Source organism: Sorangium sp. So ce385 (assembly GCF_051474135.1).
GTDB classification, from domain to species: domain Bacteria; phylum Myxococcota_A; class Polyangia; order Polyangiales; family Polyangiaceae; genus Sorangium; species Sorangium cellulosum_D.
Map to the genome: position 1 here is coordinate 8,767,379 of NZ_CP150337.1, position 461,373 is coordinate 9,228,751.

The 461,373-nt window shown below is 71.4% G+C and carries 330 protein-coding genes and 6 pseudogenes (2 of these 336 only partly in view); 173 read left to right on the forward strand and 163 right to left on the reverse strand.

The window, feature by feature from the left end; translation table 11 throughout:
- Positions 1 to 234: the 3' end of a sigma 54-interacting transcriptional regulator gene (locus WME83_RS31865; RefSeq protein WP_437313473.1), read on the forward strand. The gene continues 1,590 nt to the left of window position 1, outside the view; the window shows 234 of its 1,824 coding nt (coding positions 1,591–1,824); its start codon lies beyond the left edge, outside the window; it ends in the stop codon at positions 232 to 234.
- Between the two features lie 118 nt (positions 235 to 352).
- Here WME83_RS31865 and WME83_RS31870 read toward each other — a convergent pair whose 3' ends face one another.
- Both WME83_RS31870 and WME83_RS31875 read right to left on the reverse strand, forming a co-directional pair.
- Positions 353 to 1,108, reverse strand: a complete 756-nt coding sequence (locus tag WME83_RS31870) for a sensor histidine kinase (RefSeq protein ID WP_437313474.1) — start codon at positions 1,106 to 1,108, stop codon at positions 353 to 355.
- 294 nt (positions 1,109 to 1,402) lie between these two features.
- Positions 1,403 to 1,891 carry a GyrI-like domain-containing protein gene (locus tag WME83_RS31875; RefSeq protein ID WP_437313475.1) on the reverse strand — a complete coding sequence of 163 codons (489 nt, stop codon included), beginning with the start codon at positions 1,889 to 1,891 and terminating at the stop codon, positions 1,403 to 1,405.
- Positions 1,892 to 2,135: 244 nt separating this feature from the next.
- On the opposite strand from WME83_RS31875, the gene WME83_RS31880 reads away from it, so the two are divergent.
- Together WME83_RS31880 and WME83_RS31885 are read left to right on the forward strand one after the other, a co-directional pair.
- Positions 2,136 to 2,654 (forward strand): beta-propeller fold lactonase family protein, encoded by a 519-nt coding sequence (locus WME83_RS31880; RefSeq protein WP_437313476.1) that lies wholly within the window; start codon positions 2,136 to 2,138, stop codon positions 2,652 to 2,654.
- 221 nt (positions 2,655 to 2,875) lie between these two features.
- On the forward strand, positions 2,876 to 3,796 hold the full coding sequence (locus WME83_RS31885) for a transposase (RefSeq protein WP_437313477.1): 921 nt from the start codon (positions 2,876 to 2,878) through the stop codon (positions 3,794 to 3,796).
- On the opposite strand, the gene WME83_RS31890 is transcribed toward WME83_RS31885, so the two are convergent.
- Genes WME83_RS31890 through WME83_RS31900 form a run of 3 tightly spaced genes read right to left on the reverse strand, consistent with a single transcriptional unit; the run spans position 3,786 to position 7,628 of the window.
- Positions 3,786 to 5,603, reverse strand: a complete 1,818-nt coding sequence (locus WME83_RS31890; protein WP_437313478.1) for a hypothetical protein — start codon at positions 5,601 to 5,603, stop codon at positions 3,786 to 3,788. The genes WME83_RS31885 and WME83_RS31890 overlap by 11 nt on opposite strands.
- Positions 5,590 to 6,513, reverse strand: a complete 924-nt coding sequence (locus WME83_RS31895) for a S8 family peptidase (protein WP_437313479.1) — start codon at positions 6,511 to 6,513, stop codon at positions 5,590 to 5,592. The genes WME83_RS31890 and WME83_RS31895 overlap by 14 nt, the downstream gene beginning before the upstream one ends.
- The gene (locus tag WME83_RS31900; RefSeq protein ID WP_437313480.1) at positions 6,510 to 7,628 is read right to left on the reverse strand and encodes a hypothetical protein; all 1,119 of its coding nucleotides are present in this window, start codon (positions 7,626 to 7,628) and stop codon (positions 6,510 to 6,512) included. The genes WME83_RS31895 and WME83_RS31900 overlap by 4 nt, the downstream gene beginning before the upstream one ends.
- 240 nt (positions 7,629 to 7,868) lie before the next feature.
- Between WME83_RS31900 and WME83_RS31905 the strand changes: the two genes are divergently transcribed.
- The 3 genes from WME83_RS31905 to WME83_RS31915 all read left to right on the forward strand — a co-directional run bounded on the left by WME83_RS31905 (position 7,869) and on the right by WME83_RS31915 (position 10,202).
- Complete coding sequence (locus WME83_RS31905) at positions 7,869 to 8,474, forward strand: hypothetical protein (RefSeq protein WP_437313481.1); 606 nt, start codon at positions 7,869 to 7,871, stop codon at positions 8,472 to 8,474.
- A 473-nt stretch (positions 8,475 to 8,947) separates the two neighbouring features.
- Positions 8,948 to 9,319, forward strand: coding sequence for a DUF2382 domain-containing protein (locus WME83_RS31910; protein ID WP_437313482.1), 372 nt, complete (start codon positions 8,948 to 8,950; stop codon positions 9,317 to 9,319).
- Positions 9,320 to 9,431: 112 nt separating this feature from the next.
- Complete coding sequence (locus tag WME83_RS31915) at positions 9,432 to 10,202, forward strand: YsnF/AvaK domain-containing protein (protein WP_437313483.1); 771 nt, start codon at positions 9,432 to 9,434, stop codon at positions 10,200 to 10,202.
- Between the two features lie 198 nt (positions 10,203 to 10,400).
- Here WME83_RS31915 and WME83_RS31920 read toward each other — a convergent pair whose 3' ends face one another.
- Entirely contained in the window at positions 10,401 to 10,604 is a 204-nt protein-coding gene (locus WME83_RS31920; RefSeq protein ID WP_061623806.1) for a hypothetical protein, read from the reverse strand.
- Between the two features lie 701 nt (positions 10,605 to 11,305).
- Here WME83_RS31920 and WME83_RS31925 point away from each other — a divergent pair.
- The 9 genes from WME83_RS31925 to WME83_RS31965 all read left to right on the forward strand — a co-directional run bounded on the left by WME83_RS31925 (position 11,306) and on the right by WME83_RS31965 (position 31,242).
- A complete protein-coding gene (locus tag WME83_RS31925; protein ID WP_437313484.1) occupies positions 11,306 to 14,131 on the forward strand; it encodes a glycoside hydrolase family 3 C-terminal domain-containing protein in 2,826 nt (941 codons plus the stop codon).
- A gap of 294 nt (positions 14,132 to 14,425) precedes the next feature.
- Positions 14,426 to 14,572 carry a hypothetical protein gene (locus tag WME83_RS31930; protein ID WP_437313485.1) on the forward strand — a complete coding sequence of 49 codons (147 nt, stop codon included), beginning with the start codon at positions 14,426 to 14,428 and terminating at the stop codon, positions 14,570 to 14,572.
- 225 nt (positions 14,573 to 14,797) lie between these two features.
- Positions 14,798 to 16,984, forward strand: a complete 2,187-nt coding sequence (locus WME83_RS31935; protein ID WP_437313486.1) for a DNA/RNA non-specific endonuclease — start codon at positions 14,798 to 14,800, stop codon at positions 16,982 to 16,984.
- Positions 16,985 to 16,994: 10 nt separating this feature from the next.
- Positions 16,995 to 18,182, forward strand: a complete 1,188-nt coding sequence (locus tag WME83_RS31940) for a trypsin-like peptidase domain-containing protein (protein WP_437313487.1) — start codon at positions 16,995 to 16,997, stop codon at positions 18,180 to 18,182.
- 20 nt (positions 18,183 to 18,202) lie between these two features.
- Positions 18,203 to 19,669, forward strand: coding sequence for a hypothetical protein (locus WME83_RS31945; RefSeq protein WP_437313488.1), 1,467 nt, complete (start codon positions 18,203 to 18,205; stop codon positions 19,667 to 19,669).
- A gap of 7 nt (positions 19,670 to 19,676) precedes the next feature.
- Positions 19,677 to 20,714, forward strand: coding sequence for an AAA family ATPase (locus tag WME83_RS31950; protein WP_437313489.1), 1,038 nt, complete (start codon positions 19,677 to 19,679; stop codon positions 20,712 to 20,714).
- Positions 20,711 to 25,288, forward strand: coding sequence for an SAV_2336 N-terminal domain-related protein (locus tag WME83_RS31955; RefSeq protein WP_437313490.1), 4,578 nt, complete (start codon positions 20,711 to 20,713; stop codon positions 25,286 to 25,288). The genes WME83_RS31950 and WME83_RS31955 overlap by 4 nt, the downstream gene beginning before the upstream one ends.
- 1,255 nt (positions 25,289 to 26,543) lie before the next feature.
- Positions 26,544 to 27,851: a hypothetical protein gene (locus WME83_RS31960; RefSeq protein WP_437313491.1), complete on the forward strand. Its 1,308-nt coding sequence runs from the start codon at positions 26,544 to 26,546 to the stop codon at positions 27,849 to 27,851.
- 508 nt (positions 27,852 to 28,359) lie between these two features.
- Positions 28,360 to 31,242: an FG-GAP-like repeat-containing protein gene (locus WME83_RS31965; protein ID WP_437313492.1), complete on the forward strand. Its 2,883-nt coding sequence runs from the start codon at positions 28,360 to 28,362 to the stop codon at positions 31,240 to 31,242.
- A 34-nt stretch (positions 31,243 to 31,276) separates the two neighbouring features.
- On the opposite strand, the gene WME83_RS31970 is transcribed toward WME83_RS31965, so the two are convergent.
- Positions 31,277 to 33,481 (reverse strand): ATP-binding cassette domain-containing protein, encoded by a 2,205-nt coding sequence (locus WME83_RS31970; RefSeq protein WP_437313493.1) that lies wholly within the window; start codon positions 33,479 to 33,481, stop codon positions 31,277 to 31,279.
- A gap of 69 nt (positions 33,482 to 33,550) precedes the next feature.
- On the opposite strand from WME83_RS31970, the gene WME83_RS31975 reads away from it, so the two are divergent.
- The 4 genes from WME83_RS31975 (at position 33,551) to WME83_RS31990 (ending at position 38,026) form a co-directional block, all read left to right on the forward strand.
- Entirely contained in the window at positions 33,551 to 34,225 is a 675-nt protein-coding gene (locus WME83_RS31975) for a hypothetical protein (RefSeq protein WP_437313494.1), read from the forward strand.
- A 591-nt stretch (positions 34,226 to 34,816) separates the two neighbouring features.
- A complete protein-coding gene (locus WME83_RS31980; protein WP_437313495.1) occupies positions 34,817 to 34,942 on the forward strand; it encodes a hypothetical protein in 126 nt (41 codons plus the stop codon).
- A 1,767-nt stretch (positions 34,943 to 36,709) separates the two neighbouring features.
- Positions 36,710 to 36,952 carry a hypothetical protein gene (locus tag WME83_RS31985; RefSeq protein ID WP_437313496.1) on the forward strand — a complete coding sequence of 81 codons (243 nt, stop codon included), beginning with the start codon at positions 36,710 to 36,712 and terminating at the stop codon, positions 36,950 to 36,952.
- 729 nt (positions 36,953 to 37,681) lie between these two features.
- Positions 37,682 to 38,026, forward strand: a complete 345-nt coding sequence (locus WME83_RS31990) for a hypothetical protein (protein WP_437313497.1) — start codon at positions 37,682 to 37,684, stop codon at positions 38,024 to 38,026.
- Positions 38,027 to 38,188: 162 nt separating this feature from the next.
- On the opposite strand, the gene WME83_RS31995 is transcribed toward WME83_RS31990, so the two are convergent.
- Positions 38,189 to 38,371, reverse strand: coding sequence for a hypothetical protein (locus tag WME83_RS31995; RefSeq protein WP_437313498.1), 183 nt, complete (start codon positions 38,369 to 38,371; stop codon positions 38,189 to 38,191).
- A 1,115-nt stretch (positions 38,372 to 39,486) separates the two neighbouring features.
- Between WME83_RS31995 and WME83_RS32000 the strand changes: the two genes are divergently transcribed.
- The 3 genes from WME83_RS32000 to WME83_RS32010 all read left to right on the forward strand — a co-directional run bounded on the left by WME83_RS32000 (position 39,487) and on the right by WME83_RS32010 (position 44,127).
- Entirely contained in the window at positions 39,487 to 42,039 is a 2,553-nt protein-coding gene (locus WME83_RS32000) for a thrombospondin type 3 repeat-containing protein (protein ID WP_437313499.1), read from the forward strand.
- A 329-nt stretch (positions 42,040 to 42,368) separates the two neighbouring features.
- Positions 42,369 to 42,764, forward strand: coding sequence for a hypothetical protein (locus WME83_RS32005; RefSeq protein WP_437313500.1), 396 nt, complete (start codon positions 42,369 to 42,371; stop codon positions 42,762 to 42,764).
- 166 nt (positions 42,765 to 42,930) lie between these two features.
- The gene (locus WME83_RS32010) at positions 42,931 to 44,127 is read left to right on the forward strand and encodes an SGNH/GDSL hydrolase family protein (RefSeq protein WP_437313501.1); all 1,197 of its coding nucleotides are present in this window, start codon (positions 42,931 to 42,933) and stop codon (positions 44,125 to 44,127) included.
- A 203-nt stretch (positions 44,128 to 44,330) separates the two neighbouring features.
- On the opposite strand, the gene WME83_RS32015 is transcribed toward WME83_RS32010, so the two are convergent.
- The 11 genes from WME83_RS32015 to WME83_RS32065 all read right to left on the reverse strand — a co-directional run bounded on the left by WME83_RS32015 (position 44,331) and on the right by WME83_RS32065 (position 62,252).
- Positions 44,331 to 45,092: a hypothetical protein gene (locus tag WME83_RS32015; RefSeq protein WP_437313502.1), complete on the reverse strand. Its 762-nt coding sequence runs from the start codon at positions 45,090 to 45,092 to the stop codon at positions 44,331 to 44,333.
- Positions 45,093 to 45,774: 682 nt separating this feature from the next.
- Positions 45,775 to 47,241 (reverse strand): pyruvate kinase, encoded by a 1,467-nt coding sequence (locus WME83_RS32020; RefSeq protein ID WP_437313503.1) that lies wholly within the window; start codon positions 47,239 to 47,241, stop codon positions 45,775 to 45,777.
- 260 nt (positions 47,242 to 47,501) lie between these two features.
- A complete protein-coding gene (locus tag WME83_RS32025) occupies positions 47,502 to 49,976 on the reverse strand; it encodes a SpoIIE family protein phosphatase (RefSeq protein WP_437313504.1) in 2,475 nt (824 codons plus the stop codon).
- A 17-nt stretch (positions 49,977 to 49,993) separates the two neighbouring features.
- Positions 49,994 to 50,371 (reverse strand): hypothetical protein, encoded by a 378-nt coding sequence (locus tag WME83_RS32030; RefSeq protein WP_437313505.1) that lies wholly within the window; start codon positions 50,369 to 50,371, stop codon positions 49,994 to 49,996.
- A 222-nt stretch (positions 50,372 to 50,593) separates the two neighbouring features.
- Positions 50,594 to 53,071: a SpoIIE family protein phosphatase gene (locus WME83_RS32035; RefSeq protein WP_437313506.1), complete on the reverse strand. Its 2,478-nt coding sequence runs from the start codon at positions 53,069 to 53,071 to the stop codon at positions 50,594 to 50,596.
- Positions 53,072 to 53,087: 16 nt separating this feature from the next.
- On the reverse strand, positions 53,088 to 53,465 hold the full coding sequence (locus WME83_RS32040) for a hypothetical protein (protein WP_437313507.1): 378 nt from the start codon (positions 53,463 to 53,465) through the stop codon (positions 53,088 to 53,090).
- Positions 53,446 to 53,964 (reverse strand): hypothetical protein, encoded by a 519-nt coding sequence (locus tag WME83_RS32045; RefSeq protein WP_437322074.1) that lies wholly within the window; start codon positions 53,962 to 53,964, stop codon positions 53,446 to 53,448. The genes WME83_RS32040 and WME83_RS32045 overlap by 20 nt, the downstream gene beginning before the upstream one ends.
- 72 nt (positions 53,965 to 54,036) lie before the next feature.
- On the reverse strand, positions 54,037 to 56,529 hold the full coding sequence (locus WME83_RS32050; protein ID WP_437313508.1) for a SpoIIE family protein phosphatase: 2,493 nt from the start codon (positions 56,527 to 56,529) through the stop codon (positions 54,037 to 54,039).
- Between the two features lie 16 nt (positions 56,530 to 56,545).
- A complete protein-coding gene (locus WME83_RS32055) occupies positions 56,546 to 56,923 on the reverse strand; it encodes a hypothetical protein (RefSeq protein WP_437313509.1) in 378 nt (125 codons plus the stop codon).
- On the reverse strand, positions 56,920 to 57,429 hold the full coding sequence (locus tag WME83_RS32060) for a hypothetical protein (protein ID WP_437313510.1): 510 nt from the start codon (positions 57,427 to 57,429) through the stop codon (positions 56,920 to 56,922). The genes WME83_RS32055 and WME83_RS32060 overlap by 4 nt, the downstream gene beginning before the upstream one ends.
- Positions 57,430 to 57,572: 143 nt before the next feature.
- Positions 57,573 to 62,252, reverse strand: coding sequence for an nSTAND1 domain-containing NTPase (locus WME83_RS32065; protein ID WP_437313511.1), 4,680 nt, complete (start codon positions 62,250 to 62,252; stop codon positions 57,573 to 57,575).
- A 127-nt stretch (positions 62,253 to 62,379) separates the two neighbouring features.
- Here WME83_RS32065 and WME83_RS32070 point away from each other — a divergent pair, with 127 nt between their 5' ends.
- Together WME83_RS32070 and WME83_RS32075 are read left to right on the forward strand one after the other, a co-directional pair.
- The gene (locus WME83_RS32070; protein ID WP_437313512.1) at positions 62,380 to 62,967 is read left to right on the forward strand and encodes a Uma2 family endonuclease; all 588 of its coding nucleotides are present in this window, start codon (positions 62,380 to 62,382) and stop codon (positions 62,965 to 62,967) included.
- A 144-nt stretch (positions 62,968 to 63,111) separates the two neighbouring features.
- On the forward strand, positions 63,112 to 64,557 hold the full coding sequence (locus tag WME83_RS32075; RefSeq protein ID WP_437313513.1) for a sigma 54-interacting transcriptional regulator: 1,446 nt from the start codon (positions 63,112 to 63,114) through the stop codon (positions 64,555 to 64,557).
- A gap of 286 nt (positions 64,558 to 64,843) precedes the next feature.
- On the opposite strand, the gene WME83_RS32080 is transcribed toward WME83_RS32075, so the two are convergent.
- From WME83_RS32080 to WME83_RS32090, 3 genes are all read right to left on the reverse strand, one after another.
- Positions 64,844 to 66,265 carry an IS701 family transposase gene (locus tag WME83_RS32080; RefSeq protein ID WP_437313514.1) on the reverse strand — a complete coding sequence of 474 codons (1,422 nt, stop codon included), beginning with the start codon at positions 66,263 to 66,265 and terminating at the stop codon, positions 64,844 to 64,846.
- Between the two features lie 215 nt (positions 66,266 to 66,480).
- On the reverse strand, positions 66,481 to 68,307 hold the full coding sequence (locus WME83_RS32085; protein WP_437313515.1) for a sigma 54-interacting transcriptional regulator: 1,827 nt from the start codon (positions 68,305 to 68,307) through the stop codon (positions 66,481 to 66,483).
- A 208-nt stretch (positions 68,308 to 68,515) separates the two neighbouring features.
- Complete coding sequence (locus tag WME83_RS32090; RefSeq protein ID WP_437313516.1) at positions 68,516 to 69,577, reverse strand: hypothetical protein; 1,062 nt, start codon at positions 69,575 to 69,577, stop codon at positions 68,516 to 68,518.
- A 580-nt stretch (positions 69,578 to 70,157) separates the two neighbouring features.
- Here WME83_RS32090 and WME83_RS32095 point away from each other — a divergent pair.
- From WME83_RS32095 to WME83_RS32105, 3 genes are all read left to right on the forward strand, one after another.
- Positions 70,158 to 71,138, forward strand: coding sequence for a hypothetical protein (locus WME83_RS32095; protein WP_437313517.1), 981 nt, complete (start codon positions 70,158 to 70,160; stop codon positions 71,136 to 71,138).
- 238 nt (positions 71,139 to 71,376) lie between these two features.
- Positions 71,377 to 72,381, forward strand: coding sequence for an SGNH/GDSL hydrolase family protein (locus WME83_RS32100; protein ID WP_437313518.1), 1,005 nt, complete (start codon positions 71,377 to 71,379; stop codon positions 72,379 to 72,381).
- A 543-nt stretch (positions 72,382 to 72,924) separates the two neighbouring features.
- Entirely contained in the window at positions 72,925 to 75,795 is a 2,871-nt protein-coding gene (locus WME83_RS32105) for a protein kinase domain-containing protein (protein ID WP_437322075.1), read from the forward strand.
- A gap of 41 nt (positions 75,796 to 75,836) precedes the next feature.
- On the opposite strand, the gene WME83_RS32110 is transcribed toward WME83_RS32105, so the two are convergent.
- From WME83_RS32110 to WME83_RS32155, 10 genes are all read right to left on the reverse strand, one after another.
- Positions 75,837 to 76,124: a hypothetical protein gene (locus tag WME83_RS32110; RefSeq protein WP_437313519.1), complete on the reverse strand. Its 288-nt coding sequence runs from the start codon at positions 76,122 to 76,124 to the stop codon at positions 75,837 to 75,839.
- A 533-nt stretch (positions 76,125 to 76,657) separates the two neighbouring features.
- Entirely contained in the window at positions 76,658 to 77,737 is a 1,080-nt protein-coding gene (locus WME83_RS32115; protein WP_437313520.1) for a Uma2 family endonuclease, read from the reverse strand.
- 374 nt (positions 77,738 to 78,111) lie between these two features.
- Complete coding sequence (locus WME83_RS32120) at positions 78,112 to 78,876, reverse strand: hypothetical protein (protein ID WP_437313521.1); 765 nt, start codon at positions 78,874 to 78,876, stop codon at positions 78,112 to 78,114.
- Positions 78,877 to 79,625: 749 nt separating this feature from the next.
- Positions 79,626 to 80,249 (reverse strand): hypothetical protein, encoded by a 624-nt coding sequence (locus WME83_RS32125; RefSeq protein ID WP_437313522.1) that lies wholly within the window; start codon positions 80,247 to 80,249, stop codon positions 79,626 to 79,628.
- Entirely contained in the window at positions 80,210 to 80,509 is a 300-nt protein-coding gene (locus WME83_RS32130) for a hypothetical protein (protein ID WP_437313523.1), read from the reverse strand. The genes WME83_RS32125 and WME83_RS32130 overlap by 40 nt, the downstream gene beginning before the upstream one ends.
- Positions 80,510 to 80,535: 26 nt before the next feature.
- The gene (locus tag WME83_RS32135) at positions 80,536 to 80,835 is read right to left on the reverse strand and encodes a hypothetical protein (RefSeq protein ID WP_061626440.1); all 300 of its coding nucleotides are present in this window, start codon (positions 80,833 to 80,835) and stop codon (positions 80,536 to 80,538) included.
- A 629-nt stretch (positions 80,836 to 81,464) separates the two neighbouring features.
- On the reverse strand, positions 81,465 to 81,896 hold the full coding sequence (locus WME83_RS32140; RefSeq protein WP_437313524.1) for a type II toxin-antitoxin system VapC family toxin: 432 nt from the start codon (positions 81,894 to 81,896) through the stop codon (positions 81,465 to 81,467).
- Between the two features lie 7 nt (positions 81,897 to 81,903).
- Positions 81,904 to 82,224 (reverse strand): hypothetical protein, encoded by a 321-nt coding sequence (locus WME83_RS32145; protein ID WP_437313525.1) that lies wholly within the window; start codon positions 82,222 to 82,224, stop codon positions 81,904 to 81,906.
- 207 nt (positions 82,225 to 82,431) lie between these two features.
- The gene (locus WME83_RS32150) at positions 82,432 to 85,542 is read right to left on the reverse strand and encodes a PKD domain-containing protein (RefSeq protein ID WP_437313526.1); all 3,111 of its coding nucleotides are present in this window, start codon (positions 85,540 to 85,542) and stop codon (positions 82,432 to 82,434) included.
- Positions 85,543 to 86,173: 631 nt separating this feature from the next.
- Positions 86,174 to 87,355, reverse strand: coding sequence for an FAD-dependent monooxygenase (locus WME83_RS32155; RefSeq protein WP_437313527.1), 1,182 nt, complete (start codon positions 87,353 to 87,355; stop codon positions 86,174 to 86,176).
- A gap of 194 nt (positions 87,356 to 87,549) precedes the next feature.
- Between WME83_RS32155 and WME83_RS32160 the strand changes: the two genes are divergently transcribed.
- Positions 87,550 to 88,488, forward strand: coding sequence for a TetR/AcrR family transcriptional regulator C-terminal domain-containing protein (locus WME83_RS32160; RefSeq protein ID WP_437313528.1), 939 nt, complete (start codon positions 87,550 to 87,552; stop codon positions 88,486 to 88,488).
- A 29-nt stretch (positions 88,489 to 88,517) separates the two neighbouring features.
- Here WME83_RS32160 and WME83_RS32165 read toward each other — a convergent pair whose 3' ends face one another.
- Together WME83_RS32165 and WME83_RS32170 are read right to left on the reverse strand one after the other, a co-directional pair.
- Positions 88,518 to 90,896: a hypothetical protein gene (locus WME83_RS32165; RefSeq protein ID WP_437313529.1), complete on the reverse strand. Its 2,379-nt coding sequence runs from the start codon at positions 90,894 to 90,896 to the stop codon at positions 88,518 to 88,520.
- A gap of 242 nt (positions 90,897 to 91,138) precedes the next feature.
- Positions 91,139 to 91,798 carry a glutathione S-transferase family protein gene (locus WME83_RS32170; protein WP_437313530.1) on the reverse strand — a complete coding sequence of 220 codons (660 nt, stop codon included), beginning with the start codon at positions 91,796 to 91,798 and terminating at the stop codon, positions 91,139 to 91,141.
- A gap of 92 nt (positions 91,799 to 91,890) precedes the next feature.
- Here WME83_RS32170 and WME83_RS32175 point away from each other — a divergent pair, with 92 nt between their 5' ends.
- On the forward strand, positions 91,891 to 92,391 hold the full coding sequence (locus WME83_RS32175) for a winged helix-turn-helix transcriptional regulator (protein ID WP_437313531.1): 501 nt from the start codon (positions 91,891 to 91,893) through the stop codon (positions 92,389 to 92,391).
- Between the two features lie 55 nt (positions 92,392 to 92,446).
- On the opposite strand, the gene WME83_RS32180 is transcribed toward WME83_RS32175, so the two are convergent.
- From WME83_RS32180 to WME83_RS32200, 5 genes are all read right to left on the reverse strand, one after another.
- Complete coding sequence (locus tag WME83_RS32180) at positions 92,447 to 93,613, reverse strand: hypothetical protein (RefSeq protein ID WP_437313532.1); 1,167 nt, start codon at positions 93,611 to 93,613, stop codon at positions 92,447 to 92,449.
- A gap of 524 nt (positions 93,614 to 94,137) precedes the next feature.
- Positions 94,138 to 94,503 (reverse strand): HEPN domain-containing protein, encoded by a 366-nt coding sequence (locus tag WME83_RS32185; RefSeq protein ID WP_437313533.1) that lies wholly within the window; start codon positions 94,501 to 94,503, stop codon positions 94,138 to 94,140.
- Positions 94,496 to 94,915, reverse strand: a complete 420-nt coding sequence (locus WME83_RS32190) for a hypothetical protein (RefSeq protein WP_437313534.1) — start codon at positions 94,913 to 94,915, stop codon at positions 94,496 to 94,498. Before WME83_RS32190 ends, WME83_RS32185 begins: the two co-directional genes overlap by 8 nt.
- Before the next feature lie 137 nt (positions 94,916 to 95,052).
- Positions 95,053 to 95,715, reverse strand: coding sequence for a hypothetical protein (locus WME83_RS32195; RefSeq protein ID WP_437313535.1), 663 nt, complete (start codon positions 95,713 to 95,715; stop codon positions 95,053 to 95,055).
- Positions 95,716 to 95,972: 257 nt separating this feature from the next.
- A complete protein-coding gene (locus WME83_RS32200; protein ID WP_437313536.1) occupies positions 95,973 to 96,779 on the reverse strand; it encodes a DUF6602 domain-containing protein in 807 nt (268 codons plus the stop codon).
- Between the two features lie 1,113 nt (positions 96,780 to 97,892).
- On the opposite strand from WME83_RS32200, the gene WME83_RS32205 reads away from it, so the two are divergent.
- Both WME83_RS32205 and WME83_RS32210 read left to right on the forward strand, forming a co-directional pair.
- Positions 97,893 to 99,254 carry an SGNH/GDSL hydrolase family protein gene (locus WME83_RS32205; RefSeq protein WP_437313537.1) on the forward strand — a complete coding sequence of 454 codons (1,362 nt, stop codon included), beginning with the start codon at positions 97,893 to 97,895 and terminating at the stop codon, positions 99,252 to 99,254.
- 382 nt (positions 99,255 to 99,636) lie between these two features.
- Entirely contained in the window at positions 99,637 to 100,068 is a 432-nt protein-coding gene (locus tag WME83_RS32210; protein WP_437313538.1) for a hypothetical protein, read from the forward strand.
- A gap of 36 nt (positions 100,069 to 100,104) precedes the next feature.
- Here WME83_RS32210 and WME83_RS32215 read toward each other — a convergent pair whose 3' ends face one another.
- Positions 100,105 to 100,560: a GFA family protein gene (locus tag WME83_RS32215; RefSeq protein WP_437313539.1), complete on the reverse strand. Its 456-nt coding sequence runs from the start codon at positions 100,558 to 100,560 to the stop codon at positions 100,105 to 100,107.
- Between the two features lie 156 nt (positions 100,561 to 100,716).
- On the opposite strand from WME83_RS32215, the gene WME83_RS32220 reads away from it, so the two are divergent.
- On the forward strand, positions 100,717 to 101,712 hold the full coding sequence (locus WME83_RS32220; protein WP_437313540.1) for a helix-turn-helix transcriptional regulator: 996 nt from the start codon (positions 100,717 to 100,719) through the stop codon (positions 101,710 to 101,712).
- An 81-nt stretch (positions 101,713 to 101,793) separates the two neighbouring features.
- Here the strand turns inward: WME83_RS32220 and WME83_RS32225 are convergent, their stop codons facing one another.
- Positions 101,794 to 102,519, reverse strand: coding sequence for a hypothetical protein (locus WME83_RS32225; RefSeq protein ID WP_437313541.1), 726 nt, complete (start codon positions 102,517 to 102,519; stop codon positions 101,794 to 101,796).
- 202 nt (positions 102,520 to 102,721) lie between these two features.
- The gene (locus WME83_RS32230) at positions 102,722 to 106,072 is read right to left on the reverse strand and encodes a protein kinase domain-containing protein (protein WP_437313542.1); all 3,351 of its coding nucleotides are present in this window, start codon (positions 106,070 to 106,072) and stop codon (positions 102,722 to 102,724) included.
- Positions 106,073 to 106,535: 463 nt separating this feature from the next.
- Between WME83_RS32230 and WME83_RS32235 the strand changes: the two genes are divergently transcribed.
- The 3 genes from WME83_RS32235 to WME83_RS32245 are packed head-to-tail and all read left to right on the forward strand — an operon-like array spanning position 106,536 to position 110,349.
- Positions 106,536 to 106,850, forward strand: a complete 315-nt coding sequence (locus tag WME83_RS32235) for a hypothetical protein (RefSeq protein WP_437313543.1) — start codon at positions 106,536 to 106,538, stop codon at positions 106,848 to 106,850.
- A complete protein-coding gene (locus WME83_RS32240) occupies positions 106,847 to 108,199 on the forward strand; it encodes a hypothetical protein (protein WP_437313544.1) in 1,353 nt (450 codons plus the stop codon). Before WME83_RS32235 ends, WME83_RS32240 begins: the two co-directional genes overlap by 4 nt.
- The gene (locus tag WME83_RS32245; protein ID WP_437313545.1) at positions 108,196 to 110,349 is read left to right on the forward strand and encodes a hypothetical protein; all 2,154 of its coding nucleotides are present in this window, start codon (positions 108,196 to 108,198) and stop codon (positions 110,347 to 110,349) included. The genes WME83_RS32240 and WME83_RS32245 overlap by 4 nt, the downstream gene beginning before the upstream one ends.
- 58 nt (positions 110,350 to 110,407) lie before the next feature.
- Here the strand turns inward: WME83_RS32245 and WME83_RS32250 are convergent, their stop codons facing one another.
- The gene (locus WME83_RS32250) at positions 110,408 to 111,730 is read right to left on the reverse strand and encodes a sigma-70 family RNA polymerase sigma factor (protein ID WP_437313546.1); all 1,323 of its coding nucleotides are present in this window, start codon (positions 111,728 to 111,730) and stop codon (positions 110,408 to 110,410) included.
- A gap of 684 nt (positions 111,731 to 112,414) precedes the next feature.
- Between WME83_RS32250 and WME83_RS32255 the strand changes: the two genes are divergently transcribed.
- The 4 genes from WME83_RS32255 to WME83_RS32270 all read left to right on the forward strand — a co-directional run bounded on the left by WME83_RS32255 (position 112,415) and on the right by WME83_RS32270 (position 117,245).
- Positions 112,415 to 112,927 carry a hotdog fold domain-containing protein gene (locus tag WME83_RS32255; RefSeq protein ID WP_437313547.1) on the forward strand — a complete coding sequence of 171 codons (513 nt, stop codon included), beginning with the start codon at positions 112,415 to 112,417 and terminating at the stop codon, positions 112,925 to 112,927.
- A gap of 417 nt (positions 112,928 to 113,344) precedes the next feature.
- Positions 113,345 to 114,811 carry a VWA domain-containing protein gene (locus WME83_RS32260; protein ID WP_437313548.1) on the forward strand — a complete coding sequence of 489 codons (1,467 nt, stop codon included), beginning with the start codon at positions 113,345 to 113,347 and terminating at the stop codon, positions 114,809 to 114,811.
- 14 nt (positions 114,812 to 114,825) lie between these two features.
- A complete protein-coding gene (locus WME83_RS32265) occupies positions 114,826 to 116,502 on the forward strand; it encodes a glycoside hydrolase family 1 protein (RefSeq protein WP_437313549.1) in 1,677 nt (558 codons plus the stop codon).
- A gap of 41 nt (positions 116,503 to 116,543) precedes the next feature.
- Positions 116,544 to 117,245 (forward strand): hypothetical protein, encoded by a 702-nt coding sequence (locus WME83_RS32270; RefSeq protein WP_437313550.1) that lies wholly within the window; start codon positions 116,544 to 116,546, stop codon positions 117,243 to 117,245.
- A gap of 129 nt (positions 117,246 to 117,374) precedes the next feature.
- Here the strand turns inward: WME83_RS32270 and WME83_RS32275 are convergent, their stop codons facing one another.
- The 3 genes from WME83_RS32275 to WME83_RS32285 are packed head-to-tail and all read right to left on the reverse strand — an operon-like array spanning position 117,375 to position 121,527.
- Complete coding sequence (locus tag WME83_RS32275) at positions 117,375 to 118,913, reverse strand: hypothetical protein (protein ID WP_437313551.1); 1,539 nt, start codon at positions 118,911 to 118,913, stop codon at positions 117,375 to 117,377.
- A gap of 38 nt (positions 118,914 to 118,951) precedes the next feature.
- Positions 118,952 to 120,574 carry a hypothetical protein gene (locus WME83_RS32280; protein ID WP_437313552.1) on the reverse strand — a complete coding sequence of 541 codons (1,623 nt, stop codon included), beginning with the start codon at positions 120,572 to 120,574 and terminating at the stop codon, positions 118,952 to 118,954.
- Positions 120,575 to 120,594: 20 nt separating this feature from the next.
- The gene (locus WME83_RS32285) at positions 120,595 to 121,527 is read right to left on the reverse strand and encodes a PEGA domain-containing protein (RefSeq protein WP_437313553.1); all 933 of its coding nucleotides are present in this window, start codon (positions 121,525 to 121,527) and stop codon (positions 120,595 to 120,597) included.
- A gap of 412 nt (positions 121,528 to 121,939) precedes the next feature.
- Here WME83_RS32285 and WME83_RS32290 point away from each other — a divergent pair, with 412 nt between their 5' ends.
- The gene (locus WME83_RS32290; RefSeq protein ID WP_437313554.1) at positions 121,940 to 123,010 is read left to right on the forward strand and encodes an RNA polymerase sigma factor; all 1,071 of its coding nucleotides are present in this window, start codon (positions 121,940 to 121,942) and stop codon (positions 123,008 to 123,010) included.
- 132 nt (positions 123,011 to 123,142) lie between these two features.
- Here the strand turns inward: WME83_RS32290 and WME83_RS32295 are convergent, their stop codons facing one another.
- Positions 123,143 to 123,469 (reverse strand): hypothetical protein, encoded by a 327-nt coding sequence (locus WME83_RS32295; protein ID WP_437313555.1) that lies wholly within the window; start codon positions 123,467 to 123,469, stop codon positions 123,143 to 123,145.
- 53 nt (positions 123,470 to 123,522) lie between these two features.
- The gene (locus WME83_RS32300) at positions 123,523 to 124,839 is read right to left on the reverse strand and encodes a DUF5690 family protein (protein WP_437313556.1); all 1,317 of its coding nucleotides are present in this window, start codon (positions 124,837 to 124,839) and stop codon (positions 123,523 to 123,525) included.
- Positions 124,840 to 124,989: 150 nt separating this feature from the next.
- On the opposite strand from WME83_RS32300, the gene WME83_RS32305 reads away from it, so the two are divergent.
- Positions 124,990 to 125,490, forward strand: a complete 501-nt coding sequence (locus WME83_RS32305; protein WP_437313557.1) for an ion channel — start codon at positions 124,990 to 124,992, stop codon at positions 125,488 to 125,490.
- Between the two features lie 22 nt (positions 125,491 to 125,512).
- Here the strand turns inward: WME83_RS32305 and WME83_RS32310 are convergent, their stop codons facing one another.
- Positions 125,513 to 126,301: a class I SAM-dependent methyltransferase gene (locus WME83_RS32310; RefSeq protein ID WP_437313558.1), complete on the reverse strand. Its 789-nt coding sequence runs from the start codon at positions 126,299 to 126,301 to the stop codon at positions 125,513 to 125,515.
- 515 nt (positions 126,302 to 126,816) lie between these two features.
- Positions 126,817 to 128,118, reverse strand: coding sequence for a hypothetical protein (locus WME83_RS32315; protein WP_437313559.1), 1,302 nt, complete (start codon positions 128,116 to 128,118; stop codon positions 126,817 to 126,819).
- Positions 128,119 to 128,256: 138 nt separating this feature from the next.
- Between WME83_RS32315 and WME83_RS32320 the strand changes: the two genes are divergently transcribed.
- Positions 128,257 to 128,685, forward strand: coding sequence for a BON domain-containing protein (locus tag WME83_RS32320; RefSeq protein WP_437313560.1), 429 nt, complete (start codon positions 128,257 to 128,259; stop codon positions 128,683 to 128,685).
- A 903-nt stretch (positions 128,686 to 129,588) separates the two neighbouring features.
- Here the strand turns inward: WME83_RS32320 and WME83_RS32325 are convergent.
- The 3 genes from WME83_RS32325 to WME83_RS32335 are packed head-to-tail and all read right to left on the reverse strand — an operon-like array spanning position 129,589 to position 133,481.
- On the reverse strand, positions 129,589 to 130,917 hold the full coding sequence (locus WME83_RS32325) for a hypothetical protein (protein WP_437313561.1): 1,329 nt from the start codon (positions 130,915 to 130,917) through the stop codon (positions 129,589 to 129,591).
- A gap of 10 nt (positions 130,918 to 130,927) precedes the next feature.
- Positions 130,928 to 131,971: a hypothetical protein gene (locus tag WME83_RS32330; protein WP_437313562.1), complete on the reverse strand. Its 1,044-nt coding sequence runs from the start codon at positions 131,969 to 131,971 to the stop codon at positions 130,928 to 130,930.
- 58 nt (positions 131,972 to 132,029) lie between these two features.
- On the reverse strand, positions 132,030 to 133,481 hold the full coding sequence (locus tag WME83_RS32335; protein WP_437313563.1) for a serine/threonine-protein kinase: 1,452 nt from the start codon (positions 133,479 to 133,481) through the stop codon (positions 132,030 to 132,032).
- Between the two features lie 833 nt (positions 133,482 to 134,314).
- On the opposite strand from WME83_RS32335, the gene WME83_RS32340 reads away from it, so the two are divergent.
- Both WME83_RS32340 and WME83_RS32345 read left to right on the forward strand, forming a co-directional pair.
- Positions 134,315 to 135,184 carry a glycine zipper family protein gene (locus WME83_RS32340; protein WP_437313564.1) on the forward strand — a complete coding sequence of 290 codons (870 nt, stop codon included), beginning with the start codon at positions 134,315 to 134,317 and terminating at the stop codon, positions 135,182 to 135,184.
- Between the two features lie 145 nt (positions 135,185 to 135,329).
- Positions 135,330 to 137,555, forward strand: a complete 2,226-nt coding sequence (locus WME83_RS32345; protein WP_437313565.1) for a hypothetical protein — start codon at positions 135,330 to 135,332, stop codon at positions 137,553 to 137,555.
- Between the two features lie 223 nt (positions 137,556 to 137,778).
- On the opposite strand, the pseudogene WME83_RS32350 reads toward WME83_RS32345, so the two are convergent.
- The 4 genes and pseudogenes from WME83_RS32350 to WME83_RS32365 all read right to left on the reverse strand — a co-directional run.
- Positions 137,779 to 137,856 (reverse strand): annotated as a pseudogene (locus WME83_RS32350) (hypothetical protein); the annotation flags it as partial.
- Positions 137,857 to 137,892: 36 nt separating this feature from the next.
- Positions 137,893 to 139,284 (reverse strand): hypothetical protein, encoded by a 1,392-nt coding sequence (locus WME83_RS32355; protein ID WP_437313566.1) that lies wholly within the window; start codon positions 139,282 to 139,284, stop codon positions 137,893 to 137,895.
- 413 nt (positions 139,285 to 139,697) lie between these two features.
- A complete protein-coding gene (locus WME83_RS32360; protein WP_437313567.1) occupies positions 139,698 to 141,194 on the reverse strand; it encodes a DUF1552 domain-containing protein in 1,497 nt (498 codons plus the stop codon).
- Positions 141,195 to 141,304: 110 nt separating this feature from the next.
- A complete protein-coding gene (locus tag WME83_RS32365) occupies positions 141,305 to 143,062 on the reverse strand; it encodes a DUF1592 domain-containing protein (RefSeq protein WP_437313568.1) in 1,758 nt (585 codons plus the stop codon).
- Positions 143,063 to 143,801: 739 nt separating this feature from the next.
- On the opposite strand from WME83_RS32365, the gene WME83_RS32370 reads away from it, so the two are divergent.
- From WME83_RS32370 to WME83_RS32385, 4 genes are all read left to right on the forward strand, one after another.
- On the forward strand, positions 143,802 to 147,488 hold the full coding sequence (locus tag WME83_RS32370; protein WP_437313569.1) for a hypothetical protein: 3,687 nt from the start codon (positions 143,802 to 143,804) through the stop codon (positions 147,486 to 147,488).
- Positions 147,489 to 147,619: 131 nt separating this feature from the next.
- Entirely contained in the window at positions 147,620 to 148,555 is a 936-nt protein-coding gene (locus WME83_RS32375) for a fumarylacetoacetate hydrolase family protein (protein WP_437313570.1), read from the forward strand.
- Between the two features lie 151 nt (positions 148,556 to 148,706).
- A complete protein-coding gene (locus WME83_RS32380; protein WP_437313571.1) occupies positions 148,707 to 148,985 on the forward strand; it encodes a hypothetical protein in 279 nt (92 codons plus the stop codon).
- A 198-nt stretch (positions 148,986 to 149,183) separates the two neighbouring features.
- Positions 149,184 to 151,358, forward strand: a complete 2,175-nt coding sequence (locus WME83_RS32385; protein ID WP_437313572.1) for an OmpA family protein — start codon at positions 149,184 to 149,186, stop codon at positions 151,356 to 151,358.
- A 187-nt stretch (positions 151,359 to 151,545) separates the two neighbouring features.
- Here the strand turns inward: WME83_RS32385 and WME83_RS32390 are convergent, their stop codons facing one another.
- Entirely contained in the window at positions 151,546 to 152,307 is a 762-nt protein-coding gene (locus WME83_RS32390; RefSeq protein WP_437313573.1) for a trypsin-like serine protease, read from the reverse strand.
- 533 nt (positions 152,308 to 152,840) lie between these two features.
- Positions 152,841 to 153,110, reverse strand: coding sequence for a helix-turn-helix transcriptional regulator (locus WME83_RS32395; RefSeq protein ID WP_437313574.1), 270 nt, complete (start codon positions 153,108 to 153,110; stop codon positions 152,841 to 152,843).
- A 146-nt stretch (positions 153,111 to 153,256) separates the two neighbouring features.
- On the opposite strand from WME83_RS32395, the gene WME83_RS32400 reads away from it, so the two are divergent.
- The 7 genes from WME83_RS32400 (at position 153,257) to WME83_RS32430 (ending at position 162,118) form a co-directional block, all read left to right on the forward strand.
- Positions 153,257 to 153,664: a nuclear transport factor 2 family protein gene (locus WME83_RS32400; protein WP_437313575.1), complete on the forward strand. Its 408-nt coding sequence runs from the start codon at positions 153,257 to 153,259 to the stop codon at positions 153,662 to 153,664.
- A gap of 711 nt (positions 153,665 to 154,375) precedes the next feature.
- Positions 154,376 to 155,194, forward strand: coding sequence for a class I SAM-dependent methyltransferase (locus tag WME83_RS32405; RefSeq protein ID WP_437313576.1), 819 nt, complete (start codon positions 154,376 to 154,378; stop codon positions 155,192 to 155,194).
- Entirely contained in the window at positions 155,187 to 155,846 is a 660-nt protein-coding gene (locus WME83_RS32410) for a class I SAM-dependent methyltransferase (RefSeq protein WP_437313577.1), read from the forward strand. The genes WME83_RS32405 and WME83_RS32410 overlap by 8 nt, the downstream gene beginning before the upstream one ends.
- Before the next feature lie 24 nt (positions 155,847 to 155,870).
- Positions 155,871 to 158,186: a hypothetical protein gene (locus WME83_RS32415; protein WP_437313578.1), complete on the forward strand. Its 2,316-nt coding sequence runs from the start codon at positions 155,871 to 155,873 to the stop codon at positions 158,184 to 158,186.
- Positions 158,187 to 158,348: 162 nt separating this feature from the next.
- Positions 158,349 to 160,217, forward strand: coding sequence for an amidohydrolase (locus WME83_RS32420; protein ID WP_437313579.1), 1,869 nt, complete (start codon positions 158,349 to 158,351; stop codon positions 160,215 to 160,217).
- Positions 160,218 to 160,277: 60 nt separating this feature from the next.
- Complete coding sequence (locus tag WME83_RS32425; RefSeq protein WP_437313580.1) at positions 160,278 to 161,231, forward strand: pseudouridine-5'-phosphate glycosidase; 954 nt, start codon at positions 160,278 to 160,280, stop codon at positions 161,229 to 161,231.
- The gene (locus WME83_RS32430; protein WP_437313581.1) at positions 161,228 to 162,118 is read left to right on the forward strand and encodes a carbohydrate kinase family protein; all 891 of its coding nucleotides are present in this window, start codon (positions 161,228 to 161,230) and stop codon (positions 162,116 to 162,118) included. The genes WME83_RS32425 and WME83_RS32430 overlap by 4 nt, the downstream gene beginning before the upstream one ends.
- Positions 162,119 to 162,228: 110 nt before the next feature.
- Here WME83_RS32430 and WME83_RS32435 read toward each other — a convergent pair whose 3' ends face one another.
- Together WME83_RS32435 and WME83_RS32440 are read right to left on the reverse strand one after the other, a co-directional pair.
- Positions 162,229 to 163,191 carry an alpha/beta hydrolase family protein gene (locus WME83_RS32435; RefSeq protein ID WP_437313582.1) on the reverse strand — a complete coding sequence of 321 codons (963 nt, stop codon included), beginning with the start codon at positions 163,189 to 163,191 and terminating at the stop codon, positions 162,229 to 162,231.
- 70 nt (positions 163,192 to 163,261) lie between these two features.
- Complete coding sequence (locus tag WME83_RS32440) at positions 163,262 to 164,044, reverse strand: SDR family NAD(P)-dependent oxidoreductase (protein ID WP_437313583.1); 783 nt, start codon at positions 164,042 to 164,044, stop codon at positions 163,262 to 163,264.
- Between the two features lie 120 nt (positions 164,045 to 164,164).
- On the opposite strand from WME83_RS32440, the gene WME83_RS32445 reads away from it, so the two are divergent.
- Positions 164,165 to 164,959: a helix-turn-helix domain-containing protein gene (locus WME83_RS32445; RefSeq protein ID WP_437313584.1), complete on the forward strand. Its 795-nt coding sequence runs from the start codon at positions 164,165 to 164,167 to the stop codon at positions 164,957 to 164,959.
- A 37-nt stretch (positions 164,960 to 164,996) separates the two neighbouring features.
- Here the strand turns inward: WME83_RS32445 and WME83_RS32450 are convergent, their stop codons facing one another.
- Complete coding sequence (locus tag WME83_RS32450) at positions 164,997 to 165,572, reverse strand: hypothetical protein (RefSeq protein WP_437313585.1); 576 nt, start codon at positions 165,570 to 165,572, stop codon at positions 164,997 to 164,999.
- A 1,008-nt stretch (positions 165,573 to 166,580) separates the two neighbouring features.
- Here WME83_RS32450 and WME83_RS32455 point away from each other — a divergent pair.
- Positions 166,581 to 166,808: an alpha/beta fold hydrolase gene (locus tag WME83_RS32455; RefSeq protein WP_437313586.1), complete on the forward strand. Its 228-nt coding sequence runs from the start codon at positions 166,581 to 166,583 to the stop codon at positions 166,806 to 166,808.
- A 92-nt stretch (positions 166,809 to 166,900) separates the two neighbouring features.
- Complete coding sequence (locus WME83_RS32460; protein WP_437313587.1) at positions 166,901 to 167,449, forward strand: hypothetical protein; 549 nt, start codon at positions 166,901 to 166,903, stop codon at positions 167,447 to 167,449.
- Here the strand turns inward: WME83_RS32460 and WME83_RS32465 are convergent.
- A pseudogene (locus tag WME83_RS32465) lies at positions 167,446 to 167,592 on the reverse strand (serine acetyltransferase); the annotation flags it as partial. The gene WME83_RS32460 and the pseudogene WME83_RS32465 overlap by 4 nt on opposite strands.
- Between WME83_RS32465 and WME83_RS32470 the strand changes: the two are divergent.
- The gene (locus WME83_RS32470) at positions 167,557 to 167,700 is read left to right on the forward strand and encodes a rhodanese-like domain-containing protein (protein ID WP_437313588.1); all 144 of its coding nucleotides are present in this window, start codon (positions 167,557 to 167,559) and stop codon (positions 167,698 to 167,700) included. The pseudogene WME83_RS32465 and the gene WME83_RS32470 overlap by 36 nt on opposite strands.
- Positions 167,701 to 167,875: 175 nt before the next feature.
- Here WME83_RS32470 and WME83_RS32475 read toward each other — a convergent pair whose 3' ends face one another.
- Entirely contained in the window at positions 167,876 to 170,809 is a 2,934-nt protein-coding gene (locus tag WME83_RS32475; RefSeq protein WP_437313589.1) for a DUF4215 domain-containing protein, read from the reverse strand.
- A 461-nt stretch (positions 170,810 to 171,270) separates the two neighbouring features.
- Between WME83_RS32475 and WME83_RS32480 the strand changes: the two genes are divergently transcribed.
- The 4 genes from WME83_RS32480 to WME83_RS32495 all read left to right on the forward strand — a co-directional run bounded on the left by WME83_RS32480 (position 171,271) and on the right by WME83_RS32495 (position 180,931).
- On the forward strand, positions 171,271 to 176,622 hold the full coding sequence (locus WME83_RS32480) for a DNA repair ATPase (protein ID WP_437313590.1): 5,352 nt from the start codon (positions 171,271 to 171,273) through the stop codon (positions 176,620 to 176,622).
- A gap of 201 nt (positions 176,623 to 176,823) precedes the next feature.
- The gene (locus WME83_RS32485; protein WP_437313591.1) at positions 176,824 to 178,032 is read left to right on the forward strand and encodes an FIST signal transduction protein; all 1,209 of its coding nucleotides are present in this window, start codon (positions 176,824 to 176,826) and stop codon (positions 178,030 to 178,032) included.
- 624 nt (positions 178,033 to 178,656) lie between these two features.
- Positions 178,657 to 180,162, forward strand: a complete 1,506-nt coding sequence (locus tag WME83_RS32490) for a cellulose binding domain-containing protein (protein WP_437313592.1) — start codon at positions 178,657 to 178,659, stop codon at positions 180,160 to 180,162.
- Positions 180,163 to 180,364: 202 nt separating this feature from the next.
- Positions 180,365 to 180,931, forward strand: coding sequence for a hypothetical protein (locus tag WME83_RS32495; protein ID WP_437313593.1), 567 nt, complete (start codon positions 180,365 to 180,367; stop codon positions 180,929 to 180,931).
- 117 nt (positions 180,932 to 181,048) lie between these two features.
- On the opposite strand, the gene WME83_RS32500 is transcribed toward WME83_RS32495, so the two are convergent.
- The 5 genes from WME83_RS32500 to WME83_RS32520 all read right to left on the reverse strand — a co-directional run bounded on the left by WME83_RS32500 (position 181,049) and on the right by WME83_RS32520 (position 186,655).
- Positions 181,049 to 182,650, reverse strand: a complete 1,602-nt coding sequence (locus WME83_RS32500) for a PAS domain-containing protein (protein ID WP_437313594.1) — start codon at positions 182,648 to 182,650, stop codon at positions 181,049 to 181,051.
- A 317-nt stretch (positions 182,651 to 182,967) separates the two neighbouring features.
- Positions 182,968 to 183,390 (reverse strand): DUF1810 domain-containing protein, encoded by a 423-nt coding sequence (locus tag WME83_RS32505; RefSeq protein WP_437313595.1) that lies wholly within the window; start codon positions 183,388 to 183,390, stop codon positions 182,968 to 182,970.
- Between the two features lie 257 nt (positions 183,391 to 183,647).
- Complete coding sequence (locus tag WME83_RS32510) at positions 183,648 to 184,610, reverse strand: L-lactate dehydrogenase (protein ID WP_437313596.1); 963 nt, start codon at positions 184,608 to 184,610, stop codon at positions 183,648 to 183,650.
- A gap of 137 nt (positions 184,611 to 184,747) precedes the next feature.
- Positions 184,748 to 185,989 carry a mechanosensitive ion channel family protein gene (locus tag WME83_RS32515; RefSeq protein ID WP_437313597.1) on the reverse strand — a complete coding sequence of 414 codons (1,242 nt, stop codon included), beginning with the start codon at positions 185,987 to 185,989 and terminating at the stop codon, positions 184,748 to 184,750.
- Positions 185,990 to 186,037: 48 nt separating this feature from the next.
- Positions 186,038 to 186,655, reverse strand: a complete 618-nt coding sequence (locus WME83_RS32520; RefSeq protein ID WP_437313598.1) for a hypothetical protein — start codon at positions 186,653 to 186,655, stop codon at positions 186,038 to 186,040.
- Between the two features lie 204 nt (positions 186,656 to 186,859).
- Between WME83_RS32520 and WME83_RS32525 the strand changes: the two genes are divergently transcribed.
- Entirely contained in the window at positions 186,860 to 187,306 is a 447-nt protein-coding gene (locus WME83_RS32525; protein WP_437313599.1) for a CoA-binding protein, read from the forward strand.
- A gap of 332 nt (positions 187,307 to 187,638) precedes the next feature.
- On the opposite strand, the gene WME83_RS32530 is transcribed toward WME83_RS32525, so the two are convergent.
- The gene (locus tag WME83_RS32530) at positions 187,639 to 188,061 is read right to left on the reverse strand and encodes a cupin domain-containing protein (RefSeq protein ID WP_437313600.1); all 423 of its coding nucleotides are present in this window, start codon (positions 188,059 to 188,061) and stop codon (positions 187,639 to 187,641) included.
- 271 nt (positions 188,062 to 188,332) lie between these two features.
- On the opposite strand from WME83_RS32530, the gene WME83_RS32535 reads away from it, so the two are divergent.
- From WME83_RS32535 to WME83_RS32545, 3 genes are all read left to right on the forward strand, one after another.
- A complete protein-coding gene (locus WME83_RS32535) occupies positions 188,333 to 189,361 on the forward strand; it encodes a PA0069 family radical SAM protein (protein WP_437313601.1) in 1,029 nt (342 codons plus the stop codon).
- Positions 189,362 to 189,499: 138 nt separating this feature from the next.
- Complete coding sequence (locus WME83_RS32540) at positions 189,500 to 190,279, forward strand: HAMP domain-containing protein (protein ID WP_437313602.1); 780 nt, start codon at positions 189,500 to 189,502, stop codon at positions 190,277 to 190,279.
- Positions 190,280 to 190,304: 25 nt separating this feature from the next.
- Positions 190,305 to 190,763 carry a tellurite resistance TerB family protein gene (locus WME83_RS32545; protein WP_437313603.1) on the forward strand — a complete coding sequence of 153 codons (459 nt, stop codon included), beginning with the start codon at positions 190,305 to 190,307 and terminating at the stop codon, positions 190,761 to 190,763.
- A gap of 128 nt (positions 190,764 to 190,891) precedes the next feature.
- Here WME83_RS32545 and WME83_RS32550 read toward each other — a convergent pair whose 3' ends face one another.
- From WME83_RS32550 to ltrA, 3 genes are all read right to left on the reverse strand, one after another.
- The gene (locus tag WME83_RS32550) at positions 190,892 to 192,655 is read right to left on the reverse strand and encodes an NFACT RNA binding domain-containing protein (protein WP_437313604.1); all 1,764 of its coding nucleotides are present in this window, start codon (positions 192,653 to 192,655) and stop codon (positions 190,892 to 190,894) included.
- Between the two features lie 25 nt (positions 192,656 to 192,680).
- Positions 192,681 to 193,352, reverse strand: coding sequence for a hypothetical protein (locus tag WME83_RS32555; protein WP_437313605.1), 672 nt, complete (start codon positions 193,350 to 193,352; stop codon positions 192,681 to 192,683).
- 128 nt (positions 193,353 to 193,480) lie between these two features.
- Positions 193,481 to 194,779 carry a group II intron reverse transcriptase/maturase gene (gene ltrA / locus WME83_RS32560; RefSeq protein ID WP_437313606.1) on the reverse strand — a complete coding sequence of 433 codons (1,299 nt, stop codon included), beginning with the start codon at positions 194,777 to 194,779 and terminating at the stop codon, positions 193,481 to 193,483.
- Positions 194,780 to 195,582: 803 nt separating this feature from the next.
- On the opposite strand from ltrA, the gene WME83_RS32565 reads away from it, so the two are divergent.
- From WME83_RS32565 to WME83_RS32600, 8 genes are all read left to right on the forward strand, one after another.
- Positions 195,583 to 196,680 carry an IS630 family transposase gene (locus tag WME83_RS32565; protein ID WP_437313607.1) on the forward strand — a complete coding sequence of 366 codons (1,098 nt, stop codon included), beginning with the start codon at positions 195,583 to 195,585 and terminating at the stop codon, positions 196,678 to 196,680.
- A gap of 16 nt (positions 196,681 to 196,696) precedes the next feature.
- Positions 196,697 to 196,993 carry a hypothetical protein gene (locus WME83_RS32570; protein ID WP_437313608.1) on the forward strand — a complete coding sequence of 99 codons (297 nt, stop codon included), beginning with the start codon at positions 196,697 to 196,699 and terminating at the stop codon, positions 196,991 to 196,993.
- Between the two features lie 248 nt (positions 196,994 to 197,241).
- Complete coding sequence (locus WME83_RS32575; RefSeq protein ID WP_437313609.1) at positions 197,242 to 197,985, forward strand: formylglycine-generating enzyme family protein; 744 nt, start codon at positions 197,242 to 197,244, stop codon at positions 197,983 to 197,985.
- Positions 197,986 to 198,046: 61 nt separating this feature from the next.
- On the forward strand, positions 198,047 to 198,559 hold the full coding sequence (locus tag WME83_RS32580; RefSeq protein ID WP_437313610.1) for a hypothetical protein: 513 nt from the start codon (positions 198,047 to 198,049) through the stop codon (positions 198,557 to 198,559).
- A 396-nt stretch (positions 198,560 to 198,955) separates the two neighbouring features.
- Positions 198,956 to 199,315 carry a hypothetical protein gene (locus WME83_RS32585; RefSeq protein ID WP_437313611.1) on the forward strand — a complete coding sequence of 120 codons (360 nt, stop codon included), beginning with the start codon at positions 198,956 to 198,958 and terminating at the stop codon, positions 199,313 to 199,315.
- Between the two features lie 170 nt (positions 199,316 to 199,485).
- Positions 199,486 to 200,382: a hypothetical protein gene (locus tag WME83_RS32590; protein ID WP_437313612.1), complete on the forward strand. Its 897-nt coding sequence runs from the start codon at positions 199,486 to 199,488 to the stop codon at positions 200,380 to 200,382.
- Positions 200,383 to 200,482: 100 nt separating this feature from the next.
- Positions 200,483 to 201,751 (forward strand): hypothetical protein, encoded by a 1,269-nt coding sequence (locus WME83_RS32595; protein WP_437313613.1) that lies wholly within the window; start codon positions 200,483 to 200,485, stop codon positions 201,749 to 201,751.
- A 382-nt stretch (positions 201,752 to 202,133) separates the two neighbouring features.
- Complete coding sequence (locus tag WME83_RS32600; protein ID WP_437313614.1) at positions 202,134 to 203,174, forward strand: methyltransferase; 1,041 nt, start codon at positions 202,134 to 202,136, stop codon at positions 203,172 to 203,174.
- Between the two features lie 72 nt (positions 203,175 to 203,246).
- Here the strand turns inward: WME83_RS32600 and WME83_RS32605 are convergent, their stop codons facing one another.
- Both WME83_RS32605 and WME83_RS32610 read right to left on the reverse strand, forming a co-directional pair.
- A complete protein-coding gene (locus tag WME83_RS32605; RefSeq protein ID WP_437313615.1) occupies positions 203,247 to 204,026 on the reverse strand; it encodes a peptidylprolyl isomerase in 780 nt (259 codons plus the stop codon).
- A gap of 190 nt (positions 204,027 to 204,216) precedes the next feature.
- Positions 204,217 to 204,765 carry an ester cyclase gene (locus WME83_RS32610; RefSeq protein WP_437313616.1) on the reverse strand — a complete coding sequence of 183 codons (549 nt, stop codon included), beginning with the start codon at positions 204,763 to 204,765 and terminating at the stop codon, positions 204,217 to 204,219.
- Between the two features lie 194 nt (positions 204,766 to 204,959).
- Here WME83_RS32610 and WME83_RS32615 point away from each other — a divergent pair, with 194 nt between their 5' ends.
- The gene (locus WME83_RS32615) at positions 204,960 to 205,931 is read left to right on the forward strand and encodes a LysR family transcriptional regulator (RefSeq protein ID WP_437313617.1); all 972 of its coding nucleotides are present in this window, start codon (positions 204,960 to 204,962) and stop codon (positions 205,929 to 205,931) included.
- Positions 205,932 to 205,970: 39 nt separating this feature from the next.
- Here WME83_RS32615 and WME83_RS32620 read toward each other — a convergent pair whose 3' ends face one another.
- Positions 205,971 to 206,540: a hypothetical protein gene (locus WME83_RS32620; protein ID WP_437313618.1), complete on the reverse strand. Its 570-nt coding sequence runs from the start codon at positions 206,538 to 206,540 to the stop codon at positions 205,971 to 205,973.
- A gap of 163 nt (positions 206,541 to 206,703) precedes the next feature.
- Here WME83_RS32620 and WME83_RS32625 point away from each other — a divergent pair, with 163 nt between their 5' ends.
- Both WME83_RS32625 and WME83_RS32630 read left to right on the forward strand, forming a co-directional pair.
- Positions 206,704 to 207,675, forward strand: coding sequence for an aldo/keto reductase (locus WME83_RS32625; protein ID WP_437313619.1), 972 nt, complete (start codon positions 206,704 to 206,706; stop codon positions 207,673 to 207,675).
- A 182-nt stretch (positions 207,676 to 207,857) separates the two neighbouring features.
- Positions 207,858 to 208,820 (forward strand): MBL fold metallo-hydrolase, encoded by a 963-nt coding sequence (locus WME83_RS32630; RefSeq protein ID WP_437313620.1) that lies wholly within the window; start codon positions 207,858 to 207,860, stop codon positions 208,818 to 208,820.
- Between the two features lie 165 nt (positions 208,821 to 208,985).
- Here the strand turns inward: WME83_RS32630 and WME83_RS32635 are convergent, their stop codons facing one another.
- Both WME83_RS32635 and WME83_RS32640 read right to left on the reverse strand, forming a co-directional pair.
- Positions 208,986 to 210,161, reverse strand: coding sequence for a hypothetical protein (locus WME83_RS32635; RefSeq protein ID WP_437313621.1), 1,176 nt, complete (start codon positions 210,159 to 210,161; stop codon positions 208,986 to 208,988).
- Positions 210,158 to 210,835, reverse strand: a complete 678-nt coding sequence (locus WME83_RS32640) for an RNA polymerase sigma factor (protein ID WP_437313622.1) — start codon at positions 210,833 to 210,835, stop codon at positions 210,158 to 210,160. The genes WME83_RS32635 and WME83_RS32640 overlap by 4 nt, the downstream gene beginning before the upstream one ends.
- A gap of 940 nt (positions 210,836 to 211,775) precedes the next feature.
- Here WME83_RS32640 and WME83_RS32645 point away from each other — a divergent pair.
- The 3 genes from WME83_RS32645 (at position 211,776) to WME83_RS32655 (ending at position 214,726) form a co-directional block, all read left to right on the forward strand.
- Positions 211,776 to 212,168 carry a hypothetical protein gene (locus WME83_RS32645; RefSeq protein ID WP_437313623.1) on the forward strand — a complete coding sequence of 131 codons (393 nt, stop codon included), beginning with the start codon at positions 211,776 to 211,778 and terminating at the stop codon, positions 212,166 to 212,168.
- 87 nt (positions 212,169 to 212,255) lie between these two features.
- A complete protein-coding gene (locus WME83_RS32650; RefSeq protein ID WP_437313624.1) occupies positions 212,256 to 213,200 on the forward strand; it encodes a matrixin family metalloprotease in 945 nt (314 codons plus the stop codon).
- A 161-nt stretch (positions 213,201 to 213,361) separates the two neighbouring features.
- Positions 213,362 to 214,726, forward strand: a complete 1,365-nt coding sequence (locus tag WME83_RS32655) for a glycoside hydrolase family 6 protein (protein ID WP_437313625.1) — start codon at positions 213,362 to 213,364, stop codon at positions 214,724 to 214,726.
- A 199-nt stretch (positions 214,727 to 214,925) separates the two neighbouring features.
- On the opposite strand, the gene WME83_RS32660 is transcribed toward WME83_RS32655, so the two are convergent.
- The 6 genes from WME83_RS32660 to WME83_RS32685 all read right to left on the reverse strand — a co-directional run bounded on the left by WME83_RS32660 (position 214,926) and on the right by WME83_RS32685 (position 221,353).
- Positions 214,926 to 215,114, reverse strand: coding sequence for a hypothetical protein (locus WME83_RS32660; RefSeq protein WP_437313626.1), 189 nt, complete (start codon positions 215,112 to 215,114; stop codon positions 214,926 to 214,928).
- Positions 215,111 to 215,887 carry an IS21-like element helper ATPase IstB gene (gene istB / locus WME83_RS32665; RefSeq protein WP_437313106.1) on the reverse strand — a complete coding sequence of 259 codons (777 nt, stop codon included), beginning with the start codon at positions 215,885 to 215,887 and terminating at the stop codon, positions 215,111 to 215,113. The genes WME83_RS32660 and istB (WME83_RS32665) overlap by 4 nt, the downstream gene beginning before the upstream one ends.
- The gene (gene istA, locus WME83_RS32670) at positions 215,874 to 217,481 is read right to left on the reverse strand and encodes an IS21 family transposase (RefSeq protein ID WP_437313105.1); all 1,608 of its coding nucleotides are present in this window, start codon (positions 217,479 to 217,481) and stop codon (positions 215,874 to 215,876) included. The genes istB (WME83_RS32665) and istA (WME83_RS32670) overlap by 14 nt, the downstream gene beginning before the upstream one ends.
- Positions 217,482 to 218,193: 712 nt before the next feature.
- Positions 218,194 to 219,060 (reverse strand): carbohydrate ABC transporter permease, encoded by an 867-nt coding sequence (locus WME83_RS32675; RefSeq protein ID WP_437313627.1) that lies wholly within the window; start codon positions 219,058 to 219,060, stop codon positions 218,194 to 218,196.
- Positions 219,057 to 220,055 carry a carbohydrate ABC transporter permease gene (locus WME83_RS32680; protein ID WP_437313628.1) on the reverse strand — a complete coding sequence of 333 codons (999 nt, stop codon included), beginning with the start codon at positions 220,053 to 220,055 and terminating at the stop codon, positions 219,057 to 219,059. Before WME83_RS32680 ends, WME83_RS32675 begins: the two co-directional genes overlap by 4 nt.
- The gene (locus WME83_RS32685) at positions 220,052 to 221,353 is read right to left on the reverse strand and encodes an ABC transporter substrate-binding protein (protein WP_437313629.1); all 1,302 of its coding nucleotides are present in this window, start codon (positions 221,351 to 221,353) and stop codon (positions 220,052 to 220,054) included. Before WME83_RS32685 ends, WME83_RS32680 begins: the two co-directional genes overlap by 4 nt.
- 587 nt (positions 221,354 to 221,940) lie before the next feature.
- Between WME83_RS32685 and WME83_RS32690 the strand changes: the two genes are divergently transcribed.
- The 3 genes from WME83_RS32690 (at position 221,941) to WME83_RS32700 (ending at position 226,666) form a co-directional block, all read left to right on the forward strand.
- The gene (locus tag WME83_RS32690; RefSeq protein WP_437313630.1) at positions 221,941 to 222,936 is read left to right on the forward strand and encodes an ABC transporter substrate-binding protein; all 996 of its coding nucleotides are present in this window, start codon (positions 221,941 to 221,943) and stop codon (positions 222,934 to 222,936) included.
- Between the two features lie 24 nt (positions 222,937 to 222,960).
- The gene (locus WME83_RS32695) at positions 222,961 to 225,186 is read left to right on the forward strand and encodes an ATP-binding protein (RefSeq protein ID WP_437313631.1); all 2,226 of its coding nucleotides are present in this window, start codon (positions 222,961 to 222,963) and stop codon (positions 225,184 to 225,186) included.
- Positions 225,187 to 225,316: 130 nt separating this feature from the next.
- Positions 225,317 to 226,666: an adenylate/guanylate cyclase domain-containing protein gene (locus tag WME83_RS32700; protein WP_437313632.1), complete on the forward strand. Its 1,350-nt coding sequence runs from the start codon at positions 225,317 to 225,319 to the stop codon at positions 226,664 to 226,666.
- A gap of 46 nt (positions 226,667 to 226,712) precedes the next feature.
- Here WME83_RS32700 and WME83_RS32705 read toward each other — a convergent pair whose 3' ends face one another.
- Entirely contained in the window at positions 226,713 to 227,399 is a 687-nt protein-coding gene (locus WME83_RS32705) for a TetR/AcrR family transcriptional regulator (RefSeq protein ID WP_437313633.1), read from the reverse strand.
- A gap of 178 nt (positions 227,400 to 227,577) precedes the next feature.
- Here WME83_RS32705 and WME83_RS32710 point away from each other — a divergent pair, with 178 nt between their 5' ends.
- The 4 genes from WME83_RS32710 to WME83_RS32725 all read left to right on the forward strand — a co-directional run bounded on the left by WME83_RS32710 (position 227,578) and on the right by WME83_RS32725 (position 232,971).
- Positions 227,578 to 228,819, forward strand: coding sequence for an HlyD family secretion protein (locus tag WME83_RS32710; RefSeq protein ID WP_437313634.1), 1,242 nt, complete (start codon positions 227,578 to 227,580; stop codon positions 228,817 to 228,819).
- Positions 228,820 to 228,843: 24 nt separating this feature from the next.
- Positions 228,844 to 230,427 carry a DHA2 family efflux MFS transporter permease subunit gene (locus tag WME83_RS32715; protein ID WP_437313635.1) on the forward strand — a complete coding sequence of 528 codons (1,584 nt, stop codon included), beginning with the start codon at positions 228,844 to 228,846 and terminating at the stop codon, positions 230,425 to 230,427.
- Positions 230,428 to 230,527: 100 nt separating this feature from the next.
- A complete protein-coding gene (locus WME83_RS32720; protein ID WP_437313636.1) occupies positions 230,528 to 231,757 on the forward strand; it encodes a cytochrome P450 in 1,230 nt (409 codons plus the stop codon).
- Positions 231,754 to 232,971: a cytochrome P450 gene (locus tag WME83_RS32725; protein WP_437313637.1), complete on the forward strand. Its 1,218-nt coding sequence runs from the start codon at positions 231,754 to 231,756 to the stop codon at positions 232,969 to 232,971. The genes WME83_RS32720 and WME83_RS32725 overlap by 4 nt, the downstream gene beginning before the upstream one ends.
- Positions 232,972 to 232,981: 10 nt before the next feature.
- On the opposite strand, the gene WME83_RS32730 is transcribed toward WME83_RS32725, so the two are convergent.
- The 4 genes from WME83_RS32730 to miaB form a co-directional block, all read right to left on the reverse strand.
- On the reverse strand, positions 232,982 to 234,439 hold the full coding sequence (locus WME83_RS32730; RefSeq protein WP_437313638.1) for a VanW family protein: 1,458 nt from the start codon (positions 234,437 to 234,439) through the stop codon (positions 232,982 to 232,984).
- Between the two features lie 63 nt (positions 234,440 to 234,502).
- Positions 234,503 to 234,703, reverse strand: a complete 201-nt coding sequence (gene thiS / locus WME83_RS32735; protein ID WP_437313639.1) for a sulfur carrier protein ThiS — start codon at positions 234,701 to 234,703, stop codon at positions 234,503 to 234,505.
- On the reverse strand, positions 234,700 to 235,290 hold the full coding sequence (locus WME83_RS32740) for a gamma carbonic anhydrase family protein (protein WP_437313640.1): 591 nt from the start codon (positions 235,288 to 235,290) through the stop codon (positions 234,700 to 234,702). Before WME83_RS32740 ends, thiS begins: the two co-directional genes overlap by 4 nt.
- A 1-nt stretch (position 235,291) precedes the next feature.
- The gene (miaB, locus tag WME83_RS32745) at positions 235,292 to 236,773 is read right to left on the reverse strand and encodes a tRNA (N6-isopentenyl adenosine(37)-C2)-methylthiotransferase MiaB (RefSeq protein ID WP_437313641.1); all 1,482 of its coding nucleotides are present in this window, start codon (positions 236,771 to 236,773) and stop codon (positions 235,292 to 235,294) included.
- Between the two features lie 249 nt (positions 236,774 to 237,022).
- Here miaB and WME83_RS32750 point away from each other — a divergent pair, with 249 nt between their 5' ends.
- From WME83_RS32750 to WME83_RS32775, 6 genes and pseudogenes are all read left to right on the forward strand, one after another.
- Positions 237,023 to 238,858, forward strand: a complete 1,836-nt coding sequence (locus WME83_RS32750; RefSeq protein ID WP_437313642.1) for an AMP-dependent synthetase/ligase — start codon at positions 237,023 to 237,025, stop codon at positions 238,856 to 238,858.
- A gap of 156 nt (positions 238,859 to 239,014) precedes the next feature.
- Complete coding sequence (gene pip, locus WME83_RS32755; protein ID WP_437313643.1) at positions 239,015 to 239,977, forward strand: prolyl aminopeptidase; 963 nt, start codon at positions 239,015 to 239,017, stop codon at positions 239,975 to 239,977.
- 27 nt (positions 239,978 to 240,004) lie between these two features.
- Positions 240,005 to 240,574 (forward strand): hypothetical protein, encoded by a 570-nt coding sequence (locus tag WME83_RS32760; RefSeq protein WP_437313644.1) that lies wholly within the window; start codon positions 240,005 to 240,007, stop codon positions 240,572 to 240,574.
- A gap of 208 nt (positions 240,575 to 240,782) precedes the next feature.
- Positions 240,783 to 240,905 (forward strand): hypothetical protein, encoded by a 123-nt coding sequence (locus WME83_RS32765; RefSeq protein WP_267898722.1) that lies wholly within the window; start codon positions 240,783 to 240,785, stop codon positions 240,903 to 240,905.
- 608 nt (positions 240,906 to 241,513) lie between these two features.
- Positions 241,514 to 241,984: pseudogene (locus WME83_RS32770) on the forward strand (transposase zinc-binding domain-containing protein); the annotation flags it as partial.
- The gene (locus WME83_RS32775; RefSeq protein WP_437313645.1) at positions 241,942 to 242,847 is read left to right on the forward strand and encodes a transposase; all 906 of its coding nucleotides are present in this window, start codon (positions 241,942 to 241,944) and stop codon (positions 242,845 to 242,847) included. The pseudogene WME83_RS32770 and the gene WME83_RS32775, both read left to right, overlap by 43 nt.
- 117 nt (positions 242,848 to 242,964) lie before the next feature.
- On the opposite strand, the gene WME83_RS32780 is transcribed toward WME83_RS32775, so the two are convergent.
- A complete protein-coding gene (locus WME83_RS32780; protein ID WP_437313646.1) occupies positions 242,965 to 244,011 on the reverse strand; it encodes an IS630 family transposase in 1,047 nt (348 codons plus the stop codon).
- 209 nt (positions 244,012 to 244,220) lie between these two features.
- On the opposite strand from WME83_RS32780, the gene WME83_RS32785 reads away from it, so the two are divergent.
- Positions 244,221 to 244,550, forward strand: a complete 330-nt coding sequence (locus WME83_RS32785) for a hypothetical protein (RefSeq protein ID WP_437313647.1) — start codon at positions 244,221 to 244,223, stop codon at positions 244,548 to 244,550.
- A 280-nt stretch (positions 244,551 to 244,830) separates the two neighbouring features.
- Here WME83_RS32785 and WME83_RS32790 read toward each other — a convergent pair whose 3' ends face one another.
- Positions 244,831 to 245,730 (reverse strand): LysR family transcriptional regulator, encoded by a 900-nt coding sequence (locus WME83_RS32790; protein WP_437313648.1) that lies wholly within the window; start codon positions 245,728 to 245,730, stop codon positions 244,831 to 244,833.
- A gap of 78 nt (positions 245,731 to 245,808) precedes the next feature.
- On the opposite strand from WME83_RS32790, the gene WME83_RS32795 reads away from it, so the two are divergent.
- From WME83_RS32795 to WME83_RS32810, 4 genes are all read left to right on the forward strand, one after another.
- Positions 245,809 to 245,943 (forward strand): hypothetical protein, encoded by a 135-nt coding sequence (locus WME83_RS32795; RefSeq protein ID WP_437313649.1) that lies wholly within the window; start codon positions 245,809 to 245,811, stop codon positions 245,941 to 245,943.
- 32 nt (positions 245,944 to 245,975) lie between these two features.
- Positions 245,976 to 246,806, forward strand: a complete 831-nt coding sequence (locus tag WME83_RS32800; RefSeq protein ID WP_437313650.1) for a DUF998 domain-containing protein — start codon at positions 245,976 to 245,978, stop codon at positions 246,804 to 246,806.
- 145 nt (positions 246,807 to 246,951) lie between these two features.
- Entirely contained in the window at positions 246,952 to 247,407 is a 456-nt protein-coding gene (locus WME83_RS32805) for a hypothetical protein (protein WP_437313651.1), read from the forward strand.
- Positions 247,408 to 247,587: 180 nt separating this feature from the next.
- Positions 247,588 to 248,586 (forward strand): class I SAM-dependent methyltransferase, encoded by a 999-nt coding sequence (locus WME83_RS32810; RefSeq protein WP_437313652.1) that lies wholly within the window; start codon positions 247,588 to 247,590, stop codon positions 248,584 to 248,586.
- A 502-nt stretch (positions 248,587 to 249,088) separates the two neighbouring features.
- Here WME83_RS32810 and WME83_RS32815 read toward each other — a convergent pair.
- Positions 249,089 to 249,781, reverse strand: coding sequence for a TetR/AcrR family transcriptional regulator (locus WME83_RS32815; protein ID WP_020739857.1), 693 nt, complete (start codon positions 249,779 to 249,781; stop codon positions 249,089 to 249,091).
- A 121-nt stretch (positions 249,782 to 249,902) separates the two neighbouring features.
- Between WME83_RS32815 and WME83_RS32820 the strand changes: the two genes are divergently transcribed.
- The 3 genes from WME83_RS32820 (at position 249,903) to WME83_RS32830 (ending at position 253,899) form a co-directional block, all read left to right on the forward strand.
- Complete coding sequence (locus WME83_RS32820; protein ID WP_437313653.1) at positions 249,903 to 250,673, forward strand: SDR family NAD(P)-dependent oxidoreductase; 771 nt, start codon at positions 249,903 to 249,905, stop codon at positions 250,671 to 250,673.
- A gap of 980 nt (positions 250,674 to 251,653) precedes the next feature.
- Positions 251,654 to 253,141, forward strand: a complete 1,488-nt coding sequence (gene istA, locus WME83_RS32825) for an IS21 family transposase (RefSeq protein WP_437313654.1) — start codon at positions 251,654 to 251,656, stop codon at positions 253,139 to 253,141.
- Positions 253,138 to 253,899, forward strand: coding sequence for an ATP-binding protein (locus WME83_RS32830; protein ID WP_437313655.1), 762 nt, complete (start codon positions 253,138 to 253,140; stop codon positions 253,897 to 253,899). Before istA (WME83_RS32825) ends, WME83_RS32830 begins: the two co-directional genes overlap by 4 nt.
- 286 nt (positions 253,900 to 254,185) lie before the next feature.
- Here the strand turns inward: WME83_RS32830 and WME83_RS32835 are convergent, their stop codons facing one another.
- The 3 genes from WME83_RS32835 to WME83_RS32845 form a co-directional block, all read right to left on the reverse strand.
- Complete coding sequence (locus tag WME83_RS32835; protein WP_437313656.1) at positions 254,186 to 255,424, reverse strand: OmpA family protein; 1,239 nt, start codon at positions 255,422 to 255,424, stop codon at positions 254,186 to 254,188.
- A 121-nt stretch (positions 255,425 to 255,545) separates the two neighbouring features.
- Positions 255,546 to 256,733 (reverse strand): hypothetical protein, encoded by a 1,188-nt coding sequence (locus tag WME83_RS32840; RefSeq protein WP_437313657.1) that lies wholly within the window; start codon positions 256,731 to 256,733, stop codon positions 255,546 to 255,548.
- Between the two features lie 301 nt (positions 256,734 to 257,034).
- Positions 257,035 to 257,790, reverse strand: a complete 756-nt coding sequence (locus tag WME83_RS32845; protein WP_437313658.1) for a GIY-YIG nuclease family protein — start codon at positions 257,788 to 257,790, stop codon at positions 257,035 to 257,037.
- Here WME83_RS32845 and WME83_RS32850 point away from each other — a divergent pair.
- Positions 257,789 to 258,001: a hypothetical protein gene (locus WME83_RS32850; protein ID WP_437313659.1), complete on the forward strand. Its 213-nt coding sequence runs from the start codon at positions 257,789 to 257,791 to the stop codon at positions 257,999 to 258,001. The genes WME83_RS32845 and WME83_RS32850 overlap by 2 nt on opposite strands.
- A 150-nt stretch (positions 258,002 to 258,151) precedes the next feature.
- On the opposite strand, the gene WME83_RS32855 is transcribed toward WME83_RS32850, so the two are convergent.
- The 9 genes from WME83_RS32855 to WME83_RS32895 all read right to left on the reverse strand — a co-directional run bounded on the left by WME83_RS32855 (position 258,152) and on the right by WME83_RS32895 (position 267,606).
- On the reverse strand, positions 258,152 to 258,748 hold the full coding sequence (locus WME83_RS32855) for a hypothetical protein (RefSeq protein WP_437313660.1): 597 nt from the start codon (positions 258,746 to 258,748) through the stop codon (positions 258,152 to 258,154).
- 141 nt (positions 258,749 to 258,889) lie between these two features.
- Positions 258,890 to 259,708, reverse strand: coding sequence for a hypothetical protein (locus WME83_RS32860; RefSeq protein ID WP_437313661.1), 819 nt, complete (start codon positions 259,706 to 259,708; stop codon positions 258,890 to 258,892).
- Positions 259,709 to 259,948: 240 nt separating this feature from the next.
- On the reverse strand, positions 259,949 to 260,326 hold the full coding sequence (locus tag WME83_RS32865) for a hypothetical protein (RefSeq protein WP_437313662.1): 378 nt from the start codon (positions 260,324 to 260,326) through the stop codon (positions 259,949 to 259,951).
- Positions 260,323 to 260,589, reverse strand: a complete 267-nt coding sequence (locus WME83_RS32870) for a hypothetical protein (RefSeq protein WP_437313663.1) — start codon at positions 260,587 to 260,589, stop codon at positions 260,323 to 260,325. The genes WME83_RS32865 and WME83_RS32870 overlap by 4 nt, the downstream gene beginning before the upstream one ends.
- Positions 260,586 to 261,362, reverse strand: a complete 777-nt coding sequence (istB, locus tag WME83_RS32875) for an IS21-like element helper ATPase IstB (RefSeq protein WP_437313106.1) — start codon at positions 261,360 to 261,362, stop codon at positions 260,586 to 260,588. The genes WME83_RS32870 and istB (WME83_RS32875) overlap by 4 nt, the downstream gene beginning before the upstream one ends.
- The gene (gene istA, locus WME83_RS32880) at positions 261,349 to 262,956 is read right to left on the reverse strand and encodes an IS21 family transposase (RefSeq protein ID WP_437313105.1); all 1,608 of its coding nucleotides are present in this window, start codon (positions 262,954 to 262,956) and stop codon (positions 261,349 to 261,351) included. Before istA (WME83_RS32880) ends, istB (WME83_RS32875) begins: the two co-directional genes overlap by 14 nt.
- Before the next feature lie 697 nt (positions 262,957 to 263,653).
- The gene (locus WME83_RS32885) at positions 263,654 to 264,712 is read right to left on the reverse strand and encodes a hypothetical protein (RefSeq protein ID WP_436616892.1); all 1,059 of its coding nucleotides are present in this window, start codon (positions 264,710 to 264,712) and stop codon (positions 263,654 to 263,656) included.
- 217 nt (positions 264,713 to 264,929) lie between these two features.
- On the reverse strand, positions 264,930 to 266,321 hold the full coding sequence (locus WME83_RS32890; RefSeq protein ID WP_437313664.1) for an SIR2 family NAD-dependent protein deacylase: 1,392 nt from the start codon (positions 266,319 to 266,321) through the stop codon (positions 264,930 to 264,932).
- A gap of 268 nt (positions 266,322 to 266,589) precedes the next feature.
- Positions 266,590 to 267,606 carry a hypothetical protein gene (locus tag WME83_RS32895; RefSeq protein ID WP_437313665.1) on the reverse strand — a complete coding sequence of 339 codons (1,017 nt, stop codon included), beginning with the start codon at positions 267,604 to 267,606 and terminating at the stop codon, positions 266,590 to 266,592.
- A 524-nt stretch (positions 267,607 to 268,130) separates the two neighbouring features.
- Between WME83_RS32895 and WME83_RS32900 the strand changes: the two genes are divergently transcribed.
- Positions 268,131 to 269,081 carry an integron integrase gene (locus WME83_RS32900; RefSeq protein ID WP_437313666.1) on the forward strand — a complete coding sequence of 317 codons (951 nt, stop codon included), beginning with the start codon at positions 268,131 to 268,133 and terminating at the stop codon, positions 269,079 to 269,081.
- 365 nt (positions 269,082 to 269,446) lie between these two features.
- On the opposite strand, the gene WME83_RS32905 is transcribed toward WME83_RS32900, so the two are convergent.
- Positions 269,447 to 269,725, reverse strand: a complete 279-nt coding sequence (locus tag WME83_RS32905; protein WP_437313667.1) for a helix-turn-helix domain-containing protein — start codon at positions 269,723 to 269,725, stop codon at positions 269,447 to 269,449.
- 162 nt (positions 269,726 to 269,887) lie between these two features.
- On the opposite strand from WME83_RS32905, the gene WME83_RS32910 reads away from it, so the two are divergent.
- From WME83_RS32910 to WME83_RS32920, 3 genes and pseudogenes are all read left to right on the forward strand, one after another.
- Positions 269,888 to 270,538 carry an RNA polymerase sigma factor gene (locus WME83_RS32910; RefSeq protein WP_437313668.1) on the forward strand — a complete coding sequence of 217 codons (651 nt, stop codon included), beginning with the start codon at positions 269,888 to 269,890 and terminating at the stop codon, positions 270,536 to 270,538.
- A 5-nt stretch (positions 270,539 to 270,543) separates the two neighbouring features.
- Positions 270,544 to 271,170, forward strand: a complete 627-nt coding sequence (locus tag WME83_RS32915) for a JAB domain-containing protein (protein WP_437322076.1) — start codon at positions 270,544 to 270,546, stop codon at positions 271,168 to 271,170.
- A gap of 705 nt (positions 271,171 to 271,875) precedes the next feature.
- Positions 271,876 to 272,094 (forward strand): annotated as a pseudogene (locus WME83_RS32920) (LysR substrate-binding domain-containing protein); the annotation flags it as partial.
- A gap of 3 nt (positions 272,095 to 272,097) precedes the next feature.
- Here WME83_RS32920 and WME83_RS32925 read toward each other — a convergent pair.
- From WME83_RS32925 to WME83_RS32940, 4 genes are all read right to left on the reverse strand, one after another.
- Positions 272,098 to 273,684 (reverse strand): hypothetical protein, encoded by a 1,587-nt coding sequence (locus WME83_RS32925; protein WP_437313669.1) that lies wholly within the window; start codon positions 273,682 to 273,684, stop codon positions 272,098 to 272,100.
- Positions 273,685 to 273,799: 115 nt separating this feature from the next.
- Positions 273,800 to 274,876 carry a hypothetical protein gene (locus WME83_RS32930; RefSeq protein WP_437313670.1) on the reverse strand — a complete coding sequence of 359 codons (1,077 nt, stop codon included), beginning with the start codon at positions 274,874 to 274,876 and terminating at the stop codon, positions 273,800 to 273,802.
- Positions 274,877 to 274,965: 89 nt separating this feature from the next.
- The gene (locus WME83_RS32935) at positions 274,966 to 275,148 is read right to left on the reverse strand and encodes a hypothetical protein (RefSeq protein WP_159397735.1); all 183 of its coding nucleotides are present in this window, start codon (positions 275,146 to 275,148) and stop codon (positions 274,966 to 274,968) included.
- 1,196 nt (positions 275,149 to 276,344) lie between these two features.
- The gene (locus tag WME83_RS32940) at positions 276,345 to 277,220 is read right to left on the reverse strand and encodes a sigma-70 family RNA polymerase sigma factor (protein WP_437313671.1); all 876 of its coding nucleotides are present in this window, start codon (positions 277,218 to 277,220) and stop codon (positions 276,345 to 276,347) included.
- Between the two features lie 65 nt (positions 277,221 to 277,285).
- On the opposite strand from WME83_RS32940, the gene WME83_RS32945 reads away from it, so the two are divergent.
- Positions 277,286 to 282,103 carry an nSTAND1 domain-containing NTPase gene (locus WME83_RS32945; RefSeq protein WP_437313672.1) on the forward strand — a complete coding sequence of 1,606 codons (4,818 nt, stop codon included), beginning with the start codon at positions 277,286 to 277,288 and terminating at the stop codon, positions 282,101 to 282,103.
- A 1,636-nt stretch (positions 282,104 to 283,739) separates the two neighbouring features.
- On the opposite strand, the gene WME83_RS32950 is transcribed toward WME83_RS32945, so the two are convergent.
- From WME83_RS32950 to WME83_RS32960, 3 genes are read right to left on the reverse strand one after another with little or no spacing between them, the layout of a single operon-like run.
- Positions 283,740 to 284,420, reverse strand: a complete 681-nt coding sequence (locus tag WME83_RS32950; protein WP_437313673.1) for a hypothetical protein — start codon at positions 284,418 to 284,420, stop codon at positions 283,740 to 283,742.
- A gap of 41 nt (positions 284,421 to 284,461) precedes the next feature.
- The gene (locus tag WME83_RS32955) at positions 284,462 to 284,842 is read right to left on the reverse strand and encodes a cupin domain-containing protein (RefSeq protein WP_437313674.1); all 381 of its coding nucleotides are present in this window, start codon (positions 284,840 to 284,842) and stop codon (positions 284,462 to 284,464) included.
- A complete protein-coding gene (locus tag WME83_RS32960; RefSeq protein WP_437313675.1) occupies positions 284,839 to 285,000 on the reverse strand; it encodes a hypothetical protein in 162 nt (53 codons plus the stop codon). The genes WME83_RS32955 and WME83_RS32960 overlap by 4 nt, the downstream gene beginning before the upstream one ends.
- A gap of 88 nt (positions 285,001 to 285,088) precedes the next feature.
- On the opposite strand from WME83_RS32960, the gene WME83_RS32965 reads away from it, so the two are divergent.
- From WME83_RS32965 to WME83_RS32975, 3 genes are read left to right on the forward strand one after another with little or no spacing between them, the layout of a single operon-like run.
- Positions 285,089 to 285,754 carry a TetR/AcrR family transcriptional regulator gene (locus WME83_RS32965; protein WP_437313676.1) on the forward strand — a complete coding sequence of 222 codons (666 nt, stop codon included), beginning with the start codon at positions 285,089 to 285,091 and terminating at the stop codon, positions 285,752 to 285,754.
- A 27-nt stretch (positions 285,755 to 285,781) separates the two neighbouring features.
- Positions 285,782 to 286,846 (forward strand): sensor histidine kinase, encoded by a 1,065-nt coding sequence (locus tag WME83_RS32970; RefSeq protein ID WP_437313677.1) that lies wholly within the window; start codon positions 285,782 to 285,784, stop codon positions 286,844 to 286,846.
- Entirely contained in the window at positions 286,843 to 287,598 is a 756-nt protein-coding gene (locus tag WME83_RS32975; protein ID WP_437313678.1) for a LytR/AlgR family response regulator transcription factor, read from the forward strand. The genes WME83_RS32970 and WME83_RS32975 overlap by 4 nt, the downstream gene beginning before the upstream one ends.
- A 7-nt stretch (positions 287,599 to 287,605) precedes the next feature.
- On the opposite strand, the gene WME83_RS32980 is transcribed toward WME83_RS32975, so the two are convergent.
- Entirely contained in the window at positions 287,606 to 288,643 is a 1,038-nt protein-coding gene (locus tag WME83_RS32980) for a serine hydrolase domain-containing protein (RefSeq protein WP_437313679.1), read from the reverse strand.
- A gap of 155 nt (positions 288,644 to 288,798) precedes the next feature.
- Positions 288,799 to 289,761: a LysR family transcriptional regulator gene (locus WME83_RS32985; RefSeq protein WP_437313680.1), complete on the reverse strand. Its 963-nt coding sequence runs from the start codon at positions 289,759 to 289,761 to the stop codon at positions 288,799 to 288,801.
- A 260-nt stretch (positions 289,762 to 290,021) separates the two neighbouring features.
- Between WME83_RS32985 and WME83_RS32990 the strand changes: the two genes are divergently transcribed.
- The 4 genes and pseudogenes from WME83_RS32990 to WME83_RS33005 all read left to right on the forward strand — a co-directional run bounded on the left by WME83_RS32990 (position 290,022) and on the right by WME83_RS33005 (position 294,211).
- Entirely contained in the window at positions 290,022 to 290,714 is a 693-nt protein-coding gene (locus WME83_RS32990; protein ID WP_437322077.1) for an O-methyltransferase, read from the forward strand.
- A gap of 26 nt (positions 290,715 to 290,740) precedes the next feature.
- Positions 290,741 to 292,411, forward strand: a complete 1,671-nt coding sequence (locus tag WME83_RS32995) for a cyclic nucleotide-binding domain-containing protein (RefSeq protein WP_437313681.1) — start codon at positions 290,741 to 290,743, stop codon at positions 292,409 to 292,411.
- Between the two features lie 67 nt (positions 292,412 to 292,478).
- Positions 292,479 to 293,136: pseudogene (locus WME83_RS33000) on the forward strand (pyridoxamine 5'-phosphate oxidase family protein).
- A 574-nt stretch (positions 293,137 to 293,710) separates the two neighbouring features.
- A complete protein-coding gene (locus WME83_RS33005; RefSeq protein WP_437313682.1) occupies positions 293,711 to 294,211 on the forward strand; it encodes a host attachment protein in 501 nt (166 codons plus the stop codon).
- A gap of 124 nt (positions 294,212 to 294,335) precedes the next feature.
- Here WME83_RS33005 and WME83_RS33010 read toward each other — a convergent pair whose 3' ends face one another.
- Both WME83_RS33010 and WME83_RS33015 read right to left on the reverse strand, forming a co-directional pair.
- Positions 294,336 to 295,820, reverse strand: coding sequence for an OmpP1/FadL family transporter (locus tag WME83_RS33010; RefSeq protein WP_437313683.1), 1,485 nt, complete (start codon positions 295,818 to 295,820; stop codon positions 294,336 to 294,338).
- Positions 295,817 to 299,674 (reverse strand): hypothetical protein, encoded by a 3,858-nt coding sequence (locus WME83_RS33015; RefSeq protein WP_437313684.1) that lies wholly within the window; start codon positions 299,672 to 299,674, stop codon positions 295,817 to 295,819. Before WME83_RS33015 ends, WME83_RS33010 begins: the two co-directional genes overlap by 4 nt.
- Positions 299,675 to 299,874: 200 nt before the next feature.
- Between WME83_RS33015 and glmU the strand changes: the two genes are divergently transcribed.
- From glmU to WME83_RS33035, 4 genes are all read left to right on the forward strand, one after another.
- On the forward strand, positions 299,875 to 301,299 hold the full coding sequence (glmU, locus tag WME83_RS33020; RefSeq protein ID WP_437313685.1) for a bifunctional UDP-N-acetylglucosamine diphosphorylase/glucosamine-1-phosphate N-acetyltransferase GlmU: 1,425 nt from the start codon (positions 299,875 to 299,877) through the stop codon (positions 301,297 to 301,299).
- An 89-nt stretch (positions 301,300 to 301,388) separates the two neighbouring features.
- Positions 301,389 to 301,691 carry an ATP-binding protein gene (locus WME83_RS33025; protein WP_437322078.1) on the forward strand — a complete coding sequence of 101 codons (303 nt, stop codon included), beginning with the start codon at positions 301,389 to 301,391 and terminating at the stop codon, positions 301,689 to 301,691.
- Positions 301,688 to 301,945, forward strand: a complete 258-nt coding sequence (locus WME83_RS33030; protein ID WP_437313686.1) for a response regulator — start codon at positions 301,688 to 301,690, stop codon at positions 301,943 to 301,945. The genes WME83_RS33025 and WME83_RS33030 overlap by 4 nt, the downstream gene beginning before the upstream one ends.
- Positions 301,942 to 302,628 (forward strand): restriction endonuclease, encoded by a 687-nt coding sequence (locus WME83_RS33035; protein WP_437313687.1) that lies wholly within the window; start codon positions 301,942 to 301,944, stop codon positions 302,626 to 302,628. Before WME83_RS33030 ends, WME83_RS33035 begins: the two co-directional genes overlap by 4 nt.
- A 42-nt stretch (positions 302,629 to 302,670) precedes the next feature.
- On the opposite strand, the gene ribA is transcribed toward WME83_RS33035, so the two are convergent.
- The 3 genes from ribA to WME83_RS33050 form a co-directional block, all read right to left on the reverse strand.
- The gene (gene ribA, locus WME83_RS33040) at positions 302,671 to 303,360 is read right to left on the reverse strand and encodes a GTP cyclohydrolase II (RefSeq protein ID WP_437313688.1); all 690 of its coding nucleotides are present in this window, start codon (positions 303,358 to 303,360) and stop codon (positions 302,671 to 302,673) included.
- Between the two features lie 243 nt (positions 303,361 to 303,603).
- Positions 303,604 to 304,110: a sirohydrochlorin chelatase gene (locus WME83_RS33045; protein ID WP_437313689.1), complete on the reverse strand. Its 507-nt coding sequence runs from the start codon at positions 304,108 to 304,110 to the stop codon at positions 303,604 to 303,606.
- Positions 304,111 to 304,152: 42 nt separating this feature from the next.
- Positions 304,153 to 305,955, reverse strand: coding sequence for an acyl-CoA dehydrogenase (locus tag WME83_RS33050; RefSeq protein ID WP_437313690.1), 1,803 nt, complete (start codon positions 305,953 to 305,955; stop codon positions 304,153 to 304,155).
- A gap of 568 nt (positions 305,956 to 306,523) precedes the next feature.
- Between WME83_RS33050 and WME83_RS33055 the strand changes: the two genes are divergently transcribed.
- From WME83_RS33055 to WME83_RS33075, 5 genes are all read left to right on the forward strand, one after another.
- Positions 306,524 to 308,029 (forward strand): FAD-dependent monooxygenase, encoded by a 1,506-nt coding sequence (locus tag WME83_RS33055; protein ID WP_437313691.1) that lies wholly within the window; start codon positions 306,524 to 306,526, stop codon positions 308,027 to 308,029.
- A 428-nt stretch (positions 308,030 to 308,457) separates the two neighbouring features.
- Positions 308,458 to 309,369 carry a hypothetical protein gene (locus tag WME83_RS33060; protein ID WP_437313692.1) on the forward strand — a complete coding sequence of 304 codons (912 nt, stop codon included), beginning with the start codon at positions 308,458 to 308,460 and terminating at the stop codon, positions 309,367 to 309,369.
- A 228-nt stretch (positions 309,370 to 309,597) separates the two neighbouring features.
- Positions 309,598 to 309,864: a LysR family transcriptional regulator gene (locus WME83_RS33065; RefSeq protein ID WP_437313693.1), complete on the forward strand. Its 267-nt coding sequence runs from the start codon at positions 309,598 to 309,600 to the stop codon at positions 309,862 to 309,864.
- A 668-nt stretch (positions 309,865 to 310,532) separates the two neighbouring features.
- The gene (locus WME83_RS33070; protein WP_437313694.1) at positions 310,533 to 311,378 is read left to right on the forward strand and encodes a phytanoyl-CoA dioxygenase family protein; all 846 of its coding nucleotides are present in this window, start codon (positions 310,533 to 310,535) and stop codon (positions 311,376 to 311,378) included.
- 85 nt (positions 311,379 to 311,463) lie between these two features.
- Positions 311,464 to 319,167, forward strand: a complete 7,704-nt coding sequence (locus WME83_RS33075; protein WP_437313695.1) for an amino acid adenylation domain-containing protein — start codon at positions 311,464 to 311,466, stop codon at positions 319,165 to 319,167.
- Positions 319,168 to 319,469: 302 nt separating this feature from the next.
- Here WME83_RS33075 and WME83_RS33080 read toward each other — a convergent pair whose 3' ends face one another.
- Positions 319,470 to 320,780, reverse strand: coding sequence for a cytochrome P450 (locus WME83_RS33080; protein ID WP_437313696.1), 1,311 nt, complete (start codon positions 320,778 to 320,780; stop codon positions 319,470 to 319,472).
- Between the two features lie 417 nt (positions 320,781 to 321,197).
- Positions 321,198 to 322,325, reverse strand: a complete 1,128-nt coding sequence (locus tag WME83_RS33085; RefSeq protein ID WP_437313697.1) for a substrate-binding domain-containing protein — start codon at positions 322,323 to 322,325, stop codon at positions 321,198 to 321,200.
- Positions 322,326 to 322,867: 542 nt separating this feature from the next.
- Here WME83_RS33085 and WME83_RS33090 point away from each other — a divergent pair.
- Positions 322,868 to 324,133: an alpha/beta hydrolase family protein gene (locus WME83_RS33090; RefSeq protein ID WP_437313698.1), complete on the forward strand. Its 1,266-nt coding sequence runs from the start codon at positions 322,868 to 322,870 to the stop codon at positions 324,131 to 324,133.
- A 102-nt stretch (positions 324,134 to 324,235) separates the two neighbouring features.
- Entirely contained in the window at positions 324,236 to 325,219 is a 984-nt protein-coding gene (locus tag WME83_RS33095; RefSeq protein ID WP_437313699.1) for a carbon-nitrogen hydrolase family protein, read from the forward strand.
- A 258-nt stretch (positions 325,220 to 325,477) separates the two neighbouring features.
- On the opposite strand, the gene WME83_RS33100 is transcribed toward WME83_RS33095, so the two are convergent.
- Positions 325,478 to 325,906 (reverse strand): winged helix-turn-helix transcriptional regulator, encoded by a 429-nt coding sequence (locus tag WME83_RS33100; RefSeq protein ID WP_437313700.1) that lies wholly within the window; start codon positions 325,904 to 325,906, stop codon positions 325,478 to 325,480.
- A 283-nt stretch (positions 325,907 to 326,189) separates the two neighbouring features.
- On the opposite strand from WME83_RS33100, the gene gstA reads away from it, so the two are divergent.
- Positions 326,190 to 326,810, forward strand: coding sequence for a glutathione transferase GstA (gstA, locus tag WME83_RS33105; RefSeq protein ID WP_437313701.1), 621 nt, complete (start codon positions 326,190 to 326,192; stop codon positions 326,808 to 326,810).
- Positions 326,811 to 326,958: 148 nt separating this feature from the next.
- Here gstA and WME83_RS33110 read toward each other — a convergent pair whose 3' ends face one another.
- From WME83_RS33110 to WME83_RS33125, 4 genes are all read right to left on the reverse strand, one after another.
- The gene (locus WME83_RS33110) at positions 326,959 to 327,756 is read right to left on the reverse strand and encodes an alpha/beta fold hydrolase (protein WP_437313702.1); all 798 of its coding nucleotides are present in this window, start codon (positions 327,754 to 327,756) and stop codon (positions 326,959 to 326,961) included.
- A 137-nt stretch (positions 327,757 to 327,893) separates the two neighbouring features.
- Complete coding sequence (locus tag WME83_RS33115; RefSeq protein WP_437313703.1) at positions 327,894 to 331,085, reverse strand: efflux RND transporter permease subunit; 3,192 nt, start codon at positions 331,083 to 331,085, stop codon at positions 327,894 to 327,896.
- Positions 331,082 to 332,392, reverse strand: a complete 1,311-nt coding sequence (locus WME83_RS33120) for an efflux RND transporter periplasmic adaptor subunit (RefSeq protein WP_437313704.1) — start codon at positions 332,390 to 332,392, stop codon at positions 331,082 to 331,084. Before WME83_RS33120 ends, WME83_RS33115 begins: the two co-directional genes overlap by 4 nt.
- Before the next feature lie 139 nt (positions 332,393 to 332,531).
- Positions 332,532 to 333,368: a hypothetical protein gene (locus WME83_RS33125; RefSeq protein ID WP_437313705.1), complete on the reverse strand. Its 837-nt coding sequence runs from the start codon at positions 333,366 to 333,368 to the stop codon at positions 332,532 to 332,534.
- 1,194 nt (positions 333,369 to 334,562) lie between these two features.
- On the opposite strand from WME83_RS33125, the gene WME83_RS33130 reads away from it, so the two are divergent.
- Positions 334,563 to 335,177 (forward strand): hypothetical protein, encoded by a 615-nt coding sequence (locus WME83_RS33130; protein ID WP_437313706.1) that lies wholly within the window; start codon positions 334,563 to 334,565, stop codon positions 335,175 to 335,177.
- A gap of 2,162 nt (positions 335,178 to 337,339) precedes the next feature.
- Here the strand turns inward: WME83_RS33130 and WME83_RS33135 are convergent.
- Positions 337,340 to 338,395 (reverse strand): hypothetical protein, encoded by a 1,056-nt coding sequence (locus WME83_RS33135; protein WP_437313707.1) that lies wholly within the window; start codon positions 338,393 to 338,395, stop codon positions 337,340 to 337,342.
- Positions 338,396 to 339,187: 792 nt separating this feature from the next.
- Between WME83_RS33135 and WME83_RS33140 the strand changes: the two genes are divergently transcribed.
- On the forward strand, positions 339,188 to 339,871 hold the full coding sequence (locus tag WME83_RS33140) for an HAD family hydrolase (RefSeq protein ID WP_437313708.1): 684 nt from the start codon (positions 339,188 to 339,190) through the stop codon (positions 339,869 to 339,871).
- A 116-nt stretch (positions 339,872 to 339,987) separates the two neighbouring features.
- Positions 339,988 to 340,743, forward strand: a complete 756-nt coding sequence (locus tag WME83_RS33145; RefSeq protein WP_437313709.1) for a class I SAM-dependent methyltransferase — start codon at positions 339,988 to 339,990, stop codon at positions 340,741 to 340,743.
- Positions 340,744 to 341,260: 517 nt separating this feature from the next.
- Here WME83_RS33145 and holA read toward each other — a convergent pair.
- Together holA and WME83_RS33155 are read right to left on the reverse strand one after the other, a co-directional pair.
- Entirely contained in the window at positions 341,261 to 342,313 is a 1,053-nt protein-coding gene (holA, locus tag WME83_RS33150; RefSeq protein ID WP_437313710.1) for a DNA polymerase III subunit delta, read from the reverse strand.
- A 96-nt stretch (positions 342,314 to 342,409) separates the two neighbouring features.
- Complete coding sequence (locus tag WME83_RS33155; protein WP_437313711.1) at positions 342,410 to 342,913, reverse strand: hypothetical protein; 504 nt, start codon at positions 342,911 to 342,913, stop codon at positions 342,410 to 342,412.
- A gap of 526 nt (positions 342,914 to 343,439) precedes the next feature.
- Here WME83_RS33155 and WME83_RS33160 point away from each other — a divergent pair.
- A complete protein-coding gene (locus tag WME83_RS33160) occupies positions 343,440 to 343,685 on the forward strand; it encodes a hypothetical protein (protein WP_437313712.1) in 246 nt (81 codons plus the stop codon).
- A gap of 617 nt (positions 343,686 to 344,302) precedes the next feature.
- Here WME83_RS33160 and WME83_RS33165 read toward each other — a convergent pair.
- Positions 344,303 to 344,647: a hypothetical protein gene (locus tag WME83_RS33165; protein ID WP_437313713.1), complete on the reverse strand. Its 345-nt coding sequence runs from the start codon at positions 344,645 to 344,647 to the stop codon at positions 344,303 to 344,305.
- Positions 344,648 to 345,261: 614 nt separating this feature from the next.
- Between WME83_RS33165 and WME83_RS33170 the strand changes: the two genes are divergently transcribed.
- Positions 345,262 to 346,632, forward strand: coding sequence for an SLC13 family permease (locus WME83_RS33170; RefSeq protein WP_437313714.1), 1,371 nt, complete (start codon positions 345,262 to 345,264; stop codon positions 346,630 to 346,632).
- A gap of 42 nt (positions 346,633 to 346,674) precedes the next feature.
- On the opposite strand, the gene WME83_RS33175 is transcribed toward WME83_RS33170, so the two are convergent.
- Positions 346,675 to 346,974 (reverse strand): hypothetical protein, encoded by a 300-nt coding sequence (locus WME83_RS33175; RefSeq protein ID WP_437313715.1) that lies wholly within the window; start codon positions 346,972 to 346,974, stop codon positions 346,675 to 346,677.
- Between the two features lie 191 nt (positions 346,975 to 347,165).
- Between WME83_RS33175 and WME83_RS33180 the strand changes: the two genes are divergently transcribed.
- Complete coding sequence (locus WME83_RS33180) at positions 347,166 to 347,927, forward strand: SDR family oxidoreductase (RefSeq protein ID WP_437313716.1); 762 nt, start codon at positions 347,166 to 347,168, stop codon at positions 347,925 to 347,927.
- Positions 347,928 to 347,973: 46 nt separating this feature from the next.
- On the opposite strand, the gene WME83_RS33185 is transcribed toward WME83_RS33180, so the two are convergent.
- The gene (locus tag WME83_RS33185) at positions 347,974 to 348,297 is read right to left on the reverse strand and encodes an ArsR/SmtB family transcription factor (RefSeq protein ID WP_437313717.1); all 324 of its coding nucleotides are present in this window, start codon (positions 348,295 to 348,297) and stop codon (positions 347,974 to 347,976) included.
- A 210-nt stretch (positions 348,298 to 348,507) separates the two neighbouring features.
- Between WME83_RS33185 and WME83_RS33190 the strand changes: the two genes are divergently transcribed.
- On the forward strand, positions 348,508 to 349,149 hold the full coding sequence (locus tag WME83_RS33190; protein WP_437313718.1) for a glutathione S-transferase family protein: 642 nt from the start codon (positions 348,508 to 348,510) through the stop codon (positions 349,147 to 349,149).
- A gap of 94 nt (positions 349,150 to 349,243) precedes the next feature.
- Here the strand turns inward: WME83_RS33190 and WME83_RS33195 are convergent, their stop codons facing one another.
- The 3 genes from WME83_RS33195 to WME83_RS33205 all read right to left on the reverse strand — a co-directional run bounded on the left by WME83_RS33195 (position 349,244) and on the right by WME83_RS33205 (position 352,419).
- Positions 349,244 to 350,026, reverse strand: a complete 783-nt coding sequence (locus tag WME83_RS33195; RefSeq protein ID WP_437313719.1) for a hypothetical protein — start codon at positions 350,024 to 350,026, stop codon at positions 349,244 to 349,246.
- A gap of 195 nt (positions 350,027 to 350,221) precedes the next feature.
- Positions 350,222 to 351,064, reverse strand: coding sequence for a CPBP family glutamic-type intramembrane protease (locus WME83_RS33200; RefSeq protein WP_437313720.1), 843 nt, complete (start codon positions 351,062 to 351,064; stop codon positions 350,222 to 350,224).
- A 95-nt stretch (positions 351,065 to 351,159) separates the two neighbouring features.
- Positions 351,160 to 352,419, reverse strand: a complete 1,260-nt coding sequence (locus tag WME83_RS33205; protein WP_437313721.1) for an NAD(P)H-dependent flavin oxidoreductase — start codon at positions 352,417 to 352,419, stop codon at positions 351,160 to 351,162.
- Between the two features lie 169 nt (positions 352,420 to 352,588).
- Between WME83_RS33205 and WME83_RS33210 the strand changes: the two genes are divergently transcribed.
- Complete coding sequence (locus WME83_RS33210) at positions 352,589 to 353,404, forward strand: hypothetical protein (protein WP_437313722.1); 816 nt, start codon at positions 352,589 to 352,591, stop codon at positions 353,402 to 353,404.
- Between the two features lie 109 nt (positions 353,405 to 353,513).
- Here the strand turns inward: WME83_RS33210 and WME83_RS33215 are convergent, their stop codons facing one another.
- The 5 genes from WME83_RS33215 to WME83_RS33235 all read right to left on the reverse strand — a co-directional run bounded on the left by WME83_RS33215 (position 353,514) and on the right by WME83_RS33235 (position 360,311).
- The gene (locus tag WME83_RS33215; protein WP_437313723.1) at positions 353,514 to 354,464 is read right to left on the reverse strand and encodes an OmpA family protein; all 951 of its coding nucleotides are present in this window, start codon (positions 354,462 to 354,464) and stop codon (positions 353,514 to 353,516) included.
- Positions 354,465 to 354,481: 17 nt separating this feature from the next.
- The gene (locus WME83_RS33220; protein ID WP_437313724.1) at positions 354,482 to 354,883 is read right to left on the reverse strand and encodes a DUF4398 domain-containing protein; all 402 of its coding nucleotides are present in this window, start codon (positions 354,881 to 354,883) and stop codon (positions 354,482 to 354,484) included.
- Between the two features lie 145 nt (positions 354,884 to 355,028).
- Positions 355,029 to 356,930 (reverse strand): DEAD/DEAH box helicase, encoded by a 1,902-nt coding sequence (locus WME83_RS33225; protein ID WP_437313725.1) that lies wholly within the window; start codon positions 356,928 to 356,930, stop codon positions 355,029 to 355,031.
- A gap of 142 nt (positions 356,931 to 357,072) precedes the next feature.
- Entirely contained in the window at positions 357,073 to 359,058 is a 1,986-nt protein-coding gene (locus tag WME83_RS33230) for a glycoside hydrolase family 9 protein (protein ID WP_437313726.1), read from the reverse strand.
- Between the two features lie 353 nt (positions 359,059 to 359,411).
- Positions 359,412 to 360,311, reverse strand: a complete 900-nt coding sequence (locus tag WME83_RS33235) for a 1,4-dihydroxy-2-naphthoyl-CoA synthase (protein WP_061629811.1) — start codon at positions 360,309 to 360,311, stop codon at positions 359,412 to 359,414.
- 352 nt (positions 360,312 to 360,663) lie between these two features.
- Between WME83_RS33235 and WME83_RS33240 the strand changes: the two genes are divergently transcribed.
- The 5 genes from WME83_RS33240 to WME83_RS33260 all read left to right on the forward strand — a co-directional run bounded on the left by WME83_RS33240 (position 360,664) and on the right by WME83_RS33260 (position 366,495).
- Positions 360,664 to 361,836: a PAS domain-containing protein gene (locus WME83_RS33240; protein WP_437313727.1), complete on the forward strand. Its 1,173-nt coding sequence runs from the start codon at positions 360,664 to 360,666 to the stop codon at positions 361,834 to 361,836.
- Between the two features lie 168 nt (positions 361,837 to 362,004).
- The gene (locus tag WME83_RS33245) at positions 362,005 to 363,087 is read left to right on the forward strand and encodes a fibrinogen-like YCDxxxxGGGW domain-containing protein (protein WP_437313728.1); all 1,083 of its coding nucleotides are present in this window, start codon (positions 362,005 to 362,007) and stop codon (positions 363,085 to 363,087) included.
- Between the two features lie 70 nt (positions 363,088 to 363,157).
- Positions 363,158 to 363,679 (forward strand): hypothetical protein, encoded by a 522-nt coding sequence (locus tag WME83_RS33250; protein WP_437313729.1) that lies wholly within the window; start codon positions 363,158 to 363,160, stop codon positions 363,677 to 363,679.
- Positions 363,680 to 363,705: 26 nt separating this feature from the next.
- Positions 363,706 to 364,341, forward strand: coding sequence for a hypothetical protein (locus WME83_RS33255; RefSeq protein ID WP_437313730.1), 636 nt, complete (start codon positions 363,706 to 363,708; stop codon positions 364,339 to 364,341).
- 63 nt (positions 364,342 to 364,404) lie between these two features.
- Positions 364,405 to 366,495 carry a protein kinase domain-containing protein gene (locus WME83_RS33260; RefSeq protein WP_437313731.1) on the forward strand — a complete coding sequence of 697 codons (2,091 nt, stop codon included), beginning with the start codon at positions 364,405 to 364,407 and terminating at the stop codon, positions 366,493 to 366,495.
- 86 nt (positions 366,496 to 366,581) lie between these two features.
- Here WME83_RS33260 and WME83_RS33265 read toward each other — a convergent pair whose 3' ends face one another.
- Together WME83_RS33265 and WME83_RS33270 are read right to left on the reverse strand one after the other, a co-directional pair.
- Positions 366,582 to 367,496, reverse strand: a complete 915-nt coding sequence (locus WME83_RS33265) for a hypothetical protein (protein WP_437313732.1) — start codon at positions 367,494 to 367,496, stop codon at positions 366,582 to 366,584.
- Positions 367,497 to 367,669: 173 nt separating this feature from the next.
- Complete coding sequence (locus WME83_RS33270) at positions 367,670 to 371,641, reverse strand: protein kinase domain-containing protein (protein ID WP_437313733.1); 3,972 nt, start codon at positions 371,639 to 371,641, stop codon at positions 367,670 to 367,672.
- 85 nt (positions 371,642 to 371,726) lie between these two features.
- On the opposite strand from WME83_RS33270, the gene WME83_RS33275 reads away from it, so the two are divergent.
- Positions 371,727 to 373,307, forward strand: coding sequence for a serine/threonine-protein kinase (locus WME83_RS33275; RefSeq protein WP_437313734.1), 1,581 nt, complete (start codon positions 371,727 to 371,729; stop codon positions 373,305 to 373,307).
- Between the two features lie 52 nt (positions 373,308 to 373,359).
- Here the strand turns inward: WME83_RS33275 and WME83_RS33280 are convergent, their stop codons facing one another.
- Positions 373,360 to 374,421, reverse strand: coding sequence for a class I SAM-dependent methyltransferase (locus WME83_RS33280; RefSeq protein ID WP_437313735.1), 1,062 nt, complete (start codon positions 374,419 to 374,421; stop codon positions 373,360 to 373,362).
- 177 nt (positions 374,422 to 374,598) lie between these two features.
- On the opposite strand from WME83_RS33280, the gene cysS reads away from it, so the two are divergent.
- Positions 374,599 to 376,137, forward strand: a complete 1,539-nt coding sequence (cysS, locus tag WME83_RS33285; RefSeq protein ID WP_437313736.1) for a cysteine--tRNA ligase — start codon at positions 374,599 to 374,601, stop codon at positions 376,135 to 376,137.
- A 1,135-nt stretch (positions 376,138 to 377,272) separates the two neighbouring features.
- Positions 377,273 to 379,753, forward strand: a complete 2,481-nt coding sequence (locus WME83_RS33290) for a LamG-like jellyroll fold domain-containing protein (RefSeq protein WP_437313737.1) — start codon at positions 377,273 to 377,275, stop codon at positions 379,751 to 379,753.
- 126 nt (positions 379,754 to 379,879) lie between these two features.
- On the opposite strand, the gene WME83_RS33295 is transcribed toward WME83_RS33290, so the two are convergent.
- Positions 379,880 to 380,695, reverse strand: coding sequence for an arylamine N-acetyltransferase family protein (locus WME83_RS33295; protein WP_437313738.1), 816 nt, complete (start codon positions 380,693 to 380,695; stop codon positions 379,880 to 379,882).
- Between the two features lie 410 nt (positions 380,696 to 381,105).
- Here WME83_RS33295 and WME83_RS33300 point away from each other — a divergent pair, with 410 nt between their 5' ends.
- Entirely contained in the window at positions 381,106 to 387,060 is a 5,955-nt protein-coding gene (locus tag WME83_RS33300) for an AAA family ATPase (RefSeq protein ID WP_437313739.1), read from the forward strand.
- 157 nt (positions 387,061 to 387,217) lie between these two features.
- On the opposite strand, the gene WME83_RS33305 is transcribed toward WME83_RS33300, so the two are convergent.
- From WME83_RS33305 to WME83_RS33315, 3 genes are all read right to left on the reverse strand, one after another.
- Entirely contained in the window at positions 387,218 to 388,288 is a 1,071-nt protein-coding gene (locus WME83_RS33305) for a type IV pilus twitching motility protein PilT (RefSeq protein WP_437313740.1), read from the reverse strand.
- A gap of 1 nt (position 388,289) precedes the next feature.
- On the reverse strand, positions 388,290 to 390,230 hold the full coding sequence (locus WME83_RS33310) for a PilT/PilU family type 4a pilus ATPase (RefSeq protein WP_437313741.1): 1,941 nt from the start codon (positions 390,228 to 390,230) through the stop codon (positions 388,290 to 388,292).
- Between the two features lie 286 nt (positions 390,231 to 390,516).
- Entirely contained in the window at positions 390,517 to 391,047 is a 531-nt protein-coding gene (locus WME83_RS33315) for a hypothetical protein (RefSeq protein WP_437313742.1), read from the reverse strand.
- Between the two features lie 859 nt (positions 391,048 to 391,906).
- On the opposite strand from WME83_RS33315, the gene WME83_RS33320 reads away from it, so the two are divergent.
- The 9 genes from WME83_RS33320 (at position 391,907) to WME83_RS33360 (ending at position 411,152) form a co-directional block, all read left to right on the forward strand.
- Positions 391,907 to 392,692 carry a class I SAM-dependent DNA methyltransferase gene (locus WME83_RS33320; protein ID WP_437313743.1) on the forward strand — a complete coding sequence of 262 codons (786 nt, stop codon included), beginning with the start codon at positions 391,907 to 391,909 and terminating at the stop codon, positions 392,690 to 392,692.
- A gap of 46 nt (positions 392,693 to 392,738) precedes the next feature.
- Positions 392,739 to 392,972 carry a hypothetical protein gene (locus WME83_RS33325; RefSeq protein ID WP_437313744.1) on the forward strand — a complete coding sequence of 78 codons (234 nt, stop codon included), beginning with the start codon at positions 392,739 to 392,741 and terminating at the stop codon, positions 392,970 to 392,972.
- 443 nt (positions 392,973 to 393,415) lie between these two features.
- Positions 393,416 to 398,155, forward strand: a complete 4,740-nt coding sequence (locus WME83_RS33330; RefSeq protein ID WP_437313745.1) for a multicopper oxidase domain-containing protein — start codon at positions 393,416 to 393,418, stop codon at positions 398,153 to 398,155.
- Positions 398,156 to 398,588: 433 nt separating this feature from the next.
- The gene (locus WME83_RS33335; RefSeq protein ID WP_437313746.1) at positions 398,589 to 403,367 is read left to right on the forward strand and encodes a multicopper oxidase domain-containing protein; all 4,779 of its coding nucleotides are present in this window, start codon (positions 398,589 to 398,591) and stop codon (positions 403,365 to 403,367) included.
- Positions 403,364 to 405,349 (forward strand): YncE family protein, encoded by a 1,986-nt coding sequence (locus WME83_RS33340; RefSeq protein ID WP_437313747.1) that lies wholly within the window; start codon positions 403,364 to 403,366, stop codon positions 405,347 to 405,349. Before WME83_RS33335 ends, WME83_RS33340 begins: the two co-directional genes overlap by 4 nt.
- The gene (locus WME83_RS33345; protein WP_437313748.1) at positions 405,346 to 405,957 is read left to right on the forward strand and encodes an SCO family protein; all 612 of its coding nucleotides are present in this window, start codon (positions 405,346 to 405,348) and stop codon (positions 405,955 to 405,957) included. The genes WME83_RS33340 and WME83_RS33345 overlap by 4 nt, the downstream gene beginning before the upstream one ends.
- A 1-nt stretch (position 405,958) precedes the next feature.
- Positions 405,959 to 407,647, forward strand: a complete 1,689-nt coding sequence (locus tag WME83_RS33350; RefSeq protein WP_437313749.1) for an ABC transporter substrate-binding protein — start codon at positions 405,959 to 405,961, stop codon at positions 407,645 to 407,647.
- Between the two features lie 55 nt (positions 407,648 to 407,702).
- Positions 407,703 to 409,601: a dihydroxy-acid dehydratase gene (gene ilvD / locus WME83_RS33355; RefSeq protein WP_437313750.1), complete on the forward strand. Its 1,899-nt coding sequence runs from the start codon at positions 407,703 to 407,705 to the stop codon at positions 409,599 to 409,601.
- A 222-nt stretch (positions 409,602 to 409,823) separates the two neighbouring features.
- Positions 409,824 to 411,152 carry a formylglycine-generating enzyme family protein gene (locus WME83_RS33360; RefSeq protein ID WP_437313751.1) on the forward strand — a complete coding sequence of 443 codons (1,329 nt, stop codon included), beginning with the start codon at positions 409,824 to 409,826 and terminating at the stop codon, positions 411,150 to 411,152.
- 31 nt (positions 411,153 to 411,183) lie between these two features.
- On the opposite strand, the gene bluB is transcribed toward WME83_RS33360, so the two are convergent.
- Positions 411,184 to 411,858 (reverse strand): 5,6-dimethylbenzimidazole synthase, encoded by a 675-nt coding sequence (gene bluB, locus WME83_RS33365; protein ID WP_437313752.1) that lies wholly within the window; start codon positions 411,856 to 411,858, stop codon positions 411,184 to 411,186.
- A gap of 210 nt (positions 411,859 to 412,068) precedes the next feature.
- Between bluB and WME83_RS33370 the strand changes: the two genes are divergently transcribed.
- Both WME83_RS33370 and WME83_RS33375 read left to right on the forward strand, forming a co-directional pair.
- Positions 412,069 to 413,061 carry an FAD-dependent oxidoreductase gene (locus WME83_RS33370; RefSeq protein WP_437313753.1) on the forward strand — a complete coding sequence of 331 codons (993 nt, stop codon included), beginning with the start codon at positions 412,069 to 412,071 and terminating at the stop codon, positions 413,059 to 413,061.
- A 703-nt stretch (positions 413,062 to 413,764) separates the two neighbouring features.
- Positions 413,765 to 414,682, forward strand: coding sequence for a fatty acid desaturase (locus tag WME83_RS33375; protein WP_437313754.1), 918 nt, complete (start codon positions 413,765 to 413,767; stop codon positions 414,680 to 414,682).
- A 231-nt stretch (positions 414,683 to 414,913) separates the two neighbouring features.
- Here WME83_RS33375 and WME83_RS33380 read toward each other — a convergent pair whose 3' ends face one another.
- The 3 genes and pseudogenes from WME83_RS33380 to WME83_RS33390 all read right to left on the reverse strand — a co-directional run bounded on the left by WME83_RS33380 (position 414,914) and on the right by WME83_RS33390 (position 416,746).
- Positions 414,914 to 415,261, reverse strand: coding sequence for a glutathione binding-like protein (locus tag WME83_RS33380; protein ID WP_437313755.1), 348 nt, complete (start codon positions 415,259 to 415,261; stop codon positions 414,914 to 414,916).
- Positions 415,262 to 415,768: 507 nt separating this feature from the next.
- A pseudogene (locus tag WME83_RS33385) lies at positions 415,769 to 415,861 on the reverse strand (hypothetical protein); the annotation flags it as partial.
- Positions 415,862 to 416,047: 186 nt separating this feature from the next.
- The gene (locus tag WME83_RS33390) at positions 416,048 to 416,746 is read right to left on the reverse strand and encodes an alpha/beta fold hydrolase (RefSeq protein ID WP_437313756.1); all 699 of its coding nucleotides are present in this window, start codon (positions 416,744 to 416,746) and stop codon (positions 416,048 to 416,050) included.
- A 527-nt stretch (positions 416,747 to 417,273) separates the two neighbouring features.
- On the opposite strand from WME83_RS33390, the gene WME83_RS33395 reads away from it, so the two are divergent.
- Both WME83_RS33395 and WME83_RS33400 read left to right on the forward strand, forming a co-directional pair.
- Entirely contained in the window at positions 417,274 to 419,283 is a 2,010-nt protein-coding gene (locus WME83_RS33395) for a hypothetical protein (protein ID WP_437313757.1), read from the forward strand.
- 232 nt (positions 419,284 to 419,515) lie between these two features.
- Positions 419,516 to 421,960 carry a thrombospondin type 3 repeat-containing protein gene (locus WME83_RS33400; protein ID WP_437313758.1) on the forward strand — a complete coding sequence of 815 codons (2,445 nt, stop codon included), beginning with the start codon at positions 419,516 to 419,518 and terminating at the stop codon, positions 421,958 to 421,960.
- A 13-nt stretch (positions 421,961 to 421,973) separates the two neighbouring features.
- Here the strand turns inward: WME83_RS33400 and WME83_RS33405 are convergent, their stop codons facing one another.
- From WME83_RS33405 to WME83_RS33415, 3 genes are read right to left on the reverse strand one after another with little or no spacing between them, the layout of a single operon-like run.
- Positions 421,974 to 425,876 carry a serine/threonine-protein kinase gene (locus WME83_RS33405; protein ID WP_437313759.1) on the reverse strand — a complete coding sequence of 1,301 codons (3,903 nt, stop codon included), beginning with the start codon at positions 425,874 to 425,876 and terminating at the stop codon, positions 421,974 to 421,976.
- A 36-nt stretch (positions 425,877 to 425,912) separates the two neighbouring features.
- Entirely contained in the window at positions 425,913 to 429,926 is a 4,014-nt protein-coding gene (locus WME83_RS33410; RefSeq protein ID WP_437313760.1) for a protein kinase domain-containing protein, read from the reverse strand.
- Positions 429,927 to 429,934: 8 nt separating this feature from the next.
- Complete coding sequence (locus tag WME83_RS33415) at positions 429,935 to 430,693, reverse strand: hypothetical protein (RefSeq protein ID WP_437313761.1); 759 nt, start codon at positions 430,691 to 430,693, stop codon at positions 429,935 to 429,937.
- A 306-nt stretch (positions 430,694 to 430,999) separates the two neighbouring features.
- Between WME83_RS33415 and WME83_RS33420 the strand changes: the two genes are divergently transcribed.
- The gene (locus tag WME83_RS33420; RefSeq protein WP_437313762.1) at positions 431,000 to 432,403 is read left to right on the forward strand and encodes a serine/threonine-protein kinase; all 1,404 of its coding nucleotides are present in this window, start codon (positions 431,000 to 431,002) and stop codon (positions 432,401 to 432,403) included.
- 122 nt (positions 432,404 to 432,525) lie between these two features.
- Here WME83_RS33420 and WME83_RS33425 read toward each other — a convergent pair whose 3' ends face one another.
- The gene (locus WME83_RS33425) at positions 432,526 to 433,086 is read right to left on the reverse strand and encodes a carboxymuconolactone decarboxylase family protein (RefSeq protein WP_437313763.1); all 561 of its coding nucleotides are present in this window, start codon (positions 433,084 to 433,086) and stop codon (positions 432,526 to 432,528) included.
- Between the two features lie 75 nt (positions 433,087 to 433,161).
- A complete protein-coding gene (locus WME83_RS33430; RefSeq protein ID WP_437313764.1) occupies positions 433,162 to 433,626 on the reverse strand; it encodes a MarR family winged helix-turn-helix transcriptional regulator in 465 nt (154 codons plus the stop codon).
- A gap of 871 nt (positions 433,627 to 434,497) precedes the next feature.
- Here WME83_RS33430 and WME83_RS33435 point away from each other — a divergent pair.
- Positions 434,498 to 434,818, forward strand: coding sequence for a hypothetical protein (locus WME83_RS33435; RefSeq protein WP_437313765.1), 321 nt, complete (start codon positions 434,498 to 434,500; stop codon positions 434,816 to 434,818).
- 645 nt (positions 434,819 to 435,463) lie between these two features.
- Complete coding sequence (locus WME83_RS33440; RefSeq protein WP_437313766.1) at positions 435,464 to 436,516, forward strand: hypothetical protein; 1,053 nt, start codon at positions 435,464 to 435,466, stop codon at positions 436,514 to 436,516.
- Positions 436,517 to 436,560: 44 nt separating this feature from the next.
- On the opposite strand, the gene yddG is transcribed toward WME83_RS33440, so the two are convergent.
- Together yddG and WME83_RS33450 are read right to left on the reverse strand one after the other, a co-directional pair.
- Positions 436,561 to 437,472 carry an aromatic amino acid exporter YddG gene (yddG, locus tag WME83_RS33445; RefSeq protein WP_437313767.1) on the reverse strand — a complete coding sequence of 304 codons (912 nt, stop codon included), beginning with the start codon at positions 437,470 to 437,472 and terminating at the stop codon, positions 436,561 to 436,563.
- Between the two features lie 102 nt (positions 437,473 to 437,574).
- Complete coding sequence (locus tag WME83_RS33450; protein WP_437313768.1) at positions 437,575 to 438,357, reverse strand: helix-turn-helix domain-containing protein; 783 nt, start codon at positions 438,355 to 438,357, stop codon at positions 437,575 to 437,577.
- Between the two features lie 394 nt (positions 438,358 to 438,751).
- Here WME83_RS33450 and WME83_RS33455 point away from each other — a divergent pair, with 394 nt between their 5' ends.
- The 9 genes from WME83_RS33455 (at position 438,752) to WME83_RS33495 (ending at position 450,101) form a co-directional block, all read left to right on the forward strand.
- The gene (locus tag WME83_RS33455; protein WP_437313769.1) at positions 438,752 to 440,227 is read left to right on the forward strand and encodes a protein kinase domain-containing protein; all 1,476 of its coding nucleotides are present in this window, start codon (positions 438,752 to 438,754) and stop codon (positions 440,225 to 440,227) included.
- Between the two features lie 61 nt (positions 440,228 to 440,288).
- The gene (locus tag WME83_RS33460) at positions 440,289 to 441,392 is read left to right on the forward strand and encodes a hypothetical protein (RefSeq protein ID WP_437313770.1); all 1,104 of its coding nucleotides are present in this window, start codon (positions 440,289 to 440,291) and stop codon (positions 441,390 to 441,392) included.
- Between the two features lie 5 nt (positions 441,393 to 441,397).
- Positions 441,398 to 442,753: a hypothetical protein gene (locus tag WME83_RS33465; protein WP_437313771.1), complete on the forward strand. Its 1,356-nt coding sequence runs from the start codon at positions 441,398 to 441,400 to the stop codon at positions 442,751 to 442,753.
- A gap of 197 nt (positions 442,754 to 442,950) precedes the next feature.
- Positions 442,951 to 443,778, forward strand: a complete 828-nt coding sequence (locus WME83_RS33470) for a TIGR02452 family protein (protein WP_437313772.1) — start codon at positions 442,951 to 442,953, stop codon at positions 443,776 to 443,778.
- Between the two features lie 190 nt (positions 443,779 to 443,968).
- Positions 443,969 to 445,615, forward strand: a complete 1,647-nt coding sequence (locus tag WME83_RS33475; protein ID WP_437322079.1) for a serine hydrolase domain-containing protein — start codon at positions 443,969 to 443,971, stop codon at positions 445,613 to 445,615.
- Between the two features lie 261 nt (positions 445,616 to 445,876).
- Entirely contained in the window at positions 445,877 to 446,545 is a 669-nt protein-coding gene (locus WME83_RS33480; RefSeq protein ID WP_437313773.1) for a hypothetical protein, read from the forward strand.
- Between the two features lie 417 nt (positions 446,546 to 446,962).
- The gene (gene glgC, locus WME83_RS33485; RefSeq protein WP_437313774.1) at positions 446,963 to 448,225 is read left to right on the forward strand and encodes a glucose-1-phosphate adenylyltransferase; all 1,263 of its coding nucleotides are present in this window, start codon (positions 446,963 to 446,965) and stop codon (positions 448,223 to 448,225) included.
- A gap of 304 nt (positions 448,226 to 448,529) precedes the next feature.
- Complete coding sequence (locus WME83_RS33490) at positions 448,530 to 449,564, forward strand: aspartate-semialdehyde dehydrogenase (RefSeq protein WP_020738474.1); 1,035 nt, start codon at positions 448,530 to 448,532, stop codon at positions 449,562 to 449,564.
- 162 nt (positions 449,565 to 449,726) lie between these two features.
- Positions 449,727 to 450,101 (forward strand): DUF4406 domain-containing protein, encoded by a 375-nt coding sequence (locus WME83_RS33495; RefSeq protein WP_437313775.1) that lies wholly within the window; start codon positions 449,727 to 449,729, stop codon positions 450,099 to 450,101.
- Positions 450,102 to 450,381: 280 nt separating this feature from the next.
- On the opposite strand, the gene WME83_RS33500 is transcribed toward WME83_RS33495, so the two are convergent.
- From WME83_RS33500 to WME83_RS33510, 3 genes are all read right to left on the reverse strand, one after another.
- Positions 450,382 to 451,542, reverse strand: a complete 1,161-nt coding sequence (locus tag WME83_RS33500; protein WP_437313776.1) for a Kelch repeat-containing protein — start codon at positions 451,540 to 451,542, stop codon at positions 450,382 to 450,384.
- Between the two features lie 233 nt (positions 451,543 to 451,775).
- Entirely contained in the window at positions 451,776 to 453,191 is a 1,416-nt protein-coding gene (locus WME83_RS33505; RefSeq protein ID WP_437313777.1) for an SIR2 family protein, read from the reverse strand.
- A gap of 263 nt (positions 453,192 to 453,454) precedes the next feature.
- Positions 453,455 to 454,462, reverse strand: a complete 1,008-nt coding sequence (locus WME83_RS33510; RefSeq protein ID WP_437313778.1) for a hypothetical protein — start codon at positions 454,460 to 454,462, stop codon at positions 453,455 to 453,457.
- Between the two features lie 273 nt (positions 454,463 to 454,735).
- On the opposite strand from WME83_RS33510, the gene WME83_RS33515 reads away from it, so the two are divergent.
- Positions 454,736 to 455,356, forward strand: coding sequence for a phosphatase PAP2 family protein (locus WME83_RS33515; RefSeq protein ID WP_437313779.1), 621 nt, complete (start codon positions 454,736 to 454,738; stop codon positions 455,354 to 455,356).
- Between the two features lie 118 nt (positions 455,357 to 455,474).
- Positions 455,475 to 456,767 (forward strand): Gfo/Idh/MocA family protein, encoded by a 1,293-nt coding sequence (locus tag WME83_RS33520; RefSeq protein ID WP_437313780.1) that lies wholly within the window; start codon positions 455,475 to 455,477, stop codon positions 456,765 to 456,767.
- 89 nt (positions 456,768 to 456,856) lie between these two features.
- Here the strand turns inward: WME83_RS33520 and WME83_RS33525 are convergent, their stop codons facing one another.
- A complete protein-coding gene (locus WME83_RS33525) occupies positions 456,857 to 457,792 on the reverse strand; it encodes a LysR family transcriptional regulator (protein WP_437313781.1) in 936 nt (311 codons plus the stop codon).
- 168 nt (positions 457,793 to 457,960) lie between these two features.
- Between WME83_RS33525 and WME83_RS33530 the strand changes: the two genes are divergently transcribed.
- Positions 457,961 to 458,416: a DoxX family protein gene (locus WME83_RS33530; protein ID WP_437313782.1), complete on the forward strand. Its 456-nt coding sequence runs from the start codon at positions 457,961 to 457,963 to the stop codon at positions 458,414 to 458,416.
- A gap of 73 nt (positions 458,417 to 458,489) precedes the next feature.
- Here the strand turns inward: WME83_RS33530 and WME83_RS33535 are convergent, their stop codons facing one another.
- Positions 458,490 to 460,130 carry a hypothetical protein gene (locus WME83_RS33535; protein ID WP_437313783.1) on the reverse strand — a complete coding sequence of 547 codons (1,641 nt, stop codon included), beginning with the start codon at positions 460,128 to 460,130 and terminating at the stop codon, positions 458,490 to 458,492.
- Positions 460,131 to 460,659: 529 nt separating this feature from the next.
- Between WME83_RS33535 and WME83_RS33540 the strand changes: the two genes are divergently transcribed.
- Positions 460,660 to 461,373, forward strand: the beginning of a protein-coding gene (locus tag WME83_RS33540; protein ID WP_437313784.1) for a trifunctional serine/threonine-protein kinase/ATP-binding protein/sensor histidine kinase. Its footprint extends 4,695 nt past the window's final position; only the first 714 of its 5,409 coding nucleotides appear in the window; its start codon is at positions 460,660 to 460,662; its stop codon lies beyond the right edge, outside the window.

Consider the following 461,373-nt stretch of genomic DNA (forward strand, 5'->3'; position numbering starts at 1 on the left):
CGCGACCTTCCGTGCGATGGCGTCGAGCTCGCGTCCGGGCCGCCGGGCGCCGAGTTCCTGAAGGCGCGGCTCCAGCGCTGCGAGGCCGAGCTGATCGTCCAGGCGCTCCGCAAGGCGGGCGGGAACCAGACGGAGGCGGCGCGCGCGCTCGGCATGCCGCTGCGCACGCTCGTCTACAAGCTGAAGGCGCTCGGGATCAAGCGGCTCGGGTACGCGCCGCCCGGCGATCCGTAGCGCGGGCCTGGGCGGCCTGCCGGTCGGGCAGGCCGCCCAGGGCCTCCGTCGCTGCGCGCCCCGCGCGGCGGGCGCTCGCGGATCTCGCGCGCGGCGCTCGGCTGGCAGTCGGGCGGGGCTAGAGGGGGAGGTCGACGACGAACGTCGAGCCTCGGCCCAGGGCGCTCTCCACGCCGATGCGACCGCCGTGGGCGTGCACGATCTCGCGCGCGATGTAGAGCCCGAGCCCGAGGCCGCCGAAGTGCTCCACGTCGCCCGCGCGCTCGAAGCACGCGAAGATGCGCTCCTGGTCCTCCTCGGCGATGCCCGTGCCGCGGTCGCGGACGAGGAGCTGCGCCCCGCCGGGAGAGGCCTTGACCTCGACGGAGACCGGCCGGTCTTCGCCGAACGTGATGGCGTTCTTGACCAGGTGGAACACGAGTCGCCCGATCTGCTCGGGGTCCCAGAGGCCGACCACGCCCTCGGGCGCGTCGACCGAGATGGCGGCGGACGGGGCGCGGAGCTCGACCGGGAGCCCGGCGACCACCTCCCGGACGAGCGCCCCGAGATCGACGCTCTGGCGATCGGGCGCGAGCTGGCCAGCCCGGAGCGAGATCGCCTGGAGCATGTCGTCGCAGAGCCGGGCGAGCCGGTTGACCTGGCGGCCCACGACCTCGAGCGAGGCGACCCACGTCGACGCGTCCTCGGCGTGCCGCTCGCTCATGCGCTTCATCCGCTGCACCTGCAGCGCGAGCGATGTCAGCGGCGTCTTGAGCTCATGCGATGCGAGCTTGAGGAACTCGTCCCGAAGGCAGTCCGCCCCGTCGTGCTCGGAGGCGCGAGCGGGCCGGCGTGCGTCGAGGGTTCCAGTGCGCTGCGGGTTCAGAGCGGACATGGCGAGAGCCCCGTTCGAGGATGGATGGTCGTTCGTGATCGTCTCCTGGACGCCCAAGCATCCGCGATGCCAGGCGCCCACGCCCCGCCGGAGGGTCCTTCGCCCAGGATCCGAGCGAGGGCGCCGTCGAGCGCAGGCGATCGCCGCGTCGCGCTCGCGGGTATTCTGCGCCGCACTTCTCCAAGGTCTACAGGAACGCGCGCCTCGTGGTACGCCGGCGCTTGCGCGATCGAGCAACGCGTGACGCGCAACCGGCGTGGCGCGCAACCGGCGTGGCGCGTGGGTTCCGGCGCGTCATCCGTCCAGCGGCTTCCATACGTCGTAGTCGAACCGCTCGTAGGGCGGCGTCACCTTCTGCCGCCGCTCGTCGTACCGCTCGAGGCACCAGGCCTGCGCGTCGACGCGCTTGCCCTGGGCCTCGATCCAGCGCGACAGCCCCAGGTAGGTCGCCTCGATGGTCTCCGCGGTCCCCTCGACCCGGGCGACCGCGTAGGTCCGCGCTGGGAGCACCAGCGGCCGCACGCCCTCCGGGAGCGCCCCGTTCGCGCTCACCTCGGCGCACACCCAGTAGGTGTAGACGCCGTCGTGGCTGGCCTTCCGGTGATCGCTCTCCGGGAAGGCCCCGTAAAGCACGCTGCGGTCCACCAGGTGGGGGATGGCGTCGAGGCGGTCGACGAGCTCCAGCCACGCGAGGGGCACCCGGTGGTTGAGCTCACTGCGGCGGCCGACCACCTTGATGCCGGCCAGCCGGAGCTCGCCCCGGGTCACGACGGAAACGTTCATGCGCTCTTCTCCTTGGAAGTCCTTGGAAGCGACGCTCGAACCCTTCACCTTGAACCAGGTTGAAGCTCAAGGAGAAATCCGCGGCGCGCTCACGATTTCCCGGTTCGCGGACCGCAGCGGCCTCTCCGCTCGCGTACGCAGGGACATAGGCGAGCGGGGGCTCGGCGCCCCGAGCCGGCCGATCAACCCGCTCGGATCGTAAGGGTCGCTCGTCCTCAGCGAGGACGGAAAGCTGCTGTTCGCCGTGAACGCCGGCAGCGACGAGGTGTCGACGTTCCGGGTGAGGCCGCACGGCCTGACGCTGCTCGACGTGGTTGACTCGGGCGGCGACTTTCCGGTCAGCGGCTCCATGTCCTCAACGTGGGTGGCGACGGCAACATCGCCGGCGTCGAGGTGGACCCGTGCGGCGAGTTTGTGCCAACGGGCGACCAGCTGGATCGCCGGCGCGCCTGGGAGCCGGAATGTATTCACGGCCAACACGGGCAGCGACGCGGTCTCCGAGCTTCAGGTCGACGCGCGCGGCGCGCTGACGCTGCTCGACGGCGGCGTGTCGGCGTCGTTCCCCGCAGGGACGGCGCCGATCGACCTCACGATGACGCGCGACGGGCGGTTTCTATATACCCTCCATGCCGGGGCCGGGACGATCGCGGCATTCCAGGTGAGCCGCGACGGCAGCCTGCTCCCGCGAGGCGAGGCAGGTGGGTTGGCGCCTGGGGGTGGCACTCAGGGCATCGCAGTTAGGCGAGGAGGATTACCGGAATGAGCCGGTCCAGGTTGGATGAACCGACCCAGGTTAGGGATGAATCGACCCAGGTTGGGGGATGAATCGACCTAGGTCCGGCTGACCGGGGCTGGCGGTGCCTACCCACGTTACGGTGGCAGAAGTGGCGGATAGCCTGGCGGCCGCCACCCCCCCGACGCACATCGATCCCTTAAAATCCGTCACCAGAAACCTGGCATGGCATTTGTTAATGTACGCCGGCCATGAGCCAGCCCCGCGTGATCATCCCCGGCGCCACATACCTGATCACCCGCCGCATCCTGCGCCGGCATCACCTCCTCCGCCCAGACGCAGCCATCACCCAGCTCTTGATCTACGCCCTCGCCGTCTCGAGCCGCCGCTACGGCATCGAGGTCCACGCACTCTGCGCGATGTCGACGCATCTTCACCTCGTCGTAACGGACGTCAACGGCGTTCTGCCGCGCTTCCTACAGTTCTTCCATCGTATCGCGGCGCTCGGGACGAAGGTGCTACGCGCGTGGGAAGGGCCGGTGTGGGACCACGAGCCCACGAGCGCGGTACGGCTGCTGACCCACACAGCATTGGTAGAGAAGATCGCATACGTCCTCGCAAACCCTGTGGCCGCTGGCCTCGTCCGGCATGCGCATGAATGGCCCGGCGCCAAGGTCGACGTGCGCGAGCTCGGCCGCGGCGTCCTGCACGCGGTGCGGCCCTCGGTATACCTCGATCCGGAGAACCCACAGTGGCCCGAGGAAGCGACGCTCCCGCTCGCACTTCCCCCAACCGTAGAGCAGGATAGCGCGGAAGGGTTTCGCCGCGACGTCGCCGCCGAGCTCGAGCGACAGGAAGCGCAGGCTCATGCCAAGACGCAGGAGCAGGGACTCCGCTTTCTGGGCGCCGAGCGAGCCAGCAGTGTCTCCCCTCACGAGCGGGCCACGAGCACGGAAGCACTCCGCGAGCGCAATCCGACGTTCGCAGTGGGCCGCAATCAGGGTGATGCATGGAGGATCGCCGGGGACGCCGTACGGGCATTTCGCGCGTCCTACCGAGCGGCGCTCGAACGCTGGCGTTCTGGTATACGCAGTGTCGTCTTCCCAATAGGAACGTGGTGGATGCGCACGTTCCACGGCGCGAGCGTGGCAGCGGACGTTCTCAGCGCGTGACGACGAACCCCAGGGCCTCGACGCTCGCGCCGACCTCCCCGTTCCAGCCCAGCTGTGCATCCAGGCGCAGCTCGCCCGGTGCGAGCGATTCTGCCAATGCCAGCAGGGCGCCGACCTCGACCGCTTCGAGCTCGGCGCCGACGTCGCCCGCGAAGGGCGGGCAGACCACGCGTCCGGCCGGCGCGAGCGCGAGCGCGGCGCGCAGCGGCTCGCCGAGCGCCGTGCGCAGGTCGGCGAGATCGCTGCCGATGGCGGCGGGCGCGGTGGCGGACGGCCAGAGCCAGACCGCGAACCCGGGCAGATGGGCGATGCAGGCGGCTGCCGCGCGCTCGGACGGGAGCACGAGGCCGCGGACGTTGACGCCCGAGGCTGCGATCGCGGCGACGACGAGGCCGGGCGGGGCGAGGGTCAGCGCTGCGAGGCGACCCAGGTTGCGGTGCGCCGCGGCCCTGTGGGCGGCAACCATGGTGAGGTCATCCGGCCGGTCGTAGACGAGCTCGACTTCGCGCTGAACGGCCACGTGCGGCGAGGTCTGCGCCGCCGCGGCGAGCGCCCGCTCACGGATCCCGCCGTCCGACACCGGCTCGCCGTTCTCCGGCCGGAGCGCGGCCTCCTCAATAATCTCCATCCGCTCACGAAGGAGCAGCGCCACGCGGGACGGCAGCCCCAGCGAGCCGAGCGCCCAGGCGGCGGAGAACCAGTCGACCATGGTTGCGCGCACCGGCGCGACTGGGGTTGAGGACCTCACGGGCGCGAGCGCCTCGGCCGAGGCGCGGTCCCACGCGGCGAGCGCCTCCCCGAGCGGATGACCGAGCTCCCGGAACAGCGCCCCCGCCTCCTCGAGCGCCGCCGCGGCGCCGAGATCGCCAAGGTCCCGCCGCGCGCGCCCCATCGCCCGCGCCGCATAGGCGATCCAGGTCCGCAGCGGCGGCGTGGCGCCCGCCGCGATATCGCGCGCGGCGGTCGCGAGCGCGAGGGCGTCGTCGGCGCGTCCGAGCTCGAGCGCCAGCTCCGAGAGGAACGTGAGCGCGCGGGCGCGGCCGAACGCATCGCCGAGGCGCGCGCACAGCCACTCTTGCCGCTGGAGCGCCGCGCGGGCGCGGTCGAGGGCGCCGAGGCCGAGCGCCGCCGCGCCGAGCTGACCGTAGGCGATCGCCTCGCCCACGGCGTCTCCCCGGCGGCGGTGGAGCTCGGCCGCGTGCTCTAGCAGCGCCTCGGCCGCCCCGTGGGCGCCGAGGGTCACATAAAGCGTCCCCAGCGAGTTCAGGATCTGCGCCCGCTCGTCGAGGAACGGCTCCGATCCGCGCAGCGCAGACAGCAGCGTGCGCTGCGCGGCCGCCGCGTCGCCGGCGATCCGCTCGGCCGTGGCGCGGTAATGGGCGGCCACGACCGCCGCGCAGCGACGGCCGTCGCCTGCGCCCGCGATGGCATCGAGCTCCGCGACGGCGGAGGCGCAAGCCGACCGCGCGTCGCGGCGCAGGCGCGCGAGCACCGCCTCGCACCGGGCGAGGTCCCGGGCCTCCGCCTCCCCTTCCTCACCGAACGCCGCGGCGGCGCCGTCGAGGAGCCGGACCGCGGCGTCCAGCGCGCCTTCGCGCAACGCGAGCGCGCCCCGCCCGAAGACGAGCGCCGCGGCGAGGAGCGGGCCTCCTGGAAGCGGCGGAGCGGCCGGCGCCGCCGCAGGAGCGCCGCCCTCCCCGAGGAGCGCCTCGATGCGGTCGAGCTCAGCGCGGACCTCGGCGCCCGGCGCGCTCCGGAGCAGCCGCGGCAGGGGCGACACGCCGTCGAGCGGATCAAGCGGGCGCACGGCCATCCTCCGGCGCCTCCGGGGCCGCGCGCCCGGGCGCGGCCCCGCGCCCCGCTGCCGCGGCGCCAGCGCCGACCTCCGTCGCGCCCTCCTCGCCGCTGCTCCCTGCCCCGCTTTCCGCCCTGCGCGCGAGCTCGTGCAGCGCCGCCTTCACCGCCTCGATCGAGAGCTCCGGCCGGGCGGCGCGGAGCCGTGCGACGTGCGCGGTCACGTGGGGCGCCGCGAACGAGGTCCCGGTCCAGCGCCGCTCGCCGCCGCCGGGCGAGGGCGCGAGCACCTCGTCGCCGGGCGCGAGGATCTCGTGGTCGTGCGTGAGCTCGCTCCGGAGCGCCTCTGGGTCCTGGAAGGGCCCTCGACCGACGCCGATCAGCGACTTGAAGCGGCCCGGATAGGTGCGGAACGCCGCCGCGTTCGGGCCGGCGGCCACGAGCACGACCTCTGCCGTGTAGGCCGCGTCGGCGACCTCGTAGAGTTCGACGAGGGACCGGTAGTCGCCGGGGCGGAGCGGCGCGCTCTTCGGGATATCGATGCCGAGGCTCAGGTTGACCACGGAGAAGCGCTCGCGGACGCAGAAGCGCAGCGCCGCGATGAGCCCGTCGCGGGAGCATCGTCCGTCCTCGCCGAGCGCGCGGACGCTCGTGATCTCGGCCCCGGGCGCCATGCGGTGGAGGATGCCCGCGCACGCCGTCCCGTGCCCGCTGACGTCTCCTGGCGCGCACGGCGCTACCTCGTGCGCTGCTCCGCGGCGGCTCAGCGCGACGTGGCGCAGCGCCGCCGAGCGCAGCGCGGCGTGCGAGGCGTCGACGCCGGAGTCGACCAGCGCGACACGTACGCCGGCGCCGCGGCGCGCGTCCCGGCGCGCGGCGTCGCGGAGATCGCCGCCCGGCCCCACCGGAGAGGCTGTCGTCACGCCGCGCTCCCCTCCCCCTCGCCGAGCGGCCCCTGTACGCCGCCGCCGCGCGCGTAGGCGTCGATCCGCGCGAGGAGGTCGAGGGCGAGGCGAGCCTCGACCTCGCCGTGCTCGGCGAGCCTCCCCACCACCGCCGCGAGTTCCAGACGGCGGCGGTACTCGGGCGTGAGGCGGAGCGCATGGATGTGCCGCTCCAGGGCGGCGCGGAGCGAGGTCGGCGGTGGGGCTGCCTCTTCCTGAAGCGGCCGACCGGGCCCCGCCGCCCCAACCTGGTTCGTGCTTGCCGCCCCAACCTTGCTTGCCGCCCCAACCTGGTTCGCGCTCGCCACCCCAACCTGGTTCGCGCTCGCCGCCCCAACCTGGTTCGTGCCTGCCGCCGCCCCAACCTGGTTCGTGCTTGCCGCCCCAACCTGGTTCGTGCCTGCCGCCGCCCCAACCTGGTTCGTGCTTGCCGCCCCAACCTGGCATGGCGTCTGCCCGAGCAGGTCTGGCATCGCGCGGGCGAAGAGCTCGAAGACGACCCGTTCGGTGCGGAACGACTCCACGGTGAGCGCGAGGACCTCCGCGAGCCGCTCGGCCATGTCGAGCTCCCGCCCTCCGAGGGGCGCGTCGTGCGAGAAGAGCGCCGCGCCGCCCACCGTCGACGCGCCGACGCGAATCGGCACAAATATTGCGCAAACCGGCGCCGCGTTCAGAAGCGGCCGGAGCGGCGCGATCATCGGATCGCCGTCCACCAGCGCCACCGCGTGCCCGCCGCCGCCGCCAAGCAGGTACGCGAAGGGGGTGCCGCTCGGCTGCAGCTCCGCGCCCTCCGTGCGATGGCCGGCGGCGTTGGCGACGACGGGCACCGTGAGCCGCCCGAGCGCCTCCATCTCGAGCGCCACGAGCGCCTCCGAGCACGGCATCGCGAGGCAGGCGAAGCGCAGGTGCTCCCCGAGCCCCCGCACGCGCGCCTCGACCGCGCCGAGGAGCGCCGCGGACTCGACGGTCGAGAGCAGGTCGCGCAGGCGCGCGGTAAAGGGGGCGAGCGGCGAGCGCAGCGCGTGCGGATGAGGCGGGAGGGCCCGCGCCGGGGCGGGCGGCGCGCCCGGCGCAGAGCGGTCGGCGATCGGCATGGGGCGCCGATGCTACCGCCGGACGGCCGCCGAACGAACCGCAACCACGCAGCCGGCAGGACGCCGCGGGCTGGCCTCCGCCCTGCGAAGTTCCGGTTGACGTGCCCCGCTCCTCTCCTAGCATGGCGAGGGCATGCGGCGATTCGGCTGCCCGGCGCCCCGTCCGACACGATCGTCCGCGCACGCGGCAGACGGCTCGCGGTCCACGGCCGTGAGGCCCCTCGATCCGGCGTGGATGCGATGAGCTCGCCCGCCCGCGAGCATCGGCGTCGTGTCGCCATCGTCCTCTGGGGCGTCCTCGGCGTCGTCGCCGTCCTGGTCGAGGCCATCTACCGGCTCGGCACCACGGCGGCTCGCATCCTGACAGCCCACGAGCTCACGACAGGCCAGCTCGTCCTGCTTGCGGCCTGGACGGTCGTGATCGCCTATTTCGAGGGATACCGCGGCTTTCAACAGCGCTTTTCGCCGCGGGTGGTCGCGCGCGCGCTCTACCTCGCAGAGCATCGTCGGCCGCTGCACGTGGCGCTGGCGCCGCTCTACTGCATGGCGCTCTTCCACACGACGCGCCGCCGGCTGATCGCGACGTGGGTGCTCATCGCGGGCATCGTGGCGCTCATCCTGCTTGTCCGGCGGATGTCCCCGCCGTACCGCGCGATCGTCGACGCGGGCGTCGCGTTCGCGCTGGCCTGGGGGACCGCGTCCATCCTCATCTACCTCGCGCGGGGCCTCGCGGGCCGCCCGCCCGACATCTCGGCGGACGTGCCCGAGGAGGCGATCCGCGCCGGACACGACTCGGAGCAGCTCGCCCGCCCGCCCGTACGGGTGGGCGGCCCCTGCGACCCGTGAGGGCGTACAGGCGAGCGGGCGGCCCCTGCGCGCCAGGAAACCCGGGCAAGCGGCCAATCGGCACACGATAAGGTCGACCGGCGAGCGACCCAGTGATCCGCGATCGACGCGGCTCACGATGTGCCCAGAGCTGAACCGCGTTGCAGCCTCACCTGTGGCCTTCTGGTCATCACCTCTGGCATCGCGATCTCCGGCAACAGGCACTTTGTAAATATTCCTTCGCAGCAGGCCTGTGGCGCGATGCCTCGCGAGGCGCGGCGCGCGGCAGAGGAGATCGCGCTCCCCACCGCGCCTCGGCGCCTGCGATCGCGCTTGGCCCGGACCGTGCTCCAGCCGGGGAGCGCTCATGGGGAGCGACTCAACCCACGATCGACCGCGCTCCGTGGAGGGGCGCGCACCGGGGCACCGTGCAGGACTCGAGCAGCAGCCAGGAACCGGCGGATAGGAGAGCGGAGATCACCGACGAGCTCATCGTGCCTGTCGTCGCGCAGGAGCTCGAGGTGAAGAAGCGTACGGTCGAGTCTGGACGCGTCCGCATCACGAAGCAGGTTCACGAGCGGGTCGAGGCCGTCGAGGAGCCGCTCGTGAGCGAGCGCGTGGTCGTGGAGCGCGTCGCCATCGATCGGGTGGTCACGGAGCCGCCGGCGACCCGGCAGGAGGGTGACACCCTGATCGTACCGGTCGTCGAGGAGGTGCTCTTCGTCGAGAAGCGCCTGGTGCTGAAGGAGGAGCTCCGCATCACGCGGGTCCGCTCGGTAGAGATGAGCCCGCCGGAGCGCGTCACGCTCCGGCGCGAGGACGTGCGGGTGGAGCGCCTGCCCCCGGACGATCGTGGCGAGAAATAAGAATTCTCGGACGGTCTCCGGCGCCCCGGCTCTCGAGTCACGAACCCCACCTTCGCGCGTGGCGCGAGGGGACAACGGTCCGCATGGACCACGACATCATGGAGGTCACATCATGAATCACAGCGAACGTTCCATGTCCCCGTCCCAGCGTTCTCAGCAGCTGAGCAAGTCCCAGCAGACCGCCAAGGCCGCCACCTCGACGGCGAAGACGGATCAGCTCCGGGCCGACGTCCTGCAGGAGCAGATCGCGGTCCCCGTGATCGAGGAAGAGCTGCAGGTCGGCAAGCGCGAGGTGAACCGCGGCGGCGTGCGTGTATCGAGCCAGCTGGTCGAGCAGCCGGTCCAGGAGTCGGTGAGGCTGCGCGAGGAGCACGTCCACGTCGAGCGGCACCCGGTAGATCGGCCGGTTCAGCCGGCGGCGCTCGACACCTTCCAGTCCGGCACCGTGGAGCTCGTCGAGACCGACGAGGAGGCGGTCGTCGCGAAGAAGGCGCGCGTCATCGAGGAGGTCGTCGTCAGCAAGGCGGTGACCCAGAGGACCGAGCAGATCCGGGAGACCTTGCGTCACACGGAGGTCCACGTCGAGCCGGTCAGCGCGGCGGAGCGCAGCAATGGGATGACGGCGTACGAGCACTACGACACGGACTTCCGGCAACACTACCAGGCGGGCCCTTACTCCAAGCACGGCTATGGCTACGAGCAGATCGCGCCCGCGTATCTGTTCGGCTATCAGCTCGGGACGTCCCAGAACTTCAAGGGACACGACTGGACGACCATCGAGGCGGAAGCGGGCAAGGCCTGGGAGGAGCGCAACCCCGGGACCTGGGACCACATGAAGTCCGCCGTCCGGCACGCATGGGACAAGGTCACGGGCAAGGCGTAGGCCTCTCCTTCACCTCCCGCCCATCGAGTTCCCGTCTTGGGATTTCCGAGAGGCGCGCAGCGCGTCGCTCGAGCTCGTCCCTGTGATCCTCCGGGGGAACCGCGGGAGCCGCCGTGGTTCCCGTGCATCGCCTGCTCGTCGTCCAGACGAGGCATCAGGGACGATTCACGGTCGATCTCTGATGCATTCCGGAGGCTATCACGCTGGCTCCACGAAGACGGTGGCGATGAGCTCGTGGTTGCTGGTCATCTTGTACATGACCCGTTCCACGCGGTACTTCGACTCGCATCCATCTTTCTCGATGAGCAGCAGCTCTCCCTGGCGAGGGATGACCGCTCCGTGGAAGACCTGAAGCAGCTCCCACGACGTGAGGCAGATTCGGTGTCCGGGATGATGGATCATAGACCGGCTCGGAGCGTAGCCTATCCCGAGGCGTTCCGTTCCGACATTGCGCCGCATCCCACGACCCGACCCAGGTGGCGCCTCTGCCCCCGCGCCGCGCCCCGACCCGGGTCGGCCACCGGCGACCCGACCCAGGTTGAAATCGTGCTCCCGCCCCCAGACCCAGGTTGCGCGACCCCCCCCCGGGACCCGCGTCGACCCGTCGACCCGACCCAGGTTGAGGTCGTCGACCCGACCCAGGTTGAGGTCGCCGACCCGACCCAGGTTGAGGTCGTCGACCCGACCCAGGTTGAGGTCGCCGACCCGACCCAGGTTGAGGTCGCCGACCCGACCCAGGTTGAGGTAGGTCGCCGCCGGCCGAACTGACCCAGGTTGAGGTCGCCGACCCGACCCAGGTTGAGGTCGCCGCCGACCCGACCCAGGTTGAGGTCGCCGCCGAGGTCGCCTACCCAGGTTCAGGTCGCCGACGCTATCGCCGGCCCACCCAGGTTGAGACCGCCCCGCCGACCCGACCCAGGTTGAGGTCGCCCCGAGGTTGAGGTCGCCGCCCCACCGACCCACCCAGGTTGAGATCGCCGCCCCCGCCCCCCGCCTTCCGTTGCCGCTCGCCCGTGTTTCCTATATGTAACGCGCGTCACACAGCACAGGGCATCAGGTAGGAGCCTTTCCACCGTCTTGTCACCACGGAAAGAGGCCAACGAATGACCTTCAAGCACCTGGCTTTCACGAGCGCGCTCTCGGCGCTCCGCGGCGCCCTCGCGCTGACCGCGGTCGCGGCCTGCTCATCGGACCATGCCCCTCCCGACGCGATCGAGCCCGCGGCGCCCCTCCCGCCGGCGTCACTCGACCCGGCCGAGCTCTCGACCGAGCGAACCGCCGACACCCCCATTTACCTGAACCGCCGCTACTCCCCCGAGGAGCGCGCCGCGGATCTCGTCTCGCGCATGACGCTCGCCGAGAAGGCCAGCCAGATGGTCAGCAGCCAGGCCGCGGCCATCCCGTCGCTCGGCATCCCGGCCTACGGCTGGTGGAACGAGGCCGCGCACGGCGTCGCCCGCGAGCAGGTCAACCACGGCGGCAACCCGCCCAACACCGTCAACACCACCTCCTATCCTGTCGATCTCTCCCTCGGCTCGACCTGGAACCCCGAGCTCATGTACCGCGAGGCGCGCATGATCTCGGACGAGGCGCGCGAGATCTTCCGCGACAACAAGCTCGACCTCAACGTCTACGCCCCCACCATCAACCTCGCGCGGGACCCACGCTGGGGCCGCAACGACGAGGCCTTCAGCGAGGACCCGGTGCTGACCGCCGCCATCGCCGCGCAGTTCGTGAACGGCATGGAGGGCAAGGACCAGCGCGGCCGCCTCCTGCCCGAGGGCCGCGGCTACCTCAAGGTGAACACCACGCTCAAGCATTACGCGGCCAACAACAGCGAGTTCAACCGCCGCAGAGGCAGCTCGGACATGGATGAGCGCACCCTGCGCGAGTACTACACAGCGCAGTTCCGCGACGTCATCCGCGCCGCCGATCCGGCGTCGATCATGAGCGCCTACAACCGCGTCAACGGCGTCCCCGTGGCCGCCAGCATCCAGCTCAAGGAGGTGCTCGCGCGCTCCACGTTCGGCTTCCGGGGCTTCTTCACCTCGGATTGCGACGCGATCCGCGAGATCCAGGCCGGGCACCGCTGGCAGCCGCCCGGCTATCCCCACCCGCTCGACGCCGTCGAGCGCCACGCCTTCGCCGCCGTCGCCGGCGAGGACCTCAACTGCAACTGGGGCTATCACGACCGCTTCAGCTACGCGAACACCCTCCCCGACGCGGTCGCGCGCGCCATCCCCACGCCGACGGGCATCTTCAACGAGAACGACGTCGACCCGCTCGTCACTCGGCTCTTCGCCGCGCGCATGCGCCTCGGCGAGTTCGACGACGACGCCCTCGTCCCCTGGGTCACGCAGGCGCGGGCCCGCGTCGCGCCGGGGACGTGGCTCAACAGCGACGACAACGGCGCGATCACCGAGACGCCCGAGCGGCTCGCCATGGCGCGCGAGGTCGGGGCCGAGGCGATCGTGCTCCTCAAGAACAGCGAGACCCGGCGCAAGGACGGCAGCACCGGCAAGCTCCTGCCGCTCCGCGTCCCGCGCCGCGGCGCGTTCCGCCTCGCCGTGATCGGCACCTACGCGAACCCCGCCGAGGTCTTCCTGGGCGGCTACTCCAGCGACCAGGGCCCCGCGGGCAACGCCAAGACGGTGAACGGCTACAGCGGCATCAAGTCCGCCGTTCAGGCCATCAACCCCGACGCCGCCGTCGACTTCTACCCTGGCGTGACGCCGGAGACCCTCGCCGAGGTGGACGCCGCCTCCGTCGCCGCCGCCGCCGATTACGACGTCGTGGTCGTCTACGTGGGCACCGACGGGCGCCACGCGCGCGAGGACGTGGACCGCACGACCCTCGATCTCCCAGGCGCCCAGGCCGAGCTCATTCGACAGGTGGCCGCGCAGAACCCGAGCACCATCGTCTACATGGAGACCGTCGGCCAGATGGACGTCGGCAGCTTCGAGCCGGGCGTGGCGGCGCTGCTCTGGAGCTCGTACAACGGCCAGCGCAAGGGCGAGGCGCTCGCCGACGTCCTGCTCGGCGCCGCTACCCCGAGCGGCCGCCTGCCCTTCACCTGGTACACAAACCCCTCCGACCTGCCCCCGATCGACGATTACGCCGTTCGACCGACGGCGAGCAGCCTTGGACGAACCTATATGTACTTCCAGGGCCCGGTCACCTATCCGTTCGGTCACGGCCTGAGCTACACCAGCTTCCGCTACGCGCGCCTGCGCGCGGATCGGCAGCGCGTGGACGCGAATGGCACGCTGCGGGTCAGCGTGAATGTCAGCAACGTCGGGCGCGTCGCCGGCGCCGAGGTGGTCCAGCTCTACGTGAGCACGCCCGACGCCCCCGCCTCGCTCGAGCGCCCCAGGAAGCGGCTGCGCGCGTTCCAGAAGATCTCGCTGCGCCCCAAGGAGACCCGGCGCGTGAGCTTCGAGCTGCCCGTCGCCGATCTGGCCTTCTTCGACCAGGAGCAGGGTCGCTATACCGTCGACGCGGGCACCTACGCGATCCAGATCGCGCGCTCCGCCGCGGACGAGGACATCGAGGAGCAGACCTTCGTGACCGTGACCGGCGCGCTCCGCCCGACGGCCGCGGTGGTGACCGCCAAACCGCAGCTCGTGGGCGATCACGACCTCGGCATCCAGCAGCGGGTCTTCTTCCCCGTCGGTGCGGAGATCGATCCGCAGCTCACCGTCTCGCTGACCGACGAGACGCTCTACGGCTACATCACCAAGGGCGAAAGCCGCCCGCTCCCCGCGGGCATGCGGGTAAGCTTCCGCAGCAACCGCCCCCGCGTGGTCTCCGTCGACCGCCACGGGACGATCCGCACCGAGGCGCCCGGCGTGGCCACGGTGACCGCATCCGTGGAGTACCGCGGCGCCACGGCCACGGTCGATTTCGTCATCTACGTGCGATCGACCTGATCGGATGGGGTGCCGCGGAGCTCCCCCGCGGCACCGGCACATCGACAACGAACATATCGGCCACTTCTGACACACCACGGCACACGGCGACTCGTTGTGAGCACGTTCATGCGCTGAGGACATCGACGAGAACACGGTTCACTGACCAGAGGTCCGCGGCGCCGTGCGGCGCGATGGAACGCTGTTCGTCGAAAGGTCCCCCGGATGGTGTCGGTTGCTGACGCCGAGTGATGGGCACATCGATGAGGGCTCGCGAGCCGCTCGAAAGCCCATCTCGTCGAGGATGGCCAGCACGTGCTGTCCGTGGACATCTACTCCGAGCATGACGAGGACCACTCCGAGCATGACGAGGACCCCCTCGAGGCGTCCGATCCGCTGCCGACCATCGTTGTTCCATTCACGTTGCCCACCTCGGTCGTGAACGTCGTCATCGCTTCATGACACGATGTTCTGCGTCTCCGTCGCGCCATCTCCGCACGCGGCAGTGACGATGTCCGCCCTGTGAAGCTTCCCTCGCGACCAGGCGAGCAGCAACCAGCGCACCAACACTCACATTGTGTGCACATATGCTACATTGAGGTATCGGAGAACGCGCGGAGAGCGTCGCAATCTCGTCTGGACGGCTGCTGCTGGACAGATCTAGGCTCGGGCTCTGGAGGGCGTCTGATGACCGCGTCCAAAGTGCTGCGGTTGAAGTCCATGTTGCAGCAAGTCGCAGCAGACCAAGGCCTGGGTCTGGGGGCGCTTGCCGAGGTCGCCACGGCATCCATGCTGGAAGGCCTCGAGAACGATGCGGAGAGCGTCCGCGCCCGGAGCGGGCTCCAGAAGCTGGTGACGGGCAAGGTCGAAGCGGTATCGCCCGAGGAGGCGTCGGGGTTGGAGGCCATCGTCATGGCGCGCTTCCGGCCGGTCGCGTTCATCCGCAAGGGCGCCTACGACGCCCTGACGGAGCCCTGGTCGGGTCTGAACGACGACGCCGTCCGAGCCCGCATCCAGCCGCTCCTGGGCTCGATCGGTCGGATCGAACTGCCGACGAATCCCCGCATCCCGTACGGCGGCACGGGCTTCGTTGTCGGCCAGGACCTCGTCATGACGAACCGGCACGTGGCCAAGGTGTTCACCGACGGCGTTGGCGTTCGGATGCTGCGCTTCACGCCCGGCGACGCCGGAATCGACTTCAATCGCGAGGTGGAGACGGATCCGACGGATCAGAGCGGATTGCTCGAAGTACGCAGCGTTGAGATGATCCACCCCTACTGGGACATGGCGCTCCTGCGCGTCGAGGGGCTGCGGGGCGCACGCGAGCCGCTGAGGCTGTCCGTCCGGACACCGGAGGACCTGGAAGGGGCGGATATCGTGGTCGTCGGATACCCGGCGCGCGACGATCGAAATGATCTCGCGCTGCAAGACCGCATCTTCCACCGCAGCTATCACGTAAAGCGATTCCAACCCGGGAAGATCCGCAAGCGCGCTGCGGTACGCAGCTTCGAGTCGACTGTCTCCTCGCTGGTCCACGACAGCTCCACGCTGGGCGGCAACTCGGGCTCAGCGGTGCTCGACATCGCCACCGGCGAGGTCGTGGGCCTCCATTTCGCCGGCGAGTATCTAAAGGCCAACTATGCGGTGCCGACCTACGAGTTGGCCAGCGACGCACGCGTCGTCGCCCTGGGCATCAATTTCGCAGGTAGCGTCCCACAGAGCGGAATATACGATGCCGCCTGGCGCCAGATCGAGGGTCAGGAGATGCGGCGACCGGCAGCAGGGCCTGCGGCTCCGCTCCCCCTAGCGCCGCCTGCTGTCGACCGGGGCGCCGTAATCTGGACGATCCCCATCCAGGTGGCAATCTCCGTCGGGCAGCCGACGTTGGTCGCGTCTGGGGCGACGCCGGCTGCCGGCGCGTTTCCCGCCGTTATGCCGACGGAGGCGCCGCGCTTGCAGGCGCCTGTCATCTATGACGATCTTGAGTCCCGCGCTGGTTACGATGCCTGCTTCTTGGAACTCGATGACGGCGCAGAGGTTCCGCTCCCCGCGTTGACGGCCGCTGGCAAAAGGATCGTGGCCAGACTCGACGACGATAGCTTTGAGCTCAAGTACCATCACTTCTCCGTGGTGATGCACAAAAAGCGCCGTCTGGCGCTCTTCACTGCCTCCAACATCGACTGGCGACGGGAATCAAGGTGTGTGGACGGCCGCAAGCCGACGCGGCGCCAGCTCACCGGACTGGAGGAATGGGCGCAGGAGCAGTGGGTCACGGATCCGCGCATCCCCGAGAGCTGCCAGCTTCCAGACGTGTTCTATGCGAAGGATGGAGGCGCATTCGACAAGGGTCACGTGGTGCGCCGCAGCGACGTGGCGTGGGGCGACTCGTTTGAGGACATGCAGAAAGCGAACGGGGACACCTACCATATCACCAACTGCTCGCCCCAGATCGCTGCGCTCAACCGCTCCACCTCCGGCGAAAACAATTGGGAAAGTCTGGAGGATCTTGTTCGGAGAGAGACCAAGACAGAGAAGGCGTGCGCCTTCGCAGGACCGGTGCTCGATGAGGGCGATCGGCGGTTCGATGGCCGCGGCGAGCGAGGCCCGGTGTCGATCCAGATCCCGTGGCGCTTCTGGAAGATCGTCGTGACGAAGGGGAAGTCGGGCCCGAAGGCGTTCGGCTTCGTGCTGGAGCAGGATCTCCGGAGCGTACCACTGCGCGAGGAGCTCATCGTCCCTGTGGGCTGGACGCCGTACATCAAGAGCATCGACGAGATTGAGCAGCTGCTCCGCGGGTGGGTGAAGCTCGACGATCTCAAGTCCTTCGACCAGACCGGGACCGAAGAGGGCGTCCGGATCGGCGACAAGCTGTGATGAGGCGAGCATGAGAGGCGTCGAAATTGCCGAGGTCCGGTCCGCCATCCTGCGGGCATTTAAGCAACCGGACTTCGATATTTTCCTGAGCGATCGCTTCGACTTCGACCGGGCGGCGGAGGTCGGCGATGGTCCGTTCAAAGTCGTGGTTCAGAACGTCATTGAGCAGTTCGAAAACGAGGGGCGTGCCGCCCACCTGATCGCGGAGATTGCCGCCGTCCGTCCGCTCAAGGCCGACGTGCAGGCCGTATACCGGAAGTACGCGCAGAGGCTCATCAGCGAGTCGTGGAAGCGCCGACTGGAGGCCAGGCAGCTCGAAGCGCTGGATCGATACGGCCTTCTCCCGCCGGTCGATCTCCAGCTCGCCGGCAAGGTCGCGCAGACGCCGCCTCTCTCCTTGAGCGACGCCGGCTTTCAGAAAAAGGTGAACGAGACGTTGCCGGAGCTCGACGCGTATGTCTGGTCGATGCAGCTCCTCATGCAGACGCGCCGGGTGTGCCTGGTGGAGGTGGACGACATCCCGCTCGGGACCGGCTTCCTGGCCGGGCCCGAGACGGTACTCACGAACCACCATGTCGTCGCGGAGCTCATCGACAAGCGCGCCGCCGGCACCAGGCTGAAGTTCCTCTTCGACTACATGAAGCGGCTCGACGGCATGGAGTCCGAAGGGGTGCGCGTGGGAGCGGCGTCAGCATGGGAGGACTGGCACGTCGACTCCAGCCCGGAGCTGCCCAGCCCAGCCGAGGACAAGGGCATCCCCGAGCCCACCGAGGAGAACCTCGACTACGCGCTGGTACGCCTCGAAAGGCGGTTCGGCGACGACCCGATCTTCGGCGCCTCCGGCGGTCCGAGGCGCGGTTGGATCCGTGTCCCCAGCACCGCCCCCGCGCTGACGCCGAAGATGGCGCTCGCGATCCTCCAGCACCCGAAGGGAAAGCCGGTGAAGTTCACCTTCGACACCCAGTCGGTCCTGTCCGTGAACGAGAGCCGGACGCGGGTGCGGTACGCGACCAATACCGACGATGGATCGTCGGGGTCGCCGTGTTTCAACGTGAGCTGGGGGCTCGTCGCGCTGCACCACTTCGGCGATCCGCACAACCGCCCGCCCGCGTACAACCAGGGCATCCCCATCACGGCTGTCCAGGCCCGCCTGGCGAAGCGGGGAAAGGCGAGCTTGCTCGGTGGTGATCCACCGTGAGGTCAGGAGCCTAGCCGGCCATGTTCCTGCAGAGCGACGCTCCCGATGAAGGCAACGTTCTCGCGGAATATCGCGAGGCCTTGCTCAAGGCATTCTCCGCGGAGACCTTCAGGAGGTTCTGCCACGATATCAACATCAGCCTTGAACAGGTCGTGGCCACCGACGAGGCGCTCCGCTCGGTCCTATTCGAGTTCCTGCTCGGGGCGGCGAAGGAGGGGTCCCTCCGAAGCATCCTCATCGCCGCCACCCGTCACTGCGCGGGGAACAAGAGCGTGGTCGAGCGGGTCGGGTCGCGCCTCGGCGCTCAGCCGCTGGTCGCGCTCGCGAACGGGCTGGCGCGCCTAGGCTGTACGCCGTCGCTGCGGAAACTGATGCTCAACGCGCTGAAGCCGGCCGTTCGCGAACGATACAGGGATCTCTACCAGGGGCTCGATGACAAGGCCGCATGGCTTGACACGCTCATCTGGCTCGACGACCTCCCGGGATCGGACTCGCGTCCGGCGCTGCTCAGGGTTCTAGAGCGGCTGGAGGTGGAGTGGCGCCCCGAGGAACCAGCCGGCGCGGACTGGCTGCGAGAATGGCTCGACCGGACCTGCGCGAACTTTGACATTCCGAGAGAGCAGGACGAGCGCCCGCAGGCGGACCGGCCGCCGGGCATAGTCATCGAGCTGAACGTGGTCGGCCCGCAGTGCTCAGCCGTGGCCTGGCTCCTCGGCGCGGAGAGCGGGCGCCCCGTCCAACTGCTGGAGAGGACGCTGCCGGCCAAACCGGACGCGGAGAAGCTCTGCACGGCGTTATCGGACATTGTCGATGACTGCCTCGCGCAGCGGCTCGTCTTGCCGCTGTTCGAAGCTGGGAAGATCGTCCGTTTCGAGTTCGTCCTGCCGCGGGAGTGGATTAGCCTGCCCGTGGATCAGCTCATGGTGGGCGGGGACGATGAGAACCCACCGACCCGCATCGGATCGAGTCACCCCGTCGTCATCCGTCCGCAGAACTGGTGCCGTCCCAAAGCCGCGAACGCTCGAGCCGTCATGTTCAATCTGTTCGCTCGCAAGAGGGAGCGCGCGAGACGGGCTGAAACCGCCAAGCTTCGTGTGCTCGCCTGTCCCGCGGATTGGGGCGACGACGAAGTGAGAAACGTGCGGGACGACGACGCCCTCGTCGGGCTCGTCCTCCCCTTCGACCCCGCCGGTGCGGCCGCGCCCGGAAAGGGGGATCCCATCCTGCTCGAGTGCTTGAAGACATGGGTGCTCGCGGTCCTGTGGGTGCGCGCCGGAGCACCTGCGAGCGTGGATTCCGCGGAGGGGAGGGCCTATCTCGAATGCTTGCTCAAGCCGCTGCCCCACGCGCCGGAGCGCGTGCTGGATGCGAGGCGGACGCGCGGCGGCCCGGGGTCGAAGCTCCGCGATCACCTCTCGCTGATCTGGCACGTGGATCCCATCGACTTGACCGATCTCCACCTGGTGACGCCGGAGATCGCCCCCTGAGGACGAAATGATCGAGAATGCGAAGCCGGCCGCCGAGACAACGCAGAGCACGCCGCCGTGGTACGTCTATAAAGGGGCTGCAGGCAAGCCGCTGCCGCCCGCACCTCCATGGCGCTCGTACGACACGCCGGTCGTTGAGTACCCGATCCCGCCGGCGGACGCGGACGACACGTTCCAGCCCGACGACACTGACATTGCGATGGTGAACGCTGCCCTCTATCTGCGCCGGCCGCTCCTCGTAACGGGTCGCCCGGGATCGGGCAAGTCGTCGCTCGCCGGATCGATCGCCCGCGAGCTAGGCCTTGGCCGGGTGTTGGTCTGGCCCATCAACTCGCGCTCGACCCTGCAGGAGGGGCTGTACCAGTACGACGCGCTCGCCCGGCTGCAAGACGCTTCGCGTCGACGAGCGGAGGAGGGCGGCTCCAACGAGAAGTCGACCTCCATCGGGCAGTACCTGCGCCTCGGCGCCCTGGGCACGGCGCTCCTGCCGCGGATGCGGCCGCGCGTCCTCCTGATTGACGAGATCGACAAAAGCGACATCGATCTGCCGAACGACCTGCTTCACGTCTTCGAGCGTGGCCGGTTCGAGATCCCCGAGCTGTCGCGCGTGGCGAAGGAGAAGGGGCGTCTGTCCGTCAGCCCCTGCGACTCCGACGTGGAGGTCGTGCTGGATAGCGGCGAGATCCGGTGTCGAGAGTTTCCCATCGTGATCCTTACGAGCAACGGGGAGCGGGATTTTCCGCCCGCGTTTCTCCGTCGCTGCCTGCGGCTCGACATGAGGCTGCCCGACGAGACGAGGCTCCGTCGCATCGTCGAGGCACACTTCCGGGGTGCGCAGGTCAAGGACGCGAAGTGGGTGGACGGCGTGAATGCGATGCTCAAGCGCTTCCTGGAACTCCGGGACCAAAACAACGAGATGATCGCCACCGATCAGCTCCTGAACGCTCTCCACTTCGTGCGGAGCGACGTCGACCTCCTCTCCGAAAAGCGTACGGTCGTGCTCGACGCGGTCCTGCGCGGCCTCATCTCGACCGGCGCATCGTGAGCGAATCGAAGTCTATGTATCCTGATCTCGAGCGCTGGATAGGCGCCCTACGCGGGGCGGGGCTCGATCTCGACGCGCTCGACATCGCGGATGCTTTCTGGCTGGCTCGTCATCTACCCCCACCCAGGGAGGAGACGACGGCAGGCGGCCCCCCCCCGGACAAGCCAACGAGCGAGGAGATCAAGCTGCCCTCACCCGTCGAGGCGGCGGCGCTCGAGACCAATCCGTCCCTACCGAGCAAGCCGGCAGAGCCGGAATGCACCCGCGACCTCTACCCGCGCGGCCCCGAGGCGCGCGCAGGCCGGACCGTCGTGCTGCCGGACGCCGCGGCGCTCCCGCAGAAGCTCCAGCTCGGCCGTGCGCTGCGGCCGCTCCGCCGGCGCGTGGACAGCCGCACGCGCCTCGAGCTCGACGAGGCGTCCACGGCGCATCATGCCGCGAGGCTGCGGATCGCCTGGCGCGACGCGCCCCTCGTGCCCGTACTCCGGCCGACGCGGGCGCGCTGGCTCGATGCCGTGCTCCTGATCGATCGCTCGCAGACGATGGCGATCTGGCGGCGCATGCTGGAGGAATGGGAGACACTCCTTCACAGGCTTGGCGCATTCCGCAACGTGCGTGTCTGGCACATGCTGCCGGGGAAAGGCGACAAGGGTCCCGAGCTTGCTTCCCCCGCGGACGCTACGCGATCGTGGATCGCGCGCGACGCGGCGGAGCTGAACGAGGTGCGCAGTCGCCGTCTCGTCCTGATCGCCACCGATTGCATCGCGCCGCTATGGCAATCGCAGAGCATTCGGGCCTTCCTGGCGGAACAGGCGAAGGCTGGGCCGCTCGCTCTCCTGCAGATGCTCCCGCCGCACCTCTGGTCGCGGACCGCGCTTGGCCGGCTGGAGCGGTACTCCCTGCAATCTGCGTCGCCGGGCGCGCCCGCGCACCGCCTCGCCGCCACGCCGGTCGACGTGGACGACGCCGACGACGCGGCCCGCGCCGAGGTTCCTCCCATCCCGGTGGTCACGCTGGAACCGGAGGCGCTCGCCGCGTGGGCGCGCCTGCTCGTCGGCCATCCCGAGGGGAGCGCCGCCGGGTTTCGCTTCGAGGCCGCGCAACCCTCCCCTGCGGGCGCTGCCACCGGCCGCGCGAGGCTGCCGGTCGGCGACATCGTAGATCGTTTCCTGGGCGCCAGTCCGACGGCGCGCAAGCTCGCGGCCTATCTGGCTGCGGTGCCGCTGACCATGCCTGTCATCCGCATCGTGCAGCATACGCTGGTACCCGAAGCGCGCTCGGAGCACCTGGTCGAGGTCATCACCAGCGGGCTCGTCGTGCAGCGGCTGCCTGACGTTTGGCGCGGAACCCCGGACGACGAGATGTACGACTTCATCCCAGGCGCGCGAGAGCGGCTGCTCGCGGCGCTGGGCGTGAGTGAGATCGAGAGCATCGCCCGCCGGATCGGTGCCTACTTCGCAAAGGCACGCGGGGCGGAGTACAACTTCGCCGCAGTGCTCGACGACGGGACCGCCGAGGCGCCCGGCGCGGCGCCGCGGCGCCCCTTCGCCTCCGTTTCGGAAGCGCTCTTCGCGGTCACCCGCAGCTCGCGCCTCGCCCCACGCCAGCCGGTCCCCCGCCCTCCGGAGCAGCGCCCTTCGGAGGAACCGCTTGCGCCAACGCGGGCGGGCGTGATCGGCCTGGAGTACGGCGCCGCCGTTCTGATCGGCATCGGTCATTATGAATCTGGTCTCATCCAACATCTCCCAGACGCCGTTCGCAGGGCTCAGGCGATGGCGTCGGCGCTCGTCGACGGCGGGTACGATCCCGAAGGCGTTCACGTGCTCCTCAATGAAGCGGCGACGCGCGAGGGCATCGCCCGAGCGATCTTGGAGGCTACGCGCGCGCACCCTCGGGGCACGCTCGTTGTCTTCTTCAGTGGTCACTCCATGTATCTCAGCGGCCACGCCCTCTCTTCTGAACGGGAATCCCCGATTCACCTCGTCACCTCGACGTACTCGGAGCGAAGCCTGGTTGCCGGCTTGATCCCAGCGCACGAGGTCGTTGCCGGCGTTCCAGCAAGATGGAACGTGATCCTCATCCTGGACACCTATTTCTCGGCTGGCGTGACGGCGTATTTCCCACCCCGGCTCAGCGCGCCGCATGCCGGGGCGCGAGTGCTCCTCTCCGCGGGGTTCGACCGCGATGTCTCGCCCGTGGAGGAGAACGCGCCTGCGAACAAGGAGTTCGCTGCGGCTCTACTGCGCGCCCTGTCCGCCGCGACTGCGAGGCGCGGCGACGTCGTGGGCGTGAGGGAGCTGTTTGCCTTGATGCGGAGCGATCTGTCATCGAGAGGCGCGTCCTGGCAGCCGGAGCTGAGCATCATCGGGGCCTCGGACGTGGCGATCATCCGCGGGCGAGCCTTGCGCGAGTGGTCCCGGGCCTGCGCGTTGATCCTCGCGGGGAAGCAGCATCTCACGGGGTACCTCGTGGCACCGCACCTGGTAGTCACGTGCGCTGCAACGCTCACGCAGCAACCGCGCGGGGAGCATGGCGAGGTCCACGTCCAGCTGGACGGAAGCGAGTACCGCGCTCGAGTCGTGGCAGCCGTCGAGGACGGTGATTGCGTGCTTCTCGGCCTCGACGCGCCCGTGCCCGGCGTCGAGCCGCTCCGTCCATCGCCGGTCGTGGAGACCGGGGCGGCGTGGGAGGCGATCGTCATGAGGCCAGGCAAGCCTCTCGCAGAGACGCGCTGGTACTCCGGAACGGTGGAGAGCCCAGCCTCGCCAGCGACCTTCGAGAGCCGGTTGTTGCTGCGATCCGAGACCGTCGTCGAAAGGGGCGCCGCCGGAGCACCGGTGATGGTCGAAAAGCGCCTGGTGGGGCACCTCGTCCGGTCGGAGGGAGGGCTCCTGTACCAGGCGCTTGCGTCAACGGCGGTCATCCGCGTTCTCGACCAGGTGCTCGAGCGCGACGCAGATCTCATCACCTGGGTCATCGCCCTGGCCGAGGCGCCCGTCCATCCGCGGTTCGAGGTCGAAGCCATCGAGGTGTTCCGCCGCTTGGCCGGCGCGGAGCGGAGCAGGCTAGGCTCCCGCATGGACGGCGCGGCTCACCTTCGCGTTCGGAGCACCGAAGCTGTCTTCAATGCGGTGATGCAGCTCTGGCGGGCGGGCTCGCTCAGCGAGCTTCTCGGCATGAGGATCCGGTGGATCGCCCAGGACTCGCCGCCGCGCGACGACGCCGATCCGCAGAAGGGCGTCTGGGGAGGCCTGCCCGAGCGGAACGGGCGGCTGCTCTCGGCCGAAATCGAGCGAGTCAAGGAAGGCCGTCATCGCGTGCGCCTCGTCGTGGAAGGGATGCCCGGGGCTCCTCAGCTCGAAGGAGATGTCGTGTTCCATCTCCACCCGACGTTCGCGCGCACCGAGGAACGGATCGCCGTCAAGCGCGGGCGCGCTGTCCTCACGCTCCTCGTCTGGGGCTGGTTCGTCGTGGGAGCCGAGTGCGACGAGGGACGCACGCGCCTGGAGCTGGATCTCGGAGACGTCCCGAAGCAGGCGCTCGACTTCTTCGATGAGATGGCCGCCAGCTACGAGGAGATTCGCAGCAGGGCGTCAGGCCCAGCACGCACGCGCAACATGAACGCCCTGATCGACGACGTCGCGCAAGAAGCAAGACGTCGGCACGTGGACGGCGACTTCGTCCTGCGGTTCTACCGGACCGGGCGAGACGGGGCCAGGGTCGTGGCGCTCGCGTGCTGCCGCGCCATGCCGGAGATAGCCCCGGGGAGTGTGATCGCCGATGCCATCCGCGCGCCGCGGACGCCGTTCGAGCAGTGGACCGCCGTGCTGGCCGCACAATCCACGGTCCTTGCCGCGTCCCCACTGGCCTCCGAGGCATGCGTGTCAGCGCTGCTCGAACAGCTGGAGGACCCCGAGAGTCTCCTCAACCAGCCGCACGACCCGAGCCGGCGCCTGCTCACCCCACCGATCCTGGCGGCTTTCGCGCAGCGCGTGGGACTCCGCGGGACGGACGATCCGGCCGCTCTGCGGCGATGGATCGACGCAGGCGCCGGTCACCAAGGTAAGGGGCGACGCGTGGTCGTCCTCGGAAGCGACGCCGCGGGTGAACACATCGACGTATGCCGCGCGCTCGGCGAACGGCTCGCGGCGCACGGGTGGAGCGTGATCGCGGGAAACGGCGCGAACGTCGGCGCAGAGGTCGTCAACGGCTTCCGGCGCGCCGGTCCATCGTCCGCCGAGGCCACCCTCTACAGAACGGCGGATTTCGCGAATCTCACAGCGATGCGCAGGCACCTGATCATGGAAGCAGTGTGCGCCATCGCGATCGGCGGCGGCGCCGGGACATGGCAAGAGTGCACGATGGCGATGCAGAGAGGTCTCCCGGTCGTCGCCGTCGCGTTCACGGGTGGAGCCGCCCGGGCGGTCTCCGGCAAGCTTCACGAGGAGCTCATGGCCCGGGGTGTCCCCGCGGAGCTCCTCGCGCTGCTGGATCTGCGCGCAGAGGCGACGATTACCGGAGAGCGCATCGTCCGTGTCCTAAACGTCGCGTGCACGGGCTCGCTGCCAGCCTAGGCCTCCGGCCATCGACGTCGTTCGCGTCCACGGTACGACGTTGAGCCGGACGACACAACGCGCGTGCTGGTACGCGAGCGAGCGTGCATCCAGGCCGCTGCAACGAGCAGGGGATCGGACCACCTAGGAGGGCAAGAAGAGATCGCGGCGCGCAGCAACGTATATCAGCAACTCACCCACGCATCGAAGAGGCTGCCTTCACTCCGCAGCCAGACGCTGGGTACCGGGGTCGCACGGGTAAGCGGTCGATGGCACTCGTGCGGCGAGCGCCTCGGGCTCGTCGACACGCCGCTCCCGCAGCGCAGCAGATTCTGCTCGGGGTGCTCCCGGCCGCCGTCGCTGAATGCACCGAGTCTGACGGGCTCGGCACCCGAGACGCGGAGTCCTCGTCGATGCGATGTCCGCCCTCTGACGGCTTGACGCCGACGACGTCCCGCTGTCTGATCTCCGCGCTGCCTCCCCGGGGGGGGAAGCGTTGGCGTCATGACCGCCTCAGCTTGTCAACACTATTTCCCAATGGCGATCACCGGACGCTGGTAGGAAATAGGCGTCGTACTTTTCGATCGAGGGTGAAGCGATGTGCACCGTCGGCGGCGCGCGATCGGCGGCCGTCGCGGGAAGGTGCCCTCGCGCACCGACTCTGTCCTTCAGCCTCACGTCGAATCTGAGCTCGTCCTCGAGATCAAATACGAGGACGAAGGGCATATACCGGGACTGGTCAGGCGCAGGTTCCGAAGACGCCTTGCCCGATCCGCCCTTCCTGGAAGAGCGACACCCTATCAGCAACTTTACACGTCGGAAGGGCCGTCTTCGCTCCATCGCCAGCCAGCATGAGCTCGTTCAGAGGCCGAGAGAACATACAAATCCAGTAACATCCAATATCCCTGCTGCATGCTCGCTCCGCGGAAGGAGCAGGTATGCCGCTGATAGTGTGCGGTCAGCTGCTCCGATGTGGGAGCAGGTCGCACCTGACGGATGAAGCTTACCGGAGCGCGAGAGCGACATGCGATTCAACGACCTGCTACACGTTTCTGCAACCGACCGCCGTAGATCTCGACAGTGCCTGGCCGCGCTCGCGGCGCTGACCGCGTTGTCGCTGAGCGCGTGCGGCAGTGACGATGGGAACTCGTTAACCGGCGAGCCCGAGGGCGGCGCGGGGGGGCCCGGTGCGACGGTCGGAGCAGGCGGCGCCAGCTCGAGCTCGCACGCGGGCTCGGGCTCGGGCTCGGGCTCGGGCGCGGGCGACCACGCGAGCGTGGGTTCGGGCGGCACGGGCGCAGGCGGCACGGACGACCATCCGTACGACCACTGCGTGAACGGCTACATGCCCGACCCGAGCGACTCGAGCCCCACCATGAAGGATGGGCCCGCTGACTTCTTCCCGCCCGGCAACAACGATCCGGAGATCGTCGACACCACGGTGCAGCCCGAGGTCCTGAAGTGGATGTACGACCACTCCTGGCAGGCGGCCCACGTCGAGTGGCACGCGATCCGCGCCTGTAACCTCCCGGGCGGCGGCGGGTTGAGCAAGGTGAACATCTGCTCGTTCACCAACCTGGTCCCGAAGGATCAGAACTGCCAGACCGCCGGCGACGGCTATCAGTTCCTGGTGTTCCACCGCCACATGATCCAGGCGCTGAAGCAGCTCTGGCCCAACCACAGCGAGCAGTTCGAGGGCTTCACCAAGTTCCCGACCAAGGCGGAGGACGTGCCGCCCCAGTGGCGCAACCAATGGAAGGACTGGGACTCGGCCGCCCTCGAGGCCGGGAGGATCGGCGACGAGATCGACAAGCCCGAGAACCTCGCGAGGTTCCCGGACGAAGGCACGCTCGGCTTCTGGCTCCAGTGCAACGTGGGCCAGAGGCTGGCGGGGGCGACCAACATGCCGTGGGTGGGCCTCCACTTCGTGCTGCACGCCAAGTGGGCGCGGCCGGGCAACACGACGCACGGCGTGAACAACACCAACGCGAACATCGACAATTACATGTTCTGGAAGCTCCACGGCTGGATCGACAACGTGTGGGAGAAGTACCGCCGCGCCAAGGGCCTCACGCCGGAAGACCCGAAGCTCAAGGCGGATCTCGTCGCGCAGTGCCGCGAGATGGACACCGAGATCAAGATCATCCAGCAGAACCTGGATCCCGACGATGTCGTGAATCCCAACGAGCCCTTGCCGGTGGAGTCGGGGTTCTTCCACGAGAAGGTGCGGCCCATCTTCGAGAGTCGGACCAACCTGTGCAGCGGCTGCCATGCCGAGACGGGCCCCAACGCGAAGCTGACGCTCGGCGGCCACATCAGCTCCAAGAAGATCGTCGACGGTCTGGTCAACCAGCCCTCCATCGGCGGCGGCCAGTACAGGCTCGTCGTCCCGGGCGATCCCGACCGCAGCTGGCTCTACCTCAAGGCCTCTGGCAAGGCGGAAGACGCGGGCTGCGTGCAAACCGACATGGCACAGTGCATCACGGGCGTGATGCCGCCCAGCACGACCGGGCCGACCGTCAGCCCGCAGCAGCTCGAGATCTTGCGTCAGTGGATCCTGGACGGCGCCCAGGGCCCGACCTGATCCGTAGCCAAGACCGAAGGGAAACGACACCGATCGGCGCTGGCGACGCGCGCCGGACGGGCCGCGGGGGCGCTCCAGGAGCGGAGGGCGCCCCCGCGGCGCGCGGCGCGCGAGGCGCGCAGGCCGAAGCCACCGCGGCAGCGTCGCGCCGAGCGCCGGCGCCAGCCGCCGCAATCAGCGCCTCATTCCGACGCGCATCGCGCCGTGATGCTCCAGGTCCGCTCCGGTGAGCTGCACCGGGCGCTCTGCCCGAGCGCACGCGACGTTTTGTGCCGCTGTGAGTCAGCTTACACCGGGGCTCCACGGCCTCCGTCGACCGACCGGACCGGCATCAACGACGTCGCGGAGGTGATGTCGACCCCGTGGTCAAGACCTGGAGCCGCGGGGGCTTGGGAGCAGTGGTTTTCTCATCGTGCCTTCCCTACCATGCCGGTGACCCCCGCTCGCGGTCGAGGAACACACGATGAAAGCGATGATCGCTCGGCTCAGGATCTCAATCCCTGGTTTGATGGCTGTATCCATCGGTTGCGCCGAGGCGACCGATCTCGACGTGGGGCGAGCGTCGATGGCGCTCAGCGCCGCCGGGCCGCTCGAGCCGGTGCTCGTCGATATGCAGGGCTCGACCGCGGCCACGACGGTGACCCGCGTCGGGCCCGCGGCGGGAGGCGGGCTCTTCGGGCGCGTGAACCTGCGCGCGCCGTCGATCTTGCACGCCACCAGCGCGGACGCGTTTCAGTTTGCGCACGGCGACGTCAACGGTGACGGCCAGCTGGATCTCTACGCCGTGAAGATGGTCGGAGCCGTGGGCACCGAGCTTCACGTGCTCGACGGCGCCACGGGATACCAGAGCTGGGCGAGGACGAGCGATGGCGGGAACGCCCAGCTGCGCACGCCGCTGCCCTTCACCAGCGCGGCCGCGTGGTCCTTCGTGGCCGGCGACTGGGACGGCGACGCCCGCGACGACCTCATCGCGATCCGCATGAACGGGGGCAGCACGACGGAGGTGCGGGTGCTCACCGCGGCGAGCCAGTTCAGCGCCTACGCTCGCACGGGCGGCACCGCGCTCCACGCGACGGACGCCAGCGGATGGGCGTTCGGCGCGGGCGACGTGAACGGCGATGGCGCGCTCGACGTCTACGCCATCAAGCGGAATGGCGCTCGCGGCCGCACGGAGGTGCACGTCCTCGACGGCGCGGCCAACCTCAGCCGCTTCGCGACCCAGACCGAGACCGCGCTCGGCGCCACCACGGCCGATTCGTTCGAGTTCGCCGTGGGCGACTACGACGGAGATGGCCGGGATGACCTGTGGGCCATCCAGCGCGCGGGCGCCAGCGGCAGCACCGAGGTGCACGTGATGACCGTCGCGTCGGGCTTCACGGCGTGGGGCCTGAACACCGCCACCGCGCTTCCGACCACGCAGCGGGGCCGCCACCGCGTGGTCCTGGCCACGCGAGAATCGCCCATCGGCGCCGAGGCGAGCAGCGGGCGCTTGCCCCGATGGAACCCGGGCGTACGCGGCGGCATCCCCGATGTCGCCAGCATGCCCGTGCGCGCCACCGTAGGGGCCGTCGCCGGCGACGCGTCGGGCGCGATCAACGCCGCCATCCTCCAGGCCGAGGCCGCCGGGGGCGGCGTGGTCAGGCTGACCGGCGCGACCTACACGCTGCACGCGCCGATCCGCATGAGGTCAGGCGTCGTGCTGCGCGGCGCGGGCGCGACACCGGCCGTCCTCGGCGCGAGATTCGCGCCCGACTCCCGGCAGCCCGGCCCCGGCTTGCCCGACGATCACCCGTCCCTCGCCGTGGTCGACTTCGCCGGCATCGCCGATCCGCGCGTGCCCATCGCCGGAGCGCTGCCGGCCACCGCCGCGTCGGTGACCCTGAGCCGCGCCTACGACGCCGTCGACGAGCCTCTCGCGGAGGGCAACCACGTGGTCGTCTTCCGCGGAAGCGGCAAGTCATGCGGCGTCGCGGGCGGGCCCGACGCATTCCCGGCCGGTGAGCCGACGGAGCTGGCCCGGGTGACGTGGGTGGACGGCGCGACCATCGGCCTCTCGCGGCACCGGCCTCTCGCCTTCGGCGCCGCGGACGCCGCCTACGTCCAGCGCGCGATCAAGGTGGCGTCTCCCATCCCGCAAGGCGCGGTCAGCTTCGATGTCACCGACGACACACCGGGGCTTGCGGCGGGCGGCCACGTGCTGCTGCTCGGCGACAACGTGCTCTCCGAAATGGACGCAGCGATGCCGAGCCCGAAGTGCAAGTACCAGTGGTACGACGCTCGCGCGCGCGGCCAGGTGCTGCGTGTCCTCTCGGTGACGGCTCGCGCGGGCGGCGGCAAGACGGTGTCCGTGGAGACCCCGGTGGCGCTCGCCTACTCCGCCGCCTCGGCGCCGGTCATCGTTCCGTTCCGCCCGGTGAGCAAGGCGGGGCTCGAGAACGTACGTATCGCCGTGGTGGCCGACGCGACGTCGTGGTCGGTCAACTTCTGGTATGCCGTCGACTCCTGGGTGCGCAACGTCGACCTCGCCGGCGTGGCCAAAGCCGGAGTTCACATCTGGCGCTCGGGGTGGATCTCCGTGCTCGATTCTTCCGTGCACGACGCCTATCGCTTCACCGGCGGCGGCTGGGCCTATGGCGTCAACTTGACGGCTCGGAGCACCTCGTGCCTGGTGATGAACAACTCGTTCGATCGGCTGCGGCACGCGATGATCCTGTCGCTCGGCGCCAACGGGAACGTGCTGGCCTACAACCGCTCCACGCGCCCCTCGATGGCCGACATGTCGTTGCATGGCACCTACCCGTACGACAACCTCTTCGAGGGCAACGTGGCGACGTTCGGCTTCGTCGACGATCGCGGCGGTCGCAACGGCCCCCGCAACGTGTACTTCCGCAACCGATTGCGCGCCTATTTCACCAATTACAGCAACCAGGGCGATCCGCTGCCGCAGCCGCCCGACTACGCCGATCGATGGGTGGAAGATCTCGCGGTCGCCGGCTGGAGCGATCGGCAAACGTTCATCGGCAACACCGTGCTCGACGGTCGCCTCACGATCGTGGACGCGGCGGATACGTGGGCGGAGAAGAATGCGTTCATCGAGCCGAAGGTCTCGGGCGGCACGTCGAACCCGCTCGCCGCGGGCGCCTACTTCTTGAGCAACGCGCCCGGCACCACCCTCGCCGAGAACGCGGTCGGCCGCGGCGCCGCGATCCCGCGCTTTCCGCCGTCGCTCTTCCTCGAGGCGCCGCCCGCGTTCTGGCACCCGAGCGCCGCGCAGCGCCGCGCGTGGCCCGCCATTGGCTCCGACGTGGATACGGAGCAGCTGCGCTCGGGCCAGCCGCTCCGGTGCCTGCCCGTGCAGGATCGCCTGCCGATCGCCGGCTCCGGGTGCTGACCGGTGTCCGCGTCCCCCGCGGCGTCGCCGGGCGTCATCGCGCGGCGTCCGGCGAGCGCGTCGGGCTCGCCGCGGACCGCTGCAGCGCCTCCGCCAGGAGCGATCGGTACAGCGGCGAGCTCTCGCGGAGCGACTCGTGCGTGCCCACCGCCGCGACCCTGCCCCCGTCGAGCAGCACGTTGAACGTCGACCGGAGGAGGTGCGGCGCGTGGGTCACCACGATCGCGGTGCGCCCGCCGGCGACCTCGCACGCGGTGCGCAGGAGCGCCTCGGCGGTCGCGCCCGGCAGGCCCGCCTCGGGCTCGTCCAGGACGAAGACGCGCGGATCGCGCAGCAGCACCCGGGCGAGCAGCAGCCGCCGCGCCTCGCCGCCCGACAGGCTCGGCGGTGAGGCGCGCACCTCGGTCGCGAGCCCGCGTGCCGCGCCCGGAGCGGCGCCCGCGAGCCCCGCCGCCCCCGCGGGCCCCGCCGCCCCCGCGGCGCCGGCCGTCGTCGGCGGCGCGCCGGGGGCGACCGGCGAGCCCGCGAGCTCGTCGAGCTCCACCTGGCGGAGCGCCTCCCGCATGCGGTCGTCGGACGGCGGCGGCTCGAGGCCGAGCGCGAGGTTGTCCCGGAGGCTCCGCTCGAACAGCCGCGCCGACTGGCCCACCACGCCGAAGAGCCGCGGGAGCTCGCCGGGCGGGATCCGCCGGAGGTCCACGCCGCCCACGGTGATCGCGCCGGACGACGGCTCGTCGAGCCGCAGCAGGAGGCGCAGGAGCATCGACTTGCCGCTGCCGGATCGGCCGCAGATGCCGACCACCGCGCCGGCAGGGATCGAGAGCGACACGTCGTCGAGGACCGGGCGGGTCGCGCCGCTCGGCGTGAACGTGACGCGCTCGAACACGATCGCCAGCGGGCGCCTCGCGTCGCCATCCAGACCGGCCACGAGGCCGCCGCCCGGCCCTTGAACCCCCGAGGCACCGGCGGGCCCGGCGGCGGCCGGGACGTCCTCCGCGGGCGGCGGGTACGCCGGCAGGCGCAGCAAGGCGAGGGTCGCCTGCAGCAGCGGGGCGCGCTCGAGGAAGCCGGCGCGGAGCGCGTCGAGCGCCTCCAGGCGCGCCATCAGGAGCGGCACCACGAGCAGGAGCTCGCCGACCTCGCCCGCGCCGGCGTCCCCGCGGGAGGCGGCGATCGCGGCGACGATGACCAGCGGCGAGAGCGCCGCGAACACCCCCTTGATCTGGCCGGAGACCGCGAGCGCCTGGCCGAAGCGACGGCGGGCGTCCGCGACCCGGTAGGCCGCCCCGGCGAGCTCGCCCTCAACCTGGGTGCGGGCGCCGAGCAGGCGCAGGTCCTCGGCGCCCGCGAGCGCCTCGCCGAGGGCGCTGAAGACGGCCGTGTCGGCGTGTTGCATCTCCCGCATCGCGCGCGCCACGCGGCCCGAGGCCCGGTCCGCGGCGAGGCGCGAGATCGCGAAGAGCGCGGCGCCGCCCGCGAGGACGAGCGCCATGCCGCTGGAGACGAGCGACGCGGCGAGCACCGCGAGCGTCGCGAGGGCCTGGGGCAGGCCGGCGGCGAAGGCGACGCCGAAGTCGGCGACGAGGCCGGCGTCGCGCGCGATCGCGAGGCGCACGACCTCGGCGCCCCGCGCGGGCGGCGCGGGCCGCGGGCCGGGGGCGGCCGGCGGCCGGGGCGCCGCGGGGCCGGCCGGCGGGCGGGGCGCCGCGGGGCCGGCGGGGCCCGCGGGGCCGGCCGGCGGCCGGGGCGCCGCGGGGCCCGCGGGGCCCGCGGCGTGCGCGTCGAGGAGCGCGCGCCCCGCGGCGTCGACGTCCCGGGGCGAGGCGGACAGCGCCGCGCGGAAGAGCGCGACGCGCAGGGCGGCGGTGAGGTCGCCGGCGAGCTCGGAGCTCTTCCGGCCCGACAGCACCGCCGCGGAGGCGGAAGCGAGCGTGGCGCCCAGCGCGGCGAGCACCACGGCGGCCGCCGGCGCGCCGTCGAGCAGGCGGGCGAGCGCGCCGCCGAGGCCGCTCGAGGGCGCCGCGCCGCCGGGCGACGCCGCGCGGCCGGCCACGGCGCCGAGGGCCGCGCCGGCCATCGCCGGCAGGAGGCCGGAGAGGGCGCCCGAGAGCGAGGAGAGCGCCACGACCAGGGCCAGGCGCGCCCCGGGCGCACCGGCCAGCCCCTCCGACAGGTGCGACCCGCGCCCCTCGCGCAGCGAGCGAAGACCGATCCGCAGGATCGCGAGGAGCGCGCGCATCGACGTGCGAGGTCACGCTACACCGCCGACGCCGTTGCGCGCGACGCCCATCCGATCGACCCTCTCGGCGTGCGCACCGCGCTCGTGGTCCTGCTCCCGCTGCTCGCGTCCTGCGGCCGCCCCGAGCCCGCGCCGCCGGCGGAGGCCGACGCCGGGGCGCACACCCCCTGGACGCGCGGCGCCGCGGCGTCCCTGAGCGAGCGCGGCGCTCAACCCCGGTCGGGCGGGCCGCCGGCGGCGAGCTCCGCCGAGCCGGGCGCGCTCGAGGAGATCCTCGCCGCCGCGCGGCAGGCCGCGCCCAGGCCGGGCGACGGCGCGAGCCTCGCGAAGATCGGCACGACGACCGGCCTGCCGGCGCCCTCCGCGCCCCCGCCGGCCCCGGCGCCCTCCCCTGCCCCCGCCCCGCGGTCGCGCGTCGAGATCGGCGCGCCCATGGTGCAGGCCGACATGTCGAGCCCCGCGATCGAGAAGGCGGCGCGGGCGCAGCTCTACTGGGATCTCGTGCAGCGCTGCCGCGGCCCGGACGGCAAGATCCTCCCGCCCGACGCCGTCCGGGTGGAGTTCAACGTCGACGCCGAGGGCTACATCGTGGTGCCGACGATCATCGGGAGCGCCTCCGACCCCCGCTACGACGAGGCGGCCACGTGCATGCGGCGGGAGCTGTCCGGCGCCACGTTCCGCGCGCCGGCGGGCGCGCGCGGGCTGCCGACCCGGGTCGACGCGACCGTGCCGTCGGTCGACTGACGCGTCGGCGGGCGGGGAGCGTCGTAATCACGGTGTCCCGCACGGTCGGTCACCTCGGCGTGGAGCGCGATGATACCGATGGTCCGATGCTGAGATCGCCGTGTGTAGAACAACGACGATCACGTCCAGGAGGCGATTTCCGATCTCTGCATGGCGAACCGTCGAGGCAGGCGGGTTTCATGCGCGCGACGGCTCCACCGCGGCCAAAGGCGGTTTCGCGAAGCGCTCCGCCGCTGGCGCGTGATGAGGTACCCCGGCGGTGAGAGGCAGGGCCGCGCGGGCTGAGCTCCGTGGCGCGCGGGGTCGGGACGCTCCTTGGCTTTGCCGAGGAGCACGGCGCTACGCCGAAGGGTCCCAAGCCGACCGAGCGAGCAGCGCGCCTTGCCGCCCGGCAGCCGCCCGCACGGGCCGCGGCACAGGGCGCTTACGCGGACGCGCTCTCGTCCGTTTGTAAAAGGCAAGGCTAGAACCGACCTCGCGGCCTTACGGTCTGCCTGCACATTCTGGTACGCTCGCAGCATGCGCCCCGCCCGCCGACCCCGCTCCGCCGCTGCGATCCTCCGCTCGGTCCCCCCGGAAGACCGCCTCATCATGCGCCGGCTCGGCTTCGACCTGAACGACCCGGAGTTCGCCGCCCTGTTCGTGGAGGGCGTGCGTGCCGCCGACGACGCGATCGCGGAGCAGGAGCGGTGGGAACGAGAGCTCAGCCTGCGTTGAGCGCCGCCCGTGCCGTTCTGCGGCCGGGACCTTGATGCTCGGCGCCGTCGAGACCTGCGCGAGGTGCGAGCGCATCGCTATTACCGCCCGGTCTCGTTGCTGCTCACGCCCCTCGCATCGAGCAGGCTGCGTGATGGTGAGGAGCTCTACGCAGCGAAGATGGCCACCATGGATGGCGCTCGCCCCGCGTACGCAACGAGGGAGGACGACGCCGGTGGAGCCGCGGCACCTACCTTCCGGATAGCTGCCACGAATTCTCATCGAAAAAGCTATCGGCCCGTGGTTGTGTGCATTCCGGTCACCGCTCGAGAATTCCCACCCATCGTCGCTCCCACGCCCGCATCACGACGGGGTAGGTCCACCAGCGGAGCGGAGCAGCGGCGCGGTGCCGGCCACAAATAGGCGACGAGGAGACCTGATCTTGGCCGACAGTCTCCTCGTCGTGCTCCGATTCTCTTGCCCAGGAATCGAAGCGGTCGCAGTGTTATCCAGAGTGCCATCGACATCAAGCGCTGGCAGCAGCAACCCCCCTCGGTTGTCGAAGCGCGCCCTGCTCGCTGCCCCGCCTGCGGCGCCGCGAGTTGTCCGCTCGGAGGCGCGATCCGGCTCCACGGTCACGGCAGGCGCGAGCGGCAGGTCTGGGGTCCTGCCAGCCCCGACCACCGCCCCGAGGTGATCTCGGTCACCGCCCGTCGCTACCGCTGCCTCGGCTGCGGCGCCGTGCTCCTCGTCGTTCCTCGCGGTGTGCTTGGCCGGCGCGCGTACAGCGCCGCCGCGAGCGCCGCTCCAGCCAGCGCTACCCGCCGCGCCGGGTGCGCTCGGCGGCGAGGTCGATGACGCAGCCGGCGTCGACGCCGGGCGTGTCGAGCAGACGCCGATGGCCTCGTGGGCGATGCGCGCCGCCTCAACGTCGCCGCGAACGCCGCCTCAGCCTGGGCTACCCGCCGCGCCGGGGTAACCGCCCATCGGTCGCCATGGGCGTGGCCCCTCGCGGCGCGCGCCGGGGTCGGCGATGCTGGACGCGGAGCGGCGGCCTATCTTCGGAGCTGCGCAGATAGGTCGCGGAAGTCGCTGCCTATTCACGGGAATACACCGATATACCGCGGAGCTTCGCGACCTATTCACGGGAATACCGAGATTGGCCGCGGCGCCTCGCCGCCTACATGCTACAATCCGCCGCTAGACCCTGCGACACAACTGATTGCGACGTTGGGCAGGCAATGGGACAGCTATCTACTTCGGGAGACGCATGACTCGCACCAAGATTTTCCTCGGTTACATCGCAGCGGCTCTTGCACCGAGTCTTGTATCGGCTTCCTGCGCGCGACTGGAACAGTCGGAGTCCGGAAGTGGCGAACCAGCTGCTCCGTCGCACGCGCCTTCTGTAGCGAAGTCCGCGAACAAGGATCCCGAGAGGTCCTCCAGCGAGGTGGAACCAAGCCCGGAGCCCACGCTTCAGCCACGAGCCGCGAACGACTTACCTCAACCTACGCCTCGCTCCCCTCCGATCCTCGAGGCGGACCCGAATCCGAAGGGCGTGAGGCTGGGCAAGCCGCTTTTTCCTGCGGCTACGCGAATTTTGCCTGAGGCAGTAAGGCCTACGGGCACGTCCTTGATGATCAGGGCCGAATTTGGTTCTACGACCTGGGAAGGACCTGGTCTCCCCAACCCGCCGGGGACGGACTCTATCTGGAGACCGGGCTGAGAGAGCGATTCAGAAATCCCGTCCTCCAGTCGCGCCGCGTTCCTCCTGCGCAGCTGGCCGACATGCGGAAGAAGGCGGAGATCGCTCTAGGCGGTCGAATCGAGAAGAAGCACGTGGCGCGTGATGCGGGCAGCGCCGGCTGCGAGGCCTACCTGTGGGAGAGATCCGACGCGTACCGGGAAGTTGAGCTCGGCAGCAGTGGCGGCTATGAGACTCGCAACTCCAGCTTAGAGGCCGGCCATCTCCAAGAGTGGCTACGGGAAGAACTCGGCATGGGCACCCATCCGCAGTCCCGGCAGAAGTAATGGCTCCGAAAGCGGACACGAAGCTGCCCAACTCACGGCTGCACACCGATGAGCGATTCCGTGGCGCCTGCGGTGCCCCTCCGTCGCTCGCGGGTGAGCCGAGCGTTGGGCAGTTGCACGTGGAGGGACGTTTCGGAACATGCTGACCAGAGAGGACGCACTTCGCACGGCATTCGAACGGGACTCCAGAGTGGACCGTACGCCTTGCTGCCGCGAGCAGCCGCCCGATGGTCTCGTGGGCGATGCGAACCGCCTCGACGTCGCCCGCGGCGAGCGCCGCTTCCTGGATTGCTGCGCAGTTAGACGTGAGCGGGGCCACCCGAAGCTGGCGCCGCCGGTGACGCCAGGGTACGGGGCTCCACGGAGTTCCACGTCAGGCACCGAGCCGACGGGACGGATTCCGGGTCCGAGTCTGCGACGCCGAAGCCAGGCAGCGAGCCGAGCCAGCGAACGCGACGGCGCGGATGCAGGCGGTGGGCAAGGTCCCTGCCCTGCCGGCCTCCCCCCTCCGCCTGCCGGCGGCCTCCTGCCGGAGGCAGCCCCGTCTTGACACGGGACGGCATCTCCGCTGGCCTCGCGGAGTGGGGCGGCCATGGGGGCAGCTGGAGCGGCGGCGAGGAGTAGAGAGATGCCTCCGGACGCCTGCCTGGAGCAGCTACGTGTCCTCCCGCCCCCACGTGCGAGAGGCGGGCGATGAGAAAAGATTTTGGAGCCATCAACGAACAGAACATGGACGCGGTCATGACTTGGCTCAACGACCGCAACCAGTTTCACATCTGGCTCACGTCTCTGATCACGGGTAGCTTCGTCGTCCTTACAGCATTCGGAAGCAAGCCAGGCTTCAGCGACATCGGACAGACGATTCTATCAATAGCACTAGTCCTCTTGCTCATATCCATACTATGCAGCCTCGTATGTGTATGGTCGATACCCACCTGGAAATTCAGGGTGAAGACTAAACTCATCACTGACGCCGCGTCGATGGCCCGTGAGCTGGCCATCACCGCCTGGATCGGGGTGATATGTTTCGTCGCTGGGCTGACGCTTGGCTTTATCGGAAACGTGCCTTGGTGAGGCGAGACCCAGTAACCTACCGGCTCGATACGATCGACTCCGACGACCTCACCGCCCTCGCCGACGCCGCTCTCACGGAGCCCACCATAGCTTGCCGCCTACCCGTTGCCGGCCTCGTGCTGGAGCTCGCGTGCCTCGTACCTGCGGAAGGAAGGTGGGCCCCTACCGCAAGCGCCGCCAGCGCTCGAGACGCTTCCGACCCCGGCGGAGCCGTGAGAACGCCGTCCCGATGGGCAGCCCGAGGCTCCGGACCTCCCCGTGAGGGGACGGCCCCCGGCCCTTCTCCACGCCCTTCGTCACGTACCTGCGCGCGAACTCGCTCTGAAACTCGTATCCGCTCTTCATGATCGCCTCCAACGTCCGCCTCGCCGCTTCGTTCAGCGAGGAGCACCAGGTCCCCGTACAAGGCGCGGCGCTCCGCGCGGCTCGTCCGGGTCCGGGCCGAGCTCGACCTCGACGACGATGGCCATCGCGGGCCGCTCCTGCTCGCCGACCAGCAGCACGACGCTGACGTCCGCCCGGCGGGGGCTCCACGAGAGGGCACTCGGGTATACGGGAGGAACTGAGCCCTCGATGGCATCTGATACCGCTCCGACGCATTCGACGCGGCGTCTGTTGTATCTCTCGCGCATCCGCCCCTCGGATTCGTCTCCGGGTTTCGATTCCCGACGCCTCCCCCAAGAAGACACGACGAGAGCCGTAGCTCCTGCTCTCGTGTGCCCTGCGTGTGACCTGATACATCTCGGCGACGCTGGACTTGCGGCTCGATGTGACCGGGACCACCCTCAGCCGGCATGGCAGATGACGCCAGGGTACGGGGCTTCACGAAGCTCCACGGCGAGCACGAGGCCGGCGAGGACGACCCCGGGTCCGAGCTGGATGCTCCGGCAGCTCGGAGACGAGCGAGCGGGCCCCACCGCACGGGATCCAGGCAGCGAGCGGGATCCTCGCCTTGCGGCGGCCGACCCGTTCCCTACTCCGGCCGGGCCCCTGCCGAGCGCATGCGCCTCCTTGACACGGGACGGTGTCTCCGCTGGCATCCCCTAGGGTGGTGGCTATGCAGGTAGCAGGAGTAGTGACGGGGTAGCAGGAGTAGTGACGAGGACCAGAGAGCTACCTCCGGACGCCTGCCCGCGGCAGCATGTCAAACGCCGAGACTCGGGAACTGACGGCGGCAAGCCTTCAGCCACCAGCCGGTCGCGTGCCGGATGAGCATTTCCAACCAGCGGCAGGCTGGATATAGTGACACGCCCGGCATCTGTCCCGGTGGATGCTCCGTGCCGAGGGGGAGCGCTGGCCGGGGTCTACGGATCCAACGTGTCCGTCGCGGAGAACCTACCATGCGTCATCGCACATCACCCGCTCGGTGCCAGCCTCGTTCCTCAGCTCCGGCTTCGGCATCGATGCCGCGGCTCCGCCGAGCGCGCGTCGGACTTTTTCCTTGGATGCTCCTTGGAGTCATGCTCTGCGCGAGGGCTGCGCATGCGCAACCTACTGACACGGACCTCGACGGCGTTCCGAACACACTCGACAACTGCGTCGGTACCCACAACCCCGATCAACTCAACACCGACGGCGACCTCCGCGGCGACGCGTGCGATCCCGACGACGACGACGATGGCGTGGATGACGCCGCCGACAACTGCCCTCGTGTCTCCAATCTCGCTCAGAGCAACAACGACCTCGACAGCCTCGGCGACGCGTGCGACCCCGACGACGACAACGATGGTCTGAATGACGGAGCAGACAACTGTCAGTTCGCGCCGAACCAGAACCAACTCAACACCGACGGCGACAGCCTCGGCGACGCGTGCGACGCCGACGACGACAACGATGGCGTGGACGACGCCGCCGACAACTGCCCTCATGTCTCCAATCTCGATCAGCGCGACAACGACCTCGACAGCCTCGGCGACGCGTGCGATGCCGACGACGACAACGACGGCTCTGACGACGAAGCAGACAACTGCCAGTTCGCGCCGAACCTGAACCAACTCAACACCGACGGCGACAGCCTCGGCGACGCGTGCGACCCCGACGACGACAACGATGGCGTGGACGACGCCGCCGACAACTGCCCTCATGTCTCCAATCTCGATCAGCGCGACAACGACCTCGACAGCCTCGGCGACGCATGCGATGCCGACGACGACAACGACGGCCTGGATGACGTCGTAGACAACTGCCAGTTCGCGTCAAACCTGAACCAACTTAACACCGACGGCGACAGCCTCGGCGACGCGTGCGACCCCGACGACGACGACGATGGCGTTGACGACGGCGCCGACAACTGTCCTCTCGTCTCCAATCTGGATCAGCGCGACAACGACCTCGACATCCTCGGCGACGCATGCGACGACGACGACGATAACGACGGCCTCACGGATGCCCAGGAGGCGGCGCTCCGGACCGACCCGACCAGCGTCGACTCCGACAGCGACACCATCGCGGACATCGAGGAGGTGGCGAACCCTGCTGATCCGCTCGACGTGGCCAACGACACCGATGGTGACGCGACCATCGACGCATTGGACCCGGACAGCGACAACGACGGATTTCTCGACGTCGAAGAGGCAGGGGATGCCCTGCTGGACACGCCGCCGGTCGACACCGACAATGACTTACTTCCAGACTACCGGGACGTGGATTCCGATGACGACTCCGTGCTCGACGCCGACGACAACTGCCCCTATACGCAAACGTTGCCCCCGGACCAGACCGACACGGACGGCGATGGCAAAGGCGATGCCTGCGACGTCGACTCGGACGGCGACGGGGTCAGCGACGAGGACGACAACTGCCCGCTCCGAGCGAACGCCGGGCAGGAAGACGCCGACGGCGACGGCATCGGCGACGCGTGCGATCCGGACGTCGACTCGGACGGCGACGGGGTCAGCGACGAGGACGACAACTGCCCGCTCCTAGCGAACGCCGGGCAGGAAGACGCCGACGGCGACGGCATAGGCGACTCGTGCGATCCGGACGTCGACTCGGACACCGACTCGGACGGTGACGGGGTCGGCGACGAGGACGACAACTGCCCGCTCTTAGCGAACGCCGGGCAGGAAGACGTCGACGGTGACGGCATAGGCGACGCTTGTGACCGGGACGGGGACAGCATCCCCGACCTTCTCGACAACTGCCCGGACCTCTCGAATCCCATACAGCCAGGCAGCTTGGTCCAATCCGACAACGACGGTGACAACATCGGCGATCCATGTGACGCCGACGACGACGACGATGGTGTCATCGATCTGCAGGACAATTGCCGCCTCGTACCGAACACGTCCCAGCTCGATGTCGACGACAATGGCATCGGCGATGCTTGCGACTGCGATGATCCGGCGCAAGTGGTGTGCGATGATGGCAATCCGTGCACGCTGGATGACATCTGCCAGGCTGGCGTCTGCACCCCGGGGCCCGAGGTGATCTGTCCCGATCCTCCCGGCATCATGTGCCAGGTCGGTTTGTGCAATCCGCGCAACGGCGCCTGCGTGATAGCACCTGAGCTGGAGGGCACACCCTGCCCTGGCGGCATCTGCCTGGCCGGCGGATGCTTGATGGATCCGGAGACAAACGATGGCGCCGCCGGCGGCTCACCAGCCGGCGGCGGCTCACCAGCCGGCGGCGGTGCAGCGAGCGCAGCCGGCGGCGGCGCGGGCGGAGCCCCGGCGGAGGGCGGCGCGGGCGGCACGGCCTCAGCCGGCACCGACGATCCCTCATCGGTTGAATCGCGAGGCGTGACGCGCCTGCATGGCAACGGGTGCGCGGCGGGCGGTCCGACAAGGCCAGCGAGCGACGGCGCCGCTTGGTTACTCCTCGCCCTCCTGGGCCTGCGGGCCTCGAGGTCACCTCGGCGCGCCTCGGCCCTCCACGGGGCGACGGTACCCGGCCGGTGGCCCAGCCGTTCGGGAACGCCCGCCTCAGCCTTCAGCGCGACGCGGCCGCGTCCGGCGTGGTCACCCGATTCAGGCAGGCGGCATGAGCGGCCTCGCACGCCTCCCGGCTCTTGAACATCATCTCTTCGCAGGGCCTCTCGCGGCACACGTAACAGCCACACGGAAGCGGCCTGCATCCGTGGCCATCCCAGGCGAAGGACCCCTGCCCATAAGGACAGCAGGACCTCGCGACGAGGTCGAGGCCCGCGTTGATGGTTGGCCGACAATCGACCTTCTCGGATGAGCCTGTCGATTGCGCGGCGCTGCAGCCGATGAACGCGCACAGGACTGCCGCGAGCTCGGCGGTGGTCACGAGGCGTCGCGCGCGCGGCGCCCCGGGAGGATTATGTGCCATATCGTCCAGGTTGGCTCGCTCTCTTGAGGACGGGAGGTGGTGTGAAGCCATGGAGCGCTCGACCCGCGGACGTGCGCTCGGCGGCGGACGCAGGCGAGCCGCCGCCACCGACGCCGCCGCGACCAGCACCATGGCCGAACCGGCTCCTGAAGGCCAGCGTACCGCGGCTGCGCAGACGGAGACTGCTCCGCGCGCGGGCACGAGCGACGCGGAGCTCGCCGAGGCGCTCACCGAGGTCGATGCCCGCAGCATGACGTCGCTCGCGCAGAGCGCCTCGCGGCAGGCAGAATCCCAGGGACCTACGTACACCTACAGCGAAACGGCTCCAACCGCCGCTGGCCGGGAGCATGGCGGCCGGGCCAGGCCCCGGCGGTGCGCCGCGCGGGGTCGCGAAAAAAAGTCTCGCCCTGTCGATCCCGCCGGCGGTCGTTCGTCGCGCCAGTGAGGCCAGGGTCGTCAACCCGGTCGAACACCCCCGGGAGCCCGGCTTCGCGTGGCGCATATGGCGCGGGCAAAGAGCCGCAACCCGAGGTAAATGACCTGCTCGTGCGTGGAGGAGATGCGTGATGATCGGTTTGAAATTGACCCGTCGGGCGACCCTGGGAGCGTTTGTGTTGGCCCTCGCCGCCGCCGGCTGCGGCGGCGACGACGACGAGGTGCCCGTCGCGAGCTGGACAGCCGCGTGGGGGACGACGATGCAGGGGCCGGATTCGCCGTTCCCCGACACGACGCCCCGTAGCTTCGCCGACGAGACCTTGCGCCAGCGGCTCGTCGTCACCGCCTCCGGCGATCGGGTCCGGCTGCGGCTCTCGAACCTCTTCGGGACCCAGCCGCTGGAGCTCGCCGAGGTCCGCGTGGCGAAAGAGGCCTCGCCCTTCGTCCCGGCGCCGGGCACCGACCGGCGGGTCCAGTTCTCCGGCCAGCCGAGCGCGTCGATCCCGCCGGCCAGCGAGGCGGTGAGCGACGGCGTGGAGCTCGCGGTGAGCACGGGCGACCGCCTCATCGTGAGCATCTACAGCGCGGCGACGTCGGAGCCCGCGACGTGGCACCCGTTCTCCTTCACGACACACGCGGTCGCCAAGGGAAACCAGGCGGCGAGCGAGACCTTGACGTCATCGGCCAACATCACGTCCACGTATTGGCTCGCGGGCGTCGACGTCGAGTCCACGGAGCCCCAGAAGGTCGTCGTCACGTTCGGCGACTCGATCACGGACGGCTCGACATCGACGATCGACGCCGACAAGCGCTACTCGGATCGGCTCTTCGCGCGCCTCCAGGCGGATCCGGAGACGCGGACGGTCGCGGTCGTCAACCAGGGCCTCGGCGGGAACAGGCTGCTCCGGGACAACATCGGTCCGAGCGCGGTGTCGCGCTTCGAGCGCGACGTGCTGGGGACGCCGGGCGTGACGCACGCCATCGTCTTGATCGGGATCAACGACATCGGCATGCCGGGTTTCTTGGAGGAAGCCGAGGAGGTGACCGCCGCCCAGTTGATCGACGGGCTCGAGTCGCTCGCCGACAAGGCGAGAGCGAGGGGGGTCAAGGCGTTCGTCGGCACGCTCCTGCCGTTCGAGGAAGCGTTCCCGCCCTACTATACGCCCGAGGGGGAGGCTGTACGCCAGGAGGTCAACGCGTGGATCCGCGGCAACACCTCCTACGACGGGGTCATCGATTTCGAGGCCGCCGTGCGTGACCCGGAGCAGCCCGCGAAGATCCTCGCCTCGTTCGACAGCGGCGATCACCTGCACCCCAACGACGCCGGCCACGAGGCGATGGCGAACGCCGTGCCCCTCTCGATCTTCGAGTAGCCGATCTGATTCAAGCTTGCCGCGGCGCATGCCTACCGCTAGTGCCGCACCGCGGCCCTGGTGCGCCATCCTGTCGCTCGGAACCCCTACGAAACGGCTGGCTCCGAGCATGTCGACGGTTCATCAGAACCGTGTCGAAGCACTAGCGAGTGGACCGTCGGGTGAACTCGGACGAGTCGCCGCGATCCGTATCGTCTCCAGATTCAACGCGCACGCTCCTTCACATCAAATAGGTCAATGGGAGGTTTTCTCGCAGGAGAGGGTGGCGCGCTGTCCGCTCCCAGGGATTGGGCAACAAACGGTGCTGAGCCAGCAGAGGCCCCGGCGGGTGTAGGCGCGGCGGTGGAGGGCGCTGTCGACGTTGTGGAAACGAACGGCACCGAGACAGCCGATGGCACCGTCGTCGGCCGCGGCTCCGCCACCGGCACGGACGATTCGATGGGCGAGACGGACGCCAGGGAAGGCAGCTCCGGCACATTGTGGGGCGGATCAAGGCTCGCGCAATCGGTAAATCTGGCAGACACATACTTTTGCGCCTCGACCAAAGACTCTCCCGGCCTCGCAAACTGGAATTGGTTTCGCATCTTCACCCCAACCAAGCGATGCTTCTCGGCGGCGCCGAGCGAGGCCAACAACTTCTCCTTGTCAGGGAGCGCCTTCGGCGTGACTGTCAGGACAGCGCCGAGCGCGCCAACGATCGCCGCCGCCTTCCTTCGCGAGGCGCTATTGAGGAAGCCTGCAAGAGCGCTTCCGGTCGCGGAGATGATTGCGCCAGCGATCATGAAGACGTTCGACCACGTGACGACACTATCGACCCTCGACTGGAAGTATTTGACGTTCCCGTCACAGAGCTCGGCCTGCGCCTTGAGCCCATCATCCTTTGGCTCCGCAGGAGCATCCTGAACGGCAAGAATCGACGCCGCCATCACCCCAGCGGCGAGCGCTGCTCTTAGACCTGACGCCATGGAATGCTGCCCCCTTCCTGCAACCGCACGATCTGTGCGTGGCCGCGGATGTGCCACCATCCTGTATCATGGACCACACCGCGACCACAGGGCAGAAACCTGCTGCCACAGCTGGCGACCGCCCCCTGTCTTGGTCCCCGCCCGAGCAGCTCCCTCCCCGCCCGAGCAGCCCCTCCCTCGGCCTCGTGGACGGGCGCAGCGATGACCGATGACCTAGCAGGCCGAGGGTCGAGCTCCAGGAAGCTGCCATCTCTTGGCTCGCGCAAGACGCATGCCGCTAAGGTCACACCGTCACGGCGTCACCCTCGTCTGCTTTCTCGTGCGGTCTCCCGGAGCGGTACAGCACCGCTGCATGCACGCAATTCTTACATCAAGGACGGAGTAAATCCACCTAGCGGGAGAGAAGATCCCGCGCGTACGTCGCTATGGGGAGAGACGGTGACATGGTGGCGCATGTGCAAGAGACACGGTGAAGGACGAGGCGAGGCCGTCGCAGGGGACGTCGCAGACCGCGACCCAGTAGCCGATTCGTCGTCGCCGAGAAGACGTATGGATTCAGCTCGTCGGCCGAAGGCATGTCACGGAACCTCGGCCGACAAGGATCAGCACCTTCCGCTCGCGGGGCTTCACCGACGGATCGCACCGCCTCACCCCTCAACGTCGTCCCCCGACGCCGCGCTCCTCAGTCGAGCCGCGACACGCTGAGCGGCCGCATCAGCGCCCGCTTCTTGTCCTGGTGCTCGTGCATCCGCTTCAGCACGTCGACCACGAACGCCACCGTCGCCACGATGTTCTCCCCCTGATTCAGCATCACGCACTCCGCCCGCGAGCTCATCGCCGCGTCCGTCACCTCCCCGCGCGTCGGCACCCCGGTCTTGTTCAGGCTCTCGAGCACCTGCGTCGCCCAGATCGCCGGGACCAGCGCGGCCTCGCAGAGCCACAACAGCTCCTCCTGGACCTCCGCCAGCCGCACGAACCCCATCTCGACGGCCATGTCGCCGCGCGCGAGCATCACCCCCACGTCCTCGCTGCGCATCGCCGCGAGCAGGAGCCGCGGGAACTGCCGGAACGCAGGGGTCGTCTCGATCTTCAGCACGATCCCGAGGTGCGCCGCCCCGCGCGCGGCGAGCTCCTCCTGGAGCCGCTCCACATCGGAAGGAGACCTGACGAACGAGAGCCCCACCATGTCCGCGTGGCGCGCGATGAAATCGAGATCCTCGAGATCCTTCGGCGTGAGCGAGGCAATCCCGAGCTCGGTGTCCGGAAAGTTCAGCCCCTTTCCCGGCTTCAGCTTCACCCCGCCCTGCCGCGCGAGATCCACCTCCACGAGCGCGGCCCCCTCGGTCACCAGCTTGACCGTGCCGCCCAGCCGCCCGTCGTCGTAAAACACCCGGTGCCCGGGCCGGAGATCGTCGATCACCTCCGGGATCGTGCAGCTCACGGCGAGCGCCTCCTCGACGTCGGCGTCGCCCGCCGCGGCGCGCGCCCGCTTCACGTCCTTCACGTCCTTGCACAGCCAGAACCTCGGCCGCTCGCCCGACTCCGGGAGCGTCACCCGCGCCGACCCCCCGCCGATCTTGCGCGCGCGCGGGTTGGGCCCGGCGATGTCGCAGAGCACCTTGCAGGCGACCCCGGTCTCCTGCGCCGCCTTCCGCAGCCGCGCGATGAGCTCCGCCCACCCGTCCGCGTCCCCCTTCGAGCAGTTGATCCGCGCGATGTCCATGCCGCCCTCGAGCAGCCGCTTCAGCTCGCCCTTCCGCGCGTCCTCGGGCACCGTCACCATCACCCGCGTCGGGCGCCCCTCCCTCCCCTCGCCGAGCAGCGCCCGCGCGTGCTCCTCGAGCAGCGCGGCCCCCGACTCGAACGAGGCGGGACACTCGCCGGGCGCCCGCGGCTCGGGGCGCCGCGCGAGCGCGTCGAGCGCGCCGAGCACCGCGTCCAGGGACGCCAGCGTGCAGCTCTCCAGCCGGCCCAGGGAGCTCAGCCCCAGCGCGGCGAGCCGCCGCTGGAGCCCGCGGATGTCCTGCTGCCGGACGGCGAGGTAGTGGAGCAGGTTCGTCGCCCCCGCCCGGTGCTTCGGGTGCACCGCCTCGAGCAGGGGCCGGTAGCGCTCCTCGTGCTCGACGGCGCTCGCGCGCAGCGCCTCCACGGCGGCGAGGGCCTGCTCAACTACCTGCGGGTCGGGATAAGCCATGTCGCGATCTCTCGGCGAAAGTGCGCGGATCCTCGCGTCCGCTGCAGCGCGCCGCACCGCGCGGCGCCCCGGCGAGTCCAGCACCGCGCCCCGAGGCCGTCCAGCGCCGCCTCCCCGCGCGGCGCCGGCGACCGCGGGCCGTCGCCGCCCCTCCGCAGCGCCGTCACAGAGCCCTCGCCCGGCGACAGCGCCGCCGCGGCGGTCCCCCCGGGCCGCTACGCGGGCGCCCGGTACCGCGCCACCACCACCGTGATGTCGTCGTCGGGGCTCGGACACCAGCCCTCGACCTCCCGCAGGATCCGGTCGCGGATCGCCTCGACGGGCGCGGCCTGGGCGGCCTCGATGGCGGCGCAGAGCCGCTCCACCCCGAACTGCTCGCGGTGCGCGTTGCGGGCCTCCGTCACGCCGTCGCTGTAGAGCACGAGGACGTCCCCGTCCTCCAGGAAGAACTCGGCGTCCCGCGTCGCCACGTCGATGGCGGGCAGCACGCCGACCCAGACGCCCGAGCTCGGAATGCACACGCACCGCCGCGTCCGCGCGGAGCACACGATGATGTCGTCGTGCGCCCCCGCGAACGTCACCCGGCCGCTCCGCTCGTACCGCAGGAGCAAGAGCGTCGCGTGCTCGTCCCGCTTCAGCCGGTCGCGGACGTTCTTGAACACCGCCTTGTTGAGCGCCGCGAGGAGCTCGCTCGGGCTCGCGCCAGGCTCCCGGCTCGTCAGCGCCGAGACCATGCTCTGGATCATCAGCATCACGAGCCCCGCCGCGAGCCCGTGCCCCGCGACGTCGCCGATCCCGAGCCACCCGCCCCCGGGCGTCGGGATGACATCGTAGTAATCACCCCCCACCTCGGTGGCCGGCGTCATGACCGCGCTGAGCTCCAGCCCCTCGACCTCGAGCCGCTCCGGCACCAGCGTGGTCTGGAGCCGCGCCGCGAGCGCGGTCTCCTGCCGCTCGCTCTCCTTCTCCAGCCGCTCGCGCAGCTCCACCTGGCGGACCATCTCCCGGTGCAGCGACACCGTCTTCACCGCGGAGCCGACCTGGAGCCGCATCGCGTCGTACACCATCTCGTTCACGCCGCTGTTGAGCGCGATGATCCCGAAATAGTCGGCGTCGCCGAAGATGATCGGCATCACGACGGTGCTCCTGCGCTCGCGCGAGCTCAGGAACCCAGGCGGCGCGAGGGCGTGCACCGGGAAGCTCTCCTCGGGCGGCTCCACCTCGCGGCCGTCCTGCATCAGAAAGAGCGTCTTCAGGGTGTCGCGCTGGGCGTCGTCGTAGAGCGAGACGGCGACGCGCGTGAAGAGCAGCCGCGGCATCTCCGAGGCCAGCATGCGCCGGAAGAGCGGGAGGCTCAGGGACGTCGAGAACCACCTCGCGCTCCAGTTGAGGCCGATCGAGGCGACCTCGACGTCGAGGCGATGGCGCCCCTCGGCGCGCACGGACGCGCTCCCGATGAGGATGCGGGCCGCGTGCCAGAGCTGCTCCAGGGTCTCGTTCGCGGCGGCCCCGGCCGGGTCCACGGCGGGCCGGCGGAGCCGCGCGCGCAGCAGGCTGATCACGCCCTGGAACAGGTCGAGGAACACCCCCTCGCGCGCCGCCGTGTCGAGGAGCCGCTCCAGCACGTGCAAGAAGCGCCCCTCGGTCCCCTCGAGCTCCTCCTCCAGCGCCGACAGGAGCTCGCCGGACCAGCCGGTGAGCGACGCCGCCGAGACGCCCACGGCGCGCTCCAGCGCGCGCTCCAGCTCGTCGCGGCGGCCGCCGAGCGAGCGCGCCCCGAGGCGCGGCGGCGGGTCCGTGAGCGGTCGCATGAAAACGACGGCCTGGTACGAGCAGCCGCACGACTCGCGCCGCGTGAGCTCGATCTCCTGCGTGGTCCGCTCGGGGACGCGCTCGCCGTCGAGCATGCGCAGGACCGTCTCGAGCGCGAGCTCCCCGAGCCGCTTGATCGGCTGGCGCACCGTGGTGAGCGACGGCTTCGCGTAGCGCGCCACGCCGACGTCGTCGAAGCCGCACACGAGGACGTCCCGCGGGACGGCGCGGCCCTCCGCCATCAGGACCTCGATCGCGCCGAGGGCCATGTTGTCGTTGGCGGCGACCACCGCGTCGAGCTCGACCCCGCGGGCCAGGATCTCGGCCATCGCGGCCCGGCCGGTCTCGATCGTGAACTCGCCGGCCGCGACGAGGCGCTCGTCGCAGCGCAGCTCGCGCGCGGCGAGCGCCCTCCGGAACGCCTCGCCGCGGAGCCGCGCCTCTCCGTTGCCGTCCGGACCGCCGATGTAGGCGACGCGCCGGCAGCCGTGGTCGTCGAGCAGGTGGCCGGCCGCCAGCTCGATCCCGAGGGCGTTGTCGACGAGGATGCTGGGCACGCCGGGGATCGGGATCCCGATGCTGCACACGGGCAGCGGCCGGTAATAGTCACAGAAGCGCTGCACCCCCTCGACGCCGACGTAATTGCCGAGCGTCGCCGAGGCGATCACGACGCCGTCGACCGCCTCCGGGCCGACGAGGTGATAGATGGTCCGCTGGGCGACCTCGGAGGGGCTGTGGCCGGTCAGCACCTCGCCGACGGCGATCACGAGATTGACGTCGTGCGCCTCGGCCGCGCGCTCGATCGCGACCCGCATCGCGGATTGGTACTCTCCGCGCACATAATCCATCACGAGGGCGATCGTCCGGCGCTTCGTCATGTCCTCTGGCCCCCGGCTCAGGCGTCCACGATCGAGACCAGCTCCGGGGACATGCGCTCGATCGCCGCCAGGCACCGCCGCTGCCAGCCGAGCCGCGCGTCCGTGACGAACACCACCTTGCTCTTCGCGCCCTGGCCCGCGAGGCCGCAGATGAAGCTGATGAACGCCTTCAGACAGCTCGAGTTCAGGAAATAAAGGGGCCTCACGTCGAACTCGACGGCGGGGATGGCGAGGCGCACGACCTCCGCCTGGAGCTCCTTGAGGCAGAAGCCGAGCGGCGGCGCCGCCGCCATGTCGCCTGTCCCGCTGAGCTTGACGCTGAGGGCGTCGCCCCTCAGGCTCGGCTCGATCCCGAAGCTGTCCGTGACGACAGGCTCAACCCGCAAGCTGCTCATCGACCCTCCATCTCCCGACCGGCGCGCGCGATGATCGGCCGCAGCACCGCGCTGGCCATCCGTTCACCCCGAGAGAACGTGACGCACGAGAACGGTGAGCGGCCCTGGCTCGGTCCGGAGGCTGACACGGCCCGACCAGCGTACGTGGTTCTCGCAGTGGAGCCAATCCCCATGGGTCCGCCGTACGATCCTGTGACCAAACCCGCGACCGCGAGCGCGGGGCTACCGGGGCGCGCGGTACCTCGCCACGACGACCGTGATGTCGTCATCGGGGCTCGGGCACCAGCCCTCGACCTCGCTCAGGATCCGATCGCGGATGGCCGAGACGGGCGCGGACTGGGCCGACTCGACGGCGGTGCAGAGCCGCTCGAGGCCGAACTGCTCGTGATGGGCGTCGCGCGCCTCCGTCACCCCGTCGCTGTACAGCACGAGGACGTCGCCGTCCTCCAGGGAGAACTCGGCGTCTTTGGTCATCGCGTCGATGGCGGGCAGCGCGCCGATCCAGACGCCCGAGCTCTGGATGCACACGCAGCGGCGGGTGCGCGCGCGGCACACGATGATGTCGTCGTGCGCCCCCGCGAACGTCACCCGACCGCTCCGCTCGTACCGGAGGAGCAAGAGCGTCGCGTGCTCGTCCCGCAGCAGCCGGCCGCGGACGTTCTCGTACACCGCCGCGTTGACCGCCGAGATCAGCCGGGCCGGGCTCGCCCTGGGGTCCCGGCGCGTCAGGGCCGAGACCATGCTCTGGATCATCAGCATCACGAGCCCCGCCGCGAGCCCGTGCCCCGCGACGTCGCCGATCCCGAGCCACCCGCCCTCGGCGGTCGCGAGCACGTCGTAATAGTCGCCGCCGACCGCGGCCGCCGGCTTCATGACGGCGCAGAGCTCGAGCCCCTCGACCGAGAGCCGATCCGGGACCAGCGTGGTCTGGATCCGCGCCGCGACGACGCTCTCCTGGCGGATCTTCTCCTGCTCCAGCCGCTCGCGCAGCTCCACCTGCCGGACCATCTCCCGGTGCAGCGCCGCGGCCTTGACCGCGGAGCCGATCTGGAGGCGCAGCGCATCATAGACGAGCTCGTGCGCGCCGCTGTTGAGCACCGCGACACCGAACTTCTCGAGATCGCCGAAGGCGACCGGGAGCGCGATCATGGTCTTGCGCTCTCCCCCGCTCAGGAACCCCTCGGGCGCGAGGAGCCAGGCCGGGAAGCTCGCGGGCGGCGGCTCCACCTCGCGGCCGCCCTCCATGAGGAAGAGCGTCTTCATGGTGGTCTCCTGCTCGTCCGGCGCGCTGTCGTACAGCGACACGGCGACGCGCGAGAAGCCGAGGGCGGGCAGCTCCGACGCCATGACGCGCTTCAGGACCGGCAGGCTCAGGCAGGTCGAGAAGCTCCGCGCGCTCCAGCTGAGGTACATCGACGCGAGCTCCACGGTGAGGCGCCGCTCGCCTTCGACGCGCACCGACGCGCTCCCGATGACGATGCGCGAGGCGTGCCAGAGCCGCTCGAGGGTGTCGTGGAGGGCGCCGCCGTCCTCGATCGGCCGGCGGAGCCGCTCGCGGAGCACCTCGATCGCGCCCTGGAAGTGGTCGAGGATCGCCCCCGCCCGCCCCGCCGCGTCGAGGAGCGCCTCGAGCGCGTACAGGAAGCGGCCCTCCTTCCCCGCGAGCTCGTCCTCCAGCGCCGACAGGAGGTCGCCGGGCCAGCCGTCGAGCGAGCCGGTCGGGATCGACACGCTCCGCCGGAGCGCGCGCTCCAGCGACTCCCGCTGTCCGGCGATCAGCGACGCCCCGCCCCGCGTCGAGCTGCCCGGCGGCGGGAGCGAGGCGCTCGCCTGGACCCCGCAGCCGCAGGACTCGCGGCACGTCAGCTCGACCTCCAGGAGCCCCACGCCCTGGACCTCGTCGCCGTCGAGCATGCGCACCAGGCTGTCCACCGCGAGGGCCCCGAGCCGCTTCATGGGCTGGCGGACGGTGGTCAGCGACGGCTTGGAGAAGCGCGCGATGACCGCGTCGTCGAAGCCGGACAGGAGGATGTCCTGCGGGACGCGGATCCCGAGCTCCTTGAGCAGCTCCATGGCCCCGAGGGCCATCTTGTCGTTGGCGGCGACCACGGCGTCCGGGTCGCCCCCGCGCGAGAGCAGCTCGCGCATGGCGGTCCTGCCGCTGTCGATCGTGAACGCGCCGAGCGCGAAGAGGCGCTCGTCGAGCGGCACGCCGCGCGCCGCGAGCGCGCTCCAGTACGCGTCGGCCCGCGCCCTCGCCTCCTCGTTGTTGGCGGGCCCGCCGATGTACGCGACGCGCCGGCGCCCGTGGGCGTCGACCATGTGCGCGACCGCGAGCTCGATCCCGAAGGCGTTGTCGACGATGAGGCTCGGGATACCCTCTATCGCCATCCCGATGCTGAAGACCGGCAGCGGCGCGTAAGCGCGGCAGAACCCCCGCATCCCCTCGATGCCGATGTGATGGCACAGGGTGGCCGACGCGATGATGAGGCCGTCGACCGTCTCCGAGCCGATGAGGTGATAGATGCTGTTCTGGGCGGCGGCCGTCTCCCCGGGCAGCGCGAGCGTCTCGCCGAAGGCGACCAGGAGATCGACGTCGTGCGCCTCGGCGGCGCGCTCGACCCCGAAGCGCACCTCGGACTGGTAGTCCCCGCCCACGTAGTCCATCAGGAGGGCGATCGTCCGGCGCTTCTTGCTCATGGCCCGCGGCTCTCGGTCAGGCATCGGCGATGGAGACGAGCTCCGGAGACATGCGCTCGAGCGCCGTCAGGCTCCGCCGCTGCCACCCGAGCCGCGCGTCCGTGAGGAACTCTATCTTGCACCTGAGCCCCTGGCCCGCGACACCGGAGATGAAGCTGATGAGCGCCTTGAGGCAGCTCGAGTTCAGGAAATAAAGGGCCCTCACGTCGAACGCGACGGTGCCGACGCGCAGGCGCAGCGCCTCGGACTGGAGCTCCTTGAGGAAGAAGCCGAGCGGCGCGACCGCCGCCATGTCGCCCGTGCCGGTGAGCTTGACGCTGAGGGTGTCCTCCCTCAGGACCGGCTCGGCCCCGAAGCTGTCCGTGACGACGGGCTCAACCCTCAAGGCGCTCATCCCCCCTCCACCTCCCGACCGGCGCGTGCGCGATGATCGTCAGCTCGTTGCCCTCGATCTTGTAGTCCACGTCGAGCCCGCCCTCGGCGCGCACCCGCGCGAGGCCGAGCCCCGACACCCCTTCTACCATCGCCGTCTCACAGATGAGGTCATCATAATGCTTCACCGGATCCGTCGCTGTCTTCAGCTCGAAGAGCCGCCGCTCCACCTCGCGCAGCCGCTCCGGAGAGGCCTCGTTGCGCGCGCAGATCTTCATGACGCACGCCGTCTCGCTCTCCTCCAGCGCGAGCTCGAGGCTGACCCGCGGGCCGGAGGAGTACTTGATGACGTTCTCCGCGAGCTCGTGCGCGGCCATGTAGAACCGCGAGCTCACGTTCGGGTCGTCGAGCACCATGCTGCAGAAGCTGGACACCAGGCGGAGCACGCTGCTCGCCATGCGCTCGGTCGGATAGAACGTGATGCACAGGAACAGTGACCCGCTGCTGCTCGGTTCGGACACTGGCACGATTCGCGCAGCCTACGTGGTTCCCGGGCCGAATCCAATCCCTTCCGCCCTCGCGCGGGGTAGCGCTCATGTAGGAAAGCCGGCGGCCTGGAGCGACAGCGCCCGGGGCGCGCTGTACCTCGCCACGACGACCGTGATGTCGTCATCGGGGCTCGGGCACCAGCCCTCGACCTCCCTCAGGATCCTGTCGCGGATCGCGTCGGACGGGGCGTGCTGGGAAGACTCGATGGTAGAGCACAGCCGCTCGAGGCCGAACTGCTCCCGGTGGCAGTTGCGCGCCTCCGTCACGCCGTCGCTGTACAGCACGAGGATGTCGCCGTCCTCCAGGGAGAACTCGGCGTCTCGCGTCATCGCGTCAATGGCGGGCAGCGCGCCGATCCAGACGCCCGAGCTCTGGATGCACACGCAGCGGCGGGTGCGCGCGCGCCACACGATGATGTCGTCGTGCGCCCCCGCGAACGTCACCCGACCGCCCCGCTCGTACCGCAGGAGCAAGAGCGTCGCGTGCTCGTCCCGCTTCAGCCGGCTGCGGACGTTCTCGTACACCGCCGCGTTGACCGCGCAGAGGATGTCGCTCGGGCTGGCGTTCGGGTCGGTGCGCGTCAGGGCCGAGATCATGCTCTGGATCATCAGCATCACGAGCCCCGCCGCGAGCCCGTGCCCCGCGACGTCGCCGATCCCGAGCCACCCGCCCTCGGGCGTGGCGATGACATCGTAATAGTCGCCCCCGACCGTGGCCGCCGGCTTCATGACCGCGGCGAGCTCGAGCCCCTCGACCGCGAGCTGCGCCGGCACCAGCGTGGTCTGGATCCGCGCCGCGACGGCGCTCTCCTGACGGACCTTCTCCTGCTCCAGCCGCTCGCGCAGCTCCACCTGCCGGACGACCTCCCAGTGCAGCGCCGCGGCCTTGACCGCGGAGCCGATCTGGAGCCGCAGCGCGTCATAGACGAGCTCGTTCGCGCCGCTGTTGAGCACCGCGACGCCGAACTTCTCCGCGTCGCCGAACGCGACCGACAGCGCGATCACGCTCCTTCGCTCCCCGTCGCCCAGAAACCCCTCGGGCGCGAGGCGGCGGGCCGGGAAGCTCGCGGGCGGCGGCTCGACCTCGAGGCCGTCCTTCATCAAGAAGAGCGGCACCATGGTGGCGCGGTGCGGGTCGTCGTAGAGCGACACCGCGACCCGCGAGAACTGCATCCGCGGCAGCTCCGACGCCATCATGCGCCGCAGGACGGGCAGGCTCAGGCAGGTCGAGAAGCTCCGCGAGCTCCAGCTGAGGTAGAGCGACGCGAGCTCCACGCTCAGCCGCTGCTGCCCCTCGGCGCGCACGGACGCGCCCGCGACGAGCACGCGCGCGGCGTGCCAGAGCTGCTCGAGCGTCTCCTCCAGCGCCCCGTCGCGCCGGCGGCCGAGCCGCTCGCGCAGCAGCGTGACGACGCCCTGGAAGTGCTCCAGGTTCGCGCCCTCGCGCCCCGCCGCGTCGAGGATCGCCTCGAGGGCGCGCAGGAACCGGCCCTCCTGGCCCGCGATCTCGCCGTCCAGCGCCGACAGGAGCTCGCCGGCCCAGCCGTGGAGCGAGCCCGCCGGGATCGCGACGCTCTTCTCGAGGGCGCGCGAGAGCGCGTCGCGCTCGCCGGCGGGCGGGGGCGCCGCGCGGGGCGCCCTGCTCAGGGGCGCGCCCGCCGCGTCCACCGGGCTGCCGCAGCCGCAGGACTCGCGCAGCGTGAGCTCGACCGGGAAGAGGTCGCAGTCCGGGACCGGCGCGCCGTCGATCATGCGCATCAGCGTGTCGACGGCGCGCGCCCCGAGCCGCTTGATCGGCTGGCGGATCGTGGACATCGACGGCTTCGTGAAGCGCGCGATGACCGCGTCGTCGAAGCCGCACACGAGGACGTCCTCCGGGACGCCGAGGCCGCGCGCCCGGAGGGCGTCGATCGCGCCGAGGGCCATGGCGTCGTTGGCGGCGATCACGGCGTCGAGCTCCACCCCGCGATCCAGGATCTCGCGCATGGCGGCGCGCCCGGAGTCGATCGTGAACGCGCCGCACGCGAACAGGCGCTCGTCGGCGGGCAGCGATCGGGCGGCGAGCGCCCGCCAGTAGGCGCCGGAGCGCACGTCCGCCTCCTCGTTGCTCGCCGGCCCGGCGACGTACGCGACGCGCCGGAGCCCGTGGCGCTCGACCATGTGGCCGACCGCCATCTCGATCCCGAGGGCGTTGTCGACGACGAGGCTCGGGACGCCGTCGATCGCCACCCCGATGCTGCAGACGGGCAGGGGCGCGTAGGACCGGCAGAACCGCTGCATCCCGTCGACGCCGACGTGATGGCACAGCGTGGTCGAGGCGACGATGACGCCGTCGACCGTCTCCGGGCCGATGAGGTGATAGATGCTGTTCTGGGCCGCGCCGGACGACCCGGGCAGGGCGAGCGTCTCGCCGAAGGCGATCACCAGGTTGACGTCGTGCGCCTCGGCGGCGCGCTCGACCCCGAAGCGCACCTCGGACTGGTACTCGCCTCGTACGTAATCCATCAAGAGGGCGATCGTCCGGCGCTTCTTGCTCATGCCTCTGGCTCTCGGCTCAGGTATCGGCGATGGAGACGAGCTCCGGGGACATGCGCTCGAGCGCCGTCAGGCTCCGCCGCTGCCAGCCGAGCTTCGCGTCCGTGAGGAACTGTATCTTGCACTTGAGCCCCTGGCCCGCGAGCCCGCAGATGAAGCTGATGAACGCCTTGAGACAGCTCGAGTTCAGGAAGTAGAGGGCCCGCACGTCGAACTCGACGGCGCTCACCGACAGGCGTATCACCTCCGCCTGGAGGGTCTTGAAGTAGGAGCCGAGCGGCGCGGCGGCCGCCATGTCGCCCGTGCCGGTGAGCCTGACGCTGAGGGTGTCCTCCCTCAGGCTCGGCTCGATCCCGAAGCTGTCCGTCACGACCGACTCAACCTTCAAGCTGCTCAATCTGCCCTCCATCTCTCGACCGGCGCGTGCGCGGTGATCGTCAGCTCGTTGCCCTCGATCTTGTAGTCCACGTCGAGCCCGCCCTCGGCGCGCACCCGCGCGAGGCCGAGCCCCGACACCCCCTCGAGCATCGCCGTCTCGCTGATGAGATCGTCATAGTGCTTCACCGGGTCGCTCGCGGTCTTCAGCGCGAAGAGCCGCCTCTCCACCTCGCGCAGCCGCTCCGGAGAGGCCTCGTTGCGCGCGCGGATCTTCAGGATACAAGAGCTCTCGCCCTCCTCCATCACGAGCTCCAGGCTGACCCGGGGGCCGGTCGAATACTTGGTGATATTCTCGGCGAGCTCGTGCGCGGCCATGTAAAACCGCGAGCTCACGTTCGCGTCGTCCAGCACCATGGCGCAGAAACTGGACACCAGCCGCAGCACCGCGGTGGCCATCCGCTCGCTCGGGAAGAAGGTGATGCAGAGGAAAAGCGAGGCACCCTGGCTCGGTTCGGACGCGGGCACGATGGGCGCAGCGTACGGCGTCCGCGGACGGGAGCCAATCCCTTCTGCTCCCTCGCGGCCCCGGAGGTGAGCGCGCGCCCTACAAGGTTGGTGCCTTGGAGGTTCCAAAGGCCTCATCTCCATGCGTGATTCGTGGGTCACGGTCATTCGTGGCGCGCGACGAGCCGCTTGCCCTCGGCCCTGAGGTTCGACACCACCTCGCCCACGCGCTGGGCCAGCGGCAGCCCCCGGGGCACCACGACGCCGACCGGCCCGCCCACGCGGCCGAACGACCAGGAGAGCACCGAGCCCTCGGCGTCCCACGCCGCGAGCCGCTCGCGGCCGTCCGACGGCATGGCGCCGACGATCTCGCGCCGCTCCAGGTCGAGCACCGCGATCCGGTCCGCCGACGCGAGGAGCATCGTCCTGCCGTCCGGCGCCACGGAGAGGTCCTCCCACTCCGCCCCGCTCACGCCCTCGAGCACCCGCTCCGCGAGGCCCGCGCGGCGGACCAGGACGACGCCGGTCGCGTCCGCGAACGCCACGTCGCCCGGCAGCGGGCCGTCGGCGATCGCGGTCGCCCGCGGGGTCGCGTACCCGAGCACCCGCACCTCCCCCCGCGCCTCGTCGACGCGCGCCACCGCGCCCGAGCTGAACGCGAGCCACAGCCCCGGGCCGACGTCGCCGCGCGCGGGGCTCGGGCGCGCCTCGTAGACGTAGCCGTCGGTCACCGCGATCGTGCGCGACGACAGGTCGCGGAGCGACGTCGCCACGAGGTTGCCGTCGAGCTCCTGCGTGAACAGCGTCCGGCAGGCGGCGTCGACGCCGAGCACGAGCGCGGGCGCCCTCGGCACCGCCTCGACGGTCGCCCCGGTCGCCGCGTCGAACAGCGTCCACACCCCCTCGTCCTTGCGGTACGCGAGCAGGCGGCCGTCGTCGCAGGCGCGCAGCAGGTGGCCCCGCTGCGCGCCCGTGCGGCGCCGCGACCCCTCGTCGTAGAGGCGCACCTCGCCGCCGATCTGGAAGGCCACCGCGCCCCCGCGCCGCAGCACCGCGACGGCCGAGGCGCCCGGCTCGCGGCCCTCCGCGCCGCCCGCCGGGCCCTGCCCCTCGAACCGGAGGAAGCGCTCCGCGGCGGGCGGGCCCGGGCTGAACAGGATGAGGTCGCGCGTGAGCACGCGGCGGTCCGGCAGCCGCCACCCGCCGACGAGCCCGTGCGGGCCGACGCCGCGCTCGGCGATGTCGGCCGCGTCGCCGCGCGCGCGCAGCGGCCGCGGCGCGCGCTGGCCCGGGGGCGACTCGCACGGCGAGCCCTCGGGCGGCCGGTCGCCCGGGGCGCGGCCGCCCTTCCGGAGGTAGTGCCAGACGCTGCCGCCGCTGCCGCAGACGCCCAGATCGAGCCCGCCCGCGTCCCAGCGCGCCGACGCGGGCGCCGGGTCGGTGTCGAGCTCGAGGAGCGGCGCCTCGGGCCGGTCGAAGGCGTAGATCGAGGTCCTGCTCTGCTGCACGAGCGCGATCGCGGGATCGCGCGGGCTGAAGCGCCCGAGGACGGCGGGCGCGCTCAGGGTGATCTCGGCGCCCGCGCCGCCCTCCGGCCCCCAGAGCAGCGCCCGGCGCCCGAGCACCGCCGCCACGCGGGCGCCGTCCGGCGAGACGCCGAGCACGTTGCCGCGGAACGGGTGGCGGTCGACCGCGTCGGCGCCGCCGCCGCGCCGCAGGTCCCAGCGCGCGATCCCGCCGTCGGTCGAGCAGGCGAGGACGGGCGCCGCCTCGGCCGCGTGCACGGCGCTGCTGCACCGCACCGGCGCGATCGCGGCGAGCGCGACCGTGCCGCCCTCCTGCAGCCGGAAGACGCGGACCTCGCCCGTGACCGAGCGCGTCGCCACCGCCGTGTCGAACGCGAACGGCACGCGCTCGACATGCGGCGCGTCGTGCGGCCTGAGCGCGATCACGCGCGGCGTCTTGGCGCGGTCGACGCTCTCCGGGTCGACGTCGAGCGCGACGTCGTCGATGACGTCCGGGTCGGGCGGGCGCAGGTCGGCGACGAGCAGGGCGCCGCCGGGGCCGCCGGCGACGACCCAGCGGTCGTCCCACGGCAGCGCCGGGCCCACCACCGGGTCGACCGTCAGGAAGTGCGCGCGCGGCAGGCCCATGGCCGCGGTCGCGAGGTCGAGCGGCAGCGCCGCGTCGTCCGCGCGCCGGGAGAGCGCCGCGGCGATCCACGCGGCGCGGTGGTACGGGTCCTCGGTGCGGCGCGCCTTGCCGATGAGCTCGGCGAGGTCGGCGCGCTCCTCGGCCGCGCGGCGCGCCGCCTCGGCGCTCGCCTGGCGCGCCGAGGCCCACCGCTCCGCCGCGAACGCCGCCGCGGCGGCGAGCCCGATCGCCGCGGCCGCGCCGAGCTTCTTGGCGCGCTGGCGGCGGGCGCGCCGGAGGCTCTCGCGCACGAGGGCCTGCTCGCGCCGCGGCAGCCGCGAGGCGAGGGCGGCGCCCGCGCTCACCTGGTCGAGCAGGTCGCGCCGCAGCAGGAAATCGGGGTTCTCGCCGGAGCGGTCCCACACCTCGGCGGCCTCGCGGAGCCGCTCGAGCAGGATGAGCCGGTCCATGTGCAGCGCGCGGGTGGACGCGAGGTGCGGCCAGCCGGCGACGAGCGCCTCGTGGGCGAGCTCCACCCGGAGGGCGCGCCGGATGAGCAGGCGCGCGCGCTCCAGGGCGCCGAGGACCCGGTCCATGTCGGCCGGCGGGGCGCCCACGGCCTCGACGAGCTCCGCCTCGACCCAGCGGACGCGCGAGCCGTCCACGGCGCCGAGGCGGAGCAGCGCCTCGTCGGCGATGGCGCGGTCCTCCGGGGTGAGGGCCAGGGTGGCGGCGTCGGCGTGCCGCGCGAGGGCGCCGCGCACGCCGCCGAGCGCTCGCCACGACTCGCCGGTGAGGGCGCCGCGCTCGTCGCGCGCGGCCGTCGTCCACCAGTCGGCGAGGGCGAGCGCCACGAACGACAGGGCGGCGCCGCCGCTCCGGAGCTCGCGCTGCACCTCGGCCTCGACCTGGGCGAGGCCGCGCACCTCGGCGCCGGCGAGCTTGGCGGGGCCGGCGACGAGGTCCTTCACGGCGGCGGCGGCGGGCAGCCCCACGTAGCGCAGCGCCGCCCGGAGGCCCTCGCCGGCCGGCGAGGCGAGGAGGGCGGCGGCGCGCTCGTCGGCCTCGTCGAGCACGCCGATGAGCCGGAGCCCGCGCCGCGCCTCGCCGGTCGCGAGCGCGCCGACGAGGGCGGCGAGCCGCCCGTCGCCGAGGGGCGCGATCGGGTCGACGACGAGCGCGACCCCGACGGCGGACGCCATGCAGAACCGGGTGAGCGCGGCGAGGTCGGCGGTCTCGAGCTCGGGCGAGACGGCGGCGAGCGCGCGGGCGAGGGCGCCGTCCGGGTCGCCGTCGGGGCTGACGCGCGCCTCGATCCAGTCGTCCTTGTGGTCGGCGTGGCGGCGGGCGAGGTGGGGCACGAGGCCGGCGGACGCGAGCGACGACTTGCCGGAGCCGCGGGGCCCCTGGAGGACGAGGCACGGCTCGAACTCGAGCTCGCGCCCGAGGCGCGCGATGTCGTCGTCGCGCCCGAACAGGAGCCCCTCGTCGGTGGCCGAGAGGGGGGCGAGCCCCTTGTACGGCCGGTCCGGGACGCCGTGGGGGCGCTCCCAGACCTCGTCGAGCAGCTGCTTCAGCCGCCCCGGCGCGACGCGCCGGTGCGCGGGGTCCACCGAGAGCAGGCGCTGGAGGAGCGCGAGCAGGCCGCGCGGCAGGCGCGCAGGGTCGGCCGCGAGGTCGCGCATGGCGCCGCGCAGGGTCGCGGCGCGGAGCTCGGTCCACCAGGCGGAGACGCTCGCCGCGTCGGAGCAATCGGCCGGCTCGTCGGGCACGGCGTGCGGGAGGCGCCCGGTCGTGAGCTGCGCGATGCAGACGGCGAGGGCGTAGGCGTCGGTGGCGGCGGAGGGCTCGGCCATCTCGAGCACCTCGGGGGCCATGAAGCCGGGCGTGCCGATGACGTTGCGCGCGGCGGCGGGGCTGTCCGCGCCGACGAAGGCGCGGCGGGTGGAGGCGTAGACGTCGCGCTCGGCGAGGAAGGCGGCGGTGCCGAGATCGCCGCTGGCGCCGTCGCTGCCGGGGGCGCCGCCGCTGCCGCCGTCGCTTCCGGGGGCGCGGCCGCTGCCGGCGGCGCGGCCGCTGCCGCCGCCGACGCTGACGGCCGGGGGCGCGCCGGGGGCGCGCGAGAGGGGGCCGCCGGGCGAGGGGCCTGCGCGCCGCGAGATGCCGAAGTCGAGCACCTTGAGGGCGCCGTCCTGGGTGAGGAACAGGTTGGCGGGCTTGAGGTCGAGGTGGACGACGCCGCGCGCGTGGATGACGTCGAGCGCGCCGGCGACGTCGCGGGCCCAGGCGACGACGCGGCGCCAGGGGATGCGGCGGCGGAAGCGGATGAGGTCGGCGAGGTTCCTGCCCTCGAGGAGCTCCATCGAGACGAACGGGGTCCTCGGGGCGCCGTGGAGGATGCCGGCGGCGTAGATCGTGACGAGCGAGGGGTGCCGGAACGAGGCGAGGAGCTTGGCCTCGTCGGCCCAGTCCGCGGCGTCGGCGAAGTCGGAGACGAGGAGCTTGAGGGCGACCTCGCGGAACGGGGCGCCGTCGGGCAGGAGCTCCTCGGCGCGCCACACGTCGCCGAAGCCGCCGCGGCCGAGGCGGACGCGGAGCCGGTAGCGGCGGTCGAGCACGTCGCCGGGGACGTGCGCGAGCCCGCCCGGGGGCAGCGGCACGACGCCCGGGTCGCGGGAGGAGCTGCCCTCGTCGACGAGCGTGCGGTCCATCGCCGGACGACGGTATCAAAAGCGGCGGGAGAGGTGGACGGTCCCGCTCCCTGCGCCCCGGCGCCCCCGCGGCGGCTCGCCCGGCTGCGCGTGGACATCTCCGGCCCGCCACGCGACACTGTCGCACATGGGCGTGGCGGCACCGCGACGGAAGCTCTCGCCGGAGGAGTACCTCGAGCTCGAGCGCGCATCGGAGGTGAGGCACGAGTACGCCGCCGGCGAGATCTTCGCGATGTCCGGCGGCACCTTCGAGCACAGCGCGGTCGCCGCGAACATCGGCCGGCTGCTCGGCAATGCGCTGGGCGAGGGCGGGTGCATCGCGCTGAGCTCCGACATGCGCATCAAGATCCCGTCCGCGGATCGGTACGTCTACCCGGACGGCTCGGTCGTCGGCGGCCGCCCCGAGTTCGAGGACGAGCGGCGCGACACGCTCCTGAATCCGGTCCTCGTGCTCGAGGTGCTCTCCGATTCGAGCGAGGCGTACGACCGCGGCGACAAGTTCGCGCATTACCAGACCGTGGCGTCGATCCGGGAGGTCGTCCTGGCGTCGCAGAAGGCGCCGCGCATCGAGGTCTTCGCGCGCCAGGCCGACGGGAGCTGGGTGCTGCGGGTCTATGGCCCCGGCGATCGCGCTGCGCTCTCGTCGGTGGGGTGCGACATCGGGGTGGACGAGGCGTACCGGGGCGTGTTCGAGGCCGCCGGCGTGGCCCGCTGAGGCCGCCCCGCGCGCGACGGGCCTCGCGAGCGCGCGCCGGTCCCGGCGCGCCTCCGCTGGTGGTAGAACGACCCGGTGACATCGGATCGTTCAGGCCGTCATTCACCGGCCGGGGCGGCGCCCGCGGGCGATCGCCCCGCGGCCTTGGGCCCGCGCTCTCCCGCGGCGCGGGAGCTCGTGGTCTTCGCCGGCGACGCCGTCGTGGTCCACCCGCTGCCGCCGGGCGGCTCGGTCTCGATCGGCCGGTCCTCCGAGAACGGCGTCTGCATCAACCACGCCTCCGTCTCGCGCCGGCACGCCGTCCTGCACCTCGATCCCCCGCTCCGGATCGAGGATCTCGGCGGCACCAACCCGATCTCCGTGCGCGCCGCGCGCGCGGACCAGGCGCGCCTGCCCATCGAGACGGGGAAGACGGAGGACATGCGGCAGGTCTCCGGGCAGACCATCGAGATCGCGCCGGGCGACTGCATCACCCTGGGCTCCGCCCTGATCGTCGTCCGCCTGGCCGAGGCGGCCGTGAGCGCGCCTCCGGCGGGCCCCGGCCGCCCCGCCGCGCCGCCGGACGGCGGTGACCTCGTCCTCCGGGACCCGGCGATGCGCGCGCTCTACGAGCAGGCCTACCTCGCCGCCCCGGGCCTCATCAGCGTCCTCTTGCTGGGCGAGACCGGCACCGGCAAGGAGGTGCTGGCCCGGGCCATCCACCGCCGCTCTTCGCCTGCCCGCGCGCGGGGGCCCTTCCTCGGGCTCAACTGCGCGGCCCTGTCGGAGACGCTGCTGGAGAGCGAGCTCTTCGGGCACGAGAAGGGCGCCTTCACCGGGGCGCTGCAGGCGAAGCCGGGCCTGTTCGAGGCGGCCGACGGGGGCACGGTGTTCCTCGACGAGGTGGGCGAGCTGCCCAAGGCCACGCAGGTCAAGCTGCTGCGCGTGCTCGAGGAGCGCCAGGTGCTCCGCGTCGGCGGCCGGGTCCCGCGCAGCATCGATGTTCGCTTTCTGTCGGCCACCCACCGCGATCTGGAGGCCGAGGTCGCGCGGGGGGCGTTCCGGGAGGACCTGTACTTCCGGCTCAACGGGGTCACGCTCACGATCCCGCCGCTGCGCGAGCGCGCCCTGGACATCGCGCCTCTGGTTCAGCTCTTCGCGATCAAGGCGAGCCGGTCGTTCGAGCGACCGCGCGTCCCCGCCGTCTCGGCCGAGGCCCTCTCGCTCCTGGAGCGCTATGCATGGCCCGGCAACATCCGGGAGCTGCGCAACGTGATCGAGCGCGCCGTCATGCTCTGCGCCGGCGACACGCTGCTGCCGGAGCACCTGCCGGCCAAGATGAGGGCCGGGGGTGCGCCGGCAGCCCCGCGGGGCGCCGCGGCGTCGAGCGGCCCTCCGGAGCCGGCGGCTCCGCGCGGCGCCGAGGCGAGCGCGCCGCCCCTGCGCCAGGGGGAGCCGAGCGAGAAACAGCGCATCATCGAGGCGCTGGAGAAGTGCGTGGGGAACCAGACCTACGCCGCGGAGCTGCTCGGCATCTCGCGGCGCACGCTGGTCTCGCGGATCAAGGAATACGGCCTCCCGAGGCCACGGAAGCCGAGAGAGAAGCCCTAGAGCGACAAGCGGGTTGAAACCGCTCGACAGAGCAGAACGTCGAACCGCGAAGGCGCCAAGATCTTGTTCTCTTCTTGGCGTTCTTGGCGGTTCATCTCTCGGTCGATCGACGTGATCGATGCCTAGTACTACAGCCGCGGTTAGGGAGCCCGGGCGCGGGCGCGCGGCCGGTTGCGGCGGCGCCGGTAGCAACAGGCGCGAGCCTGGGCGCGCTTTCGGCGCCGCCACCTCGACCATGCCCAGCGGAACTCGGGCGAATGGGCGGGCAGCGGAAGCACCAGCTCCATCAGGCGGCGGACTTCGGGAATGCTCCAGGGCGCCAGCGTCGACGGACCGTCGCTTTCTGCGGGCGCCGTGGGCTTTTTTTCCCCGACGTGTCAAGCGCCGTCTTCTGCATGCGCTCGACGTTCTTCCCCAGCCTCGGGCGCGCCGTTTTGGGCACGAGCTCGGGGTTCATGGCCGGGGCATACGGGAAGGCGCCCTCCGCGGGAAGCTTCGCGCGCACGGAAGCCAACCACGCCAGGGCCATCATCCCGAGCGTGATGTACCGATGCCAGCTTGGCCACGAGCGGACCTCGTAGTGGTCGAGGCCGACGTCATCCTTCGCTTCCTCGAAGCACTGCTCGATCGTGTAGCGCGTGGAAGCCACGTGCGCGAGCGTTGCCAACGGCGTGGCGGCTCCGGCGTTGGACAGGTAGTAGGCCACTTCCGACGGCTTCGAGACAGAGCGGCGGGCCAGGAGCCAGAGCTCGTCGGCGGGCAAGCGCCGACGGCTGTCGACGACGCGCGCGCGGGCCCAGTCGTACTCGATGGGCCCCTTCTCGCCTTGATGGACGGCAAGGCGATGCCATTGCTTCGGCGACCACTGCGCCGCCACCTTGGCCACGGTGGAGGCGTGCGGCGCGCCCGGTGCAAGACGAGTGCGCGTGCGGCGCGGGCCACGAGGGTGTTCGCGCTCGGTAGGGGGCTCCGCGACCGCGGGTCGCCGGGGCCATACCGGCGTGCTCGAGATGACGGCGAGAACATACCGATGGCCCTGCGCGGCGATGCCGTCGCGAAGCACGGGATCGTCTCCGTAGACTTCATCGCCGGTGACCCACGCCATCGGTACACCACGCTGCCAGGCGCCATGGAGCATCTGCATCGCCAGCTGCGGCTTGGTCCGGAACGCGACATCCTCCGGAACGTGAGCGTCCTGCCTCCGCTCCGGATCGCTGCACCACGATTCTGGCAAGTAAAGACGACGATCAAGGATCACATGCCCACGTGGGCTGGTGTAGCTGAGGAACACACCGATCTGGCAGTTCTCGATCTTGCCTGCCGTCCCGCTGTATTGCCGCGCCACGCCGACGGACTTGGTGCCTTTCTTGAGGAAGCCCGTTTCGTCCAGTACACCGATGCCCTGCGGGTCGCCGAACTGCTCGATCGTGAAGTCCATCAGCAGATCGCGTGCCGCATCCGCGCTCCAGTCCGCACTGTACAGCAGCCGCTGCACGCGATCGGGCGTCGGATCTCCGATGGCCTCGGCCAGCTGCCAACCGTTCCGCCTTGCCGCCGGCCCCATCAGCGAGCGCACGTACTTGATCGCCTGCTCGCGCGGCTCGCTGCGCGCGAACAGCGTCGCGAATCGCGCGTGAAATGCCTCGAAATCTGCTGCCAGCGCGTCCCACGCGGCCGCTGCTGGCAGCTCGCTTGCCCGCGGATCCATGGGCCGATCCTGGATCCAACCCGAGCGATGTCGAGGTGCGGCTGTAGTACTAGGGCACCGAACGGGTTGAAACGCCGAGAGATTGAACCACAGAGGCACAGAGGGCACGGAGGGAAGAGAAATAATAATTTATATTTCTTCTCTTCCCTCTGTGTCCTCTGCGTCTCTGTGGTTCGAACCTCTTCATTTTCGGGCGTTTCAAGCTGATCGCTGCTCTAGAGCTCGTCGCGGAAGCCGAGCCCGAACCGGTCGATGCGCCGCTTGATCATCACCCGGGTGATCCCGAGCTGCCGCGCCGCCTCGGACAGGTTGCCGCGCGCCGCCTTGAGCGCCTCCTCGATGAGCTGCCGCTCCGTCACGTCGAGCGCCGCGAACCGCTCGGCGAGGGACGCGCCCTCGCGCGGCGCCGGCGCCGCCCTGGGCCCCTTCCGGATCCGCGAGCTCAGGTTGTAGAGGTCCACGATCGGGAGCTCGGCGTCGATGGCCGCGCGCTCCATCTCGTTGCGGAGCTCCCGGACGTTGCCGGGCCAGCCGTAGGCCTTCAGGGCCTCGAGGGCGGCCGGCGTGAACTCCAGCTCTCGCTTGCCCATGCTCGACGCCGCCGCCCTGAGCAGCGCCCCCGCCAAGAGCTCGATGTCCTCGCCGCGCTCGCGCAGCGGGGGCACCGAGAGCTCCACCACGTTGAGCCGGTAATACAGGTCCTCGCGAAACCGCTTGTTCGCGATCTCCTCGGCGAGGTCCTTGTGCGTGGCCGACACCACCCGCACGCTGACGTGCACCGCCTTCTCGGCCCCGAGCGGCTGGATCTCCCCCTCCTGGAGCGCGCGGAGGACCTTGGCCTGCGCCGCGAGGTCGAGGTCGCCGATCTCGTCGAGGAACAGCGTCCCGCCGTCGGCCAGCACGAACTTGCCGCGCTTCTTCCCGGCGGCGCCCGTGAACGCGCCCTTCTCGTAGCCGAAGAGCTCGCTCTCGACCATCGACTCCGGGATGGCGGCGCAGTTCAGCGTCACGAACGGGCCCGCCGCGCGCGGGGACACGCTGTGGAGCGTGCGCGCGACGAGCTCCTTCCCGGTCCCGCTCTCGCCCTGGATGAGCACGTTGGCCGAGGAAGCGCCGTATTTCTGGATCTGCGCCTTGAGCCGCCGCATCGGCTCGCTCGCGCCGATCAGCTCGCCGGCCGGGCCGCCCGGCCCGAGCGCCTCGGCGAGCGCCTCCATCCGCCGGTAGCGCTGCGCGCTCTCGAGCGCCGCCGCCGAGAGGTGCCCGATCGCCGTCAGGAAATCGAGATCCTGCGGCGTGAAGGGCGACGTCGGCTGCCGCGCGTCGACGTAGAGGAAGCCGAGGAGGAGCGAGCCCGCCTGCAGCGGGACCGCCATCGCCATCAGGATCCCCTCCCGCACGAGGGTCTTCGGGGCGCCGCGATCCCCGCTGTTGTGGACGATGACGCCCTCGCGCCGGACCGTGACCGCCTCGAGCAGCGTGCGGCTCACGGCGATGTCGTCGGCCCCCGGGCCGCCCCCGCGCGTCCGCGCGAGGCGGCGGAAGCCGCGCGCGCCCGGCTCCGCGAGGCCGACCAGGGCGCGCTCGCAGCCGAGCACGTCGAGGAGGGACTGCAGCATCCTGCCGAGCAGCTCGTCGCGATCCGCGAGGTCGAAGGCGGCGCGGCTCAGCTCGTAGACGAGCTGGAGGCGGCGGCCCGTGTCGTCGCGCACGGGCGCGAAGGCCGCCGTGGCCTGCTGGTGGACGAGCTCCGGCTCCTCGTCGTCGCGGAACGCGAGCAGGATGTTGCCGACCTGGATGCGGTCGCCGGCCTTGAGCGCGTGGGTCGTGATCCGGACGGTGTTGACCAGCGTGCCGTGCGTCGACCCGAGATCCTCGACGAGCCACCCCTGCTCCGACCGGGTGAACCGGGCGTGGAAGCGCGAGACCTGGTGGTCGTCGAGCACGACGTCGTTCTGCTCGCTCCGGCCGAGGCGGAGGCCGTCCCGCAGCGGGACCGAGTACGACACCTGGCCGGGTTCGCGGACGACGAGGTAGGGCATGGGCGCGGGGGAAGAGCCGCGGCATTGTCGCCCACGATCGTGGAGCGGCGCAACGATCGGGGACGAGGCGCGATCGCGCTCACCATCGGCCAGCCCGAGCCGCGGGCCTCCCCGCAGCTCGGCGCCCGGCGACGGGCGGCCTCGACCGGCGCGCCGGCGCTGCTCGATCGCCGCGGCGCGGACGCGGCGCGGGGCAGCGCCGAGGAGGCTAGTAGTTGTAGCAGCGCCCGGCGATGCCGGTGCCCACGTGATCGCAGTAGTAGCAGCCCGGCTGGCCGCCATACCCCGTGCGGGTGTCGCAGATCTTCGTGCACGTGCCGTTGTAGCAGTCGTACCCGGCCCCGCAGGTCTCCCCGGAGCAGGCCCCGCCCGGAGGGGTCGAGCCCGGGACACCGCAGCTCGCGAAGCTGCCGGCGGTGTACTGGCACGCTTCGCCCTCGGCGCAGCCCGTCTGGGTCAAGAGATCGCAGGTCCCCTCCGGCGCCGGCCCCTCGAAGCCGATGTCGCTGTCCGGGAGGCCGAGGCTCAGGCAGTTGACGCCGAACGTCGCGCTGCTCACGCGGCAGAACTTCACGCAGGTGCCTTGATCCGGGTTCGCCTGATCCACCTTGAGGCACTGGGCGCCCGCGACGCACTGGTCCGAGGTGCACGGAGAGCCCACCGGCAGCGATCCCGGCGACGCGCAGAACGTGCGGCCGCTCGAGTCGGCGAGGAGGCAGGTCTGCCCCGACGGACAGTAGTTGTAGTAATAGGAGGAGACCAGGTTGCACTCCCCCCGATCCTCGTTCGGGGCGACATCGAAGCTGATGCCGACCGAGCCGTCGCCGAGGGTGATGGCGCCCTGCCCCGTCGTGAACGTGAACGAGATGTCGGTCATCGCCGACGCGCTGATCTCGAACGCCTGCGGGTTCGGCGAGAGCAGGGCCGCAGAGACGGGGGACTCCGTGCCGTCCGGCTCGCTCCGCGCGAGCTCCCAGCCGTCGGCCAGGCGGACCGTGTAGGGCCCCTGGAACAGCGTCGCCGTCAGCGTCTCCGCGCCCGGCTCGCTCTCGGAGTCGAGGGTGGCGGCGTGGGCGCCGTTCGTCGAGTGGATGGTGAACACGGCGCCATGGAGGCGGAACTCGCCTCCCGCCGACGTCACGAGCGGCAGGCTGACCATCCCGACCGCCTGCTCGTCGTGCGAGCTCACGGGCGACGCGCATCCGATCGTCGTCATCGCTCCCGCGGAGAAGAGGAGCGCCAATCCGAGAGGAAACCACGTGAACTTCATCCGATCATCCATCCTTCTGCCTGCCCGGCGCGGGGAGCGCGGCCCGGCGTCGACGTCGATCGCGCCGAACGAGGTGGCGAGATCACCGTCGCCGTCAGGCCTGCGTGTGGCGGTCGCTGACTGCGATGGCGCGGAGCGCCGCAGCTGCGGACGCGCTCGAGAGCGTCGCGCATCGGCGTCCGGCCATCCTCGTCCCATCATGGCAACGACCATGCCGGCGCGGACGCGCGGGAGATCCTGCGCCGAGCCGCCGGCGTGACCCGGGGGCGCCGCCGGCGTGCGCCGTGCGCTCGCCGGTCTTCGCGCGAGATGGCGCGCGCCGGAGCCCGCTGCCGCGCCGGGACTGGCGCCGCGCGGGGAGGCGCCCGGCGTGCCGGGCGGTGGATCGGACGATCGATCCGATCGATCGAACGATCACCTCCGCCGGGCCGCGCCTGCAGCGCCGCCGGAGGCGCGCACGGATACCGGCGTCGGCGACACGCGCGGACCTCTCGAGGTGGCATGTCGCGGCGCGCTGGCGTGCGGATTGCTGACGCTACCTGCTGACGGTCATTCGCCGCGCTGGCCTGGAGGTATTCCGATGGCAACTCTGGTGCAGGGTCCCATGGCGCTCGCCGCGCTCTCTTTCCCGCTCACGCTGCTCCTCGCGGGCCCGGTCCTCGCGCAGGCGCCCGCGCCCCGGCCGCCGCCGGGCGTCGGGCCGCACGAGGGCCCGCGCTCGCAGGAGATGGCCGCCCTGGGTTCCGCTGACCTGCTCCCGCCGGATCGCGAGGCCGACATCGCGGCGCCCGTCGCGGCGGCTCCGCCTCCTCCGCCGGCCGCGCCCACGACGGGCGCGCCCGCCGCTGCAGAGCCGACGGGCAGCGCTCCGCCCGTCATGACCCTCGGGTACGACGCTCCATCCATCGAGGATCCCGCGTACGACGCGCACCCCGTGAAGGAGCCCGCGGGCGGCGCCCCGCCGGCGGCGAGGGGGTTTCAGATGGCGGTCCGCTCGGGCTACGCGATCCCGATGGGCGACGCGACGGGCGCCGGCGCGGACGAGCTCTCGCGCTCGTTCGGAGGGCAGGTGCCCGTCCTGATCGAAGTGGGCGCCAAATCCGGCGACAGCTTCTTCTTCGGGCTCTATGCGGGCCTGGGGTTCGGCGGGGCGGGCAGCGCGGCGGACGCGTCGTGCAGCTCGAGCGGTCTCTCCTGCGACGCCCAGACCTTCCGGCTCGGACCCGAGGTGCAGGTGCACCTGAATCCGGCAGGCAAGGTCAATCCCTGGTTCGGCTACGGCGTCGGCCTGGAGATCTCGACGGTCTCCATGCGCGGCCCGGGCGGGAGCGCGAGCATGTCCTTGATGGGGGTCGAGCTCGCGCACCTCATGGCGGGCGTCGACTTCCGGCTCAGCAGCGCGCTCGGCGCCGGGCCGGTGCTCGATCTGTCGGTGGCTCAATACTCGTCGATGACGATGGAGCTGAACGGCTTCGAGGTGCCCGGCGCGAGCGGGCAGATCGCCGAGACGGCGCTTCACGCCTGGCTGAGCCTCGGGGCGCGGCTCGTCCTGTTCCCCTGATCCCCCGATTCCCCTGCGGCGGCGCCAGGTGCGCGCCCAGCAGTCGGTCTCCTCTTTCCTGCGAATACGAGGTGCGCCGGTGTAACCGCCGTTCGCGCTCGGGCGCCGCGTGGCCGCGAAGAGCGCCGCCATCCAGACGCACTTCCCTTCACGATGAAATTTTTCAACGACGACGGCAGCTTCGACAAGCTGCGCTCCACAATCGCGGTGGAGTACGCGATCGTGCTATGCGTAGCAGATGCTCATACACCGCCTGAAATTCTCTTCTTCCGCCGTCCTCACGTGTGTGGTGCTGCTCGTCGCAGCGTGCAGTGACGGCGCCGACTCGCCGGGCACGGCGACGGGGACCACGAGCGGCAGCGGTACAGCGTCGGGTGGCGGCTCGCCCGGCAGTTCCGTCTCGAGCGCAACCAGCGGGGGCGCGGCCGGCGGGGGCGCCGGCGGAGCGGGCTCGGGTGGCATGGACGGCGTATCCGACGGTGGCGGAGGTACCGCGGGCAACGGAGGTGCAGGGGGCGACGGCGGTGCAGGGGGCGACGGCGGTGCAGGGGGCAGCGCTGGCGCGGGCGGCGGCCCGGCATTCCAGCCCTGCCCGGCGAGCGGCCCCTGTAAGATCATGCCCTTCGGCGATTCAATCACGCAGGGTTTCAACGTCGCCGGCGGCTACCGCGCCCCGCTGTTCCACCTCGCGCTCGAAGCGGACCGCGACATCACCTTCGTCGGTTCCGCCAGTGATTACAGCGTGCCCATGGTGGACGGAGTGACGTTCCCGAGGAACCACGAGGGTCACGGCGGCTGGACGATCGAGGGCAACAACGGCATCGCGAAGCTCGTGGGCACCAGCATTCCGAATTACCAGCCCAACATCATTACGTTGATGATCGGAACGAACGACATCAACGGTAACATCAACCTTGCGGACGCACCGAATCGCCTGGGCAAGCTGCTCGACTCGATTTTCATGCAGGATCCGAACATCCTCGTGGTGCTCGCGCAGATCGTGCCGACGAGAACGGACGGCACGAACAACGCCGTCAAGGCCTACAACGCGGCCATGCCCGACCTGGTTTCGACGCGCGTCAGCAAGGGGCAGCACATCGTGCTGGTGGACATGTACACAGCGTTCACCAACGACACGAACTACAAGCAGTCCCTCCTCGCCGACAATCTCCACCCGAACCAGGCAGGGTATAACCGCATGGCCGATGTTTGGTTCCAGGCGTTGAGTCCGTATCTCCGCTGAAATCGAAAGGCGAACGCCACCAACGCTCGAGCAGCTTCGCGGCGCACGCCGTTCGAGCCGAAATTGAGGAGCTCGCGGCGCAACCCCGGCTATTGGTTCGCCCCGGCGCAATCACCTCGCCTGGTATCGAGAACGAATGGCAGCACGACGCGGCTTCCGCTCGGCGAGCCGACCGATGTTCCACAGCACGCTGTCCCAGCGTCCACGCGGCGGCCACCGCACTGGAAAAGCACCGTTCTGCGCCGCAAGGCGCCCGGTGACGCAGGCGCGTCGGCGTCGCGAGCAGCAGGATCAACGTTCGGCCCAGGCTTGCTCACCTCCCTGAAATGCCGGCGGATTCCACGGATCGCGACGGTTCGGCACCGCAAATTCGTCCTTGGACGACGCGGTACCAGCGCGGCGCTGGTGGGTAGGTGGAGGCCCGAGCGCAGCACACCTCGCGCCCCCTCCGCCCCCTTCCCGCGCGAAGGCCGCACGATCCCCGCCCCCGAAGCACGATCCCCACCGACGCGCGGAGTTTTCGTATAGGCTGTGTCGTTGATCATGGTGCGACACAAGTCGTCCGACATCGCGACCGCCCCGCATGCGCCGCCGGTCCTCAGCGCATCGACGGCCCCCCACGCGCCCCCCGCCCCCGGCGCGGCCGCCGTCGCCGCCCTCGTCCCGGGGCACGTCATCGCCGGCCGGTTCGAGCTCCGCGCCCAGCTCGGCGCGGGCGGCATGGGCGCCGTGTGGCGCGCCCTGGACCGCGCGGTGGACGAGGAGGTCGCCGTCAAGGTCCTCCTCGCCGGCGGGTCGTGCGAGCCGGTCGTGGTGGAGCGCTTCCGCCGTGAGCTGAAGCTGGCGCGGAAGATCTCCCACCCCAACGTCTGCCGCGTCTTCGATCTGGGCGAGGCCGACGGGCTGCGCTTTTTGACGATGGAGCTCGTCGAGGGCAAGACGCTGCGGGCCGTCCTCCTGGAGCGCGCCATCGCGCCGAGGCGGGCGCTCTCGCTCCTCCAGCAGGTGGCGAGCGGGCTCGCCGCGGTGCACGAGCAGGGCATCATCCACCGCGATCTCAAGCCCGAGAACGTGCTGGTGCGGCGCGACGGGCAGGCGCTCGTCGCGGACTTCGGCCTCGCGCGGGGCGCGCTCGCCCAGGCGTCCACCGACAGCATCGTCGGCACCCTCGCGTACATGTCTCCCGAGCAGCTGCGCGGCGAGCCGCTCGGCCCGGCCAGCGACATCTTCTCGCTCGGCATCCTCGCCTTCGAGCTGCTCACCGGCCGCTCCCCCTTCGGCAGCGGCGCCCCCGCCACGCTCATGAGCGCCATCCTGCGCGACGCGCCGCAGCGCCTCGAGGGGCTGGCGCTGCCGGCCGGCGCCGTCCGCGCGCTCGACGCGCTGCTCGCGCGCGCCATGGCCAAGCGCCCCGAAGAGCGCTTCCCGACCGCCGGCAGCTTCGTGGCCGCGCTCGGGGCGGTGATCGCCGATCTGGACGCGGAGCCCCGCCTGGCCGCGGCGGGCGCCCCCCTGGCCGCGGCGGGCGCCCCCCTGGACGCGGCGGGCGCCCCCCTGGACGCGGCGGGCACGACCCTGTCGCTCGGCCGCGAGGCCGCGCCGGCCGGCGCGATGAACACGACGCTGCAGGGCGATCGGGCAGCGCTGTCGACAACGCTGGACTCCACGACCGTGGGCGTCCGGCCGTCGGTGCCGGCGGCGGACGCGGCTTCCGCGGGCGGCCGCGCGTCGCTCAAGCCCCGCTGGCGGCGGGTGGGCGCGGCCGTCGCGGCGGCGTCGGCGCTCGGGCTCGCCGCCTTGGCCTTTCGCGCCGGCGCGGGCGGGCAGGCCACCTCGCTCCGGGTCGCCCCGCCCGAGGAGCGGGCGCAGGGCGCGCGCTCGGCCCCTGCCGAGGACACCCGCCCTGCCATCGTCGTGATGCCGTTCGACAACCTGACCGACGACCCCTCCTGGGACGGGCTCGGCCAGGGGGCGGCGGAGACGATCCTCGGCGGCCTCCGCACGCTGCCGCAGGTGCGCGCGCTCGACTCGGCCCGGCCCGGCGATCCGGCGGCCGAGGCGCTGCGGCGGGGCGCGGCCTGGGTCGTCACGGGCACCCTGCAGCGCGTCGGGGCGAGCCTCCGCCTCTCGGCGCAGCTCCGCGCGACCGACGGCCCCGTCGCGGGCGAGCCGATCGAGATCGACGGCGAACCGGGTGACCTGCCGCGGCTGCTCGAGGTGCTGCGCGACCGCGCCAAGGACGAGGTCCGGCTCGTGTGGCGCGACCATCACCGCCGGGAGCGCGCCGCCCGCGGGACGAGCGACGCCGCGGCCCGGGCGAGGCTGCTCCAGTACTACACGCTGATCGGCCCCGCGCCGCGGCCTCATCACCACGCCGAGGGCAAGCGCCTGCTCGACGAGGCGCTCGCCGCCGATCCCGGGTACGTGCCGGCGCTCGCGGAGCGGGCCTATCTCCAGTCGTTGCACGCCTACGCCGAGGGCGAGCCTTCGCTGTACGCCTCGGCCCTCGGCGACCTCGATCGCGCCCTCGCGCGCGCGCCCGACGACGCGCAGGCGCTCGTCATGCGCTGCCGCGTCCTCCAGGTGAAGCGCCAGGCCCAGGGCCACGCGACCGACGCCGACAACCAGGCCGCCCTCGACGCCTGCGAGGCCGCGCGCCACGCCGACCCCGGCTCGGCGGACGTGCTCCTCGTGTTCGCGCGCCTCTACGACGAGACGTGCCAGAACGAGCTGATCGACCAGGTCGCCGAGCAGGCGATCGAGCTGGATCGCAGCCTGTCGGGGCGGGTCCTGCGCCTTCGCATCATGCTCGCCGTGCGCGAGGACCGGTGGGAGGTCGCGGACCGGGCGTCGCTCCGGCTCCTCGCCTTCGAGGACGAGCAGCGGACGCTCGGCGCGCGCGGCGTCAGCCGCCGGATGGGCGTCTTGCCGGAGCCGGGGGCCCGCCTGCTCCGCGCGGCGGTGCTGCTGCGGCAGGATCGGCTGGACGAGGCGCGGCGGGAGCTCTCGGAAGAGCTCGCCGCCGACGCCGGGGCCAGGGCCGACAGGCCGTTCGAGGCCGCCTCGATCCGGGGGCTCCTGCGCGTCGCGCGGCAGAAGGGGGAGCCGGCGAACGCCCGGCTGGAGCAGCGCCTCGCCGTGCTGGAGCGGCAGTTCCAGGACGGCGCGGCGAAGAACCCGCACGTGGCCACCGCGGTGGCCGGCGCGTACCTGTGGACGGATCCCGACGCCGCCGCCGACTGGCTCGGCCGGGTGGGCGCGCCGAGCTCGTTCGGGGAGGCGTACCACCGCGCGCTCGCCTACCGGATGGCCGGCAAGCACGCCGCGGCGCGCGCGGCGCTGGCGGCGCGCGCGCCGTCCGAGCGGTGGGAGCAAGCCTGCGCGACGTGGCTACGGTCGCGGCTGTCCCCCTGAGCGCGGTGAGACCGGCGCGCGCGCGCCGGTCTCACCGAGCCTCAGATGCGATCGCAGAACGGCGAGCACACCGGCAGCGCCTGCGGCGTGCTCGCGGGCGCCTTCGGGCGCGGGGCGTCCTCCTCGTCGGAGGGCGCCTCCTCGCCCGCGCTCTCCTCGTCGTCCGCGTCATCACAGGCACCCTCGCCGTGCTCGCCCTCGGCCGCATCGCCGAGCTCACAGGGGCTCTCCTCGCCGGACGCGACGCACGCCGTCGCGGAGAGCATCGAGAGGAGGCCGGCGAGGAAGAGCGAAGACAGACCGAGAGACTTCAGGGCGTGATGAGTCATGATCGCACCTCTCCATCGAGCAGCCGGAGGGCTGCTGCTGCAGGGATTTTCGCGGGCGATCCGCTCGTCGGCCGGACTGCCGATCATGAGATCATGAGTGGCAGTCCGGGCCCACGCTGGCCGGCGGCAATCGCCCTTGAGGACGAGCTCCTCGTGAGCGCTTGCCGGAACCCTCGTGAGAGCGGCGTCGACCGTTCGCAGGCGGATATCGCATGTGCCGTACCAAGGGGTCGCCGCGGGCCCTGGGCGCGGCGCGCGGAGGCGCGTGTCACGTGAGAGGCGGCGGGATACTAAGCAAAAACGAGAACTTACCAGCGAGCCATCGACCGGAGGAGGCGCGCGATCCGGCGACTCCACGGCTGCGGAGATGCGCTGTTACTCGACCGGTGCGCAAAGTGAGCTAGCGATTTGCGCAAAGTGAGAAGCAGCGCTGCGCGCGCGGCCGAGAGCGCGCGCAGCGTCCGGGGAGGGAGGGTGGAGTCCCCGTCGCCGTGAGTCTGGACTGGGTGGGATCGCCGAGGAAGGAAGGGGGCTTATGGGCCGAGCCGCGCGGCGCGAGCGAGCTCGCCGTGCGCGCGCCTTTCGGGAGGCGATGTCGTGCGCGCGCTCTTCGGAGTCGATGGGGAGGACGGCGAGCCCGACGGCGCCGGCGCAGGGGGTCGACCCCCTGCGGCGCGGCGCGCGGCGTCGCGGGGGCGTGGCTCGCCGCCTCCGGCGGAGCGCCGCGCGCTGCAGGGACGGAGCTCGCCCCCTCCGGTCAACCCGGGGAGCGTCGCCCGCGTCCGCCGCTTCCCCTTGGCTTCCGCGAGCTGTGCCCGCAGCGCCGCCACCTCGGCTTCCAGCGTCTTGTTCGCCTCGCGCGCCTGGGCCTCGGCCTCGCGCGCCTGGGCCTCGGCCTCGCGCGCCTGGGCCTCGGCCTCGCGCGCCTTGACCTCGGCCTCGCGCGTCCTGGCCTCGGCCTTGCGCGCCTGGGCCTCGGCCTCGTCCGGGGTCGGCAGCAGGTCACGGCCCTCCCGGTCGCGCGAGAGCCGGAGCATCGGACCGATCGACGGGTCCTCCACCACGGTCCACCAAAGCCCCAGCGCCTCGCACGCGCGGAGATCCGGGTCGTCCGCCGACCGCTCCACGAGGTCGCCGTCGAGCGCGTCCCAGATGCGGATCGGCCGCGCCCGATCGTCTGGATCGAAGCGCACGACCTCGCGGATGCCCGAGGCGCGGTAGCGCGCGAGCTTCTCGTCCCAGTCCGGCTCGCCCTCGTCGGACTCGCTCACGATCTCGACCCCCAGGTCGGGCGCCCCGTGCAGCCACGTCTTCCAGGTGCGGAACGTCCGGTGGGGCACGCCCAGCCGAACGAAGGCGTCGGGGGCGAGCCGCTTCCTCGACGTCGTCGGATCCCAGTAGACGAACTGGTTCGACCCGAGGGTCGCCACCTGCGCGAGCTCACGCTTGAGGCTCAGGTACAGCGCGGTGCGGAGCTCCAGGTGGAGATTCGTCTCGGGCGCTTCTTCGGCCTCCGGGAAGACCACCGGCTCGGGCGGGCGGCAGTAGACGTGCGCCCGCGTGCGCTCGCGAGGCGCAGCGGGCGGGCGGGCCGTGGGCTCGATGGCGGACATGGCCTTTGGCCGAAGTTACCACGACCGCCCCGCGCGGCCCGATGCGCGCGCCGCGCGGCACCGCGCGGCGCGCGCATCGGCGTCGGGCCGGGGATATAGCCCTCCGCGGCGTGATCGGCCCGAGCGCCTCCAGGTAATGCGGTGAGATCCGGGGCACCCGGCCGCCCGTTGCTGTGCTGGGAGATCGATGGAATCGATGCGCTGAACCGGCCCGTCGCCCCGAGCGGAGGTCACGCGGCGTGACCTCCGCTCGGGGCGACGGCGCGCCTCATGCGAGGTTTCCCGGCGGGCCGCGACGCACGCGCTCGCTGCGGCTCCGGGCACGATCCCCGGAGGCCGCAGGAGGCGAAGGTGGAAGAGGCGTCAGGCCGCCATCAATTGCAGACGAAGCTCGAGCTCGACTGCGTGATGTTCGGCGGCGTCACGTTCACCGACGCGGACCCGATGCCGGAGCCCTGGCGGATCGTGCCCGCCGTCCACGGGGTCGAGCACACCGTCCTCGTGGCCGCCGGGGCGCTGGAGCACCCGGTCGAGCAGCACGCCGTCGACGTCACCGTGAACGTCGCACAGCCGCCGGTGCACACGATCTGCGCGAGCGCCGCCGCGCCGAAGGTCGGCGGGCTGGTCACCAGGCTGCTCGCCCCCGTGTAGCGGTAGATGTCGCAGCTCAACGCCATCGCGGAGGACACGCCGGCGGCCTCGAACATCGACCGCTCGGCGGCCTCGCGCCGCTCCTCGGCCGCCGCGATCTGCTCGGCGAGGCCGGGCCTCGCCTCCTCGCCGTCCAGCGCCGCAACCAGCTCCTTCAGCTCCGCCTCCGTCTTCTCGAGCAGCCACCGGTGGCCGTCCTCGCCGACGACGATGCGCTCCGCGCTCCCCGCCTCGGACGGCACCTCCCACACCCCCGGCGCCACGCTCCGCCAGCCCGCGCCCTGCGCCAGCGAGAAGCTCGACGCGCCAGCGCGGCGCTCGATGGAGAGCGCTGCGCCGGGGAGCGCCGCCTGGCCCTCCTCGTTCACGACGAACGTCTCGGAATCGTTCTCCGACGCAGGGGCGGACGAGGAGACCGCGCAGCCCGTCGAGGCCCCGAGGAACGCCAGCGAAGCAGAGAGGATCGAGACCATTGCATAGCTCTTCATGATGAATGCTCCTTTGTGCTCAGTGAGGTAGAGGTTCAGCGTCCGGCGGACGCCGGTGCGCATCGACGTGAGCGTCGCTCGCCAAGGCTTCGGTCCGAGCGGCTCCCCCCGTCGCCGTCGCGCTCTGCCCTTCTTCAAAGCACGAGCGGTGCCATCAGCAGATCAGGCCAGCTCCTCGGGCGAGCGGCGCAGCCGTCGCGGCGCATCACCCCTCGTCCCGACCCGCCTTGCGCGCCACGCGCGCCGGCGGAGGCGGCTGCCAGCCTCGGTCGCGGCGCGGAGAGGGACGTCGCGTGGGCTCAGGGAGTGATCACTTGATCAAGCAGGTCGATCCGTTTGATGCATCCGTACTTCCGCCCGCGCCCGCCGCTCCTCGGGACCTGGGCCGCGCCGGCGCGCCGACCTCGGGATGGAAGCGCACGCCCCCGCGGAAGCCGAGGCACGGCAGCGCGCGAGCGCCTCGTCCGGTCGGGCGCACCTTGGTCCGGCTCGCGCACGATCTCGGCCCCGGGGTCGGGCGCCGTGTGCAGCCACGTCTTTCCAGGTGTCTTTTGAGGTGCAGGAGGTCCGGTGAGGCACGCCCATCCGGACGAGGGCGCCGGAGGGCCAGGCGCTTCTTCGATGTCGTCGGGTCCCGGACGCACCGGCCCGAGCCCAGGGTCGCGACCCGCGCCAGCCCGCGCTTGCGGCCCGGGCGCGGCGCGCGCGAGGCTCGAGGAGGTCGCCGAGGAGCGCCGTACCCGCGGTGTCTACCGCTTCCCGTCGGCCTGCGCGGCGGTGCCGTAGACGACGACGAGCCGCGGCGCGTCGCCGCCCGCCTCGCCGTGGAGCGACATCGAGACGAACCGCCCGCCCGGCCAGCTCCACGCCGCTCCCCTGCGCGCGCGGCCCGCGTCGAAGCACGCCTTGATTCCGTCGGTGCAGCCGTCGATCGGATCGAGCCGGCGCTGGTGCGGGGTGCCGAACGTCGCGTCGAAGCTCCGGGAGAGCTTGTTGAACCGCTGCGCGAGCGTGGCCCACGCCGCGCCGTCGGCGCCCGCGTCCAGCGAGATCTCGCAGACTTTCCCCGCGCACGCGGTGAGCTTCACCGTCGCTGGCACGCCGGGGTCGACCGGCGCGCCGCTGCACCAGAGCCGCCCCTCACCGAGGTCCTGCCACTCGAGGCCGGCGCCCGTGCAGCGCGCCTGCGCGGCGCCGACGTCCTGGCCGAGCGTGAATCCGGCGGCGGTCGTGGGCGGGTCGGCGCTCGGGGGCTCGCCCCCGCCCGCGAACAAGCCCCCGCCCGCCAGCGAGGGGTAGGGCTTGAGCGCCCCGCCCTCCTCGCCATATCGGCTCATGAGCTCGCGCACGGCGTCGCCGAAGCGATCGGCCACCGCGAGGTCGGCGGGCGGGGGCGCCCCGCGCGAGGCTGCGTCGGCGACCTCTTCCGCGCCTCGTCGTCGCCGCCGAAGTCGACATCGCAGTCGCCGGTGATGTCCTTGCCCTCGTTGACCACCCGGACGCGCCCGCAGATCGCGCCCCTGTCCTTGGCGATCGCTCCCGGCCTGAGGTTCGACGCGGCGCCGCCGCAGGCGCTCGCGCAGAGCGCGCAGAGCACGGCGGCGCACGAGCCGAGCAAATACCCTCGTTCCATCGATCCCTCCTTGCGGCTCGCGCGCTTCAGTTGCAGTTGTAATGCTGGGCCGTGCTCGAATCGCTGCAGAGGCTCTGCTTCAAGCTCTCGCAGCTCTGGGACGCGATGGAGCTCGACATCATGTCGCAGGCGTCGTCCGTATACGTCTCCTGAAGCGCCTCCGCGCAAGCGTCGATCTCGGCGTCCCCCGAGGGACCGCCCAGACCGCAGCTCTGGGTCCTGTCGATGAACGTCTCGCAGACGTCGCTGCAGGGGGAGCTGCACCCCGCGCCGAGAGCGAGCGCCGCCGCCAGGGAGATCACGCCGAGAATGCTCTTGACGATCATCGATGATACCCTCGCCTTTCCACGCACACCGCGTCCGGAGCCGACCGTTTCGCGCTCGCGCGAGCGCCGGAGGCCCAACCACGGTCGGGCCTCGCGCGGCGTTCGTCTCGCGTCGTTCCTCGCGCGTCGGCGAACCGAGCACCGCGCGTGCCAGGAAGGCGGAGTCCCCGCGGCGACGGCGGAGCTCGCGAAAGAGGGGGCTCGCGGCGGGCGGCGCCGAGCGGATGGATCGCATGGATCGATCCGATCGATCGAACGATCCAAGGCGGGAGCACGCGTGGGACCCACCCCCAGCGATCGCCGCCGGGAACGCGGCCGTGGCCGGAGCGCCTGCCGCCTAGTTCTTGTCCGATCCGAGCTCGTTCGTGGTTGGTACCCACCCCGTCCGTGGTGCTCTCACCTGCGCGCACGCGGGCCACGACAACGAACCCATGATTCCATTCCTGGGCTCGGTGCGATACCTGCTGTGCTCCCGACCGTTGCACGCGGCGCTCGACGAGATAGGAATGGGCTCCACGAGGCAGGCGGGCGCTCCGCGAGCGCGCCGTGCGGCGGGGGCCGGCGCGCGCTCGCCGGGTAGCGCGCAGCCGGCGCGGCCCCGGAAGCCCCGCGCCCACCATACCAACGCATCAGAACGCGACCGCGGGAGGATCGGGCGGCACCACGATCTGCGGAGCGGCGGCCACCGAGAGCCGCGTAAAGTCCCTTTCGTTGAACGTGAGCAGCGCCGCCGCGCCGGCTGCCTCTGCTGTCGCCAGATGGATCGCGTCGAAGATCGCGCCCGACCGGAGCCCTTTCGAGGCACAGCGCTCGATAGCCGCCATCTGGATCTGCACGGTCAGCGGCACCGCCTCGAACCGGTCCAAGAGCGCGCGGATCGCCTCCGAGGCGACGACCGGAGAGATGGTCGGGGACACGGGGAGCTTCGTCAGGACCGACCACAGCTCGCTGAGCGCGTGCACGCTCACCGCACCGTCGAGTGTCCCTTCGGACACTGCGCTCAGCCACACCATGGCGCGCGCATGATCCCGGTGCGAGGCGACCAGGGCCGCGGCGAGCACCGACGTGTCAAAGGCGACCTTCACCGGAGCCCTTCACGATCGCGTCGATGCGCTCGTCGCGTGCCGAGCGATGATCGGGGATGTCCTCGGCCGCGATCTCGCCGTTGAACACGAGAAACCCGTGCAGCCGCACGAACCGCGGATCCAATCCTGCCTCTCCCGCTCCCGGGTCGCGCCCTTCGACGACGCTCGGGTCCGGCTCGGCGCGGAGCCGCTCGCGAAGCAGCCTCGAGGCTTCTTTCTCCGGGGTCGTGCCGAGCCGTTTCGCGCGGAGCTCGAGCTTCTCCACGATTTCCGGCTCCAGGTTGTCCAGAACGAGCTGCGCCATCCGTCCTCCGGCGTTCGACGCCGCAGTGTACCGGATGTCGTCGCTGAAGCGACCTGGATCGTCCCCTGACGATCCAGGTCGCCCTCACCCGAACGCGCACGTCTCAAGCGCGCTCCCGGCCGCGGTCGACCGCGCCGGCGGCGAAGCGGCGCGGCGCCCGGAGGCCCCGCGCCGCCCTCTGCCGCGCGTCAGCCGGTCACGAGCCGCTCACAGGCTCATGCACAGCGTGAGCTGGTTCGCGCTCTCGATCAGCACGTCGGAGCAGCCGGCGCCCGCCAGCATCGGGCCCGTCGAGAACGGGCCTGGCGCGTTGCAAGCATCCCAGTCCATGCCCCAGTCCTGGAGCTCGGTCGATTGCTCGCTGTGCGCGATGCAGCAGTTGCCCGACGGCTGGGTCTTGTACGTCTTGCCCACGAAGCGGTTCGCGATGCTGTTCAGCACGCTCTGCGGAGCCAGCGTGTAGCCGGGCTGGCACGCGGCGCCCGAGCCATCCAGGTAATAGCAGCGCCCATCGAACTCCACCTCGGTCGCCGAGTCGCACAGGCCGCTGTCGCAGGGCGCGCAGGGGCCGCCGCAGTCGACGCCCGTCTCACCCTGGTTCTGGATACCGTCGTTGCACGTCGGGGCGGAGCCGCCCTCGCCCGCGCACACGACCGAGATCGTCTGGCTCGGCGGGAAGCAGGAGTCGGTGCCCACCCCACCCCAGGCCTCCATGCCGACGCACGGCCGCGCGACGTACGAGCTTTCGCAGCTGCACGCGAAGCCGTCCGCGGTCAGCTCGACCACCCCCCAGGGGCCGCAGTCCCTGCCGACGGTCCAGGCCCGGCCGTCGCACTCGATGGGACCGGTGGGCGTCCCGTCGTGGAGCGCCTTGCAGAGCGTGTTCGCCGCCGCGCCCGTGCAGGTCACCCCGTCGGGATCCATGCTGCCGCGGAGCGTGACGGACGAATACGTGCCCGTGAGCGACGCGCGGAACGCGTCCCAGGCGCCGCACTGCTCGACCGGCGTCTCGCCCTGCGTGAACTGCTCCGAGAACTCGACCGTGGTGCCACCACCGCAGGGCGCGCAGGGGCCGCCGCAGTCGACGCCCGTCTCGCCCTGGTTCTGGAGGCCGTCATCGCACGTGGGGACGGGGCCGCCCTCGCCCCCGCAGACGACCGAGATCGTCTGGCTCGGCGCCCAGCAGGTGCTGCCGGCCACGCCGCCCCAGTTCTCGTTGCCGATGCACGGCCGCGCGATGTACCCGTCGCTGCACGCGCACGTGTCGCCGTTCGCGGAGATCTCGACCACGCCGGCCGGGCCGCAGTCGGTGCCGACGGCCCAGCTCCGGCCGTCGCAATCGATCGGCCCCGTGGGCGTCCCGCTGTGGAGCGCCTGGCAGAGCATGTTCGCCGCCGCGCCCGTGCAGGTCACGCCGTCGGGGTCCTGGCTGCCGCGGATCGTCACGAACGAGTACGAGCCCGTGAGCGACGCGCGGAACGCGTCCCAGGCGCCGCACTGCTCGGCCGACGTCGAGCCCTGCGTGAACTGCTCCGAGAACTCGACCGTGGCGCCGCCGCAGGGCGCGCAGGGGCCGCCGCAGTCGACGCCCGTCTCGCCCTGGTTCTGGACGCCGTCATCGCACGTCGGGCCGGCGCCGCCCTCGCCCTCGCACACGACCGAGATCGTCTGGCTCGGCGGGAAGCAGGAGTCGCTGCCCACGCCGCCCCAGTTCTCGTTGCCGATGCACGGCCGCGCGGCGTACCTGCTGCCGCAGCTGCACTCCGCGCCGTCCGCGGTGAGCTCGACCACCCCGTCGGGGCCGCAGTTGGTCCCGACGGTCCAGATCCGGCCGTCGCAATCGACCGGCCCCGTGGGCGTCCCGCTGCGGAGCGCCTGGCAGAGCGTGTTCGCCGCCGCGCCCCTGCAGGTCACGCCGTCGGGGTCGAGGCTGCCGCGGAGCGTGACGGCCGAGTACGTGCCCGTGAGCGACGCGCGGAACGTGTCCCAGGCGCCGCACTGGTCGGTCGGCGGCTCGCCTTGCCGGAAGTCCTCCGAGAACTCGACCGCGGTGCCGCCGCAGGGCGCGCAGGGGCCGCCGCAGTCGACGCCGGTCTCACCCTGGTTCTGGATGCCGTCGCTGCACGTCTCGGAGCCGCCCGGGTAATCGAACTCGAGGGCAAGGCCGTTCGTGAGCGCCGGGCTCTGGCACGAGTACACGAGGCTGCTCGTATCGCCCGAGATCCCGGCGGTCGCGCTCGCGCCGTGATCGACGGAGGGGTTGTTGACCGCGGTGTTCGCGTAGCAGAAGCGGATGTCGTTCGAGCCCTCGAACAGCACCGCGCGGATGTCCAGCTGGTCGCCGCCCTCGATGTGCGGGGTCAGCCACTGCACGACGAAGCGGCGCGACGGGGCCGTGCCCAGCGTCTGGTACCAGACGCCGCCGACCGGCGGGTAGAGGTCGTCCCAGAACGGCGCGATGGTCTGCTGCTCGAGGGTACAGCTGTTGCCGAACGACGTCGTGCCCGGGAAGCCGAGCTTGCCGTTCGACACGATGTTCACGGTCGACTGCGGGGTCCCGTAGTAATTGAACTCGAAGGGGAGCGCGACGCTGCTGAGGCAGTCGTCCTCGTTGCAGGCGAAGTTTCCGGTGAACGAGATGTCATCGCACGACGGGACCTCCTCGACGCGCGAGCAGCCGACGTACCCGAAGGCATCGGAGCCGAAGACCTGGCAGTCCGTCGAGCCGCAGTCCGAGGCCGAGACGTGGATGGGGAAGGTCAGCGAGGCGCTGCCGCCCAGGGCGTCCGTCGCCCGCACCCGCACGGTGACGTCGCCGGGGCCGTCCGGGGAGAAGGTCGCTGTGTTGCCGTCGCCGGTGATCGAGCCGGCGCCGGCGGCCAGCTCCCACGTGTACGAGACCGCGTCGCCGTCGGGATCCTCCGCGACCGCGGTGATCGTGGCCGTCTCGCACTGGGTGATGAACTTGCTCGGCGCGACGTCGAGGTCCTGGAACGCCGGCGGATCGTTCAGCGCGACGACCGGGTCGAGCCCGCCGTTGCTCGCCCCGAGGCACTGGGAGACGAGGAAGAGCTCGGTGGTGGCCTCGGAGATGACGGTCGCGATCCCCTCGGCGGGCCCGCACTCCACCGACGGTCCGGCGTCGCCCATCGGGGTCGCGCAGACGCGGTAGTCGCCGGGCGGCACCACGAACAGGCCGTCGGCGCCGGCGTGGGTCCCCGAGCCCGGGGGGAGCGCGCCGCCGGGGAGCGCTTCCTCTTCGAGGGGGCTCGTGGTCTCGGCGATGGCCGAATCGCTGCACGAGCTGCTCGCGCTCACGACCTTGTAGTGGACGGCGGTGACGTCGTGTCGCGCGCCGCCGACGGTGAGCGCGGCCTGGATGGATCCGCTCTCGGCCGATTCTCTCGCTGTGGAACCCCCCTTGTCCGCGTCGCACGCGGAAGCTCCTAATGCCAGCGCAATGACCATCGATCCGCACGCGCCTGCGCGTGCATCAAACCGCTGTGCCATGGCCTCTCCTTGTCCAAGGATGATCGACTTAAGACGAGCGCCGCAGTCCCCCGGGGCTGCGGGCGGCTCGGGGCGGCTTCGTCGCTGCCGGGACGCCCGGCGCAGCTGAAAGCACCGTGTGTGCCATGAAACGCTGCGGGAATGTCCGGCCTGGTGCGCGGGTTGTGCGCGGGTTGGCGGAGGGGGGCACGCGTTCTTGCGTCAGGGTTTTGCCGGATCCCGCAAAACGCTGCGCGGGGGGGCGACCTGGGGGATGACGCGGGGGATGGCGCGGCGCTGGGCCGTCGCCGGAGTTGATCCATGGCCGGGGTCGTGCGGTGCGCGCGCGCCGCAGGGTGCGGAGGATGACGCTCTCACCGGAATGGCCACGGTTCGCCGACGCTCCGCGACGCAGTGCGGTAGTCGCCGCGGGCGGCCCCTAGGGCGAACTCCCGGGCGCTCACCGGACTGCATACTCGGGGAGCACGAAGTCGGTCGCCGCGTCTTTCACCAGGCGCTCGAAGAAGTCGACCAACCGCGGCCCTGTGAGCACGCCGTAAAGGGTGTTGCGGAGCCACAGGCCGGCGCTGGTCCGCGGGGCGAAGAACGAGCCGGCGCGCCGCGCGCCGGTCTGGCATCCCGTCGCGTAGGGGCGGAGCATCGATTCGTATCGCGCGAAGGCGGCGCCGGGATCGCCGGCGCGGGCGAGCTCGCCCGCGAGGACGTACGCGCCGACGATGGCGAGCGAGGTCCCCTGTCCGCCGAGCGTGCCGCCGTAGGCCGCGTCGCCGAGCAGCGCGACTCGCCCCCTGGAATAGCTCTCCACGTGGACGGTGGCGATCCCGTCGACGTAGAGATCGGTCGCGCGATCGAGCGCGTCGAGGACGCGAGGCACCACCCAGGACATGCCGGCAAACGTCTGACGGAGCGACCGCTTCAGCTCGCCGCTGTCGCGGCGCTCGGCGCGCGTCAGCGGCCCCCCCGCGTGGATGAGGAGCGCGCGCGCCTCCTCCGGCGATGTCGGAAATACGCCGACCGCGCGCCCGGGGACGCTGAAGATCTGCGCCTCGCGCGCCCCATCCAGGACGTTCGGCAGCGCGAACGTCGCGATCCGATAGCCGTGATGGCGGAGGAAGCGCGACTCGTCGCCGAAGACGAGCGCGCGGACGTTCGAGTGGAGGCCGTCGGCGCCGATCACGAGATCGAACGTCGCCGGCGCGCCCCGCTCGAACTCCACCGCGACCGCGTCGCCGCGCGCCTCGACGCCGGTGATCCGATCCCCGAAGCGGTAGTCGACCGCCTGCCGCGTGCGCTCGTAAAGGATGCGCACGAGATCGCCGCGCAGGATCTCGACGTCGCCCGCCGTCATCACCGCCGGCAGGGTCACGCGCGGCCGCGCGGCGCGATCGAGGAGGACGACCGCGCTCGCTCGGGTGCGGTGGGCGTGGATCGGCGCCCAGAGGTCGAGCCGCTCGAGGACGGCGCGGTGGACCGGGCCGCGAAAGTCGACCGCCTGCCCACCTTCACGGAGGGCGGGCGCGCGCTCGACGACGGTGACCGCGAAGCCGAAGCGATCGAGACAGAGCGCGAGGGCGGGGCCGGCGATCCCGGCGCCGGAGATGAGGACATGAGGCCTGTTCATCGTGGTTCCTCCAACACGCGTACGCTGTACCAGATTGCCGGTACACTGTGCGCATCGCCCTCGACTCCGCCAGCCTCATGTGCGGTTCACGCGTCGATTTGCCGGATTTGTACTAGATCAGCGCTCCATACGCAGCTCGCTCGCGCGCAGAAGCTCATGCGTCCTCGGTCGATCTGTACTAGAACAGGCGCTCCATGGAACGAACAGGCGCCGAGCCTCCGTACCGCCGCATCGCCGCCGAGCTCCGGCGTCGGATCGAATCCGGCGAGCTCCGCCCGGGCGATCGGGTGCCGTCGACCCGCGAGCTCGCGCGGGCGCACCGCGTCGCGACCGCGACCGCGGCCCACGCGCTCAAGGAGCTCGCCGACGCCGGCCTCGTCCGCGGCGTCGCGCGCGTCGGCACCGTCGTCGCGCACGTCCGCCAGCGGGCCCCGCGCGAGCACGAGCTCACGCGCGCGCGCATCGTCGAGGCCGCGGTCGCGATCGCCGACGCCGAGGGGTTCGGCGCGCTGTCGATCCGCGGGGTCGCGGCGAAGCTCGGCGCGCCGGTGATGTCGCTCTATCGCCACGTCGCGAGCAAGGAGGAGCTCGTCTCGCTCATGACCGACGCCGCGTTCGGCGAGGCGGCGCTGCCGGCGACGGTGCCGCTCGGCTGGCGGGCCCAGCTCGAGGCCTCGGCGCGCGTCCAGTGGGCCGCCTTCCGCCGGCACCCCTGGCTCGCGCGCGTCATCAACATGACCCGGCCCGAGCCGCTCCCGAACGCCATCGCGCACGCGGAGTGGATCCTCCGGGCGCTCGACGGCCACGGCCTCGACGCCGCGGAGCGGATGAAGCTCCACATCATCCTCTACGGTTTTCTCCAGGGGATCGCGACGAACCTGGAGGCCGAGGTCGACGCGACGAGCGCGACGGGGATGACGGACGACGAGTGGATGGAGGGGCGGGTCGCGCAGTTTCATGCCCTCGCGGCGTCGGGGCGCTACCCCGCGTTCGCGCGCGTCCTCGACGAGCTCGCCGGGACCGGGGGCTTCAGCCTGGATTTCGATGATCTGTTCACCCTCGGCTTGCGCGCCCTGCTCGACGGGTTCGCCCGCGTGATCGAGCGCGCGCCCAAGGGAGCCCGCGCGCGTTGACGCAGGCGGAGCCCTGAGCCTTCAGGCCCTCACCCGCCCGCCGCGTCCACCATCGCCCGCAGGAGCGGCGGCATCCTCCGCGCATCGCACGGCGCCTTCACCGCCCTTCCCGCCACGACCGCGCTCATCTGGCACATCCCCTGTCGCGGCAGGTGATCCATCCAGTACAGGTCGAACCTGTCCTCGTGCAGCACCCGCCGCACCATCGGCTCGAGCGGCAACATCAACCCTTCCCGGAAGCGCGCCAGATAGACCACGTTCGACAGCCGCACCGGCGAGTTCAGCCCGATCCGCCGCCGCGTCCCCGACGCGAACGGCCCGGTGTGATCGATGAACTCCACCGTCTGGAGATCGCCATAGAGATCCGGCTCGGTCTTCTCGACCGTCACCAGGGTCCACGCGCAGAGCGGCCGCTGCGCCCGCAGGAGCGCGCGGGTCATCTGCTCGAAGTCGGGCAGATCCGCGGCCGCGCGCGCCTCGGTGTAGTGGCCGTGCGCGAACTGGTTGCGCTCGGCCTGCATCAGGTTCGAGAGCGTCTCGAACGTCTGGTTGTGCGACAGCTTGACGTCGAGCACCTCCCTCGCCATCGAGCCGATCGGATCGTCGCGGTCCCCGAACGCCCGCGCGGCCGTGCGCGCGAGCTCGCGCCACGCGCCGAGCGCGAGGCCGTCGCGCGTGCGGGTGCGGCCATAGAAGTCGAGCACCGCGCCCCACCCGGGCGGCGGCCCGCCCGCGCCGGCACCCCCGCCCGCGCCGGCGCCGCGCCCCGACCCGGGCGGCGCGCTGCCGCCGCTGAACAAGGCCGACACGAGCACCGTCGCGATGAAGCGCCACGTGCCCTCCAGCACGTCGAACAGCATCTTCACCCGCTCGATCGCGCTCGACGCCCCGATCGCCGCCCGCACCCGCCCCGCGATCGGGTACGGCAGCCCGCCGCTCAGCGCCGAGAGCACCCCGTGCGGATCGCCGCACTCGCGCGCGATCTCCGCCGCCCGCGCGCCCGCGTCGGCGCCGTGCAGGAGCTCCCACGACAGCGTCCGCGCGTGCTCGACCCGGCCGTCCAGGATCGGCGGCCGAGCGTGCCAGTCGCACTGCACCGCGCTCGCCATCGCCGCCGGATCCGCCTTCCGGGGCACGCACGCGGCGACCACGCCGGGCGCGAGCGGCGCGATCAGCGCGCCGGTGCCCGCGTGGCTCGCGACGACCGCCGCGAGCTCCTGCGCGAGCGCGCCGATGACGTGCGGGCCGACGCCGGCGAGCGCGCTCTGCTCCTCGATGCCGAACAGGACCGTCGCCCGGCGCCCGCCCCGCGACGCCTCGAGCACCTCGACGGGCGCGGCGAACCGCGCGCTCGCCGCGCCGTCGCGGAGCTCCGTCACGGGGGTGGACGCCCCGGGGGCGCTCCGCTCGCGCTCCGCCGCGAGCGAGGCGACGGCGTGCAGGCCGAGCTCGACCTCGCGGCCGGCGACGTCCGCCTCCCCGGCGATCGCGAAGGTGCCGCACGCGAACGGTCCGAGCCCGGAGGCCTCCACCGCCTCCAGCGCGCGCCGGGCCGCGGCCGCCGCCTCCGCGGCGCCGCCCCGCGCGAGCAGGACCGCGGTGCCGTCCGCGTCGCCGACCGGCAGGTCCGGCCAGAGCCGGTGCAGGGCGACCAGCGCGGCCGCGGCGCGCGGGGGCGCGCCCGCCCCGATCGGCCGGAGCAGGACGAGCGCGCCCTGGCCTTTGCGCGCGAGCAGGGACGCGCACTCCTGCTCGAGGCCGGCGCGCGCGAGCAGGCCCGTCGCCGGGTCGACCGCGCCGGCGGGGACCGAGAGGGCGGCGTAGCGGCGGTCGAAGAACGTCGCGCGCATGCCGCCGACGCAGACGAAGGTGCCGTGCACGAGCGGCGACTCCTCCCCGCGCGCGAGGTGCCGCGCGCCGACCTGCACGGGCACGCTGCACTCCTCGCGGCGGCGCAGCCACCAGCGCACGCCGTCGTGGCGCAGCGTGGCCGCGAGCCGCGACGCGACGTCGGGGTAGACGAGCTCGTTGCGCTCGTCGCCGACGCGCTCCGCGCGGCCGAGCCGCAGCACGCCGACCGGCTCGAGCCGGAGCTCGTGGAGGTACCCGTCGCGCCCCTCGATCCGCAGCCGATCCGGCGCGGCCACCTCGCCGCGCCACAGCGAGAACCCGGGCGACTGCGTGAGCCAGAGCGTGGCGCCGCCCGCGGCGACCGAGCGCAGCTCGGCCCCGGGCGCGCCGTCGGGGGCGCTCGGCGCGGCGGGCGAGGCGCTCTCGGCAGGCGGGAGGCTGTCGGCGGGCGGGAGGCTGTCGGCAGGCGGGAGGCTGTCGGCAGGCGGGAGGCTGTCGGCGGGCGGGCTGGTCGCCCCCGCCGGGAGACCCCAGCCGCTGTCTCGTGCGCCCGTCACGCGTGCCTGTCCATGAGGATGCCCGGGGGCCGCGCCGTCCGAGCGCCCGGCGGGCCCTTCGGGCGATTACCGCACCGCGCCACGGCAAATTCAACGCAAATGTGCCGACGGGCATTCCTCGTGCGCCGCCCGCCCCTCGCCCGCTCGCCCGCATCGTCCCCGGCGGCCGGCTGCCTCGACTGCGATTGACGCGCTGGAGGCGCCTCGACCGCGGTTTGCGCCGGCGCTCGCGGCGCGGAGCATCAATCCCGGTCCGGCGCTCCCAGGGGAAAGAGCGACCGGAACGACCGCGCCTCCTCCACCGCGCGGGCGAAGGACGGGCGCGCGAGCAACCGCGCGCGGTAGGCGCGCAGCACGGGAAACGCCTCGGAGATCCGGTGCGTCCAGTCCGCGTAGAACAGCGAAGGCGCGGCCGCGCAGTCCGCGATCGTGAAGTCCGCGCCAGCGGCCCAGGTCCTGCCGGCGAGCTGCCCTTCGAGCCAGGCGTAGGCGAGATCCAGCTTCTTCGCAGCATGGGCCAGCCCGTCCTGGCGCTTCACCGGATCACCCGTCAGCGCACCGTCGACCGCGTACTGCATCGGCGTCATGACATGGAAGTCGAAGAAGCGGTCGAGAAAGCGCACATCCAGCGCGGCCATCGGGTCTGCGGGCAGCAGGCGCACCGGCCCGGGATGCACGAGCTGCAGGTACTCGATGATGATGCTGGTCTCGACGATGTTGCGCTCGCCGTCCACCAGCAGCGGGAACTTGCGCAGCGGCCAGCGCTGCAGCCACTCGGCCGCGTGCTGCGGCGTATCCGGCCCGAGGCAACGGAACTCGAAGGGCGTGCCGTTCTCGTACAGGGCAATGAGCACTTTCTGCGTGTACGACGAGAAGGGATGACCGTACAGCACGAGCGACATCGTGAGGCTCCTGGTTCGAACCACTTGCAAATTGCAAGCGGTCCGGACCCTACGCCTACCGCTTGCGGTTTGCAAGCACTAGTCTCCGGAGCATGGCCGTGCCGCAGACAGGACGATCCGGCTGCCCGATCAACCTGACGCTCGAGCAGCTCGGCGACCGCTGGAGCCTGATCGTCATCCGCGACGTCATGTTCGGGAACAGGCGCAGCTACGGCGAGCTGCTCGCGCAGAGCGAGGAAGGCATCGCCTCGAACATCCTCGCAGACCGGCTGAAGCGCCTGACCGCCTCCGGCCTGCTGACGCGACGCCCGGATCCGAGACACCGGCAGAAAGGGATCTACAGCCTCACGGAAGCGGCCATTCAGCTGGTGCCGCTGCTCGCGCACATGGGCGCCTGGGGCCGCCGCCACACGCGCCCGAGCAGGGAACTGTCCGTGCGCGCGGAGCTGCTGGAAAAGGGCGGAGCTCCGCTCTGGAACGCCTTCATGGACGAGCTGCGCCACCTGCATCTCGGCGCGCCGCGTCCGGCGCGCTCGGTGTTCGGCGAGCTGCAGGCCGCCTACGAGAAGGCGCTGGCGCGCCGCGCCCGCTGAGGGAGGTGGAGGGGGGCCGCCCGCGGCGCCTGGGCTCGACCTTCCGCGCGCGCCGTCACGGCTTCGCGGCGCTCCCGAGCTCGGCCGGGAGCTCCGCGTCGAGCCAGGCCTCGAACGTGCTCGACAGCGCGCAGGTCGTCGCGCCGCCGCAGAGGTCCGCGCGCTTCGCCGCAAGCTCGCTCGCGAGCGCGTCCCGCGCGGCCCCGAGCACGCGCGCGCAGACGAGGTTCTTCGCCGTTTGAGCGACGTTCACGCCGCTCCCGGTCGTCGCGACGACCGCCGCGGGCTTCTGGCCGCACGCGCGGCCGAGCGCCGCTCTCGCGCCCGCGGCGGTCGCCGAAAACGAGCCGTCCTGCTCCGAGTGGAAGTAAAACTTGGGGCCGGTCACGCGCGGCGGGCAGCTCTTCGCGCCGCAGTCCGCGCCGAGCCACGCGACGAAGGGACCGTAGCTCCCGATGTCCGGCCGCATGTCGAAGTCGAGGTGCTCGATGCCGAGCCCGCCGGAGATGCTCGGGGCCTTCGAATAGGCAGACACCGCTCCGTTCGAGAAGGTCCAGACCGGGCTCGGCGCGGCCGGCTTCGCGCCCGCGGCGAGCGCGTTCAGCTCATAGGGGACGATGACCTCGTCGCTTCCGTCGTCGTCGAAGTCATAGGCCGTCAGCGAGGAGATCGCGAGTCCGCCGGGCGCGGCCTCGATCGTTCCGAAGGGGGCGGCAAAACGCTTTCCTTCGAGGTCAATCCGCACGATCTCCAGGTCGAAGGCGAGCGCCCGCGCCGCGCCCTCGCCGGCCGCCGCGAGGCGCGCAAGCGACAGCGCCCAGGAACCGAGCCCCGCCGGCTGGCAGACCCCGAGCTTCGGCAGGCGCGTCGCCTCGGCCGCCGAGATCTTCGCGGGCCCTTCGAGCTTCTGCGCGTCGGCGATGAGCGCTCGGTTCTGATCGAGCAACGTCTGGCAAGCGCGCCGGTGCGAGACGACGGAGCCGGCCCATTCGAGCTTCGCGTTCGTCCCGTCGATCTGGAGCTCGTAGCGCGTATCGGTCCACTCCAGCGTGACGCTTTGCTTGGCGCCGTCCCGGAGCGGTACGACGAGCCGGAGCTCGCCGCGCTCGTCGGCGACAACCTCGTTCGCCGGCCCCGCGTCGGGCTCCTCCCCGGCGTCGACCGCCGCAACAGGCTCGCTCGGCTGTTCGGCGGCGGCCGCCGCGCTCGGATCGTGAATCACCGCGCGGACCGGGTGCCCGCCGGTGCCGTTCTTTTTCCGGCAAAGGAGCTCGAGCCAACCGTCGAGGCCCTTCGCTTCGCAACCGAGGCCGACGGCACCTGCGATCGATTCGTTCCGGCCGCCCTTGAAAGACGCCGGCGCGGTCGATGACGAGACCGGCTCGGCGGGCGCCGGAGCCGCGGACGCGGCCGCCGGTGAATCGGGCGCGGCAGCCGATGAAGCTGCCTCCGCGGCGACCGCTGCCGGTGCGCTCGAGTCGGAGCGCGGTCCCGAGCCCGCCGCCGGCAGGCCAGCCTCCTCCGATTTCTGACAACCGATGAGGATCCCCAGCAGAACGCAAGCGCTCAATGTCTTCATGGCCGCGGCCTCCCGCTTTAGCACCCTCCGTACCAGCCCGGAAGCGCTGCGAAGTGCCGTTGCGGGCTCGAGGAGCGGCCGCGGCGTGTGTCGGGGCGGCCACGACGGCGTGTTCCGAGCGCCGGGCGTACCGAGCCCCGGCGCGAGATCGCGACGTCCGTCCCGGCTCAGGGCTGCTGGAGCAGCGCCTCGATGTGGCTCCTCAGCTCCGAGAGCGGCGAGTCGATGAGACGCTGGACGTCCTGCGCCGACGGCTTGTCGCCATAGTACCGCGCACGGACGCTCGCGCTCTTCAGCCGCAAGTACTGCGGGACCACCCGCTTCAGCTCCTTGAACGTCTTCGCGAGCCGCTCGCGGTTCTCATGGGTCGCGGGCTCGATCCGGCCCTTGCGCGCGAGGAACGCGTCCAGGTAGTGGAGCGCCACGTAGAACACCACCGTGACGGCCCAGTCGGGATAACGTTCCTTGTCGAGCGCGTCCAGGAACGCGGTGTTGTGCGCCGCTTGCGAGAGATGGGTCGCCTCGTCAGCCATGACAACCCTCCTGGGTGATGCGCAGGGCGCCCTCGGGAGGCGCGAGCTCCGGCATGTTTCGCCGGTAGAGGACGGTGGAGTCCAGATCCAGCTCGGGAAAGGTGAACAGGCACTTGGTCAGGAGATCGTAGAGCTGCTGCTCGTTCGCCCCCGGGTCGCCGACCACGACCACGATCCGCAGCGGCTCGCTCTCGGGCCAGAGGAAGACGGCGTCGACCTCGTCCAGGGGTGCGACGTGCTCCCTCAGATAGGCGATCAAGGTGGAGAGGAGCTGGCGCCGGGCGGCCCGCGGGTCGTCACGGACGAGCTGGTCGATCTGGCCCTGCAGGCGCTCCACCTGCCGCTTCAGGTCGAGGACGCACTCCTCCAGGGGCGGCTCCGGGGCCAGGGGCGGCTGCGGGGCCGTGCCCATCCAGACCTTGGCCCTCTCGCTCGCCCGGCGGATGAGGTGGAAGTACCGGTCGTGACGGCCCAGCGCGCCGGACGTCGACCTCGGGGCAGGCCACGACCCGTTCGGCCGACGGAGCGAGGCCCTGGGGCCCGCTGGCGTCACAGCGACACGAGGAGCGGTTTCAGCCCCTCCCATACCGCACCACCCAGCTCGGCTCCGAGGTTCGACCCCAGGGTCAGCTCATGATCCCCGAACGTCGCGACGACGAGCTCCTCCGCGCTGATGCGTGCCAGCGATACCCGGCTCACCGGACCGCTGGGCGGCTCGATGCTCCACTCCGCCACCGTCTGCGTCGCCTGGTATCCCCGCCACGACGACCGGTCCGGCGAGAGCTCCATCCCCGCACCCAGCTTGTACACGGCCGTCTCGATCACGAACGTCGCGCAGACCTGCGCCTTGACATTCTTCTGGCCAGGCCACCGCGCCGCGATGCTCTCCAGCACCGCCAGCGATCCTCCGACCCGGTGGCTCGAGCTCACGATGAACTCCGGTGGCGGGCCGTCCGACAAGAGCTCCCAGCGCAGGTGGAGCAGCCCCTCCTCCGGCGCTTCCCCCACGGCCTGGCCGAGGAGGCCAGAGACGAGCAGCTGAGCTGGGTCCGTGGCGTCCGGGAGCGCGAAGAACTTAACGGTGTAGTCGAGCTCTTCCCCGCGGCTCTCCGCGCCGGCGTCGACTCGACTGCCGAGCGCTCGACCCAGCTCGCGCCACGCCCCGACCAGCGCGCTCCCGCGGATCCAAGCTTCGAAGGAGTCGAGAACCACACCGCTGCCAGCATCGCGAGGCCCCCCCCTCAGCGCCGGCCGCTCGTCGGGGTTGCCCTTCAAGGGTGAACCGTCCACCACGGAGCGGTGTTTTATCTCGCCTTTGTATTTTCCCGCAAGCGTTTACCACCAGGAGCACCGATTTCGGTCCTTCGACCCATCTTTGGTGGTAGTGCAGATCACTTCCTCCGAAAAGGTGGTCTTGTGTCAGCGTCAGGGACGCTGCCCGGGGCTTGCCGTGAGGCGATCGTCCGATGTCACTCGGCTGCCGGGAGCTGCGCGTCGAGCCAATCCACCCACGGCACCTCGCCGAGCACGATGTCCTCGATGGCCCAGCGGAGGTGCAGGGCGGCGGTGGCGAGCGCGGGCACGCCGCAGAATATCGCGCGCTCCGTGTCAGGCGCGATGAACGGCCGCACGCGCCGCTCGCCGCCGCCGGGCGCGGCGACCGCCTGCACGACCAGGAGATCGCCCGCGGCGATGGCGTCGGGGAGCAGCACGCGCGGGCGCCCCGACCCCACCAGCTCGTCCTCGATCTCCCGAAGCCGGAGCGACATGGCCCGCGCCCGGTCGCTCTGCTCGGGCTCGCCTGTCTCGAGCTTCAACGCCCACACCGCCCCGTACAAGGGATTCCGAATCACGGGGAACCCAGGCCGCCGCTCGACGGACCCCGCTGGCCGGCCGAACCGCGGCGCGTCCATGTCGAGCGGTACCTCGGCGCGCACCAGCCGTTTGACGTCGGCGACCTGGCGACACGCCTTCACCAGGGACTGGCCCGGGTTGCTGTCGTGGGCCTTCGCATGCGCATAGAGGGTATGCTTGGCCTCGATGCGGGCGAACACGGCCTCGACGGGCACCTCCTCGTTGGACTCGGGCGCGCGGGGCGCCCGGAAGCGCGTCGCATCGAACACGATGATGTCGTTGCCCGCGGCGTCGCCGTTCCTGTCCACGATGTATCCGCGACAGATGCCGACGCGCTCCGGGAGGAGCGCCCGGAGGACGTGGCAGAGCGCGACCTCGAAGCCGTCCCCCAGCTCGAAGTTGTGCCTTGCCTTGTTGCGCATGTTCGCGACCTCGCACTCGAGGCGCAGGTCGAACTCTTTGACAAAGCCGCTGTCACGCGTCGACCTGGCCGTCGAGCCGCCCGCGGCGGCTCCGCGATCGCGGAAGCCGGCCGCGGTGCCCCGCCGAGAGCTCTGCCCGGTGGCGGGCATCGGCAGAGCCACCTCGAGACCCCCTGGCGACCGCCGGCCCTCCAGGCCAGCCTCGGATGGCCAGGGACGCCCGACCTGCTTTCCGAGCCAATCCTTCGCCGCCGCTTCAGGGCGGAGAGGCGCGCGAAGCGCGTCTTTGCCAGGCCACCGCGGATCCAGCAGATCCGCGCCGGGAAGCAGCCGTCCGGTGACCGTCTCGTAGCGTTTCACGCGAATCGCTCACCTGCGAGAGTGAGCCTATCTAGGCATCGAATCACGGCAGGCGCAAGACGCAACGCTGGGCTTGCCCCTGCAGACGCTCTTTCTCCCTTTGCTTCCCCCTTTGCTCCCCTCTTTACCTTCCCTCTTCATCGATTTTTTTATCGCCTCGCGCACTTTTTTTTGGGAAATCTTCGCCTCACGAGGCAAGGCGTTCAGGCGTGAGCCATCGAGAGCCCACGACGCATGGCGACTTTTTTTGACCACGATATGGAAATTCGATCGGCTAATCGCAATGCACATCGACCATGAGTAAACAAAGGTAGCGCTTGCTCCCACCTGAAGGACGGTCGACGGCGTCGACGCCCGGACGACCGCGCATCGTGAGCCACCTCGACCCTGCGTGCCTCGCGGTGTGCGTCATCTGCGCGGGCGCGGGCGGCGACGTGGCGCTCGGCGACGCGATCGTCGCGCGGCGCGTCCACGGCGACGATCACGGAGAGCTCATCAGATGCAGCGCCACTTTTGCAGGAGGGGGCGAACCATCGGCAGAGCGCGCCGCCCCCCCGGGGTAGCTCGCCCAGCTCGGGCTTGACGCCCCCGAGACGTTTGCATTTCCTTCTCGCCGCGCCGGCATCCTGCCCCCCTGGCCCGCCCATGGCGACAGCTCCGACACAGCTCGTGCAGATCCGGGCCAATGAGCCTGCATCCCCCCAGAACAGGGGGAGCGTGCCGCGTTCCACGCGAACAAGTGAGAGAGAACCGATGGCCGATCGACAGACCCCCCACGGAGTCACCCCGGAGCGCCGCAACCCCGCGCGTTCCTCGCTCAAGCCGCCGAGCCCGACGCTCGGCCGCCCGACGCGCGCTTCCTTCCTCGCCGCGGTGATCGCGGTGATCACGGCAGCATGGAGCCGCCCCGCCCTGGCCGCCGATCCGGCGACCGACGGGCGCTGGGTCTCCTCATGGCACGCCAGCGCGACGCCGGGCGGCACGTTCAACTCGCAGGATTGCCCCTCGGACGTCGGCCTCTCCGGCCAGACGGTCCGGAACATCGTCCGCCTGAGCGCCGGCGGGAGCTCGGTGCGCGTGCGGATCTCCAACGCCGGCGGCAGCGAGCCGCTCAGGGTGGGCGCGGCGTCGATCGCCGCCTCCGCGGGCGGCGCTGCCACGGTCGCCGGATCGTCGAAGCCGCTGCGCTTCGCGGGCCAGGCCTCGATCGTCATCGCCGCCGGCGGCGAGGCGGTGAGCGACCCCGTGGCCATGAACGTGCAGGCCCTCCAGACGCTGGCGGTGAACATCCACCTGCCGGCCAAGACCGGGCCGGCCACGCAGCACTACTTCGCGGCGCAGGACAACTTCCTCGCCGCGGGCAATCAGACCGGCGCCGGCGCCGACAAGCAGTTCACACGGAAGATCTCGTGCTGGATGTTCCTGTCGGGCGTCGAGGTGAAGGCCCCGCCGAACGTCGTCGGCACCCTGATCGCGCTCGGCGACTCGATCACCGACGGATACCTCTCGACCAAGAACACCAACCAGCGCTACCCCGACTTCCTCGCGCAGCGCCTGGCCAGCCGGAAGGGTCAGACCCTTTCCGTGGTCAACGCCGGCATCATCGGGAACGAGCTGCTCACCGTCCGCCCGCAGCTCCAGTTCGGCTATCCGGTCCCCGCCCGCCTCGCGCGCGACGTGCTGACCCAGCCGGGCGCGCGCGCCGTCATCCTGCTCGCCGGCATCAACGACATCGGCGATCGCTCCGCCAAGGCCGCGGATCTGATCCCGGTCTACCAGCAGATCATCCAGGCGGCCCGCGCCGCCGGGCTGAAGATCTACGGCGGCACCCTGGTGCCGTTCGCCGGCTCGACCGGGACCTACAAGAGCGATTACGGGACCGCCAAGGGCGAGCAGGAGCGGCAGAAGCTGAACACCTGGATCCGGACGAGCGGCGCCTTCGACGGCGTGATCGACTTCGACAAGGCGGTGCGAGACCCGGCCGACCCGAGCCGCCTGCTCCCGGCCTACGACGCGGACAAGCTGCACCCGAACGACGCCGGCTACCAGGCGATGGCCAACGCCGTGAACCTGGACGCGATCATCGGCGACGTCGTCAAGGCGACCTCGCCGTAACACCGCGCCGCCCTCCCCCCCATCACCAGCAGCGGCTCCGCCGGGCGCGTCGACCTCGCCCCCGCCGCCGCCGTCTTCCGGCGCCTCGCCCTCGGTCGTCGCAACCCCTGCGGCGCGGGGCCCCGCGCGAAAAATCGCCGGCCGAGCCTAAAGGAACGCGGGGCGGGCGCGGAATAGGATCTTCGACGAGGCAAAGCGAAGGAAGGCCGGCGCCCGGACGGGCGCGCCGGCGGGCCGCCGCGCGGGACACACCATGGGCCCGCCGGCGATCCGACCTGCAGCGCCGCCCTGCGCTCCCGCTGGAGGACGCTCGGCGCGGGTCGCCTGCGCGTCCTCGTCGTCGCCACGCTCGATGGTCCTTATTTTTCGAGGAGAACGGAACATGAAAAAAGCATCTCTCTTGGCCACCGCCCTGCTGCTCGCTGCGTGCAGTCACGAGGAAGTGAAGCTGATGGAGTTCGGTCTCTCCATCAGCCTGTCTCCTGGAGAGCCCACGTACCAGCTATGTGAAGATGCAGGGAGCGACGAAGGCGGGCAAGGCACGATCTTCGAGATCGACGAGGAGCTACCCCACCTCTCCATCTACCAAGAAGCGGCCCCCGAGGATCAAGTCTACCGCGTTCGGGTGTCCGTCGTGACCGAGTACGACGGGATGATGGTCAAGTCGGAGGAGCTCCTCGAGCAGCGAACCTACGACAGGGCGTTCGGGGAAGGCCGCAAAGAGGACTCGATCTCGGTCGACTTCAAGGGGGAGCAGCATACCTTCACGATCCGCGGCCTCCCGGCGTCGGAACGATGCGACGACGGCACCTGAAGCGAGCGCCCGACGAGCCCCGGGGCGCGCTTCGCCTCAAGCTCTCTTCGCGGCCGTCACCGGATCCACGTACGGCGCGATGGCGAGCTGCTCCCATGTGTCGTGCAGCCCGTCGAGATACATCACCGGCACCCCGGTGAGGTCCACGCCGTCGAGGCAGTTCAGGTTGACCGAGCAGTACTCTCCGCCGAGCTCCGGCAGGTTTCCGTGCCCGAAGACGCGGATGCCGCAGGTCTTGCAGAACCGGGCGTGACCGGCCTCGGACCGCGAGCAGTCGCCGAGGACCTCCTCGCCGGCGACGAGACGGAAGGCGCTCGGCTTCACGATGACGCCCCACCACCTCGTCTTCGTGCAGATGGTGCAATTGCACTGCGTCGTCCCGGCGCTCGGGTCGAAGTCGGCCTCGAAGCGAACCGCACGGCAGGCGCAGCTCCCCCGGTAGGTGCCCATGCGGGGGGTCGTCGTGGTGTGCTCGGAAGCGGCGTTGCTCATGGCGATGGCTCCAGGGGGTTTGGGGGGCGGGACGCCTCCGAGCGCCTCGCCCGCGGGATGAGAGGAAGCTACACTCAATTGCGGACAGATTCGGTCCGCAATGTCGCGCGAGGTTGCGCGACGTTGTGCGCGACGTTGAACGATGAGGTGCGGCACGTGATCCAGACCTCCGCGCGGCTGCTGAAGCTGCTGTCGCTCCTGCAGTCCCGGCGCTTCTGGACGGGCGGGGAGCTCGCCGGCGCGCTCGAGATCACCGAGCGCAGCCTCCGGCGCGACGTGGATCGGCTCCGGAGCCTCGGGTACCCGGTGCACGCGGCCCCGGGCATCGGCGGCGGCTACCAGCTCGGCGCCGGCAAGGAGCTGCCGCCGCTGCCGCTGGAGGACGACGAGGCCGTCGCCGTGGCCGTGGGGCTGCGCGCGGCGGCGACCGGCCCGGTGAGGGGGCTGGAGGAGGCGGCGGTCCGGGCGCTCGCGAAGCTCGAGCAGGTGCTCCCGAAGCGGCTCCGGCGCAAGGTGAGCGCGCTCTCGGCCGTGAGCGTGCGGCTCGGCGACGGGGGGCCCACGTTCGACGCGGACGCGCTCGCCGCGCTGGCGAACGCGTGCCGCGACGCCGAGGTCCTGCGCTTCGACTACATGAGCTACAGCGGCGCGGCGAGCGCGCGCGCCGTCGAGCCCTACCGGCTCGTGCACACGAGCCACCGCTGGTACCTCCTCGCGTACGACCTCGATCGCGCGGAGTGGCGGACATTCCGCGTCGATCGCGTCCAGGGCAGGCCGAGGGCCGGGGGGCGGTTCAAGCCGCGCCCGCTGCCCGCCGAGGACGTGGCCGCCTACGTGTCGCAGTCGGTCTCGACCGACGTGTACCGCTTCCGCGCGCGCGTGACGGTGCACGCCCCCGCGGACGTGGCCTCGGCGCAGCTCTCCGGCGTCGCGGGGCGCGTCGAGCCGCTCGGGCCGGACCGCTGCGTGGTCCACACCGGCGGCGCGACCCTCGACGCGCTCGCGTTCCACCTCGCGTTCATGGGGTTCGAGTTCGAGGTGCACGAGCCGGAGGAGCTCGTCGACCTCCTCCGCCGCCTGTCCGAGCGCGTCGGCCGGGCCGCGGCGCGAGGCGGAGGGGCGCGCGGTCCGGAGGACCCGGGCGCGCGGTGAGGCGGCCGCGCCGGGCCCTCCGCGGCGCGACGCGCGCGACGGGGGGCCTCTGCGGTCGGCGCCCGTGAGCAGGTCGAGGCGTCAGGTCCAGTTGCAGAACTCGAGCGACTCGAAGTCCGAGGTTGCCTGGACTTCGACCTCGGAGCAGTCGACCGGCTCGTAAGCGTCGAACGTCTCGCCTTCCGGCGCCGCGACGCACTTGCCGCAGCCGAACCCGTCCGGGAAGCCGCCGGACCAGCGGGTGCCCAGCCCGGCGGGATCGCGCCAGATGATCGCGTGTCGCGGGCTCGCGCCGAGGACAGCGGCCTCGATGACCTCCTCGTCGAGCACGCCCTCGGCCACGTCGGTGCCCGGCTCCAGGAGGAAGACGACGCCGACGCCGACACCGTGGCTGTTGATCGCCTCGCTCGGCGGCGCCGACCCGAAGCCGACGGTGAACGTCACGCCGGAGACGCTCCCCTCGCCGAAGCTGAAGGCATAGTCGGGGCTACCCGAGCTCACCACCCAGGCGACGATCACCTGGGTGTCCTGCGGGACGGCGTCTCCGGAGATCGGTCCGGTAACCGTAAATCCCGCTGTCCCGCCGCCGCCGCCGCCGTCTCCCGTGCTGCCGCCGCCCCCCTCTCCCGCGCTGGTGCTGCCGCCCGGACCGTCCGACGTGTCATCGGAGCACGCGGGCAACGCCAACATCATCCCGACCAAGCCAGCGAACAACCATCGTGTTCTCTTCATGCCCGCCACTAAAGCACGCCGCGCTCGATCGCCAAATCGAACTTCACGATCTTCACGACGCGAATTCTTGCTCATCCCGCATCATAACAATCCTGTTCGCACACGAGACGTGAAGCCCTGTTCACTCCGCGACGCCAGCCCCGCTCGGCCCGAGGGCGCCGCTCGCGATGCGAGGTCGTATCCACCTCATGAAGCGAACCCCTGTTCGCTCCGAGTCGAGGAGGCCTGTTCAGGCCCGCGATGTGAATCTCTGTTCGCCCGCGCAGCGCGTTCCTGCTCAGTCCGAGAGCGCCGCCGCCACCGTCGCGTCGAGCCCGGCCTCCCGGCCCTCCGCGAAGCGCGCGTCGTGGACGGCGGCCCCGAGCGCCGCCCGCGCGGCCTCGACGCACGCGGCGAGCGCCGGCCGCTCGATGGGCGGCACCGGCGTGCCGATGGCCTCGCGGAGCGCCGCCGCGCCGCCGAGCAGGCGGGCGCCGCGATCCGGCTTGCCCGCCCGCACCGCCGCGCGCGCGAGCGCCTCCAGGACGCTCGCCGACCGCCAGAGGTCGCCGAGCTCCCGGTGCAGCCGGAGGCTCGCCCGCAGCCGCCGCCCCGCGAGGGCGAGATCGCCGCGCTCGATCGCGACGAGGCCCAGGATGTTGCTCGTCCAGGCGATCCCCTCCTTGAACTTCACCGCCCGCGACAGGCCCTCGCTCTCCTCGCAGAGGCGGGACGCCTCGTCGAGATCCCCGCGGTAGAACGCCGCGCAGCCGAGGTAGAGCAGCGCCGTCGCGGTCCCCTCGCGATCGCCCCCGCGCCGGAGCTCGGGCAGCGCCAGGCGGCACGCGCCCTCCGCGCGCGCGGTGTCGCCCGAGAGCCACGCCGCGAACCCCGAGTAGCCGAGCGCGCGCGCCGCCTCGAGCGTGTCGCCGCGGCGCGTGGCCAGCGCGAGGCTCTCGCCGTGCAGCGAGAGCGCGCGCTCGTAGTCGCCCTGCTCGCGGGCGACGCTCCCGAGGATCTGGACCACCGAGGCGAGCCCGCGCTCGTCCCCGAGCTCGCGGTAGAGCGCCGCGCCCCGCTCGAGCAGCGCGCGCGCCTCGCGGTAGTCGCACTGGAGGAGCGCGAGCGTCCCCGCGCCCCGGAGCGCCGCGGCGACGTGCTCGGGCGCGACGCCCGCCGCGCCCTCGAGCGCCCGGGCGAGCCACGCGCGGCCCTCCTGGTAGTGCCCGTGGATGTACCAGAACCGCGAGAGCGCGGCCGCGAGGCGGACCGGCGCGCCCGCGTCGCCCGCGCCGCCCGGCTGGAGCGCGAGCTCCAGGGCGAGGCGGAGGTTGTCGTGCTCGAGCTCGAGGGCCGCGAGCCACGCGGCCTGCTCGGGCCCGCGGAGCGCCTCGGCCGCGCGTTCGGCGAGCTCCAGCGAGAGCTCGACGAAGCGCCGGTTGCACGCCGCGGCGGCGCCCTCCTCCGCGAGCCGATCGAGGCCGTACTCGCGGAGGATCGCGAGCATCTGGAACCGGGGCTCCTCGCCCGCGACCGGGAGCAGGAGGCTCTTGTCGACGAGCGACTCGAGGATCGCGAGCGTGTCGAGCGCCGGGTCGCGGAAGGCGCACATCTGGTCCGCCATGGCCAGCGAGAAGCCGCCCGCGAACACGGCGAGCGTGCGGAAGGCGAGCTGCTCCTCCGGCAAGAGGAGGCCGTAGCTCCAGTCGATGGCGGCGCGCATGGTCTGCTGGCGCTCGGGCAGGTCGCGCGCGCCGCCCGTGAGCAGGCGGAACGAGCCCGCGGCGGGCGAGGCGCGGCCGGCCGCGCCGCGGTCGCGGAGGCGCGCGAGCAGCGCCGCGGGGGTGAGGACCTTGAGGCGCGACGCGGCGAGCTCGATCGCGAGCGGCAGGCCGTCGAGGCGCGCGCAGATCTCCACGACGTCGGCGACGTTGTCGGGGCCGAGCTGGAAGCCGGGCTTGATCGCGGCGGCCCGGCGGCAGAACAGGCTCACCGCGGAGCTGGCCAGCGCCGCGTCGGTGGTGATCTCGCGCGGCTCGGGCACCTCCAGCGGCGGCACGACGTAGCGCCGCTCGCCCGAGAGGTTCATCGCGGCGCGGCTCGTCACGAGGAGCGACAGGCGCGGGCAGCTCGCGGCGAGGTGCGCGATCGCCGGCGCCGCGGCGGTCAGGTGCTCGAGGTTGTCGAGCACGAGCAGGTGCCGCCGGTCGCGGAGGAAGTGCGCCACGCGCTCCAGATCCGGCCGCGCGCCGCCCTCGCCGAGGCTGAGCGCCTGCGCGATCGCCGAGGGGACGAGCGCCGGCTCGCGCAGCGACGCGAGGGGGACGAAGCAGACGCCGCCGGAGAAGGCGGGGACGAGGTCCTCGGCGACCTGGAGGGCGAGCCGGGTCTTGCCGGTGCCGCCGACGCCGGTGAGGGTGAGCAGGCCGGCGTTCGGCTCGAGCAGGAGCGAGGCGATCTCGGCGCGCTCGCGGGCGCGGCCCACGAACGGCGTGCGCTGGACCGGCAGGTTGTGGCGCGGCCGCGCGGCCTCCGGCGAGGCGCCGAGCGGCGGGGAGGCGCCCAGCGCCGGCGAGGCGCCGAGCGGCGGCGAGGGCGGGCCGGGATCCCGGGGGTTGCTGGCGGCCTCGCGGCGCGTGCCGCCGGCGAGCGGCTCCGGGGGCGCCTCGACCGTCCCCGCGAGCTCCATCGTGTCGGTGCTGAGCATGTCGGTGGCCGCGGGGCCTCCCGGCGACCACGGCTCCCCCGCGCCGGGCGGCGCGGCGGGCGCGCCGGCCTCCGCGAGCGCGGCGCCCAGGGCGAGGCTCTGCTCGCGGACCGAAGGGAAGCGCGCGGCCGGGTCGCGGTCGCACGACCGCAAGAACCACGCGTCGAACGCGGGCGGGAGCCACCGCCAGCGCGACGACGGCGGGTAGAGCCGCATGACGAGCAGCGCCACCATCAGCTCGGCCATGCTGTTCGCGGTCCAGTAGATGTCGCCGGTCAGGAGGCGCACGGCGATGAGCCCGATCGCCCACACGTCGGCCGCGGGGCCGAGCTGGTCCGAGCGCCCGCGCGCCTGCTCGGGCGCCATGTAGATGGGCGTGCCGATGGCCGTGCCCGTCGCCGTGAGCCCGCCCGACGCGCCGAGCGCGCCGGGGTCGACCTCCTTGACCAGCCCGAGGTCGAGGATCTTCACGCGCTCCCGCCCGTCGTCGCCGACCGCGAGGAAGAGGTTCGCGGGCTTGAGGTCGCGGTGGAAGAGGCCCTGCGCGTGGGCGACCTCGAGGGCGTCGGCGACCTCGCCGAGCCAGCGCTGCACCTCGGCGGGCGAGCGCCTGCCGCGGGTGGTGACGAGGTGCTCGAGGTCGTGGCCCCGGAGCAGCTCCATCACCAGGAAGGGCGCGCCGTCGAGCTCGGGGGCGACGCCGGCGTCGAGCATGCGCACGAACCCGGGCGCGTCGAGGAGCCGCATCGCCCGGATCTCGCGCTGGAAGCGGGAGGCCGCCGCCTCGCCGGCCGAGGGCGTCCGGAGCAGGACCTTCACCGCGACCCGGCCGCCTCCGTCGAGGTCGTCGGCCATGTAGACCGCGCCCGCGCCGCCCCGGCCGATCTCGCTCAGGAGACGGTAGCGGCCACCGAGGACGGTCAGGCGGTCTGGGGAGCGCATGGGGCGGCCGCGGTGGGGACGATTTCGCGAGGGCCGCGGCCTCGGCAGCCTACCACACGGCGCACGCGCCCCGCCGTCGGGCGCCGCCGCCGATCGACGGTGCGGTGTCGGCGGGCGCGGCGATCATGAGCGCGACGTCGAGCGATCGACGGGACCTCGAGCTCGGTCGCCCCCCGCTGCGCGAAGCAGGGCCGCTGCGTGGACGCGGGCGCGCCCACGATCGCGGCGGGCGCGCTCGGCGCGCGCGCGGCCGCCACGAGCGCGGCGGGCACGCTCGGCTCGCGCGCGCCCGCGCTGCGGAAGGTTCCCGCGCGCCGCGCGAAGCGGGTATGCTCGAGACAGCGCGAGGGGACGGCGCCGAGCCCCCGGAAGCGCCCGCGCTCCATCCAGCGCGGCGCGCATGCCGGGAGCCGGCGCCCCGCGCCCCGGAGCGCCGCCCCCGCCGCTCGCAGGAGAGAGCGCCATGACCAGCACCGTTGACGACAGCGACGTGTTCCTCATCCCGATGCCCGGCAAGCGCGTGGCGCGCGTCCCCGTCGCGGTCCTGGAGCGCTATGTCGATGAGGGGACGCGCGCCGTGCACGACCCCGCCGAGCCGGAGAGCGACGTGACCGCCCACGGGATGTCCGTCGATCCCGCGACGGGCGCGAGCGTCTGGCACACCGAATGGGAGCTCGGCCCCTGCGACTACACGGACGAGAGCGGATTCCCGCAGAGCGCCTACGCCTGGCACCGCCACCCGCTCGGCACCGAGTACACCGAGATCTACCAGAAGTGATCGCGCCCCGACCGGCCGCGCCCCGCTCCTCCCCGCGCGCGCTCCGCTCCTCTCCGCGGGCGCCCCGCTCCTCCACGCGCCGCCCGCGCCGCCCACGCCGAGCGGGAGCGCCGCTCCTCGCGGCCGGCGCCTTCGCGCTCGCCCTCTCCGCCGCCTGCATCGAGCGCGGCTACCCGCTCGCCGGGAGCGGGCAGGTCGAGCTCCGCGCCGACGTCGCCGGGCCGCTGTTCGCGGCCGACACGCTCGACGCGGCCGGCAGGCCGGTGCCGCCCCGCCAGAGCCCGTGGCGCACCGAGGTCTCGCTCAAGCTCACCGAGGCGAACGAGCCGGCGTACGGCGCCTACGTCGAGGTCCGCGTGGCCCCGAGCGAGGCGCTCGCGCTGCGCCCGGCCGAAGGCGCGGAGGACGACGGGGACTCGTGCGGCGTGAAGGACGGCGCGTTCCGCTGCACCGCCGGCACGCAGGGCTACGCCCGCTTCACCGCCGCCTCCGAGGGCGACTGGTCCGGCGAGGCGCGCCTCGTCGTCGCCTGGGCCGACCGCACCGAGGAGCTCCCGATCACGGTGCTCCCCGCGGGCTTGCCGGAGGACGCCACGAACTTCGCGCTCATCGCCGGGGGCCTCGGGGACAGCGACCGGGTGCTCGCGACGTACGTGCCCCTCACGTGCACGATCGGGCCCCTGCCGGACGACCTCGGCGCCACCTGGCGGCCAGGCGCGATCCGGTCGCGCGAGGCGCGCGTCCGCGCGTCGCCCCCCCAGAACGCGCCGGGCGTGGTGGAGCACGCCCCCGTGATCATCGAGTCGCTGCACAGCGAGGCCGCCCTCTCGCTCGACCCCGAGTGCCGCGAGCGGACCACGCGCCTGCGCGTGCTGCTGGGCGCGACCGGGGAGAGCCCGCCGTTCACCCTGTGCTTCAGCGACCTCGGCGGCGAGGTGACGCTCGCCGTGAGCTCGGGGCAGAAGGCGATCGAGCCGAACCCCGCCCTCACCGTCGACCCCGAGCCGCGCCTGCTCCGCGTGCGCGCCCTCCGGAGCGCCGTGACCGCGGGGACCCCGGGCGATCTCTTCGAGGTGAGCGCCTACAACGCCGAGCGCGTGCGCATCGCCGTCCCCGTCGACCTCACCGTCGGCGACGACCAGGTGATCGCGCTCGGCGAGGCGTCCGTGACCCTGCGCGGCGAGGACAGCGAGGCGACGATCATCCAGGGCGTCGCCGTGGCGCCGGGGACGACGGCGCTCCGGGTGACGCCCCGCCTGCTCGCGAGCCCGGAGTGCTCGTCCGAGCCGATCACCGTGGTCGCGCCGGAGCCCGAGCCCGAGGCGGGAGACGAGGAGGGCTCGCCGTGAGCGCGCGCAGGCCCGCGACGCTCCTGTCGGCCGTCGCGCTCGCGCTGGCGCTGGCGGCGCCCGCCGCCGCGCCGGCGCAGGACGAGCCCGAGGCGGACGCCGGCGAGGCCGAGGACGGCGCGCCCGCGGGGGGGCCGGCCTCGGCGCGGAGCGCTCCCTCCGCGCCGCCGATGGCCGTCCCCGCCGACTTCGGCGGCAGCCTCCAGGTCGTCCGCGCCCCGGCGGGCGCGGTCGGCGCCGCGACCGCGTCGGCGGGCGGGCCGGAGATCTTCCCGGACGCGCGCCGCGTGTGGATGACCGTCCGCGACACCGATCCGGTCCCGATCGAGGCCGCGCGCCGCGGCGGCCGCTGGCTGTGCAGCGGCGGCGGCTGCGCGGCGCAGACCGGCGACCCCGGGCAGAGCCCCGTCGGCGACCAGATCCTGCGCTCGATCAAGCTCCAGACCCCGACGCTGCCGCTCCCGCTCACGGTCTGGGGGCGGCTCAGCGAGGACGGCCAGCGCCTGCTCGACTTCGATCCGGTGCTCCTCGGCCGCCGCTCGTACCGGCACGTCTGCGCCTACCGGCCGGTCGCCGAGCCCGCGAGGTCCCCCTCGGGCGCGCCGGCCGCGCCGTCGCCCGAGCGCGTCGACGCGTGCCGCGACGGCCGGCCCGAGCCGCCGCCCGCCGACGCGGGCGAGCTCACGCTGGGCATGCAGTGGCCCAAGCAGTCGGAGATGGCCGACTTCCACTACCTCGCCATCGTCGACAGCTGCGGCAACGCCCGGGTGCAGCCGTTCCAGCGCACGTTCACGGTGCCGGCCCTCGAGGTCGCCTCCGGCGCCTGCGGGCGCCCCGACGGCAAGGTGCTCCGCGTGTTCCCGGGCGGCGGCTGGCTCCGTGTCACCGCCTTCAACCTGCACGCGCCCGCGGCGGGCAATGTGGTCAATGCGACCTACCGGGTCACGATCCCGCCGCTCGAGAACCTCGTCGAGTCGAACCCCGCGCGGCTGCTCTTCCCCGATCCGCTCGCCGACGACCTGAAGGTCGACTGCGGCCCCACGCCGATCGCGCCCCGCGCCGAACCCGGGAGCGCCCCGCCGCCGGGGAGCCCCCGCCCACCCGGACCCCGGCCGCCCGCCGCCGCCCCGCCGGCGGGCCCGGCGGCGCCGCAAGCCGCGGCGCAGGCCCCCTCCCCCGCGCCGCCGCGCGCCGCCCTGCCGCGGCGGGCGCCCGCCGTGGATCCATCGCGCCCCGGGCCGCAGCCGCTCGCGCACGGCGCGGTCGTCATCTCGCCGGCGCCGCTCCGGCTGGGCAACTGCCGGATCCGGCTGACGGGCCAGACCAAGCACCGGCTCGTGGCGCCGCTCGCGCTGCACGTCTCGCTGACCCGCACCGACCAGATGCGGGGCGGCGCGCCGATCGAGCTCCTCCAGGACGGCACGTGGATCGTCACGCCGAGCAGCGCGGAGTTCCCGCTCCCGCCGCTCGCCGACGATTTCGACGGGGACGCGCGGCTCCGGCTGGCCGTCTACAGCGACCCGTTGAGCCCGCAGGGCAAGGTGGTGCTCCTCTCCGACGCCGGCCGCGTCGCGAGCTCGCTCCGCTCGAACGAGCCCGGCGATCCCGAGCGCGCCCGGCGGCTCGTGGGCTCGGTGGCGATCCACTCGGTCCCGCTGTGCGGCGAGGACAACTTCGAGACGCTCGAGGCGGCGGGGAGCTGCTTCCGCGCCTACCTGACCGTCCCGGCGATGCTCGCGACCCTCCAGGTCACCCGCGCGCCGTGGGTCGAGAAGCCCCTCGTCACGCGGAGCGTGCTCAGCGCGGTCGGCGTGGCGCTCGCGATCGACCGCTACGATCCGGTGGAGCGCCGGGCCTTCCCGGTCGCGGCGCAGGTCGGCGGCTTCGTGCAGACGCTCGGCGAGGGGCGGGTGGGGCTGCTCGGCTACGTGGGCGTCGCGCCGACGGTCCCGATCCTCGGCTCGGGCGGCAACACCACGTCGTTCGGCTTCCTGGCGGGGCTCGGGCTGGAGTACATCACGAACGAGGCCGGGCCCGACGAAGGGCTCAAGCCGGCCGCGTTCCTCTCCGCGGTCGTGCAGGTGGGCCAGGCCGCCCCGCAGGTCTCCACCAGCGGCCGCGCGAGCTTCGGCACGTACGCCGGCGAGTGAGCCGCCGGGCGCCGCTCTGGCGCGCCCCCGGCGGCCGCGCGCTCCCGCGGCCGCGCGCTCACGGATCGGGCATGGAGTCGTCCAGCTCGTCGAGCAGGCGCCGGTCGATCGCGGGATCGAGCCGGGCCTCGTCGAGCAGGGCGCGCGCCTCCGGGAAGCGCCTCGCGAGCACCAGCGCCCGGAGCCAGAGCACCTTCCGCTCCACCGCGAAGGCGCTCTGCGGCACCTCGCGCTCGTAGCGCTCGAGCGCCGCGATCGCCCGGTCGGGGTCGCGCCGCCGCACCGCCGCGCTGCACGCCTCGAAGAGGTCGATGTCCCGGCTGCTGCCGGGCACCCCGATCTCGAGCGCGGGCATCTCGGGCGCGACCGGCGCCGGCGCGCGTTCCTCCCGGTCGGGCGCTCGCCGCTCCGCCGGGGCGCGCCTCGGCGGCGGCGCCGCGGGCTCCGCGTCCGGCGGCGAAAGCGCCGCGGGCGGAGCCGGCTCCGCGGGCGGCGGCGCCGGCTCCGCGGGCGGCGGCGGGGCCACGGCGGTGATGATCGCCGGCGCGACGTGCCTCACCGCCGACGGTGGCGGCGGGTCCGGGGTCCGGAGCGCCAGCCAGAGCGCCCCCGCGGCCGCCATGGCCGCGATCGGCGCGGCGACCACGGTCCCCGCGCCCGCGGTCGGCAGCACCTGCTTGACGAGGCTCACCACCCCCTTGAGCCAGGCCGCGGCGTCGTTCAGCGCCTTGCCGACGCCGGCGGCGGCCTTCCCGACGTTGCCCTCCTCGAGCGCCCGCGCCGACTCGTGCACGCCGCGGAGGATCGACAGCCGCACGTCGTCGGGCACGCGCGGCGCGAGCCGGGCGGTGGCGAAGAGCGCCGCCAGATCCAGGGGCAGCACGAAGCGCGGGCCCTCTTTCTTCCGCTCCTCGCGCCGGCGCTTCGCGACGACGTCGTGGAACATGGCCAGGGCGCGCGCGCGCCACTTGTACGCCGTGGACAGCGGGATGCCGCGCTGCTGCGCGAGATCCGCCATCGGGATGCCGTCGAGGTCGTGCGCGACAAGGATCGAGTGCGCGTCCACGTCGAGGTGGTGCAGGAGCTCGAGCACCATGAGGCGCTCCTGGTCCGAGATCATCAGCTCGTCCGGGGTCTTGGACTGGTCGACGAGGGTCGGGAACTCCTCCTCGGGCACCAGCTCCTCGTAGCGGTGCTGGGCCCGCTCCCGGTAATGCGCGGCGGTGTGCACCGCGATCCGGTTCAGCCAGCGCTCCGGACGGGAGATCTCGGGCTTGTAGTTGTCGAAGCTCAGGTACGCGGAGAGCAGGACGTCCTGCGCGAGGTCTCCGCGGTCGCGCAAAGGAACGCCCAGGCGCGTCAGCCAGCGCCAGATGAGCATGAATGTCTTTTCGCGAAAGAGCAGCTCGAAGGCCCGCTCTTTCTCGGGTGGACCACCTTGGCCCGGGCGGCGAGGTCGCGTCATACACAAGAAAAATTCCGGGCGCAGATGAGCGGTTGCCGCCCGCCGCAGGCCGCGAGCGGCGGGCGCACGGGCCTGTCGGCCGCTCTCCGGCGCCTGGGGAGCTCACGATCGCGCGAAATCCTCGCGCCGGCGGCGCGCCGAGGCGCCCCGTGGCCCATCCGAATTTTGAATACAAATTTGTCGTACAATTCTCCCGGAGAATTGAACCTCCTGCCCGATTCGGGCGGTCAGAAGGAGGCCTTTGGGACGTGAGCGTCCACCGGCGGGAGCCACCGGATCTCCTCGTGACCGCCATCCGGCGCGGGGCGCGGCGGACGGCCGCGGCCGCGCGGCCGCTCGCTCGAGGGTGGCACTGCCCACCGCGCTCGCGGCAGCCTCACCGCGGCGCGGGGCTGCTCGTGGCGTGATTACGCGGCGACTGCGCCGTTCGTGGCGCCGAATGCGCCGCGCTCCTGGCCCCTTTGCGCCGCTCGTGGCGTGGCCCGTGGTGTGTCGGACGGCCTGTCGCCTCGCTGTGCGGCGGGAGCGCGGGGGAGCAACATTCCGGGTGCGTGCGCGGGCGACTTGAGGCACTCTGCCGCTGCCACGCGGGTCCAGCGCATGAACCTCTCCGACTTCTCTCTCGCAGCCATCGCGGCGACCTCGCGCCGCAACACCATCCGCGACCTCTGGGACAAGCTGCACCTCCTGCCCGGGGGCAAGCGCCTGTTCAGCCGGCTCATCGGCGCGATGGCGCCGTACACCGGGACGATCCGGGCCCACGTCGAGGTCCTCGAGCGCGGCCGCGCCGAGGTGTGGATGCGCGACGTGCCCGGGCTGCGCAACCACCTCCGCTCGGTGCACGCCGTCGCGCTCGTCAACCTCGCCGAGCTCACCGCGAACACGGCGCTGGCCTACGCGCTGCCCGACGACGCCCGGTTCATCGTCGCGGGCCTCTCGATCGAGTACCTGAAGAAGGCGCGCGGCACGATCCGCGCCGTCTGCGAGTGCCCAGTCCCGGACACGAGCGAACGCAGGGAGTACCCGATCCCCGTGAGCCTGCTCGACGCGACGGGGGCCGAGGTCGCCCGCGCCGTCCTCCGCAGCCTCGTGGGCCCGAAGAAGCAGCCCTGAGCCACGAGCAGCCTTGAGCCACGAGCAGCCCTGAGCCACGAGCAGCCCTGAGCCACGAGCAGCCCTGAGCCACGAGCAGCCCTGAGCCACGAGCAGCCCTGAGCCACGAGCAGCCTTGAGCCACAAGCAGCCCTGAGCCGCCGGCACCCCAGCGCTCCAGAGCACCCCTGTGCTCCGGAGCAGCCCCGATTCGGGCGCCCGCCTCTGCGCCAGAGCACCCCTGGTGCTCCAAAGCACGCTGGCCTCGAGCCGTGCTGTGCTTCAGAGCCCTCCTGCGCGCTGAACCACCCCTGAATTGCGGGGTTCCACGCACCTCGCCGGAAGACGTCTCACCCTGCACCACATTGGGCCAGATTCCAGACGAGGGTCGGATCGATGCGCTCGACAAGGGCCGGTCAGGGTGTTTGGATTCTGCTCATGGAGAACCGCTCAACGATGGTGGCGCTCGCCGCGACGGGGATCTGCGTGATCTTCGCGGCGTGCGGTGGGGCCGATGGCGGCTCGGTCTCCGGCGGCGGGACCGGCGGCGCGTCGACGGGGGCCGGCGCAGGCTCGGGGACGAGCTCGGAGAACGGCTCGGGGACGAGCGCGTCGACCGGTTACGGCGACGAGCCGGGAGGGATCAACGCCGCGAGCAGCAGCGGCGCGGGCGAGGGCGCCGGCGGCGACGCCTCGTGCGCGGGCGAGACGAGCACCGCGGAGCTCGTGCCGCTCGACCTCTACATCATGCTCGACGCGTCGGGGTCGATGGACGAGCAGCTCAGCCGGGGCATCACCAAGTGGGACGCCGTGACCGACGCGCTCGAGGCGTTCTTCACCGACGAGCAGTCGGTGGGCCTCGGCGTCGGGCTCCAGTACTTCCCGCTGCCGGACGACGACGTGCCCCTGAGCTGCACCAGCAACGAGGAGTGCGGCGACAACGGGCCGTGCGCGCTCCGGGTCTGTCACGACTCGTTCTCCACGACGGTCCAGGTCTGCGTCACCGACGCGGACTGCGGCGCGGGCGACACGTGCGTGGACCTCGGGGTCTGCTCCCGGAGAAACCGGCTCTGCGCCGACGTGGGCGAGAGCTGTGAGGGCACCGCGGGCACGTGCATGAAGGTGACCCGGAGCAACTGCGCGAACCCGGACTCGTGCGTCGTCGAGGACTACGCGACGCCCGCCGTGCCGATCACGCCGCTCGACGCCGCGTCGGCCGAGGTGCTCGTCCGGTCGATCGACCGGAAGACGCCCGACGGGGGCACGCCCACCGCGGGCGCCCTGTCCGGCGCGCTCGCGCAGGCCCGCGCCCACGCCGAGCAGAACCCGACCCACCGGGTCGTCGCCGTGCTCGCCACCGACGGCATGCCCACCGAGTGCAGCCCGAAGGACGCCGACGGCCTGGCGGAGCTCGCGGCCGGCGCGGTGAACGGCTCGCCGAGCATCTCCACCTTCGTGATCGGCGTCTTCGACGGCAACGACGACGGCGCCCAGGCCACGCTGGACCGCATCGCCGTCGGCGGCGGGACCGAGTCGGCCTTCTTCATCGACACGAGCTCGGACGTGACGCAGGCCTTCCTCGACGCGCTCACCGAGATCCGCGGCAAGAGCCTGGCGTGCGAGTACCAGGTCCCGGCGCCGTCCTCCGGGCAGACGCTCGACTACGACACGCTCAACGTCCAGCACACGCCGACGGACGGCGGCGCCGCGACGACCATCTTCTACGTGGCCGACGAGGCGCGCTGCGACGCGGCCGCCGGCGGCTGGTACTACGACGTCGACCCCGCGACCGGCGGCACGCCGACGAAGATCGTGATGTGCCCCGCGACCTGCACCCGGTTCCAGGCGGGCGGGCAGGTCCAGCTCAACGTCGGCTGCAAGACCGAGATCCCGCCGGTCAACTGAGCCCCGTCCTCGCCATGCACGCCCGCGGCACGCGCGCCCACCATGCCCGCCGCGCCCGCGGGCTCCCCGCCCTCGCCGTGCTGGCGCTCGCCGCCGCGGCCTGCTCGTCCGAGGAGGCCGTGGCGCCGGCGCCGCCGCCGCTGCCCGACATCGCGTACGCCGCGCCCGGGCCGCTCGCCGGCGCGTCCGGCGCGGGCGGCTTCCGCCTGGGCGCCGCCAGCGCCGCGACGCAGATCGAGGACCGGAACCCGACCACCGACTGGTACGTGTTCACGCTCCCCAAGGGCGAGGGCGGCCTGGGCCGTGGCGCCGAGTTCGTGGGCGACGCCTCGCGCGGCTTCTCGAAGGCGATCGAGGACGTCGCGCTGCTCCAGGAGATGGGGCTCGACTCGTACCGGTTCAGCGTGGAGTGGGCCCGGGTCGAGCCGCAGCGGGACGTCATCGACGAGGGGGCGCTCGCCCATTACGACCGGCTCCTCGACGCGCTCGTGGCCGCGGGGATCCGCCCCGTGATCACGCTGCACCACTTCTCGAACCCGGTCTGGGTGGACGATCCGCGGCGCACCGACTGCGCGGGCGGGCCGGGCGACGACAACCTGTGCGGGCTCGGGCACCCCGAGGGCGGGCCGCTCGTGATCGAGGAGATGGCCGAGCACGCGGCCCTGCTCGCCGCGCGCTTCGGCGACCGGGTGGACGACTGGGGCACGCTGAACGAGCCGTTCAACTACCTGCTCGCCGCCTACGGCGTGGGCGTGTTTCCCCCGGGGAAGACGGCCCTCCTCGGCGACCTGCTCGGCGAGTTCGTCCCGGTGCTGCGCGACTACCTGCTCGCGCATGCGGCGGCGTACCGGGCGATCAAGGAGGCGGACGCCGTCGACGCGGACCGGGACGGCAGCGCGGCGGACGTCGGGCTGTCGCTCTCGGTCGGCGAGTGGGTCCCGGCGCGGAGCCACCGGGTGAGCGACGACCCCGAGGACGTCGCGGCGCGCGACCGCATGGCCTACGTCTACAACCACCTCGTGATCGACACCGTCCTGAGCGGGCGGCTGGACGTCGATCTCGACGGCGCGCCCGACGTGGAGCTGCCTGGCTTGCGGGGCGCGCTCGACTGGCTCGGGGTCCAGTACTATTTCCGCGCCGGCGTGACGGGCGACGGCGGCCTCGTGCCGGTGCTGAACCTCACGCCGTGCGTGAACGGGCTCGACTTCGGGGCGTGCGTGCCGCCGGTCGACGAGACGTTCTGCGTGCCGGCGATGCGCTACGAGCACCACGCGCCCGGCCTGTACGGCGCGCTCACGGACCTCGGCGCGCGCTACCCCGGCCTGCCGCTGGTGGTCACCGAGTCGGGGATCGCGACGCGCGCGGGCGAGCGGCGGGCCGAGGTCGTCGTGCGGGCCCTCGAGCAGATCGAGCGCGCGCGCGGCGAGGGCGTCGACGTGCGGGGCTACTACCACTGGAGCCTCTACGACAACTTCGAGTGGGCGGAGGGGTTCGCGCCGAGGTTCGGGCTCTACACCGTGGATTACGGGTCTTACGAGCGCACGGCGACCGAGGGCGCCGCGGTCCTGGGCGAGATCGCGCGGGGGCGCGCGCTCACGGGGGCGCTGCGGGCGGCGTACGGCGGCGAGGGGGCGATGACGCCGGAGCCGGAGGCGGCAGAGGGGTTCGAGGGGTGCAGCGGGACCTGGTGACGGGGCGGCCTGGGGTGGGGGGCGCGGGAAGCGAGGAGAAAATGATGTTTGAAGGGCTTTCCACCCTGTCGGAGTACGTCATTTGCATCAGCACGGTAGCTCAGAAGCGTCCTTGCGGCTCGCTGGCGGTCGTCGCCCACCACCTGCTCGGGGACATGGTGAACGCTGCCGAGCACGCCCTGAGCCACTACTTCCCGCTCACGTTGGCCGAGCCGTTCCTTCAGAATTCCAGCCTCGGAAGCCCTTACCAGAAGTGGGCCAGATTCACGAACGAGGACTTCAGCATGCTCGACGCGTGCGCACGTCGCGTCGTCCTCGCGGGATGGAAAGCTTATGAAGAGGCTGTCGGTTATCTTGAACCCGATCGGAGCAGGAAGGACGCTTGGCACTGGTTTCACTCGGTATACACGCAATACGCCAGCTGCGTCGTGAGCCGCGAGGAGCCCTCGCTGACGCTCTCGACCGTCAGCCTCATGGGCTGGGTAGAGCCGGGATCACATAGGTTCATGAACGTCGTCAATCAACCCGATCCGCCGGCGTCGACGCCGGCGATCGTCGCCCTCACGAAGCGAGACATCTCGGACCGGACCGTGATCGCGGAGCTGCGCGAGGTCGGCCTGGGGAACCTCCGGGAGCTGCGAAGACTGAACCACCAGTTTGCGCTGTGGATTCGCAGCAATTGCACGATCGAGGAGCTGACCGCTCCCCACAGCGGCACTCTGTCGGACACGCCTCTCGAATGACGGCGATGGCCAGGTACGCCGCCCAGCAAGGGCCTGCAGCGTGGTGGGGTACGCAGGCTCACGCCGCTCGCCAGCGCAGCTTGGGGCCGAGGCCCTGGGCGCTGGGCGGGCGCGCGAGGAGCGCGATATTTAGTTAGGGAAACTAAGCGTTTCGACGGCGATCCCGTCCTCCCCCGTGACCATGGCGCCAGACCACTCCCAGCTGGTGCCGCCCTTGCCCGGAGGGCCGAGCTCGTAGGTGACGTTCTCGAGCGTGAGCTGGTCCTCGTCCAGGTAGGCGATGCCGATCGAGTCGCCGCCGCGGCCGGGGCCGCCGTAGCCGCCGTCGCCTCCCAGGCCTCCGTTGCCGCCGCGGCAGGACCACGTGCCGTCCCCCACAGCGCCGCCGAGCTGGCCTCGGCCACCCTTGCCGCCTCGCTCGGGCTCCCCACCGTCGCCGCCCGGACCCGCCTCGAGCGTCATGATCTCGCTGTCGCGCACGGTCAGCTTCGCGTGCAGCGCAATGATGCCGATCGTCGGGTAACCGTTCTCGCCCCCTCGGCCGCCCCGCCCGCCGCAGCCGCCGGCGCCTCCGGACCCGCCGCCCGCGCCTCCCTTCGAGGCCACGCCGCACGCGGCGAGCCCGCCTCGACGGCCGCCGCCTCCGCCGCCGCCCTGGCCCGGCATGCCCCTGCTGCCGTCGCCTGCGCGACCGCCCTCCCATCCCGCCTCGCTGATGCGCCCGATGCCCTCGCCGGCCGCGCCGCGCGTTCCAAAATCCCCGGGGGCGCCATTGAACCCATGGGAGCAGCCAACGTTTTCGCGGTCCGCACTCCCACCCCGTCCGGAGTTCGTGGGGTTCGGCATCGGGATCGGCATACCGTCGTCTCCCCGCTCGGGATCCTCCGGCTTTCCGTCCCCGCCCTTGCCGCCCATGCTCGGGAGCCCATCGTCACAAGAGCGCATTGCCGCGGCCCCGCCGGGCACGGTGGCCGCGGAGCACGCGTCCCCACCGTACACACCATCGACGCCAGTCGCTGCCTGATATGGCCAGGGCCATTCCTCGCCATCGCGGCCACCCCATGCAGAGGAGCTATGAATCGTGCTACGGATGAACTCCACCACCGTGTTGGACTGAACAAGCATGGTTATCGGCCCATGCGCTTGCAGCCCCATGTCGACGATCACCGACACCCCGTCCGCGGCGCCCGTGTCATCGGCGCTCGCAGGTACGACGGTGAGGAGGATATTTTCATCTCTACCCTGCAGCAGCGGGCGCCCCGCGAGGAAGCGCTGCCAGTTCAAGCAGTGGAATCCCCCGATCAGGTCCACACCCGACGGCAACGTGAGGGGCTCGAAGAACCCGTCATTGCATGCGAAGACGCGTCCTCGTCCGGTACGGGCGAGCTCCACGCCGCGCTGCAACGTGCGCAGCGGCTTGTCCCGCGTGCCGGGGTTTGCATCGTCCCCGCCGCCGAAGGAGCCGCCGACGAACACCCCGCAGCCATCCTCCAGCACACCGGCGGCGACACGCTCGAGGCAGACCGACTCCGGCGGCGCCTCGCCTTGACACGACGACGCGCCGTCGCACGCCGTTCCACCGGCGTCGTTGGGGCCCGGTGCGGTGCCGCAGCCGCCTGCGATGAGCAGCAGCGCAGGGGACAGGTAGCGCGCTCTTGTGATTCGCATGGCTCTCCCTCGATGTTACGCGACGTATCTCGGGCTCTTCAGCGGGGCGGTCCAGCGTCGGCTGCAGCGAACTGAACGTAGGGCAGGGACTGGCCAGCGGCTCCCCGGCCCACAGGGTCATCGGCAGACGCGTGGCCCGCGGGACCACCGTCCCCCGCGCTTCCGGTGGTTGTAAAGGCGTCCGGCGCGAAGCTCACGTAGGCAGCCATGGACGCCACGCCGTACGAAGGGCCCCCGAGGCCACCGCCGGCATCCCCCCCGTGGCCGCCATCTCCCCCGAAACCGCCGTGGCACGCATCCCATGCACCGTCGTAGCCCTGTCCACCGTATCCACCCGGTCGACCGATGCCGCCCGGCTGGCCCGTTCCGCCGACCCCTCCGCGGCCGCCACGTCCCGCCGTGACCACCGTGGCCTCGAGCATCAACGCGCTCCCCTGCAACGCCACGATGCCGATGCTCGCGCCGCCGTATCCACCCCCCTGCCCTCCCTGGCCGCCGCAGCCGCCGCTCCCCCCGGAACCGCCGGCGGCACCGCCCTGGGGGCGACCCGTCGGACACCCGAGCATGTCGCCTCGCCCCTTGCTGCCGCCACCGCCGCCTCCGCCCTGGCCGACGCCGCCCCTCCTGCCGTCGTCACCCCGGACGCCGATCCATCCATTGACGGTCAGCTGGCGTGCGCCAACAGCGCCGGCAGCGCGACCTCCGTCGGCGCCTTGCGCGCCGGTTGCCCCGTCCGTGCACCTCGCGCTGTCCGCGCCGCTGCCTGCTAGGCCGCCGTTGCCCTCGGGGTTCTCCGCCGGCTCCGGCTGTCCTGGAGCACCGTCGCGACCCCTATCGAGCTCGCCATCGCCGCCGTATCCGCCGATGGATTCGGTGCCATCGTCGCACGCCGTCACGGCTGGCCGGGCGCCGACCGTGAAGTCCGCCGTGCAGGCCGACGCGCCATCGTTCCCCTCCTCGCCATCCTGCGCCCGCTCCTGAGGCGCATCGTCCCCGGGCTCCCCGTCCTTGCCGTTGCCCGCGATGACCTCGCTCGACACCACCTTCGCCTTGGCTCCCGGGCTGAGGATCATCGCGATCGACGACTTAGCATCGACCGCGGACGCATCCGCCGCCACGACGCGCACGCCGGCGATCGTCGATGTCACGTCCTCCGCTCCCGCGATCACCCGCAGCGGGATCCCCACCGGAGGAGCGATGGTCGTCGGGTGATTCGGCCCGTCGAACGACCACCCGTACGACCACTCGCCGGCCTCACAGCGACGGCCGCCCCACAGGTCGACGCCCGAGGGCAGCGTGACCGCCTCCTCGAACTCCCCGCCACATGCGTACACGCGTCGCGTCGGCGCCTCGCCCTTGCCTCGTCCGCTTGCGGCGAGCCCGATCGCGTGTTGCAAGGTCTTCACCGGCGCGCGCTTCGTGCCAGGGTTCCTGTCGTCGCCGCGCGCGCTGACGAACACCCCGCACTGATCGAGCGCCGGCGCCCTGCCGGGCTCTCCCGCGCACGGGTCGGGCGGAGGCTCCGCATCGGGAACACACGCCAGCTTTTCCCCGCAATCGTCGGAATAGGACGTGCAAGCTGCCAGCGTGCTCGCTCCCCACACGCACACTGCGACAGCGACGACCGACGTCACCGCGCCTCGGCCTGCCAGCGAACCCATCCCCTCGGCCCGCCGCGCGCTCACCACAGCCCCTCGATTCGTGCACCGATTTCGTTCCCGCTCGCCACGGGCGAGACATGGACCCGGCCCCGAGCCGGCGAGGATCCCAGGAAGGAGAGGTCCGTGAAGAGGGACGCGGCGGTCACCGCGCCGACCACACCGCCGGCGATGACCATCGCCAGGCCCGCGCGACCCGACACATTGCGCGCGTCCTGCAGGCGCGCCAGCTCGCCGCATGGCGAGTCCTGAGGCGCTTGCCAGCACATCGACGAGCTCGACGACGGCTCGCTCAGGAGCAGGTCACGCCGGGCGCTCAGGTCGTCGTCGAGCTTGCCCGCACGAACCATGAGGACGGCGCCCACCGACACGCCAGCGGTCGCGGCCGCGATTCCCGCGATGCGCAGCGTTCCCGGCCAGGACGCCCACGGGTTGGGGGACCGCGGGCGGGCAGCGAGCGCAGCGCTCAAGGCCTTCGGCGTCGCCGGCGCTTCCTTGACCATGCTCACCGCCACGCGCGGCAGCTGCATCGCGATCTCGATCTCCGTGCCCGCGTCAGCGCTCACCACATGCAGCGCCTCTTCACGGCCAGGCGCGCGGGCCCGCACCATGTGGCGTCCGGGATCGAGGAACAGCCTGTAGGTCCGCGCGGTCCGACCGATGCCCTTGCCGTCGATGAACACCTCGGCGTCGGGCGGATCGACGGATAGCAGGACTCGAATGAGGTAAAACGCTGCCTTCGCCCGTCCGGCTTCGAATCGTGTCCGAACGTCGTCCGTGAGCGCAGGGCCCTGTTCGAGGCTCCAGGTCAGGTGCTCCGCCGCGTCACGGTACTTGCGGAGCGCGAGCTCACAGAGGCCGAGCTCGCCGGCGATCTCCGCGCACTCCTGGCTTGTGCCGCGCACCGCCTCTGCAGCGTCCAAAGCCGCCTTGTAGGCGTCGCAGGCCTCGTTCAACTTTCCTGATCTGTGCGCTTTCCGAGCACGGTGAACAAGGCCCTTCACCGTCGATCCATCGGTGCTCGCCGGCGTCGGGCGCCGTTCCTCCGCGTCGGCCGAGCTGGCCAACCCCGTTGCAGCGGCAAACGCCAGAAGAAGGAACGGCAGGTGCCCGCCGCAACGCATGCAGAGACGGTACTTACGCCGGTTGCGCTCCGTCCGTCAACCGAGACCCAGTGCTGCAAAGCAGCGCCATGGGCGAGAATTTTTGGACAGATGGCGGAAGGGGTCCGGTCGTCCCGTCTGCTGGTCATCCTGTAGCCAACCACGGCTCTGACAGGGTAGCATCAGCACCCACATCGTCTCACCAAAATCATCTCAACCGTGCATTTTGCTGACCCCGAGGGGTCGGCTCAGACGTGCTACCGGCGTGGACAAGCCAGCGAGCCTCTCCAGCAGCTTCGAGCTGTTCCGTCGCATCGCGCGGCGTCTTGGTGTCCCTGCGCGCGACGCGGAGGACGTCGCGCAAGACGCGCTGCTGCGCGGGCTCGACGCGGATCGGCGGATCGAGCCGGGTGGGGATCCGGCGACCTACCGCATCGCGATTGCCGCCAATCAAGCGCGCGACCACGTGCGCAGGGCGCGCCGTCAAGGAGAGGTCCTGACGTCGTTCGACCAGAGCGAAATCCGAACCGAGCGCCCGGACCCCGAGGAGCTGCTCCGCGGGCGGCAGCGGCACGCGCGCGTGCGCAGTCTGATCGACCGGGTGGACCCGAAGTACCGGCACCTCTTGATCAGGCACGACCTCGAGGAGATCCCGCTCGCGCAGATCGCCGCCGAGCTGGGCCTCACGACGGAAGCGGTGAAGACGCGACACCGCCGGGCCCTCGAGCGCTTGAGGGAGGAGAAGCTACGCTGGATCGCCGAGGAACATGCGCGCGGGCGGGATGGGGATGCGTGCGTGCCGCTCGCGTTCGAGTGGCACCGTCGCGAATCGTGGCCAACCACGCTGCGCCGCTGGGCCCTGCGGATCATCGTTCAGGGGGCGCTCGTCGTTCTGACCGGCACGCTCGTCGCCGAGGTCTCGCCCCGCTTGGAGCCGTGGCTGTTGCCTGCAGCGGTACGCGCTCCGGGGACCACGCAAATGGGGCAGGAGGTAGCCGCGCCCGCCCAGGAGGGCGGCACGAGCTCCGCCACGGCGCCCGTTGCATCCGCCGCGCGCGAGGAGTCGACGTTACCGTATCGGGCAGACGTGCGCGCTGATGCCGCCGTCGGCCAGCCGATCGCGGCCGCTCGTCGTGCCTCAAATCCGGGGAGCGCCGCGCGCAGCACCGTCAGCGAACGCGAGTGGAACCTGATCCGCGACGCCCGGAGCGCGCTGGACGCGCATAACGCGATCGCCGACCTTGACGCGCGCCGCCTGCTTGAGGTCCACGCGCGTGAATTCCCGCGAGGCCGCCTCACCCGCGAGCGCGAAGCGCTGCTCAGGCAGATCCGCTGACACATCCACCGAATGCGACGAGAGTCCGCCCTGTAGCAGATAAGGACAAACCACTCGTCTTCGCTCGCACCACGCAGCGACAGACCGAGAATCGATGATGCCACTCGTTGCGTGCTCGCCGTGCCTGGACGGCTATCCAATGAATATCTCTATATCTTCGTCAGACCCGCTGATTTCGTTGAGCTCATCGATAAGCCGATCGAGGCGCTCAAGGATCCCTTTGCGATGCGACTCTGACGAGGCGCACCAGGCGCGTAGCGCCTCGAGCTCTCGGATGACGTCCGGCAGGTCGCTTCGCTCCAGCGGGAATCCGGCCTCGAACAAGGGGACCCATTGAAGCCCGAGCGCCTCGGCTGCCGGTACCCACATCTCCTTGAACGTGCTCTGCGCAGCGACCGGGACGAGGCGATTCCACCTGGTGTCACCCTGTCGTGAAGTTGTCATCAGAACAACCGACATGGCCCCTCCATTCTACCTCCTTTCCCGCAGCCACGCACCGGCCGCGCTGAACTTCAGGCGTCGAGCGCCGGCCGCGCGACCGGCGCCGGGGCGCGCGTGCGCAGCCAGAAGTACCCCGCCGACGCCGCGAAGAGCGCCGCGCAAATGAACGCGGTCGCGTAGCTGAAGCCGAGGAAGAACTCGAGCCACGACAGCTTCGCCTGGCCGAAGCTCTTGTAGAGCAGCAGCACCACGCTCCCGAGATACCCGAACGCGTCGGCCGCGGTGATCAGGAACCCCGCCGTCGCCACCGAGCCCACCGCCGCGATGAGCCGGTCGAAGAGCACGCAGTTGTACGGCACATACCCCACGTAGAGCCCGAGCCCGACGCTGATCATCCAGCCCACGGGCCCGATGACGCCCGCCTGGTACAGCGCCGTGCTCAGCCCGGCGAGCAGCGCGCCGGCCAGCATCATCCCGTGCACCGCGAGCAGCGCCTTGCGGTTGCTCCGGATCCCCATCATCACCGCCACCGAGAGCAGCGCGCCCATGGCCACGGGGATCTCGGCCGTCGTCAGGATCGCCGGCTGATCGGCGAACCCCAGGGCGTCCCAGATCTCGCGGGCGAAGTTGTCCCGGAAATCTCGGTACGCGGTGAGCACGATGTAGCCGAGGACCAGCGTCGCGAGCCCGCCCGCGTTCGCCAGCACGAACGCGCGCCGCGCGGCGCGATCCATCGGCGCGCGCCGGGTCCGGTGCGCCTCGTCGGTCGCCGTGGGCGGCGGGATCTGCGCGAGCATCCACACCGAGACGAGCAGCGGCAGGAAGAAGAGCGCGCCCGTCACCGCGGGCATCCAGACCTCCGGCACACCCCAGCCGAGGGTGAGCTTGCCGACGGTCTTCACGAAGCCGCTGGCGACGATGAAGCTGGCGCACAGGCCGGCGCCGAGCAGGTCGCTCACGAGCCGGCCCTCAAGGAAGCCGAAGACGAGCCCCCAGACCATGCCGAGCGGCAGCCCGTTCAGCACGAGGAAGAGCGCCGCATACGGGGCGGGGGCGAGCCCGAACAGGACGAGCGCGGCCTCGCTCACGCCGATGCACGCGAGGATCGCGAGGGCGCGCCGCTCGGGCCGCATCTCGGAGACGACCTTGATGCCGAGGAACTTCGAGGCGCAGTACCCGAGCACCTGCGCGATGATGTAGAGGCTCTTCAGATCGAGGTCCGGGAGCAGCGGCAGCGCGACCGCGCCCTTGAAGGTCCCGACCGCGAACGGCTTGCGGAAGGCGTACATGCAGAAGTAGGTCGCGAACGCGGCGAACACGGCGAAGGCCGTGAACACCGGGGCGGGCGCCCGTTCGAGCCATCTCGTCACGCTTCTCTGGGCCGGCATGGGAGCTCCGAAGGAGGCGCGAGGGTAATCGCGGGTGCGCGTCGCGCGCATGAATTTTCGGTGATGCGCGCGGCCGGTTCCCTCCGGCCCGCGTCCGTGCGAGACATGGAGCCTGCGCCGTGACCCGCGGCGCGGCCGGGAGGGCACGCCTTGGGAGATCGATCAGCGCTCGCCGCGAGGAAGATCGCGGAGGACGCCGCGGCCGCGGCCCCTCTGCTCGGCCGGGACGAGCGGCTGCGCGGCGCGGTCGCCCTGCTCGCGCTGGGCCTCGCCGCCGGGGGCGCGAGCGAGCTCTCGTACGAAGGGCTGAAGCAGCGCTTCCGGAGCGCGATGACGCGCGACCCCCTCGACGCGCTGGCGGTGATGCTCGTCGGGTGCTCGACCCTGTTCTACCAGGCCGAGCACGGCGAGAACCCGCGGTGCGCGAGCTTCCTGGACGCGCTCCTCTTCGTCGCGACCTGCGCGTCCGGCGGCTACGCCGACCGGGTCGCGCAGACCGCCGCGGGCAAGGCGATCGCCTCCTTCGCGATGACGATGGGCCCCGCGCTCGCGGCCTCCGCGCTCGGCGCGCCGCAGGGCGCGCAGGACCAGGACCGGGCGATCGTCGAGCGGCTCGACGCGATCCTCGAGGCGCTGCGCGCGCCGAGGTGAGCGCCGGCGGGGCTCGGGGCGCTCACCCGCCCGGCGTCGTCCCCTCGACCGCGCGGAGGACCATGACCAGGCCCTCCGCGGCGTCGCGGCAGAAGTCCGCGTAATCACGCCGCGCCTCGCCCTGCTCCGGCTCGGTGAGCGCGCCGGCGGAGATCATCGCGGGGCCGCAGCCGTCGATGACGTGGAGCCAGATGTCGAGCGCCGCCCCGAAGCCCGGGTCGCCCCGCCGGAAGCGCTCGTCCTGGTCCGTGACGCGGACGGCCTCGAGCCCGTGCGCCGCGAAGCGCCCGGCGAGGTTGTCGGCGAGCGCGTTGTCCATGCCGAGGCCCGCGCGCCACGCGAGGAACGCCGCGTAGAACCGCCGCATCGACGCGGGGGGCTCGGGATCCCAGCGCAGGCGCTCGTGGCTGTAGTCGAGCACGACGACCAGGCCGCCCGGCTTCGCCGCCCGCACCATGCGCGCGAGCGCCTCGTCGAGGCGAGGCACCCACTGGAGCGCGCGCGCCGCGGTCACCACGTCGAACCGCGCCTCGGCGTCGAACGCGAGCACGTCGCGGCACACGAACGACAGGCCGGGCCGGCCGGCGAAGCGCGCCGCCGCCCGCGCGAGGAGGTCCGCGTCCCGGTCGAGGCCGAGGACCTCGCCGCCCGGCTGCACGGCCTCGGCGATGCCCGCGGTGATGGCGCCCGTCCCGCAGCCGACGTCGAGCACCGACTGGCCCGGCCGGAGCAGCTCGGCGAGGCGGCGGTGATCGCCCGCGAGCGTGCGGCGATCGAGGACATCCTTCGACGACTGATGCTGCTGGCCCATGCGCGCGGCATGCTCGAGTCCGGACGCCCGGATGTCAACGCGCCGGCAACATCGCGCCCGGTCCGGAAGGTCGCGGGGCGTGCCGGACACGGCAGCCGGGCTCTGCCGCAGCAGCGGCTCGGCACGGAATGAGCTTGGGAAGAGACCGGGCAGCCCGAGCCGTGGCATCGGGCACCGAGCTCGACAGCACGTCGACGGCGCGAACCGGCGTCCGGGGCAGCTGCTCGGGGTCGTCGCCCGCGGCTTTCCATGGCCCGATCGACAGAGCTCGCGCCGCTGCGAGAGAGAGCATCCGTGGGCTCCCTAGGCACTCTCGGGAGGAGCCCTAACTCGCGATGTCGCTGTGGCACAACGTCTCGATGGGACGCTTTGCCGCTCTGACATGAGGCACTTTGCACCTCGACGCGTGTGCGGCGGGTGTGATCTTCCTGAAAACGGACCGAAACACCGCCCTGCCCGTTCTGGAATACCCCTTGCGACGCGGGGCCGCGCTGGGGCATGGAGGCCTCGGTTCTTCAGGTCACGCGGCGACGGACAGGCGCGCCCGAGCGGGCGGCCCGATCACGGTTGCCCCTCGTGCCCTCGAGCGTCGACTGGACCACGAAAGGGGCGACGCGGTTTCGCTGCCGTGTCGCTCGTGTCGCAAGAAAGGCGGAGGAGTCATGCCGAATCGTCAGGGATGGATCGACGAGGAACATAACGACGGCCGGGGGCGCGACGAGGAGAGGTTTGGGCGACACCAGGGGCAGCGAGGCGATGAGGGGTATCGAGGCGAGCGTGGAGCCTCTGGCGATGCTAGCTACGGGCATCGTGGCAATTACGAGCAAATCGTCCAGCGAGACGATCAGCGCCATGCCCGAGGCGGCCAGGAGGACTTCCGCGGCGGATGGGATCAGCGGGAGTTCGGCGGCCGCGGTCACGAGGGTGAGCGCGGCTACGGCGGCGAGCGCGGCTACGGCGGCGAGCGCGGCTACGGCGGCGAGCGCGGCTGGGAGGGCCGGCAGGATCGCGGCTGGTCCCAGCGCGAGGACGCTGGAGGCCAGCGCCAGGCGTCGGGCGGCTACCGCGATGACTTCCAGCGAGGAGGTCGCGACGATCTTGGCTCCAGGCGTGGCTACGGCGGCGGCCAGGGCGGCTTCGGTGGCGGCCAGGGCGGCTTCGGCGGCGGCCAGGGCGGTTACGGCGGCCAAGGTCACTTCGGCGGCGGCCAGAGCGGCTACGGCGGCCAAGGCGGCTTCGGCGGCGGCCAAGGCGGTTACGGCGGCGGCCAGGGCGGATTCGGCGGCGGCCAGGGCGGCTACGGTGGCGGCCAGGGCAGCTTCGGTGGCCAGGGTGGACTCGGCGGCTACGGCGGCGGCCAGAGCGGATTCGGAGGCAGCCAGGGCGGCCATGGCTACCACGGCGGTCAGGGCCACGTCGGCGGCGATCGCGACTTCGGCGGCGGCCGGGGCGGCCACGGCGATCAGGGGCGCTTCGGCGGCCAGGCTGGATTCGGCGGCGGCCAGGGCGGCTATGGCGGCGGCCAAGGCGGCTTCGGCGGCGGCCAGGGCGGCTATGGCGGTCAGGCCGGATTCGGCGGCAGCCAGGGCGGCTATGGCGGCCAGGGCGGTCTCGGCGGCGGCCAGGGTGGATTCGGTAGCCAGGGTGGATCTGGTGGCAGCCAGGGCGGCTTCGGTGGTCAGGGAGGCTTCGGCGGCGGCCAGCACGAAGGTTACGGAGCCCGGGGCGGCCTCCGGCAGTGGGCCGACGACGAGCGCGGCTGGAGCGAGCGGCGCGGGTACGAGGGCCAGGAGCCCCGCTACCGCGATCAGGGCCATTCCCCTTACCAGTCCGGCGGGCAGGGCTACCAGTCCGGCGGGCAGGGCTACCAGTCCGGCGGGCAGGGCTACCAGTCCGGCCGGCAAGGCTACCAGTCCGGCGGACAGGGCTCCGGCGGCCGGAGCTTCCTCAGCACCGTGGGCGGAGACGTCGGGGGTTCGCGCGGTCGTCCGCCCAAGGGATACAAGCGCTCCGACGAGCGAATCCGGGAGGACATCTGCGACCAGATCTCCGATCACCCGGATCTCGACGCGAGCGACGTCGAGGTGAAGGTGCAGAACGGCGAGGTCGTCCTCACCGGCACCGTCCGCGAGCGCCGCTTCAAGCACCAGCTCGAGACGCTCGCGGAGCGGATCTCGGGCGTGACCGACGTGCGGAACGAGATCCGGCTGTACCGCGAGCAGCAGCAGCAGGGCGAGGCGAAGACGGGCGGGCTGTCGTCGAGCGAGCGCTCGACGACGGGCACGACCGGCGCCGCCGCGGGCACGTCCGGCAGCGCGACCTCGATCGGCGCCACGTCGACGTCGGAGACGAAGAACAACGAGTCGCGCCGGAACGCCTCGTAGCTCCGCCCGCCAGGAGTCCGGCCAGCGGTGGCCGGGCTCCTGCGCACCTGAAGCCCAGCTCCACACGTGGAGATTTCCCTGGCTCCAGGAATCCTCCTAGCGTCGTGTGACGCGCCGATGGACTTTCTCCGTCGCTTCCAGGGCATAAAGAGCGGTAGTCCTGCGCCGGCTGCTGAGCCATCGGGATCCAGCCTCGCCAGCCAGCGCAGCACGGCACGAACCAGCGTCGGGTAAAACCGCGGCGCGCGCGGCAGCGCGCTCGTTCAATCGTGAGCGCCCGGCCATTGCCATGGGCGCGACCCCTTGCGGCTCTCGCCGGGCTCGACGATGCCGGGCGCGGGGCGGCGTCTGCCCGGGGTTGACGCCGCCGCCCAGATGCGGGAACGCTGCAGGCGCCGGGCGAGATCCAGATCGGAACCGAGCCCAAGCTTGCGCTGGTTATCCCTGGACCCGTCTGGAGAATCCGAGGAGAGTCAGAATGAACAGAGCTTGTGCCTTACTATTCGTCGGTCTCATCGCGTGCAGCTACGACGTGGGCGAGCACTTGCCTCTTGGCGAGGAACCTGCTGTCGTCGACGAACACGCGCCCCTGGACGAAGCCGAGTCCGAGCGAGAGAGAGCCGATCTCGCCGGAGGCGAATCCGGGAGCGCGGTCGTGCGGTCCCTGTCGTCGCCGACGAGCCCGATCGGCAACAAATGCAGAGAAAAGTGCGACCAAGATGCGTCGACGTGCGAATCCAAATGTCGCGAGATACCTGAGACAGAAAAAGAGGCTCGTCAACGATGCTGGAGCGGATGCAACGAGGCCTACGGCAGATGCGTCGCCAGTTGCAAATAAATAGCCAATAAACACGCAAGGGGCGAGCGTGGGCCGACGTGCTGCGCGCAGCGCGTCGGCGCTTGTCACAGCGTGCAGATAAGCCGCTGGCCGCGCACGGAGGTCGCGCCGTCGTGTTGCTCGATCCAGGCGACGAGCAGCTTGGTGCCGAGCTGCGCGACGGTCGAGCCGAGGATCTGCGCGCTGCTGCCGTCCGGGAGGGAGAAGACATGCTCCTGCGGGAGCAAGGACTCACCCGTCCGCGTGAACCAGCCCAGATTCACGGTCTTCCCAGGGTGCGGCACCAGCGTCACATACACGTTTTCGCCGTCGCTCATGGGCGGGCCCGGGGGGTTGTACTGGCTCACGTTCTGGAGCTCGAAGACAGGGGTAAAGCCGGGCGGGGGGACCTCGGCGAGCGACGAGAAGTCCCTCACGACGCCTACCTCCGCCGAGACGGCGAGCCTCGGCGGCGGAACGATGTGCGCGATCAAGAGCGTGACCCCATCGCCCTCGGGCAGCGGGAACGCTCCGAAGAAAGACTCCACCTCTTCAGGAGATGGGCTGAACTGGATCTGGCGCGCCACGCCGAGATCGGCGGCGGCGGCGCCCGTCCTGAAGAACGCTTCCCCGGTCGCGCCGTCGTCCAGCAAGAGCAGATGCCGGCCGCTCGTGACCGTGTAGAAGCGCACGTTGAGCGAGGCGTCGGTACGCGGGCCCTGGGCCACCAGGGTCGGCGCAGGCGCGGCCGACCCGCCGACGACGAGCGATCGCGTCGAGCCGCCCGGCGCCTCGCAGGTCGCGGCGTAAAAGATCTCATCGCCCGCTCGGGCGAACGCCATCGACGCGGCGACGCTGGGGCTCGAGCACTCCGGGGCGAGCGCGGGGAACCGCTGGAACGTCCCCTCGGGCGAGACGCCGCCGGCGGTCGTGGGAAAGACGAGCTGCCCGATGTCGGACCCCATCCTGCCCAGCAGGGTCACTTGCCCTCCCGACTCGCGGCCGGTGACGAAGGCCGCTCCGTCGGCGAGCGGGAAATCCGCCTTGGATCCGACAGGGTCCCGGAGCTCGTGCACCGTCCCGATCACGAGCCGGCTCGCCGCCTTGTCGATCACCGAGACGAAGACGCGACCGGGGCCGCTCGCCAGCACGAGCGAGGAGGCGTCGACCTCATGGCCTCCGAGGTCTTCGGACGTGAGGATGTCGAACGGGTCGAGGTCCAGCACGCACGTCGCCTCGGCCGGCTTGCAGACGCCGTCCTGACAGACGCCGCCCGGGCAGTCGGAAGGAACGCTGCACCCTTGGCCGCCGCTCCCCTCTTGGTTCAGCTCCGCGTCGGTGCGCACGCCCGCGACGAGCTGGCAGCCCCCGACGAGCAGAGCGCCCCCGGCGATGACGAGCTTCCATGGTCGCATCTCTCGCATCTCAAAAACTACCTCGCAACGACATCCCCGCCGTTCCCACCCCGACCGCGGGCTGAAGGCGCACCTCCAGCGCCGCCTTCGGCGCGGCCTCGCTCGAGGGCGCGGTCAGGAACACGACCACGCCCGCGATGAGCGCCGCGCCTCCCGCCGCGAACGCCACGTTGGAGATGTTGGCGGTCGTATTGGCGGCTCGATGGAGCTCGATCCCCTCGGCGTCACAACGGGGAGGGTCGTCGTCGGTGCACCCGTGCTGGCTGCGCGCTTCACCGACCTTCAAGAGCGTATCGACGCCGAACACGGCGCCTACCGCGATCCCGGCCAAGCTCACCCCGCCCAGCACGAGCCCCACGGTCTTCTGCGCGCTCCACGAGCTCGCCGCGGGCGCGGCGCTCGTGGCCGCACGCGCGCGCGAGGGCCGCTCCGGCGCGGGCGCGGTGGCCGCTTCCGGCGGGGGCGCGTCCTCGAGCCGAGGGACGCGGACCGTGCTCTGCCCTGCCTTCGGCGCGATCAGCACCTTCGCGCTCCATGCCTTCTTGCCGGGCGCCGCCGCCTCGATCGTATGCTCGCCCGGATCGACCGGGATCGCCGAGCCGAACAGCGCGGCGTCGAGCAGCTTCGTGTTGCGCCGCACCTCGAGCCCCTCGATCCGCGCCTCCGGCGCCACCTCGATGACGAGCCGCGAGAGCTGCGGCTCGAGGAGCCCCGCCCGCCGCGCCGCTTCCTTCGAGCGCCGCGGATCGCCCGCTTTGCGCGCCATCGCCTCGGCGTCGTTGAAGGTCGCCCAGGCGCTCGCCGTCTCCCCATTGAGCTCGTAGCAATCCGCCAGGGCGAGCAGCGTCCCGGCCATCGGATCCAGCTTCTGGCTGGCGACGAGCTTCGAGCACCCGGGGGCGTACCTGCCCTGCTTGATGAGCGCGCGCCCCTCGCGGAAGAGCACGTCGGCGGCCGCCCGGTCCTCGGCGGTCGGGTCCGCGAGGGCGCGCGGCGCGAGCGATAACGAGAGGACCAGCGCACTGACGGCGATGACGCTGCGCTTCACACGCATCGGGCCTGGGCCACGCACCGCCCGGAGGATATCGGCCCCCCTCGCCCTTGTCCCGGTGTCAGCGCCGCTCATCGTACGAAAACGTCGGCTCAGGCTTCGGGGCGCGAGGGCCCTCGGCCGGGGGCTTCGCCCGCACGAGGGGCTTCGTCGCCTTCCGCGTGGCCTTCGCCGTCGCCGTCGCCGAAGGCGAGGTGGGCTCCGCCTGCGCCGTCGCGCTCGCGCCGTGAGAGGCGCTCGTGGAGGGGGGAGCCTGGGGCGCATCGGGCGCCGGCGGGGCCGCGTCCGGCGCCCCCAAGGCGGCCGCCGGCGAGCCTGTCGGAGCGGGGGGAGGCGCCCCCTCCTGCCTCCCCCCGACGAGCGCCGCGAGCGCAGCGCCCGCGACGAGGGCGCCGGCGAAGAGGAGGAGCGCCCGGCGGCGCGGCTTCGCCCCCAGCAGCTCGTACGACGACGAGGTGCTGCGCGGCGGGGACAGGGTGTGCGCCGTCTCCTCCACGGCGTTCGGCGGGAGCGGCGCGGTCTCCTTGGCGGCCTCGGCGCTGGCCGGCGGCGGAGGCGGCTCCATGCGGCGCGCCCCCGGCTCGGCCGTGGATCCCGACAAAGACAGCCGCTGCGTGGCGAGCACGCGCGAGACCCGCTCCGGATAGCCCCGCGCTCGCGCGGGCGCGTGAGGCGCGAGGGCGCGGGCGAACGCTGCCACGTCGCTCCAGCGCTGCTCGCGATCGTGCGTCAAGCACCGCTGGATTGCGGCGTCGAGCTCCGGGGGCACGTCGCTCCGGCGCTCGCGGAGCGGCGTCGGCCGGGCTGCGAGGATGCGCCCGTAGAACTCCGGCAAGCTGTCCGCGTGAAACGGCGTCTGCCCGGCGATGAGCTCGTACAGGAGGACGCCGAGCGCCCAGAGGTCGCTGCGCGCGTCGACGTCCTTCGACGAGATCATCTGCTCGGGCGACATGTAGTAGGGGGAGCCGAGCGTCTGGTCGTCGTCGGTGAGGGCGAGGTCCGCGCCGCTGATCTTCGAGATGCCGAAGTCGAGGACCTTGACGCACGGCGAGCCGCTGACGTCGTGCGTGACGAAGAGGTTCGCCGGCTTCAGGTCGCGGTGCACGATCCCGGCGGCGTGGGCCTCGCCGACGGCCTCGCACGTCTGGAGGACGTACTCCACGGCGTCGTCGAGCGAGAGCGACCCGCGCTCCCTGAGCAACGCGGCGAGATCGCGCCCTTCGAGGAACTCCATGACGATGTACGGCGCCCCGCCCTCGAGGGTGCCGACGTCGAACACGCGGGCGACGTGCTGGCTGCGCAGCCGCACCGCCGCGCGCGCCTCGCGCAGGAAGCGCGCGCGCGCGCCGGCGGCGACGTCGTGGGCCGAGCGCATGAACTTGACGGCGACGCGCTGGTCGAGCTCGACGTGGACCGCCGCGACGACGACCCCCATGCTCCCCGTGCCGAGCAGGCGCTCCACGCGGTACTTGCCCGCCAGGATGTCGCCGGGCTGGACCGGGACGGTGCGCATGGCTCCCCATGTGGTCTCAGCGGCTCCGCGAGGTCAAGCGCCGCTTGATGGCCTCGCGCGCCCGCCGCCGCCCTGAAACTCCCTGGCAACCCCCGCATGCCCGGGGAACCGGGGAAGCGGATGCCGCGGGCCGCAGGAGCGTCCCCGATGTGGGACATGGCGCACAACGGCCTCGCTCTTCTCGGCGATGGCGCCCTCCGGGGCGGAGCGATCGGCGCGGCTCCCACAAACGTGCTTCGTCTCGATTGCGACCTCGATCGTCTCGAGCTCGTCGAGCTCGCTGCCTCTCTCCACCCTCAAGCCCGATATTTCCCTAGCGACGTGAGCGAGATGTGCTCTCCCCGGGCTCGTGCCTTCACCCGTCGATCTCCTCGCCGATCCTCCGGCCCCTCGTTCCGAGGGGCGCTGGTCCCGACAAGGAGGCATATCCCGACCATGGCAACCAAGGCAGCCACCGCCAGGTCATCCAGGATCAACAAGGCTTCATAGACGCGCGGCTCGCGCAGCGGGCGTTTCATGCTGATAGGCGCTCTAGACCGAGCTCCTCCGAGAGGTCGAGTCGCTCTGCGATCGCACCTGCTCTTCGCCGGCAAGCTCGCCCAGCGCGTCATCTGGGCCAGCCGGATCCAGCTCGCCGCCGAGCGCTCCCGGATCCGGGCGACTCGCCACGGGCGCCGGTCCGGCCGTGTCAAGCGTTTTCGGCGGCATCCCGGCCGGCCGAATTTGACCCCATCCCTCCCCTCCCTGTGATCCAATCAGGGGCGCCGGTCGCGGGCGCCGCATCGCGCGTCGTCTCCCCTCCGCCTGCGCCTGCGCCCTGCCCGCGTCTTCCTATGGCCGAGGTGCTCGCCGCTTCGCTCGCGTTCCCCGCCGTGATCTTCACGGTCCTGCTCGCGCTCGCGCTCATCTACTGGCTCTTCGTCGTCCTGGGCGCGCTCGACCTCGACCTGCTCGGCGGCGCCCACGGCGATGCGACGCCCGACCTCGGCGGGCTCGAGGGCGCCGCCAAGGGCGCGCTCGAAGGCGCCGCCAAGGGCGCGCTCGAGGGCGCCGCCAAGGGCTCGCTCGAAGGCACCGCCAAGGGCTCGCTCGAAGGCGCCGACGGCGCGCACGGCGTCGGCGCGCTGCTCGTCGCCCTGGAGCTCCACCGCGTGCCGGCGACCGTGACGCTCACGCTGATCGCGGCGTTCGGCTGGTTCACGAGCGCCCTGTCGACGATGCTCGCCGCGCCGCTCTGGGCCGGCGCCGGGCTGCCCCGCTGGGCGCTCGGCGTCACCGCGCTCGCCGGGTCGCTCGTCGTCGCCGTGCTGCTGACCTCGCTCGCGGTGCGGCCCCTCGCGCCGCTCTTCGTGACCCGGCACGCGACGTCGAAGAAGGACCTCGTGGGCCGCGTGTGCGTCGTCTCCACCGGGCGCGTCGACGAGCGCTTCGGCCAGGCCGTGATCGACGAGGGCGGCGCGAGCCACATCCTCGACGTCCGGTGCGACACGCCCGGCGCCCTCCGCCGAGGCGACCGCGCGCTGCTCGTGAGCTGGGACCCCGACGGCGAGGTCTTCGGCGTCGAGCCGCTCGACGGCCTGCTGGGCCCACCCCCGCCCCTCGCCGAGCGGCTTGCGTCCCGCGTGGAAGCTCCCCCGGACGGGGCCGACGACGAGGCCATCCCCGCGGCGCGCGCCAGGAACGAGCACCGGCGCGGCGGCTGAACGCCGCTTTCGCGCTGCTGGTTTCGTGTACGCTCTCCCCCGAGGGGGCATCGTGCGGCCCCCGACCCGGCTCGGAGCGGGCCCGGGCGTCGCTCCTCGCTGGCGCGAGGATCAGCGCCCTCCCCTCCGCCGAACCGCGAAGGAGATGCGCGTGCCCACTGTGACCGTCCCCCTCATCCTCGTCCTCGTCGGTGTCCTCGCCTTCGTCGCCCTCGGGATGCTGGTCATGTACGCCAAGTTCTACCGCCAGGTGGATCAGGGCAAGGCGCTGATCATCAACACACGAGGCCAGGACCCCATCGTCACCTTCACCGGGACCCTCGTCCTGCCGATCATCCACCGCGCCGAGTACATGGATATCTCGGTCAAGACGATCGAGATCGACCGGCGCGGCAAGGAGGGGCTCATCTGCAAGGACAACATCCGCGCGGACATCAAGGTCACCTTCTTCGTGCAGGTGAACAAGACGCAGGACGACGTGCGCACGGTCGCGCGGACCATCGGCTGCGCCCGCGCCTCGAACCCGGAGACGCTCGAGCAGCTGTTCGCCGCGAAGTTCTCCGAGGCGCTCAAGACCGTGGGCAAGCGCCTGAACTTCGAGGACCTCTACAAGGAGCGGCAGAAGTTCAAGGACGACATCATCGACGTCATCGGCAAGGATCTGAGCGGGTTCGTGCTCGCGGACGCGGCGATCGACTACCTGGAGCAGACGCCCATCGAGCTGCTCGACAAGGACAACATCATGGATGCCGAGGGCATCCGGAAGATCACCGAGCTCACGGTCGCGCAGAACGTGCTGACGAACGAGCTCCGCCAGAAGGAGCGGATGGAGATCGGCAGCCAGAACCTGAACTCCGACGAGGCGATCTTCCGCTTCGAGCAGCGCCGGGCCGAGGCCGAGGCGAAGAAGGCGAAGGAGATCGCGGTGGCGCAGGCGCGCGAGCAGAACGAGGCCGCCCGCATCACGAGCGACGAGCGCAAGAAGACGGTGCTCCTCCAGGAGAAGAACGACGAGGAGGCGTTCGTCGCCCGCGAGGCGAAGGAGCGCGGCGTCCAGGTCGCCCAGAAGAACAAGGAGCGCGAGGTCGCGGTCGAGACCGAGCGCGTCTCGAAGGCGCGGGAGCTCGAGATCGTGAGCCGCGAGCGCGACGTGTCGCTCCAGAAGATCGCCCGCGAGAAGGAGATCGAGCTCCAGAAGAAGGACATCGCCGACGTGGTCCGGGCGCGGATCGCGGTCGAGAAGACGGTGGCCGAGGAGGAGGAGCGGATCAAGGACGTGCGCGCCGTGGCCGAGGCGACGCGCCTCAAGGACGTGACGCGCATCAACGCCGAGGCGGAGGCGCAGGAGCAGCTCGTCAAGCAGATCAAGGGGGCCGAGGCGAGCGAGGAGGCGGCGAAGTTCCGGGCGCGCGAGAAGCTCGTCATCGCGGACGCCGAGCTCGAGGCGAGCGACAAGGCGGCGCGCGCGAAGATCCGCCTGGCCGAGGGCGTGCAGGCCGAGTCGGCGGCCGAGGGGCTGGCGCGCATCCGGGTGAAGGAGGCCGACGCGCAGGCGATCGAGAAGCAGGGGTTCGCCGAGGCGCGCGTGGCGCTCGAGAAGATGAACGCCGCCGCGGTCGGCGAGGAGAAGCAGGGCCTCGCGCGGGTGCTCGTGAAGGAGGCGGAGGCGCAGGCGATCGAGAAGCAGGGGCGGGCCGAGGCGCTCGTCGCGCGGGAGCGGCTGCTCGCCGAGGCCGCGGGCATCGAGCAGAAGGGGCTCGCGGCCGCGAGGACGCGCGAGGCGGAGGCGCTGGCGCTCGAGAAGACGGGCCTGGCGGAGGCGACCGCGATCAAGCAGCGGCTCCTGGCCGAGGCGGCCGGCACGGCGGAGAAGGCCGCGGCCATGAAGGCGCTCGACGGGGTCGGCAGGGAGCACGAGGAGTTCCGCCTGCGGCTCGAGAAGGAGCGGGCGGTGGAGCTCGAGTCGCTGCGCATCCGCGCCGAGATCGCGCGGGCGCAGGCGGAGGTCCTGCGGGGCGCGTTCGAGCACGCGAAGATCAACATCGTGGGCGGGGACGGGGCGTTCTTCGATCGGTTCGTCAAGGCGGTCACGCTCGGCCAGTCGGTCGACGGGATGGTCGACCAGAGCGCGACGGTGCGCGCGCTGGTCGGCGACTACCTGAACGGCAACGCGAGCCTGCCCGAGGACCTGAAGCAGCTCGTCGCGCACCCCTCGCCGCTCGCGAGGTCCGCGGACGGCACGCTGTCGGGGATGCTGACGTCGCTCTTGCCGAGCGCGGACGCGGACGGGAAGAAGAAGATCGAGGCGCTGGCGCAGAAGGCGCGGGAGCTGGGGCTCGATCAGCTGGCGCAACGGCCCCCGCGGACCTGAGGGGAGCCGAGGCCGACGCGGCGCTCGGCGTCGCGTGGGTTACGTGTGGCGTCCCGGTCTCTCGTCTCCCGTCTCCCGTCTCCCGTCTCCCCTCTTCCGTCTCCCGTCCCCCGTGCTCGTCTTCGTGCGCGTGCGCGTGCGCGTGCGCGTGTTCGTGCTCGTTCGTGCACGGACCGGAGCGAGCACGGGAACGCGCACGCGCACGCGCACGCGCACGAGGAGGGAAGACGGAAGACGGAAGACGGAAGACGGAAGAGGGGAGACGGAAGACGGAAGAGGGGAGACGGAGGACGGAAGACGGAGGTTCCGCGCTCGCGAGGGGCGGAGCTCGCGCGGGTTATTGTCTCTTGGTCACGTAGGTCAGGGCGGCGAGGCACATCTCGTCGAGCGTGCTCTCGCCGAGGCGAACGTCCACCGGGCCAGGCATGTTCTGCTCCTGGAGCGCCTTCACGAGGAACGGATTGCTGTTCGAGTTGTTGTACGTGCAGCGCATCGTGAGCAGATCGCCCCCGTGGATGCGCGGGAGCTCCTCGATGGGCGCGTCGTAGAGAAACCCGCGCTGCCACGAGAAATCCCACCTCGGCGTCTGCACGAGGCACAGCTTGTCAGCGTTGTCGGGATCGCCCCGCGTGTGCTCCAGGGTGACCTTCATGTCCGTTCCCACATAGTGCATGTGGGTTCCGGCGCCATAGAGGTACATCTCCGCGGCAGACACCGACTCGGGCATCCGGAACTGCATGGTCTCGACGTGATCCTCCGCGCCGGCCGGGATCAAGAACTCGACGCCGTTCGCGTCGTTCGACCCGGGCAAGAGGCCGCCGTTCCCCTCCTCCGACGACTCGAAGTTGCCGATCAGCGCGACCCCCATCGCGTACTCCGGCACCCCCTTCGTGAAGCGCATCTGGAGGCGCGTCGTGTCCGGGTCCGCGGTCGTCCCCGCCGGGTGGTAATGCACCTGCATCACCAGCCGCGCGCCGGCCGGGAGCTCGGCGCCGATGTTCGGCTCGAACTCCAGCGGGACGCCCCCCGGCGCCCACGCCGCCACGAGCTCGCCCGAGAAGCCGGGGCCGCCGAAGCAATCGTATCCCCCGTGCTCGTCCGCGAGCTCGTCCGCCGCGCCCTCCCGGTCGAGGAACACGAGCGCGTGGTGCACCACCTTGCTGTTGCCAGGGACGATGTGCACGCCGTTGATGTAACGCGTCTCCGTGAGACCAGGGTCCATCACGAAACACCGGAACTGGTCGGCATCGCCGCTCGCGACGAACGGCTCCTCCGGCGCGACCTCCAGCTCGACGCCCCTGAGCCCGCCGGCGCCGGGGACGAACGGCGGCGGGGCGTCGGCAGGATCCCCCTCGGGGCTGCCCGCCGCAGACCACGCCTCGAGGACGGCGATCTCGGCCTCGCTCAGCCGGAGATCATCCTTCCAGCCGTACGGGGGCTGGCACTCGTCGGTCTCCTCCGCCCCCCACGGCGGCATCGTGCGCTCCCGCGTCGCGTGCGCCATCAGGCCCGCCACCGCGCGCGCTTCCTCGTACGTCGTGAGCCCGAACGGGGCGATGTTCCCCGGGGAATGGCAGCTCATGCAGTGCTTCTGCAAGAGCGGCTCGACGTCGCGGTGGAATGTCGGCGACGTCCCCGCCGAGCCCGGCGCCTCCTCGCCGGAGCAACCCAGGAGCAGCGCCGGCAGGAACGCCAGCGACGTGAGCACGAACGACATCGACTTTCGCATGAAACTCCTTCTCAACAGCGTCCGCCGCGCAGACGCGCCGTCGGGGTCGTGATGGCCTCATCGCGCAGCGGCGCGCCGGCTGGGCCGGAGCAGCCGACGAAGAATCGTAGGGCAGCCTACGATCGGTGCGGCATGTCCGGAGACGGAAGGCGACCACGGGGGGCGCAGAATAGTTCCCGACGAGACCCGAGGCCCCGACGAAAACGTGCGCGCCGCGGAGATCTGGAGAAGCAGGGGCCTGCCGAGGCGCGCGTGGCGCTCGAGACGAGGAACGCCGCCGCCGTCGGCGAGGAGAAGCAGGGCCTCGCGCGGGTGCCCGCGGCGCCGACCCAGGAGGCGCGGGAGCCCGGTCCTGCTGAGCTCGCCACGCGAGGCCCGCGCGCCCGAGCGGCGCCGCGAGGGCCCCCCTCGCCTCACGCCTTGATGGCGTCGAGCTCCCCCGGATTGCTGATCCCGGGCCCGTCGACGACCTTGCCTGCGCCGTCCGTGGTGAACGACGGAGCGCTGCCGCCGAAGCCCGCCGAGACCGCATCCGACACGCCGAAGCGATCGACCGGTTCCCAGTCGGGCATCCCGGCGCCGAGCGCGTTGATCAAGGTCGTGTAGAGCTTGTTCAACGGGACGGTCCCGCCCGACGAGCCGGTGTTGCCGCTGTTGTCCTCGCCCTCCGCGCCGGTCGCGCAGCTGGCCTCGCTGTTGCCCACCGCGAGGTTCCCGCCCGCGAGGTTCACCGAGACGCCCTGCTTGAGGTAGCCGCCGGCGCTCCCGGCGATCACGATGGGCAGGTTGTTGTTGTTGTGCGCGTTGCCGTCGGCGAGCTCCGGCAGCCACATGACCGCGGAGTTGTCGAGCATGGTGCCGTCCCCCTCCTCGATGCTGTCGATGGTCTTGACCAGCCTGGCAAAGCGGCCCGCGTACCAGCGGTCGATCTCGTGGATCTGCTCGAGGACGCCGCTCACGCACTGGCCGCCGGTGGCGGCGCTCCCGTTCCGGTGCGAGAGCCCGTGATGATCGTGGGTGTGGGCGATGCCATCCCAATTGAACGTCACGTAGCCCGGCCACTGGAGCACGATGGATCGGTTGCTGTCGCACATCATCGTGAGGGCGATGAGGCGGATCATCATCTCGCTGCCCAGCGTGTACACCTTCTCGCTGTTGGGGAAGCCGCCGCCGCGGGCAGGATAGCCCGCCTCGGTGAGCGCGGCGTCCGTGACGCCGAGCGCGACCGCGGCCTCCTCGGTGCAGGCCGAGGGGACGACCTGCTGCTCCGTCTCGCGGAGCAGCGAGAGCCAGTCGTCGACCTTCCTCCGATCGGGGCCGCTCATCTTGCGGGCCTTGAAGGCGTTCAGGTCGGCGCTCACCAGATCGATGATGCTCTCGCCGCGCGCCACGCGATGATCCGCCTCGGTCTCGGCGCCGCTCGTGAAGAGCCCGGTCAGGCTGCTGTACACCGTGCGAGCGTTGGTCACCGGAGCGTACGGCGTCTTCGACGCCGAGTACGACACGATGCCCTTGACGTTCGTGAACGCGTTGCCGACGGAGAGCACGAGCGGGGACTTGTTGGTGCCCTGGTTGAAGCGCTGCGCGATCTCGTGGTCGAGCGAGTGCGACAGCGCCCAGTGCTCCCCGGCGGGATCGAGCGGGGCGCAGGTCAGCTTGCTGCCCATGCCCTGATCGTGGGGATCGAAATGCACCACCCCGTCCACCTTGTTGTTGAAGCCGTTCAGGGGCATCGCGAGCCCGCGCGGGAAGAGCAGCTTCGACGCGAAGGGGGCGAGCGGCGCGAGGGTCCGGGGCTTCCCGTCCGCCTGCACCGCCTCCAGGGACGCCGCGGTGACGCTCCCGGACCCGTTCTCGATCGTCGGGAACCAGCGGTTCGTCAGGCAACCGTTGTTGGTGTAGAAGATCACCAGGCGCCGCGGCGACGGGACCTCCTGCGCTCGCGCAGAGCGGACGAGCGAATTCAAGAAGGGGACCGCGAGCGCTGCGCCACCAATTCCGCGTAGGAATAGCCTTCGGTTCACGGCGCCACCTCCGTCTGTAGTGCACGAACTCGGAACGATTGACTCTGTGTGAGGTCCGCGATCAGGTCGAGCACGGTGTAGCCGCCCTGGGTGAGCTTGGCGGTCAGCTCGTCCACGGTGCAGGCGTCTTCGCTGTTGACCTCGCGCTCGTAGGCGAACGAGACCCACTTTCTCACGTAGCATTTCTGCGCTTCCGGCGAGCTCGCGATGGCCTCGGAGAGCGCCACCGGGCCGTCGAGCTCCACGACGCTCTCGCCCATGTCGACGCTCACCCGCGTGTCGATGGGCGCGCCCGAGAACGACTCCGTCTGCTGGTAGGCCCCCACGGCGTCGTACGCCTCGAGCGCGAAGCCCGTCGGGTTGATGTACGTGTGATGGCAGAACTTGCACGCGTCGGGCGACGTCTGGGCGTCGACGCGAGCGCGGTTGGTCGTGAGGCTTTCGTCCGTGGGCAGCGGCGTGCCCTCCACCATCGGCGGCGGCGGCGGGATGTCCGCGCACAGGACCTCCTTCTGCAGGAACGCGCCGCGCAGGATGGGCGACGTTCGGTCGTACCCCGAGTGCGACACCAGAAAGCCGAGGCGCGTGAAGAGCCCCGAGCGCTGCGTCGGGTCGAGCTCGACCGGCACGAGCTCCGCGCCGTTGAACTGCGCGGGATCCAGGCCGTAGAGCGGCGCCAGGGAGGCGTTGACGAAGCCGACCGGCGTGGTGACGAGCTCCTGGAACGTCCCGGCCTGGTCGAAGACCACGTGCTCGATGAAGCGCTCGGTCTCCTCCGACAAGAGGGGGACCATCGAAGCGTCGAAGTCCGGGAAGGCGGCCGGATCGCGCTGGATGTTCGACCAGCGGGTGCCAGGGCCCATGTGCAGGTAGTGCTCGTGGAAGGCCTTGACCATGCCGCGGCTCTTGGGATCCGCCAGCATGCGCCGCGCCTGCGCGAGGATCTGCTCCGGCGTGAGCAGCGCGTCGGCGTCCGCGGCGGCGAACAGCTCGTCGTCCGGCATGCTCCCCCACAGCAGGTACGAGAGGCGCGACGCCACTTCGTGGCTGTTCAGCGCGAAGTACTCGCCGTCGGGCGTCTCGTTGATCTCCGCGCGCATCAGGAAGGAGGGTGAGACCAGGAACCCTTCGATGAGCAGCTGGGCGCCCTCCTCGAACGAGCCGGTCTCCGTGAGCTCCGCGCGGCGGGCATAGAGGGCCTGAAAGCGCCCCCTCTCCTCGTCGGTGAGCGGGCGCCGGAAGGCGCGCCGTCCCAGCGTATCGATGAGCTGGTGCGCGCACGCGGTGCCGTCGCCCTCCGGGGTGCAGGGGATGGTCTTGGCGCGCGCGCCCGAGTCCGCCATCACCGCCGCCGCCACCGTCTCTGCCGCAGTTTTGTACCCGTCCCACGCGCGCTGATCGACGCTCCCGACGCCGTCCGGCGCCAGCATCGACGAAGGCTGGCTGTCGATGCCGACCAGATCGCGAACCGTGTTGTCGTACTGCGCCTTGGTCAGGCGCGGCAGCGCCGACGTCCGCGGGACGCCCGGCACGCACACCGTCGGCTCGACGCCGGGGCCGGCGCCCGCCCCGCCGCTCCCGCCGGTGCCGCCGGTGCCGCCGGCGGCGCCAGGCCCGCTGCCAGGCCCGGCGCCAGGCCCGCTGCTCTCCTCTTCGTCATCCAGGCCGCCGATGTTCGCGATGCAACCGAGCATCGCCGCGCAGCTCGTCGTGAACAGCGCAGGAACGATGAATCGCCTCGCCCACGTGAACATAGCACTCACCTCGTCCGGGGGGCGCTTACATCGGCCATCGCCCAGACATAGAATGCCTTGTCATGGGCTGCAGATCACTCCTTTTCTCGCATTTTCGTTATGGCGCAAGTTTGTTTTCCGCGCCGAAATCCCCTTGGGCAAAACGTTGTAAAGGGCGGCGTCCGGACGCGCCTCGGTCCAGGGGACCCGCGGCTCGCTCGTGCTGCTGAAATGGCCTGAGGAGAGCTTCACGGCGTGATGAATCGCGACGGAGCGCTCCCGACGGACCCGGGTCACGCTCGGCCGACAGCGGGTTTGCGCGAGCGCACGCCGCGCGAGCGTCCCGGAGCCGTGGTGGCGCGCGGAGACACCGACGTTGTGGAGGCGGTCGCCCGCGCCGATGAGGTTCGACCCGCGGAGTTGGGCAGGACGCGCCGCGCGCCTTGCCGCTGAAGAGAGGTCAGGACCCGACCACCCTTGGCGTCGTGGACGATCCGGCGCGACCCCGGAGAGCCGGTCGAGCTGGGCAGGCGCCGGCGACGCGCCGTTCGGCCCCGCGTGCGTCAAACTGCCGCTGGCGCCCCGCCGCCCGAGGAACGCGGCGCGTCCACGCGGCCAGCGGGGTGACGCTGCGCAATGCGGCGAGGTGCGATACCGGCCTCCATCCATGGGGAGGGCCCATTCGGCCACCGCGCCAGGTCTCGTTCCGGCGGCCGCGAGATCTGTAGACAGCGTAAGGCCTCTGAGCTCCACTGGCCTTATGGCGCGCGATAGGAATTTTCTGCGTCCGAACCTCGCCACGCAGTTCGTCCGGGTGGCGCCGCTCGTCCCCGTGCTCGCTTTGGTCGCCTCGCTCGCCGCAACCGGCTGCGCGGGGAGCTCGGAGGTCCCGACGGGGCCGACCGGGACCGGCAGCGCGGGCGGCAGCGGAGGCCTCGGCGGCGCGGGCGGCAGCGGCGGAGACGGCGGCAGCGGCGGCACGGGCGGGACCTGGAGCGGGAAGCTCGAGCTCTGCGTGCTCAACGACGGAGGGCCGACCGGCGCCTGCGCGAGCCCCGAGGTCCTCGACTTCGAGTCGGTGCCGGCCGGCCGGCAGCGGACACGCATGTTCCGCGTCGAGAACCAGACCGGGAAGGACGTCGTCTTCACCGAGGCCGGCATCCCCAGCGCCGACTTCGCCGTCGAGCCGGTGCGCTACGAGCCCGATCCGGCGAGCCCGGGCGCGTGGATCCGCGCCGCCGAGACGCTGCCCGCCGAGAGCGCGCCGGGCGGCGCGCTCTATTTCGAGGTGACGTTCACCTCGAGGGGCGTCGCCGGGCCGCTGCCCGCCGATCGGGTGACCGTGGAGGCGGAGATCGGCAGCGCGGCCGCGCCCGACGTGGTGGTGCCCGTCATCGGGCGGTCGGGCAGCTGTCCGGTCGGGACCGCGGCGTGCGACGACGAGCCGGACAACGGCTGCGAGACCGACCTCCTGACCAGCGCGGGCCACTGCGGCGCGTGCGACCAGCTGTGCGTCTCCCCGAACGGGACCACCGGCTGCATCGAGGGGGTCTGCACGGTCTCGTCGTGCACCAGCAACTTCGCCGACTGCGACGGCAACCCCACGAACGGCTGCGAGACCAACCTGCTGACCGACGTGGGGTCGTGCGGGGCGTGCGGGACGAGCTGCCTCAAGGAGCACACCACGGCGTTCTGCAACGGCGGCAACTGCAACATCATGGGGTGCGCGGAGGACCACGCCGACTGCGATCTCGACCCGCTGACCGGCTGCGAGACCGACCTCCTGACCAGCGCGCCCCACTGCGGCGGCTGCAACGTCGCCTGCGACTTCGCCCACGCGAGCGAGGCGTGCGTGGCCGGCGCGTGCGAGTTCGGGGCGTGCGACGACGGCTACGCCGACTGCGACGGAGACCTGACGAACGGCTGCGAGGCGAACCTCGGGGCGAGCCTCGCGAACTGCGGCGCCTGCGGCGCCTCGTGCAGCTACCCGGGCGCGGCCGAGGCCTGCCTCTCGGGCGTCTGCGTGATGGGCGCCTGCGACAGAGGCTTCGCCAACTGCGACAACGACCCGGCGAACGGCTGCGAGGTCAACACCGGCACGAGCCTCGCGAACTGCGGCGGCTGCAACATCGCCTGCTCGCTCCCGCACGCCGCCGAGTCGTGCCTCGCCGGCAGCTGCGTGCTCGGCGCCTGCGAGGCGGGGTATGCCAACTGCGACGACAACCCGGCGAACGGCTGCGAGGTCAACACGAGCACCAGCAGCGCGCACTGCGGCGCCTGCGGCGCGACGTGCAACCTCCCGAACGCCACCGAGTCGTGCGTCGACGGCAGCTGCGTGCTCGGCGCCTGCGCCGCGGGGTACGCCGACTGCGACGGCGAAGCGGCGAACGGCTGCGAGGTCAACCTCAACAGCAGCGCCGCGCACTGCGGCGCCTGCGGCGTGGCGTGCGAGCTCGCGAACGCCGCCGAGTCGTGCCTCGGCGGGACGTGCGTCCTCGGCGCGTGCGCACCGGGGTTCGCCAACTGCAACGCGAGCGCCCTGGACGGCTGCGAGGTCCACACGGCGAGCGATCTCGCGAACTGCGGCGGCTGCAACCTGGCGTGCGACCTCGCGCACGCCGCCGAGTCGTGCCTCGCCGGCAGCTGCGTGCTCGGCGCCTGCGAGGCCGGCTTCGCCAACTGCGACGGCCAGGCGGCGAACGGCTGCGAGGCCGACACGCGCACGAGCGCCGCGCACTGCGGCGCCTGCGGCGCGGCGTGCGAGCTCGCGAACGCCGCCGAGGCGTGCGTCGCGGGGACCTGCGACCTCATCGCCTGCAACGCGGGGTACGCGAGCTGCAACGGCATCGACGCCGACGGGTGCGAGATCAGCACCGCGACGGATCCGGCGAACTGCGGCGCCTGCGGGATGAACTGCGCCGCGGCGATCCCGAACGCGGCGGTCGGGTGCGGCGCGGGGGCGTGCACCTTCGAGGGCTGCCTGCCGGGCTACTACAACGTCGACGGGTCGCTCGCGAACGGCTGCGAGTACGCGTGCACGTTCCTGAGCGACGTGGACCTGCCGGACGACGCGTTCGTCGACGCGAACTGCGACGGCATCGACGGCGACGCGAGCCAGGCGATCTTCGTCGCCACGGACGGGAGCGACGCCAGCACCACCCCGGGCACGATGGCGCAGCCGAAGCTCACGGTCATGGGGGGCATCAACGAGGCGGTGCTGCGGGGGAAGACGCAGGTCTACATCTCGCAGGGGACGTACAACGGCCGGGTCACCCTCACGAGCGGCGTGTCGCTCTACGGCGGCTACAACCGGGCGCTCGGCTGGGCGCGCTCGGCCACGTCGATCGCCACCCTGCGCTCGGGGAGCACGGAGGGCGGCTACGCCGCGGCGGTCGAGGGGACGAACATCAACGCGCCCACGACGATCGATCGGCTGACGATCATGACCTTGGACCTGGGGCTGTCGTCGGCGGGGACCTCGAACTACGCCATGCGGTGCGTCAACTGCACGGCGGTGACGCTGAAGAACAGCAGGCTGGAGGCCGGCAACGGGGCGCCGGGCGCGGCGGGCGGCAGCGGGGTGGTCGGCGAGGCGGGCGGCAACGGGTCGACCGGCGGGGCGGGCAGCTGCGACAACCCGGGCACGCGCACCGGCGGCGCGGGGGGGACGTCGGCCTGCGGGCGCGCCGGCGGCAATGGGGGCAACGGGGGCCCCGAGGGGGCAAACCCGGGCAGCGGCGGTCAGAACGGCGTGGGCGGGTCGCTCGGCGGGAATGGGGGCGGGGCGGGAAGCGACTCGGCCGGGCAGCCGGGCGCGAACGGCCAGAACGGCCAGAACGGCGGGGCCGGGCTGAACGGCACCGGCGGCAACGGCGGGGCGGTCACCGGCAACCTCTGGCGGGCGAGGGCGGGCAACACCGGCGGAACGGGTGTGCACGGCAACGGGGCCGGCGGCGGGGGCGGCGGCGGCGGGCAGGGCGGCATCATCGCGAACGACGGCGCCGGCAACGGCGGCGGCGGCGGCGGGGCCGGGGGCTGCGGCGGCCTCGGAGGCCTCGGGGGCAACGGGGGCGGCGGCTCGTTCGGGCTGTTCCTCGTGAACTCGAACGGATTCCAGCTCATCGCCAACCAGATCTCCAGCGGCAACGGCGGCAACGGCGGCGCGGGAGGCGTCGGCGGCGCCGGCGGCGCCGGCGGCAACGGCGGCAACGGCGGGACGGTGTGCACCAGCGAGGTCGGCGCCGGCGGCCGCGGCGGCAACGGCGGCAACGGCGGCCAGGGTGGGTACGGCGGCGGCGGCGCGGGCGGCGTCTCGTACGGCCTTTACCGCGTCGGCAGCAGCTCGGTGACGTTCGGGGGCAACGTCCTCGCGCACGGCTCGGGGGGCGCCGGCGGCACCTCGGTGGGGTTCCCGGGCACCGCGGGGGTCTCGGGCAACTCGATCTGAGAGGCCAGGACGGCGGCCCTGCCGTCTCTCGGCGCCACCGTCTCCTGCTCTCCGCACGAGATCCGCGGCGCTTCCGCCGGCTGGACCCGCGCCGTCGCCGTCATCGAAGCGCACGACAAGCGAGAGCTCAGATGAAATTCTGCACGTTCAGCCATCCGGCGCGCGGGACCATGCGCCCGGGCGTCCTCACCAGCGATGGGGCGGTGATCGTCGATCTGGGCGATGCCTTCCCGGAGATGCTGTCGATCCTCAAGGGGGGCGAGGCGGCAATGGCGCGGGTGCGCGACCTGCATGCCAAGGCCGAGATCCGCGTGCCTTTGTCGGAGGCCGCGCTGCATGCACCGGTGCCGGTGCCGGAGCAGATCCGCGACAGCATGCTGTTCGAGAAGCATGTGCAGCAGGCGATGGAGCAGATCGCCAGGATGCGCCACCCCGTGCTCGGTCCATGGCTGGTCAAGCTGGGGATGGTCAAGGTCGCGCCGGCCTGGTATCGGATGCCGATCTATTACAAATCCAATCGCTTCTCGGTGATCGGTCCTGACGGCGACGTGATCTGGCCGCGCTACAGCCAGGTGATGGATTTCGAGCTGGAGCTCGGCTTCTTCCTCGGCAAGAAGGGCAAGGACATCCAGCCGTCGGAGGCGCGCGACCACATCTTCGGCTTCACCGTCTTCAACGATTTCTCTGCCCGCGATGCGCAGAGCATCGAGATGCGGAGCATGCTCGGCCCTTGCAAAGGCAAGGATTTCGACACCGGCAACAGCATGGGGCCGTTCCTTGTCACGACCGATGAGATCGGCGATCCTTATAACTTGCGGATGCAGGCACGGGTGAACGGCGAGACCTGGTGTGACAGCAACTCCAGCACGATCCACCACAAATTCGAGGATCTCCTGGCGCGCGTCTCGGCGGACGAGACCGTCCATCCTGGCGAGTTCTTCGGCTCCGGCACGGTCGGCGACGGCTGCGGCCTGGAGCACGGGCGCTATCTCAAGGATGGCGACGTGGTCGAGCTGGAGGTCGAGAAGATCGGCGTCCTGCGCAACCGCGTGGTGCGGCAGAAATGATCAGCCGGCGAGGGAGGGCTCGGGCAGGCCGGGGATATCGACCTCGGCCATGAAGATGCCGGCCGCCAGCGGCCAAGGGAAACAAAAAACTGCCTGTCGGAGGTCACCAACAAACCGCCGCTTGCAGTCGCGAATGCGACAGAAAGCGCAGATGAGCATGATCGAGCTAAGGTATCAATTCAAGGGCGACGCACCTCGGGATATCACCGTGCGGCTGTTCGATGTCAGGCAGGTGCGCGACGCCGAGGATCCCGCGCCTTGGGGCATCAACGTCACGATCGTGTGGGGAGCGGAGATCGCGTTCGATCGCCCGCTCGCCGGTGCGGATCCGCTCCACGCTGTGGAGCTGGCTTGTCAGTTTGCATCCAAGTACATCCGCGGCCGAGCGGAAGACGAGGGTGGCACGCTCGAGCCACCGATCTCGCCCTGAAGGCGACGAGCGCCTCCCCGAACGCGCGATCTTCCAACCTGAGCCTCGCCCGCGGAGGCCTCGCAGAAGCACCCGAGCTGTTCGAGACCAGGAGCCGCCGCGCCGCCGTCGTGCTCCACCGCCTGCCGTCGATCCGCGTCGGGTACACTGCCGCCGCACCCGCGCCTCCACCTCCTTCTTCACGGAAAGCTCGCCCCCATGAAGCACGCCTTCCTCACGGCGCTCTCGCTTGCCCTCACCGCGTGCGCCGGACCGCTGGCGAAAGGGCCGTCGCCCGATCTCCGCCTGCGGCACGTCGTCCTGTACCAGAACGGCCTCGGCTACTTCGAGCGCACCGGCGTCATGTCGGGCGAGCGGCTCTCACTCCGCTTCCGGGAGCGCGAGGTCGACGACGTGCTGAAGAGCATGGTGGTCGTCGAGCAGGACCTCGGGCCGAACGACACCCCCTCCACCGTGAGCGCGCTCCTGCCGCGCTCCGGGCAGGCGAGCGGGCCCGAGGATCCCGCCGAGGTCGAGCTCGTCTTCTCGCCGGCCGCGAAGAGGCCCGTGTCGATCGCGTATGCGGTGCCGACCGCCGCCTGGAAGGCGACCTACCGGGTGATCCTGCCGGCCAAGGGGCAGAAGGAGAAGCGGGCGCTCCTCCAGGCCTGGGCGCTCATCAGCAACATCGGCGACGAGGACTGGAGCGAGGTGAACGTGACCCTCGCGACCGGCGCGCCGCTCTCCTACGCCTCGAACCTGCGCACGCCGGCGATGCTCGACAGACCGGAGCTGAAGGGCGTCTACGACGGCGAGGGCGGCGCGCTCGCCCCCGTGCTCGCGGAGAGCTCGCCCGGGCCCGACGCCGACCGCGACGGCGTGTTCGACCACGAGGACGCCTGCCCGCGCGAGCCCGGCTCGGCGAGCCCGCTGCCCGGCCATCACGGCTGCCCGAAGTCGGTCCGCGCCGTCGGCAGCAGCGAGATCCAGATCCTGACCGCCGTGCCCTTCGACAGGGGCTCGGACGTCATCCCGCCGCGCGCGAGGCCGCTCATCGGGGAGATCGCGCGCACGATCAAGGGCGTCCCGCACATCCGCGCGTTCGAGGTCGAGGGGCACGCGTCGGCCGACGAGGCCGGCGCGGCGGATCTCGCGGCCCGGCGCGCCGCGGCCGTGCGCGCGGCGCTCCTCCAGCTCGGGGTCACGGCCGAGCTCGTGACGCGCTCGCACGGCGCCGAGATGCCCCTCGCCGCCAACGACACCGAGGAAAACCGGCAGCGCAACCGCCGCGTCTCGCTGCGCGCTGCGGACGTCGGACAGGCGCACGTCCCCAGCCCGGGGCGCGAGGCGCCGGCCGTCACGCCCGAGGCGATGGCGAAGCTGCCGGAGGGCGCGGCGAGCGTGGACGCCGTGGCCGGGGCCTTCCGGTACGCGATCGCGAACCCGGTGACGCTCCCGAAGAAGTCGTCGGCGCTGATCACGCTCATCAACCGCCCGGTCGCGGGCGAGGACGTCCTCCTGTTCCGCCCCGATCCCGCGGCGCCCGCGAGCGCGACCCACCCCTTCCGCGCAGCGCAGATCGAGAACCGGAGCGCGCTCGGCCTCCAGCCGGGATCCGTGTCGATCTTCTCCGGCGGGACGTTCGTGGGCGAGGGCGTGCTCACGCGCCTTCTGCCCGGGCAGAGCGCGACGATCCCGTACGCCATCGACAGCTCGACCGAGGTGCGCGCGACGAGCATGACCACGGAGGTGCCGGTGCGGGTCGTGTCGCTGTCCCGCGGCGCGCTGCGCGTGGAGGATCGGTACCGGCGCGTGACGGTCTACGACGTGAGGCCCGGCCGGGACGTGCCGGAGACCTTGCTCATCCGCCACGCGAGGGCGTCCGGGTTCGAGCCGCTGGGCCTCCCCGGGTGCACGGACGCGACGCCGCACGCCTGCCTCGTCGAGAAGAAGCTCGCGCCCGGCGCGCCCCAGAAGGTCGTGGTCGAGGAGACGCGGCTGTCCCAGCGCGAGATCCCGCTCGTCCAGGCCGACAGCGAGCGGCTCTCGCTGTACCTGAAGGGCTCGAGCCTCCCGGCCGAGCTCCGCGCGAGGCTGGACCGCGCGCTCGCGCTCCGGCGCGCGCTCGACGCGGCGAACGACGAGCTCGACCCCCTGCGGCGGAAGCGCGCCGAGCTGATCGACCGCGCCGCCGAGCTGCGCGAGAGCCTGAGGACCATCGAGCGCACGCCCCAGGCCGGCAAGCTCCGCCAAACCTTGCTCGACCGGCTCGCCGAGGTGGCCCGACAGTCGGAGGAGATCGGCGCGAAGATCACCCAGCGCGTCGAGGACGCGGCCATGGCGCGCGCCGAGCTCGACGACACGCTCCGCGATCTGGTCATCGAAGGTCGGTGAGCGCCGGAGGACGATTTGGGGAGACCGCGCGGCCGACGGGGAGCCCGAGCGCGCTGTCGAGACCGACGACGGAGACGTCGCGTGTGAAGCGGTCGTCGTCCTCCATCACGTACGGCATCACGTACGGCGCCGCGCGGGCGCCGCCGACCTCGGCCTGCGCGATCTTCCGGAACGGCTCGTTCAGCCGTTACTCACTCACGCTGTTGATCGTGTTCCGCACAGTCGAGACCAGGTTGTGGTCCGATTCGCAAATGTGGTACTCTCCGCCCACCAAGCAGAAACGCCCGCCCTCGACGATGCCGGTGAGAACGTACGAGTCACCGTTCACCTTGTAGCATGGGCCGCCAGAGTCTCCCGGCGCCGTGATCTGTCCGAGCGAGTTCGGGACGATCGTGTAAAATTCTGAGTTCGCCCGAGCGATCGAGAGCGACGCGTACCGCCAGAGCCCACCGCCGTCGGTGTCCGGACCGCCGTCGACGTAATACGTGTCGCCGCGCCCGTAGCAGCGCACGGCCGTACCCGGCAGCGTCGATGCCGACGCCGAGGAAAGGAGGTTCGTGTTGGAGTACGGCGTGGTCCCGTCGCGAACGACGAAGTTCGCAGGAACGCGGAGCATACCGATGTTGTTTCCGGCGTTCACCTTCTGCACGGCGGTCTGCGTCACGTCCGCGAGCGTCACCTGTACCGAGCCTCCCGTGCAGTGCTGCGCCGTCAAAACCCAGTTGTTCCGATACAACACACCCGAGCACGAGCCGCCGGAGTGCTGCACGCGCACGAGCCCGCGTAGGATCTGCGTCCCTTCTCGCGCCCGGGCCGACGCCGAGGCAATGATCGCCGATTCGTCGCTCTCGACGTCCTCGATCTCGGGCTCGAGCGCTTCACTGCCACAGCCGAGCGCGAGGCTCGCGCTCGCAATCAAAACGCACCACGAACGATTTCGCTCACGCATGGGTCCCTCACGGAGCAGAGTAGAGCGCGCTCGCGTTCGTGTCTACGGAGCGGAGCGACTGCAGTTCCGGCCCAAGTAAGTACGCGCAACTACGCGCGATCGCGCACCCGGAAGACTCAGGGGCTAGGAAATCCAAACGCGATCCGAAAGTCAATCTCCTCGTTACGGTGGGACCGCTGATGCCGCGGGCCCGTCACCGCGGGCGACGCGGCGGTGGAGGCGCCCCGCTCGGCCACACCGGAGCCGCCCTCGGCAGCGCAACAGGCGGGGTCGAGGGCGTACGCGGCGAACCTCGATCGAAGCGGTCCTCCAATATTCCACAGCCTACGGCACGAACGCCGAACGGTCCGACAGCGCGAGCGTGAACGCAGCCTTGGACCTCACCGGGGTGAAGTCCTGCGTGAAGTCGAGCGTGCGCCGAATCTGCGCGAGCGACCCGGACAAAGGACCGCTCAGCAGCGGCGGACGACCCTGAAGCGGCGAGCACGATTCGGCTACGCAGGATCGATGCTGATCTGGCCTCGTTCCGTGCGTCAGGCGCGCATCCACGCGGCCGCCCGATAGGCGCGCGGCGCCATCCCCACCTCGCGACGAAAGGCGGTGCTGAACGCGCTCTCGGACTTGTACCCGAGGTCGAACGCGATCTGGCCGATGGAGCGCGCCGGATCACGGACCAACGCGTCCCGCGCCAGGCTCATGCGCCACGCGATCGCGTAGTCGTACGCCGGTCTCCCCACCAGCGCCTTGAAGCGCGCCGCGAACGCAGTGCGCGACATCCCGGCCGCGCGCGCGAGCTCGCCCACGACGATCGAGGACGCCGGGTCGCGGTGAATACACCGCAGCGCGACGCCGATGTGCGGATCGGACGCGATCGCCCCACTGCTCGATTCTCACTTGCAAGAACAATGGCGACGCCTGCTTGGCGTCGGCCACTCGAAAGGGAAATAACATGACGAATCAAACGAATAAGCGTCTTGTTGAAGAGTTCTTCGCAAAAGTTAGCAAGAATGACCTGGCCGGCGCATTCGCGATGATCCATGACGACGTTGCCTGGTGGAGCGCCGGGGGCGAACATCTTCCATTTTCCGGCGTCAAGAATAAGTCCGAATTTATTGAGGCGATGAACGCCGTCGGCGCAATTTTTCCAAGAGGACTGAACCTCGTTCCCACCGGCTTGGTCGCGGAAGACGACCGCGTCGCTGTGGAATTGGCTGGTCACGCGGTGACGGCGGATGGCCGCAACTACGACAACCTTTATCATTCCGTGATCACGTTCAAAGACGGGAAGATTGTCGCCGTAAAGGAGTATCACGACACGTTGTACGCAAAAATCGTTCTCGTCGACGGCCAACGGTGACGGCTAAGCAGGGAACCGGATCGCGCTGGAAAAGCGGGGCGGAAACCTCTAGTGAGCGAAGGGACGCTGGCCATGAGCCGCATCGTCCGCTCGCGCGCCATGGCGGGTGGTAGCCGGCGGCAGAGCTGAAGCGTTGTCGTGACGCTTGAGCCGAAGGCGTCGGCTCCCGCCGTGTACACCAGGCTCTGTGTGCATCAAGAGAGACATGGCGGAGCTGATGAAGAGCGGGCGACTGGATGAACGCGACGGGCTCAATCCCCGCAGGCTGTGGCGTGAAGGCGGCCCCTTCGACGCATAGACAAACGATTGATATAGTGTCTTTTTCCAGGATGGCCGACAAGCGTCGCGCCAGCGAAGCGGCGCGCAAGCGAAGCGGCCCGAAGAGGAGGGCCACGCGCGACAGGTCGAAGTGTTCGAGCCGGGCCATAACGTCGAGCTTGCTCGACAGGAGCGCGCCGCCTGCCCTCTCCGAGCCAGGAGCAGTCGCACGCCGGAGCCGCGGGACGCCGCGCATCGGCTCCGCCGACAGCATCAGGCGCCCGCCGCGCTCGGGAAGCGCCGCGCCGATGATAGGATGGCGCGCATGCCCCTGCCGCCCCCCGCGCCCGGAGCGCTCACCGCGCTCGCCGCAGCGACCGACGAGCCGCACCCCACGAAAGCGCTCCGCGCGCGCCGGCGCCCCGCGCGCCGCCACGGGTGAAGAACGCTCCCATGGACCGAGAGTGGCCGCTCGACGCGGAGGACTTCTTCGCCTACTACGCCTTCGCGCCCGCGGCGCTCGCCATCCGCGAGTGCGTGCGGCTGCGCGCCGTGCGCGAGCTCGACCTGCCGGAGCCGCTGCTCGACGTCGGCTGCGGCGACGGCCTGTTCGCCCGCCTCGCCTACCCGCACAAGCAGGCGTGGGGCATCGACATCAACCCGACCGAGGTGCAGCGCGCGCAGCGGACCGCGTCGTACCGGACGCTCATCTGCGGCAACATCGTCAGCGTCCACCTGCCCGAGGCGTTCTTCGGCAGCGCCATCGCCAACTGCAGCCTCGAGCACGTGCCCGATCTCCACGGGGCCCTCGTGAACATCCGGCGCGCGCTCAAGCCCGGCGCGCGGCTCGTGCTCATCGTGCCCACGCCCGACTGGACGTTCCACCTCGCGCTGCCCGAGGCGATGCGCGCCGTGGGCCTGGTCGGCCTCTCGCGGGCGTACGGCGACGCGCTCGACCGGGTCTTTTCGCACGTCCACCTCTACGACGAGGCGGGCTGGCGCGATCACCTCGCGCGCGCGGGCTTCGACCTCACGGAGACGCGCCCCATCGCGGGCAGGCCGACCTCGTGGGCGTTCGACGTCATGCTGTACCCGAGCCTGCTCGGCTACGTGATGCGCAAGCTCACCGGCCGGTGGATCGCGATGCCAGCGCTCCGCCCGCTCACCGCCGACCTGGCGCGCGCCGTGGTCAACGCGGTCGGGCGCCTCGCCCCGGGCGGCGACGCGGCCGCCGAGTACCTGCTCGTGGCGCGGGCGCGGCCCGATGGCTGACCCGGCGGCGCCGCCCGGCGACTACTTCTCGAACCACCGGCGCCGCGAGCGGTTCCCGTGGTCGCTCTACCACGGCGCGCTCACCCGCCCCCTCGCGCGCGCCATCGCCGCGCGCGGCCCGCGGCCGCGCGTGCTCCTCGTCGGCTGCGGCCTCGAAGGCGAGATCCCCGGCGCTCCGCCCGCGACCGAGCTCTACGGCTGCGATCTCGACGCGCGCGCCATCGAGGCGTGCCGGCGCCTCTACCCGGCGCGCGCGGCGCGCTTCGCCGTCTGCCCGGGGCCCTACGAGCTGCCGACGGGCGGCGGCTTCGACGGCCCGTTCGACGTCGTCCTCGCGAAGGAGGTCGTCGAGCACACCCTCGATCCGTCGCGCTGGGCGCGCGGGCTCTCGGCGCGCCTCGCGCCGGGCGGCACCCTGCTGCTCACGACCCCGAACTACGGCCGGCTGTCCACGCTGCCGCTCCTCGAGGCCACGGTGCTCGAGTGGATCGCGCGCCGCGACGGCTTCTCGCGCAAGCACATCCACCCGAGCAAGTTCGACGCGCGCCGCCTCGCGGCGCTCGACGTCGGGGAGCGGATGCGGCTCGTGTCGGTGCGGCGGACGCTCACGGGCTGGTCGCTCCTCGGGACCTGGCGGCGCGCCCCGGGCTGACGCGGGCGCCGGCGAGCTCTATCCATGCTCCTCCTCCTGATCGCGCTCGGCGTCCTGGTCCTCCGGCTGGCCGAGCTCCGCGCCGACGCGGCCTCGGCATCCGCCACGCCCGCCTCGCCCGCGCCCGCGCCCGCGCCCGCCGCGCCCGCGCCCGCCTCGCCCGCGCCGCGCCTCGCCTGGCTCGCCGCCGCCGCGGCGGTGGCGGCCGCGCTCCTGCCCGCGCTGCGCGACGCGCGCGCGCTCGCCGGGCCCGGCGCCGCGCTGTGGAAGGACGCGAGCTCGCACCTCGCCATCGCCTACGACATCGCGACGAGCGGCCTGCCGCACGGGTGGATCGACACGAACAACGGCGGCTTCCCGGTCGCGCTGCACTACCCGCCGGTCGGCTGGCTGCTCACGGCGGCGCTGATCCGCCTCGGCGTCGCGCCGGTGGTCGCGGCGAAGGGGCTCGGCCTCGCCGCCTTCGTCGGCGCCCCGCTGGTCGCCCTCGCCGCGGCCCGCGCGGCCGGCGCGCGCCCCGCGTCGGCCGCCGCCGGCGCGGTGGCGCTCGCGTGGGTCGCGCCGTACGTGCAGTTCGCCGGCGGGTGGCCGTCGTTCTTCCTCCTCGGGCTGCTCTCGCAGATCCTGGTCATCCCCCTCGTCGTCGCCTGGGCCGCCGCGGTGATCCGCCCCGCCCGCTTCGAGCTCGGGCCGGCGCTCGCCGCGGCCTGCGCGGCGACGCACCCGCAGGTCTTCACGGTGAGCGCCGCCGTCCTCGCCGCCGCCGCGATCGCCGCCTGGGATCGGCCGCTGTGCGCGCGGGTGCTCCGCTCGCTCGCGGGCGGCGGCCTTGTCGCGGCCGCGCTCTACGGCCCCGGCATCGCGTCGATGGCCGTGCCCTTCGGCTGGCCCGCCGGCCTCGGGTGGCGGCTCATCGGCTTCGGGCCCGAGCGCGTGCTGCCGTGGACGCTCGAGGGCGACCTGCTCGACTACGACCACGCCCCGGTGATCGGCTCGGCGTGGATCGCCGCCTGCCTCCTGCACGCGACGCGCCTCCGCGCCCCGGCGTCGCGGGCCCTCCTCGCGGCGTCGGCCGCCGCGCTGCTCCTCTCGATGAGCGGCGGCTGGATCGCCTCCGCCGGCCCGCTCGGCCGCGCGCTGCTCTCCGTGTTCCAGCCGATGCGCGCCCTCGCCCTCCTGCCGCTCGTCGCGGCCGCGACCATCGTCGCCGCGCTCGACCTCGCGACCACGGCGCTCGCGCGCATCGGCGCCGCGCTCGCCGCGCGCCCCGCGCTCGCCGCGCGCCCCGCGCTCGCCGCGCGCCCCGCGCTCGCCGCGCTCCTCCCGGCCGCGCTCGCCGCGCTCCTGCCCGCCGCGCTCGCGGTCGTCGCGGCGCTCGAGGTCCCCGCCCGCGCGGCCGAGCTCCACGTCCTCGCGGAGAACCAGGCCTCGCTCATCGCGTCGCGCGGCTGCCGGCCGCACGTCGAGGGCTTCGATCCCGATCTCATCGCCCGCTGGCTCGCCGAGGCGCCTCATGGCCGCGCGAGCTACGGCGCCGAGGACACGTTCGCGGCCTGCTCCATGGTGCACGCCGCCGATCTCCGCAGCGCGGTCCCGATGGCGTTCTCGACCGGCGCGGGCGCGCACGTCGGCGTCCACATGGCCGCCTTTCTCAAGCTGGCGCCCGAGCGCCCCGGGAGCGCCGCGCGCGCGGAGGCGCTCGGCGTCCGCACGCTCATCCACCTGACCGCGCAGCGGCCGGGTCCGCCCGAGGCGTGGGCGCTCGTGGACAGGCGCGGGCAGGTCGAGCTGTCGCGGCGGGTGGGCGGCACGGACACCGTCGGGCTCGGGTGCGTGCGCGAGGTGTGGCGCGGCCGCGAGGCCGACCTGCTCACGGCGCTCTTCGAGCACCTGGCGCAGCCGCGCACCGTGCTCGACGCGCCCGGCGAGCTCGTGGCGCTGGAGGCGACCCGCGGCCCGCTCGAGCGCCTGGCCGCGGCCGACGACGGCTGCGACGCGTCCCGCGCCAGCGTGCGCGAGGCGCCGCGCGAGCCGGGCGCGTACGAGGCGATCGTCGACGCCGAGGCGCCGGTCGACGTCGTCTTCCGCGCCACGGCGTACCGCGGCTGGCGCGTGCGCGACGGCGGCGCCGAGCTGGTCCCGCGGCGCGTCGCCCCGGGCTTCTTCGCGGTGCGCGTCGGCCCTGGCCGGCACCACCTGGAGGCGGTGGCGGCGCTGCCGCGGCTTTACGTGCCCATGCTCGCGCTCGCGTGCGCCGCCGCCCTCGCGCTCGGGGCCCCGCGCCTCCGGCGGCCGCTTTCGCCGCGACCGGCGCCCCTCCCGCCGCGGCGAGGGTGCTAGGATGGCGGCTCGACTCATGACCTCTCGAGCGACGCAGGCATGGCCAGAGCGGAGCTCTCATGAGCCGCGACGACGAACATCTCCGTCTCTGATGACAAGCGAGCCCATCGGATCACGGCGACGCCGTGTCGCAGGTGACGCCGAATGGGCCCAGGAGCGCTCATGAGGAACAGGTCTCGATCTGCCGGGGACAGCCGCGTTCCCCCCCGCCGTCGTCGCGCGTTCGGCGCCGCGTGGGCGGCGTCGCACGCCCTCTTCGCGATGCAGGTCGCCTGCGGCGCGTCCATGCCGCCGGCCGCCGACACGGTGCTGCGGAACGGCTTCGTGTACACCGTCGACGGCGCGGACTCGGTGCACCAGGCGGTCGCGGTGCGCGACGGCAAGATCGTTTATGTCGGCGCTGACAGCGGCGCGCAGGGGTATGTGGGTCCTCGGACCGAGGTCGTCGATCTGAAGGGCCGCATGCTGATGCCGGGCCTCGTCGACGGCCATTTGCACGTGATGTCCGGCGGGGCGCAGCGCCTGATGTGCAGCCTTGAGTACAAGACGCACACCATCGCGCAGCTCCAGCAGAAGATCCAGGCTTGCCTCGACAGCGAGCCGGCCAAGGGTCCCGACCAGTGGCTCGAGGTGACGAGCTGGGATCGGCAGGGCACGGTCTCGGTGGACGCCGACCCGACGCGGGCCGCGCTCGACGCGCTCAGGACGCAGCGGCCGATCCTCGTGCACTCCACCGACCACCACAGCGCGCTGACCAACTCGCGCGGCATGGCGCTGGCGGGCATCACCGCCAAGACGCCCGATCCGGTCGGCGGCAAGATCGGCCGCGACGCAGGCGGCCAGCCGACGGGCATCTTCGAGGATGCCGGCATCGCGCTTGTATCGGCGGCCATGCCGCCGCCGACGCCGGAGGACGACGTGCGCAGCGCCAAGGCGGCGCTCGACGCGATCCGCCGCCAGGGCGTGACCACCTTCATGGATGCGTGGTCGGACGAGCGCGCGCTGAGGGCGTTCACGGCCGTGCAGCGCAGCGGCGAGCTGACGGCGAGGGCGCTCTTCGCCATCATGATCGATCCTGACGAGGTGGCGAAGGGTCCGGAAAAGGCGATCGCCGCGGCCAAGGCACTGGCATCCTCCTACGATCGACCCGCCGCGGCGCCGGCCCCTGGCGTCGGCGCTCGCCACATCAAGGTCATGCTGGATGGCGTCCTCCAGGCGCCGGCCCAGACGGCGGCGATGCTCGCGCCGTACCACGTCAACGTGGGCACGGACGGCGCGCCGCAATGGGTCCCGGGCAAGCACAGCGGCGACGTGTACTACCCGCCGGACACGCTGAAAGCGCTGCTCCTCGCGGCGGTCGAGGCCGGGCTCGATCCGCACGTCCACGCGATCGGCGATCGCGCCGTGCGGCAGACGCTCGACGCTTACGAGGCCGTGCGCGCCCGGCTGCCGGGCAACGACGTTCGCGCGGCGATCGCGCACTGCGAGACCGTCGACCCGGCGGATTTCGGTCGCTTCAAGGCGCTCGGCGTGATCCCGGTGATGTCGTTCCAGTGGGCGCAGGAGGCCCCCTATTCCGTCGACGCGATGAAGCATCAGCTCGGGCCGGAGCGCTATGCCCGCCTGGAGCCCGAGGGCAGCTTGCACAACGCCGGCGCGAGGATCGCTTATGGCAGCGACTGGCCGATCGATCCGTTCGCCGAGTTCCTGGCCCTCAAGATCGGCGTCACCCGCAGGGGGGACCCCACGCATCCGGCCAGCTTCGGTCCGTCCTATGCTGGCCGGCTCAACGACGACCCGCTCCTGCCGCGCAACGTCGCGCTGCGCGCGATCACGATGAACTCGGCCTACCAGCTGCGGCTGGAGAAGGTCGTGGGCTCGATCGAGCCGGGCAAATTCGCGGACATGATCGTGCTGGACCAGAACTTTCTCCAGATCCCCGAGGATGATCTCGGCAAGATTCAGGTGCTCATGACCATGGTCGGGGGGAAGATCGTCTATACGGCCGATACCTTGCGGCCGAAGGGGTAGAGGGCCGCGTCGCCCGGGGCCTCCCCAATCGCCAACCCCTCGCAGCCGGAGGATTTCAGCGTGTCGATCAAGGACCACCTCTCCATCTCCTCCGAGGTCAGGAAGGCGCTCGCGGCCAGCCGGCCGGTGGTGGCGCTGGAGTCGACCATCATCACCCACGGCATGCCTTACCCGCAGAACCTCGGGATGGCGCAGCGCGTGGAGGCGGTGGTCCGCCGGAGCGGGGCCGTGCCGGCCACGATCGCCATCATGGACGGCAAGCTCAGGGTGGGCGCGAAGGCGGACGATCTCGAGCGGCTGGCCAAAGCGGGGGGCAAGGCGGCCAAGGCCTCGCGGCGCGACGTGGCGGCACTCCTGGTGTCGGGCGACGTCGCCGGGACGACGGTGGCGACCACGATGATGGCGGCGGCCTGGGCCGGCATCCGGGTGTTCGCCACCGGCGGCATCGGCGGCGTGCATCGCGGGGCGGAGACGACGTTCGATATCTCCGCCGACCTCGAGGAGCTGCGTCGGACGCAGGTGGCGGTGGTCTGCGCGGGGGCCAAGTCGATCCTCGACATCCCCAAGACGCTGGAGACGCTCGAGACCAAGGGCGTGCCGGTCCTGGGCTACAAGACCGCGGATTTCCCGGCGTTCTGGGCGCGGCAGAGCGGGCAGAAGGTGGACCACAGGATCGAGAGCGCCAAGCAAGCGGCCAAGGTTATCGCGCTGCAGTTCGAGCTCGGCCTGGGCGGCGTCCTGGTGGCCAACCCGATCCCCGAGAGCCATGCCCTGGACGCGCGGGAGATCGAGGCGCGGATCGAGGAGGCGATCCGGGGCGCCGAGGCCGAGGGCGTGAGCCGCAAGGACCTGACGCCGTTCCTCTTGAAGCGCATCGTCGAGCTCACCGGCGGCAAGAGCCTCGTCGCCAACATCGCTCTTGTCGAGAACAACGCGGCGGTGGCGGCGGAGATCGCGGTGGCGTTGAGCCAGCTCGGGGCCAAGCGGAAGGCGAAGCCGAAGGCCAGGGCATGAGGGAGGCCGGCCGCGTGCTCGTGGTGGGCGACGTGATGACGGACGTCATCGTCCGCCCCGAGGGGCCGCTGGTGCGCGGCTCGGACCGTCGCGCCAAGATCCAGAGCCGGCCGGGCGGTTCGGGGGCGAACCAGGCGGTGTGGCTCGGCTCGATGGGAGCGAGGGTGTCGTTCGTCGCCCGGGTGGGGGCCAGCGACAAGCCGCATCTCGAAGCCTATTTCAAGGGCTTCCATGTCGATGCGATGCTGGCGGCCGATCCGCGGGAGCCCTCGGGCGTGCTGGTCGTCCTCGTCGACGCCGACGGGGAGCGGAGCTTCCTCACCGATCGAGGGGCGAACCTCGCGCTCGAGCCCTCGGACATGCCGTTATGGCTCCTCGACGAGACGCGGCTGGTGCTCGTCTCGGGGTATTCGCTCTTCGCCGAGGGGCCTCGGCGGGCGGTGCTGTGGCTCGCCGGAGAGGCGCGGCGCCGCGGCATCCCGGTCGCCATCGACGCCGCGTCGGTGGGGTTCCTGCGGGAGGTGGGGGTCGAGGCGTTCCTCGAGTGGACGAGGGGGATGTCGACGCTGCTCGCCAATGCCGACGAGGCGGAGGCGCTCTCGGGCACCGGCGACCTCGCCGGGCAGATGATCGCGCTGGGGGCCTGTTTCGAGCGGGTGATCATCAAGCGCGGCGCGCGGGGCGCGGCGCTGGGCGGACGGCACGGCGTGCGCCTCGACGCGCCGGCGCCGCTGGTGGCGGTGGTGGACACGACCGGGGCCGGCGACGCGTTCGCGGCCGGGTTCATCGCCGCGGAGCTCGAGGGCGCGGGCGAGGCGGCGTGCCTGCGGCGCGGGGTCGAGGCGGGATCGAAGGCGGTGACGCAGCTGGGCGGGCAGCCGGGGTAGACCGCATCGTGGGCCGCCGGCGCTCGGTCCCCTCACCTGCCCATCCGCATGCGCTCCTTCGACCCGCGCATCGACGCCGCCCGGCTGTTACCCGGCCGAGAACAGGACGTCTATTTGGATTCGACCCGTCCGAGCGGGTTGGCTGCGCCAGCCAGCGCGTTTTGCGCTTCCTGCCAAGCGGGGTCTCCGGGGTAGAGCTCGGTGCGGAGGTAGGCCCAGGTGAGTCGCTGGACGGCAGCCACTCGCTCGGGGTTCTCGTCCGTGGTCTCGGCGACGTCATATCCCGAGACGCCGCCCAGCCCGTGCCCTGCATCGAACAGGATGACCAGGGACTTGGGGCTCGGGGAGAGGAAGTAGGGATCGGCATGCCAGTCGGCGCCCGCGACCGTCAGGTGGGGAGAGGCGTCTTTATCGCCGGCGATCACGAGCGCGGGCGCCGTCATCGTGGAGAAGTCGATGGTCGAGAAGATAGGATACTTCTTGGCCGCGAGCTCGCTGAGGGCGTCGCCGCCTCTGCCGGGCGCGGCGAGCAGCACGCCCGCCTTGATCCGAGGCTCGGCGAGGTTCACCTCCGTCCCGTCGTGGGGATCTCTGAGCCGCGCGCCCAGCAGCACGCTCGCGGTGTGCCCGCCCATCGAGTGCCCGACGACGGCCACCTTGCTTCGGTCCAGACGCCCGGCGAGCGCAGCGACGGCGCCCTCGATCGCGTCGAGCTGGTCGAGGATGCGCTTCATGTCCTCGGCCCGCGATCGCCAGTACAGCGGCGCCTCGGGGTGATCGGAGTCCCTGAAGGGGAGCGTCTTCGAGTCGAGATGGGTCGGCTGGATCACGACGAAGCCGTGCGCCGCGAAGTAGTTGGCGAGCGGGGCGTAGCCGTTCAAGGAGGAGAGGTGGTTGGAGGGGCCGTGGCCGTGCGAGAGCAAGAGGATGGGCAGCTCGCTTCCGGTCACGGGCGCGGAGACGCGCACCTGGAGATCGACGGCGCGGCCGGGTGCTGGCAGCACGACTGGGCTGACCGAGAGGACGGGCGTGGGTGCGCGGGGGATGTCTGCTGCGGGAGTCGGTTTGCTCATGATGTCGATTTCCTTTCGTGATCTCGGCGCCGTGACAACGGCCCTGGCGCCATCGGTACACACCCCAGCCTCACCCCGACTGCTTCTCCATGTACTCCCGCACGCGCGCGAGCGCGTTCGGCTGCGTATAGACGTCCCCGCGGCCGCTCAGGGCTGCGTCGCACACCACGTGCGCGACCTCCTCCGCCGTCTGCGTCGCGCCGCCGAGGACGGCGAGGACCTCATCGGGGAGCTTCCCGCCGTCCGCCGTGCGCTGACCCAGCGCGTTCTGACCGAAGTCGGTCGCGATCCGGCCGGGGTAGACGACCACCACGCGGACATTGGGGTGCGAGCCCGAAAGCTCGATGCGGAACGCCTCCGAGAGCGACATCATCGCGGCTTTCGACGCCGCGTAGGCGGCGCGCGGGGGCAGCGGCGTGCGGCCGAGGAGCGACGACACGTTCACGATCGCGCCCGTACCGCGCGCCTTGAGGTGCGGCGTCACGACCTGCATGCCGTAGAGCGCCGACTTCGTGTTGTCGCGGATCATCGCGTCGATGTCGTCGTCGGTGATCTCGAGCAGGGGGCGGCCGATGCCTCGACCCACGTTGTTGATCCAGATGTCGACGCGACCGAACTTCGCGACGGCCTCGTCGAAGATGCGCTGCACGTCGCTCCGCTTCGTCACGTCGGCGACGACGGCGTGGGCCCGGTCCCCACAGCGCTTGGCCACCTCGTCGAGCGGGCCGGCGCGGCGCGCGGCCAGCACGACCGACGCGCCACGTCGCGCGAGCTCCTCGGCGGCAGCAGCGCCGACGCCCCCGCTCGCACCGGTGACGACAACGACGTGGTCTGAAAAATCTCGGTTGCTCATGCCGTACCTCCACCGCCTTCGTACCTCCCGCCGCCGCCCTCCGGTTGGAAGGACCGGACATTTTCCTCGGCGCCTCCCCGCCGGCTTGACCGGCCGCCGTGCACGCGCGAGACTACGAGGGTGCCGCGCGCGATGGACTCTGCAGCCTCGACGTTCTCGCTCTCCCGCTTCGTCGAGGAGGTTCGCGCCGTCGCACCGGTCGCTGGACGCGCGCTTGACGTCGAATGGCTGCCCAACGGAAGAACGACCCTCGTGTTTCGAGTGTTCGAGGAGGGCCGGAGAGGGGATGTGGCCGTCGCGGGCCCGCGGACGCGGGCGCTGTTCAAGAACGCAACCGGCGTCGCGCGGGCGGTGATGCTTCAGTTCAAGCCAGGCTGGTCCGGGCCGCTGCTGGGCGTGGCAGCGAACGCGCTGACGGACCGGATCGTCCCGCTGGAAGACATCTGGGGCCGTTCTGGCGGCGACCTCTACCTCGATCTCCTCGAGGCGCGAAGCGTGCCGGAGGTGCTCGACCGACTCTCTCACGCGATCGCCCTGCGTACCCACCAGGCGTCCGAGCCTGCGTCGGCACAACTCGCGCGCCGCGCGGTTCGTTTGCTCGAGGGAGGCGAGGTTCGGGTGGAGCGCGTGGCGGAGCGGCTCGGCGTCACGGCCCGGCATCTTCGCCGCGCCTTCACGGAGAGCGTCGGTATCGGACCGAAGGATTTCGCGCGGACCGTTCGCTTGCAGCGCGCCCTGCGGACGGCGGCGAGCTCGAAGGACTGGGCGCGCATCGCCGCGGACGCGGGCTATTACGACCAGGCGCACCTCATTGCCGACTTCCGGGAGCTCGTCGGGCTCACGCCGGGCGCCTTCCTGAAGCGCGCGGGCGCTCGGGGCGGCGAGGCCATGGCCGGGGGCGCCCCCTTGCGTTGACGCCCGGATACGGAGCGCCCCCCCCCCGGCGCGCTGCTCAGATGCCCGAGGCCGACGCGAGGCAGGCGTCGAGCTCGGGGGTGTCCCGCCAGCCGCACTGGCCGGACGCGTCGCGCTCGCAGACGCCGTGCTGGCCGTAGCACGCGTACTCCTCGCGCCACTCGCACGTCGTGAGCACCTCCTGGTCCGCGCAGACCTGCCCGCTGCAGCCGGTGACCACGCAGCGCCCGGGGCCGCCGCCAGGCGCCGCCTCCAGCTCGCCCCCGCCGCCGAGGCACGCGGTGAGCTCCGGCGTCTGTCGCCAGCCGCACTGGCCGGACGCGTCGCGCTCACAGATGCCGTAGTCGCCGTAGCACGCGTACTCCTCGCGCCACTCGCACGTGGTGTACACGACCTGGTCCGCGCAGACCTGCCCGCTGCAGCCGGTCGGCCTACAGCGGCCGGGCTTGATCCCCCCGGCCGCCGCGGAGACGAGCTCGGCGGGCGCGCTGTCCACGCCGTCGACCTCGGGGACAGCCTGGCTACAGCCGTCGTCGTTCGCCCCGGCGAGCAGCGGGGCGCACAGGAGGAGCACAGAGAAGGCAAACCGATGGCGCGTGGTGAAAGAGCTCATAAGACCTCCTTAACAAAACAAAAACAAAGTACGGAGTGCCCGGAAGGGGCGAGCTCTTGTCCTTAGATCATGCGGCGGCCCGACGCAACCAGCGGCGTCGATCGCACGACCCAGCGTCCCGGGATCAGCGGCTGCACGAGATCCGCGCTGCCTCCTGGACGGCGTAATCCGGTCATGCCGCCGCTGCTGGCACACATCGCCGTGGGCACACTGCGGCACATTCGCGGTAGAGTCGGCCCGAAAGCGCCTTCGCTTCATTCGTTCAAGAACGGCACGCTTGTTGAACAGCGGCACGATCGGAGGCGATGATGATTCGACTTGCGACAGCGATCTTGACGGCTCATGTGCTCGTTGGATGCGCAGGCCAAGCCAATGGTGGTGATGAAGCGGCCGCCGGCGGTGATGAAGGGGCCGCCGCCGGCGGCGGCGCGCCTGAATGCGGAATCCTGCAAGGACCGCCCACGGGGCCGTGTAGCGCGGGTGAAGAATGCAGCTTCCACGACGCCGGATGCGACTTCGATAGCTACTGCAAGGACGGCTCTTGGGCCACCATCCGCACCTGCTCGGCCACAAAGACGTGCCCGCGGGAAGGGTTGACGGCCGGCGACTCGTGCTCGGACGAAGGGGCTGGGTGCCGCTACGACGAGGGCGGCGCGTGCGTCGGCGATCTGACCTGTACCGGCGGTCTCTGGACCGAATCCGACCCCGGCTGCTGAGGAGATCGCCTCAGCCGTCGGTCGGGCTGGCGTCCGGCGCGCCTGCAGCGCGGGATCGAGGCGGGATCGACGGTGGTGACGCAGCTGGGCGGACAGCCGGGGTAGACGGCATCGTGGGCCGCTGGCGCTCGGCCCCCTCACCTGCCCATCGGGCACCGTCGTGGCGCTTCACGTGGCCGCCGGCTCGTCCGCCCGGTCATGCTCGCGTTCCGCGCGGGAGCTCTGGTATCCTGCGGCGTCTCTCCCTGGTGGGGGTGCGCAGCCCCGCCGAGGACCGCCGGGAGGGAAGACCGTGTTCGTTTCCGTCGAAGGGGCAGAGCTGGTCTACTCGGTGCAGGGCCATGGGCCCGCGTGCCTCGTCCTGTCCAGCATCGGCACGCGGCCCTACGAGCGGCAGATGCCGGCGCAGCTGAGCGACCGCCTCAAGTTCGTCTACGTCGACCTGCGGGGGAGCGGGCGCTCGATCGGCGATCCGGCCGATCTCACCTTCGACGTGCTCACCTGGCGTGAGGGAACGTAGTCATGTCACCGCTTCGCCGGCCAGATGCCTGCCCAGTCTGCGCCAGTCCGCGCATTCTCCGTATCTTCTACGGGCGGCCGCTCCCCGAGGCGATGGCGCTCGTCCAGCGCGGCGAAGCGCTCCTCGGCGGTTCCATCATTTTTGCTGGATGGCCGGATTGGGCGTGCTCGCGATGCCGGCACCGGTGGCATGATCCGCAGGATCCGGCGCGCCAGAAGATGGACGCGGTGGTCGAAGAGCTTGCCTCCCGCGAATTCTCGCCACCGATCCCCGAGCTGCGGCTACGAGCCGACGGTCTTCGGGAGCGCGTGTGGAGGGCGAAGATGAAGGCGCGCACTTCTCCGGTAAGCCAGGAGTTCTCGTCGCAGCTCCGCGATCGAGCGCTGGAGCAGTACCGGCGATGCCTCGCGGACCAGAATGCGGGAGGCGCCGCCGACGAAGCGCTCCTCGACGTGCGCGCGGAAGTGGCCGGGCCGCGCTCTTACCGCGTTGTCATAGCTCGCGGGGGCGCGGCGCCAAACTGGGACATGGCGGCAGATACTTGGGTGATGCATGCTCTCGAAGCCATGGCCGGCCCGATCATATCTTGGGAAGGGGTATCGCGCGCGCTCTGGAAGCTCTGGCCGCTTCCCCCTACCTAGCTGCCGCCGCCGTCCTCGAAGACGTCGCTCCGCACCTTGGCCTGGCTGATCCGGCTGTTCGGCGGGACGCTGCGCGTGAGCCACACGTTGCCGCCGATGCTCGAGCCGTGGCCGATGGTGATGCGCCTGAGGATCGTCGCACCCTGACGGCGGCGAAGCTCGCGGAGCGGCTTGGGTTCAGCCAGCTCTACAACCTGGATGGGGGCACGAGCGGCTGGGTGAAGGCGGGGCTTCCGCTCGAACAGAGCTGAGCGCTCGCCCGTTCCCCCGGGTCGATCTCTCCTGGCCGCCGCTCGCGCGCCGGGCGGCTCGGGAAGGCCTCCCTCCCAACCAGCGACATCCTTGACGGTGTGATCCCCGCCGGCGCGCAGCGCGGCGGCTCAGCCGAGCCGCCGCGCGCTCCTCGCCGTCACCGGGCGACCCGGATCAGTTGACCTCGGTCTGGCACGTCGCGCTGCAGTCGTCGCCGCTCGCGGTGTTGCCGTCGTCGCACTCCTCGTACGGCTGCTGCCGCACGCCGTCGCCGCAGTGCGGGCCGAACACGCAGCCCGCGGCGCACTCGCCGTAGCCGCCGTCGTTCTCCGCGTCGTCGCACTCCTCCTCCGGCATCTGCGTCACGCCGTCGCCGCAGCGCGGGCCGTACACGCAACCCGGCGCGCACTCGCCGTAGCCGCCGTCGTTCGTGCCGTCATCGCACTGCTCGCCGAGGTCCCCCTGCGGGACCCCGTCGCCGCAGACCGCGCCGATCCGGCAGCCGAGGCACCCCATGGTGCCGTCGTTCACGCCGTCGTCGCACTCCTCGCCCCACTCGTCCTGGGTCACCCCGTCGCCGCACTGCCCCGCGTCGCCGCACTCCGGCGTGCAGCCGCCATAGCGACCGTCGTTCACGCCGTCGTCGCACGTCTCGTCCGGCATCTGGACCACCGCGTCGCCGCACCGCGGCCCGACGAGGCAGTCCGTCGAGCAGCCGCCATACCGGCCGTCGTTCACGCCGTCGTCGCACGTCTCGCCGAACTTGCTGTCGATCTCCGCGTCGCCGCAGCGAGGCGCCGCCACGCACCCCGGCGCGCAGGCGTTCGAGCCATAACCGCCCAGGTTGGTGCCGTCGTCGCAGATCTCGTACGGCGTCGTCCGGACACCGTCGCCGCAGTAGAGCCCGAGCTCGCACCGCGTCGAGCACTTCCCGTACCCCGCGCCGTTCTCGCTCCCGTCGTCGCACTCCTCGTCCTGCGTGACGATCCCGTCGCCGCACACCGGCTCGCACCGGGACGGGGCCGCGTTGAAGCCGCCGAGCGTCAGCTTGTAGCTCGACCCTGTGACGTGGCGCTCCGCCTGGAACACGACGACCTCGTAGACGCCCCCCACCGTGAGGCCGAGCTCATCCATGAGCAGCGTCCCGCGGTTGTCCGCCACCCCGCCGATCTCGCCGGTCCCCATCGGGGCGTGGATGCCGCCGAGGTCGATGCGGAGCCGGTTGTTGAGGAACACCCAGACGTCGTCGTCCCCGTAGAAATCGAGCCGCTCCCCGCCGTGGTACTCGAACCAGTAGCGGACCTCGCTCGTGAAGTAGAAGTTGTGGTTGCCGGCGTTCGCCCAGTCGTTGAACGGATCGCCCGCCGCGCGGCTCGCCTCGCGCTGCGCCACCGGCACCGACGGGTCCTGCCAGCCTCGGTCATCGAGCGGGAAGAAGACGTGATCCTCGAAGAGGAACACCTCCGACGTCCCGATCCGCTCGAGCGTGAGCCAGTCCACGACCGTCTTCGAGAGGGTCGAGTCGTTGTACCACCGGTTGAAGTCCGCGGCGTTCGTGAGGAAGGCGTTGGGCCGCGCCGCCGCGAACTGCGGCTTGTTGTCCGCGCCGAGGAGGTTCTGCACGATGCCCGTCACGACGGCGTTCGGCGGGTTCGTGTCGGGCTCGAAGTTCGGCGCGTTCTCCTTGAAGTCGCGGTACACGATCGGCACGCGGAGCTCGTCGCCGAGCGCCACGTCGTTGGTGCAGCTGTACCCCGGCTCGACGGTGCACGTGGACGAGCAGCCGTCCCCGTCCGCCGTGTTGCCGTCGTCGCACGCCTCGCCGCCCAGGCGCAGCCCGTCGCCGCACGCCGAGGTGCAGCCGGTGTCGCCGCAGTCCGGCTCGACCTGGCAGAACGGCGTGCAGCCGTCGCCCATCGTGCTGTTGCCGTCGTCGCAGGGCTCGGAGCCCTCGTGCTCCCCGTCGTTGCAGACGGTGTCGCGGCAGATGTAGCCGCCGGGCGCGGGCTCGCACACGACGCCCTCTTCCCACTTGCACGCGGCGTTGCACCCGTCGCCGTCGTCCGTGCGGCCGTCGTCGCACTCCTCCCGCCCGACGACCATCCCGTCGCCGCAGACCGCGGTGCAGCGGCGCCCGGCGCGCGCGCAGTCGAACCCGGGCTCGGTCTGGCACGTGGCGGAGCACCCGTCGCCGGAGACCGTGTTGCGGTCGTCGCACCCCTCGCCGACGCCGATCTGGCCGTCGCCGCAGACGACCGTGAAGACGCAGTTCACGCCGTCCGGGCACACCCAGCCGGCCTCGACCTGGCAGCTCGGCGAGCAGCCGTCGCCCGGCGCCACGCCGCCGTCGTCGCACTGCTCGCTCGGCCGCAGCAGGCCGTCGCCGCAGCGCTCGACCGGCCTGCACGGCTGCCCCGGCTGGGGGCAGGTGATGTTGCCGGGGTCCTCGAGCGCGCAGACCTCGGAGCACCCGTCTCCGCCCACCGCGTTGCCGTCGTCGCAGGTCTCCCCGCCCGAGACGCGATCGTCGCCGCACGAGTGCAGCCGGAAGCACGGCTCCCCCGCCTTCGGGCAGATCCAGTCGCCCGGCTCCCGCTGGCAGCGATCGTCACAGCCGTCCCCCGAGGCCGTGTTCCCGTCCTCGCAGCTCTCCCCGGGCTCGATCGCGCCGTTGCCGCAGGCGATCGTCGTGTGACAGGGCTCCCCCGGCGGGCACGCGCAGTACGGCTCCACCTTGCAGGCGCCGGAGCAACAGTCCCCGGGCAGGCTGTTGCCGTCGTCGCACGCCTCGGTGTCCTGGTTGATCTCGCCGTCGCCGCACGCCGCGTCGACCGCGTCGCACTCCGGCGGAGGATCCGGCGACTCGCACGGATCGCCCCCGCTGCCGCTCGTCCCCCCGGGCCCGACGATGAACCCGCCGAACGCCCCGGAGCTGTCGTCGGTCCCGCCGGTGCCCGAGGCGCCGCTGCCGCCCGCGCCGCCCACGCCGCCGCCCGCGCCGCCGTTGCCGCCGCCGCCGTCGTCCCCGCAGGCGGCGAGCGGACCGGCAAGCAGGACGAGGAGCACGGAAGAAGTAAGTCTCTTTCCAAAGCGCATTGATGCCACCATCCCAACTCGCTGAAGAGCGTCGTGTTGTTCAACCCGCGCCGCCAGGCGCCCCGGCCTTCGGGTGCGCCGCCGGAGGCGGCGTGGGCGCGCGCCGCACAGCGCTCGCGCACGTATGCACGCGTAAGTCGCCCTCGTTACCGGCACATCGCAACTCAACACCCCCCGTGCGGCAAGCGGATTTGACGCCGCAGCGGCTTTGCGACGCGCCGGTCGCCGGGACGCGATGAAATCCGCCGGCGGCGCGCGGGCCGGCGGGGGGCAGAGCGGGCTTGACATCCCGGCGCGCCCGGCGGCGCGGTCGTCCACGGCGCGCGTCGTGGGCGCGGCCGCCCCGCCGGGGCGCGCGATCGCCATCTCGCCCCCCGGGCGCGGCGAACGGCGGTAACCTGGCCGCTGGCGAGCCGAGGCCCGCGCGGATTCGATGCGGGGGCGGGCCTCGAGCCTGACCACACGGAGCATGCATGGTGTCGACAGGGGCCTTGGACGGCGCGGCCCAGACCGCGGGGGCTGCCCCCCCGCAGGCGGCAGAGTCGCTGGATGGGGGCAATTACGAGGTCATCCGCCGGCGGCTCGTCGAGCGCGCCGAGGAGCTCGGCCGCCGCGCCGAGGCGCTCAACGCGCGGCGCAAGCAGGTGTTCGGCGGCGCCGACCTCGCGCTCCTCGAGAACGCGCGCGTCCGGACCGAGAACAACTGCCTGCCGCGCGACATCGTGAGCATCCGGGGCAAGCTGCTCGTCGGCTACCTCGTGTTCATGGGGCTCAAGGAGGTGAACGTCGGCGACGTCTTCAGCCTCCACCGCTTCGCCAAGGACGGCGGCGCCTTCGACCTGTCGCACGTGCCGCTCGACGAGGGCGACGCGTTCCTCGGCGACCCCGCCTTCGTCAAGGAGTTCAAGGACCTCCACCGCTACGTCAAGGAGCCGCGGCTGCTCCAGCTCCGGCGCAGCGACAGCAGGCTCCTCGCCATCTTCCAGGTCGGCGCGACCGAGCGCGACGTGAAGGTGTTCCGCTGGAGCATCGACGCGACCGGGCGCACCCGCTACCTCGACGCCCGCGGCGACGAGGACAACGTCCGGCCGCGGGCGCACGACTTCGCCTGGACGCAGACCACGCGCGACGACCACGTGCAGGGCAAGCACCCGCACGTCGCCATCCTCGGTGAGATCTTCGTCGAGACCGTGGGCGGCGACCTCACGGTCAAGGTCGAGAACAACACGGCCACGGGGCTCGGCATCTACCGCGAGCCGGTCGACGACGCGGGCCAGGCGCTCGACGACGCCGACATCCAGTACGCGCGGCTCGGGCCGCTCATCCTGCTCAAGATCAAGCCGTTCCGGGAGCCGTCGTACCGCTACCTCGTCTACAACGGCCGCACCCGGAAGGTCGCGCGCATCGACGCGATCGGCCTCGCCTGCCTGAGCCTCCCCGAGGACCAGGGCATCGTCTTCCCGAACGGCTACTACCTCGTCACCGGCGAGACGAAGCGCTTCGAGGGCAGCACCGACAGCCTCGTCTTCGAGCGGGTCATCCGCTCGCCGAACGGGGAGGACGTGCTCTACGTCTTCCACCAGGTCGTGGAGGGGCGCTACGTGCTCTTCCCGTACAACCTGATCCGCAAGGAGATCGCGACCCCGATCCAGTGCCACGGGTACAGCCTCTTCGACGACGGCAAGATGGTGATCTTCCGCGCCGCGAGCGACGAGCCGACCCGCGTCCACCCGATGCAGATCTGGCAGACGCCGTTCATGACCGCGGAGTTCGCGGCGTCGGCGCCGACCGACGGCTCGTACCTCGCCAAGGTGGGCAACGCCGACCTCGTGCGCGGGATCTCGGACGCGCTCAGCATGCGGCGCGCCGCGCTCGAGGCGTCGCCGACCCGCCAGACGTACGAGGACCTCATCCGGACCGCCGAGCGGATGACCGACGCCTTCTACTGGCTCGGCCACGCCGAGGCGGGCGACCTCCTGTCGACCGTGAACGAGCTCCGGGCCGTCTCCGAGAGCATCGTCGACGAGTTCGAGAAGGTCGAGGCCATCAAGGCGCGCGCGGCGAGCGCGCTCGCCGAGACCGAGGCGGCGCAGCGGCAGCTGCTCGGCGGGGTCCGGCCGGAGGACGCGGCGAGCGTCGACGCGTTCCTCAAGGCCCTCACGGCGCTGCGGCGGCAGCGGGGGCACCTCATCACGCTCCGCGAGCTCAAGTACATGGACCTCGGCCGCGTCGACGCCCTCGAGGCCGAGATCGTCGGGCGGTCCGACGAGGTGAGCCGCGCGTGCGTGACGTTCCTCCTCGGCGACCACGCGTTCCGGCCGCTGGCCGACCGGCTCGCGGGCCTCATCGCGAAGATCGAGGCGGTCGCGAAATCATCCGAGCTCGCGCCGTTCGCCGCGGACCTCGACGCCGTGAGCGAGGGGCTCTCGGTGCTCGCCGACATCGTGGCGGGCCTCAAGGTCGACGACCCCACGGCGCGGACCCGCATCCTGGAGGGGATCAGCGAGGTCTACGCGCAGCTCAACCGCGCGCGCGCCACGCTCGGCGCCCGCGGCAAGGACCTCCGGGGCGCCGAGGGGCGCGCCGAGTTCGGCGCCCAGTTCAAGGTGTTCGGCCAGAGCGTCGCGAGCGCCCTCGCGGTCTGCGACTCGCCCGAGCGGTGCGACGCCGAGCTCTCGAAGCTCCTCGTCCAGCTCGAGGAGCTCGAGGGCAAGTTCGGCGAGTTCGACGAGTTCCTGGGCGAGCTCGCGGCGAAGCGCGAGGAGGTGAACGACGCGATCGCCGCGCGGCGGCAGGCGCTGCTCGACGAGCGGCAGCGGCGCGTCGCGAACCTCGTCGCCGCGGCGGACCGGATCGTCCAGGGGGTCTCGCGGCGGGCGCGCACGTTCGCGACGGTGGACGAGCTCAACACGTACTTCGCGTCCGACGCGATGGTCGCGAAGATCCGCGACCTCGCGGCGAGCCTTCACGCGCTCGGCGACAGCGTGAAGGGGGACGAGGTCGAGGCGCGGCTCAAGTCGGCGCGGCAGGACGCGCTCCGGGCGCTGCGCGACCGCGAGGACCTGTTCGAGGGCGGCGGCGACGTCATCAAGCTCGGCCGCCACCGCTTCAACGTGAGCACGCAGGCGCTGGAGCTCACGCTGGTCCCGCACGGCGACGGGCTCGCGCTGCACCTCACCGGCACCGATTTCTTCGAGCCGATCGAGGATCCGGCGCTCGAGAGCGCGCGCGACCTCTGGGGCCAGGAGCTCGTGAGCGAGGCCGCGGACGTCTACCGGGGCGAGTTCCTCGCGGGCTCGATGCTCCTCGACGCCGAGGCGGGGCGCGGCGGGCTCTCGATCGAGCGGCTGCGCGAGGCGTCGCTCGGCCCGGGCGGGCTGCTCGCGGCGGTGCGCGCGTACGCGGCCGATCGGCACGACGAGGGCTACGAGCGCGGCGTCCACGACGCGGACGCCGCGCTCGTCCTGGAGAAGCTGCTCGCGCTGCGCGCCACGGCGGGGCTGCTCCGCTTCGGCAGCGCGCCGCGGGCCCTCGCCTGCCTCCACTGGGCGGGGCTCGACCCGCGCGCCCGGGACCTCGCGCACCGGCGGGCGCGGAGCCTCGGCCGGCTCGCGGCGCAGCTCGGCGAGGGCGAGGCGCGGGCGACGCTCGCGGCCGAGCTCGCGGCGGGCGTGGCCGCGACGGCGGCGGCGCACCGGCTCGGCGCGGACGTGAGCGGCGCGGCAACCGTGCGCGTCGCGGCGCGGTACCTCGTGGAGGAGCTCGCGGCGGAGCGCCCCCGGTTCGTGACCAGCGACGCCGCGCTCGCGCTGCGCGACGCGCTGCTCGCGCGCCTCGACCTCGAGGGGAGCCGCGCGGCGTTCGACGACGACCTCCGGCAGCTCGAGAAGCACCCGGCCGAGCGGCTGGAGCTCGCGCTGGCCTGGCTGCGGGGGCTCACCGCGCGGGACGCCGCGTGGGCCCGGATGGGCCACCTCGCGCTGGAGGCGGCGGTCGTGCTGGTGACGGAGCGGCACCTCGAGCGGGAGCCGAGCGGGGCCGTGACCGAGGCGCGCGTGGACGGGCTGCTCGGTCAGCACCCGCGCATCAAGGAGCGCGCGCTGACGCTGCGGCTCGACGAGTTCCTGAGCAGGATCGAGGATTTCTTGCGCGAGCGGGCGCCGCGCTACCGCGCCTACCGCAAGGTGCGGAGCGAGATCGCGGAGCGGGAGCGGCGGCGGCTGCGCCTCGGGGAGTTCGCGCCGCGGGTGCTCACGTCGTTCGTGCGCAACCGGCTCATCGACGAGGTGTACCTGCCGCTCGTCGGCGCGAACCTGGCGAAGCAGCTCGGGGCCGCGGGCGACGTGAAGCGCACCGACCTCATGGGCATGCTGCTGCTGATCTCGCCGCCGGGCTACGGCAAGACGACGTTGATGGAGTACGTCGCGAGCAAGCTCGGCCTCGTGTTCATGAAGGTGAACGGGCCGTCGCTCGGCCACGAGGTCACGTCGCTCGACCCGGCCGAGGCCCCGAACGCGACCGCGCGGCAGGAGGTCGAGAAGATCAACCTGGCGTTCGAGATGGGCAACAACGTGATGCTCTACCTCGACGACATCCAGCACACGAACGCGGAGCTGTTGCAGAAGTTCATCTCGCTCTGCGACGGGCAGCGCCGGGTCGAGGGCGTGTGGCGGGGCCGGACGAAGACGTACGACCTGCGCGGCAAGAAGTTCTGCGTGGTGATGGCGGGCAACCCGTACACGGAGTCGGGCGCGCGCTTCCAGATCCCCGACATGCTGTCGAACCGGGCCGACACGTACAACCTCGGCGACATCCTCGACGGCAAGGAGGAGCTCTTCGCGCTGAGCTACCTGGAGAACGCGCTCACCTCGAACCCGACGCTCGCGCCGCTCTCGGGGCGGGCGCCGGGGGACACGCACAAGCTCATCCGGATGGCGCGGGGCGAGGCGATCGCCGCGACGGAGCTCGAGCACGCCTACTCCGCGGCGGAGGTCGCGGAGATCGTCGCCGTGTTCGAGCGGCTCTTCCGGGTGCAGAGGGCGCTCCTGTCCGTGAACCTCGAGTACATCCGGAGCGCGTCGCAGGACGACGCCTTCCGGACCGAGCCGCCGTTCAAGCTGCAGGGCAGCTACCGCAACATGAACAAGCTGGCCGAGAAGGTCGTGTCGGCGCACACGCCCGAGGAGATCGAGCGGCTCATCGACGATCACTACGTGAGCGAGTCGCAGACGCTGACGACGGGCGCCGAGCAGAACCTGCTCAAGCTCGGCGAGCTGCGCGGGCGGCTCTCGCCCGAGCGGCAGGCGCGGTGGGACGAGATCAAGAAGGGGTACCAGCGCATCAAGCGCATGGGCGGCAAGGAGGACGACCCCGTCGTGCGCGTGACCGGGACGCTCTCGATGCTCGGCGAGCAGCTGGAGGGCATCCGCGGGGCGATCGGCAAGGCGGCCGCGGCGGCGCAGGCGGGGGACGGGCGGGCGCGGGAGGTGAAGCAGTGGCTCGCGCCGGAGCTCGAGCGGCTCTCCACGGCGCTCAAGGGGGTGGCGCAGCCGAAGGTCGAGGTGAAGGTCGAGACCGATCGATCGGTGTCGGAGTTCGTGGGCCACCACCTCTCGCTGGTCGAGCGGCTCGTCGCGCCGCTGGCGAAGGCGACCACGCAGAGCGCGTTCGGCATCCGGGCGATCGAGGCGCAGATCGCGGAGCTCGGCCAGGCGCTCCGGTCGCTCGACGAGAGGGTCCGCGGGGCGGCGCGGCCCGAGGCCCAGCCGCCGCCGGGCGAGCGGCCTGGTGAAGCAGATCACGCGCGCGGGCGCGGAGGTGCGTGAGCGGATCACAGCGCACGAGCTCTGCCGACGCGCGGCCGCGGGCTCCGCGCCAGGCGGGCGGCCGCACGGGGCAGAAGTCTGCAAGAGGAGTAGAGAGGCGTCCCTCGTGCGTGTTATCACCGAGCCGCGACGCGTATCGTCAGCGATGGCCTGGACTCGAAGCCCCGCGCTCCGGCGCCGGGCAGGCAGGAGCTTCGGCGCATGAAGATGATGACCCTCGGACCCTTTGATGGGAACGCCTGGCTGCTCGGACGGAAGATCGAGCGAACGGTCGCCGAGTGGAAGGAGCCTGCGCGGCTCGCGATCGTTGCGTTGCCGAGCGGGACGAAGCACGAGGAGTACCTCGCGGCGGTCGAGGACGCGACGGGCGTCCCGGTGGTCGGGGCCACCACCGGCGGGGTGTCGTTCACGGAGCGGGGCTTCAGCAGGAGCGGCGTGTCGTGCGCGTTCCTCGGGGGCGCGGGCGTCGAGGTGGCGTGCGCTGCGGCGCGCGAGCTGCGGGCCGATCACGGCAAGAGCATCCGGGCGGCGCTGAGCGACATGGACGAGGCGGTGTCGAGCAACGGCCCGCGCAGCGGCGCGCCGAGCTCGATCCTGGTGCTGGCGGACGCGTTCGCGTGCGACGGGGACGAGCTGGTGGCCGCGCTGCGGCAGGGTGTGCCGCCGCACATGCGGGTGTTCGGCGGGACGGCGGGCGACGGGTGGACGTTCGAGGGGGCGCGGGTGTTCCTGGGCCGGAAGGCGCTGACGGACGCGGCGGTGCTGGTGCGGCTGACGCACCGGCACCGGGTGAACCTCGACGTGGTGCACGGGTTCCGGGCGGCCGAGGGTGGGCGGGATTTCACGATCACGGACATCGAGCGGAACGTGCTCCGGACGCTGGACGGGCAGCCGGCGGCGCGGGTGTACGAGGAGGAGCTGTCGCGGCTCGGGCTGCGGTCGACGGGCGAGGGGCTGCTCCAGACGATGGCGAAGCACGCGCTCGGGGCGAAGACGCCGTTCGGCGAGGCGCTGAAGATCCGGTCGCCGATCGCGATCCGGGGGGACGGGGCGGTGGTGCTGACCGGGGGGCTTTCGCGGGGGCAGGTGGTGCGGGTGGTGAGCGCGACGGCCGACGCGCTGCTGCAGGCGGCGAAGGGGCTGTCGACGAAGGTGCTGGGGCCGCTGCCGGCGGTGTCGGGGGCGCTGGTGTTCGACTGCGCGTCGCGGTTCCGGCTGCTGGGGGAGCGGTACCGCGACGAGGTGCGGGCGTTCCTGTCGCCGAACGCGGCGCCGCATCCGATGTTCGGGCTGGCGTGCTACGGGCAGATCGCGAAGTTCGGGGGGAGCGTCGAAGGGTTCCACAACACGAGCGCGGTCATGGTGGCGTGGGGCGAGTCGGACCAGGGGACGGGGCCGGCCAGCGGGTGACGGCCTTCGCGGGGTGGGGGCTCGCCGAGCTGCGCGGCCCCGGAGAGGGAGCTCGCCGCGCGGGGTGGGGGCCCCGCCGAGCTCGCCTGAGACGTAGCGCATCCGGCCGCGCCGGAGGAGCTACGTCAATTGGGCTCAGACATCGACCCTCCCCCGCGCCGCGCGGCGGGCTCCCTCTCCGGGGGTCTACCGCTCTCCCCTCATCACGAACGAGATCGGCTCTTCGTGGTCGTGAAGCGCATCGTCGCCGCTCATCGTCAGATAAGGCCCATCCGGTGAGCGTAGCTCGCCGCGGGCTCGAAGACGAGCGTACACCTGCGCCGTGAGCGGGACTCCAAACGCACGAAGACGGCCACCGGAGTCCGCGTCTCACACCGTGCGAGCCATTTGCGCGAGCCGCGGAAACTTCGAGCAAAGCTGCGGACAATTCCGACTCATCCAAACACATCTTCGTTTTACCGACGATTCGGCGTTTGCTACAATCCGCTTATTGCGGCCGTCGAGCCAGCTTTCTTAGGAAGCTCGCCGCTGCCCTTGGCCGTGCCCGTGTCGCTCCTCGCGCGCGGGCATTCGGCGCCTGGCGCAGCCGCGCGCTCTTGGCATCACGAACACGGAGGAGGTCTCATGAACGTTGCCCCCTGGCTGAAGCGCTCGTCACAGCGGCGCTCACGGTCCCGGAGCGGGAGCGATGAGCGGCGTCGAGCGAGGGAGGAGCGGCTCGTCGGCTCGTCGCGCCCGATCGAGGCGGGCGTCGCCGGCGCTCACCGCCTGGCGCGGCTCGCGCTGGTCGGGCTGCTCGGGACGCTGGGCGCGTGCGTCGCCGGAGAGGCCGGCGACGCCGAGCTGGGCGGCGAATCGCTGATGGCGGCCGAGAGCGGCCTCTCGGCCGAGCTGAGCTATCAGCCGCTCTGGGGGGGCCGCTATTGCGCCGCCGTCAAGGTGTTGAACGGCGGCGCGAGCGCGGCCACGTCGTGGAGCGTCGTCACCGACGTGAAGAACGCGACGGTGACCAGGTCCTGGGGCGCAGTGTTCTCGAGCAGCGGCACGCTCCTGACGGCGACGCCGGCCGCGGGCAGCGCGCGCATCGAGCCCGGCGCCTCGGTCACGTTCAACTTCTGCGCGACGGGCACCACGCGTCCGACGATCTCGTCCGTGACCGGAGGCGAAGCATCCGGCACGACCGGCACGACCGGCAGCGGCGGCAGCGGCGGCAGCGGCGGCTCCGGCGGCAGCGGCGGCTCCGGCGGCAGCGGCGGCTCCGGCGGCAGCGGTGGCAGCGGTGGCAGCGGCGGCTCCGGCGGCGGCAGCGGCGGCTCCGGCGGCAGCGGCGGCAGCGGCGGCAGCGGCGGCGGCAGCGCGCCGAGCGCCCTGCCGACGGCCCGGGAGGCGTGTCCGACGATCGCCACCGGGACGATGACGTTCCTCGGCCGCGAGGTGCGCGTGTGGGCCGGCGCGAGGTCCGCCGCCCCGGCGCCGGTGGTCATCTACTGGCACGCCACGGGCTCCCGCCCGCAAGAGGCGGTGACCGGCCTCGGGCAGGCCGCCATCGACGAGATCACGAGCCGCGGAGGCGTCGTGTTCGCGCCCAACGCGTACGATGGCCACGGCGGCGAGGACGGCACGCGGACCACGGGCAACAACGTGTGGTACGTGGGCGACCTCAACACCGCCGACGAGGCGCTCGCGTGCGCCATCCAGCAGCGCAACATCGACACGCGCCGCGTTCACGCGCTCGGCTTCAGCGCGGGCGGCCTGCAGACCGCGTACATGGCTTATGCGCGCTCCAACTACGTCGCGAGCGTCGTGACGTACTCGGGCGGTACGACGGGCCTCGGCGCGCCGCCCCTCCAGGACCCCAGCAACCCGCCGGCCGTCATGGCGGTCCATGGCGCGCAGGGCTCCGATGTGGTCGTCATCGACTTCGCGCGGGCGAGCGCGGCGTTCGAGAACGACATCAAGGCGAAGGGGGGATTCGCCATCGACTGCGACAGCGGCGGCGGGCACCGCATCCCGTCGGGCATCGCCGCCTCGAGCTGGCAGTTCTTGAAGGACCACCCGTACAAGGCGCGCCCCGAGCCCTACGCGTCGGGCCTCCCGTCGAGCTTCCCGGCCTATTGCACGATCCCGTGAGCGTCCCGCTCCACGACGGAGCGCCCGGATCGAGCGCGCCGTTGGCCGCCCCACCGAAGGGTCCAGCGGCGACGGCGACCGGACGGGCTCGTCGCTGCTCGCCCAGGGCTCTGGCCCTGGCCATGCGTGGGCCAGCGGCTGCTCCCTGGCCTACTCACGGGGTGCGCGGTACCCTCGCTGCTGAGGGCGCTGGCGCGGCTGGATGACCGACGAACCCAAGGTCAAGGGAGTGGCGTTTCGTTCCGTGTACGTGAGCCTCGGCAAGCTGCGCGGAGAGCCCCTCCAGAAGCTCAGCCTGGACGAGATGCCCGAGCCGCTGCGCGCCGGCATGCGCTACGGCAGCATCGTCTCCACCGGCTGGTACCCGATCGCCTGGTACAAGGATCTCTTCCAGGCCATCCGGCGCGCCAGCGGCGAAGGCAAAGACCTCGTCCACCAGATCGGCCGCCAATGCACCCGCGACGACATGAGCGGCATCTACAAAGTCATCGCTGCCCTCATCTCCCCCTCCACCCTCTTCTCCCTGGGCCAGCGCGTCTTCGCCAACTACTATTCCGTCGGCCGCGTGCAGGTCCTCGAGTCCCGCCGCGGCTTCACCCACGCTCGCTGGAGCGGCTGCTACGGATTCGACGAAAACATGTGGACCGAGGTCATCGGCTCCTGCGAACAGCTCCTCGAGATCGGCGGCGCCAGCCACGTCCGCCAGCGCATCCTCGCCGGCGGCGGCGACGACGACGATCATCTCGAGTTGACCGCGCACTGGAGCTGAGGCCCGAGCCGGGTCGCGTGAGCGCTCGCACCTCCCACGCTCGGCGTTCGGCTGGGTCTCGCGCCCGGCCCTGCGCGGCGTGACTCCCCTCGTCGCCCTCGCGCGCGCCGGCGGCGCTCAGCGCCGCCCGGGCAGCGCGCGCAGGCAGACCTCGATCCCGGCGCGGAGGTTGCCGTGCGTGGTGACGCCGGAGAGGTCGACCCCGAGGCCGCACATCGACTGGGCGACGGACGGTCCGATGCCGGTGAGGACGCCGCTCGCGCCGAGCAGGCGGATGGCGCGGACGATGCGGACGAGGTGGTCGGCCGTGGCGGCGTCGACGCTCTCGATGCCGGTGACGTCGATGATGGCGAAGCGAGCGCCCGTGCGCACGACCTCGTCGAGGAGCTTGCTGGTGACGTCGTCGGCGCGCGCGTCGTCGAGCGCGCCGATGAGGGGCACGGCGAGCACGCCCGCGGCGACCTGGAGGACGGGCGTGGACAGGGCGCGGATGAGCGCCTGCTGGCGCTGGATGACCGAGAGCTGATCGGCGATGGCCTGCTTCTGCCGCTCGAGCTCGGCGATGGTGGCGGCCATGTGCTCCTCGTGCTCCCGCTGCGCCGTGATGTCCGTGCCGATGGCGAGGATGTGCGCCGTGCCGTCCTGCTCGATCAGGGGCACCTTGACGATGGACATCCACCGCACCTTGCCGTTCGGGCGCGCGACGGGTTGAACCCTCGAGACCGGCTGCATGCGCGCGAGCACCTCCCGGTCCATCTCGCCGATGGTGGAGAGCTCGGCGTGGGAGGACGGCAGATCGCCGACGGTCTTGCCCACCGCCGCCTCCGGCGTGGTGTCGTAGAGCTGGGCGTAGCTCTTGCTGACGAGCTTCATCTTGCCCTCCCGATCCTTGACCGTGACGACGATCGGGATGGTGTCGAGCACGAGGCGGATGAACTGCCGCTCGCGCTCGAGGTCGAGCTCTGCCTGCTTGAGCTCGGTGGTATCGATCCGCAGACCGACGAAGCTGCCGTCGGCGAGGCGGGTGCTCTTGAGGGTGAGCCAGCGGTCCCCGAACCGCCGCATGTAGACCTCTCCGGAGCGGCGATGGTCCGCGAGGCGACCGGCGACCCACTCGTCTTCGCTGAGGCCGCTGTGGAGGTGGATCCCGTTCCGGCAGCCCTCGCGGACGACGTCTTCGAACGTATTGCCTATCTGAATGGCGGCGGCACATTCGGGGTAGAGCGACTTGTACGCCGTGTTGAAGAAGCAGAGCCGCTCCTCGGCGTCGTAGACGACGAAGCCGACGTCGAGCGCCTCGATGGCCGCGTTCAGGCGCGCTCCTTGATCGCGCGCCGCCTGCTCGGCCCGGCGTCGCTCGGTCACGTCGCGCAGCGCGAGGAGCACGGCGGCGCACGCGCCCGCGGGGTCGACGAGCGGGCTGAGGCTCCCCTCGGCGAGGACGGCGCGCTCGTTCGCGAGGTGAAGGGTGAAGTCGGGCGGCAGGGCGCGCGGGGCGCGATCGCGGATCACCTGATCGAGCAGCGCGCCGAGCGGCGGATCGGGCCGCAGGGCCTCATCGACGGGACCTCCGCGCACCGTCGCCCCGGGCGTGGAGAAGAGGCGCTCGGCGGCGGGGTTCAGCGCCAGGATCCGACCGCTTTCGTCGAGCAAGAGCAGCGGGTCGACGCTGCAGGTGAAGGCGAGCGAGTAGAGATCGACAGGAGCGTCGCTAGGCATCGGGTGGAGCGTAGCGTAGAGCAAGATCTCCTCAGCGTGTCGGCCTCGGTGACCACACGGCACCTCCACAGGCAGCCAAGCTCGAGCCCTTGGACCGCCGGACCATGGGGGCCGCCGACGCGGCGTCACCTGGACCACCACGCGCTGTGGCACACCGACAGACCATCGTGGCGTTGCCCGCCCATGTACCCACACACGGTGGGATCGAGCCCTGGGTCCCCTACCCCCGCCCCGACCGCGGTTGTCATCAGCGTCTCCGCGCCGTGCAGGCGCCCGCCCCCGCGGCGCCCCGACGGCAGCCCGCGCTACTCCCCGCGCTACTCGAGAAGCGCGAGCGTCCGCGGATCCAGCTCGCCACCGCAATACTTCTCGAGCGCCGCGAGGAACATCTCATTGTCGGGAGCCGCGCGTGCGAACAGGGTCATCGACGAGCAGAACTTCATGTCATCGGGGCTGTCGAAGATATCATATAACGAGCACCCCTCGATCTGGTTGACGAGGCGAGTGCACTCGATCAATCTCGGGCCGAGCGTCGGGTGCTGCAGATAGGCTTCGGCTTCGGCCTTCGAAGCGATGCCAAACCTGTGAGCCATGGCGCTGTGGCCCAGGCCCCGCAGCTGCGGAAAAATGAACCACATCCAGTGGCTGGTCTTCTGTCCTCGGCGCAGCTCGGCCACGACGCGGTCATAGACCGGAGCCTGCGCGTCCACGAATCGTTGCAAGTCGTACGGATCCGGCATGGGCGCCCCTCCGCTGCCAGCTTAGCACTTCATCATCGGCGGAGCGATGGAGGCAGCGACGATCTCCGGCGCACGGTCGTGCTCACCGGATCCTATTCATGAGAGATGAACCACAGAGGCACAGAGGGCACAGAGGGAAGAGAAGAAAGACAATCAGCTTCTTCTTCTCTCCTCTGTGCCCTCTGTGCCCTCTGTGGTTCAAATTCTTCCCATCGCCGAGCCAGAAACGCGCACAGGCGATGCGGGACGAGGTCGCGTCAGAAGCCGAGCGACCGGATCGCCTTGCGGATCGTGTCCGCGCTGGCGCGGACGCCGGCCTCCTCCTCGGGGCTCATCGGGATGGGCAGCTGCGACTCGACGCCGGAGCGGTTCACGACGCACGGCACGCTCAGGCACACATCGTCGATCCCGCGGTAGCCGCCGAGCAGGCTGCTGACGGGCAGCACGCGGTTCTCGTCGCGGAGCAGGGCTTCCAGGATCTTGGCGGTCGCCAGGCCGATCGCGTAGTTGGTCGCGCCCTTGCCGGAGATGACCTGGGCGGCGGCGTTCTTCACGTTCGAGAAGATCTCCGCCCGGTCGCCAGCGGTGAGCTTGCCGTGGCCGGGCACGGACCACGCGTCGAGCGGGATGTTCGCGACGCTCGCGCTGCTCCACAGCGGCACCTCGCTGTCCCCGTGCTCGCCGGCGATGTACGCGTGGACGTTCTGTACGGCGACGTTCAGCCGCCGGGCGATCAGGAACCGAAAGCGGCTGCTGTCGAGCACCGTGCCGCTGCCGAGGACGCGGGCGGGCGGCAGGCCGGTCAGCTTGAGCGTGACATAGGTGATCACGTCGACCGGGTTGGTGACGAGCAGGTAGAGCGCGTCGGGCGCGACGGCCTGGAGCCGCGGCAGGAGCTCGCGGCAGATAGCGACGTTCGCGGTGGCGAGGTCCATCCGGCTCTGCCCGGGCTTCTGCTTCGCGCCGGCGGTGATGACGACCACGTGCGCCCCGCGGCAGACCTCGACGTCATCGCTGCCCTCGAGCGTCGCCACCGGGACGAACTGGAGGCCGTGGTTCAGGTCGAGCACCTCGGCGTCGACCTTGGCCCGGTTCACGTCGAACAGGGCGACCTCCTTCGCCACGCCGCGGAGCAGGCACGCGTAAACGATCGTCGCGCCGACGCTGCCAGCGCCCACGACCGCGACCTTGTTGGGGGAGACGGGCTGGTTGTCAGGCATACCGCTCGGCTACCGCAGCGGCGCGACCGGACCAAGCCAAATCAGGGTGACGGCAGGCGCCCGACCGCCGCGGAGCCGGCCGCGGCGGGCCGAGGCGCCGAAGCGCTGCCCGGCGCTGGCTGGCGCCGATCGCGCGCTCAGGGCTCCGGGAGCGGCTCGGCGGGGCGCCCCTGCTGGCGCGGCGGTCCCGCGTCGGGCTTGCCGCTCGCGGCGGCGGGCGCCGGGGCGGCCGGCACCGCGACGATCGCCGGCAGGACCACCGGCGCCGCGGTCGGATCGACGGCCGCGCGCGGGCCTTCGGCGCGCGGATCGACGGCCGCGCGCGGGTCGAGGATGCGCGGATCGACGGCGAGCCCCGGCTGCGCTGCGGCGGGGCTGAGGGCGACGCCTTCGTCGCGGCAGGCGCGGAAGAACGCCCTCATCAGCTCGGACTCCAGGAGATCGTGGCGCTCGAAGTCGGCGATCCAGAACTTGATGACGTAGCGCTGGAAGAGGGGAGTGACGGCCGCGAGCCAGAGCCTGGGCGGCGGCTCGCGGAGGATGTCCGGCACCTGCGGATAGGCGCGCTGCGCCGCGCGCTCCACGGCCTCGGGGGCGGCGTCGAGGGCGACGAGCATCTCGATGTTGCGCGCGCACGTCCGATCCGGCGCGCAGAAGTTCTGCACGCGCGCCTTGGCGATGATCGAGTTCGGCAGGATCACGATGTCTCCGGAGAACGTCCGGAGGCGGGTCGAGCGCCATCCCACGTAGACGACCTGCCCCTCGATCCCGTCGACGAGGATCCAGTCGCCGACGCCGAACGAGCGCTCGGAGTGCAGGGCGAGCCCGGCGAAGAGGTTGCCGAGGGTGTCCTGGAGCGCGAGGCCGAGGACGACCGTGATGACGGTCGAGGTCGCGAGCAGCGGCACGAGGTCGACGCCGGTGACCGCGCCGACGATCGAGAGGCCGGCGACGAGATAGAGGATCGTGAGCAGGAGGTGCCGTACGAGGGCCGGGAGCTGCACCTTCCGGCGCTCGGCGAGCCAGTAGTCGATGACCATGGTCTCGGCGATCTCGATGGCCAGGTACGACGCGAGCGCGAGCTCCAGGAGGAGCACGCCTTTGTGGAGCGTGGGCAGCTCGCCGCCGCGCAGGGCGATGAACGTGTGCAGCGCGAGCAGCGCGACGAGCAGGCGCGCCGGCAGCCGCATGCGCCGGATGAGGAGGTCGTCGAGCGACGTCTGGGTCGCGCGGGCGACGCGCGAGAGCAAGGCGAAGAGCAGGCGGTAGGCGAAGAACCCGAGCGCGAGGACGGCGATGGCCGCGCCGAGCGCGACGGGCAGCGAGGTGGGGTGGCGGAAGAGGTCGGCCCAGGGCGCGGGGAGCCGGTCGAGGTTCACGTCGGGGAGTCTGCCACAGGAGGGCCGCCGCCACGCCGGCGACCGGGGCTAGCCGGCGCTGCCCGCGTGGCTCATCCACGAGATCAGCGCGAACAGCGCGAGCGCGACGAGGAAAAAGCCATAGGTGGCGGCGTTCGCCCTCCGCGCCCAGCGGAGCGCGTCGGCCGCCGGCACGCGGCGTCCGGCGCTCCGCGCCTCGATCCACACCGAGGCGAAGAAGAAGGGCACACAGAGGAAGGCGCCGGCGGCGAGCACGCGCCAGCCCTCCTTCACGGGGCCCAGCCAGGGAGCAGAGATCGGCAGCATGAGCAGGGTGGCGGCCGTTCCCGGATCGCCGGGAACCATCGACAGGATGGGCGCCACGGTCATCTCGAGGACCGTCAGGAGAGCCCACGTGATCGGGATCCCCGCGAGCGTGGACCATGCGTTCGCCGCCAGAGAGAGCTTGATCGCCTCTCGCGTCGGCAGGCGCAGGACCCGGCGAGCCACCGCGGCCTCGACGAGCACGACGGGAACGAAGGCGACCCACGACGCGGGCCACGCGAAGACGAGCATCGGGATGCCGGCGTTCGCGAGGGCGGCCTTCGGCCAGAGCAGGATCGCGGCGGCGTACAGGAGCCCGATGGCTGCAGCGAGCCGGCCGGTTGCAGCCTGGGTTCTGAGCATGCGGCGCCCGCGGTTCGTCATGCGCAGGGAATCCGCCGGGAGCCGGTCGAGGTTCACGCGGCGGAGTCTGCCATGAGCGGCGGACGGGGAGCTTGTGCTGAGCTCGATACCGTCGCGCCGCTGCGGGCGCGCCGCCCCCGCTCGCCGGCTCTGCGTCGCGCCGTCCCGGGTGCCGCGCCGGCTCGGCGGACGTATGCTCCCCGCATGAACGACATTCGCGACATCAGCGATGACGATGCCCGGGTGGCCGAGCTGGTCCGCGGGGCGCGGCGCGTCGCCGTGCTCGGCATCAAGACCGAGGCGCAGGCGGATCAGCCCGCCTTCTACGTCCCGAGCTACCTGCACCGCGCGGGCGTGGAGGTGATCCCGGTCCCGGTCTACTACCCCGACGTGAAGACCATCCTCGGCCAGCAGGTCTACCGCCGCGTGGCGGACGTCCCGGGCCCGATCGACATCGTCGACGTCTTCCGGCGCGGCCAGGACGTCGCCGCGCACCTCGACGACCTCCTCGCCGCCCGGCCGCGCGCCGTCTGGCTGCAGAGCGGCATCCGGAACGACCAGGTCGCCGAGCGCCTCGTCGAGGCCGGGATCCTCGTCGTGCAGGACCGCTGCCTGATGGTCGACCACCGCCGCTTCGCCGGGCGGGGCTGAGGCCCGACGCGGACGCCGCGTTGAGCGCTGGCTCCTACCTCAGGGCGCCAGGACGCCGGCAGCGCGGGCTCATCGCCTCCGTGCGAGCCGCGTACCCGCGTTCGGCTCGGGCTTTGTCCGAGCGACGCAACCGAGCTTCCGGCGCCGTCGATGGAATGGTGATGAACCAAAGAGCAGCCGCTGCTTGGCAAAGAACACGGCTGCTCTTTGGTTCAATTTTTCCCCAATCACAGAACGCCACATCTTCTGTTCCGCCATCTCCCATGCCGTCCTGGCGCGCAGGCGCCGCGAGCGCCATGCATGAGCGCTGGAGAGGGCTCTCCGCGGCGCAGCTACAGCGGCCGGTGCTGCGTCCCCTTGCCGTACGTGATCGACAGGAGGTCCCCCGGCTCGCGGACGAGGATCCGGTGCCACGCGCCTTGCGGGACCTTGCACGCCGCCCCCGCGAGCAGGGCGACGACCCGCTCGGCGCCCTGCTCCTCCAGCACGACGTCGCTCGCGCCGGACAGGAGGACCAGGATCTCGTCCCCCGCCGGGTGCATCTCCCACTGCGGCGTGTCCTCGGTCAGGGGATACCGTATCACCAGCCAGCCTCCCTCGTCCGTGATCCGCCGGATGTCCGCGGCCTTCGACTCGCCGGACATCAGCTCTTGCCAGAACGTCGGCCTCACCTCGATCGGAAGCGCATCGCCCCCGTCCGCGAGGTGCAGGTACGTGCTGCGGAGATCGAACCCTGGCTGTCTCGGATTGGCCATCTTGTCCCTCACCTCGCTCCTGAGCGCCCGCATGCCAGCAGGCGCCCCCTCGGCTGTCAATCCGCTCTCCCCGCCCCCCGCCGCGCCCCCCGCCGCCCCCTACGCCGCGCCCGCCGCCCGCAGCCCCCTCCCAGGCCGCGCCCGCCGCCCAGCCCGCCGCGATGCACGACGGCGCCCACCGGGCTCTACTGAACAAACGCTCCCACCCAGACGAGGACGCGCTACACTGCGCGCGCAGCGCCCGCCCCCTCGCCCGGCGCTGACCCGCACCATGCCGCGCCCCGTGAACAACCCTCCGAACCCGTGGTCGTCGACGCAGGTCGAGTACCTCGAAGAGGCGCCCCCGGCGACGCTGCAGGTCTTCGAGGAGCAGGCCCGCTCCATCATCACCGCGAACGACAGCCCCGATCTGCCGTTCCAGTACAGCGTCAACCCGTACCGGGGCTGCATCCACGCCTGCGCCTACTGCTACGCCAGGCCCTCGCACCAGTACCTCGGGTGGGGCGCCGGCACCGACTTCGACCGCAAGATCGTGGTCAAGGCGAACGCGCCCGATCTGCTCGAGAAGGAGCTCAACAAGCCGGGCTGGCAGGGCGACACGATCGTGTTCTCCGGCAACGTCGATTGCTACCAGCCGCTCGAGGCGAGCTACGAGCTCACCCGCCGCTGCCTCGAGGTCTGCCTCGCGTTCCGGAACCCCGTCGGGCTCATCACCAAGGGCGCGCTCGTGCGGCGCGACGCCGCCCTGCTCGGCGAGCTCGCGCGGCGCGCCCGCGCCCGCGTCCACCTCAGCATCCCCTTCGCCGACGACGCCGTGGCCCGCAAGATGGAGCCGTACGCGAGCCGCTCGTCGCTGCGCTTCGAGGCCATGCGCGCCCTCTCGGACGCGGGCGTGCCGACCGGGATCTCCCTGTCGCCCCTCATCCCCGGGCTGAACGACAGCGACGTCCCCGAGCTCCTCGAGCGCGCCCGCGACGCCGGGGCGCAGAGCGCCTTCATGATGCCGCTGCGCCTGCCGCGCGAGGTGCTGCCGGTCTTCGACGAGCGCCTCGAGGAGGCCTTCCCGGACCGCGCCGGCAAGGTGCGCCGCGGCATCCAGGAGATGCGCGGCGGCAAGATGAACGAGGCCGCCTTCGGGGCGCGCTTCCAGGGCGCAGGCGCGCGCTGGGCGGCGATCCAGCGGCTGTTCGAGGTGCACTGCCAGCGCCTCGGGCTGAACGCCGCGCGCGAGCGCGAAGCGGCAGACGAGCGCTCGACCTTCCGGCGGCCGAGCCGGCAGGGGACGCTGTTCGACCTCTGAATGACCCTTGCGACCGGCGCCGGGAATGGGGTACCAGTGAGACCGCAGTGCGTTTTCCGGGGGGTCGCACCGGGGCGGCCCCGCTCATGCACATGTCCTGTGCAGGCGGTCATGCCGTCCGCCCGCTGACGAGACCTCATGACCTCTCCCGCCCAGGATCGCGCCACAGCCCGCCCGGCCTCGCGCCGCAAGCTGCTCCTCAACCCGCGATTCCAGCTCAAGTACACGGGGCTCCTGGTGTCGGTGGTGCTCGCCGTCATGGCGGTGCTCGGACTCGTCATCTGGCAGACCGCGAGCGTCGCCAACGAGCAGGCGCACTACGCGGCGTCCCAGGCCGAGCTCGCGCTCAAAGAGGCCGCCAACAGCGCCAAGATCCTGAGGATGAGCACCGCCGCCCTGGGCGGCGACGGCGCCGAGCTCGGCACTACCCTCGACGAGGAGCTCGAGAAGACGAACCGCGAGTACGAGCGCAACCTGGCGGAGGTCGGCAGGCGGCGCGCCGAGGTCGAGGCGCTGCGCCAGCGCCTCCTCAACATCCTCGTCGGCGGCGGCGCGTTCCTCCTCGTCGTCCTCGGGGTGCTCGGGATCTTCATCACCCAGCGCATCGTGGGGCCGGTCCACCAGATGAAGCGCCTGTGCCGCCAGGTCGGCACGACGCGGCTCACCATCGGAGAGGGGCTGCGCAAGGGCGATGAGCTCGGAGACCTCTTCGACACGTTCGTGCAGATGACCTACTCGCTCAAGGCGCTCCAGACAGGGCGGCTCGCGACGCTCGACGCGGCGATCGAGCGGGCCGAGGCCGAGAAGGCGTCGGCCGAGGTGCTCGCGGGGCTGCGCGCGCTCCGGGCGCAGCTCTGCCTCGGGCTCAGCGAGTCCGAGACCGTGCGGCGCCGCGCGCCGAAAGGTGGTGAGTCATGAGGCGAATCGCCGGAGCGGAGGCGACATGAAGCCTCCCGCGTTGGTCCACCAGGCGGCCGGCTTGCTCCGCGCCCGCTTCGACCTGAACGAGTACAACCCGACCCCGATCGTCGACCTCGGCGCGCTCGTGGCGAACGCCGACGGCAACGTGGACGCCGAGGAGATCGACGCCCTCCGGCAGCTGATCGAGCCGATCCTCGGCGCCGAGCTGAACGCGGAGCTCGTCCGCTACCTCATCGAGGCGAGCCTGAAGGTGATCGCGGCCGCGGGCGTCGAGCCGCGGGTGCGGCTCCTCGCGGAGATCCTCATGGATTGCGACGCGGTGGAGGAGGGCATCATCGTCGCGCTGGCGGTGGCCCACGCGAGCGAGGGGATCTCGGACGCGGAGCGCGCGGTGATCGCGTCGCTCGCCCGCGCGGCGGATCTGCCGGCGCGCCGGCTGGATCAGCTGAACGAGCAGGTCCGGGCGGCGTTCACGGCCTGAGGGCGGGCCCGCCGCAGGCGGAGCCAGGGCGTCGCGGAGCCTGGGCCCGAGGGGCGTCGCGACCCGGCGGCGGGGCGCTGCGCGGCCTGCGCGCGAGGCGCCTGGCCACCGGCGCGAGCGCCCCTTCGTCAGCCCTCTTCTTTGGTCGCGAGCAGCCGCGACAGGCGCGCCCCCTCGATGCGCACGGCGATGACCTTCTCCCGATCGAACACCACCGCGCCCGGAGCCGCGCCGCGCGGCTTGCGCACGTAGCGGCGCGGGACGTAGCTCACCTCGCAGACCGCCTCGCCGCGCGCGTCGCTGAAGTGCGCCGCCAGGGTCGCGGCGTCCACGAGCACGTCGGCGGGGCAGCTCGCCCCCTTCGGGAGCGGCACGACGACGTGCGAGCCCGCGACGCCCTTCGCGTGCAGCCAGAGGTCGTGCGGCCGCGCGTGCTTCGTCGTCAGCGCGTCGTTGTCCTCGGCGCCCCGGCCGACGAGGATCGCCGCGCCGGAGGCGCTCCGGTAGGCGTGGAACGGCCGGCGCGGGGCCGCCCGCGCGGCCCGCGGGCCGCGCGCTCCGCCGGCCGCCCCGGGCTCGGCGGCGGCGCCCGCCCCGGCGATCTCCGCGCGCGCCACGCCGAGGGAGCGCGCGCGCTGCGCGAGCGGCTCGAGCGCCTCCGGCCGCGCCTCCGCCGCCGCGACGTCGGCCTCGAGGGCGGCGATCGCCTCGAGGGCGCGCTCGGTCTCGGCGAGGCGCGCGCGCATCACCGCCTCGCCGCGCTGGTAGCGCCGCGCCTTGGCGAAGAACGCCTCGGCCTGCGCCTTCGCGGGGCGCGCCGGGTCGAGCGCGACCTCGATCTTGCCGCCGGTCTCCCAGTCGTCGAGGAGCGCCTTCGCGGCGCCGCGCGGCACCCGCGCGCCCTGCGCGAGCAGGAGCTGTCCCGTCTTCTGGAGGCGCGCGACGCTCCCCAGCCGCCCGAGATCGCCGCGCACCGCCTCGGCCCTGCGCTCGAGCGCCGCGCGCCGCGCCTTGACGGCGCGCGCGAGGGCCGCCTTCTCCTGGCCGGCGGCGGCGTCGTCGCTCGCCTCGACCAGCGCCGCGCCGGCGGCCAGCGGATCCTCCGGGTAGGCGATCTCGGCCGGCGGGGCGCTCCCCTGAGGCGGCCAGCGGAGGATCAGGTTCCCGGCGCCGTCGAGCAGGCGCACCTCGCCACGGCGCCCCGGGGCGAGTTCCAGCCGCGCCGCCGCGGCGGGCGCCGGGCTCAACCCGGGTGCGGGCAACCCGGGTGCGGGCGCCGCCGGGCTCAACCCGGGTGCGGGCGCCGCCGGGCTCAACCCGGGTGCGGGCGCCGCTGCCGCCAGGCTCAACCCGGGTGCGGGCGCCGCCGGGCTCAACTCGGGTGCGGGCGCCGCCGGGCTCAACCCGGGTGCGGGCGCCGCCGGGCTCAACCCGGGTGCGGGCGCCGCTGCCGCCAGGCTCAACCCGGGTGCGGGCGCCGCCGGGCTCAACCCGGGTGCGGGCGCCGCCGCCGCCGACGGCCCCGCCTCACCACGCAATTCATTCTCTTGGCAGTCTTCCACCGAAGGCAGATCGCCGGCGATCACGACGACGCCGTCCCCCCGCACCTCGATCGCCAGCACGCGGCGGCCGACCAGGTGGGCCCGCATGGCGGCCAGGAGCGGATGCGACGCGCCGACGCGGAGCCGCGGCAGCCGCGGCAAGACCCCCACCCCCGCGACGCGCGGGCCGATGCCGGCGCCGAGCACGCGCCGCGCTCCGGCATACACGGCCAGCGCGACGAGCCCCGTCGCGGGGTTCGCGTGCGCGGCGTCGATCCGCGCCCCTACCCAGCTCGCCATCGCCTCGGCGAGCGCCCCGCCGCGCGCTGCGCTCCCTCGATCGTCCTCCATGGCGAACGCCGCTCGCTCGTACCTCTCAGCGGAAACTGTCGAAGTTCGGCTCGCAACAGTCGATGGCGAGCCCGCACCCCGAGCCGACCTGCGTGCAGGTGGCCACCTCCGAGCCGTTGACCAGGCAGGAGCAGGAGATGTCGGAGCGCCCGACCGGCCTGCACTCGACGGCGAAATCCCAGCCCGGGCACGAGCCCTTGCAGCTGCACACCCTGTCCCCGCCGCCGAAGCACTCCAGCCCCCCACAGTCGGCGCCGGCGCCGGCGCCGGAGCCGGAGCCGGAACCGGCGCCGAACGCACACGCGTCGTACTCATCCAGCAAAGGCTGACACCTCGACGGGATGACATCGCAATTGAACGCCTCGATCGCGCAATCGAAGAACGGCGCCAGCCGATCGTTGCACGCGGGCGCGGTGGACAGCTGCTCGTCACAGACGTCGTCGCAGCTGCCCGGTGCCGCGCCGCACACCGGCAGGAACATCTCGCAGTAGTCGAGGCACTTCGACCGCGCGTCGCCGCCGCCGCCGCCCCCGGTGGAGGTCACCCCCACGTTGCTCGTCCAGCTCGCGCTGCTGCTGGTCGCGCCGGCGCCTCCCGACCCCTCGCCGGGCATCCCGTCGACCACGACGTTGCCACCGCAGGCGGTCCCCCAGGCCAGGACCGCGAGCGCGGCGAACCGCATCCTAAGCAGCGTCATTCCCATTGGTAGATCCTACTTTCTCCTGACCGGCTGCGAAGCCGGGCGATGAAGGGCAAGACCCCCTTTCAAACCGTGCGTGCGGATTTCCCGCACACGGCTTACCGGCGGTCTCTCGGGCCGCTGCATTACGCAGCCTCCGGGTACTGGACGGTCCCGCGCAGGCGGTAGAGCCCGTGGCCTTCGACGAAGAAGTCGCTCGTCCACCCCTCGGCCTCGGCCGCGCGCAGGTTGCGCCCCTTGCGCTTCACGAGGAAGCCGCGGAGACGCCGCCACACGTAGCCGTCGACCTGGTTGAACTTGTCCGCCGCGTTCCCGGTGCGGAAGTAGTTGCCCCAGCCGCGCAGCACCGGGTTCAGGTCGCGGATCAACACCCGCACGTCCTTCACCCCGTTCCTGGCTCGACCGGTCAGCTCCTTCACGCGCTGCCGCACCCGCTTCATGCTGCGCTGAGAGGGCCAGCGCTGGAGGAAGTACACGCGTCGGCGTGACTGCTCCCAGATCCGCCCGCTCAGCCGCTTGCGCAGGTGGCAGCCGAGGAAGTCGAAGCCCTCCTTGCCCCAGGAGAGGTCCACCCGCCTCGTCTTGTCCGGGTGCAGCTCCAACCCGAGCCGCGCGAGCACCTCGCGCACGCGCTTCTCGGCCTGCTCGCATGCCAACCTCGTGCTGCACACGATCACGAAGTCGTCCGCGTAGCGCACCAGCGTGCCCAGATGGGCACCGTGGCGCTCCCACGCCGCATCGAGCACGTGCAGGAAGATGTTCGACAGGAGCGGCGAAATCACGCCGCCCTGCGGTGTACCCGAGAGCGTCGCTACCTCGCGACCCTCCTCCATCACCCCGCACTGGAGCCATTGGCGCAGCAGCTTGAGCACCCGCCGATCCGAGACGCGTCGCTCGACCAGCTTCATCAGCTTGTCGTGGTCGATGCTGCCGAAGTAGTCGCGGATGTCCGCGTCCAGCACGTGGTTGCCTCCGCGAGCTCCCAGCCTGCGGAGGGTCTCCAGCGCCTGCGTCGCGCTGCGACGAGGCCGGAAGCCGTACGAGCTCGGGCGAAAGTCCGCCTCGAAGATCGGCTCCAGCACAAGCTTCGCCGCCATCTGTACCACCCGGTCCCGGACCGTCGGGATGCCCAGCGGCCGCTTCTTTCCGTCCGCCTTCGGGATGTACCGGCGCAGCACCGCTGCTGGCCGGTACGTGCCTGCTCGCAACGCGACGCCGAGCTCTTCGAGGAAGCGCTCCACGCCGTGCTGCTCGATGTCGGCGAGCGTCTGGGCATCGACGCCCGCCGCACCTCGGTTCCGCTTGACCCGCTTCCACGCTTCCGCGAGGACGTCACGCCTCGCGATGCGGTCATACAGCGCGTGGAACCGGCGCCCCGGATGCCGCTTGGCCGCGACCCACAGCCGGCGTTGGAGTTGTCGCACTTTGTCCTCGGGCTCGCGCCCGCGGGGGTGGTTGGGACCGGTCTTGCCGGCCATGCCCTCGCGCTTACCTCCTCGACCGACGCGACCACCGCAGGGGCCTCTCCCTCCGACCGCGTTGTTCGTCGCGGCCCTCGACGGTACTACGGCCCCCTCGGACTCCCGCTGCGCAGCGCTCGACTTCACCTTCGGCTTATACGAGCCACCTTGCCGCGACGACGGCAACGCAGACGGGTCTCCCGTGTTCCGCACCTCTCCCTGAACGCGTGCTGCTCCCCGTACCCCGGAGGGACCCGCCGCGCGTTCTGCTCCGGACTGCGGCGCGGCGGACGTGGCCTTCGCCGTGGCATGCGCGGCTCGGCTCCCTCGTTGTTTCTCTGTCGAGGCGGCAGGCTTCACTTCATGTTGCGGCCCGCGTTCTTGCTCCCTCCGTGGAGGCTTTCGACGCCCCGCTCGGGCCGCGGGGTCTCCCCCGCGAACCTGGGGCCTGCTACCGGGCGCTCCGGCGCTTACCCGGACGGGACTCGCACCCGCTGGAGACGTGCAGCGTGAGACCGCTCCCTCGCCCCGCGAGCGGGGTCCGGGTTCGGTCTCGTCACGACGCACCATGGCGCGAGACTAGTACAGCGTTCCCGAAGTTCATCCCTGGATCCGAGGTGAGCCAGCCGAGCCCATCGGGGTCGTGCGCAGCCTGAGCGTGGCGAGCATGCGCAGCGCATTGAGGTCTGCGAGGCGAGGTTGCCGGGTCATCTGCGATCGCGTGCGTTCTTGAAGCCCTCGGCTCGGGGCAGGTCCCACGCGCGTAGGTGCCCCGAGCTCGCGCAAAACCCGTCCTGCTGCCCGCGCCGCTGCGCCACAAGCTGCAGCTGACGGCGCGCTCGCCCAAGACCTCGCAGCGCGACGCGCAGCGTGTCCGGATCGTGCTGCTGGCCGACGAGGGATGGAGCAACGAGCAGATCCAGCGCGCCGTAGGCTGCGACATCAAGACGGTGCGCAAGTGGCGCAACCGGGTCGCAGCGATTGCCGACGAGGCGGTGCTGCAGGACAAGCCGCGCACGGGCCGACCGCCGCGCGTGGCGACCACGGTGCACTACGAGCTCATCAAGCTGGCCTGCAGCCGCCCCGATGAGCACAAGGTTCCGTTCGAGCAGGTCTGGACCCTGGACCAGCTGGCCAAGGCCCTGAAGCTCGAGACCAAGGTGGAGCTGAGCCGCACCGAGGTCTGGCGCGTGCTGCAGGGAGCCAGCCTCCGACCGCATCGGGTCCGGCCGTGGCTGCACAGCCCGGACCCGGACTTCCGGTCTAAGGTCGAGGTGATCTGCAAGCTGTACCTGGAGCCTCCCACAGGCGCGACCGTGCTGTGCGTCGATGAGAAGACCGGCATGCAGGCGCTGGAGCATCGGTTCCCCATGCAGCCGTGCCGCAGCCGAAAAGCCGCGCGCCGGGAGTTCGAGTACCAACGCCACGGCACGCTCGCGCTGATCGGCGCCTTCAACGTCAAGACGGGCGAGGTAGTGTCGCGCTGTGGACCGACACGCACCGCCGCCGATCTGCTCGCGTTCATGGACGAGGTGGCGAAGCGCTACCCCACGGGCGAGGTCTACATCATCTGGGACAACCTCAACATCCACCACGGCGCCAGGTGGAACGAGTTCAACGCGCGGCACGGCGGGCGCTTCCACTTCGTCTACACGCCCATCCACGCCTCGTGGGTCAATCAGATCGAGCTGTGGTTCAGCATCCTGAGCCGTCGGGTGCTCAAGCACGCCTCCTTCGCCTCCGCCGAGGAGCTGAGCCGGTGCGTGCTCGGCTTCGTGCGCCGCTGGAACGAGCACCAAGCCCGGCCCTTCCGCTGGAAGTTCCGCGGCCAGTGGAGGGCGACCTTGCCATCGTACGCAGCCTGAGCTTCGGTGCGGGCCCATGCCGAAGCAGCACGCCGCCCCCGAGCACGCCGCCGCGATCAGCTCCTTCCTCGCAGCCCAGGGGCTTTCTCACCTGCGGGCGCGCAAGTACGGGCAGATGGTGATCATCGAGTCGGGTCCTGAAGCCGACCCGAGCGGCCACGCCCGGCTGCGCCGCGACACGGTCCACTTCTGGACGCTCGAGATCGCGACCCACACCGGACGGTGGGAGAAGACCGGCTTCCGCGGCCTGTGGCAGGACCTGCTCAAGCGGCTGATGGCGGACTTCCCCTGGACGCTTGCGCGCATCGAGTAGCGCACCCGCAGTGGCGTTACGCCGTCGGGCGTTGCATCCGCGTCCTGTGACGGAGCTCGCTCCGTTCACCAGCCCGGCTGGCCCGGAGCGTGAACGGGCCGGCATGTCGTCGATCCAGGGACGAACTTCGGGAACGCTGTACTAGCCCGGCGCGGGCGCGGGCGCGAGCGCCGCGCGAGGTCCGCCGAGGCGAGCCGCCGCGCGGCCTCTCGTGCGGCGCGCGCGGCTTTGCGATAGAGAGCCGCCGCGTGCTCCTCGACCTCCTGCTCGCCCCGCTGCTCGCCCAGGCCGACGCGCTGCCCCGGCCCGGGGCTCCGGCGTCCTGTCCGCCCGACATGGTGCTCGTGGAGGGCACGCACCACGAGAACGTGCAGCGGATGTGCACGAGCTACCGCGGCGGCCACTGCTTCAGCTTCTTCCCCGGGCTGTTCGCCGCCGAGCCGCGCTTCACGCCGGTGCGCACGTGCATGGATCGCCACGAGTGGCCGAACCGGGCGGGCGCGCTGCCGGTCGTGATGCTCCGCTTCGTCGAGGCCGAGCGGGAGTGCGCCGCCGTCGGCAAGCGCCTCTGCACCGAGTTCGAGTGGGAGCTCGCGTGCGAGGGGCCGTCCGCGCTCCCCTTCCCTTACGGTTACGCGCAGGACCCGGCCGCCTGCAACGTGAGCAAGCCCTACCGGGGCATCAGCGAGCGGCGGCTCGCGTCGGACGACCCGGCGGTGCGGGCCGCGGAGACGCAGCGGCTGTGGCAGGGCGAGCCGTCGGGCTCGTATCCGGCGTGCGTGAGCCCGTACGGCGTCGTCGATCTGGTCGGCAACGTGGAAGAGTGGGTATCGACGTCGCGTCCCGAGTGGCCGCACCGCTCGTCGCTGAAGGGCGGCTACTGGTCCAAGCCGTGGGCGGGGTGCCGCGGGACCAACGACTCGCATGGACCGATGTTCCGGTTTTACGAGATCGGGTTTCGCTGCTGCAAGGATCCGGGGGCGGGGACGTAACGCGGGATCGAACGGGGTTCCCCGAGCGGGGGCAAGCGCGAAGCGGCTGGAAGGACACGCCATGGTGCTCGATCGGTTCGAGGTTTGCGTCGATCCCGCGCGCTACGTCCGCTGGCCTGGCGGTGGTGGCTTCCAGCCGGTCGAGCTGCGGGTCAACGGGCGCGGGCTCATCGATCGGGTCCGCGAGGTGGAGCTCCCCTACGCCGAGCGCGAGCACGACGACCGTATCGCCGCCGGCGAAACGGCAGAGGAGCGCGGCCCGAGGGGCGCGTTGGCCGGCAGCTACCTGTATCCGGCCGGCTGCCATGTCTTCCTCCCGTCGAGGAACCTGCTGGGCGAACCGTACCGGCACGGGTTCGGCACGAAACCGGGCGATCCCCGGAATCGAAAATCTCTGCTGCTCCAGTGCACGTGCGGGATCACCGATTGCTGGTTCCTGCTCGCCACGATCACGGTGAACGAGGACACCGTCGTCTGGTCGGACTTTTGCCAGTTCCATCGCCCCTGGAGGTATGACTGGCCGCCGTTCGTGTTCGATCGTGGCCAGTACGAGGCGCAGCTGGTCAGGGCCTGAAGGGGGCACCACCCCAACCCGGGTCGGGCCGCTGACGTCGGGTCCCTCAACCCCGGTCGGGTCCCTCAACCCCGGTCGGGTCCCTCAACCCCGGTCGGGTCGCTGGTCGCTCCATCGGATGCTCCGGCGCGGGTCGCTCCGCCATGGCGCCGCCACCCGCCCGATGCGCACGCTACACCCCCAATCCCTTGATTTCGGCCTCTCGACCGCCCGGCACGCGATCTGCGTTGGGCGCCACGCCATGGGAGACGCCGACATCACCTTGCGCCACCTCGCCCGACGGCGCCCCGAGGACCTGGTGCGCGCCCTCGTCCCTGAAAGCCGCCCCATCGAGGTATCCACGCGGGGGCGAAGGGCGCGGAGGAGCGGGCCGACCTGTATACAGCGCTCCTGGTGATGGCGACCATCGATCCCTGGGGGCATAATCTGCTGAAGGAGCTCATCATCATGGTAGAGGACAAGGAAGAGGGGCTGCTCCGGCGCACGCCGATCATCGGGGAGATGATCATCGAGGCCGAGCGACGCGGCGAGCAACGGGGAGAGCAACGAGGAGAGGAGCGCGGGCAGAAGGCGATCGCAGAGCTCCTCGGCCGCCTCTTCGCGCGGCGCATCGGGCGACGTCTGACGGCCGAAGAAGAGCGCTCGATCATCGAGCGCGCTCGCGTGAACGGTCCAGACGAGGTCGAAGTCGCCTTGCTCGAGCTCGAGCGCGAGGCACTGGTTCGATGGCTCGCGGAGCCGATGCGCAACGCCTGAGCTCCCGGCGGGAGGAGGGAACGCCCAGCGCGCGACCGCCGCTGTTCGGCAGCGACGCGCAGCCCCCGAATCCGGCGCGTCCCAGCCGCCGTGGGACGCCGCACGGCGCCTTCGTGCCCACCGCGTGCGGCGCGATGGCGCGCCCTCCGGTTCGTGGACATGCTGCCGCGATGGTGCCGCCGTCCGATCCCGTGGCCCCGTTTCTGCCCACGGTCGCTCGCGCCCGCGACGAGGGCCTCGCGCTTCCGCCCGGCGCGCCGGCCGAGGAGCGCCGCGTGGCCGCGCTGGTCGTCCTCGCGTCGATCGTGCGCCGCGAGGGCTGGACGGAGGTCGTCGACCTCAGCCCGCAGGCCGCGGCGCAGCTCGAGCCGGGCGACCCGCCGCGTCCGCTGTCCTTCGAGCCCCGCGCCTACCGGCGCCTGGTCGAGGATCTCGGCCTCGTGCCCTGCACCGGGTGCGCCGGCGCCGCGGGGCGCGCCCGCTGCCCCCGCTGCGGCGGCCGGGCCCGGCCGTACGCCTGCTCGTGCCGCGCGGGATACGTCCGCTGCCCGTCCTGCATGGGCGCCGGCCGCGTCCGGCGGGTGCGCATCCGCCATCTGCAGGACCGCCCGCTCGAGATGCGCGAGCTCTACGCGCCGCCCGAGATGACCTTCGTGCCGTCGCTGTTCTCGTTCGAGGGCGCCCTGGAGCGCCGCCTGGGCGCCGATGCCCCTCCCGAGCCCCTGCGCTGCCACGACCTCCGCCCCCGCGCGAGGAGCAGCGCCTACCGCGGCGGCAGCGACCGGACGGTCGAGCCGGATTTCCACGGCCACCGCTTCGCCGGCACGATCGAGCGCGCCGTGTCCGGCCTCACCGCGCTCGCCGCCGGGGGCCGCCTCGTGGCCCAGGCGGTGCGCGCTTATGCATGGCCGCTGCTGTGGCTGCGTTATGGTCCGGACGAGCCCGCGCGCGACGTGGTCGTCTATCCCGATCTCACCGGCGCCCTCCGGATCTTCGCCGGCGTCGAGGGCGCGGCGACCGCAAACCACGTGCAGGAGAGGACACGAGGCGCCCGCGTCCCGGGCTGACGAGACAGCGCGTTCGTGCATCGATCGAGCGCCCCGCCCTCGCCCCGCGTCGGGCGCCTCCGGCTTCTCTGCGGGAGGCGCGCGGCGTTAGAGTACCGCGATGCGACAGAGCGAATGGACCTGCCTCGCGGTGTGCGCCGCCTCGAGCACGGCGCTGAGCTGCAATGCGATCTGGGGGATCTCCGAGGGTGAGATCCGCGATGATTCCGCGACGGGCGGCGCAGGCGGGGACGGCGGCGCTGGCGGGGGCGGCGGCGCTGGCGGCGGCGGCGGCGCCGGGGATCCTCCTTCGGAGTGCCCCTCCGCGCCGTTCACCGGGCGCGCGCCGGGCGCGTGCCAGGCGTCCGACGCCGATCACGATTACCTCTCCGATCCGGACAACTGCTGTGTTCCCGGCAGGAGCTGCCTCGGCGGCGCCTGCGAGGAGGGCCGGTGCCGGCCGGTCCTCCTCACCTCGATCACCGAGGACCACGAGACGCTCGGCGTCGCGGTCGAGGGCGACGGCGACGACGCGCGCGTGCTGTGGGCGAGCGGCTACGGGAGCACGGTCTTCGCGACGGAGAAGGCGGCCTCCGGCTCGACCGAGCCGCTCGTGGTCCTCGACTCGCTCGTGACCATGCTCGCGCGCGACGGGCGCTCGCTGTTCATCACCGACTGGAGCGCGTCGGACGTGTACCGGATGCCGCTGGACGGGAACATCACTGTCCCCACGGTGGCGAGCGCCGAGGGACAGGCGCGCTTCCGGGCGCCCGTGGCCGGCGGCGGCTGGGTCTACTGGATCACCGGGATACGCCAGAACCCGGACCAGGAGGCCGACGCGCCCGAGGCCCCGCAGCGCATCTGGGCGGCGCGGGTCGACCAGACCGATCAAACGGGCCTGCCGGTGCTCGACCGGGACACGTACGTCGGAGGCCTCGCGCTGGACGAAACCCATCTCTACTGGACCGAGCTGGAGCCCGGCAGCACGGAGAGCACGGTTCGACGGATGCCGATCGGCGAGCCCAGCGCGCCCGAGATCGTCGCGTCGGTCCGCGTCGAGGACGACGAGCTGCCCGGGAACATCGCGGCGAGCGATCGCATTTACTGGATCCTCGGCGCGACCATCCATGCCGTGAACAAGGACGGCTCCGGCGCCGGGGTGCTCGCGGCGGCGAGCTACCCCACCCGGATCCAGGCGGACGCCACCTTCGTCTACTGGTACAGCGATGGCGCGAAGCAGCTCCAGCGGGTGCGCACCTCGGGCGGCGCCCCGGAGACGCTCGCCGACAGCACGTACATCAATGGCCTCGCGCAGGACTGCCGCGCCATCTACTGGACGACATGGCATACCGAGGAATTGCCGGCCTCGGTGTTCAAGCTGGCCAAGTGAACCGCCGGGGGCCGGCGCACGGGGCCGGCCTTCGCGGTCGTCAACGCGGGGTCTGCTTGCCGGTGGCCTGCGCGCCCTGCGGAGACGGTCGCACCCTCTCTCAGTCCAGCCCACGCGCCGCGCCGAAACCAGAGCCGCTTACGTCTCGCGCAGGCGCCTCATTTCGCGCACGCGCCTGAGCCGCACGCCGAGCAGCGTCGTCCATCGCGCCCGCCGGGAGGCGTGGGCTCGCGGCGGCCGGCAAGGGCGCGGGAGGACCCGCGAGGCAGCGAGCAGCACCTGGTCAGCTCCGACCGAGCTCAGCTATGTTGCAGACGGATCGCTCGCCGGCCGCGCCGGCATCCCCCCCTTCTTGAGCGAGCGGAGGAATGCATTGACGTCCATGAATCTCGAAAAACCTACCTGTGACGACTCGTTGATGCGGCAGCTCGGGTATTCGGTCTACCAGCTGCCCATCATCAGCGTTGCCGACGAGCTCGGGGTGTTCTCGCTCCTCGAGCAGGAGCCCGCGGGCATCGCGGAGATGGCCGGGAAGCTTCACCTCAGCCTCCGCGCGACCGAGGCCCTCCTGGCCTCCCTGGCAGGCATGGGGCTCCTGGTGCGGACTCATGGCAAGTTCCATCTCACCGAGACGTCTCGCAACTTCTTGATCCCGACCAAGCCGTTCTACTGGGGCTACTTTCTGCGGCTCATCTGCCAGGTTCCCATCACGCACGGCACCTTGCTGGAGACGCTGCGGCGGGACGGGGCCGTCGCGTGGGGCGAGGGCCAGGGCAAGGTCATCTCGGAGGAGTGGGCAGCGGCGGACCTGTCGGACGAGCGGGCGTTCGTCTTCACCCGGGCGATGCACAGCCACTCGTTCGCGACCGCGGTCGGGCTCGCGCAGCGGGCCCAGCTCTCGGGCGTGGCGCGCCTCCTCGACGTCGCCGGCGGCTCCGGCTGCTTCAGCATCGCCCTGGCGCAGCAGAACCCCGGGGTGCGGTTCACGGTCGCCGAGCTGCCGCCCGTGTGCAAGACGACGCGGAAGTACGTCGCGGAGCACGGCCTCGAGGATCGCATCGACGTGCTGGAGCTCGACATGTTCCGCGGCGCGTGGCCTTCGGGTCACGACGCGATCTTCTTCGCCAACATCCTCCATGACTGGGACAGCGCGCGCCAGCGGCACTTGGTCCAGCGCAGCTTCGATGCGTTGCCGCCGGGCGGCCGCGTCCTCATCTACGAGCTCCTGCTCTCGGACGGGCAGGACGGCCCGCTCACGGCGGCGCTGTTCTCCATGAACATGGTGTACATGACCCCCGGCAAGCAGTTCACGGCCGGCGAGCTCGACGAGCTCGTCCGCGGGTGCGGGTTCACGGACGTGTCCGTCGTTCCGGCGTACGCGGGGTACTCGCTCATCAGCGCCAGGAAGCCGCTCGCCCGGTGACATCCTCCACGGCGGGTGCCCAGCGCCGCGGCGCCCCGAGCGAGCGGCAGGCCCGGCGCACCCGCGCCCTCCTCACGGCGCGCAGCGCGTGATCGTCACCTCGCGCAGGCGCAGCTCCACGAGCGGTTTGTCGTTCTCGTCGGTCTCCACGTGCGTCATCGCGGTGACCACCTCGACCGGCGCGCACTGGCCGAAGATCGTGTAGTCGCCGTCGAGCCAGTCCGTCGCCACCTCCGTGATGTAGAACTGGCTTCCGTTGGTGTCGGCCCCCGCGTTGGCGTAAGCGAGCGTCCCCGCGCGATGCTTCAGCGCGGAGATCTCGTCGTCGAACTCGTACCCTGGCCAGCCCTCGCCGGTGCCGAGCGGGTCGCCGCCTTGCGCCATGAACTCCGGAATCACCCGGTGGAAGGTCAGCCCATCATAGAACCGCCGCTTCACCCAGCTACCGGTCGCCGCGTCCCGAAAGGGCCGGCGCCCGCGGGCGAGGCCGACGAAGTTGGCGACCGCGTTCGGGGCCTGCTCCGGGAAGAGCTCGCACGTGATCTCGCCCTTGTCGGTGTCGAAGATCGCGCGCAGCGGCCCAGGCCCCTCCGGGAGCTCGGCCAGCGCCTCGGCCAGGGTGAACACCCCCGCCTCGGGATCGGCGGCGCCGGGGAGCACCTCCTCGGGCGCGTCGACGTCGGGGCCGCACGCGGCGGCGCCACCGCCCCCCGCGCTCGCGCTGCTGGTCGAGGTGGTCGAGCCCGCGGCGGCGCCCCCGTCGCCAGCGCTGCTGGTCGAGGCGCTCGAGCCCCCGTCGCCGCCGCCGTCGCCGTCGTCACAGCCGGCGGCGAACGGGAAGGCCAGGAGCATCGCGGCGCAAAGGGCGCTCGCATACCCACGAGGAGAAGAAGCGGTTCGGATCTGCATCCGATCGACGCTCGCACGAGCCGCGCGAAAAAGCACGCCCGACTCGCCCGGAGATCTCGCGCGCCGCGAGGCGAGACAACGCTCCTCGCCGGCGGGTCCGGGGCGCGGAGGCTCCACCGGACCCGCCCCGTCGTCACTGCGCCACGACGCCGAGCTGCTGAAACAGCGTCAGGTTGTCCTCGATATGCCAGTTGTCCGTGATACGTCCGTTCTGCACGCGCAGGATGTCGGTGGCGATGAAGTCCACGGCCTGCCCGGCGCCCTTCCTGTCGCCGAACGTGCCGGTGAAGTGGCCTCGGAAGCGCAGGTGCGCAACCACGCGATCGCCGGCGACGATCAGCTGCTCCACCTCGCAGCTCAGGTCCGGGACGGCGGCGCGGAAGCTCTTCGACGCGAACGCCGGGCCCGCCGGGCCCTGCGGGCGCCCCTTGGGCAAGGTGCGGTCCGTGAAGGTCGGCGCGATCGCCGCGTCGAGGTAGCGCTCATCGCCGGTGTTCCAGAACGCGTAGAACCGGCGCGCCGCGAGCATCTCCGCGTCGGCCTGCTCCCTCGGCAGGCTACCGTCGACGACGGTCGACCGCGGCGATGGCAGGTCCTCCGCGCCGGCGCCCTGCACGTAGCAGGCGCTCGCGGCGGCGAAGAGCGAGAGGGAGAGGGCGCTGATCAACAGGGTCTTTTTCATGGGGCGTGTCTCCTCGGCACAAGCGATCTCGGACAGCCGATCGGCTCGATCGGCGACAGGAGCCACCTTGATCCTTTCCAGCGCGTAGGAGAACGGCGGCGATCGACGAACCATCTTTTCGGAAATGTTGAAGATCGCCCCCGGAGCGGCTACCGTGGCCCCGCTTCGCTGCCCGTCACTCGCCGGGGGTGCGCATGGTCGAGCTGGAGGACATGCAGCTGTTCGTGTGCGCCGTCGCGCGGGGCAGCCTCTCGGCGGCGGGGCGCGAGCTCGGGTTCTCGCCGGCGGTGGCCAGCAAGCGCATGACGCGGCTGGAGGCGGCGCTCGGCGTGCGCCTCCTCCAGCGCAGCTCGCGGCGCCTCACGCTCACCGCCGAGGGCGCGACCTACCACGAGCGCTGCGTCGCCATCCTCGCCGACGTGCGCGAGGCCGAGCTCGCGGTGACCGCCGGCCAGGCCGAGGCGCGCGGCCTCCTGCACGTGTCGGCGCCGGTGGATCTCGGCCGCCAGTGGGTCGGGCCCGCCGCGGCCGACTTCGCGGCGGCGCACCCAGCGCTCCGCGTGCGCGTCAGCCTGTCGGACCGCGTGGTGGACCTGCTCGACGCCGGCGTGGACGTCGCGGTGCGCATCGGCGCGCTCGGCGACTCGCGCCTCGTCTCGCGCCGGCTGGCCCGGAGCCGCCGCGTGGTCTGCGGCGCGCCGGCCTACCTCGCGCGGCGCGGGTGGCCCCGCACGCTCGCGGACCTCGACACCCACGCGTGCATCGTGCTGCAGCGCCCCGGCATGCGCGCGCTCTCGTGGACCTTCCGCACCGGAGAGGGGCTCCACACCGTCCGCCCCGCCGGCCGCCTCGTGGCCGACAGCGGCGATCTGGTGCGCGACTGGGCCGTCGCCGGCCACGGCCTCGCCTTCAAATCGATCTGGGACGTCGCCGCCGACATCGACGCCGGGCGCCTCGTCCCGCTGCTCACCGACCTGCCCTCGCCGGTCTCCGCCGTGAACGTCCTCTATCCGAGCCGCCGCTTCCAGCCCGCCAGGGCGCGGCTGTTCATCGACTTCCTGGCGGAGCGCTTCGCCGCCCACGAGGCCGCCGTGCTGGCCGCGGCGACGCCGCGCGCCGCGCCGCCGGCCGCCCCTCGCCGCGCGCGCCCCGCGCGCCCCGTCTGAGGCGCGCCGCCGCGAAGGCGGCGAGCGGGCACGCGCGCCTCAGGCGCCGCCCTGCCCGCCCGCGCCGAGCGCCGCCAGGAAATGCTCCCGCTCCGCGGCCGTCGGGCGCCGGCCCGAGAGGTAGCGCCGCTGGTGCGCGCGGGCCGCGCCGATCGCCGCCTGATTCAGGATCTTGATCGGCACCCTGGGCGCGTACAGGCTCGTCACCTCGAGCAGCGTCGTCGCGCCGGAGCCCGGCGAGAAGCGGTGAACCGCGAGCCCCCGTTTCCACAGCATGTTTTCCTCGATCGTATCGACGCGGATGGCGAACGCCTCCGGCGCGACGCGCTGGGCCGAATACCGCGCCGTCTGCGTGAAAGGCCCGATCCCCGGGAGGTTGAGGCTCATCCGGAGCACGAAGCTCGGCTCGCGGTACGATCCCGACTGCATCGCACACTCCGTACCGGGGAAGAGCTCCCGCGCCTGGCCGTGCTGATCCCAGAAGACGGCGGCGGCGTCGAACGGGTCGATGTGACCGATATCGATGGTGAACCGGACGCCGGAGAGCCCCTGCGCCTCGTCGCGGACGTCCTCTGCGTGCTCGAGCTCCGTGTCCTCCTGCTGCCACATGGTCGTCTCCTCGTCCGACGAAACGAGCCTATGGGAAGCACGGCAGCGCATCAAGGAAGCGGCCGGCCGGCGCACGGACGCGCGACTCCGGCGGAACCCTACGGCGCGTTCAGCATGCCGGCATGGACCGCGCGCGGGGCGCGTTGCTACCCTCCCCGGCACCATGAACTACCGCAATCTCGGACGCACCGGCCTGAAGGTCAGCCCGCTCTGCCTCGGCACGATGAACTTCGGCCCGGAGACCAGCGAGCCCGACAGCTTCGCCATCATGGACCGGGCCCTCCAGCACGGGATCAACTTCTTCGACACCGCCAACGTGTACGGCCGGAAGCGCGGAGAGGGGATCACCGAGCAGATCGTGGGGCGCTGGCTCGCGCAGGGCGGCGGGCGGCGGGAGCGCATCGTCCTCGCCACGAAGGTCTACGGCCCCATGGGCGAAGGGCCGAACGACAGGAGGCTCTCGGCCTATCACATCCGCCGCGCCTGCGACGAGAGCCTGCGCCGCCTGCAGACGGACCATATCGACCTCTACCAGATGCACCACATCGACCGCGAGACGCCCTGGGACGAGATCTGGCAGGCGATGGAGCAGCTCGTCCGCGAGGGCAAGGTCCTCTACGTCGGCAGCAGCAACTTCGCCGGCTGGCACATCGCGCAGGCCAACGGGCTCGCCGCGCAGCGGCGCTTCCTCGGCCTCGTCTCGGAGCAATGCGTGTACAACCTGAACGCGCGCACCGTCGAGCTGGAGGTCCTGCCCGCGTGCCGCGCCCTCGGCCTCGGCGTCCTGCCCTGGAGCCCGCTCGCCGGGGGGCTGCTCGGCGGCGCCCTCCAGAAGGCGCGCGAGGGCCGGCGCGCGTCGGCCGACGCGCAGGCGCGCATCGAGAAGAACCGCCCCAGGCTGGAGGCCTACGAGGCGCTCTGCGCGGAGCTCGGCGAGAAGCCCGCCGACGTGGCCCTGGCCTGGCTGCTCAAGAACCCCGTCGTGACCTCGCCCATCATCGGCCCGAGGACGGCCGAGCAGCTCGACGGCAGCCTGCGCGCCCTCGAGATCCAGCTGACCCCGGAGCACCTGAAGCGCCTCGACGAGGTGTTCCCCGGCCCCGGCGGCGAGGCGCCCGAGGCCTTCGCCTGGTAGCGCGGCGCCGGGCGGCGCTCGCCGGCGCCGCCCGGCACACTCGGCTCCACGTCCGCGCCGGCGCCGTGCGCGGGAGTCGCGCCGCGGGGCGGGTCGATTTCGATTCCCCGGCGTCGAGCGGGTGGCCTACGCTCCGGAGGCCGGAGGCGCGTCCAGCGACGCGCGCGCGAGAGGGGATGGGCATGGGCCGATGGCGCTATGAGCAAGGGTTGCAGGAGGTCGGCAATGGCTGCTTTGCGTATCTCCAGCCGGCCGGCACCTGGGGGCTCAGCAACGCGGGGCTCGTCACCTCGGACGGCGAGGCGCTGCTCGTCGACACGCTCTTCGACCTGAAGCGCACGCGCGAGATGCTCGGCGCCATGCGCGCGGCCACCCCGGCGGCGGCGCGGATAGGCACGGTCGTGAACACCCACGCGAACGGCGACCATTGCTACGGCAACGCGCTCGTCGAGGGCGCGACGATCATCGCCACGCGCGCCGGCGCCGCCGAGATGGATGAGGTCCCCGCGCCGATGCTGGCCATGCTGATGCGACAGGCGCGCAGCGGCGCCGCCGGCGCGCTGGGCGATTACCTCGTCCATTGCTTCGGCGCCTTCGATTTCGACGGGATCGCGCCCACGGCGCCGACCCGGGTCTTCGAGGGGGAGCTGACCGTCACGGTCGGGGCGAAGGAGGTCCGCCTCCTCGAGGTGGGCCCCTCGCACACGAAGGGCGATCTGCTCGTGCACGTGCCCGCGGACCGGGCGGTCTACACGGGAGACATCCTCTTCATCGACGTGACGCCGATCATGTGGGCGGGGCCCGTCGGCAACTGGATCAAGGCGTGCGACACCATCCTCGCGCTGGACGCCGACGTCATCGTGCCGGGGCACGGCCCGATCACGGATCGCGCCGGCGTCCGCGCGGTGCGCGATTACCTCGTGTACATCCGCGACGAGACGCGGCGACGCTACGACGCCGGCATGCCGCCGGCCGACGCCGCCCGCGACATCGCGCTCGCCGATTACGCGAGCTGGAGCGACGCGGAGCGCATCGCGGTGAACGTGCACACGCTCTACCTGGAGTTCAGCGGAGGGAAGCTCAATCCGCCAGGCGTGGTCGAGCTCTTCGGGCTCATGGCCGAGCTGGCGCGGAGGGCGCGCTGAGGTCTGCAGAAGAAGCGGGGGCACGGGCTGATGCTCACCACTTGGCCACCGAAGCCGACGCGAGAACGACGCGGGCGCACGCCGTACCCCAAACATCTGCCGCGCCAGACGCGCGCGGTGTCCGTCAACGGCGGCATTCGATTTCCAGGACGCAGGAACGCTACGTCAATCCCACGAATCGAACGAACCGCTATCAATCTTGGATGATGGCGATGGTGGGATGGTGAAGATATTCGGCAACGAACGCTTGGAGGCTGAACCAGCGCGTCCGGCACTTGGAGTAACGCCGGCGCTTGGGCCAGGTGCAATTTGCGGGGAGCTTTGTGCGGGGACTCCGCTGCCCGCGGTGAGTAGAACCTGTACGCGAAAGACCTTGATTTCCGAGCCGGACAGCGGATCCATCGTGGCGAGCACTTCGGGGTCCGATGGTAGCGCTTCAGGACGTCCGACAGCGATGACGACCTCCCACAAACCATCGGGCACGTTGGGAAAGAGCACTTCACGCGACCCAAAAACACTTATCGATCCATCCGGCAATATTGTTCGACTCTGCAACCGCACACGATCGCGACCGACCACTCCAGACATTCCATCGCCTCGACCGAACTGAGGCAGCCACATGAGCACCTTCCGTACCCCTGAAGCTTCCCTGTTCACAAGAACACCACTCACCACGACTTCGCCCTGAACCGCCTGAACCGGTCGCAGAATGATACCCAAGCCCGAGCCAGGACCAAGATCCCATACCGATTTAGCGGGAACGTCGTACCCATCGGGAGACAATTTCCCCGCACCCCGACTGCCACTACTGCGGTAAACCTCCATGGTATACACTGGCAAAGCATCACCACTAGTCAACGCAGGCGCCAATGAGTTCGCGTCGACAATCACAGTGCGATTCAAATAAATCCATCCCGCAATGCCCGACGCAAGGGCTACGGCCCCAGTCAGCGTGATGAGCACGCGGCGTCGCCTCAAAAGCGGAATGATTGCTGCTGGCGCTTGCTCGTGGGGCCCTGCGGCGGCGCCAGCAGCTGGAACATCGATGAGCTCCGTGCCATGCGCCCCCGCCGAGCCCGTTGCGTCCTGTTCCCCTGCTCCTGCGCCCGGCTCCTGAAGAATCTGCTCGACGATGCCGTCAATCTGCGCATCACTCGACGGGCGGAACGCTTCGTATGCCGCTGCCGCTGTCGATGACTGCTGCGCGAGTTGCAGGAGTGCCGCCTCGCCCTCCGGATCCAACTGCCCCGCCGCTAGCATGTCCCACCGAGGATCCTGCACAACGTCTTCCTCGCGTGCGGTTCGCGCAAGCGCATCCAGCCACGCATGGGAGTTCTTCATTGGCGCTCCTCAGGCTCGACGGGGTTCAGGCGCATGTGCTTGGCGATACGACCAGGAGGCTGGCGGTCAGACAGAATTTTCTTGGCGAGCTGTGCAACGCGTTGCCCGAGTCGAATCCGCCATTTGTAAATAGCTTCTGCGCTCTTGCCGGTAAGCGCACACACCTCTTCCACGGAGCGCTCTTCGACTACGAGAAGCTCAAACATCTCAAGCGCCTCCTCGCTGAACTGCGCCCGTACCGCCGCAAGGAGCTCGGTGAGCACCTCCCGCGAGGCGGAGATGTCCTCCGGCCCATCCGCGTCGATGGCGCCCCGTTCAAAGTCCTCAGGCACGGTCGGCTCCTCCACCTGCCATGGGCTTTGGCGCCTGCTGCGCAGCAGGGTGATCGCCTCACGCTCAGCGATCAGGCCGACGAAGTTATGAAGCGAGGCCCTGCCCTCTGGGTCCCACTGACGGAGCACATGACAATCCTTCGCGAACAGGTGGGCAAAGACATGTTGAACGAGGTCTCTCACCTCTTCCCTGAGATCGTGCGCACGGCCAGCACCCCGTCGAAGCAACACACGCGCAACCCGGGCACGGACCACGGGCTCCAGGTCTTTGACTAGTGTGTGCACTGCGCGTCGGTCTCTCGTCTGTGCTTGGACCACCAGCGTCTGGTACCAGTTCGTCATCTGGCACCTCGATCCGTCTCGGGAAGAAGCACGCAGGCGCCTAGCCGTCGAGCAGATGCCTCGTCTGATGAAGCCGCAATGCGCGCAGCAGTGTACGCGCGCAGGCAGAACGCGCAGCCGGTCGGCCATGAACTCATCAGATAAGCGAAAGGCATGCCCACGCCCTCCGAGCCGCTGAGCGCCATGATACGGCACACGCGCCGGTTCTCCTGGGTGGCCGCGGGAGATCATGCACGTCATCCCTTCTCTCGCGCCGCGTGTAGCTGCGCGAAGCGGAGGCTTGGCCAAACCTCGCGTTACGGGGTGCGCAATTCGCCTTGGCTGGCATATCGACGTGGTCTTCTACCATACCACGGACTGCGCCTGCGCCGAAAAGGCCCCGTCTGCCCCCCAGCGGGAGCATCGCCGACGCGGGCCACAAGCGCTGTGCTCGCCGCCCCGTGGCCGGAGCGCTCTCCAAGGAGTCCGATGCCAAAGGAGAGCACAGTGGCAACATTACATCTTGGACGTAATTACCCAGACACTGCTCTCCGGCCAGATTTGGCTGCGGCGGAAAGCGCAGGATTTGACGCCGCCTAGGCGAGTCCCTGAACCAATCGCGCGCGGTCCTCCTTCTCTTCATTTTCGTTGTCCGATCCTGAGGGCACGGTTCGTATGCCGGAGTAACTCCAAGCCAGCCGGCTTCCTCGACGAGGCGTGGTGATGCTCGTCACTGGTCTCCTCGCGGCGCTGCCCTCGATCCGCCGCGTCCCGCCCGGGTTCACTGGCACGGCTGCCATCTTCTAGGAGGATCAACCGGTAGGCGCCGGGGGCGGGCATCCTTGATGTTTGCCATCGCTGGGTCGCCCAGCGGCATTGGCGATGAACGAAGCACCTAACCCGGCGTCACCACGCGCAACCACGTGACACTCTGGCCACTCAGTATAACAAAGGAAGAATCATGAAAATTTTCAAAATGTTCTCTTTGACATCTGCGCTGGCGCTCGCCACCATCGTTGTATCCAGCTCCGCCAGCGCATCTCCGATCGATGGCAACGCCACGTGGTCATGGGGCCCATTGCGCGTCGCCGACATTGGCCATGGAGGAGACAATGATGTCTACGTGCAGTTCCGCAACGCGGATGGTACGATTCGCAACCGCTGGCCGAACGCTTCCGGCGCAGAGATCTGCGGGGGTTCAGCAACGCTCCGTTTGGCGCGAGGCCGGACAAACTTCAAGGAAATGCTGGAATCGCTGAACATTGCGGGTCTCTCAGGTCGAACCGTATGGGTATGGTACGAGCCAACCGACCGCGTCTGTTACATCAAACGACTCGGTGTGGCGATGCAATAAACGGCCTCGAACACGTAGCCAACTGAGCACACAGAGACGGTTCACAATCTACACACCGCAAACAACATCATCAATCCAAGGCAGTCCATGTCAACAAATTCCTACCGCTTGGCGCCTATTATCGTCACCCGCTTCGCAATAGTCGGGCTCACCGTGGTCGCCGCGCCGGGATGCGGGCTTGGCGGCGCTCCATCAGACGAGTCCGCCCTACCTGACCTGCGACTGCCAGATGGGTCTCGGCCTCCAACTTTCGAAGAGTTTCTCGGGCGAGGGCTGGTGCTTGAGGGCGGACGACTGATCGTCGATCAAGACATCCTCGTGGAGAACGAAGCTATGGCACGGGCTTACCACGAGAGAGAGATGAATCGGTCGGCTCGGTTGTTGGATGCCCCAGAGGCTCCGTCCGGACTTGGAATAGCTCACCTTCCGCTCAGCGTGCATGTCGTCGACGAAGCGGACGACGTCTGGGCGCATCCTCAGAAGATGGGACTCACGTATTGCGTAAATGCAGCCAGCTTCGGGACAAACGCGAACCTATTAATCGAAACACTCGAACAGGCGACGTATTCATGGTCCCGGCGCACTGGCGTTTCATTCCAATGCATCGACCTAGCCACATGTGACAACACAACAATCGATGTTGCATTCAACGTACGACAGACAACTCTGCCGACAGGTGTCAACGCAGCGGCCTTTTATCCGAGCTGGCCACGGTCATCTCGTGAGTTGCTGCTCGCGCCAACGGCGTTCACCAACACGTCGGGAGGACGGGATCTGCTCGGTATCCTCAGCCACGAGCTCGGACATGTGCTTGGCGCGCCACACGAACACATCTGGCTCACGCCCTCCTGCACGAGGGAGTTGCCAGATTCCGTGCGTCAGATCACTGAATACGACGTAAATTCCGTTATGCACTACCCACAGTGCCGTCCCAGCGGCACCGGAGGGTATCGGCAGAGCGAGCTTGACTACGTCGGCATGCACACGATTTATGGGATGGCGCCAGCGCTGATCATGAGCCTTCGAATGTGAGTCACTATTTCAAGTCCGCTCGCCGCTGGTGCCCTTCCGGCACCCTCGGAGCTGGCTCGATACGAACGAACGAGCCGCGCAGACTCGTGAGGCGACGCTGCATCGCACGGAAAGCACGCAGCCATGGCCTCATCTTCAACAAGGATCACGGAGGGATCAGCATGGTAACGAACACGCGTCGAGGCGAAGGACGTTCGCGTCCTCTGCTCGTCATCGGGGCCGCTATTCTGTGGGCGTGTTCTGACGCCGCAACCAGCAGCGGCACAGGCGCCGGAACCTCAACCAGCTCCGGGGCAGGCGCGGCAACCTCGACCAGTTCCGGCGACGGCGGTGGCAACTCGACCAGTGATGCCGCCACCGCAGGAAGTGGCGCCGCACTGGGGACAGGCGGGGACGCAAGCAGCGATGAAGAGGTAACCGTCGACATCTCAACCCCGGACGGCAATCCGTTCGGCAACGCGGTGCTCTACGTCGACCCCGGCTACGTCGCCAGGGTGCAGAGCTCGATCGAGCGCACCACCGATCCTGCCCTGGTCGAGAAAATGGAGAAAGCAAAGCAGTTCTCCACTGGGTTCTGGGTCGATCGTATCGCTGCAATAGACGACCTCGACGCGTATCTCGATGGCGCGTTCATGCAGCAGAAGATCCAAAAGAAACCCGTTGTGTCCACTATTGTGCTATTCAATCTGCCAGACAAGGATTGCAACAACTTACCCAACGACACCGAAATCAATACAGAAAACGGCGGCCATGAACGATACGTGGACGAGTACTTGAAGCCCTTGGCCAGTGTCGTTGCAGAACACGCACACCAGCGCATCGTGGCAATTGTTGAGCCACGTTCACTGGCGAACATCGTTCGCCCGAAAGGTCGAGAGGGTTGCTCATACTTTGCGGACGGGTACCGCGACGGCGTGGTCGCTGCGCTCCAGCACTTAGACATGCCGCATGTTTATCAGTACGTGGATGGTGGAAGCGGTCTGCATATCGGGCCGAAGTGGTCCGATATCCTATCAATGAGTAGCCTTATTGAAGCAACAGTCGCGTCCGCCGGCTCTCCGGCGTCGGTTCGCGGTTACGCCACGAATGTCTCCGGCTATGGGAAGCTTCAATACACAGACGAGGACCTCGTTTTGTCCGCCTGCAGTTCTTCCACTAGCCCTTGCCTGATTAGCGAACTTGATTACGTTGAACTCCTGGGGAGGTCGGTTACAGGCGGCCCCCTCGACTTTAACAAATTCATAATTGATACCGGTCGCAACGGTGATATCGGTCCCCAAGATTATCGGTATGCGTGGTACAACTTCCGCGAAGCGGGACTTGGCATTCGCCCTTTGGAGCTTAGCCTCGCCAGGTTCGCCGATAGGCTCGACGCTAATCTATTCATGAAGCAAACAGGCTCGTCAGATGGATGCTACTACGACGAAGATTACTGCGGCACACCCCCGCGGAAAGGTCCTAGGCCAGGCCAGTGGTTCCACGAACACTTCGTTGATCTCGTGAAAAACGCAAATCCTGCGCTGTGAGGAGCCAGGAAGCTCGCCGATGTTCCCAAGCCGTTTCACGAGGGCCCGGAGACGGGCCAGGCGCGATGCCTACGTGGCGCTGAGGGCCCGCAAGGGGGGCCCGAGCCTCGGGCCGGTGACGTTCTCACCCAACGTCTGGGCGGCGCTCCGCGGCGGCACGCTCGACGCCGGCGGCTCCCTGGTGCGAGGGCCGCCGCCATCATCTCGCGTGGTGGTGCGACAGGCTCGGGTTCAGGGCGCGCCTGTCATAGCTCGGCCTCATGGATCGCGCCTGGGTCGGCCAAGCGGATCCTGTGATCGCGAGCGCCGCCAGCACCGCGATCAGGACCCGGGCGATCGACGCTTGGGGTCGGCCAAGCGGATCCTGCCACCCGCTCGACGTGCTCATGTCTTGCTCTCCTTCGATGCCTCCGCCGCCCGGCGTCGCCGGCCCGGGGGAGGGTTGCGGTACGAATCGCCCTCGAGGACGAGGACGTGGGCGTCGTGGAGCAGCCGGTCCATGGCAGCGCTGGCGAGCAGCGGGTCGCCGAACAGTCCACCGAACTCCTCCACGGCGCGATTGGACGTCAGGATCATCGCCCCGCGCTGGTAACGCAGCCGGATGACCTCGTAGACATCGGCCGCCTCTTCGACCGTCAGCGAGCGGAGACCGAGGTCGTCGACGATGAGCAGGTCGACCCCCACGAGTCGCGCTAGCCGGCGGTCGTGGCTGCCGTCGGCGCGGCCGGCGCGCAGCTGCTTGAGCATGTCGCCGGCGCCCGCGTACAGCACCTGGTAGCCCGCGCGACAGGCGCGGTGACCGAGCGCCTGAGCGATGTGCGACTTGCCGACCCCCGCCTGGCCGACCAGCAGCACGTTCTGCCGGCGTTCGACGAAGGAGCAGGTCGCCAGGTCGATCACCTTCGCCTTCGGCACCCTCGGATTGAACTGGAAGTCGAAGTCCTCCAGCGTCTTGAGGCTGTCGAAGCCCGCTCGGCGGATGCGCTGATCGAACTGCCGCCCGTCACGGCGATCGACCTCGTCGCACAGCAGCCGCACGAGGAACTCCTCGTGCGAGAGCTGCTCGTCGACGGCTTGCCGCACGCGTACCTCCAGCGACTGCAGTACGCCCGACAGCCGCAGCTTCTTGAGCACCGGCACGAGCTCGTCAGTGAGGCCCATGGTCCCCTCCTGTCGACGACAGCCGCGAGGCCGCGAGCAGCCGGAGGTCGCGCGCGAACCGCGGAGGCGCCTCCGCCCACGCCGCCGGCGCAGCGCTCTGCGGGCTCGGCTCGAAGTCGAGACCGCGCCGGAGGATGTCGCGAACACCCTGGTAGCTGAGGTTGCCGTAATGGCTCGCTCGGCGACACGCGGCCTGCGCGCGCTCCTTGGGGAACTTCTCCAGGTGCGTGACGATCGCCTGCACCTTGCGCAGCTGCGAGAGCACGTCGTCGGCGTCGAACACCTCGCGGACGAACCTGCCCACGTCCTGGCCCATCTGGTCGGCGCGCTGCTCCCAGTAGGCGCGGCTCCGGTGCCGCAGCGCCGCGCGCTCCTCGGGCAGGTGCCGATCGAGCGTGCTGCGCAGGCCGGCGCCGCGCCGATCGTGCCGTGCCACGGCCTCGTCGTCGGCATACACCACCACGCTCGACGGCGTCGCGCGCAGCCACACCTCGCGTTCCACCAGCCGCCAGGGCACCGAGTACAGCCTTCCTCCGAGCTCGACGTGGCAGTCGCGATGCACCCGCGCCCGCTTCCAGGTCACCAGCTCGTACGGGCGCAGCGGCAGCGGCTGAAGCCGGCTCTTCTCCTCGGCCTCGAACACCTCGAGCGGCCTTCGCTTCGTGGTGCCGTGCTGCCGTGTGCCCGCGATCTCGACGATCCATCGACCGAGCGCCGCGCGTACCTCGCCCACGTCCTGCCCCTCGCGACCCGCCAGGGCGTTGCGCTTGACGTACTTCACACTCGCCTCGACCTTGCCCTTCTTCTGCGGCGCTCGCGGCGGCGTCGGGTCCACGGTGAAGCCGTAGTGCCTCGCGAGCTCGCGGTAGCTGCGGCTCAACCCCGAGTCCTCGTCCACGCCGAACGCGGCCCGCACCACCGCCGCCTTGAGGTTATCCGGTACCATCGTCGACGGCACCCCGCCGAAGGCGCGGAACGCTTCCTCGTGCAGCCGCAGCCATGTCTCGGTCTTCTGGTCGAACACGATCTGCGCGAACAGATGCCGGCTGTAGCCGAGCACCATCACGAACACCCACGCCCTGCGCAGGCTCTTGGTCTCAGGGTCCCACAGCCGCCCCGCGTACCCGAAGTCGACCTGCGCGACGTGCCCGGGATCGGTCTCCACAACGATGGCGATGTCCTGGGGCCTGATCCCTTGCTCCCTCTGGAGCGTCGCGACCATGCGCTTGACCGCGGAGCGGCTGCCGCTGAAGTCGCGCTCTTCGAGCCGCAGCCGGTCGTAGATCGCTGCCGGCTTGAGCCCTTCCTCGACGCGCGCCGCGATGTACGCTCGCCACCGCTCCACGCTCGACTGCTGCTGCGGCGCCACCTTCGGCGGCACGTGCTTCTTTACCGCTTCCTTCAGCTCCTCGAGCGCGGGGATCTCCTCCGCGCTGCCTTCGAGCAGGCCAGCCTGCGACAGCGCCGTGCGATACCGCCTCTCGGTGTTGGGCCCCATCCCCAGCAGCCGCGCTACTTCCCGGCAGTCCTCGCCCCTGCGGTGCAGGCGCACGAGCTCCTGCAGCCTGTGCATCTCCGTCCTCCTCGCGCTCATCCCGGCCTCCTCGAAGCCGGGAGCCATGCCCGGCCCTATCAGGCTCGGGTGTACATGCCTCATCGCTGTCTGACGCCCGAGAACCGGCACTTCCGCCGTCTCAGCCGTGATCCACTTGGCCGACCCGGTCGCGATCCGCTTGGCCGACCCGGTCGCGATCCGCTTGGCCGACCCGGCTACGATCCACTTCGCCGATCCCGCTCCTACGATCGCCGTCTCCGACAGTGCGTGTGACGCATTCCGGAAACTCGACCCAATTTCTCTCCCTCCGAGGGCCCTCCCTGCGGTCAGGCGCCTACCTATCGCGATCCGCTTGGCCGACCCGACACCGATCCACTTGGCCGGCCCGAGGCCGATCCGTTTCGCCATCCCGGTCGCGATCCAATAGGCCGGTCCCTGACACGCGCCTGGTGCCGACCAGCGAGGCCTCGTCAGGCTGACCACCCCCCACAGCGCCGCTGGTTCGGTCAACAGGACGAGGCCCAGCCCCGCTCATGAGATCCAAGCAAAGATAAGCCAAGCGCACACCAGCCGTCATCCGTGGCAGCAGGCACATCTCGGCGCCTCGGCCGCGCGCGAGAGGGGCACCGCAGCCGCCGTGGACAGAGAGCTTCCCCCGAAAGCGACTCCGGATCAAGCGACGGCGAGGCGCGCGCGGACAGCCAATGTCCTTGCCGTCGCGCCGCCGTGACGCCACGCGTCGCGCCGCCGATCACCCCTTCAAGCCGGTGCGGGCGACCCCCTCGATCACATACCGCTGCGCGGCGATGAACAGCGCGAGGATCGGGACGCTCGCCACCACCGCGCCCGCCGTGACCAGCGCGTAATCGGTGGTGTGGGCCCCCTGCAGCAGCGCGAGGCCGGGCGACAGCGTGAGCTTCTCGGGGCTGAACAGCACGTAGATCGGCCAGAGGAAATCGTTCCAGTTGCTCAGCAGGCTGAGCACGGCCAGCGTGGCCAGGGCCGGCTTGGACAGAGGCAGCACGATCCTCCAGAAGACCTGGAGCCGGGTGGCACCGTCGAGCGCCGCCGCCTCCTCGAGCTCCCGCGGGAGGCCGAGGAAGAACTGGCGCAGGAAGAAGACGCCGAACGCCGAGGCGGCCGGCGGCACGACCAGCGCCGAGAGGCTGTCGAGCCAGCCGAGGGCCCGGACGATCAGGTAATTCGCGGGCAGGAACATGATCGGCGGGATGAACAGCGTGGAGAGGACCGCGGCGAGCACGAGCCGCTTGCCGCGGAACTCCATGCGCGCGAGCGCGTACGCCGCGGGGGCCGCCGTGGCCAGCACGAGCAGCGCGTGCGCCGCGGCGGCGAGGAGGCTGTTCAGGAGCCAGCGGAGCACCGGCGCCCCGGCGCTCGAGCCCGCGAGCGCCTCGTAGCTCTCGAGCGTCGCCCGCGCGGGCACGAGCGTGGGCGGCACCGCCGTCGCCTCGGTCGGCGATTTGAGCGACGTGAGCGCCATCCAGATCACCGGGGCGAGGTACGCCACGGCGAGCAGGAGCAGCGCCGCATACGACAAGGCCCTCCCGAGCTGCCGGCGACGGACAGGGCAGCCGTCCTCGAGCAGCCGGAGCTTCATTGAGCGTCCTCGTCGCTGCCCCGGCCGAAGAACAGGAGGAACATGACGAGGTTCACGACCGCGAGGAAGAACGCCTGGACGTAGCTCATGGCCGCCGCGGCGCCGAGGCGGAAGTTCCGGAAACCCTCCTCGGCGATGTACATGATGGTGGTGCGCGTCTCGCTGCCCGGCCCGCCCCCGGTGACCAGATAGGCCTGTCCGAACATGTTGGCCGACGCGAGGACGGTCATCGTCACGACGAACACGAACACCGGCCTGAGCCCAGGGATCGTGACGTGCAGAAACTGCTGCCATCGGGTCGCGCCGTCGATGCGGGCGGCGTCGTAGAGCTCCCGGTGGATGTTCTGCAGCCCCGCCAGGTAAATCACGGCGTTATAACCGAGGGTCCACCACACCGTCATCCCCACCAGCGAGACCCACACCCACGGCACCGCCGTGGTCCAGCCCGTGTCTCCAGGCAAACCCACCTTCGCCAGCAGGTGGTTGATCGCGCCGACCTGGGGATCGAGGAGCAGCCGCCAGATCATCGCCACGACGGCCACGCCGAGCACATACGGCGCGAAGAACATGGCCCGGAAGAACGATCGGCCGGGAAAGCGCTGGTTGAGCGCGAGGGCGAGCAGCAGCGGGAGCGTCACCAGGACAGGCACGCTCAGCGCCGTGAACAGCGCGGTCGCCCGCAGCGCGCGCCAGAAATTGCCGCGGATGGGCGAGCCGGACCGGAACAGATCCGCGTAGTTGTCGAGGCCGACCCACGGCCGCGACGGCAGGAACGGGTCCCAGTCGTGGAGGCTGAGCCACACGCCGAGGGCGATCGGCGTCGCGACGAAGAGGCCGAACAGCGCGAGGTACGGCGCGAGGAACAGGTAGGGCGCCCACCGCCGCGACCGCGCGAGGCCGCGCTTCCGGAGCCGGCCGACGCCGGGGGCGCTCTGCGCGCCGCCGTCCACCTCGGCCTGGCCGGGCTCCACGAGGGGTACGTCGACCGTCGTCACAGGGCCCTCCCGAACTTCTTCAGGTTGCCCGCGAGCAGCGCGTCGGCCTCGCGGGCCGCGCGGCTCAGGGCCTCGCGCGGCGCCGCCCTCAGCAGCACGGCCTCGTTCACCGCGAGATCGAGGGTGGACGCGCGCACCGCGTCGGCCCCGGCGATGGCGGGCGGGAAACGGACCGCCGGGAGCTGCTCGGCGACGATCGCCTGCTCCGTCATCCGCCGGAACGCGGCGCTCTCCCGGGCCTCCCGCCGGGCCGGCACCATGCCGGCCGCGGCCCAGTCGAGGGAGTGCGCGCTCAGCCAGGCGAGGAACACCACCGCCGCCTGCAGGCGGCGATGCCCAGCGCCGGCCCCGGGCTGGCGCGGGAGCACGAGGTGGTGCGCGTTGCCCCAGACCGCCCGCTGCGCGCCGATCACGGGCACCGGGAGCACGCCCCAGCGGAGCCCGGGGACCGCTTTGAAATGGTTGATCATCCAGACGCCGTTCCAGAGAAAGGCGTTCCGGTCGTTGATGAAGGCGATGCTGTCGGCGTCCTGGCCGACGTCGCGCGGGCTGTAGCCTCGCCGGATCAGCTCGACCATGAAGCTCAGCGCCTCGACGCCGGCCTCGGCGTGGAACATCGCCCGGGCCCCGTCCTCCGAGAACAGCTGACCGCCCGCCTGCCACAGGAGCGACTGGAACATCAGCCCTCCGGTGAACAGGACCGGCGACACCCACGATCCCTGGATCCCCCGTCGCTTGAGGTGCTCGAGCGCGGCCAGGTAGTCGCGCCGCGAGCGAGGCAGCGCGGCGTCGTCGAGGCCGGCGCCGGCCAGCACGGCGCGGTTGACGTAGAGGCCGAGCGGGTGGACGTCGAGGGGGACGCCGTAACGGCGCCCCCGATAGACGCCCGCGCGCCAGAGCGTCTCGGAGAAATCGCCGGCGCCGAGGCCGAGCGCCTCGGTCACCTCGTCGAGCGGAAGGATGGTGCGGTGGACCGCCGCCGTGGCCAGCTGATCGGCGTGCATGACGGCCACGTCGGGGCCATGGCCGCTGTCGACCGCGGCCGGGATCTTCTGATAAAAATCGCCCCACCGGGTCACGCTCATCCGCACCGTGATGTTGGCGTGCTCGCGGTTGAACCGCGCGATGAGCCGCTCCATCGGCGGCCGGTCGCCCCCGGTGAAGCCCGTCCAGAACGCGAGATCGACGGCCGGGCCCGCGTAACCCCGGCTGCCGCCGGCGGCGATGGCGGCCTGGGCGCGCAGGTCGACCGGCTCGCCGCGACAGCCGAGCAGCAAGAGGCCTGCAGTCGCCCCCATGCCGGCGAGGAGCTCGCGGCGGCCCGGCGGCCGACCGGCATCTCCCCGCTCCCTCGGTGCTCGCCCCCTCTGCATCTGCCCTCCGCGCACGATCGCACCGCGGAGGGCTCGCTTTCGGCTCGTTGCCCGCGACCGAGCTGAGCCACGGCTCACCCCCGGTCCCCCGGCTGCAACGGCGATCTACACCGGTGCCACGCACCGTCCAGCGAATTATTCCCGGAGAGCAGGGGCGCTCACGCGTCGATCCCAGATTGCGTGGATCTCCCCTTTTCGATGGGATATTTCATCCAGGCTTATCGCCGACGACAGGGATGCTGCCGGACAGACGGGCGCATCCAGCGGGCATGTCGCAGCGGGCGAGGCCGCTCGCCGCGCCCGCATCGAGGAGCGCGACGGAGCGCACGATCGCGCCCGCACCTCCGCCGGGGCGCGGCGCTCGCGGCGCTCGCGATTTACCAGCCCACCTTCACCACCATCGCCATACCTCGGATCGCAGGCCCCCGATTGTCATTGCGCTCACCCGCCGAAAGAAGCGATGATGCCAGGACGGTGCTCTCGGCCGGCTTCGAGTTCCCGGAGGAGGCGCGATGCAGACTCCCCTCTTGCGTCACTGGCTCCTGTGCGGCTTGTTCCTCCTCGCCACCGCCTGTGACCTGGGCAAGGCCGAGCCGCGGCCGCTGCGCCTCACGACGGTCAAGTGGGTTGGCTTCACCCCCTTTTACGTCGCCAGAGACCTGGAGCTCTATCCCCCGCCCGGGCTCGATATCGTCCGGTTGAGCTCCGGCGTCGACGCCACGCACGCATTCCTCCACAAGCGCGCGGATTTCACCGCAGGCTCGCTGACCGAGGCGATCCGCTTCCTCGATCAAGGCGCCGATCTCAAGATCGTCCTCATCACCGACACCTCGAACGGCGCGGATGGCATCGTCGCGCGACAGGGGATCTCCAGCGTGGACGATCTGAAAGGCAAGCGCATCGCGGTGGAGATCGGGACCGAGGCGCAGTACCTGCTGATCCGCGCGCTGTCGCTCCGCGCGCTCTCGATCGATGACGTGACGGTCGTCAGCATGCCCCCGGAGGCGTGCATCGCCGCGCTGGAGCAGGGCGAGGTGGACGCGGCTGCGCTCTGGGAGCCGTTCCTGTCCACCGCTCGCGAGAGGGGCATGTCGCTGGTCTTCTCGAGCAGGCAGATCCCCGGCGAGATCGTCGATGTCCTCCTCGCGCAGCGCGACGCCGCGGAGACGAGGCGCGAGGAGGTGGCCGGCGTGCTCCTGGCCTGGCACCGGGCGGCGCAGGCGATGAAGCAGCCGGAGCGGCAGGAGCAGGCGCGTCGCTCGGCGCTGCGGTACCTCGGCACGAGCGAGGAGGCGCTCCGAGCGAGCCTGGCCGGGGTGGAGATCGCCGATCTGGAGCAGAACCGCCGCCTCCTCGACCGCGGAAGCAGAGGGGCCTCGCTCTGGAGGGCGTACGAGCTCACCGCCAGGTTCATGGTCGAGCACAGGATGGTGAAGAGCGCACCGCCGGACGCCAGCGCGGTCATCGACACGCGCCTCATCGAGCGCGCCCTCGAGGCGCGGCCTTGATCGATGGACGGGGAGCTCTCGGCGATGCCCAGCCCTCCGGGACAGCGGTTGCGGTTCCGGCTCACCATCAAGCTCGCCCTGAGCGTCGGGGCGCTCCTGCTCGCCCTCGCGGGCGTCGTCGCGGTCTTGACCTTCAGGCAGGCGCGCCAGACCGCGCTCATGGCGCTGGAGCGCGAGGGCGACGCGATCGCGGGCACGCTGAACTACACCTTCGTGGTGCTGCTCGACGGCGGCGACGCGTTCCACGCGCAGCGCATCGCCTCGAACGCCGCGTTCTTGCCGGGGGTCCGCAGCGTGCTCGTCGCGTCCCTCGACGGCGAGGTGATCGCCGGCAGCCACCAGAGCGCCGGCGATCGGGTCGACGCTCCTCCCCTCCTCGCGCTCCTCGCGCGCGGCGACCTCACGAGCCCGATCCACGAGCGCCGCGGGAGCGAGCTCATCGTGACCTCCCCGCTCAACCGCGCGAGGCTCCCGAGCAGCCTGGAGGGCGGCGTCTCCGGCGTCGTGCAGGTGGTCCTCGACACGAGCGACGCCGAGGCGCTCGCCTACGCCGTCGCGCTCCGGATGCTCGGCATCACCGTGGGCAGCGGCGTGCTCCTCTGCGCGCTCACGGGCGTGATCCTGCAGCTCATCGTCGTCCGCCCCCTGTACCGGCTCGCCACCGCCGCGGAGCGCTTCCGCGCCGGGGATCGCTCCCAGAGGAGCAGGATCCGGAGCCGGGACGAGATCGGCGTCGTGTCCGGCGCCTTCGACAACATGGCGCAGGAGGTCGAGGGGCTCGTGGCCGAGCTCATCGGCGCGCGCGACGCCGCCGACGCCGCCAGCCGGGCGAAGAGCGATTTCCTGGCCAGCATGAGCCACGAGCTCCGCACGCCGCTCAACGGCATCCTGGGATACGCGCAGCTCATCGAGCGCGCGCCGGAGCTCACGGCGCAGACGCGGGACGGCCTGCGCGTCATCCGGAGATCGGGCGAGCACCTGCTGGCGCTCATCGACGACGTGCTCGATCTCAGCAAGATCGAGGCGGGCAAGCTCGACCTGCGGCCAGGCGAGGTGCGCTTCCCCGCGTTCATCGAGGCGGTGGCGGATCTGTGCCGCGTGCGCGCCGAGCAGAAGGGGATCTCGCTCGCGACCAGCTACCGCGGCCCGGCGCTCGCGCTGCGCGCGGACGAGAAGCGCTTGACCCAGGTGCTCCTCAACGTGCTCGGCAACGCCATCAAGTTCACCTCGCGGGGCGGCGTCACCTTCGACGTGGCCGTGCTCGACGACGCCCCCGCGCCGTCGCCGAGGAGCCCGCGCCTCCGCACGGTGCGGTTCCGCGTCACGGACACCGGACCCGGGATCGCGCCGGAGCACCTCTCCAGGATCTTCGATCGCTTCGAGCAGGTCGGAGACGAGGCGGCGCGGTCGGAAGGGACCGGCCTCGGGCTCGCGATCACGAAGCGGATCGTCGAGCACTGGGGCGGAGCGATCGACGTGGAGAGCGCGCCGGGCCGGGGCAGCGTCTTCACGGTCGCGCTGCCCCTGGAGGAGGCCGCCCACCAGGCCTCCACGCGCGCTGCGTCCACGTGGGAGGACATCGCCGGATACGAGGGGGAGCGGCGGACGATCCTCGTCGTCGACGACAACGCGGAGAACCGGGCATTGCTGCGCGACGCGCTCGCGCCGCTCGGGTTCGCGCTGCGCGAGGCGGAGAGCGGCGCGCAGGCCCTCGCCATGGCCGCAGAGCACCGACCCGGCCTGGTCATCATGGATCACGCCATGCCCGGCCTGGACGGCTTCGAGACGGCGCGGCGGCTGCGGGAGCTCCCCGCGCTCGGCGAGGTCGTCGTCATCGGCTCGTCGGCGAGCGTGTCCGACGCGGACCGCCGGCGGGGCACGGCCGCGGGTTGCGACGACTTCCTGCCCAAGCCGGTCGACGTGGGCGCGTTGCTCGACAAGATCCAGCGCCACCTCGGCCTGACATGGATCTCGCGCCGCGGCGGGCGCCCCAGCCCCGGCTCCCCCGGCGAGGAGATCGGGAGATCGTCGCGGCCCTCCGCCGAGCAGATCTCGGCGCTGCAAGCGCTGCTCAGGAGGGGTCGCGTGGAGGAGCTCCTGGCCGAGACGCAGAAGCTCGAGCAGGCCGAGCCTCGGCTGGCCGGATGGATGGCGCAGGTGCGCGCGTTGGCCCAGGCGTATAAGCTCCGCGAGCTGCGCGAGCTCCTCGGGACGGACCGCGCCGCCGCAGGAGACGACGGATCCGCATGATCGACGTGCAGGTGCAGGGGCGACGCGCGGCGCGGCCTTCCACGCGCCGGATCTCCGGGCGGTATGGGCGCCCGGCCGCCCTGGATACCCTCGTCGGCGGCCCGACCGGGAGGGCCGGAGGAGAGCGATCGTGAGCGAGGCGACGAGACCCCGCGTGCTGGTCGTCGACGACACGCCGGCCAACCTGAAGCTGCTCGTCGAGCACCTCCGCGGCGCCGAGATCGACACGCTCGCCGCGGAGGACGGCGAGAGCGCGCTCGGGCTGCTCCGCTACGAGGCCCCCGACCTGATCCTGCTCGACGTCGTGATGCCGAAGGTGAACGGCTTCGACGTCTGCCGCCGCCTGAAGGCGGACCCCGCGACCAGGGATATCCCCGTCCTCTTCATGACCGGCCTCACCGACACCACCGACAAGGTCAAGGGCTTCGAGGTCGGAGGGGTCGATTACCTGACCAAGCCCATTCAGAACGAAGAGCTCCTGGCCCGCGTGACCACGCACCTGTCCCTGCGCGCCCTCCAGCGCGCGCTGCAGCGGGCCAACAGCGACCTCGAGCGCCGCGTCGCGGAGCGCACCGCCGAGCTCGCGCGGCTCAACGACGAGCTGCTCGCGACGAACCAGGCCTACAGCCGCTTCGTGCCGACCGAGATGCTCGGGCTGCTCGGTCGGGACCGGGTGGTGGACGTCAGGCTCGGAGACCACGTCCAGATCGACATGACCGTCCTGTTCTCCGACATGCGCGGCTTCGCCGCCCTCACCGAGCGCATGACGCCCGGCGAGGCGTTCGCCTTCACGAACGCCTACCTCGGCCGGCTCAGCCCGATCATCCGGCGCTGCGGGGGCTTCATCGACAAGTACATCGGCGACGCCATCATGGCCCTCTTCCCGGGAAAGGCCGACGACGCCGTGCGCGCGGCCGTCGCGATGCAGCGCGCGGTGCGGGAGTTCAGCGAGGAGCGGCGGAGCGTGGGGCTGCCATCCATCAGCATGGGCATCGGCATCCACACCGGCAGCCTCATGCTGGGCACGATCGGCGAGGCGGAGCGGATGGAAGCCACGGTGATCTCCGACACGGTGAACCAGGCGTCGCGCCTGGAGAGGCTCGCCGCCCGCTACGGCGTGGCCATCGTGCTGAGCGAGCAGACGATGAGCGCGCTGAGGGCCCGGGAGGGCTACGGCCATCGCTTCCTGGACGAGGTGCGGCTCAAGGGCAAGCGAGAGCCCGTATCGGTCGTCGAGGTGTTCGACGGCGACCCTCCGGAGACGATCGATCGCAAGCAGAAGACGCGGCGCCACTTCGAGCAGGCGCTGTCCGATTACCGCGCCCGGCGGTTCGCGGAGGCCAACCTGGCGATCGCCCACGTGCTCTTGCAGCACCCGACCGACAAGGCCGCCCAGGTCTACCAGCAGCGCATCGCGCACCTGATGGCGCACGGCGCGCCCCCCGACTGGACCGGCGTCGAGGTGCTCACGGAGAAGTGAGGCGGTCCCGGCCGCGCGGCGGCGCGGCCTCCGGCGCTGCCGGATCTCACGGCGCGCCGGGGGCGCGGCGGAGCGCGCCGCCGGCCTTCGCGCCGAGCACCACGACGTCGACGATCGACGCCAGGACGCCGTCGTCGACCGGCGCGCGCAGGCGGAAGAGGCGGTTCGTCACGGTGCCGCGGATCATCTCCGCCATCAGGTCGAGATCGGTGCCCGGCGGCAGCTCGCCGCGCGCGACGCCGCGCTCGAGCACGTCCCGCCACGGGGCGAGGCGCTCCTCGCGGAGCGCGCGGACGAGCGCCTCGACCTCCGGCATGTGCATCTCGGCCATGAGCATGCGGGAGATGCCCTGCCCCTCGGGCGTCGAGGCGGCGGCGACGACGCGCCGCAGGAGCTCGAGCAGATCGAGCCGCAGCGCGCCGGTGTCCGGCGGCGCCTGGCGGTCGTCGGAGAATGAGCGCAGCGTCGCCATCACGAGCTCGGCCTTCGTGGGCCAGCGGCGGTAGACCGTCGTCTTGTTCACGCCCGCCCGCGCCGCCACGTCCTCCACCCGCAGCGCCGCGTAGCCCGCGCGCGCGATCTCCGCCGCGGCCGCCTGCATCACCGCCCGCACCACGCGCTCGCTGCGACCCCCGTGCCGCGCGCCGTGCGTGCCGGTCCGGCGGCGCCCCGCCGCGCCACCGGACTGGGCCGGAGAAGGCTCTTTCAGAGGGGACGAGGTGACGCTCCGCATCCCGAGGGGCTCCATTCAACCACGACGGCGCGACCCGTGGAGCATGGCGCGTCCGGGTTATGGCAACAAGCAGTTGTCTTTGGCGATCCTCGTGGTATCTCTATCGCAACCACAGGTTGCCTTAGGTACGCGGCGCCGGTTGCGCCCGCCGTCGAGGCGACGAGGAGCAGGCGGCGACATGTCCACGACGACGAGCGCTCTCCCTGGAGAGGCGGCGGCTCCCCCCGAGGCGGCCTCCCAGGCGGTCAAGACGGGCAAGCCGAGCAAGGCGGTCGGCATCACCGCGGCGGCGCTCGCGCTCGCCGTCGCGGCGGGCGCGGGCTGGTACGTCGCGCACCGCGGGCTCGAGACCACGGACGACGCGCAGATCGACGCCGAGGTGGTGTCCGTCCCGGCGCGCGCGCCGGGCGTGGTGGTGAAGGTCCTGTTCGCGGAGAACCAGGCGGTGAAGGCGGGCGACGTGCTCGCCGAGCTCGACGCCGAGCCCGCGCGCGCGCGGCTCGCGCAGGCCGAGGCGAGCCTGTCGGCGGCCAGGGCGAGCGCCGACGCGGCCGACGCCGACGAGCGCATCGCCGAGACCGACGCGCGCAGCAACAAGTCGGTGGCCGAGGCGTCGCTGCACGGCGCGGCCAGCAGCGCGAGCGCGTCGAAGCAGCAGATCGCCGAGGGCGAGGCGCACGTCGCCTCGGCGACGGCGACCCTGGAGCAGGCCACGCTCGAGCGGGACCGCGCGAAGCGGCTCGTGGAGACCGGGGCGCTCGCCCAGGCCCAGTTCGACCAGCTAGAGGCGGCCGTCGACGTCGCCGGCGCGTCGCTGGAGCAGGCGAAGGCGCACCTCGCGGCGCTCAAGGCCACGACCACGCAGGCGTTCAGCCGGGTCGAGGAGGCGAGCGCGAGGGTCCAGCAGGCGAGCAACGTCGACGCCCTCATCGCGCTGGCGCGCGCCCGCGCCCGCGTGGCGCACGCGCAGGTCGAGACGGCCCAGGCCGCGCGGGACCTGGCCGCCCTCGAGCTGTCGTACACGCGCATCGTCGCGCCGCAGGACGGGATCGTGTCGAAGAAGACCCTCTCCGTCGGGCAGCTGGTCTCCCCCGGCCAGCCCGTGGGGATGCTCGTCCCGGCGCGGCAGGTCTGGGTGACCGGCAACTTCAAGGAGACGCAGCTCGCGCACATGCGCGTCGGGCAGCCCGCGCGCGTGTCCGTCGACGCCTACCCCGGCGTGACCGTGCACGGCGAGGTCGAGAGCTTCTCCGCGGCCACCGGCGCGCGCTTCAGCCTGCTGCCGCCGGACAACGCGACCGGCAACTTCACCAAGGTCGTCCAGCGCGTGCCGGTGCGGATCCGCCTCCACGACGCGCCGCCCGACCTCGCGCTGCGCCCCGGGATGAGCGTCGAGCTGACGGTCGACGCGAGCAAGTGAGCATCGAGGAGGAGAGGAGGAGCCATGGCAGAGGCGGCTATCGCGGCCGCGCCGGCGCACGCCGTCGCGCCCGTCAACGCGAACCGGTGGCTCGTGGCCGCGGCCGTGGCCCTGGGCGCGCTGCTCGAGATCGTCGACACGAGCATCGTCAACGTGGCGCTCACCGAGATGCAGAGCTCGCTCGGCGCCACGCTCACGCAGGTGAGCTGGGTCGTCTCGAGCTACGCCATCGCGAACGTCATCATCCTGCCGCTCACCGCGTGGCTCGGGCACCGCTTCGGAAAGAAGCGTTACTTCGTCTTCTCGCTCGTCGCCTTCACCGCGGCGTCGGTGCTCTGCGGGGTCGCGAGCAGCCTGCCGATGCTCATCGTCGCCCGCGTGCTCCAGGGGCTCGGCGGCGGCGGCCTGCTCGCGAAGGCGCAGTCGATCCTGTTCGAGACGTTCCCGAAGGAAGAGCAGGCGATGGCGCAGGGCTTCTTCTCGTCCATCGTCATCGCCGGCCCGACGATCGGGCCGACGCTCGGCGGCTACATCGTCACGAACATCAACTGGCGGTGGATCTTCTTCATCAACGTCCCGCTCGGCATCGCGGCCGTGCTGATGTGCCTGGCCTTCCTGCCGCCGGACGCCGCGGGCGAGCGCGAGCGCGGCGGCGTCGACTGGATCGCGATCGCCCTGCTCGCGGTCGGCGTCGGCTCGCTGCAGACCGTGCTCGAGGAGGGCCACGCCGAGGAATGGTTCGGCTCGCCGTTCATCGTCGCGTTCTCCGCGATCGCGGCCGTGAGCCTCGCCCTGTTCGTCCACCGCGAGCTCTCGTCGGAGCGCCCCATCGTGGACCTGCGCGTGCTCCGGCACCGCTCGCTCTGGGCGGGGAGCCTCCTCTCCGCCGTCATCGGCATGGGCCTCTACGGCGCGCTCTTCGCCGTGCCCATCTTCGCCCAGTCGATCCTCGGCTACACGTCGCAGCAGACGGGCATGCTCCTCTTGCCGGGCGCGCTGGCCTCCGCCCTGTCGATGCCGCTCGTCGCGCGGCTCGTGAACCGGTTCGACCCGCGCGCGCTCCTCGTCGCGGGGGGGCTCATCCTGCTCGTCGCGCTCTTCCAGCTCCACCAGCTGACGCCCGTGACGGGCGCGGGCGACCTGTTCTGGCCGCTGATCATCCGGTCGTTCGGCACGACCCTGATGTTCCTGCCGCTCAGCATGGCCACCCTCGGGCCGCTCCCCAAGCGCGACATCGCCGCCGCGACCGGCATCTACAGCCTGACGCGGCAGCTCGGGGGCAGCGTCGGGGTCGCCGTGCTCACCACCGTGCTCGCCGACCGGCAGGCGTTCCACCGCGCGGTCCTGGTGAGCCACATGGGGGCGAGCGACCCGGCGACCCTGGAGCGCGTCGGCATGTACACCTCGGCGTTCGCCGCGAAGGGGTTCGATCTGGCCGACGCGCGCGACAAGGCGCTCCACGTGCTCGACGGAATCGTGAACCTGCAGGCCGCCGTGATGTCGTTCAACGACACGTTCTGGGTGACAGCGGTGCTCGTCGTCGCCACGCTCCCGCTGGTGTTCCTGCTCGGGAGGGGCCGGGGCGGCCCCGTGTCCGCGGGGCACTGAGCCGAGCGCGCCGGAAGCTCACCGCCCGTCGCCCGCCGTACCGCGGATTCATCAGGAGGCGCGCCGCGCCGCGCCCGAGCATCAAGCCACGGAGGGAACCATGCGTCACGCGTTGAATCTCCTCGCGCCCGAGGTCATCGAGAACCCGCACCCCCGCTACGCCGAGCTGCGCGAGCGGGCGCCCGTCTGCCAGGTCGAGCCGAACGGCTTCTGGGCCGTGAGCCGCTACGACGATGTCGTCTACGTCCTGAAGCACCCCGAGCTGTTCTCGTCCCGCACCGCCGAGGTGAGGCGGAGCCTCCTCGACGAGCGGCTCCTGCGCGAGCCCCTGCTCGTCGGCGACACGAGCCTCCTCAGGAGCGATCCGCCGGACCACACCGAGATGCGCAAGCTCATCAGCGGCGCCTTCACGCCGCGGGCGATCGCGCGGATCGAGGCGCGGGTCCGCGACATCGCGACCGAGCACCTCGACCGGATCCTCGCGCAGGACACCTTCGACATGATGGAGGACCTGGCCGTCCCGCTCCCGGTCACGGTCATCGCCGAGATGCTCGGGGTCGATCCGTCGCTCCGCGCCGATTTCAAGCGCTGGTCCGACGACACCCTCAACGTGCCCGCGGGCTCCCAGCCGCTCAGCGACGAGGAGGTCGAGCGCATCCTCCGGAGCCGCCGCGAGATGCGCGCCTACTTCCACGAGATGATCGCGGACCGGAAGCGACGGCCGCGCGAGGACCTCATCAGCGACATCATCCGGGGCGAGGTAGAGTACGGCGTGCTGACCGAGGACGACGTGCTCGGCATGGTGGTCCTCCTGCTCGTCGCGGGCAACGAGACCACGACCAACCTCATCGGCAATGGCACCCTCACGCTCCTCGAGCACCCGGACGCGCTGCGGCGCCTGCGCGAGGAGCCGGCCCTGATCCCGGGCTTCATCGAGGAGGTCCTCCGCTACGAGGGGCCGGTCCGGCTGCTCACCCGGCGGGCGACTCGGGACGTGACCCTCTCCGGGGTCACGATCCCCGAGGGCGCGACCGTCCTGCCGCTCGTCGCCGCGGCGAACCGGGATCCGGCGCACTTCCCCGACCCCGACCGGTTCGACATCACCCGGGAGCAGCGCGGCCACGTGGCCTTCGGCTTCGGCATCCACTTCTGCGTCGGCGCGCCCCTCTCGCGGCTCGAGGGCAAGATCGCGTTCGAGGAGATCCTCCGGCGGCTGCCCCCCTTCTCGCGCGAGCCGGGGCCGCTCTCGTGGAACCGATCGTTCGGCCTGCGCGGGCTGCGGCGCCTGCCCCTACGCTTCGACCGCACCAACACGGAGGAGACATCATGAGTTACGCGTTCAGTCTCATCGGGCCCGAGGTCACGCAGAACCCCTATCCGGTGTACGCCGAGCTCCGCGAGAAGGCGCCGGTGTGTCAGGTCGAGCCGGGGGGCTTCTGGGCGGTGAGCCGCTACGACGATGTGGTCTATGTCCTGAAGCACCCCGAGCTCTTCTCGTCCGACACCTTCGCGGCGCGGCAGAGCACGCAGGACGAGCGGCTCCAGCGCGAGCCGCTCGTCGTCAGCGACGTGAACGTCCTCATGAGCGATCCGCCGGTCCACACCCGGATACGCCAGCTCGTCAGCGGCGCGTTCACGCCGCGGGCGATCGCGCGGCTCGAGCAGCGGGTGCGCGCGATCACGACCGAGTACATCGATCGGATCCTCGCGAAGGACACCTTCGACATGATGGACGACCTGGCCGTGCCGCTGCCGGTCACGGTCATCTCCGAGATGCTCGGCGTCGATCCGTCGCTCCGCGCGGACTTCAAGCGCTGGTCGGACGACTCCGTGAGCACCGGGATGGGGCGGATCCCCGACGAGGAGGTCGAGCGCATCCTCCGGAGCCGCCGCGAGATGCGCGCCTACTTCCACGACATGATCGCGGAGCGGAAGCGACGGCCGCGCGAGGACCTGATCAGCGACCTCATCCGCGGCGAGGTGGAGTACGGCCAGCTCTCGCCGGACGACGTGCTCGGCATGGTGGTCCTCCTGCTCGTCGCGGGCAACGAGACCACGACCAACCTCATCGGCAATGGCACCCTCACGCTCCTCGAGCACCCGGACGCGCTGCGCCGCCTCCGCGAGGAGCCGGCGCTGATCCCGGGCTTCATCGAGGAGGTCCTCCGCTACGAGGGGCCGGCGCAGATCCTGATGCGGCGGGCGACCCAGGACGTGACCCTCGCCGGCGTCCCCCTCCCGAAGGGCGCGATCGTCATGCCGATCATCGCCTCCGCGAACCGGGATCCGGCGCAGTTCAGCGATCCGGACCGGTTCGACATCACCCGGGAGCAGCGCGGCAACGTGGGCTTCGGCTTCGGTATCCACTTCTGCGTCGGGGCGCCCCTCTCGCGGCTCGAGGGCAAGATCGCGTTCGAGGAGATCTTCCGCCGACTGCCGCCCTTCTCGCGCGATCCGGGGCCCGTCGTGTGGCGCACGATGTTCAGCCTGCGGGGGCTGCAGAGCCTGCCGCTGCGCTTCGACCGGAGCGCCCGGCCCGCGTGAGGCGCCCCGCTCACATCGAGAAGCCGTCGCCCTGCGCCTCCGCAGGGGGGGTCTCGGCCGCGGGGGCCTCGCCCGCGGGGGTCTCCCCCTCCTGGAGCTCCTCGACCGCCTTCGCGTGCTCGGGGACCTCCGGCAGCGCGGAAGGGTCGTATCCGGGCGCGACCCAGAACACCTCGGGCGCGGGCTTGTACTCGCTCGTATAGCTGCGCTCGGAGGCCCGGCCGTCCTTGTAACGGACGGTGACATACGATCTCACGTCGTACCCGCACGAGCCCTTCTGGTGGCGCTTCACCTCGCCCTCGGAGAGCTCGGACTTCACGTAGATGCGCCGGATGAAGTCGTCGGTGTGCTCGGCCGAGATGCGGTGATCGACCTCCGCCACCGGGTCGCCGCCGAGGATCTCGACGCGGAGCACCGTGGGCGTCGGCAGGTAGGCGTGGATCATGATCGGGAACGGGAGCGTGTTCTTGATCTTCAGATCCGACTCCGGGTACGTCACCATGGCGTCGAGCCCCATCGGGATGTAGGCGCTCGGGCGGGAGTGGCTCTGGCGGTCCAGCGTGTCGAGCGCGCCGAAGAGCGACGCGGCGAAGAGCGTGCTGGAGACCTGGCACGTCCCCCCGCCGTAGCCGGGGACGGTCTCGTCGCCGAGGATCTCCGGGGCGATGGTGAAGCCGTTCTTCCGGGTCCGCGGGCCGACGTGGGCGTTGAACGAGAAGGTCTCGCCGGGCGCCAGGATGGTGCCGTCGATCTTGGACGCCGCGGTCTTGATGTTGACGGCGCGCCCGGCCTCCTTCCCGTGCCGCTTGAACTTCGTCTCGTACGCCGCGACGATCCGGCTGACGTCGACGCTCACCAGGTCGTCGACGGTGATCTTGGGGGTGGTGTACCGGACGGCGAGCTCGATGAGCTCCTCGTCCTCGTGATCCCCGGCGCGCAGCGCGGCGAGGGAGGCGTCGACGTCGAGCTCCCGGCCGGCCTGCTCCGGGATCTTGCGCCGGTTGGCGAGATCGAGCCGCGCGTCCACCGGGATCCGGAAGACCTGCGGGGCGAGCCGCTCGAGGAAGGCGCGCGCCCGCGCCTCGTCGACCGCCCAGACGAGCGGCACGTCGATCTCGCCGCGCCGCGCCCGCCGCGCCTCCCGGAGCCGCCGCGCCCACGGCCCCTCGTGGCCGACGCGCCGCGCCCCCGCGAGCGTCTCGCCGACGTCGACCTCGACGCCCGCCTCGCCGAGCGTCGCCGTCAGGTCGACGTCGTCGTGGCGGAGCCGGACCAGGCGGCCGCGGAGCGCGTCGCGCCTCGCCTCGAGCCACGCCTCCGGCGCGGCGCCGTCCGGCACGAAGCGCTCGCCGATCGAGAGGCCGCGGACCACCGGGGACGCCGGCAGCGCGTCGCGCACCGCCAGGGCGGCGCCCACGCCCGCCGAACTGCCGAGCGCCAAGACCAGAGCGAGGGCCCTCGTATCCACGGCAGCTCGCCATGCTACCCGGATCGCGGACGAACTGGAAGAACGCTAGATCACGAGGCGGGCTCAGCCGCCGCCGACGAAGTGCACGATCTCGATCACGTCGCCCTCGGCGAGCTCGGCGGCCGTGTGCTCGGCCCGCGGCACCACCTCGCCGTTGCGCTCCACCGCCACGGGCCCCTCGGTCAGCCCGAGCAGTTCGACGAGCTTCCGCACCGTGACCGCCGACGGCACCTCGCGCGCTTCCCCGTTCACCGTGATGTTCATGGCCTCTTCACCTCGTGCATCGCGCCACCATCGCCCCTCGCCGCGGCGGCCCCCGGCTCGCCCGCCGCGGCGAGCGCCGCGCGGAAGCGCCGCGCGTTCTCCACATAGCTCGCGGCGCCCAGCCGGCCGAGCTCGGCCTGATCCGGCCGCACCTCCCCCATCACCTGCCCCGGGTTGCCGCGCACCAGCGACCGCGGCGGGATCACCTTCCCGGGCGGCACCACCGCGCCCGCGGCGATCACCGAGCCCTCGCCGATCACCGCGTTGTCGAGCACGATGCTCCCCATCCCGATCAGGCACCCGTCCCCGACGCGGCAGCCGTGCAGGATCGCGCCGTGGCCGATGGTCACGTCGGCGCCGACGATCGTCTCCGAGACGCCGCTCGTCAGGTGCAGGCACGCGAGGTCCTGCACGTTGGTCCGCGGGCCGACGCGGATCGCGCCGATGTCCCCGCGCAGCACCGCGCCGAACCACACGCTCGCCTCGTCGCCGAGCTCCACGTCGCCGATCACCGTCGCGTTCGGCGCGAGGAACACGTCGCGCCCGAGCCGCGGCGACGCCCCGCCGAAGTCGAGGACGAGCGCCACGTCAGCCCCCCTCGGCGGCGACCACCGGCAGCGAGCGCCGGGCCGGCCGCGGCTCCGCGCCGCCCCGCGGCCGCGGCCGGGCCGCGGCGCGCGCCGCCTCCGTGAGCTCGGCCTGTAGCGAGTGCTTGTTCGCCCGCGCGATCGACACCTCGACGACCTCGCCGAGCAGATCGAGCTCCGCCGCGCCCTCGATGTGCGCGATCTCGTGGCGCCCCGTCCGGCCCGACCAGAGCGCGCCGCCCTGGCCGCCGTGCCCGCGCTCCTTGTCGCGCCCCTCGACGAGCACCTCCTGCGTCGTCCCCACGAGGCCCGACAGGTGGGCGGCGAGCAGCGCCTCGCTCTCCTCGAACAGGCGCGCGAGCCGCTCGCCCTTCACGCCCTCGGGCACGTCGTCCGGCAGCTTCAGCGCGGGCGTGTGCGGGCGGCGCGAGTACTTGAACCCGAACAGCCCCTTGAACCCCACCTCGCGCACGAGCGACAGCGTCGCCGCGAAGTCGTCCTCGGTCTCGCCCGGGAAGCCGACGATGATGTCGGTCGAGAGCGTCAGCCCCGGGACCGCCTCCACGAGCGCCCGCGTCCGCGCGACGTACTCGGCGCGCGTGTAGCGGCGGATCATCCGCCGGAGGACCCGATCCGAGCCCGACTGCACCGGCAGGTGCACGTGGCGCGGCAGCACGGCGAGCTCGGCGTGGGCGAGGCGGAGCGAGGGCGTGAGGTGCCGCGGGTGCGGGCTCGTGTAGCGCAGCCGCGCGAGGCCCGGGACGTCGGCCGCGACGCGCCGGAGCAGCGCGGCGAACTCGCTCTCGTCCGGGTCGTCCGCGCTCGCGCCGGGGGCCCGCGGCAGCGCGCCGAGCGGGTCGCGGTAGCTGTTCACGGTCTGGCCGAGGAGGGTGACCTCGCGCGTCCCCGCGGCCACGAGCGCGGCGATCTCGGCGACGATCTCGTCGCTCGGCCGGTAGCGCTCCGGCCCGCGGGTGTGCGGGACGATGCAGAACGAGCACCGCTCGTCGCAGCCCTTCATGATGGTCACGAACGCCGTCGGCGCGGCGCGCGACGCGGGCGGCGGCGACGCGACGAGGAACCGGGGCGCGTCGAGGTCGAACACCGTGCGCGCGACCGGCAGGCCGCCGATCGCGAGGTCGCCGAGCAGGCCCGGCAGCTCCGGGATGTTGTCGGGCCCGACCACGACGTCGATCGTCCGCATCTGCTTGAGGAGGCGCTCCCCTTCCTGCTGCGCCACGCACCCGGCGACGACGACCACCCGCCCCTCGCCCTCGCGCTTCCAGCGCGCGAGCCGCCCCACCTCGCTCCGCAGCTTCTGCTCGGCCTTCTCGCGCACGCTGCAGGTGTTCAGCACGAGCACGTCGGCCTCGTCCGGACCGCCGGCCTCGGTGTAGCCGGCGCGGCGGAGCACGTCGTGCATCCGCTCGGAGTCGTGCACGTTCATCTGGCAGCCGAACGTCGTGATCGAATACCGGGGCATCGAAGCGATGCACCCTCTAACAGAAGGGGCCCGAGGCCGCCACCTCGCGCGCCCGGCGCCCCCGCTCCTGCCGCCCGCGGGCGGCGCGACACGGCCATCCCGCGCGGCAACGCGGCCGGGATCCGCGGACGGGTGCGGACGGGCGGGACAGATCCGGCGCTGGCCCGAGCGACGCCGGCGCCGCGCGCCGCCAAAAGGACGCAGAGCCGCCGGGGCATCATGGTAAAAATCGCCCCGGGAGGAGACCCGATGGCGAAACTGGAAAACCTGGTAGAACTGCTCGATCGCTCGCTGAAGCAGCATGGGCCCCAGCCGATCTTCGGCACGAAGACCGAGGGCCGCTGGGACTGGATCACCTATGCGGAGTTCGGGCAGCTCGTCGCCAGGTTTCGCGGCGGCCTGGCGTCGCTCGGCGTCCAGCGGGGCGATCGGGTGGCCCTCATCTCCAACAACCGTGTGGAGTGGGCGGTCTCGGCCTATGCCTGCTTCAGCATGGGGGTCGCGGTCGTGCCGATGTACGAGGCGCAGCTGCCGAGCGAGTGGGCGTTCATCATCAACGACTGCGAGGCCGTCGCCGCGATCGTCGCCACGCCGCAGATCTACGGCAAATGCAAGGACCTCCCCGAGAAGGCGCCCTCGCTGAAGCACGTCGTCTGTCTGTTCGAGCCCGCTGGGCCGGCGGACGGCGTCCCCGGCGCGCGGACCATCTCGTACAAGGAGCTGCTCGCCGCGGGCGAGAAGAGCCCGGCGCCCTCCATCGAGCCGACGTCGAAGGACACGGCGTGCCTCATCTACACCTCGGGCACGACCGGCAATCCCAAGGGGGTGATCCTCTCTCACGGCAACATCGCCTCCAACGTCTGCGCCGTGGTGGATCTCATCCCGTTCGGCAGCGGCGACCGGAGCCTGTCGTTCCTCCCGTGGGCCCACTCGTTCGGCCACACCGGCGAGCTCCACGTGATGATCACGGTCGGCGCGTCGATGGCGCTGAGCGAGTCGGTCGACAAGATCGTCGCGAACCTCGCCGAGGTGCACCCGACCGTGCTGATGAGCGTCCCGCGGATCTTCAACCGCATCTACGAGGGGGTGCAGAAGCAGATGACCGAGAAGCCCGCGGTCATCCAGGGCCTGTTCCGCGCCGGGCTGCGCGCCGCGACGAAGCAGAACAAGGGCGAGCCGCTCAACCTCGTCGAGCGGCTCACCCTGGCCGTGGCGGACCGGGTCATCTTCTCGAAGATCCGCGCCAAGTTCGGCGGAAAGCTGAAGTACGCGATCAGCGGCGGCGCGGCGCTCTCGTACCAGGTGGCCGAGTTCGTCGACGCGCTCGGCATCACCGTCTACGAGGGCTACGGCCTCACCGAGACGTCGCCCGTCGCCAGCGTGAACTACCCGGGGGCCCGCCGCCTCGGCAGCGTGGGCAAGGCGATCCCGGGGGTACGGGTCGTCATCGACAAGTCGGAGACGCACGATCCGAAGCAGGGCGAGATCGTCATTTACGGCCCGAACGTCATGATGGGCTATTACAAGCGCGACGAGGAGAACAAGGCCGTCTTCACCGAGGACGGCGGCTTCCGCACAGGCGATCTGGGCTACCTCGACGACGAGGGCTATCTCTTCGTCACGGGCCGCATCAAGGAGCAGTACAAGCTCGAGAACGGCAAGTACGTCGCGCCGGCCCCGCTCGAGGAGAAGATCAAGCTGTCTCCGCTGATCAACAGCGCGATGATCTACGGCGACAACCGCCCCTTCAACGTGGCGCTGGTCGTGCCCGAGATGACGGCGCTCACCGAGTGGGCGCGGGGCCAGGGGCTCACGTTCGAGTCGCCCGACGCGATGCTGAAGCACCCGCGCGTGGTCGCGCACGTCCAGGAGGAGGTCGACCGGTACGCGGCGGATTTCAAGTCCTTCGAGAAGATCAAGAAGGTCGCCCTCGCGGCCGAGGACTTCACCGCCGACAACGGGATGCTCACGCCGACCCTGAAGCTGAAGCGGCGCGTGGCGCTCCAGAAGTACGGACCCGCGCTCGAGGCGCTCTACGGCGGCGCGTCCAAGGCCGAGCCCCGCGAGGCCGCGCCGGCCCGCTGAGCGGCCGCCGCCCCGAGGCCGGCGCGCCCGCGCTCCCCGCTGTTCCCCGCCGTTTCCGCCGTTTCCCGTCCACGCCCTCTCCCCTCCCGGCGCGCCTTGGCGTACGCTGGCGCGCGCTGGCGCGGGCAGGACGCCGGGTCAACGGACGGGAGCGGCATGACGATGACAGGCATCCAGAGGCGAACGCTGTATCCCGAGATCGAGCCGTACCGCGCCGGCAGGCTCCGCGTCTCCGATCTTCACGAGATCTATTTCGAGGAGTCCGGCAATCCGCGCGGCAAGCCGGTGATCTTCGTGCACGGCGGCCCCGGGGGGGGCACGGAGCCGAAGCAGCGGCGCTTCTTCGACCCGGCCGCCTACCGGATCGTGCTCTTCGACCAGCGGGGCTGCGGCAAGAGCACGCCGTACGCGAGCCTGGAGGAGAACACCACCTGGCACCTCGTCGCGGACATGGAGGCGCTCCGCGAGCACCTCGGGATCGAGCGCTGGCTGGTGTTCGGCGGCTCGTGGGGGAGCACGCTGTCGCTGGCCTACGCCGAGAAGCACCCGGAGCGGGTGACGGAGCTCGTGCTGCGCGGCATCTTCCTCCTGCGGAAGCAGGAGCTCGAGTGGTTCTATCAGCGCGGCGCGAGCGCGATCTTCCCGGACGCGTGGGAGGAGTACCTCGCGTTCATCCCCGAGGCCGAGCGGGGCGATCTGCTCACGGCCTACCACCGGCGGCTCACGAGCCCCGATCCCCAGCTGCGGCAGCAGGCGGCGCGGGCGTGGAGCGTGTGGGAGGGGCGGACGAGCTGCCTGTTCACGAACCAGGAGCTCGTGATGAAGACGTCAGGAGAGGAGTTCGCCCTCGCGTTCGCCCGGATCGAGTGCCACTATTTCATGAACAAGGGGTTCCTCACGTCGGAGACGCAGCTGCTCGACGACGTGCACCGGATCCGCCATATCCCCACGGTCATCGTGCAAGGCCGCTACGATGTCGTCTGTCCGCCGGAGAGCGCGTGGGCGCTGCACCGCGCGTTCCCGGAGGCCGAGCTGCGCATCGTGGCGGACGCGGGGCACTCGGCGATGGAGCCTGGCATCCTGCACGAGCTCATCGAGGCGACCGACCGGTTCCGCTGACGCGCGCGCGTGCGGTACGCTCGCGGCATGAGCACCGGAGCGCCCTTCCTGCGAGCCGCCTTCGTCCGCGTCCCCGGCCAGCGCGATCGCATCTATGTGCATCGCCGCGACGGGACCGAGACCTCCTGGGTGTTTCCGACCTACGGGGACCACCTGCCCCACGACCTCATCCACCTCGTGGTGGAGTCGGCGTTCGGCCTGCGACACGGCTTCTGGGGTCGGGTCGACGCGGGCATGGATCCGGCGCGCATCAACGCCGAGGCGACCCGCGCCGGCGGGGCCGACAAGTACCGCGGCTTCGGCGAGGACCAGCGGGAGCTGCTCTTCGCCGAGGCGCTCGCCAACGCCGGCTGGTACGACCCTCTCGCGACCAACGAGGCGCGGCGCGCCTCCATGCTCGAGGGCGCTGCCGGGGCCGGCATCGCGCCGCCGGTCGCGATCACCGAAGAGCGGGTGGCCTCGACGCACGCCGCGCTCGAGGAGCTCCGCGGCCGGTGGCGCGCGTTCGGCGCGCTGCCGAAGGGGACGCTGGAGCTCCGCTTCTTCCCGGACGATCCCGAGCGCGGCTTTGCCGAGCTGCTCGCCGCGCTGCGGTAGGCTGAACGCGCCGAGCTCCGTGCGTCAGAAATCCCGCCAGGATTCCGCCGCGGCGTCGAACCGTCGCGATCCGTTACTTTCGTCGGGATTTCGGGAGGGCGTGACGACGGATCGCACCCGTTCGGACGGCATGGACCCAACCCCGGCCCAACCGCCGAGCCCTGGGCCCGGAGAACTCGCGACGGTCGATCCATCGCCTCGAGCCGCCGTGGTTGCGTCGCTCGCCGCCACCCTGAGCCGAGCCGTCGCCCTCGGGGATGACGTGGCGGCCCGGGTCGTGCACGAGGCGATCGGTCAGCTGCTCGGGCTGCCGGTGGCACCGAAGCGGTGAGCAAGCTTGGGCCGAACGTCGAGCCCGCCGCTCGCGTCGACTTGCTGCCGGAGCCTTGCCGCTCGCCAGTGCCCGCAGGCTCACCTGGGATCGCCCGCACGCGGCGGTTGCGTGCCGAAGCGCCCCGGAGGCATCCGGAAAGTGATGCCGGCAAGCACCAGGCCTGTGCCGGGAGGCAAGCGCGGCGGCGTGCGCAGGCGACGACCCTCTCGCCGCGATGCTGCATGGCGACGCCATGGCGGAACTGCGGACGCCACGGGGAGCGGTGGGAAAACGAGTGGCGAAGCGGCTCCTGCATGCTGGCGCGGAGGCGGCACGCGCACCATGCGCCTCGGCGCCAGAGAGCGCAGATGCAAGCACGTGCCTGGCACGCTGCTCATCCATGGTCCCAATGAGAGGCATGATCATCACCTGCTCGGTGATCGGGATCATCGCGTGCACAGCTCCGCTAGCCGGCTCTGCTGCACCCGGATGCTCTCCTCCTGCAACGCTGTGCGCTCGCGCTCTCGCGTTCTCGCGCGCCGACATATCGAGCGCGAGGCGGCGCCATCGCGGTCCGGATACCCAAGCACGCGAAGAAGGAGATCGAAGCCTACCTCGACTGCGGGCTGCTCTGCCGCGGGTTCGCGCGGCTCCGGTGCGAGCGCTGCGAAGAGAGTCGGCTGGTGGCCTTCAGCTGTGAAGGACGCGGTTTCTGCCCGTCGTCTCTGGGCCGACGCATGTGTTCCACGGCGGCGAACCTGATCGAGGACATCCTGCCCGAGGTGGCGCACCGTCCGTGGGTGTTGACGTTTCCGTTTCCGTGGCGGCGCAGGCTCGCCCAGGACGGGGCGTTGTTCGGCGTGCTGACCCGCCTCTTCGTCGAGAGCGTGGAGCGGTTCTACGAAAAACGCGCCGCGCGCCGAGGCGCGTGCGGCGCGGTCAAGAGCGGCGCGGTGACCGCCGTGCAACGCACGTCCGGCGACATGCGGCTCAATCCGCATCTGCACGTGGTCTTCCTCGACGGGGCTTATCACGAAGACGGCACCGAGCTCGTGTGGAACGAACTCGGTCACCTTCCAACTCGCGCGGTCGGTCAGGTCATAGAGCACGCCGTCGGGCGGATGCTCCGTTACCTTCGGCGGCACGGGCATCTCGAAATCGAGCACGACGTCGAGGAGGACGGCGAGCCCGAGGCAGCGCTCTGTGCCTCCGCCGTCTCGGGACGAGAGTCGCGCCACACGTCGTCGCCCCGCCATGGCTCCGCGGGCTCTCGCCGTCTTCGCCGAGCGCGCTCGCGTCGCCGAGCGCGCTCGCGTACGACAAGCCGCTGTGCGCTGCGCTCGATGGCTTCACCTTGCACGCAGCGACGCGCGCCGGTGCGCACCATGCCGCGGCGAGGGAGGCGCTGCTGCGTTACGTGCTGCGACCCCCGATCGCAAAGGAGCGCGTCGAGCCGCAGCAGGACGGCCTGGTGCGGCTGTCGCGGAGGCGCGCCTTCGCTGACGGGACTGTCGCGGTGGACATGGAACCGCTCTCGCTCCTGTGCCGCCTCGCGGCCAGCGTCCCGCCGCCGCGCTTTCACACCGTCAAGTACGCTGGCGTGCTCGCCTCGGCAAGTCGCCCACGTTGGCGCGCAAGCGCATCGGACCGCGCCCTGCGAAGCCAGAAGAGCCTACGAAGGCGGACGAAGACGCCGCTTCGAAACGCAAGCGTGGCGGCGATCGGGCGGTCGACAAACCGCGCCGAGCTCTTGCGCCGCACATTTGCGATCGACGTCCTCGAGTGCCCAGCTTGCAAGGGGCGGATGAAGCGCGTCGCCCTGGTGACCGAGCCAAGGAACATCGCCCGCTTCCTCTCCGCGCTCGGCGAGCCGACCGATGTTCCAGCACGCTCTCCCAACGCCCACGTTGCGCCCGCCGTACTGGAAGAGCACCGTTCTGCGCCGCAAGGCGCCCGGTGACGCCGCATAGCGTCTCGCGACGCGCCTCCCGGGCCAGACCAACGCCCGGACGGACACGTGTGCCCACGGCACGCCGATGCGCCCCTAGTGGACTGTTCGATAAGTTTTTGAACATTTTCACGCAGCATGCTGCGCGACCCAGCGGTGCATCTTCTGGCGCGTCCAGGACCACCGGAACGGGTGCGCGTAGAGCTTGTTGTACTCCTGCCAGCTCGCCTCGAGGTGCTCGACGAGTTGCTGACGGCTCTTCCAGTCGCCGCGCTTCAGGTACCGCTCGGTGAACGCACGGAGCAGCAGCTCGGCTTGATCGAGCCACGAAGCATGCGCCGGCGTGAAGAGCACACGCACGTGCGCGTAGTGGTTGCGCAGGAGCGTGTGCGTCGCCTCGGCGGTGTGGGACGAGCCACCGTCCCAGATCAGGTGCACGCGTCGCCTGTGGCGATGCTCCTGGAGCAGTTCGGGGAGGATCGCACACAGGTGCTCGCTGTCGTTGTGCTCGATGCACCAGCCGTGCATCTGGCCGGTGTGGACGATGAGCGCCGCCACGAAGTTCACGGTCCCGTGCCGGATGTACTCGAACTCCTGGCGCTCGATCTCGCCGGGGCGCACCGCGCGCGTGGGGCAGCGGCGTTCGAGCGCCTGGATGTTCGGCTTCTCATCGAGACAGAGCACGACCTCGCCGCGGGCGGCCAGATTTGAGGCTTGTTCGTAGCACCACAGGATGCGCGCGGCCTTCTGCTCGAAATCGGCGTCGATCCTCGGCGTCTTCCAGTACCGCGAGCGGTGGGGTTGGAGCTCGGCCGTGCGCAGGATCAGCGAGACGGTCGAATGCGCGATCTTCGGGACGAGTCCACGCGCCGCCGCCGCAATCGCCAAGCTGCGCGTCGACCAGTGTGTCATGTGCAGGCCGACCCCGGCGGGCTCGCAGCAGGCGAGCATCTCGATCCCAACGCGCTGCAGAGGGGGAAAACGTCCGGGGTCGCCCCTCGCGAGGAGCGTCCTCGACGACCTGGACCCCGACCTCTTCGTACCGTCTGCACAGATTCCAGATGGTCGTTCTCGCGACACCGAGACGATCGGCCAGATCTTGGACGACGGTCGCTGGATCCGACATGGCCAGCAAGATCCACGCACGACGCGCAACGCGCTGCTCCGTGCGTCCATCGCGGACAAGCTGCTCCAAGTACGCCGCGTCGTCCGCGGACAGCTCGATCAGTCGTGGTAGTCGCCCCCGCATCCGTGGAGCTTGCCACCGCCACGAATATGTTCAAAAACTTATCGAACAGTCCACTAGCGCGCTCGGCGCCGCCCGGACCACGCTCTTTCGACCCAGGACCGAGCCATCACGACGCTCGCGGCCCCACCCTTTCGGTTTGCTGCGCACCACTTCTTCGCGCTGCGATCCGGCTTCTTTTACCTACGCGCTCTTCTGCTTGGAAGCTTCGCGCCTGGCCCGCAATGGACGCGACTGGGCAACGTCGCGCTACGTCGAGTGGGTCGCGCTCATGAAGCGTTCGTTCGGCTTCGATGCGCTCCGCTGCCCGAGATGCGAACGGAGGATGCGCGTGCTTTCCACGATCACCGACTCAGCGGTGGTGCGCCGCGTCCTCGATCATCTGAACTTGCCCTCGCAGCCCCGAACGGCAGCACCCGCGCGCGATCCAACGTGGGAACCGATGGCGTTCGGGTTCGACGCGGCGTAGGTGGGCACCCGGCCCGAGCCCGTCATGGCGAACGCACGTCGCGGTCGTCGAGCCAGAGCTGCACCCAATGCACGGCGCGCGGGCCCCGCGACGGGGCGAGCGGGTGTTTGATGCGCGATAGACGGCTCGCCCGGCGTCGTTCCCGCGGGGCTCGACACGGGCGAGAGCTCTATGGTTTCCTATCCGCTTCCCGCGGGGCTCGACACGGGCGAGAGCTCTATGGTTTCCTACCCGCCGCTCGGCGACGGCGAGCCCGCCTCCAGTCCCGCCTGGCGCACGCCTATCGTGAGGATCCATGCACCGAATTCGTGATATCGAGGAGCGACCGCACGAGCGGGTCCTTGTCGTCCATGGCGCGCCACACCGAGCGGCCAAGGATGACGACGTTGAGGTCCCGAACCCGCTTGAACACCACTCCGGCAAGGAGCGTCGACGCGGCGCTCTCGGGACACAAGCTGAGACCTTCGCCGCTCGCCACCAGCATGAGGATCACATCGCTGCTGGCCTCGTTGTGGGCGAGCTCGAGCGTGAGATCATGCGCCCGGAAGGCGGCGATGATGTCGTCGTGGAGGCGCGGGCCCTCCTTGCGCGGAGGCCAGAGAAAGCGCTCCTGCTTCAGGTCCGCGACCCTCAGCGTGCGCCGTGCAGCGAGGCGATGGCTCTTCGACATCACGACGCCGACGCGCTCGCGATACAGCACGCGGAAGCGGAAGAGCGGGTTGTCTTCCGGCGAATGGTAGCCGTACCCGACCGAGATCTTGCCATCGCGCAGCGCGGCGACCTGCTCCTCGCTCGGCAGCGGCCGAAGGCGCACCTCGACGCGCGGATGACGCGCGCGGAACGTCTGCACGATCCTCGGCAGCAGGAGGGTGTCAGCCAGGGCCCCGTCGAATCCGACCACGACCGTCCCGATACGGCCTTGCGCCGTCGCGCGGGCGTCCTCGACCGCGAGCGCGGCGCGAGCCAGGGTCGCGCGCGCACCTTCGAGGAAGCTCCGGCCGGCGGCGGACAGCTTCACCCCGCGTCCCGAGGGCACGAAGAGCTCGACGCCGATCTCAGCTTCGAGCTGAGCGATTTGCCGGCTCAAGGGCGACTGCGAGACGTGAAGCCGCTCGGCCGCCCTTCCGAAGTGCTCCGCTTCCGCGACGGCGATGAAGTACCGCAGGTGACGTAGCTCCATGATTCAGACGTATAGGGTCTGAAACCGTTGCGATCAATGTCCTGGTGGTCTTGAGCGCGACGGTGCAGGCTGTTCAACGTGAAGCGACACGAGACGTTCGAGAAGCTGTCGCCCGGCTTTCTTGGGCCGGCTGAGCTGGCGCGCGGCTGGGCGTCGCGCGTCGACTGCTCGAGCGCCGACGCAAAGCACACGCTGGGGCTTCTGTTTCGCTGAGCCTCGCGACCGACAACCGAGAGAACCCGAACATGACCGAGAACAACCCCACCTCCAGCTCGGAACCAAAGGAGCGCGCGAGGCCCGCACCCGAGGCGAACCAGATGATGCAACGTCGCCCCGCCGGCGCGCTGCTCGTCGCCGGGGCAGTGATCTTCTTCCTCGCCGAGTTCATCGCCGCCGCGGCATGGACGGATCCTCCCTACAGCTACACGCATCACTACATCAGCAACCTGGGAGTCCGTGGCCCCCTCGAGGCTCTTGGCCAGTTCATGAAATCGCCACTCGCGTGGGTCATGAACACCGGGTTCTTTCTCTTCGGGATCATGTTCTTCATCGGTGTCGCCGCGCTCAAGGGCCTGCGAAGCTGGCGCCGCTGGGCAGCGCTCATCCTGGGAGCTCTCGTCGCGCTTGGCGGCGTCTTGCTGGCGTTCAACCCCGGTTCCGGAGAGCCGCCCGACGGCGCAGTCGACTATCACGCCCTGGGCGCCTTCGCGTCTATCGTCGGAGGCAACGTGCTCGCGATGCTCCTTGGACGCCAGCGTCAACAAGTCGGAATCACTCCCAAAGCCGGGAGGGCCATGGTCGTCCTCGGCGTGTTCGGGCTCGCCTCGATGGTGGCCTTCCTCGTGGTCGCCAGCTCGGGGGCCAACGTCCTCATCGGCCTCGTCGAACGCTGCGCCGTCTATCCCATCATGGTCGGCTTCATCTGTGCGGGGGCGTCGATCTGGAATCGCCGGACCGTTGCACGCTCGAGCGGCGAGGACGAGACTTCCCGACCACAGATGCTGAAGCAGCAGCCAGCCTACATCAACATCATCAAGATGCGCGCCAAGGCGGGAGCGAGCGACAAGCTGTTCTAGCTAGCCGCGGCCGGCCTACGAAGCAGCAGCTCATGCAGCTTCGCGACCTCCGCCTTCGACCACGCTCGTGCTCCGCGACCTCGACAGCGGCATGAAAACCTGTAACATATCCACAGAACAGGCGCTCTTCTGCACACGGATTGACATGCGATTGGAATCCATGAACACCAACGCCGCCTATCGCTCGCTTGTCCGTCTGTCCTTCCTCATGCTCCTCGCGGTCGTCTTCTCCATCGGGTGCAAGCGGCTCAAGACCGGCGCGCGGGAGGAGTTCGGGAGAAAGCACAGCTGTCCCGAGGACCGCATCACGGTCCGCTCACGCGACGACGTGAAATGGGGCTCGATCGTGCTCGCGAAAAGACCCGCTGAGGCGCCGCCCGACGAGGTGAAGAACGACCCCGGCCGGCTGGCGAAATGGCAGAAGGACCGGGCCGAAGAGGACGCAGCGACGCGGGAGAGTCTGGACGAGCTCGACGTCTTCGAGGTGAAGGGCTGCGGCCACGAGGTGTTCATGGCCTGCGCGCACCCCGGCGGCGGTGCCGGCGAGGGGGTCGCGACCGACGAGGTCGTGTGCTGGGAGCAGCCCACCACGAAGCGCTGACGCGGTCGCTGGCCAGGCGCGTCAGTCACGGCGGCGCTGCTGCAGCGGCCGCAGAGGAGAGCTCGCTCGCGAACAGCACGGCGCGTCCGGGCCGCGCCGCTCGGGCTCGTTCCCGATCATGAGATGAGGGCTCCGCTCGCGCGCCGGACGAGCGAGGCAACGCGCAGGAAAAGGAGAACCATGCTGAAGCGGATCTGGGATCGTCATCGCGCCGCCGGGCTCGACGAGGCTGCGGCCGCCGCCGCGGCGCCGTCGCCGGAGGAGCTCTGCTACCTCGCGATGCTGGCGTTCGCCGACGAGCGCACCGCGGACGCCGCGGCCTTCGCCGCCCGCGCCGCGGAGGCCTCGCCGGGAGACCCGCTGTTCCGCGCGGCCGCGGCGCACCTCGAGCGGGTCGCCCGGGAGGGGAAGCGCAACGTCTACGTGTCCGCGGAGGGGTTCGCCGCCTTCATCCGCGGCGGCGGCAATGTGCCGCTCTACCGGGAGACCAGCGCGGCGCTTGCCGGCCAGTACCCGGAGGCGCCCTTCGATCTGCTCGACATAGGCGCTGGCGACGGCATGGCCCTGCTGCCCGCGCTGACGCCGGCGGTGCGGCGGGTGACCGTGGTGGAGCCGGCGGCGCCGCTGCTCGAGCGGTGCGCCGCGGCGCTCTCGGCGCGGGGCGTCGGCTTCGAGGCCTTCAGCGGGCGATTCCAGGACCTCGCCGCGGATCCCGCCATGGCGTCGCGGAGCTGGGCGGTCGCGCAGGCGACCTTCTGCCTGCACGCGATCGCCCCGGCCGAGCGGCCGGCGCTGCTCCGCTGGGCGCGCGCGCGCTGCGATCTGCTGCTGATCGCCGAGTTCGACGCGCCGCGCATGGACGAGCCTTCGCTGACGGGACTGTCGCGGTGGACATGGATCCGCTCTCGCTGCTGTGCCGGCTCGCCGCCAGCGTCCCGCCGCCGCGCTTTCACACCGTCAAGTACGCTGGCGTGCTCGCCTCGGCAAGTCGCCCACGTTGGCGCGCAAGCGCATCGGACCGCGCCCTGCGAAGCCAGAAGAGCCTACGAAGGCGGACGAAGACGCCGCTTCGAAACGCAAGCGTGGCGGCTATCGGGCGGTCGACAAACCGCGCCGAGCTCTTGCGCCGCACATGTGCGATCGACGTCCTCGAGTGCCCAGCTTGCAAGGGGCGGATGAAGCTCGTCGCCGTGGTGACCGAGCCAAGGAACATCGCCCGCTTCGTCTCCGCGCTCGCCGAGCCGACCGATGTTCCAGCACGCTCTCCCAGCGCCCACGTTGCGCCCGCCGTACTGGGGGTTCGGGGCGCAGGGCGCCGCAGGCGACCCGGAGCCCCGAGCGTTGAAGAGCACCGTTCTGCGCCGCAAGGCGCCCGGTGAGGCCGCATAGCGTCTCGCGACGCGCCTCCCGGGCCAGACCAACGCCTGGACGGACACGTGTGCCCACGGCACGCCGATGCGCCCCCTAGCGCGCTCGGCGCCGCCCGGACCACGCTCTTTCGACCCAGGACCGCGCCCTCACGACGCTCGCGGTCCCACCCTTTCGGTTTGCTGCGCACCACTTCTTCGCGCTGCGATCCGGCTTCTTTTACCTACGCGCTCTTCGCGCTGCGATCCCGCTTCTTTTACCTACGCGCCCTGTGTCTGCGCTGCGGCGAGTTGCGCCGCGATTCACCCGTGTGTCATCCGCGGCTCGGCTTGCTCTTTCTTCTCCCGCCGGGCTCCTGAGCAGGCTCCGCGGCGCCCGCGCCCTTGCCGGTCCGCGCCGCCCGGGCCGCGGGCTCGACCGTGGCCAGCGCTCCGCACGCGAGGTCGGGCAGGGTCGCCCTCATCCACGCGGGGTCCACGGCGCCGCGCGCGGACAGGTACAGACGGCAGGCCTGGTGCGCCGGGCCGAGCAGCACCACGTCGAGCACCACCTCGGACGAGCGCGCCCCGGAGAAGACGCCGAGCTCCGTCAGGTGCGCCGTCACCTCCGCCTTGAGCCGCGCCTTTTCGTCCCGGAGCGCGGCGCGGTGGTGCCCGTCCAGCTCCAGCGCGAGGGCCTGGTACATGAAGCGCGCCTCGGCCTCGTGCTCGAACACCCAGGTCAGGTGCGCCTCCACCAGCGCCCGCACCGCCGTGCGCGCCGTCCTGGCGGCGAGCACGCGCGCGGTCACGTACCCGACAAGCCGCTCGAAGGTCCGCCCGAGCAGCGCCGCCACCAGCGCCGGGAAATCCTCGAACAGGTGGTACACGCTCGAAGGGCTCGCCCCAGCCTCCTTGCGGACGTCCTCGATGCCCGTGCGCAAGATGCCTCGCTGCTCGAAGCAACGGAGCGCCGCGTCCAGCAGCGCCTCCCGGCGGGCCACGCCGCTCTGTCGAGCCACGGCCATGCCCCCTCCCTTACCCCAGCTGCGCGCCGCTGACCAGCCGGCCTAGATGGAAGATTCTTCCAATTTTTTGTTGGAAGTTCCTTCCACTCAGGCTACCTTCCACTCGAAAGCGAGGTGTCGCATGAAGCTGGGACTGGAGAAGAGGGCCGCGCTGGTGACCGGCGGCTCGCAGGGGATCGGCAGGGAGGTGGCTTTGCAGCTCGCGGCCGAGGGGGCCCGCGTGGCGCTCACCTACCGGAGCGAGCGCGAGAAGGCCGCGGAGGTCGTCCGGGAGATCGAGCGGCAAGGCGGCGAGGCGCTGGCGCTGGAGCTCGACCTCGGATCGACGGAGTCGATCAAGGCGGCTGTCGCGGCCGCCCTGGCGCGCTTCGGGCAGCTCGATGTCCTCGTCAACAACGCGGTCCGCTGGAGCGAGCGCCTGCCCTGGGAGGCGCCGCGCTTCGAGGACATCCCGCTCGCCGAGTGGCAGGGCACCCTCCACGACAACATCGACGGCGCCTTCGCCGCGATCCAGGCCGCGGTGCCCTCCATGCGCGCCCGGGGCTGGGGCCGGATCGTCAACGTCTCCTCTGGCGTGGCGCTCGACGGCGTGGTGGGCACCGGGCCCTACGCCGCCGCCAAGTCGGCGCTCCACGGGCTCACGGCGGTGCTCGCGCGCGAGCTCGGGCCGCACGGGATCTTGACCAACGTGGTGGTCCCGGGCTTGACCGTGACCGACAAGATGATCGGGGTGATATCGCCGGAGGTGATGGCGCAGCGCGGGAAGGCGTACCCCGTGGGCCGGCTATTGCGGCCCGAGGAGGTGGCGCCGACCATCGTCTTCCTGTGCTCGGCGGCGAACACCGCGGTCACCGGGGAGATCATCCGCGCGAGCGGCGGCCGGCCGATGTGACGAGGGGACAGGCGCGCGGCGCTGAATCAGCGCATACCGGCTGCATGGCCGGGCGCAACGACACACGTGACAGCGACGTTCAGCGGCTTCGAGTCGGGCCAGCGCTCACTCGATAACGCCCGGACGGACACGTGTGCCCACGGCACGCCGATGCGCCCCTAGCGCGCTCGGCGCCGCCCGGACCACGCTCTTTCGACCCAGGACCGAGCCATCACGACGCTCGCGGTCCCACCCTTTCGGTTTGCTGCGCTACACTTTGTCGGTGATCCTCGCGTCCCGCGTCCGATCGGTGAAGACCGCGGCGACGTGATCGTTGGCGTTCACCGTTCACCGCCGGCCCCCGCGCCGATCTGGGCCGCGCTCGCCTCCGCGGCGTAGACGTTGCGCCCGCCGAAAAGTCGAAGGCCCGAGGGCTGCCACCCTCGAGCCTTCTGGAGCTCCGCCTTCGGAGTCCCCCACCTTCACCACAAGCCGGGCTCCAGGTCCAGAAAACGGCGGCATGGAGCCTGTTGCCTTCGTCCGTCTATCGCCTCGCCCTCTGCTCCGGCTGCCGCGTCCAGCTTCGCCTCTGCCGTCGCTGCGACCGCGGCCAGCGCCTCTGCCTCGACTGCCGCCCGCTCCGGCGCCGTGAGTCGCTCCGTCGCGCCGGCGCCGCCTACCGGGCCCGGCCTCGCGCTCGCCGCCTCCAGGCCGCTCGTCAGGCCCGCTACCGCGACCGGCAGCGGGACAAGTTCTCCGCGCAGAAAGTGACGCATCACGGGGTGACGCAAGCCGCGGCCGCGTCGATGTCCCAGGTCGCGCCGGAGCTCTCCTCCGGCCGAAAGGACGACCATGACGATCGGTTCCGAGATGTCAGCCGCTGCTCGCTCTGCGGAGCGCGGCTTTCGCCCTGGGCCCTGCGTGAGCGACGCGCGCGGCCAGCTCTTCATCGACGCGCTCCCCGCGTCCCACGCGGGCCTGCGCCGTGACGGGAGGGGGCGGTGATCACCAAAGAGAAGGAGGCGGAGATCCTGCGCCTCTACCACGGCGAGAAGTGGCCCATCGGCACCATCGCCGGCCAGCTCGGGTTGCACCACACCACCGTGCAGCGCGTGCTCGGACAAGCGGGCGTCGACCCGAAGGCCGTCGCGCCGCGCCCGTCCATGGTCGACCCCTTCGTGCCCTTCATCGTCGAGCAGCTCGGCAAGTATCCCTCGCTGCGCTCCAGTCGCCTCTTCGTCATGCTGAAGGAGCGCGGCTATCCGGGCGGTCCCGATCATCTGCGCCGGGTGATCGGCCGTCTCCGCCCCAAGAAGCCGGCGGAAGCTTTCCAGCGGCTGCGCACGCTCCCCGGCGAGCAAGCGCAGGTCGACTGGGCGCACTTCGGCAAGCTGGCTGTCGGCCGGGCACTGCGTCCGCTCTGGGCCTTCGTCATGGTGCTCAGTTACTCGCGGCGGATCTTCCTGCGCTTCTTCCCCGGCGCGGCCATGCCCTTCTTCGTGCGCGGGCACGTCGAGGCGTTTGCCGACTTCGGCGGCGTCCCGCGCGTGCTGCTCTACGACAACCTCAAGAGCGCCGTCGTCGAGCGCCACGGCGACGCGATCCGGTTCCACCCCACGCTGCTGGCTCTGTCGGCGCATTACCGCTTCGACCCGCGCCCCGTCGCCGTCGCCCGCGGCAACGAGAAGGGCCGCGTCGAGCGCGCCATCCGCTACGTCCGCGAGGCCTTCTTCGAGGCCCGGGCCTACGCCGACCTCGGAGACCTCAACCGCCAAGCGACCGAGTGGACCAACTCCGCGGCGCTCGATCGCTCCTGGGTCGAGGACCGCACCCGCACCGTGCGTCAGGCCTTCGACGACGAGCGCAGCGCGCTCTTGCGACACCCCGACACGCCCTTTCCGGACCACGAGCGCGTCGAGGTCGAGGTCGGAAAGACCCCCTACGCACGCTTCGATCTCAACGACTACTCGGTCCCCCACGACCGGACGCGCCGCACGCTGGTCGTCCTCGCTGACCTCGATCAGGTGCGCATCGCTGACGGCAACGAGGTCGTCGCGGCCCACGTCCGCTCGTGGGACCGCGGCCAGCAGATCGAGCAGCCCGAGCACCTCCAGCGCCTGGTCGACGAGAAGCGCCGCGCCCGCGAGCACCGCGGCCTTGATCGCCTCGCGCGCGCCGCCCGCAGCAGCCAGGCATTCCTGCGCATCGTCGCCGAGCGCGGCGATAACGTCGGCAGCGCGATCGCCCGGCTTCTGCAACTGCTCGACGCCGTCGGCGCCGCCGAGCTCGAAGAGGCCCTGGTCGAGGTGCTTGAGCGCGACACCATCCACATCGGTGCCGTCCGCCAGGTGATCGACCGCCGCCGCTCCGAGCGCCACCTGCCGCCCCCCGTCTCGATCCCCGTCACCCGCGGCCAGCACGCCGCCCTCGTCGTCACACCGCATTCCCTCGCCACCTACGACGCCCTGAAGAAGGACCCGACGCCATGACCGACCTGACGCCCACCGAGACCAAAGACCGCCTCAAGAGCCTCGGCCTCTTTGGCCTGCTCGCCTGCTGGGAGCAGCTCGCCGACAAGCCCTGGCTTCGCGAGGTGCTCGCCATCGAGGAGCGCGAGCGCCACAAGCGCAGCCTCGAACGCCGCCTGAAGAACTCCCGCGTCGCCGCCTTCAAGCCCATGACCGACTTCGACTGGTCCTGGCCCAAGAAGATCGACCGCGAGGCCGTCGACGACCTCTTCGGCCTGGGATTCCTGGCCACCGGCCACAACGCCGTGCTCGTCGGCCCCAACGGCGTCGGCAAGACCATGATCCTCAAGAACCTCGCCCACCAGGCCGTCGTCCGCGGCCACACGGTCCGCTTCTCGACCGCGAGCGACATGCTCGCCGACCTCGCCGGGCAAGAGTCCTCGGCCGCGCTCGCGCGCCGGCTCCGGCGCTACACAGTCCCCGCTCTTCTCTGCATCGATGAAGTAGGCTACCTCTCCTACGACAGCCGCTATGCGGATCTGCTCTTCGAGGTCGTCACCCGTCGCTACGACGCGCAGAAGCCGCTCTTGCTCAGCACGAACAAGGCCTTCGCCGACTGGGGCCAGGTCTTCCCGCACGCCGCGTGCGTCGTCACGCTCGTCGACCGGCTCGTGCACCGCGCCGAGGTGATCGAGATCGAGGCCGAGAGCTACCGGCTGAAGGAAGCCAAGGAGCTGAGCGCCACCCGCATCAAGCAGCGCCGCACCAAGAAGCACTGAGCGGCCTCTTCACCGGTGAACTTCACCGGCACCCGGCCTGGTCTTCACCGGTGAACTTCATCGGCATCCGGCATGGTCTTCACCGGCACCGGCTGCGGGTTTCACCGGTGAACTTCACCGAAATCCCGCGGGTTGACGAGATCATCTACACACTTCTTCGCGCTGCGATCCGGCTTCTTTTACCTACGCGCCCTGAGGGGTCGCGGCGGCCGGCGAGGGCCGTTTACGCGTCGCAGGGGTGAGCGTCGTCAAGCCCTGACGGGTCGCGGCGGCCGGCGAGGGCCGCTCACCGGCGCGTGGCCGAGCCGGCGGCCTGCGACCGGCCCTGCACCCGCGCCTGAAGGCAGGTGTAGCGAGAGCCGGGGTGCTGCTTCTCCCTGGTGTACGTCAACGGCTCCTGTACCTGCGCGACGGGGCGCCCGTCGACCTGCACGCGCAGCGACAACACGTCGCCCGGGGCGAGCGCCTGCTCGTCCTCCACCACCGTGCGCACGTCGAGCGCCCAGCGCGCCTGCTCCTTCCACGCGAGGAACGCGCCCGCGGAGAGCTGCCCCGAGAGCGCGAGCGCGACGCGATCCCCCGGGCGAAGCGCGGTGAGCGAGAGCTGCGCGGCGGCGCATCGGGCGGCGTGACAAGCCTCGATCGTGAGGGCGCGTCCCTCCATCTCTTCCGCCGGGAGCGAGAGCGCCGCGGTGGCGCCTGGCAGGCAGCGATCTCCGGTGAGCTCCGTCTTCCTCGGCTTCGACGGGAACCCGCGGAGCAGGACCGCGGGCGAGCTTGCGAGCACGACCGCCTCCTCGTGATGGATCTCCCCACGGAACGAGAAGAACGCGTCCCGATCCATCGTCACGAGCCGCGAGGCGGGGACGCCGCGCCGCTCGAGGTCTCCCCGGACAGCGGCCACCCGGCTCGCCGCCAGGCGCGCGGCCGCGTCCTCGGAGGGAGACTCGCCGCACGGAGTCGTCCCGTGGACGACGACCTTGCCGTCAGGATACTCGGCGAGCAGCCGCGCCAGGCTCTCCAGCGGCGCGGGGCGCGTGAGCTTGGACGAGCCCCGCGCGAAGGGGATGGTCGCCTGGACCGGCGTACTCTCGACGGGATAAACGACATAGTTCGGCGGCGCGAGCCCCTTCGCGACCGCATCGAGGCAGCCCTCCAGCGTCGCGGGCTTCCAGCCCGGGACAGGCGCGCGCGACGCGCAGCAGATGCGGCCCTCGTCGCCCATGACCCAGCCCGCACCGGCGGGATCGCCGCCCGGCGTCGGACAGTGGAGCAGCCCGGATTCGCCGGCGCCGGCGGGCGCAGGGGCAGCGCTCGCCTCGTCCGCCGGGCTCGCTGGCCTGTCGCCCCCCGCCGAGCCGCGCCCGGACGCCTCGGCGCGCGGCGCGGCGCCCGAGGGCGGTAGCCCCGCCTTCGGCGCGGAGGGCTGCGGGCTCCCGCACGCCCCCACGGCGAGGAGCGCGGCGAGCCCGAACGCCCCGGCGATGCGCGCTCGGCATGGGTTCCACGATGGCTTCTGGATCAAGCGCTCTCCTGCTCTCACGAACCACGTAACTTGATGCCGGGCCGATGTCGCCACGAGCTCCCGCAGCCCGAGCGTGCGCCGCGACGAGGCGCCACGGTCCCCCGGGGCCCGGCGCCTCCGGTCAAAGGAACGGCACGTCGCCCCGCACCTGCGCGCGCAGGCACGGGCCGCCCGAAGCGGTGAGGTTCTTCTCCTGGGTATACTTCAGCGGCTCCTCGACGTGCAGGACGACGCGCCCGTCGACCTGCACGCGCAGAGAGAACCAGTCGCCCGAGGCGAGCTTCGCCTTGTCCGCCATCGCGGTGCCCACCTCGAGGACCGCGCCGTCCGGCTGGTTCCAGGCGAGCTGCGCGCCCGCGGAGAGCCCGCCTTTCAGGGCGAGCGCGACCGTGTCGCCCTCGCGAAGGGTGTCGAGCGCGAGCTCTGCGCCGGCGCATCGGGCGGCGTGACACGCCTCGATGGCGAGGCGACTCCCCTGGAGCTCGGCCGTCGGGAGGAGGAGCTTCGCAACGGCCCCCGGTATGCATTGGGAATGCGGCGGCGTCGAGCGCGGGGCGATGTTGCCGCGCGGCCCGTAGAGCAAGACCGACGACGTATCGAGCTCGGTGAGCACCTCGTCATGCCGGAGATCGTCCCGCTGGCGCAAGAAATCGGCTCGGTCCTGGTTCACGAGCTGCGAGTCCTCGACACCGTGCTGCGTGAGCTCGTTTCGAACGGCGGCGACCCGGTCCGCCGCGAGCCGCGCGGCCGCGGCCTCGGAGCGGGCCTCGCCACAGCGCGTCGTCCCGTGGAGGTAGAGCTGCAGGCCTGGCTTGGCCGTGAGCCTCCGCGCGAGGCCGGTCAAAGGACCCCCCAGCTTGGCCGAGCCGCGGTCGAACGCGACGCGGTCAAGGAGGGGCTCCAGATCCAGAGAGCGATCGGGGACCAACACCGGCGCAAGCGCGGGCGCCGCCGACCGGAGACACTCGTTGTAGTCGAACGGCACGAAGCCCGGTGCGGGTGACCGCGGCAGGCAGCAGAGGCGCCCACCGCTGGCCATCTTCCGCTCGCCCGCCCTGCTATGATCGCTGTCCTGCGCCGGGCAGCGCAGGACGTCGGGCTCGGCTTCGTCGCTCCCCGCCGACTCTGGCCCCGCCGGCCCGCGAGCGGGCTGGCCCGCGGGCGCCGGGCCGCCCGGAGGGAGCAGCCCTGGCTTTGGCGTGGGGGCCTGCGGGCTCGAGCAGGCCTCCACGATGAGGAGCGCGGGGAAGAGCAACGCTCCCGCGGCTCGCTTTCGAACCCTGCTCCACGACGGCGACCGGTCCAACATCAACCCTCCTCGTGAGCGACATACATCGATCGCCTACCTGAGGCGGCCCAACTATCCGTCGATCGGCCGATCGAGGCCGCCGGACCAGGTCTGTCTGGATCGTCGCCCTGTGACCTCCCCAGGTAAGTCTAGCGGATAGGCTCTGCGCCACAAGGGCCCAGCGCTGTCCGCCGCCATGGGGTAGATCCATCGAACGATTGGGCGCTCACCCGCGGGGCGCCGTGCCACGCGGAGCGCGGCACAGGTGCACCGTCGGTGTGCAGCGCCTTGTTGGGTGGCGGCGAGACTCACTGTGCGCGGTTCAGCGGACATCGTGCAGTGCTGCCAGGTGGTTGAGGGTGCGGAGTTCCAGCCCGGCAGCGCTCAATTCGTTGTGGATCTTGCCTCTCGCTTCGAAGTAGTCGATCCTGAAGAACTCTCGGTCTGCTCGGAGTCGGTGTTGCACGAGGCAGCCGTGCACAAGTCTTTCAGCCGCGGCGGGATCGGAGACTCGCCAGCAATGCCGTACCCCGAAGGGGATCGCGATTCCGGTTGCGGCATTGATTTCTTTGACGCGCTGCTCAACGGAACGCGCCGTCATCCCGATCTTGAGCAGGTTGGGCGATTCTCGTGTGGAAAGAATGTAGACCCAGCCTGCGCCAGGCTCGTCGGCGAGCTGAAGTCGTCCGAGGAACACGGCGAGGCAGCGGCGCGTAGGCAATCGGCGCAGGCCTGCGTGCGCCTCGGTCGCCTCAGTGTGCTCCCCGTCCCGAAGTGCACGCCTCAGGCGGCCGAACTCATCAGCGATCACACCAGCGAGGCCCGTGGAGGGATAGCCCAGCTGCCCGGCAACCGTGAACCAGTCCCATTGATCCTGTCGGCGCACGCGATTGAACAGGCCCTTCGTTCCACTGAGGTCCTCAAGGAACGAGGGATCGACGTTGTTTGATGAATCTGCCTCGAGCTCGGCAAGCACAGACTGTGCTTCGCGAAGTCGCGCTGCCTGTGTCGCTGGCTTCGGAGGCGCCATTCCAAAGCCCCACTTCTCGTAGACCTCACGTGCCATCAGCGTCCCCATGCTCGCGCTCCTCGTCGCTCTCTCGAAACGCGTCCGCGACCATGACTCGCACCCGCCTGTAGAGGTGACGGTCGGCGGTCTGCGGATCCAACCCCTCCGCGACAAATACCGCGTCCACGAAACCGCCGACGTCGGCGGGAGGATCGTTGATGAGTCGCCCCTGAGCCTCGGGACGGAGGCAGAAGCCCAGGTCGACGCAGAGCTTGTATAGGAGCGATTCGGCTTGCAGTTCAGTTAGCATCTCGGTCGTGTGCCCCTGTCCGCCCAACGGCTTGGGCTTCTGCTGCGGGCTGGGGGGCGGCCCCCCAGCCCGTCAGCAGCAAGCCATTGTTGGGCAGCTTTCCTGTTAGATAGGGAAGGATCACCAGCTCGGATGGGATGCGAGTAGCGTCGACAAGAACTGCTTGCCCTGAGCCGCGGTGATCGGCGGAGCGCCGTTGTTCGACGGAATCCAGCGATGCTCCAGCATTCCGGGCTGGCCCGGCGTGTGCAAGTTGAGACCGTGCAGCCAGTCGCGAATGCGAGAATTGTAGTACTTCTCGCGAGTCCCTTGCGTCGCGGTGTCCGGTGCCTTCGCGATGGGGTCCGTCTCAAAAGCCAGGAACCAGCACATCGCGGTTGGTGCAATGTGATCTTCGGGGGGCGTCGCGTCGGGACGCCAGAGGTGCCCGTGGACGTTCTTTCTGATGTGTTCATGAAGACCGTATTGAAACTTGCCGCTCTTAAGACAGTGCTGGTCTTCTGGGCAAATGATCACGCCCTGGCCGTTCTTGTTCCGAATGGGATGTCGCTGTCCGTGGTTGCTGTACAGGTAGAGGTACAGCCCTCGTGTCAGTGCGTCGGCGCTCGTTCCGTTCTTCCCGATCAGACTGTTCCGCGCGTGAGCATGGTACGCGCGTTTGCCGGCGACCCACGTGAGTTGGCTTATCGATGTCGTGAAGTCATGGATGATAGGCATGATCCCCCTGGTGTGTGGCGACGGCTGGTCTGCCCAACGACTGACGCTGTGCTGCGCCGCTGGTGCCGAGCGAAGCGAGGCCCGGCACCAGCGGCGAGTTGGGCATCCCTGCAGGCGTGGAGTGGCTCATTCATAATACCACTACGTCGTTGCGGATCCTGACGTGGGGCTCGTCAGTGTGTCTGCTTCATATCCAAGCAGGACATCAATGAGCAAGATAGACGTCCGCGAGTTCCTCTCGCTAGGATACTGCAGGTCCCCTCCGTGGAGAATGGCATGTCGGCTAAATAGCCCCGCGGCCGCGCCGTGTTGAAACGCTGCGTGCAGTACATTCCTGAAGAAGCTTGTGACGAGCGGGCCGGTGAACGGATCGCCGTCGACCGTTTCCTTCAAGAGGGTCTGAAGCGTAGGCCCGTTGACCTTGCCCGTGTATTGGCGGAGATCCACGATAATGCCCTCGGCCTGGGCGATGAGCGCTGGAACTGAGGCCCCGAAGAGCCCGTACGTGTGGGCTTTCAGCGCGTCATTGAGTATCGGCCAGCGTGGAGCCAGAAGATTGGAGGCCATCCAAGATTCGCGAAGCGAACCTAAGAATTCAGGGGCGCCAAAAATCCTTTCGTACTCCGTCTCGATGGCGCTAACAACAGCGGTAGCCCCCTGCGTCTCGTACACATCCGTAAGTCTTGTGAGATCGTGCAAGTTCATCTGGGAGGAAGGAACGATCAATCCCCTTGCATGCGCTGCCTCGGCCATCTCGGCGCCCTTCTTCTCAAACCGCGCAACAGCCGCCTCGGCAGCCTGAAACGCGATGAGCGCCTCACTCAGCAGATTGCGCAACTCGGCTGACTCGATCGCTCTGGAGCCTATCTCGGCGAGAGTTCGAAAGAACGTGACTGGGCGCGAATCCGCTCCGAACGCCTGTACGAAGTTTTGTATCGCACGCAGTGACTTATCGTCCATCAGCGCACCCTCCGGTCAGGTTCGTTCGGTACCTCACGTGGACACGCTCGCGGCTGTTTGCTGCCCAATGGCTTGGGCTTCTGCCGCGCGTGGGCGCGTCGGTCATCAAGCCCTTGTTGGGCGGCCACCATTCCCGCGTGATCTGCTGGTGGGCAGCCTTAAAGAGAAATAGGCTGGGCCAGGCCGTGAGGTAACTGATGACACTGATCTCCACATATATCTTGGGCGGCACGGGAGTCATCAATCCGCCCCTTCCCAACGAAACGTGACACCCTCGTACAAGAACCGCCCGTCGCCGGTCGGCTTCGCGCGAAGTTTGAGCTCTTCGCGTACAGTCTGCACCGCAGAGACGGAGTAACAAGGCACATCAGCGCCGCGATTGCCACTGCCACCGTTGTTGTACGTATCGCGGGTCCAGGAGCCCACACTTGTCGGGGCAATAGACAAGCACTCGAGTGCCTTGGTGATGACCTTCGGGTTCGAGACGCCTACCAGTTCCTTCATTTGCGTGCGACTGACGAGCCCAGGATCGTCAGGCCGTGTCGAGACGGTTTTTTGCTGTCTCCCGTTGCCAGGAATGGGCCCCTGAGTCTCAGTCCACGTCTTCTGCTTCTTCATGAGAACTTCGTCGGCGGCGAAGCGTACCGTAGCGCCGGGCCTCGCGCCAGCGGCACCGGCGTGGCCGCCGAGAGGGATAGGATGCCGTTGAACGAACCGCGGCTGGGCTTGCCCCCCGTGTCATAGCTCGGCCTCATGGATCGCGCCTGGGTCGGCCAAGCGGATCCTGTGATCGCGAGCGCCGCCAGCACCGCGATCAGGACCCGGGCGATCGACGCTTGGGGTCGGCCAAGCGGATCCTGCCACCCGCTCGACGTGCTCATGTCTTGCTCTCCTTCGATGCCTCCGCCGCCCGGCGTCGCCGGCCCGGGGGAGGGTTGCGGTACGAATCGCCCTCGAGGACGAGGACGTGGGCGTCGTGGAGCAGCCGGTCCATGGCAGCGCTGGCGAGCAGCGGGTCGCCGAACAGTCCACCGAACTCCTCCACGGCGCGATTGGACGTCAGGATCATCGCCCCGCGCTGGTAACGCAGCCGGATGACCTCGTAGACATCGGCCGCCTCTTCGACCGTCAGCGAGCGGAGACCGAGGTCGTCGACGATGAGCAGGTCGACCCCCACGAGTCGCGCTAGCCGGCGGTCGTGGCTGCCGTCGGCGCGGCCGGCGCGCAGCTGCTTGAGCATGTCGCCGGCGCCCGCGTACAGCACCTGGTAGCCCGCGCGACAGGCGCGGTGACCGAGCGCCTGAGCGATGTGCGACTTGCCGACCCCCGCCTGGCCGACCAGCAGCACGTTCTGCCGGCGTTCGACGAAGGAGCAGGTCGCCAGGTCGATCACCTTCGCCTTCGGCACCCTCGGATTGAACTGGAAGTCGAAGTCCTCCAGCGTCTTGAGGCTGTCGAAGCCCGCTCGGCGGATGCGCTGATCGAACTGCCGCCCGTCACGGCGATCGACCTCGTCGCACAGCAGCCGCACGAGGAACTCCTCGTGCGAGAGCTGCTCGTCGACGGCTTGCCGCACGCGTACCTCCAGCGACTGCAGTACGCCCGACAGCCGCAGCTTCTTGAGCACCGGCACGAGCTCGTCAGTGAGGCCCATGGTCCCCTCCTGTCGACGACAGCCGCGAGGCCGCGAGCAGCCGGAGGTCGCGCGCGAACCGCGGAGGCGCCTCCGCCCACGCCGCCGGCGCAGCGCTCTGCGGGCTCGGCTCGAAGTCGAGACCGCGCCGGAGGATGTCGCGAACACCCTGGTAGCTGAGGTTGCCGTAATGGCTCGCTCGGCGACACGCGGCCTGCGCGCGCTCCTTGGGGAACTTCTCCAGGTGCGTGACGATCGCCTGCACCTTGCGCAGCTGCGAGAGCACGTCGTCGGCGTCGAACACCTCGCGGACGAACCTGCCCACGTCCTGGCCCATCTGGTCGGCGCGCTGCTCCCAGTAGGCGCGGCTCCGGTGCCGCAGCGCCGCGCGCTCCTCGGGCAGGTGCCGATCGAGCGTGCTGCGCAGGCCGGCGCCGCGCCGATCGTGCCGTGCCACGGCCTCGTCGTCGGCATACACCACCACGCTCGACGGCGTCGCGCGCAGCCACACCTCGCGTTCCACCAGCCGCCAGGGCACCGAGTACAGCCTTCCTCCGAGCTCGACGTGGCAGTCGCGATGCACCCGCGCCCGCTTCCAGGTCACCAGCTCGTACGGGCGCAGCGGCAGCGGCTGAAGCCGGCTCTTCTCCTCGGCCTCGAACACCTCGAGCGGCCTTCGCTTCGTGGTGCCGTGCTGCCGTGTGCCCGCGATCTCGACGATCCATCGACCGAGCGCCGCGCGTACCTCGCCCACGTCCTGCCCCTCGCGACCCGCCAGGGCGTTGCGCTTGACGTACTTCACACTCGCCTCGACCTTGCCCTTCTTCTGCGGCGCTCGCGGCGGCGTCGGGTCCACGGTGAAGCCGTAGTGCCTCGCGAGCTCGCGGTAGCTGCGGCTCAACCCCGAGTCCTCGTCCACGCCGAACGCGGCCCGCACCACCGCCGCCTTGAGGTTATCCGGTACCATCGTCGACGGCACCCCGCCGAAGGCGCGGAACGCTTCCTCGTGCAGCCGCAGCCATGTCTCGGTCTTCTGGTCGAACACGATCTGCGCGAACAGATGCCGGCTGTAGCCGAGCACCATCACGAACACCCACGCCCTGCGCAGGCTCTTGGTCTCAGGGTCCCACAGCCGCCCCGCGTACCCGAAGTCGACCTGCGCGACGTGCCCGGGATCGGTCTCCACAACGATGGCGATGTCCTGGGGCCTGATCCCTTGCTCCCTCTGGAGCGTCGCGACCATGCGCTTGACCGCGGAGCGGCTGCCGCTGAAGTCGCGCTCTTCGAGCCGCAGCCGGTCGTAGATCGCTGCCGGCTTGAGCCCTTCCTCGACGCGCGCCGCGATGTACGCTCGCCACCGCTCCACGCTCGACTGCTGCTGCGGCGCCACCTTCGGCGGCACGTGCTTCTTTACCGCTTCCTTCAGCTCCTCGAGCGCGGGGATCTCCTCCGCGCTGCCTTCGAGCAGGCCAGCCTGCGACAGCGCCGTGCGATACCGCCTCTCGGTGTTGGGCCCCATCCCCAGCAGCCGCGCTACTTCCCGGCAGTCCTCGCCCCTGCGGTGCAGGCGCACGAGCTCCTGCAGCCTGTGCATCTCCGTCCTCCTCGCGCTCATCCCGGCCTCCTCGAAGCCGGGAGCCATGCCCGGCCCTATCAGGCTCGGGTGTACATGCCTCATCGCTGTCTGACGCCCGAGAACCGGCACTTCCGCCGTCTCAGCCGTGATCCACTTGGCCGACCCGGTCGCGATCCGCTTGGCCGACCCGGTCGCGATCCGCTTGGCCGACCCGGCTACGATCCACTTCGCCGATCCCGCTCCTACGATCGCCGTCTCCGACAGTGCGTGTGACGCATTCCGGAAACTCGACCCAATTTCTCTCCCTCCGAGGGCCCTCCCTGCGGTCAGGCGCCTACCTATCGCGATCCGCTTGGCCGACCCGACACCGATCCACTTGGCCGGCCCGAGGCCGATCCGTTTCGCCATCCCGGTCGCGATCCAATAGGCCGGTCCCTGACACCCCCCGGCTCCTCGGGGCTGTCGTGGTTGTCGACGCACCGTCGACCGCGCTCGTCCGCCGTGGCTACGCAGGCGCTCGCTCCGTCGCCCTGCTCATCGCGAGCCGCGCCACGCACTGGCGCATCTCTGGCCCCTTGGCACGAGACCGGCCCGCCGAACGCCTTGCCAATCTGCTGCGGGGCGGGCTGCCGCGCGAAGCGCGGTTGCCCGAACCGTCAGCCGCATTGGCATGTTCGGCGCCCGGTCAGGAAGAACGAATCACGCGACCGCCACCGCAGCTTGCGTTCTCCCGTCGTCATTTTGAAGGGCCGCGCGTCCTTCGTCGGCGCGCGGGCTGCCGCCCCGATGCCGCCCCGAGGCGCTTCTGAATCGCAGCCTGCGTTTGGCGGGGCAGCGTCGCGAGGTACTCCTCCGACAACGCACGAAGCATCGCGTCCGGCAACGCGAGCACCGCCTGCGCCTCGGTGAGCCCTGCGAGGCGCTGCTCGGGCGCGAGCCCCGCGAGGCGCTGCTCGGGCGCGTACGCCTGCAGCACCTGCTCGGGCGCGAGCCCCGCGAGGCGCTGCTCGGGCGGCAGCCGCGCAACGAGGCGTGCCAGCGCCTGCTCGAAGCTCTCGACGACCCGCTTTTCGTCCTTCATGTGCCGCTTCCTCTGCCCCGGGAGGGGGTGTCGAACCTGCTCGACATGCTCCAGGAGCGCCCAGAACACCGCGACCTCCGCCGGGGAGAGCGCCGGGATGCCGCCGGGGTCGGCGACCATCCCAGGGGTCACAGTGTACAGCAGATGCTCGCCCTCGCGAGCGTTGGCGGCCACCGTCTCCACCACCCGCAGCGGGAAGACCCCGAGCCGCCCCTCCTGCGTGCCCGGCCCGGTCGGTGTGAGCGTGCAGCCCAGCGACCTCAGCGCCTCGGTGAAGCGCGGGGTCAGGCGGGGCGCGAGCACGCGGAGGGCGACCGCGCCGGGATCGTCGATCTCGGCAACCACGAGGTACTGGAGCGCGTACGCGAGGAGCATGCGCGCGTCGTCGCGCTCGAGCTCGTCGGTCGGCCCCTTGAAGTGCACCAGCGTGTGCTCGGCCAGCTCGCCCACCACGCTCGTGAGCAGGCGCGGCCTGGGTGGGGCTCCGCGACGGCTGCGACGGAGGATGACGATGTCGACGCGGAGCGGCTCGCGGGCGAGCTGGAACTCCGAGATGCACTGGTACCAGCCCTCGGGGAGCACGTGCTCCAGGAGCGCGACGAGCACCGGGTGCCAGGCGGTGTAGACGCGAACACGCCGCTGTCGCTGCGAGGAGCGAACCTCGCGCGTCGTCGCCATGCGGTTGCCCTTCGCCATCAGGAGCAGCGCTACCACGACCGTCGCCGGCCGGCGACCTCGTGGCGCTGCGCGGTGACATCGGCCACGACGTACTTTGCCCCGCGGCGTTCCCGCCCCGCATCGGACGTCGGGCGACAACAACCGTCGGCTACGCTCTCCGGCGCCGAACATTCGCATGAGCTGCAGCCAGGTGCGCGCCGCGCACCTGGCTGTCAGATCCATGCGAAAGTTAGACCGATTTCGCCGGACGACGCTACCTCCCGAGAATCGCAATCAACCGTCGTGTCAACAACGCGCGCACCTTCTCCGTCACGTCAAACAGCGCATCGCCAGGAGCGTAGAAATGCGCTCTAGTTTCAGGCGGCATGCCGGGCGAAAAGTCTGAGGCTGGACCACTCGCCCTTAGTAACTTGCGCCTATGGCTCTCGTTGGCTTTGCGCTCGAGTTCTAGCATCGGGACAGGAAAAAACATGGTGATCTTGATGAATTCATCCGACTTGTTCGCCATGTAGTCGAGAGCCCTAGACAAATCGCCGTTCCAGCCGATGTAGTCCGGTTCAATTTCGGAAAGTGAAAGGTAGCCGTCGACGTTACGATGTATCGGGAAGTGGGAGTCTGTTCGCTTATGCGCTATTGTGGTTGAAACATATCCACCGAGTTCAACTTTGCAAAAGCTCTGCAACTCGTGGTCGCCAAGACCGGTCGCAATCGACAGTGCTTCCGCGAGGAGGATCGAGAGCGGTTCGGTACGAGCCTGTACCCTAATGAGGAGATCCAGCACGCGGGGGTTCTGCTGTTTCGTCTCCGAAGGCGCGCCCGCGCTCGCGACGCTACGCAGAATAGAGGCAAGGGCCGAGTGCCTTCCATCTGGATTTGGGTATGATATGATTTGAATTCCGGACGCTTGAAGATGCCTCCGACGATACGGAGTGATCTCTTCGGAGGCTACGAGAGCAAAGTGCCTAGGAGCCTGTTGGCCGGACAAGGCGCGCACACGACCCAGCAACTGATCAAAATCATCGTCAGCAAGACCATACCCAATAAATAGAAGAGTGCGTGAGAAGAAGAGGGAGGAGAACACCCCCTGGAACTTGTGGTCCGCATACATGACATGATCGTAGGCTTCCCGTGTAAGTACCCAGGTAGAATGATCTGTCAGAGTACCGTGAAGCTTCAAAATAAGCTTCCTGCGCTGCGCGATATCAGCAGTCGGACGAGCGGTCGCCTCCCAATCGGCACCGAGACCGCGTTCGAGCAGACGATCGAGATTCGTGGTTAGAACCGCTCGGAGCCTTGGCGCCAGTAGCGCAATCGCCGTGATTACATCGGGAATAGGAAGGTCACGATCGTCGAGACACCGCTCAACGGCCACCCCGAACTCTTGTGGCCCGAGCGATTCGCGGACGGCCGAAAGCGCGTCGATAAACTTGCGCTTGGCCATGAAGTCTTCAATTTCCTGCAGCTCGATTGGCGACATGCCACACTGGCACGCGCGATCTACGAGTGTCCGCACGAGTGCCGTCCAAGAAGGTAGTCCTGCAGCCACCGAGACGCCAGCGCCGACAAAAAGGACGATCTCGCCTTGGGCGTAGCTGTTCCGAAGTTCTTCCAGCGCCGGCTCTTCTGCGGAATTGGTCGTTATCATGGGATGAGCACCTACTCTGCAATTGTCATCGCGATCATCGCATCGATTCGCCGCTCAGGGGGGCGCTGGGGATGCCGGATGCCTCTTCGCCAGCGTCTGTCATTTCGGTCTATCGAGCGGCGCTCACCCGCAGGGCGCCCTGCCGACCCGAGGGAGGCTGGGCGCACCGTCGGCGTGCAGCGCTGAGTTGGACCGCACGGTCAACTGATCACGTCGGCTGTGCTCCTTGCCTAAAGATAACGCGTCGATCACGTCGAATTACGCGCACTCATTGATTCTCTCCCCGAACCTGAAACAGGTAGCCTGCCCACGCGAGGTCCACGACTGCAAGACGACGGCGCTGCCCTTCCAGTTCACGGAGACCCGCAACGATCAACTGCCGCTCATCGTTTTCGATCATGCCAAGCGCGACCGCCAAGACGGAGGCTTCTTTGCCCGCGGGCTTTCCGTTCGGATGGTACCAGTTATCACCGATGCAGGAGTGCTTGCCATTGGGATAGTACCAGCCATCACCGATGCAGGCGTGCTTGCCATTGGGATAGTACCAGCCATCACCGATGCAGGCGTGCTTGCCATTGGGATAGTACCAATTATTGCCAATTGACGCCACCTTGCCGTTGGACCAGTACCTGAAGTCATTGCTTCCGGAACAGACTACGGCGAGAGCGCCCTCCAGCTCCATATATTCTGCGCCTGAGAGCACATCGGAGATCCGCGCGAGGTGCAACATCTGCCAGACACGACGATGTGCTGAATGCCCGTCCGCCGGGACACCGTCAGCTTGGCCCGCAACGAATCGGGTCCTAACCACGGAAGGCCGTCTGCCGGAAGGGAATAGTTCGGGGTACCACTTTGGTCCCAGGCGAGCGTGGTCCAAAATCGCTTGCCTGATCTCGTTCCAAAAGAGTACCTCGACCGCGCACAGGCCAACCTTTTTGCGCTGTGCGGACAATGCTGCTACGTCATCCTGGATGCGCGTGTCGCGCTCGCACCCCACGGCATACACCAGCAGTCTTGGACGTCGCTCGGACGCGTCCATCGATTTGAGATCAACGAGCAGCTTAGACCACACCTTCGAGTTGCGAATTGTCGACTGCCAGACGATGTCGTCTCCCGGCGGAGCGACGGGGTCGAAGCCGTCAATTCCGCTCTGTCTCTGACCGCGCCGTCCATACCGAATCAGGTGAACGTTTCCGTGGCGGATGCGAAGAACATCCTCAACCTTCGCATCGAACTCCTCCGCATCCGTTGGTGGCGGTAGATTGAACATGGCACGCAGCGTCATCGTTAGCTCGGTCCTGGAGTAGATCCCGACATGCGCGGGCGGTCAACTGGATCGTGGGCGACGCTTTTGCTGCGCGTCCCCGGGTTGCTGCTCGTGGTGTCACGTAGCACTTGCGCATGGAGGACATCGGTCGGTCCAACGTCGCAATCATCTGTGCCGCGCGACATATCTTCGCGGTTTTGCATGTAGGCTGCGAACCGCGGTGCCCGATCACCGTGTTCTCGCGGATGAGTCGCGGCACCCCGCAGCATATCTAGATATCCCCGCGGATAGGTCGCGATCTTCCGCAGGCTATCTGCGCATCTCCGGAGATAGGCCGCCGCTGCACAACTACGTATCGCCGTTGAGGGGCTTCGGACGGCGACGGTGCGCCGAGAAGCAAAATGCGTGCCTGTAATTGATTGCCTCGAGCGACTGATGTGCGGCCCAAATATCCGCTGGCCGCCGCAACTCGCGCCCGTCCTGCGCCGATAAGGGTCAATGCGGGTCCGACGAACCGGCCCTAACCACTGGGAAGCACCCCCATGACCCTCATCGAAGCCGTGCGCGCCACCATCCGGCGCCTGCATTGCTCGCCGCGTACCGAAGAGGCGTATGTTTACTGGATTCGGGCATTTATTCGCTTTCATCACGGCAAGCACCCACGGCAGATGGGCGCGGAAGAGGTCACGGCCTTCCTCAACGATCTTGCGGTCGCGCGCCGCAGCGCGGCGTCCACGCAGAACCAAGCGCTGTGCGCGCTCCTCTTCCTTTACAAACGGGTCCTCGACCTGCAGATACCCCGGCTCGAAGCGCTCGAGCGTGCCCGCCGGCCGGAGCACCTCCCCACGGTCCTCTCGCGACAGGACGCTCTCACCTTGCTCGAGCACCTGATCCCACCTTTTCGGCTCATCGGCGAGCTCCTCTACGGAAGCGGCCTCCGCCTCCTCGAAGCGCTTTCGATTCGCGTCAAAGACGTCGACCTCGATCGACGGCAAATCATGGTGCGCCGCGGGAAAGGACAGCACGACCGGCCGGCCTTGCTCCCCGCTCGGGCGCGCGGCGAGCTGCAGGCCCAGCTCGACGCCGTGGCGCAACGGCACAAGAAGGAACTCGCGGCTGGCCGCGGCGAGGTCGACCTGCCCCACGCTCTGCGAGCGAAGATGCCAGGAGCAGCCACGAGCCTCCCCTGGCAGTACCTCTTCCCCGCCTCTCGCCCTTGCACCGATCCAGCGACGGGTCGACAGGTCCTCTACCACCTGCACGAATCGGCGGTGCAAAGGGCCGTGAACAATGCCGGACGGGCGTCGGGGCTCACCAAGCGCGCGACATGCCATACCCTCCGCCACAGCTTCGCGACCCACCTGCTCGAGGCGGGCACCGACATCCGGACGATCCAGACATTGCTCGGCCACAAGGATGTGCGGACCACGATGATCTACACCCACATCGTCGACCGCGGCCCTCTCGGCGTGATCAGCCCTCTCGACCGTTGATCGCCACTTCCGCGTGGAGCGCCTTGAACTCCGCCCCCACCCCCTCGTGCCGCCCCCATGCATCGTGGAAAGTTAGCCTAGCCGACGGCTGGCCCACCTTGTCAAGGAGGCCAGCGCAGGACCGAGCGGGCTCTCCAACGGACGAAGGCGCGAGCGGTTCCTCGATGCCCTACCCCTCCGAAGCGAAGAAGTGGCCCTGCAATGGCCCGGCCAGTCATCGGCTGGGACCCTCAAGTTGCGACGGTCTGTAGAGTTCGCCGCGGCGCTGTGCAGCGTCTGCGCAAAGCACGCGCCAGCTCTGCGTCAAGGTGAGGAGCACCGGCGATAGCCGCAGGCGGCGAGCTGCGGGCAGCGAGGGATGGCCGTCAAAGGCCGGCGGGACGCTTGCGGGGCCTCCCGCGCGTCGTCTCCGGCATCGCGGCCGGCCGAAACAGTGCTGCTGGCGTCACGCCGAGGGCGTTGGCGATCGCTACAAGAGCCGCGACACTGACGTTGGTCTTGGCGCGTTCGAGGCGATGCAGAAGGGTAAGGCTCACGTCCGCCGCTGCCGCCAGCTCGTCTTGGGTCAGCCCTCGCCTGACCCGAAGCCGCTGCACGTTCGCCGCGATGTACCGAAAAACCGTATCAGTTTCGATGGGTTCCATCGCCGCTGGCTGAACCTGGGCAGGCTAAAAAATGGTCGTGAACGACGGCTTCCCTTGACTCGGATCTCGCCTCGCACGTACCCTGAACAAAACACAAAGTGCCCCCGCGACGGCTGACACCGTCCGGAGGCGTGGCCGAACCCCGCTGACACGAGGTCCGACATGGAAACCGTACGTCTACGCCCTGACCAGGGCCAAGAGATCGATCCGCCCTCCCGTCGCCGCCCCCGTCCCGCTGCTCTCAACCGGCTCGCCCGCCCGCCCAAGCCCCCTCAGCAGCCACCGCACCCCGCCGTCTATCTCGATCCCACCGCGCTCCTCGAACAGCGCCCGCTCATCCGCAGCACCCTCCGCGCCCGCGGCGTTCTCCCCGCCGATCTCGACGACCTCACCCAGGACACCCTCCTCGGCGCCTGGCGCAGCCTGCGCGCCGGCCGCTTCCGCCCCTCCCCCGCGCTTGCTCCCGCCGACGCCCTCCGCCGCTGGCTCGCCGGCATCGCCTCGCGGCAGGCCTCGCACTACCGCGCCAAGGCCCACCGCCGCCACGAGCTCCCCGCGGTCGACCCGGACCGCCTCTCCGCCTTCGCCGCCCCCTCTCCCGAGGCCCGCCTCGTCGCCCGCGGCCTGCTCCGCGCCTTCCACCGTCTCCGCCCCGAGCTGCGCGAGATCCTGGCGCTCGCCGCCACCGGCCTTTCCTCGCTCGAGATCGCCGCCTCCCTCTCGCTCCCGCGCCCCACGGTCGCCACCCGCCTGCGCCTCGCGCGCCGCCTCTTCGCCCGCGCCCTCACCCGCGCTCGGAGGTGGCCCCGATGAGCCCGATGAGCCCCGCCCCCGTCGACGCCCCCGCCGAGACCGCGGCCGAGCTGCCGACCGCGACCGAGGCCGCCCTCCTCGAGATGGTGCTCGGCCTGCCCGGCGTCGGGCCGCGCCTGCTCGGCACGGCCGCTCTCCCCGCGCTCGGTCGCCTCTCGCCCGCGGCGCTGGCTGAGCGCACCCAGATCGCGCTGTTCGACGCCACCCGGCTCGCCGCCGCCTTCGAGCTCGGCCGCCGCTACCACGCCGCCCGCGCGCGCCGGGGCGCGCTCCTCACCGACGCCGCCCGCGTGGCGCGGTACTTCGGCCCGAGGCTCGCCTCCCTGGTCCACGAGGAGCTCTGGATCGCGGCGCTCGACACCCACGGCCGCGTCCGCGAGACGCGCCTGCTCGCCCGCGGTGGCGCCGACGTGCTGTACATCGACCGCGCGACCGTGCTGCGCACGGCGCTGGACATGGCGGCCCACAGCTTCGTGCTGGCCCACAACCACCCGAGCGGCGACCCAACGCCGACCCGCGAGGACGAAGACATGACCCTGGAGCTGCGCCATCTCGGCTCGGAGCTGCACGTGCCGCTCACGGCCCACGTCATCGTCACCCCCAGCGGCCGCTACGCCGCCGTCCACGAGTAAGCCATCGCGGGGCGCTGCGCCCCTCCGATGGGCGCTGCGCCCCTGCGCATCGGGCCGAAAGCCTCCAGCGCACCGCCCCCGCCCGCATCTCCGTCGCCTCCGGCAGCCGCACAACGCGCTGGAGCACGCGGAGCCACCGGCTGTTGGTTCCCCAACCTCGGTCGGGTCACGGCGCCTCCTGCCGTTCGAGCGGCCGGACCGGATGATGCGTCGACGCGACGCTGACGAGGGGTCGTACAAGCCGGCCACCTTCGACTTCCTCGGCTTCACCATCCACTGGGGCAAGAGCCTTGCGGGCAAGTGGGCAGTGAAGACGCGAACGGCATCGGATCGCTTCCAACGGGCATTGAAGGGTATCTCGCAGTGGTGCAAGGCCCATCGCCATGAACCACTCGAGAGGCAGCAGCACGTCTTGAACCTGAAGCTCCGAGGCCACTACGGCTACTATGGCCGCCCTGGCAATCGGGTGAGGCTCTGGACTCTTCTGCATTGGGCCACGCGGGTGTGGTGGCGGTGGCTGCATCGCCGCTCCCAGCGTGGTCTCTCCTGGGCGGCAATGAATCGGCTCCTGAAGCGCTACCCGCTTCTGAAGCCGACCGCCGTCCGAATCGTGTAGCGAAGCCGTGTTTCGAAGAGCCGGATGCGGGAAATCTGCACGTCCGGATCCGTGGGGGCCCCGGGAAGGTGACGACCCGGGGCTACCCGACCGCTCCGCTCCTCGCGGCGTGCCTCGCAGGCCAAGGGATCGCGCAGGTGATCGAGCTCTACGTGCGCGAGCACCTGGCCGACGGACGGCTGGTTCAAGTGCTCCCGGAGTGGGCCGAGGAGACGTATCCCCTCTACGCGTACCATCACTCCGCGCAGCTCATGTCGGTCAAGGTCCGCGCGTTCCTGGAGTTCGTCGTCGCGCTGACACGCGCGTAGCGTTCAGTGCGTCGTCGCGCCGCCGAGCGTGGGGACCGCCTCGTCGCTCTCCACCGCGAGCGCGGCCGAGGTCGTCGGCGTGGAGCACGTGTTCCCGTCCGCGTGCGCCGCGAGGAAATCCTCGAGCACGCCCTCGCGGTGCGGGAGGAAGAAATCGGTGAGCGCCGTCGAGAGCTCCCCGTCCTCCCGGACATGGACGAACCGGAGCGCCGTATCCTCCACGGGCCACGTCACGTTGTTGCCGAGCGAGTCGCCGGCGCTCAGCTGGTGGCACCCGGCGCACGACTGGGTGGTGGCGCGGTTAACCACGTCCGCGGGCGTGAAGACGCTGTCCCGCCCGAGGCGCACGAGCTCGGCCTGGATCCGGTCGCGCAGATCGAGGTTCGGCAGCAGCTGATTCAGGTAGTCGTTGCTGTCCTCGACGGTGCTCTGGCCCGCGTTGTAGAGGGCCTCCCTCGAGTTCTTGAGCTGGATGTCGTTGATGTCGCCGCTGAGGGTCGTGAGCTTGTCGACCGACTCGAGGAAGTCGTCCATGAACCACGTGTAGCGGAAGTCGCTCTGGTCGAAGTTCGTGCCGAACAGCTCGCCGAAGGGGTTCTCCTTCACCGTGACCGGCTTGAAGGTGAGCCGAGCCCCGCCGTTCGGCCCGTCGGAGGTCTTCGCGATCTTGAACTCACGGAGCTGCCAGATCTGGCCGGGCTGGGCCTGCCCGGGGGCGCCGGGGGGGCCCATGAACTGGTTGGTGCGGATCTGGCCCGTGCCGCGGCGGCCTCCGGGGCCGTGGACCGCGTCGGCGAAGTTGTCCGGGTGGAGCACCGGACCGAAGCCGGCGTCGAGCAGGCCGACGGTGAAGAACGTCTCGAGCTCGTTGGCGCGCTCGGCCGCGTCCAGGGTCGAGAGGCGCGCCCAGAACTCGGCCACCGGGAGGCATGCGGCGAGGCCGCATTCGGGGTGGGGGTTCGGGAGCTGGGCCTCGAAGATGAACAGGTTGCGGTCGGCGATGCCGGCCGTCTTCTTGGCGTAGACGATCCGGTACTCGCCGCAGTGCGAACCGTCCAGCGGCGCCAGATCGAAGCGGTTCACGACCGCGATCGGCTCCACGAAGTCCGGCGAATCCTGGTCGAACGGATCGCTCGTGGCGAGGCGGCCCTCCCACCGGGCGCACGAGATCGGGTAGCCGTTGAGCGCGGCAAAACCTTCGCTGTTGGTCTGGTCGTCGCAATGGATGGCGTCGGGGAACTGAGCTCCAGCGGAGAGGTTGAAGAAGTCCCACCAGCGCCGGTAGAGATCGAGGGCTGTCTGTTCATCGAAGGTCCCCGCCCTCATGATGAGCTGATTGAGGACGAACTGGAGCGGGAACCGGGTCATGGCTTGCGGGTCGGTGACCTTCGTGAGGATCAGCGATCGCAGCGGCTCGATATCCAGCGGGGCCGACAGCGCCTGCCGGCGCTCCGCGGCGCGCTCCTCGGCGTCGATGCCGGCGACCTCGCCGGGCGCGCCCGCGTCGCCGCACGCGGCCAGAGAGGCGGACGCCGCGGCGCACATGACCGCCGCGGCAAACGGGAACCTGGAGGCATAATGAAGGTGCATGAACACTCCTGTGGAGTAGGGCGGACCGGGGGATAGCGGGATTCATACCAACGTCGCTCGCGCCGAGCTCGGCCACCGCCGGGGCATGCGCGAGCGCATGCCCCGGCGTATCGCTTCACCGATTGTAGTCAGGATTGTAGTCGCAGAAGCAAACTGACCATTCATTCGCCGGGGTGGCCCGCCAGAACCCCGTCCAGCTCGACGCGGTCCAGGGGACGTCCCTCCAGATGTCGCACACCTGCGGGCACACCTGCGTCGCGTGATGCTGGTTCCAGATCGGCCCAGCTTTCTTCTGGACGGCGCCGTCGGCGGGTATCTTGATCTGAGCCGAGGTATACCCAGAGGCACCCCAGGCCTGGCTCAGGTGATCTCCCTTGAACTCGCACGTCGTGCCGAAGTGAACGAAGGAGCTGCAGTCAGGGTCGCTCAGGCAGGAGAGCGCGCACCCCTCGAGGTCGAGCCCGAGCTGGGTCTTCCAGATCTCTCCGTCGAGGTACTTCCCCTGGCTGACGTAGAACAGATCAGATGGAGTCTCTTCGAAATAGGCACTGCTCTCAGCGCTGAACAGGTAGGGGTAGTCGAGGTGGTTCAGCCGGTTGTGCGGGTAGTAGTCGCCATTGCACATGATGTTTTTCGTAGGCCATTGCGACGCGCAGTCGGAATGCGGCATGCCGAACGTATGCCCGAGCTCGTGGCCGATGCTTCCGATTCTGCGCAGGTCCCCCTGCTCGGCTCCATCGATGATCCCCTTGGGCATGACGGCTGCGCCGAAGTTGGCGGCCGCCAAGTTGCGGTTCACGCTCGAGATGTCGGCCTCCAGGAAGATGATGTACTTGTGGTTGACGTCCTCCGTGCAGGCGTCAGGGTACACGTCCCTGGCCGCGTTGCAGGCGTTTCCGAGCCAGTACCACTCTGCCACGCCGTGAAAGCCGTCGGGGTTGGTCAGGAACCAGTTCACGTTATGATGGCTTCGAACCGTCACGACGTCGTCCGTGGTCATCGTGGCGCCGTAGTTCTGCCATGTCTGACGGTTGTGCTCGACGGCGTTCGCGACGAGAGCCGCGCGGTCACTTCGCTGCGCGTCGCTCGGCACGACGTAGAGGACACGAACAGTCTTTGTGCTCGCTTGGGCGCTCGCCGTGGCGGCGAGAAGCGTGGCTCCGAACATGGCGAAGGCGAATGTATTTCTCATGGTGTCTCCTTTACGAGGCGTGTGTTCTCGCACGATGTGAGGGCTCGCGTGGGCAATCACGGCTGGCCGAGAGGCGAGAGCTTCCATCGTCATTGCTTGGCGCTGCCTGGCGCTGTCCAACGGTGTTCAACGCTGTTCAAATCCATTTCAGCGACGTTTCTGTCTAGCGGATCGTATTCAGCGACCGCCGTGCGCAGGTATTTGTTGCCAGGGTAGTTCTCGGCGGCTTGCGTGTGCGAAGTGCCCCACCACCAGGCGAGGCCGGCGCTCACGAGGCCTCCGCCGGACTGCATGAAGGCGCCGCGCTCGCGGCGTCCGAGCTATCTGATCCTGTCGCATCGTGGGCGGGCGAGCACGCGAGCGGCGCCGACGCGAGGAGGGCGGCGGTGGCGAGGAAGGAGGCGAAGCGAGGGCGAGCAGGTCGTGAAGGCGTGCCCATCGGTACCCAGCGAGGAGAACGCGGCGCGCGGGTGATTGCGTCGTTCTTGATGCTCTTCGATTGCATGATGCTTCTCGTTGTTTTTCTCGGCGATTTCGCCGATTCGTCTACAGCGCTCCCCCCCGCGGTGTGGCCAGATCCCTCCCCTCGGGAGGAGGACCGGGGCCCACATCGCTCTGCCCACGTGAAGGTCACTGCGACGTGGACGGAGTCTCAAAAATAGTTTGGCGAGGGCATGGCTACCCCGACGGCCGCAAACGTCCTTCGCGCGCGCGGGGCTAGCTTCTGTCTCCCGAGACAAGGCGGCACCCCACGTGCGCTACGCGAAGCGCAGCCCTCCCGCCGTACGTTTGCGAAAGGAGCTCTATTCGCGGAGGAGCGAGGCGACGCTCACGTCGAGCCGGCCCTGGATCAGCCTGGCCAGGCTCGCGTACTGCGACTCGGTGAGACCGAGCTTGGCGACGAGCTCTGCGCGCGTGAACTCGCGCAGCGCCTCGCGCGCGCCCGCAAGCCAACGCGCCGCCGTGGCTCGCCCGACTTGGACAGGCCTTCCACTCGTGAAACGCCTGCGATTACCGCGACGTCGCACCAAGCGGAAGGCATCCTACCGGATAGCCTGGAGCGCACGCGCCCGCGCTCGCGGCGTCCGAGCCATCTGCCCCTCTCGGATCGCCCGGGGGCGCGCACGCGAGGGGCGCCGACGCGAGGAGGGCGGCGGTGGCGAGGAAAGAGGCGAGGCGAGGGCGAGGAGGGATTGGCGGCGCGCCCCTCGGTCGGCTGCGAGGAGGACGCGGCGTGCGGGTGATCGCGTCCTTCTTGATCCTTTTCGGGTGCATTTTTCTCGTCACGCTCTATCGGCGACGTCCGACGTGCGACGTGCGACGTGCGACGTCGCCGAACGGTCCACGGCGTTTCGCGGTGGTGCCAGGCCCTTCCTTCGCCAGGAGGGCCGGGGGCTCACACCCGCGTGCCTACCGGGAAGTCACCGTGAGGCGGACGAAGTCTCAAAAATAGTCTGGCGAGGTGTGCCTACTCGCGGAGGAGCGAGGCGACGCTCACGTCGAGCCGGCCCCGGATCAACCTGGCCAGGCTCGCGTACTGCGACTCGGTGAGGCCGAGCTTGGCGACGAGCTCCGCGCGCGTGCCCTCGCGCAGCGCCTCGCGCGCGGCCGCAAGCCAGCGCGCCGCCGTGGCGCGCCCGACCTGGTAATGCGCGCCCAGGACGTCGATGCTCAGGCCGTCGAGCAGGTGGAGGCGAAGCAGCGCGCGTTGCTTCGGCGAGAGGCGCCCCATCGCGACGCGCACGGCCTCTTCGAACTCGGCCTTGTAGCGCGCCTCGAGGTAGGCGGCCTCCACGTCGACGGAGGCGGCGATCTCCCGCTCCTCGTCGAGCGGGGTGCTCGCCATGTCCGCCTTGCGCCGCCGCAGGTTGATCGCGGTGCGTACCGCGATCACGCGCAGGAAAGTCCGGAGCGGCGCGCGCCCCGCGTACCCGGCAATCTTCGGCGTGGCCGAGGGCGGCGCGCTGAAGAGGCCCTCGAGGACCACCTGCCGGAGGTCGTCGGCGAAGGCGGGCGACGGCTCGACGCGGGCCGCCGCGCGCGCGATCACCCCGGAGAACTCCCGCTCGAACGCGGCGTGCGCACCCGGTACCCCGAGGACGCAGGCGCACGCCAGGTAGACGTCCGCCGCGAGCGACGGAGGCGGCAGCGCGCCGCCCGCGGCCGAGCAACGCTCGCCGAGGTAGCGCGCCAGCGCGGTCGCCTCGACGGCGATGGCCGGGAAGGCCGCCTGCCCCGCCTCGAAGAGCGCCGCGATCGTCGCGCCGGGATCGGCCTCGGGCATCACCCCGCCCCCGCCGAAGCCCGCCACGAACGCAGAGGAGAGACCGCTCGCTTGATCCACCTGCGGAGAATGGCTGATGTCGGCGCGCCGTCAAGAAGGCGTGCCGCCTGACAGTCCCGCTCCGTGTGGTAGAGTCGGGCACCATCGAGCCGACGTCGCACTGCCCCACGGACAACCAGCTCGCAGAGTACGCCGCGTATCCGTCAGGTTTCGAGGCGATCGCGCACCACATCGACGGATGTGCGGTTTGCCGCGTCATCGTCGCTCAGCTGGCCGAGCTGGAGTTCAGGAGCGTGGTGGTGCCTCCGGGAGAATCCTTGCGTGGCGTCGCCAAGGGATCGCCGCCGGGGGAGGTCCTCCAGACCAGCGATCTGGACGACGCGACGGGCGCCCTCGGTCGCGCGCGGAGCGCCACCGCAGCCCTGCGGTCGCGACCCCTGCACCCGGCGGTCGCGGCTCCGCAGGTGGACTCCACCCTCAAGCACTACGAGATCATCCGCAAGCTGGGCCAGGGTGGCATGGGCGTGGTCTACCTGGCCCGCGACACCAAGCTGGGCCGACTGGTCGCCGTCAAGGTCCTCCTCGAGTCCGACGGCCGGAGCGCCGAGCGCCTCCTCGCCGAGGCGCGGTCCACGGCGCGCTGCAAGCACGAGAACATCGTGGTGATCCACGAAGTGGACGAGGTCGACCGCGTTCCTTACATGGTGCTCGAGCACCTGGAGGGCCGCACGCTGCGCGCCTTCCTGGTCGAGCGAGGAGGGCCGCTGCCGCTGAGCCTCGCGGTCGAGCTGATGCTCCCGGTGGTGCGCGCGCTGGGCTGCGCCCACGCGCTCGGGATCGTGCACCGTGACCTCAAGCCGGAGAATGTCTTCTTGACCGAGGCGGGGCCGATCAAGGTGCTCGACTTCGGTATCGCCAAGCAGCTCGACGCCGACGAGATCGAGCGGCTCGCGGCCCAGGGCGAGAATTCGCGCTGGCTACCGGCGTTGACGCAGGAAGGAGCGCTCGTCGGCACCGTCCCGTACATGGCGCCGGAGCAATGGCGGGCGGAGAAGGTCGATCCCAGGACGGATCTGTGGGCCGTGGGGATCATGCTCTTCGAGCTCTGCACCGGGACGCACCCGCTCGCGCCGTTCGCGGTGGGGCAACTCGGGCAGGTTCGGCGTCTCGACGTGCCCATGCCGCGCGCAAGCGACACGCGTCCCGACCTGGGCGCGCTGGGCGACGTGATCGATCGCTGCCTGAAGAAGCGCCCGGACGAGCGCTTCGGCGGAACCGAGGAGCTCATCGCGGCGCTCGAGCCCTTGCTGCCGGGCGCGAAGGCGCCGGCGCTCCGCGAGGACGAGAGCCCCTTTGCCGGGCTGGGCGCGTTCCAGGAGGTGGACGCCGGGCGCTTCTTTGGGCGCGATCACGACGTCGCCGCGCTCGTCGGACGTCTTCGCAGCCAGCCGCTCGTGATGGTCGCCGGGCCGTCGGGCGCGGGAAAATCGTCGTTCGTGCGCGCGGGCGTGATCCCGGCGCTGAAGCGCTCGGGCGAGCCCTGGGAGGCGTTCACGCGCAGGCCGGGGCGAAGGCCGCTCCACGCGCTCGCCGACCTGCTCGCGCAGATCGCGGCCACGCCGGTGACGACGGGAGCTCCACCCGACGCGTCGAGCTCGCACGCCTTCTCCTCGGCGAGCGATCCCGATGCGCTCATCGCGGCCCTGCGCGCCCAGCCCGGCCTCCTGGGCGCCCGGCTGCGCGCGCGTTGCCGCAGCCAGAGCGCCGAGCACAAGATTCTCGTCTTCGTCGATCAGCTCGAGGAGCTTTACACGCAGGGCATCGATCCGGCGGAGCGGGCCGCGTTCGTCGCGTGCCTGGAGGGCGTCGCCGACGACGCGTTGTCCCCGCTCCGCGTCGTGCTCTGCATGCGCTCGGACTTCCTCGACCGGCTGGCCGAAGATCGCCGGCTCATGACCGAGGTGACCCGCGGGCTCTGGTTCCTGCCGCCCCTCGACCCGAACGGCCTCGTGGCGGCGCTGATGCGGCCGGTCGAGGCTCTCGGCTATCGCTTCGAGACCGCCGAGATGACGCGAGCGATGCTCCGCGCCCTGGAGAGCGCGGCGAGCCCCCTGCCGCTCTTGCAGTTCACCGCGACCAAGCTGTGGGAGGCGCGCGATCGTGGGCGCCGGCTCCTGACACAGGAGAGCTACGAGAAGCTCGGGGGGGTCGCAGGGGCGCTCTCCACCCATGCCGACGCGGTGCTCGCAGGTCTCTCGGGGATCGAGCAGAGCCTCTGCCGGGCCGTCTTCCTCCGCCTGGTCACGCCCGAGCGGACGCGCGCCGTGGTGAGCTTGCCCGACCTGCGAGAGCTCGACGAACAGGCAGACGCCGTGGACCGGGTAGTCTTCCGCCTCTGCGAGGCGCGGCTGCTCTTGATCGAGACCGCCGAAGAGCGCGCGTTCCCGACGGTGGAGCTCGTGCACGAGTCGCTGATCGAGAGCTGGCCCAAGCTCGGGCGATGGCTGGACGACAACCAGGAGGCGGCGGAGTTCCTCGCGCGGGTGCGCCCCGCGGCCAAGCAATGGGAGGCGAGCGGCTGCGCCGACGGCCTGCTCTGGCGAGGCGAGGCGGCGGCGGAAGCCCGGCGCTGGCAGAAGCGGCAGGGCCCGGCGGCGGGCGCGCAGCAGGGCGCGCGGGAGGCGCGCTACCTCGCGGCGGTGGTGGCGCTGGGGGAGCGGGAACGACGGAGGAGGAGGCAGGTCGTCGCGGTGCTGTTCGGTGCCCTGAGCCTGGTCGTGCTCCTGGTCTCCGCTCTGGCGGTCCAATCGAAGCGGGCGGCGGAGAGGGCCGAGGCGGAGAGGGCCGAGGCAGAGCGCAGCGCCGCGAGCGCCCGGAATGCCACGCGGATGGCCGCGGCCCGCGAGTGCCAGGGAGACCCCACCACGATGCTCGCGCTACTCCGCGAGATCGAGCCGGGCCCGGCGCCGCCGGGATGGGGCGAGCTTGCGCGGTGGGCACGGGGTGCAGGCGTCGCCACGATGGTGCTCCTCCACGAGGATCTGGCCTGGTCTGCCGCATTCAGCCCCGACGGCCAGCGCATCGTCTCCGCTTCGTGGGACAAGACGGTGCGCGTGTGGAACAGTGACGGCTCGGGACTGCCCCTCGTGCTCCGTGGTCATGAGGACCACGTCTATGCGGCGGCGTTCAGCCCCGACGGCCAGCACATCGTCTCCGCGTCGGCAGATAAGACAGTGCGCGTGTGGAACGCTGACGGCTCGGGACTGCCCCTCGTGCTCCGTGGTCACGACGCTGTCGTCTATGCAGCAGCGTTTAGCCCTGACGGCCAGCGCATCGCCTCTGCGTCGTGGGACAAGACGGTGCGCGTGTGGAACAGTGACGGCTCGGGACTGCCCCTCGTGCTCCGTGGTCACGACGACCGCGTCTATGCGGCGGCATTCAGCCCCGACGGTCAGCGCATCGTCTCGGCGTCGATGGACAAGACAGTGCGCGTGTGGAACGCCGACGGTTCGGGCCAGCCCCTCGTGCTCCGTGGTCACGACGATTTCGTCCATACGGCAGCGTGGAGCCCCGACGGCCGACGCATCGTCTCCGGGTCCGAAGACAGGACGATGCGCGTGTGGAACGCCGACGGCTCGGGCCAGCCCCTCGTGCTCCGTGGTCACGACGCTAGCGTCTATGGGGCGGCGTTTAGCCCCGACGGCCAGCGCATCGTCTCCGCGTCTTTTGACAAGACGGCGCGCGTGTGGAACGCCGACGGCTCGGGCCAGCCCCTCGTGTTCCGTGGTCACGCAGACCGCGTCCCTACGGCGGCGTGGAGCCCCGACGGCCAGCGTATCGTCTCCGCGTCCGAAGACAGGACGGTGCGCGTGTGGAACGCCGACGGCTCGGTCCGGCCCCTCGTGCTCCGTGGTCACAGCGACTGCGTCAACGCGGCGGCGTTCAGCCTCGATGGCCAGCGCATCGTCTCCGCCGCTTCTGACAGGACGGTGCGCGTGTGGAAGGCGGACGGCTTGGGCCAGCCCCTCGTGCTCCGTGGTTGCGACCATATCGTTTATGGGGCGGCGTTCAGCCCCGACGGCCGGCGCATCGCCTCCGCGTCGTGGGACGGGACGGTGCGCGTGTGGAAGGCCGACGGCTCGGGCCAGCCCCTTGTGCTCCGTGGCCATGACGGTCGCGTCAATCCAGCGGCGTGGAGCCCTGACGGCCAGCGCATCGTCTCCGCGTCCGAAGACAGGACGGTGCGCGTGTGGAACGCCGATGGCTCGGGCCAGCCCCTCGTGCTCCGTGGTCACGACGCTGTCGTCTATGGGGCGGCGTGGAGCCCCGATGGCGGGCGCGTCGTCTCCGCGTCGAAAGACAAGACGGTGCGCGTGTGGAACGCCGATGGCTCGGGCCAGCCCCTCGTGCTCCGTGGTCACGACGGTGTCGTCTATAGGGCGGCGTGGAGCCCCGATGGCCAGCGCATCGTCTCCGCGTCCGAGGACAGGACGGTGCGCGTGTGGAAGGCCGACGGCTCGGGCCAGCCCCTCGTGCTCCGTGGTCACGACGGTAGCGTCTATGGGGCGGCGTTTAGCCCAGACGGCCAGCGCATCGTTTCCGCGTCGCAGGACAAGACTGTGCGCGTGTGGAAGGCCGACGGCACGGGACAACCCCTCGTGCTCCTTGGGCACGACGATGCCGTCAACACGGCGGTGTGGAGCCCCGATGGAAGGCGCATCGTCACGGCCTCGGACGACAAGACGGTGATCGTGTGGAGCGACCTCGAGCCGCTCTCGGGCGCCGACGACCCGAAGCTGTGGACCGCGACCAACTACTGCATGCCGCTCGACATCCGCCAGCGCCTGCTCGGCTTCCCGGAGGATCAGTCCCGCGCCGACCACGAGCGCTGCCAGCGTCGTGTCCGTGAGGTCCAGACGCAAGCCGCCTCGCCCGGGCGCTGATGGTCCGTGACCACCGACGTCGGCGCTGGCTTGCGGGCGCGCGCGCGTCGGCCTCGCCTGGGCTCCCCGGGACGTCGACTGCCATATGCCCCGACGTCATGATGCCGCCCTTGTCGGGCAGGAAGGTGTTGCCGAGGTAGTAGTCCTCGTCCCCGGGGAGCTGCGTGCGCGTCTCGGAGACGATATCGCTCGACGGGTTGATGAGCACGCAGCTCGACGCGGCGTCCCAGGTCGGCCGCGAAAAGGCCACCGGCATCGGGCGCGGCGCAGTGCGGCTTGTCGTCCGCTGTCGTCCGCGAGTGTCAGCAGGGTACAGAACTACGTAGGATGCCTACCGCTTGGTGCTACGTCGGGGTAATCCCAGGCGTTTCAGGCGTGGAAGACCTGGCTAATCGCATTAGGCCCGTTCTGTCAATGAGCTCGTCCAGTCGGACTCCACCAGTCAGGGACGGCTCCGAGAATCGCAGGCGAGCCGCCCACCGCAGCTCGGCCGGCCCATAAGCGGCGGGTCCGCCGGCGCCTATCGAATGGCCAGCAGAGGCACCTGAATAGCTAGCTGCCGGAGGCAACGGAGCCGATCCGTCGTCAGCCCGCTCGATTTCCCGGGCGTTTTATATCGTTTCGCACGGTTCACCCGTCCCAGAGCGCCTTTTAAATCCATAGCGGATCCAGAGGGAGCACTCCGGAGCTCCCCGTGGGCGAGGGCGACTGCTCCCGCCGGCGTTGTGGGGCAGCGGAGCCACAGCGAAAAGCTGCCGCTTCCTGAAGCGGCGCACAACTGGCGCCGGTGTCCTGCGCGGGAGCGCTGCCACCAGGGCAGCCGCGTTCCCGGCGGAGTAAAGTCAGGCGGTCCGGATGCGGCAGGCTACTGTCGGCGCGCCATCACTCGGCCCTCCGGTGCCATCGGCAACCCGAGCAGCTGACCGATTGCCTCGTGAACGACCCGGGCTGCCTCCACATCCCCGAGAGCAATGGCTCGGCTCAGAGTGCCGGCGAGCGAGGCGACGACAGCCGCCCGAGGCGACGGATCGACCATCGCGAGCTCCCCGGGCTCGAGGCGGCTGGGCCCGGGTTGGGTCCATGCCCTTCGAACCGGTGCGATCCGGGTTCACGGCTCTCGAAAACCTCGGCGAATGTGACGGATCGCGACGGTTCGCCCCCACGGAATCGTTCCGCCAGGAACACCGATCGATAGCGAGCGACCGCCGGAAACAGTAGCGATTTTCATAGCTTTCGCCTGTTTCGCCACCGAGGGCGGCTCCGGTATGGCCCAACGGGGCGCCCCTCGCCGCCGCGTCGCCCGCGGTGAAGAGCCGGCGGCACTACCGGTCCCACCGTGTAGCCACGCGGCACGCGCTGGTTGACCTAGAGAACCTTACGCGATCCGCATCCCTCCTGAAAAAGTGACGCTGTATCAGCAGCCTATCCATGCATCGAGGGGGCCGCCTTCACTCCACAGCCACAGCCTGCGGGCGGGCACGCGCGCCCGCTTCGACGGCTGAAGCACCGCCGGCCTCAAGGAGCTGGCAAAGACGCGCGGGCGTACCGCCTGAGGCTCGTCGGCGCGACCGAAGGGCTCCTCGCGCCGGCGCGCGCCACACCCTCCCCCGCCTGCCCTCGTTCCGCGAGGCCGACCTCAGCCGGATGGAACGCACGAGGTGACCTCGAAGCGCCCGCACGCGGCGAGGTCCGTGCGGCCGGAGCCGACGGAGAGATCCCACGAGATGCCCGAGGGGGTGCCGACGAATGGCTCGACCGTGATCTTGCCCTTGGCCTCGTCGAGCCCGACATCGAACCGCGCGTGCGCGGTGCCCTGAGGCATCTCGACGCCGACGATGAAGGTGCCCGGTTGGCCGTCCCATCCCGTGATCCCCATGACGAGGACGCCGTCCACATCGGGTGCCGGCACGCAGGCCGCGCCGGCGTCCGGCCAGATCTCGACGAAGAGCAGCAGCCCGCCCTCTTCGCAGCTCGTGTAGGAGAAGGTCTGGCCGGGTGGAACCGTCCAGCTGGGCCCGGCGTCGCCAGGCCCAGCGTCTTGGGCAGCGCCCGCGCCGCTAAAGGTGCTGCCCGAGCCACCGCTGCCTCCGGAGCCCTCGGAGCTGCCAGCCTCCGGGACAGTGATCACGGATCCGCCGCACCCAGCGAGCGCGGCGACGAGCAGACAAGCGAGGAGACGCACCGCCACAGCGTACCGACCAGGACGCGCGACCACAAGCGCGCGACGCGGCTTCGCGGCCACGCCCGAATGCCAGGCGAGGAGCCGCGTCGCGAAGCGGCCGCCGAGCAGGTCGCGATGCGGCGTGACGCGCACCAAACGCCTCGTGAACGACCCGGGCCGCCACCGGGCGCTGTAGGTCACGGCCGGCGGGCGCCTGTCTCCGCGTCGGTCCAGGTGACGTTGCCGTCGCTGGGCGTCACGAAGAACACCTGCACATCCTCGGCGATGTGCCCCGAATGCGCCGCGCCGCGCGGGATCAGCACCGCTTGGCCCGGACCGAGCTCGGCCACCTCGGTCGTGCCGTCCGGAAGGCGGATGGTGAACGTCACGCGCCCGCGGAGGATCACGATGAGCTCGTCGCCACCGTCGTGCCGCTCCCAGGCGTCGTCCCTGCTGTCCGCCGGAATCGTCAAGGTGCCGACCATGCAGGGGCCGCTGGCCGAGTACGACCCGAGGATGCGCGGCGCGCCTCGGTCCGCGGGAGAGGCGAGGGCAGCTTCGATATCGAGGACGCTCATGCCGCACCCGCCATCGAGCTGATGTCGACGATCCGTCCCGCGCCGCGGCGGCGCATGTCGCGCGCCGCGGGCAGCGCGGCGGTCGCGCCGCCGAGGCCCGATGAAGCGCCGGTGACCGGCGCGACGGGGATGTGGGTCTCTTGGGTCGTGGTCTCCATGATGCCTGTTGCCTCCTGGTTGGGGTCGAGTCAGTATGCGAAGGCTCCTCCGTGTCCGGTATTCGCGTTCCCGGAGGCGCGTCCTGCGATGGGCACACCCGAGACAAACCCGCGCAAATCACCGCGACAGGCGCGCTCGCGGGCGCTGGTGGACGCGATCGTCGAGGCGACGAGTCGCGTTCTGGTCGCCCGCGGGTACGACGACACGACGACGATCGCGGTGGCGGCGCGCGCGGGCGTGAGCGTCGGGTCGCTGTATCAATACTTCCCGAACAAGGAGGCGCTCGTCGCGGCGCTCGTCGAGCGGCACGTCGCCGCGCTCGTGGCGCGCGTCGAGGGCGCGCTGGCCGCGGCGGATCCGGCGGACCCCGAGGCGGCCGTGCGCGCCTTCGTGCGCGCCGGCCTCGACGGGCAGCGGCTCCCTCCGGCGCTGCACAAGATCCTCACCGAGCAGGCGCCGCGCGTCGGCCGGGACGCCGAGGTGACGGAGACGCGCCGCGCGCTCGCGGCGTTGCTGGAGCGGTCGCTCGCGCCCCACCGCGCGCACCTCGCGGTGCCCGACGTGCGGCGCGCGGCGTCCGTGGTGGAGACCGCGGTCGAGGCGCTCGCGCACCGCGCGGTCTTCGAGCAGCCGGAGCTCGTCGGCACGGCGCAGCTCGAGGCCGAGGCCACGGCGCTGGCGCTGGGCTATCTCTTCGGGTCCGGCGCCCCGCGGCGGACATCGGCCGCGCCCGCGCGCCGGCGATCGCGCTGAGGGGCGCGTCATGGCCGAGCCCGGACCATGCTAGCCGAGACGGGTGGCGCGGCGGCGGCGGCGCACGAACCCCAAAGCCACGAGGAGGCCCACCTCGGCAAGGCCGTGCTGATCACGACGGCCGTGCTCTGGCTCCTCGACTGGGTCAGCACCAGCCGGCTCGACGCCCGGGAAGCGCTGGGGATCGCGGCGTGGGTGTCGGCGGTGCTCGGCGCGCTCACGGCGGTGGCGCACAGGCTCGACACGCAGCGCACGCCGGTCTGGCGGCAGCTGCTGACCCTCGCGCTCACGGCCGGGATCGCCAGCTCGCTCATTCACCTCGCCGCCCTCCTGCTCGTCCAAGCGCTGCCCGAGTCCTTCGCCGAAGGCCCGCGGCAGACGTTCGGGGCCACCGCCGTCGTCGGCTTCTTCGACGGTGACGCGCTGTTCGGCTTCTGGGCCCTGCTCGTCGAGCTGCCGCGCCGGATCGGCGCCGAGCGCAGGCTGGAGCAGGAGCGACACGCGCTCCGCCAGGAGGCCGAGCTCGCGCGCATCCGCGCCGCGCTCGAGCCTCATTTCGTGCTGAACACCCTCAACACGATCGCAGGCCTCGTGACCGAAGAGCCGCGGGAAGCCCGCAACCTCATCGGGACGCTCGGGGATCTGCTGCGCGACGCCATGCAGGAGTCGCGACGCCACCATCACACGGTGCGCGAGGAAGTGAGCTGGCTCCGGGGCTTCGCGCGGATCCTGGAGTCTCGGCACGTCGGGCGGCTCGCGTTCGAATGGGACGTGGACCGCTCGGCGGAGGACTGCGTCCTTCCGGCATTGCTGCTGCAGCCGCTGCTGGAGAACGCGGTTCATCACGGCGCGCTCCGTCGGCCGGGCGGCGGCCGTGTCGCCCTGCGGATCGCCCACGACGCGGACCGCTTGCGCTGCATCGTCGAGGATGACGGGCCCGGCTTCGACCCGGGCTCCGCCCGCCCCGAGGGCCGGGGTCTGGACCTGGTGCGGCGCCGCATCGCGCTCGAATCCGCCCACGCTTCGCTGCGGATCGACGCGAGGCCCGGCCGGACGCGCGTCGAGATCGCGTTGCCGAAGAGGAGCGCATGAAGCCCCTGTCCGCGCTGATCATCGACGACGAATGGCCTGCTCGCAACTTCCTGGTAGAGCTGCTGCGCGACACGGGGAGCTTCGGGGACATCGCCGCGGTGACGAGCGTCGAGGATGCCCGAGAGGTGCTCGAGCGCCCTGAGCTCGGCATCGAGGTCGCGTTCGTCGACGTCCGCCTCGTCGATCGGCCCGGGGATCGCTCGGGGCTCGACTTCGCCCGATCGCTCGCCGGCCTGCCGAGCCCCCCCGCGGTGGTGCTCGCCACCGCCTCGGCGCAGCATGCGCTCGACGGGTTCGAGCTGGGCGTCGTCGACTATCTCCTGAAGCCGTTCACGCTCGATCGCATCACCACGTGCGCGGCACGGCTGCTCGAGCGGCGCCGGCCGCCGGCCCAGGGCGCCGCGCCGCGGCGCCTCGTCGCCCGGAAGAGCAACAGCCTCGTCTTCTTGGATCTCGACGGCATATGGGCATTCGAGAGCGTCGATCGCCTCACCTACGTTCACCACGTCGATGGTGTATTCTCGATGGACCTCTCCCTCAACGCGCTCGGGGCCGCCCTGGGCACCCGCGTTCTGCGCGTGCACCGCAACTGGCTCATCGCCCCCGCGCACGTGCACGGGCTGAGCCGGCTCGCGGGCGAGCTGATCGTCGAGGTCGGCCCCACGCTCCGCGTCCCCGTGTCGCGCGATCGGGCGCGGGAGGTCCGGCAGCAGCTGCTGGCGAACACCGTGGGCATCCGTCAGCCAGGCTGAGCTCGTCCTATTTCGCCGAGAGAACGAATTTGGCCAGCTCGCCCCCGAACGGATCGATATCGAACGCGTCGTACGCGTTCGTCCCGAGGATCACGCGGGTGTTCGCCTCCGGGCAGTCCGCCGCGTAACCCCCGAAGCCGTAGTCGCTGCCCCCGGCGTAGCCGTAAACCGTCTTGCCCTCGAAGGTTCCGCCCGAAAGGTACAGCGTCCGGTAGGCGTCGAACGCGGCCGGGTCCAGCACGTCCCCGCGCCAGACGGCGACCAGCCAGCGCTCCAGATCGGAGACCGTCGTGACCAGCCCGCCGTTGCCGACCAGCGACCACGTGTACGGCCACGCGGCCGGGTCGTTGCTCCCGAGCGTCGAGTCGCCGTACCCGATCGCGGTGTCGACCCGTTCCCACACCGGGTCGCCGAAGAAGCCGCTGTGTTGCATCCCGGCCGGCGTCAGGAGCTCGTCGCGCACGTACTCGGTGAACCCTCGTCCCGAGACGGTCTCGACGACGTCGGCCAGCAACGTGTAGCCCGAATTCGAGTACTCGACCTCGCTTCCCGGCGCGAAACGCAGCTCTTGCGCGAAGATCCGCTCGCGGGCTTCGAGGCGCGCCATGGGCTCGAAGTCTCCCTCGGTGTCGTGGTACTCGTCGAACCCGGCGCTGTGCTGGACCACTTGCAGGACGGTGATCTCGGCCTTGTCGGCCGGCACGTCGTCGAAGAGGGTCGCGAGCGCGTCCGTCACCTTGAGCTTGCCCTCGCCTTCGAGCTTGAAGATGGCCGCCGCCGTGAGGTCCTTCATGACGGAGCCGAAATCGTACGCGGTGTCGGCGACGTTGGGCCGGCCATTGTCTCGGTCCGCGAGGCCGTAGCCGCGCGCCAGCACCGTGCGCCCGTCCACCGTGACCAGCACCGATCCGGAGAACCCGGCCATCGCCGCGGCATCGAGGCGGCGCTCCAGCTCGTCGCGGAGGTCGTCGGGCGCGTCCGGCGTACCGGGGCTCGATCCGCATGCGGGGCTGAGAACGACCAGCGCGGTGAGGGCGACGACCATCGACAGGGAATCTCGTCGTGTACGGGATGTCATAGGGCACCGATGCTGCCAGACGAGGTGGCGAGATCGAGCGACGGATGACCAGGCAGGGGTTTTGCCAGACGAGGGGCGGGTTCTCCGGTACGAGGCGCGGGGGCTGGCATGGCTCACCGCACCTACCCGCGTCGCGGTCGCCGCTGGCGCTCGCGCTCATGTCTGCGCACTCCCATCTCCCGATCGCGAGCAGCCGTGCCGAACTCGCGCACCAAGTCAACCAGGGGCCCTAGCAGGAGAGGCTGCGCGTCGGGCCGCCACATCGCGATGTTGCGCATCTCCAGACCGAGATCGCTGACCGGCCTCCAGAGCGCGGTGCCGACCGCGAGGAAGCGCGCCGCGGGCTCCGCGCCGAAGGTCAATCCGAAGCCGCTCGCCACGAGCGTCAACAGGGCCTCTCCGTCGAGGATCTCCGAAACCACGTTCAGGGTCACGCCGCGCGCGCGGACGGCGGCGATGATGTCGTCATACAGACGAGGGTTGCTCTTCCGCGGATCCATGAGCATGGGCTCGGTCGCCAGGTCCTTGACCTTGATCATGGATGCGGTCGCCAGAGGGTGCTGCTTCGGCACGACGATCCCCAGGCGATGCCGGGCAAGAACGACGCTCTCGAGCGAGGAGTCATCCGGGACGTAGTTCCCATAGCCGAGCGAGATCTGCCCCGCGCGCAGGGCGTCCCACTGCTGGGCGCTGCTCATGGGCACGAGCTCCACATTGACTCGAGGCGCCAGCTCCCGAAACCGCGCGAGGATCGTCGACAGCGGGCCTACATACGCAGAGCCGCTTTCGAAGCCGATGGTGACGGTCCCGATCTGGCCTTCGGCCGTCTCCCTCACCTCTCTGGCCGCGGCGTCCACGCCGGAGAGGATCGCCTTCGCTCTGTCCAGGAGCAGCCGCCCGGCGGGCGTGAGCTTCACGCCGCGCCCCGATGGCTCGAAGAGCTCCGCGCCGATCTCCTCTTCGAGCTGCTGCATCTGACGGCTCAACGGCGACTGTGATACGTGCAACTTCTCTGCCGCGCGCCTGAAGCTCTCCTCCTCGGCGATGGCGATGAAGTAGCGCAGGTGACGGAGTTCCATCGGCATGCTCCTCGATCCCCGGGCTGGCCGCAGCCCGTCATCGATGCTCAGCAGGTCTCAAAACGAGCTTAATATTGTCTTGGACGACTCGGTTGTCAAACGGTACCCATCACGCATGGACATGACGGTCGCGAGGAATCTCCTCGCAGGCCCCGTCCCGCAAGCTCGTGGGCCCTCTTCGGCCCGCGCGGCTCGTCCCCATCACCCCGTCGACGGCCAAGCGCCGCGCGCATGGCCGTCCATTCAGAAGGAAAGGAATCGTAGACATGAATTCAATCAGCAACGGCCAGGTCGCAGAGGTCCTCGAGCGCCTTCATCAGGAAGCGGAGGCGGCCGACGCGCCGCTGGCCGATGACGCCGGGCGCGAGGCGGCCACCCGAGAAGAGAGGATCACCCAGGTCCTCCAGCACGAAGCCAGCGATCTGAAAGGCACGTATCACGGGTTCGCGGAGAATTTCCTCAATGTCTCCCCGGAGCTCGGACATTTCCTCTACATGTGCGCCCGCGCGTGCAAGGCCAAGCGCATCGTGGAGTTCGGCTCCTCGATGGGGATCTCCACGATCTATCTGGCTGCCGCGCTCCGCGATATGGGCGGCGGCCGCTTGATCGGGACCGACCTCGTGGCCAGCAAAGTCGAGCGGGCGCGGGCGAACGCCGCCGCCGCCGGGCTGTCCGAGATCGTCGAGCTCCGGGTCGGTGACGCCCGGGAGACCCTCAAGACCGGTGTCGGTGGCGATATCGACATGGTGTTGCTCGACGGCGCCTTCACCCTTTATCTCGACCTCCTCAAGCTGCTCGAGCCGCACCTGAAGCCTGGCGCGGTCATCATCGGCGAGAACGCGTTCGAGCAGGCCTCGGGCTATATCGACTACGTGCGCAACCCGCAGAACGGCTATCTCTCCCAGTCGCTCCCGTTCGAGGCGGGGCGAGGCAACGAGCTCACGATCAAGACGAGCTGAGCGATTCGCCCGTCTTGGCCTGGCGCATGGGCGACCGCGACCTCGCCATTCCGCACGACTGGATCGTGGTGGAGTGCCGCCTCCCGGACCAGTCGATCACGCGCTACCACATCGAGGGGCCGCTGCCACAGACCTTCGAGTTCGGCGGCAAGCGCCTCGCCACGCGCGACGTGCTCGCGAAGCTGAGCCCCGTGAGCTTGCTGCTGAAGATCCTGTACGCCATGGGCGTGCCGTTCGACGCCGTGGATCGCCGCAGGCTCGTGGACTTCTACCACGAGGAGAGCTCGAGCAGCGATGCGACCGACATCGTCGCGACGTGGGTCGGCGGTTTCCAGAGCCTGCGCCTGGGCGGCGAAAAGCCCATCTGGTGCGGGACCGTTCCGGGCAACGACGCCATCGAATACGCCGTCATCGGCGAGGCGCTGCAGAACGCCTGGTATCGCTTCGGCGTGGGCGTGGACGACGCGTTCGCCGGAGCGACGCTGCTCGCGCAGGGCATGGACCTCGCGGGCGAGGCGCGGCTCTCCAGGGCGCGGCGCTTCGAGCACGTCATGATCGCGAGGAGCGTGCATATCCTTTATCATCTCTTCTCGGTCACGCGGAATACCGAGCAGGGCGTGGTGGGCCCGGTGCTCACCGAGTACTACATGGACGAGCAGCACGGCGTGCACGTCGCGGATGCGCGGCTGCGGGACGTATCCTCGCAGGGCGCCGAGATGCTCGCCGCCGCCTGTGACGTGTGGACCGACGATCCGGGCTCGCTCGTGGACGCCGCGCTCGACCACCTGCGCGATGGCTGCTGCCGGCGCGTGATGTCGCTCCTCGGCGCGTTCTCGTATCCCGCGGAGGTCCTGGATCGCGCGAGCCTGCCGATGAAGGTGGGCGACCCGCGATGGCGCTCGCATGCGCTCGACACCCTCGCGCCGGCGCTCTCTTCCGAGCACAACGAGCTCGTCGCTCGACTCTTTGCCTCTCCCGAGGTCCTGCTGCGCGGTCGGACGCTCTCCGAGCGCGCGCGCGCCGAGCGCCTGGTGGAGCTCGCGATGGGCCGCTACGCGTGGGTGAGCCCGTGGCTTCGCGCCTGCGCGTTGCGCGCGCTCGACCCGGCGTTTGGCGCGGCACGGGGAGCGATCGAGCGGGCCGTGAACGACCCCGACCCGCTGGTCGCGGAGACGGCGGCCGCGCAGCTCGGCGCCCCGTTGAAGACGGCCGGTTACACGACCATCGACAAGGTCATGGTGCTGCATCAGGCGAACCTGTTCCGCGCGGTTCCCCACCAGGTGCTCGCAGGCGTGGCGGCGCTCCTCACCGAACGGGAGGTCCAGCCCGGCGAGCGCGTCGTGGAGAAGGGCGAGCTCGGCGATTGCCTTTACGTCATCGCGTCGGGGCGCGTGCGCGTGCACGACGGCGACCGCACCTTCCAGCAGCTCGGCACGCACCAGGTATTCGGCGAGCTCTCGCTCCTCGACGCGAGCCCGCGCGCCGCGAGCGTGACCGCCGTCGAGAGGACGCGCCTCTTCCGGCTGGAGCAGGGCGACTTCTATGCGCTGCTCAGCGAACGTCCGGACATGACACGGGCGATCAACCGGGCGCTCTGCGCGATGGTGCGCGCGGCGAACGCCGCCGCGAGCGGCGCCGGCTCGGAGCGCGATCATGCGCGCGCCGACGCGCGGCGTGTCGCCGTGGAGATCGAATGAGACGAGGCGCAAGATCGCGTATGCATCTTCGTATCGGGACGGAGAACCAAACAAAGAGGAGAGAACGATGAGCCGATTCTACGGTGAGCAGCATCGCGCCTTGCAGGAGCGATTCAACACCAGCAAGCTGGCGGACCGCGTCGAACAGCTCGTGGTCCAGCCCGAGGTCACGGGCGACAACAAGGCCTTCATCGAAGCGCGCGACATGTTCTTCCTGTCGACGATCGATCACCAAGGCCGGCCCACCGTTTCGTACAAGGGGGGGGGCGCCCGGGTTCGTGAAGGTGATCGATCCCAAGACCGTCGTGTTCCCCAGCTTCGACGGCAACGGCATGTTCTTCTCGATGGGCAACATCGCGGGCAACGCGCAGATCGGGATGTTGTTCATCGACTTCGAGAACCCGCTGCGCCTGCGCCTGCAAGGGGTGGCGTCGGTGCACACGGACGATCCGCTGCTCGCGGAGTACAAGGAGGCCGAGCTCATCGTGCGGGTCACGGTGTCGGACGTATGGATCAACTGCCCGCGGTATGTTCACCGGTACACCAAGGTGGCCCAGTCCCGGTACGTGCCGAAGGACGCGTGTGAGACGCCGCTCGCCGAGTGGAAGCGCATCGACCTGATGCAGGACGTCCTGCCGCCCAAAGACCACGGACGGCCCGAGCAATCGGGGGGTGTCATCACGATGGGAGATTGGATGGAGAAGGTCAAGGTGGGCGAAGGTTAGGGCGGAGAGCGGATCCAAACGACGGCTACTACGACGCCCAGGCGCCCGGTCACCGGGCGCCCGGTCAACCCGTGCTCGCCCCCCGTGTGCTGGCACCAGACCGAGCAGCCCCGCCGGGGATTGCTGGCGCGCGGAGCTGCGGCGGCGGCGAAGCGGACGCCGGGGTGCAGAGCGGGGCGGAGGTCCTAGGAAACAAGGCTGAGGCCGCCGGCGCGAGGCCACCGCGAAGCTGTCGAAGCCCGGCCCCCCCGGCCGGACAGAGCTTCTCGGCGCCGCGGCCGGCGTGCAGCGTGAGGGCGAGCACCTCTGTCGCGCGAGAACCCCAGCCACCCCGCTGCGGCCTCGGCTCGTACACCGAAGACCGTATTTCTCACTCAACAACTTCCTGAGCCGCTCTCCCCCTCTCCCGTTCTCCTCGAATTCACGCACATCAACGTGGATGAGCCCGCTCGATCCGGCCCCCTCGCGTGCAATCCGGTCGAATCTCGTCGGTTTGGGCTCTCCGGCCGCTTGCGATGGGGGGGGTCGGTCTTTAACGTAACCCAAGGGAAGCGTTGATTCCCTGTGGAGGCTTATGGCAAGCAAGGCAGCACGGAAGACGTGGATCCTGGTCTCCGACGCAAGCCGTGCCCAGCTCTATCGTGAAGAGCCTGCGGGCAAGGGCTTTACCCTGCTCGAGTCCTACAGTCATGACGAGAGCCGGGCGCGCGTGCGGGATCTGATGGCCGACGCGCACGGGCGGAAGCCGAACGGCACCCCGGGCGGGAACGGCAACATCAGCGGCGGCGGGGGCGGCACGTACCTCGGCCGGCCCGGCGCGGCGCCCGACACCGATCCCAAGGAGGTCGAGAAGCAGAAGTTCGCCCAGGAGCTCGCGGAGGTGCTGGAGAAGGGTCTCAACGAGCACGCCTACGACTCGCTGGTGCTCATCGCGCCGCCGCACTTCCTCGGCCTGCTCCGCGGCACGGTGAGCAAGCAGGTCAGCAACCGCATCGAGACGAGCGTGGACAAGGACCTGAGCTGGCTGGACGAGCCCCGGCTCACGGAGCGCCTGCGCGAGCTGCGGGCCGTCTAGCGCCGCCGCCCGCGCTCACGCAGGCAGATCCGGCCTTCAGGCCGCCGTCCCCGCGGCGGCCTGAAGGCGCTGCCGGGCCCGCGCGCCCCGCGGCAATCCGGCTGGGCGCGCAGCGCCCGCCGCGTCATCGCGCCTTCGGCTCCCCCGCCGCGCCCTCGAACGTGTACGCCACGCCGAGCCCGACCACGTTCGCGCGGACGCTGTACGCGCCGCCGTTGATCATGTTCGGGTTCTCCGGCGGATTGCCCTGCACCGGGCTCATCTGCGGGAGCCGCGCCTCCCTCGGATCGACCCGCACGTCCGCGGCGAAGGCGTGCGCGTAGGTCGCGTCGAGGCGCCACCGACCGAGGTGCACGCCCACGCCGAGCGCCGTCGTCAGCTTCGTCGCGTCGATCGTGAGGACCGACACGTACTCCGGCGGGACCGCGCTCTGCTCGAGGCTCACCCCGGCGCGCAGCGCCCACCGCTTGCCGGCGGCCTCGAACCCGTACTCGCCCCCGAGCCTCGCCGAGAACGACGCCTCGAACCGCCGCGGGAGCGTGACCGGAGGCACGCGGAACTCCTCGGGAAAGCCGGCGACGTTCCGGAGCACCACCCCGTCGGGCTCGACGACGACCTCGTCGTGCATGCCCCACCCCTCGACGCCGAGCCCGAGCTCCACGCGCAGGTCCTCCACGGGCCGCGCCTCGACGCCGGCGCGGAGGATCCAGGGCAGATCGAACGAGACGTCGGCGTCCTCGCCCTCCTGGACGGCGCGCTCGAAGACGGGCGCCGCGGGGAGCCGCGCCCTAAAGGTGGCGGGCGCGCGCACCCAGGCGGGCAGCTGGAAGGCCAGGCCGATGCGCCATGACGGCTTCGGGATGAAGAGCGCCCCGAGCTGGCCCGTCGGCGCCACGATAGGACCGACCGTGAGCTCGGACTGGATGTCCCACTCCGGATCCTCGGGCGCGCAGAACATCCGCTCCGGGACGCACCCGGAGACGATCACGCGGCTGTTGAACGTGCCGACCACCGCGCCGATCCCCGCGCCGAGGCGCCACTTGGGCGACGGCGCGTACGCCGCGCCGACCCCGACGAACGCGAGCGCCGAGCCCTCGAGGGTGATCAGCGCATACCGCTGCGGCGCCGGCGCGCCCTTCACCTGCTCCGGGTAGCTGGAGAGGGCCGCGTACGGCGTCCACACGCCGCCCCAGACGACCCACCGCGGATCGACCCGGAACGACGCGCCGAGCGTGGGGATCGGCAGCACGGGCGCGCTGCCGGTGACGGGCTCCATCGTCTGCACGAAGCTCGCGCCCGTCGGCTCGCCGGTGTTCGGGTCGACCTGCCGCACGATCGCCTGGCGCGTGTGCTCGCCGCGCCACTCGAAGAGCCCGGCGTCGACAAGGATCTGCGTGCCGGCCTCGAAGACGCCCGCGGGGTTGTAGGCGATCGCCCCGAGATCGTCGCCGCCGGCGATGTACGCCCCGCCGCGCGACAGCGGGCGGACGCCGCGGTCGGTGAAGTACAGCCCGGCCGCGCCGGCGTCGCCCGGGAGCAGCGCGAGCGCCCCGGCGGCGGACGCCGCGGCGAGCGCGGCGCGGATCGTGGTCGCGTGCGCGCGGCTCACTCGACGGGCCGCTTCCGGAGGATGGCGTAGATCTGCTCGAGCCCGCGGGTCTCGTCGGTAAGGAAGTCCCGGAGCGAGACAAGGACCTGCCGGTAGTCCTCCGCCGCCAGGGGCTCGCCGCTCGCGGCCTCCACGCGGTGCACGTCCGCGAACGCGTCGATGAACACCTCGAGCGGCGCGCGACCGTCGTCCTTCATCGGCGTCACGAGCGCGGGGAGGACGTGATCCATCGCGTGGTACCGGTCGTACCGGTCGTCGTTGAGCGCCTTGAGCGCCTTGAGCCCCGCGTCGGCCGCGCCCGGGCCGCCGCGGTCGCCCTCCGGGGTCAGCGCGGTCGACGCGGCCTTCAGGACCGGGAGCAGGGTGTCCTCGTCGCCGAGCAGCTGCAGGACGTCGGCCAGCGCCGGCAGCAGCGCGCGGAGCGGGGCGTCGTCGGCGCCGGTGTCGAGCAGGTAGGTGAGGAACCGCTCGAGCTCCCGCCGCGCCGGCTCGTGGGCGCGGATCGCCTCCGACACGTCGACCGCCGCAGCGAACAGCGGGTGGCTCACGAGGTCGCTCACCTTCGCGCCGAGCTCCTCCTGGGCCCAGGCGCACCGCCCGGTCCTCTCGCGATCCGGACAGCGCGCGTTCAGCTGCTCGCGGAGGACGCGCAGGGCGACGGCGCCCATCCTCGGGAGCGCGCGGTTCTTGAACCGCGTCTCCGGCCCCGACCCCTCGACCGCGAGGAGCGCGTCGACGAGCTCGCTCGTGGCCCGCTCCCACTGGCTCTTCCGCGCCGCGGCGTCGGGCGCGGCGCTCTGCGCGAAGCGCGCGTCGATGCCGTTCAGCGCGTCGGCGAGCAGGGTGAACCCGGTGAGCTGGTCCTGGGTCCGACCGTCGGCCCACGTCGCCTGTTTGTTTCCGTGGCGGTCGGCCATCCCCACGTTGGCCGCGTAGCGGGTGCTGAAGAAGATCCGCGCGAGCTTCTCGATCGCCTGCGCCTTCGTCCAGGTCTGCGGGGGATCGGCCGCGGCCCCGGGGCCGCGCTGCACCTTCACCGGGGCCGACCGGTCGGCCAGCGTCCGGGCGAACGCCACCGACGATGCCATCACGTCCTCGGCCTGGAGCGCGTCGGCGATGAGCGGCTCGTACGTGCTCACCCCCGCCTCCGAGCAGTACGCCGTGTTGGTCGCCGGCGAGCCGGCCTTGATGCACTCCGGCCCGTGCTCCTTGCCCGGCCAGTGCCGGTACGCCGTGCTGAAGAGATCGATCAGGATCTCCTCCCCGGTGGCGTCCGGGGCGACCTCGGCGAACGCGGCCACGATGGGGCTCAGGTACGCGCCGAGCCCGAGCCGCTCGATGAGGAAGGTCGTCCCCGGGTGGCGGATCCGGATCAGGTTCTCCGGGGAGCTGCACTCGTTCACGCCGAGCTCGTTCTTCGGGCAGTGGATCGTGCCGGCCGGCTCGAGCGTCCCCGAGATGAAATCGTTCGTCGTCTCGTTGGTCAGCTCGCGCAGCGGGTCGAGATCGACGAGGTTCGGGAACTCGTCCGAATCGGCCCCGAAGTAGATGAGCCGGCTGAGCGCGGCCGGCGTGGGGTGGCTCGTCAAGCCGTCGATGCCGCTGGAGAACTCGAGCACCGAATCCGGGACGAGGGCCGAGAGGACCGAGGGCTTGATCTTGAGCTCTGCCTTCTTCGCATGCCCCTCGGGGAGGAGGGAGTCGAGGTAGAAGGCCGCCAGGTTGTCGATCTGGAACAGCTCGCACGGCGCGTCGCACCCGGGGCAGGACACCGAGACGCCGAACACGCTCAATTCCGTGCCCCTCTTGTTGCACTGCCGCACGCCGGCGGTGTCGTGCATGAGGTGCATCAGCCGCTCCATGGCCGAGCGGTTGTCGCCGATCTTCGGCTTGGCCGGGTCCACCGGCGTCTTCGGATCGGACGTCGACGGCGCGCCGACCGTGAGGTTGATCGCCGGGCCGTTCAGGTTCTCCGCGTCGTACGCGTACTGATCGCGGTACCTGAGCATCGCCGCGATCGCGTCGCCCGCGTGCTTCGCCCTGCCGTGCGGGGCGAGGAGCGCGTCGCTCGCGAGCGCCTCGACGAGGCGCGGCACGAGCCCCGGCTGCTCGACGGCCCGGTCGAGCACCGCCGCCACCTCGTCCCAGAGCGGCGCCTCGCCGTCGATCTGCGCCGCCGGCTCCTTGCCCTCGGCGGCCAGCCGGTCGTGCTCCCGGGCGAGATCGCGGATGCGCAGCGCCGCGCCCATCATGCGGGCGAGCTCCGCCTCGTGGTTCTCGAGCAGATCGATCAGCGTGAGGAGGAGGACGTCCGAGTCCTTGTCGGCGAGCACCTGGCCGACCGCGTGCGCGAGATCGGCGAGCGGCGAATCCTCGCCGCGGAAGCGGCGGTACGACAGGCGGCCATCGCGCTCCTCGCACGCCGAGTCCGCCGGCAACACCGTGTCGGTCCGGAAGTCGTAGCAGGCCTCCTCGCGGTCGCCGAAGAGCACGGTCGAGCCGGCGAGGGCGTACATGAGCCCTTCGTGCTCGGTCTTCCACGGCTCGGGGTCGTCCTTCCTCGCGTACCGGGTCCCGTCGACGAGCGGCACGATCGCGCGCAGCGCCGCGCCGAGGAGCGTCCTGGAGGTGTCGACGTAGGCGTAGAGCTCCGGCGAGAGGCGCCCGAAGTCGTCCCGCGGCGGCGAGGTGACGCCGGGGATGGCGAACGGCGGGTCGACCGCGAGCGGCTCGCCGCGCTCGTCGACGAACCTGCCGGAGGCGTCGACGTCGGCGAGCCCGTCCCCGTCGGCGTCGGCGAACGGCGCGGGGACCCCGTCGCCCTGCGGGAGGACCCACCCGCGCCGGTCGCGGCGGGCGACGAAGCTCGACGGCGGCGAGGCGAACGCGTCGTCCTCGGCGAGCAGCGCCGCCTGCGCGAGCTCCAGGAGCGTGCGCGGGCGGTTCGGCTGGGCGGTGGGCGCGTCGACCGAGAGCGGCGCCCGCTCCTCCGGCGAGAGCGCGGCCAGCTCGCGCTTGCCGGCCGCGAAGAGCGCCTGGAGCGCGGGCGCCCCCGGGCCGCCGGGGCCGATCGCGTCGAGCGCCGCCACGGTCATCGGGCGCAGGCCCGGGTACGCGAGCGCCGCGCGCGCCGCGCCGAGCCCCGCGTCCGCCGAGCGATACCCCTGGCGTCCCCAGATCCTCGAGAGGGCGCAGGCGATCGCGCTCCTCTCCGCCTCCCCCTCCGTTTCCCGCTCGCAGTCGATCGGCGCCCGCTCTCGCCGCGCCTTCTCCTCCCCCTCGACCCGGGCCGCGCTCTCCTCGCTGCCGTGGATGAGCGCGTCGAGGAGCCGCCCCATCCCCTGCGTCGACGCCGGCAGGACCGCCCTGGCCTCCGGGCTCGGATCGAACGGGTTCGCGTCGTAGAGCGGCGCGATCGTCTGCGACAGGCTCAGGAAGGCGTCGTGCAGCCGAATCTTGCCGCCCCCCTCGCCGGCCGCGACGTTGTCGATCTCGACGTCCGGGACCGCGGCGTTGACGGCGCGCACGAGGTCCTTGCGCCACCGGGCCATGGCCTCGACCTTGGCCACGCCGAGCCGGCGCGCCCGCTCCGCCCGCTCGCCGGAGACGGGCGGCAGCAGCGAGACGTCGACCTCGTCCAGGTAGACGCCCGCGCTGTCGTAGTGGCAGACGCGCTGGTACGAGGCGCCCGTGTGGTCCTCGTAGAGGCTCGACGCCCCCACGCGGTCGCAGAGCACGCCGAAGACGTCGTCGCCCAGCGTCGCCTTGGGGGGCGCCTCCCGCGCCGTGTCGAGCGGCTCGTGACAGGAGACGGCCACCGCGCCCGACGCGGCGAGCGCAGCCAGCCGAAGCACACCAGCGGCCGAGGAACGCAGCGTACGCGCGCGCATGAGGAAACCTCCCCGAGACGCCGCCAGGGTAGACGATTCCGCCGAAGGCGCGTAGGGCTTCCGGCCCGCGCGCGTAAGGGCGGTGCGGACATAGTGCGCGTTTTCCAGGCTCGTCGTGCGCGATGGGGACGGCGGCGGGGCGGAGGGTGATAGGCTGCGGGGCGATGGCGACCGCCCAACCCACCCCGCTCACCGCTGTCGTTCTCGCTGCCGGACAAGGGACTCGGATGAAGAGCGCCCGACCGAAGGTGCTCCACGAGCTCTGCGGCCGGCCGATGATCCACTACGTCGTCGACGCGGCCCTCGCGGCCGGCGCCTCGGACGTCGTGGTCGTCGTCGGCCACGGCCGCGACGAGGTCTCCGCCTACCTGGACAAGGCGTTCGGCGCCCAGGGAAAGAACGTCCGCACCGCGCTCCAGCCGCAGCAGCGCGGCACCGGCGACGCGGTGCGCTGCGCCATGCCGCACCTCCAGGCGACCGCCGAGGCGGTCCTGATCCTGTGCGGCGACACGCCGCTGCTCGATCCGGAGCAGCTCACGCAGCTCCGCGGGGCGCTCGACGGCGCGGGCGACGCGCCGATGGCGATGCTCACCGCGCAGGTCGCCGATCCGACGGGCTACGGCCGGATCCTGCGCGACGGCGCGGGGCGCGTGATCGGCATCCGCGAGCACAAGGACGCGAGCCCGGAGGAGCGCGCGATCACCGAGGTCAACCCGGGCGTGTACCTCGCCCGCGGCGCCTTCCTCGAGCGCGCGCTCGCCGGGCTGACGACCGACAACGCGCAGGGCGAGCTCTACCTGACCGACATCGTCGCGCAGGCGGCGAAGGCCGGCGGCGCCGCGGTGGTCGTGGCGCGGGACGTCGGCTCGCTCGTGGGCATCAACGACCGCGCGCAGCTCGCCGCCGCCGAGGAGGTGCTCTACGGCCGCATCGCCGACCGGCTGCGCCGGAGCGGCGTCACGATCCGGACGAGCGCCCGCGTCGACGCCGGCGTGGTCGTCGAGCCGGACGCGGTGATCGAGCACGCGGCGGTGCTGCGGGGCCAGACGCGGATCGGCGCGGGCGCGCGCGTCGACGTGGGGTCGGTGCTCACGGACGTGGTCGTCGAGGCGGGCGCCTCGGTGAAGCCGTACACGGTCGCGTCGCAGTCGTCGATCGGCGCCGGCGCGCAGATCGGGCCGTTCTCGCACCTCCGCCCGGACAGCCAGATCGAGGCCGACGCGCACATCGGCAACTTCGTCGAGACCAAGAAGACGGTGGTCCGCAAGGGCGCGAAGGCGAACCACCTCGCGTACCTCGGCGACGGCGACATCGGCGAGGGCGCGAACGTCGGCGCGGGGACGATCTTCTGCAACTACGACGGCTTCCGGAAGCACCGGACCGAGATCGGCCCCGGCGCGTTCATCGGCAGCGACTCGCAGATCGTCGCGCCGGTGAAGGTCGGCGCGGGCGCCTACGTGGCGACGGGCACCACCGTGACCCGCGACGTGCCGGAGGACGCGCTGGCGATCGGGCGCGTGAAGCAGGAGAACAAGGAGGGCTACGCCGGGAAGCTGAAGGCGCGGCTGAAGGACGCGGCGAAGAAGTAGGTCCTGGTTCGGCGAGCTCGAAGGCGGGGCCGCGAGGGGGCGCCGCAAGGCTCGCCGCTCGACCCTGGCGGCCCGCGGACGTCGGTTGACTGCGAAACGCCGCTCAGGCCGTGGCCGGGCGGGAGGGGATCGTCGAGATCTCCCTCGATCTGAAAGAAGACGCGCTCATCCTCCGCGTGGACGACGACGGCCCCGGCGTGCCGCCCGACCAGCGCCGCGCCATCTTCGACCCCGGGGTGGCGCTGCGCGCCGGCGGCAGCGGGCAGGGCTTGGCGCTGGTCCGACAGGTCATCGACGGAGAACTGGCCGGGTCCGTCGCGTGCGGAGATAGCCCGCTCGGAGGCGCCCGCTTCGAGATCGTGATACCGCTGCGGCGAGAGAGGGCACCATGAGCGGCGACGGACGCATCCTCATCGTGGACGACGATCCGGCCTTCCTGGAGACCTACGAGGACATCCTCGCGGCCGAGGGCTACGCCGTCGAGACCGCCACCTCGCACGCCGAGGCGCTGCGCCGGCTCGACGAGCCAGGCTGGGCCGTCGTGCTGGTGGACAGAAGCTCCAGGGCCCAGGCGGCCCGGACACCGGCCTGGGCCTCATCGGCGAGGCCCGTCGGCGCGCGCCCGGCGCCAAGGTCCTCCTGGTGACCGCCTACGCTTCCACGGAAGCCGTCGAGCGCGCTTTCCGCGAGGGCGCGTACGACTACCTCGAGAAGACCGCCGTCTTCGAGGCGCTCTTGCGGGTCAAGGTGCGCAACGCGGCGGAGGCCGTCCGGGAACGGTGGCTCGCGACCCTCGACATGAACGAGACGGAGCGGGCGATCCGAGCGACATGGGCGGACGCGCAGCAGGAACGCGATCGCAACCGGCGGGGCATCCAGCTCGAGCGCCTCATGGCGCTGCTCCTCAAGACGCTCCCAGGCTTCGAGCGGCTGGACACCCGGCTCCGGAACGAGGTCGAGGAGATCGACATCATCGTCCAGAACGGGTCCACGGACCCCTTCTCGCAGAAGGAGTCGCCCTACCTCCTGGTCGAGTGCAAGAACTGGTCGAAGCACGTCGGGAGCAAGGAGCTCCGAGATCTCTGGGCCAAGATGGAAGGCCGCTTCGATCGCTGCCGGCTGGCGTTGCTCGTCGCCCCGGGCGGCATTGCGGACACCGTGCCCGAGCTGCAGCTCCGCAAGGCGGAGAAGGGCCTGCTCGTCGTGCTGATCGGACCCGGCGACCTCGACGAGCTGGTCCAGCGGCGGGATCGGAGCGAGGCGCTGCAGGAGATGCACCGTCGCGCGGTCATGGGCGCGACCGCGCGGAAGGGCGACGAGGCGCCGTGAGCCGGGGGTGAGCGAAAGACGACCGCGGGGACCGCGATCGGGTCACTCGGCGTCGCTGCCGGCGGCGGCGCCGCTGGCCGGCGCGCCGTCGCGCAGCGACGGGATGGCGTGGCCCATCCGGAGGCGCTTCGCCTCGAGGTAGGGCGCCGAGAAGGGGTTCGCCGGGACGACGGCCGGCGAGCGCGACGAGATGCGCACGCCGAGGTCGCGGAGCCCCTCCACCTTGTCGGGGTTGTTCGTGAGGAGCCGGATCGACTCGATGCCGAGGTGATCGATCATCGCGGCCGCGGGCTCGTAGCCGCGGGCGTCGTCGGGCAGCCCGAGGATGCGGTTCGCGTCGACCGTGTCGTGGCCGAACGCCTGCAGCTGGTAAGCGCGGATCTTGTTGGCGAGCCCGATGCCCCGCCCCTCCTGCCGCAGGTAGAGCACGACGCCGAGCCCGCGGCGGCCGATCTCGGCCTGGGCCGCCTCGAGCTGCTCGCGGCAGTCGCACTTCAGCGAGCCGAACACCTCGCTGGTGAGGCACTCGGAGTGCACGCGCAGCGTGACGTCCGACTTGCCGCGCACGTCGCCCATGATCAGCGCGACGTGGTCGGGCGATAGCCCCTGCTCGGGGTTCGTCGCTCCCCCCCAGTGGAACACGAGCATCTGAAAAACACCGTGCTTCGTCGGCACGGGCGCCTGCGCGCGAATATCGAGCTGAGGCCGGATCGCCGTCGTCGGGACGTACATCTCGCTCTCCTGGTGAAGGAGTCCTGGGTCTCGTGTCAAGCAAGGAGCGATGCGTCGAGTTTGCCCGCTTACCCTGCCCATGTCCGGCCACCCCTGAAGGTGGCGTCCATCAAGTAGCGTAAGCACCGGACAGGAACAAGGTAACCTGTCCAAGATGTTGCTCCGCGGACATGGCGGGAGCAGATCCGCGGGCTCAGCGGCGCGCCGGCGCGGCGGTGCGCAGGTGCGGGAGCGGGTGCCGACCTAGGCGACGTCCCGCGCGAGCTGCGCGGCGAAGAGGCGCGCCACCGCCGAGAGGTCGAAGGGCCAGGCGTAGCGGAGCGTGACGGACGGGTGCTCGGCGCGGAGCCGCGCGAGGGCCTCGGGGATCTCCACCTCGGCGTGCACGCCGCCGGGGGTCAGCATCGACGGGACCACCCGAACCTCGGTCGCGCCCCGCTGGACCGCGGTCGCGACGGCCTCGGCCAGGGTCGGGGCGCAGAACTCGTTGTAGGCGACGAGGAGCTCGGCGCCGTCGAGCATCGGGGCGAGCTCGGCGGCGAGGCGCTCGAGGCCGGCGCGGTAGGGGTCGTTCTCCGGCGTGCGCGGCCAGGCGCGGACCTTCGCCTCGAGCTCGCGCTCCTCGGGGCTCGGCGCCCCGCCCCCGCCCGCCGCGCGGCGGCCCTCCAGCGCCTTGAGGCGCGTCACGAGCTCGCGCGGGCAATCCGCCGCCGGCGCCCCGTGCCCGACCAGGATGACCGCCCTCTTCATTCGATCGCTCCTCCCTCGAGGCGCCGCGGCGCCCCGCGCTCCTCAGAACCACTCCGGCCGCATCCTCGCGTACGAGTCCTCGCCCGACCGGCAGAGCGCCGCGAGCGCCGGGGCCCGCGGCAGCTCCGTCGAGAACCAGTACTGCGCCGCGCACAGCTTGCCCTCGTAGAAGCCGGCGGGCGACGCGCCCCGGGCCAGCCCCTCCCGGGCGGCCGCGGCCATCGCGAGCCACTGCCACGCGACCACCAGGATCGAGACGAGCTCGAGGTAGTCCGCGCTGTGGCGCAGCATCCGCTCGACGTCGCCGCGCAACCCCGCCTCGGCGAGGTGCATCGTCAGCTCCCCGAGCAGCGACATCGACGCGCCGAGCCGCTCGCACCACGCGGGCTCGACGCCGGCCCGCCGCGCCCGGCCGATCGCCAGCTCGACCTCGCCGCCGAGCGCCATCAGCGCCGCGCCGCCCCCGGCCACGACCTTGCGGCCGAGGAGGTCGAGGCCCTGGATGCCCGTCGTCCCCTCGTGGATCGAGTTGAGCTTCTGGTCCCGGAGCCACGCCTCCGGGAGGTACTCGCTCGAGTAGCCGTAGCCGCCGTGGACCTGGAGCGCGAGGGCGTTCGACTCGAAGCCCTTCTCGGCGGGGAAGGTCTTGGTGATCGGGGTGAGCAGGTCGAGGAGCCGCTGCGCGCGCTCGCGCTCCGCCGGGTCCGCGGCGTGCGCGGCGAGGTCGGCGTACCGCGCCGTCGTGGAGACCAGCGCGAGGCTGCCCTCCACGATGGCCTTCTGCCGGAGCAGCATCCGGCGCACGTCGGCGTGCTCGACGATCGGCACCTGCGGCGTCCTCGGATCCTTCGAGCCGAGCGGCCGGCCCTGCGGCCGGGCGAGCGCGTAGCCGAGCGCCTCGTGGTAGGCGGCCGAGGCGGTCGCGGCGGCGTTGACGCCCACCATGATCCGGGCCTCGTTCATCATCTGGAACATGTAGGAGATGCCCTGGTGCGGGTTGCCCACGAGGTAGCCGTGGCAGTCCCCGCGCTCGCCGAAGCTCATCGCGAGGCTCGGGAGCCCGCGCCAGCCGATCTTGTGGATCACGCCGGCGACCTCCACGTCGTTCGGGACGAGCCGCCCGCCCTCGGGACGCCGCTTGGGCACGGCGAACAGGCTCACCCCCTTGATGCCCGGCGGCGCGCCGTCGATGCGCGCCAGCACGAGGTGGACGATGTTCTCGGCGAGGTCGTGATCGCCGCCCGAGATGAAGATCTTGGACCCGCGGACGAGGTAGTGCCCCGCCTCGGTCCGCTCCGCGCGCGCCTGCACGTCGGCGAGGCTCGAGCCCGCCTGCGGCTCGGTGAGCGCCATCGTCCCGGTCCACTCGCCGGCGTACAGCCGGGTCATGAAGGTGGATTTCAGGGCCTCGTCGCCGAACGTCTGGATCAGGTGCGCCGCCGCGGTCGTCAGCCCGAGGTAGCCGCACGCGCTCAGGTTGGCCGCCATCAGGTACGCGCCGGCGAGCATCGCGACCACGAGCGGCAGCTGCTGACCCCCGACGTCGGCCGGCCGCGCCGCGGTGAGCACGCCGAGCTCGATCATCGGCCGGAGGACCTGCTTGAGGGCGGGGTGCACCGCGACGGCGCCCCCCTCGAAGCGCGGCGGCGACGCGTCGACCGGCCGGTAGGTCGGGAACAGCACCTCCCGCGCGAACCGGCGACAGCTCTGGAGGTAGAGGTCGAAGGTCTCGCGCGTGTGATCGGCGAAATAGGGGAGCTCGCAGAGGCGGGGCACGTCGAGCACCTCGTAGAGGAGGAACTCGACGTCGCGGTCGTTGAGGAGCGGGTTCTGAGGAGCGGTCATTGTGTCGTTTGCCGGGCTTGGCGCACGCTAGGCGCGCACGCAGCGGGATGTCGAGGGGCTTCTCGCGGCGATAGGGCCGGCGAGCGTGGGCGAACGCGCGCGCGGATCACGACGGCGCGGCGCGCAACGCCGTCGGCATCGCGGCGGCGGGTGTCGTCGGCCGGGGAGGAACCCGTCGTCAGCCGACGTGGCGCTCCTCGTCATCCAAGGTGAAGCACGGTAGCCCGCCGCATCGGGACGGCCTGTCTCTACTTCGCCGGGAACGCGGCTGTCCTGATGGCCGTGCTCCCGCGCAGGGGACACCGGCGCCAGCTGTGCGCCACCGGAGGACGGACAGCTTTTCGCCGCGGATCCGCTGACTCACAACGCCGGCGGGAGCAGGCGGGTCTCGCTGAAATTTGCGCGCCGTCGTTCTGTGAGAGGGCACACACAAAACGCTCCGGGGAGAGCAACCCCCGCCTCTCTCCACTACCAACGTATGCCAGAGACGGGGGCTTGCGGCAAGCCCCGGGTCGTGCCGTACGGTCGCCGGCCGCAAGCCAGAGATGGCATGCACAGGAGGATCGAAATGCACGACGAATCCGGACGCGGTGTCGCCATGACAAAGCACGCGGTTGTGATCGCCGGAGGAGGTCCGACAGGGCTGATGTTGGCGGGCGAGCTGGCGTTGGCGAGGGTCGACGTCGCCATCGTCGAGCGGCGTGAGAGCCAAGACCTCGAGGGCTTGCGCGCAGGCGGGCTGTACATACGCACGATCGAGGTGCTCGATCAGCGAGGAATCGCCGATCGCTTCATTTCGCAAGGGCAGGTGTTTCGGAGCGCGCCCTTCGCGCGGGGCACTCTCGACATCAGCGACATCCCGGCTCGCCACAACTACTATCTCGGGCTCTGGCAGTACCGCACCGAGCGCATCCTGGCCGACTGGGTCTCCGAGCTGGGGGTGCCGATCTATCGCCGAAGTGAGGTCACGGGTTTCGCGCAGGACGACACCGGCGTCGATGTCGAGCTGTCCGACGGCCGCTCGTTGCGAGCGAAGTATCTCGTCGGGTGCGACGGCGGTCGCAGCCTGATCCGCAAGAAAGCAGGCATCGACTTCCCAGGGTGGGATCCGTCGACCAGCTACTTGATCGCCGAGGTCGAGATGGCCGAAGAGCCCGAGTGGGGCGTCCGCCGTGGTGAAAAAGGCATCAATGCGATAGGCAAGCTCGAGGACGGCAAGAGCGTGCGCATGGTGTTGAATGAACCGCCCCTCGCCCAGGGCGACAAGCCGACCCTACGCAACGTCCGCGAGGCGCTCATCGCTGTCTACGGGAGGGATTATGGTCTTCGCAGCGCCACCTATATCTCCCGGTTTACCGATATGGCTCGGCAGGCGGCGTCCTACCGAAACAACCGCGTGCTCTTGGCGGGCGACGCGGCGCACGTGCATTCCCCGATGGGCGGACAGGGGCTCAACATCGGTGTGCAGGACGCGGTAAATCTGGGATGGAAGCTCGCCCAGGTGGTCCACGGGACATCGCCGGAGAGCCTCCTGGACACGTACCATGCCGAGCGGCACCCAGTCGGTGCCCGCGTGCTGCGTAACACCATGGCGCTCACCGCGCTCGATCGCGGCGACGATCGCATCGAGGCCTTGCGCGGGATGATGTCCGAGCTGATGCAGAGGGACGCGCCTCGCCAGCAATACGTCGCGATGATGTCTGGTGTGGACATCAACTACGATCTCGGCGAGGGACACCCGTTGCTCGGGCGTCGCATGCCCGATCTCGACGTGGTCACCACGGACAGCCCGCAGCGCGTGTTCGCCCTGCTGCACGATGCCCGACCGGTGTTCCTAAACCTCGGCGAGCCCGGCGCCTTCGACATCACGCCGTGGGCGGATCGGGTCCGGCGAGTCGACGCGCGATACGCCGGCGCGTGGGAGCTCCCGGTGCTGGGCGCGGTCGCTGCTCCCACCGCGGTCTTGATTCGCCCTGACGGCTACGTCGCGTGGGTCGGAGAAGGCACGGACCAGGGCCTTGGTGACGCCCTTACCACCTGGTTCGGACCGCCCACGGCGCCGACCGGCAGTTGACATAACGTACATATAATAAAGTACGATCCACCGTTCCGCCTACAAAACCAACAGAGCCAACGAGTTCACTCGGCTGTTCAATATTGCCTACACCACGCTGGCAGAGGCCGCAGACCGTCGCGTCAGCGCGACCGAATTCAGCGGCGAGGACACTCGAACGACCCGTGCAGGATTGCAGCATGGCTGTTCGAGCACCGGGCGCGCGGGGGATCGCGAAGGGCTCGAGCGATTGTGCTGGCACGGCGCGCGCCGGCCGTTCAGCTTGGAGCGCCTCTCGATCCTGGCCGATGGCCGCGTGGGACACCTCCTCCGCAAGCCGAGGCGCAACGGCGCGACGCATCTGGTGATGACGCCGGTCCACGATTGCCCTACCCTCGATTGGCCTACCCTCTCTTGCAGGCGCGTCGTAAACATAGGATACTGGTTCTATGAGCTGGATTTATCCGTTCCCTAAAGCGCGCCTCGTCTGCGCGAACCGCACCGCCATCGATGACCCCGGTCCGAGTCCCGATACCGCAGGGATGCGGAGCATCTGCGCAACGCCGGCGATGGCCCTGCTTGCGCTGCTGCTTACGGTCGCCGGGTGCAGCAGCACCGAGACGGGCGGCATGGAAGGAACCGCGGGAGCAGCGCCGGGCGATGCCGGTACGCATGACGCCGCGTCGGGCTCGGGTGGCGGCGGGGGCTCGGGTGGCGGCGGGGGCTCGGGTGGCGGCGGGGGCTCGGGTGGCGGCGGGGGCTCGGGTGGCGGCGGTGGTGCCGTAGAGGCAGGCGGCGGCGGCGCCGCTCCAGATCTGGCAAGCTATGCGAGCGGGTTGGACAAGCTGTTTATCGATGCCCCGTGCGACCCGTCGACGCCCTTGCCGCTGGCGTCCATGGCGACGTGCAATCATCCGCCCAACACCCAGCACATCGAGAAGCAGGTGACCTTCGGCGGCGATCCGAACACGACGTACTCGGTCAAGCTGCGGGTGCGCGGGATCTGGGAGCCGACGGACATCGAGGGGGGGGAGATGCCCGTGAAGCCGTTCATGATCGGCGGTAGCATTGGCCCCAACGATTCCATCAATTACCAGCAATATTCGATCGAGGTGAGCGAGCCGCGCCAGACGTACTGGCTGAACAATTATCAGTACCGCGCTCACGACATTCACAAGGAGGACTACGAGGCGACGATCCAGGTCAACGGCGGCGCCACCGTCAAGGTGGTGATGAACGACGGCAACGAACGCCAGATCGCCAATTGGACCAAGGACTATTTCGAGGGGCTGCCACCGTACGACACGGCGCCGACCACCGGCCAGATGCTGCACCTGGACGTGGTGTCGGTGAGCGAGTAGAGCGTGTCGGCAAACCTGCTGCGCGCCCCGGATCGTCGCTCGCCCTCCCGCTAGACGGCCTCTCCCGGCGGCAACGCTGGTCGAGCCGGCCGAGGGCAACGAGCGCCGCCTGGACCACGGCGAGTCCGTTCGGCCCGTTGCCGTGCGCCACCGCCGAGAGCACGGCGAGCTCCGTCTCCGCCTCCGCATCGGCTGGATCGGTGATCGCTGGCCGCGATCGACGTCGAGGTGTCCGTCCCGCAGCTGCGGTGCTTCCTCGCGGTCGTGGACGCCGGCTCCGTCGCCGAGGCCGGGCGCAGGCTCGGGATGTCCGCCGCGAGCGTCTCGAAGGCGATCACGCGGCTCGAGGACGGCGCCGGCGTGAGGCTCCTCCGTCGCTCGACGCACGCGATCTCCCTCACCGACGCCGGCGAGGCGCTGCTCGAGCCCGCGCGCGAGGCCGTGCGCGCGGCCGAGGCCTCCGCCGAGACGGCCGCGCACGCGTCCGGCGCCTGACCCCCGGCCGGCTGACGAAGCTGATCGCGTTCCTGAACACGCACGCCCCGGACCTCTCCGACCTGCTCTGAGCCCACGCCCGGACTCTGGCAGGCGGCGGCGGCGCGCTGTAGACGCGGGCGAGGAAGGCCAGTCTTGCCCTGGCGGAAACGTCAGCCCCCGTAGAGGAACGCGGCGACGAGCCCCGAGAGCACGACGACGCTCGCGAGTCCCGGGACGCCGGCCCGGGCTCGGCGCCCGTGATATGTCACGGCGGCAGCGTGACAGGCCACGTGACAAGTCACGGCGGCAGCGTGACAGGCCCCCTGACATGTCACGGCGGCAGCGTGACAGATCCCGTGACATGTCACGGTGACGGCGCCCCCATGGGCGCGGCGCCCTCGCCGGCCGCGTGGCGCGCGAAAGCGGAGCCTTTCCGCGGACCTGCGCTCCGCGCCAGGCGCGCCTTCCGCGCCCCGCCGTGCCCTCCACCTCCGGGACCACCGCCGGGCGCTCGACACGGCCGGCGCTCTGTGAGCGAGAATACGCGATTGGCCTGCCACGTGCATTGTCTGTCGGGCACAGCAGCATCGCTATGCGCCGGGGGATGGCCGCGCATGCGCTCGCTGCTGCGTCGCAGTCGTTCCACGACGCTGTATCCGCGGCTCGCCGTCGCTTTGATGGCAGCCATGACCACTGGAGGAGATCCGTTCATGAAGCTCACGAAGGCTCAGCTGGATGCCTACAATCAAGACGGGTTCGTGATCATCCCGAACGTGCTGTCCGACGCCGAGCTCGGGCGCATCCGGGCCGATACCCGCGTCGCGCTCGCCGAGGAGTCGCCGCGCCGCGTCCTCGAGCGGGACGGGCAGACCGTGCGCGGTGTTCACGGCCAGCACAAGACGTTCGAGAGCTTCGCCAGGCTGGTCCGTCACCCTCGTCTCATCGAGCCGTGCCGCCAGATCCTGGCAGATGAGGTGTTCGTCTATCAGTTCAAGATCAACCTCAAGGCGGCGTTCGCCGGCGAGCTCTGGCCCTGGCACCAGGACTTCATCTTCTGGCGTGAAGAGGACGGCTTGCCCGAGCCCCGGCTGGTCAACGTCGCTGTCATGGTCGACGACAACACGGAGTCGAACGGCCCGCTCATGTTCCTCGCCGGCTCGCACCGCGAGGGCGTCATCGAGGTGCGCCCGTCCGCGAGCCAAGGCGGGGCCTACGCGGGCGAACCGGCGTGGATCCACAACCTGACCGCGGACCTCAAGTACGTGCTGAGCCGCGAGCAGGTGCGCTACCTCGCGGCTCGCTACCCCGTACGGACCGCGCTGGGATCCGCCGGCTCCGTGCTTCTGTTCCACCCGAACCTCGTGCATGGGTCGAGCAACAACATCACGCCGATCGACCGGTGCCTCATCCTGGTCACGTACAACAGCGTCCTCAATCGAGCGCACCCGGTCGCGACGCCGCGGCCCGAGTTCCTCGCGAGCCGTGACTACACCCCTGTCATCGCCGGCCCCGAGAGCATCCTCACGGAGTGATCACCTCCCCCACGAGCGGATCGGCTGACCAGGAGACATTTCCGACCGGCGCACGCGGCGCCGCGCCTTCGTAGGGAATTTGCACATGCACACCGACACCTTCCATCACGTCGAGCAGCACTCGAACATCGTACGGCCCGAGCCCTGGGCTGCCTCTCCGGAGGCCAGCCGGCGGCGCGCGGATGAGCTGATCCAGTGGGTGCGCGATTACGCCGAGCGGCGGATCAACTCCCGCCTGATCGACGAGCGGCGCTGCATCCCGCCGCACGTGATCTTGGACCTCGGCAACCGCGGCTTGCTCGGCATGCAGGTGCCCGAGCGCTATGGCGGGCTCGGCCTCCGCTGCGGCGACGCCCTCCGCGTCCTCGAGCAGCTCTCGGCGATCGATCTCACGCTCGCGATCGTCGTTCTGGACAGCATCCTCGGCGCGCACACCCTCGGCCACCACGCGACCGAGGCCGTGCGCGGCGAGTTCCTCCCGCTCGTCGCGCGCGGCCGAGTCTTCGCCGCGGTGGCGATGACCGAGCCCAGGGCGGGGTCCAACCTCCGCGCCATCGAGACCAAGGCGGTCCCGGATGGTAGGGGCGCGTGGCGCCTCCACGGCAGCAAGCTCTGGGTCGGCGCGGGCTCCGCCGCCAGCGTCATCCACGTGTATGCCCAGCTCCTCGACGAGCGCGGCCGCTCTCGTGGGCTGACGGGCTTCATCGTCCGCCAGGACGCGGACGGGCTCCATATCGGGCCAGAGGCGCTCACCCTGGGGCTGCGCGGGTTCACCAAGAACACGGTGGTGCTCGACGGCGTCCGCGTGACCACGGCCGACATGCTCGGCGCGCCGGGCGGCGGGATGGAGGGAGCCCGGGACACGATGATGCTCATCCGCTTCTATCTGGGCGGGATGGCGGTCGGCGGGATGAAGCGCTGCGCGCAGCTCATGCTCCGCTACGCGGAGCGGCGGCAGATCCTGACAGGCAACCTCCTCGACAACCCCGTGACGCTCGCCCGCATGAGCGAGCTCGCAGCCCGGATCACCTCGGTGGAGGCGCTGGCCACGCGGATCGCCGAGCTGCGCGACGCGGGACGGAGCGTCCCCGCCGAGGCGTACATGGCCTGCAAGAACGCCGGCGCCGAGTCCCTGGGCTGGGCCGTCGATCAGCTCGTCCAGCTCCTCGGGGCGCGCGGCTACGAGGAGAGCAACCTCGTGCCGCAGATGTACCGCGACGCGCGCCCATGGCGCATCTTCGAGGGCCCGACCGAGGCCTTGAACATGGTGCTCGGCTCGAGCGCGCTGCACGCGGACCGGAGCCTGTACCGCTTCCTCGCCGAGACGTGCGCGTCGCCGGCGATCGCCCGCCGCCTCGAGGAAGCAGCGGCACGGGTGCAGGCCCGCGCGGGGAATGCCGCGACGCCCTTCGACGACCGGTCGACCGCCCTCTACTGGGGCAGCGCGCTCCTCGGGGATGCCGCGACCGACGCGCTCCTCCTCGCCGCGGTCGAGAGCAGCCGCGGAGATGCGTCGTCCCTGCGCGCGGCCGCCGCGTGGCTCGGGGGACGCTTCGACGCGGCGCTCGCGGCGGCGTGCGATGGATCCCGGGAGGAGGCCGCCCTCATGAGCCGCGACGCGCTCGCGCTCCGCATCTCCCGCTACGCCGCCGCGGTCGGCGACGTCGAGCAGGGGCTGCCGGGCACCAGCGACGCGCTCGATCCCTACCTGCGCCGCAGGTTCGAGGAGGATCTTGCCTACTGGACGCCGCCTTCGCGCGCGCGTCGCGCGGAGGCGCCACGGATCGCGCTCGCCACGCCCGCAGCGGATCTCTGGCCAGGCGGCGCGCGCCCGGCGCGCACCGGCGAGAACGGCGCTGCCCACCCCCGCGGCGCCTCCGACGACGCGGCCTGCGTCCACGACCTGTTCGCGCGCGCGGCGGAGAGAGCTCCGGGCGCGATCGCGGTCGTCTCCGGCGCCCGTTCCATCACCTACGCCGAGCTCGACGCCCGCAGCAACCAGCTCGCGCACCACCTGGCCGCGCTCGGCGTCGGCCGCGAGGCGCTCGTCGGCATCTGCCTGGAGCGCTCGATCGAGCAGATCATCGCGATGCTGGCCGTGCTGAAGGCGGGAGGCGCGTACGTCCCCATCGACCCCGCCGAGCCGGAGCCTCGCCGCGCCTACATCCTCAAGGACGCGGGCGTGGTGACGGTCCTCACGTCGGAAGCGCTCGCCTGCCGGGTGGCGTCGCAAGCGGCGCACGTCGTGCGCCTCGACGCCGACCGCGCCGCCATCGAGGCTCGTCCCACCGCCGCGCCGGCCGCCGTCGCGGGCCTCGGCCAGGCCGCGTACGTCATCTACACGTCGGGATCCACCGGCCAACCGAAGGGCGTCGTCGTGGAGCATGCCGCGCTGTCGCGCTTCACGCGCTCGGCATGCGTCGAGTACGGCATCGGCCCGGGCGATCGGGTCCTCCAGTTCGCCGCGATCAGCTTCGACGCTGCCGTCGAGGAGATCTACACCAGCCTGACCTCCGGCGGCACGCTCGTGCTGCGCAGCGAGGCGATGATCGGCTCGGCGCCCGCGCTCGTCGCGGCTTGCGCGGAGCTCGGGTTGACCGTCCTCGACCTGCCGACCGGCTACTGGCACCAGCTCACGGCCGAGCTCACCGCGTCCGGCCTGAAGCTGCCGCCCTGCGTCCGCCTCGTGATCATCGGCGGCGAGCGCGCGTCGCTCGCGCGGGTCCTCGCGTGGAAGGCGCATTGCGGGCCGTCCCCGCGCCTCGTGAACACCTACGGGCCCACCGAGGCCACGGTCGTCGCGATCGCCTGCGACCTCTCCGCCGTCGACGACCTCGGCGCCGAGGTCCCGATCGGGCGCCCGATGCCGCACGTCGAGGCGCACGTGCTCGGCCCGGCGGGCGAGCCCGTCCCCGGAGGGGTCGCAGGGGAGCTCTACCTCGGCGGGGCCGGCCTCGCGCGCGGCTATCACGGCCGGCCAGAGCTCACGGCGGAGCGCTTCATCACGAGCCCCTTCGATCCGTCAGGGCACGCGCGCCTCTACCGGACAGGAGACCTCGTGCGCTGGCGCGCCGATGGACACCTCGAGTTCGTCGGACGCGCCGACCATCAGGTCAAGATCCGCGGCTTCCGCGTCGAGCCGGAGGAGATCGAGGCCATCCTGGCCGAGAGCCCGCTCGTGGGCGACGCCGCGGTGGTCGCCCCGGAGCACGCCGACGGCTCGCGCCGCCTCGTCGCCTTCGTCGTACCCCGGGCGCCCTCGTCGAACCTTCCGCAGGAGCTGCGCGGCTTCCTCGCGTCGCGGCTGCCCGCCTACATGATCCCTTCGGCCTTCCACGCGATGGACTGCCTCCCTCGCACGGTGAGCCGCAAGCTCGATCGCCAGGCGTTGCTCTCGCGGGCGTCGCTGCCCGCGGAGCTCGCGCCCGCAGGGGACACGGGCATCGATCCGGCGGATCTCCCGCGCACCGCCACCGAGCGCGCCCTGGCCGCCGTCTGGAAGGAGATCCTCGGCGCGGAGGTCGGCGTTCACGACAACTTCCTCGATCTCGGCGGCAACTCGCTGCTCGCGATCCAGACCGCCGCGCGGATCAGGAGCGCGCTCGGCGTCGAGCTCTCGGTGGACGCGCTCTTCAGCGCGCCGAGCATCGCCGAGCTCGCCGAGCACATCGACGCAAAGCACGCCCTCCGGGAGGGAGACGCCGGCGGCCAGCTCGCGGCGCGCCCGGCGGACGACGCCACCGCGCTCACGGCGCCGCAGCACGAGCTCCCGCTCTCTCCCGGCCAGGAGCAGATCTGGTTCCTGCACCGCCTCCACGCCGGAGAGCCGCTCTACAACGAGCCTTGCGCGATCCGCATGCGCGGCCCCGTCGATGAGGGCGTCCTCGAGCGGTGCTTGGTCGAGCTCATCCGCCGTCACGAGATCCTGCGCACGGCGTTCGTCGAGAGGGAGGGTCGGCCGGTGCGGCTCGTTCGCACCCCTTCCTTTTCCTTGCGCGTCGTCGATCTGCGGGCGGTCCCTCCGGCGGACCGCGCGCCTCAGGCGCAGCGCCTCGCCGAAGAGCAAGCCCGGCTCTCCTTCGACCTCGGGGCACCTCCCCTCCTCAGAGCGACCTTGGTGCGCCTCGCCGACGACGAACAGGAGCTCCACCTCGTCCTTCACCATCTCATCGTCGATGGCATCTCCCTGTACCGCGTCCTGCTCGCGGAGCTCGAGGTGGCCTATGACGCCCTCTCCCGCGGCGCGGCGGCGCCGCCGTGGCCCGAGCTCCCGGCCCAGTACGCGGACTTCGTCGCCTACCAGCGGGCCGAGGCCGAGCGGGCCGCGAAGGTCGAGCTCCCGTTTTGGATCGAGCGGCTCCGCGGCTTGCCCGAGATCGAGCTCCCGCTCGACCGGCCCCGCCCGAGCGCTCCGCGCTGCAGCGGAGAGCGCGCGTGCATGGCGCTCTCGCGCGACCTCACCGAGGCCCTGAGGCGCCTCGGTCGCAGGGAGGGGGGCACGCTCTTCATGACCGTGGCCGCCGCCATCTACGTTCTCCTCCATCGCTACACCGGCCAGCGCGATCTCGCGCTCGGCACGGTCATCGCGCAGCGCGGCCGGCCGGAGCTCGAGCGCGTGATGGGTTATTGCGACAACACCCTCGTCCTCCGCGCCGACCTCTCCGGCGATCCCACGGTCGGCGAGCTCCTGCGGCGGGTCCGCGGCCTCAGCCTCGAGGCCCTCCAGCATCAAGCGCTCCCGTTCGAGGCTCTCGTCGCGGCGCTCCATCCACGGCGCCACGCCGGCCGGAATCCCCTCTTCCAGGTGGCGTTCATCTCCCAGCCGCCGCTCGCGGCGGGCCCGCTCGGGTGGACGCTCGACCGCCTCGGCGTCCACACGGGCACCGCGAAGTTCGACCTCATGATCGAGATCGACGAGCGCGCGGAGGGGATCCTCGGTCGGATCGAGTACCGCAGCGATCTGCTCGCGGCAGAGACCGTGCGGCGGATGGCCGGCCACCTGGAGGTGCTGCTCGCCGCGATGGCCGAGGACCCCGCGAGGCGGATCTCCGAGCTGCCCATGCTCACCCCCGCGGAGCGCCGGCAGCTCCTCGACGACTGGAACGCGACGGCGATCGAGCGCCCCTCCTGCTCCATCGTGGCGCCCTTCGAGGCGCAGGTGCGCCGGACCCCGGACGCCGCCGCCGTCGTCTTCGGAGCGGAGGAGCTCACCTATGACGCCTTGAACCGCCGCGCCAACCAGCTCGCGCGTCGCCTGCGCCGGCTCGGGGTCCGCCGCGATACCGGCGTCGCCCTGCTCCTGGACCGGACGCCGGAGCTGATCGTCGGCGTGCTCGGGATCCTCAAGGCCGGCGCGGCCTATGTCCCGCTCGATCTCAGCTACCCCGCGGAGCGACTGCGCTTCATGTGCGCCGACGCCGGCGTCCGCGTGCTCGTCACCCGCGCGGGGCTCCTCCACCTGTTGCCGGACCACGGCGCCGAGGCGCTGTGCATGGACGCCGCCCAGGACCTCCTCTCGGCCGAGCCCGATCACGACCTGGACGACGAGGCCTCACCGGATCAGCTTGCCTATGTCCTCTACACCTCGGGCTCCACGGGGACGCCCAAGGGCGTCGCGATGCCGCAGGGGCCCCTCGTCAACCTCCTCGCCTGGCAGCTCCGCCAGACCGCGCTCGGTCCGGGCGACCGCACCCTGCAGTTTGCGCCGATCAGCTTCGACGCTTCCTTCCTCGAGCTGTTCGCCACCTTCTGGACGGGCGGCACCCTGGTCCTCCTCTCGGAGCCGGCGCGCCGAGATCCGCTCGCGCTGCTCGGGGTCATCGCGGATCACCGCGTCGCCCGCATGTTCCTCCCCTTCGTGGCCTTGCAGCAGATGGCGGTGGCCGTCGACCGCGGCGCCCCGGCCCCGGAGAGCCTGCGCGAGCTCTATGTCGCGGGCGAGCAGCTCCGGATCACGCCCGCGGTGCGCCGCTTCTTCGAGAAGCTCCCCCATTGCGTGCTGCAGAACCAGTATGGTCCTTCGGAGACGCACGTCGTGACCGCGCTCACGCTCTCTGGCCCGGCCAGCGCATGGCCGGAGTTGCCGTCGATCGGCCGACCGATCGACAACACCCAGATCTACCTCCTCGACCCTGCGGGGCACCCCGTCCCGATCGGCGTCCCCGGCGAGCTCTACGTGGGCGGCGCCGCCCTCGCGCGCGGCTACCTCGATCGGCCAGAGCTCACGGCGGAGCGGTTCCTCGTCGATCCCTTCTCCGCCGCTCCCGACGCTCGCCTCTACCGCACCGGCGACCTTGCGCGGTATCTCCCCGACGGCAACATCGCGTTTCTCGGCCGCACGGACGCGCAGGTCAAGATCCGCGGCTTTCGTGTCGAGCTCGACGAGGTCGAGGCCGTCCTGGCCCGCCATCCTGACGTCGAGGCCGCGGCCGTCGCCGCCAGGGACGACGCGACCGGCGGCAAGCGGCTGGTCGGTTACGTCGTCCCGCGGGACGGCTGCGATGTCGGTGATCTGCGCGAGTTCATGAGGGCCACCGTCCCTGATTACATGGTCCCTGCGGTGATCGTCCCTTTGAGCTCGCTTCCGCTGACGCCGAGCGGGAAGGCCGATCGGCGCGCGCTCCCGGAGCCCGAGGCGCTCGCGGCCCCGGCCGGCCGCGCATGGGTCGCACCTCGCGATGAGATCGAGCTCCGCCTCGCGCGCATCTGGTCCGAGGTCCTCCGCGTCAATCCCGTCGGTGCGACCGACGATTTCTTCGACCTCGGGGGCCACTCGCTCCTTGCCACGCTGTTGACGGCGCGCATCGAGCAGGAGTTCGGGCAGGCCTTCCCGCTCGCCGCCCTGTTCGGAGGCTCGACGGTCGAGCGCGTGGCGAGCGCCCTGCGCGCGCCCGCGCGTGCGCGCCCCTGGACGCCCCTCGTCCCCATCCAGCCGAACGGCGGGCGCCCGCCCTTCTTCTGCGTCGCCGGCTCCGGCGGCAACGTCGTCTACTTCCACGCGCTCGCGCGGCACCTCGGCGCGGATCAGCCCTTCTACGGCCTCCAGTACCCCGGCATTGACGGGCAGTCGCCGCCGCTCGCCACCATCGAGGCGCTCGCCGCTCATCACCTCGCCGCGATCCGCGCGTTCAGGCCTCATGGCCCTTATGCTCTCGGTGGCCACTCCGTCGGTGGCGCCGTCGCCTTCGAGATGGCCCGGCAGCTCGAGCGCGAAGGCGAGCAGGTCGCCCTGCTCGCGATCCTCGATGTCCCGGCGCCCGTCGCCGAGAGCGACTGGATCGGCTTCCGGTGGGACCATGCCCGCTGGCTCACGGCCATCCTCGCGCTCTTCGAGCCGATGTCCTCGGAGGCGCTGCGCTCGCTCGACGAGGAGCTCCGGGCGAGGAGCCCGGAGGCGCAGCTCGAGCTCCTGGCGCGCCGGCTCGGGGCTGCAGGCGTCCTGCCCACGGACGCGGGACCCGATCGCGCGCGCGGCATCGCGGAGGTCATGAAGGCGAGCGACCTCGCGTACGGCCGCTACGATCCAGCCCACGCGATGGTGGACCGCATCGTGCTCCTGCGAGCCTCCGAGCCGAGCCGCTTCGACCCTCTCGTGGACCTTGGCCTCTTCGCGCGCGCGGCGGACGACCCGGCCTGGGGCTGGGGCAAGCACGCCCGCGCCGGCGTCGAGCTCCGCTGGGTGCCCGGCGATCACATGACGATGTTCGCCGAGCCCCATGCGCGCGCCGTCGCCCAGGTGCTCGCGCACAGCCTCGAGGCCGCGGCCTCGACGGCGGGCCGTCCGGCTTGAGGCTCCGACACGTCGAGCGCGCGATCGATGCGCTCGTTGCGGCTCTCGGCGGGTGAGCGGCGCCTCCGCGCCGCGAAGGCCGTCCTCGGGCTCACCGCAACCCCGAGTTGCAGCAACGAGAGCAAGCAAGGCTGAAGCTCACGCCCGCCGAGCCGCCGCTCCACCGAGCGACTTGTCCGTCCGTACCGCGACAGGCGACCCAGGCGGGGCTCGCCGACGCGCTGACCACGTGGTTCGGACCGCCTGCCGCGGCGTAGCGCACCGGCTTCGGCGCAGCTCCGTAGAATTCGCTGCGGCGGGGATCAACGGACGATCACGCGCACCGGAGAGCCGGGCAGACCCTGCAGCCCCACCGGCACCGGCTTCTTGGACACGAGCTCGAAGCTGTAGCGCCGCAGCAGCGTGCCCAGGATCAGCTTCATCTCGTACAGCGCAAAGGCGGCCCCGATGCAGCGCCGATTCCCGCCGCCAAACGGCAGGAACTCGAAGGGGGAATAGGTTCGCTCCAGGAATCGCTCGGGACGAAACACCTCCGGCTCCGGAAATACCGCGGGATCGTGGTGGGCCCAGATGATTTGCGCGAACACGCCTGATCCGGCCGGCAACTCGTAGCCCGCGATCTTCATCGGCGTATTCAGCTTGCGTCCCACCCCCGGGCTGGGCGGGCGCAGGCGCAGCGTCTCGTTACACACCGCCTCCAGATACGGCGCTTTGGCCAGCGCCTCGGGCTCCGGATCCGGGCCCAGCGCCGTCAGCTCGTCCTGAAGCCGGCGCAACACGGCGGGCGCGTGTCCGAGAAAAAAGAGCACCCAGGTGAGCGCGGCCGCGGTCGTGCTGTGCCCCGCGAAGAGCAGCGTGTGCATCTGCTCGAAGATCTGCTGGTCGTCGAGCGCCGTCCCGTCTTCCTGGCGGGCTTCCAGGAGCAGGCTCAGGATGTCGGTGCGCTCGGCGGGCTCGGCGCGGCGGCGGGCGATCTCCTGATCGAGGAAGCTGCGCAGGCTCTGGGTCGCGCGCTGCCTGCGCGCCCACGGGCCGAAGCCCCCGAACTCCCGGCGCAGCCAGGGGATCAAGAGGGTGATGTTCAGGCCGAAGGAGAAGCTCTTGCGCAGCTCCTCGAGCAGCTTCTCGAGGCGCTCCGCTTCCGCCGGTGCGGTGACCCCGAACACGAGGTGGATGATCGTCTGCAGCGAGATCGTGTGCATGAAGTCCTGCGCCACGAGCTGCAGGCCCGGCTTGAAGTCCCGGGAGTGCTGCAGGGTCAGGTCGCATATCTGCTTCCCATACAGTCGCATGCGCTGCCCGTGAAACGGCGGCATGAGCAGCTTGCGCATGGCCGTGTGCCGCGCGCCCGAGAGCGCGAACAGCGACGATTCTCCCATCGCCGCGGTGAAGCTCTCGCCCAGCATCTGGTCGAGGTTTTCCGGCGGCACCGCGAACACGGAGCGCAGCCCCTCCACGCTGCCGGTGGCCAGCACCGGTTTGCCGTTCATCTTCGGGCACGACATCGGATCGCCGTAGCGCTTCCGCATGCGCAGCGTGAAGCCGATTGGGTCGAGGATCCCCTGAATGTTCACCAGGATGTTGCTGGTGGGGCCTTTGGGCAACGTGGTCATGGCGCGCGCTCCTTCGATTGCAGTGCTTCCGCTGCTCGATGCAGGTGACATGCTAGCACGTCCGCCTGCAGCGCCGTCATCTTGCTCACATCTCCCTCGGACGAGCAGGATCGCATGCGGCAGACGATGTCGACGCGCTCCGGTCCCGAGGCTGGAGGGGGTAAATTTTCTTGACTTCCACAAACGCGTTTGGTCTTCCTGCCCGCTCGCGCCCTCGGCCACAGGCGGGCTGGCCGAAACACAAGCCCCTTCTACCGCCCAGCCGCTGGTCGTCGGGGCGCCTCGGGTCGTCGGCGCTGCGCGACCGAGCGCGTTTGCCCCGGACCTGTGGCGCAGGCAGCGCCGCGGGCGCGCGGGGTCCCCAGGGCTCGACCTCTCGCCGGCGCCGCGCGAGGCCTCCCTCGAGCCACGACAGCGCTACTGTTCCGCGCCGATCGAGTAGAGGAAGTCGTAGAAGTCGTCCACCTTGTCCGCCGGGACCACGTCGACGCCGAGGTCGAACCAGGTGCCACCGGCGAGCTGCGGCGCGAGCATCCGCTGGGTCGCGCCGAGGCCGATGGCCTTGATGCCGTAGACGATATAGGGCGCCAGATACCCGGTGTAGTACTGCCGCTGGACGTGCGTGGCCTTGATGCGACCCTGGCGCATGTAGTCGACGGTCTGCGGCTCGAAATCGAAGGCGACGATGGGGAGGTCCGGCGGCAGGCCCGCGGCGTCTGCGGCCATCGCGCACCGATACGAGACGCTGAACACGCCGATCAGGCCCACGACGGGCAGGTCCGCGGCATCGATCGCGGCCTCCAGCGCTTCGACGTCTGGAGCTTCGTGAAGATAGTCGATCGGTTGTACCAGGACGTCGTACCCCGCGTCCTCAAGCACCTTCTGGGCAGCCTGAGTTCGCGTGACGCCGTCAACCCAGGTCGGCTCGACAGTGCCGTGGAGTATCACCGTACCCGGCGGGCGGGGCAGCATCGGGAGCAGGGTCTCCCCGGCCGTGGTCCCGGCAGACGAGTTGTCGATCCCGACGTAGATCGAGCGCTTCGAGCGCGCCAGGTCGGTCTCGAGCGTCACCACGGGGATCCCCTCCGCGACGGCATCGTCGATAGCGTTCATATTGACTTCGCCGAAGGGCGTAATGGCAATTCCCTCGGTGCCCTCCGTCACCGCCTGTTCTATCTGTCGAGTCTGGTCCGCCATGGCTTCGGTCGAAGCACGGTTGGTCCCGAGCACGTTCCCCGTGACCCTCCCCGCGGCCCCGAGCTCACCCATGGCTCGGTTCGCGCCCGTGGCGATCGGAGCAAAGAAGCCGCCAAGCTGCTTCAGCAACACCGTCAGCTGCGTCGGCCGGAACGAGGTCTTGTTGATCTCGGCGACGAGCCTGTCGACCGTCTCCTCGATCTCCTCCGGAGTGAACTCACTCCGGGGAACCGGCGCCCGTTCGATGGGTGTGGATTCCGGCCCCGCGTCGGCATCGTTCGCGCCGCAGGCCGCCGTCATCAGCGTGAGCCCGAAGGCCGCCGCCCAGCATCGTCCATTCGTCGTCATGAGACCCCTCCTGTCACGTGGCTCGTTCGGTCGCGCGCGGTTCCCGTCCCGCAGCGCGTAGGCGGAGGACGGGATCGCCCCGCTCCACCGGAACGACGCGGCGCGGAAGGAGATGTAAAGTACATGCGCGGCCGTCAGTATAGGCCATCATATCGAGGACTGGCCTGTCAAGGTGGCGGGCATGACAGATAATCAGTTCTCGATGGGAAACTCACATGGAGCAGCATGTGGACACACAAGTGCCCCGCATCCACCCCTGAAGGCCGGGGTCTCCGTACGTCGTTCACGTCGGCTCGACCGAGAGGTGAGCACGATCACTGGAGGAGAGGCACATCTCTGGACGGCGACGGGGCGGCGCCGCCTCGCGGGATCGAGGCCGAGCGCTCCACAGATGAGCCCGCGACCTGCGCGCCCCGTGGCCTCCGAAGCCGAGTCGCGATGCGGCCGTCGGGGACCGAGATGGCCGTGCCGGGTGATGGGCCACCCCGCCACAATCGGGCTCGCCGCGCCGGTCTCGATCGCGGTATGAACACGCTCCGCACATGGTCCATCACAGCCTCTCTCGACATGCCTCCTGGCTGCTCGCTCCCCTCGCCGCCTGCGCGCTCCTCGCCGGCTGCGGCGACGACGGCGCCGCGCCGCCGCGCGACGGCGATCCGGTCTGCACCGCGTGGGGCGACGCTCCGCCCGGCGACGGCCTCTTCGAGCTTTCCCGCCCGACCGGCCCGCACCCGGTCGGCACGCAGGTCCGCGCGCTGACCGACAGCGCGCGCGGCGAGGAGGCGACCGAGGATCCCGAGGACCGCCGGGAGCTGCTCGTGCAGCTCTGGTATCCGGCCGATCCTTGCGGCGCCGGCGAGCTCGCGCCGTACCTCGCGCCGGAGGAGGGCGACAGCCGCCGCGCGAGCACCGGCCTCCCGGTCGAGGACGGCTTCGAGGCGAGCTTCGTCACGCACGCGCGCACCGGCGTCCCCCTCGCCGACGAGGGCGCGCCCCACCCGGTGCTCCTCTTCTCGCACGGGTTCGGGATGCTCCGCGCCGACTACACGAGCCTCGTCGAGGACCTGGCGAGCCACGGCTTCGTGGTCGCCGCCATCAGCCACACCTATGACACCGAGCTGGCGCTGTTCCCCGACGGCCGCGCGGTGCCCTTCAGCCCGGTCGTCGGGCCGACGCCGGCGATGGACGCGACGCCGGAGGAGATCGAGGCCTTCTTCGAGCTGATGGACGAGCACGTCGCGGTCTGGGTCGACGACGCGCGCTTCGTGCTCGACGAGCTCACGGCCGCCGCGCAGAGCGACCCCGAGGGCCTGCTCACCGGGCGGCTCGACCTGGATCGGGTCGGCGTCCTCGGCCACTCCTTCGGCGGCGCGATGGCCGCCGAGGCGTGCGCCGTCGACGACCGCTTCGACGCCGGGCTCAACCTCGACGGCAGCCTCTTCGGGCCGGAGAGCGGCGCCGGAGGCCGGAGCCTCGCGCAGCCGTTCCTGATCATGCTCGCGGAGGGCCACGTCGACGACGCGCGCGTCGACGAGACTTACGGCGCGCTCAAGGGCCAGGGCTACCTCGCGCGGGTCGAGGGCGCCGCGCACCTCACGTTCTCGGACCTGCCCGTCGTCATCGAGCACCTGCTCGGCGCAGGCGCCCTCCCCGAGCAGCTGGGCACGATCGCTCCGGCCCGCGCGGTCGAGATCACGAACGCGTACACGCGCGCCTTCGTCGAGGCGCACGTGCGCGGCGGCGCGTCGCCGCTGCTCGACGGCCCCTCGCCCGAGTACCCCGAGGTGTCCTTCGAGAAGAAGCGCTGACGTCGCCGGACACGAGGCGCCGCGCGCCGCGCGCCGCGCGGGCCTGGCGCGCGCTTCGGCCCATCCGCACGGCGGCGAGGGCGCTATAGATGGGCCATGACCATGGCCCATCCCCGATTCAAGGCCGCGGCTGTCCAGGCCGCCCCTGCCTTTCTCGATCTCGACGCCGGCGTGGACAAGGCCCTGCGCCTCATCGCCGAGGCCGCTGGCCACGGCGCCTCGCTCATCGCCTTTCCGGAGGCGTGGCTGCCCGGATACCCATTCTGGATCTGGCTCGGATCACCGGCCTGGGGCATGCAGTTCGTGCAGCGCTACGCCGACCAGTCGCTCGAGGTGGGCGGGCGGCAGTTGGCGCGGCTGCGCGAGGCCGCGGCGCGGCACCGCATCTACGTGGTGATGGGCTACAGCGAGCGCGCCGGCTCGAGCCTCTACCTCGGACAGGCCCTCCTCGGCCCCGACGGCGGGCTCATCGCCGCGCGGCGCAAGCTCAAGCCCACGCACGCCGAGCGCACCGTCTTCGGCGAGGGCGACGGCGGCGACCTGAAGGTGCATGCCACCGAGATCGGGCGGCTCGGGGCGCTCAACTGCTGGGAGCACCTCCAGCCGCTCGTGAAGCAGGCGATGTTCATCCAGGGCGAGCAGGTGCACGCGGCCTCGTGGCCCAGCTTCTCGGTCTACCGGGACATGGCTTACGCGTTCGGCCCCGAGGTGAACACCGCCGCCAGCCGGATGTACGCCGTCGAGGGGCAGTGCTTCGTCGTCGCCGCGTGCGCCACGGTGTCCGAGGAGATGACGGCGCTCCTCTGCGACTCGCCGGAGCGGGCCAAGCTCCTCCTGGCCGGCGGCGGCTTCGCGATGATCTACGGCCCGGATGGCCGTGCGCTCGCAGAGCCGCTCGACGAGCGCGCAGAGGGCCTGATCTACGCCGACGTCGATCTCGGCCTGATCCGGCTCGCCAAGGCGGCGGCCGACCCGACGGGACACTACGCGCGCCCGGACGTGCTCCGGCTGCTGTTCAACGAGACGCCCCACCGGCTGGTCGAGCGGTTCACCACGGAGCTCCACGAGGCGGAGCGGACCGCGTGAGCGCCCGCCCCCGCCCGGCCGCACGCCGCGCCCGCCAGCCACCCCCGCGCCGCGCCGCCTGACGTCGGGGGTGCCAAACCTCGATAGTGGTCAAATTCGAACATGAAGGCGGGAAGGCGGGAAGGAAACCTTGATGATCTTCCCGCCTTCCTGTGGACTCTCTCTGGGCAAAGTTGATCACTACCCCAACCTCCCCGTCGAGGTACGCCCACCTGGCCGGCGCTGCAGGAGGCTAGGCTGGGACGTCGAATGCCCGTTCTACCGCCCAGTCGCCGGTTGTCCGGGCGCCTCCGGTCGGCCGGCGCTGCGCCTGCGCGCGCGTGCCCCGGGCCCCGGCACGCTGTGAGGCCCTCGGACGTTGAGCTTTCTGCCGACCTCGACGATGGAGCGGAGCGCGGGCACCAGCTCTTGGCCGAGCTGGGTGAGCTCGTACTCGACCGAGGGCGGCGAGGTGGGCATGACACGGCGGCTGACCACGCCCTTGGCCTCGAGCTCGCGCAGGCGCGCGCTCAGCACCCGCGCCGAGATCTGCGGGATGTCGACGCGCAGCTCGCCGAACCGGCGCGGCTGCCCGCTCAGCGACCAGAGGACGTTCGGCGCCCAGGCCCCGCGCAAGAGCGCCATGCACACCGTCAGCGGGCAGAGGGGCGGCGGGGGGACGGGATTTTTTCGCACCGGCAGCGCCATAGGTAACCCCGAAGATACCCCTTTTTCAGCGTTCTCGCACCTCGCGAGTATCCAAGAGTAACTTCGCGCGCTAGCTTGGGGTCTCGATGGCGCCGGCCCCGAGCGATCGGGGCCGGCGCGCCGCGGCCCTCGCCGAAGCGATGGGCTTCGCCGGGGCGCGCGGGGGCCTCTGCCGGCCCCCGCGCCCGCCCGCCTTTCGCCGCCCCGGACGCCCGGCGGCGCGTCGCCGGGGCGGGGTCGTCCGGGGTTCTCACCAACACCACATGATTCGAGGGATGCCTCTATGAAACTGTATTTCTCTCCCGGTGCCTGTTCTCTGTCTCCGCACATCGTCGCCCGCGAGATCGGCATCGAGCTGACGCTCGACAAGGTCGACACCGCGTCCAAGAAGACGTCGTCGGGCCGTGACTTTTGGGCCATCAACCCGAAGGGGTACGTCCCCGCGCTCGAGCTCGACGGCGGCGAGGTCCTGACCGAGGGGCCGGCCATCGTTCAGTACCTGGCCGACCAGAAGCCCGAAGCGAAGCTCGTGCCGCCGCCGGGCACGATGGCGCGCTACCGCGTGCAAGAGATGCTCGGGTACATCAACTCTGAGCTGCACAAGACCTACGGCCCGCTCTTCAGCCCGAAGACCTCGCCCGAGCAGCGGCAAGACCGCGAAGCGTACCTGCGCAAGCGCTACGGCCTGATCGAGGCGGCGCTCGCGAAGGGGCCCTATCTGTTCGGCGAGCAGTTCACCGTGGCCGACGCCTACCTCTTCACGGTCACCAACTGGTCGAATTTCGTCAAGGTCGACCTGTCGGCCTTCCCCACGTTGCTCGCGTACCAGCGGCGGGTGGCCGCGCGCCCCGCGGTGCAGGGGGCGATGCGGGCCGAGGGGCTCCCGGTCGAGGGCGGCAAGTAAGGGGCGAACGTCGCCGGCCCCCTAGAGCTGGAGCGGCGGGCCATGGTGAGGTCAGCCGATCAAACCGCGACGGGGAACGGGTTCCGGGCTGCACGTCTCGCTCATGTCGGCGAGCGTGCGTGCAGGGGCCGGGCGCTGCGCGCAGCGGCTAAGCCAGCTCACGCAAGAACGACAGGACCACCTCTCCCAGGCGCTCGGGTCGTTGAAATGGAAGGCCGTGGCCGGCGCCCTGCACCTGTTCGATGCGTAGGCGTGGGTTGAGACTCCGCAGCTCCGTCGCCATCTCGAGCGTGACGACGGGGCTGCTGTCACCGATGACGAGCAGGCTCGGGACGTCGATCGCGCCCACCACGTCGCGGAACTCGGGGTTGGGCGGCGTGAGGACGTCGAACGCGGCCATGCGGGTCTTCAGCCTCGCCTCGGCTTGGAGCTCGACGATCTCGGGCGAGCGACGCGGGTCTCGGGCGCGGGCCTGCGCGACGAGGTCAGACTTCCGCAAGCCGAGGGCCTGGCGGTGTTGATCGGCGACGTCGCTGTCGCGCACCTCGCGTTGACGCTCGGGGCTCAAGAACGTCGGGTCGACCAGGATGAGGCCGCGGAGGACCCCCGCCCCTCGACTCGCCACCACCGCGGCGGTCATGCCGCCCATCGAGTGGCCAAGCAGGACCGGGCGAGAGAGCCCCAGGCCGCGGATGAGGCCCACGACGTCGCTCGCGTGATCGTCGTACCGGTATCCATGGTGCGGCGCGCTCGAATCGCCGTGCCCCCTGGCGTCGGGCATGACGACGTCGAACTCACCCTCGAGCGCCCGCGCCAAGGGAGTCCAGCTGGCGCCGCTCCCCATCAATCCATGGAGCAGGACGACGGGGGGCTTGGCGCCTCCAGTTCGGAGGTAGTGGATGTCGATGCCGTTCGTTTCGCAGACTCCACGGATCCAGGTCGTCATGAAACTGTCCCTGCCTGCCGCAGCTTCGCGAGCATGATGAAGTGGTTCAGATTTGAGTACACGGCAACGATCGGCATCATGCTAAGCCCTGCTGCCTGGGCAGAGCCGCGCATCCGCCGCGCATCCAACGACCGGCCCTAGCCCTCCGGCGCGGCCGGGTGCGCCGGCCCGGCGGGGGCGTGGCGCCCTGCGCGGCGCGCCCGGAGCCGCGCGACGCGGCCCTGCACGTCGTCGGCGACCACGTAGAACGCCGGCACGACGAGGAGGCTCAGCGCCGTCGAGACGAGGAGCCCGCCGATGACCGCCGCGGCCATCGGGGCCCGGATCTCGGCGCCGGGGCCGAGCGCCAGCGCCGACGGGACCGCGGCCATCAGCGTCGCGATCGACGTCATCAGGATCGGCCGCAGCCGCACCGGGCCGGCGCGGAGCATCGCCGTGCGCGCATCCATCGCCTCCCCTTCCCCCTCGCCGTGCCCGCGCCGCACCTCGATGGCGTGATCCACGAGGATGATCGAGTTCTTCTTCACGATCCCCATGAGCAGCAGGATGCCGATCATGCTGAAGATGTTGAGCGTGTGCCCCGAGAGGAGCAGCGCGAACGCGGCGCCCGCGATCGACAGCGGCAGGATCGTCAGCACCGTGACCGGGTGCAGGAACGAGTTGAACTGGGACGCCAGCACCATGTAGGCGACCAGGATCCCGAGCACGAGCGCGAAGATGAGGCCGCCCATCGACTCGCGGAACGTCACGCTCGCGCCGCCCAGCACCAGGCGGTAGCCGGCCGGCAGGTCCCGGCCGAGCTCCTCGACCCGGGCGACCGCCTCGCCCTGCGAGTGCCCGGGCGCGATGTTGCCGAAGATCGAGATGGCGCGCTCCCGGTCGCGCCGCGTGATCGCCTGCAGCGCCGGGAGCTCCTCGTAGCTCACGACCGACGTGAGCGGCACCAGCGCGCCCGACGCGCTCCTCACCTGGATGCGCGCGAGGTCCTCGGGCCGGCTCCGCTGCTCCGCGAGCAGGCGCGCGCGGACGTCGATGCGGCGCCCGTTGTCGTTGTACTTGGCGATGCGCCCGCCGCCGACCAGCGTGTTCAGCGTCGTCGCGATCGACTCGACGCTCACGCCGAGATCCGCGGCGCGCGCCCGGTCGGGCACGATGCGGAGCTCGGGCATGCCGAGCTGGTAGTCGGTGTCGAGGTCGACGACGAGGCCGCTCTGCGCGAGCTCGCTCCGGATGCGCTCGCTTTGCCTCGTGAGCTCGCCCCAGTCCGGGCCGCGGATCGAGAACTCGACCGGGAAGCCGCGCTGCGCCGTGAAGCCCGACTGCGAGAGGTCCTGGACCACGGCGCGCAGGCCGGGGTAGCCGTTCAGCTCCTTGCGGAGCACGCCCTGGAGGTCGGCCTGCGAGAGCGACCGCTCCTCGGGCGGCTTCATCGTGATGAACAGGACGCCCGTGTTCACGGCGCCGCCGCCGAAGCCGCCGACCACGGCGAAGACGCGCGACACCGCCGGGTGCTCGCCCACGAACGTCTCCGCCCGCTGGAAGAGCCGGTCGGTCTCCTCGATGTCCGAGCCGACCGCCGTCTGCAGGCGCACGAGGAGCCGCCCCTGGTCCTGCGACGGGACGAACTCCGTCGGGAGCCGCTGCATCGTGACGATCGCGCCGGCGAAGAGGAGCGCGCCGAGCAGGACGACCACGACCGGGAACCGCAGCGCCCGGGCGAGCAGCCAGCCGTAGCCCCGGGAGAGCGCCTCGAAGCCGCGGTCGACGAGCTGCCCGAGGCGGCCCCGGCCCTCGCGCGAGACGTCGAGGATCTGCGCGCAGCGGGCGGGCGCGAGGGTGATCGCCTCCAGGTACGAGAGCAGCACGGCGATGCAGAGGGTCACGCCGAACTGGAGGAAGAAGCGGCCGACCACCCCTTCCATGAAGATGATCGGGATGAAGATCGCGACGACCGCGAGCGTCGCGGCGAGCGCCGCGAAGGTGATCTCGGCGGTGCCCTCGCGGGCGGCGCGGACGCGGTCCTTCCCCCCCTCGGCGTGCCGGTGGATGTTCTCGAGCACCATGATCGCGTCGTCGACGACGATGCCGACGGCGAGCGAGAGCCCGAGCAGCGTGAAGGTGTTCAGCGTGAAGCCGAGGAAGTAGATCGCGGCGACCGTGCCGAGCAGCGACATCGGGATCGCCAGGACGACGTTGATCGTGCTGGAGAGCGAGCCGAGGAACATCCAGCAGACGAGGGCCGTGAGCGCGATGGCCATGCCGAGCTCGAGCTCGATCTCGTGGACCGACTCCTCGATGAACTTCGTCGAGTCGAAGTTGACCCCGACCTCCATCCCCTCGGGCAGGGTCTTCTGGACCTCGGCGAGCGCGGCGCGGACGCCCTGCGCGACCTCGACCGCGTTCGAGCCCCGCTGCTTGCGCACGCCGAGGCCCTGCGCCGGCTCGCCGTTCACGCGGGCGAGCCGGCGGACGTCCTCGAAGCCGTCCTCGACGAGCGCGACGTCCTCCAGGTACACCGTGGCGCGCGCCGACGACGGCGGGCCCGCCGGCTGCGCGGCGGCGCCGGGCGGGGCGGCGGCGCCGGGGTCGCCCTCGCGGATGACGATCTTCTTGAAGGTGGCGAGGTCGAGCGCCTCGCCCATCACGCGCACGTTGAGCTCCCGCCCCTGGGTCTCGATGCGGCCGGCGGGGAGCTCGATGTGCTGGCGGCGCAGGGCCTCGGTGACCTCGGCGACGGTGAGGCCCTTGGCGGCGAGGCGGTCGGCGTCGATCCAGATGCGGACGTTGCGCTCGAGGTAGCCGCCGAGGGTCAGCTCGCCGACGCCGGGCACCGTCTGGAGCTTCTCCTTCAGCCGGTAGCGCGCGATGTCGGCGATGATCTGCGGGGAGAACGGGCCGGAGAGCCCGACCCACATGATCGGCTGGTCCTCCGGGTTCGTCTTGGAGACGACGGGCGGGTCGAGGTCGAGCGGCAGCCGCCGCTGCGCCTGGGAGATCTTCGTCTGCACGTCCTGGAGCGCGACGTCGACGTCGCGCGACAGGTCGAGCTCGATGGTCACCGAGGCGCTGCCCTGGCGCGACGTCGACGTGATCGACCGGATCCCCTCGACCTGGACGGCCGCCTCCTCGAGCGGCTCGACCACGTCGTGCTCCATGATCTCGGGGGCGGCGCCCTCCAGGGAGGCGGAGATGGTGATGGTGGGGAAGTCGACGTCGGGGAACTGGCTGATGCCGATGCGCGACACGGCCACGAGGCCGAAGACGATGGTCGCCGCCATCAGCATCCAGGCGAAGACCGGCTTCCTGAGGCACGCTTCGGTGAGGCTCACGGCGCGCTCCGCGTCGAGCTGGCGGGGGACGTCGCCGGCGATGAGCCGGCGGGCAACGTGGGCGGCGGCGCGCCGGCCGGTGCTCCGGGCGCGGCGCCGGCCGGGGCCCCCGGCGCGGCGCCGGCCGGTGCCCCCGGCGCGGCGCCGGCGCCCTCCCCGGCGTGGCCCGCGGCCTGGCCGCCGGGCAGGCTGCCGGGCGTCGCGATGCGGACCTGGGCTCCGTCGCGCAGCGCCTCGGCGCCGCGCACCACGAGGCGCTCGCCCACGGAGAGCCCCGACTTCACCTCGACGCGCCCGTCCGCCGTGCGCAGCCCGAGCGACAGCACGCGCTCGCGCGCGGTGGTGCCGTCGACCACGTAGGCGAGGAACCCGCGCTCGCTCGGCCGCACGGCGGTCTGCGGGATCACGGGCGCTTCGCCGCTCGCGCCCACGGGCACGGTCACCTCGGCGAAGGTGCCGGGGCGGAGCAGGTCCTTGCCCTCGCCCTGCACCTCGCCGGTCGCGGCGACCATGCGCGTCGCGGGATCGGCGGCGTCGGCGACATGCGTCAGCTTCGCGGTGTAGGTCCCCGCGTCGCCCTTCACGGTGAACCGCGCCTCCATGCCGGGGCGGACGCGCGGGGCGTCGGCGGCGGGGATCTGGAAGCGGAGCAGGAGCGGGTCGCGGCGGAGGAGCGTCGCGAGCACCGTGCCGACGGCGACGTGCTGGCCGGTCTGCACGGTGCGCGTCTGGATCTTCCCCGGGATGGGCGCGCGCACGTAGGCGTCGCGCAGGTTGAGGAGCGCCTGGTCGACGGCGATCTTCGCCTCGGCGACCTGCGCGGCGGTCGTCGCCGCCCTGGAGCGCCACGACGCGACCTCTTCCTTGCTGAAGACGCCCTCGGCGCCCTCGGCCTCGCGCCGCTCGAGGCCGGCGGCGGCCTCGGCCTGGGTGGCGGTCATGCGGTCGAGCGTCGCGCGCGCGGCGCGGACGGCGAGGTTGTACCGTGCCGGGTCGATCTCGACGAGCACCTGCCCTGCCTTGACCTCGTCGCCTTCCATGAACCGCACCGCCTCGACGACGCCGGCGACGCGCGCGGTGAGCTGCACCTGCTCGAACGCCTCGACGGAGCCGACGGCGGGCACCGCGTACTCGACGCGCTCCGCCGCGACGGGCGCGACCTCGACCGGGAAGCTCATCGCCTGCTTCCCTGGCCTGCGCCCCTGCTCGGGCGAGGCCTCCTCGCCCTTCTTGCAGGCCGGAGATCCGAGGAGGACGAGGCCCGCCACGAGGGCGAGCGCGGCGACGCGGAAAGGTTGGAGCGCCATCGATTTGGAGGAGTAGCGCAACTCGCGGCGGTGTGCGCGTGCTTCAGCGCGGGCGGCGGGCCGCGTCACGAGGGCCGCGGGCGCGCTGCGGAGGGGCGTGGCGCTGCGGAGGGGCGGCGCTCTGGCGGGGCGCGGCGCTTCAGCCGAGGAGAGGGCTCTCTCCGGGCCCCTTCGCGGGCGGGCTCTCGGGCTTCGCCGCCTCACGGGCGGCCTTGGCGCGGCGCGCGGCGGCGCGACGGCGGCGCTCGTAGCTGCTCGTCACCTCGCGCAGCACCTCTGGATTCCGCTGGAACACCCGCGCTGCGGCCTTCCGCACCAGCGCCATCTTCTCCTGGAGCAGCCTGAGCAGCCCGTTGCGGATCCGGGTCGCCTCCTTGACCTCGGAGTCGGCCGCCGGCGGCGCGGCCGGCGCCGCGGCGAGCGCGCGCGCGAGCTCCTTCGCCTCGGTGATGAGCGCGACGTCGAATTCCTCGTCCACCTCCACGAGCCGGTCCTTCAGCGAGCCTGCGAGGCCGGCGTAGTCGCTCAGCGCCTGGTGCAGCGCGCTGGACCGCTGGCCGATGTCGGCGTGGAACTCCTGGATGGCCGTGAGCTGCGCGTCCGCGGGCTCCTCGACGCCGTCGTCGAGGAGGAACTCGAGGGCGGACTCGATCTCGTCGAGGACGAGGCGCGCGCGCTCGCCGTGGTCGACGACGACGGGATCGACGAGCAGGAGCAGCTTCGTTTGCGCCTCCTGGACCGCGTACACCAGGGAGACGATCTCCTCACCGGTGCTCTCGGGCAAGCGCGCCTTGACGCGCCTGAGGCCCGGCAGCGTGTCCGTGGGATTCCAGTGCTTGTTGAAGAATCCGGCGACCTGACCTGCCTCCTTGAGGGCGACATCGTAAGGCACCTTGAGGGGGTTCTCCGTCTGTGCGGCGGCCTTGGCCAGGTCGCGCCAGCGGTCGTAATGCGTATTGTTCTGCTTCTTGGGCATAAGCACGAGGCTTACCCGGAGGGAGAGGGTCTGGAAAGGTGTTTGAGGGGTCGCGAACGTGCTGTCGAGCCCGCGGGGGCAGTTCAGCGGAGCCGAAATTCTTCAGGTCACACGCGCGGACAGACGCGGCCCTCGCAGCTTAGGCATCGGGGGGCCCGCCCGCGCAGGTCGGTCCGCGTCGGCCAGCGAGTGGCAGCAGCAGCGACGACGTCGAGTTCGCCGAAGCGCTCCTCGAGCCGGCGGCGCACCGGCCGCAACCCGATTCGCAACGGCTATGTAACATGGACGTAGTTTCGGCCCAGACGACCTCTTGACGCCGCCTTTCCGGTGAGAGAACGGTGCGAGCGTCCGAATTGGAGGAAGACATGGAGCACGGCTTGGTGGAGAAGTCGAGCGCGCTCGTGCTGTGCGGCGGGTTCGTGATGTTGCTCGCGTCGGCATGCGACTTGTCGTACACCTGCGACACAGTGGAACCAGGGAGCGCAGGAGCTGGATACCCAACAGAATCCGTAGGAGCGGGAGATTTCCTCAGAGGTGACGACGAAGGCGAAGGAGAAGGCGCGGGCGGAGACGAAAATGTGGGCAGCGCACAGCTTGAGATGGCCGGGTCGTGCTTGCCGAGCAAGACATGCACCGACATGTATGTCGATTGCACAAGTATGCCTTGGCCTTGCTCGCGCTTTGTCGACGTAGGAATAACACTCTGTGCCATATGCCAGGAGAATTGTATAAAGAACCACGATTACAAATTCCGTCAGTGCTACAAGTGTGGGTTCTATTGAGATGCGAAACTCTATAAAAATCGGCGGGGCTACCCATGTTGCCTTCGACGGCATAACCGCGGAACATCTATTGCAGATTGGTGCGACCAATGTCGTTCGCGCGTCGGACCGCCTTATCATCGGTCCGAGTCGTCGGGATGCACTGGAGCATGTCCGAGCACGTCGCACCTGGTGGGATTCGACCGAAGAATGGGACAAAGTCTATTCGTCGGATGTCCACTGGGCCCCTCCCATCGTCTTGTGGGTATCGGCGAGCCTTCACGAACGGGTGAACCTTTGGAGGACTTGTAGCTGGTTGCGTCACCTTGGGTTCGCGCATCACGACATTTTTGTTCTCGACTTCGAACCAATCCCACCATCGAGTTCAGCGAGCCGAGAGGCATTAACTCGCCCGTTTACCTGTTCCGAGTCCGTGTCTGATCACGATGACGAGGTTCTCCTGGGCCGCCTTAGCAAGGCGCAGCCTTGGTCGAGGGAACGTCACGAACGAGCCATTCGCCTCTGGGAGAACTACGTCGACGAGAACCCCTTACCGTTCGTCGAGAACTGCATCACCGGCGTCGAAGGCTTTGCAGAACTCGCTCCCTTGTGGACGCTCCTCTCGTGTTTCTTCCCAAGAAAAACCTCAGAAGGAGCGCTGCGTCTCAGCCGCTTTGACGAGATTGTATTTACCCTCCTGTCGTCTGAGTGGCAGACCGCCTTGGCATTGGCCGCTCACAAATCGGAAATGCGAATGCACCTGTGGCATCTACTCTCCTGTACAGGCGACGTGTTCCTGCAAGATCGCCTAGAACAATGGGCAAAACACGATCTGAGCGCCGCCGTCGAGCGCGCTCCTGGCCCGAAGCCACCTGGCCACCCGATGCTCTCGAACGTGTACCGTCTCACCGAACGTGGGATGCAGATCCGAGACAAGGGGCTCGTTCACCTCACGAATGCGCCACGTCTGCCCATGGCCGGAACCGAGGCGTACGCGGCATCATCTCCCTGGGTGCTCCTCGAAGACGGACGGCTCGCTCGCCTCTGATGGCTCACGCCACCGTCACGCGTCGAACGCCTGGCGCGGGGCGCAGAGCTAATTGCAGGGAGGACAGTCCCCGCCGCAGTCTGCGTCTTCCTCTTCCCCATTCCGCCGGCCGTCGCTGCACGTTCTTGGCTGACACGTGCCAGCGAAGCAAACGCCGCTTTTGCAGGTCTCGTCCCCCTTGCACTTGTAGCCATCTGCGCACGGGTAGCAGCCGTAGCCGCAATCCACGTCGGTCTCGTTGCCGTTCTGCACTCGATCAAGACACCTGTCCACCGAGCATACGCCATCAGGCCCGCACACGCGCGTGATGCAGTCGTACTTGTCGTTGCACGGCAGGGTCACCCTGCAGGGATCGCAGCGGCCGCCGCAGTCCGTGGAAGTTTCACCGATATCGGCATCAAGGTCGCCGTTCTTGCATTTCAGAGGGGTGCAGTTGCCATCAGAAGAGCAGTACAGCGTCGCGTCCGCGCAGTCCGCATCGTATAAGCATGCGACCTCCTTTCCATAGCCGTTGCAAAACCCGGAACCAGAAGGCGAAGGGGAGGGTGCCACATGCTTGTTGATGGGTCCCGTCGGCTCACAGACGTCGTCCGTGCACGGATTGCCGTCGTCCCATACATCATCCAGGTCGCGCTCGAAGACGCGGCGCCCGTCACGACACAGGACGAGCTCACAGTCGCCTCGATACTGGCTCCTCGACACCTCGAACAACTCGATCTCGCAGGCACCTTCGAGGCAGTCCATCTGGCTGCATCTCGGGTCCATGTCATATGGCAGCGCGCAATCCGCGGCGGTCCTGCACTCCGGCGGCGGAATGTAGGGGAGCGGCGGGCTGTCCGAGCAAGCGAGCCAGAGCGATGCAACCAAGAGCGCCACGAGAGTGGCGGCGAAGCTTCTCCTTTTATTCATAGGCCCTCGCATCAGACGTCCAGGGGTCGATATAGAGTGGGCACGCGGCGCAGAGTCCGCCGCAGTCGACGCCTGCCTCCTCGCCGTTCATGACCCCGTCGCCACAGGTCGCAGCGCGGCACAAACCATCTACACATACACCGCTCTTGCAGGATTCGTGCGAGTTGCACCATTTGCCGAAATCGCAAGCAGGACATGATGGCGCACCGCAGTCGATATCTGTCTCAACGCCGTTTTGTACGCCGTCGTGGCACGTGGGCAGCGCGCATTTCTCTTCCGCCGTGCATACATGATCGTGGCAGTCCTCCGAGGTCAGACATGCTTGCCCTGCGGGGCACGGGTCGCACGCCCCCCCACAGTCGGTCGCCGTTTCCCCGAAGGGAGCGTCAAAATCCCCATCGACGCACCACTGTGGGACACACCATCCGCGCTGCGAACAAGCTACGGAAGACGGATTCCCGCAATGCTCGTCGGTCAGGCACTCGACCAGATGTCCCTTGCCGTCGCAGCGTCCGGAGCTCTCCTCGGCCCTCCCCGCCTCGCTCGGACGGTGAACGCCCACGCCCTGCGCGCACACATCGACCGTACACTCGTTGCCGTCATTGAATACGTCGCTGTCGTCGAGCTCGGCAACCACGCGCCCCGACTCGTCGCACCTGAGGGTCACGCAGTCGCCGATCCGCTGGTTCTGAAGCTGCTCCGGCAAGGCCAGCCTGCAGACGCCGTCGACGCACACGGCCTCGCCGCAGCGAGGGTCCACGGGCTTAGGACAGTCCCGAGGCGCCTCGCAACGCATGGCGTTGCACTCGTCCATAGGCCGGCACTGCCGCTCGCAGCGTTCTCCCTCGTCCTCCTTCGCGCCAGGCTCGCAACAGCTCTCCTCCGCGGGATCCGCGCACCGGCAACGCCCGTCGATGCATTGCGTTCCTGTCCTGTCAGGATCGCACTCCTCCGTCGACTCGCACGTCGGCTCCCGCTCCACGTCGACGTAGGCGTCACCGCTGCAGGCCGCCCAGAGGAGACCTGCGAGGAGCACCCCGCAGGAGGCGCACAGCCGCCGCTTCCACATGCGCGGCACGCTACCAGGCCTGCTCGCTCTCGGGATCACAGAGATTCATGGCAAGCGTCGAATCACGCGTGCACATCGCATTACGACGATCGCCATCGAATTCTCACTTGAAGTGAACGAGCACGCAGAGGAGAGGGCGAGAGCGGCCCCCACCCCCAGGAACACGCCAGCGCGAGGCCGGCCCCTACCACCCGAACGAGAGCGCCGCGCCGGGGGCGCCCCCCATGGCCCCCACGCGGACCGTCGCCTCCGGCGCGAGCAGGAACCCCGCGGCCACGGCGCCGCCGGCCGCAAGGCCAGCCCCGATGAACGCGCCCACCGACAGCGCCGTGAACGTCCTCGCGCGCCCGTCGGCCTCCGCGTAGGCGTCGCACGCGGGCAGCCCCGGCCGGCAGCGGAACGCCTCCCAGCGCGCCCGGACGAAGGCGGCGTCCCGGTCGCCGGCCGCGTCGTTGGCCTCCGCGACCGAGACGCCCCCGACCACGGCGAGCGCGACCGACGTGGCCGCGAGCCCGCCCACGGTCCACCACCGCAGCGCCGGATCGCGCGCTGCCCGAGGCGGCGCCGCGCCCGGCGGGGCGGCAGCCTTGCTCATCGCCGCCTTGCTCGCCGATGGACGCGCAGGCTCCTCCGCGTCCGCGCGCCGGAGCACCAGCCACACCGTCCGCTCGCCGCCCGCGTCGACGGCGGCCGGCACCTCGACCTGCCGCCCGGCGAGCTGCGCGCCCACGCGGTGCTGGCCGGGCGCGACGTACACCGGGCGCGGCAGCGGGGAGACGCCGACCTGCCGCCCATCCACGAGCACGGCCGCGCCGGGCTCGCTCACGCGCACCTCGATCGCCCCGACGTGCCGCCGCGCCTCCGCGAAGTTCGCCCGCGCCAGCTCGTAGCCCTCCTTGAAGCCCGGCGGCACCCAGATCTTCGGCGCCTCGGGGGTGCCGACCATGTCGAAGTAGATGGCGAGGAACTCCGCCGCCATCTGGAAGTCGCGCAGCCGGAACGACAGCATCCCCACGCGGAACGCGTCGGAGGCGCTCCTCGTGAGCCGCCACAGCGTCAGGTGGATGTCGCGCGCGTCCGCGATGCGCCCCTGGTCCACGAGCCGCTTCGCCTCGTCGAGCATCTCCTGCTCCGGTCCCGTCGACGGGCGGCGCCGCGGGAGCGGCTCCGCCGCCGCCGGCGCCGCGCACGAGAGCAGCAGCAGGACCGCGGTGATCGGGCTTCGTGGCGAGCGTCGCATGGTCTTGTCTCCCGGGCACCCTCCGCGCAACCGGCGCCCCGTGCAGTTCGCGAGGTGCTCGCAGGCGCCCTGTCCCTCGACCGGCGTCGGCGACCTGCACGAGAGCCCGAGCAACGCGATCTCCCGCCCTCGACGGGCCCCTCTTAGCAGAGATCGCCGCACGGTTGCGCTCGAAGCGCGCGACAGGCACGCAGGCGCCGCACGAGCAACGCATTACGTCGAACGCTCTCCAATTCTCTATCTTCGTGCATCGACGCGCAGAAACAGCCTTTGCGGCAGAAGCGTGGTGTGTCACGTCGGTGTCCGCCTGCGCGCTCCTGGTAGCCCGCGCGCAGAGGCGTCCTCCGGACAGCCGCCTGGACGCCCGCGCTGGCCGGGCGGCCGCACGCTGCCGGTCGCGCCGATGCGATGTCCGGGTGACCGCCTCCCCTGTCCGGGCGGCGCGCGAGATGTCCGGGTGACCGCCTCCCCTGTCCGGGCGGCGCGCGAGGTGTCCGGGTGACCGCCTCCCCTGTCCGGGCGGCGCGCGAGGTGTCCGGGTGACCGCCTCCCCTGTCCGGGCAACCACGATGCATCCGGATGCGGCACCCCTGTTGAGAGCTCCGGACCCTGCGAGGGCCGGCACGGGAGGCGAGGCGTGCTCATCCGCGCCGTCGCGCCCTGTCGGAGGGGCGTTCTGACGGCCACCCGCCGCGCGCCTCCGCGCTCGCCCTTGCGCCGCGCCTCCGCGCTCGCCCTTGGGCCGCCGCCTCCGCGCTCGCCCTCGGCCCGCGCGGCATCTACCATGGGGGCATGCGCCCCACGGTCCTCCTCTGGGACATCGACGGCACCCTGCTCTCCACCGGCGGCGCAGGCCGGCGCGCCATGGAGCGCGCGTTCGACCGGTTTGCCGGCCGGCCCGACGCGTGCGAGGCGTTCTCGTTCGCCGGCATGACCGACAGGGCCATCATCCGGGCGGGGCTCGAGGCGCTCGGGCGCGAGGTCACCGAAAGCGCCATCGACGCGCTCCTCGCGCTCTACGTCGAGATCCTCGCCGAGGAGATGTCGCTCGCCGGCGAGACCCGGGTCCACCACGGCGTCCTCGACGCGCTCGACGCCGCCGCCCGGCGGGCAAGGTGCGCCGTCGGCCTCGGCACGGGGAACGTCCGCGCGGGGGCGCAGGCGAAGCTCACGCGCGTCGGCATCTACGAGCGGTTCGCGTTCGGCGGCTTCGGCTGCGACCACGAGCTCCGCGACGAGCTGCTGCGCATCGGCGCGGCGCGCGGGGCGGCGAGGCTCGAGGCGCCGCTCGAGGCGTGCCGCGTCGTGGTCATCGGCGACACGCCGAAGGACATCGCGGCGGCCCGGGCGATCGGCGCGGAGTCGATCGCCGTGGCCACCGGCACCTACGCCCTCGCGGAGCTCGAAGCCTGCGCCCCGACCCACAGCTTCAGCGATCTCCGGGAGAGGGGCGTGCTCGAGGCGCTGCTCGGCTAGCCCCGCTCCCCCGATCGAAAGATCCGCCGATCCGCCAACAAACGACGCCCTTCAGCGGCGGCGCCGCTCGCTCTACGCATCGAAGGGGGCGAACGAAGCGGAGGAGCGTGGGACCCATGATCGACATGGTTGGAGAAATGACCGACCGGCTGCTGGCCGATGCGGGCATCGGCGCCGGCATGCGCGTGCTCGACGTGGGCTGCGGCGCCGGGGATGTCTCGTTCCGGATCGCGCAGCGCGTCGGCGGGCAGGGGCAGGTCGTGGGCATCGACCGCGACGCGCGCCCGCTCGCGGCGGCGCGCGACCGGGCGCGCGAGCTCGGGCTGCCGAACGTGACCTTCGCCGAGGGGGACCTCGGCGCGCTGTCGCCCGAGCACGGCCTCTTCGATGCCGTCGTGGGCAGGCGCGTCCTGATGTACCAGCCCGACCCGGCGGCGGCCGTGAAGGGCCTCTCCCGCGCCCTGCGCCCCGGCGGCCTGGTCGTCTTTCAGGAGCACGACGCCACCATGGTGCCTGCGAGCCTGACGCCGCTGCCGCTTCATGAGCGCGCGCATCAATGGATGTGGCGAACGGTGGAGCGCGAGGGCGCCGACATCCACATCGGCTTCCACCTCGCCGCCGTGCTCGAGCAGGCGGGCCTCGACGTCGCGCGCGTGCGCGCGGAGGCGATCGTGCAAACGCCGCGGGCGTACCACCGCACCGCCGCGATCATCCGGGCGATGCTGCCGCGCATCGTGCAGCAGGGCGTCGCCACCGAGGCCGAGATCGACGTCGACACGCTCGAAGAACGCCTCGCGGACGAGCGGACGAAGGCGAACGCCACGTACGTGAGCGACATGGTCTTCGGCGCCTGGGCCCGGAAGCTTGCCTGATACCGCTTGGCCCAGGCTCGTCCCTGGCTCATGAGAGAAGGAACCACCGAGGCACAGAGGGCACAGAGGGAAGAGAAGATACATCAATCGTTTCTTCTCTCTCCTCTGTGCCCTCTGTGCCTCGGTGGTTCAAATTCTTCTCATGGCGGAACCACGTACGAACGCCGTGGCAGCGCGCGGGCGCACGCCGTCACGGCGCCGCCGCCTGGCCCTCCCGCGCCGCTATCCGGTCCCTCGGATCGGGGTTCTTCGCGGGATCCCACTGGACCCACACGTGCTCCGGCCCTCGAAACGAGGTGTTCGCCACGTACCGGAAGTCCTGGTGAACGCCTCGCCGATCAGCTGCAAGATCGGATACGGGTCCGAGAGGTACGGGTCCCTGAGCGGGTCGAACGCAGCGGCCAGCTGGCTCACCGGGCAGCCGCTGGCTCGGCCCGGGGCGGTGCCGGAGGGGTCGGTCGAGCTCATGGCGCGTGCCATACCATGCTGCGCGCCGCCCGCCGCCGCGGCCTCCCGCTCAGCGCGAGCACATCTCGATCAGCATCGTCTCCAGCACCGCCTGCGCCGGGCGGCGGCTGCTCTTCAAGGCCAGGTCGGCCTCGGCGAGCAGGCGCATCCAGCCGCCGAGCGCGCCCTTCGGGAGCTGGCGGATCGTCTGCGCCACGTCGTTCACCTTGTAGGGGGCCACGCCCGCGCGCTGGGCCGCCTCGGCCTGGCTCGCGCCCCCGGCGAGCGCCGACTCGAACTTCACCATCTGGCGGACCGACCACGAGACCGCCCCGAGCAGCCGCAGCCCCCCGTCGCGCGGGTCGTACGCGTCCGAAAGCGCCGCGAGCGCGCGATCGAGCCGGCGCCGCCCGAGCGCGTCGATGAGCTCCCAGACCGTGCTCTGCCGGACCCGGATGACCACCTGCGCGATCGCGTCCTCGGTGATCGGCTGCTTCGGCCCGACGTACAGCGAGAGCCGCTCGATCGCGTCCACCACGTACCCGAGCTCGGGCCCGGCGAGCTCGGCGAGCTGGTCGGCCACGTCGCTGGAGATCGGGTTGCCCTTCTCGCGGGCCATCGACGCGATGAAGCCGGGCAGGGCGCGGCGGTTCAAGGGCTCGCACGAGACGAGGAAGTCGCCCTTCTTCGCCGACGTGACGAGGCGGCGCTGGCCGTGGAGCTTCGCCGCGACGAGCACGAGGACCGCGCTCGGCGACGGCGCCTTGGCGTACTCGGCGAGCGCGTCGAGCGGGCTCGCCTGCTTCGACGCGCCGCGCTTGCCGCCCGCGCCGCCGCGCTCGTCGTCCCCGTCGTCGCCGTCGGCGTCGTCCTTCTTCTCCCAGCGCTCGACGCCGCGGACGAGCACGAAGCGGCGCGGGGCCATCATCGGGAGCATCCGCGCGGCGCCGAGGATCGACTCGACGGGCGCGTCCCCCGCGGTGAACTTGTCCTCGTTGAACCCGGCGATGCCCCCCTTGGCCGCCGCTTCCCGGATCGCGCTCACCACGCGATCGACCAGCCAGCGCTCCTCCCCCATCACGAGGTAGACCGGGCGAAGGGCGCCGCTGGTCGCTTCCTTCAAGGCTTGGTCGGGCGTCACCGCTCCGGCATCGGGCGTTCAGGCGGGTGCGTCAAGGGCAACGCGCGCGGCCCCGGCCCCGGCGGGCCCGGCCCCCCGTCACGGCAGCGAGAACGGGACGTCCACGCGCACGCTCGCGCCGGGCGGCTCGACGGCGATCGGCGGGAGCGCGGTGACCAGGCAGGCCGTCACGTCGGGGCGCGACGCCTCGCGGTCCTCGACGATGCCGCGCGCGATCTGCCGGCCCTGGGCGTCGAACGTCAGGTTGAAGACGTACTTCACCTCGCGCGGCGCCGGCTGCGCAGCGATCGCCGGCTTGTAGCAGCGCTCGACCAGCGCGGGGCGGCGCGCGTCGAGCGCCCGCGCGGCCTGCCGCGCGACCTCCTCGCGCGGCACGGCGCGCTGCGGCGCCGGCGCGCCCTCTCCCGGCGCGCGCTCCGCCGCCCCGGCGGGCGGCGCCGGCTCGCCCCGGTGCGAGGCGTCGCCCGCGGCGGCGCGCGGATCCGGGGCGACGGCGGCCGGGCCGTGGCGCAGGCCGAGGTAGACCGCGGCGGCGATCATGGCGCTGCCGAGGAGGATCGCGGTGGGGGTCGAGAGCTGCATGCTCATGCCTTGGCGTTCCCGCGGAGCCCGGGAGAGCGCCCCGCCCGCGCGCCGATCCGCGGCCGCCGCTGCTTAGCCGGAATGCAGGCCGGTGGCGAGCCCGGCCCGCACCGGGTGCTGGCGTAATTACCCCAGCCTGCTTGCAACGACCCCACTTTTGTGGGCGCAAACAACCCCACGATTCGGTCGTCGGGTCGGTGGGCGGATCCCCGAACAGGGACATCTGGACGGGGGTCCTCGGCCTCGGACGCCAGGCGAACAGGTCGAGCTGACGGGGCTGCTCCGCCGACGGCGCGGAGGGCTCGACGTGACCCGGCGCAGCGATGGGCACGGGAGCGGGTGGAGGCGGCACGGGAGCAGCGAGCGGGCTCGGCGCGGCGCCGCCCTGGACCACGCGCAAGAACCCGCGTCCGCCGGGCAGCTCGCGTGCTGTGCCCTCGGGCTTGCGCGGGGCAAGCGGCTTCGCGCTCGGCGCTGCCGTCTCGGGCACGGAGAGCAGCGCGTCGAGCAGCTCCGGCAGCTCCCGATGTGGCTCCAGGCGCTTTCTCATCTGCGGGCCCGCAAGTACGGGCAGATGGTGTTCATCGAGTTGGGTCCTGAAGCCGACCCGATCGGCGACGCCCGGCTGCGCCGCGACACGGTCCACTTCTGGACACTCGAGATCGCGACCCACACCGGACGGTGGGAAAAGACCGGCTTCCGCGGCCTGTGGCAGGACCTGCTCAAGCTGCTGATGGCGGACTTCCCCTGGACGCTTGCGCCCATCGAGTAGCTCACCCGCCGTCGCGTTGCGCCGCCGGGCGTTGCATCCGCGTCCTGTGACGAGCTCGCTCCGTTCACCAGCCCGGCTGGCCCGGATCGTGAACGGGCCGGCGCGTCGTCGATCAAGGGACGAACTTCGGGAACGCTGTGCTAGGTCACCCAAACGCTTTCCGACGGGCAGGCTTCTCGCTGCGGCGATTGCGTCGTCCAATTACGCTGGAATACATAAGGTAAATGATGTGATCATGCTGGCCGGACACGCCTGAAACGCCTGTATTACGCTTTGTTGCACCGATGAAAGGCGTACCATACTGGGCGACGGCCTTCTCCTCTACCGCGAGCCGACCGGCGGGTCATGGGCGTTATCCAGGATGGCATAGCGGGAGAGCGGATGTCGCCCTGCCCGACTACGAGCAGGCGTGGAAGCTCCATCAGGCACCGCTGTATGAGGATAACCCGAGCGCGCCGCCGGCGAAACGGATCTGGGACCGCAGCTACGCTATCAACAGCATGGTCGCGAGTCCGCGCCGCAAATTTGCCGAGAGATGTCGGATAAAAAAAAAACCGAGGTGATGCTCCAGCCCTAGGACATGACCCCGGGCTCCATCGAAGCCAGGGCAGGGCGGGTCAATCCCCGATCGCCATCCACGCGATTCTGGTCGAGTAGTTCGTCGCGGCGAAGTTCAGCGTCGTGGCCGCGATAATCGCCTCCTTGTTCGTCACGCTGTCGGTCTTGCAGAAGATCCAGTTGCCCGGGTTGTTCCACTCCGAGCAGAAGACGAGGGGCGGCGACGAGAAGGGGACTTTGAAGGCCACGCTGGTGCGGGAATAAGACGAGTTGGAGAACGTGGCAACGAACGACCCGGTGTCGACGCGTTGCGTGGCGGCGAAGTCGACCGTGTTGTTGGGCGAGGCGTCTGCGACGAGGCCTGCTGCGAGCGCAAGGGTGGTGATATTCAGCAAAGAGCTCATGGTCCTGTTCTCCTCTCCTCGATTCCATCGAATCCAAGAGGTGGGCGCTCTCCGCGCGAGAGCACGCTCCAGACACCTTGGATCCGTCCACGGATCCTCTTGGGCAGTCGGGGGCCGATGTCGACTCCTGGCCACCATCGAGTGCCCGTTCTGCCCTAGCCGTGGCGAAGGCTTCGACCTCGCACCCCAAGGTCTCGGGGTGAGCAGGGTCGAAGTGGCGCACCGACAGGAGGCGTCGATGGGCTCTTGGGCATGGACTACGCTGCTCGGGTTGGCGCTGCTCGTCCCTGGCTGCGGCGCGGCAAAGGGGAGCGCGACAGTCGCCGCGCGGCCGAGCAAGGTGCGCATGGGCGCTGCATTCCGGGCTGGAAGGCCGTCTTGCCTGGTCACATGGGGTCGCGTGCGCTTTTGAATCCATCCGAGCGAGGCAAGTCCCACGCGCGTAGGTGCCCCGAGGCAGCCCGGGGTACACCCGCGGGCTGCACTACTTCCGGCCGAACCTACCCGCTCACGCGGGCCCCGGAGTCAAATGACCCCACTTTCGGTCAAATGACCCCACCACCCCGCGCCGCTCCGTTTGACAAGCGCGCGCCCGGCCGCTCTGATGCCGCGCCGTGTGGTCCGTCCTGCTCGTATTCGCCGCGACGTACATCCTCATCGCCGCGCGCCGCCTGTCGATCTTGCCTATCGGCCGCCCGGCCGGCGCGCTCGCGGGCGCGTGCGCGATGGTCTTCCTGAGCGCGATCGAGCCCGGCGCCGGCCTGACGCCGCACGAGGCGTTCGCGGCGGTCGAGCCGAACACCATCGGCCTGCTGCTCGGCATGATGCTGCTCTCGGCGTCGCTCGACGTGGCGGGGGTGTTCGAGCGCGCCGCCGCGTGGGTCGCGCGGCAGAACCTCTCGCCGGTCCGGCTGCTCTACCTGGTCACGGTGGGCGCCGGGCTCGCCTCCGCGGTGCTGCTGAACGACTCGGTCTGCGTGATGCTGGCGCCGCTCGTCGACCGGACCGCCCGGCGCGCGGGGCTCGACCGGGTGCCGTACCTGCTGGCGCTCGCGATGGGCGCCAACGCCGGCAGCGCGCTCACGCTCGCCGGCAACCCGCAGAACATGCTCGTGGGTCACCTGTCCGGCATCCCGTACCGCACGTACCTGCTGGAGGCCGGCCCCGCCGCGCTGATCGGGCTCGCCGTCACGGCCGTGATGCTGCACCTCCTGCTCCGGCGCCGCATCGCGGTGCAGGCCCCCGCGCCCGCGCCCGCGCCCGCATCCGCGACGCCCGCGCCCGCATCCGCGACGCCCGCAGCCGCATCCCCGGCGCCCGCAGCTGCCTCCCCGGCGCCCGCAGCCGCATCCGCGGCGCCCGCCTCCGCGCCCGAATCCGCCGCGCCCGCGCCGGCGGGGGGCGCCCGGCCGAGCGCCCTCGTGCCGCTCGCGTGCATCGCGGTCGTGTCGGTGCTGTTCGTGCTGGGCGCGAACCTGGCGTGGGCGGCGATCGGCGGGGCGACCGCGGCGATCCTGCTGCACCGGCGGGACGCGAACGGCCTGTTCGACCGGGTCTCGTGGACCGTGCTCGTCTTCTTCGGCGCCCTCTTCATCGTCGTGGCGGGCCTCCAGAAGACCGGCATGCCCGAGCAGGCGCTGCGCGCCGCGAGCCCTTACCTCCCCGCGGGGCCGACGATGGGCGTGCTCGGGCTGGGCATCGCGATGCTCGTCGGGTGCCAGATCGTCTCCAACGTCCCCTTCATCCTGCTCGCGGAGTCGTACATCCGCAGCCAGCCCGATCCGCACCTCGCCTGGATCGCGACCGCCGTCGTGTCCACCCTCGCCGGCAACCTCACCCTGCTCGGCTCGGTGGCGAACATCATCGTCGTGGAGACCGTGGGCGCCGAGCGCGAGATCGGCTTTCGCTCCTACGCCAAGGTCGGTGTCCCGGTGACCCTGGCCTCGACCGCCGCGGCGCTCCTCTGGCTCCTCCTCGTGCGCTGAGCCGGAGCGCGGGCGCCGCGGTCACGCCGAGGAAGCGCCGTGTCAATCACAGCCCGCATGCTCCCGCGGCCGCTGGAGGCGATGCCGCACTGCAGCGCGGCCGAGGCGGCGCCGCTCGCGCGGCCGGCGCCGCACGTCGAGCCAGGCGTGGATCAGCGTGATCCCCACGGCCGCACAGAACACCGGCCCCATGGCGAGCATCACGAGAGGGCGCAGGGCTTGTCGCATCGTTCGTGGTTTCATGTGTTTCAGCGTACGATGCGCGGAGGTCACCCAGTAGCGCATTGCGTTGAAAAACTTCACTTCTACGGGTGAGAAAACCAACATCCGATGCAGCAGCACGACAAGGTGACGGAAAAATCTTGTATTGCTGGATCCCAGTCGACTACTACACCTGCGGCGACCGACCCTGGCCCACGGCGCGCGGCGAGCGGCGCTGCGCGGGAGGGGGGCTCCCGGAGGCGCGTTTGCGCGGCCGATCTCCCTTGCGGCGCCGGGCGGTCCGCGGTCACCCATCCCCAGGAGAGGCCTGAATGGCGCACGATCTGTCGAAACGAGTAGCCCTGGTCACCGGCGCTTCCCGCGGCCTCGGGGCGGCCATCGCCCGCCGGCTCGCGGCCGCCGGGGCGCGCGTGGCGGTGAACTACTTCGCCGGCCGCGACGGGGCGGGGCGCGTGGTCGAGGACATCCGGCGGGGCGGCGGCGAGGCCGAGGCGTTCCAGGCCGACGTGCGCGACGAGCGGGAGGTCGCGCGCCTCGTGGACGAGGTGCAGGTGCGCTTCGGTCCGATCGAGGTGCTCGTGCTGAACGCGACGGGCCCGCAGCCGCACGTACCCCTCGAGGAGCTGACCTGGCAGCACTGCCTCGATCAGCTCGAGTTCTTCGTGAAGAGCCCGGTCCTCCTCGCGCGGGCGGTGGTCCCCGGGATGAAGGAGCGCCGCGCGGGCCGGATCATCCAGATCGGGTCCGAGGTCTTCGAGCAGGGCGTCCCCGCGTTCTCCAGCTACGTCTCGGCCAAGGGCGCGCAGCTCGGGCTCACGCGCTCGTGGGCGGTGGAGCTCGGCCCGCACGGGATCACCGTCAACCTGGTGGCGCCCGGCTGGGTCCCGGTCGAGCGCCACCTCAGCGAGGGCGCGAGCCAGGCGGCCATGGAGGGCTATGCGGCCGGCAACCCGCTCCGGCGCCTGGGCACGCCGGACGAGATCGGCGACGCCGTGGTCTTCCTCGCGTCCGACGCCGCCACCTTCATCACGGGCCAGAAGCTCTCCGTGAACGGCGGCAGGACCCTGGCCTGACCCGGCCCGGGGGGAGGCCCGCGGCCGAGGGCCCGGCGCGCCTCCCTCAATGCCGCTTCTTGCGCTCGGCTTCCTCGACGGCGGCGGCGTGGAAGGCGCCGAGGACGTCGTCCCAGAAGCTCTCGACATAGGCCCGCAGCGCGCTGAGCCCCTCGCGGTCGACCTCGTAGAAGTTGTGGCGACCGCGCCTGTGGCACCGGAGCAGCCCGGCGTCCTCCAGCACGCGGAGGTGCTGCGACACCGCGGGGCGGCTCACGCTCACCGTCTTGGCGATGTCTCCCACGGAGAGCGGCTGTGCGCGCACCCGCTCGAGAATCTGCCGGCGCGTCGGATCAGCGAGTGCCGCCAGCACCGCACCGACCGGATCCATGGAGCCAGCATGGCGCAGGCGCAGAGGCAGCCGCAAGGACGATCTTCCGCTTGACCGGACCCCTCGAACCGGTAAGTATTGGCTTACGCGTTACGGCGCGCGGGGTTCGGCCGCGCGCTGGCGCGGACCGCCGGAGGCGCGGCTAGGGGGGCGCTCCATGCCTGCTCGCGCCGCGCGTCCGCGCCCCCGTTTCTCGTCAAAGGAGCTGTCATGTCGCGCATGATCGTCTATGGCACCCCCGGCTCGACCTACACCTGGAGCGTGGAGATCGCGCTGGTCGAGAAGAAGATCCCCTATGAGCTCGTCGAGGTCGCCTTCGGGGCGCACCTCCTGCCGGCGCACCGGGAGCGGCATCCGTTCGCGAAGGTGCCCGTGCTCGAGCACGACGGCTTCAGGGTGTACGAGACGCAAGCGATCCTCCGGTATCTCGACCAGGTGGTCCCCTCCCCGCCGCTCCAGCCGAGCGACCCGCGCGACGCGGCGCGGATGAACCAGGCGGTCGGCATCCTCGACTGGTATTTCTGGAGGGCGGCGGGCCCCGGCATCGTGGGCCAGCGGCTGTTCGCGGCGGCGCGCGGCCTCGCGCAGGACGAGGCCGTCGTGCAGGCGGCGGTCCCGGTCGTGCGGACGTCCCTCTCCGAGCTCGATCGCTTCCTCGGAGACCGGCAGTTCCTGGCGGGCGATCGGCTGACGATCGCGGACATCATGGTCCTGCCGATCGTCCGCTATCTCCAGCTGACCCCGGAGGCGTCGCTCTTCGAGCCCCACCCGCGCCTGCGCGCGTGGTGCGAGCGCCTCCGTTCCCGCGAGAGCGTCAAAGAGACCGAGCCGCAGCTCGTGCGGAATCGCTGAGCGAGCGCCGCGCCGCCCGGGCTCATCTCGCGCTCTGCCCGGCGGCGGCCCCCGAGGGAAGCGAGGCCGCCGCCCGCGCGGAGCGTGAGCTGGTTTATCGGGCCAGGAACACCGTCACGGCGCCCTGCTGCACCTTGCCGGAGGGATCCCTGCACTTGTCGTAAGCGCCGTCGCTGAGCTCGTGGCCGCAGACGTCATCGCACTCCCCGAGCACCTCGATGGAGGAGCAGTCCCGGATGGAGGGCCCGCACACCCGCGGGATCTGCGACGCGCCGGGCGCGACGCAGGCGTAGAGCTTCTGTGGGGTCGCGAAGATGTCTCCGAAATAGGCGCCCTCGCGCTTGGTGTATCCCTCGCGCTCCTCCCTCGTGCTGGCGAGCGCCTTGTCCTTCCCCCGGATCGAGATCCGGACGGTCTCGCCGAGGTAGTTGACCCGGGAGATGACGCACGCGGACACCCAGGATTTGCAGCTCTCGCCGCACGCGCCGCCGGGCTTGCCCCACTCGGGCGCGAGGCCCGTCGAGCCCTCGAAGGCGTAGTCGGCGCCCTCGATGTTCAGGCGGATGACCTGCCCCTTGGGGAGCGCGCAGCCCACGATGGTGGACAGCTGCTGGCGGCCCAGCGGATCCGAGAGCGCCGCCATGACAGACCCGTTGAAGGTCAGACCGTTGAACGTCAGGGCGTTGGAGGTCAGCCCGTTGAACGTCAACCCGTTGAACGTCAGCCCGTTGAGGGTCAGCCCATTCCCCATGATCGCGGCCTGCTCCTCCGCATCGACGGGCTCCTCGGCCGCATCCTCCGGGAGGACGGCACAGCCAAGTTGCACGAGGGAAGCCGCGGCGGCGACGACGAGGGCAAGGAGGGGCGACTTTGTCATGGTCCTTAACAATTGCCCGTCCCCGGCGCATGTTCAAATTTTTCTTTCCGTAAATAAACGGTGCTGCTGGACGGCGCTGGCTCCGTCGCGCAGGCCGCCGGCCGCGGTGAGCGGCCGAAGTGAGCACCGCGTGGCCGGACGCCGGGCAGCCGCGTCACGCGGCGCGGGTGAGCGGGGATCGAGGCGCGCGCGGGGTCATAGAAGCCCTTGATGCCACAGGGAGAGCAGGTCCATCGACGTCGCGACGGCGACGTGGATCGCGCAGCCGCCCCAGATGGAGTCGCTCTTCAGGCTCACGGTGCCGAGGATGAACCCGGCGAGCACCGAGCCGAGCGCCTCGGGCAACGGCTTGCCGAAGTGGATCATCGCATAGGGCACCATCATGGCGAAGATCGAGGCGTAGCCGAGCGCGCGGCGGACGCCGTGGATGAAGAAGCCGCGGTAGAAGAACTCGAGCGCGACGAACTGCGCTGCATAAAGGGCCTCCCACGCCCAGAACCACGGCCAGAGGTCCTCGCCGCGCGCGAGCTTGTAATAGGGGTACTTCGCCTGGAAGGCCGGCGAGAGCGACGCGACGTAGAGGACCGGCGCCATGACCGCGAAGAACAAGGCATAGATGGACATGTGCCGCGCCGTCCCGCGGACGCGCAGGCCGAGGGTCCGGATCGGCACGCGCAGCACGAAGCGCGCGACGAGGAGGGTCGGGAGCAGGTAACCGGCGAGGCGGCCCACCGCCCAGACGATCCGCTGGTGAAAGCGACGGTCCGGGGAGGTGTTCAGCGCGTCGTGGAGCCGCGCCGCGACGTCATCGAGGCCCACGGCGCGCAGGCCATCCACCATCCAGCGCGTGTCGTTCTCGTTGCCGGCGAACCGGACGAAGATGAGCACGCCGATCACGGTGAGAAAGACGCTCACCATGCGGCGGGTGACCTCGCCCGCGGGAGTCTCGGCCCGATGGAGCGCCGCCTCGGCGTCGAGCCGATCGCGCAGGTCGATGACGTACTCCTGCCAGATCCCGCGAAAAAAACGTCCGATCACGCGCCGTGCCTTATCACCGCGGGCGCCCCCGGCACAATCGAGAAGGCCTGCGCCCGAGCCCGCACGGCGCTCCGGCCGGGCCGCTCTGCTGCCCGTCAGTCGTCCAACGCACGATCGTCGGAGTCGTCGTCGTCCGCGTCACCTCCCGACGGCGCGGCGCCGAGCACGCCGGTCGGGCGCACACCGAGGATGGCCTGCGCCTCGGTCATCATCTCCGCCACGATCTCGGCTGCTGGCTTGACGCTGGCGATGGAGAGGACGCTCTCCGAGCCGGCGGGCATATCCATCTCCTCGAGGTCGCCCACCGTGTCCGGCGTGGGCACGAACGCGCTGAATTTCGGCATCTCGTACGGGACGTCCAGGACCCCGGGAAACAGCACCGTGGTGCCGATGGTGGCCGGCGGGGGCGGCGGATCCGGGATCCGCGGCTCTCTCCCGGCCCACTGCCGCACGACGCGGTTCCGCAGGACGCGCTGGCGCTGGCCCGGCCACTCCGGGCCGAAGAAGGTCTGTACCGCCGTCGCCCCGGCGCCCGCCGCGACGAGGCGAGCCTTGTAGTCGGGATGGGCGTAGGCCTCCGTGGAGGCCACCAGCCGCGTGCCGACGACGACGCCGTCGGCGCCGTCCCGCAGCGCCCGCACGACGCCGGCCCCGTCCGCGATCCCGCCCGCCGCGAGGAGCAGCGCCGGCTTCACGTCCCTGCGGATGGCATCGACGAGGGCCTTCGTCGTCACCGTGGCCCGGGCGTGCCCGCCGGCCTGCGACCCCTGCGCGATGATCCCGTCGGCGCCGACCGCGACGGCGTCGCGAGCGGCCGCGACCGAGCCCACCTGGACCCAGACCTTCGCGCCCGCCGCGTGGAGCGCGTCGACCCAGGCGACCTCCGGCGCGTTCCAGTGGAAGACCACGAGCCGCACCGCCTCGGCGACGCAGACATCGATGTGATCCCGCGTGACGAACGCGCCCGCGGGCCCGGTCGCGACGATGAAATCCACGCCGAACACGCCCGCCGTGAGCGCCTTGGTCGCCCGGATCCGCGCCTCGACGACGGAAGGCGGCTCGGTCGCCGACCCCAGCACGCCGATCCCACCCGCGTTCGAGACCGCCGCGACCAGCGGAGGAAGGCTGACGAACGCCATGCCGGCGCTGACGAGCGGAAACGGAACACCGTAATCCACGGTGAGCCGGGTCCGGAGCGAGAGCGCCGGCCCCGGGCGCAATCCGTCCGACAGCGCCTCGCCGTCCTCCTCAGGCCCGCGCCCCGCATCGCCCAGCACGCAGCCCGGGCCCAGGGCCAGACCGAGCCCGCTCAGCCCCAGGAGATCCAGAAACGTACGTCGATCGAGCTTGTGCACCGATTCCTCCGTGTCTTTCGTCCTGCGCGTCACGCACGCCCACCCAGAACCACCTCGGCCGACGGCCGCAGGGCTCCTCAGCGCTCCTCAAAGCGGTTGGCGACGCACCGGACGTTCCGTTTTCGGTATGTGTTTTGCACTCTTACGGGCTCTCGGAGAAAGCCAGCCCATGAAAACCGTTCAGCAGCACATTGTGCGTCATCAGGAGCAGTTCAGCGACCACCCCTTCTTCGCGCGCCTCTCGACGGATCCGCCCTTCGAGCGGCTCGCGCCTTTCCCGGTCTGTCTGACGTTCTGGGTGATGACATTTCAGGACATCCTGCGCATCTGCGATGAGGGCGCGACGGATCCGGGGTACAAGCGCATGGTGCACCGCCATCGCCTCGAGGACGCGGGGCACGACCGCTGGTTCCTCGGCGATCTGGCGGCGCTCGGCCTCGAGCCCCCCACCGCGGCCGAGCTGTTCGGCGAGCGTCATCGCGCCGCGCGCAACGCGAGCCTGGCGCTGCTCTCGGAGGCGCTCCGCGCGCGCCACGACGCGTGCCGGCTCACCCTGCTCCTGACGCTCGAGTCGGCGGGACACGTCTTCTTCGAGCGCGTCGCGCGCTACCTGGAGCGCATCGGCGAGCGGCGCCGCCTGCGCTACTTCTCCCAGACGCACCTCGACGTGGAGAAGGCCCACGACCTGTTCGAGGAAGACACCGACGCTCACATCGAGGCCATCGCCCTCGACGAGGAGACGCGGACCGAGGCGCTGCAGCTGATCGACCGGTGCTACCGCGAGCTCACGGGGATGTTCGACGCGATCGAGGCGCAGATCGCGGCCGGCGCGGCGCGCCCCGCGCTCGCCCCGTCGAGGCCTCGATCGACGCGAGAGGCGACGCGAGAGGCGGCGCGAGGGGCGGCGCTCCGCGTCGCGAGGACGCCGGGCCTGAGGCCGTTCGCGCGGCGCGCTCCCCGGGGCGATGGGGGTAGCCCCGGATGACCGACGCCGCGTCGCCGCTCGCCGTGAGGTGAGGATCGGAGAAAGGCAGGGAGGCGGGAGGAGCCGACGAACGTGCTCCCCGCCTCCCCGCGAGCCCCCTCCGGCCGCGTCACTGCGCCGAGGTGGGATTGACGATGATCTCGACGCGCCGGTTGTTGGCGCGGCCCTCGGCGCTCGCGTTGTCCGCCACCGGGCGATCCGGCCCGTGGCCGACGGTCGCGATCTTGTCGGCCGGCAGACCCACGCTGACGAGGTGGGCCTTCACGGAGTCGGCGCGCGCGAGCGAGAGCTTGCGGTTCGCCTGGGCGGAGCCGGTCGAGTCGGTGTGCCCCTCGATCCGGAGCGGCGGCGACCCCTGATCCTTCAGGGTGGTCGCGACCTGGTTGAGCTTCTCCTTGGCGATCGGCAGGAGCTCGGACTTGCCCGAGGCGAAGAGGACCGCGCCGGAGAGCGTGATGACCACGCCGCGCTTCTCCTCCTTCACCGCGGCGATCTCCTTGAGGCTCGCGAGCGCCGCGTTCGCGACGCGCTCGGCCTCCCGCCGCGCCGCCTCGGCCTCCTGCCGGGCCTTCTCGGCCTCGGTCCGCGCGCTCTCGGCCTGGAGCCGCGCGCTCTCGGCCTGGGCGCGCGCCTGGCGCTCGCGCTCGATCTGCTGCTGGCCGCTCTGCAGCGCGTCCTTCGCGGTGGCGAGCTGCTGCTGCGAGAGCTCCTTGAAGTCCTCCTCGGCCGCGGCCTTGTCGCGCTGCGCCTGCTGCAGCGCCGCCGCCGCCTCGGCCTCGCGCGCCTTGCGATCGGCGATGTACGCGAGGTCGCGCGTCTGCTGGGCCTCGGGGTCCTCGTTGAACGCGCCCTCGGCGCGGGAGAGCGCCTGCTTCGCGGTGTCGAGCTGGGCGGGCGCGAGGCTCGCCGCGGAGCCCTGGGCCGCGCGCTTGTAGCTGGTGCGGGCGTCGACGAGCTCCTTCGGCGGGATCGCCGCGCTGCACCCCGTGGCCGCGACGAGCGCGGCGCACAGCGCGAGGGACCAGCCCCGCGACGACACGTTGTTCACGAAAGAAGCCATCTCCTTCACCTCTCGCTTCACTGGACCCCCGCCTCTTGCAGCTTCTCGACCTGCTTCAGCGCCTCCTGCGCCTGGGCCTGCGTGGCGCGCGCCTTGGCGATGGCCAGCGCGAGCTCGGCGTCGGCCTCGGCGCGCTCGAGGAGCCGCAGGGCGGGCTCGTTCTCCTCGGCCTCGATCAGCTTCTTGGCCTTCTCGAGCTGCTCGCGGGCGAGCTTCAGGTGGAGGGTGGCCTGGGGGTCGGCCTCGGCGCCCACCTCGTCGGCCGCGCGGATCGCGGCTTGAGATTCGGCGAGCTGGTCGTTCGGCGGAGGCAGGGAGCCACCGCAACCGGCGAGGGCGAGGCCGAGCAATGCAGCGAGCGCCGCAACCGGGCTCGCGAGACGGCGTAGGGCTGGCTTGTTGTTCGGGCGTCGGTTCACCCGGCCTTTGTACAACACCTGAGGTCGTCGAGAAATCAGGAAACCCCTGCACTTGCTGGCGATTGTCGCCGCAGGGCGCGAGCGCGATCGATCGCGGCGCGGCGGCGCGCGCCGCCGGCGCTCGGCGAAACGCTCGGCGACGGGGCTAGTCGACGCGCATCGAGCTCGCGCGGACGATCCGGATGCGCGCGTCGCGCGCGTCGGGCTGGTTGACCGCGCGCGCGAAATCGGGCGCGGCGGGGGACGCCACCTCGACGACCGACGCGGTGGAGCCGATCCGGATCGCGCCGATCTGACGGCTCGAGACGCCGCCGCGGCGGCACACGAGGGCGAGCAGGCGCCGGGGATCGGCGCCGTGGCGCTCCCCCCAGTTGACCTGGAAGGGCACGAACGGGAGCCGCGGGGGCTGCTCGCCGTCGCCGCGGCGAGGCGCGGAGCGGCCGCGCGGCGGCGCACCGGACCAGGGCGCCTCGGCGGAACGGCCGCGCGACGGCGCGCCCGACCACGGCGCCTCGGCGGAACGGCCGCGCGACGGCGCGCCGGACCACGGCGGCCCCGCGGGGCGGCCGCGCGGCGGGGGCTCGGACCGCGGCGGCGCGACGGCGGTGACCGGCTGCGGAGCGCAGGGGCCGGTGTGCTTCGCCCGCGCGAGGAGGGCCGCGACGAGCTCGGTCGCGTCCATGTCGGCGAGCAGCCGGGCCGCGAGCTGCTGGAGCCGCGCGTCGGGCGCGTGGCAAAACGCCTCACGGGGCTCCTGCGCCTCACCCGCCCCCGACGCGGGTGCCGGGGCGGCCGCGTCGGCCGCGTCGGCCCGGCGGGCGCCGGCGAGCTCGGCCGCGAGCCGCTCGTCGGCGGCGCGCAGCACGTCCTCCGGCGACGGGGCGGGCCGGAACGTGGCCTCGACGCGCGCGCGCCGGAGCAGCCTCAGCGCGTGCTCGCGCGAAGGCGGCGCGACGAGCAGCACGCTCGTCCCCTTGCGGCCCGCGCGCCCGGTGCGGCCGCTCCGGTGCGTGAAGACCTCGGGGTCGCCCGGGGGATCGGCGTGGATGACGCGCCCGACCTCGGGCACGTCGATGCCGCGCGCGGCCACGTCGGTCGCGACGAGGGTGGTGACGGCGCCCGAGCGGAACGCGTCGAGCGTGCGCGTGCGCTCGCGCTGCTCGAGGTCGCCGCTCAGGGCGCGCGCGGGGAGGCCGAGCGCGGTGAGCTTGTCGGCGAGCTCGGCGGCGCCCTCGCGCGTGCGCACGAAGACGAGGGTGCGCTCGCCGGGCGCGAGGAGCAGCAGGTTCACGAGCGCGGCGTCGCGCTCCGCCGGCAGCACGAGGTGGGCGACGTGCGCGATGTCGACGTTGGCCGCGCCGGGGCGCGTGCCCTCGACGCTCGCCGGGTCGCGCTGGAAGCGGTCGGCCAGCGCGCGGACCTCGCGCGAGAAGGTGGCCGAGACGAGGTGGGTCCGGCGGTCCTCGGGCATCTTGCCGACGATCGCCTCGAGCTCCTCGCGGAAGCCGAGGTCGAGCATCTGGTCCGCCTCGTCGAGCACGAGGTCGAGGACGCCGCGCGGATCGAGGGTCCCGCGCTCCAGGTGGTCGAGCAAGCGCCCGGGCGTGCCGGCGATGACGAGCGGGTCGCGGCGCAGCGCGCGCGCCTCGGCGCCGAAGCTGGTGCCGCCGGTGACGCACGCGACGCGCGCGCCGAGGGGCGACAGGAGCCAGCCGAGCTCGCCGGCGATCTGCGCGGCGAGCTCGCGCGTCGGCGCGATGATCACCGCGGCCGGGGCCGCCGCGGTCCGGGGAGCGGCGTCGGGCGCGGCCGCGGCGTCGGGCGCGGCCGCGCGCCCGGCGAGGGCGCGCTCGAGGCGGGGGGCGAGCGCGAGGCCGATGGCCACGGTCTTCCCGGAGCCGGTCTGCGACGAGATGCGGAGGTCGCGCCCGGCGAGCTCGGGCGCGAGGACGGCGTGTTGAACGGGGGTGAGGGAGGTGAAGCCGCGGCGGGCGAGCGCGCCCGCGAGCGGCGCGGGCAAGGCGTCGTGCAATGAGTCTGGATTCATGAAAGCCGCGCAACCTAGCAGAACCTGGACGGTTGTCGCGGCCAATCGCCCGGCGGGGCGCCGGGGGGCTGCCGGCGCCCCGGGGGGGCCGCGCCGCGTGTCACGCGATCACGCGATCACGCGAGCGCGCGGCGCTCTCGGGTCACTGGGCGGTCTTGGCCTTCTCGTCGAGCCAGGCCACCGTCCACGCGAACGGGCTGTTCCAGTTGATGGTGATCTCGTTGACCGACCACGCCCCGATGTCGTCGAGGTAGCACTTCTGCGGGGCGCACTTCGCGCGCTCGGCCGTCTCGTCGAGCGCCGCTTGCGCCACCTCATCCTCCAGCCCGGAGTTCGGCCCGCCGGAGACCGCGCCGGGCGGAGCCGACGGGTACTCGGGGTCGACCTGGGCCGCCCAGAAGCGATGGTGCGGGTTCTCGAGCGGGTTCTCGCCGTAGCCGGAGACATAGGACTTGTCCATCGGGTTGCGCCCGAGGAGGTAGTCCGCGCCCGACGCCACGCCGTCGAAGTACTTCTGCTCGCCGGTGAAGTCGTGGGCCAGGGCCAGGACCAGCATATTGTTGAGCACGAACGAGTTGGAGCCCCAGGGATACCCGCCCGCGCCCACCGTGAAGGGCACCCGGTACCCCTCCGTCGCGACGCCCTCGAGGTACTTGTCGGCGATGGCGATCAGCTGGGTGCGGGCCGCCTCGCGCTCGGCCGCGGCGTGCTGGGCCTCGACCACGGCGAGCGAGATGGCGCCCAGCCCGTCGACCTGGCCCCAGGTCATGGCGCTGAACGTGCCGTCCACGCCGATGAGCTCCTTGCTGTAGTCCGACGCCGCGAGCTCGGCCTTGTACGCGGCGTCGCCCGTGGTGAGGAACAGCTCGGCGGCCGCCCAGTAGAACTCGTCGCCCAGGTTTTCGTCGCCGTAGGCGCCGCCGCCCGGCACCATCGCCTCGTTCGGGAGGGTGACCTTCGGGTTCGCCTTCGCCGCGGTCCACGCCCGCGTCGCGGCCTCGAGGCACTTCGCCGAGAACGTGGGGTCGAGCTCCTTCCAGATGCGCGCGGCCTGGGCCGCGGTCGCGGCCAGGTTGAGCGTCGCCGCCGTGGTGACCGGGCGCAGGAAGCGCGGCTGCGGATCCTCGTGCGGCGCCAGCGGCAGGCCGGTCCACGCGAGGTCGTGGATCTTGTGGTGCACCATGCCCGCGTTGGTCTCGCCCTGGGGCACCTGCATCTTGAGCATGAAATCGATCTCCCACCGGGCCTCGTCGAGGAGGTCGGGGATCTCGTTCGCGTTCTCGGGGATCTTCAGCTTGCCGTCGCCGAAGTCCCCCGCCGTGGTCCCGAGCGCGACGAACCGCTCGTACTGGTTCAGCAGCGTCCAGGCGGAGATACCGCCGTTGACCACGTACTTGCCGTGATCGCCGGCGTCGTACCACCCGCCCGTGACGTCGAGCGTGTACGAGCAGCCGATGCCGTCGGCGCAGGGCGCCTCGTCCGGCTTGTGCCCCGCCGGGCGCGCGTGGTCCGGGCCGACGTACTGCTCGAGGATCTCGATGCCGGAGCGGTTGTGATAGAAGTACGCGAGCGCGTCGTACTTCATCTGAGAGTAGATGGTCGGGCTCACGTCGAACGGGTGGCTCGACACCGACCCGACGCGGAGCGTGTAGCCCTCGCCGACGGTGGTGAAATCGCTGAAGTCGATGGTGTGCACGTGCTCGCCGGAGGCGGCGTCGTCGCCCACGACGCGGGTCGCCCCGCTGTCGACCACCGTGCCGGCCGCGTCGACGAGCTCCCACGCGTGCGGCTTGTCGGCCGCGGCCACGACCGTGGCGACCTTGGCGGCGGCCGGCAGGTACCCGACCTGATTGACGCGGATCAGCTCCGAGCCGGAAGGCGGCACCGTCTCGACCGGCTCCTCGCCGCCCGCGCCGCCCCCGCCCGAGGCCCCCACGCCGCCGTCGCCGCCCTCGCCGCCCGCGCCGCCCGAGGCCCCCGCGCCGCCCGAACCGTTGTTCGCGCCGTTCGAGGAGCCGTCGTCGCCGCAGCCAACCGCGGTGAGGCCGCCCACGAGCGCCAGGAGAAGCGACCCTCCCAGGGACAGCCATGAACGCTTCCAACCAGCCGACCTAGCAGCACAAAGCATGATGAGCATCTCCGGAAGAAGAAGAAGTTGAGAGCCGCGCAGCGGTGAACGATGCGAACGTCACGTCACGGCGCGGCAGCGACACCATTGATGGATACGGTGTGATTGTCAAGCGCAGATAGGCGCCCCTGGCGCCCCACGATCACCCGACCTCGTTGACTCGAGATCACGCATCGCGGCGTCGCAAACATGCCGCATCCGTGCGTCCACGATGCAATTTTACAGGTCAGATCCGACCTGTGGGCCGCGGTGACGGCGCCCGGCCGCCCGGTTCTGCATCAATTTTTCTTCATGTTTCAGAGGACTTACGGGAGTCCGCCGGGGTCCCGGAGAGAGCGCGCGGCGCGGCGCCGTCAGTAGTGCCAGGGAAAGCGCTTGAAATCCGGACGGCGCTTGTCTAGAAAGGCATCCCGACCCTCCTGCGCCTCCTCCGTACCGTAGGCGAGCCGCGTCGCCTCGCCGGCGAAGAGCTGCTGTCCGACGAGCCCCTCGTCAGGCAGGTTGAAACCATACTTCAGCATCCGCATCGCGGTCGGGCTCTTCGAGTTGATGATCGCCCCCCAGCGCAGCGCCTCCTCCTCGAGCTCGGCGTGGGGCACCACGGCGTTGACCATCCCCATCGCCGCCGCCTGCTCCGCCGTGTAATCGAGCCCCAGAAAGAAGATCTCCCGCGCCTTCTTCTGCCCGACCTGCCGCGCGAGCAGCGCCGAGCCATAACCGCTGTCGAAGCTCGCCACGTCCGGATCCGTCTGCTTGAACATCGCGTGCTCGCGGCTCGCCAGGGTCATGTCGCAGACGACGTGGAGGCTGTGGCCGCCGCCCGCCGCCCAGCCGGGCACCACGGCGATGACGACCTTCGGCATGAACCGGATGAGCCGCTGCACCTCCAGGATGTGGAGCCGGCCGAGCCGCGCCGGATCGGCCTGCCCCGCGCTCTCCCCCTCGTACTTGTAACCGTCCTTCCCGCGGATGCGCTGATCGCCGCCCGAGCAGAACGCCCAGCCGCCGTCCTTCGGAGAAGGCCCGTTGCCGGTGATCAGCACACAACCCACGTCGGAGGTCGTGCGCGCGTGCTCGAGCGCGGTGTACAGCTCATCGACCGTGCGGGGACGAAAGGCGTTGCGCACCTCCGGCCGGTTGAACGCGATACGCACGGTGCCCTGATCGACGGCGCGGTGATAGGTGAGATCCTCGAACGAGAAGCCCTCGACCTCACGCCAGCGCGCCGGGTTGAAAATCGCAGAGACGGTCATGGTCCACTCCTTGTGGCGCGGACCCTACCCGCCTCATCATGGCCTTGCAACCTCGCTCACACTGACAGCGGATGCCGGCCAGGGGCGAGCACGCACACCCGGCTCCGGCCGCTCCCCGCGGCCTCCGCGCGACCCGGCGGAGCCCACGAAACACTCTTGACATAAAAGTCGATCTCGTGGACAAGCAAGCTCCGAAGCATGGGTGGGCTCGACCTCCCGCCGTGTGGACGCGGGCGCTCGCGCGCTCCGGCCGGACGGCGGCGGCGCTCGCCTGCATCGGGACAGGGGAGTCGAGCGGAGCGGCCGGACGCGACGAGGAGCGCGCCGTGCCCGCGCAGGGGAGGACATCGGCTTGAGCCACCAAAAGTTGTTCGAGGTCGCGTCAGGGCTCCTGGCCACGGCGGACGCACGCGGCCATTTCCACGATCTGAACCCCGCCTGGGAGCGGACCCTCGGCTGGTCGCTCGACGAGCTCAAGGCGAAGCCGTACATCGAGTTCGTCCACCCGGGCGACCGGGAGGCCACGCTCGCCGAGACCAACGCCCTCTTCAACGGTCGCACGACATCGCGGTTCGACAACCGCTATCTGTGCAAGGACGGGTCGTACAAGTGGCTCGGCTGGGCCGCCCGCGTGGACATGGCCGAGCCCGCCGAGGCGCGCCTCATCTATGCCACGGCGCTCGACGTGACGAACGATCGGGAGCAGGCGGCTCAGTTCGCGCATGTGGCGCAGCTCGCAAAGGTGTACGAGCGGCTGTTCCAGGTCTCGGTGGGCCTGCTCGTGACCCTGGACGCCGAGGGGTACTTCCGGCACGCCAACCCGGCCTGGGAGCGCACCCTGGGGTGGACGCCCGAGGACATGACGTCGCGGCCGTTCATCGAGTTCGTCCACCCCGAGGACCGCGAGGCCACGCTCGCCGAGGCCGCCGCCCTCTTCCAGGGCCGCACGACCATCCGGTTCGACAACCGCTACGAGTGCAAGGACGGCTCGTACAAGTGGCTCGCGTGGACCGCGCACCTGGACGCGGCCGAGGAGCCGGCGAACCGCCTCGTCTATGGCACCGCCCACGACGTCACGTCGTACCGGGAGCTGCTCGGCGAGTTCGAGCGGACGCTCGCGCGGCTCCGCGACTCGATGCAGGCGATGTCGACGCCGCTCATCCCGATCACCGATCGCATCGTGGTCATGCCGCTCGTGGGCCAGATGGACACGGATCGCGTCAACCAGGTGATGACCGTCGCGCTCGATGGAGTCCAGTCCAGCCAGGCCCAGATGGTCATCCTCGATGTGACGGGGCTCAAGGAGATCGACACGCGGGTCGCCTCCGCCCTCGTCGACACCGCGAGGGCGCTGCAGCTGCTCGGCGCAAGGACCATCCTGACCGGCATCCGGCCGGCGGTGGCGCAGACGCTCGTCGGGCTCGGGCTCGACCTGGCGGGCCTCATCACGAAGAGCACCCTCCAGAGCGCCATCTCGTTCGCGCTGCAAAGCGGGCAGACCCCGGCCCGGGCCCTCTCGCCCTGACGGCCGCGCCGGCGCCGCGGCCGCGCCGGCGCCGCGCCCCCCCCCTGCGCCGGCGCTGCCCCCGGCTCGCCCCGGTCGCGCTCGGTCGATGGGCGGGGCGAGGCGGCTGGTGTATAAGGCAGCGTGGCGCGCGCTCGGTCCTCCCAGGAGTCCCCCCAACATCGCACGGTGCTCGGCCGACGTCCGGCCGCAGGCGCCTGCTGCGCGGCCGTCGTGTGGCTGGCCGCCGCGCCGGCCTGCACGACGAAGGTGCGGAGGTTCGGGGAGGACGGCGCCGGAGGCGGCGCGGGCGGCGCCACGGCGAGCGCCGGCGAGGGCGGCTCGACGGCGAGCGGCGGCGGCTCCACGGCGAGCGGCGGCGGCTCCACGGCGAGCGGCGGGCCGTGCGATCCCGGAACCCAGGACGGCTGTTACAGCGGAGGGCGCGACACGCTGAACCGCGGCGTCTGCCGCGGCGGCGTGAGGACCTGCGACGAGGACGGGAACGGATACGGCCCCTGCGTCGGAGAGGTGTTGCCGGCGTCCGAGCGCTGCGACACCGCCGAGGACGAGGACTGCGACGGCGTGGTCAACCAGGGGTGCACCTACGCCCGGTGCGCCGATGTTCCCCCCGGCCAGCCGAGCGGCGTGGTCCTCCTCGATCTGGACGGGACCGGCCCGGAGCCGGAGCTCCCCGTCTACTGCGATCTGACGACGGACGGCGGCGGCTGGGCGCTCGTCTACAACAGCGTCGGATCCGACGCGGGAGCGACGCTCCCCTTCTGGAACATCCCTTACGCCGAGCGGCTCGCGACCCGGGGAGAGCCGGCGATCTCGCAGAACTATTACCGAGGCTCGCTCTATTTCGTCGGTCGAGAGTACCGCGACGAGATCGAGGATATCGAGGGGACCGCCAAGACGGTCATGCGCGCGACCGCCGAAGGCATCGACTCGGCGACCATGAAGCTCCTCCGCCCCGCGCACGTCTCCGGGAACGCCGACATCTACGTCTCGCAGTTCCTCTCCGGGTGGTCGTCACAGGACCGCGACGCCGACCCCGACCCGGGGAACTGCGCGCTCCAGAACCAGAACGTCACGCAGCACTACGCGCAGTGCTGGGAATACAACCTCGGCGCGGACGGGGACGAGCCGCGGGACGACGGCGGCTGGGGCCCCCACCTCGGGACCCACCTCGCGGAGCGGCTCGGGCTCGCCAGCGACGACACACGATTTACACGCGTTCGGCGAATCTCTCGCTGGACGCGGTGGTGAGCCGACCTCGGGGCGCACCTCCGCGGATTTGGTGACAATTTCCGGGCGGCTCGAGTATGCTGACCCGGCCATGCGCTTCTATGCACTGTGTTTGCTCATGCTCTTCGCGGGCCTCTGCCTGGCGAGCTGCTGGAACAGCGGCGCCTGCGTCGAGGGAGAGGCGTGCGAGTGCTTCAACGGAGACGATTGCTACCTCGGCTGCGACGGTGACTTCTGCGACCAGCGCTGCTTCCAGATGGTCCACTGCGGCGCCGTCTGCGAGCACGGGTGCTCGTTCGAGTGCTTCGACGTCAACGACTGCTCGGCCTCGTGCGGCGACGACTGCGATCTCAACTGTCATAACACGGCGTCGTGCGGCGCCATCTGCGACCGCGGCTGCCGCTACGAGTGCCACGACACCAGCCGGTGCGGCGTCAGCGTCGGGTCGAGCAGCGTCGTGACCTGCCGGAACGTGGCGACCTGCGAGATCGAGTGCCGGGGCTCGTGCCATGTGTTCTGCGAGAACGTGAGCGGCGAGTGCCGCATCCGCTGCCCCGACGGCGAGGCCGCGGTCAGCTGCCCGGACGGCTCGCGCGCGTGCGGCGGATGCTGAGGAGACGGAGATCCATGCAGAGAGCGATGACATCGCAGCTTCGCGCGCCGCGCCTCCTGGCCGCCGCGCTCTCGTTCGCGGCGCTGACCGTCGGATGGGCCGAGGTCGGGGAAGCGCAGATGACGATCAAGCGCCCCGGGGATCGCCCGGATTACAAGGTCGAGCTCGAGCCGCACCTGCTCTTCGCGCCGTTCGAGCCGCTCGGCCCCGGCGTCGGGACGGGCGTCGGCGCGGGCTTCCGCGCCACCATCGATATCGTGCCCGACGGCTTCATCAAGCGCATCAACGACTCGGTGGGGCTCGGCTTCGGCATCGACGGCCTCCACTACGCGGGCAACGGGAATTACCGCGGCGACTGCACGCACTTCGAGGACGGGCCCGCGGGCACGCGCATCTGCACCGAGGTGGACGCGTACGGGGACGCGTCGAACTACGCGTTCGGCTCGGTCGTGATGCAGTGGAACTTCTGGCTTCACCGGCGGTGGTCGGTCTTCGGCGAGCCGGGGCTGTCGTTCTATCTCGGCGACCTCGGGCGCGACCCGTACCCCGGGGTCTCACCGGTGGTGTTCATCGGAGGGCGCTTTCACTTCACCGAGAACGTGACGCTCACGATGCGCCTCGGGTATCCCGCGTTCTCGCTCGGCGTGTCGTTCCTCCTGTGAGGTGGGCCGCCGGGCGGCGCGCCCCTTCCCCGCGGCGCCGGCCGACCTGATATCCTGCGCCGCATGCCGGAGACGCCGCGATCCGAAGAGCCGCTCGGCTCGGCCGAAGAGCCGCTCGGCTCGGCCGAAGAGCCGCTCGGCTCGGCCTACATCGAGGAGCTCACGGTGCCGAAGGACGGAGCGCCGGCCGCCGTGCCGCTGGAGGAGCTCTCGAGCTCGGCGCTCGCCGAGGACATCGAGGCGGCGGCCGCCGCCGGCGGCGCGGGCGGCGACGCGCTGGTCGGGAGCCTGATCTCGGGGCGGTACCGCGTCGACGCGCTCATCGGCGAGGGCGGGATGGGCGCCGTCTACCGAGGCGAGCAGGTGCACCTCCGCAAGCGGGTCGCCATCAAGGTGCTCAGGCCGCTCGCCCGGCGGATGCCGGAGCTCGTGGCCCGGTTCGAGCGCGAGGCCGTCGCGGGCGCCCACATCCGGCACCCGAACGTGGTCGCGGCCATCGACTTCGGTCAGCTGGACGACGCGTCGTTCTTCCTCGTCCTCGAGTACGTCGAGGGCACGCCGCTCAAGGACGTGATCGCCGAGGGGCGGCTGCCGCCCGCGCGGGCGCTCCGCATCGCGCGCCAGATCGCGTCGGCGCTCTCGGCGACGCACGAGAAGGGCATCGTCCACCGCGACGTGAAGCCGCTGAACGTCCTGCTCGACGCGCACGATCAGGTCCGGCTCATCGACTTCGGGCTGGCGAAGGTGAATGTCGATCTCCTGTCCAGCCAGAGCCGGAAGACGGCGGGCCCGACCCCGGCCCTCACGAACGCGGGCGAGGTGTTCGGCACGCTCGCGTACCTGGCGCCGGAGGCGCTGCGCGGGATGGATGCGGTCGACGCGCGCGCGGACCTGTATGCGCTCGGGCTCGTGCTCTACGAGATGCTCACCGGGCATCACCCCTTCGACACGAAGAACATCGTGGCGCGGCTCAAGCAGCAGGGCGCGGCGGGGCCGCCGTCCCTCGGCCTGCGCGCGCCGGATCTGGTCGTGCCCTACGAGGTGGAGCAGGCCGTGGCGCGGCTCATGGAGCACGACGCGTCGTTCCGCTACCAGACGGCGGCCGATGCGGTCGCGGCGCTCGACGAGGCGCTGGCGGCGATCGCGCGGGCGACGGCGCACGCGGCGGTCGGGAGCGGCGCGCAGGGGGCGCAGGCGACGCAGGCGATGCAGGCCGCGCCGGGAACGCAGAGCGCGCCGGGAGCGCAGACGGCGCAGGCCGCGCCGCAAGCCCCAGCTGCGCAGCCCGCGCAGGCCGCGCAGGGAACGCGGGCGGCGCAGCCCGCGCAAGGCGCCCCCAAGGCGGCGCCGCCGGCCTGGTCAGGCCCCCGGAAGACCCTGCTCGCCCACGCGCACCGCCGGCCCGCGCCCTCGGCGCGCTGGGTGCCCCTCGCGGTGGCGCTGGCGACCGCGGCGGCGCTCCCGATCGGCGTCGCGCTCTGGCTCGTCCTCCGGCAGCCCAAGCCGGCCGCGGAGCCGCCCGCGGCCGCCGCCGTGGTCACCCCGCCCGCGCCGATAGCGCCGCCGCCGGCAGCGCCGGCGAGCGCGCCGCCCGAGGAGGACGACCGGGGCGCCGCCGGGCCGCGCGCGCAGCTCAGCAAGGCGGTCGCGACCAGGAACTGGGTGCTCGGCGCGCAGTCGATGCTGGCCCTGGCCGAGGCCGACCCGGAGCTCGTCCTGAGCCGAGGCCTGCGCGAAGAGGTCCTCTCCACGGTGGCGGGCATCGCGTTCGAGGAGGACAACCCGGCGGCGGACCAGGTCTTCGACCTGCTCACGAACCGGCTCGGCACCGGCGGGCTGGACGTGCTGCTCGACATCGTGCGCGCCCGGGGGGGCACGAAGGCGGCCCGGCGCGCCAGCGAGATCCTGGCGCGGCCCGAGGTGATGGCGCGCGCGACCCCCGCGCTCCGCGTCACGTTCGCGTTCCGCAAGGCGACGTGCAACGGCAAGCGAGCGCTGTTCGGCCGCGCCGCGGCCGAGGGGGACGAGCGCACGCTCTTCGAGCTCCAGGTGCTGCACGGCGCCCGGTGCAGGCGGAACGACCCGTGCTGCTTCCGCGACGACAAGGCGATCGCCGAGGCCATCCAGCAGCTGAAGGCGCGCCTCGGGACGTAACGAGGTGCGCGACGCGCGCGGGCAGGCCAAGCGCTACGCCCGCCGGCCGGCGCGCGGCGAGCTCCCTGGCCGCCCACCGGCGCCGGTCAGAGCAGGCCGCAACCTGGGTAGAGCGGGAGGAGATCGGCGTCACGTAGCTGGGTCCGGATCGTCTCCGCGTAGCTTGGTCCGAGGATCGGCCCGAGGATCGGCCCGAGCAGCGGCCCGAGCAGCGGGAGCGTGTTGCACGTCTTGTTGCCGGCAGTGTCCGCCGTGCAGGCCAGGTTGCAGAGCCCGACGAAGGCGATCCCGCACGTCGGCACATGACCGCAGAGCCTGTCCAGCTCGAGGAGGTTGAGATCGAGCGGGCAGCTCAGCGAGATCCTCGAGAGCTCCCCCGTCAGATCGGGATCGATGCAGGCAAACCCGGCAATGGGCCCGGGGAGGAAGGCGTTGCCGAACATCGTGGCGTCCCGCACGATGAAATCGAGAAAGGGCGCCGCGTCCGGGGAGCACGCGAGGGCCGGATGGCCGCCCCTCAGCAGGATGTCCACATGCGCGCCGGAGCCGTTCAGGTGCTGAAAGATGCACGCCGAAACCCAGCGCTGCTCCGAGAGGTTGAGCGCACGACCTGTCCAGGCCGGCGCGAATCCAAAGGAGCCGTAATACGGATCGCCGTTGGGTGCGTAGACGACCTGACCCTCGGACAGCGCGCAACGTATCGCATAGTCGAGCACGCTCTTCCCGCCCTCGGTGCCGAGCAGCGCCGTCGCGGTCAGGACGGCGCCGCCGCCGGCGAGCGCAGCGCCGCCGAGCGTCCGGAAGGCCGCGCGGTTCTCCGGCGCCCAAAAGTGGGCGGGATCCAGGCCATTCGCGCCGATGGGCGCCACCGGGCGGCGCATGATCGGCGCCTCCGCCGTCTCGGCCGTCTCGGCCGGCTCGACATCGGATGGCCCGATGCACCCCATCGTGAGCACACAGGCGCCGAGGACACCAACTGCGACGAAGCGAGTCGAGGACATTCCGCTTTCCTCCTGGGTCATTACAGCGTCGGACATAAGACTACAAGCGCTGTTTTCTTAATCCCACACTATTTCATTTTCCAGGAAGACGCGCAATACTGAAAACTGGTATACACTGCGTGCGCGGATAGCCGTGCTCGCCCGAACGCGGCGCGAGGACATGGCTTGTCGAATCAAGCCGGCAGGGTTGGATGAATGTCCGTTCGCGACGCCTCCTCCAGCCTGCGCTCCAGCTCGTCGAAGCGAGACAGCCACATGGGGCTCGCCGCGCGGAGCGCCCGCGCGCTCGCGAGCGACGCCTCCGCCTCACCGGTATGTCCTCGACGCAGCGCCATTCGAGCACGCCAGTAGAAGAGCTGAAGCGTGTTCTCGACGATGGGCTGGTCTCTCGCGAGCGCGATGGCCTCGTCCCACGACAGAGAGGCGGACCCGGCCGGCCGGAGGCCGACCTCGGAGAGCACGAGCTCGAGCAAGGCGTAGTCCCGGACGTCGCCCGGCTCGAGGACGCAGGATCGCGCGATCCACAGGGCCAGCTGGCTGGCCTGCTCGTACTCGTCGAGCACGAGGTGAATCTGCGCGAGCAGGATCGCCGTGTGCGGCACGGGGCGCTCCGAGGCCTGCTCTTCCAGCCACCGGGCGCGCCGCGCGAGCGCGAGCGCCTCGCGCTGCCTGTCGCTCCAGTGAAGCAGCACGGCGACGTTGTACGAAGCCATCTTCTCGAGCCACGGATTGCCGATCTCGCGCGCGAGATCGACCGCGCGGCGGAGGTCGTCGACCGCGCCCGGCAGCGACCACCTCCAGGCCCACAGCGCGATGCGGTTGATGTACGCGGCGCAGAGGTGAAATCGATCGCCGGCCGCCGTGAGCAGGGCGATGAGATCCCCGAAGGCCCGCTCGGCCTCCTCGCGGCGGCCCGCCGACGCGAGCTGGAACGACAGCATGATGAGGGCGAGGACGCGCGCGTCGTAGTCGCCCGACGCCCCGGCGTGCTCGGCGCAGTCGGTGAGCTCCGCGATCGACTCATCGAGCTTCCCCCGCCGCCACGAGGTCCGGCCCTCGGCGACGCGGAGGAGCAGCGCGAGCTCCGGCGAGCGCGCCGCGTCGACGAGCGGCCGCGCCTCGTCCACCCGGCGCGCCGACGCCTCGAAGTCGAAGTCCCAGTCGAGCGCGGTCGCGTCCTCGAGCAGGAGGCTCGCCCTCTGGTGGGCGTCGCCGAGCGCCTCGGCCAGCGCGAGCGCCTCGCCGAAATCGCGGCGCGCCTCCTGGATGCGGCACATGCGGTACCGGCTCCTCCCGCGCCCCGCGAGGGCGCGCACGCGCCGGCCCGCGTCGCCCGGCCCGACGACCTGGAGCGCGGCGCCGTAGCGCTGGTCCGCCTCGACGGCGTGGTGCTGCGCGGACGCGAGATCGCCGAGCGCGAGGTAAGCGTCGGCGGCCTCGGCGCACTCGCCGCTCGCGGCCGCGTGGCGCGCGAGCGCGCGGAGCCCGTGGGTCGAGCCGGCCGCCACCTGCGCCCGCCAGTACGCGAGGGCGCTCAGGTGGATCGCGGCGCGGTGCGCCGGGTCGAGCATCTCGTAGACCGCCTCCTGGAAGACCGCGTTCTGGAAGGCGTGGCGGTCGTCCGCGCCGCCGCCGCCCTCGCTGTCGCGCAGCAGGATCCGCCGCTCGACGAGCGCCGCGAGCCCGAAGCCCGCGTCGACCATCGAGCCGGCGCCGCCCGCGCGCTCCAGGCCGTCCAGCACCGCCTCGAGCTCGGCGCGATCGAACGACATGCCGAGCGCCGAGCAGACCCGGGCGCACGCCGCGAGCTCCGCCGGGAGCTCGTCGAGCTGCCGCGCCGCGAGCCACTGCCACGCCGGCGCGGGCGGCAGCGCCTCGACCTCCGCGGTCGCGAGGTAGAAGCCGCCGCCGGCGCGCCGGCGCACGACGCCGGCGTGCTTGAGGGAGCGGACGATCTGGCGCAGGCAGTCCGGGTTGCCCCCCGCCCAGTCGGCCAGGCGGCGGAGGGTCTCGGCCGGCGGGAACTCGGCGGGCAGGAGCAGCCGCGACGCGAGGTCCATCGCCGCCTCCTCCGCGAGCGGCGCGAGCGTCACGCGGGTGTGGCGCTGGTTGCGCTGGCCCCAGCTGGGGCGGGCCTGCTCGAAGCGAGGGCGCGCGGTCACGAGCGCCCAGAGCAGGACGCCCTCGCCGTCGAGCGTGGCGTACTCCAGGGCGTCGAGCAGCACGTCGTCCGCCTGGTCGGCGTCGTCGAGGATGACGGCGAGGGGGCCGCGGCGCGCCCGCTGGCGGAGCGCCTCGGCGAGCGCCAGCATCAGGCCGTGGCGGGCCGCGCCGGACAGCCGGCCGCCCCCCGGGTCCACCCAGCCGAGCGCCGCCGCGACCGCCTCCCACGTCGCGCCGCCGAGCGCCTCGCCGAGCCGCGCCACGCAGAAACCCCGCGGGTCGTCGGGGGCGTCGTCGGGCGCGTCGAGCGCGACGCGCAGCAGCGCGCGCACCGCCTGCGCGGCGCCGCCGTGGATGGGGTGCAGCGCGCGCACGACCACCACGCGCACGTCCGGGACCGGCACGCCGGCGATGCAGGCGGCCTCGGCCGTGAGGCGCGACTTGCCGAGGCCGGCGTCGCCGATCAGCGTGAACAGGCCGGGGCACGTCCCGTCGAAGGCCTCGGTCGCGCTGCCCGCGAGCGCCGAGAGCACGTCGTCGCGGCCGAGCAGCGGCGGCTCGCCCAGGCTCTCCGGGTCGTCCGGCGGCGTGGGGGCGAGCTCCTCCTCGGGCAGCGCGCGCTGGAACTCCTCGGTCATCACGAGGCCCCGCCACGGCTCGGGGGGGAGCCACGTCTCGGGGCGCTCGACCGGGGAGCCGTACGCCGCGTGCATGCCGCCGGAGACCCGGCGCAGGCGCACGCTGGCGAGGTGCAGCGCCACGCGCGCGCCGCTGCGCTCCGCGATGTCGCGCGCCGCGGCGAGGGCGGCGCGGGCCGGGTCGTGGACGTCCCGCGCGGAGAACACGGCGAGGCAGCGCTGCCCCCGCTGCCGCGCGACGAACCCCCGGCGGCCGCCGACCGCCGCGATCACCGGCCCGGCGCCGGCCTCGGCGAGGAGCAGCGCGACCGGCTGGCGCCCCTCGGCGGCGGCCGTGGCGACGCCGTCGCCCGGCCGCGACGACCGCGGCCCGGAGCGCGGCGACGAGGGCGGCGGGAGGGTGTCGCCGGCCGGGCGCGCGCGCAGGGCGTGCAGGGTGCGCCGGAGCGCGGCGGCGCTGTCGGGCCGGCGGCTCGGGTCCTTGGCGAGGCAGGCGAGCGTGAGCTCCTCGAGCGCCTCGGGGACGTCGGCGAGGTCGCTCGGGCGCGGCGGGCGCAGCGCCAGGTGGCCGTGCTCGACGGCGTCCTCGTTCCCGACGAACGGCGGGCGCAGGGTGAGCAGCTCGAACAGGATGACGCCGAACGCGTAGATGTCGGCGCGCGCGTCGATCCGCGCGGCGCCCCGCAGCTGCTCCGGGGCCATGTACTCCGGCGTCCCGACGACGTCGCCGGCGCGCGTGGCGCGGACCGACGATGCCGGCTGGTCGTCGCCCGAGGCGAGCTTCGCGAGGCCGAAATCGAGCAGCACGGCGCGGCCGCTCGCGCGGAGCAGGAAGAGGTTCTCCGGCTTGAGATCGCGGTGGACGACCCCGCGCGCGTGCGCCGCCTCGAGCACCGCGAGGATCGCGTCCGCGCGCCCGGCGGCGCGGTCCGGGTCGAGCGGGGCGCGGAGCGCGGCGAGCTCGTCGGCCAGGGTCCGGCCGAAGAGCCGCTCCATCGCGAGGTAAGGCCGGCCGTCGGCGAGCTCGCCCTGCGCGTACAGCTGCGCGACGTGCGGCACCCCCACGCGCTCGAGGAGCGCGGCCTCGCGCCGGAACCGCTCGCGGAGGCTCGACGCCGCCTGCCGCGCCACCTTGATGGCCGTCGGCGCGCCGTCGTCGTCCCGCTCCGCGGCCCAGACGTCCGAGAAGCCGCCGCGCCCGAGCGGACCGAGCACCGAGAAGCCGTCGATCGCGGGCGCCGCGCCCGCCACGACGTCGGGCTCGCCGGGCGGCGGCGTGAAGCCATCCCTGGCGCACGGCGCGCCGTCGGCGAGCCGCCCGTGACATACGGCGCAGCGGTGCATGATCGGCTCGATTTCGGGCAGCCGACGGTCGCGTTGGACACCGGCTTACGCCTACAGTAACGCAGGAACTCGACGGCTGTCATGTATGAAGACCTCCTCTCGAGACGATGAGCGGTCCCTCGCCAAGCCGGCGGTGGACGCGCCCGTCGCGCCGGCGGCGAACGCGCCCGCGGCGGGCGCGACGGCGGCCGGCACGGCGCCGACCTGGGACCAGCGCACGCTCGATACGCGCGATCGCGAGGGCGACGGCCCGGGCATCCCCATCGCCGCGGCGCCGCGGGCGGGCGCGTACCTCCTCGACGGGGTGATCGCCGAGGGCGGGTTCGGCGTCGTCTACCGCGCGGTGCACGCGACGAGCGGGGCGCCGGCGGCGGTCAAGATCATGCACGCCGAGCTCATCTCGCGCGCCGACGTGGTGCTCCGGTTCCAGCGCGAGGTCGACGCGATCGGGCGGATCCGACACCCGAGCGTCGTCGAGATCCTCGACGTCGGGCAGCTCGAGGACGGGCGCCCCTACTACGCGATGGAGCTGCTGCAGGGCAGGAGCCTCGAGCAGCACCTGTTCTCGCGCGGCCGGCTCCCGGCCGACGAGGCGCTCGCGATCCTCGATCCGCTCTGCAGCGCGCTCGCCGCGGTCCACGCGCTCGGGATCATCCACCGGGACGTGAAGCCCTCGAACGTGATCCTGTGCGAGCAGGGCGGCGGGCTCCGGGTGGTGCTGCTCGACTTCGGCATCGCGAAGCTGCTCGGCACGACGGATCTCTCGCTCACCTCGTCGCGGCACGTCGTGGGGACCCCGGCGTTCATGTCGCCGGAGCAGCTCCTGAACCGGCCGGTCGACATGCGGACCGACGTCTACGCGCTCGGCGCGCTGCTCTACACGATGATCGCGGGCGCCATGCCCTTCTCGGCGAGCGCGTACCCGGTGCTGCGCCACCTGCACCTCCACCAGGCGCCGCCCCGCCCGAGCCTGCACGCGCCGGTCGACCCGGCGTTCGACGACATCGTCGTGCGGGCCATGAGCAAGGACCCCGCGGGCCGCCACCCGGACGTCACCGCGTTCCTGGAGGACGTGCGGGCCGCGACGGCGCGGGTCCTCCGCACCGACGCGAAGGAGGCGGGGCGCGTCCGCCGCCTCGCCATCGGGATGCTCGTCGAGGTCCTCGCCGAGAGCCGGGCGCTCGAGGCGCCGACCGACTCCTTCCTGACCGATTTCGAGGCGGTGCTCCCGGAGGCGATGACCGAGCTCGCGACCGCGGGGTTCTCGCCGCTCGCGGTCACGAGCACCAGCGTGCTGCTCTCGGCGGACTGGCCGCGCGACGAGCGCGGCGCCGAGGAGGCGCGCGGCCGCGCGATCGCGGCCGCGCTCGCGCTGTACGAGCGGCTCGCCGAGCCGGAGCGGCGCGACCTGCGGGTCGGCGTGCGCTTCTGCCTCCACGCCGGCGACGTGGTGGTCACCGAGGACGGCTCGGTGGTGGGCGGGAACGTGCTCGAGCTCTCCTCGTGCCTCCCGGAGACGGCGGCGACGGGCGTCTACGCGTCGCCGGCCATGCTCGACGGCCTCGGCTTCACGTCGCACCGGGCCACGGGGGCCCCGGGCGCCGTGATCCCGATGCGCCGGGTGGTCGCTCGGCCGCCCTCGGACGGCGCCGCGGCGCCCGCGTAGCGGCGGGTCGGCGCGGCGCGCGAGGCGCGGGTGGGATCCGGGCGGGCGGGGGTCAGCGGGCGGGCTTCACGAACTTGAGGGTCATCCGGTCGCTCTCGCCGATGGCGGCGTAGCGCGCGCGGTCCTTGTCGCCGAGCCGGAAGTTCGGCGGCAGCGTCCAGACCCCTTCCGGATAGTCCTTCGTGTCCTTCGGATTGGCGTTCACCTCGGACTTGCTCCCGAGCTTGAAGCCGGCCGACTCGACCTTCTGGATCACCCACGCTTCCGGGAGGTATCCCTGCTTGGCGCTCTCGTCGGGGTTCGCGTCGGGCTTGGCGCGGTGCTGCACGATGCCGAAGACGCCGCCCGGCTTGAGCGCCTTGAACGCCTCGGCGACGTAGACATCGAATTTGCCGTTCCGATGCCAGCCGTGCGCCTCGCGGATGGCGAGGACGAGGTCGGCCTTGCCGTCGATTCCGATCTTCGGGTTGTCGCGGTCGATGACGACGACATCGACCTTGCCGAACAGGTCGGGCGACTTGTCGAGCGTGCGCTTCAGCCGCTTGCCATAGAGGGTGTTGCGCGAGTCCGCGGGGCCGTTCGGGTCGAAGGACGTGACGATGAGCTTGCCCTTCTTGGCGAGCACGGGCGCGAGCAGCTCGGTGTACCAGCCCTCCCCTGCCCCGAGCTCGACGACGGTGCTCGTCGGCTTGAGGCCGAAGAACTCCAGGGTCTCGACGGGGTGGCGGGCCGCGTCGCGCTCGGCGTTGCCCGGGACGCGGTGCTTGCTCTTGAGCGCCGCGCGCAGCGCCGCGCCGGCGCTCGGGTGATTGGCCGCGAGGAGCGCCTTCACCTCGGCCTTGAGCGCGTCGTCGAACCGCGCGGCCTCCTGGTCGGCCTTGGCCTCCATGGCCTTCATGTCCTCGGCGAGCTTGGCCAGCTCCGCCTTCTTCTTCTCCTCTGCCGGATCCACCTGGGGCGGGGCCGCCGCCTCGGGCGGCGGGGCCGGCTCGGCGGCCGGAGCCGGAGCCGGCGGCGGGGGCGGCGGGGCGGTCTCGACGGGCGGCGGGTTGGACGCGCAGGCGGCGAGCGCGCCCGTGAGGACGAACAGCAAGGTCCTTGAAGTGATGTGCATGCACGCCTGCGTAGATCGAAGACAGGACGGCCGCAAGCATACGCAAACGTTACGCAAACGTGCGGAAAACCACGGGAACGGGCGGGAACGGCGGCGATGTTCCGCGTTGACCGGGGAGCGGCGCCAGGGTAGCGTACGCGGTCCGGGGGGCAGCTCGCACATTCACGCAGGTGGCCGATGCCGCTCAAGGTCCATAACACGCTCACGAGGAAGAAGGAGCCATTCGTCTCCGCCCAGCCGAAGATCGTGCGCATCTACACATGCGGACTCACGGTCTACGCGCCGATGCACATCGGTCACGCGCGCACCTACTGCTTCTGGGACGTCTTCCGCCGCTACCTCGAGTACCGCGGCAATCACGTGCTGAGCATCATCAACTACACGGACATCGACGACCGCATCATGCAGCGCGCGAACGAGCGCGAGGGCGCGGTCGACGTCGCCGAGCGGAACATCGCGGCCTTCCGGCGCGACTGCCGCAAGCTCCACATCAAGGACTACGCGGTCTACACGCGCGCCACCGACTTCGTCGACGAGCAGGTCGACATGGTGAAGCGCCTCATCGAGAAGGGCCACGCGTACTCGGTGAACGGCGAGGTCTTCTACGAGGTCGCCACGTGCCCCTCCTACGGTGAGCTCTCGGGGCGCAAGGTCGACGAGCAGGAGGTCGGGGCGAGCGGCCGCGTCGAGGAGGACTTCGCGCGGAAGCGGCACCCGGCGGATTTCAGCCTCTGGAAGCCGACCTCCCCGGGCCAGCCGAGCTGGCCGACCGGGGAGGGCGCGTGGCCGACGGGGCGCCCCGGCTGGCACATCGAGTGCTCGGCGATGAGCACGGCGCTGCTCGGCGACCATTTCGACGTCCACGGGGGCGGAATCGACAACATGTTCCCGCACCACGAGAACGAGATCGCGCAGAGCGAGCCGCTCTGCGGGAGGCCCTGGGTGCGCTACTGGCTGCACCCCGAGCACCTCGATCTCAAGGAGGTGAAGATGTCGAAGAGCCTCGGGAACGTCATCTCCGTCGAGGAGCTCCTGTCCCGGCACGGCCACGACGAGGCGCGGTGGTTCTTCGTGACGCACCATTACCGGTGCAAGCTCCCGTTCGGCTGGGATCTGCTCCAGCAGAGCGCCCAGGGCTACGCGCGCATCAAGAAGCTCGCGGCGGTCCTCGCCGAGAAGCTGCGCGGCGCGGGGGACGAGGCGCTCGCGCCGGGCGCGTATGCGTCGCAGCGGCCCGAGGAGGAGCGGTTCCCGAGGATGCGCCACCAGTACGTCCACGGCCAGTTCAAGGAGCACACCGAGCGGTTCATCGCGCGCTTCGTCGAGGCGATGGACGACGACCTGAACACGCCGAACGCGGTGGCGGCCTTCTTCGATTACGTGAGCGCGCTCTATTCGGCGGGGATCGAGCAGTGCGACGACCGCGCGTCGCTGCTCGCGGTGTACCGGGCGGTGGCGCGCCATCTCTGGGTCTTCGGGGTGGAGATGGCCGACCCGGCGCTCTATCCGGCGCTCGTGGCCGACTATGCGGTCGCCCCTTCCGAGAGCGCGGCGGGGCGCGGGGGCGACGCCGCCATCGACCGGCTGATCGCGATGCGCCAGGCCGCGCGGAAGGCGAAGGATTTCGCCAAGGCGGACGCCATCCGCAACCTGCTGGCCGAGGCCGGCGTCGTCCTCGAAGACACCCCCCAAGGCCCCCGCTGGACCTCGTCCTGAGGAGCCCTCCGTCCTGAGGAGCCCTCCCGCTTCGGATACGGGCCCATCTCGACGTTTTCGGTGCTCGGCGTACAAGAGTACGCCTCCGCGCCGAAAACGCCGTTCTGGGCCCGTCTCCTGTGCGGGAGGGCTCCGCTGACGTGGTTCAGAGATGAGGGGTGAGGCCCGTCTCCTGTGCGGGAGGGCTCCGCTGACGTGGTTCAGAGATGAGGGGTGAGGCCCGTCTCCTGTGAGAGAGGGCTCCGCTGACGTGGTTCAGAGATGAGGGGTGAGGCCCGTCTCCTGTGAGAGAGGGCTCCGCTGACGTGGTTCAGAGATGAGGGGTGAGGCCCGTCTCCTGTGAGAGAGGGCTCCGCTGACGTGTATCAGAGATCAAGGGTAAGGTTGTAGAGGGGGGAGCGGCGGAAACTTGCCGGGATTCGACCCGAACGCCGTGGCCTCGCCAGAGAACGACGAGCTGCGACCGCGACGACATAAGGCCGACGAACCGTCGGGGAGCTGAGAGGGCAAGCCCCTCCTTATAGGAGCCGGGACGACCGGCCCGCTCCTTATCGACGCCCCCCTCCTTATAAGAGAGAGACGGCGGCGCGGGACGATGCTCGGAGAACGCGGCGCAAGGCATTGGGGCGGCGCAGCATATAGAAGCGGGGGACGGCGCGAGGGCGGAACGCCGGCCATGAAGCGCGGCGCGACGGGCGCCGCTCCGCATAACGACGTCACGCAGGGCGGCGGACGGCAGAGGCGCGGCGTTCGGGACGAAGAGCGACGGACGCGCGGCCCCAGAGAGGAGCTTTGGCGTAGGCGCGGCGAGGCGGCGCACGATGAGGACGCGTTGAAAGCGTGCTTGTCGGGGATCGAGCACCCGCCTGCCATCGTAAAAATGGTGTGCCAGATGTGCCAGTGTCGGCCTCCCGCGACATGGGCAGGCAGGCCGGGATCGACGCGACAAGGGGGAAATCGCGGTCCAACAGCGGGCATATCGATTGCCAAAGAAGTGAAAGCGGCGCTCCGCACCAGCGCCCAAGCCCGAACAACCCGGTCGGGTCTGACCATCGCCTGCTCGCGTCACCAGCCGCAGATCGCGCTGCGGCCGGACCACGCTCGTGCAGTCAACTCTTACCCAACGAGAACGCAGATGCGGAACCTCTCCTTCGGCTTCGCCCACCCTCTCGCAATCAAAACCAGCTCGGCTGCGGTCCTCGCCCTGTTCGCCCTGGGCGCCGCCGCATGCGGAAGCTATGGCGTCGATGAAGGCTCACTCGACAACGCAGAGCTGGCGCTCGACGCGGCGGAAGGCGCCTCGATCGCCGTCAGCGTCGGCGTCGGCGGCGCCGGCGGCAGCGGCGGTAGCGGCACCGGCGGCAGCGGCGGAGTCGCCAGCAGCAGCAGCACCGGCGTCGGCGGGGGCACCGGCGGCGGGCCGGTCGATCCACCCCCGGTCGGGCCTCCGGCCGTCGGCTTCTGGCAGTTCGACGACTGCAGCAGCGCGACGACGGACCTGCTCGATTCGTCAGGCAACGACGCGACCGCCACCCGCTCGGCCAGCGCCGCCTGCGCGCAGGGCATCAGCGGCCTCGCCATCTCGTTCGACCACAAAAACGATACCGTCAGCGCCGACGACGATCCGCGCTTCACCTTCGGAAAGAACCTCGCGGTCGCGGCGTGGGTCAAGCCGACCTCGGTGTCCGGGTCGACGCTGCAGACGATCGCGACGGAGCGGGACGGCGGAGACACGAGCTTCTCGCTCGGCATCCGCAACGACGAGGCGCGGTTCGCCGTGACCCTGACCGACGGCCGGACCATCACCTCCCGCGCCCCCATCGAGGCCAACGTGTGGACGCACGTCGCGGGTATCTACGACGGCAGGTTCGTGCGGCTGTTCCTGAACGGCGAGCAGGTCGGCCAGCTCAGCGCCGCCGGCACGATCCGCGACGTCAACGCGCCCATCCACGTCGGCGGCAACGCGCAGAAGCAACAGCGCTTCACGGGCCTGATCGACGAGGTCTGGCTCTCCGCCAGCCCGACGAGCGGGAGCGGGATCGCCCAGCTCTCCTGCCTCAGGCGCCCCGGGACGATCACCGTCACGCCGGCGAGCAGCGGGCCGGTACCCCCGAACACGCCGGTGGCCTACGAGGTCGCCGTCGCCAACAACGATGTCGGCGCGTGCGCCCCGGGGGACTACGCCCTCCAGATCTTCAGCCCGTCGCCGGGCATCAACGTCTCCGGAGATACCACGTTCATCCCCGGCGTCCCGTCAGGGAGCACGGCGACCTTCGCGGTCACCGTGAACGGCACCGAGGACGCGGATCCCGGCGTCCACGAGATCCCCTTCGACGTGCTCAATTTCAGCTCGACCGAGCTCCTCGTCGGCTCGGGCGCCCTCAACTTCGAGCTCACCGCACCCACCGGCTGCTTCGTCCGGACGAGCCGCGAGATCTTCGTGAAGCACCTCAGCGTCGTCGAGGATCCCATCCGGACGACCTTCAATGGGCCGCCGGAAGACCCCCGGACGGGCACGTGGACGTTCGCGCGCCTCATGGAGGACATGGCCCCCACGCCCGCCGAGGCGCCGGCCATGGTCGAGCAGATGCTCACTACCTGGCTGACCGACCAGGTCGTGAACGGCTTCACGGTGCCGGCGCGCCCGGCCATTCAGCAGATCGTGCTCGACGAGTGGCCGAGGAGCCCCGACGGGTCGCTCGACCTGACGCAGGCGCCGCTCCTGCTGCTCGGCATCGTCAACAGGATCGACGTGCGGAACCTCGCCGAAGGTCACGCCGGCGAGGGGCGCTTCGTGTTCGGCGTCGTGAGCCAAGGCTTCCCGCAGCAGTTCACCATCATCCTGGAGTACAAGCTCCCCGCGTCGACCGAGGCCGACGTGCTCGACTGGGCGAACGACTGGCACGCCCTCGGCAGCCTGCCCTTCCCGTCCGAGGAGTACAACGCCGCCCTCCAGGACATCACCTCCCGGTTCGCGGGCCGGAACGCCGCGCCCGGCAGGCCGAACGGGAGCTCGCTCGGGCAGCTCCGCACGAACGAGATCGCGCTGGCAGGCCCGTGGGAGCTGCGCGAGTTCGTCCTCTCGCCCGACACGGGCTTCCTGCGCCCGGAGACCGTCAAGCTGACGCCGGACATCGCCTTCGACGGCTCGGCCACGCTCGCGGATTTCATAAACCAGAACGAGGCGGCGATCGTCGCGGAGCAGCACACGGTGCCCGACTCGTTCCAGGGGAGCCCGTTCCTCGGCGGCTCGTCGTTCAACAACCTGACGGCGTGGACGGCCCCGGGCATCCTCAACAACGAGGCGCGGCACAAGTTCTCGCTCAACACCTGCAACGGGTGCCACGGGGCGGCGGAGACCGGGACGCCGTTCCTGCACGTGAACCCGAGGTCGCTCGGGAGCGAGGCGACGCTGTCGGGCTTCATGACCGGCATCAACATGCCTGACCCGGTGACCGGCGAGCTGCGCTTCTTGAACGACCTCGGTCGCCGGAACCAGGACCTGAAGGCGCTGGTCTGCGAGCCCGCCCCGACCTTCGCAGGCGCCGCGGGGCGGGGCGGCGCGGCCGCGAGCCGCTCGGCGTTCATCCGCCGCGGCATCGGGCGCGTCCACTGACGCGGCAGCGCGACGGGCGGCGGGCGCGGCCGGGGAGCCGCGCCCGCCGGCCCGTCGCCGCCTCACCCCCGCGACGGCCCGCGCCCGAGGCGGCGCGCGCCGGACATCCACGCTCGCGGCGCCGCTTCAGCCGTTCAGGCCCGCGCAGGAGAGCCGCGCTCCGGCCGGGAGCTCCAGCCCGAAGCGGGTCTTCAGGACGTCGAGGAGCTCGTCATCCCCGAGCTGGAACCACTCGAACTGGCCGCCCCGGAGCACCCCCAGCTGGCGGTTGTGCAGCGTCACGCGCCCCTCCGGCGAGGCGATCGCCGCGAGCACATTGCTCACGAACAGCGAGTCGGGGTGGGTGGACGTGTAATGGTTCGCCACCTCGTAATCGACCGGGAATTGCTCCTCGAGCGTGAACGCATAGAGATCCTGCCACGGATCGCGCCCCCTCGACTCGAGCACCCACGTGTCGCCCTCCCGGCGCAGGCCGACCACGTCGTGCGCCTGCGCCTGGCTCTCCCCCTCCACGAGCCGGATCGGCTGCGTGAGGCCCGGACCGCCGAAGCCGACGTCCGCGATGAACGGCCCCTCGGGCAGCTCGACCAGGGACACCATATGAGTCCGCGGGCCGATCTCGCTCCGACGGAACCTCACCCGCGCGATGAGCGTCGTGACCTTGAACCCGATCCGGCGCAGCGCCGCGACGAACAGGGTGTTCTGCTCGAAGCAGTAGCCGCCCCGGCGCGCCTTGACGAGCTTGGCCTGCACGCCGGCCAGGTCGACGCGGATCGGACGGCCGAGGACGACATCGAGGTTCTCGAAAGGGATGGAGTAGGCGTGTGCGGTGTGCAGCGCATCGAGCACCTCCCGCGTGGCAGTGAGCGCCCCGCGGTAGCCGATGCGGGCGAGGTAGGCGTCGAGATCGAGCGAAGCGGTATCGGGTGCGGGCGGATGCATTGGGCCCTCAAGGATACGCGCGTCGCCCCTGGCCGCGCCAGACGGAAGCTCGCGGGGCCGCCGGCGCGAGGCCGTCGTCGCGCGCGCTCGGGCCCGCATCTCTGCGCCGCGCGCCGCGCGCCGCGCGCCTTCGGCCCGAGCTGCGGTGGACCGCAGACGTCGATTCGCCCCCGCGGCTTGACCGCCACTGCACCGGCCAGCACACTCCCGACAGTGGAGCCGATCTACCGGGCCAGCGCGCGGCGTGCTCGGTCGCCCTCTGCTGCAGAGAGCGCTCGGTGCCGCTCTGCGCGAAGCCGCCTGCCAAGCCGTTCGCCGAGCCGCCCGGTAGAACGCCGTGGCGCGCGCCGCGCCGAGCGCGGGCGGACTCGACGGCTCGCGCGGCGCAGCCTGACCGCCGGTTGAGGGCCATGCCCGGGCCCGATCGCTACACGCTGACGGAGGTCCTGCGCGAGGAGACCAGGTATGTCGTCCACCGCGGCGTGCGGAACGAGGACGGCTGTCCGGTATTGCTCAAGATTCCCCGGGCAGAGCGCCTCGATCGCCGGGACGTGGCGCGCCTGCGCCACGAGCTCGAGATCGGGCGGAGGCTCAGCGACAAGACCGCGATCAGGCCGTGTGAGCTCACGACGTACCGGGACCGGCCGGCGCTCGTCCTGGAGGACTTCCGCGGGCGCTCGCTCGACCGGATGCTCGGCGCGCCGATGGAGCTCGGGCGGTTCTTGACGATCGCCGCCCGAACCTCCGCCGCGCTCGCGGACATCCACGCGAAGGGGGTTGTCCACAAGGACATCAAACCCCAGAACATCCTGCTCGATCCGGAGTCGGGAGAGGTGAAGATCGTGAGCTTCGATCTCGCGTCCTTCCTCCCGGAGGAGCAGAGCGATGGGCGGAGCCCGGGCGTCATCGAGGGGACCCTCGGCTACATCGCGCCGGAGCAGACAGGGCGCCTCGACCGGGCGGTCGATCACCGCGCCGACCTCTACTCGCTCGGCGTCACGCTCTACGAGATGCTCACGGGCGTCCTGCCCTTCTCGGCCGGCGACGCCCTGGAGTGGGTCCACTGCCACGCCGCCGTGCTCCCCCGGCCGCCCTCGGAGCTCGTCCCCGGCATCCCGCCGACGGTGTCCGAGCTCGTCATGAAGCTCCTGGCCAAGGCCGCCGAGGACCGTTACCAGAGCGCGCGCGGCGTCACGCGCGACCTCGAGCGCTGCCTCGAGCGGCTCACGACGGTCGCGCACATCGACCCATTTCCGCTCGGAGAGCACGACTTCTCCGGCCTCTTCCGGATCCCGAAGAAGCTCTATGGCCGCGAGCGCGAGGCCTCCGCCCTCCTCGCCGCCTTCGCGCGCGTCGCCCTGCGCGGCGCGCCCGAGCTCGTCCTGCTCGCCGGCGGCGCCGGGGCCGGCAAGACGTCGCTGGTGCACGAGCTCCACCGCACGTCGGTCCGCGGGCGAGGCCTCTTCGCGGCGGGCAAATTCGACCAGCGGCACCAGCACGTCCCCTACGCCACGCTCGTCCACGCGCTCCGCGAGCTCCTGCTCGGCGTCCTCGGCGCGAGCGAGCCCGTCGTCGGCGAGTGGCGGAGGCGGCTCTCCGCGGCGCTCGGCAAGAGCGCGCAGCTCGTCATCGACGTCCTCCCCGAGGTGGAGCTCATCCTCGGCGAGCAGCCGCCCGTCCCCGAGCTGCCGCTGAGCGAGGTGCAGCGCCGGTTCGAGGCGGTGTTCCGGCAGCTCGCCTCCGTCTTCTGCCGCGCGGAGCGCCCTCTCGTGCTCTTCCTCGACGACCTCCAGTGGGCAGACCCGGAGAGCCTCTCGCTCCTCGAGCAGCTCGTCACCCACCCCGAGGCGCGGCACCTGCTCGCCATCGGCGCCTACCGCGACGTCGAGGTGGGGCCGCTCCACCCGCTCGCGCGCATGCTCGAGCGCGCGCGGGGCGCCGGCGCGCCGGTCCGCGAGATCGAGATCCCGCCGCTCTCCACCGGGGACGTCCAGCGGCTCGTCGCCGACACGGTCCAGGCGAGCTGCGAGGACAGCGCCCCGCTCGCGCGGCTCGTCCACGAGCGGACCGCCGGCAACCCGTTCTTCGCCACGCAGTTCCTGGCCATGCTCCACAAGGACGGCCTGCTCGAGGCCGATCTGCGCGCCGGCGCCTTCCGGTGGGACATCGGCGCGATCCGCGAGAAGGGCCTCGCCGACAACGTGATCGATCTCATGATCACGAAGATCAAGCGCCTCTCCGAGCCCGCCCAGGAGGCGCTCACGCTCGCCGCGTGCGTGGGGAACACCGTCGACGCCGGCACCCTCGCCGTCATCCGCGATCGGCATACGGGCGCGATTCACGAGGACCACCGGGAGCTCGTGCGCGAGGGGCTGCTCCTCCGGTCCGGCGACACCTACCGGTTCCTCCACGACCGCGTCCAGCAGGCGGCCTATGCGCTCATCCCGGAGGAGGATCGCGCGGCGGTGCACCTCCGCATCGGCCGGCTGCTCTCCGCCCGCGCGGCGGCCGACGCCGCCGATCCGCGCATCTTCGAGATCGCCGGCCACCTCAACCTGGGCTCGGCGCTGGTGACGGACCGCCGCGAGCGGGACCGGATCGCCAGGCTCAACCTGATGGCGGGCCGGCGGGCCAAGGCCTCTTCCGCCTTCGCCGCGGCGGCCCGCTACCTCGCGGCGGGCATGGCGCTGCTCGCGGACGACGCGTGGGAGGAGGAGTACGCGCTCACGCTCGATCTCCACGGCGAGGGCGCGCGCTGCGCCTTCCTGAGCGGCGATTTCGCCGCCGCCGAGCGGCTCGTCGGCGCGCTCGTCGAGCGCGCCCGGAGCCGGCTCGATCTGGCGGAGGTCCACCGCATCGAGATCGATCTGCACACGACCCGGGCCGATTTCGAGCGGGCGGCGCGGAGCGCCCTCGCCTGCGCGCGCCGCTTCGGCGTCGACCTCCCGCTCCACCCGGCGCGCGACGCCGTGGAGCGCGCGGCGCGCGAGGTGTGGGGCGAGATCCGCGATCGCCGCGCCGAGGCGCTCGCCCTCCTGCCGCGCATGGCCGATCCGGACACCGCGGCCCTCATGAGCACCCTGTCGACCGCGCTGCCGTCGGCCTACTACACCGATCCGGACCTCTACGGCCTCATCGCGTGCCACATGGTCCGGCTCAGCCTGCGCGCGGGCAACTCGGACGCTTCGCCGCCCGGCTACGTCGCGTTCGGCGGGACGCTCGGCCGCGTCCTCGGGCTCTACCGCGAGAGCTACCGGTTCGGCGAGCTCGCCCGCGCGCTGCTCGACGCCGGCGGTCAGGCCGGGAGCCGGGCGCAGATCCTCCACATGATCAGCACCTTCATCGACCCCTGGATCCGCCCCTTCCGGGACGTGGTCGGCCTCTTCCACGAGGCCTTCGACGAGGCCATCGAGACCGGCACGCTCATCTACGCGTCGTACTGCTGCTTTCACATCGTGGCGCTGCGCCTCGCGTCGGGCGATCCCCTGGCGGACGTCGCCGCCGAGGCCGAGCGACGCCTGGAGTTCACGCGCCGGGCCCGGTACGACGCCATCCACGACATCGTGGCCGTCCTGCACCGGCTCGTGCAGCGCCTGCGCGGTCGCGAGCCGGGCCGGGCGGGCGAGGGCGCGGAGGACGAAGGCGCCCGGCCGCGCGAGGCGGCGTCGCCGCTCACGCGCTTCTACGAGCGCCTGTACGCGGCCCTGGCGGCGCTCCTGTTCGGGCGCTACGGCGAGGCCGTCGACGCGGCGGCCGCGGCGGGCGAGCTGCTCGGCCTGGTGACCGGCCAGATCCAGGCCGCCGACCACGGCTACATCGCGGCGCTCGCGCTGTCCTGCCGCGCCCGCGCGCTGCCCGAGGCCGAGCGGCGCGCGCTCCTCCCCGCCCTGCGGGCGCACGAGGCGGAGCTCCGCCGCTGGGCGGAGGTGGCGCCCGCGAACCAGGAGGACCGCCACGCGCTGGTGTCGGCCGAGATCGCGCGCATCGCGGGCGACGAGCTCGCCGCGATGCGCCTCTACGAGCAGGCCATCCGGGCCGCGCGCGCGAACGGCTTCGTCCAGGGCGAGGCGCTCGCCCAGGAGCTCGCCGCCGCGTTCTACCGCGACCGCGGCTTCGACCTGATCGCCGACACCTACCTCGGCGCGGCCCGCTCCTCGTACGCCCGCTGGGGCGCCGACGCGAAGGTGAAGCAGCTCGACAAGCTGTATCCGCACCTCGCGGCGCGGCCGCTCGCGGCGACGAGCACGGTCACCATGCCGGCCGAGGAGCTCGATCGGCTGGCCGTCGTGAAGGCGTCGCAGAGCATCTCCGGCGAGATCCTGGTGCCCCGGCTCGAGGAGGCGCTGCTCCGGGTCGTGCTCGCGCACGCGGGCGCGCAGAAGGGCTATCTGCTGGAGGCCGGCCGCGGCGCCGCGTCGATCCGGGCGAGGGCGAGGATCGAGGGGGGCAGGCCGTTCGCGGAGGCGCTCGCGGGCGAGGCGCGCGCGCCGGCGTCCTCGGCCGCGCTGCCGCTATCGATCGTCAACTACGTCCTCCGGACCGGCGAGCCGGTCGTCCTCGACGACGCGGGGGAGTCGCGCTTCTCGGCGGACGAGTACGTCGCGCAGGCCAGGCCGCGATCGGTCCTGTGCATGCCGATCGCGCGGCGCTCCGGGGCCTCCGCGATCCTCTACCTGGAGAACGCGGCGATGCGCGGCGCGTTCACCGAGGGCACGCTCGCGGTGCTCGAGCTCCTCTCGTCGCAGGCCGCCATCTCGCTCGAGAACGCGTCGCTCTACGCGGCGCTGAAGAAGAGCCAGGAGCAGCTCCAGGCCATCGTCGACAACTCGCCGGCGGTCATCTACGTCAAGGACCTCGAGGGCCGCCTGCTCCTCGTCAACCGGTGTTACGAGCGGGCGACGCAGCGGCCGAGGGATCAGATCATCGGCCGGAGGGATCACGACCTCTTCCCGCCGGAGACCGCGGAGCTGTTCGCCGCGAACGATCGCCGGGCGCTCGAGATGGAGACGCTGCTCGATCTCGAGGAGGTGGTCCCGCAGGAGGACGGGCCGCACACGTACCTCACCCTCAAGTTCACGCTGCGCGACGCGGCGGGGGCCGCGTATGCGGTCTGCGGCATCTCCACGGACATCACCGAGCGCAAGCGGACGGCGATGGCCGAGCGCTTCCTGGCGGAGGCGACCCGGCGGTTCGTGGCCGATCTCGGCTACGAGGCGACGCTGGAGGCGATCGCCCAGGTCGCGGTGCCCGAGCTCGCCGAGGGCGCCGCGCTCTACGTGCTCGACGAGGCGGGCGCGCTCGAGCTCTCGGCCGTGGCGGCGGGCTCGCCGGAGAGCGCCGAGCGGCTGCGCGCGCTCGCCTCGCCCGAGAGCGCGCCGTGGGCGCCTCGCCGCGCGCTGGGCGCGGAGCGCGCCGAGCTCGGCCGCGTGGACGATGGAGTCCTGCGGCGCTGGGCCGCGGCCGCGGCGCGCCCCGAGGCGCTCTTGGCGCTCGCGCCGGCGGCGTACCTGAACGCGCCGCTGTTGACGCGGGATCGCTGCCTCGGGGTGCTCTCGCTGGTGCGGACGGGGGCGGCGCCGCCCTATGGCCGGGCCGACGCCGAGCTCGTGGAGGAGCTCGCGCGGCGGGCGGCGATCGTGCTCGACAACGCGCGGCTTTATCGCGAGGCGCAGCGGGCGATCCAGGTCCGCGAGGACTTCCTCTCGGTCGCCTCCCACGAGCTCCGCACGCCGCTCACGCCGCTCAAGCTGAAGCTCGGGCTGCTGCAGAAGAAGCTCGCGACCGAGGCCGCGGACCCGTCGCTCGAGCGCATGGTCACGGCGAGCCTGGGGCAGGTCGAGCGGATCGAGGTGCTCCTCGACAGCCTCCTCGACGTCGACCGGGTCGCCCGCCGCGGGCTCGACCTGGAGCTCGCGGAGGTCGACCTCGCCGCGCTGGCGCGCGAGGTCGTGGCCCTGCTCGGCGAGGCTTTCTCGCGGGCGGGCTGTCGCGTCGAGCTCGACGCGCGAGGCCCGGTGCTCGGCCGCTTCGACCGGCTCCGCGTCGCGCAGGTCCTGAGGAGCCTGCTCAACAACGCGATCAAGTTCGGCGCCGGCCGCCCCATCGAGGTGACGGTCGAGGGGCGCGGCGGCGCGGCGCGGGTCGCCGTGCGCGATCACGGGATCGGCATCGCGCCCGAGGATCTGGAGCGCATCTTCAAGCGCTTCGAGCGGGCGGTCTCGACGCGGTTCTACGGCGGGCTCGGGCTCGGGCTCTATCTCGCGAACGAGATCGTCCGGGCGCACGGGGGCACGATCCAGGTGGCGAGCCAGCGGGGCGAGGGCGCCTGCTTCACCGTGGATCTGCCGCGCCGGCCCGCGTCGTGATCTGCTGGAACAGGAGAGAGAATTTAACGCAAAGGCGCAAGGAAGAGAGAGATATATTGAACATCAATTCTCTTTCGCATCTTTGCGTCTTTGCGCCTCTGCGTTAAATTCTCCCTCTTCATCATCATCCAATCTTCTGCCGCCCTGGCAGCTCCCCTCACGCCCCCTGCGCGTCGGGAAAGAGCCGCTGGAAGTTGTCCTTGTCGATCGCCTTCTCGAGCGCCGCCTGGACGGAGATGGTGTCCTTCTTGACGAGCCGCTCCAGCGCCATGTCCATCGTCTGCATGCCGGCGGAGCGGCCGGCCTGCATCAGGTTCGTGATCTGGAACGTCTTGCCCTCGCGGATCATCGCGGACAGCGCGCTGGACCCGACGAGGATCTCGTGCGCGGCGACGCGGCCCGTGCCGTCCTTCGTGCGGAGGAGCTGCTGGGCGATGATCGCGGCGAGGCTCTCGGCCAGCATGCCGCGGACCTGGAGCTGCTCGTCGGCAGGGAACGCGTTGATGATGCGGTCGATCGTCGCGGCGGCGCTGTTCGTGTGGACCGTGCCGAAGACGAGGACGCCGAAGCTCGCGAGCTGCAAGGCGAGCTTCATCGTCTCGTTCGTCCTGAGCTCGCCGATCAGGATCACGTCGGCGTCCTCCCGCCCGGCGCTGCGGATCGCGCTCGCGAAGCTGCCCGCGTCGGGGCCGACCTCGCGGTGCGTGATCTGGGCCTTGATCGGGCTGTGCACGAACTCGACCGGATCCTCGATCGTGAGGACATGGCAGGCGCGCGAGCGGTTGATGTGGTCGATCATCGCCGCCAGCGTCGTCGACTTGCCCGAGCCGGTCGGGCCCGTGATCAAGATGAGCCCGCTCTGCCGCTCCGACAGCCGGCGGATGATCTCGGGGCACCCGAGATCGTCGAGGGAGAGGATCTTGCTCGGGATGGTGCGGAAGACGGCCGCGAGCCCGGTCGTCTTGTAGAAGTAGTTGGCGCGAAAACGGGCCTTGTCCGCGTAGGAATAGGCGAAATCGAGGTCGAGCTCGTCGACGATCCGCCGCCGCTCCTCGGCGGTCGTGATCTCGAAGAGGAGCGCCTCCATCTCGGCCGCGTCGAGGGGCGTGTCGCGCAGCGGGACGAGCTCGCCGCGGGCGCGGACGAGCGGCGGATAGCCGATGCCGAGGTGCAGGTCGCTGCCCTTCCTGATCAGGAGCTCGTCGAAGAGGCGATCGATCCTGGCCACGCTAGCCTCCCTTCTTCCCGAAGAGCGCGCCCGCGCGCTCGAACAGGCCCTTGCCCGCCTCGGGGGCGCCGGGACGCGACGCCTCGGGCGGCGGGGCGGGAGGCTTCCTGTCCGGCGCGAGCGCGGGCTGCCGCTTGCCGCTGAGGACCGCCTCGAGCTCGTCCGGCGCCTCGGCCACCGCGAGCGCGGCCTCGAGCGTCGTCTTCCCGGCGCGGACGAGGTCGGCCAGCGAGTCGTCGAGGCGGATGATCCCGAGGCCCTTCCCCCGCTGCTGGAGGCTCGGGATCTGGAACGTCTTCGAGTCGCGGATGAGGTTCCACAGCGCGACCGAGCCGGGCAGGACCTCGGCGGCGGCCACCATGCGCTTGCCGTCCGCGCTCGGCAGGAGCCGCTGGCTGACGATGAGCCGGAGGCCGCCCGCGAGGGTGACGCGGACCTGCTGCTGATCGCCGGGCGGGAAGAGGTCGATCAGCCGATCGATGGTCTTCGCCGCGCTCGGGGTGTTCATCGTGCCGAGCACGAGGTGGCCCGTCTCGCTCGCCGACAGCGCCATGCGCACCGTCGCCGTGTCCCGGAGCTCGCCGACGACGATGACGTCGGGGTCCTCGCGCAGCGAGGCCTTGAGGGCGTTCTCGAACGAGCGGGTGTGCGTGCCGACCTCGCGCTGGCTGATCATCGCCTTGCCGCGCGCGTGGACGAACTCGACCGGATCCTCGACCGTGATGATGTGGTGGCTGGTCTCGCGGTTCAGGATGTCGACGATCGCGGTCAGCGTCGTGGTCTTGCCGTGGCCCGTCGGCCCGGTGATCACGATGAGGCCCTGATGGTGGCGGGCGGCGAGCCCGATCGCGTCGGGCAGGCCGAGCGACGCGAGGGTGGGGATGGTGCGCGCGATCAGGCGGAAGCAGCCCTTGTACCCCCGGCGGTGGCGCGCGATGTTCACCCGGAAGCGGCCGAGCGCGGCGAGCTCCAGGGCGAAGTCGCAGGAGCCCTCGGCCTCGAGGACCGGCGAGAGCCGCGCGGGGACGCGCGGGAGCAGGAGCGACTCGACCGCCGCCGGGTCGAGCGGATCGCCGTGCGGCACGAGCTCGCCCGCGATGCGCAGGAGCGGCGGGCGGCCGGCGACGAGGTGGAGATCGCTCGCGCCCTGATCGCGCGCCATGGCGAGCAGCCCGTCGAGGGCGCCCGCCGGGACGTCGGCGGACGAGGGCCGCGCGCGCGGGCCCGCCGCGGCCGGCCGGGCGGCGGCGCGGGGCTCGGCCGGCGGCGCGGACGCGCGGCCGGCGCGGGGCTCGGCCAGCGCGTCCTCGCCGCGCGGATCGAAGCGCGGCGTCGAGGGGCGGCCGGCGCGGGGCTCGGGCGGCGCGTCCTCGCCGCGCGGATCGAAGCGCGGCGTCGAGGGGCGGCCGGCGCGGGGCTCGGCGGGCGGCGGCGGCCCGCCGCGCAGGTCGAAGGCGAGCTCGGAGGAGCTCGGGCGCTTCGCGTCCGGGTCGCGCGGCGGCGGGCGCTGCGCCTCCTCGGGCGCGAGGTGCTCCCGCATGGAGAACTGCTGCGAGGGGCGGGCGATCGGCGCGGCGGCGGCCCCGGGCGCCGCGGCGGCGGCCCCGGGCCCCGCGGCGGCTCCGGGCGCGGCGGACGACGGCTGCATCCGCGTCATGCGGGCGTGCACGAGGTCGCCTTGGCGCGCGGCGACGACTGAGATGGCGCCGATGCCCTCGATGCGGATGTGCCACTGCGACGGCTTCGCGCCGAGCGCCTCGATGTGGCGGCCGCCGCCGAGGGCGCTGAGGAGCATGAGGATGTCCTCGGTGGTGAGGGCGCCGGGATCGACGGCCTGGAAGGCGCCCGAGATCTTGACGCTGGGCATGCGCCCCGTGGCCACGGCGAACTCCGTCACCTCGGGGCGATTCAGTTGCGAGAGCCAGGATCGAAGGGCGTTCATCGTCGTCGCTCGTCTCCGCAAGCCGACTCTATCAACGATGAGGCGCGGTGTTTCAAAATGTCGTGCGGGGACGGCGAGATCCGGAGGGCGGCCTCACCGGGCCGCGCGCGGCCTGCGCGGCCTGCGCGACCTGCGCGGCCTGCGCGGCCTGCGCGGCCTGCGCGGGCTGGCGCTGGCGGCGCGCCGCCCCCCTCCGCCGCGCCGCGACGGCGCGCGGCGGCCGCGGCCCCCTGCGCGGGCGGCGCAGCTCACGCGGGCGGCGTGCTCAGCAGAGGCGATGTCGGGGCTACTGGATCGCGAGCTTGAGCCGCGCGCCCTTCACGAAGTGGCCCGGCGCCTTGCCCTTCTCCGCGGCCGGCGCCTGCTGCTCCGAGTCGATGGTGAGCTGCATGTTGCCGGTGGCCTCGATCTTCTTCATCGTCACCCTGGCGATCTCGACATATTTCGTGGGACTCGCGCCCTTGGGATCCTCGATCCTGCGGAAGAGCACCGCCTTGGTCCCCGCGGCGACCGGCGTCGCGCTGGTGGCGACGAGCGGCCGCAGCGTCGCGACCTTCCCGGCGCGGGAGACCAGCATGCCGTAGACCTCCACGGAGTAGCTGTCCCACTCGCCCGCACCGGGCGTGGCAGCGGGCTCTGCCGCAGGCGCGCTCTCCGCGCCCGGGGCCGCCGCCGGCGCGCCCCCGGGCGCGGCCGGTCGCGTCGCCCCCGGGTGCTCCGCCGAGGCCGTGAACGGCGTGGCAGAGAGGAGCGCGGCCGCACCCGCCGCGACGAGGGATCGCGAGTACCTGGAGAGTCCAACACCCAACGTCTTCATGCACTCCGCTCCTTCGCTTCAATGAGACCCCACGGCCCGCGTCCACCCGGCGAGGCCGCAAACACCCCAGTACCAAAACTTCTCATCCTGCCCGAGACTGCCACTCTTCGCAACTCTTTTTTCGGCTTCGCGGTCGCGGTCATCGCGTCATCCCGCATCGCCGCCGTCACCGCATCGCCGGATTCTCCAGATTCCGATTCCGGCGCTGGCTGCTCGGCGAGGCTGACCGGCCCTGGAGGAGCGGCGCGCGCAAGAGCGCGTCGCGGCTCGCCCGAGCTCACCTGTCACCTGCGCCTGCGGCTCGCCTGTCGTTCTGGCTCGCCCGCCGTTCGGCGCTGTCGTTCTGGCTGCCTGGTTACCCGGCTCGACCGCTCGCCTGGGCTCTCCGGCTCGCCTGGCTGGCTCCGCCCACGGGTAGGTCAGCGCGCTTCGCGCGAGGCGCGCTCTCGAGGAGCGAGAGGCCCGCGCGAGCGACCGGCGTGCTCGGTCCAAGCTCGCCGCATCTCATTCTGACCCGTCCGACGACACCAGCTGCGCACAACACCGCGACCTCTCCCTCGTCAACATCGCCCCGGGACATCCCCGTTGCCTTCCAACATCGCCGACGCGAACATCGATGTCGGAGTAAAAGTCGCGTTCCAACCAAGATATCACGCCTTCGTCAAAGCAGAACAGAAATTTTCGAGAGCAAGCGATTCTGGTGCGCCCTCGTGCGTCCATGTACGCGCCTGGTTCACGTGCTCGCGTGCTCGCGTGGTTGCATGGTCGCGTGGTCGCGTGGTCGCGTACGTTGCGCGCGTGCGGCGGTGTACGGCGGACGGCCGCGCGGCTGTAGGATGGCCGCGGAGGAAGAGAGCCCATGCCCACCGTCACCGATCACTACGACAAGCTCCTCGCCGAGCACTACTCCAGGATGTTCGGGGACTACGACGCCAAGGTCGCCGAGCAGCGAGCGCTCTTCGAGCGCCTCGGCGTTCGCCCCGAGGGCGCCTCGGAGGCCATCGACCTCGGGTGCGGCTCGGGCTTCCAGTCCCTCGCGCTGGCGCAGCTCGGGTTCCGGGTGACGGCGGTGGACGCCTCGGACAAGCTCCTCGCCGAGCTCGACGCGCGCCGCGGGCAGCTCCCCGTCGACCTCGCCCGAGGCGATCTCCTCGACGCGCTGGAGCGCCCGGGTCCCCCCTGCGCGCTCGCCGTATGCATGGGCGACACGCTCCCGCACCTCGGCAGCAAGGGGGACGTAGAGCGGATGTTCGCCGGCTGCAGGCGGCGCCTCGCGCCCGGCGGCCAGCTCGTGCTCACCTTCCGCGATCTCACCCGAGAGCTCGAGGGCGCCGACCGGTTCATCCCCGTGCACGACTCGGCGGATGTGATCATGACCTGTTTCCTCGAATACGAACCGGAGACGGTCAAGGTGCACGATCTCGTCCACACGCGCGGCCCCGAGGACGGACGGTGGAGGCTGTCAGCGAGCTTTTATCGCAAGCTGCGGCTCTCCCCCGATTGGGTCTGCGACAGGCTCGAAGCGGCCGGATTCCGCGTCACCCACCGCGAGATCGCGCGCGGCCTCGTCACCCTCGTCGCGCGCTCCGGAGGCGGGGTGGGCCGGGATACGAACACCGGGTCAAAACCCTGCACAGGAGGTTGATGGCCAGGTCGCGGCGGCGCTACCTTGATAGGGGAGGATGAGACCCATGTCCGAGAGAGCACAGCAGACAGGCACGAAGGACGCCGGGCAAGCGGCGGCCGTGAGCCGGCCGTCGCGGGATGAGGTCCAGGACCTGCGGCGCGAGCGGGACGAAGCGCGCCAGATCCTGATCACGCTGGTGACGGCGCTCAAGCGCGCGACGTTCCGGCACGGCACGTACATCGACGGGCTCGGCGCCGCGATGGTCGCCGTGGACCGGTGGTCCAAGCCGCAAGGCTGAACACCCCGCCAGCGAGGCCCCTCGCGCCGCTGCGGGGCCGGTACGTTACCGACGGGCGCGTCCACGCGGCTCGACGTCCCTGACACCCCCTTCCTCCAGCCCCGACGCGGGCGCCTCGACCGAGGCACCGAGAGGGCGCGACGCCGTTCCACCGCGCATCGCGCACTCGGGTCCTCCAGCGCTGTCGGTTCTCCCCGGGCCGCGCCGACGACACGATCCCTGGATAGCTCGCAATCCACGCGGGTCGACTGCGCCGGCCGGACGCGAGCAATTCTAATTGACGGCGATCTCACAAAGTCACAAAGTCGCTCACCCGGATTGCTCTCCGGATCGCGGCCAGTCCACGGCGGACGGCCGCGATCCGGCGCAGTGGAGACGCACGGGGCGCGGTCGGCGCGCCGTGCGAGGCGCGCGCCTGCGCGCGTACCGAGGAGAGGACAACCTTGATCAGAAGTAGGCTGCTCGAAGCTGTCGGCTGGGCCGCGGTGGCGCTCGGCGTCGCGGGCTGTGGAGCCTCGGACGTCGATGCGCTCGAGGAAGAAAGTCATGAAATTGCAGCATCGGAGCTGAACGAGCATCCGACGAGCGGCAGGACCGTAGTCGCCGATGTCGTCGCGCTCGATCAGGTCTACGTGTACAACCGGTTCGGGTCGTTCAACCCGGCCGGCATGATCTACGCGCTCAAGCGGGACGTCGTGCCGATCGATCGGCGCAAGCCGCTCGGCCCGGGCAACGCCATGCTGCGACCGGGCAAGCGCCCGAGGCCGCTCGTGCTGCGCGTGAACGTCGGGGACGCGCTCCGCGTCCGGTTCACGAACCTCCTCCGGCCCGCGGACGAACGCCCTGACGACTCGACCGCGACGAGGAGCGCCTCGGTGCACGTCACCGGGCTCGAGATCAGGAACATCGAGGCGCTCGGCGGCAACGTCGGCCGGGGGCCCGACTCGCTCGCAGAGCCCGGCGAGACGCGCGTCTACGAGCTCTTCGCCGACAAGGAGGGGACGTTCCTGTTCCACAGCGGCGGCGCCCTGGCCGGCGGCGGCGAGGGGGACGGCGGACAGACGGTGCTGGGGCTGTTCGGCGCGGTCACCGTCGAGCCCGCGGGGGCGGTCGCGTACCGGTCGCAGGTCACGGCCGAGGAGCTCGCCGCCGCCTCGCTGCCCACGCCGAACCCCGACGGTACGCCCAGGATCGACTACGACGCGCTGGACGAGCACGGCGAGCCGATCCTCAGGATGATCAACGATCGCGACGAGATCGTGCACGGCGATCTCAACGCGATCATCGCCGGCTACGAGCAAAGCCAGCTCGACAGCCCAACCCCCGTGGCCCCTGGGCGGTTCCGCGAGTTCACGGTGCTGTTCCACGACGAGCTCAAGGCCGTCCAGGCGTTCGAGAAGCTCGAGAACGACGAGACCTTCCACGGCGTGCGCGACGGGTTCGGGGTCAACTACGGCGCCTCCGGGTTCGGCTCCATCCTCCTCGCCAACCGGGCGAGGCTCGGCCCGAGCAAGAGATGCGTCGAGTGCAAGTACGAGGAGTTCTTCCTGAGCTCCTGGCCCAACGGCGATCCGGCGATGATCGTCGAGCGGGACCGGCGCGGCAACGCGACGGAGGCGCTGTTCCCCGACGACCCCTCGAACGTCCATCACGCGTACCTCGGCGACCCCGTCTGGTTCAGGAACCTGCACGCCGGGCCGAAGGAGACGCACGTCTTCCACCTCCACGCGCACCAGTGGCTGAAGACGCCGAACGACGCGAACGGGAACACCCTGGACGCGCAATCCATCGGCCCGGGCGCGGCCTTCACCTACAACGTCGGCAGGGGCGGCAACCGCGTCCTGACGCCCGGAGACGCGATCTTCCACTGCCACCTGTATCCCCACTTCGCGCAGGGCATGTGGGAGCTCTTCCGCAACCACGACGTCTTCGAAGCTGGCACGCGCGATCGCTTCCTGCCCGACGGCGAGATCAAGAAAGGGACGCCCACGCCCGCCCTCGTGCCCGTCCCCGAGATCGCGATGCCGCCCATGCCGACCTACAAGCCCACCGTCGTGGAGCTGCCCGGCGGCGGCAGGAAGGTGCGGCCGCCGATGCCGGGATATCCGTTCTACATCGCTGCCCTGGAAGGCCACAGGGCTCCTCAGCCGCCGCTCGATCTGCTCGTCGACGGCGGGCTCCCGCGCCACGTCATCACCAGCGTCCCGCCGGGCGGCGCCGAGTTCGGTAGGCGCGGCACGTTCGACGTGGACATCGAGGAAGCGAACATCAAGCTGCTGCCGAACGAGGGGACACCCGCGGAGCTGGCGGCGCAGGCGTTCCATGCCGGCCAGTTCCCGGGAGCGACGCCCGTCACGACGACGGACGGCTTCCCCGCGCAGGCGTATCCGGCGTTCACGCCCGAGGGGGAGCCCGCGCTGTTCGCCGTCAACGGCCAGCCGCCTGCCCCCGGCGCGCCCTACGCGAACCCCTGCCCGCAAGGGACGACGGAGCGCAGGTACCGCAGCGCGTTCGTCCAGATCGACGGCGTGGTCAACCGGCGCGGCTGGCACGACCCGCAGATGCGCATCCTCGTCCTCGAGGACGACATCGACGCGACCCTGTCGGGCGCCCGGCCGCCGGAGCCGCTGTTCATCCGCGCCAACTCGAACGAGTGCGTCGTCTCGGAGGCGACGAACCTGCTCCCCGACTCCCTGAAAGAGGACCCGTTCCAGATCTTCACGCCCACCGACACCGTCGGCCAGCACATCCACCTCGTGAAGTTCGACGTCACCGCCTCGGATGGATCGACGAACGGATTCAACTACGAGGACGGGACGTTCGCCCCACAGGAGGTCGTCCAGCTCATCGACGCGGCCAACAACCTCGGCGGCGCCCTGAAGGCGGACGGCACGGTCGAAGAGCGCGGCCGTCGCGTCATGCTGAAGGCGCAGCGACACCCGCGCATCCACGACGACCGGAAGGGCCTGCAGACCACGGTGCAGCGCTGGTGGGCCAACCCCGTCCAGAACCGGCGCGGCGATGACATCACCCTCAACACCTCGTTCTCGCACGACCATTTCAGCCCCTCCTCCCACCAGGAGCACGGCCTCTACATGGGCCTGATCATCGAGCCGAGCGGCTCGGTCTGGCGCGACCCGGTGACCGGGGTCGTGTTCGGCGACCGCCCCGACGGCGGGCCCACGAGCTTCCGCGCCGACATCATCCCGCCGCGCGGCTCCGCGCAGCCGCCCTTCCGCGAGTTCGGCCTCGCCTTCGCCGACTTCGCCCTCCTCTTCGACGAGTGCGGCGAGCCGGTGAACCCGCCGACCGCGCAAGAGGCCCCGCTCCCGCTCGCGGTCGACCACCGCGACGTGCGCGCGCCGGAGGCGATCGCGGCCGCCGATCCGGGCGGTGGGCTCATCAACTACCGCAACGAGCCGATCCCGCTGCGCATCGCCCGGCGCGACTGTAGAACCGGCCGCGTCGAGCAGAAGCCGGGCGAGGAGGGGGAGATGCACAACGTGTTCAGCTCCCGGGTCCACCCCGATCCGTTCACGCCGCTGCTCTCGGCCCACGAGGGCGACAACGTCGTGGTGCGCCTCCTCCAGGGCGCGCAGGAGGAACAGCACGTCTTCACGATGCACGGGCAGCGGTGGTTCAACGAGATCAACGACCCGGACAGCGGCTACTCGAACGGCCAGCCCATCGGCATCTCCGAGCACTTCGAGTTCGGGCTGACGCCCTCGGCCTCTGCGCGGGGCGATCGCGAGCCCGGCGACTACCTCTACCAGAGCGCGCCCACCGACGACCTCTGGGACGGCATGTGGGGGATCATGAGGGTGCGGCCGCGGACCGATACGGCCTTGCTGCCGCTGACCGGGTCGCCGGACGGCGAGCCCCGCGGGGTGCGCCGCTTCCCGACCTGCCCGGCGGGCGCGCCGGTGACGGAGTATGTCGTCCACGCGATCACCGCGAAGGGCAATCTGCCGGGCGATCGGCTCGTCTACAACGAGGAGTTCGACCTCTACGATCCCGACGCCATCCTGTTCGTCCGCGCCGAGGATCTGCCCGACCTCCGCGCCGGGCGCCGCGCCCCGGAGCCGCTCGTCCTGCGCGCCGCCGCCGGCGACTGCATCCAGGTCACCCTCGTCAACGACCTGCCCTTCGAGCTGCCCAAGACGCCGCACTGGAACTATAGCCCGCCCATCGTCGACGGGTTCAACACGAACCAGGTCAGGCCGTCCAACCACGTCTCGCTGCACCCGCAGCTCGTCGCCTACGACGTCAGGACCGACGACGGGGCCAACGTCGGGCTCAACGAGGAGCAGACCGTCGCGCCCGGCGAGTCCCGCGAGTACACGTGGTACGCCGGCGAGTTCGCCCAGAAGGACGGCAGGTGGGGCCCGGTCGAGCCGAGGGCCGTCGAGTACGGCGCCATCAACCTGAGGGACATGGCCGACGTCGTGAACCACGGCATGCACGGCGCCGTCGGCGCCCTCGTCATCGAGCCCAAGGGCGCCACCTGGCGCGCCGATCGGGGCACGCACGCGCAGGCGGAGGTCACCTATCAGGATTACTACGGGTACACGCGCTCGTTCCGGGAGTTCGTGGTCGTCTATCAGGACGAGGTCGGCTTGCACTCGGGCGATCCGAGGTTCCAGTGCGTCGATCAGGGTCTCAACTGCGGCACCGCCATCCGGAACTATGACGGCGAGGACGACGCGGAGGACACGGGCCACGAGGCCTTCAACTACCGCACCGAGCCGTTCTGGGCGCGGCTCGGGATCCCGCCCGAGCTCGCGAGGGAGCTGCTCAACGAGAAGGACCTGAGCGACATCTTCAGCTCCCGCGTCCACGGCGACCCGGCGACGCCGATCTTCACGGCCGGCGCGGCGCAGAAGGTCCGCGTGCGCCTCGTGCAGCCGTCCGGCCACCGGCGCATGCACGCCTTCGGGCTCTGGGGCGCGGCGTGGCCGAACAACCCGTTCGCCGAGGGGGAGCGCTCCCGCCGCATCGGCGAGAACAGGGACGTGCTGAACATCGGCATCGAGAACGCCATCGGACCGATGACTCACCACAACGTGGTCCCGTTCTCCGCGGCCGGCGGGAGGTTCTTCGTCCCCGGCGACCGGCTCTACCTCGATCAGCCGAGCTTCAAGGTCTCGGACGGCCTCTGGGGCATCTTCCGGGTGACGCGGTAACCGCCGTCCTCACGCCGGCTCCCGCCGCTCGCAGACCCGCTCGGCGCCGCCATGGCGCCGGTCGGCGAGCGGCGGGGGTGGCGTCCTGCACCCCGGCACACGGCCGGCGCATCCGAGGCGCGGACGAGGGGAGCCCGCGCTCGGGCTCAAGCGAGCTCTCGCCACGACACATGCCTTCGTACGCGCCGGACCTCCCGTCTCCGCCCGCGATCGAATCGATATCACTCTGTCCACGGAAGAGACCAGCCCAAGAGCGCTGCAAAAACCGTTTGACCTAGATGAGGCATCCAGACAGATTTGTGATCCGGATCACGGCCAATTAAATTCGGCCGATGCTTGGCGGACTGCCACGCTCCGATCTCCTGTGGGCGCGTGGGCGCGCCCGACATCCAGGGATGGACGTGCAGGTGTGGCATTCGGAGGAGAGGACACCTTGATCAACAACAGGCCGCTTGGAGCTCTCGTCTGGGCTTCCGTAGCGCTAGCGCTCGCAGGCTGCGCCGATGAGAACGCTGCGCAGGACGACGATGGGACCGAGGATCTGTCCGGCAAATCCGGAGATAACGGCGCGCGGGCAAACTCCAGAGTCGTGTTCGCGGATGTCGTCGCGCTCGATCAGGTCTACGTATACAACCGATTCGGGTCCTTCAACCCGGCCGGCATGATCTACGCGCTCGCGCGGGACGTCGTGCCCATCCGGCAGGACGAGCCGCTCGGCCCGGGCAACGCCATGCTGCGGCCAGGCAAGCGGCCGAGGCCGCTCGTGCTGCGCGTGAATGTCGGCGACACCCTGCAGATCAGGTTCACCAACCTGCTCACGCCGCCCGGCCAGCGCCCGGACGACTCCCCGAAGACACGGAGCGCGGGCATCCACGTCACGGGGCTGCAGATCAAGAACATCGAGTCGCTCGGCGGCAACGTCGGGTTGAGCCCCGACTCCCTCGCCGAGCCCGGCGAGACGCGCTTCTACGAGCTGTTCGCCGACCGGGAGGGGCCGTTCCTGATGCACAGCGCCGGCGCCATGGTCGGCGGCGAAGGGAGCGGCGGGCAGATCGTCCAGGGGCTGTTCGGCTCGGTCAACGTCGAGCCCGCGGGGGCGGTCGCGTACCGGTCGCAGGTCACCGCCGAGGAGCTCGCGGCCGCCTCGCTGCCCACGCCGAACCCCGACGGGACACCCAGGATCGACTACGACGCCCTCGACGCGTGGGGCGAGCCGATCCTCAGGATGCTCAACGATCGCGACGAGATCGTGCACGGCGACCTCAACGCGGTCATCACCGGCTACGACGAGAGCCAGCTCGATCCGCCGGACCCGCCGATCCGGGGCCGCTTCCGCGAGTTCACGGCGGTGTTCCACGACGAGCTCAAGGTCGTCCAGGCGTTCCGGGAGCTCGAGGTGAACGAGGCGTTCCAGGGCGTGCGCGACGGATTCGGCATCAACTACGGCGCCTCCGGGATGGGCGCCATCCTCCTCGCCAACCGGCAGAGGATCGGCCCGAGCAAGGAATGTATCGAGTGCAAATTCGAGGAGTTCTTCCTGACCTCATGGCCCAACGGCGACCCGGCGATGAACGTCGAGCGGGACAGGAACGGCGACGCGATCAAGGCGCTATTCCCTGATGACCCGTCGAACGTCCATCACGCGTACCTCGGCGATCCCGTCTGGATCAGGAACCTCCACGCCGGGCCGAAGGAGACGCACGTCTTCCACCTCCACGCGCACCAGTGGCAGCGGGCGCCGAACAACGACACCGGCACGACCGTGGACGCGCAGAGCATCGGCCCGGGCGGAGCCTACACCTACAACGTCACCAGAGCGGGCAGCCGGGCCCTGACCCCGGGCGATTCGATCTTTCACTGCCACCTGTATCCCCACTTCGCGCAGGGCATGTGGGAGCTCTTCCGCACCCACGACGTCTTCGAGGCCGGCACGCGCGATCGCTTCCTGCCCGACGGCGAGATCAAGGAGGGGACGCCCACGCCCGCCGTCGTGCCGATCCCGGAGCTCGGGATGCCGCCCCTACCGACCTACGAGCCCACCGTCGTAGCGCTCCCCGACGGCACCGTCGCGACGCGGCCGCCCATGCCGGGGTATCCGTTCTACATCGCCGCCCTGGCGGGCCGCAGGCCGCCTCAGCCGCCGCTCGACCTCGTCGTCGACGGCGGGCTGCAGCGCCACCTCGTCACCAGCGTGCCCCCGGACGGCGCGGTGCTCGGCGTGGAAGGCAGGTTCGACGTGGACCTCCTGGCGGCCAACCTCAAGCTGCTCCCCCCGGAAGGGACGCCCCCGGAGCTTGCGGCCCGGGCCTTCCACTCCGGCCAGTTCCCGGGCGCGCGCCCCTTCGCGACCGATGGATTCCCCTCGAGCGTCTATCCGGCGTTCACGCCGGAGGGCGCTCTGTCGGTGTTCGCCGTCAACGGCCAGCCGGCGGCCCCGGGCGCGCCGTACACGAACCCGTGCCCCGTGGGGACACCGGAGCGCAGGTACCGCAGCGCGTTCCTCCAGGTCGACGGCGTGGTCAACCGGCGCGGCTGGCACGACCCGCAGATGCGCATCCTCGTCCTCGAGGACGACGTCGAGGCGACCCTGTCGGGCGCCCGACCGCCGGAGCCGCTGTTCATCCGCGCCAACTCGGGCGAGTGCGTCGTCTCCGAGGCCACGAACCTGCTCCCCGACGCCCTGGAAGAGGACCCGTTCCAGATCTTCACGCCCACCGACATCGTCGGCCAGCACATCCACCTCGTGAAGTTCGACGTCACCTCCTCCGACGGCGCCGCCAACGGCTTCAACTACGAGGACGGGACGTTCTCGTCAGAGGAGGTCGTCCAGCGCATCGACGCGGCCAACAACCTCGGCGGCGCTTTTTTGCCGGACGGCACCGTCAACGAGGGCGGCGTCCGCGTCCCGCTGATCGCGCAGCCGCACCCGCGCATCCACAACGGCCGGGTCGGCCTGCAGACCACGGTGCAGCGCTGGTGGGCCGACCCGGTCGTGACCCAGCAGAACCAGGACCGCACCCTGGAGACCGCCTTCTCCCACGACCATTTCGGCCCCTCGTCGCACCAGCACCACGGCCTCTACATGGGCCTGGTCATCGAGCCGAGCGGCTCGGTCTGGCGCGACCCCGAGACCGGGGCTGTCTTCGGCACGCGCACCGACGGCGGGCCCACGAGCTTCCGCGCCGACATCCTCCCTCCGAGCGGCTCCGACCACCCGCCGTTCCGCGAGTTCAACCTCGCGATCGCCGACTTCGCCCTCCTCTTCGACGAGTGCGGCGAGCCGGTGAACCCGCCGACGGCGCAGGAGGCCCCGCTCCCGCTCGCGGTCGATCACCGCGACGTCTTCGCCCCGGAGGTGATCTCGGCGCGCGACCCCGGCGGCCAGCTCATGAACTATCGCAACGAGCCCATCCCGCTCCGCATCGCCGAGCGCGACTGCAGGACAGGACGGGTGAAGCAGAAGCCCGGGGAGGAGGGCGAGATGCACAACGTGTTCAGCTCGCGAGTCCACGGCGATCCCGTCACGCCCGTGCTCCTCGCCCAGGAGGGAGACGCCGTCCGGTTGCGCCTCATCCAGGGCGCGCAGGAGGAGCAGCACGTCTTCTCGGTCCACGGCCAGAAATGGCACAACTCGGACGAGGATCCGGACAGCGGCTACTCGAACGCTCAGCCCATCGGGCTCTCCGAGCACTTCGATTTTGCGCTCACGCCGTCGGGCGGCACGCCGAGCGGCGACTACCTCTACCAGGGCGCGCCCACCGACGATCTCTGGGACGGCGTCTGGGGCATCCTCAGGATCATGCCGCCGTGCGATCCGGGCGTTCCGTGCGGTCCGGGCGCTCCGGGCGCTCCGGGCGCTCCGGGCGGTCCGGGCCTCGTGCCGCTGCCCCCGCCCCCAGGCCCGCCAGCGCCCACGCAGCGAGGCTTCGAGACCTGCCCGGCGAGCGCGCCCGTCACGAGGTATGTCGTCCACGCGATCACCGCGAAGGGCAACCTGCCGGGTCACCGCCTCATCTACAACGAGAAGTTCGAGCTCTTCGATCCCGACGCCATCCTGTTCGTCCGCGCCGAGGATCTGCCCGATCTCCGCGCCGGGCTCCGCGCCCCGGAGCCGCTCATCCTGCGCGCCGCCGCGGGCGACTGCATCCAGGTCACGCTCGTCAACGAGCTGCCCTTCGTGCTGCCCAAGACGCCACACTTCAACTATAGCCCCCCGATCATCGACGGCTTCAACACCAACCAGGTGCGGCCCTCGAACCACGTCTCGCTCCACCCGCAGCTCGTCACCTACGACGTCAAGACCGACGACGGCGCCAACGTCGGGTTCAACGAGCCGCAGACGATCGCGCCCGGCGAGCTCCGCGAGTACACCTGGTATGCCGGCGAGCTCTCCCAGCTGGACGGCATGTCGGGCCCCATCGAGCCGCGCGCCGTCGAGTACGGCGCCATCAACCTGAGGGACATGGCCGACGTCGTGAACCACGGCATGCACGGCGCCGTCGGCGCCCTCATCATCGAGCCCGAGGGCGCGGTCTGGCGCAGCGATCCGGGCACCCACGCCCAGGCGGACGTCGTCTTCACCGACGAGCACGGCGCCGCGCGCTCGTTCCGGGAGATCGTGCTCGTCTACCAGGACGAGATCGGCCTGCACTCGAGCCTACCGAGGTTCCAGTGCCTCGATCGGGGGCTCAACTGCGGCACGGCCCTGCGGAACATGGACGGCGAGGACGACGCCGAGGACACCGGCCACGACGCCTTCAACTACCGCACCGAGCCGCTCTGGGCGCGGATCGGCGTGCCTCCCGAGATCGCGAGCGACGAGCTCAATGATCGGGACCTGCGCGATATCTTCAGCTCCAAGGTCCACGGCGACCCGGCGACGCCGATCTTCCTGGCCAACGCCGCCCAGCCGGTGCGCGTGCGCATCGTCCAGCCGTCCGGCCACCATCGCCAGCACGCCTTCAGCTTCTGGAGCACGTCGTGGCCGCACAACCCCTTTGCCCAGGGAGCGCGCTCCCGCCGCATCGGCGAGAACCACGAGGTGCTGAGCATCGCCGTGGAGAACCCAATAGGACCCATGACACACCGCAATCTCGTCCCCTTCGCCCCGGCAGGCGGGGATTTCCTCGTCCCCGGTGACCGGATGTACAACGAACAGTCGCTCCCCATGCTCGCGGACGGGCTCTGGGGCCTCTTCCGGGTGCTGCCGTGAGGGCCGCCGTCGCGTCGCGCCGGCTCTCGCTGGCAGCAGGCCTCCTCGGCGCCGCCGCTTCCATGGCCTGCAGCCGGCGGGAGCCGCCTCCCCTGCCCGCCGCGGCGGTCCCGGCGCCCGCCGAGGCCGCCATCGGGGGTGAGCCCAGCACGGCCGTGAGCCGGGTCGAGCGAGATGGGCTGTCGATCGCCTTCGAGCTCCGGCCGATCCCCGGCGCCGGAGGGCGCCTCGAGGCGCGCTCCGACGCGACCGCCGTCTTCACGATCACCGACGCCGCCACGGGCGCGCCCGCGCGCGACCTGTCGCCGCTCGCGTGGATGACGAGGCGCGCGGGGGCGCCGCCCGATGACGCCGGGTGCCAGGAGAAGATCAAGAGCTTCATGGCCGGCCTCATCTCCGTGCGCCCGGACGTCGACATGAACGCTTCCCTCCTGTGGACGCAGAACGACGACAACACGCTGTCGGTCATCAACTCGCAGATCGCGTTCAGCCGGAGCAAGCTGCGCAGCCTCGTCACGCTCGCGGCCGGCTCCACGTCGCTCGCGCTCCACCCGGACGGGAGCCGCCTCTACGTGACGCTCCAGAACGGGCGAGGCCTCGCCGTCGTCGACACGAGGCGGAGCCTGGTGGAGGCCAACGTGCCTGTCGGCGCGGACCCGATGCGCGTCGCGGTGGCCCCGGACGGGCGCACCGTGTGGGTCGGCAACGACGGCGACGGGACGGTCAGCGTCGTCGACGCGCGCGTGGCGGAGGTGCTGAAGACGCTGCACGTCGGCGCCGGGCACCACGAGATCGCCTTCTCGGACGGCGGGCGCACCGCCTGGATCACGAGCCGCGACGCCGGCTCCGTCACGGCCGTGGACACCGGCGCGCTCGAGCCCGTCGCCGAGATCGAGATCGGCGAGGGCGCCGCCGCCGTCGCGGCGAGCGACGCCTCCGGCGCCGTCTACGTCGCGAACGAGCAGCGGGGCGAGATCGCGATCCTCGACGCCGGGCGCCGCGCCCTCTCCAGCCGCGTCGCCGTGAAGCCCGGCGTCAGCGCGGTCCAGTTCGAGCCGAGCGGCCGCTTCGCCTTCGCGCTCAACCCGGCGAAGGGCGAGGTGTCGATCCTCGACGCCTCGACGGGCGCGCTCGCGCACTCGCTCGCCGGGTTCGCGAGCCCCGACGCGATCGCCTTCACGAACACGTACGCCTACGTGAGGAACCTCGGCGAGAGCCGGGTCTCGCTCATCGAGCTGCCCTCGCTACAGCGGCCCGGCAAGCTGGCGATCGTCGAGGTCCAGGTCGGCCAGCAGGCGCCGCGCGCGTCGAAGAGCGCGAGGAGCGCCGCGCCGTTCGCCCTCCTGCCGGAGGGCAACGGCGCCGTCATCGCGAGCCCGGCCGACAAGGCCCTTTACTACTACGTCGAAGGCATGATGGCGCCGATGGGCACGCTCTCGAACTACGGGCGAGAGCCCCGGGCGGCGGTCATCGAGGATCGCACGCTCAAGGAGGTGCAGCCCGGCGTGTACGCCACCACGGTCCGGCTCGGCGAGGCGGGCGCGTACGACGTCGAGCTCCTGCTCGGCGGCCGCCGCGTCGCCGCGTGCCTCGATGCGACGGTCGCGCCGTCGGCCGTCCCGGTCGAGGACCGCTCGCCCGGGCTCACCGTCGAGCCGCTCTTCGACGGCAGCGTCGCGATCGAGGTCGAGAAGCCCGCGACGCTGCGCTTCCGCGCGACGCCGAAGGCGCCTGCGCCTCCCCTCGAAGCCAAGGAGATGAAGGTCATGATCTTTCGATTCCCGGTCGGATTCCGCGACGTCGCGGTGCCCCGCGCCGAGCCGGACGGCGCCTTCTCGGTGACGTTCACGCCCCCCGAGCCCGGCCAGTACCGCTTCATGCTCGAGGCGGAGTCGCGCAACGCTCCGCTCGGCGCGCTGCCGTACGTCGATCTCCACGCCGGCTCGTCCGGCGCCGCGCCGGCGGCGGGAGGCGCGCGATGAGGCGCGCCGCGCCTTGGCTCGCGGCGGCGGTCGCGCTCGCGCTCGCGCCCGCGAGCCCGGCCGCGGAGCCGGCGCCGGAGCGGCCCCGCGCCCCGGCCGCCGCCTCGCCCGCCGGCGACGACGCCGCGGCCGCCGCGTACTTCACCGACACCGAGCTCGTCGATCAGGACGGCCGCGCGCGGCGCTTCTACACCGACCTCCTGCGCGGCCGGAAGGTCCTCATCCACTTCGCCTTCACCTCGTGCAAGGGCGCGTGCCCGACGATGACGGCGAACCTCGCGCGCGTGCAGGCCCTGCTCGGCAAGCGCGCGGGCAAGGAGGTCTCGATCCTCACGATCACGGTCGATCCCGTGAACGACACGCCGAAGGTGCTCAAGCAGTTCGCCGCCAAGTTCAACGCGGGCGACGGCTGGCGCTTCCTGACCGGGACGCCGGAGAACGTGGAGAAGGTCCTCGGGCGCCTCGGCGGGCTCACGAAGAAGCCGGAGGAGCACACCTCGACGCTGCTCATCGGCGACACGACGACCGGTATGTGGGTGAAGACGATCGCCACCGAGCGCCCCGAGACGATCGTGCAGCTCGTGGATCACATCAACGACAAGCCGTGAGGTGCATGTGGGCCATCTCGTGACGAAGCGGCGGCGCCGCGCGCTCGCGGCCGCGCTCTCGGCGCTCGGCCTCGCCGCCGCGCTGAAGGGCGCCGCGGCCCTCCCCGCCGCGCTGGAGGGCGCCGCGGCCCTCTCCGCCGCGCTGGAGGGCGCCGCGCCCCGCGCGGGCGCCGCGCGCGCGTTCGCCGCCGACGCCTCGTGCGCCGAGCTCAGCCCGGCGGCGCTCCGCGGCAGGCGCATCTTCCACCACGGGACCCTCGCCTCGGGCGAGCCGGTCGAGGGGCGCCTCGGCGCGAGCGGCGCCGCGCTGCAGGGCAAGGCGGCGGCGTGCGCCGGCTGCCACGGCCGGAGCGGCGACGGCACGTCGGAGGGCGGCGTCGCGGCGCCGCCGCTCACCCCCGAGCGGCTCTTCGCGGCCGATCGCGCGGGGGGCCCCTACACCGCCGAGGGGCTCGCGGCCGCCGTCCGCGACGGGAGGACGCCGGCCTCGCGGGAGCTCCACCTCGTCATGCCGCGCTACCGGCTCGACCGCGCGCACATCGACGATCTCGTCGCGTACCTGCGCTGCGTCGGCCGCGACGCCGATCCCGGCGTCTCGCCGGATGCGCTCCGGCTCGGCGCCGCGCTCCCGCTCACCGGGCGCTTCGCGGCGGCGGGCGCCGCGGCGCGCGACGTGCTCGCCGCGGCGTTCGCGGAGGTGAACGCGCAGGGCGGCGTCTTCCGGCGGCGGCTCGAGCTCGTGGTGGCCGACAGCGGGGACGCCCTCGACGGCGCGGCCGCGACCGCGCGCCTCCTCGACCAGCGGGTCTTCGCGCTGGTCGGCAGCGTGTGGGGCGGCGACGCCGGCGCGATGGCGCGCCTCTCCGCCGACGAGGTGCCGCTCGTGGGCCCGCTCGGGTCCGGGCTCCCCGCCTCGGATCCGGGCGACGGCGTCGTGTTCCACCTCCGGCCCGGCCTCGACACGCTCGCGCGCGTCGCGGTCGCGCACCTCGCCGGCGCCCCTGCGCCCCCCGGCGCCGAGGCCCTGCTCGTCGTCCACCCGGCGGACGCGCGCGGCGACGCCTTCCTCCGCGGGGCGCGCGCCGAGGCGCAGCGGCGCGGCCTGCCGGCCCCGGCCTCGCTCTCCTTCGAGCCCGGCCGCTTCGACGCCGCCGCCGCGGCGGACGCCGTGGCGCGCCTCCGGCCCCGGGCCGTCCTGCTCGCCGGCGAGGGCGACGAGCTCTCGCGGTGGCTCGCGGCGCCGCGGCCCGCGGCGGGCCCGCCTCCCGCCCTCTACGCGCCCGCGTCGCTCTTGCCGCGCGATCCCGCGTCGCTCCGGCGCGCCGCCGCCGCGCGGCTCCTGCTCCTCCACCCGGGCCCCCTCGACGACGCCGAGCGGCTCGGCCTGCGCGCGCTCTCGTCGTTCCTCGATCGCCACCGCGTCCCGCCGCGGCACACCGCCTTCCAGGCGAGCGCGTACGCCGCCGCCCGCGTCCTCGTCGAGGCGCTCAAGCGCGCCGGCGCCCACGTGACCCGGCCCGCCCTCATCGCGGCGCTCGAGGAGCTCCGGGACTTCGATCCCGGCCCGGGTCCGGCGATCACCTTCGGCAGAAACCGGCGCGTCGGCGCGTACGGGGCGAGCCTCGCCGCCGTCGATCCGGCGTCGAGCGACGTCGCGCCGGTGTCCGCGTGGGTCGAGGTGGTACCCTGACGCCGGCCCCGCCTGTCGGCTAGGCGCCACGGCTGGAACGGAGTAGGTTCCGGGCATGGCCGGATACCGCAGTCGTACATCCACCCAGGGACGCAACATGGCAGGGGCGCGCGCGCTGTGGCGCGCCACCGGCATGAAGGACGCGGACTTCGAGAAGCCGATCATCGCCATTGCCAACAGCTTCACGCAGTTCGTCCCGGGGCACGTCCACCTCCACGACGTGGGGCAGCGGGCGAAGAAGGTCATCGACGCCGCGGGCGGGTGGGGCGTCGAGTTCAACACCATCGCCATCGACGACGGCATCGCGATGGGCCACGCCGGCATGCTGTACTCGCTGCCGAGCCGGGAGCTCATCGCCGACAGCGTCGAGTACATGGTCAACGCGCACTGCGCCGACGCGCTGCTCTGCATCTCGAACTGCGACAAGATCACGCCCGGCATGCTGCTCGCGGCGATGCGGCTCAACGTGCCGACCGTCTTCGTCTCCGGCGGTCCGATGGAGGCGGGCAAGATCGTGGGGACGCACGACCGCGACGGCAAGCCGCTCATCCGCAAGCTCGACCTCATCGATCCGATGATCGCCGCGAGCGACGACAAGGTGAGCGACGCGGATCTCGCCGCGATGGAGCGGTCCGCGTGCCCGACCTGCGGCTCGTGCTCCGGCATGTTCACGGCGAACAGCATGAACTGCCTCAACGAGGCGCTCGGGCTGGCGCTGCCCGGCAATGGCACGCTGCTCGCGACGCACGCGGCGCGCTGGGAGCTCTTCGAGGCGGCCTCGAAGCGCGTCGTCGAGCTCGCGAAGCGGTATTACGTCGACGGGGACGCCTCGGTGCTGCCGCGGAGCATCGCGACGTTCGAGGCGTTCGAGAACGCGATGGCGCTCGACATCGCGATGGGCGGCTCGACGAACACGGTGCTCCACCTCCTGGCGGTCGCCCGCGAGGCGCAGGTGGACTTCAAGATGTCGGACATCGACCGGATGTCGCGCAAGGTGCCCAACATCTGCAAGGTGGCGCCGTCGTCGCACCACCACGTCGAGGACGTGCACCGCGCGGGCGGCGTGCTGACGATCGTCGGGGAGCTCGATCGCGCGGGGCTCATCCACCGGCAGGTGGGCACGGTCCACGCGCGCACGCTGGGCGACGCGATCGACGAGAACGACATCCGCCGCCCCACCGCGACGGCGGCCGCGAAGAAGCGCTCGCTCGCCGCGCCGGGCGGCGTCCCGACCACGGTCGCGTTCTCGCAGGACAAGTACTTCGCGGACACCGACGACGACGCCGAGAAGGGCTGCATCCGCGACGTCGCTCACGCGTACAGCCGCGAGGGCGGCCTCGCCGTGCTCTACGGCAACATCGCGGCGGACGGCTGCATCGTGAAGACCGCGGGCGTCGATCCCGAGATCTGGAAGTTCGAGGGGCCCGCGCGGGTGTTCCACTCGCAGGAGGCGGCGTGCGACGCGATCTGGAACAACCAGATCCGCTCGGGCGACGTGGTCGTCATCGTCTACGAGGGCCCGAAGGGCGGCCCGGGCATGCAGGAGATGCTCTATCCGACGTCGTTCCTGAAGGGTAAGGGCCTCGGCAAGGCGTGCGCGCTCATCACCGACGGCCGGTTCAGCGGCGGCACGTCGGGCCTGAGCATCGGGCACGTCTCGCCCGAGGCGGCCGAGGGCGGGAACATCGGGCTCATCGAGGAGGGCGACCGCATCCGGATCGACATCCCCGCCCGGACCATCGACGTCCTCGTCAGCGACGCGGAGCTCGAGCGCCGCCGCCGCGACGCCGAGGCGCGTGGCGCCGATGCGTTCAAGCCGAACCGCGATCGCAAGGTCTCCCCTGCCCTGCGGGCCTACGCGCTCATGGCCACGAGCGCCGCCAACGGCGCTGTCCGCGACGTCGGCCAGATCGAGCCCGGGCGGCGCGAAGGCGGCGCCGCGCAGCGCAAGTAGCCAATCCCGAGCCGTCGAGTCGCCGCCCCGCCCGACGAGGTCACGGCGCGGCCGAGGTCACACGTCGCAGCGACGAGGGCGGCGCCGCCATCACGGTCGCCGCCCCGGCCGACGGAGAGCGCCCGCGCGCGCTCGCCGGAGGGACGGCCCGCGTCGCCCGGGTCGATCCTCCCCGCGCTCGACGCGACGACGCGGCGCGCGCCGTGGCGTATCATGCCGTACATGAGACAATTGGCGCTCCTCGTGTCCATCTCTCTCGTGTCGGGTTGCAACCCGCGGCTCCGCGATTTCCCCGCCGATCAAGGCGGCGGGGGCTCCGGAGACGAGCCTGGAGACGGCGGTGGCGGCGGCAGCGACAACGGCGCCGTCAGCAGCGGCAACAGCGGCGGCGGCGGCGGCGGCGGCGGCGGGCCGGGGGCCTGCGTCGATCCGGCGGAGGATTGCCCGCCGGCGCAGAGCGCGTGCATGGAAGCGGTGTGCAGCGAGGGCGCGTGCGCGGAGCGGCCGCTGCCGGCGGGGACGCTCTGCGGGCCGGACGGCGGCGCGAAGTGCGATGCCGCCGGGGCCTGCGTGCCGTGCGAGGGCGACGATGGATGCGGCGAGTGCGGGGCCCCGGGTTGCCCGAACGCGTGCGGCTCGCCGGACGTGATGGCCACGCCGCCGAGCTGCGCGAGCGGCGCGCCCGGCGCCGGGGACAGCTGCGGGCCTGGCGACGCGAGCTGCTGCGGCAACAGGTTGGTCCCCTGCGGCACGTACCTGAGGAGCTACGACGGCGGTTCGAGCACGGACGACTCGTTCCCTGCGGCCGTCAGCGATTTCCGGCTGGACAAGTTCGAGATCACGGTGGGTCGATTTCGAGCCTTCGTGGAGGCCGGGCGTGGCGTCCAGGAGAACCCGCCCGCGATCGGGGCTGGCCGGAACCCTCACGTCGACGGCAGCGGATGGATCGCGGGGTGGAACCAGCGGCTCGAGCCGAACACCGCGGCGCTGAAATCGGCGCTGCAATGCAATGGTGATCGGCTCTGGACATGGACCGACGCGCCGGGGCCGAACGAGGAGCTCCCGATCAACTGCATCACGTGGTTCGAGGCCTTCGCGTTCTGCGCGTGGGACGGCGGCCGCCTGCCCACCGAGGCGGAGTGGAACTACGCGGCGGCCGGCGGCGACGAGCACCGGCCGTACCCGTGGGGCGCCGATCTCGAGAGCGAGCGCGCCGCCTATGGCTGCACCGGCGATGGGAGCGCCGCGGGAGATTGCGCGCTGAGCGACATCCTGCCGGTGGGGTCGAAGACGAGCGGAGACGGGCGATGGGGGCACTCGGATCTGGCCGGCAACCTGTGGGAGTGGACGATGGACTGGTGGCGCGACGCGCTCCCCACGCCGTGCATCGACTGCGTGCATCGCGTGGACGGCGAGCGCGACGCGACGCGCGTCACGCGCGGCGGGAGCTACCGCGCGCCGGCGGCGGACCTGCGCGCGGGCAACCGCGACTTCAGCTACCCCTTCGACCGCGTCAACAACATCGGCGCCCGCTGCGCGCGGGACCCGTAGACCCGCGCCGCGATCGGCTCGCTCGCGGCGCTCACGGGCGGCGGCGCGTGGACGCGGTGGCTTCCTCGGGCCAGACGTTCTCGGCGACGAGCTCCGAGAGCGGGCGGCGCGCTGCCCAGCCGCACGCCTCGAGCATGGGGCGACCGTAGAACTCCTCCACGTGACCGACGCAGAGGATGGCGAGCGGCCTGCTGCCCGGCGGCATGCCGAGCAGCGCGGCCAGCCGGTCCGGGTCGAAGAGCGACACCCACCCCACGCCGAGCCCCTCCGCGCGCGCGGCGAGCCACAGGTTCTGGATGGCCGCGGCCACCGACGCGACATCCATCTCGGGCAGCGTGCGGCGGCCGAACACGTGCGCCTCGCGCCCCGCCATGAGGCCGGCGACGAGCAGCTCGCCGCACTCCAGCACGCCCTCGACCTTGAGGCGCATGAACTCGTCCTCGCGCTCCCCGAGCGCGCGCGCCGTGGCGAGGCGCTCCGCCTCGACGAGCGCGTGGATGTCGCGCCGGAGCTCCGGCGCCGTGATCCGCACGAACCGCCAGGGCTGCATCATGCCCACGCTCGGCGCCGCGTGCGCGGCCGCGAGCAGCCTGGCGAGCGCGTCGGGGTCCACCGGCCCGGGCAGGAAGTGGCGCATGTCGCGCCGCTCGTGGATGGCGCGGTACACGGCGGCGATCTCCGGATCGTTGAAGCGGTGGCTCGACATGGTCCCTCGCGTCGCGCGCCGAGCCGCACGACGGCGGCGATCCGGCGCTGCGGATCCGCGACTGCGTAGCACCGCCGGCGCGACGGCGTCAGCGCGCCCGGGGCGGCCGGCCGATCGGCCTCGCCTGCCGTCCGGCCTCGCCCGCCGTTCGGCCTCGCCGATCGGGCTCGATCACGCGCGCGGCGCGCGATCTCGACGCAGGAGCTCAGCGTGCTAGAGCGCGCGATCGTGGAGTCATCGACGAGGCAAGCTCCGGGGCTGGACATCACCGTCGTGGGCGCAGGGGTGATCGGATTGACCACGGCGGTCGTCCTCCAGCGCGACGGCCACCGCGTGCAGGTGATCGCGGCAGAGCGCGGCGAGCACACGACGTCCGCGGTCGCGGCCGCGCTGTGGCACCCGTTCGCGACGAACCCGCCCGAGCGCGTGAACGCGTGGTCGCGGGCGACGCTCGATGAGCTCACGCGCATCGCCGCGGAGCACCCGGAGGCGGGCGTGGATCTCCTGACGACGCGCGAGGCGTCGGACGTCGTGCAGCTGCCCTGGTGGGCCCCGAGCGTCCCGGACCTCGCGCTCGAGCCTGGGCCGCACCCGCTGGGCGCGCCCCACAGCTTCCGGTTCACGGCGCCGCGCATCGAGCCGTCGCTGCACCTGCCCTGGCTGGAGTCCCAGCTCCACCGCCCGGTGCGCATCGAGCGCGTGCGATCGCTCGCCGAGGTCGAGGGCGACGTGGTCGTGAATTGCACCGGGCTCGGGGCGCGCGCCCTCACCGGCGACGGCGAGCTCCTCGCCCTTTACGGCCAGGTAGCGATCGTCGAGCCAGGCGAGATTCACCTAGATGTCGCATTGGGTGATGAAAGGGACGAATCCGCGCTCGTCTACGTGGTCCCGCGGCGTCGCGAGATCGTGATTGGCGGCTGCGTCGTTCCGTCCCCTGACGACCGCTCGCTGACGCCCGACCCCGAGCGTACTGACGCAATGCTCCAGCGGGTGCGGGCGGCGGGTCTTCGGCCAGGCGCCTTGCTCCGCGCGCGCGCCGGCCTGCGCCCGTACCGGAGCGTCGTGCGCCTCGAGCGCGAAGGCCGCGTGATCCACAATTACGGCCATGGTGGCGCGGGGTACACGCTCGCGTGGGGTTGTGCCAGCGAGGTGAGCGCGATGCTGCGGCACGGCGGCGCTCCGGCGGACGGCTGCGTCGCGTGAGGAACTCGCAGGAAAGAGAAAGAAAAAGCGCGCCCGCAGTGTTCCGACGGCGTCGGCGAGCTCAGCACCTCGCCTCCGGGCTGGCCCCGGACACGCCGTCAAGCCGCGCTCGCGTGGCCGCCGCAACGGCTGCAACCGCCGCGCCGCCGTGAGAAAGCTGTGAAGCCGTGAAGGTGGAGCAGAAGAGCTCGCTCCTGAAATCCAGCTAACCAGAAGCCCAACGCATCGCTCCGAAAGTCTCGTTGTGCTCTTGTTGCGAGGCTGCTAGATTGGATTCGTGCTCGTCTGCGAGCAACTCCCGCCTTCTCTCGCAGCGGAAACGCCCACGGCGCTCCCCTGTTCATTCGAGAGAGTGGCCGTGGAGGACCTCGCTCTGGAGATCGCCGGCCGCTGACGATCTCGCGGCGCGATCCCTGGAGCGCGGTCCCGGGTGGTCGAACGTTCGCTTGCGCTTGATCCGGCGTCCGTCGTCCGCTGTCACCAAAGTGAAGAACCGAAGCTTCCCCCGGGAGTGTTGAACGCCATGAACAACGACGAGAATCGACTCAGTCGTCCATCGGGGCGGCCAGCGGTCTGGAATTTCACGATGAACAACGACGAGCCTCGCTCCAGCCGGCCCTCGGGACGGCCCTCGGCGCGACCGTCGGGGCGGCCCTCAGGGAGGCCGTCGGGGAGACCTTCCGGGCGGCCGGCGGTCTGGAGCGTGCTTCCGCTGGCGAGCGGCCTGCTGCAGACCCGGCCGATCGAGTGGCCGACGCTGGCGCTCTTCGCGGGGTCGTATGCGCTGTTCGCGGCGTCGGTCTACGCGGGCGTCGCGGGCCTCGTGTCGACGGTGCCGGCGGTGCTCGGGGCGGCGGTCGCGGCGTACGCCGTGTTCACGCCGATGCACGAGGCCTCGCACCGGTCGCTGGCGCGCTCGGCGCTGCTGAACGCCGTGGTCGGACGGCTGTCCGGGCTGCTGCTCATGGCGCCGTTCCTGGCGGTGCGTCACTTCCACCTCGAGCATCACAAGCACACGAACGACGCGGACCGGGATCCCGACCACTGGAGCGGGCGCGGCCCGTGGTACCTGCTCCCGCTGCGCTGGGCGACGCAGGATCTCCACTACTACTACCTGTTCCTGCGCTCGTACCACGCGCAGAAGCGCAGCGAGCGGATCGAGACGATCGCGACGCTCGCGGCGATGTTCGCGATCGTGGCGCTGGCCTTCGGGCTCGGCCACGGCGAGCTCGCGCTGCTCTACTGGATCGTGCCGGCGCGGCTCGCGATCTTCTTCCTCGCGTTCGCCTTCGACTACCTGCCTCACTACCCGCACGACATCACGGCGGCGCAGAACCGGTATCGCGCGACGCGCGCGGTCGACAGCGCGCTCTTCAACGTGCTGCTCTTCGGGCAGACGTATCACCTGATCCACCACCTCTACCCGGCGGTGCCGTTCTTCCGCTACCGGACCGTGTGGAAGTACCAGCGCGAGGAGCTCATGAAGCTCCAGTCGGAGAGCCTCGCCCCGCCGCGCGCGCCCTTGCCGCTGCTCGCGGCGGGCAGCCTCGCCGCGCCGCGCGCGCCCACGATCCACGCCGCCCACCCGGTGCAGGCGGCGGCCGAGCTCGACGCCCTCTGATCCGCGCGGCGCGCGCGCCGCGCCGCTGCCGCGCGCTTCCTGTGAGCGCGCCGCGTGTGAGCGCGTCGCGTGTGAGCGCGTCGCGTGTGAGCGCGCCGCCGTCCCGCGCGCACGAGCGCGCGTCGCCGCCGACGAGACGAGACGAGGCGGCGCGTGCGCTTCGGATCATGCCGCGCGCCAGTGCGGCGGGGACGTCGCGTCGTAGCCGGGCAGCACCTCGATGCGCGCGCCCTACGCCGCGAGCTTCGGGTAGCGCGCGGCGAGCGGCGCGACGGTGAAAGGGAGCGGCGCTGCGGCGGGTCGGGTCGCGGCGCGCACGGCGAGCTGGGTCGACGGGTAGACGGTGAGGTCGGCCGCCGAGAGGCGCGGGCCTGCGAGGTGGTCGCGCTGCGCGAGCGACGCCTCGAACCGCGCGCGCTCCTCGTGCAGCGTGGCGACCGCCGCGCGCACGGACGGGTCCTCGTCGGCGAGCGCGGTCGGGACGCCGGAGAAGACCGCGCGCGCGACCGGGCCGAGCGCCGGGTACAGGTAGCCCTCGTGCTCGGCGACGACGCGCGCGATCTTCGACGTGTAAGGCACCCCTTCACCGCGAGCAGCAGCAGGACCCGCCAGGCGCGCGGGCTGCCGCTGGCCCAGCACACCTCGAGCGCGCCTGCCTGCGGCGCCGACGCCGCAGCGCTGGCGCCGGGCGCGTCGAGGTAGCTCGTGATCTTCGCGATCTTGCGCTGCTCGTTCAGCTCGAACACATCGACGCCGTCGAGCGTACCGTCCCCGCCGTCGGCCGTCCTCGTGCGCAGCGTGAACCGCATGGCGGCCCCGAGGCCGAGGGGAAAGAGCTTGCACCCGGCGGCGGCGCTCGCGTCACGGCGCGGTGCTCGGCCCGATACGGCGCCTCGGAGCAAAGACGGCAGGAGCGCCAAGGCATCAGGACATGAAGAGACAGATAGAGCGATAGACCTCCTTATCATCTCGCTCTCGTCTCTCGTGCTCGTCTCTCGTGCTCGTCTCTCGTGCTCGTCTCTCGTGCTCGTGCGCGAATTTCCGGATCTAGCGCGCACGCGCACGCGCAGGCGCACGAAGAGGGGGACGGAAGACGGAAGACGGAAGACGGAAGACGGAAGACGGAAGACGGAAGACGGAAGACGGAAGACGGAAGACGGAAGACGGAAGACGGAAGACGGAGGCCGGTGTGCCAGTCGCAGGCTCGACCGCGCGCGACGGCGCTAAGGTCGAGCTCGGTGGGTCGCAGGAGCGCCGCGCGCAGCCGGACTGCGTCGCGCGGGCGCAGGACGGCCCGGCTCGCCGCGTCGACGGCTCGCCCTCGACGGCGATCGCGCACGCCCGCGGGCCACGAACCCCCGGCGCTCAGCCGCCGCGCGCCATGAACCTCGCCACCGCATCCGCGAACTCCGCGGGTCGCCCCACGATCCAGTCGTGGCTCCCCTTCGCGGAGACGACGAGCGTCGAGCCCGGGATCAGGCGCTGGATGGCGAGGGCCGAGCCGAGCGGCTCCGTGCGATCGCGCGCGCCCCACGCGAGCAGCGTCCGCACGCGCACGCGCGCGGCGTAGCCGCTCAGCTCCGCCGTCGCGGCGATCCGCACGAGGCTCAGCGTGCTCCGCGTGTGGACGAGCAGGTTGTAGAGGAGAGCGGGCGCCGCCCGCACGGAGAAGCGCGGCTCGAGCAGCGCGTCGGCCACGCGCGCGCACACGAGCGAGAAGACCGAGCGCGGCGGGTTGACGCCGACAGTATCGGCGAGCACGAGCCCGGATAACCGCTCGGGGTACAGGGCGCCGGTGACCAGCGCCGCAGCGCCCGACAGCGAGTGGCCGATCAGCGTCACGCGATCGAGCCGCAACGCTCGCAGCGTGTCGTCGACGCAGCGCGCGTACCGCTCCAGCGACCACGGCGCGCGCAGCCGCGAGCCCCGGCTCGAGCCCGGCAGCTCCACGACGAGCACCCGGGCGCGCCGCGCGATCGCGTCCACCGTGGGGCGGTAGGTCATCCCGGCGATCAGCATGCTGGGCAGAAACACCACCGGCGCCCCGGTGCCCGTCTCGGTCACATAAACGACCTCATCGCCGACCCGGATCTCCCGTCCGCGGCTCTCCTCCCGCGAAGCTCGCCTCGCCGCGGAGTCCGCCGAGAGGCGCGGGCTCTCCTCTCTTCGATCCGGCCACAGGACAGACGCTTCGGCGGCGCCGCGCGGGTGTCCAGCGCAGGGTTCCATCGTTCCATCTCGTCCGGCGCGCTTTCTCATGAGCCGCAAGCCGATGCCGGGCGCGTGCCACCGCGCGCGCGGCGCCGGTGCGAAGTGGCGGCGCGGAGCGCGTGCAGCGCAGGCCGCCGCATGCGAAAACCTGGAAGGTCGTTGAGCCCGTCCCGCGCCGCGCTAAGCTCTTCGAAACAGCAGCAATCTCCAGGCTCACGGGAGCCAGCAGGCGTGTCGGCACGGGCCGAGAGCCCGGCGGCGCCTGCTCGGATAACCAGCTCTTCGGGAATGACAGAGGCGAAATGTTGAGGTTCCGCTCCACGTCCGGAGATCGGAAGACAGCTGAGCTCAGGGTCTCGGTGCTCTCGGTATCCGCTGCGATGTCCGCCCTCTCTCAGGGTGCATGGGGGACGGACGCCCCGCCCGCAGCAGAGGTCCAGTGGGCGTATGCGCTCGTCGCCGCGCTCGGGTACCTGCCGGCTGCGATCGAGATCGCCGCGGCCACGCTGCGGCGGACGGGGATGTCGGCCGAGGCGTATTTGCGGAAAAATGCAACACACCTGGATCCGGGAGGGCCTGGGGACGAGATCCTGGGCGTGGTCTTCGGTGACGCGCTGGAGTCGCTCGGCGAGGAGGCGCGCGGCGTGGTGCAAGCGCTCGCCGTGCTCCCCGCGGCGGGGGTCCCGCTGGAGGCGGTCGCCGCCGCGGCGGGGAAGCCCGCGCCCTCGGCCGCTCGGCCGCTCCAGCTGCTCGTGCATGGCCGGCTGGCGTCGCTCGATCAGGCCACGCAGACCTACCGGGTGACGCCGCTCGTGCGCGCCGTGGCCCGCAAGGACGTGGCCGGCGACGCGGAGCGCTGGGACGCGCTGCACGGCGGGGCGGCGGACGCGATGCAGGCGCTCCTCTTCTGGACGGCCGCGGTCGAGGGGCGGCCCGAGGCGGCGATGCGCCGGCGCGTCGCCGGCGAGGTGTTCGCGGCCCTCGACATCGCCCCGTTCCGGGACGGCGCGCGCGGCGCCGACGTGCTGGCGCGGGCGCTCGTCGACGCCTGCACGGTGATCGATCTCGGGCTCCCGACCGAGGTCCAGCAGCGGCTGCTCGACGAGGCGGCGCGCCTCGCCGGCGACGCGCTCCCCGAGCTCGGCGCGCGCGCGCTGGCGGCGCTCGAGGGGACGCGGCGCGCCGAGCTCGCGAGCAAGCGGCGGGGCACCTTCGGGACGCTCCGGGCCACGCCGGCCGCCCGCGAGCGCGGCCGCCCGGGCCACCGCGACGTCCTCCGCAAGGCGGTGCGCGCGAACGCGCAGCGCGCCGCGGCGCGGAGCGCGCCGGTCGAGGACGACGCCCTCCGCGCCGCGAAGGAGCTCCTCGCGCGCGGCGCCCTGCGCCTGCGCGAGGGCGCGCTCGAGGCCGCCGCGTCCGACTACGGCGAGGCGCTCGCCGCGTTCGAGGCGGCTGGGGACGGGCGCGGCCAGGCGACGGCGCTCCTGCTCCGCGGCGACCTGCGCCGGCGGCAGGGGGACCTCGCGGCCGCCTCGCGCGATCTGGAGCGGGCGCTCTCGGTGTTCAGGGCGGCGTCCGACCGGACCGGAGAGGCGATGGGGCTGCTCGCCCGCGGCAACCTCCGGCTCGACCAGGACGACGCGCAGGGCGCGGCGAGCGACTACGGCTGCGCGCTCACGCTCCTCAGGGCCTGCCGCGATCGCTCGGGCGAGGCCAACGTGCTGAAGGCGCGCGGCGATCTGTGCTTCCGCGAGGGGGATCTCGCGGGCGCGGCGCGCGACTACGACCGGGCGCTCTACATCCTCGAGGGCGTGGAAGAGCGCGTCCTCAGCCAGCTCCGCTCGCCGCAGAGCGGCGCCGAGGAGCGCCGCGGGGCGAGCGCCCGCGCCGCGCGCGAGATCCTCCCGCAAGCCGAGCTCCTCCGGGCGCTCGGGTGCGAGCAGACCCACGCGCGCACGTGGCAGGCCCGCGGCGACCTCCGGCTGCGGGAGCGCCAGACGGCGCTCGCGGCGCGCGACTTCGGCAATGCGATCCTGCTCTACCGGGACAGCGGCGATCGGCGCGGCGAGGCCGCCGCGCTCAAGGCCCGGGGCGACCTGCGGCGCGAGCGGGGCGCGCTCCCGGGCGCGGAGCGCGACTACGAGGATGCGCTCCGGCTCTTCGAGGCGCTCGGGGACGGCGCCGGCCAGGCGGCCGTGCTCAAGGCGCGCGCCGACCTGCGCTGCGAGCGGGGCGACACCGCCGGCGCGGCGCTCGACTACACGAGGGCGCTCGCCCTCTTCGACGCGACGGGCGACCCCGCCGGTCAGACGAGCGTAAAGGGCGTTCCCACGAGCATCTCGCATCGCGAGGACTCGCCTCGCCCGGCCACAGCGGCTGTCCCGCGTTGAGGGCGCGGCGCCGCGCGGGTCGCTGGAGCGACCCGCGCGCCTGGGCCGCGACATCGAGGCACCTTTACGCCGCTCGACGCGGGCGAGTCGGGACTCGTCGCTCACCGATGGATGGCGCGTGACGCCGCGTCACGAGCGCTGGATCGTTCCTGCTTTGTGACTTCGTTGTTCGTCCGTCCTGCGCTAGGGTTCCGCTTGTCCGGATATTTCGCCCCGGCACCGAGGTGGCCCCGTGCGACGACGCCGCTCCTTCGTCGGTATCAGCTTCGCTTTGCTCTCGCTCCTGCCCAGGGCGGCGCTCTCCTCGCCGACGGTGACCGGCTCCACGCCGGAGCTCGGAACGTGGGATGCGCGCCGCGGCGCGCCGCTCCGCGACGACGGGATCGCCCCGGACAGGGTGGCCGGGGACGGCGTCTTCACGGCGGCGGTCTCGTTCGCGGCGCCGGGAGACGTCGAGTACAAGATCTCGCGAAACGGGGTCGATCTCGCGGACGGCGGCGCCGGGGCGGCCAGCGGCGAGAGCCTGCGTTTCACGCTGGCCGGCGGGACACCGCCCTACGATGTCACCTTTTACTACGACAAGCGCGACCTGACCGCACAAGGGTTCTTGCCGGCGACCGAGTCGGCCTCGGACTCGCGCAGCGCCTCGCTCGACGAAGGCGGCGCACCGCAGGTGTGGGTCGCCGTCGGAGACTGGCAGAGCTCCGTGGGCGACACCGACTGGAACCCGTCCTCTTCCCTCACGGTCGCGCGGGACGACGGCAACCTCGGCGATCGCGTCGCGGGCGATGGGGTGTATACGTACCGCTTCGTGGCCCGGACGGCGCTCTCCGGCGCGTCCTTCAAGTTCGCGGCGCAGGGCCCCTGGAGCACGAGGCTCGGGGCGAACGGCTGGAGCTACGCCCCGCGAGACTCCTCGAACGGCGCGTTCAGCGCGGCGGCGGGGCAGGTCGTCACGCTGGAGCTCGACGCGCTCCACGGCCGGATGCGCGCGCAGGCGTCGAGCCCCGCGAAGCTCCTCCTGACGGAGCTCCTCGTCCACCCGACGGCCGCGGAGTTCGTCGAGATCTACAACCCGGGCAGCGCGCCGGTCGATCTGTCGGACTACTACCTCGCGGACTACCGCTTCTATTACCAGCTCGTCACGCCGGCCCCGACGCTCCCGAATACGAATGATTTCCTCGTGCGCTTCCCGGATGGCGCCGAGATCGGCCCCGGTGAGGTCCAGACCGTGTCGCTCGGAGGCGCCGAGTGCTACCGCACGGGGTGCAACGAGAGCAGGGCGTTCGAGGGCTGGGGCGCGCCCCCCACCTACGAGATCCACAGCGACGGCGCAGAGGGCAAGTCGGCCGCCGCGGTGCCCGACATGCGGCTGCCGATCCCGGGATCGGTGGGAGAGACGCGCGGGCTGACGAACGATCATGAGCTCCTGATCCTCTTTTACTGGGACGGCGTGAGCGATCTCGTGAAGGACGTAGATTACGTCTTTTATGGAGTGACGGGGGCGAACACGCCTGTCAACAAGACGGGTGTATCGATCGACGGGCCGGACCCCGGGGCCGCGCCGAGCGCCTACCTGGACGACGCGGCGGACGACGCCGCGCTGCACGCGCCGCTGTCGACCGCGAACGGGAGCTGCCGGCAGGACTTCACCGAAGGCGCCCAGAGCGCGAGCGGGGGGAACGGGGTGACCGGCGCGAACGAGACCGGCGAGCCGGCGTCGTCGACCTGGGCCGCGTGCGGCGTCCCGACGCCCGGCGCGATCGACTTCGACGGCGACGGCGTGCTCGCGGGCGACAACTGCCCTCATGCGGACAACCCGCGTCAGGAGGATCTCGACGGCGACGGCGCCGGCGACGCCTGCGACCCGGACGACGACGACGACGGCGCGCCGGATGGGTCGGACAACTGCCCTTCCACCGCCAACTCGACCCAGCGCGACACCGACGGCGACGGCGCGGGCGACGCCTGCGACCCGGACGACGACGACGACGAGGTCCTCGACGCCGACGACAACTGCCCTCGGACGCAGAACGCCGATCAGCGGGACTCGGACGGCAACGGCGTCGGCGACGCGTGCGACGCCGACGACGACGGAGACGGCGTGAACAACGACGCGGACAACTGCCCCGAGGCGGAGAACCCCGGCCAGGAGGACTCGGACGGCGACGGGACCGGCGACGCCTGCGACGAGGATTTCGCCGACGCGGACGGCGACGGCGCGCTCGACGGCATGGACAACTGCCCTGTCGTCGAGAATCGGGACCAGGCCGACACCGACGGCGACGGCGTGGGCGACGCGTGCGACAACTGCGAGGCTCGAGAGAACGCCGATCAGGCCGACACCGACGGCGACGGCGCAGGGGACGCGTGCGACGCCGACGACGACAACGACTTCGTGAGGGACGTCCACGACGAGTGCCCGACCGAGGCCGGGCATGCCTCGAACCAGGGTTGCCCAGGGGGGGAGGGCGGCGGCCCGGCGGACTCGAGCGCGACGAGCTCGTCGGGCGAGGCGTCGTCGTCGTCGTGGGGCAGCAGCGGCGGGCTCGGCGGCGGCGGACCCGGCTGTGACTGCCACGCCGCGGGCGGCGCGCCGGCGGGCGGCCCGCTCGCGCCGTGGCTCGCGCTCCTCGGCGGCATGCTGCGGCTCGCGTGCGGCCGGCGGCGCGCGTAAGCGCGGCGCTGCGTCAGCCGTCGAGCCACCGCCGCGCGAGCTCGAGCGTGCGGGCGTTGTCCGGGACGTCCCGGAGGAAGCGCTCGCGCCAGATCGGGTCGCGGAGCTTCTCGGCGCGCGCGAGCAGGGCCGCCCTGGCCGCTGCGATCGCGGCGGCGGCCTCGTCGCGGCGACCGTGCGCCGCGAGCGCCTCGGCGATCGTCAGGCGGACGAGCGACTCGCCCTCTTCGATAGCGCCGAACGACTCCAGCATGTCGCTCGCTTCCGCGGCCGTCTCGACGGCGTCGTCGACGCGGCCCCGCGCGAGCAGCACGCGCGCGAGGACGGCGGAGGCCTGCACGCCGAGCGTCGGCACGGCGGGCGAGAGCGCCGCGGCGGCGCGCGCCTCGCGCTCGGCGGTCTCGAGGTCGCCGGCGGCGAGGGCGACCCTCGCGAGGCAAGTGTGGACGATCATCTCCACGCGCGCGCCGCTCGCCTGCCGGCTCTGCGCGACGCACGCCTCGGCGAGCGCCCGCGCCTCGACCCGCTGACCGCGGCACGCGAGGACGCTCGCGAGGCTCGCCTCCACGATGAGCATCAGATCCTGCAGCTGTAGCCGGTCGGTTTCCTCACGGGCGGCGCGCAGCGTCAGCTCCGCCCGCTCGAAATCGCCGAGCTCCGCGTAGGCATACCCGAGGTTCGCGCGGTTGCTGCAGGCGTTGCGGCGATCGCCCGCCTGCTCGAAGGCGAGCACCGCGGCCTCCAGGCCGCTCGCGCCGGCGCTCAGATCGCCGATGCACATCGCGTGGTAACAGCGCGCCTCCTCGAGGTGCGTGCGCAGCTTCACGTCCTGCGCCTCGTCCTGCGCGTCTGATTGCGAGAGGGCGCGCTCGACGGTCTCGACGAGGGCGAGCCCTTCGGCATAGCGCCCCCCCAGGATCAGCACGGTCGCGCCCTCGACCACGCAGGTGAGCTTGACGCCCTGCGCGCCGTCCGCCGCCGGCGCGTCCACCGCCGTCGTCATCCAGCGCTCGACGTCGTCGAGGCATCCCAGCTTGGACGCGGCGATGGCCACCTGGCCGATGGCCGAGAACCACGCGCTCGATCCGCGATCGAGCTGCTCGACCGCCTCCGTTCCTCGCTCGACGGCGAGGGCGGGCTCGCCGCGCCATCCATGAGCTTCGGCCTGGACGCCGCGGAGCCGGCCCGCGGTGTCCCCGGCCGCGCCGCAGCCGATGCCGCGGTCGGCCCGCGCGATCGCCGTGGCCAGATCGCTGCCGCGGAGCGACTCCTCGGCCGCGCGCAGGTACGCGTCCGCCGCCCGCGCCGGCGCGCCGCCGATCTCGAAGTGCTCCGCCAGCGCCATGGCGTCCGCGACCCCGGCGCGCTCCAGCCAGTCGCCCGCGAGCGCGTGCCCGACCCGGCGATCGCGCTCGGTGAGCATGCCGTAGGCCGCCTCCCGCACGAGGGCGTGGCGGAACCCGTACTCCACCTCGCCGGCGACGCGCCCTTCGTGGCGCCGCACCACGAGCTCCCGCCGCGCGAGCTCGCCGAGCCGCGGCGCCACCGGCGCGCCGCCCACGAGGGCCCTGGCCCCGCCCTCCCAGAATGTCTCGCCGAAGACGCTCGCCGCCCGCAGCACGCGCCGCTCCTCGACGTCCAGCGCCTCCAGCCGCGCCTGCACCATCGCCAGCGCCGTCTCGGGGATGCCCGCGCTCCGGCCCTCGGCCACCGCCCGGATCTGCTCCTCCAGCACGAACGCGTTGCCCTCGGCGCGCGCGAGCAGCTCCTCCACCTGCTCGGCGCCCACGCCGTCGCCGAGCACCTCGCGCACCAGCCGCTCGCTCGCGCGCCGCGGCAGCGGCGCGAGGCGCAGCCGGAGGCCGTTGCGCTCACTCCACAGCGACGGGAAGAGCCCGTCGACCTCCGGGCGCGCGAGCGCCAGCACGAAGAACGGCAGGTCCCTGGCGTGCCGGAGCGCGGCGTCGACCAGGGTCACCGTGGGCAGGTCGCCCCAGTGCAGGTCCTCCAGCACCAGCAGCACCGGCTTCCGCTGGCACTCGGCCCGCACGAAGTCCTCGAACGCCTCGCGCAGGCGGTCGCTCATCAGCATCGGGCTCTGCCGCGCAGCGCGGAGCTGCGCATCGCCGTCGCCGGGGAACGCCGCCCCCACGAGCTCGCCGAGGAACGTCGCCACGCGCGCGCCCTCGTCCCCGAGCCGGTCGAGCCGCTCGACGCGGGCGAGCACCTTGCGCCGCCGCACCTCCAGCGGCTCGCCGTCGCGGATGCCCATGGCGCGGCGGAGCGCCCGCGCGAGCAGGCCGAACGCGGACCCGGCGGCCACCGGGTCGGCCCTGCCGATCCACACCTCGGCGGCCTCGCCCCGCTCCTCGAGGGCGCGGAGGAACTCCCACGCGAGGCGCGACTTGCCGAGGCCAGGAGCGCCCACGACGACCACCGCGTTCGCGGAGGGCTCGTCGACGCAGTGGCGCCACTCGGTCGCGAGCTGCGAGAGCTCGCGCTCGCGCCCCACGCAGGGCGTCGGCTTGCCGAGCAGCCGCGGGATGGTGTCCGGCTCCTCCTTCGGGCCGCGAAGCCAGCTCCCGCCGGGCCCTCGCGATGTCTCGAAGCGGCTCGCGAGCAGGCTGGCCGTCGCGTCGTCGAGCCGGATCTCCAGCGCCGACGGCCCTTCGCGCCCGGCGATGAGCTGCGCGACCCGATCGACCAGCTCGCCGACCGGCAGCTTGCCCTCGACCTCGGTCAACCCCGTCGCGACGGACATGGGCACGGCGCCGAGCACCGCCCGCAAAGCGCGCGCGCAATGAGCCGCCCGCGCGGCGAGATCCGTCGGGGGCTCGGCGCCGGAGAGCGCGACCAGCAGCCAGCGCGATTGCAGGCGATCGAGGCGCCCGCCGTGCCGCGCCGCGATGTCCCGCAGCGCCTCGGCCCGCGCGGCGCCGCCGGCGTCGGTGAGCGTCGAGAGCGTGGCGCCCGCCTCGGCGCCGCCGTCTTCGGCCAGGATGACGCACATCACCTTGCGCTCGGCCGTCGTGATCGCCTCGCCCGGCGCGGCCGGCGCCGCGATCGCGCCCGCTCCGGCGGACGGCCCTGCGCCGGCTACGGCCGCGAGCTCCGCCGCGACGGCGGCGCCGTCGCGCGGCCGCTCCCCCGCCGCCTTCGCCAGCATCCGGGCCACCAGGCCCTCGAGCGGCTCCGGGATGTCGCCGCGCAGCTCCCCGAGCCGCGGCGGCTCTTCCAGGACCACCTTCATCAGGAGCGCGAGCGCGCCGTTGCCAAGGAACGGCGGGCGCCCCGCGAGGCACTGGAACAGCACGCACCCGAGCGCGAACACGTCGGCGCGGGCGTCGACCGGCGACTCGCCGCGCGCCTGCTCGGGGGCCATGTACCCGGGCGTGCCGAGCACCGCGCCGGGCGACGTGAGGGTCTGCGCGAGCCGGAGGTCGCGCGCGATGCCGAAGTCGAGCAGCGTGACGCCCTCGACCGCGCCGCCCACGAGCATCAGATTGCTCGGCTTGAGGTCGCGGTGAACGACGCCGAGCCGGTGCACGGCGCCGAGCGTCGCCGCCACGCGCGCGGCCAGCGCCACGCTCTCGGCGAGCGTGAGCGGCGCGGCGGCGAGCCGCTCCTCCAGCGTCACGCCGTCGAGCCACTCCATGGCCAGGTACGGCCGCCCTGCGCCCGTCACCCCGTGCGCCACGTACTGCACCACGCCGGGCAGCCGGAGCGTCACGAGCGCCTCCGCCTCCCGCGCGAACCGGCGCAGATCGGTCGCGCTCGCGCTCGCGCCCTGCAAGACCTTGAGCGCCACCGCCTGCCCGGACGCCCGGTCGCGCGCGCGGTACACGTCCCCCATCCCGCCCGAGGCCGCGAGGCGCTCGATCTCGAACCGCCCCTCCACCACGTCCGAAGCGCGCATCGGCGCTCCCTATGTACTTCGCGGCCCGCCGGGCTCCTAGCTCCCTCGCTGCCGCTCGAGCCGCTCTCTCATCGAGTTCGGGATCCGCTCGGCCGCCTCGATCGCCCGCGCGAGCGCCGCCTTCCCCTCGGCGTGGCGGCCGCGGCGCGCGCGCGCCCGCGCCCGCGCCTCGATCACCTCGATCTGCTCATGGCCCACGGAGAAGCGGGCGGACCGCCCCTCGAGCTCATCCCACTCCTCGTCGGTGGCGTCGCGCGTCGCCAGGTCGATCATCGACCACAGCACCTCCTCCGCGGGGGCCATCTCCAGGCCCCCGCGCCCCTCGGCGCTCGCCTTCGCTTGCTGTACCCGGATGGTCTCGATGATCTCCCGCGCCTTGTCCTCGTCGCCTCGATAGAGGAGCAGCCTCGCCTGGAGGAGCTGCACCAGCGGACGCGCCTCCTCCCCCCGCTGCTGGCGCTCCAGGTGGGCGGCCCGCTCCACGTGCGGCATCGCCATCTCGAGGTTGCCCACCATGTACAGGTACTCGCCGAGGTTGAACTCCCCCATGAGCTCCATCGCCCCGAGGCCCAGCTCGCGCGAGAGGGCGAGGAGCCGGCACATGTCCAGGATCATGCCCTCGTTGTCGCCGAGGCACGCGCGCAGGAGCGCCCGGTTGTTGATGGCCGGCCCGAGGTGCAGGAGATCGCCGCGCGACTCGCACATCCGGATCGCCCGATCCAGCGCCGCCCCCGCCTCGTCCAGCTTGCCCAGCCCCTGGTAGATGAACCCGAGGACGAGCAGCGACACCACCAGCGTCTCGTAGCCCTCGTCGCCCAGCGCCTCCGCCTGCGCCGCCGCGCGCTCGAACTCGCGCGCCGCCTCTTCCTCCCGGCTCTCCCGATGGAGCGACAGCGCCACCCCCATCGACAGGCGCGCCGAGAGCGCCGGGGGCAGCTCGCCGCTCGCGAGCGCCTTCGCCTGCTCCACCCGCTCCTTCGACTGCCCGAAGTCGTCCATCCAGTCGAGCGTGATGGCCTCGTCGAGCAGGATCTCGATCTGCTCGATCGCCTCCCCCTCCTCGATCGCCATCGCACGCGCGCGATCGAGATCGCCGAGCGCGTCGTGGTAGCGGCCGAGCCGGTAGCGCATCAGCCCCCGGCCCCGGTACGCCGCCCTCCGCCGCGCGCCGCGATCTTCAACCGGCTGCGCCAGCGCGCGGCTGTAGTGGAGCTCCGCCTCGACGTAGGCGTGCCGCGCCCGCGCCCGCTCGGCCAGCTCCAGGTAGGCGTCCTCCGCCACCGCCGAGAGCCCCGCCTCCGCCGCGTGGTAGGCGATCTTGAACCGCCGCTGCTCCCGGCTCTCGTGGGCCGCCTCGCGGTGGTGCTCGTAGGCAGCCAGGTGGATCCGCCGCCGCTCGGCCTCGGCGATCCCCTGCGCGATCGCCTCCCGCATCAGCGCGTGACGGAACCCGAGCCGGCCCTTCCGATCGGCGACCAGCACGCCCGCCTTGAGCAGCCGCTCGGTCCCGACCCGCGCGTCCAGCGGGAAGGCCGCGCCCTCGCCGCGCCGATCGAGGTGGCCCAAGACGCCCGCGATCTCGTCGGGCGACACCTCGGCGCCGAGCAGCGAGACGAGCCGCGCGTGCGCCCCGAGGGCCGGCCCGAGCGCCTCGATCTCCCCCTGCGCCAGCGGATCGAGGAGCGGCAGCGCCGGGAGGCGCTCGAGCTCGTCGGTCGCCAGGTACCACGCGTCGCCCCGCGGATGCCGGCGCAGGATCCCCTCGCGCTTGAGCCCGTGCACGAGCTCCACGAGGAGCAGCGGCACCCGCTGCGCCCGCTCGACCAGGCGATCGATCGCCGGCTCCGGCACGTCCCGCGCCGGCAGGAGCAGGCGCCGGCAGAGCGCCCGCGCGCTGTCGGGGTCGAGGGGGTCGAGCCGCACGACCTCGCGCCGCGCCGCCCGCTCGCCCCAGGAGGGCTGCGCCTCGGCGAAGGCGGGGCGCCCCATCGCGCACACCCAGAGCGGCGTGGCCCCGTCCCCGAGCGCCGCGTACTCGAGCGCCGCCAGCGTCACCTCGTGCGCGAACTGCGCGTCGTCGAGGATGATCACGACCGGCGCGGCCGCGGCGCACCGGCGCAGGCACTCGCCCGCCGCGCGCACGCACGCCGAGCGCAGCGCGCCGGGGACGGCCTTGAGCGCCTCGACGTCCCGGAAGAACTCGCCGCCCGTCCGCTCGTCCACCCATCCGAGCGCCATCGCCAGCCCCGAGCCGAGCTCCTCGCCGAGCGCGGAGCCGAGCCGCTCCGCGAGCGCCGCGCGGACGCCGCTCTCGGGGGGCGCCTCGGGGATGTCGAGCGCCTCGCGCACGAGCTCCTGGAGCGTCGCGTCCGCGACGCCGCTCGTCGGCTCCCGCCCGCGCAGATCGATCAGCCTGGCCTGGGGCAGGCGCTCCCGGAGCTGCTTGCCGAGCTCGACGAAGAGTCGGCTCTTGCCGTAGCCGGGCTCGCCGATGACCGACACGACCGTGGGCTGCCGCAGCCGGAGCGCCTCCTCGGCGCTGTGGACGAGGTGCTCGAGGACGTCGCGGCGGCCGACGAGCCCGCCGGGGCCCGTCGTCTCCCGCGCGTCGTCGCCGGGCTGGGGCTCGCCATCCCCCGCGCGATCGTCCTCCGGCGCGGCGAGGGACGCCTCCGGGAGCGCGGCCGCCGCCGCGGGCGTGAGGAACGGCCCCGGCGGCCCGGAGGCGGCCGGCCACCGCTCGGCGCGCGAGAAGAGGGGGCTCAGGAAGCGCCGAGCCCCGCCGGGGCGGGACTGGACCGACACGGGCGCGAGATCGATGAGCACCCGCTCGCACAGCCCCGCGCGCAGGAGCTCGTCGGCCGCGCGCCTGGCGTGGCGCGCCGGGCTCGCCGCGCCCTCGTGGCCGAAGACCGCCGCGTAGCGAGCGCCGGACGCGTGCGCGAGCTCGCCGCCGAGCGCCCGGACCCTGCGCTGCACGGCCATCCGATCCGCCGCGCCCTCGAAGAACAGGAGCCCCACCGCGCGGCGCTCGGCGCCGGCCAGGGAGCGAGGCCCGCCGTGCTCGCTCGCCGTCAGCTCGTCGCCGAGCGCGCGCTCCAGCGCGGCGCGGAGCTCGGTCGCGCTCGCGAACCGCTCGCCCCGCTCCTTGGCCAGGCACCGGTGCACCACCTCCTCGATCGCCCGCGGCACGGCCGCGCGCGCCGACAGGCGCGGCGGCCTGCGGCTCCGGTGATCCTCCAGCACCACCGCGCGCGGCCCCCAGAACGGAGGCCGGCCCGCGAAGAGCTCGTACAGGATGACGCCCATCGCGTAGATGTCGGCGCGCGCGTCGAGATCCGCGCGCCCGGCGGACTGCTCCGGCGCCATGTACTCCGCGGTCCCCAGGGCGAGATCCTCGTCCTGCGCGCCGTCGCGCCGCCCCACGACGCGGGCGATGCCGAGGTCGATGAGGGTCGCCTTCCCCGAGCGATCGACGAAGATGTTCTCGGGCTTGAGATCGCAGTGCACGTAGCCGCGCGCGTGCACGGCCTCGAGGGCCGCGAGCGTCGCGAGGCCGAGCTGGGCGGCCTCGTCGAGCCGCGGCGCCGGCCGCGCGGCGAGGCGGGCGGCGAGCGTGGGCGCGGCGACGAGATCGAGCACGGCGTACGGGGAGCCGTCGTCCAGCGCGCCGCGCGCGTGCACGGCCGGCACGTGGGGGGGCCCCACGGCGAGGAGCGCCTCGATCTCGCGCCGGAGCCGCGCGGCCGCCCCGCGGCGATCGGCGCGCGCGAGCTTGATCGCCGCCGGCGCGCCGCCGCCCTCGGGCTCGGCCTCGAACACGGTGCCGAAGCCGCCCTGCCCCAGGACCCTGCGCGTCCGGTAGCCCGGAAAGCGCGGCAGCGAGACGGGGACGACCTCCGTGACGTCCGGCGGGCTCGCCTCATCGCGATGCGGCTGGGGCGGGCACTCGGGGCACGCGCCCAGGTTCCGCCGCCCGCACGAGGGGCAGCGCCGATGTTCCGGAGGTGCGCGCTCGGGATCCTGGTTCCGCTGGACCTCGGAGCCCATGCCGCATTTTACGGCGGCAGGAAGGACGTGATCACCACATCCGTGCGCGCCGAGGACGAGATCGCCGGGTTGTCGAGGCATTGGGAGTAGAAGCCGCCGTCGGCGACCACCGCTTCGCACACAGTATCGCACGACCCCGCGAGCGCGATGGGGCCGCACGGCTCCGTGATCGCCGCCCCGGTCGCCGGGTCGACCCCGATGTGACCTGCCGCACAGTCACGCTTCAGCGCCCGCGCGCGCGCGACGCCTGCCGGCGAATGGCAGGCCCGTAGGTAGGGCGTCGAGGTGAACAGGTTGCCCCAGAACGCGCCCTCCCTGACCGAGTAGCTCGAGCGCTCGTTCCACGACGAGCCCATGGATACCTGGCTCGCGCGCAGGGAGATCATCACCGGGACGCCGTAATAGTTCGTGCGCGCGGCGAGGCACGCGGAGATGTAGCGCTGGTAGAAGGGATCCGTGAGCGGACCGTACACCCACCAGTCCGCGATCCCGAGGTAGCCGCTGTACGTCTCCTGGCGGCTCGCCCCGCCGCTGTCGGTCCACGTGAACGAGAACGACTGGTCCGGCCGGAGCGCACAGCTCACGACGTACTGGAGGAGCTGCCTTGACAAGGCGCCCGGAGGTCCTGGATCCCGGATGGCCGCGAGCGCGGCCGAGCTGAGCGCGCTGGGCTTGAGCGCGTTTGAACCGAGCTGGCTCGGAGTGAGCGCACCGGCGAGGAGCGCGTTCCGGTTGATGTAATTGGACAGGGCGCCGTTCCCAGCCACGACGGCGCCCTCCGCCTCGCCGATCGGCTCCTCGAGGTCTTCGTCCGTCTCGTCGTCGATCTCGGCCCCGATGCAGGCGGTAGTAACCAGAGGTATTGCGAGCAGCGCAACAGTCCGTGTCCAGCAAAGGAACATCTTGTTCCCCCTTTCAGCGACGGGTCCCGGCCGGCGTTTCAGTGTCGAGGTGCGGCCAAGTTTAAGTTACCATTTAGAAACGCTCCTGAGTATACCGGTTCATCGAAGATCATCCTCGAAGGGGACAGCAGCGCGCGCCGCGGCCCGTGACGCGCCGCACGGTGGGGCAAAATGGCGAAAGAGGACGAGACCAGGCCGTTTTCCGAGGTCGAGCGGGCCAGCGCGCGCGGCGAGCTCCCGGCGGGGACCCCGGCCGGCGAATACATCCTCGAAGGATTCATCGCGCGCGGCGGCTGCGGGGTCGTTTATGCAGCGAGGCACGCCCGTTCAGGGAGGCCCGCCGCGGTCAAGGTGCTGAGCGAGGCGGTAGCCCACTCGCGCCGCGTGGTCGAGCGATTCGCCCGCGAGGTCGAGGCTTTACGCCTGATCTCCCACCCCAACATCGTAGAAATTTACGAAGTAGGTGAGCTGAACAACTACCAGCCGTTCTACGTGATGGAGCGCCTGGAGGGGCAGACGCTCGATGCGCTGATCCGGGCCGAAACCCGGCTCGCGCCGCGGGAGGCGCTCGATCTGTTCGAGCCCATCTGCGCGGCGCTCGGGGCCGCGCACGCCGCCGGCATCATTCACCGCGACGTGAAGGCCAGCAACATCTTCATCTGCTCCGGCAAACCACGGACCGTGAAGCTGCTCGACTTCGGCATCGCGAAATTGATGGGACCCGAGGAGGGCTCGACCTGGCTGACCACCGCCGGAAGAATGCCCGGGACGCCATCGATCATGGCGCCCGAGCAGATCCTGGGCGGCCCCATCGATGCGCGGGTGGATGTTTATGCGCTCGGAGTGCTTCTCCATCGCATGCTGGTCGGAAGATTACCATTCCACACACATGACATGGATGAGATGGTGCGGAAGCACCTCGAGGAGCCGCCGATGCCCCCGAGCTTGCGGGTGCCGCTTCCTCTCGAGCTCGACGCGGTGGTGCTGCGCTGCATGGAGAAGCGGCGGGAGCGGCGGTTCGGCTCGGTCGAGGAGCTGGTGCGGGCGCTCCGGGAGGCGATCGGCGAGCCCGCGTCGGGGACGAGGGGCGGGCCCGATCCGACGCAGCCGGCCGTGGGCGTGTACCTGGAGGTGAGGACGCGCGGCGGCTCCGACGATCTCGACGACGCGCTCGCGGCCGACATCGGGCAGGTGCTCGACACGGCCGAGTCGCAGCTGGAGCGCGCGGGGTTCATCCTGGCCTCGACGACCGGCAACGAGGTGCTCGGCGTGCGCCTCTTGCCCGCCGGGGCGGACGCGGAGCGCGACGAGCGGCGCGCGGCGCTCCGGGTCGCGGCGGCGCTGCACGAGGCGGTGGTCCGCCGCGCGGGAGCGGACGCGCGCGTGCACGTCAACGTGAGCGTCCACGCGGACGACGTTCAGGTGCGCCCGGCGGCGCAGCCCGAGATCCTGGGGGGCGCGCTGATGTGCGCGGGCGAGTGGGCGCCGGCCGGCGAGGAGCCGGGGGTCTTCGCGACGCCGAGCGCGACCGCGGGCCTCCTCGGCGAGGAGCTGCGCCCGCTCCGCGGCGCGTGACCCATCGCGAGCGCGGCCCGTGATCCATCGCGGGCGCCGCCCGCGATCCGCGCGCGGAGAGCCCGCGGGCAGAGCGCCGGGGCCGAGCGCGATCCCGGCGAGCGCCCGCGCTTCCGGGCGCGTCAGCGGAGCGCGTGGGTGCGGGTCATCCGGTTCGCGAACGTCGACAGCGTGTAGGTGCCGATGCCGACGATCACCTCGAGGGCCTGCTCGGCGGTGAAGCCCGCGCCGAGGAAGGCGTCGAGATCGGCGTCCGAGACCTGGCCGCGCTCGCGCAGCGTCGCCTGGGTGAACGCCGCGAGCGCCTGGAGGCGCGCGTCGGGCGCCGGCCTCCGCTCGAACAGCGCCGCGGCGACCTCGGGGGACGCGCCCGCGCGGAGGAGCAGCCCGCGGTGCATCACGCGGCAGAGGTCGCAGCCGTTCTCGCCGGCGACGACCATCACCACGACCTCGCGCTCCACCGGCGCGAGCGTGGCCCCCTCGAAGACCGACAGGAGCTCGTCGAAGGCGCGCACGAGGAGCGGCGAGGTCGCGAAGCGGGCGGAGGGCAGCGGGAGGAAGCCGAACTTCCGCGAGGTCCGCTCCAGCGCGGGGCGGGCCGCCGCGGGCGCCGTGTCGAGCGTGTGCGCGGGGAAGTGAGGGGAAGCAGCGGCTTGGCCAGGGGAAGCAGCGGTCTGGGTCATGCGGGTGTCTCCTGAATTGGTTGTCAATGCAATCAATTGGGGATGAAGAGGCCGGCGCGGGGGGCGGGGCCGCGCTCAGCCCTCGGGCTCGAGGTTCGCGAGGATGCGCTGCAGCGTGCGCCGGGTCGTGACGAGATCCTCCTCCGGGATGCCGGCGCGCAGCTCGTCCACGAGGGCCTTGGCCTCGCTCGACAGCGCCTTGCGCAGCGTCCGCCCGCGCGCGGTGAGATAGACGAGGCGGGCGCGCCGGTCCGTCGGATCGCGCCTCCGCTCGACCAGCCTGTCGCGCTCCATGAGCGCGAGGATCCGGCTCATCGTGGGCACGTCCCGGAAGGTGCGCTCGGCCAGGTGCGTCTGCGTGACGCCCTCCTGCTCCCACAGGCGGACGAGCACCATCCATTGCTCCGGCGTGATCTCGACGCCGTGCGCGCGGAAGCGCCGGTACATCGCGGCGCGGGAGGCGAGGTACACCCGCGCCATCCAGTAGCCGAGGGCGTTGTCGAGGATGATCCCCCCTTCGGCCGTGAACTGGTCGCGCATGATGGGCCGAGCGTAGCGCAGAAGAATTAGTTGTCAATGCAATCAATTGCGTGGCGCGCCGCGCGGACCTCGCCGGCGCGGTGGCCACGAGGCCGCCGGCGGTCACGGGGGCGCAGGCGGCGAGCAGCGCGGGGCCTGCCTCGGCGTGGCCGGCGGGGCAGAGGAGCAGCGTCGAGAGGACGGGCGCGCCGCAGGACCGCACGCCGAGCTGCGGGACGTCGCCGTGCTCCGTCGAGCGCCGCCGGGCGGCTCCTCGGCGTCCATCCACTGCCGGCGAGCGCCGCCGGGCGGCTCCTCGGCGCCAACCCACTGCCGGCGAGCGCCGCCCGACGGCGCTCGGATGTAAGCCTTCTTGCTTTCGATCGCCGCCCGACGGCGCTCGGCGCAAACTAACTCTCGGCGATCGCCGCCCGGAGGCGCTTCGGCGTAAGACATCTTCCTCGAGATCGCCACCGACCACCGATCGGCGCCCGTGGACAGCCTCGCACCCCCTGGCAGGCGGCAAAACAAGGAAGATGGCTTACCTCTGCGGGGTGGAGAACGGCAGTTCGAGCGGGTAGCCCGGGTACGTGGCCTCGATCTCTTCTGCGACCACCGCCGATATCTCGTCGGGCTCGCTCCTATCGTGGACTCCATAGTAGGGTCCGAGGGGGCTTAGTCGAAGCTGAGCGAAGTCCTGCTGCTGAGCGAGGGAGCGGGATCGAGCTCCGGCGCCATGTGCGCCGGCGTGTCCGAGCTCGAGCCGGCACGCGCGCCGGGCTCGCACGCCGAGGCTGGTGTCGTTGCCTCGCCCATGGTATCGGCCTCTGTTCGGAGCTCGATCATGACGTGTCTCGCGGCGCCGACGTCGGCGCTGTGCGGAGGGTCCTGGATGCGAAAGATTCATATTGCTTTGGGTGTGAGCTCGCTGGCGGATTCCATCACGGAGTACACGCGGCGCCTGGCGGCCCAGCCGCAGGTGATCGTGCCGGGCCAGTACGCGCTCTGGCGCACCGACGCGGTGAACTTCTCGATTCGCCAGCTCCCCGATGGCGGGGCTCCGGGATTGCGTCATCTGGGGTGGGAGGACGATGACGCCAGCGCCTTCTCCGAGGCCCGGGATTGCAATGGCATTCTCTGGGAAGAGTTCGGTCCCGAGCACCAGCTGCAAGAGATCCTTGGGCTCTGGCCCGATGCCCAGATCAAGCGCTGACTTCGAGGCGGCGATGAATCGGCCGGAAGAACCTCGACGCCCGGCGTCTGGAAGGCCCCGCCTCGGTAGCTTGCTCGGCGGATAGGTCGCCGGCCGCCGTCGCGACGGCGGCGCCGTGAGGTGGGTGACGCGACGATCGGCCAGTGCGGGCAGTCGATCTCGGCTTCCGCCCAGGGCGAGGTCGACGAGCCGTAGCCGCCGGGACGCAATCCGTGCCCTGAATCACAGTTGACACCGCCCCTCCGCACGCGCATCTGGAACGACCTGGAGGATAGGCATGCGCCGCAGGCTGAAACTGAAGGCGATCCCTGTTCTTATTCCTCTCGGCCTCACGGTGTGGGCGTGCAACTACGACGTGGGCGAGTGCTATCTTAGGGGGACGGAAGGCACGGGGGCCGGAGAACCATACCCACCGGGGTCAGCAGCTACGGGGGACCGGTTCGGAAACGGTGACGACGTGGGGAGCGGAGCCGATGAGCAGATGGCAGGGTGCACGCCCGACAAGACATGCACAGACATGTTCGTCGATTGCCAAGAGATCGGCGGCAAGTGCATCACGGGATATCCAGGCTGCGACAAATGGCGCCACACATCGTGCAGGAGCTGCTTTGAAGCCTGCCAATCGGGCACACCATACCCGCCAGCATGCAAATGCAGATCGTGCGGATTCAGATGACGAATGAGTCGACACAGGGCGCAGTCTACGTTGCCATGGGCAGGGTTGCCGGAGCGGCTCTAGCCAAGGTTGCATCCCCCGTCGTGGTCGACGATGACGAGCTCCTGCTGGGACCATCAAGACTCGATCCTGAACGTCATCGCGCTGCGCGCGTCAGATACTTGGGTGGAGAGCCGTCCACCGATCTCAATGAAGAGCTCGCGCGTCCTGATGGGCCGCCGATCTGCGTGGCGCTTCCGCCGACACCAGGCGGCCTGATGAGCCTCTGTCGGATCTGCGCTGCCGTCGTCGAGCGCGGGCGCGCGGTGTTCGTCGTCGATCTCAGCCCGCACGCCGCCGGAGCATCTCCGCAAGGGCCCGGCCCGGGCAGGGCCATTTACCTCAATGTCGCGGATGCTCTGCTGCGCAAGCCGCCCGTGGTCCAATGGTCGAAGCTCGAGACAGCCCTCGCGGCTACGTTCTGGAAATTGTGGTGCCGCCGCTCGCCCGTCGCCTTTTCCAGGTTCTGTGCATCTGGGAGCACGTTCCACCCGCAGCTGGCCAACCTCGGGCGTTATCATGCCGGACTCTTTCCCCGACGGGCAGGCCACGGGCTCTACCTGTCGCGCTTCGACGAGCTCCTCCTGCGACAGCTATCGCAAGAGTGGCTCTCGCCGGTCAAAGTTTTCGCCAACGCGATCAACGCAAAATCCGAGCTCGATGCATGGTTTTCGCACACGGGGGATCTGTACGTCGCCGAACGGCTCAATGATTGGTATCGCCATACGCGAGGCCGCATCATCGAACGTCGAAACGCGCATCACCCGAGACCTTCCGAGATGACGAGATGGTGCTTTCGCTGGCGCGCGGGGAGCGAGGAGATCCTGGAGGCGCTGCCGAATATACGAACGGCCCCGCCTGTATCCATTGGAGGCGCTACCGCGTATGATCCCGACCACCCATGGGTATGCCGATTCGATGCGCGAGGCACGCCTTACCTGAGCCGATTCGACGCCGCATCACCAGGCGACAGGCTGGGATAGGGCGTATGCGACGACGCCTGTGATGGGGGACGCGGCCGCGCCTTTCACACCGCGCGAGCGGTGGCCACGAGGCCGCCGGCCGCCACGAGGGCGCACGCGGCGAGCAGCGCGGGGCTCGCCTCGGCGTGGCCGGCGAGGCAGAGAAGCAGCGTCGAGAGGACGGGCGCGCCGTAGGCCAGCACGCCGAGCTGCGGGACGTCGCCGTGCTTCGTCGCGTGGTCCCAGGCGAAGAACGCGACGCCCACGGGGCCGAGCCCGAGCGCGAGCAGGCCGAGCGCCTGGCCGGCCGTGGGCGCGACCGTGCGCTCGAACGCGAGGTGCCCGGCGAGGCCCAGGGCGGCCGTCGCGGCGCAGGGGCCGACGAGGGCGTCGACGGGCACCTCGGCGAAGCGGCGCTGGAGCACGGAGTACGTCGACCAGAGGAGCGCGCAACCGAGCGCGGCCGCATAACCGGGCGCGTGCGCGGCGCTCGGGCGGACGGCGCCCCCGGCGGCCAGGACCGTCCAGACGCCCGCGAACCCGAGCAGCGCCCCGGCCACGTGCCGGAGGCGCAGGCGGCCGCCGGGGAGCGCCGCCGAGAGCAGGACGATGAGCAGCGGCCACAGGTACGAGATCACGCTGACCTGCACGGGCGGCGCGACGGAGAGCGCGTAGAAATAGAGGGCGTGATAGCCGAACAGGCCGCCCACGCCGACGAGCCACCACCCGAGCGGCTGGCGGAGCGCGCCGAGGCCGCCGCTGCCGCGCCGGGCGAGCCGCGCGGCGCCGAGGAGCGCCGCGATCGCGAAGGTCGACGCGAGCACCTGGAGCGACGGCAGGCCGCGCACCGAGGTCGAGAGCACCGTGAAGCTGCCCCAGAGGGCGATGGCCGCGACGCCCGCGAGGGTGGCGGCGCGCCGCGAGGGGCGCGTCGCCGATGTCGCCTCCGGCTGCGCGGGAGAGGTCGTGTCCGACATGGCGCGGAGAATGCCGCGCCGGCAGGCCGCCGTCTTGGCCCGGGCTCCGCGGTCCTGTGCCGGGGCTGCGGCGCGCGCTCGCGCCGCGCATGCGGCCGCCGGCTACGCGCCGCCGCGCCGCGGCTCGGCCGGCCGCCCGGACCGGGCCCCGCGGCGCAGGGCGGCCGGGGTCACGCCGTGACGGCGCCGCAGGCTGCGCGTCAGGCAGCTCTGATCGGCGTAGCCGCAGCGGAGGGCGATCTCGGCGATCCCGAGATCGGTGCGCGACAGGAGCTCGGTCGCGCGCGCGAGGCGCACGTCCGCGATGCGCGCCTGCACCGTCGTCCCGAGGACGGAGCGGAACAGGTGGTGGAGGTGCCCGGGGCTGAGCTCCGCGCGGGCGGCGATGTCGGCGACGGTGAGCGGCTCGTGCGCGTGCTCCTCGATGAAGCGGAGCGCGCGGCGCAGCTTCTCCGGGCCGCGCGCCGCGCCGCGATCGCCGCGCTCGGCCAGCGTGAGCACGAGCAGCCCCGCCCACTGCCGGCGCAGCGCGACCGAGCCGGCCCCGTCGAGCTCGGCCGCCGCGGCGTGGACCAGGAGCGCGCCGGCGGCGTCGAGGGCGACCGGCCCGCCGGCGCTCCGCTCGAACCACGGCGCCGCGCCGAGGGCCTCCGCGGAGGCGGGCGGCACATCGATGACGAGGAAGCGGTTCCGGTCCGACGCCGCGAAGGCGTGGCGCGCGTCGCACGGGACGAGCACCCCCGAGCGCCCCGCCGCCCGGAGCTCGCGCCCGGCCATCGAGATCGAGAGCGCGCCCTCGACCGGCAAGACCAGCTGGTGGTGCGCGTGCCGGTGCGCGACCACCTCGGCCGAGTAACGCTGGACGCTGAGCTCGACCTCGCCCATCGCGCGCCATGATCTCACGCGCGCCGCCCGCGCGCCATGGCTCGCGGGCTCGTCGCCCTGCCGGCGCTCCCGGCGAACGCCGGGGCGCCGCCGCGGCCTGCGCAGCGCCGGCTGGCGAGGAGGCAGCGCGTTCCAAGCAGGAGGGACTCCCTCAGCGCGCGTTCCCACCCTCCTGCGGATTGGCTCGCACGCGCAGCGCCGAGCGTCGCAATCGTGCGCCGCGCGCGATGCGCGTCGGGTGCGGCGCTCCGCCCGGCCGATCCGGTGGAATGGCGCGCAATCGAGGCTTGACGGCACGGCGCGAACGGAAAATCGTGGCGTCCATGTCGGGGCAAGGGACGTGGCGGCGCGCGCTCGCGCGGCGGCGCGCGGCCGCCGCTGGGGGCGCGCGCTGATGTCGTTCGCGCTCGCGGAGGGCTCCGTCTTCGCCGGACGCTACCGCCTCGGGCGCGTCATCGGCGTCGGGGGGATGGGCGCCGTGTACGAGGCCGTGCACCTCGAGACGAACCGGCGGCGCGCCCTCAAGATCATGCACCCGACGCTCTTCGAGAGCCCGAGCCTGCGCGAGCGCTTCCAGCGCGAGGCCAAGATCAGCGCGGAGATCGAGAGCGAGTTCATCGTCGAGGTCTTCGACGCGGGCATCGACGAGCAGACGCGCATGCCGTTCCTCGTGATGGAGCTGCTCCGCGGCGAGGACCTCGGCCAGCGCGTCGAGCGCCTCGGCCGGCTGCCGCCGCTCGAGGTCGTGACGTACCTCCACCAGGTGGCGCTGGCGCTCGACAGGACGCACCGGGCCGCGATCGTCCACCGCGATCTCAAGCCCGAGAACATCTTCCTGACCCAGCGCGAGGACGGGCAGCCCCACGTCAAGATCCTCGATTTCGGCATCGCCAAGCTCGTCGCCGAGAACGCGAGCGCCGGGCGCGCGACGCACGGGGTGGGCACGCCGATCTACATGGCGCCGGAGCAGTTCGATGGCTCCCCGCTGAGCAGCGCCACGGATATGTACGCGCTCGGCATGGTGGCGTACACGCTCCTCGTCGGCGCCTCGTACTGGGTCGAGGAGGAGAAGGCCGGCAACCTCCTCGCGCTCCTCACCGCGGCCTCGCGCGGGCGTCCCGAGCCGGCGAGCGCGCGCGCGGCCGCGGGCGGCGCGGCGCTGCCGCCCTCGTTCGACGCGTGGTTCGAGAAGGCCACCGCCCTGCGGCCCGAGGCGCGGTTCCAGGTCGCGACGCAGGCGGTGCGCGCCCTCGCGGAGGCGCTGGAGGTCGCGCCCCCGCCGAGCGCGGCGCGGTCGCCGGCGTGGATGGCCGAGCTCGCGGCGAGCGCCACGGTCGCGTCCGTGCCCGCGGGCACGCCGATCCAGGCGCCGCCGGATCCGCAGGGCGAGCCCGACGAGACGCCGCTGCCCCCGGGGGCCTCGCGCGCCGAGCGCGCCGAGCGCGCCGCCGGCGCGCCGTCGCGGGCAGGGCGGGTCGCCGGCATCGCGATCGCGCTCGCCGTCGGCGGGCTCCTCGGCGCGGCGGTCTACGCGACGCAGGTCGAGCGTCCGCCCGCGGCGACGGGGAGCGACCCGGCGGGCGCGAGCGTCGCGCCGGCCGCGGAGCCGCCGGCGCCGGCCGCCGCCACCCCGGGCATCACGCCGCTCGGCGCCGCCTCGGCCGCGCCCTCGCCGAGCGCCTCCGCCGCGCCCTCGCCGAGCGCCGCTGCGCCCACGGCGGGCGCTGACCCCGCCGCGCCCGCGGCAGGCGCCTCCGCCGCGCCCTCGCCGAGCGCCGCCGCGCAGGGGGCACAGGCGCCCGCGAGCGGCTCGACCGTGGCGCCCGCGAGCGGCTCGACCGCGAAGAAGAAGCGATGGACGCGCGACTGAGATGGGCTCGCCGCGCGCGACGATCCCGAACGCCCCCGACGACGTCAGGACCGCCCGCCCGATGAACACCGCGCGACTCGCCCTCTCCGCCGCATGCCTCTCGAGCGCGCTCGCCGCCGCGGGCGCCGCCTCGGCGGACGCCCCGGATCCCGCCCAGGCCTCGTTCGATCAGGGCGTCGCGCTCATGGAAGCGGGGCGCTTCGAGGAGGGCTGCCCCGCCATCGAGCAGAGCCAGAAGCTCGACCCGCGGCCCGGCACCCTGTTCACGCTCGCGGAGTGCGAGGCGCTGCGGGGGCGGGTCGCGACGGCGATCGCCCGGTTCGACGAGTACCTCGCGCTCTACCCCACCCTCGCGCCGAAACAGCAGCGCAACCAGGGCGACCGCGCGCAGAGCGCGCGCAAGCAGCGGGAAGCGCTCGCGCGCGACGTGCCCGGGCTCCGGCTGGAGCTGCCGCCGGACGCGCCGCCGGGCACGGCGGTCGAGCTGGACGGCCAGCCCCTCGCCCCCGCCGCGATCGGAGCCCTGCTGCCGGTCGATCCAGGAAAGCACGTCGTCCGGGCGCACGTGCCGGGAGGTCCTGCGTTCGAGCGCTCCGTGCTCGTCGAGAAGGGCGAGAAACGGACCGTGGCGCTCGAGGTGACGGGCCCGCCGCCGTCGCCGCCGCCGCAGCAGCAGCGGCCCGAGAGCGCGAGCGGGGCCGGCGCGGCGGGCGGAAGCGGGGCCGGCGCGGCGGGCGGAAGCGGGGCCGGCGCGGCGGGCGGAAGCGGGGCCGGCGCGCCGCCCGACGCGACGACGCACCGCGCGGGCGCCGGCGGGCGCCGCGCCGCGGTCTACCTCGCGGGTGGGCTGGGGCTCGCGGGGCTCGTGGCGGGCGGCGTCACCGGCGCGCTCGCGATGGAGAGGAAGGGCGTCGTCGACAGGAACTGCGTCGGCGCGGCGTGCAATCACGAGGGCAAGACGGCCGCCGACGCCATGAAGGCGCTCGGGCTCGCCAGCACGATCGCCTTCGGCGTGGGCATCGCGGGGGCCGGCGCGGCGGCGGTGCTGCTCTTGACCGAGCCCAAGGCCACGGGCGCGAGCGCGTCCGGCGGGGCGTGGGTCGCCGCGGGCGTTGCGCCGGTCGGGGCGAGCGGCGCCGCGATCGACGTGCGAGGGGCATGGTGATCCCGATGGAAAGCGTGCGCGTGCGCTGGATGCTCGCCGCGGGCCTCGCGCTCTCGTCGGCATGCACGGCCCTCCTCGGAGGGGACAAGGACTATTACGAGGTCGTCGGCGCCGGCGGCGCAGGCGCCGGCGCGAGCGCAGGCGGCGACGGGGGCGCAGGCGGCTCGGGCGGCGGCGGCGGCGCGGGCGACGGCGGCAGCGCGGGCGACGGCGGCGCCGGCGGCGGGCCGCCCGCGACATGCACCTCGGCGGACGAGTGCCCGCTGGGCGACGTCTGTCGGGTCCCCGCGTGCGTCGACGGCATGTGCGGCTTCGCGCCGGCCGACGCCGGCACGCCCTGCGGCGGGCGCGGCTCCTGCGAGGACGGCGCGTGCGCGTGCCCGCCCGGCGAGGCGTACTGCGCGGGGGCGTGCGTCGACACGGCGACCGATCCGCGGCACTGCGGCGCCTGCGGCCACGATTGCCAGGGCGGCGCGTGCGAGGCGGCGGCGTGCCAGCCGCTCGCGCTCGCCGAGGGGCTCCAGCACCCGGCCGGCATCGCGCTCGACGCGGAGCGCGTGTACTGGACGAACCAGGGCGTCGAGGGCTCGGTGATGGCCGTGCCCAAGCGCGGGGGCGAGCCGGCGGCGCTGGCCACCGGCGAGGACAGCCCGTGGGGCCTCGCCGTGGGCGGGGGGTACGTCTACTGGTCGAGCTACGTGATCGGGACCCTGAGCCGCTCGCCGATCGACCGGCCCGATCCGGTCGAGATCGCGCAGCAGTCGAAGCCGGTCGCGCTCGCGCTGGACGCGGCGAACCTCTACTGGGCCGACGCCGAGCGGCACACCATCAACCGGATGCCGCTCGAGGGCATCGGCGAGCCGGGCGGCGGCGGCGCCGTGCTGCTCGCCACCGAGCAGGACGCGCCGTTCGACGTCGCGGTCGACGCGACGCACGTCTACTGGACGCTCGACGTGGATCCGGTCTCGCAGGGCGTGGTGCTGCGGATCCCGATCGCCGGGGGCGAAGCGGAGCCGCTCGCCACGGGCCAGCGGAGCCCGCAGGGCATCGCGGTCGACGCGACGCACGTCTACTGGGTGAACGAGGGCGGCGACGTCCACAAGACCGCGCGCGGCGGCGGCGGGCGGGACGTCACGCTCGCCTCGGCGGGGGTGCACGCGCGCAGCGTCGCCGTCGACGCGACGCACGTCTACTGGACGGCCCCGGACGAGGGGGCGGTGCGGCGCACCCCGCTCGACGGGGGCATCGCCGAGACGTTCGCCGAGGGGCAGGTGATGCCCTGGGAGATCGCCGTCGACGAGGCCAGCGTCTACTGGACGAACAACACGAATCCAGGCCGCGTGATGAAGCGCGCCAAGTGAGCCTGCCGCCGGCGGCGCGCGCGGCCGGCGCGCTCCGTCCGGAGCGCGGGGCGCCTCGCCGCGGCGCGGACCCGCGGGAGATCGCGGGCAGACGACGCCGCCGGCCCGCCGGAGCCGCGGAGGAGCAGCGCCCCGCGCGCCCGCGGCGGCGCGTGTTTCGCTGGACGATCGGCCGCGGCTCGCCAATCTTTGGACGCATGAAACTCACGAGCATCGCCGCAGAGACCGTGCAGATCGTGGGCCGGGGCGAGTACACCGCGCCCTCGGGCGCGACGGTCCGCATCCGCGACCGCGTGCTCGCCGCGGTGAAGGGCACCGCGCTTTACCGGCCCGGATCCCTCGACACCTGGGAGCCGAAGGAGCGCCTCGAGCGGCCGGCGGCCATCGAGGTCACGGGCGAGACCACGGGGGCGGCGGGCCGCCGGCTCGTCGAGCAGGAGGGCGAGGCCCGCGTCGCGGCCCTCAACTTCGCCTCCGGCAAGAACCCCGGGGGCGGGTTCCTGCGCGGGGCCAAGGCCCAGGAAGAGGACCTCGCCAGGTGCTCCGCGCTGTACGCGTGCCTGGTCGAGCAGCGCGAGTACTACGACCAGAACCGCGCCTCGGGGAGCTTCCTGTACACCGATCACCTCATCTACTCGCCGGACATACCGTTCTTCCGCGACGAGCAGCACAACCTCCTGGAGCGGCCCTTCGCGCTGTCGATCATCACCGTTCCGGCGCCGAACGCCGGCGAGGCGCTCCAGCGCGACGAGGGGGTGGATCAGGACATCCGCGCGGCCCTGGAGCGCCGCGCGGCCATGGTGCTCGCGGCGGCGGGCGCGCACGGGCACCGGTGCCTGGTCCTCGGCGCCTGGGGGTGCGGCGTCTTCCGCAACGACCCGGGCGAGGTCGCCGACGTCTTCGCCCGTTGCCTCGAGCACCCGCGCTTCCGCGGCGCGTTCTCGCGCGTGGTGTTCGCCGTGTACGACCGGGGCGCCGATCAGCCGAACTACCGGGCGTTCCGGGATCGATTCGCCGGGGCATAAGCGCGCCCTCACGGGCACGATGACGCCCGCGCGCAGGCCACATCGTGGGAGACATACGCCCGAGCTGCGCCGAGGTCGCTTTTTACGTTTGGCTTCAATGGAAAAGTAGAGAACGGAAATCGCGCGATTGCTGCTTTCGATTGTCGGACCGTGATGGAGGAGCGAAAATCACGGTTCCGCCTTGAAGACGATGGGCAGCATCTTCGCCGCACGCCTCGCGACAGCCGTCTTCTCCGCGTCGCTCCCGCTCCTCGGCGGGTGCGCGAAGACCGCGCCCGCGCCGCGCGCCGCCCGGCCGGCGGCCCCGGCGCCGCTCCTCCAGCGCTTCGCCAGCGAGCCCGCGCCGGCGCCGCGCTTCCTCGATCCGGAGCGCGGGCGGAAGCTCCGCGCGGCCGCGCCCGAGGTGCAGGCGCTGGCGCAGCGCACCGCGGAGCGGGAGCGCCTGCCCGCCCTGGCGCTCGGCGTCGTCATCGACGGCGAGCTCGCGATCCAGAAGGTGGTCGGCGTGCGCGACGTCGCGCGGGGCGGGGCGGTCGACGAGCACACGCGCTTCCGCATCGGCTCGATCACGAAGGCGCTGACCGCCGCGGCGGTCCTGCGGCTCCGCGACGAGGGGCGGCTGTCGATCGACGCCCCGGCGGCCCGCTACCTGCCCGCGCTCGCCGGCGTCGTCTATCCGACGCGCGACTCGCGGCCGATGACGGTGCGCGACCTGCTCACGCACAGCTCCGGCCTGCCCCGGCTCGGCGTGTTCTCCCCCGCGTCGACGGCGCGCGACGTCACCGAGCGCGAGATCCTGGCCACCCTCGACGGCTTCGGGCTCGAGAGCGCGCCGGGCACCGAGACGTCCTACTCGAACCTCGGCTACTCGCTCCTCGGGCTGCTCGTCGGGCGCGCCGCCGGCGTCCCGTACCGGCGTTACATGAACGACGCGCTGCTCGCGCCGCTCGGCATGCGCGACGCCGCGTGGGACGCCGCGGAGGTGCCGCCCGACGCGCTCGCGTCGCCGCACGTGCGCGCGGGCGACGAGGTGACGCCCATCCAGCCGTGGCGGCTCGGGGCCTCCGAGTCGACCGCGGGGCTCTACGCGAGCCTGTCCGACATGGGCCGGTTCATCGGGCTAGAGCTCGCCGCCTGGCCCGCCCGCGACGCGCCCGAGACCGGCCCCCTGCGGCGGAGCACGCTGCGCGAGTCGCACATGATGGCGCGCAACGGCTCGGCCTTCCCGGCGGCCGGCGGCGCCGACGGCCCCGGGCTCGGCTGGCACGTGCGCGAGGACTGCGACCTCGGCCACGTGGTCTTCCACAACGGCCTCATCGACGGCTTCTCCGCCTCGGTGATGCTCCTCCCGCAGCGCGGCGTCGGCGTCGTCGCGCTCGCCAACGTGGCCGGCGCCGCCCTCGAGTCGCTGAGCACGAAGGTGCTCGGCAAGCTCGAGGCGACCGGCGCGATGGTCGCGCGCGTCGTCCCGCCCTCCCCGTCGGTGCGCCGCGCGGCGCAGACGGTCGCCTCGGTCATCGGCCGCGCGCGGATGGAACCGCTCGACCGCAGGCTCCGGCCCGGCTGGTTCCCCGAGGATCACCTCGCGTCGCTGCGGCAGGAGCTGCGGGACGTCGGCGCGAGGGTGGGCGCGTGCGCGCTCGACGGCTCCGCGATGGTCGAGAGCGCCACGGCGGCGCGCTTCGGCCTGCGCTGCGAGCGCGGGGCGCTCTCGGTGGCCGTGCGCGTGGACACCTCGCCGGACCCGCGGATCACCTCGCTCAGCGTCGAGGAGCAGACGGGGGCGATCGCGTGGGAGGGCCTCCGCGCGCGCGCCCGCCCGGCTCCCTGCCGCTGAGCCCGCCGGCGGCCGGCCATCGCGCCACACCTGTGGCAGAGCGCCCCCACACCAACGCGCGGCTGAGCTCGCGATGACGGCGTGACGGCGACGTCCGGAAGCGGCCTGTTTTCCGGGGCTGCCGCGCGGCTGGCTCGCGCCGTGCATTGGGCCGCCACCGCTCACACCAACGGATTTGCCGTTGTTCCGAGGCTCCGGGACACCGGAGCTCGCTTCAGCGCTATCACGCCCGTCTTGGGCGGTAGCGAGGAGACTGATCACATGCGAACTCTCGTTCACTCTCTTGCGCTCTCGACCGTGCTCGCTCTCGCCGGATTCGGCTGTTCCAGCAACTCGCAGCCTCCGCAGAGCCCTGCTGGCGCCAGCTCCCCGGGCACCACGGAAGGGACCCAGTCGCCCTGGGGCTCGGACGCGAGCGGCGCCGGGACGAACACGGGGACGAGCGGCGCCATGGGCGCTCCGGGGACCGGCAGCAGCACGGGCCAGCCCTCGACGGGGGGCATGGGCTCGGGCACGAGCGACATGGGCGCTGGGCAGGGGGCTTCCGGGACGGGCATGGGCACCGGCGCCACAGGCACCGGGACCAGCGGGATGACGGGCACCGGCACCCCGGGCACCACCGGAACGACCGGCACGCCCGGCACGACCGGCACGCCCGGCACGACCGGCACCACGGGCACGACCGGCACCACGGGCAGCGGCGCGACGGGCACGGGGACGCCGGGTGCGGGCACGGGCGCGGGGGTCCCCGGCGGCTTCCGCGGCGACACGAGCAGCGGCACGCAGTCGCCCACCACGAGCCCGCAGCAGGGGAATCAGCAGAACAAGAAGGGTGGGACCACCGGGACCGGCACCGGCACGGGCACGCAGAGCCCGGGCACGAGCCCCGGCGCCACGGGCACCACGCCGGGCTCCGGCGGCATGCGCTGATCCGGCGCCGCGGCCGCCGTCCTCGCCCGGCGGCCCGGGCCCGCCCACGAGCGACCCGGCGCCGCGGTCGCCCGCGACGTCGGCGCGCCGGGCGAGACAGGCGCTGAACGAAGAAACCGCCAAGGCGCCACGAGACGCGGAGAATTCGCTCTCGTGGCGCCTTGGCGGTTTGTCTGTCTCTCCCTTTCGTCCGATCACCGCCCCGGCGCGGCGGCTGCTCACCGCCCGGCGCGGCGGCGGCAGCCCCGGGGCCGGCGCGCTTCCCGCGCGGGCTGCCCCGAGATCACCAGGTGTCGCGGCAGTTGCAACCACCTCGCGCAACATGGTATTCGGCTCGACCGGTCCCGAGGATCGGCTAGTCTAGTCGCGCCCATCGCTCCGGGCGTCGAACCGTCCCCCTCACCTGCGGAGGTCCGCTTGAAGCACAACGACGTGGTGGTTTTGATCCTCGGCGGAGGCGTCGGAAGCCGCCTCTACCCGCTCACCAAGCTGCGCTCGAAGCCAGCGGTCCCGACCGGCGGCAAATACCGCCTGGTCGACATCCCGATCAGCAACTGCCTCAACTCGGGCTTCAATCGCATCCACATCCTCACGCAGTACAACTCGGTCTCTCTCCACAACCACATCACGCAGACGTATCGATTCGACGTCTTCTCCGCGGGCGCCGTGCAGATCCTCGCCGCCGAGCAGACGCCGACGCACAGCGACTGGTACCAGGGCACCGCCGACGCGGTCCGCAAGCAGCTGGTCGAGGTCAAGTCGCCGAACCCGCGCGACGTCATGATCCTCTCGGGCGACCACCTCTACCGCATGGACTACGAGCCTTTCCTCGCGCGCCACCGCGAGACCCGGGCCGACGTCACGCTCGCGGTGCGGCCCGTCCCGACCGCCGAGGTGTCGCGCCTCGGCATCGTGGACACCGACGACGACGGGCGGGTGGTCAAGTTCGTCGAGAAGCCGAAGGACATGAAGCTGCTCGACGGCGTGCGGCGGCTCCCCGATCCGAAGAACCCGTGGCTCGCCTCGATGGGCGTCTACATCTTCAGCGCGAAGGCGCTCTACGAGATGCTCGAGCGCGACAACGCCTCCGACTTCGGCCACCACATCCTGCCGCGCGCGCTCGACACCCACCGGATGGTGACCTACACGTTCGACGGGTACTGGGAGGACATCGGCACGATCCGGAGCTATTTCGAGGCGAGCCTCGCGCTCACCGACTCCAATCCTCCGTTCTCGTTCTACGATCCCCAGCGGCCGATCTACACCCGCCCGCAGTTCTTCCCCCCGGCCCACGTCAGCGCCGGCTCGGTCCTCGACCAGGTGCTCCTCGCCGAGGGCAGCCGGATCATCGAGTCGAAGATCTCCCGGTCCGTCGTGGGGCAGCTCTCGTCGATCGGGCCCAACGTCACGATGTCGAACACGGTGATGATGGGCGCGGATTACGAGGTCCTGTTCCAGGGCTACGCCCCCGAGAGCACGAGGGGCCTCCCGCCCATCGGCATCGGCCGGGGGTGCAGGATCGACGGCGCGATCATCGACAAGAACGCGCGCATCGGCGAGGGGGTGGTGATCCGCAACATCCCCGATCGCGAGGACACCGACGCCGAGTACTACGCGGCCCGCGAGGGCATCGTCGTCGTCCCGAAGAACGCCGTCGTCCCCCCGGGCACGGTCATCTGAGCAGGCCGCCCGCGCGCCGCGCGGGGCCGGCGGCGAGCTCGCCCGCGCAGGTCGGCGCCGGGACGCCCGGGCGTCCCGGACAGGCCGACCCGAGGCCGCCGGCCATGGCGCTCTGCGCCATCGGGGCCGCGGCCGCCGCGCCCTCCGTCGGTCCCGGGCGCCGGTCCGCCCCCGGTGCCGGCGGCGGCGGCGCGCTGCCTCCGGCGCCGGCGGCCCTGCCGCGCGGATGCCCCCGCGGGCGGCCCGCCGCGCCCGACCACTGGCCCCTCGTCGGAAGGGCCCCGGTCTGGTAAAGAGCGCCCCTATGCGAATCTGCATCCTCGGCGCTACGGGCCTCGTCGGTCGCGAAACCATCACCCTCATCGCGCGGGCCTGGCCCGGCGCAACGCTCGCCCTGTTCGCGAGCCGGGACCAGGAGCTCACCCTCGACGGCAAGTCGTACGAGGTGCTCGGCGCGTCGCGGCTCGAGGCGCAGGACGCCCCCCGCGGGGACCTCGCGTTCGTCGCCCTGGATGACGAGCACAGCAAGCGGTACGTCCCGCGGCTCCTGGAGCTCGGCTACCGCGTCATCGACAAGAGCAACACGTACCGCACCGACCCGAAGGTGCCGCTCGTCGCCGCCGGGGTGAACTCGAGCATCATCGACGACTCGGTCCGGCTCGTGGCCAATCCGAACTGCACGACCATCCCGCTGACGCTCGCGCTCTCGCCCCTGCGCCGGGAGTTCGGGCTCAGCGCGGTCACGGTGAGCACCTACCAGGCGGTCAGCGGCGCCGGCATCGCCGCCCTCGACACGTTCCTCGCGGACGCGCGCGACGGCTACCAGGCCGCCGACCGGCTGGGCCTCCCGTTCAAGCAGTCGGGCTACGCCGGCAACGTCGTCCCGCACAACGGCGGCACCGACGAGAGCGGCTTCTCCTCGGAGGAGCGGAAGCTCATCTTCGAGAGCCGCAAGATCCTGGCGATGCCGGAGCTCGGCGTGTCCGCGCAGTGCTGCCGGGTCGCGGTCGCCGTGGGCCATTACGAGAACGCGTGGGTGACGTTCGAGCGCCCGGTGGACCTCGAGCGCGCGGCGAGCATCCTGAGCGATCCGGCGCAGTCGCCCTATGTGAAGTACCTCCCCGGCGCCGCGGGCGAGGGCCTGAGCGCGCTCCACTGCGTGCAGGACCGCGACCGCGCCCTGGTCGGGCGGATCCGCCCGGACGCCCGGGACCGCGACCGGAAGACCGTGTGCATCACGGTGGTCGGCGACAACCTCCGGCTCGGCGCGGCCACGAACGCGGTCCGCATCGCGACGCGCTGGTTCAAGAGCGCCGACCAGGACCTGCAGGCCCCGTGACCGGCGCGCCCGGACGGGCGTGACCCGGACGGGCGTGAACCGCCACGACGGCCGCCATGGCGCGGGCCTCACCCGATCTCGCGGGCCGACGGCCCGCCCCCCGACACCGCTCCTCGCCCCCTGCGTTTCTGTCGGCTCTCACCCCCTGGAGGACTCAAGACGATGACGACCGCGCAGCCGCTCATGATCCTCGTCGCCGGGCCTTATCGCTCCGGCACCAACGACGACCCCGCCCTGATCGCCGCCAACGTTCGCGCCATGAACGACATGGCCGTGCGCCTGTTCCGCGCCGGCCACCTCCCCGTCCTGGGCGAGTGGTTCGCGCTGCCGCTCATCGAGCACGCCGGGTCGCGCCAGATCGGCGACGAGATCTTCAACGAGATCTTCCACCCCGTCGCCCGCCGGCTCGTCGCCCGCTGCGACGCCTGCCTGCGGATCGGCGGCCCCTCGAAGGGCGCCGACGAGATGGTCGAGCTGTCCCGATCCATGGGCAAGCAGGTCTTCTTCAGCTTCGACGAGGTGCCGAGCTGCGGCTAGGACACCGAACGGGTTGAAACCCCGAGAAAATGAACCACAGAGGCACAGAGGACACAGAGAAAGAGAGAGCTCAGAATCCTTTCTTCATCCCTCTGTGCCTCTGTGGTTCCAATCTCTTCATTCTCGGGCGTTTCAAGCTGATCGGCGCTCTAGCTCCGGCCGCCAGAGATTGGGTCGTAGATGCCGGGCTCCGCCAGCCCGGCGGGAGCAGCGCGCGGGTGACCTCGCGCTGCGCTACGGCGCGGCGGACATCGCCGACGGCCGCGGGGATCGCCCGCGATCAGCCGCCGCAGCCGAGGGGGATCGTCAATCTCCACATGTCGTTGAGCAGCACCGGCGCGAACTCCGCGGTCGCTCCCCCGAAGATGTAGAGCTCGTAGGCCGTGGCGGTCTCGCGCGTGAAGTAGAACTGCCCGAACCTCGGCGCCGGCGCGGGCCCCGTCATCGCGGTGTCCACGCGCGTCCAGGTCCCTGTGTGGAGATCGAAGTACCAGAGATCGGACAGGGTGGCACCGTCGAACTGGCTGCCTCCGAAGAGCCAGATGCGGTCGTTGTGCTCATCGGCGATCAGCTTCGCGTTGTCGCGGCGGCCCGGTCCGCCTGCCTCGTCGAAGACGAGCTGATCCCAGGTCTCCGTGTCGACGTCGAACATCCAGAGGTCGCCGAGGTAGTTCTCCGGCGTGAAGAGGCCGGTCCCGTTCACGGCGTCGTTCGTGTATCCGCCGTAGACGAGCAGGGCGTTCCAGCCCTCGGCGTAGACGAGCGGATGATGGGCGCGAGCGCGCGGGGCGGGCGAGCCGGTCGCGACCTGCTTCCAGCCGTTCTTGTAGCGGACCAGGTCGTGCTGGAGGCCGTCCGGACGGTTGATGAAGGCCGGCAGCGTCGACGAAGAGCCCGAGAAGGCGTACGCGACGGTCTTGTGCTTCCCCTTCTTGCGCACGGCGACCGCCTCCGTGGAGCGGTTGGCGCGCCCGAGCTCGGCCGCGCTCTGCGCGATCTGCGTCCACCCGTGCACCGGATCGAACCGGAACGTGTCCTGGTGCGTGAGGTCGAGCCCGCGCCGGAAAGGACCTCTCCCGCCGGAGACGATCAGCGCGTCCTCCTCGGCGACGCACCACATCATCGACTCGGCCCTGGCGGACGGCCCGCCCGGGTACTGGCCGAGGTCGTACCAGGTCAGCGTGTCGACGTCGAAGGCGCTGAAGGCGGCCACGGGCTCGTCATCCGGGTAGGTCCCGTTCAACCCGCCGAAGATGTAGAAGAGGCCCTCGTGATAGGCGCTCGCGCCGTCCCAGACGGCGTCGGGGACGGCGCCGCCCTGCGGAACCTCGGTCCAGTAGGGCAAGCTCGACTGGGCGGCGCCCGGGCGGATCCCGGCGAACGAGAGCAAGAGAGCGAAAGAAGCGACGAGGAAGATCCGAAGGTGAACCCTGCGCGTCATCCGAGCAACCTCCTTGTTCCAGGCAACGGCGGGCTCGGTGGAGCAGATCGCCGGAGAGCCCTTGAGGTTACCACGAGAGCCTGGGCCTACGAAAGCTGGATCACGATCCAGGTCGCGACCCTCGACGTGCCGGCGCAGGATGCGGGTTGTTGAGCATGAGCTGCCTGTTGTAGACCGTGCTCTCGCCCTGCGCCCAGGCGATGCCCGAAGCATCAGGCTCGTTGCCCTGGCGGTTATCCCACGGGAGCGGCGTTGACGCTCAGGGCCAGGCAATCATCGACCGCGGCGACGATCCCGTCCAACGTGTCCGTCTCTGGTCCGAAGCGCCGGAACAGCCCCAGATCCATCTCCGCCGCGAAATAATCCTTGGGCCGCGCGAGGATTCGTTCGTAGATCTGCCGCGCGGCGTGGCCCGTGGCCGCGATCGGGAGCACGAGCTTCCGCTGGGCCACCGCCATCTCGAACTCCTGGAGCACCCCCGGTGAAATGGCGCCGTCCTTCATACCACCAATCACGATGACCACGCCCGACTGCGCGATCAGCTCCTCCCGATAACGTCGCCTGAGCTCCCCGAGCTCGTCGCCGTCCGGGCCCGCCTTCGGCACCGGCCGCAGGAGCAGACGGCGGCCCAGCGTGGACATGGGGACATCGCTCCGGCCCTTGATCTCGTCCAGCATACCGACGATCGCGCCGCTCCCGACGCTCCTGCCGAAGCCCGAGACGAGGTTCATGCCGCGGCGGGCGATCACCCTCCCGACGCCGCGGGCCACGGCCTCGATGAAGCCACGCTCCGCCGCGTCGCCGTCGTCCGGATAGGTGCCGGACACGAGCACGTTGCGCTGCGCGGACGCGCGGCCGATCCTCTCGAGCAGCCTGGTGATGTCGGCGTAGTCGTGGACAACCACCGTGTGGATGCCATACCGCTCGAGATCGGTGGTGAAATGGTCGAAGCGCCTGGCGTCGTAGTCGGCGACCGGGCGCTTCAGGATGGTGAAATGCTGTCGCTGTACGCTCTCGAACGAGGCCCGCAAGGTGCCCATGAGGTACGCGAGGTTGGGATCCGTGAAGCTCAATCCGAGGAAGAGGAACGTGCGGGTGATCAGGTCGCTCCCCAGGACCTGCAGGAACCCGGGACGATTCATGCGGTAGTGCTCGTAGTCGTCCGTGGTCAAGACGATCTCGTCCGGCTGCGACGCCGTCCCGTGCATCTTGTAGAGCACCGCGTGGGCCTCCGGGTCGCTCGTCGTGAGGTCGGCGTTGCGCGACTTCACGTCGAGACGCCTGCCCTGAAGCTCCCATGCGCGCTCGAGCAGATCGTCGTAGTTCGTGGTCCAGAGGTGCTCGAGGGGGAGGCGCGCCAGCAGCCGGTGGTTCTCGGTGGGCGTCGCAGGCCGCCGGAACGTGCTGCGCACGAGCTGCGCCAGCCGGCCCCGGTTGTTGGCAAAGCGATTCAAGTAGAACTGCGCCACCGCTGGCAGATCGTGCTCCCGGTCGACGTCGAGGCCGAGCTCGCCGGCGAGCCCGCGGAGGAGCTTCCGCCAGTCGGGGAGATCGGCGGCGATGGACAGGCCCGCGCCGATGAAGGCCGCGCCCGTCCCCTGCTCCAACGCTTCCACGTAGGTCTTGAGGAAATCGGCCTCTGCGCTCATGCTCGTCGACCGCCATCGCAGCACGCGGGGACAGGAGCGGTCAAGCGTCGCCCGTCGGGTTGGACAGGGGGGCGGGCAGGTCCGAGATCCATCGTGAAGGGTCCTCTCTGCATCCTGCTGCAAGGGGCCTTATGCGCAATCGCCGCTCGTCGAGGGAGGGCTCCTCTCGGGTGGGCTTCTTCCGTGGGCGGCTTGCCGATAGGGGCCCTCACGCCGCGTACGCGGGGCGGCGCTGCGCCCCTCCCCGCGCCGGCGCGGCCGCTTCACGGCGCCGCCGCCGGCCAGCCGGCGCCGACGGGCAGCGCCTGCACGTCGGGGAACAGCATGTACACGCGCTTCCCATCCCGCGTCTGCCCGTACGGCGGCGACGGCGCGGCCGCGGCGACGCTCGCGCGCACGGCGCGCCCGAGCGCGGCCGCGCCGTCGAGCGCCTGGCTGAGAGCGGCCAGCGCCTGCGCGAGCTCGGGGAGCGACGCCTCGCCCGACGTGCCCCGCGCGACGAGCGCGTCGAGCTCGCGGCTCCGCACCCCGAAGTCCGACGGCAGCGGGTGCGCGGGGTGCGCCGTGAGCGCGGCGGCGAGGAACTGGCGCTTCGCCACGGCGCCCGCCTCGCCGAAGCCCACGGCGAGCTCGAAGAGCGCCGACGCGACGCCGAAGCCGGGCTCGAGGCCCTCGCGGCCCTGGAGCAGGAAGCCCCCGATCCCCAGGTCGTCGAGGTACTCGAGCCCCGTGTAGCTCGGCATCGCCGAGCGCTCCGTGTCCGGCAGGGGCGGCGCGACGCGCACCTCGCCGCTCTCGAACACGACGACGCGCGCGTACGTGAAGCCGGCGTGCGGCACCGCGAGCCGCACGCGCGCGAGCTGCGCGGCGACCTCGGCCGCCGCGCCGATCTCGAAGCGCGCCCCCGGGAGGTAGCGCGCGATGCCCGCCAGCGTCATGCCCGCCGCGTCGGGCCAGGGGCAGACCGCGACGTGCCGCGGCGCGGCCTCCGCCTCGCCCGGCGCGCACACGCGCTCCAGGCCGAACGAGGTGGGCGCGACGAGCGGCGGCCGCTGGCCCTCCACCCGCCGCAGATCGCCGAACAGCCAGGCGCGGTTCTCCCCGTGGTGCTCGGGCGCGAGCATCCGCGCGCCCACGAGCAGCGCGACCGTGCCCCCCGCGCGCGCGAGCCAGGCCTCCGGCACCGAGAGGTGCTCGTACAGGTGAGCCTCGACGATGAGCTGCCACTCGCGCGGCGGCTCGGGCGGCAGGGTGGCGGCGGTTCGGTACATGGCGGGTGCGGGGCCTCGAAGAGCGGCGTGCTCGGCACCGGATCCACGCGCGAGACGGGCGAGCGCGCCAGACAGCGTATCCAAGCCGGGACGTCCGCGAAACACGGCCGTGCGCCGGCGCGGTCGATCGGCGCGCGCTCCGCCAGAGCCGTCGTCATTATCCATCTCCGGCGTGCCCGCCCGCCGCGTGGCATCGCCGCTGCATCGCGGCCGGGCACGGGCATCGAGCCGGCCCGCCGCCCCGGCGGGCGAGCGGCTCGCGTGAGGGCAAAGATGCGGAAGAAAGACGTCGCCGCGGCGACCCTGCTCGGTACGGCCGCCGCCGCCGCGCTGGGCTTCGGCGTGCTCGCCGATCGCGTGGCCGATCGCGAGACGTGGGATCTCGACAAACGCGCGCGCAAGAAGGCGAAGAAGCGCGCCAAGCGCGCGCGCAAGAAGGCGGCGGAGCTCTCGGGCCCGCTCGGCAAGTGGTACGTCCACGTCCCGCTCTCGCTGTTCGCGGCCGGCGCGCTGCTGCGGCAGGGCAAGACGGGCGGCGCCCTGACGATCGCCGGCGCTTCGATCGGGGCCGCGGCGCTGAGCCGCATCCTCGACCGCGCGGTGAAGCACCGCGCCCCTCCCCCGGGGCGACAGGAGCCCTGGGAGCAGAGCTTCCCGAGCGGCCATGCGCTCGAGACGACCGCCGTGGCGATCGCGGGCGGCTACGTGCTCGTGCGCGAGGACGTCGCCGGCCCGTGGATCGCGGCGCCGCTCGCGCTCGCCTCGGCGGCGTCGGGCCTCGGCCGGCTGGTGCTCGACCGGCACTGGTCGACCGACTCGCTCGGCGGGTACCTCGCCGGCATCGCCCTCGGCACGGCGTGCGCGGGCGTCTACGAGGCCACGCGCCGCGGGTGAGGCGGCAAGGGCGGCCTCGCCGCGGGTGAGTCGGCCAGGACGGCCGCCGCGCGGCGTGTGGCCAGCGTGTCACGCCATGGGGCGGAACGCCCGTGGCACTTCGGCAAGGAGCGATTCGATGGGTGGTTCTCGAGACATGGTTTCCCGCCGCGGCCTCCTGCGCACCGCCGGCGGCGTCGCGGTCGCGGGCGTCGTGGCCAAGCTGGGCGCCGCGTGCGCCAGGGCCGAGAGCGGCGTGGGCGCGTCTCCGGACCGGCCCGCGGCGGTCAAGCTGCCTCGCCTCATGGCGCCCACCGAGCGCGAATCCGAGCAGATGCCGGCCCCGCTGGCCCCGGACAAGCGCGTCGGGTACGCCATCGTGGGCCTCGGGCGGCTCTCGCTGGAGGAGCTCCTCCCGGCGTTCGGCGAGTGCAAATATTCGCGGCCCACGGCGCTCGTCAGCGGAGACGCGCAGAAGGCCGCGCAGGTGGCCGGGCAGTACGGGATCGACCCGAAGAGCGTTTACAGCTACGAGACGTTCGACCGCATCAAGGACAACAAGGCCGTCGATGTCGTCTACGTCGTGCTGCCCAACAGCATGCACCGCGAGTACACGATACGCGCGGCCCAGGCGGGCAAACACGTGCTCTGCGAGAAGCCGATGGCCAACACCTCGGCCGAGTGCGTGGAGATGATCGACGCGTGCAAGAGGGCGAACCGCAAGCTGATGGTCGCCTACCGCCTCCAGTACGAGCCCCATCACCGCGAGATGATCCGCCTCTGCCGGTCGAAGGCGCTCGGCCCGATCAAGACGATCACCGCGGTGAACGCCCAGCACCAGGGCGATCCCGACCAGTGGCGCCTGAAGCGGGCCCTGGCCGGGGGCGGGGCGCTCCCGGACATCGGGATCTATTGCCTGAACGCGACGCGCTACCTCACGGGAGAGGAGCCGATCGAGGTGATCGGGTCCGCCTACAGCACGCCCGACGACCCGCGCTTCCGCGAGGTCGACGAGACCGTCGACTTCCTCCTGCGGTTCCCGAGCGGGGCGCGCGCGGTCTGCTCGACGAGCTACAGCTGCCACCAGTCGAAGCGCTTCCGCGTCATGGGGCCCGAGGGCTGGGCGGAGATGGACCCCGCGTTCCCGTACCAGGGCCTCCGCATCCGCGTGTCGCGCAAGGTGCCCGACAGCCCGATCGAGGACGCGAGCGAGTGGAAGCTCCCCGAGAAGAACCATTTCGCCCTGGAGATGGACCACTTCTCCCGGTGCGTGCTCGACGATAAGCGGCCGCACACGCCGGGCGAAGAGGGGCTCCAGGACATGCGCCTCATCGAGGCCATCTACGCGTCGGCGCGCGAGGGGCGCCCGGTGAAGCTCGAGCCGGTCGCCGGGCTCGACGCCTTCCGCGGGCCGCCTCCGGAAGAGGGATAGTTCCTCGTATCAGAGGTCCGGCCGGGGATCCGGGAGAGATTTCAACGCAAAGGCGCAAAGGCGCAAAGGCGCAAAAAAAAGAACCCCGCTCACGCGAGCCGCTTCACCCAGGCGAGCGCGAAATCGCGGAACACGGCCACGTTCCGCGCCACGTGCCGCGCGCTCGGATAGACGAGGTACGCGGTCCCGGCGCGCTGCGACCACTCGGGCAGCACGTGGACGAGGCGCCCGCTCGCCAGGTCGGGCGCGGCGAGGACGCGCGGGAGCGGCCCGATGCCGCCGCCCGCGCGGAGCACCGAGCGGATGAGCTGGAAGTTGTCGGTGGCGATGCGCCCGGTCGACAGCGCGTCGCGCACCGAGCGCGCGTCGCCGACCGGCCACTGGCCGCGCCTGGAGCTCGGGAGGAACACCACCCGCTCGTGGTCCATCAGGTCGTCGATCGCGCGCGGCAGGCCGCGGCGCGCGAGGTACGAGGGCGCCGCGAAGAGCTGCACGTCGGAGTCGAACAGCTTGCGCGCGACCAGCGAGGAGTCCGGGAGCTCGCGCGTCGCGCGGATCGCGAGATCGAACCCCTCGCGGAGCAGGTCGACCTGGCGAGAGGAGAGGTCGACCTCCACGGAGAGCAGCGGATAGCGCGCGCAGAAATCGACGAGGAGGTCGCCCACGAACGACTCGCCCCCGTCGGGGGGCGCGCTGAGCCGGATCAGCCCCTGCGGCTGGCCCTGGTAGGCGTCGAGCGCCAGCGCCGCGTCGCGGAGCCCGGCGATGTGGGGCGCCACGTCGCCGAAGAAGCGGCGGCCCGCCTCGGTCAGCGCGACCGCGCGCGGCGACCTGTGGAGGAGCCGCACCTTGAGGCCCTCCTCCAGCCGCGTCACCGCGCGGCTCACCGTCGACTTCGGGACCCCGAGCTGCGCGGCCGCGGCCGTGAACGAGCCGAGCTCCGCCACCTTGGCGAACGCGGCGATCTCGTCGAGCTGGGGCGCCCTGTGCGATTGCGCGCGGGCGGCCGCGCGGGGGCTGGGCATCGAGGGACCTCACGAGGGTTTGGGCGTCGTCGCTCGCTCACGCCAGGTTGCGCAGGCGCAACGCTGCGTTGAGCCGTTGCACGATAGCACCGGTCTCGGCGAGCGCTCATAGAAAGGGGGCGGGCGCTCCGAGCGGGAGGGCCCGCCTCACCTCAGCGAGGCTTTGCCATGAACACCGTCAAGCGTTTCGCCCCCTCCGCCGCCCGCATCCTCCTTGGGCTCGTGTTCTTCGTCTTCGGGCTCAACGGCTTCTTGCAGTTCTTGCCGCAACCCCCGGCGCCGGAGGCCGCCGCCCGCTTCGGGGCCGCGCTGGCCGCGACCGGCTACATGTTCCCGTTGATCAAGGGGACCGAGGTCGTCGCGGGCGCCCTGTTGCTCTCGAACCGTTACGTCCCGCTGGCGCTGGCGCTCCTCGCGCCCATCGTGGTGAACATCGTCGCGTTCCACACCTTCCTGACGCCGCCGAACCCCGTCGCCTGGCTCGTCCTCGCCCTCGAGGTCTACCTCGCCTTCGCGTACCGCGCGGCGTTCCGCCCGATGCTCGCCGCGCGCGTCGACGCCGGCGCCACGGCGAGCGCCGGCGTCGAGCGCGGCAAGCTCCGGCCCGTCGAGAGCGCCGCCTGAGCCGCCGCCCCGCGCCGAGGCCCGCGCCGCGACGTCCGAGGGGGGCGCGCGGCGACGTCCGAGGGGGGGCGCGCTACTCGCAGGGCAGGACGCGCAGCACCCGGATCTTGGTGCTCGCGCTGCCGGGCGCCGCGAAGGCCACGCTCCCGTCGGGAAAGGCGACGAAATCCTGGTATCGATTGCCGAGCAGGTCGATCTCGATCGGCTCGCCCTCGGCCTCGCCGGTGGCGCGATCGCGCGTCTGCACGTACAGCGTGCGCTCCGGGTCGTTGCGCGCGATGTCGCCGGCGCGCGAGGTGGTCTCCCAGGCCGCGAGCATGCGGGAGCCGCCGTAGGCGGCCAGGTGCGGCGCCCGGTGGTTCAGGCCGGAAGCGCTGGCGATGACGAGGTCCTTGTCCGCGGCGCCGCCCGTGAAGTGGAGCAGCCGCACGTCCGCGAGCCCGTTCGAGCCCGCCGGCTGGCCCGGGCGGATGTTGCTCGCCGTGAGCCAGTAGCCGCCGCCGGACGCCGCGACGAGGTTCCCCAGGTTCGAGTAGGCGAGATCGACCGGATAGATGGTCTTGTAATCGGGCGCGAACGCGATGCGGTTGTTGTTGTCGGTCTTGCACACCGTCACGAACTTCCGGGCGCTCTCGTCCCAGAGGATGCGCTCGTAGCCGCTGTGGCTGCAGCCCCAGTCGAAGCCGCCGCTCTGGAGCTCACCGCTCGCGTCGACCACCTGCATGCGGTCGCCCTGATGGATGTTGATGCACCCCCCTTGCGAGACGCTGAGCGCGGCGCCGAAATAGCCGGCGTAGCGCGAGCCGTCGAAGGCGATGCGGCCGTGGTGCGCATACCACCAGATCATGAACACGTTGGGGCCGGTGGGGCCGATCGAGTACGGCGGCAGCGCGGCGCTCGAGCTGGTGAGCTTGGTCGCCCAGGTCTCGCGCGCGCCGTCGAAGCGGACCATGTACATGTCGTGACAGGGGATCGGCGGGGACGGCGGCGTGCCGCACAGGTTCTCCGGCGCGCCGCAATTCAAGGTCCCGCCGCCCTCGGCGTCGCGGGTGAGCAGCAGCACGCCGCCCTCGGCGTCGGCGTACAGGTCGGAGAAATCGTTCGCCGGCAAGCCGAACGAGGGGCCCACGGCCCGGTCGTCCGCGTCGAGCTCCGCGACGTGGACCCGGTCGTCGTCGCTCATCCACGCGAGGCGCGAGCCGCCGGCCCCGGACGGGATCGGCGAGATGACGAGCGGCATCAGCGCGGCCTCGTCCTCGTTGTTGATCACGCGGACTCCGACGTCGATCTCGGTGATGCGGATTCGGTCCCGCGTGACCGCGCACGCGCCCGGGCCCGGATCGCCGCCCGCGCCGCCGCCGCTCGCGCTCGACGCCCCGGCCCCACCACCGCTCGCGCTCGACGCTCCACCGCCGCTCGCGCTCGACGCTCCACCGCCGCTCGCGCTCGACGCTCCACCGCCGCTCGCGCTCGACGCTCCACCGCCGCTCGCGCTCGACGCTCCACCGCCGCTCGCGCTCGACGCTCCACCGCCGCCGCCGCCGCTCGCGCTCGACGCCCCGGCGCCGCCGCCGCTCGACGCTCCCGCCCCGGCGCCGCTCGCGTTCGACGCCCCGGTCCCGCCGCTCGCCGCCGACCCCGACTCTCCCGTGCAGCCCGCGGTCAGGGTGGCGAACAGCAGCGACCAGGCGACTCCCACGCATCGCGTCGACATGGCATCAAGCTACTTGCCGGATGCTTTGCGGCGCAAGCATTCCATAGGGAGCGTAAATGTTCCGGCGACTCCCTGCTTCGCCACCGCGTCAGAGAGACCTACGAGAACCCCTCCGGAGCGCCGCGACACAAGGGCAGTCGCAGCTCCCCGCCGGACGCGGTCGCCAGACGCGCCGGGCGCGCAGGTTCACCTACGTCGTGCCCCTCCCTCCGCGCAGCGTGGAAGTTTCGAGCAGCGCGCGCCCGCCCTGGCGAACCGTCAGCCGATGTGGGCGGGCCCTCAGCCGCGCGCGGCCCATCGCCCTCGGGCCGCGAGGCGCCTGTCCGGAGACGTCGTTGGCCTGGATACCGCCGCAGCACCTGGGACCAGAACAGACATCCACGACAGACATCCACGCACACCCCACAGCGAGATTCGTCCGGCCGCAAAGTGTCGTCGTGGTATCATCCCGGACACAACCACTGCCGGTCACGCTGCGCCGTGGGCCGTCCGTGCTTCGAGAACACGTCCACGTCCGTCGAGGGGAGCGATGCTGACGATCTCGGGTTATCAAGCGATCGCCAAGATCTACGAGAGCGGAAACTCGGTCGTTTACCGGGGCCGGCGCGCCGGCGACGGGCGCACGGTCGTCCTCAAGCTGCTGCGCTCAGACTACCCCAGCCAGACGGAGCTCACGCGTTACAGGCATGAATACGCGGTGCTCCGCAACCTGGAAGCGCCGGGCGTCGTCCGGGCGCTCGACCTCTGCCGGCACGAGAAGGGGCTCCTCCTCGTGCTCGAGGATTTCGGCGGCCACGCGCTGGCGCACCACCTGCAAAGCGGCAGGTTCGACACCGCGGCATTCCTCCCGCTCGCCATCGCGATCACGCGCGCGCTCCGCGATGTCCACGAGAGCAGAATTATACACAAGGATATCAATCCGTCCAATCTCGTTTTCAACCGCGAGACCGGAACGGTCAAGATCATCGACTTCGGCATCTCGACGCGGCTCTCGCGGGAAGAGCTGTCGATCAAGAGCCCCGCGGTGATCGAGGGGACCCTCGCCTACATCTCCCCCGAGCAGACCGGCCGCATGAACCGGTCGCTCGACCATCGCACCGATCTCTACGCGCTCGGCGCCACCTTCTACGAGCTCCTCACGGGCGCGCCGCCCTTCGACGCGAAGGACGCCATGGAGCTCGTGCACTGCCACATCGCGCGCGACCCCGCCCCGCCGCGCGCGCGGTGTTCGAGCGTGCCGGAG

Coding starts and splice junctions, on each gene's coding strand:
- WME83_RS32145 (WP_437313525.1), bottom strand. CDS start 82,224: ATGGCGCAGCTCGTTCTGGACAACCTGGAGCCGGAAATCGTGGAGAAG.
- WME83_RS32230 (WP_437313542.1), bottom strand. CDS start 106,072: ATGCGCTCCCCAGACCGCCTGACCGTCCTCGGTGGCCGCTACCGTCTC.
- WME83_RS32505 (WP_437313595.1), bottom strand. CDS start 183,390: ATGCCGGATCCGTACGACTTGCAACGATTCGTGGACGCGCAGGCTCCG.
- WME83_RS33155 (WP_437313711.1), bottom strand. CDS start 342,913: ATGCAGCTCTCGACCCCCACCGCGATCCTCCTCGGCAGCGCCATGATC.
- WME83_RS33435 (WP_437313765.1), top strand. CDS start 434,498: ATGCGAAAGATTCATATTGCTTTGGGTGTGAGCTCGCTGGCGGATTCC.
- WME83_RS32475 (WP_437313589.1), bottom strand. CDS start 170,809: ATGGTGGCATCAATGCGCTTTGGAAAGAGACTTACTTCTTCCGTGCTC.
- WME83_RS32840 (WP_437313657.1), bottom strand. CDS start 256,733: ATGTTGGACCGGTCGCCGTCGTGGAGCAGGGTTCGAAAGCGAGCCGCG.
- WME83_RS32975 (WP_437313678.1), top strand. CDS start 286,843: ATGAAGCCCCTGTCCGCGCTGATCATCGACGACGAATGGCCTGCTCGC.
- WME83_RS33500 (WP_437313776.1), bottom strand. CDS start 451,542: ATGACGCGCAGGGTTCACCTTCGGATCTTCCTCGTCGCTTCTTTCGCT.
- WME83_RS33050 (WP_437313690.1), bottom strand. CDS start 305,955: ATGACCGCTCCTCAGAACCCGCTCCTCAACGACCGCGACGTCGAGTTC.
- WME83_RS31885 (WP_437313477.1), top strand. CDS start 2,876: ATGAGCCAGCCCCGCGTGATCATCCCCGGCGCCACATACCTGATCACC.
- WME83_RS32890 (WP_437313664.1), bottom strand. CDS start 266,321: ATGATAACGACCAATTCCGCAGAAGAGCCGGCGCTGGAAGAACTTCGG.
- WME83_RS33135 (WP_437313707.1), bottom strand. CDS start 338,395: ATGCGACGCTCGCCACGAAGCCCGATCACCGCGGTCCTGCTGCTGCTC.
- WME83_RS33120 (WP_437313704.1), bottom strand. CDS start 332,392: ATGGCGCTCCAACCTTTCCGCGTCGCCGCGCTCGCCCTCGTGGCGGGC.
- WME83_RS32695 (WP_437313631.1), top strand. CDS start 222,961: ATGCCCAGCCCTCCGGGACAGCGGTTGCGGTTCCGGCTCACCATCAAG.
- WME83_RS32100 (WP_437313518.1), top strand. CDS start 71,377: ATGCTCATACACCGCCTGAAATTCTCTTCTTCCGCCGTCCTCACGTGT.
- WME83_RS33185 (WP_437313717.1), bottom strand. CDS start 348,297: ATGGATCCGGTCGGTGCGGTGCTGGCGGCACTCGCTGATCCGACGCGC.
- WME83_RS32980 (WP_437313679.1), bottom strand. CDS start 288,643: ATGGTCGTCGCCCTCACCGCGCTGGTCGTTCTCAGCCCCGCATGCGGA.
- WME83_RS32915 (WP_437322076.1), top strand. CDS start 270,544: ATGAGCCCCGCCCCCGTCGACGCCCCCGCCGAGACCGCGGCCGAGCTG.
- WME83_RS31905 (WP_437313481.1), top strand. CDS start 7,869: ATGAGCTCGCCCGCCCGCGAGCATCGGCGTCGTGTCGCCATCGTCCTC.
- WME83_RS32040 (WP_437313507.1), bottom strand. CDS start 53,465: ATGAGCGCCTTGAGGGTTGAGCCCGTCGTCACGGACAGCTTCGGGGCC.
- istA (WP_437313105.1), bottom strand. CDS start 217,481: ATGAGCGCGAGGAGGACGGAGATGCACAGGCTGCAGGAGCTCGTGCGC.
- WME83_RS31965 (WP_437313492.1), top strand. CDS start 28,360: ATGGCTGTATCCATCGGTTGCGCCGAGGCGACCGATCTCGACGTGGGG.
- WME83_RS33270 (WP_437313733.1), bottom strand. CDS start 371,641: ATGCACCGCTGCGCCGTATGTCACGGGCGGCTCGCCGACGGCGCGCCG.
- WME83_RS32495 (WP_437313593.1), top strand. CDS start 180,365: ATGACCGACGAACCCAAGGTCAAGGGAGTGGCGTTTCGTTCCGTGTAC.
- WME83_RS32855 (WP_437313660.1), bottom strand. CDS start 258,748: ATGCCTATCATCCATGACTTCACGACATCGATAAGCCAACTCACGTGG.
- WME83_RS32720 (WP_437313636.1), top strand. CDS start 230,528: ATGCGTCACGCGTTGAATCTCCTCGCGCCCGAGGTCATCGAGAACCCG.
- WME83_RS32630 (WP_437313620.1), top strand. CDS start 207,858: ATGGGCCGATGGCGCTATGAGCAAGGGTTGCAGGAGGTCGGCAATGGC.
- miaB (WP_437313641.1), bottom strand. CDS start 236,773: ATGCCCCGGTATTCGATCACGACGTTCGGCTGCCAGATGAACGTGCAC.
- WME83_RS33535 (WP_437313783.1), bottom strand. CDS start 460,130: ATGTCGACGCGATGCGTGGGAGTCGCCTGGTCGCTGCTGTTCGCCACC.
- WME83_RS33465 (WP_437313771.1), top strand. CDS start 441,398: ATGGAAAGCGTGCGCGTGCGCTGGATGCTCGCCGCGGGCCTCGCGCTC.
- WME83_RS31920 (WP_061623806.1), bottom strand. CDS start 10,604: ATGATCCATCATCCCGGACACCGAATCTGCCTCACGTCGTGGGAGCTG.
- WME83_RS32650 (WP_437313624.1), top strand. CDS start 212,256: ATGTCAACAAATTCCTACCGCTTGGCGCCTATTATCGTCACCCGCTTC.
- ribA (WP_437313688.1), bottom strand. CDS start 303,360: ATGTACGTCCCGACGACGGCGATCCGGCCTCAGCTCGATATTCGCGCG.
- istA (WP_437313105.1), bottom strand. CDS start 262,956: ATGAGCGCGAGGAGGACGGAGATGCACAGGCTGCAGGAGCTCGTGCGC.
- WME83_RS32135 (WP_061626440.1), bottom strand. CDS start 80,835: ATGATCGTCAAGAGCATTCTCGGCGTGATCTCCCTGGCGGCGGCGCTC.
- WME83_RS32535 (WP_437313601.1), top strand. CDS start 188,333: ATGCCGCGCCCCGTGAACAACCCTCCGAACCCGTGGTCGTCGACGCAG.
- WME83_RS32085 (WP_437313515.1), bottom strand. CDS start 68,307: ATGCCCTACCTCGTCGTCCGCGAACCCGGCCAGGTGTCGTACTCGGTC.
- WME83_RS32105 (WP_437322075.1), top strand. CDS start 72,925: ATGGTGCGACACAAGTCGTCCGACATCGCGACCGCCCCGCATGCGCCG.
- WME83_RS32170 (WP_437313530.1), bottom strand. CDS start 91,798: ATGTCGCTCGTGCTGTACGGTCATCCCTTCTCGTCGTACACGCAGAAA.
- WME83_RS33100 (WP_437313700.1), bottom strand. CDS start 325,906: ATGGCGCTGCCGGTGCGAAAAAATCCCGTCCCCCCGCCGCCCCTCTGC.
- WME83_RS33410 (WP_437313760.1), bottom strand. CDS start 429,926: ATGGGCTCCGAGGTCCAGCGGAACCAGGATCCCGAGCGCGCACCTCCG.
- WME83_RS32110 (WP_437313519.1), bottom strand. CDS start 76,124: ATGACTCATCACGCCCTGAAGTCTCTCGGTCTGTCTTCGCTCTTCCTC.
- WME83_RS32995 (WP_437313681.1), top strand. CDS start 290,741: ATGGGCGACCGCGACCTCGCCATTCCGCACGACTGGATCGTGGTGGAG.
- WME83_RS33030 (WP_437313686.1), top strand. CDS start 301,688: ATGAGCGGCGACGGACGCATCCTCATCGTGGACGACGATCCGGCCTTC.
- WME83_RS33515 (WP_437313779.1), top strand. CDS start 454,736: ATGCGGAAGAAAGACGTCGCCGCGGCGACCCTGCTCGGTACGGCCGCC.
- WME83_RS33070 (WP_437313694.1), top strand. CDS start 310,533: ATGACCACTGGAGGAGATCCGTTCATGAAGCTCACGAAGGCTCAGCTG.
- WME83_RS32810 (WP_437313652.1), top strand. CDS start 247,588: ATGCTGAAGCGGATCTGGGATCGTCATCGCGCCGCCGGGCTCGACGAG.
- WME83_RS33085 (WP_437313697.1), bottom strand. CDS start 322,325: ATGACGACGAATGGACGATGCTGGGCGGCGGCCTTCGGGCTCACGCTG.
- WME83_RS32410 (WP_437313577.1), top strand. CDS start 155,187: ATGGCTGACCCGGCGGCGCCGCCCGGCGACTACTTCTCGAACCACCGG.
- WME83_RS32260 (WP_437313548.1), top strand. CDS start 113,345: ATGGAGAACCGCTCAACGATGGTGGCGCTCGCCGCGACGGGGATCTGC.
- WME83_RS32815 (WP_020739857.1), bottom strand. CDS start 249,781: ATGGCCGTGGCTCGACAGAGCGGCGTGGCCCGCCGGGAGGCGCTGCTG.
- WME83_RS32450 (WP_437313585.1), bottom strand. CDS start 165,572: ATGAGCTCTTTCACCACGCGCCATCGGTTTGCCTTCTCTGTGCTCCTC.
- WME83_RS32600 (WP_437313614.1), top strand. CDS start 202,134: ATGAATCTCGAAAAACCTACCTGTGACGACTCGTTGATGCGGCAGCTC.
- WME83_RS33480 (WP_437313773.1), top strand. CDS start 445,877: ATGCGAACTCTCGTTCACTCTCTTGCGCTCTCGACCGTGCTCGCTCTC.
- WME83_RS33430 (WP_437313764.1), bottom strand. CDS start 433,626: ATGCGCGACCAGTTCACGGCCGAAGGGGGGATCATCCTCGACAACGCC.
- WME83_RS32310 (WP_437313558.1), bottom strand. CDS start 126,301: ATGGGCCAGCAGCATCAGTCGTCGAAGGATGTCCTCGATCGCCGCACG.
- WME83_RS32355 (WP_437313566.1), bottom strand. CDS start 139,284: ATGCGAAAGTCGATGTCGTTCGTGCTCACGTCGCTGGCGTTCCTGCCG.
- WME83_RS33195 (WP_437313719.1), bottom strand. CDS start 350,026: ATGACAAAGTCGCCCCTCCTTGCCCTCGTCGTCGCCGCCGCGGCTTCC.
- WME83_RS32760 (WP_437313644.1), top strand. CDS start 240,005: ATGAGCACCGGAGCGCCCTTCCTGCGAGCCGCCTTCGTCCGCGTCCCC.
- WME83_RS32330 (WP_437313562.1), bottom strand. CDS start 131,971: ATGCGTGTGAAGCGCAGCGTCATCGCCGTCAGTGCGCTGGTCCTCTCG.
- WME83_RS32710 (WP_437313634.1), top strand. CDS start 227,578: ATGTCCACGACGACGAGCGCTCTCCCTGGAGAGGCGGCGGCTCCCCCC.
- WME83_RS32250 (WP_437313546.1), bottom strand. CDS start 111,730: ATGCTCATCTGGCGCTGGCTGACGCGCCTGGGCGTTCCTTTGCGCGAC.
- WME83_RS32335 (WP_437313563.1), bottom strand. CDS start 133,481: ATGCGCACCGTCCCGGTCCAGCCCGGCGACATCCTGGCGGGCAAGTAC.
- WME83_RS33125 (WP_437313705.1), bottom strand. CDS start 333,368: ATGCCCAAGAAGCAGAACAATACGCATTACGACCGCTGGCGCGACCTG.
- WME83_RS32295 (WP_437313555.1), bottom strand. CDS start 123,469: ATGTCGGTTGTTCTGATGACAACTTCACGACAGGGTGACACCAGGTGG.
- WME83_RS31945 (WP_437313488.1), top strand. CDS start 18,203: ATGTTCCTGCAGAGCGACGCTCCCGATGAAGGCAACGTTCTCGCGGAA.
- WME83_RS31870 (WP_437313474.1), bottom strand. CDS start 1,108: ATGTCCGCTCTGAACCCGCAGCGCACTGGAACCCTCGACGCACGCCGG.
- WME83_RS31900 (WP_437313480.1), bottom strand. CDS start 7,628: ATGCCGATCGCCGACCGCTCTGCGCCGGGCGCGCCGCCCGCCCCGGCG.
- WME83_RS33420 (WP_437313762.1), top strand. CDS start 431,000: ATGGCGAAAGAGGACGAGACCAGGCCGTTTTCCGAGGTCGAGCGGGCC.
- WME83_RS33310 (WP_437313741.1), bottom strand. CDS start 390,230: ATGAACGCCCTTCGATCCTGGCTCTCGCAACTGAATCGCCCCGAGGTG.
- WME83_RS32750 (WP_437313642.1), top strand. CDS start 237,023: ATGGCGAAACTGGAAAACCTGGTAGAACTGCTCGATCGCTCGCTGAAG.
- WME83_RS33450 (WP_437313768.1), bottom strand. CDS start 438,357: ATGGGCGAGGTCGAGCTCAGCGTCCAGCGTTACTCGGCCGAGGTGGTC.
- WME83_RS32635 (WP_437313621.1), bottom strand. CDS start 210,161: ATGAAGAACTCCCATGCGTGGCTGGATGCGCTTGCGCGAACCGCACGC.
- WME83_RS32520 (WP_437313598.1), bottom strand. CDS start 186,655: ATGCTCAGAACCCAGGCTGCAACCGGCCGGCTCGCTGCAGCCATCGGG.
- WME83_RS32675 (WP_437313627.1), bottom strand. CDS start 219,060: ATGAAGCTCCGGCTGCTCGAGGACGGCTGCCCTGTCCGTCGCCGGCAG.
- WME83_RS32210 (WP_437313538.1), top strand. CDS start 99,637: ATGAAAAAAGCATCTCTCTTGGCCACCGCCCTGCTGCTCGCTGCGTGC.
- WME83_RS33255 (WP_437313730.1), top strand. CDS start 363,706: ATGACATCGCAGCTTCGCGCGCCGCGCCTCCTGGCCGCCGCGCTCTCG.
- WME83_RS32460 (WP_437313587.1), top strand. CDS start 166,901: ATGGCGCTCGTCCAGCGCGGCGAAGCGCTCCTCGGCGGTTCCATCATT.
- WME83_RS32870 (WP_437313663.1), bottom strand. CDS start 260,589: ATGAGCACGTCGAGCGGGTGGCAGGATCCGCTTGGCCGACCCCAAGCG.
- WME83_RS32275 (WP_437313551.1), bottom strand. CDS start 118,913: ATGCGAATCACAAGAGCGCGCTACCTGTCCCCTGCGCTGCTGCTCATC.
- WME83_RS32340 (WP_437313564.1), top strand. CDS start 134,315: ATGGCCGAGGTGCTCGCCGCTTCGCTCGCGTTCCCCGCCGTGATCTTC.
- WME83_RS32070 (WP_437313512.1), top strand. CDS start 62,380: ATGGGCGTGGCGGCACCGCGACGGAAGCTCTCGCCGGAGGAGTACCTC.
- WME83_RS32480 (WP_437313590.1), top strand. CDS start 171,271: ATGGTGTCGACAGGGGCCTTGGACGGCGCGGCCCAGACCGCGGGGGCT.
- WME83_RS32925 (WP_437313669.1), bottom strand. CDS start 273,684: ATGCACCTTCATTATGCCTCCAGGTTCCCGTTTGCCGCGGCGGTCATG.
- WME83_RS33230 (WP_437313726.1), bottom strand. CDS start 359,058: ATGCTTTGTGCTGCTAGGTCGGCTGGTTGGAAGCGTTCATGGCTGTCC.
- WME83_RS33055 (WP_437313691.1), top strand. CDS start 306,524: ATGCACGACGAATCCGGACGCGGTGTCGCCATGACAAAGCACGCGGTT.
- WME83_RS32620 (WP_437313618.1), bottom strand. CDS start 206,540: ATGTGGCAGCAGGAGGACACGGAGCTCGAGCACGCAGAGGACGTCCGC.
- WME83_RS32400 (WP_437313575.1), top strand. CDS start 153,257: ATGACGAATCAAACGAATAAGCGTCTTGTTGAAGAGTTCTTCGCAAAA.
- WME83_RS33005 (WP_437313682.1), top strand. CDS start 293,711: ATGGCAAGCAAGGCAGCACGGAAGACGTGGATCCTGGTCTCCGACGCA.
- WME83_RS32380 (WP_437313571.1), top strand. CDS start 148,707: ATGAGCATGATCGAGCTAAGGTATCAATTCAAGGGCGACGCACCTCGG.
- WME83_RS32365 (WP_437313568.1), bottom strand. CDS start 143,062: ATGTTCACGTGGGCGAGGCGATTCATCGTTCCTGCGCTGTTCACGACG.
- WME83_RS33090 (WP_437313698.1), top strand. CDS start 322,868: ATGGTCCATCACAGCCTCTCTCGACATGCCTCCTGGCTGCTCGCTCCC.
- WME83_RS33060 (WP_437313692.1), top strand. CDS start 308,458: ATGAGCTGGATTTATCCGTTCCCTAAAGCGCGCCTCGTCTGCGCGAAC.
- WME83_RS32255 (WP_437313547.1), top strand. CDS start 112,415: ATGAACCTCTCCGACTTCTCTCTCGCAGCCATCGCGGCGACCTCGCGC.
- WME83_RS33325 (WP_437313744.1), top strand. CDS start 392,739: ATGTCCGAGAGAGCACAGCAGACAGGCACGAAGGACGCCGGGCAAGCG.
- WME83_RS32800 (WP_437313650.1), top strand. CDS start 245,976: ATGACCGAGAACAACCCCACCTCCAGCTCGGAACCAAAGGAGCGCGCG.
- pip (WP_437313643.1), top strand. CDS start 239,015: ATGACGATGACAGGCATCCAGAGGCGAACGCTGTATCCCGAGATCGAG.
- WME83_RS33275 (WP_437313734.1), top strand. CDS start 371,727: ATGAAGACCTCCTCTCGAGACGATGAGCGGTCCCTCGCCAAGCCGGCG.
- WME83_RS33530 (WP_437313782.1), top strand. CDS start 457,961: ATGAACACCGTCAAGCGTTTCGCCCCCTCCGCCGCCCGCATCCTCCTT.
- WME83_RS32130 (WP_437313523.1), bottom strand. CDS start 80,509: ATGGAACGAGGGTATTTGCTCGGCTCGTGCGCCGCCGTGCTCTGCGCG.
- WME83_RS32405 (WP_437313576.1), top strand. CDS start 154,376: ATGGACCGAGAGTGGCCGCTCGACGCGGAGGACTTCTTCGCCTACTAC.
- WME83_RS32900 (WP_437313666.1), top strand. CDS start 268,131: ATGACCCTCATCGAAGCCGTGCGCGCCACCATCCGGCGCCTGCATTGC.
- WME83_RS33295 (WP_437313738.1), bottom strand. CDS start 380,695: ATGCATCCGCCCGCACCCGATACCGCTTCGCTCGATCTCGACGCCTAC.
- yddG (WP_437313767.1), bottom strand. CDS start 437,472: ATGTCGGACACGACCTCTCCCGCGCAGCCGGAGGCGACATCGGCGACG.
- WME83_RS31940 (WP_437313487.1), top strand. CDS start 16,995: ATGAGAGGCGTCGAAATTGCCGAGGTCCGGTCCGCCATCCTGCGGGCA.
- WME83_RS32790 (WP_437313648.1), bottom strand. CDS start 245,730: ATGGAGCTACGTCACCTGCGGTACTTCATCGCCGTCGCGGAAGCGGAG.
- WME83_RS33510 (WP_437313778.1), bottom strand. CDS start 454,462: ATGTACCGAACCGCCGCCACCCTGCCGCCCGAGCCGCCGCGCGAGTGG.
- WME83_RS32660 (WP_437313626.1), bottom strand. CDS start 215,114: ATGAGCACGTCGAGCGGGTGGCAGGATCCGCTTGGCCGACCCCAAGCG.
- bluB (WP_437313752.1), bottom strand. CDS start 411,858: ATGTCGAGCCACCGCTTCAACGATCCGGAGATCGCCGCCGTGTACCGC.
- WME83_RS31950 (WP_437313489.1), top strand. CDS start 19,677: ATGATCGAGAATGCGAAGCCGGCCGCCGAGACAACGCAGAGCACGCCG.
- WME83_RS31995 (WP_437313498.1), bottom strand. CDS start 38,371: ATGAAGAGCGGATACGAGTTTCAGAGCGAGTTCGCGCGCAGGTACGTG.
- WME83_RS33425 (WP_437313763.1), bottom strand. CDS start 433,086: ATGACCCAGACCGCTGCTTCCCCTGGCCAAGCCGCTGCTTCCCCTCAC.
- WME83_RS32865 (WP_437313662.1), bottom strand. CDS start 260,326: ATGAAGAAGCAGAAGACGTGGACTGAGACTCAGGGGCCCATTCCTGGC.
- WME83_RS33455 (WP_437313769.1), top strand. CDS start 438,752: ATGTCGTTCGCGCTCGCGGAGGGCTCCGTCTTCGCCGGACGCTACCGC.
- WME83_RS32500 (WP_437313594.1), bottom strand. CDS start 182,650: ATGCCTAGCGACGCTCCTGTCGATCTCTACTCGCTCGCCTTCACCTGC.
- WME83_RS33265 (WP_437313732.1), bottom strand. CDS start 367,496: ATGTCCTCGACTCGCTTCGTCGCAGTTGGTGTCCTCGGCGCCTGTGTG.
- WME83_RS33300 (WP_437313739.1), top strand. CDS start 381,106: ATGCCCGGGCCCGATCGCTACACGCTGACGGAGGTCCTGCGCGAGGAG.
- WME83_RS32090 (WP_437313516.1), bottom strand. CDS start 69,577: ATGAAGTTCACGTGGTTTCCTCTCGGATTGGCGCTCCTCTTCTCCGCG.
- WME83_RS33190 (WP_437313718.1), top strand. CDS start 348,508: ATGTCGCGCATGATCGTCTATGGCACCCCCGGCTCGACCTACACCTGG.
- WME83_RS32555 (WP_437313605.1), bottom strand. CDS start 193,352: ATGACGCTGCTTAGGATGCGGTTCGCCGCGCTCGCGGTCCTGGCCTGG.
- WME83_RS33320 (WP_437313743.1), top strand. CDS start 391,907: ATGCCCACCGTCACCGATCACTACGACAAGCTCCTCGCCGAGCACTAC.
- WME83_RS32525 (WP_437313599.1), top strand. CDS start 186,860: ATGAACGACATTCGCGACATCAGCGATGACGATGCCCGGGTGGCCGAG.
- WME83_RS32175 (WP_437313531.1), top strand. CDS start 91,891: ATGGCCGTGCCGCAGACAGGACGATCCGGCTGCCCGATCAACCTGACG.
- WME83_RS32530 (WP_437313600.1), bottom strand. CDS start 188,061: ATGGCCAATCCGAGACAGCCAGGGTTCGATCTCCGCAGCACGTACCTG.
- WME83_RS32190 (WP_437313534.1), bottom strand. CDS start 94,915: ATGGGCACGGCCCCGCAGCCGCCCCTGGCCCCGGAGCCGCCCCTGGAG.
- WME83_RS33160 (WP_437313712.1), top strand. CDS start 343,440: ATGTGGCTCCAGGCGCTTTCTCATCTGCGGGCCCGCAAGTACGGGCAG.
- WME83_RS32485 (WP_437313591.1), top strand. CDS start 176,824: ATGAAGATGATGACCCTCGGACCCTTTGATGGGAACGCCTGGCTGCTC.
- WME83_RS32590 (WP_437313612.1), top strand. CDS start 199,486: ATGGTGCCGCCGTCCGATCCCGTGGCCCCGTTTCTGCCCACGGTCGCT.
- WME83_RS33110 (WP_437313702.1), bottom strand. CDS start 327,756: ATGACGACCTGGATCCGTGGAGTCTGCGAAACGAACGGCATCGACATC.
- WME83_RS32440 (WP_437313583.1), bottom strand. CDS start 164,044: ATGAGCAACCGAGATTTTTCAGACCACGTCGTTGTCGTCACCGGTGCG.
- WME83_RS32345 (WP_437313565.1), top strand. CDS start 135,330: ATGCGCGTGCCCACTGTGACCGTCCCCCTCATCCTCGTCCTCGTCGGT.
- WME83_RS32200 (WP_437313536.1), bottom strand. CDS start 96,779: ATGCGCAACAAGGCAAGGCACAACTTCGAGCTGGGGGACGGCTTCGAG.
- WME83_RS32270 (WP_437313550.1), top strand. CDS start 116,544: ATGATGTTTGAAGGGCTTTCCACCCTGTCGGAGTACGTCATTTGCATC.
- WME83_RS32225 (WP_437313541.1), bottom strand. CDS start 102,519: ATGAGCAAGAATTCGCGTCGTGAAGATCGTGAAGTTCGATTTGGCGAT.
- WME83_RS32005 (WP_437313500.1), top strand. CDS start 42,369: ATGGAGCGCTCGACCCGCGGACGTGCGCTCGGCGGCGGACGCAGGCGA.
- WME83_RS32325 (WP_437313561.1), bottom strand. CDS start 130,917: ATGCGACCATGGAAGCTCGTCATCGCCGGGGGCGCTCTGCTCGTCGGG.
- WME83_RS33145 (WP_437313709.1), top strand. CDS start 339,988: ATGATCGACATGGTTGGAGAAATGACCGACCGGCTGCTGGCCGATGCG.
- WME83_RS33080 (WP_437313696.1), bottom strand. CDS start 320,780: ATGACCACGTTGCCCAAAGGCCCCACCAGCAACATCCTGGTGAACATT.
- WME83_RS32015 (WP_437313502.1), bottom strand. CDS start 45,092: ATGGCGTCAGGTCTAAGAGCAGCGCTCGCCGCTGGGGTGATGGCGGCG.
- WME83_RS32895 (WP_437313665.1), bottom strand. CDS start 267,606: ATGACGCTGCGTGCCATGTTCAATCTACCGCCACCAACGGATGCGGAG.
- WME83_RS33165 (WP_437313713.1), bottom strand. CDS start 344,647: ATGAGCTCTTTGCTGAATATCACCACCCTTGCGCTCGCAGCAGGCCTC.
- WME83_RS32970 (WP_437313677.1), top strand. CDS start 285,782: ATGCTAGCCGAGACGGGTGGCGCGGCGGCGGCGGCGCACGAACCCCAA.
- WME83_RS33470 (WP_437313772.1), top strand. CDS start 442,951: ATGAAACTCACGAGCATCGCCGCAGAGACCGTGCAGATCGTGGGCCGG.
- WME83_RS32605 (WP_437313615.1), bottom strand. CDS start 204,026: ATGCTCCTGGCCTTCCCGTTCGCCGCCGGCTGTGACGACGGCGACGGC.
- WME83_RS32185 (WP_437313533.1), bottom strand. CDS start 94,503: ATGGCTGACGAGGCGACCCATCTCTCGCAAGCGGCGCACAACACCGCG.
- WME83_RS32115 (WP_437313520.1), bottom strand. CDS start 77,737: ATGTCCGCCATCGAGCCCACGGCCCGCCCGCCCGCTGCGCCTCGCGAG.
- istB (WP_437313106.1), bottom strand. CDS start 215,887: ATGGGCCTCACTGACGAGCTCGTGCCGGTGCTCAAGAAGCTGCGGCTG.
- WME83_RS32595 (WP_437313613.1), top strand. CDS start 200,483: ATGCGACAGAGCGAATGGACCTGCCTCGCGGTGTGCGCCGCCTCGAGC.
- WME83_RS32280 (WP_437313552.1), bottom strand. CDS start 120,574: ATGGGTTCGCTGGCAGGCCGAGGCGCGGTGACGTCGGTCGTCGCTGTC.
- WME83_RS32910 (WP_437313668.1), top strand. CDS start 269,888: ATGGAAACCGTACGTCTACGCCCTGACCAGGGCCAAGAGATCGATCCG.
- WME83_RS32685 (WP_437313629.1), bottom strand. CDS start 221,353: ATGGGGGCGACTGCAGGCCTCTTGCTGCTCGGCTGTCGCGGCGAGCCG.
- WME83_RS32905 (WP_437313667.1), bottom strand. CDS start 269,725: ATGGAACCCATCGAAACTGATACGGTTTTTCGGTACATCGCGGCGAAC.
- WME83_RS31970 (WP_437313493.1), bottom strand. CDS start 33,481: ATGCGCGCGCTCCTCGCGATCCTGCGGATCGGTCTTCGCTCGCTGCGC.
- WME83_RS32655 (WP_437313625.1), top strand. CDS start 213,362: ATGGTAACGAACACGCGTCGAGGCGAAGGACGTTCGCGTCCTCTGCTC.
- WME83_RS32845 (WP_437313658.1), bottom strand. CDS start 257,790: ATGGGGACGCTGATGGCACGTGAGGTCTACGAGAAGTGGGGCTTTGGA.
- WME83_RS33140 (WP_437313708.1), top strand. CDS start 339,188: ATGCGCCCCACGGTCCTCCTCTGGGACATCGACGGCACCCTGCTCTCC.
- WME83_RS32265 (WP_437313549.1), top strand. CDS start 114,826: ATGCACGCCCGCGGCACGCGCGCCCACCATGCCCGCCGCGCCCGCGGG.
- WME83_RS32035 (WP_437313506.1), bottom strand. CDS start 53,071: ATGAGCAAGAAGCGCCGGACGATCGCCCTCCTGATGGACTACGTGGGC.
- WME83_RS32370 (WP_437313569.1), top strand. CDS start 143,802: ATGGCGCGCGATAGGAATTTTCTGCGTCCGAACCTCGCCACGCAGTTC.
- WME83_RS32550 (WP_437313604.1), bottom strand. CDS start 192,655: ATGGAGGACGATCGAGGGAGCGCAGCGCGCGGCGGGGCGCTCGCCGAG.
- WME83_RS33495 (WP_437313775.1), top strand. CDS start 449,727: ATGACGACCGCGCAGCCGCTCATGATCCTCGTCGCCGGGCCTTATCGC.
- WME83_RS32610 (WP_437313616.1), bottom strand. CDS start 204,765: ATGAAAAAGACCCTGTTGATCAGCGCCCTCTCCCTCTCGCTCTTCGCC.
- WME83_RS32690 (WP_437313630.1), top strand. CDS start 221,941: ATGCAGACTCCCCTCTTGCGTCACTGGCTCCTGTGCGGCTTGTTCCTC.
- WME83_RS32545 (WP_437313603.1), top strand. CDS start 190,305: ATGAAGCCTCCCGCGTTGGTCCACCAGGCGGCCGGCTTGCTCCGCGCC.
- WME83_RS33180 (WP_437313716.1), top strand. CDS start 347,166: ATGGCGCACGATCTGTCGAAACGAGTAGCCCTGGTCACCGGCGCTTCC.
- WME83_RS33460 (WP_437313770.1), top strand. CDS start 440,289: ATGAACACCGCGCGACTCGCCCTCTCCGCCGCATGCCTCTCGAGCGCG.
- WME83_RS32930 (WP_437313670.1), bottom strand. CDS start 274,876: ATGAGAAATACATTCGCCTTCGCCATGTTCGGAGCCACGCTTCTCGCC.
- WME83_RS32955 (WP_437313674.1), bottom strand. CDS start 284,842: ATGAGCGTCCTCGATATCGAAGCTGCCCTCGCCTCTCCCGCGGACCGA.
- WME83_RS32990 (WP_437322077.1), top strand. CDS start 290,022: ATGAATTCAATCAGCAACGGCCAGGTCGCAGAGGTCCTCGAGCGCCTT.
- WME83_RS32430 (WP_437313581.1), top strand. CDS start 161,228: ATGAGGGAGGCCGGCCGCGTGCTCGTGGTGGGCGACGTGATGACGGAC.
- WME83_RS33315 (WP_437313742.1), bottom strand. CDS start 391,047: ATGAAGACGTTGGGTGTTGGACTCTCCAGGTACTCGCGATCCCTCGTC.
- WME83_RS31875 (WP_437313475.1), bottom strand. CDS start 1,891: ATGAACGTTTCCGTCGTGACCCGGGGCGAGCTCCGGCTGGCCGGCATC.
- WME83_RS32160 (WP_437313528.1), top strand. CDS start 87,550: ATGGAACGAACAGGCGCCGAGCCTCCGTACCGCCGCATCGCCGCCGAG.
- WME83_RS32715 (WP_437313635.1), top strand. CDS start 228,844: ATGGCAGAGGCGGCTATCGCGGCCGCGCCGGCGCACGCCGTCGCGCCC.
- WME83_RS32300 (WP_437313556.1), bottom strand. CDS start 124,839: ATGCCGGCCCAGAGAAGCGTGACGAGATGGCTCGAACGGGCGCCCGCC.
- thiS (WP_437313639.1), bottom strand. CDS start 234,703: ATGAACATCACGGTGAACGGGGAAGCGCGCGAGGTGCCGTCGGCGGTC.
- WME83_RS32215 (WP_437313539.1), bottom strand. CDS start 100,560: ATGAGCAACGCCGCTTCCGAGCACACCACGACGACCCCCCGCATGGGC.
- WME83_RS31985 (WP_437313496.1), top strand. CDS start 36,710: ATGCGGAAGAAGGCGGAGATCGCTCTAGGCGGTCGAATCGAGAAGAAG.
- WME83_RS32385 (WP_437313572.1), top strand. CDS start 149,184: ATGAAGCACGCCTTCCTCACGGCGCTCTCGCTTGCCCTCACCGCGTGC.
- WME83_RS32580 (WP_437313610.1), top strand. CDS start 198,047: ATGGTGCTCGATCGGTTCGAGGTTTGCGTCGATCCCGCGCGCTACGTC.
- WME83_RS31925 (WP_437313484.1), top strand. CDS start 11,306: ATGACCTTCAAGCACCTGGCTTTCACGAGCGCGCTCTCGGCGCTCCGC.
- WME83_RS32000 (WP_437313499.1), top strand. CDS start 39,487: ATGCTCTGCGCGAGGGCTGCGCATGCGCAACCTACTGACACGGACCTC.
- WME83_RS32540 (WP_437313602.1), top strand. CDS start 189,500: ATGACCTCTCCCGCCCAGGATCGCGCCACAGCCCGCCCGGCCTCGCGC.
- WME83_RS33225 (WP_437313725.1), bottom strand. CDS start 356,930: ATGAATCCAGACTCATTGCACGACGCCTTGCCCGCGCCGCTCGCGGGC.
- WME83_RS31915 (WP_437313483.1), top strand. CDS start 9,432: ATGAATCACAGCGAACGTTCCATGTCCCCGTCCCAGCGTTCTCAGCAG.
- WME83_RS33045 (WP_437313689.1), bottom strand. CDS start 304,110: ATGAAGAGGGCGGTCATCCTGGTCGGGCACGGGGCGCCGGCGGCGGAT.
- WME83_RS33440 (WP_437313766.1), top strand. CDS start 435,464: ATGCAAATGCAGATCGTGCGGATTCAGATGACGAATGAGTCGACACAG.
- WME83_RS31990 (WP_437313497.1), top strand. CDS start 37,682: ATGGACGCGGTCATGACTTGGCTCAACGACCGCAACCAGTTTCACATC.
- WME83_RS32235 (WP_437313543.1), top strand. CDS start 106,536: ATGACCAGCACCGTTGACGACAGCGACGTGTTCCTCATCCCGATGCCC.
- WME83_RS33290 (WP_437313737.1), top strand. CDS start 377,273: ATGCGGAACCTCTCCTTCGGCTTCGCCCACCCTCTCGCAATCAAAACC.
- WME83_RS33405 (WP_437313759.1), bottom strand. CDS start 425,876: ATGCGCGCTTCGGACGTGGTGGAGGGGCGGTTCGAGATCGAGCGCCTC.
- WME83_RS32390 (WP_437313573.1), bottom strand. CDS start 152,307: ATGCGTGAGCGAAATCGTTCGTGGTGCGTTTTGATTGCGAGCGCGAGC.
- WME83_RS33260 (WP_437313731.1), top strand. CDS start 364,405: ATGCCGGAGACGCCGCGATCCGAAGAGCCGCTCGGCTCGGCCGAAGAG.
- WME83_RS32570 (WP_437313608.1), top strand. CDS start 196,697: ATGCCGAAGCAGCACGCCGCCCCCGAGCACGCCGCCGCGATCAGCTCC.
- WME83_RS33235 (WP_061629811.1), bottom strand. CDS start 360,311: ATGACCGTCTCTGCGATTTTCAACCCGGCGCGCTGGCGTGAGGTCGAG.
- WME83_RS33505 (WP_437313777.1), bottom strand. CDS start 453,191: ATGAGCGCAGAGGCCGATTTCCTCAAGACCTACGTGGAAGCGTTGGAG.
- WME83_RS32030 (WP_437313505.1), bottom strand. CDS start 50,371: ATGAGCAGCTTGCGGGTTGAGCCTGTCGTCACGGACAGCTTCGGGATC.
- WME83_RS32025 (WP_437313504.1), bottom strand. CDS start 49,976: ATGACGAAGCGCCGGACGATCGCCCTCGTGATGGATTATGTGCGCGGA.
- WME83_RS32965 (WP_437313676.1), top strand. CDS start 285,089: ATGGGCACACCCGAGACAAACCCGCGCAAATCACCGCGACAGGCGCGC.
- gstA (WP_437313701.1), top strand. CDS start 326,190: ATGAAACTGTATTTCTCTCCCGGTGCCTGTTCTCTGTCTCCGCACATC.
- WME83_RS32415 (WP_437313578.1), top strand. CDS start 155,871: ATGCTCCTCCTCCTGATCGCGCTCGGCGTCCTGGTCCTCCGGCTGGCC.
- WME83_RS33520 (WP_437313780.1), top strand. CDS start 455,475: ATGGGTGGTTCTCGAGACATGGTTTCCCGCCGCGGCCTCCTGCGCACC.
- WME83_RS33210 (WP_437313722.1), top strand. CDS start 352,589: ATGAAAACCGTTCAGCAGCACATTGTGCGTCATCAGGAGCAGTTCAGC.
- WME83_RS32805 (WP_437313651.1), top strand. CDS start 246,952: ATGCGATTGGAATCCATGAACACCAACGCCGCCTATCGCTCGCTTGTC.
- WME83_RS32960 (WP_437313675.1), bottom strand. CDS start 285,000: ATGGAGACCACGACCCAAGAGACCCACATCCCCGTCGCGCCGGTCACC.
- WME83_RS32625 (WP_437313619.1), top strand. CDS start 206,704: ATGAACTACCGCAATCTCGGACGCACCGGCCTGAAGGTCAGCCCGCTC.
- WME83_RS32050 (WP_437313508.1), bottom strand. CDS start 56,529: ATGAGCAAGAAGCGCCGGACGATCGCCCTCTTGATGGATTACGTACGA.
- WME83_RS33250 (WP_437313729.1), top strand. CDS start 363,158: ATGCGCTTCTATGCACTGTGTTTGCTCATGCTCTTCGCGGGCCTCTGC.
- WME83_RS33345 (WP_437313748.1), top strand. CDS start 405,346: ATGAGGCGCGCCGCGCCTTGGCTCGCGGCGGCGGTCGCGCTCGCGCTC.
- WME83_RS32615 (WP_437313617.1), top strand. CDS start 204,960: ATGGTCGAGCTGGAGGACATGCAGCTGTTCGTGTGCGCCGTCGCGCGG.
- WME83_RS32315 (WP_437313559.1), bottom strand. CDS start 128,118: ATGGCCCTGATCGCGGTAGCGGGGCTCCTGGCCCTCGTACCCGCGCCG.
- WME83_RS32725 (WP_437313637.1), top strand. CDS start 231,754: ATGAGTTACGCGTTCAGTCTCATCGGGCCCGAGGTCACGCAGAACCCC.
- ilvD (WP_437313750.1), top strand. CDS start 407,703: ATGGCCGGATACCGCAGTCGTACATCCACCCAGGGACGCAACATGGCA.
- WME83_RS33215 (WP_437313723.1), bottom strand. CDS start 354,464: ATGGCTTCTTTCGTGAACAACGTGTCGTCGCGGGGCTGGTCCCTCGCG.
- WME83_RS32095 (WP_437313517.1), top strand. CDS start 70,158: ATGGCAACTCTGGTGCAGGGTCCCATGGCGCTCGCCGCGCTCTCTTTC.
- WME83_RS32780 (WP_437313646.1), bottom strand. CDS start 244,011: ATGGACGCACGGAGCAGCGCGTTGCGCGTCGTGCGTGGATCTTGCTGG.
- WME83_RS31935 (WP_437313486.1), top strand. CDS start 14,798: ATGACCGCGTCCAAAGTGCTGCGGTTGAAGTCCATGTTGCAGCAAGTC.
- WME83_RS33475 (WP_437322079.1), top strand. CDS start 443,969: ATGGGCAGCATCTTCGCCGCACGCCTCGCGACAGCCGTCTTCTCCGCG.
- WME83_RS32375 (WP_437313570.1), top strand. CDS start 147,620: ATGAAATTCTGCACGTTCAGCCATCCGGCGCGCGGGACCATGCGCCCG.
- WME83_RS32205 (WP_437313537.1), top strand. CDS start 97,893: ATGGCCGATCGACAGACCCCCCACGGAGTCACCCCGGAGCGCCGCAAC.
- WME83_RS33280 (WP_437313735.1), bottom strand. CDS start 374,421: ATGCACATCACTTCAAGGACCTTGCTGTTCGTCCTCACGGGCGCGCTC.
- WME83_RS32985 (WP_437313680.1), bottom strand. CDS start 289,761: ATGCCGATGGAACTCCGTCACCTGCGCTACTTCATCGCCATCGCCGAG.
- WME83_RS32820 (WP_437313653.1), top strand. CDS start 249,903: ATGAAGCTGGGACTGGAGAAGAGGGCCGCGCTGGTGACCGGCGGCTCG.
- WME83_RS33075 (WP_437313695.1), top strand. CDS start 311,464: ATGCACACCGACACCTTCCATCACGTCGAGCAGCACTCGAACATCGTA.
- WME83_RS32705 (WP_437313633.1), bottom strand. CDS start 227,399: ATGCGGAGCGTCACCTCGTCCCCTCTGAAAGAGCCTTCTCCGGCCCAG.
- WME83_RS33095 (WP_437313699.1), top strand. CDS start 324,236: ATGGCCCATCCCCGATTCAAGGCCGCGGCTGTCCAGGCCGCCCCTGCC.
- WME83_RS32830 (WP_437313655.1), top strand. CDS start 253,138: ATGACCGACCTGACGCCCACCGAGACCAAAGACCGCCTCAAGAGCCTC.
- WME83_RS33490 (WP_020738474.1), top strand. CDS start 448,530: ATGCGAATCTGCATCCTCGGCGCTACGGGCCTCGTCGGTCGCGAAACC.
- WME83_RS32155 (WP_437313527.1), bottom strand. CDS start 87,355: ATGAACAGGCCTCATGTCCTCATCTCCGGCGCCGGGATCGCCGGCCCC.
- WME83_RS31980 (WP_437313495.1), top strand. CDS start 34,817: ATGCGCCGGCTCGGCTTCGACCTGAACGACCCGGAGTTCGCCGCCCTG.
- WME83_RS32435 (WP_437313582.1), bottom strand. CDS start 163,191: ATGAGCAAACCGACTCCCGCAGCAGACATCCCCCGCGCACCCACGCCC.
- WME83_RS32510 (WP_437313596.1), bottom strand. CDS start 184,610: ATGCCTGACAACCAGCCCGTCTCCCCCAACAAGGTCGCGGTCGTGGGC.
- WME83_RS32850 (WP_437313659.1), top strand. CDS start 257,789: ATGCTCGCGCTCCTCGTCGCTCTCTCGAAACGCGTCCGCGACCATGAC.
- WME83_RS32645 (WP_437313623.1), top strand. CDS start 211,776: ATGAAAATTTTCAAAATGTTCTCTTTGACATCTGCGCTGGCGCTCGCC.
- WME83_RS33395 (WP_437313757.1), top strand. CDS start 417,274: ATGTCCGCCCTCTCTCAGGGTGCATGGGGGACGGACGCCCCGCCCGCA.
- WME83_RS32080 (WP_437313514.1), bottom strand. CDS start 66,265: ATGGATCCGCGGGCAAGCGAGCTGCCAGCAGCGGCCGCGTGGGACGCG.
- cysS (WP_437313736.1), top strand. CDS start 374,599: ATGCCGCTCAAGGTCCATAACACGCTCACGAGGAAGAAGGAGCCATTC.
- istB (WP_437313106.1), bottom strand. CDS start 261,362: ATGGGCCTCACTGACGAGCTCGTGCCGGTGCTCAAGAAGCTGCGGCTG.
- WME83_RS32585 (WP_437313611.1), top strand. CDS start 198,956: ATGGCGACCATCGATCCCTGGGGGCATAATCTGCTGAAGGAGCTCATC.
- WME83_RS32640 (WP_437313622.1), bottom strand. CDS start 210,835: ATGACGAACTGGTACCAGACGCTGGTGGTCCAAGCACAGACGAGAGAC.
- WME83_RS33525 (WP_437313781.1), bottom strand. CDS start 457,792: ATGCCCAGCCCCCGCGCGGCCGCCCGCGCGCAATCGCACAGGGCGCCC.
- WME83_RS32490 (WP_437313592.1), top strand. CDS start 178,657: ATGAACGTTGCCCCCTGGCTGAAGCGCTCGTCACAGCGGCGCTCACGG.
- glmU (WP_437313685.1), top strand. CDS start 299,875: ATGGCGACCGCCCAACCCACCCCGCTCACCGCTGTCGTTCTCGCTGCC.
- WME83_RS32420 (WP_437313579.1), top strand. CDS start 158,349: ATGAGGAACAGGTCTCGATCTGCCGGGGACAGCCGCGTTCCCCCCCGC.
- WME83_RS33360 (WP_437313751.1), top strand. CDS start 409,824: ATGAGACAATTGGCGCTCCTCGTGTCCATCTCTCTCGTGTCGGGTTGC.
- WME83_RS32860 (WP_437313661.1), bottom strand. CDS start 259,708: ATGGACGATAAGTCACTGCGTGCGATACAAAACTTCGTACAGGCGTTC.
- WME83_RS32120 (WP_437313521.1), bottom strand. CDS start 78,876: ATGAAGAGCTATGCAATGGTCTCGATCCTCTCTGCTTCGCTGGCGTTC.
- WME83_RS32065 (WP_437313511.1), bottom strand. CDS start 62,252: ATGGACCGCACGCTCGTCGACGAGGGCAGCTCCTCCCGCGACCCGGGC.